Source organism: Mucilaginibacter sp. (assembly GCF_035492695.1).
GTDB lineage: Bacteria > Bacteroidota > Bacteroidia > Sphingobacteriales > Sphingobacteriaceae > Mucilaginibacter.
This window is the reverse complement of the sequence record NZ_DATJJC010000017.1, coordinates 1-461,373: the sequence shown is the minus strand read 5'-3', so window position 1 is coordinate 461,373 and position 461,373 is coordinate 1. Positions and strand designations below refer to the sequence as shown.

The window sequence follows — 461,373 nt, the reverse complement described above, 5'->3', positions numbered from 1 at the left end:
TCGACAACTACCCCCTTTACCAAAGTTTGTGCATACAGCCCGCTACTGATGAACAGCAAAAAAATAATACTAAAGCTCTTAATATTCATAAAGGAAAGATAGGTAGCATAAATATAAGCTATTTACAACTAAAACTTACTTTTTAGCGCCGTGGTTTTAAATTTAACATTTAATTGACCTCAGAATGAACAATTTCTTTTACCATCTTTCGGTAATGGGCAACAAAAAACCCGGCTTTCACCGGGTTCTCTTTTATTTTTTGTCGCTTGTCCAGGTATTGTTATCGGGGTTAATATCCGGGAAAACTTTATCAGGATCATACGTTACAGATTGTATTGCTTCTGTCGAAGGATATTTAAAACTGAATGAAGTATTTCGCTCCCAAATCTCTACCGGCAGTTTCACACGGTCGGTTTTACCGCTAACTGTCTTTATCTCCAGTATAACAGGCATAGCCATCTTCTCCAAATTGTCAATGGTGATCATTGCGCCTTTGGTTGGGTCGTTATCAAAATATTTAACATCGCTCACAGCAACATCAAGCTTCCAGTTGTTCAGGAACCATCCGCGCCAGAACCACTGCAGGCTCTCGCCACCGGCATTTTCCATCGTGCGGAAAAAGTCATCCGGCGTTGGGTGTTTAAATGCCCACCTGTTAATGTAAGTCCTGAAAGCAAAATCGAAACGCTCCGGGCCCAATATCTGTTCGCGCAGTATCGTCAAACCGGCGCCCGGTTTGGCATATAGTAATAAACCGGTGTTGCGCTCCTTCAGGTTAGCCGGCTGGCTCAGCATCGGCTCAAGCCCGGTACGCGTATACCTCGATGCATGGTCATGCATATCTTCGCCCCCATGCCTGTATTCGCCATTATTGAAGTCATAGGTCGAAAGGGTGTTAATGAATGTATTGAAACCTTCGTCCATCCAGCCGTACAAACGTTCGTTCGATCCCACGATCATCGGGAACCAGGTATGACCGAATTCGTGGTCATTTACACCCCAAAGGCTCCTGCCTTTTGCTTTATACCCGCAGAAAACTATACCGGGGTATTCCATACCGCCAACTATACCGGCAACGGCCGTAGCGGCAGGGTAAGGGAACTCGAACCATTGTTTTGAGTTGAACTCAATAGATTTTTTAACATACTCTGTCGAACGGCCCCAGGCGTCGTTGCCATTGCTTTCAACCGGGTAGGCTGAGATAGCAATGGATTTTTTACCGCTTGGCAGGTCCATTTTAGCAGCATCAATAATGAAGGATGCCGACGATGCCCACGAAGCATCACGTGCGTTATTGATCTTAAAGTGCCAGGTAAGCTCTTTTTTGCCTGCTGGGCGCGATGAAGCTTGTGTAACCTCGTCGGCCGAGCGGATAACAACTGTTTTTTCGCTTTTTTCGGCTTCTGCCCAGCGCTTCAATTGCTCGGGGGTGTAAACCTCCTGGGGGTTAAGCAACTGACCCGAAGCAACAACAATGTGGTTTGCCGGGGCGGTAATGCGCAGGTCAAAGTCGCCGTACTCCAGGTAAAACTCACCCGGACCAGTATATGGCTGCGTGTTCCAGCCCATTACATCGTCATACACACACATGCGCGGGTACCACTGGGCTATGGTAAATATTTTGCCGTTCTTGGTTTCTTGTATTCCGGTGCGGTCCGAACCGTAGTTCGGTTCGATGAATGAGTATTCAATTTTCAGTTTCACCTGTCCGCCATTAGGCGCCACGTCCTGCGGCAGGAACACCTGCATCCGCGTATCGCTTATTAAAAATTTCAGGTCGGTAGCCGGCCCTTTTGCGTTTAATAATTGTACCGATTTTATCTTATCGCCCGCATCAAAATCCTGCCCGCGGCCCCAATTGCGGCTTTGCTGTTTTGGCGGGTTGCCTACCAGCGGCACGATCTGCGTACCGCGCGAATCCAATTTGAACAAGTTTTGATCAAGCTGCATCCACAAAAAGCCGAGCTTTTGCGGGCTGTTGTTGGTATAGGTAAGCACCTCCGACCCGGTTATCTGGTTCGTTGCATCATCCAGGTGTGCGGCCAATTGATAATCGGCCCGGTTTTGCCAGTATTTCGCTCCGGGCGCGCCATCCGCAGCCCTGAATTCGTTGCCGTTTTTTGAATAGAACGGGGGTCCGAATGTCTCGTGGTAATCGTAATTGGTTGCGGTTTGTGTGGGCTGCTGGGCAGCGGGGGGATTTGTCTGCTGCGCATTCGCTGCTCCGCCGGCAATCAATAAGGCCAGTGTAAAACCGGCCATAAATTTCAATTTCATTTCAGTTCAGTTAGTTAATTGAGCGCGCAATTTAGTATAAATTAGATAATTAGGGGCCGGGTAAAATAATTGTTACCAAATTTGGTGATAGCTGCACATACTTATAAGTCCGTTTTGGAAAAAAAATCTGACAGCGAGATAGTTAAGTGTGGAAAATCGACGTAATTTGTATCCTATAAACCTTTATTATATTCCGTTTTCTCACTCGAAGATGAAGACATGTGCGCGGATACTGGTAATTTTTCTTATCGCTATTGCGGGCGCTGCCAATGTCTTTGCCCAGGGTGAATACCATAATTTAAAAACCCCTATTGAAAAACTTAAAAATTATACCGGCACCCATCCGGCGGAAAAAATCTATCTGCATTTCGACAAACCCTACTATGCCGCAGGCGATACCATCTATTTTAAAGCTTACGTAACGATGGGCGAACGGCATGTGCCATCAACCATCAGCGGTGTACTGCATGCCGACCTGATCAATACGGAATACAAGGTAGACCAAAGCATCAAACTGCGATTAGTAGATGGTATAGCCTGGGGCGATTTTGCCCTGCCGGATAGCTTGCCAAAAGGCAGTTACCACATAAGGGCCTGGAGCCGCTGGATGCGTAACGATCCCGGTAGTTTTTTTGAAAAGGAAATACCGGTAGGATCGTTGCTTGATAACAAAATACCTGAAAGCAATATAATAAAAACGATCCATGCCAAAACTGATCTTCAATTCTTCCCCGAAGGCGGCGAAATGGTGAGCGGTATCGAAAATAAGGTCGCTTTTAAAGCTATCGGCGTAAGTGGCATGGGCGTCGATGTAAAGGGGAATATAATCGATAACACGGGAAAGCTTGTAGCCGAATTTGCTTCGGCGCGATTGGGTATGGGCTATTTTGAGTTGACGCCAGAAGAAGGGCAGAGCCATAAAGCTGAAATAGCCTATGCCGACGGAACTAAGGATAGCATACCGCTTCCGCTGGCAAAAGACAAGGGCATCGTCTTATCCGTCAATAACGACTCATTGCAAAAAGTAACCGTCATCGTAAAAGCAAACCAACGTTATTTCAACGAAAACAAGGGTAAGGAGTATCCCCTGCTCATTTACTCGGGCGGGATAGCCAATACGGTCAGTTGCAAACTGGACAGCAACCTTATTACTGTCGACCTGATCAAACGGAAACTATTCACCGGGATAACCCGCATCACCTTATTTTCACCTCAAAACGACCCGCTTTGCGAAAGGCTCATATTTATCCAAAACTACGACCAATTAAACCTGGACGTTGCGGCAGATAAGGAAACCTACCATGCACGGGATAATGTTAACATCAAACTTACAGCCAAAACCCGGGCGGATTCCACTGCAATCGGGCATTTTTCGGTGTCAGTGGTTGACGAAAGTAAAGTCAAAACCAATGAAAATGAGGAAACCACCATCTTATCCAGCCTGCTGCTTACATCCGACCTGAAAGGTTATATCGAACAACCCAATTATTACTTCAACAACATTACCGGCCAAAAACTCAAAGAACTTGACCTGGTAATGCTGACCCACGGCTACCGCAGGTTTGAATGGAAACAAGTGCTGGACAGCACAAATAACAAAATTTCTTATCAGCCTGAAACGGGATTGGAGATCAGCGGTACGGCATCAAGCATATTGGGCAGACCTCTAAATGAAGGCACAGTATCCCTAATCTCGCAGATGGGCGGTCCTATATCGAGTCAAACTACTGACTATAAGGGAAATTTCAGGTTCAGCAACCTGATGTTTACCGATACTATACATTTCATATTAAATGCGACGAATGCAAAAGGAAGGAATGTTACGAAGCTAACTTATCGAAAAGATATTATTCCGCCGGTAAACACCGCCATTACTTTAGCCGATCAAAATGTTAACGCATCCGTCACCAATTATCTCGTAAATACCGAAAAGCAACAGGAGCAGTTAAACGCGCTTGGCTTGGGTAAAGGGAGAATGCTGAAAGAGGTTAAAATTAAAGGCTTCAAGGAAAACAATAATTACAGGTCATCCAGTTTGCTGGGTCCGGGACATGCGAACCAGGTGGTACATGCAGAGGAATTGGAAAAAACCGGCGGCATGCTGTCTATAAGGCTGGCCGGCAAATTTCATGGCAGACTTGGTTTTGCTATAACGTCATCTGGAAATTTTCCGGGGCTTATTATGCTTGACGGCGTGCCCTGGCATTTCCCATTAGATTATATTAACCCGAATGCAGTTGAAACAGTCGAGTTGTTTTATGACGCCAATGCATCAATTTATGGGATGCAGGGTGCCGGTGGAGTGCTGGTGATCACAACAAAACAAGGCAGCGGCCTGCAGGCGAAAGATATTGCCTCCATTGGCCTGTTGCCCATTACTGTTCCCGGTTTTTATAAGGCCCGTGCGTTTTATTCTCCTAAGTATGAACATCCAAACGAGAATGCCAACCGGAAAGACTTGCGTAGCACTATTTACTGGCAGCCCGAGCTAAAAACGGATAAAGATGGCAACGCGGCATTTGAATTTTACAATGCCGATGGCACAGGCACCTATAAGGTAGTTATAGAAGGCATAGACGAAAAGGGGAATGTCGGCAGGCAGGTATTCCGGTATAAAGTAGAGTAGTTTAATTGATCGACCATGGTTTATGGCCGATTACCCTATTTCAAAAAATGTTCTTTATAAGCCTGCTCGTCAAACCCGAAGAAAAGAAATTTTCCGTCCTCGATAACCGGGCGCTTAATGATGCTGGTTTTCTCCTGCAATAACGGGAATGCGGCATCAGCGGTAACAATGCTTTCCTTCACCCGCTCGTCAACATCCTTCCACACGGATGATTTTTTATTCAGGAATTTTTCGTACCCAGCCTTCTTATTCCATTCTTTTAGTTTTTTGGCAGATACGCCAAGCTTTTTAAAATCATGAAACTCGAAATCAATATGATTGGCCTTTAGCCAGGTAAGCGCTTTTTTTACCGTGTCGCAATTGGGTATCCCGTAAACTGTCATGCGGCGAAATTACAGATTTGGTGCATGGCTATAAAATCTTATTTGCCGCTGTCTTTTGGCTTCACCTAAATCCTCTTCAGAGGAGAGGACTCCAATATAATTCTCCTTTCTTTAAGCCCCCCTCTCCCCGGAGAGGGGCCGGGCTCTTTATTTGCCGCTATCTCCCCCCTTGTTGCCGCCTTTGATATCATCATTCTCAATACCGCGTTTATTCTTTTTGATCTCCGCTTTCAGCTTTCCGAAACGATAGCTAAAGCCGACGTTGAGCGAGCGGTAAGGAAACTCTGAAGCACTGGTACGGTAAAAATTAACATCCGTGGTAGTGCTGCGATTAGTTTTATATCGTGCATATGGATTGGACACGTTGATAAATATCGAGCCTTTCTTCTTCAATATATCCTTTGAGGTACTGATAGAAGTAAAAACGTATGCGCTTGACTTCCCCTGCAACAATACATTGGCGCTGTAAAAGCCACCGTTGATTCCAGCCCTCCAGGTGTCGCTGATCTTGTAGCCTGCATAAGCAAATGTATACCCCTGGAAACCCTCGTTGGAGTATAATTGCCCATTGATATAACCGCGCAGGAAAATGTAAGAGAAGTTTCCGTTGATATTCAGATTCAGCTTTTTGGTGATCGGGTAATTAAAACTGATATGTGCTCCGAGGTTCTTATCACTGCCGACATTCTGATACGTGGTGTAGGTTACCGTATCGAGCAATTTGGTGACATTCTGGATGGTGTTGTTAGCGAAAGAGTAGCTAATGCCCAGGTTAATATAACCGTTTGAAAATTTGCTGTAATTCAGTTCGAATGCGTGACTCAAAACTGGTCGCAGATTTGGGTTGCCCGTGCTGATAAATTTGCTGTTCAGGCTATCAACAAAGGGGTTAACCTGCGATATGTCCGGGCGTTGTATGCGGTTGGTAAAGCCAAAGTTAACACTCCACCCCTTAAACTTGCGCTGAATGGATACAGAGGGTATCACATTAGTATAATTTTGTGCAAGCGGCGTACCTTCAGTAACAAAATTGGCATTCACGTCGGTGTTTTCGATCCGCAGGCCAGCCTTAAAACCCCAGTCCTTCAGGTTTAACTGGTAGGTATTATAAAAACTGTAAACGTTTTGCTGGTAGTTGTAGGTATTGTCGCTTCGCGGATCATTAACGTAAACATGGTTTACGGTGTCCAGGTCTGCGGTTTCAAAATCGCTGTAATTTTTCCGTAATATCGCTTTCAGCCCGCCTTCAATATTTATCTTTTTCAGCGGATGTACGTAATCCACCTGGAAAGTCTGCTCGCGTGTTCCTGTGGCGTTGGTCTGATGCAGGCTTGGCACGGCATAGTTGTACCTGTTCAGCACGTCGATAAGGTTGTCATTCGAATTGGGCGACTTGTCATATTTATACGACATTGTCAGCAACCTGTCCTTGTTGCTTTTAAAACCAAGCTGGTAATTAATGCCCGCATCCAACCCGCTCCACCTGGTATGGCTGGTGGTGTTTTGAAGATAGCTCTGCGTCAGTCCGCCGTTGCCGCCGAAGGTTTGAGAGATTGAATTACCCAGGCTGTTAAAATGCGCTCCGTTCAGATCGAGTGAAGCGGTAAGTAGGTTCAGCGTATCTATTTCATAGCTAAATTCCTCGCTCGTGTACAGGAAATGCCCCGTGGTTGCGTTCGAACCGGATTGTGCCAGGTTTGACAGAAGATTCTTCTGATCATCAAAAGTTTGCAAGGTGTTTTGGGAGGTAACGGTGGTCTTAGTACGGTCACTTGCACCACTGTACATCGATAAGCCAAATTTTCCCTGCTTTACGGTAAGCGATAGCCCGCCCCCCGGACCATATATGGTATTCTCGCGCAGGTTTATATTGCCATTGTAACCCTGGTCAACCTTTTTATTGGTGATGATATTGATAATACCGGTCAGGCCCTCTGCATCGTATTTTGCAGGTGGCGTTGTAATCACTTCTATCTTTTGGATACTGCTGGCCGGCATCGACTTGAACACATCCGAAGGGTTATGCGCTATAAGCGACGATGGCTTGCCGTTGATCAGTATCTTATAATTTCCGCTGCCTTTAAGTTGAATATTATCACTGGCATCCACTGTAACCAGCGGAACTTTCCGCAGCATGTCCAGCACATTTTGGGTCTTGGTTTCCGGGTCGGCCTGTACATCGTAGCTTATCCGGTCTATCTCCTGCTTCACCAGCGGCTTCACTGCCGTAATCGAAACATCCTGCAACTGTTTGCTGGTTGCAAATAAGGCTACTATACCTACGTTAATCTCCTTGCCCGTTCCGGTAAGTTGCACGGTTTTGTTAGCATATCCTATAAAAACGAAGGTTACCTGGTACGTCTTCCCTTCCGGGGCGCTTATCGAAAAAGAGCCGTTGTCCTGGGTCAGGCCACTTTTAATCGCCTGCTTGGTCGCGGCATCCTGTAAGGTAACGGTCACAAAACTTATAGGCGCTTCGGTGGCTGAATCGATTACTGTTCCCTTGATCGTAATATTGGGCTGCACTGCAGTTTGTGCCAGCACAAAAGTTGAAAGTAAACAGGTAAAAATAGCAGTCAGAAATGTTTTCATGCAAAGGCTTAGCTATAGGGTAGTACAAGGTAAATTCATCAGCCCGCAAAGGAAAACATTTTAACATAATTTAACTAACTAATTAGTTTTGTAACGGACGTTTTACCTGGCACCCATTTTCCCCCCTTATTTACTTGCTGCCGCCGCCTGAATTATTGCCGCTGTTATTGCCGCCCCCCTTGGTGTCGTCGTTCTGGATACCGTGTTCGTTACGTTTTATCTGGCTGTTTAGCTTACCTATCCTGAAATTGAAACGTACCGCAAACGACCGGTAGTAGTTCTGGCTGGACAAGTTCTGGTAAAAATCACCGGCATTTACCGTTGTCCTGAACGTATTAAATTTGCTGTAAGGGTTGTTGGCCACCAGCACAATGGTCATCTTACGGTTGAAGAATTCTTTGGAAACAAGGTATTGGTTAAAGATAAAATCGCTTGACCGGCCCTGCAGGTTCACGCCACCGCTGAAATAACCGGCGTTAAACGAAACCGCAAAGCCACTGGTGCCGAATTTATACCTCAAATTACCGAATGCATTACCGGTGAACCCGGTATTGGTATATTCCTTTCCATTGAGTTCGCCGCTCAGCCATAAGTAGTTTATCTGGCCATTAAGGCCCATGGTAAATGTTTTAGTGATATTCAGGTTGGTATTGATATTTAACCCTAACGTCTTATGAGTCCCCAGGTTCTCGAAAGTGGTATACGTTATTTTACGCTGCTCGCCATTAACGAGTACCGAGTCCAGCCTCGATATATTTTGTATCGAGTTATTCGAGAAAGCATAGCTCAGGTCGATGTTGATAGCGCCATGGCTGAAATTGCTGTACGTAAGGTCGAAGGTGTTGTCAAGCTCTGGCTTTAATGCCGGGTTACCCGAATTGATAAATGTAGGATTTGATTTGTCGACAAACGGATTTAGCTGAAATATGCCCGGACGTAATATGCGCTGTGTAAATCCAAAATTAATGCTACTGCTTTTGAAGCTGCGTTGTATAGATATGGAAGGTATCAAATTATTATAGCTTGGTGCCGTGCTAACGTCCGAAGACGTAAAATGGGCATTGATAGCGGTGTGCTCCAGTCGCAAGCCACCCTTTATGGCCCATTTTTCAAGCTTTAACTGGTACGAATTATATAAGCTTAATATATCCTGGTGATAGGTAAAATCATTGGTCAGGGTATCAACGGTCGCGTATTGCTGCGTTACCGAGTCCCTGTTCTCAACATGAAAATTGCTGTAGTTATCACGTAGAATTGCTTTCGCTCCCGCCTCTATTGAAAGGGCCTTCGAGATAGGACTGGCATAATCTAACTGTATCGTGTGGTCCCTGTCTCCTGCATCATTATATTGCTGGTAATCCGGGAAGCGGGATTCGGGATAGCTGAACCGGTCGCTTAGTACATTACCGTTGAATTGCTTATTGGGCGAATAGCTGTATTTATACGAAAGCGTAAGCAGCCTGTCTTTCGAACTTTTGAAACCCAACTGGTAATTCACCCCAATGTCCAGCCCGGTAAACCTGAGGTTTGCCGTGTTGTTTAAATTATAGGATTGGGTCAATACGTCATCCATGCTTGTATTTGCAAATTGCAGGCTGCGCTGGTCCTGGTTATTACCAAACAAGTTTAAAGAAGCTGTTACCAGGTTGAGGGAATCAATTTCAAAACTAAGTTCCGTACCACCATAATGGAAATGTGCCTTTTGATTATTAGTGCCCGTCTGTGATATTCTGGTATTGGTGGAAAAGATACCTGCCTCGTTATCAAAAGTGGTTGTGGTATTACCGCCACTGCCAAAGCCGCCAAAAAACGACATCCCGAATTTGCCCTGCTTTAAGGTTCCGTTCAGGTTATACCCAGCTCCAAAAACGGTATTGAAACGGGTGTTCAATCCGATGTTATACCCCTGGTCGGCATTGCGTTTCGTAATGATATTGATAATACCCGACAGCCCTTCAGCATCGTACTTCGCGGGTGGCGTTGTGATCACCTCGATCTTCTGGATATTGGTAGCCGGCATCGATTTCAACACATCCGATGGATTCTTTGCTACCAAAGCCGATTCCTTGCCATTGATCAATATTTTATAATTACCACTTCCTTTCAGTTGAATATTATCATTGCCGTCGACCGACAAAAGCGGCACCTTACGCATCATATCCAGTACCGATAGCGCCTTGCTATCCGGGTCGGCTTGTATATCGTAAGTAATACGGTCCACTTCCTGCTTCATCAGGGGCCGGGCGGCCGTAACAGACACTTCCTGCAACTGGCTGGACGACGGCGCTAACAGGATCTTCCCCATATCAATACTGGTGCCTGTACCCGTAACCGGAATCACTTTACTTTTATAGCCCACAAAAACAAAAGCTATTTCCAGGGGCTGGGTCGAATTGGTGTTCAGCGAAAAGCTCCCGTTATCTTTACTCAAACCGCTGCGGATACCCTCGTGCGTTTTTGCATTTTGCAGTGCCACCGTTACAAAACCCATAGGCTTATTCGCAGCTGAGTCGATGACGTTCCCCTGTATGGTCACGGTCGGTGGCGGCGCCTGTGAAAAAGCAAGGCTAGAGAAAAGGCAAAAAAGCAGCGCTAGTAAAGGAAATCTCATGTGTGATGGTTTAGGCAAAATGACGCTCAGAGACGCAAAACGTTACAATTAAAAATGGCTTTTTAACACTTAAAAGGCTGATTTTAACATATTTTAACTATTCGCTTCCAAAAATCCCCCTGTTAGGGGGATGATGTTTTGTGGCTACAGGCGGACGTTATTTATTATATCGTGTCATAGTCAACTCAGTGCCAACAGTCGCAAAGCTTTTGATCATTTTAATAGCGCGTTCGATCAGTGCAGGTAATTCCGGTAATTCATCGTCATCAAAACCGCTTAGCACATAGTCAACCTGCCTGCCTTTCGGAAAATTATCGCTCACACCAAAGCGCAGGCGGGCGTAGTTGTTATGGCCAAGGGTAAGCTCGATATGTTTTAACCCATTGTGACCGGCTGCGCTTCCTTTGGGTTTTAAGCGCAGTGTGCCTAAAGGCAATGCTATATCATCTACTATCACGAGTACATTTTCTATCGGCACCTTCAGCTCCTGCATCCAATAATTTAGGGACTTACCGCTCAGGTTCATATAGGTGGTCGGTTTCACCAGGCAAAGGGTACGCCCTTTATATGGCACCTCGGTATAATAGCCAAGGCGCATATTATAAAACCCAACGTTTTCCTGTTTGGCCAATTCATCCAATACCATAAAGCCTATATTATGCCGTGTATCGGCATACTCCTGCCCTATGTTCCCTAAGCCGACGATGAGATATTTCATGTTGTAGTTAATGGTCAATAGTCAATGCCAATAATATTGCCGCTAACTATATCACGAAAGTTCAATTATACAAAAATAGCGATGGGTTTAAAACCTATCGCTATTTAAAATCAGTGCAATCAAAATCCAATCGGTGAAATTATTCATCAATTGGTGTAATTACCAAAATTTATTTTTTGCCGGCAGCAGCTTCCTGCTCAGCCTGGCGCAATGCACGCGAGGTAGTTACCGATACAATGGTATCTTCTTTAGCATTGGTAATAACCAACTTGTCAACTTTCAGGTCGCTTACACGTACTGATTTACCAACTTCCAACCCTTCGATGCTTACATCGATGTTATCCAGGTGATCTTTTGGTAACGCTTTGATACGCAGTTTGCGGAGTTTCTGTACTAATTTACCACCCATTTTAACACCTGGCGAAGTTCCGGTCAAACGGATCGGGATCTCGATGGCAATAGGTTTCTTTTCGTCCAGCTGCAAAAAGTCAACATGCAAAATCTGCTCTGTCAACGGGTGGAACTGGATGTCCTGCACAATAGCCTGTGTTGTTTTACCGGCAACGGTAATATCGATGAAATGAACGACCGGGGTATAAATTACCGGCTTCAAATCAGCTGCGGACACTGCAAAGTGGGTTTGGGTTGTCCCACCGTAAAGTACTGCAGGCACCAAACCCTGGTAGCGCAGTTCCTTAGCGTCGCGTTTCCCTACGTTCTCTCTTGGAGAACCGCTAATAGCAATTGATTTCATTGTTTTTTATTTGTTTATTATATAGCCCATGGTTAATTCCATGGTTTGTTGTTAATCTACTTTAAACAGCTGGCTTATCGAGCCATGTTCGTTTACATTCAATATCGCTTTGGCGAACAATTCAGCCGTCGACAATACTTTTATCTTCTTGCTTTCGTGCTTCAGCGGAATGGTATCCGTTACGATCAATTCTGTAAGCACCGAGTTTTCTATCGTTTCGTAAGCCTTACCCGATAAAACAGGGTGCGTACAAACCGCTCTTACGCTGCGTGCTCCGCGCTCCATGATCAGTCCGGCTGCTTTGGCCAGCGTGCCGGCGGTATCACAAATATCATCTATCAGCACAATGTCCTGGTCGGTAACATCACCTATCAGCGTCATCGATTCTATCTCGTTGGCGCGTTTACGGCGTTTGTCGCATATCACCACCTCGGCATTAAAGAACTTGGCAAAACTGCGAGCCCTGTACGAACCGCCCATATCCGGCGAAGCGATGGTCAGGCTTTCAAGCGCCAGGCTTTTGATATACGGTACAAATATGATGGACGCATCCAAATGGTCAACCGGAATATCGAAAAAGCCTTGTATCTGCGCTGCGTGCAGGTCCATCGTCATAATGCGGTTGATACCTGCTGCTACCAGTAAATTGGCAACCAGCTTCGACCCTATAGCCACACGCGGCCTGTCTTTCCTGTCCTGGCGTGCCAGCCCATAATACGGGATAACAGCCGTTACATAATGCGCCGATGCGCGTCGCGCGGCATCGATCATCATCAGCAATTCCATCAGGTTATCTGTAGGCGGACAGGTTGATTGTATCAAAAACACATCGCAACCGCGTACCGTTTCGTTAAAATGCGGCTGAAACTCGCCGTCGCTGAAACGTGATACGTCAACTTCACCCAATTCCCTGCCATAAGCCTTGGCAATTTTGTCTGCAAGTTCAGTGGTGGCCGAACCGGCAAATAATTTGATTGGGTTAAATTGTACTGGCATCGTTTTTTTATTTCGGATTTCGGATGTTCGATTTCGAATTTATCAATATAAAGCTTCTTAAAAAAAACAATTCGGATTCTATTTTTGCCCGGTTTAAAAATCCGAAACCAAAAATTCGAAATCCGAAATCTTCAAATGTTGCCCGACCAGGATTCGAACCTAGACAAACGGTACCAAAAACCGTCGTACTACCTTTATACTATCGGGCAATCTCTGTTTAAAAGATGCCTTTTAAAACAGTGTGCAAATATAGGACGAAATTTTTAAGTTCAAAAGCTATTTTTAAAAAAGCGCCAGGTAGACATTTAAGCCTTAAAAATGAGCAACATACGTCTTATTTATCCTTCAACAACAACCCCCATCGAACAGAATTTATCTATCCTTTCGGCTACCAACTGGTCAGCATCTTTGGCTTTCAGTTCTTTCAGATCTTTGATCAGGTGCTTTTTCAGGATGGTAGCCATAGCTACAGGATCTTGGTGCGCACCGCCCATCGGCTCTTTTATAACACCGTCGATGAGCTTATTTTTCAGCATTTCCGGCGAACTTAGCTTCAACACCTCGGCTGCTTTTTCTTTATTTTCCCAGGTTTTCCAAAGGATGGTAGAACAATTCTCGGGCGAGATAACTGAATACCAGGAATTTTCAAGCATAAATACCTTATCGCCTATTGCCAGCCCCAATGCACCACCCGATGCGCCTTCACCAATGATCACGCAAATAACCGGCACACGCAGCACCGACATTTCGAGCAAATTACGGGCTATAGCTTCGCCCTGGCCACGTTCTTCCGCTTCAAGGCCGGGGAATGCTCCGGGTGTATCTATCAGGGTAATAACAGGTTTATTGAATTTCTCGGCAAGCTTCATCAGGCGCAGTGCTTTGCGGTAGCCTTCGGGGTTGGCCATACCGAAGTTGCGGTATTGCCTGTCTTTGGTATTGCGCCCCTTCTGATGACCGATAAACATGGCGGTCTCGCCGTTTATCGACCCAAAGCCACCAATTATCGCCTTATCGTCGCCTACCGTCCGGTCGCCATGCAATTCGATAAAATCATCACACATCAGCTCAAGGTATTGCAGGGTATAAGGCCTTTCCGGGTGGCGGGATATTTGAACCCGCTGCCAGCCGGTTAAATTGGAATATATCTGGGTTTTGGTAGTTTCGAATTTTTCCTGCAACTCATTAATAGTTGCAGACATATCTACCTTGGTCTTTTCTTCAACCTGCTGCACCTTATCTATCTGCGCTTGCAGATCGGCCAAAGGCTTTTCAAAATCAAAAGTGATCTTCATATGCTTTGTAACGGGTTGCAAAGTTAAACAACTTAAGTTGGATTAGATTGATTAAGTTTGAAAAGTTGATCGGTTTGCCCGTTTTCAAGCTTTTCATTTACTTAACCGGCGTTTCCAGGCTCTCCAGTTTAGTGATCTGCGCTTCGCTCAATACATCTCTTGTTTTCAGACAAGCCTGCAAAACGGCATTCCTGATCTCGCCCATATATAAACCATACCGGTTGGTATAAAATATCACCGTGCCATCAACTGCCTGCTTGCTTTGAAAGATAGTATCCAGCATTTTTTCATTTTTGACGATATTCTCACCCATTTCAATACGTTTTCGGTGCAGTGCCGCCGATATCTCCTTCAGTTTACTCAGCTGCCCCGGATTCAAACCCAGTTGTATTTTGTATTTAAGCGCTTCGTCGGGCAATGGATAATGATTCAATACACCTGCAAGCGCCATGTTATCAAAGTCCTCTCCTTTCATCAGCATGGTATAGCGCTCGTCGCTTAGGGTTTTTACTGTCGAATGTATTGTGGGCTGGGCCGCTGTATAAGCCTTGATATTCTTTCCCGGCAGGGCCTTTGCAACGCTGTCGGTGCGGCCACGCTTTACCTTGCGGGTTGAGAATGGCTTCCGCGAAACTTGCTTTGCTGTGCTGTCAATGGTATGCAATGCAATTGTGCTGTCAGCCTTTGTATCTTTCGCAGCAGTTTTTGCCATGGTGTCCACGGCAGGGAGTTTCGACAGGCTGTCAACCACCAACCTTTTTGCCGTTGTGTCCGCAGGGATACGCCGTGTACTGTCCGAATCTGATTGGCAAAAGGCAACAGCAGAAAAAAATAATAACGATATAACGAGGGGTAGCTGTTTTATCATATTGGGCTTTCCGAATTACAGGTGATGTTTTTCAAAAATAAGGAAATCCTGCAAATAGTTTAAGAAAGCTTTGTCGGCAAACAGAAATTTTGAACTATAACCAGGAATGGGGGCCGAAGCCCGCACCAAATATTTTCCTGATCTTTAAAGTATTTGTTGGTTTATAACTGTTAGCAAAGGGCAGCTAATCGATAATCAAATATAAACAACACGGACTGAAAACGCATTGTGTTTTTAAAGAATTACAAATAAGCGGCGTCTAAAAATCGACTTCAATAAAAAACGCCAACGAATTGGCGTTCTTATTATCATTTTTACAAAAAACAAGCCCTAATAAAAGCCCGCTAAGCTTAAACTTTTGGCAGTTTATAGCCATTGTGGTACTCTTTCATCAGGTATTCCTTGTTAATGGCATGATCGGTAAACTGATGTTCGGCGTCGTTCCATTCCAGTTTTTTGCCGCTGCGGTAAGCAATGTTGCCCATCTGGGCCACGGTAGCTACATGTGCACCAGCCTGTATAGGACAATGCAAATCCTCCAGTTTGCGCGATTTAACAACACTCACAAAATTTTCCCAATGTTTGTCCAGCCCGTTATCCGACTGCGCCACAAATGGCTTGCTCACTTTGCTTTTGCTTTGCCTTTCCTCTATCACTTCCCATCCGCCACGATTTAAAATAAGCGTGCCATTATTGCCGATGTATGCGATACCGTGATCGCGGTTGTACGACCCGTTATCGATCCCCATAGCCGAATCCCAAACCATGTTAAAGCCATCAAATTCATACAAGGTGGTCAGGGTATCAGGTGTTTCCTCGTAAAGATCAGGATAGGCAAAGCGCCCTCCTAAAGCTGATACTGACTTTGGAACCGGCGATTTCATGCCCAATAATCCATAATCCAGCAAATGCACACCCCAATCGGTCATTAAACCGCCCGCATAATCCCAAAACCAGCGAAAATTAAAATGAAAGCGGCTTGAATTGAAAGGCACTGTTTTAGCAGGGCCGAGCCAGGCTGCATAATTTACCCCCGCCGGCGGTGCGCCATCGGCAACTACGGGGCCGGGCTTCATCCATCCCTGGTAACACCAAACTTTTACGGTGCGGATATTGCCTAGTTGTCCGCTTTGTACAAAATCAACGGCATCCTTAAAATGCTGCTGGCTGCGCTGCCATTGCCCGGCCTGTACTACTTTATTGTATCGCTGTTGTGCGGCTACCATGGCACGGCATTCGCCAATGGAATTGCCGACCGGCTTTTCTACGTAAACATCCTTCCCGGCCTCACAGGCATGCATCATGATCATCGCATGCCAGTGGTCGGGCGTACCGATAATTACTGCATCAATATCCTTCTGGTCAAGCAGGGTTCGGTAATCATCGTAACGCCTTACTTTCGAAGTATCATAATTCATCTTCGCCAGGTCCTTCATACGGGCATCCATCACGTTCTTATCCACATCGCATATCGCCACCAGGTTTACACCGGGGATCTTCATGGCCGAAGTCGTATCGGCCCAACCCATTCCATTAACACCGATAGCACCGATATTTAATTGGTCCGAAGGCATTATCCGGTTTTTGAAAATAGCGAAAGCGCGGCTGTCTAATGCCGATGCCAGCACAGTGCCGCCGGTAAGCAGGGCGGACTTCTGCAAAAAATCTCTTCGGGAGCTCATAAAAAGTCAAATTGGTTCCGATAAATATAAGCTTATTTTTAATTGTCCAAAGTACAATTACGCAATTTATAGCTTACGCTCAAAGCACGTCGCCTCGCATTAAAAAGACATTAGAAATCACACGGACTGTTTTATCATTTAGTAATTGGCTATATTTAATCACTTAACAATTTAAACTTTATGGGCGAACAAAAAAACTGGCTGCAAAGGACATTGGGGAACAAAACCTGGCACGAGCAACAAGAGGATTCAATGACTTTTGGGCAACGCCTGGCCGACTGGGTGGCCACGGGCATGGGGTCGTGGCGGTTCATTGTCTGGCAAACCATTATCGTTGCAGTATGGATGGTACTGAACACCATTGCATGGAAATATCATTGGGACACATATCCGTTCATCTTATTAAATTTGGTTTTTTCCACCCAGGCTGCTTATGCCGCTCCCATCATTATGATGGCGCAAAACCGGCAGAACGACCGCGACCGGGTGCAGGCGGCCGCAGATTATCAAACGAATTGCGAGGCTAAAGAAGAAATCGAGGAATTGCAAAAACGATTAAACACTATCGAGGTGGATAAATTGGATAAGATAATTGTAATGCTGCAGGAACTAAAAGACAAAAATATATAATGCCCGAAAAGAGACTGAAGGTAATAATTACAGGCGCTACCGGTATGGTGGGCGAAGGCGTGGTGCACGAATGCCTGCAACACACATTGATAGATGAAGTACTCATCGTGAACCGGAAACCGTTTGGCGCTACCCACCCAAAGCTGAAAGAGATCGTTCACACTGATTTTTTTGACATAACTGTCATTGAAGAGCAACTGAAAGGTTATGATGCCTGTTACTTTTGCCTGGGGGTATCGTCCGTAGGAATGAAAGAACCGGAATATTACAAGCTGACCTACACGCTGACTCTCAATTTTGCAGAAACGCTTGCGCGCCTTAACCCGGATATGACTTTTGAATACATATCCGGCGCAAGTACCGACAGCACCGAAAAAGGCAGCAGTATGTGGGCAAGAGTGAAAGGAAAGACCGAGAACGACCTGGCCAGGCTGCCTTTCAAACAAGTCTACAATTTTCGGCCGGGGTATATGCACCCCACGCCTGGCTTGCGCAACACCAACAAGTTTTATAAATACATCACCTGGATGTATCCATTACTAAAGCTGATATTCCCCAACAAGGTAAGTACGCTGGGGGAACTTGGCCAGGCTATGATCAACGCCTCGATCTACGGTTACGAAAAACAAATATTAGAAGTGCCTGATATCAAAGCCCTGGCTAAACGATGATCATTTTTTTTGGCTGACAACCTCGGCAACGGCATTCAGCAGCGAATATTTGCCTTGTGCATCGCCCAGTAACTGCCATATCATCACGCCGCCTGCCTGCTGCAGTGCAAGGGTTGTTTTGTTTTTGATGGTCGGGATGCCGTTGTAATAAAGGGTGCCGCCTTCGGGAAATGCCCATTCGTCTTTATCTTCAGCGCCACTGTACGTGCTTACTATCTTCCCGAACGACATATCGCCCGGCGCACCCGGCCCGAAGCCATACCCGTAAAATGGCAAACCAAGATTCAGTTTCCCATTGGCTATACCTTTTTCACCGGCCCAATAATTCATATCCTCAACCGCCATTTCGTAAGGTGCATGCGGTCCCGGCTTTTCGGGTCGCCACGGCCCGGTTTTATCGTACGACATGATACTGATAAAGTCGAACTGCGCTAAAGCCTTGTCAGTATACCGCTCTTTATAAACGGTTGCCACAGCCGCCGTCAGCAATTTCCCCTTAGGTTTTAGCACTGCAGAAAGCGTGGTGATAAAGTTTTCATAATTGGCATCCACCCGCTCCCCTTCCAGGTCCACATCAATACCATCCAGGTTATAGATCTCCGATAATTGCGCCAGTTTCTGCACAAGCGCCTGGCGGTTACCATCTGCCAGTAACGAGGTATAATACGCCGGTGCCAGGCCGCCGCCAATGGAAGCCAATACTTTGATATGCAGGCCGTGCATTTTATCGGCAAAAGCTTTTAGTCCCGGCATTGAAGCGAAATTCCCCGCCGAATCGGGATTAATAAAGGCGATGTTGATATGCGTTACCTTACTGTAATCAACCTGCGCGGCCTGACCCGCAAGGATATTGTTTGTACGCAAATAACCTATTACTCTAAATTTTTGCTGGGCGTTTGCAGAAAGACAAGCGGCTGCTATCAACCAGACCAGTAAATATTTTCCCATAACCAGGTTAAGATCGGTTTATAATATTGCTAAAGTAGTAATCTTTTTTGTCGGTAATGCATGGCCTGGGGCTGCCGGATGAAGTATTGAAAAAAGTGCACTATAAAAATGCGTTCAGGCTGTTCCCGCAGATAAACCGGTCACTATTTCCATAATAGGCTGCACGCTACTGTAACAAAACCGTACACTTTTCGTTCGGATACGAACAATGCTACCGCTTCGTAGATCAAATCAAATCGCTGTATATCAAAACATTGCAATATCGGCATGATATTGTTATGCCTTAAAGCCTGTCTTCTTCCTGATAATAGTTAACTGGTGACTGGTTAACCGGCGATTAGTCAATTAATTATGCCATCAGTTACCTAATAACCAATGACTTAATGACTAACAACCATGATTAAAAACTATTTAAAGATCGCCTGGAGAAACTTGTTAAAGAACAAGGCGCATACGTTTATTAATGTTACCGGGCTGTCGGTTGGTATGGCGGTAGCAATTCTCATCGGCCTTTGGATATGGGACGAATTATCCTACGATAAATATTTCCAGAACTACGACCACCTGGTACGCGTAATGCAACACCAAACCTTCAATGGCGAGCGGGGTACACAGGGCTCCATACCACTGCCATTGGCGCCAAAGTTACGGGATGAATATACCGGCCCGTCAAAAGATTTTAAATATGTGGTGATATCCACCTGGACACAAGGACATATTCTTGCCTATAAGGACAAAAAGCTGAACCAAAGCGGTAACTGTATTCAACCCGAAGCGCCGGAAATGTTCACCCTGAAAATGCTGAAAGGCACCCGTGCAGGCCTGAAGGACGAATCGTCCATATTGCTTTCGGCGAAACTGGCCAAAGCGCTTTTTGGGGATGCTGATCCGATGAACCAGGTAATTAAGGTTGACAATAAAAATATAGTAAAAGTTACAGGCGTATATGAAGATTTTCCGCGAAACACCTCGTTTAACGATATGGCGTTCATGCTTCCATGGAATTATTACCTGATTAACAATCCCTGGACGAAGGGAAACCTCAATGAGTGGGGCAATAACTCGTGGCAAATATATGCACAGTTAAACCCAAATGCCAATATCGACCAGGTGTCGGCCCGTATCAAAAACTTAAAATTAAACGCCCTTACCTTAGTGAATGACAAACTCAGTTTGAGTTTTAAACCATCGTTGTTTTTACACCCGATGAATAAGTGGCACCTGTATTCGGAATTTAAAAACGGCGTGATCGTGGGTGGTAATATCGAATTTGTCTGGATGTTTGGTATCATCGGTGTATTTGTATTACTGCTGGCCTGTATCAATTTCATGAACCTTAGCACTGCCCGGTCAGAAAAGCGTGCCAAAGAAGTTGGTATCCGCAAAACACTGGGTTCATTGCGCCAGCAGCTTATCACCCAATTTTTCAGTGAGTCGTTGTTAGTATCGGTTTTCGCTTTCGTATTCTCTGTAATATTGGTACAGCTGGCCCTTTCGTGGTTCAACCAGGTCGCGGGTAAACAAATGAGCATACCCTGGTCGAGCCCGGCGTTCTGGATCATCGGGATAGTTTTCACCGTATTTACAGGTATAATTGCAGGTAGTTACCCGGCATTTTACCTGTCGTCCTTCCAACCCGTTAAGGTTCTGAAAGGAACTTTCCGCGCCGGGCGTTTAGCTTCCTTGCCGCGCAAAATACTGGTGGTGCTGCAGTTTACTGTTTCGGCCACTTTAATTATAGGCACGGTGGTTGTCTTCACTCAGGTGCAATACACCAAGAATCGCCCGGTAGGTTATAGTCGCGAAGGCATGATACAGGCATACCAGCAAACGCCTGACATACACAACCATTTTGAAGCAGTAAAGTATGACTTGCTAAAATCAGGCGCTGTATCTGCTGTCGCTGAATCAGGCAGTCCTGTTACCGATATCTGGTCTGATCAGAGCGGTTTTTCATGGGAGGGTATGCCGCCGGGCTTGCAGCCTGATTTTAACGTGGTGCACGTTTCACCCGATTTTGGCAAAACCATCAACTGGCAGATCAAAGAAGGCCGTGACTTCTCGAAAGAGTTTTTGAGTGACTCGTCGGCGCTTATCGTAAACGAAGCCGCGATAAAATTTATGGGGTTAAAGGGCTCTCCCATCGGAAGACCTATCAAATGGTACAGACAATTTCACATCATCGGCGTGGTAAAAGACATGGTGATGACCTCGCCTTACGAACCGGTTACACCGACTGTATTCAGCGAGTTAAACGGCGACCAGGGCATTACAAATATCCGGCTGAATCCGCACATGGGCACAAGCGAAGCGCTCAGTAAAATAGAAGCGATATATAAACAATACGATCCGGGAAGCCCGTTCACTTACGAGTTTACAGATACAACTTATGCCAAAAAATTTGCTGACGAGGAACGTACCGGCAAGCTTGCAGGGTTCTTTACCTTCCTGGCCATCTTTATCAGTTGTATGGGCCTTTTCGGCATGGCGTCATTCATGGCCGAGCAACGCGTCAAGGAGATAGGGGTAAGAAAAGTTTTGGGCGCATCTGTTACCAATTTATGGGGATTGATGTCAAAAGAATTTATTGTACTGGTTTTCATATCGCTGGTGATAGCCACGCCAATAGCACACCATTTTATGTCGGGCTGGCTGTTACGGTATAAATACCATGCCGACCTGTCGTGGTGGATATTTATAGCTACCGCTGCCGGTGCGATGATCATCACATTGCTAACAGTAAGTTACCAAAGTATCAAGGCCGCCACCGCTAACCCGGTGAAGAGTTTGCGTTCCGAGTAACCGGAGATCAGTTAATTAGTGAATAGGGTATCGGAAACCAATTAATGAACTGTTGAAAACGAATCATTGAACTGATGAACAAAATGTAAAATCATGTTAAGAAACTATTTAAAAATTGCCATAAGGCAATTGCGCAAGCAAAAAATGTATGCGGCGGTGAAGATTGGCGGCTTTGCCCTTGGTATTGCTGCCTGTATACTGATTGCCTTATACATTAGGAATGAGACAAGTTTCGACCGTTCGTACCCCGATGCCGATCGCATTTACCGCGTAGTAGGCTATTATAACGGCGACGACAAAACAGAAAAGGGAACCGACTGGCCTGCGCCGATGGGAAAAGTGCTGAAATCTGATTTTCCGGAGGTAGAAGCATCTGGCAGGCTGATGCCAAACTCATTATTCGACAAAGCAGGAAGTAACGAAATAAGGCGTGCTGACAAAACCCAGAATACTTACGAACAGGGCTTCACTTACGCCGACCAGGAAATGCTGGATATACTAAAACTGCCCATGGCTTACGGCAAGCGTGAGGATGCCTTGAAGAAGCCTTATACATTGGTAATATCGAAACGAAAGGCAGAAAAATACTTCCCCGGGGAAAACCCGATTGGCAAAGTGATGTACCTGAATAATGACAAAGCGCATCCGTACACCGTTGGCGGCGTAATGGAAAATATTCCGGAAACCTCGCATCTGCGTAAATTCGATTTCCTGCTGACATTAAAGGGTGTCGAATTTTACCAGGGTGAACAAACCAACTGGAATGCCAGCAATTACCCTGATTATATCCTGCTGCGCCCGGGCACCAATGTTGCTCAATTCGAAAGAAAGATGACCGCCAACCTTATCAAAAATTACTTTCTTCCGGCTATGGTCGGCTCAGGCATGAAAGACGCCGAAAAAGAAGCAGCAAAATTTAGCCTTCACCTTCAAAATATTAAAGACATTAATTTAAAATCATACGATATTTATGATGATACGCCCCATGGCGATATCCGTTTTGTTTGGCTGTTCGGAGCCATCGCTGGTTTTATCCTCGTGATAGCCTGTATCAATTTCGTCAACCTTTCAACGGCAAAATCGGCCAACCGTGCTAAAGAAGTAGGTCTGCGAAAAGTTGTAGGATCATACCGCAGCAGCCTGATCAACCAATTCCTTACCGAATCATTTATTTACAGCATTATTTCATTCCTGCTTGGTATAGCTATAGCATGGTTGTTATTGCCGTATTTTAATACGCTGGCTTCCAAATCGCTCATCATGCCGTGGAGTAATTGGTGGTTTATCCCGGTAATGCTGGGCGCTGCGACTATCGTTGGAATTGTTGCCGGCTTATACCCTGCTTTTTACCTGTCCGGCTTTACACCGGTACAAGTTCTCAAAGGCTCCATCAGCTCGGGCAGCAAAAGTTCCATTCTGCGTAACTCGCTGGTGGTCTTCCAGTTCAGCGCATCCATTATCCTCATTATCAGCACCATTGTTATTTATAATCAAACGCACTATATCCTTAATAGGGAGGTTGGGTTTGACAGAGACCAGGTTGTTGTGATACAGGGCACCAATACCCTTGGCGATAATAATGTAAAAAGTTTCAAGAACGAATTGTCGAAGATCTCTTCTGTAAAAAGTGTTTCGATAAGCGATTACCTGCCCATTTCCGGCACCAAACGCAATGGCAATACTTTTTATAACGAAGGGCGGACGAAACTGGATGCCGGGGTTAGCGGCCAATTTTGGCAGATAGACGACACTTACCTGAAAACAATGGGCATTAAACTGGTGGAAGGCAGAAATTTTTCCTACCAAATGGCTGCTGACACGCAGGGTTCGGTTATCATCAACCAGACGCTGGCCAAAAAACTCAACCTTAAAAAAGCTGTAGGAGCGCACATTACCAATGGCTATGGAAAGTTCACCGTTATAGGCGTTGTGAAAGATTTTAATTTTGAATCGATGCACGATCATATCGGCCCCATTGTGCTCAATTTCGGGCTCAGTCCATCCATAGTATCCGTAAAAGTTGGCGGATCGGATATGAAAAATACGCTGGCGAATATCACTTCGCTTTGGAAAAAATATTCACCCGATCAGCCTATACGTTACACATTTTTGGATGAGCAGTTCGCCAATATGTACGCCGACGTGCAGCGTACCGGCAGCATATTCACCAGTTTTGCGGTATTGGCTATCATTATCGCCTGCCTGGGCCTGTTCGCTTTATCAGCCTTTATGGCCGAGCAGCGGAGCAAGGAGATCGGCATACGCAAAGTATTAGGTGCAAGTGTTCGCGGAATCACAACAATGCTATCCATGGATTTTGTGAAGCTGGTGTTTTTGGCCATTGTTATAGCCTCTCCTATTGCCTGGTGGGGTATGAGTAAGTGGCTGCAGGATTTTGCCTATAAAGTGCCGGTCAGCTGGTGGATATTCGCTTTGGCGGGTGTGGCCTCTATACTGATCGCATTGATCACTGTAAGTTTTCAGTCCGTTAAAGCGGCACTGATGAACCCGGTGAAGAGCCTTAAATCTGAGTGATCAGAGCCTGGAGGCTATAGATTAGGCAGCAAATTTAGAAATTAGCATTTAGAGTACCCATTATGATACGTAACTATTTAAAAATCGCCTGGCGTAATATCTTAAGCAATAAGATCTACAGCGCGCTCAATATCCTGGGTTTGGCGGCAGGCATGGCCGTTGCGCTCATCATCGCGTTGTGGGTGGAATATCAATATTCGTTTGACAAGGCTTTGCCCAATTATGAGCAATTGTACCAGGTGAGGCGGAATTTTAACAGTAATGGTGAAACGCTAACTTTCAGCACCACATCGTTAAAACTGGCGGACGCTTTGCGAAACAGCATCCCCGAGATCGAGTATGTTGCGGAATCCGACTGGATGGGCTCACATGGATTGATGGTGGGTAATAAGAAGTTTTACATGGATGGCGCCCAGATCGGCGGAGATTTCCTGAAAATGTTCCAATACCCGTTGGTCGACGGCAATGCCAATACAGCGTTACACGATGCTTACTCCATTGTGCTTACCCAATCTACAGCAAAGGCATTGTTTGGTGATGAAAACCCTGTCGACAAAACCGTGCGTGTGGATAATCAGCACGATCTGAAAGTGACGGGGGTACTGAAAGACTTGCCACCTAACTCCTCATTCCAATTTAAATACCTGATACCATTCAGCTACCTGGAGCAAACGCAGGATTGGGTTAAAAGATCGCGCGCCGGGAGTTTTGACAATAACGGGTTTCAGCAATTTATTAAATTAAAACCGGGGACGTCCTATGCACAGGTTGCGGCCAAAATAAGGGACATTGAAAAAAACGGTGAGCCCCGTAATACCAACGCAAAAAACTCCAGTGTGATAATTCAGCCGTTAAAAGACTGGCATTTGTACAACGAATACAAAAATGGGGTTGCCAACAGCGGTTTTATTGATTATGTACGCATATTCAGCCTGATAGGTGTGCTGGTTTTATTGATCGCCGGTATCAACTTCGTCAACCTGTCTACCGCACGGTCAGAGAAGCGGGCGAAGGAAGTAGGTGTGAGAAAAGCCATCGGCTCTCAGAGAAAAGATCTTATTTTCCAATTCCTTACGGAATCGACCCTTATTACTGTCATTTCTTTTTTCTTCTGCCTGCTGTTTGTGCAACTGGCTTTGCCCGCGTTTAATTTATTGGCAAGTACATCAATAAGCGTTCCTTTCGGCAATGTCGTTTTCTGGTTAGCTATGACAGGCTGTGTACTGATAACTGGGTTGCTGGCAGGCGCTAAACCCGCGCTCTATCTTTCGTCATTCAACCCGGTAAAGGTTTTGAAAGGTACCATTAGTGGTGGAAAATCAAATTCATTATCCCGCAGGGTCTTGGTGATCGTGCAGTTCAGTTGTTCAATTGCCCTTATCATCAGCACCGTTATCATTTATAACCAGATCCAATATGCCAAAGACCGGCCTACTGGTTATAATACCAACAATTTGATGGCTACAGACATGAATGATGACCTGGGCCGGAATTACGTCGCGTTAAAAAACGAATTATTACGAAGCGGGCTGGTACAATCTGTAACCACAGCTTCAACACCGGCAACGGCAGTAAACTCGCACGGCGATATCACCTATTGGCCGGGTAAAAATCCCGGAGAAACGGTGGAGATGGGATATGTAGGGATATCAGACGATTACTTTAAAACCCTCGGAATGCAGATGAAGGAGGGAAGAAACTTTTTCCCAAACTCCAAAGCAGATACTAATAGTGTGATCATAAATGAGGCCGCAGTAAAACGGCTGCGATTAAAAGATCCGTTGAACCAGGCGTTGACTTTTGACAAACTACCCATAAAAATAATTGGCGTAGTAAAGGATGCTTTAATGATCTCTCCCTTCGCCGCAGCAGATCCCACTGTATTTTATGTGGGGGGCAGCGGTAACCTCATCTATCGCTTAGCGCCTAACCAGAATACACATGATGCGGTAACCAAACTTACAGCCATATTTAATAAATACAACCCGGCTTTCCCCTACACCTATCGCTTTGTGGACGATGATTATAACCAAAAATTCAACCTCGAAGTATTGATAGGCAAGTTAGCCGGCATATTTGCTGCGTTAGCTATATTCATCTCGTGCCTTGGCCTGTTTGGTCTTGCCGCGTATGTAGCCGAGCAGCGTACCAAAGAGATAGGTATCCGCAAAGTGCTGGGCGCAACCGTGGGCCAGGTATGGGTATTACTGTCAAAAGATTTTGTAATGCTGGTGGTAATCAGCTGTGTAGTGGCCTCGCCCATCGCTTATTATTTCCTGCAAAACTGGCTGATGAAATATGAGTATCATATCAAAATAAGTTCAGGCGTATTTATTGTCTCCGCTATGGGAGCAATAGTTATCACCCTGGCTACTATAAGTTTCCAGGCAATTAAGGCCGCCCTGGTGAACCCCGTGAAGAGTTTGAAATCAGAATAGGCCCTCCTAAATCCTCCCCTGTTGGGAGGACTTTTAAACATGAATAGAAAATAAAAAAAATCATAATGCCGAAATCAAAAAGTCTCCCCTGCAGGGGGAGATTTAGAGGGGGCCGAACCATTGAACCAACCATGATAAAGAACTTTCTCAACATCAGCTTTCGTAACCTCACAAAAAGGAAGGGTTATACGGCGCTCAACATACTCGGCCTTACCATAGGCATAGCGTGCTGCCTGCTCATTTTCCAGTATGTATCCTATGAAAGAAGCTACGATTCGTTCCAAAAAAATTCGTCGCGGATCGTCAGGATACGACTTGACCAGTTCAAACAGGGAAAAATCATGTGGCAATCAGCTACTTCCTATCCTGCTTTCGGTCCGTTGATGAAAAAAGACTATCCCGAGGTTGAGCAATATTGCAGACTGATAGATGATGAATTGTTATTGAGCAACGATGAAAAGAATGTCAAATTCTCTGAGAAGAAAGGCTATTATGCTGATCCCTCGTCAGTAGATATGCTGGGCGTACAGCTATTAAGCGGCAACCGTTCGTCTGCTTTGAATGCTCCCGGCAAGATGATCATCTCGGAAAGCATGGCCAAAAAGTATTTTGGCACGGATGATGTTATCGGCAAAACACTTATCGCCCGCAACCAAAACCCGGTTCAAAATTTACAGATAACCGGCGTATTTAAGGATTATCCGAAAAACTCACACCTGATCATCGACTACCTGGTTTCGTATGATACATTTCGTGAGCAATTGAAAAAGGGCGGGGATAACGAGGATTCCGCTAATACCGCCATTGGCTGGTACGATTTCTACAACTATATCCAATTAAAACCCGGCACCGACCTGCAAAAATTCCAGGCTAAAATGCCGGCTTTTGCCGATAAATATATCAATAGCAAGAAAAACCGCAAAGCCAATAATATAACTGATCAGTTATATATCATTCCGCTAAGTGATATTTATCTCAACTCAAATTATAACCAGGAAGCTGAAGTGAACGGAAACGGCGGCGCGGTCAATTTTATGTTCCTTATCGGGTTTATCATCATGGCCATTGCCTGGATAAATTATATCAACCTGTCTACCGCCCGTTCGGTCGAACGTGCAAAAGAGGTGGGTGTACGTAAAGTGCTGGGCGCTGCCAAAGCTACCCTGGTAAAGCAATTTATGCTGGAAAACGCCCTGTTGAACATAATCGCTATTATCCTGGCCGGGGTAGCCGTTGCTATACTCACCCCCTGGTTTAATACCCTGATGGGAAAAGATGTATCGACTGGTTTCTCCATGTCGGCCAAATACTGGCTTATTTTTTCCGGCATATTTATTTCAGGCACCTTGCTTTCGGGGTTGTATCCTGCTTTTATATTGTCAGATTACAAACCTGTGGCGGTACTGAAAGGGGCGTTCAAAAATACTTCGGGTGGACTGGTACTGCGCAAGGGATTGATCATCGTTCAGTTCGGCATATCTGTGGTGCTTATCGCAGGTACCATCATCGTTTATCAGCAGGTTAATTTTATGCGCAACCAAAAGCTGGGCGTTAACATCAGCCAAACGCTGGTGCTGGATGGAGCGCAAACCGTAGCCGACTCTATTTACTGGAGCACGTTACAGCCTTTTAAAAACGAAGTCCTTAAAAACTCCGGTGTTAAGGGGATGACCATCTCTACCAGCGTGATGGGAAAGGAAATATACTGGACAAGTGGTTTTAAAAGCCTGTCGCACGCCGAGCTTGGCGCCGCCACACTTTACCGCTTAGGCGTCGATTATGATTTTATACCACAATTTCAATTGAAATTACTGGCCGGGCGCAATTTTTCGAAAGACTTTAAAACCGATGAACATGCCGCTATACTAAACGACAGGGCGCTTGCTCAAATGGGGTTCAAAGATCCAAATGATGCTATCGGCAAAAAGATCTCAGCAGGCGATACGCTTACCGTAATAGGTGTGGTTCAGAGTTTTCACCACCTGGGGCTTCAAAAGCCTATCGACCCGCAAATCATCACCCTGCGTTTAAATTCCAGCCAGGCTTATTCGCTAAAATTGCAAACTTCCGATCTGCAGGGTACCATAGCCGGCATAAAAGGGATATGGAGCCGCTATTTCCCCAACGATCCGTTCAACTACTACTTCCTTGACGACGATTTCAACACGCAATACCAAAGCGATCAGCGTTTCGGGCAGATGTTTACCCTGTTCGCGTTCCTGGCCATATTGATAGCCTGCTTTGGCCTGGTTGGGTTATCCGCGTACAATATTTTACAGCGTACAAAGGAGGTAGGTATCCGCAAAGTACTCGGTGCCTCCACACAAAATGTGGTATTCATTTTATCTAAGGATTTCCTGTTGCTGGTTATCATATCCTTTGTAATAGCCGCGCCGGTATCGTGGCTGGTTATGCACCACTGGCTGCAGGATTTTGCGTATCGGATCGATATCAGCTGGTGGGTATTTGGCATTGCCGGGCTGATAGCGTTTTTGATAGCCTTGAGTACAATTAGCTTCCAGGCTATTAAAGCGGCATTTGCTAACCCGGTGAAGAGCCTTAGGTCGGAGTAGGCAGTTTGCAGTTTTAAGTTCGCAGTTAGCAGCCCAATGAACCATTGAACTAAACATCATGATAAAGAATTATTTAAAAGTTGCCTGGCGCAACATCATCAAAAACAAAGCCTCGTCTTTAATTAATATCGGCGGGCTGGCTGTGGGTATGACTGTAGTGATGCTCATCAGTTTTTGGATATGGGATGAAGTGACTTTCGACCGTTACCATAAAAATCACGACCGCATTGCACAGGTCATCCAAAACGTAACCAACAACGGCGAAGTACAAACCTGGTGGCAGGTACCTTACCCGCTGGCGGCCGAACTGCGCAAAAACTATGGGAGCGATTTTAAGCAGGTAGTAATGTCGACAGGCGTAGGCGGAAATATGCTGGCGCTGGGAGATAAGAAGCTGAGCGAACAGGGGGTGTTTATGGAAACCGGCGGACCGGAAATGTTCACGCTAAAGATGCTTAAAGGCAGCCGCAATGCATTGAAGGACCCATCGTCTATATTAATTTCGGCGTCAACGGCCAAAGCTTTTTTCGGTAATAACGACCCGATGCTTAAAGTATTGAAGCTGAACAACTCGGATAACCTGAAAGTGGCCGGCGTTTACGAGGATCTGCCAAAAAACGCTACGCTTGCCGATATGGCTTTCATAGGTTCGTGGGATCGTTTTGCTTCGGATAACCAGCTCAGCCAAATGAAAGAGCCCTGGCGGCCGAACTTCGTTTCTCTTTACGTTCAACTGGCCGATAACGCCGACCTGGATAAGGTATCGTTAAAGATAAAGGATGAAAAATTGCGCCACGTAAGCGCATTCCTGGCCAAAAAGAAACCCGCATTGTTCCTGCAACCTATGAGTAAATGGCATTTGTACGATGAATTTAAAGACGGGAAAAACACGGGCGGAAGGATACAATATGTGTGGTTATTTGGCATCATTGGTGTGTTTGTACTGCTGCTGGCCTGTATCAATTTTATGAACCTGAGCACCGCCCGGTCCGAAAAGCGCGCACGCGAAGTTGGTATCCGCAAGGCCATCGGTTCGCTGCGCGCCCAGTTGGTTTACCAGTTCTTTGGCGAATCGCTGCTTTGTGTATTGATCGCTTTTGCAGTCTCGTTGATTTTTGTACAATTAAGCCTTTCATTTTTTAACCAGGTGGCGGGCAAGCAAATGACCATTCCATGGGAAAATGCGGGGTTCTGGATAGCAGGCATAGGCTTTAGCTTTTTTACGGGCATTATTACCGGGAGCTACCCGGCGTTTTACCTGTCATCATTTAAACCGGTAAAAGTATTGAAAGGCTCGTTCCGTGTAGGGCGCCTGGCCTCAGTGCCGCGCAAGGTGCTTGTGGTGCTGCAGTTTACCGTTTCGGTGGTACTGATTATCGGGACGATCGTTGTTTTCAAACAGATACAATATGCAAAAGACCGCCCGGTAGGGTACAGTCGCGATGGCCTGGTGGCCGTGCCGATGATGACCGACCAGATACATAAACATTTTGATGTTGTTAAAGATGCCCTTCTCAGGACAGGTATGGTAACGAATGTAGCCGAAGCAGGTTCGCCGCCAACATCGGGGGCGGGCAGCACCAGTGCTGTCGAATGGCCGGGCAAAGACCCCAACCTGAGCACCGATTTTCAGCAAAACAATATTTCGTATGATTATGGTAAAACCATCGGCTGGGAATTTAGCTCGGGCCGTGATTTTTCAAGAACTTTCCTCTCCGATTCTGCGGCTGTGATCATCAACCAGGCGGCCGCCGATTTTATGAAAATGAATAAGCCCACCGAAACTTATATCACCTACTATGATAAGCAATATAAGATAGTTGGTGTTACCAAAGATATTATCATTGGCTCACCTTATGAGCAGGCGCGCCCGGTAATTTATTTTTTATCAAAAGACCCGGGCAGTTATGTATTGCTAAAGATCAGCCCAAAAGCGGGTGCCGGCGAAGCTGTCGACAAGGTCGCTTTTGTATTCAAAACTTATAACCCCGAACAACCTTTTGAATATCATTTCGTCGACCAGGAGTACGCCAAAAAGTTCGGTAACGAAGAACGTGTTGGCAAACTTGCTACTGCCTTTGCCAGCCTGGCCATTTTTATCAGTTGCCTTGGGTTATTTGGCATGGCGTCTTTCATGGCCGAGCAACGCATCAAAGAGATCGGCGTAAGGAAAGTACTTGGCGCCTCAGTGTTCAACCTATGGCAATTATTGTCGAAGGACTTTGCCGTGCTGGTGGTCATTTCTTTGATCATCGCATCACCCCTCGCGTACTACCTAATGCACAACTGGCTTCAAAATTACGAATATCATACCGGTGTCTCCTGGTGGATATTTGTCGTAACAGCTTTAGGCGCTATGCTGATCACCTTGTTTACGGTAAGCTACCAAAGCATCAAGGCGGCGCTGGCTAACCCGGTGAAGAGTTTGCGGTCGGAATAACTGTTATTAATTTAACATTTTGTTCGCGCTATTTACGCTTTGCGCTTGTATATTAGCACTTTAAATGCTGTGCTTTTTTATGCTGAAAAATTATTTAAAGATCGCGTGGCGTAATTTGTGGAACAACAAAGGGTTTTCAATCATCAATATCTTTTGCCTGGCCTTAGGGATTACCTTTTCATTATTGATAGGTGTATATATACTAAACGAGGAGCGTGTAAATTCGAGCATAAATAATATAGACAGCCAGTATGTGATAAAAAGCAAATGGAAACAGGAAAACTCCGGCTTGCCTATTACCACGCTGGGGCCGCTGGCAAAAACGATGCGGGATGAATATCCCGGCCTGGTTAAAAATTATTACCGTTTCGATCCAGTTGTCAACATTGTTTCTGTTGGCGATAAACATTTTCGAACACAAATATCTGTAGGCGACACTACATTAGTATCTATGTTTGGGTTTCCATTATTGTATGGCAATCCAAATCAAGCCTTTCGAAATAAACAATCGGCGGTTGTAACTGAAGATTTCGCGCTGAGATTTTTTGGCAAAGCAGACGTCATCGACCGCGTGATCACAATCCAAACACCAGCCGACGGTAACAAGCACCATTTTGTGATAACGGCCGTATTAAAAAAGCTTCCGTTCAACAGCGTAAGCAACTTTACCAATACACCGTACCAGGTGTACCTGCCGATGGATGCTAATCAATATTTCCAGGGAGGTGATAAAGGCGATAATTGGTCGAATGTTTACATGGTGGGTATGCTTCAGCTAAAAAATGGGGTTACTGCGGCAGACCTTGAAAAACCTTTTGCAAATACACTCGAAAAATATCAGCCCGCTTTTGTAAAAGGCAACTTAAAGGTAGAATTAGCGGCCATGAGGAATTATCATTTAAAAGACAATAATGGCGCCGTGCAAAAGATGCTCACTACATTATCATTAGTGGCAGCTTTTATTTTATTGCTAGCCATCTTCAATTTTATAAACATCAGTGTCGGCACGTCGGTACACCGGCTAAAGGAGATCGGATTGCGTAAAGTATTTGGCGGAGCCAAACACCAGCTTATTGCGCAACACATTATCGAGGCAATGACGCTCACCCTGGTAGCCGCTATGCTATCCTTTGGCTTGTATGAGGCTTGTTTGCCGGTATTTAGTCAGATACTTAATACCACGCCCGATCATTTCTGGCAATTTGGGATGGATAAATTCCTTTTTATTGCGATTTTGATAGCTCTCGTCGGTTTTATTGCGGGTATTTATCCTGCTTTCGTGCTGAGTTCATCAAATGTAGTTATGGCTGTAAAAGGGAAACAGGATGTGCATAAAGGTGGGTTAATACTCCGTAAAGCATTGCTGGTTGTTCAGTTCAGCCTTACCATCATAGTTTTCATCAGCGCCCTCAACGTCTCCAGGCAGGTATCTTATTTCTTCAATAAGGACCTTGGCTTTAATAAGGACCAAGTAATGGTAGTGTCGTCATTACCCAGGCAGTGGGACTCTGTGGGCATTGTCAAAATGGAAAATTTTAAAACGCAGTTATTGCAGGTACGTGGCGTAAAAAGTGCTACGTTATCCTATGACATTCCAGACGGCAGCAGCAGTGGCAATATCAGTGTATATTCTCAAAACAACAATGATGGAATTGTAAACATGGCAATGATCAGCGTCGACGCTGATTTTGCAAAGGTATTCGGCCTTCAAACTACGGAGGGGGTATTTCTTCAATTTAACAATAACAGTAACGAACGCGGCAAAGTTGTTATAAACGAAGCGGCGGTAAAAGCCCTGGGATGGACAACGGCTTTAGGCAAAATTGTAAAGATGGGTGGTCCAAACGGGCTGGTGCGAACCGTTGCCGGTGTGGTAAAGGATTTTAATTTCGAATCGCTTCAAAGCAAAGTAAAGCCTTTAATAGTTTCCGACCTGAACGAACCTTATACCGGGGCCTATCGCTACTTTTCCATCAAATTAAATACAACCTATCTCCCGCAAACCATTAATGCGATACAGGAAAAATGCAAGCAGTTATTTCCTGATGCCGGTTTCGAATACTCTTTTATGGATGATAAGTTTCAGGCGATGTATCAGTCTGAGCTCCAGTTGAAAAACGCGGCTGACGTTGCCACAGTATTAAACCTTTTGATTGTCTTCACAGGCATTTTCGGTGTTATCGCCTTTACGCTTACCAAACGTGCAAAGGAGATCGCAGTTCGCAAGGTACTTGGCGCGGATGTGAAAAACATCATTACCTTGTTTCTAAAGGAATATAGTGCATTAATTATTATTGCTAACATTATTGCCTGGCCCCTGGCCTACCTGATTGTTGCAAAGTGGCTGGAAAACTATGCCTATAAAATTCATCAAACTCCCGCACCGTATTTTTTTGTCTGTTTCTTTATTTTGATCACCGCATTTATATTGATAACAGCACAATGTTCAAAAGCGGCTTTGACCAACCCGGTAAAGAGTTTGCGGTCGGAATAGCGCCTCACCCTATCCTCTCCAGACGAGAAGGTTGAGCTGGACATTATTTCAAAATCGCACATCACTTGTATCAAAAACGAACGACTAGTCAATGGTCGTTTTTTTTTAATACAATGATTTTCAGTGCATTAAATCATGGCATTGGGTTTGGTTTATTGTAAGCGTAATCATAAAACATTAACTTACCGTCAAACTCAACTGCCATGATCTATAATTATATTAAAATCGCCTGGCGCAATTTAAATAAGCATCGCTTTTTTTCGCTGGTAAATATTTTTGGCCTTGCCGTCGGCATAGCAGCTTTTTGGGTGATCGCCTTATACGTAACCGATGAGATAAGCTACGATTTTTATAACAAAAAAGCCGGGCGCATATTCCGGGTGGCGCAGCACGGGCAGTGGAACGGCGGTAACTTTAATTTGGCGATAACATCTATTCCTTACGCTCCCGCGATGAAAGCGGATTATCCGGAAGTGGAAGATGCGGTGCGTATAGACATGGAGGGCGGCGGCAAGGTCACCTATGGCGATAAGCAGATCATGGCTGGGGACATTTCGTTTGCCGACAACGCTATCTTTAATATTTTCACCTATCATTTTTTAAACGGCGACCAAAATACCGCACTGGCAAAGCCACACTGCATAGTACTGACCAAAACACTTGCTACCAGGATATTTGGCGACGCCACATCAGCAGTAGGTAAGACTGTTTCATTTGATGGCAATGATCCTAACCTCGTCACTGGTGTAATAGACGATGTACCTGAAAATTCCACCTTCAAATTCAGTGCGCTTCGCTCATTCAACGATAACCTTACGGGCAAATGGGGTGCTGCAGGGTTGTTTACTTATGTACTGCTAAGGGATGCCGGCGACTATAAAAAAATCGAAGCCAGATCCGAACAATTTTATAACAAGCACCTAAAGCGTGATTTCGACAACATTCATTATCAAATGGAATTGCAGCCGCTTACTTCCATCCACCTGCATTCGCACCTGGATTATGAGATGGGTAACAATGGCAACATCACTTATGTATACGTGTTCAGCGTTGTTGCCCTGCTGATATTAAGCATCGCGGTGATCAATTATTTTAACCTTACGACGGCGCGCTCATCCGTAAGGTTAAGGGAGATCGGTATACGCAAAGTAATAGGATCGGGCAGAAGGCAATTGATGCTCATGTTCTTTTCCGAATCCATATTGTTCACGGTATTAGCTACTACAATTGCTATGGTGCTGGTACAGTTTGTCCTGCCCTATTTTAATCACTTATCCGGAAAAACGCTCGACATATGGCACTTTGGTATTCTGAGGTCATTATTGCTGTTTGCCGGATTTGCCGTAATTGCCGGCATAATAAGCGGCATTTATCCTGCCCTGTTCCTGTCCGGGTTCGGCACCATACCGGCCATCAAAGGGCAATTGGGTAACCAGTCGTCAACCGTCGCCTTCCGCAAATCCCTGGTGGTATTCCAGTTTGCTACTGCTATAGTTATGATAATCGGGTCTTGCATCATTTATCAGCAGCTTAACTATGTAATGACCAGGGATCTTGGATTTAATAAATCGCAAATGCTGACGTTCCATATTCAGAGCCACGATGCGAGGGCAAAAATTGAATCCATAAAAGCACAATTGCTGCAAAGCCCCCTGGTACAAAGCGTGGCATCGGCCGGCAACCCTATCGGCAATAACGATATCGGCATGAGCGATTTTAACCTCGGCCCCGACGGCAACACGACCGCCGATACCAAACTGGTTGAAAAACTTATCGTTGACGAAGACTTTATTCCGGCTATGCAGGTAAAAATGGTTACCGGCCGCAACTTTATAAAAGGTGTTAGCGATAGTGCGAACAATGCTATTATCGTAAATGAAACGCTGGTAAATGAACTCGGCTGGAAAAATCCAATAGGCCGCCGGGTACGTACCGGGGTGAATAATGGTATCATAACATTTTCAACCATTGTCGGTGTGGTTAAGGATTTCAACACCTATTCGCTACAGCATAAAATAGCACCGTTGGTGCTTACGTTACCGGCGCAGGCAAATGATAAAGATAATATGTATGTTCGCCTGAACAAAACCAATATCCCCGCTGCCGTTAAATACATGCAGGATGTATACAGCAGGTTCGATCCGGAAAATAAGATCGACTATCATTTCCTCGATCAAAATTTCGCCAACCAATACCAAAGCGAGCAAAAGCAGGGAAGTTTGCTGCTGATCTTTACCGTGTTAGGCATCAGCATAGCTTGTTTAGGATTGTTTGGCCTGGTTACCTTCACCGCTCAGCAACGTGTAAAGGAAATTGGCATCCGTAAAGTTTTGGGGGCAAGTATAGCCGGCATAGTCGCACTGTTGAGTAAAGAATTGGTGCAACTGGTATTTATTGCCACAGTTATTGCATCGCCGATAGCCTGGTTTGCCATGAACAAGTGGCTGCAAAGCTTTGCCTACAAAGCCACTATCCATTGGTGGATATTTATTGCGGCGGGCGCAGCAGCTATTCTCATCGCTTTTATAACGGTCGGTATACGGTCTGTAAAAGCGGCGCTGGCCAACCCGGTAAAAAGTTTACGTTCCGAGTGACCTGCAGCCAAAAGGCCTGGCGTTAACTAATTCCTCTTTAACGTAAAATAACTGTTATTAAGGCAGCGTTAAAGGATAATCGCGGTATATTGCGGTATCTAATCCTTTGAATGAAACGCTGCCTGCTGTTACTCCTTTTTTTTCTTATTGCCGCCGCGGCAAGATCTCAAAATCATGGCACTATAAAAGCGCTCGTGGTCGACTCCGTTAGCAAACAGCCCATAGGTTATGCCACCATCGCGGTATTGAAAATGAAGGACTCCTCGCTCCTGTCTTACACGATAACCGATAAAAACGGCGCTTTTACGCTTTACAACATCAACCAGGCCGAGCCGGCCAGGTTGCTCATTTCCTGCGTGGGATACAAGAGCCTGCGCCTTGTATTGGATTTAAAAAAGGGCGACGCCATTACCGACCTTGGAAAAATATTGCTCAGCACAAAAACCCTGCAGGAGGTTATTATTAAAGGTGAGCGCGCACCGGTGATCATCAGGAAAGATACTATTGAATTTAATGCCGAAGCTTTTAAGGTTCGGCCGAATGCTGTTGTGGAGGACCTGCTTAAAAAGCTGCCGGGTGTACAGGTAAGTCACGACGGAAAGATAACAGTGAACGGCAAGGATATCTCGAAACTCAAAGTTGACGGCAAGGATTTTTTCGCCAACGACCCTAAAATAGCCACCCGCAACCTGGATGCCGATATGATATCCAAAGTACAGGTTTACGACGACCGGGAGGATGACCCTGATCATCTGAAACCGGATTACGAAGTAAAGAAGATCATCAACCTGAAATTTAAAAGGGCACTCAAAAAAAGTACTTTCGGACGTGCCATGCTGGGCGGCGGTACACGCGACCGTTACCAGGCCAATGCATTTCTCAATAAGTTCCAGGACGAGCTCCAGTTAAGTGCCAACGCCAGCAGCGACAACCTGACCGGTACCGGAATATTCGGCGATGGTTTCCATACCCCTGTCCTGCAGGCCGACCCACGCGGATCGGTTCAAAAACTCACAAACGGCACGGTCAATTTTAATAACAAATTCGGGAAGCAGTTAAAGGTTAATTTGATCTATTATTTCAATAACGATATCGACGACAGCAAAGGAACCGTAAACCGGCAGCAGTTTGTAGGCGACACTACGTTCAATACTTTTTCCAATAATATTAATCATCACAGTTCAATCTCTCAAACCTTAAGCGGGCACCTGGAGTATGGCTCGGACACCGCAACAAGTATAAAATACAATCCTGAATTTTCATATAACAGTAACAATAGCAACAGCGCCACCAATGCCACGGGTTCCAATAACTTCGTACCGTTACTGAGCCAAAGCATTAATAACAGCACATCAGGAGGCAGTTCGGCTACCTTCAGGCACGAGTTTACTTACTACACCAGGCTCAGCAAAAAAGGGGCGTCTTTTTCCATAAGTCATGCACTAAGTATCAGTCCGTCGCACAGCCTTAATATCTCATCCGATCAACTACTATCCTATACTGCCGCACTGCAATCTGACACCCTAAACCGTTCGGCAAAAAACACCAACAACCGCGACGATGGGAACCTTGGCGTTGCCCTTCACTATCCGTTCACGAAAAAACTTTCTGCGACAATTTCCGTGTCAACAAATTTTAGCCGGGACGAGGGCGACCTTTTCACCTACCAGCAGAACCTGCAAACGGGCTTGTACACTATCTTTTTGCCCGACCAAAGCAATAACCTGACCAGGAAGCAATGGACAGAGGCGTTGCATCCCGAATTGATGTACCAGTTCACCGATAAAATATCGCTGAAAGCTGGCCTTACCGGCCAGTTGCAGCAGGTAACTAATCATTTCAACAGTTATACCGGCGACCTCGATCAGCATTTTAACAACCTTTTTCCTACTGCCGAGTTGCACATCAATAAAGTGAACATAAATTATAGCGAAGATCTGCAGCAGCCATCCATTAACGACCTGCAGCCTATAACCGTAGTTTACAGCCAGTTGTTCAGCTTTATCGGCAACCCCGATCTTAAACCTACGCACCGGCATAACTTTGGTATGAACTATTTTGATTTTAAAACGCAGAGCCAGGTATACCTGAACCTGTCATCGCGTGTGACGGTAGAGACGAACAGCGTTGTGCGCGAACGAACCATCAATGCTGAAGGCGCCGAAGTAACTACGCCAATAAACCGGAATGGCCGCTTTACGACATATCTGTATGCAGGCGCAGGAAAAACTTTTAAGAAATCGGGTGATTGGCAGATCAGTACCAACACCAACCTGAACGGGAGCTACGGGCACAATTTTTTTGAAGTGAACGACCAGGACGGTTATCAGAACACCATCGCGATAACCCTGGCGCAGGAAATTTCGGCTAATTGGAAGGACATTATCGAACTAAGACCAGGATACAGCGTAAGCCCCGCAATAACCAAATATCAACTGGTTGATTATAAAAGTTCCAGCTTTGTCACACAACGCGCCAACCTGGGCGCTGATTTTCACCTGCCGAAAAAAATATCCTTTAGCAGTAATTATACTTATACATACAACCCCCAGGTAGCCGAGGGCCTGCGAAAAAATTCAAACCTGCTGAGCCTGTCATTAGCCAAACTGGTGCAAAAGAAAGACCATGGCGAATTCCGCTTAACCTGCTACGATGTACTGAATCAGGGTATCAGCACTTATCATTACGCTACAGAGAATACCATTAATGATATTCAGAATCAAACGCTCAGACGATACTTCCTAATATCCTACTCGTACCGGTTCAATAGCACCACTACCAAATAAAAAAGCAGCCTTGTTTCCGTGGCTGCTCCATATTTCTTTACTATTCTATTATTGAACGACCAGTGTCTCAATAGAATGCGGTGCGCTGGTGACTTTAGCGGCCTTGCCTTTTATCCATAACAGGTAATCTATCTTCTCGTCATTCTTATTCATCACCACTACGGCTATTTTGCCGTCAGGATTCATGTAAGCAGTGGTCAGCAGCTTGTCGCGGCTGGCCGAACTGGCAATACGCTTCGCCCCCGGTTTGATAAATTTAGAAAAATGGCCGATGTAATAGTACGAATTGGTATAGGTTACTTCGCCTGTTTTGGTATCGGCATGTACCGGTGCAAAGCAGAAGTTGCCCACATGGTTTGGTCCGCCTTTTTCATCGAGCAGAACATTCCAGTCAGTCCAGGCTACGGTCCCCGCATTAAAGTCGTTTATCATAGAGTACCCATATTTTTCGCCAAGCGACCAATCATCCAATTTTGCGGGGTCGAACCTTTCGGCGCAGCCTTCGGTAAACATTAAGTTTTTGGAAGGGAAAGTTTGGTGAACCAACCGCTCGTTGTCAAAGTTCATCCCGGCGCCTGTCCAGGTTTCGTACCAATGGTAGCCAATGCCCCAAACGTATTTGGCGGCTGCCGGGTCTTCCAAAATAGTGCTTACACGTTGGTACATCAGGTCGCGGTTATGGTCCCAAACAATTAGTTTCTTACCGGCCATACCCGATTTTTGTAAGGTTGGCCCGAGGAAATTCTTCACAAAATCCCGCTCTTCTTCTGCAGTGTAGAGGCAGGATTCCCACGTTTGTGTGGCCATAGGCTCGTTCTGCACGGTCAACCCCCAGATGGGTATTCCCTGCTTTTCATAAGCTTTAATGAATTTGATATAGAAATTAGCCCAGCTCTGGTCGTATTCTTTTTTCAGCTTGCCGCCATGTAATACGTCATTATTGGTTTTCATCCATCCTGGCGGGCTCCAAGGGCTTACAAACATGGTTAATTTGCCACCTGCTGCTGCCAGTACCTCCTTTATGAACGGAATACGGTATTTTTTATCATGGCTGATATCGAAAGTCTTCAGGTCCTTGTCCCCGTCTTTTACATAACTATACGTGTCGCTGGAAAAATCACAGCTCTGGATATTGGTCCGCCCGAAGGTATAGCCGATGCCCTTCGTTTTATCATAATAAGCAGTCAGTATCTCCTTTTGCTTGTCCTTCGGCAATTTGTAAAAAGTCTCCGCAGAGGCATCCGTTAATGCCCCGCCAATACCCAGCATGGTCTGAAAGGTTTTTGACGGATCGACAAAAACTGCTACTTCCGTTTCAACCGGCTGTGGTTTTGCCTCAAAAGTAAGTGTACCGGTCTCGGTCATCCGGTTATCGGTGCCCTTTTCCGTAACATAAACTTTCACCGATTTATTTTTGAGCGAGAGCGGCGCTTTTTGCTGGGCATTCGCTGCGCTCATCAATATACCCGCTGCAACAAGAGCAAAGCAGGAGGCTTTGATAGGTCTTTTCATAATAAAAGTTGATAATAGATTGAGAGTGAACTTCAAATCTATTAAAAAACTGATATTATCCAGCGTAATATAAAAAATCAGCCATCAGCTTGCTTGTCAAGGTATTCCTCTCCGCTGATAACAGGGGACAAGTGTTTTAATTCATTATCATTAAAAAGTCTTGAGCGGATAATAAACCTAAGGCCCAGCGGTATTTCCAAAGAAAAACTTGAACCACGGCCCGGAGTAATATCAACAGAAAGCTGGGTATGCTGCCAGTATTCAAACTGATCGCGGCTCATGAAAAATCCGCAGCCATCAATATCGCCCAGGTAAACATCGTTGCTACCCACTTTGAATTCCCCTTTTTCAAAGCACATTGGTTGCGAACCATCGCAACAGCCGCCGCTCTGGTGAAACATCAGTTCACCAAACCTACCCCGCAATTGCTGCAGCACATCAACCGCTTCGGGTGTGATCAATATCCTCGGAACGCTCTTCATTGTAAAACAAAAAAGCGCCACGGCCAACCGCCGCGACGCCATCATTTGCGATGATTATTAAAAGAATCCCAACTTGTTCTTGTCGTATGATATCAGCATGTTCTTGTTCTGGCGGTAGTGGTTAAGCATCATCTTATGAGTTTCCCTGCCAAAACCTGATTTTTTATACCCTCCGAATGGTGCATGGGCGGGATAGGCATGATAACAGTTAACCCATACCCTGCCTGCCTGTATGGCGCGCGGTATCTGGTACAACTCATGGGCATCGCGCGTCCATAACCCTGCTCCGAGACCGTACAGCGTATCGTTAGCTATTGAAATAGCTTCTTCAGTATCCTTAAACGTAGTTACGCAAACAACCGGACCAAATATTTCCTCCTGGAAAACCCGCATTTTGTTGTTACCCTTCAGCAAAGTTGGCTGGATGTAATACCCATCTGTCAACCCGTCGAGATACTTCTTGCCTCCGCCAGTAAGTACCTCGGCTCCTTCTTCCTTACCAATATCGATATAGGAAAGTATTTTTTCATACTGGTCTTTCGAGGCTTGCGCACCCATCATGGTATCAGGGTCAAGCGGGTGGCCCATTTTTATCTTTTCAACCCGCTCTATCACACGTTCAATAAAACGATCGTAGATCGACTCATGCACCAGCATTCTCGATGGGCAGGTACAAACCTCGCCCTGGTTAAGGGCAAACATGGCCGAACCTTCCAGGCACTTATCAAAAAACTCGTCATCGGCGTCCATTACGCTTGGCATGAATATATTGGGCGACTTGCCGCCAAGCTCCATCGTAACAGGATTGAGGTTTTCAGATGCATATTGCATGATCAACCTGCCCGTCGTGGTTTCGCCGGTAAAGGCTACTTTCGAAACCCGTGGCGAACTTGCCAAAGGCTTGCCGGCTTCGGGACCAAAGCCAGTCACAATATTTACGATGCCCGGCGGAATAATATCTTTGATCAGATCCATCAGCATCAGTATGCCGACGGGTGTTTGCTCAGCCGGTTTCATCACTACCGTACACCCGGCTGCAAGGGCGGGGGCCATTTTCCAGGTTGCCATCAGCAAAGGGAAGTTCCAGGGAATGATCTGGCCCACCACGCCGATAGGCTCATGGATATTCAGCGAAACCGTGTGCTGATCGAGCTCGCTTACGCTGCTTTCCTCGCTGCGGATAACGCCGGCAAAGTACCGGAAGTGGTCGATTGCCAGCGGAAGATCGGCAGCCATGGTTTCCCTTATCGGCTTACCGTTGTCAATCGTTTCAATAGCCGCCAGGTAGTTCAGGTTTTCTTCCATCCGGGTGGCTATCCTGAGCAGAACGTTGCTACGTTCAGCCGGGGACGTGTGCGACCACGTGGCAAATGCCTTGTGTGCCGCATCAAGCGCAAGTTCTATGTCCTCCTTGCCCGAACGCGGTACATTAGTAAACGCCTTTCCGTCGATAGGCGATATACTTTCAAAATATTCTCCCTTTACCGGCGCTTTCCATTCACCTCCTATAAAATTGTCGTAATGATCTTTAAATGCAGGGCGGGCAACAAGTTTTTGCGATTCTACTATCGTTTCCATAATAATTTCGGTTTATAAAAAATTGGTTCCTGTAAATTTAAACCAAGCAGAGGCTAACATTTATGCACGATAGTATCAGCGTTATGCATTAAAATATTAAAATGTCTCAGATCATTATTTTTTAATAATTATCTCCCTACCTTTAATATACCAATAAGTAAACTACCTGCAGCGTTATAACGATATGAAGAGTACGTTTAAGCCACGGCCGTTACCCCTGCTTCACGAAAAAGACCTTAAAACGCTGGTCGAGAACCGCTCGGTGTATACCCTGCAGCATTGCGAACTGAACGTGTTTGAAACTCATCAACAGTCGGAAAAAGTGAAGCTGGTTTTTAATGAAATGGTACTTACAACTATGCTTCGCGGTAAAAAGGTAATGCACCTTTTCGGTTCACAGCATTTTGATTACTTACCTGGCGAATCAGTTATTGTCCCCGACAACGAGGAGATGATCATTGATTTCCCTGAGGCCGGGCTGGATAACCCGACGCAATGCATAGCGCTGGCCGTCGACTCGGGCATGTTGCAGGACACCCTGCAATTACTGAATGAAAAATATCCTAAAGCAGAAAAAAACGAAGCCTGGAACATCGACGTTTCCTGCTTCCATTTACAAAACACTTCCGAGATTACCGCAACGATAGACCGCCTGGTGAATATCAGCACTGAAAACTTCGCTGCTAAAGATGTCATTGCTGATTTTACGCTGAAAGAGCTGCTGATACGCCTGATGCAAACGCAGGCGCGCAAACTGATACTGGATAGTTACCACAAGCATACCAATACCAACCGCTTTGCGGCAGCGGTGCAATACATCAAAACCCATATCCACGAGGAGATAACTGTTGATCAGTTAAGCAACCTATGCTGCATGAGCAGGCCGAGTTTTTTTAGGTGCTTTAAACGCGAGTTTGGAATAAGCCCGGTCGATTTTATACTGCACGAACGCATCAAAGCTGCTAAACTGCTGCTTTTGGACTCGAACGTGACTATCTCGCAGGCATGTTATGCAGTTGGAGTGAACAACCTCAGCTATTTTTTTAAACTATTCAAACGCATAGAAGGGAAAACCCCTGCCGAATTCCGGAAAAATTTGAATTGACTATTACCTCATCAGCGCAGCATTAAAACCGACCAGCAGTTTAAAGACATTATTGTATTCGTTTAGGGGCAATGTTTTGCTGATGTCGAACACATCGTGATAAGCCCTGATGCCGCCCATTGTATAGATATAAAATGCAGGGACACCTTTTTCGGTAAAGAAATAGTGATCGCTGTTGGCTGCTTTGCCGCGCGAAGCTACTTTGACCAAATAATGATTTTGGTCGTTTAGCTTTTTCAGTATCCCGTATTCTTTTGGGTACACCGTTGCGTTAACCACCATAATACCTTCCTCACCAGTACCCAGGAGGTCGAGGTTAACCAGGAACCGGATACCCGGCAGGGGGGTCAGTGGGTTTTCAGTAAAGTATTCTGAACCAAGTAAACCCGCCTCCTCGCCCGAAAAGCAAATGAAAGCCATAGAATATGGTTGTGGGTGTTGCCCATAGTATCTTGCAAGGCTAAGCAACAGGCTTACGCCGCTGGCATTATCGTTAGCGCCTGGAAAATAGGTTTTGCTACCCATGCCGCCAAGATGATCGTAATGAGCGGTGAACATGATAACCGAATCCGGCTTTCTTATGCCTTTAACTATGCCACAAATATTACCTGTTTTAAACCCTTCAACCAATTTGTTCTCTTCGTCGATATTGATTGTAACCGGCAGGCTTTTAAGAGCTTTTTTATCAACTTGTACCAACGTAAAATCTGCAACACCCTGCTCAACCGACCAGGTGAGCTTATCCTGCAGCTCGACAACGATACGGTTTTTCAGGTCGATGAAATGAATACTGTCCTTTTGTACCAGCGTTCCCTCGCCTTTTACACCCCTGCTGGCAGGGCCTATGATAAAATCGCGCCCCGGAACCAGGGCGGCGCCATTGATAGACAGGTCCATAGCACCCGGAAAAGTATTGGCATTGAAGCTGAATGGTTGGGTATAATCTTTACCGCCCATAGGCTGCAGGCCATAGTCTTTAAATTGTGCAGCAATAAACCGGCCTGCTTTGCCCATGCCATCGTTAGTATAGCCCCGGCCCCAAAAATATGGCGATGTTAAAGTATCGACCATCCTGCGGACAAATACGGAATCCTGCGCGAAAAGCACATTTGCAAATAAAAGGAAGAGTAAGGTCAGGTTTAGTTTCATCAGGTACTAATGTTTTTCCTTTTCGCGCCGCACCCTTGCATCGATCAATTTATCTGCAAGCTGCACTTCATTTATCTTATCTAAAACATCTATTAGTGCCTGGTATTCCGTGTATTTCTTATGGTCTTCCGCATCAGCCAGGAATTTTGTAAGATTATCAATATCGCGGCCCGGAAGCGCCTTTACCTTCGCGGCAAATTCTTTTGGATGCTGGACGCCGAGTTGCACAATGGCCAGCTGCATTTGCTTCCCCACCCCGGCATCGTAGGTCATATCCTTACCAATATCCACCGCCTTATCAACTACTTCGGCCGGAAAATCCCTGGCCATACTTATGAAAAAGTCCAGGTATTCAACGTATTCCGAATGCAGGGGGCCATTTTGGAATATCTCTGCGAATTGCTGTTTATTTCCGGGAAAAGATTTTAAATAGGCTAATTTCTTTGGCTTTGATCCTGGATATATCTTTAATTGAATGTACGTCGCTTTTAACTTCATTGCGGCCTGCGGGGGAGCCTGGGCAAAACAAATATTTGTACAAACAAACAAGGCCAGTAAGCTGGTGACACAGGTTTTTAATAAAGTATTCATTATAAGTGGTTATTTAGGATGACAAGATCATACCGGTTGGTAAATATAGTAAGATAAACGAAAAGTGATTGGCTTTGGTATAGAGTCGGCGGCCGGGCATCATAGGGTTATAAAAAAAGCGGGAAAGTTTCCTTATCCCGTTTCTCAAACTATTAACTGATTCAGGCAACAACGCTTTTGATCTCGGCCGCCACGCCTATACGGTAGGCGGGCAAACTGCTGTTTGATTTCTTAGGCGATGGCAGCTTAATCCGTTTCTTGAATGAATATTTGGTAACATTAACCATCAGCACGCTGAATAATATGATCAGCAAACCTAATAATTGCAGTATCGATATATTTTCGTGGGCAAATAGCACACCCAGCAGTATTGCGATTACAGGATTAACGTAAGAATGGGTGCTTACCTGTACCGCCGACCTTACCTTTAACAACCAGATATAAGCGCTGAACGCTCCTATCGACCCAAAAAACACCAGGTAGCCCAAAGCCATCCATGCCTTTGCCGGCACCTGGCTTACGTGAAAAGAACTGAATTCGTGGTGAAAAAGCGCGGCGATAATAAAGGCTAAACCAGCAATGATCATTTGCCAGGCTGAGCTGACACGTGCGGGAGCGGTGCCGGAACTTTTTTTGGAGAAAAGCGCACCTGCCGACCAGGCGATCGGGTCGACCATTACCAGCAACAGGGCGAAAACCTGGGTTGATGTCATCGACCCATTCATCGATTTGATAATCGCTTCTGCAAACAACAGGATAACGCCTGCAAAGCCGATGATAAGCCCGATAACCGTCGACTTATTACCCAGGTTTACTTTCCAGTTGGCTTTGTCAAGCGCGACAAACCATATCGGGTTGGCCGATACCATGATAGCTACTATGGCACTTGGCAATGATTGTTCGGCCCAGATTACACCACCGGTTGCCGTAAAAAGCATCAGTAACCCGCTGATGGCCGATGACCTGATATCTTTTTTAACCCAAACCTTGTCGCCTTTGATCAAGCACCAGGTTAATAACAGCACGCCGGCTGTCAGGAAACGCAGGGCGCCCATCAACATTGGCGGAAAACCGCCGATGGCCATTTGAATGAAAAAATAGGTTGATCCCCATACCACGTATATGGTTGCGAAAGCGATAATTACCAATAGTAACGAAGGCTTGTTTGTTGCTGTAGTTTCCATTTTCTTAATTATTGATGATTGCTGTTTTTTTGTCTTTTTTTGAAAGTTGTGAGTCGATGCTCCAGGCATAGGCAGGCATGGAGGCTAGCACTAAGCTGGCTGCGCTCAGCGTAAAAACTGAATACCCCAATGGCGATTCGATACCGAATGAAATGGCCATCGCTATCGCGAAGCAGAAACTCAATATGGCACTGCCGATGGCTGCCATCCGGGTAAATAACCCGATGAGTATCAGCGCCCCGAAAAGGCCTTCGCCGATAGTGGCAAGGGTTGCCAATGCGGGCACAAAACCGGGAGACAAGAAACCCATTACCTGCCGGGAGTAGGCTACGAAATGTGGCCAATCGCCCCAGCCAACATGGGGCTGGCCATTTCTTCCTAATACCCCAAGGCGGTCGGCTACTTCCCATAAGTAAGCTGAACCAATAGCTATCCGGAGATATAGTGAAGGCAGTTTCGGATCGATCTTCATGATATTTATTTTTTAATTCCAATACTAAATTATAGCTTAGTTGGACTATTTATATAGTCCACAATTTAGAAGCAAAGTAGTCCACCATGTCAATTCTTGAGAGCCTTCTTATCATCGATAAAGACCTGTCCGTGCCGGTATACCTGCAGATAACCAATGGCGTTATCGGGCACATTCGCCGCGGCGCTTTGAAACCGGAAAGTATGCTGCCATCGAGCCGCACCCTTGCCGCTGCGCTCCATGTCCACCGGAAAACTGTAATTGCCGCGTATGACGAATTGTATGCACAAAGCTGGGTGGATGTGTACCCGAGGAAAGGCATCTTCGTCGCCAAAAACCTGCCGGATGTAACGCCCAGGCCGTTAACCGGAAGCGACGGCGTCAGTAATTTACCAACCAAAACATTTTTTGATGTGAATGACGATCATGTGCCGTTTCCCCATCCATATAAAGCAGTGCCCGAGCATCATTTGGTTTTTAACGATGGCTTCCCGGATACACGCATTGCCCCTATCGATCTGCTGGTGAGAGAATATCGCCGTTTTGGAAACTATCGTTTCACCTCCAAATACCTGATGTACGGACCCGAGCAGGGCTCGGAGAATTTGCGTAACGAATTAGCCCGGTTCCTGTCTGAAAGCCGGGGACTGCATGTAAGTGCGGAAAGCATCCTGATCACCAAAGGCGTGCAGATGGCGATGTACCTGACGGCACAGATATTACTCTCAAAAGGAGATACGGTCATTGCTGCCGACCCTGGCTATCCGGGAGCAAATGAAATATTTGAACATGCGGGGGCTCAAATGGCATTTGTGCCTGTTGACGAGCATGGCATCGACCTGGATGCGGTGGAAGCCATCTGCAAAAAGAGAAAGGTAAAATTGCTGTATGTGATACCGCACCACCACCGGCCCACTACGGTAACCCTTAGTTCCGAACGGCGTATGCGGCTGCTTGAGCTGGCTATGAAATATCGCTTCGCTATTTTGGAAGATGATTATGATTACGATTTCCATTACAGCAGCAGCCCGATACTGCCCCTTGCCAGCGCCGATTATTATGGAAGTGTGATCTATGTAGGTTCGTTTTGCAAAACTATCGCGCCGGGTATCCGCATTGGTTTTGTCGTGGCGCCGCAGAACCTAATCATTCAGTTAACGCGATTGCGGCGGATGATAGACCGCCAGGGCGAGCAGCTACTGGAGGAGGCCATGGCCAATCTGTTAAAAAACGGTGACATCAGCCGGCACCTTAAAAAAGCCAATAAAATTTATCATGAACGCCGCGATACACTTTGCCGGCTGCTTGACGAGCAATTGGGCGAACACCTGTCCTTTAAAATACCCGACGGCGGTTTTGCCATATGGGTCAAATACATGAAAGGGCTTAACGCCGCCATTATATCACGGCATGCTGCCGCAATGGGTCTGTCTGTAAGCGACGGCAATGATTATTATCATGCTTCCGTTAGTCAAAGGCATGTCAGGGTTGGATTTGCTTCGCTGAATTTAGACGAATTGGAACGGGCAGTAGAGATATGGGGCCGCGCTGTAAAGAAATCATTACATTAAAATTTTCGATTTTTAACTAACTTGGAAGTGCGAATCTTCTTCCAATTATTTACTCAAAATCGATCTGATCCGATGAAAAAGTTTTATTGCTTATTGGCTTTCCTGTGTTTCCTAACAATTACAGCATTCGCGCAGCAAAAGCCCGACAGCGGCTACCAGGTAAAGGGATTCATCATAGCCGTTCCGAGGCCTGATGGTGTGGAAGAGTTTGTAAAATTCATCAACGAGGAACTGGCGCCGCGCAAGATCAACACACTGGTGCTGAGGGTCGATTTTAATTATAAATACAAAAGCCATTCCGAACTCAGGGATACCCTCGCCTTAACCAAAAGCGACTGTAAGAAGATATTGGAGGCCTGTAAAAACAATGGTATCAGCATCGTCCCGCAGGTAAACCTGCTGGGGCACCAATCATGGGCGGCCAAAACAGGTATGCTATTGAAAGTTTACCCTGAGTTTGATGAAACACCCTGGGTAAAAATGCCGGCTACCGCCGCTGAATATAAATGGCCCAATGCCGATAATTTATACTGCCGCAGCTATTGCCCCCAGCACCCGGGTGTACATAAGATAGTCTTCGACCTGATGGATGAGATCATGGATGTGTTTGAGGCTAAGGCTTTTCATGCGGGTATGGACGAGGTGTTTTATTTGGGCGAGGACAAGTGCCCGCGCTGTGGCGGTCGTGATAAAGCGGTACTTTTCGCCAACGAGGTACAAACTATTCGCGACCACCTGGCTGAAAAGGGAAAGGAACTGTGGATATGGGGCGACCGCCTAATTGACGGCAGGGCAACCGGCATTGGCATGTGGGCCGGCAGTTACAACGATACCTACCGCGCCGTAGACCTGATACCACGCGATGTGGTGATATGCGACTGGCAATACGACCAGGACAATCAAACGGCGGTATACTTCGCCTTAAAGGGCCTGCGTGTTGTAACCTGCACCTGGAACCGCCCCCAGGTAGCCATGAACCAGGTAGAGGATCTGTACCGTTCACGGGCTATTTCGGGAAAAGAGATGAGAAGCCGCTTTTATGGTATTGCAGAAACGATATGGTCTCCACCGGCGCGTTTCTTCGATGGTTATTATGGCCGAACGACTGATGCTAAAGCAGGCGATAATACACCCTGGAATACTTTCAGGATGATGTTTGACAAGGCAAACCAGATAGAGCAGACAGCGACGGCCAGGTAACTGCGGGATTAATTTTCGGTTGGTCCCGGGCGGGCGGCATTAAACCTTCGGAAAATAAATCCGTTTAAGTTTAATGATGAAAAAACTACTCCCCTCTCTTGTTTTTCTGTTCGGTTTGATATTCGTCGCGGCCTGCCATAAAAACGGCAGTAGTGACCCAAAGCCCGCACCATCTACAGATACGCTTTATTTTCCGCCGTTAAGCGGCAGCACCTGGGAAACCACAACGGCATCGTCTTTGGGCTGGGATGAAACTGCGCTTAACAACTTGTATCCCTATTTGCAAAGCAAGGGCACCAAAGCTTTTATCATCCTTAAGAATGGCAGGATAGTTACCGAGAAATATTTCGGAACTTTTACCGCCGACAGCCTTTGGTATTGGGCATCAGCCGGCAAAACCATGACCGGCTTCCTGGCAGGAATAGCCCAACAAGAGGGGTTAATTAATATCAACGATAAGAGTTCGAAATATTTAGGCACCGGCTGGACATCGGCACCTTTGGCAAAGGAGAACCTGATCACCATAAAAAATCAACTGACCATGACCACCGGGCTGGATGACGGCGTTGCCGACCCGGATTGCACCCTGCCCGGATGCCTGGTATACAAGGCCGATGCCGGAACACGCTGGGCTTACCACAACGCTGCCTATACTATGCTGGACGGCGTTATTGAACATGCGACAGGCTTATCCTATAACGCTTATTTTCAGCAAAAGATAAGAGATAGAACAGGCATGAACGGCGCCTGGGTTAAATCGCCCAACTCTAATAACGTGTATTACAGCAATGCCCGCAGTATGGCCCGGTTTGGGTTACTGCTATTGAACAAAGGCACCTGGGATAAAACGGTTATATTAGCTGATACCAACTATTTCAAAAGCCAAATAAATACTTCGCAGAACTTAAACCTGAGTTATGGTTATTTAACGTGGCTAAATGGCAAAAGCAGCAACATGCTGCCACAATCGCAAATTGTTTTTTCCGGGCCGATCATCCCTAACGCCCCAGCCGACCTTTTTGCAGCGTTGGGTAAAAATGATCAGAAAATTTATGTCGTTCCATCTCAAAAATTAGTCATCATCCGTATGGGAAATACTGCAGGCGGCGTTAAACCGGCAGGATCAGATTTCGATAACGAGCTTTGGGGAAAACTGAAACCGATAATAAAATATTAGCGTTTAGCTGTTCCTGAAAGATCAAGAACAATCGCGTTACTTTCCGGTCGGATGTTAAATACTTCCTCCCCTTTTGGTTTGATGAACGTGCCTTTTTCTGCTTTGATTTCATAATCCATACTTTCAAACCTGCCACTCACTTTACGAGTTTCAATTTTGGTGAAAGGCAGCTTTGCTTTATCTGCGACCGAGAGGCTCATAAACCAATTAAGGGGGTTTCCACTTTTGATCTTCACCGATATCTCACGTTCATTCAAATCAATTAACAGTGTCCCGGCAACTGTTTTCAATGGCCATGATATGTGCAGCTTTCCCGGAGCAGGACTTGTAACTGCCGGGTCGCCGCCCTCTAACAAGATTTCCTTTCCATCGATCATAGCTTTAAGTCTGAGCCCGGCCATTTGCTGCGCAGTGCTCCAAAGGTACCCGTCGACAACAGGCAACGTAAAAAAAGAGCACTCATTAGAAGTAGCCTTTTTTGTCTCATAAACAGACGGAAGCTTCTCATTGAATAAGTGAATATCCCTTACCCGCAGCGTGCCATTTTCCCACAGCAAATTAACACGGTAAAAGCGGCTGTTGAACCAAACCGTCTTGCGGTCGCTCCCTTCAATATCTTTATTGATAGTAACCGAGGTCGCAGGCGTCACTTTATAGTGATCTTTGAACCATTTGCCGGATGCCGCCAGGGTTTCTACCTTAACCTTATGCTCGTTCCGCAGCTTTGCTATTAATGGCATCTGAATTTCAAATCCTTTGGCCATAGCATCCCAGGTAAATGAGTTTTCCTGCCCGGCCTGGGTGTAGGCAAACCCTGCTGACTCGCCATCGACAAACTGTTTGAAATACCAGTTCACCCAGGTCGAATCGCCACCACCAAATTTATACACCGGTTCAAGGGTAACCACTCCTTGCCGTGTTGTGCCAAGCCCGTTGTCGTACTGCCTCACCGGATCGCTGCCCAGCATCCTGAATATCGGCACCGGGATCTGGTTTACTGCATTTTGAGCCGGCATGTACGAGTTGATCTTACTGGGGTAATAAGCCTGGTTCCAGTATCCACCCCAAAATGTGTAGCCGTCGGTGCCGTATTGGTCCTTGCAATTGGCCGAGGCAACAATGTGATATTTTTGATAAAGGTAATTCAACGTATGCGCGTCGATAAACCAGGACGCCACCGATTTGGGATAATATCCAAATATCTTCTTAAAGTCGTGCATGTAAACATCGGCCAGTTTCTCCCGCTCTTTTGGAGTATAGCCGGTTGAAAAGCCGATATTCGCACGCCAATCCCAGGGATAACGCCCCCGCCATTTCATCCCCGCCCGTTCCACCAGCGGCTGCGGTATTTCCCACCAGGCGCCAATTTCAAATGAATTGCGTGGCAGACTTTTCAGCAGTTTTTGATAGCGCGCATCCATTAAAGCATCGTATTGCAACAGGAAGGTGCCGCCCAGGTTGTATTTTTTCATTATCTCCACCTGTTTAACAACAGTTTGATAAAGCACATCTTCGGTAATTGCCGGGTCTCTTGGCTCAAGCAACCGGATAAAATTGACGATGTTTACTATTTTGGGATGATCGTCCGGCATTTTAGCATCAGCGCGTTTATTTCCAAATGAACTGAACAAGCAAAGGGTTGCAAATGCGGCCAGGCCAATTACGGATCTCTTTATTATTTTCATCATTCTATAACAGTTAACAGCCAATTCTGATCGGTATACTTGCCTTGATTTTAAACAATACAGCTTTTTATTAGCTTGTTTGCGATAAAAATAGCTATTTGCATTATACAAACCTGCGGATGCGGTAACATCCGCAAAATATCGAACTTGATCTATGTTTCTGAAAGCCGTTTACGCCGCCCTGATCTACTGCTGTGTTACTTTGGCGCCATCTGTTGCGATGGATAAAGTATATACCATCAGCAGTCCGAAAATTACGATGACGCTTGATTATGGCAACATGGCCAGTATTACATCGCTTGTGGTTAATGGCCAAAAGGTGATCAGCAGTGCGTACGGTATATATACGTCAGTAAGAATAAACGGCGTGGTTTATTCGTCCCTCCGTCTTAAAACAGTTCCGGCGTTGATAAAAACCGGGAACACAATTAAGTTAACCGGGATAACCTACGGGGATAAAAACCTGTCCATAAAAGAAAACTGGATATTCACCATAGCCGGAAAAGAGATAAAATGGAACCTGGAGCGAACTTGCTCCAAACCGGTGGTTGTAGAAGAAAGCGCGTTACCTGTATTCAATTTCGATAGTATTAATACCTGGGAGGGTGCCTACCAGGGTTATGGCGGACTGGCTTGGTTCTACCTGTTTAACGAGAAATTGTGTACTTATGGCGTACATACCCGCTCGTCGGACTTTTGGAACAGCAAAACCGGCAACGGTTTAAATATAACCGTAAACGCTGCCGGCAAAAACGTGGCGATGAAGTATAGCCGCACCAATGATGATAAACTGGCTTACACCGTCTCCGTGTCGGGCAAGGAACTTGCCCCTAAAATGGATAGCGGGACAAACCGCAGAAGGTTCATCAGGGGACGAACGGATGTATGGGCGCCATTTACTATGCCTGCTGGAATCAGCAGCCAAACCATCACCTTAAGTTATTTCGACTTTAATGAAAAATACGGCCGCGGCACCATTAAAGGTCTTGATGGCAAAAAAGTAAATGCCGTATTAAATACCATCGCCCGGATAGGCGTTATCGATTCGTTACATTTTGGCGGCAACAGCTGGCACACGCCTTACGGCCCTATTTGCCTGCACGAACAATATATTGCGCAGCTTGGCCTGGGCATAAACGACCCAAAATATCTTGCCGGCTATCAAAGTTGCCTGGATTTTTATTGCAGTCATGCCATAAAGCCGGGCGGCCGGGTTTATCCGCGGTGGGCCTATACCAACGAGGACGCGATGCCGGGCAAATTCAATCAATACGGTTTTTACGAGGCGCAGTGGGGTATCCTGATGGATTCGAACCCGGACCTGGTGACCAACATCGCCGAACTGTATGACATGACCGGCGATAAAGCCTGGGTCAAAAGCCACCAATTAGACTGCGAAAAAGCGCTGGACTGGATATTGAAGCGGGATGGGAACCACAACGGGCTTGTTGAAATGACAAATGATAATTCGGCCGAAAAAAAGAGCAGCGACTGGATAGATATCATTTGGGCATCGTACGAAAATGCTTTTGTGAATGCCAAGCTTTATCACGCACTGGTTAAATGGGCAGCTATAGAGCATCAATTAAATAACCGGCCAAAGGCAAAGTATTATGCAGATTTTGCAGCAAAACTAAAGGAAAGCTTTAATAAGCCGACCAGTGAGGGAGGTTTTTGGGATGAAGAAAAGGGATGTTATATTCATTGGAGAGATAAGGATGAAACCATACATGGCACCAATATGGTTACACCGGTAAATTTTATGGCGATAGCCTACGGTATTTGCGATGACGGCGTGAGGAAGAAGATCATCCTGAACAGCATCGAGACGCAAATGGAAAAGGAGAAGCTATTTTTCTGGCCATTGGCTATGACATCCTACGCGCCCGGAGAAGGTAAGGAGTGGCAGTTCCCGTTTCCATCATATGAGAACGGCGACCTGTTTTTATCGTGGGGATCTGTTGGGGTGGCAGCTTACGCAGCATACAACCCTGCCCTTGCGCTGAAGTATGTAAAGAACGTACTGGACCAGTATGGCAAAGACGGGTTGGCGTTTCAGCGCTACGGCAGGCTAAAGCAGGACGGTCTTGGCGATGATATTTTATCGGGAAACAGTCTTTCAATTGTTGGTTTATACCAGGCTATTTATGGTATAAATCCGCTGTACAACCGGTTCTATCTCGATCCGCATATAACATCAGAATTGGCTGGCACCGTTTTAAAATACAATTTCAGGGGTAAAAAATTGGATATAAGCCTCGGTAACAACAATTACTCTGTCGCCGATAAAATGTTTAAGGTGACGGCTCCTTCAAATTTTGGGTTTTATACTACTAAAAACCGGTTATCCTATTTCAACGGCAACAGTCCGGATGTTTCCCTGCAGGCCGCGTCGGTACAGCACTTGGCAATTACCATCGGTAACTGGGCTGCAGATAAAATCGAGTGGCAACAAAGCGCCACCAGGCCCGTTAGCTATGTTGTTCATCAGTTGAAACCCAATTCGTCTTATTCGTTAATGATCGACGGCAAACTGGTTAAAAAGATAAAAAGTGACCCGACCGGGAACTTGATATTAACTAATATACCCGGGGGGAGTAACAGGAGAATCGCCATTCAGATTTAGGGATGCCTGTCCACGGGTAATCTGTTAACCGTTGCCGATCTATTTCCGGTTATTTTTGTGGTTGCTTTTAGTTGTGCCTTTTGTTGCGCATTCGCTTTCCCTGGCCGCAAGCAGGTAGACGAGTGAAGCTGAACCATCCATGGTCGGTTCATTTGTACTATAATCGCCTGCATCATCATGATAAACAGCAAGACCCGATTGAAATTCAGCATATTTATCAGCGCCACTTAATATCACCCCACGCAGGCTATTGAAAATGCTGGTATATACCGGGCCATCAACTAATGCCCCATCCAATGGATAGTTATAAAGCTTATTGAACGAAGAATGCGGATTGCGTGGTGTATCGCCATTTACAGGCATCCCGTAAACCATACTTTTACCCCATGGGTTGCAACCAAACAGCCAGTCAAAACACGACTGCTCGAGTTGGGCGTAAGTTTGATCGCCGCTTAGTTTCCTGTACAGGTAGCACTGTATCGCAAATGACACGGTAAGATTATTGGAGCACCAGATAAACGGAATACCCCTGTAAAATGCATTGCCCCTGGCTTTTTTCCAAACCCTGATAATACCTTCTTTATAATAGCCTGCCAGGGCTGCTTTTTGGGCTGTACTGACATTTTTTCCCAGCTCATAATGGCCAAAGTTGTGAAAAGGGTACCATTGATAATGACGTGCGGTGTCGGCGCCCATCCAGGGTGTTACTTTTTCTTTGCGGCTATAACTGAGGGCCTGTTTTAGGTAAGTTTTATTATGATCAAGTTCGAATAAAGCCGCTGCAGCCAGTTCCATATCATCCACCCAATTATTCTCCTCGTAAATATAAGGCGACAATACAGATGCCGTTTGCGCTACGCCCGGTTTAGCCAGCCCATACCGATAGGCTGAGAGCGACCGTTGTGCAAGCAGGTGGGCAAAAGCGGCATCTTTCGATTTGTAAATATTTGAACCTAATGCAAAGGCACTGGTAAACTTGCCGGCTGTAGAGGCTGCGCCCGTACTGTTGTTTTTATATTTGCCAAGCCCCTGTGGTTTCCCTGTAATAAAATACACCGGGCGGCCGTTCCCCCTGCCATAACCGTAATCGACAGAATCCTTATCGGGCAAACGCATTCCGGCATGGTCGCGGTCATCGGCTATCTGGTTAAACATCCAGTCGGGCCTGGGATGCATTTTTAGTAACCATTGCAAACCCCACCTTGCTTCATCCAGCACATCTGGTATTTTATTATTCCCCGCTAAGCCATTAGCCAGGTGGCCATCAGTAAATACTTTTGGAAAATCGCGGTAAGCTGCTAAAAGGTGATAGGTGGCATTTGCCGACGTGGTAACGTATTGCAAATAGTCCGTAGCATCGTGCCATCCCCCTGAAACATCTATATGCGTATTTTCAGGTACCGGGCCATAAACAATATACCCATCCTTGGTATGGCATGAATCTTTAAGAAACGGATTAAACCCGCTTCTTTGCTGTCGCATATATCGCAGGATAAAATCGGCACTGCCTTTATAAACATCCTTAGATATCCGGAATACCGGGGAAATTATCTTTCCCTCCTTAATATAATAACTCCCCGGAATTTTAAATCCGCTAAAATCAAGCCGGTAAGCGGATGTAAAAGGGCCGTATTTTCCGAAATCGCGTCCGGGCTTTTTTGAAAATACTTTTTTATGAGTACCAGCATCGATAAGCTCAAAATCGACAACCGTATCAACCAATGACTTTGATGCAAACACAGCTACCTTGATACCCGCCGGAGCGTAACCCAACTGGTTTATCCTGATCCAGGCTGTTTGCTGATCCTGTGCCACTAACATACCAGGGAACGCCGCCAGGAAAGAAAAGAGAATCAATTTTTGAAATAAGTTCATTTAAGGCATGTAGTAAATGGTAAAGACATCTTGCTTTCAAATATTATTTAAGTAATTGATCTATTCTGCAAAAGCGATAGCCTTTGTGTTTCAACTGCCTGATAAGGAAAGGAAGGCGTTTATAAAATTTATCGTGCCGCCGCGGGTCGGTCCCGATATGAACAAGCAGGATAAATCCATTCAAGCCGTTCGCCGATTCATTTTCATATTTAACCACCGACTGCATAATGGAGTCGCTGCTTAAATACCGGCCGTCCATTCCGGGATAAGTGTAATCAGCATTGCTTCGTGTGCCGGGCGTAAAATTAACCAGTTGCAAACCCAACCGGCTTGTCCATGATGCTATGGTATCGTTATACCATTCATACGGCGGTAAAAAATACCGGGCGCTATCACGCGGGATATGCCATCTTTTCAGTTCTCCATATGCCTTATCAAGGTCGTCAACAAATTGCTTGTGTGTTACAAGTAAGCTATCTCTCTTTTCCCAATCGCAATACAGCAAATGGTTATCAGAGTGTACGCCCATATAATTGCCGTTGAGGATTAACCGTTTAATGATCTCACCGAATTTTTTGTTCCGGTAAAATCTCCCCGTAAGAAAAAAAGATGCGCTGATATGATATTTTTTCAACGTGTTCGCTATATAAATTCCCCCGTCTGCAAATTCATCCCCGGTAAAAACAATGGCAATTTGCCTGACATTTACATCTCCCCGGATAATAGCGCCGTGTGATTGAAAATATCTGCTACTATCGGCTTTATCCTCCGGGTATTGAGTGCGCTCCATGCACACCGGAGCAGCCGGGAAAGCAGGCGTACCGGCAAACCACAAACAGCAGACAAAAAATGCCCTCATCAGCTTTTTAGATTTAGAATACTTTCTATATTCTGACATTTAATCTACGCCTTTTTTATAAGATTACGAATATACCTCTAAAACGGGCAGTATAAAAAATTCGCTCTGACCCTGCGTCGGCTACCTGTGCGGCGAGCTTGTAAGATATGAAGGCAGCGGGAGACGCTTCTAAAAGTTTTTACGGTTTCAGCCTATTGGCGAATAAGCTACCTGGCTTAACTAAACTTATAATGTAAAAGCCGATAACTTTTCAGTTATCGGCTTTTACAAATTTTGCTCCTGAGGCTGGGCTCGAACCAGCGACCCTCTGATTAACAGTCAGATGCTCTAACCGGCTGAGCTACTCAGGAATCATTTTCCGGTTTGGAGTGTGCAAAAGTATGATTTCCGCCTTAATTTCACAATATTTGCGGAAAAAATTTATAAAATCATTTTTAATGAGTCTATTAGTTATTGGTACTGTGGCATTTGACGCCATCGAAACGCCCTTCGGGAAGACAGATAAAATTGTTGGCGGCGCGGCTACCTATGCCAGCCTTGCAGCAGCTTACTTTTGTGATAAGGTAAAAATTGTGGCCGTTGTAGGAGATGATTTCCCAAAAAGCGAGATCGAAGACCTCAATAAGCATCATATCGACACCGAAGGGCTACAAATTAAAAAGGGGGAAAAATCTTTCTTTTGGGCGGGCAAGTACCATAATGATATGAATAGCCGGGATACGCTAATAACAGATTTGAATGTGCTGGCTGACTTTGATCCTATCATTCCCAACTCGTACCAGGACTGTGAATTTCTGATGCTGGGCAACCTGACCCCCCAGGTGCAGCAAACCGTTATCAGCCGTTTAAATAAACGCCCGAAGCTGATCGTGATGGACACCATGAACTTTTGGATGAACATTGCATTGGACGACTTGCTTGCTACCCTTAAGATGATTGACGTACTGACGATCAATGATGAGGAAGCGCGCCAGCTTTCAGGTGAATACTCGTTGGTTAAAGCTGCCCAAAAAATATTGACAATGGGCCCGAAATACCTCATTATCAAAAAAGGTGAACATGGCGCGTTGCTTTTTGGCGAAGATAAAATATTCTCGGCCCCTGCCTTGCCACTGGAGGACGTATTCGACCCGACAGGCGCCGGCGATACATTTGCAGGCGGTTTTATCGGCTACATGGCAAAAGTTGGAACAGTGAATTTCAATAATATGAAAAATGCCATTATCTACGGATCGGCGTTGGCATCGTTCTGCGTTGAAAAATTCGGGACCGAAAAATTGAGGAACCTTAAACCGGAAGAAATTGCCGAACGCGTTCAGCAGTTTGTGAGCCTTTCAAAATTTGAGATTTTATAGACGTCGGAGATCCGAAATCTGATGTCAGATTGTTTTCTGACTTCAAATCAACTTTCCAATAGGTTCAAAATGGACAAATACCCATTCGTCATGCGGCGCATCGGGCAGTTCGTGGGTTAGGTCCTGCCCGGCCCAGTGCTCATAATGTTTGCCATTATGCCACAGCCGGCTGCGGCTCACATCGTATATCAGCCCCTTGTAGGCTATCCACACTTCGGGCTTGTCCTGCCCATTGCGAAGGGCCAGTTGCGACCGGGTATATAATGGCAATTCGCTCATTCTTTATTTTTGAATTGCCTAAAGTAAGCATCTTTAAACGTCTGAAGGGGACTCGCCGCAACAAAAAAAGAAAACCCGCCGAAGCGGGTTTCATTATAGATATATGTAGAGTCAATTTGTTTTATTAATCCTCGGCGTAAACCGGTTTTTTGATACCATTGTCGTAAGCTTTCAAATTCTTCTTCAACAGCTTGCGGGCCACGTGGATGCGGGTTTTTACCGTACCGATAGGGATTTCCAGGTGATCTGCTATTTCGTGGTATTTATGACCATCGAAATACATGGTAAAGGGTATGTAGTAATCTTCGGGCAGCCTGTCCAAAGCTTTCCTGATATCATCCATCACAAATTTGGACTCGCCTGCATTTTTGGTTGAGCTGAATACCAGGTTGGCTGAAGATATCTCGTCCGACTTGGTAACGAAAGTGCTCATTTTAACAAAGCGGCGGTAATTATTGATGAATGTGTTTTTCATGATGGTATATAACCATCCTTTTAGATTTGTGCCTTCTTTGAACTTATTATAATAAGTTATGGCTTTCAACATTGTATCCTGTACGAGATCGTTTGCGTCGTCTGCGTCGCGGGTAAAGTGAAGTGCATAAGACCTCAATGATGTTGCCTGACGAAGGACCATGGTGTTAAACTCGATTGCTGTCATTCTGTTAAGTTTTTGTACAGAGATTAATACAAACCTGATACCGTTATCTGCACATCACACAAAACAACAATGTTACGAAAGCCATACAGTGGCGTATTCGCAGGCCATTACCTCACAACCCAACGGCTTAAACTAATTACCTGACAAACAGTAATTTATTGAAATAAATTGACAATTATTTCCTGCGCTATAACGTTCATACCGGCCTTGAAACAAGAATAAAAAAAGCTGAAATTATCTTAAAAAGATAAAAATTTAACCGACAATGTTCACCTCGCGTTCTAATAAAACGCCAAATTTACTGTACACACTGTCTATGATTTGCGACGAAAGGCTGTACACTTCTTCGCCCGTGGCCCCTCCGTGGTTCACCAAAACCAACGCCTGGTTCTTCCAGGTTCCGGTGTTTCCTACAACTTTTCCCTTCCATCCGCATTGCTCGATGAGCCAGCCGGCAGCTAATTTTACACCACTGGCAGCAGGATAATGTACCACCTCAGGGAATTTTGCATGAACTTCGGTAAATTGTTCGGCACTGATAACCGGATTTTTGAAGAAACTCCCCGCGTTGCCAATGGTTGATGGGTCGGGTAATTTGGACACGCGGATATGGGATACCACGCGCGATACATCTTTTATGGTGAGGTTTGTAATATTACGGTTAACCAGTTCCTGCTCTATTGCCCCATATTTGAGGTTGAGATTTGGAACAAGAGATAAGTGAAACTTTACAGATACAATAATATACTGTTCCTTTAGTTCGCCTTTAAATACGCTGTCGCGATAGCCGAACCCACAGTCTTCTTTATCAAAAGTTTTAAATTGACTGGTTGCGATTTCAAATGCGCGGCAGCTTTTAAATACATCCTTCAGTTCCACACCATAAGCGCCGATGTTCTGGATAGGCGATGCGCCTACTGAACCCGGTATCAGGCTCAGGTTCTCGATACCGGCATAACCCCTATCGACACAATAGTTCACCAGGTCGTTCCAAACCTCGCCTGCGCCGGCTTCCACAAAAACATCATCCTGGCTAAGGCGATGCTCGATACCACGTATATTAATACGGATCACCAACCCATCGAAATCCTTTTTCAGCAGCATATTGCTGCCGCCACCCATCACGAGCCGTTGAATGTTCAGCCATTGCGGATCCATGAACAGCTCCGCCAGGTCGTCCTCATGCGTTATTTCGACAAAGTATTTCGCCGAAACATCGATACCGAAAGTATTAAAATTTTTGAGGGAGACGTTTTCCTGGATTTGAAGCATGGTTTGATTTCGAATTTCGGATGTTCAATTTCGGATTTAGTTAATGTTTATCGGCAGCCGTCAAAACCGGCCGAAATCTGAATTGATCATTTTATTGTTGGCGAATTTCGGAATTTTTACCGGGTTTGCAGAATAGAACACCTTAAAGTGAAATTTCTCCTCCCCGTTGTCTGTGTCCTCACAGACAACTAAGCAAGGTAAACAACTATTTTCGATAGCAATTTATAAAACACATCTAGCATTGACTTTACCCCCGCGATTGATAATTATCTAAGCCGCCATCGCCGTGGGGAAATCCGGTACTTGTTTGTGGGGACACAACAAGGGATGAGAGAAATAAAAAAGACCGCCGTTGGCTGTGTCCCCACAGCCAACTAATACCAACTCAAATATGTATTGGCCTGTTATCAGTTGCTGCCAGGCATGCTTCCCTGAAGGCTTCAGTATAAGTTGGGTGTGCGTGGCTCATTCTCGAAACATCCTCGGCCGATGCGCGGAACTCCATGGCGCAAACCGCTTCGGCTATCATATCCGCCGCACGCGGACCGATAATATGTACACCTAATATTTCGTCGGTAGCGGCATCAGCCAAAACTTTCACAAAGCCGTCCATGTCTCCGCTGGCTACCGCCCTGCCGCTGGCGCGGAACGGGAACGAGCCGGTTTTATATTTCACGTTAGCGGCTTTCAGTTGCTCCTCGGTTTGTCCCACGGCAGCAACTTCGGGCCAGGTGTATACTACGCCGGGTATCAGGTTATAATTGATATGTGGTTTTTGGCCGACGATAGATTCAGCCACAAAAGTGCCTTCATCTTCGGCTTTATGCGCCAGCATGGCGCCTTTGATCACATCGCCGATGGCATATACACCTTTAACGCTAGTTTCCAAATGATCGTTAACGGTTATTTTGCGACCGCGTTCTTCAACGGTAAGACCGATCTTATCCAATCCCAACCCATCGGTGTAAGCTATACGGCCTACGGCCACTAAACAGTAATCGCCTTTTAATTCTTTCTTGTCACTATTTGGTGCATCGAAAGTTACGGTTACTTCCTTCCCCTTAACAGTCGCACCGGTTACTTTGTGGCCGGTATAAAACTCCATACCCTGTTTTGATAGCACCTTCTGTAGTTCCTTACCTAAACCGCGATCCATGGTCGGGATGATGGAATCCATGAATTCGATCACCGACACTTTGGCGCCAAGGCGTGAATAAACAGAGCCCAGTTCAAGTCCGATCACGCCGCCACCGATCAGGATCAGGTGTTTGGGTACTTCGGTCAGCGTTAAGGCTTCGGTTGAAGTGATAATGCGTTTTTTGTCGATCTGTATAAAAGGCAAACTTGAAGGTTTTGAACCGGTTGCGATGATGATGTTTTTGCCGGTTATTTCCTGTTCGGTACCATCCGGTTTTTTTATGCTGATGGTATTTTTATCCTTGAACGATCCTATTCCCTGGTAACCGTCTATCTTATTCTTTTTGAACAGGAAGGTGATGCCGCCGGTATTTTTAGCCACTACGTCGGTTTTGCGCTTCATCAGCTGTGCCATATCCAGCGACAGGTTATCCAGGTTGATACCATGTGTTTTGAAGGCATGGGAAGCATTATAGTAATGTTCGGACGAATCCAGCAAAGCTTTGGACGGGATACAGCCTACATTGAGGCAGGTTCCGCCATAGGTGGCATATTTTTCAATACAGGCAGTTTTAAGTCCCAATTGGGCGCAGCGAATAGCCGCTACATAACCACCAGGGCCCGAACCGATAACGATAACATCATATTGCATAGCAGAGTGTTCTTTTAGGAGTTGCAAAAGTAAGGATTTTAGTGATTGGTGATTAGTTAATTACAGATTAGTTACGGTGGGATTACAATAGTGACGGGTGATCAGTTAGTCGGAGATCAGGATTCCCAGGTCACCCATATTTTATCCAACTTTCACCGCATTGTAACACTAATATGCGCAAATCACTTTCTTAACCGGATAGTTGCTAAATTTAACTTGTCGGCTTAAGTTCGTTCCATGAAAAAATACTTTTCCCTGATATTATTTATCACCCTGCTGCATACCGGTTTGCAGGCCCAGCTTTTGGTCGACAAAAACAAATTCACGCATGCCGATAGCCTGCGCGGCAGCCTTACACCCTTGCGCACCTGTTATGATATTAATTATTACCATTTGGATGTGAAGTTTGATATCGACAAGAAATTTATCAGCGGCAGCAACCTGTTTAAATTTACCGCTACGCAAGATTTCAAAAAATTACAGTTCGACCTGTTTGCCAACCTGAAGGTGGAAAAGGTGCTATATAAAAAGCACGAAGTGCCTTACACCCGGCAGGATAATGCAGTGTTTGTTACCTTTCCAAAGACAATATTAAAGGGCACAAGGGATACATTTACGGTTTACTATTCGGGCAACCCGACCGTAGCGAAAAACGCGCCCTGGGACGGCGGTGTAGTTTACACTACCGATACCACCGGCAAGCCCTGGGTAGCTACGGCCTGTGAGGGTGCAGGCGCCAGTATATGGTGGCCGAATAAAGATCATTTGAGCGATGAGGTGGATAGCATGCTCATCAGCATAAGCGTACCTAAAGGACTTAAGGATGTTTCGAACGGCCGGCTGCGCAAGGTGACCGAACTGAACGATGGCTACACACGTTTCGATTGGTTTGTAGCAAACCCGATCAACAACTACGATGTGGCGGCCAACATTGCCGACTATACCGAATTTAAGGACACCTATGACGGCGAAAAAGGCAAGCTTGACCTGGATTACTGGGTGCTGCCATCCGACCTGGAAAAGGCAAAAGCACAGTTTGGCGCCAATGTAAAACCGATGCTTAAGGCGTTCGAACACTGGTTTGGCCCTTACCCGTTTTATGAGGATGGCTATAAACTGGTGCAAACACCTCACCTGGGTATGGAGCACCAAAGCGCAGTGGCCTATGGCAATCATTTTCAAAATGGCTACCTGGGGTATGATCTTTCGCGCACCGGATGGGGCAAGAAATGGGACTATATTATCGTACACGAAAGCGGGCACGAATGGTTCGGGAATAATATTACTGCAAAGGACCTGGCCGATATGTGGATCCATGAAAGCTTTACCAATTACGCTGAAGACCTGTTTGTCGATTTTCATTATGGTAAACAGGCAGCAATGGAGTACGTTAACGGCCTTAGGATAGGCATTGCGAATAAATCGCCAATAGTTGGCATTTACGGGGTGAATAAAGAGGGATCGGAAGATATGTACCCCAAGGGCGCTGTACTGCTGAATATGGTCCGTACCATTATCAATGATGATGAAAAATGGCGCGGTATACTGCGCGGACTTAACAAAACCTTTTATCACCAAACGGTTACCTATGACGATATTACCGGCTACATCAGCAAGCAGTCGGGTATCGATCTGTCAACCGTTTTTGACCAGTACTTGCATTATGCCAAATTGCCGGCGCTTGAGGTGACCTGGAAGGACGACAAACCCTGGTTCCGGTGGATAGCCGGGGCCAAAGGATTTACGATGCCGGTGAGGGTGAAAGTGAAAGGAGGCGATTACCAATTCGTCACACCAACTACAACATCACAGGCAATTGATATCCAGGGAGCCACGAAAGAGAATTTAGAAGCCGATACCTATAACTTTTATATTTCGGTTTCGGGGATAAATAAAGGCGGAGAGAAATAATAAACAATGTCATTGCGAGGCGCGGGGCGGGTAGTGCGCAGCGCAACGAAGCAATCTCGTCGGTATGCCTGCGAAGAGATTGCTTCGTCGTACCTCCTCGCAATGACAGTTTTGATAGATTATATAAAACCATGATAAAAAAAATCACCATTTTCACGCTGCTTGTTATCAGCAGTACAGCCAGTTTCGCGCAATTGGGCGTCGACAAAGAAACTTTTACCCGCGCCGATTCGCTGCGGGGATTTATGTCGCCGCTGCGCACTTGTTATGATATCAATTATTACCACCTGGATGTGAAGTTTGATATACCGGATAAATCCATCAGCGGGAACGTGCTTTTTAAGTTCACTGCCACTACCAACTTCTCCAAATTGCAGTTCGATCTGTTTAGCAACCTGAATGTGGAGAAGGTAGTTTATAAAGGACAGGAATTGCCTTACACCCGCGAGTTTAATGCGGTGTTCGTTACCTTTCCGAAAGCGATAGAAAAGGGCAGCAAAGATGAGTTCACCGTTTACTATTCGGGGCACCCTACTATTGCCAAACGCGCACCGTGGGATGGCGGAGTAGAGTACAATGTCGACTCGCTCGGGCATCCATGGGTATCAACCGCGTGCCAGGGCATGGGCGCCAGCGTATGGTGGCCCAATAAGGACCAGCAGGAGGACGAGGTGGACAGCGCGCTGATCAGCATCAGTGTGCCTACGGGTTTAAAAGATGTATCGAACGGTCGCCTGCGCAAAGTGACCAAATTGAAAGACGGGTACACCCGGTTTGATTGGTTCGTTTCCAACCCCATCAACAACTACGATATCGAGGCCAACATTGGCGACTATGCCCATTATTCGGATATTTATAATGGCGAAAAAGGTAAGCTGACAATGGATTTCTGGCCGCTGAGCTACAATCTTGAAAAAGCCAAAAAGCAGTGGGGCGCCAACGCCAAACGAATGCTCGAAGCCTTCGAATACTGGTTCGGGCCCTACCCTTTTTACGAGGACGGCTATAAACTGATCGAATCGCACCACCTGGGTATGGAACACCAGAGCGGCACAGCTTATGGCAATCATTACCAGAATGGATACCTTGGCCGCGACCTTTCAGGCACGGGCTGGGGGCTGAAATGGGATTTCATAGTGGTACACGAGAGCGGGCACGAATGGTTCGGCAATAACATTACCTCGAAGGACCTGGGCGACATGTGGATACACGAGAGCTTTACCAACTATTCGGAATCGCTGTTTATCGATAAATTTTATGGTAAGCAAGCCGGGCAGGAATACGTACATGGTACCCGGCTGCTGATCAATAACGACCGGCCCATCGTTGGCCCGTACAATGTAAACAAGGAAGGCTCTTCGGACATGTATTACAAAGGGGGTAACTTGCTGAATATGGTACGGACCATTATCAATGACGATGAAAAATGGCGCAACATCCTTCGCGGGCTTAATAAAACATTTTACCACCAAACGGTGACTTATGATGATATCGTCAATTACATCTGCGATCAGTCGGGTATAAACCTGAAACCCGTGTTCGACCAATACCTGCACTACCGGAACCTGCCGATACTGGAATTTATGGTTGACAGGAAGGGCCAGTTAGCCGTTCGCTGGCAGGCTGATGCCAAAGGGTTTAATATGCCGGTGCGCGTGAAGGTAAAAGGCGGCGAATATCAATACATCAAACCGACCACCCGCTTTACCGCGCTGGGTATAGAAGGTGCTACAAAGGATAATATTGAGGTGGATACTTTCAATTATTATATCGGGGTACTGGTAGATTGAGTCGATGAATATCGAATCATGAATGCTGAATATCGAATGCCGAAGTAAATCAACTTCATCATTCGATATTCAATGTTCGGTATTCGTTATTTTTTCTGCCCACGTGCAACCTATCGCCCCCTGCAGGCGTCTTATACCTGTTAAACAAATAAGACCATTATGAAACTGGTATCCAGATCCCTTTTAACATGCCTGCTTTTGGCCGGCGTTGCCTATATCTTTACACCTGCTGCCGCCATCGCGCAGCAACGAACCGAGGACCGTCATTTGTCCGGTTTTCACGCAGTCGACGTTGGCGGGCCTTTCGATGTAAGGCTTACACAGGGCAACACCGAGTCGGTAAAAGTAGAGGCTCCAGAAGAAGTCATCAGCCGTATTACCACCGAGGTAGATAACGGCGTACTGAAAATTTACAACAAACACAATGAAATGTTCCATTTTGGCGACCTGTTCCGTCACAAAAAAATATTGGTGTATGTAACCATCAGGGAAGTGAACAGCATTGTTGTTTCGGGTTCGGGTGATGTGGATTTCAGGGATGGCCTTCATGCCGATAAAATGAGCCTGAGGGTGTCCGGTTCGGGCGACGTGAACGGCCAGCTGGAAGCCAAAAACCTGGAGACAAGCATATCCGGCTCGGGCGATGTCCGCATCTCGGGTCATGCTGAAACTTCGGCAGTGCGGGTAAGCGGCTCGGGCGATTATAGCGGGCGCGGGATGATCACACAAAATACCGACGTTCATGTAAGCGGTTCGGGTGACGCTTCGGTATATGCCAGCGAAAAGATCAATGCTTCCGTATCCGGTTCAGGCGATATAAGCTACGGCGGCCATCCCAAAAATGTGATGAAATCCAAATCGGGCAGCGGCGATATCGGTGGGAATTAGGCCCCAACCAACCCTCCCCGGGAGTGAGGGCTTTAGTCATGCCGGAAGGCATTCATTATATATCGAAAGGGACGCAGATTGTGCGTCCTTTTTTTGTTTGTAAAGACGCATAATTATGCGTCTTTATGCCATCATGCAATGAAGATATTTTTCTACCGAGACGCAAAATCTTGCGTCTCTACGGGGGGATGTTAATTCTTGAACTTCGCTATAACCTTCCTGTCGGGTTTTAAGAGACGCAAAATCTTGCGTCTCTACGGGGCAGGGGGATGTTTAATCCTTAAACCTCGCGATCACCTTCCTCCCCAAATCATACGTCAACCTGAATGCCTCCTGGTTGCTGGTGAAGCCGGGTGTGCGGTGCACGCTGAAAATGAATTGTCCTTTCAACCCTTTGGCATTAAATGCCGAAAACATCAGGTCGAGGCGGTTGTAGAATTTTTTTTCGTAGAACGAGTCGCCAAAGGTAACCAGGGTACCTTCCTGCCCCGTGTAAAATTCGTCGAGGATAGCGAAACGCTTGTACGATGCATAGGCACTTGCCACAAAGCCTTTGGGCGACTGCCAGCCATCCAGGCCACGCACCCGGTGCAGGTTGATCATCCCGCCTGCTTCGATGGTCAGCGAATCGAGGAAAGATTGCTTGCGGCTGAAGTCGAGGCCAAGGCGTACCTGCCCGCCGCCGTTTTCCTGGATATGGTCATCAGCCGTCAATACAGCGGCCCCGGCATCATGCAGCAACAAAAAATAATGCGATATATAGAACGGCCCGCTTAACCATGGGCGGTATTTGCCATAAAAGCCAAACAAAAACTCTTCCCTGTCGGTAGCGGTTTGCCGGCTCACCCAATCGATCCAGCCGGTTTCCATAAAGTGTTCCGTATGGAATTGCGCCATCAACCCTTCCACGTTCGGGCGGTAATATCTTAAGGTATCATTCAGTAAAGCACGCGGATAATTGGTCAGCGTCCCTTCGCGCGGGAAAGCGCCCGCGTAAAACAACCAGCTTTTACCGGTAAAATTATAATAAGCAACCGGGTTTACTTTCAGAAAATAGGGCTGTGCGCCAAACTCGTGTATTCCGTTCACCCCAACCACAAAATGGTTCATGCTGTCGATATTCAACCCGAAATTAAGCGCGGTACGCATACCCGAATAGGTGCGCGAGCGCGCCACAAAGTCTTTGTACTCGCGGTTATCCAGGAAACCCAGTGCATTGAAATTTACATCCACCGTTTGCGCGAAAGCGGCACCGGTAACGAAAGTCAGGATAGTTATCAGGTAAAGTCTTTTTATCATTTGTAAGTGTTTATTCAACCACAAGGCTGATGATCCTGCTGTTTTTGCTGCCCATAAACGGATCTGTGCGCAGCGAAAATAGCAGGGTATAATTTCCTTTTTGCAATGGCGCTGTAAATTTAAAGCTATAATGCGTGCTTTGGCCCGGTTTCAGTATAATTTGATGAAAATCATCTGCCGATACCTCCTCGGATATTTCAAGCATGCCGGTAAAGGTACAGGCTGCAAAAACCACCAGGTGCTGATAACCCTGGTTACTGAAATTTATTGTGTAGGGATATGGATTTGTTATAGTTACATCCAGCGCCCTTTGCGCACCAGCTTTCATGGTAATTTTATTTTCAGGCATTTCCACCTTAACCTGCTGATAGGTGCGCACATCATTTACCCAGCCGCCGTACCATGTTCCGCCGGTAGTGTTCAGGGTATCGGTAGTAACCCCTTTTAACGGGTTGCGCAACAGGTAATACGCTTTGTTATGCTGAAGGCCCTGCTCTATAGGCCAGATATCGAATTGGGTTAACCGGTAGTAGCGGTTGTCGTAAGCAAAGCCTTTAGTGGTATTATTGTAGAAATCGTATTTGGATACGTTTTGGAAACCATCCATAAAAATAACATAGTTATCGCCAACCTTTTGCCTTATGGTATGCGCCCACTCTTTGTATCCGTACTGGCTTTTTACCTGTCCTACTTTCCTGATGAGCGGCGAGGCGGTGATCAGCAATATTCTTATCGTCAATATAAAAACTACGTTAACGACGGCCAGGCTGCTAAACCATAGCAACCGTTTGCCGCATTGCTTAAAATAGATCAGCGACAGCATGATCAATGGTGCAAAACCTATCAGCGTCCATTGCGGCTGCACTTCGCCGCGAAGGCTGCTGAGCAAAAAGAATAAAAATGTACCCCCGGCATTGAATAACAGCGCACGGATAAACCCGTCGTTCGCCTTCGCGCGGAAAGCCTTCCAGAACAGGAACCAGCCAACAAGCGGCCCGGCCATCAGTATTTGCCCCGGAAAGTAGGTCCACGTTTGCCAGAAACTGTAATGATCGCTGGTTTGTTCGAACAAGTGATAATTGACCGACGGGTAACCGTGACTCATCTGCCATAAAATATGCGGCAGGTACAGCACTACGGATAGAACGACGATCACCCAGAACGTCTTCCGCTTTAATAATTTAAGGTCGGACAGCACGGTAAAACCGATCACCAATATCCCGTGGTATTTGCTGTATAGCAGACCGGCGATAACCAGCGCCAGCAGCACAGCAAACTTGTAATTGTCCTGCGCAAGATATTTCCGGTACACGTAATAAAACAACACGGTGAACAGGAAAAGCGGCGCGTCGGGCGTGGTCATAAACCCGTAGATATTGAAAATGAAGACACCAGGCACTATAAGAATGAACCATTTAGCCGCAGCGCCATATTGCCGCACGATAAGCCATAGCACATACAGCGATAAGGTACTGGACACTACGGTCATCAGCCGTACGCCAAATTCGCTGTGGGTGATACTGTCCCCTATCCGGATGAACAGGGCCACCATGGGCGGATGATCAAAATAACCCCAATCCAAAAAGCGGGAATAAAGCCAGTAATAGGCTTCGTCGGCATGAATCTCCAGTTTCCAGGCTTGTACGGCGTTCAGGATGGTCCAGCCGAGGAGAAAATACCAGATAAATTGCGTTTGTTTTTTATCGGTGGCGGAAGTACCTGCGGCGGACAATTGCATTTAGATAGATTGATGGGTCAAATTTAGTGTTTTTAACTGACCTGCGCTTACCCTAACCTCCTAAGGCCGGCTGCCGTTAATCAATTTCCATGACCCGTAGGGTCTACCGCTTTGTAGTAGATAGAAAGAAAGGGCTTTTGCCTCGTAGAGGTTACCCTCAGTTGCATTTATGGCGTAGTACGAAAAACTCACCTGCATGATGGCGGGTAGCCTCTATGAGGCATAAGTGGGTGTTCGGTATTTTTCTACAAACAGGTAGAGCCTACGGCTCATATCCCTCTTAAATCCGGTTGAAGCTGTCTATAGGGCGCTGGTTATCTGTCGGCTAAAGCCGACGGCAATGAATTAAAATTTGAATAAATTCTGTCTATTGTTGTCCTATTTGTGGGGCGGGTAGCTGCTTTTCACCAGTCGGCTAAAGCCGACGGTAATGAATTGAATTTGATCAAATCCGCTTCACTACGATCTCTTGTGGGAATAAAGCCCGAGGTAATGAAAAGGCTCCTGCGTAAATTCATTGCCGTCCCATCTATGGGGCGGATAAAGAAAAAGCTGAAAACGGCTTTAGCCGAACACCATGTGCCAAGCCTATAGCTGCACCGGTTAATCAACAAATTATGCCATCGTTCAGATCAACGGCCGGCAGAGAAGAATCTTATACCCTTTTTGCCATACACTTAGTGTACCCAAAAAATTATTCTTCATTAATTATTACCCTAATTTGCACATAACCTGCTGATAAAAACAATCTGGCAAGCGAAGAGATCGCAGTTCAAACGCGCCTAAAGGCTTGTTTAAGCACTTTTGTTGCTTTTTTTGGAATTTTCCCGGTTTTTCGGCGCAAAAAACCCGCATAAAAACCCCCGCCCTGCGAACGGCCAAGTAATTGACATACTGATACATAGCAAAAAGGTGTTCACGAAAAATGCAAAAATGGGGCACTTTTTGTCAAATGCAAGATTCCAATTATTTGATAATAAGATACTTACAAGTAATAGCGTGTGGCAAGCGGCGGCGGCGTGAACACTTAGTGTATTTACTTTGGCAACGCAAAAGCCACGTAACTACCCCCTGACTTTGTCCCCAGCTTACCCCCGCCGCAGGCTATCACCAGGTATTCCTTTCCTCCGGCTTCATATACCGCAGGCGTAGCGAACCCGGCGGCAGGCAGCTTATATTGCCATAAAAGCTTGCCGTTCCTTTTGTTGAAGGCCCGAATCATACCATCCTTGGTTGCCCCGATAAATAGCAGTCCGCCTGCCGTAACCGCCGGACCACCATAATTTTCCGTTCCCGTTACGCGGCCCGGTGCGGCCATCTCCGGGTCATCGCCAAACGGTATGCGCCACACCATTTTCCCGGTGTTCAGGTTAATGGCGTTCAGTGTTCCCCATGGCGGCGAAATGGCAGGCAGTCCTTCCTTGCTCAGGAATTTGTTGTAGCCCGTCATCATATACGGAATATCGAGATAAGGGTCGACAGCCTTATGTTCTTCTATAAAAGCTGCTTTGCCGCTTGTGTTATTGCCGGTTACATATGAGATAATGGCCCCGCTTTCCTGCGGCGATAACTGTTTAAAGGATGGCATCATGCGCCGCCCTGTTTTCAAAAGGTCGGCTATCTGGCTATCCTTGTATTTGGTTTGCACATTGATAAGCGAAGGAAAATTACCCGTGCCTTTACGGTCTTTCCCATGGCAGCTCATACAATTGCTCATGAACAGGCGCTGCCCGGCCTGCGTGAAGTTTTCGTTTTTGGCCGCCCGGGTTTTGGTATCGGCGATGGTCATTACCCAGGCCATTTCGTTAGCATTGATGTACATAATGCCTGTCGCGGGGTCATAGGCTGGTCCGCCCCACTCTGCGCCGCCGTCAAATCCCGGAAAAATAACGGTTGGCTGCTTGCCCGGTGGTAAAAACATGTTTCCGTAGCGATAACTTTTTAATCTTTTTAAAACCTCGGCTTTTGAACTGTTCGAAAGGTATGGGTTAATATCGTTCTCCGTCAGGGTTTGCCTGGCGAACGGCACCGGCAGTTCGGGAATAGGCTGCGTAGGCCATGGTTTTTCGCCTTTGAGGTCTGAACTGGTTGGCACTACAGTTTCCTTAACCGGGAACAATGGCTTGCCGGTTTCCCTGTCGAGCACAAAAATGAAACCGTGTTTGGTGGGCTGCGCTACGGCATCCACATCCCTACCGTCTTTTCTGATGGTAACCAAAACCGGCGCCGTTGGCAGGTCCTTATCCCATATATCATGATGGATTACCTGGTAGTGCCATTTTAGTTTTCCTGTTTCGGCATCCAGCGCCAGTACGCAATTGGCAAAAAGGCCCTGGCCTAAACGTTTCCCACCGTAAAAGTCATAAGCCGCCGAACCTGTGGGTGCAAACAGCAGTCCCCGTTTTTCGTCCATGCTAAAACCCGACCAGCTATTAGCCGAGCCGATATGTTTGTAGGCCGCGGTGTCTTCCCAGGTGTTATAACCTTGTTCGCCGGGCCGGGGTATGGTGTGAAATATCCATTTCAGCTTACCTGTGCGCACATCATAGGCACGGATATGGCCCGGCGCTGCATCAGCAGTTTCATTTACACGACTGCCAATGATGTATAGGTTTTTGTAAATAATGCCCGGGGAGGTAGCCGTCACGTACATTTTGGACGCATCAAGGCCAAGGTCGTTGTGCAAGTCTACTTTCCCATAGGTGCCAAAACTCTTTACCACCTCGCCATTGGCTGCATTTATAGCGTAAATATTCGACCCGGCGCAGTACAATATGCGTTTATCATCCCCATCCTCCCAATAGGTTACGCCGCGGTTGTTGTTCATCCCAAAACTCATCGGGGATGAATTGGTATTCCCGGCCGGATTGAATGTCCACTTCTCTTTACCCGTTGCTGCATCTACTGCAAAAAGCCTTAGTTTGGGCGAGGTGCCGTAAAGCGTACCATCCACCATTATCGGGCTGCATTGTATTTGTGAGTGGCCTGCAGTATCAGCGTCATGAGTGTGATATTCCCAGGCTACCTGTAATTGATTCACGTTAGCGCTGTCTATCTGCGTAAGCGACGAATAGTGCTGCGCCATTTTCGATCCACCATACACCCGCCAGATGGTGTTATCTCCTGATTGGTTTTTACATGAACAAAACAGCAGGACCGCGCCGAAAACGGTTAAAGCTGATGATCTGAAGCCGGTCATTTAATTGTCAATTAAGGTAATTGGATGAATGCTAATTTATGATATTAATTAGTATTGTAACACTATTCAACCAATCATGACCGAACAAATCGAAAACATCAGGAAAGTAAGGGCCTTTTTATTGGAGGGCATCAAGGACCTGACCACCGAACAACTCAACCGCATACCCGAAGGCTTTAATAATAATATCATCTGGAACCTGGGCCACCTGGTAGCTGCCCAGCAGGGCATTTGCTACAAAAGAGCAGGGGTGGCGCCCCACATCAGCGAAGAATTCTGGGAGCAGTTCCGATCGGGCAGTAAGCCCGAAAGACTATTGAGCGAATCTGAAATAGCCAATATCAAGCAATTATTCTCCACCACCCTGGACCAACTTGAAGCCGACTATAATAACAATATGTTCACCGGGTACACTGCCTGGAACACGCGTTACGACGTTGAGATCAAGAGCATTGACGATGCGCTGCGGTTTGTGCCTTATCACGAGGGGCTGCATTCGGGGGTAATTAATACGATGAGGAGACTGGTTGCTTAACAAAAAAACCCGGCATAACCGGGTTCAAATATCTAATCAACGAAATCTAAAAAATCAGTCTAATCAGTGGTCAGACCCCCAGCAGTAACCTCGCCGGATCTTCCAGCAACTGCTTTACCCTCACCAAAAAGCTTACGGATTCGCGGCCATCAATGATACGGTGATCATAGGATAATGCCACATACATCATCGGTTTGATCACAACCTGCCCATTCACGGCTACCGGTCGCTCAATTATATTGTGCATACCCAATATAGCCGATTGCGGCGAATTGATGATGGGTGTCGACATCATCGACCCAAACACACCGCCATTGGTAATGGTAAATGTACCGCCGGTCATTTCGTCGATGGTCAGTTTGCTATCGCGAGCCTTTGCAGCTAACGCTGCAACCGCCTTTTCTATTTCGGCCAGGCTCATGGCATCCGCATTGCGGATAACGGGCACTACAAGACCCTTGGGGGCTGATACAGCGATGGATATATCGGCGAAATTACTGTAAACCACCTCTTCGCCTTCAATACGCGCGCCTACCGCCGGCCATTCCTTCAAAGCTTCGCAAACCGCTTTGGTAAAGAATGACATAAAGCCCAGGCCAACGCCATGTTTCTCTTTAAATTTATCCTTGTATTTACCCCGCAGCTCCATAATGGGCGACATATCCACCTCGTTAAAGGTAGTCAGCATAGCGGTCTCGTTCTTCACAGCTACGAGCCTGCGGGCCACGGTTTTGCGCAGCGGCGACATTTTCTCCCTGCGCTCCCTGCCGTCCTGCGCTTTAGGTGCACCTGCCTCAGGAGTTTTAACCTCGGTTTTAAGGCTTGCCGGGGTCGAAACTCTGCCACCACCCTGGGGGTTTTCAGATACCAGGTCGGCAGTAACGGCAGTCATGGCGTCGGCTTTAGTGATGCGGCCACCTACGCCATTCCCCGGAACGAGTGCCGGGTCGATGCCTTTTTCGGCCAATATTTTTGCAGCAGCAGGTGATGGCGTACCCGATGCGTAACTTTTTTCTACAGTGGCTGTAGCAGTTACCGGGGCTTCAACTTTTGGCGCAGAAGATGTTGCTGTGCCGGCACCTTCGATAGTGCAAACTACCGCACCGATGGCCAATACGTCCCCTTCTTTAGCAATCGTTTTTAATATGCCTGCTTTTTCTGCTGTCAGCTCGAAAGTTGCTTTATCCGATTCCAGTTCGGCCAGCGCTTCGTCCATCGCAACGGTGTCGCCGTCTTTTTTGAGCCAGCGCGACAACGTTACTTCTGTAATAGATTCGCCTACCGGCGGAACTTTTATTTGTAATGAACCGCCTTCACTTGAAACAGGTGCGGCCGGAGCAGGTGCATCAGCTACCACCTCGGGTTGTGGCTGCGATGCAGCAGCCGGTGCAGGTTCTTTTGCAGGCGTGGCGGTGCCATCCTCATTAATATTAGCCACTACGGCGCCTATTGCAAGCGTGTCTCCCTCTTTAGCAACCGTCTGTAAAGTTCCCGCTTTTTCAGCAGTAAGCTCAAAAGTAGCCTTATCCGATTCCAGTTCGGCAATTACTTCATCCATGGCAACACTGTCGCCGTCCTTTTTCAGCCAGCGCGATAATGTTACCTCAGTTATCGATTCGCCTACCGGCGGAACTTTGATCTCTAAACTCATAGTAGTGTGTTGTACGTTTAGTCAGCGGCTACATTAGCCATTTTATTGGTTGTTCTTTTCACCGTTTTCTTTACAGCCTCTCCTGCAGGCGTATCAAACGCTTTTGATATCACATACAACTGCTGCGAAGCATGCTGTTTGGCAAAACCTGTAGCAGTGCTGCTTCCCTCATTCCGCGATACTACATCCAATTGCAATTCGCTCTTGCGGAATTTGCGGCACATATATGGCCATGCACCCATGTTTTCGGGCTCTTCCTGCACCCAGATAAAGTCCGTGGCTTTGGTGTATTTGGCTTTTATCTTCAGCATTTGCTGTTCTGGTGTAGGATACAATTGTTCAATTCGAACGATCGCGACGTCTTTACGTTCGTCGGCTTGTTGTTTTTCAAGCAGTTCGTAATACAACTTACCCGAACAGAATAATACACGTTTCACTTTCTTTGCATCCGCGTAGTTATCATCAATTACTTCCTGGAAAGCTCCGTTGACAAAGTCTTCTACCGGCGATACACATTTGGGCGCCCTTAATAAACTTTTGGGTGTAAATACGATCAGTGGCTTGCGAAACTCACGGTGCAATTGCCTCCTCAAAATATGGAAGAAGTTAGCCGGTGTAGTACAATTGGCCACCTGGATATTGTTATCTGCACAAAGTTCCATAAAACGCTCTATACGCGCCGAGGAATGTTCCGGCCCCTGCCCTTCGTACCCGTGCGGCAGCAGCATTACCAAACCATTGCCGCGTTGCCATTTGGTTTCGGCGCTGGCTATATATTGGTCGACAATGATCTGTGCACCGTTAAAGAAATCGCCAAACTGCGCTTCCCATATTGTGAGGGCATTGGGATTTGCAAGGGCATAGCCGTATTCAAAACCCAGCACGCCATATTCTGACAGTAACGAATTGTATATCGTAAATTTAGCTTCGGCGCCTAAAGTGTCCAGCGGTGTATATTCCTCTTCCGAGTCAACCAAAGTTAAAACCGCGTGACGGTGCGAAAAAGTTCCCCGCTTTACGTCCTCTCCGCTCAATCTTACCGGGTGACCCTCTTTTAACAGTGTGCCATAAGCCAAAAGTTCGCCCATGGCCCAGTCAAAAGTCTGTGTCTTGGTTACCATTTTGCTGCGTTCGTCAAAAAGCTTTTCAATTTTTTTGAAAAACTCTTTATCCTTTGGCAGCGTGGTGATTTTTTTTGCAATATCAATAAGTTCATCCTTCGTTACTGCTGTATTTACCGGGCTGGTAAAATCCTGTGCCGACGCCAGGTGCAACCCTTCCCACGCGCCCTCAAACATTTGGATAGTGTCGGTAAACCTGTCCTCAGCTTTCGATTCATCAAGCTTTTGCTGCAGCAGGTCACGGAAATTCTTTTCCATGATCTTTGCCTGGTCAGCATTGATCGTCCCCTGGGCAAGCAGTTGCTGGTAGTATATCTCACGCGGATTGGGATGCGCTTCTATCGCTTTGTAAAGCAGCGGCTGGGTGAACTTTGGCTCGTCCGACTCATTATGGCCGTACCTGCGGTAGCAAAGGATATCGATAAAAACATCATCATGAAAGGTTTGCCTGTACTCCATAGCCAGGTTGATAACAAAGGCCAGCGCCTCTACGTCATCGCCATTCACATGGAAAACCGGCGAAAGAACTGTCTTTGCAATATCGGTACAATAGGTACTTGATCGTGCATCCTTAAAATTGGTGGTAAAACCTATCTGGTTATTGATCACCAGGTGAATGGTACCGCCGGTGCGGTAACCCTCCAGCTTTTCCATTTGCAGCACCTCGTACACAATACCCTGCCCGGCTATAGAAGCATCGCCATGAATAAGTATGGGTGCTATTTTGGTGTAGTCGCTATTATATTTAAAATCGATCTTCGAACGGGTCAACCCTTCCACGACAGGGTCGACAGCCTCAAGGTGCGAAGGATTGGGACAAAGACTCAAATGCACTTTCTTCCCATTCTTTGCCTCCACATCGGTCGAAAACCCAAGATGATATTTTACATCGCCCCCAAAGCCCGACTCTGCATCATAGGTTTTGCCCTCAAATTCTGAAAAAATTTCCTTATAGGTTTTTTCCATGATATTGGCCAGCACATTAAGGCGACCGCGGTGGGCCATGCCTATCACAAACTCCTGTATGCCCAGTTCGGCGCCCTTTTGTATCACAGAGTCCATAGCAGGGATCAAAGCTTCAGCCCCTTCAAGCGAGAACCGCTTTTGACCGAGAAATTTTGTGCCAAGGAAATTTTCGAAAATTACCGCATGGTTTAGTTTATCCAGCATCCGCAACTTCTCTTCCGTATTAAAAGCAGGCGTATTGCGGTTACTTTCCATCCTATCCTCAAACCATTTGATTTTTATCGGGTTGCGTATGTAACGGTATTCGGCGCCGATAGACTGGCAATAGGTTTGCTCCAGCATATCGCGTATTTCACGCAGCTTAGCCGGCCCCATCCCTACTTCAACACCTGCATTGAATACTGTCTCCAGATCAGTGTCGCTCAGGCCAAATGTCTCGAGTTCCTTACCAGGGAAATATTTGCGCCGTTCACGAACCGGGTTCGTTTTGGTGAACAGATGCCCGCGGGTGCGGTACCCGTTGATCATGTTGAGGACATTGATCTCCTTCAAAAAATGCTCAGATCCTTCACCACTGCCGGTGATGGGCCCGCTGGCCTCGCGGCCGAAATCAAAGCCTTCAAAAAATTTTTGCCATCCGAAGTCGACCGATCCCGGGTCTTGGGTATATGCTTCGTAAAGTGTATTAATGTAGGCAGCGTTGCCGCTGTCAATATAATTTAGGCGCTCCATGCAGAAACCAATCAGTAAAACGGTACAAAATTAAGCATATCGATTTGGAAACTTTGTAATTTATTTTCAAAAGGTTGCAATAAATTACGTGCAGTGTGCATATTATGGGATAATCAGTCTAATTAAGCATATAAGCATAGTTTTTTATTAGTATAAACCATACCGATTGGTATTATTTATATATTTTTTGTAATACTATGTCCTTTCCACACATGTTTTCAGGTCAATTAATCTTTTCCTGACGTTGCGCTGGAGGCTATTTTTAATAAGGCGTTTAAATATGTCAAAAGGGAATCGCAATCCAAAAGAATAAATGAAAGCGACTTCTGTTTGTTCATGACCTAATTCACGGAATAACCACGACCCTGAAAATGATTTAAACATAAAGGGGCCCCTGGTCATTTTTATAGCGGTATTTTTGGGGCGATTAAAGGTTACGTATTTAGTTTCCATACCCAAACCGTTACGAGCAACACACCATGCCTTTACTCCTATATCGGGCTTTTCAGCATCGCCGATCAGCTCCGCTTTTTTAAGGAAAGTATCCCATGAAAGGCGATTTGAATAATTCTGGGTATAATCAAATACAAATAATGGCTCCTTATTGATGAGTATCTTCTCAGAAAATTTTACGGTTCCCATTTACAGCTAATTTAAACCTCGACCAGGCTATTGCTGTCGTTTATCTCAGGCAGCCAGGTGCTGATAAAATCGCTTTCCGTCTCCGGTTTCTCTGCCATTTTTACGCTTGCAAAGTACCGGTTGTCGCGCGTATGGTTTGCCACCCCGGCTACAAATGCCCAGTTACCAAAATTGCTTGCCGGGGAATAATCGATAAGTTTTTCTTCAAAATATGCCGCACCCTCTCTCCAGTCTGTTTTCAGTGTATTTATTAAAAAAGCCGCTACTATCTGGCGTTTATTATTGGTAATGTACCCGGTGGCATTCAATTCGTGCATGGCAGCATCCACAAAAGGCACACCCGTATGGCCGTTTTTCCAAAGTTCAAATACCTCGTCTCCGCCGGCTGGTGGTTGCGCAACGTCGCCATTAATGCCCGCGGCATTGAAAAACTGCCTGCCGTGCTTTTTAAACATAAAACGGAAATAATCGCGCCACAGTAATTCTAAGATCAGCGGCGAACCTGATGTATGCACGCCATTGGCATGCTTGGTTACCTCGTGGTAAACCATCCGCTGCGAAAGGCAGCCCAGCGATATCCAGGCCGATAGCCTTGAGGGTGCATCGGACATGTGCCTTGCGCCTTTATGCACCGGCATATTATCCAGGCTCGATATATAGTGATGCATTTGCCGTAAAGCCGCCGTTTCTCCGCCTTCGTAATGAAAATCCACCCTCGGATCGGCATCAGGCGTTCTTAAACCCAGCTCGGTAAGCGTTGGTATGTTCCCCGCTTCTGCTATCTCCGGTGTAATAATATGCCGAGGTGTTTCGATACACGGCCGCACATCGCTGTCGCGCTCTATTTTCTTTTTGAACGTTGCGAAACTGTCGGGAATATCTTTTATCGGAAAGGGAAGGTCCTCTTTATGGTATAAGGTGTGGCCGATAAAATGTTTAAGATTAAGCTTTATCTTCCAGAGCGCAGTCTCTACTGCTTCCGAAATTTCTGTCTCCTCGTACGCAACCTCGCGGTGATGGTATACTTCGCTAACCTGGTATTGCTGCGCTAATTGCGGGATGATCTCTGCCGGATCGCCGGTGCGCACCACCAATTCACTGCCGAGCTTATGCAGGTTTTTGCGGAGGTTGGCCACAGACTCCAGTAAAAAGCGGGCGCGAATGCTGCCCGTTTTATCAAGGCCGAGGTCTGTTTTTTTGAAATAGAACGGATCGAAACAGTACACAGGGAGTACTTTGTCTGCCTTCTTTGTAGCCTCAAGCAATATTTCGTTATCGTGGATGCGAAGATCGTTCCTGAACCAAACCAATATCGTTTTTCCGCTCATATATTAAAATACCTCTGACCAGTCAACCCGCAAATTTGCAATAAATTAATCTTAAAGCATAATGTAGGGTGTTATTTGACATCGGGGCAACATTTGAGTAATCATAATTTTAATGTAACTCCAAAGTAACAAAGCCACGTATTTATTGCATTTCATCCAATTTATGGGCATCTTTCGCCTAAAATAATCTCACAATCATGTATCTCAACAACACATTCGTACATCACGTACATTTCTGGCTAAAAAACAAGGAAGACAAAGCAAAACTTATCGAAGGCCTGGAATTGCTGAAGCCTATAATCCATATCCGCGATATGCATATTGGTGTGGCTGCTGATACTAACCGGGATGTGATCGACCGTTCGTACGATGTATCGCTCCTCTTGCTTTTTAACACACTTGAAGAAGAAGAAGCCTACCAGCACGACCCAACACATGTGATCTTCGCCGAGCAGTATGCTAAACCATTGTGCTCGAAGGTTTTGGTGCTGGACAATGTAAATATTTGATCGCTCGTTAGTCATTTATCTGCGGGCCGTCAAATAATAAAAACACCTTCCCGCTTTTATTGTTGAGCATTAGATGAAAGTATTGCTTGCCGGTGCTAACAGTTACATTGCCAGCCAACTTATACCTTGCCTGATAGAAAAGGGGCACCAGGTTATATGTGTTGCCCGCGACAAAAAATATTTTACAACTCAGCATAATTACGACGGCATTGTGGTTCTTAATGGCGATCTGTTGCGGTCGCATAGCATCGAAGATTTCCCGGTAGATATTGATGCTGCCTTTTATCTGGCTAACCGGCTTACGCAAACATCGGGCTTTGCCGGGCTGGAGGCGTTATCTGCTCAAAATTTCATGGATGCGCTGAATAAGACCCACTGCAGCCAGCTAATAACCGTGGGCGACCTGCATGCAACTTCGCGCGAGCATATTGAAAAAATACTCGCATCCGGCCGCGCTTCACTGACAGGCTTACAAACCTCCATGATCGTCGGGCCGGGCAGCATCTCCATGGAACTTTTCAGGGCATTGACAGAAAATAAACCGATCGTGATCACCAAGGCATGGTCCGAAGCTAATATCCAGCCCATCTATATTGGCGATTTATTGGGCTACCTGCTCGATTGTTTGCTTAACCGTTCGACTTATAACCGCAAATTTGAAATTGGCGGCCCGCAAACCATCACGTTCAAACAAATGCTTTTGTTATACATAGCTACTTATGCGGATGAGAGGCCAAACATCGTAACCCTGCCACGGTTAAATTCGAGACTGTCCGCATACCTGGCAAACTTCCTGTCGCCGATCAATTATCCCGAGGCACAAAGCCTGCTCGAAAATTTGAGATACGATTCTGTTTGTACCGAGGATTGCATAAAAGACATTTTACCACGCGAGTGCGTTACCTTTAAGCAGTCGCTGCAATTGCTGCATAATCACACCGAGAAACCCATGTCGGTGTAATTTCGTATGTTGCATTAAACTGCTGCCACCTTCAATGAACCAAGCATCTCCAAATAAAAACATCCTGGTAACCGGGGGTACCGGCTCCATCGGCAAACCATTGACCGACGCTTTGTTAAAAAGGGGATATACCGTTAGCCATCTCAGCCGCAAGCCAGGTAACGACAGCCGGGTAAAAACTTTTTTATGGGACGTGCACAAAAATGAAATTGACGAAAAATGTATTGATGACGTCGACATCCTGATTCACCTGGCCGGAGCCGGCATTGCGGATAAGCGATGGACCGGCGAGCGCAAAAAGGAACTGATAGACAGCCGAACTGAGTCTATCAGGCTGATTTATGACCTGATGCGCAAAAAAACCAACAAAATTCACACCGTTATATCAGCAGCGGCTATTGGATATTATGGCGACCGCGGCGACGACCTGATGACAGAGGAAAGCGCACCGGGGCGGGGTTTTATGCCCGAATGCTGCGTTGCCTGGGAAAATGCCGTTGACGAAGGAAATAACTTAGGGATACGTATCGTAAAATACAGGACCGGAGTAGTTTTAGACCGGGCCGGTGGCGCATTACCCCAAATGGCCAGGCCGGTAAAATTATTCGCAGGCGCGGCGTTTGGAAGCGGGAAACAATGGGTGCCATGGATACATTGGCAGGATGCGGTGGATACTTATCTTTTTGCTATCGAAAACGAAAAAATACAGGGCGTGTTCAACATGACTGCGCCCAACCCGGTTACCAACAAACAATTGATGAGGGCTATAGCCAAACAACTGCACAAACCGCTATGGCCTGTGAATGTACCTGGACTTGTATTCAAACTGCTGATGGGCGAGATGAGTACCGTAATATTGGGCAGCACCAAAGTATCGTCAAAAAAAATTGAAAGTGCAGGCTTCCGTTTCGAATACCCCGATCTGTCAGCTGCCCTAAGTGATATTTATGGATAAAAAACCTTTAATAAATATATTCTGGTTCCGCCGCGACCTGCGCCTGTATGACAATGCCGGCCTGTATCGCGCACTTAAAGAGTCAGGCCCGGTATTATGCCTGTTCATTTTTGACCGGGAAATATTGGACCAATTAGAAGACAAGGACGATGCAAGGGTAACTTTCATTTATCAAACTATCCAAAAGCTTGCCGCGGATTTGGAGAAGCATGGCAGCAGCCTGCTGGTACGATACGATAAAGCGGAAGAAGCATGGAAGGGAATATTAAAGGAATACGCCATCGGTACGGTTTACACCAACCACGATTATGAGCCATATGCCAAACAACGGGATGCCAAAATCGAGACCTTACTAAAAAAGCATGGCATCGTTTTTAAAACTTATAAGGACCAGGTAATATTCGAAAAAGACGAAGTAGTAAAAGACGACGGCCTGCCTTATACCGTTTACACACCCTATATGCGTAAATGGTATCAGAAATTGAAATCCTTTTACCTGGAAGCCTACCCTACCGAAAAGTACCTGGGCAATCTCTATAAACATAAAGCCGCCGCCTTGCCATCGTTAAGATCGATGGGATTTGAAAAAAGTGACCGCGAGTTCCCTAACCCGCATTATGAGAAAGTGATAAAGGATTATGCTGAAAAACGCAATTATCCGGCTATCAGGGGCACATCGCATATCGGCCTGCATTTGCGTTTCGGGACCGTAAGCATTCGCGACCTGGCCAGGAAAGCAAATGAGTATCATGAAAAAACCTGGCTGAACGAACTGATCTGGCGCGAGTTTTATATGATGATCCTCGATCATTTCCCGAAGACTATGGACCACGCTTTTAAACCGGAATACGATCGAATCAAATGGGTGAACGACGAAAAACAGTTTAAAGCCTGGTGCGATGGGCAAACCGGCTATCCGTTGGTAGACGCGGGCATGCGCGAACTGAATACAACAGGTTTTATGCACAACCGGGTACGCATGGTAGCTGCAAGCTTCCTGAGCAAGGACCTGTTGATAGACTGGCGCTGGGGCGAGCGTTATTTTGCCCGCAAATTGCTGGACTACGAAATGGCAAGTAATGTTGGCGGCTGGCAATGGGCGGCGGGGTCAGGGACCGATGCTGCACCTTACTTCAGGATATTTAATCCCGATTCACAAACCAAAAAATTCGACCCTGAACTTGCTTACATAAAAAAATGGGTGCCGGAATATGCTGATTTCAGCAAATACCCAAAACCCATTGTCGATCATACCTTTGCCCGCGAACGCTGCCTGAAAGCGTTCAAACAGGCATTGAGCCATTAGTTACTGCGTTATTGTTATATTGGTAACATCAAACCTGAGGCAGGCATTAACTGGTATGGAGTTTGTTATGCCTGAAGTGCTGTACGCCAGCCTTGAGGGTATAAGCATCGATATGCCCCCGTCGCCGCTTTTGGTAAGCAGCATACCATCGGCAAACCCTTTGGTGATAGACCCTCCTCCGAGGTCGCTGAATGAGGCGGTAATTGATGAGTGGTCATCAAAAACCGTATTATTCATCAATTTGGCAACGTAGTTAGCCTGCACAGTTGAATTGATATTAACCTGTGCTCCGGTGCCAACAGTTGTAATTTTATAATATAAGCCGGAATCCGGGCCTTCTGTAACTTTGGTGTATCCTGTTAAGCTATTGGCGGTCATATAATTCTGGATCACCAGGTCATCATATTTATTTTGGTCGTATACAACGTAAATAGTATAGTCCAGGCATTGATTACCAGCTATGCGTCCGTTAGTTACTGTACTGCTACCACTACCCGCACCTGCCAGGCCATAGCCTAAATGTGAAGGAATAAGCACACGCATTTTGCCGCCTTTGTATTTAAGCAAGTTATGAATAGCAAGTTGCAGCCCTGGGGGAACTACATGGCCCAACACGCCATAAGCATGATTCAAAACAGTATCCTGTACGGTATATTTACCATCAAAAGTATTAAGTTTGTATACGTAAGATACAGCGTCGGTATAATTCAGGGCTGCCCCCTTTCCCTGATCAATTATTTTGTAATATATCCCCGTAGTATCGCCCCCGGTGGTGTCGCGTTCCATACCCGAAAGACCATTGGCACTGATATAATTTTGAATCTGCTGGTTGTCGTACTGTTTGATATCGAGGTCCGAGCTACTTTTGCGGCACGACGTAATACCAATGGCAAAAAGCACTAAAGAAGTAAAAAGTATTTGTTTCATTTATAATTTATATCAGTTCGTTATATCGTAAAGTCTTATATTAAAATCCAGTATGGCGTTAGCCGGTAACCCGATATTTTTTTGCGCGTTTGGCCCATACGCATACCGCGAAGGTATCAGCAAACGTATGATACCATCTCTTTGCATTTTTGGTATACCAAGCCGCCAGCCTAATATCACCTGTCCCAGGGTATAAGACGGGTGAAATTCATTGGTCTGCGTAAATGCCGTATCTGCCCCTAATACCTTTCCTGTATCCCCCACCGTTATTATGGTCGACGATGTAAAAACGTCGTTTCCCTGCCCGTTACGCATTATGATATAATATACCCCCGAGGTATCATTGGCCTTAAGTGCCTTGTCCTTTAAATTATTGGCTTCTATATAATCCGCCAGTATCTTATCGTCTTTGGCTGCTTGCGCAAGGTATTTGGCCCTGTCGCTTTGAGTTTTACCACAACCACTTACAAGCGCACTAATCAGCAATATGGGCAATAGATACCTCTTCATTTTTCAACCGGCAAATTTATCGTTTTAAAATTCAAAAACGACTGCTTAACAATTTTTAACAAATTGAACATCATTGGTACAACGCGGACAGGATTGCTTTATTTTCGGTAGTAGCAAAAGAAGCTTATTCGGGTTTATAATTTACGGTGAGTTTGTTTATCTTTTTCAACAGGTCGATGAGGTATTGTTTATCGTGTTCGCTGATGTGCTTGTTCAGGTAATTGTTAAACTGCTTTACCACTACACGCGCAAGGTGCCGCTTCTCCTTCCCCAGCTCGGTAAGATAAATTTTAACCGACCGTTTGTCTCCCTGGTTCGATTCGCGGTAAATAAGCCCCGTCTTTTCCAACTGGTTCAGCATCCGCGAAAGGCTCGTCGATTTTAATCCAAGCAAAGCTGCCGCCTGCGACACCGTTGTTCCTTCCTGCTCATCAATATTGATAAGTAAATACCCGATAGATTGTGTTATGCCAAATTCGGTGACCAGCTGATTGTAGCGGTTAGCCATGGTTTGCCAAACTACCTTCATAAAGTAGTCTATCGTCTCCTGGTGTTTTATATGCGAGGGCATTGCAAGTAATATAATTCTGCAAGTATAAGTTTAGTTCGTGGTTCATAGTTCATAGTTCATCGCTTTTTTGATTGAAAATGGCTATTAACCATCAGCAAACCGCTAAAAACCTACTTTCGTGTCATCCCCCCTGGGGTCGGCACCGCCTTCGTAATAGCCCCACTGCGTTTTCAATATTGCGTCGACCCGGCCTATCGTTCCGCCTTCAACAATTTTATAACCCTTTTGCTCCAGTTTGGTTCGAACCGTGCTATCGAGCGCACCCTGTTCAATATTAACAATATCGGGGAGCCACTGGTGATGAAAACGCTTCGATGCTACTGCTTGTTGCATATCCTGTTTAAAATCGATGACGTTCATAATGGTTTGAAAAACTGAGGTGATAATTGTTGCCCCGCCGGGCGTTCCAACCACCATGAACAGTTTACCATTTTTCTCTACTATAGTAGGCGTCATGGACGAAAGCATGCGTTTGTTGGGCTGTATGCTGTTTGCCTTACCCCCAACAAGACCGAACATATTAGGCACGCCCGGTTTCGAACTAAAATCATCCATCTCATTGTTCAGCAAAAACCCGGCGCCTTTTACAAATATTTTTGAACCGAACGAACCGTTCAATGTAGTTGTAATTGAAACTGCATTCCCGTCACGGTCGACAATTGAATAGTGCGTGGTTTGGTCACTTTCATAGCCTGCGATTTTTCCAGGTAAAATGTCCGAACTCGGCGTGGCTTTATCCCAGGTAAAGCTGCTCATCCGCATTTCATTGTATCCCGGCCTTAACAGGCTATCCACCGGCACCTTAAAAAAATCGGGGTCGCCCAGGTATTTCGACCGGTCGGCGTAAACCCGGCGCTCGGCTTCAACACATAATTGTACAGTCGAATCACTGTTAAAACCCCAGCGGGTCAACGGGTAATTTTCCACCGATCGCAGCAATTGCAATAATGCCACTCCTCCGCTGGATGGTGGCGGCATCGTGATGATCTTGTAACCCCTGTATTGTCCGATCAATGCCTTGCGCCAAACAGAGTGATAATTCTTTAGATCTTGCATGGTGATCAGTCCGGCACCGCTTTGCATTTCCGCCGTGATCTCATCGGCGACAATGCCGTCATAAAATCCGTCCCGGCCTTTGTCGCGTATTTGCTCCAATGTTTTTGCCAGATCCTCCTGCATTAATATATCTCCTTCCTGCCAGGTTGTATCTTTAAGCAAGTAGTTTTTATCCGGGTTCAGTTTTTTAATTTCCTTTGATGCCCAGTTCAGATCGCCGGCAAGCCGTTTTGTTATTTTAAACCCATTACGTGCCAGGTCGATAGCAGGCTGCACCAGCTCGCTCCATTTCAAACGCCCGTATTTACGGTGCGCTTCGAACATACCATCGACCGAACCTGGGACCCCGGATGCAGCATGCGTTGATAAACTTTTACCGGGTATCACATTGCCTGCCGAATCCAGGTACATATCCTGGCTGGCCATTGCAGGTGCCTTTTCCCGAAAGTCGAGTGTATTTACCTCGCCCCTGCCCGAACGATAAACCATAAAGCCGCCGCCGCCAATATTACCAGCCTGCGGATGTGTTACCGTAAGTGCAAACTGTACAGCTACCGCTGCATCCACCGCGTCGCCTCCCTTTTTTAATATTTCGAGACCCGCGTTAGCAGCATCGGGATAGGCACACACCACCATGCCATTATGGTATTCATCACTGTTGTTTTTTCCGAGCGTCCCCTGTACGCAACTTAACGGCACAATCAAAGCCGCCATCAATAATACAAACAGGCAGTGCCTTATCCGGATGATGTTCATAAACAGGTTTTATATGATCGCCTAATTTAGCCTATTTCTAAAAGATCTATCGTAACAATCAGGTGTAAAAAACGTTGCTCCTGTTAAATAGTGGAAAACTTATTTATCATAGCTAATATTTAATACTAAGTTTTGCATTTGGAAATCAGCCTGGTATGGCTTTAAACTAAAGTCAGTTACATTAAAAGGCAGAAAATAACGTTATTTGCAATAAAATTCTATGAAACGAGCTACTTACTTTCTATCTATTTTGGGTGCATTATTATTTATCGGAAGCACCGCAAAAGCACAAGCACCAGAGTACCGACCTAATTATCAATTTGCCGCAGGATTAAAATTTGGCGGTTATGAAAATGGCGTATCGGCCAAATATTTTATGGACGAAAAAACGTCCCTCGAGGCCATCGCGGGGCTGCGGTCGCCACATGGACTGGTTATTACCGGCTTATACGAACTTAATGTAAAAGCCTTTAATGTTGAAGGATTCCGCTTTTATTATGGCTTTGGTGCACACCTTGGCGCTGTAGGCGCCGGTTATTACAAAAGATTTAACGGCGACGACCAACTGTACACAGGCAACAAAATATTACTGGGTGCAGATGGTGTCATTGGCCTGGAATACGTGATACCTAATTCGCCTATTGCGGTCAGCCTCGATCTGAACCCTCGTCTTGAACTTGCCACGGGCCCATTCTTCGATATTGCACCGGGATTAGGTGTAAAATATTGCTTTAAATAAAGGTATCAGACTTTAAATAAAAGGGCCAGCTCATAATGTAGTTGGCCCTTTTTTATTTTACTGATTTAGATCGTAAATTGACCTTTATCCCCTACCGATCGATAATTATCTTTCGCGCATATTTCTTATTCCCTAAAAGTATTTTCAGTATGTAAGTTCCCGGCGGCAGGTGACCCGTGTTGATAATTGTGCTAAAATTGCCGGCCGCAAGTTGTTGTTGTGCCGAATAATTGGTGTGTCCTGCGCTGTTCACCAGCGACAAGGTTAACGCCGATGCCGCCTTCGCGGCAAACACCACATTTAATTGTCCGTCGGCAGGTACCGGGAAAACCGCCAGGCCTATATCATTATCAGAACTTACTGATGTATTAACGTATACAAAATTATCCGACTGTGAAACACAGCCGTTACTTAAAATGATGTCCACGCGGTAATTACCGCTTTGTGCCGCTGCATAAGTTTGGCCGGTTGCCCCGCTTATGGCAGCATTGTTCAGGTACCATTGATTTCCGCTTGTAAAGTTCGAACTTAAAATATTGCCATTCTGCGTGATGACCGGTTTAGCCACGGAGACAGATTGCTTTGTTGCCGAAGCACAACCCGGACTTACCAGGTGGATATCGTACAGGTAATAGTAAAAATTCTTATAATATGCCGTATCCGAAGCCGATGTGGCGGTGTTACCCTGTATGCTGAAAACATCACCAATTTTAAAAGGATAACCAGTGACGCCGCCATTGCTTCGATAGATCGTCGCATCAGCGTCGTAGGACGTGCTGATGGTGTAATGGCCCGCCGAGGGGATAAGGAGATTGAGGTTATAAACCTGCCCAATATCATTCGGGTCGTCATCCAATGCACCGGGTCCGGGATTCGAGCGCGTTGCGATAGCGTTAACCACCGCCGTTGAAACAACTTCGCCGGTTGAATCGGCAACAGTAAAAGTTATCTTACCCGAATTGCCAATGAAAAGACGGGCACTCTGTATAATTACAGGAATACGTGAGAATACGGTTATGGAAGGCGTGAATTGATTGTAACCCCCTGCTGTAAAAACATTCTTGGTAGCCGGGCCAATCGTTCCGCGAAAATCGTTCAATCCGGCGTAATAATTTCCGTTCACCGGTGCCTGCGTGGTTGTAGTTGGTGCGCCATAGGCAAATGGTATGGTATCTGTACTTGTTTTGTACCAGAGAACTTCGCCGTCGCCGGTGCCGCTAAGCAGGTACGAATTACTTGCGTTACAAAAATTAGCAGAAAGATCACTCAGCTGAGGCTGGTCCGGCGTTGTTACCGTATCGGTTACTGTGTTATTACCGGGAACGAGGTCGGCAGATAAGTTTGTAGTTGCCGTAACAACGTAACTTGTACCGGGCGAAATATTGAACGACGAAGTAAAGGTGAAATCGTCCTGCGCAAGTGAAGTTATCGACCCTGTGTATGTTTGGCTTAACGAGGTTGTAGTTCCGTCGGCTGCTTTAATGGTCACAGCTACAGGTATGGAATTAATAGTTGTGCTGCCATAATTTTTAAGGGTAATGGTCACCGGCACAGGCCCTGTACAACTGCCCCCCGACGCCGGGCTCAGAATAGCCGCAACTCCCACATCGATACTTGTTTGAAGAAACTGGACGCGATAATCCTGCGTTTCTCCTTTGGCATAGGTACCGCACGAAGAAACGGTTGAAGGATCGGATGTCTCTGTTAGCACCACGCGCATCAGGCTGAAGTTTCCGGGTATGACGGTGCCTGGCACCGTTATATTGGTGCTGTAAACACCTGTTCCATTTATAACACCGCTTGTAGCAACGAGCTCATCGGCCTCAAATGTGCCATTGCCGTTCCAATCAATAAATACTTTGGCAGCTTTATCGAAATTACCGCCACAGGTGCCGAGCGTTAAACTTAGAGGATAAGTTTTGCCCTGCTCCAGCCGTACGGTCAAATTAGTATAATCAGAATAGGTAGTACATCCAGCTGCGGGCGAGTTACTGATGTTCGACAGCCTGACCGTGTTGATACGGGAATCGGCACTTGACAACGCAGCTGATGCGCAATAAGCCGCGCCACCGATACCTGTTGCTATAATGGAATATGCCTGGGAGCCCGATGAAAGCGTTCCTTTATGCGAAACAGTAATGGTATACGCCTTGCCGGGGACGGCGCCCGTTATATAAACCTGTTCCACATTGTCGCGGATATTATTCCCGGTAGTTGCAGCCAGCGACGGACTGGCAGGATCCAGCACCCACGGCAAGTAGATGGTTGTGCCGTCGCTGATACGGATATCAAGGTCGTTCACCAATTTAGGTGTGCGGCTATTGATCACGCCGTCGGGCGTTATGCTGCCCGCCGGGTCGGTCCATGATATAGTAGCCACCAGCGGCCCGTTGCCCGACGCTACCACATTGTAAGTTTGCGTTTGCCCCTGCGCCAGGGTCTTCTCCTGTATCAGGCTTTTGGTTCCATTATCGGTTATTGCCTGTGCCGCTTTCTTCATATCCAGCAAGCCCCATCCATAGATATAATCGGGCCCGACATTACCGGCATCAAAAGCGGTATGGCAAGCCAGACCTTTAAGGGTAGCTGCACGCATAAAAGTGCCCGAATGTTTTTGGGCATAATATTCCTGTAACAAGTAGAGGGAACCTGTTACATTCGGCGCAGCCTGGGACGTACCTGAGTAGGTGATGTAACTTGTTGGGGAGCCGGAGCCGGTCGACAATACATCAAGGCCATTAGCGACAAGGTCGGGCTTAACGCGGCCATCATCCGTAGGCCCCCAGCTACTAAAAAAAGTGGTCGTAATATTTTGCGAATTGGACGGCCCATAGGGCAACGGGTTGATAGCGCCTACGGTCAGTATATTTTTGGAGTTGCCTGTGGTGCTGATACAATCGTAGCTGCTGTTACTGCTTATAGTAGCCGGGCGCGGCCCCTTATTAACAATGGTTTGGTTAGTAGGACTGCTGTATCCGTAATAAGTGGATCCCACTGCCGGACCGGTGCTTCCGCGCGAATTGCCTGCCGATTCTACAATCAGGTAAAAAGGCGCATTATAGGCTATCTTATCCCACGCCTGCGCACGGTCCGAATAAAAACCAAAGGTATAATCAACAGTATCACCCGGCAAGCCATACCATTCCCAGCGGTTTGCCGCATCGTTAAAATTCCAGCCGGCCTCGTCGCCGTAAGAGTGATTTGACAAAAGCAAGCCCGAAGCGGCCGCACTCATTTCTCCTATATCATTATTAAAATCGTATGAATGGAGTGTAGCTGCATTAAAGGCCATGCCCTTTGCCGGAGGATAAACGCCCTTCGCAAGCATCGTGCCGGTTACGTGAGTAGCATGGTCGATAATAACCGAAGTATCACCGTAGGAGATCGTTTTACCTGCAAACTCCTGGTGCTGCCTGTAAACCCAGCCACCGTCCCATATCGCCAGCTTATTGTTGAGAAAGGCGCTGGAACCCGACAAATTCAAACCAAGCAAGCCGCCCGGCTGCACCGTATTGGTGTTGGTAGTAGCGGCGGATATAATATTGTTATCTGTTGTCAGGTATACAGGAAAGCCAAGGCTGTTTACCCCTTGCAGCGAGACGAGGCCGCCGTTCTTCGTTCTGCGGCTAAGGAGCCACCCATGGGCTTTGGCAAGAGAAATCGCTTTTTGATGGTTCGCCCTGAAAGTTTCATTGGCTTTAGCGGTTAATACATCCAGACTTTTCTTGTTATCGGGCGTAACCAATACCTGTTGCTGAGCAAAAGCGTCACCAGCGATCAAAAGCAAAAAAAACGCAACTATTGAAGTAAAACTTATTCTCATCCGCCCTTTTTAATTAAACAACAAGGTTAAAATCAGCCATATACAAGACTAATTGATGTACATGAATTAACAATGAATAGTTGCCTCAACAGTTAATCGTTTTTCAAAACAGGCAGAACCTTTATGCAACCATGCCCGATAAAATTATACTTTTTATCTTAATACGGGGTAGTATTGACCAAGGAGGCACTATTTATTTTTAGGGTAATGATTAAAATACGTAAAAGTGAACAAGGCGGATGGGTATTGCTTTTCGAGTTTTTCCTGTATTCTTTTATAAACCCAAACCTGCGGATAGGCAGACACGCCCGTTTCGGCTATGGCCCAGGCCTGGATGTCCGCTTTTGCCTGGCCCCGGCAGGCACCCACTTTGCTATTTCTATTAAAAAATCGTTGCAATGGTTTGCAGGCGACGGTATCGGCGACGCAAATTGTCATTTTCGGGATATTAGCCGCGAATAAAGCCGATGATAAATTGTAATCCCAATAACCGATAAAACTCAGGGCGGGCAAAAAGCCCCAAAATACTAATACCAGTCCGTTCATTCCCTGTAACAGGGGCCGAACGGCCAGCACCCGCTCCTTTCCTCTCAGAAAGATCACGTAAAGAAAAACTATCATCGATGTATTCCATGGCCACAGTACGCGATATCCGCGGTACCCAAAAGGGCTGAACAACAACAAAATGAAGATATGCATCGTGATCAATACTATCGCCGACCAAACCTGGGTCTTCCTGAACAATAACCCAACACCGGCAAGTAATTCGATTACGCCCAATAAATACCCGCTGTAATGGACCCAGCTTTGCGTAATAACATGCACAGGTATTTTCAGAAAAAACTTAAGGATCAGTATGTTCCAAACCGTGCGCACAAAGTCCTCATTTAATTTGCAGGCACCGCCGTAAAAATAAGTGGATACTAACACAAAGGCAATGCATGCCGGTATGTAGCCTGTCCTTTTAAAATTGAGCAAAAAAATAAGGATCGTGAAAACATACTGGTATTCCCATGGCAGCAACCGGTTTATGTCCAATACGCACGAAAAAATTTCAACAAACAACAATGCCAACAGGGCAGTCCGGCCAGGTTTGAAAAAAGCTAACAGGATAAGCCCCAGCGATAGTAAAAATACTGCCGTATGTACAACTGCGGGTACGCCATCAAGGATTTTGAATAACGGGACGACAGGTAATAAACGGTTTGTTGTCCATATCCTCCAGCTCAACAATTTCGCGAATAGCCAGAACAGACATGTTATCTTTAACAAAAGATCGTTGCTGTTCCGATCAAATAAAGAAAGCCGTTTGCCGGGCATTATTTAGTTAAGATTGGTTATTAAATCCACGACAATTTACAAAAATAATCCAATTGTGGGGGATCGCCTGCCTGAGGGTTCGGCCGCTTTCAATTATAAGTATTTGAAACATATGTTAAATTGGGCACGTAAAAATAAAAATCTATATTTGTAACTGTAGAAATTCTTCATGAAGCTAAAAGCCGGATTTTGTGTCCTCGTATTTTTCCTGATGGCTATTGTAACGGCAGTTGCGCAAACCACTGTTCCCTGTGACGACGCCGACCCTGATGCCAACTGCCCTTTGGATACCTGGATTGTAGTGCTTGTCATAATGGCATCCGCTTTCGCCGCCTACAGCCTTTACCGCAGGCAAAATATACTACCCCGCGCTAAATAATTCTTTTTTTATCGCCAAATAACACTTGGTTAATAATTTAATTATTGATTTTTTCCAGGTCAATTTTTCAGTTAATTTTTATTAATTAAAAGTTAATATTTGCAGCCCGCCTATTTTCATTTTCGTCAAAACAAAGGATATAAAACCATGTTTTGCACCAGCCATATCGATATTCTATATTTTTGTAACAATTTATTAAAAAAATTAACCGCGTATGAAACTAATCATGTGTTGTAACGTATAACGGCGCATTATCAGGCCAATTATATGGGCAAAGGATAGTGTAAACGGTATATAATTGATCTTTCAGCAATAAATAATCTGCATTTGCAGAATATTCATCAAAAAAGAAAAAATTTAGCCGTACACGTTGAAAATCCGACTACTATTCCCTTTCTTAATAGCATTGATATTTGGCGCTCAATGGGCGCAGGCCGGTACAACCTATACGTGGAACGGGGGCGCCAGCGGCAACTGGACAACTGCATCGAACTGGTCGCCAAGTACAGGCTACCCTGGGAGTTCGGGCACTACCGATATTGCCCGCATCAATACCAGTAATGCGGTAATAACACTTAGCGCCAGTTTAACTATCGCTTCATTACAATCAACCAATTACGGTGTATCAGGGGTAAAGGTCCAGTTCTCAGGCTCTGCAGTTTTAACGGTAAATTCGGGTCTTACTACAGCACAGCCATCGTCAGCCTCAAACGGGATCATTTTTTCAGGCACCGGAACAGCAAATATCGGCGGCTCATCACAACTCGGGTATCAATCATCTATGTCGATATTATCAGGGGCAACAGTTAATTTTATAGCAAGCTCAACATTTAGCTTTCCCAATAATCATTCAGGCATAACAAATGCCGGTGCACTCAATTTCCTAACCGGCTCATCTTTAACGCTTCAGGATCAAAGCCAGCTCACCAATACGGGCACCCTGACAACGACCAAAGCCACCATAACCCTTTCAGGGAGCGGTAGTCCGGCAAATATGATAGATAACCAGGGCACCTACATGGACCATGGCTCAACTATTAATATAACCGGCCAAAATGCGGCTTTCAAAAACTCTACCTCATCCGCAGTTTGCCGCATGCGGGGCACAACGCTATCCTTCAGTAGCGGAAATAACGGCATGAGCCTCACCAATGTGGGTACATTTATTGCCGATTCTGCGGCTACGTTGAATATTGGGACACAAAGCTGCCCCATTACTAATTCTGGCGGCTTCTATGCGGGCACGTCAAACTCGTCATGCATCATTAATCTTACAGGGCAAAGTTCTACCATTAACAATACCGGCACTTTTTACGTGGGCTCAACGTCCGGGATAACCATATCAGGGTACCAGGCTGGTATCACGGCGGGCAGCGCCGGGTTTTTTATATTTCAATCCGACGCTTACGGGTCGGCTTATCTGGGCGCCGTGCCTACTAACTCCATCGGCCGGATTACAGGCACTTATTATGTACAGCGATATATCACTGGCGGTAGTTCCGCTTATCGTAGTTACCGGTTATTCTCTTCCCCTGTTTACGCCAGTACAATAAGCGGCAATAATGTTTACAGCCTCAATTATGTTAATTCAGGCTCCCTTACAACGGGATCGGGTGGTACCAGCGGCGGATTTGATAAATCGGGCAATCCAAGTATTTATCTTTACCGCGAAAATATGAGCCCTTCGAATACCACCTATATTTCAGGTAATTTCAGGGGAGTTGCTACTATTAACAACGCACCCACCTATACTTTAGATGGCGATGCCGGTAATTTCAATATTCCGGTTGGGAATGGCTTTCTTTTCTTTTTCCGGGGCGATAGGGTAAGCAACCTGGCCAATAAATACACACCCGGCACAAGCGCCGAAAGTTCTATTGAGACCGCCACCGGCACCATGAACCAGGGCCAGGTAACGGTAAAAGACTGGTTCACACCGGCATCGTCTAACTTAAGTTACACCGCTGGTTCACCAGCATCGGTGCGTGGTTTTAACCTGGTAGGCAACCCCTATCCTAGTTCAATCGATTGGGAAAATTTTCAAACATCGAGCACCACCACAGGCATATACGGTACAAACGTAGGGAATACTATTTATGAACTGAACCCTCTCAATGCAAACTTTGGCGCCTACATAAAAGGCGGCGGCGGCATAGGAACCAACAATGCAACCAACATAATAGCAAGCGGGCAGGGTTTCCTGGTGGTGGCAAGCAGCGCTTCGGCAAAGCTTATTTTTAATGAATCGGCAAAAACAAGCACGCAGGTAACTGGCTCCAATCTTTTAATGAGCACGGCTCCCATAGCAACAGATCCTATACAGTACCTTAAGCTGCAATTAAGCCAGGATTCGATAAATACGGATGACATGATCATCCGTTTTAAAAGTGATGCGACGACTAAATTTGATCCGGATCTTGATGCGATCTATAAGCCAGGTAATGGCAAAGTAAGTATCTCAAGTATCTCGAGCGATAACGAAAACCTGGCTATCAATTCTATTCCGCTTGCTTCAGGCACTAATACGCGGCTATCGGTAAATACGACAGCTGACGGTATTTATTCGCTCAGCATGAAAAACCTGCAGGGAGTGCCGCAACTATATGATATATGGCTGATGGATACCTATAAAAAAGACTCATGCGACATGAGGCATAACCCTGTTTATCGGTTTAATGTATTTAAAAACGACACCAGTTCGTTCGGCTCAAATCGCTTTGCACTTGTAGTTCGTCAAAACCAAGGGTATGCTTATCGGCTGCTTGGTTTTGCCGCCACCAAAATGCAGACCCTAGCCGGAACAGCAAACCAGGTACAACTAACCTGGCGATGCGAAAACGAGCAAAACTATACCCGGTTCGCCGTTCAGCGCAGTGTAGATAGCGGGAAGACCTACGAGATTATAGGCATTGTAAAGGCAGCCGGCCTGGGCACTTACAGCATAATAGATTCGTCGCCGGCAAAAAATAATCTTTACAGGCTGATGTCAACGGACGTAACTAACACGATATCCTATTCCAATATAGTTCCTGTCGACTATGCGGACGCTGCTATCAAAAGCGTCATCAGTGTATATCCGAATCCGGCCAGTTCAAATATCAGCCTGACGATAGCTAACCCTAAAGGCACTATCAATAGCTATACTATTATGATCACTAACAGTTCGGGTTTGGTGATCAGTCAATCGACCACGAACTCGGCCACCTGGCAGGGTAGCGTTGCCGGCTTACATCCCGGCACCTACGTTATCAAAGCATTTGATAGCAAAACGAAGGAAGAAGTTGGAAACGCCAAATTTGTAAAAATGTAGCCTAATTAATCCATATATATACGTCAACCGCCGGGAGTGAAAACTCCGCGGCGGTTTTTTGTTTTTACGCAGTATTGAAGCCCCTTACACCTAATTTTTCGCGCTAGGCTTTCCCATGGCAGCAATTACCTGATTCATATCTCTCAATAAATCAACTTGTTACAAAACGTATTTTAACCAATGATTAATATTTTCCCTAAAATATAACTTAGCTACATTTAATATCGTATAAAGAACATGTAAATTAATAGTTAATTATCATCACTGGTTTGTTGATAATTAACCATTAGTGAGGTGGGAGCATAACCCCGATGCTATGAGAAGAGTACGACTTTACTTATTTATTTTAGTAGTATCCACAACGCTACAAAAAGCTAATGCCACCACCTATACCTGGACAGGCCTCGCCTTCAATGGCAATTGGACGTCATCAGGTAATTGGTTTCCTTCATCAGGCTACCCCGGAAGCAGTGGAACAACCGACATTGCGGTAATTAACACAAGCTTGCAAACTGTCACGCTAACTAGCAGTTTAACAATTAGCCAGCTACAATCGACACTTTATGGCGTGGCCGGCGTTACCGTACAACTCACCGGTTCAAACGTACTTACCATTAACAGCGGTATAAGTACCGCACAACCAATCCTTGCCGCTATAGGACTTACTTTTTCGGGTTCAGGTAAGGTAAACATCGGCGGCACTTCGCAATTAGGGTACCAGTCGTCCATGGCCATTGCATCAGGGGCCACGGTAAATTTTACCGCAGGCTCGGCATTTAATTTTCCAAACAACCATTCCAGTATTAACAACGCCGGCGCGCTTAATTTTCTCACCGGCTCGACACTTACACTGCAGGACTTTAGCCAGCTGATCAATACAGGTACGTTGACTACCATAAAATCGACCATAACACTTTCAGGAAGCGGCACACCTGCGAATATCATTGACAACCAGGGAACATTCATCGATCACGCCTCAACTATCAATGTTACAGGACAAAATTCGGCTATCAAAAATTCGACATCTGCAGCTGTTACGAAAATGCACGGAACAACGCTGACTTTCAGCAGCAGTAATAACGGAATGAGCCTTAGCAACGCGGGCTGGTTTACCGCCGACTCGGCAGCTACCATTAATGTCGGCACACAAAACTGCCCTATTACCAACACGGGTACTTTTTATTCGGGTATTTCCAATTCGGCCTGTATCGTTAACCTGACAGGGCAAGGGGCAAATATTAACAATTCGGGCACCTTTTATGTGGGTTCCACTTCCGGGGTAACTATATCAGGCTACCAGGCCGCAATTACCAACAATAGCACCGGTTTTTTTATCATTCAGTCAGATAGCTATGGATCTGGCTACATTGGTAGCATCCCCTCCACCTCGGTTGGATATATCACAGGTGCCTATTACGTACAACGCTATATAACAGGAGGTAGCTCAACTTATCGTGGTTACCGGATGGTATCCTCCCCGGTTTACACAAGTACAGCAAGCGGCAACAATATATATAGCCTGAATTACGTGGGATCGACATCGCTATTGACAGGCTCCGGCGGTACATCCGGAGGATTCGATAAAGCAGGCAACCCCACGCTTTACCTGTATCGCGAAAACATGCCGCCGTCGAACACGGCTTACACGTCGGGCAATTTCAGGGCGCTAAGCGCTATAAATGCATCTCCATCGTACTCTATCTATGGCGATGCCGGCACTTTCAACATCCCTGTTGGTAATGGGTTCCTCTTCTTCTTCAGGGGCGACCGCACCAGCAACTTTGCCAATAAATATACCCCCGGCACCAGCGCCGAAAGCGTGGTAATGACTGCAATAGGGTCGATGACACAAGGCCAGGTAACCGTAAAAGACTGGTTTACCCCGTCATCGTCCACCTTAAGTTACACCGCCGCATCTCCCACCTCGGTACGGGGTTTCAATCTTGTAGGTAATCCTTATCCCAGCGCCATAGATTGGGAAAGCTTTCAGACAGCTTCCACTACAACGGGCATCTACGGATCTAACGTGGGTAGTACCATGTACGAACTTAACCCGACCAATCAGAATTTCGGCGCTTATGTCAAAGGCGGTGGCGGAGTTGGCACCAATAAAGCGTCCAATATCATTCCAAGCGGCCAGGCATTTTTGGTAGTTGCCACCAGCACATCAGCCCAGCTCATTTTTAACGAAACAGCAAAGTCAACCGCACAAGTGACTGGACTCAACTTGTTAATGGGTACGGGGGCCACCGAGGTTGCCAGCAACCCCTACCTTAGAATGGAGTTGAACAAGGGGGCTTTTGATATGGACGATATGCTGATACGCTTCAACAGCGGTTCCCTTACAAAATATTCGGCCGCGGAGGACGCGCCATACCAGCAAGGTTTTGGTAAAGGGCACCTTTCGAGTATGTCTTCAGATAGTATTTCACTTGCCATCAACACATTGCCGTTGCCGAAGGCCAGCGAAAGCATCCCGTTGAATATTACGGCCACTATAGATACTGTTTATCAACTGGAACTAAAGGAATTGAAACAAGTACCACAATTGTACGATGTTTGGCTGATGGATGCATACATGAAAGACTCTGTGAATATGCGTGATAACCCGAAATACAATTTCAGTATTATTAACAAAGACTCGGCGAGTTACGGATCAAAAAGGTTTACCCTGGTGGTACGGCAAAATCCCTATTACGCTTATCAACTATTGAGTTTTGACGCAAAAAAAGCGGCCGATGCGGCACAAATACTGGTAAGCTGGGCCACCCGTAACGAGCAGAATTATACTCATTTTACCGTTGAACGCAGCCTCGACAGAGGTAAAACCTTTGAGGTAATCGGCAATGTCAGCTCAGCCGGCCTGGGTGCTTATAGTTTCATAGATAATGCCCCCGCTATCGGACCGAATTTTTACCGGCTGAGACAGGAAGACATCAATGACAGCGTCCGTTACTCAAAAACGGCCGAAGTGATGTATTCAAAAGCTGCGACCGGTATCGCCGGAAATTTGAGTGTTTACCCTAACCCGGCAAAATCGACCGTAACCCTCGTGATCGACACAAAAGTAGCCGATATGGCAAATTATAGCATTTCGATCACCAACAGTTCGGGGCTGATAGTAAAACAAGTTAACTCAACGCAGTCATGCTGGCAAGGCGATGTAACGACGCTGCTGCCAGGCACTTACACAATCAGTGTCATAAATAATCAGGACAAAAGCAAGGCTGGTGTCACCCGGTTTGTAAAATTATAGTTTTGCAAATCACCTCGTTGGGGATGTCATAATTAAGGCAATTCCCAGTACCTCTTCGCGCCTGAAATATAACTCCGTTCGATTGAAAGAAAGGCGTTTATGATTCCGAACACTTAGCTGACTTTTATCGTTGAAACCTTAGCCCTGTCAGTAATTATGTGAACAATGTTACACGAATCGGGGAACTGGGCATCATTGACTAACCTATTGATCATTTGGCTCTAAAGCACACCGTAACGTCTTTTTAATGGTTACAGGGCCAAAAGCCCGCGTTTAAATAAACGTTTGAACATACATAGCATAGTATTTGCCTGTGACATATCCACTATTGATTATTCACGGGACAAACGAACATTGCTACATGAGAATATCTAAAAAATATTTGCTGTTTCTTTTATTTGCATGCGCTTTATTTTCAGCCGCGATAAACAGCTACGCCCAGGCGCCTAATATCAGTTACACTCCGTCTACAAATGTTTATACTATTAACACCGCTATAACGCCGCTAATTCCCGCCAATTCCGGCGGACCAGTTGCTTCATTTGCCTATGGCGCCGGAGTACAACTTACCGGGGCAACCCTAAGCAATCCTTATGGTATGGGTATCGACCCGTCCGGGAATATTTATGTGGTTAATTACGGCAATAACTCGGTGAGCAAGTATAATTCAGCGGGTACTTACCAGGGAACATTCGGCACCAATGCAAACCTGTCCGAACCGGCGGGTATCACTTTTGATGCATCAGGAAATGGCTATGTATTAAATTATCACCGCACAAATAATGGCTTGGGTAACAACCACGGCAATGCCTATGTGGATAAGTACAATTCGGCCGGCGCGTACCAATCAACCATTATCCAGGGGCTTGGCACCGCGAACGGATTAGCCCAGGATGCATCCAATTACCTATACGTAGCACAAGGCAATTACAATGGCGGAGCAAACACCGTTTCGCAATACAATATTAGCGGGGCGCTTGCTTTTAACATAGCTACAGGGCATACGACAAATCCTGTAGCAGTAGCAGTGGATGGATCATACAACATTTATGTGCTTGACAATAGCGGCCAAAATGTAACCAAATATAATTCAACCGGCGGCTATCTTTCAACGGTGATAACCGGGTTAAGTAACCCCAATGCAATCTATGTGGATGGCGCGGGGGACATATACGTCGGCGATTCGGGCACCCATACCGTAACCGTCTACAATGGGTCTGGTACGCTTTTGACCACCATATCGGGGATAACCGACCCGGAGGGCCTTGTTACCGACAGCAAAGGCAATCTGTATGTGTCCGATTTTACCAGCAACACGGTAACCAGGTATCCACCGGTAGGCGGATATTATCTAAGCGGGATATTGCCTCCGGGTTTAAACTTCAGCAGCGCCACAGGTACATTTTCGGGAACCCCGACAAGTCCGTTTTCCGCCACTACCTATACCATTACAGCTTATAATGCGATTGGCAGTGGTAATACGACAGTGACTCTCTCATGTCCGCCAAACTTATCAGCGCCGTTGATAAGTTATAATCCTTCTATCAACGTTTTTACTATTAACTCTCCTATAACAGCCTTAACGCCAAGCAACACCGGCGGTACACCAACCAGCTATTCCATTAGCCCGGCGACTTTACCTGCAGGCCTACTCTTTAGCAGTTCAACCGGCGTTATAACAGGAACACCAACCGCACAAACCGCAGCAACTATTTTCACTATAACGGCAACAAACGGGTCGGGCAGCAGCAGTGCCAAAGTAAGTATCGCCTGCGTTGTGGATAATTACTGGACGGGAAGCAAAAACAACGACTGGGCCACTAAGCAAAACTGGAGCGCCAACCATGTACCCACTGCTACAGACCTTGCCAGTATCGGCGTTGTGAATTATGCCGGTTCGGAGCCTGCAATATTAGCAAACACCACGGTAGCGGCATACTACGTAACATTCGGAGCTAACTCAGGCACATTAACCGTACAGAACGGCGCAACACTCACCATCAATAATATCCTCACTATCAATAACAACGCTACGCCCAACTTTATAGGCCAGGGAACAGGGGCCATAAACATTGTGCCTGCCGCTGTAGTAAATATCAGCGGGACGGGCGCACTAACTATTACGAATGCGTCCTCGACCGTTAACCTTGTTACGCTACAGTCAAACGCTTCAGGCTCGGCAACTATAAGCCAGATGACATCCGGTTCTATTTCAGGCACTGTAAATGTGCAGCGGTACGTAACAGGAGGGGCCGGGTATCGTGGTTACAGATTGATCTCGTCGCCGGTGAACAGTGGCGTTACGGCTAATGGCAACACCATTTTCAGCATGAATTACCTTGCTGCCGCCATTCCTTCAACAGGTCTTAACGGCATACCGGGCGGATTTACCAAAGCTGGGAACCCTACATTTTACTTGTTTAGGGAAGACAAGGTACCGAACAACTCGTCGTACGTAACCGGAAATTTCAGGGCCATAGCCGATATGAGTGCCGATCCAAATTATACGATAGAGCTTGACGGGTCAGGTTTCAATTTACCGGTTGGCACGGGCATCCTGATGTTCTTCCGTGGCAGCCTGGCGACGGTAAACCCTTTCGTGACCACCACTACACCGGTTGCAGCTACCATTACAGCATCGGGTAAATTAAACCAGGGGGCTATCACGGTAGCCGATTGGTATAATCCGGCACCCAAAACATTGGGCTATACGACTACATCCGGACTTGCTTCTATTGAAGGTTTCAACCTGGTGGGAAATCCATACGCCAGTTCCATTGACTGGAATACCTGGAGCTCCTCCGTTTCGACAGCAGGCATATATGCGCCAAATACAAGCGGGTTTATTTACATGCTTAACCCCACCGGACAGGCAGCCGGCGGGAATTATGGAGTATATAGCCAATCAACTGGTGGGGTAAACAATGCCACAAACATAATTCCGAGCGGCGTTGGATTTTTCGTCCAGGCATCGGGCGCTGGTACCGCGTCGCTCACTTTCAATGAGTCGGCAAAGATAAGCACACAGGTAACAGGGGCTAATTTATTTATGACTACTCAACCGGTAGCGGAAACAGTAAGGCGATCCATACTTATTAAATTAGCTATGGACACGATTAACACTGACGAGACATTACTTAATTTTGATAGTGGTACCAAAACCACATTCGATATCGCAGAAGATGCCAGGTACCAGACAGGCACAGGAAAAGTTCATCTCGCAAGCATGTCGGCTGACCGGGTTGCACTTGCTATCAATCAGCTCCCTTTATCAAGAACCGTCAATATTCCATTGAAGGTCTCGGCAACATCAAATGGTAGTTATACCATAACCGCAAAACGGATCACCGGTGTTCCGGCACTCTACGATATATTCTTGAAAGATGCATTTACAAAAGATTCAATTAATATGCGAACCACGGGAAGCTACAGCTTCGATATAAATACGGCAGATACAAGCACATTTGGGTCGGACCGTTTCGTGCTAACTATGACACAAAACCCTGCGTTAGCGTACAAACTGATAGACTTCACTGCGGGAAAAGGAACAGGCAAACAAGTATTAGTACAATGGTCAACCGCAAATGAAGAAAACTATACCCGTTTCACTGTAGAGCGCAGCACGGACAGGGGAAACCATTTCGACGTCATCGGCGGACTCACCTCAACCGGAGCAGGGGTTTACGCTATCACCGACAATGCTCCGGTAGCCGGCCCGAATCTATACCGGCTTGTGCAGGAAGATATGAATAACGATATCAGCTATTCGAAGACCGCAGAGGTGATGTATTCAAACCAGGCAGGCGGCATGGCCAACGTATTAAGCGCTTACCCGAATCCGGCTAAATCGAACATAAGCCTCATTATCCAGCCTAAAACAGCAACCGATACAGGCTACGAGATCAGCATTACAAGCGGTGCCGGGCAATTGGTTAAGCAAGCCATCACCACACAGCCTTTCTGGCAAGGTGAAGTATCCGGATTACTGCCAGGCACTTATTTCATCAGGGTAATAAGCAAAAAGGATAAAAGCCTTGTCGGAAAGACCCAATTTATTAAGCTTTAAGACATCCAGCTTCAATCAATCGCAGTAAACCCCTGTAATACAAAATCATATATTATTATATATAATTTTAATAAACCCCGTTTGGATAATACCGTTGCAAAAACCCTTTTAAACGCTGATAAAGTGCGTTTTACCATCTTAAAATGTGGGGATTGTTGCCCAAAATGGGGAATAAAAACACGCGAAGAAAAAGCCCGGTTATCCACTTAACAAACAACCTTATCCTGCCTGCAAATATTTTCGCTGATTTTACCATCCGCAACGCTGAAAACGCCCTTTCTGCGGCATAGTTATCCACTAAGTGCACGATTATTGCGACAGGTAGACGCACACTACTCGCCGCGTACAAATCGCGCGGTGAAACCTTTATGAAAATATTGAAAAAACCTTTACTCATCATACCGCTTTTAAGTTTAGTATTTGTCCTGCTTGGGGTGAATACTTTTGCCCAAACTACCTACGATTGGGTGGGCAATGCCTCGAGTGGCAGTAAGAACGATTGGACCAACGCAGGAAACTGGCAGTCGACCACCGGGGGAGTAACTACAAGCCCCGCTACAGATTACCCTGGCCATATAGGTTCTACGGAAGGTGTCGCCGTTTATATTGGGGTTAATATCACCCAGCATGGAAACGGACAACCAATTATCACTGCTGGCACGACTATCAATATTGCATCACTTGATTTCGGCGACAATTTTGTGCCGCAAAGTTCAATTACTGGCAATGCTTCAACGGCATGGTCAATAGTACTTCTCATAAATGGTAATTTAAATATCAGTGGTGCTTTTACACAAAGGGCCTCTAGCAATTATAACCCCGCCAATATTAGCACAACGGGTATTTACGAAAGGCCCGTGTTTAATTATATCAGTACAAATACCGGACAGCCTGGAACGATGACCTGCGGATCGTTTATTATTGGCGATGGGACGCTTCCATCTGTAGATAACATAATTAATACCACCCAAATGAAAATGGGCAATAACGCCACTGGCGGTAGTCTTACCCTCAACGTATTGGGCGACTTTATTCTTTATTCGCCCGCGCGGCTTGATGTGAGTAACAAGGTTGTAGCCGAAAGCCTGGCTGAATTCTCGTTCGCCGCTGGCACGATCAATCTTTATGGGCAGATTAAAATGATAGATGTAAGCAATCCAATTGTCCCCTACAACTATGCAGCTACAAATTACCAACCATTAGCTTTTTTCTCTATAGACGGATTCAGTACAACTACGGACAACCCGGTATTAAATTTATATAACGCAAGCCCCTTAAATATTCAAACGGGCGATAATAATAACAAAGTCGACTTTTATAATGTAAGCAATGGCGCTATAGGCGGCACGTTAACAGTCAATTTCAAAGGCACTGACCCTACGCAAGATATACCGGTCTACTTGGCTGGCAATACCCAGCAGTACAATTTTATTGATCGGTTCTATACATTGACTAACGTAATTGCGACTACCAATAGCTTAGCCGGTGGATCGGGTTATGTTGACGGAATTTACACCAATGTGCCTTTAACGGGCGGTTCTGGTAAGGGCGCTTTAGCTAATATAACTGTTTCCGGAGGCAGTGTTACAGGTTTCACTCTAAACACGAGCGGTTATGGAGGCGGATATGCCGTTGGAAATACTCTTTCGGCAAGTAACGCCAATCTTGGTGGTAGCGGATCCGGATTCAGTGTTAACGTTGCATCCATCACAGGATCTTTTACCTATGGTGGCGTTTACGGCAATATTGTCTTTTCTGGCTCGGGCACGAAAAAAGTCAACGCATCTACTGGCGGCACCTTTAGTGTTATCGGAGATTTTACGATCGCATCGGGGACCGAAACAGTTGACATAACCACCAATAACCCTAACCTTACCATCGGCGGAAACTATTCTTCGGCAAGCGGTACGACCCTTTTTAAAAACAACTCCAATGCTTTAACCATAAATGGCACAACCAGCAACGGCGGGCTTTTCACACACTCGGGTACTGGCGGCGTTACGTTTACAGGGACCTTTACCAATACCAGCACCGGAGTATATAATCAGTCGGGCAGCGGCGCGGTTACCGCTAATAACGTGGTGAGCAATTCCGGTACTTATACACAGTCGGGTTCGGGCACGGCAGCCTTTAATGCCGCCTTCACCAGTACCGGTACGGGTGTTTACAATCATTCGGGTACCGGTACCTTCACAGCGCTGAGTACGACAAACAATGCGGGCACTTTCAACCAATCTGCAACTTCATTGGCTTATTTCCAGGGCGCGGTAACCAATTCAGGTACCGTTAACCTTACAGGCAGCGGTGCCCTAACCAATGCAAATACCACAAGCAATACTGGTCTTTACAACAGCAATGGGGCTGGTTTGCTTACTTTTTCGAGCACGGCAACCAATTCCGGTTCGGGCAGCATCACACAAAACAGCACCGGCACCATCCTATTCTCGGCCGTGTTTAATAACTCAAGCGCAGGGGCCACATTCACCCAAACCAGCAATGGCACCACAACCTTCGCAAGCGATGTGAATAATAGTGGCACTATCACCCATGGTCCCGGCGCTATCAGCGTAGCGGGTACGTATACTAACAATGTCGGCGGCAAGCTTATATTAGGCTCCGGCGATTTTACTTTTACCGGTGACTATACCAATAACGGCACCTTTACTGCAGGCACCGGAAATGCACTATTCAGCAGCGCCAGCACTCAACGGTTAAAGGACGGTTCTGCCAATGGCACTGTATTTAATAAAGTGACCTTTAGCGGCGATGCCAATAAAAATGTACAAAGCGGACATTTCTACGTATCTCCTTCAGGTATAATGACATTATCAGGCACCAGCACTCACGTGGTTTCCAACGCATCGTACAATCTTACACTCATGTCAGATGTAAACGGTTCGGCTACCGTTCCGGCTATCCCCAATAGTTGCTCAGTTGATGGCCCGGTAACCGTACAACGCTATGTGACGGCTTCACGCTCATACCGCCTGGTGTCATCACCGGTGGCCGATACTACTGCTGCGGGTGCTGCTATTACAGATAGTTATGGTAATAAAATATACAGCGTAAACTACCTGCGCACCAATACTTATATTACAGGGTCGGGCGGCGGTGTCGACAAGGTTGGTAACCCCACGCTCTATTTGTACCGTGAAAACCTGGTACCGAGCAACGCTACTTTTACAGGCGGCAACTTCAGGGGCATCAGCGACCTGTCGGCCAGCCCTAACTACACTTTAGATATCGACGGCGGGCCGTTTAATATTCCTATCGGTAACGGCTACCTGTTCTATTTCAGGGGTAGCAGGAAACAGGCCAGCCTGGCAACCCTTACCACAGCAGGAGCGCCTGCAACTACGGACACTTTAAATGCCGTTGGCGCTTTGAACCAGGGTACCGTTAATGTACATTACTGGTATACGCCCGGAAGTGCAGCTTTAATGTATTCGACGGCATCGGGCAATCCAGGTATCGAAGGCTTTAACCTGGTTGGGAACCCATACGCAAGCTCTATCGATTGGGACAAATTCAGCAACAGCAACTCAGCATTCTCAATTTATGGTCCCGGACTATCGCCGATCATAGCCATGCTGAACCCTACCGGGCAAACAGCGAGTGGTAATTACGGCTATTATGATCCTACCATTCCGGCTGGTACAAATAATGCTACCCATATCGTGCCAAGCGGCGTCGGTTTTTTTGTGCAGGCCAGTCCGTCCGGAGCTAATACGCTTAGATTTTCTGAGACGGCCAAGGTAAATACCCAGGTTGTGACACCAAATCTTTTCATGGGTAAGCCGCCGGTAGCAAATCAGCCAACTCCTTATATTCATTTGAAAGTTGCGATAGACTCGGCAAATTCTGACGAAACAATAATTGCTTTTAACGCTGCCAGCAAAACCGGATACGACCTGATGGAAGATGCAAGATATCGTGCAAGTACCGGCAAAGTAATGCTTGCAAGCGTATCCGACGATAATGTTGCACTCGCAATCAATCACCTTCCGCTATCAAAAGGCATTATTCCGCTGAAATTGACAGCAATAACCGGGAATTATACCATCAACGTTAAGCACTTGTCGGGCATTCCTGAAATTTATGCTGTTTGGCTGAAGGATGCCTTCACGAAAGATTCTGTCAACCTGCGTACAACCGCCGCTTACAGTTTTAATGTAAATACAGCTGATACCACCACATTAGGTTCAAAACGTTTTAGTATCGTTATAGGTACAGATCCGGCAAATGCTTATCAATTACTTACCTTTACCGGCAACCAGGTTGGCAACAGCAAACATGTTGAATTGGACTGGACCACGAAGAACGAACAAAACTACACCCACTTTACGGTGGAGCGTAGCAACGATAACGGAAAGACATTTGAAGTTGTTGGCGGAATGCTGTCGACCGGCGCAGGGGCATATAGCCTTACCGACAAAAATGCTATAAACGGTGATAACCTTTACCGCTTGAAACACGAGGATATAACAAATACGATCACTTATTCAAATGTTGTTAATATATCGATAACAGGCGATAAAGGAAATCACGATCATTTAACCTGCTATCCAAACCCCGCTATCAATAATATAAGCATATCTATTCCTGTTAAAACGCAGGGTAAAAACACTTATGACCTACGGATAACCAACAGCGCCGGTATAGTAGTTAAATACGCCGTGCTGACTGACCCAAGCTGGCAGGGGAGCGTAGGACATTTCCTGACCGGCACGTACCTGATCCAGGTTATAGACAAGAAAAACAATAGCGTAGTAGGCCAGACTAAATTCGTAAAATTGTAGAAAGCACATAACTGAATACCAATTGGCCGGCGCAAGAAACTTGCACCGGCCTTTTTGTTGCACTAATAATGAATAGCATTAAACAATACCGGAATATTGGCTAGTCGCGGGGTTTCTAACCTTCGCGGGCGGTTGAAACCGGTACAATTTTTCAACTTTTCCACATCCCGGCTAACCATGCGATTGGTTCGTCATTGATAATGTCGAAGCGTAACACTGATTTATTAGTTAAATATTTAATTTAAATGATAAATATTGAATATTATTTCTTTATGTTTCCTATTGTTTAATTAATGGGAAATAAATTATTGGTAACCAAACACTTATGATTTCGTAAAACGACCTGAACATTTATTGGAGCGAAAAAATATATCTGATTAATTTTATTAGTTTCGGATCCAAATATTTAAAACCGTGCTGTTTTGAGAAGAATATTATTGTATTTGGGCGTTTTATTTATCCCCTTTGTATTTGCAAATTGTGCTTCTGCACAAGCGCCAAACATTTCTTACAGCTCTGCCACCAATGTTTTTACGGTAGGGAGCGCCATATCAACACTAACGCCATCCAATACAGGCGGCGCGGTGCCTGCAAACACCTATTCGACTTTTTCTACCTGGGCGGGAAGCACAACAGGAGCTAGCGGCACTACGAACGGTACAGGAACTGCGGCAAGGTTTAATACGCCGCGCTGGATGACTTTGGACGGATCAGGCAATATGTATATAGCAGATGCCGGAAACAATGAGATACGCAGAGCGGTAACATCGACTGCGGCAGTTGCTTTAGTTGCCGGAAGTACGACTGGAGCAAATGGTACGACAAACGCCACTGGCAGTGCTGCACGTTTTGACGGGCCTTATGCTATTACGTTCGACGGATCAGGCGCTTTATATATTGCCGACTTCAATAATAACGAGATCAGGAAAGTGGTCGTTTCCACTATGGCTGTAAGCTTACTTGCAGGAAGCAACACAGGTGCAACCGGTACTACGAACGGTACAGGAACCACCGCCCGATTCAACCAGCCGGCTGGTATTGCTTACGATGCCGTTAGTAACTGTCTGTATGTTTCAGATTTTGCCAATAACCAGATCAGAAAAGTAACAACAGCGGGAGCGGTGACCTTATTCGCTGGCAGCGCGGCCGGAACCGCTGGTTCTGCAGATGGTACCGGGTCTGCTGCAACTTTTAACGGTCCAAACGGCATCGCTGTAGATCCTTCCGGTAACATTTATGTAGCCGATCAGAACAATAATGAGATCAGGAAGATAACGCCGGCGGGAGTAGTAACAACCTTTGCCGGAAATACCACTGGCGGTTCAGCCGACGGCGTTGGTACGGCAGCGTCCTTCGTTACGCCGAGTGGACTTGACCTGGACATTTCAGGAAATATTTACGTAACCGACCGCGGGAATTACCTGGTCAGGATGATAACTTCCGCAGGGGTGGTAACCACTGTTGCCGGTACCGGAGGCTCCGGGTTTACGAATGGGGTTGGTACGTCAGCTGCGATCAGCGATGCGAGGGGCATTACGGTGGATCAAAGCAGCGGCAATATTTATGTTGCGGATTATAGCAATAATGTTATCCGCAAAATGATAGGCACGGGCTACAGTATTTCACCTGCCTTGCCTGCTGGCTTGAGTTTCAACAATGCTACAGGCGCCATTTCAGGTACCCCCACGGCTATCTCATCGACGACTACTTATACCATAACAGGCTTCAACGTATCCGGCTGTAGCAGCACCACTATAACTATTCAATGTGTCCAAACCAATAACTGGACAGGAGCGAGCAATACTACCGCCTGGGCCACAGCAGGTAATTGGAGCAAAAACTCTGTTCCCGGCCCTAATGACGACGTCCAGATAGGGGTAGTTAATTACACAAGGAACCGGCAACCAGATATCGCCGCGAATTATACGGTTAATTCGATAACCTTTGGCTCGGCGCACACCGTTACATTGACCATAAATTCCGGAAAAATCCTGACGATAAAAACCGGCATTACAGTTAATACAGGGGCTGCCCCGGTGATAACAGGCGGGTCTGCCACATCGGAGGTTGATCTCGCACCCGGATCTATAACAAATATAACCGGTACAGGTACGCTAACGCTTACTTCGCCGTTGGTTTTTACATTACAATCGGACGCGACCGGCGATGCATCGATAGGACAAATAGCGTCCGGCGCCATTACAGGTACAGCTGCCAGTTCGATCAATGTCGAGCGTTTTATTACTGGCGGAAGTTCGACCTACCGCGGTTACCGGCTACTGTCCTCGCCGGTATATAATGGCACGGATACCCATGCCAACAATGTTTATAGTATCAATTATTTAAAAAATTCAATATATCTCACCTCGACATCAACGACAGGGGGATTCGATAATACGTCAGCCGCCAACCCGACAATATATCTTTACAGGGAAAGCCTTACAAACCCATCCAATACGACCTTTACCGGTGGAAATTTTCGCGGGATAAACAATATCAATTCGTCGCCAAGCTATACCGTCGACATCGATGGTTCGGGTTATTATATCCCGCAGGGAAACGGATACCTTTGTTTCTTCAGGGGCGACAGGTCCAGCACTACATTTGCGAATGAAACGGTAACAACGTATGTGCCTCAAAGCGCAACACTAAGTACGAGCGGTACATTGAACCAGGGAAATATTGCTATTAAAGACTGGTTTACCCCAACCAACGCTTACCTGAGCTATACCGCGGCTTCTCCTGTGAAGGGGTATAACCTGGTGGGAAACCCTTATGCCTGCGCTATCGATTGGGACACTTTTCAGACAACTTCGCTGGCCAGCGGGGGTATATATGGCAAAAACATCAGTTCGACTATTTATGTACTTGACCCGGTAAGCCACAATTTTGGCTCCTATATCGCTAACAGCGGTTTGCCTGGTACAAATAATGCGAGCAACGTTATATCAAGCGGGCAGGGCTTTTTTGTTGTAGCCGGAACGGCCACGACGTCGACCCTAACCTTCACCGAATCGGCAAAGACAACGACAGCGATGAACACAGGTTCAAATTTGCTGATGGGTAAGGCGCTTAACACTGCCAACGTACAATATCTAAGGCTGAGAATGGCAAAGGACGCCGTCAACGCTGATGAAACTATAATTCAGTTCAATAGCAATGGCAGCCTGAATTACAATGCAAACCTTGATGCAACCTATAGAGCAGGCTATGGCGCTGTTAGCCTTGCAGGCCTGTCAAGCGATAAGGTTCAGTTATCAGTAAATGTCATCCCATTGCCAAAGCAACAGCCAGAGGTCATTAACCTCGCTGTTAATGCAAACGCTACCGGTATTTACAGTATAACCTTGCGGGACCTGATAGCCGTTCCGAAGTTGTATGAAGTTTGGCTGATGGATAAATACAGGAACGATTCGCTGGATATGCGTCAGAACAAAACCTACCAGTTCCAGATAGTAAAGACAGATTCTGCAAGTTTTGGGTCGAACAGATTTACTTTAGTGATCCGTCAAAACCCGGGCTTTGCTTACAGGTTGCTGGATTTTGCGGCAACGAAACTGCCAGACGTTCGCCAGGCACAAACAACCTGGATAACCGAAAATGAAGAAAATTATACACGTTTTACGGTTGAGCGGAGTATAGACAATGGCAAAACGTTCGATGTACTGGGCGGCGTTGTCGCGGCAGATCAGGGAAAGTACAGCCTGGTGGATAAAAACCCGGCAAACGGACTGAATATGTATCGCCTGAAACAGGAAGATATCAATAACGCTATAACCTATTCAAAAGTAGTAAGCATTGAGTATGCTGACCGTAGCAATAACATCGCTGCCAATTTGCTGAGTATTTATCCAAATCCGGCAAATGATAACCTGAGCCTCACGATGCCAGCTAAGACAACGGCCAATACCTCGTCATACGATATTAAGATCACCAACAGCTCTGGTGTGATTGTCAGGCAGATCAGTTCGTCGCAGGTTACCTGGCAGGGAAGTATAAATGATCTGAAGCCGGGCACCTACTTTGTGCAGGTGGTCGACTCAAAAACCTCGCAATTGGTGGGGCAAAATAAATTCGTGAAGCTGTAAATAATCGTACCGATAAAGACATTCCCCTGCGTCTTCCGTACTTTTTAGTTAGCTAACAGGTTTTTAAAAATAATCAAGATACCCGATATACCTATCGGGTACCAGGGTATTTTGCTACCGCATGTACCTGCATATTTATTTGGCCCCCGGAGCATGTTCGATATATTTCGGGGACCGCACACTTAAATCGTATTACTTTGAAAAGAATATTATTTTATGTGGCCGTTTTAATTACCCCCGCGTTTATAGCGTCAAGAGCTTTGGGCCAGGCTCCGAACATTTCTTACAGTTCATCTGTCAATATTTTTACAGTAGGCAGTTCTATATCGGCCTTAACACCAACCAATACAGGTGGTGCTGTACCGGCAAACACTTACGCAACCGTTAGCACATGGGCAGGGAACACATCAGGTAATTCGGGGAGGACAAATGCCACCGGTAATTCGGCCAGGTTCAACACACCACGATGGATGACGCTCGACGGTTCAGGTAATATGTACGTAGCCGATGCCGGCAACAATGAGATACGGCGGATAGTGGTATCGTCGGCATCAGTAGCATTACTTGCCGGGAGCTCAACCGGCTCCAGCGGAACAACAAACGCGTCGGGCAGTGCAGCACGTTTTAACGGGCCATACGCTATAACTTCCGATGGATCGGGCAATTTGTATGTGGCCGATTTCAATAATAATGAGATCAGGAAAGTGGTCGTATCAACTATGTCCACCACATTATTGGCCGGAAGCACATCGGGCAATACCGGAACTACCAACGGAACAGGCAGCTCGGCACGCTTTAATCAACCGGCCGGTATAATTTACGACCCGGTTAACAACTATATTTATATAGCCGATTTCGGCAATAACCAGGTCAGGAGAATGACCATGGGCGGATCTGTAACTTTGTTTGCCGGCAGCGCGACAGGAGCTTCAGGCTCAGCAGACGGAACAGGCTCGGGGGCAACGTTTAACGGCCCCAACGGCATAGCCGTGGATGCATCAGGCAATGTATACGTAGCTGACCAGAACAATAACGAGATAAGGATGATAACGCCAGCAGGCGTGGTTACTACCATAGCAGGAAGTACGACAGCAGGGTCGGCGGATGGTGTAGGCACGGCAGCATCTTTCAGTACTCCCAGCGGGGTTGACCTTGATGTTTCCGGCAATATATATGTAACAGACCGGGGCAATTACCTGATCAGGATGATAACACCTGCCGGTGTGGTTACTACCGTTGCCGGAACAGGGAGTTCTGCTTTAACAAACGGAGTAGGTACAGCGGCAGCATTCAGTGATATCCGCGGCCTGACAGTTGATCAAACTTCTGGCGATATTTATATCGCCGATTACAGCAATAACGTTATTCGCAGGATGATAGGGACAGGCTACACTATTTCGCCCGCACTGCCCGCAGGTTTAAGCCTTAATAGTGCCACAGGGGTCATTTCTGGGACACCATCAGCCACATCTTCCACAACTACCTATACTATAACCGGGTTTAATGTCTCGGGCTGCAACAGCACCACGATAACTATACAATGTGTGCAAACCAACAACTGGACAGCCGCCAGCAATAGCACCGCATGGAATACAGCAGGCAATTGGAGTACCCATATTGTTCCGGGTGCAAACGATGACGTGCAAATAGGTGTTATCAATTACTCCAAAAACAAACAACCCAAAATATCGTCCGATGTCACTGTCAACTCAATCAAATTCGGTTCGGCCCACTCTGTTACTTTAAGTATTAACTCGGGAAGAACACTTACCATTAGCAGTGGCATTACTGTTAATACTGGTGCCTCCCCTGTCATCAAGGGTAGTTCATCCACTTCACTGGTTAACCTGGCGCCGGGTTCGATGACCAATGTAAACGGGACCGGCACGCTGACGCTGACATCGCCGTTGAGTTTCACACTACAGTCCGATTCCACAGGGGATGCCTCTATAGGGCCCGTTGCATCGGGCGCCATAGCCGGCACTGCCGCAACTTCCATCAATGTCGAGCGTTACCTTAAAGGCGGGAGCTCTGTCTACCGGACCTACCGGCTTTTATCATCCCCGGTATATAATGGTACCGACACACATGGGAATAGCGTTTATAGCATCAATTATTTGAAAAACTCGATGTACCTTACCGCCACTACTACTACAGGCGGATTTGATAACACAACGGCTGCCAACCCTACTTTATATCTTTACAGGGAGAGTTTAACCAATCCGTCCAACTCAACATTTACCGGCGGGAATTTCCGCGGAATAAATAATATTAATTCTGCGCCAAGCTATACAATAGACATTGACGGTTCGGGCTATTATATTCCCCGGGGCAATGGGTACCTTTGTTTTTTCAGGGGCGACAGATCAAGCACCACATTTGCCAATGAGACCGTTACCAACTACATACCGCAAAGTGTGACGCTAAGCACCAGCGGCACTTTAAACCAGGGGAATATTGCTGTTAAAGACTGGTTTACCCCGACAAATACTTACCTGAGCTATACTTCCGCCTCACCGGTAAAGGGATACAACCTTGTGGGTAACCCTTATGCCTGCGCTATCGATTGGGACACGTTTCAAACCACTTCGCTGGCCAGCGGCGGGATATATGGCCAGAATATAAGTTCGACCCTGTACGTGCTGGACCCAGTAACCCACAATTTTGGATCCTACATTGCCAACAGCGGGTTGCCGGGGACTAATCATGCCAGCCATATTATTTCAAGCGGCCAGGCTTTTTTTGTAGTTGCCGGCACAGCAACTACATCGACGCTGACATTCACAGAATCTGCAAAAACTACGACAATGAATACCGGCTCGAACCTGCTGATGGGTAAACCACTGAACACAGCCAATGTGCAATACTTAAGGCTGAGGATGAGCAAAGACGCTGTCAACTCTGACGAGACCATCGTACAATTTAGCAGCAAAGGCAGTCTCAGCTATAATGCAAATCTGGACGCCGCTTACAGGCAGGGGTTTGGTTCTGTTAGTCTCTCGGGCATGTCAAAAGACAAAATTGCACTCGCAATAAACGTTATCCCGCTGCCAAAGCAGCAAGCCGAAATAATACCACTAAACGTAAATGCAAACACTACGGGCATTTACAGTATAACATTACGCGACCTGGTTGCTGTTCCAAAGCTTTATGAGATATGGCTGATGGATAAATACCGGAGCGATTCATTGGATATGCGGCAGAATAAGACCTACCTGTTCCAGATTGACAAAACTGACACCGCCAGCTACGGGTCTAACCGGTTTGCTTTAATTGTGCGTCAAAGTTCCGACTATGCCTACCGGCTATTGGATTTTGCGGCTAGCAAAATATTCGGGATTAAACAAGTACAAGCTACCTGGACAACTGAAAATGAAGGGAACTACACGCGCTTTACCGTTGAGCGGAGCACCGACAATGGTAAAACGTTTGAAGCATTAGGAGGCGTGTCGGCAGCTGGTCAGGGCCAATACAGCTTCGTTGATAAAAGTCCCGTCAATGGTTTGAATATGTATCGTTTGAAACAGGAAGACATTAACAATACCATGTTTTATTCAGAGATAGTTACCGTTGGATACTCTGACCGTAGTAATGATATAGCAGGGAACCTTTTGACCATCTACCCTAATCCTGCCATCAACAAACTAAATCTTACCATCGCGCCAAAAGTTGCCTTGAACGCTCCCTTTTACAATATAAAGATCATGAATAGTTCTGGGGTGATCGTCAAACAGGCCAATTCATCGCAGGCTAACTGGCAAGGGCGTATCGGCGATTTGAAACCGGGCACCTATTTTGTGCAGGTGCTGGATGCTAAAACCTCGCGGTTAGTAGGGCAAAATAAGTTTATCAAGCTATAAATTGCCGGATATTTCCCTATAATTTCAAAAAAACATTCTCATATCTTCACTATAGGCCCGTTTAATTAACGGGCCTATTTTGTTATGTATTAGCTTATTATATATTTCGTATTGATTAATATATAAATTATATAATATTTTGCATATCAATAAGTTATTGTATTTTTTAGTAAAATTTACATAAAATATTTGCATAAATTACTTATAAATTAACGTATATTGCTTTATATTTCTACTGCTATCCACTGCGGCAGAAATATTACGACCCTAAAAACAGCCATTGTCATGAGACCCTATTGGAAAGCTCTATTGCTCTTCTGTATAGTACAGTTTGCAATAAATATGAAATCCAATGCCGCTTACGTTCCGAAGAGGACAATTTCGAATACATCGCGATCATCGTCAAGCAATGTCGAAGCGAAGTCAAACAAAAACGCTCAATACCTACGTTTGAAGCTTGTAAAAGATGCGGCCAGTTCCGAAGACATTATAATTCAGTTCAAGCCGACGGCAAGCGAGAAGTATGTTTTTAACGAAGATGCTGCATACCTGCAGGGCTTTGGTAACGTAAATCTATGCAGCCTTTCATCTGATAATATTGGACTTGCTATTAACGTTCTCCCCCTGCCGGGTAAAGCACCTGATGCGATAAAACTGGACGTACAGGCGACAAGTAGTAGCATGCTACAGTTGAACCTTGTTGAGATAAACGCCATCCCAATACTTTATGATGTATGGCTTATGGACAAATTTGCTAACGACTCCCTCGATATGCGTCAAAACAAGTCGTACTCTTTTAAACTGGATAAGACCGATACCGCAAGTTTTGGGGCAAACCGCTTCACGCTTGTTATCCGTCAAAACCCGGCATACGCTTATCGGTTAATAAATTTTGATGCGGTCAAGATACGAGGCGGGCATTCGTTTGTACGGTGGGCCACAAATTACGAAGGCGATTACACTCATTTTGTTGTGGAAAGAAGCAATGACGATGGCTTAACTTTCAACATTATAGGCAATGTACTGCCGACGGGCACCGGCACTTATAGTTTTACCGACAATAACCCATTAAAAGGACTGAATATTTATCGCCTTGAACAGGAGGATGTCAATAAGACCACCACCTATTCAAATATTGCGGACGTGCTATTCGATGGCCAAAACAAAACAGCGGCTGACAACAGTCTATCTATCTATCCCAACCCGGCTATCAATATGATAAACGTGGTAATAAATCCCAATGTAAATGAGGAAACATCATTTGTGATAAATGTAATGGACGGAGCGGGGAAGGTGGTTCAAAATGGTAGCACGACGGGGCAGACTTCATGGCAGGGAAGTATTACAACCCTGCAGCCCGGGACATATTTTGTGCGGGTATCTGGTGCAAAAACGCAAAGCCTGGTTGGTAAAACCAGGTTCGTAAAATTATGACCCAAGGGAGGGAAATGACTTTTTTTAGCAATTGAACCTGAAAATGAAGTCAGAGGGTTAAAAATCGGCGTTTTATTGCTGTTTTTTTAATTTTTTATAAATCACTGTATATCAGCGGCAGACGGAAATTCATCTAACGCAACTTCCTCAAAATGTGGCCGAAACGACTAAACCTATTTGAAGAAGTACCGTACAAAACGTGCAATAAAGTGCCGATTCTCCATATTGAAAACGTTTTTGTGCAAGACCGCCCTCATGAACTTCATACTGCTTATAATAGCAGTAAAGGGCTTCGCTGCTACTTATGATTGGGTAGGCACCACGGCGACAAGCGGGGTCTACAACTGGAACAACAAATTGAACTGGCAGGTTGGCGGCGTTGCAGCCACAACCACTCCCGGCGCTGCAGACATTGTACAGATAGCTGTAAACGCTTATACCAATGCACCAACTATAACCGACGCGCAATCATGCGCCTCGATAATATTCGGCACATACGATAATTTTACCCTCACGGTGAATGGAACATTGACGGTGAGTGGGGGTATCACTCAAAATAACGATCCTAATTTTTACCAGACAACCATACTGGCCGGAACCGGAACCATTACCTGCGGCAGCTTTACCATTGGCGACCTGACTACTCCCGGCAGTGGAACAGGCGTAGTGAATAACGTAAGCGTACAGGTAAATCAAATGAATGTGACGGGTAATATCACACTCCGGGCTACAGGCAATAGTTCCGGGAACGGCATTGTTTATCCGTATTTTTCACTTGACGCAAATAACCTGAAACTTACCGGGCAAATAGTTACTGTATCGTATAACAACCCGCTATCCGGCGGAACGGGGGACCCGGGTTTCCCTGGCCTGGGGCTGTTCCAGATGGATACCGGCACCTCTCCTACCGCACTTGAATTATTAAATATTAACCCAATATCGACACCGATCACAAACGGTTTTACCATCGACTTTACCAATAACGGTTCTGGTACCGGCACTGTATTGTACGATGCAACGTCGGGCTCACAAGCTATTTATACAACTGGAACATCAGGTCTTGGTATCAATAATTATAATTACGACTGTTTGACGTTTGGAGGCGCAAGCTCCAAAGTGGTAGCCAATAGTACACTCACTATCGGTGGCAACTGGACCAGCGGCGGAACCGGTGCTGTCAACCTCAACACTAACAACCCTGCCATCACGGTAACAGGTAATTGGGTTAACTCGGTAAATGTCACGCAGGGCTCGGGCAACATCACGGTAACCGGCATCCTGCAAAACAACGGCAATACGATTACGTTAGGATCTGGAACATTGACGGTAACTAACACCATGCAAATAAATACCGGCACGGTAGCTACAGGATCGGGAACGGTTACGGTAACAGGTGTATATCAAAACAATAGTGGTACGTTAACCTGTGGGTCGGGTAGCGTCATATTTAAAGGCACATATCAAAACAATGGCACATTTACGGCAGGCGCCGGTACGGTCTATTTTTCGGGGACGTCACAGAGCCTTACAGATAATAGTGCAACCGGAACTATATTCAAAAACGTAACCTTTAATTGCACCGGAACCGCTACAATGGGAGCAGGTACAGGCAACTTTTCAGTAGCCAGCACTGGTGTGCTAACCCTGGTAAGCCCGGCTAAACTGGTTGCCGGTTCGGCTGCAGCGGCATATTTAACACTTAAGTCTGACGCAACCGGGTCAGCTACAGTCGCCGCGCTAACGGGCACATCTACAATCACTGGATTTGTAAATGTTCAGCGATATGTGACGGGGGGTAGCGCAACTTACCGTGGGTATCGCTTATTGTCATCGCCGGTGTATGTAAGTACTGTAAGCGGGAATAATGTTTATAGCCTTAATTACCTGAAAAACTCCTGTTATTTAACCGGCTCGGGCGGCACAGGCGGCAGTTTTGACAAAACAGGCAACCCAACTCTGTACTTATACCGCGAAAATTTGGCGCCTGGCAACAACAGCTTTACAGCGGGGAATTTCAGAGGCATTGCAAATCTTGCTTCATCGCCCGGCTATACACTTGATAATGAAGTCGGGACTTTTAATATCCCGGTCGGTAATGGCTTTTTGTTCTTCTTCCGTGGTAACAGGAGCACTTCGCTTGCAAGTAAAACTACTTCGCCATACCCAACCCCTGAAAATACTACGCTGACAGCCACGGGTACACTCGCCCAGGGCCAGGTGGTAGTACACGAGTGGTACACCCCAGCGTTAGCCACCATAGGGTATACAACTACGGCCGGGAATTCAACCGTGCGTGGGTTTAACCTGGTGGGCAATCCCTATGCGAGCTCTGTTAATTGGGACCTGTTCAACACCACTACCACTACATCGGGTATTTATGGTTCAAGTGTTGGAACGACAATGTATGTACTAGATCCTGTAAGCCACAATTTTGGGGCATACACCAAAGGTTCGGGCGGCATCGGGACACATAACGCAAGCAATGTAATACCCAGCGGGCAAGGCTTTTTTGTAGTAGCTACTGCGGCCACCGGAAAACTTATCTTTAACGAATCTGCAAAAGTCGCCACACAGGTTACCGGCCTCAACCTGCTTATGGGTAAGCCGGTAAATGAATATGCTAACCTGCAATACCTGCACCTGGTAATGATAAAAGACTCGGTAAATACTGATGATATTATCATCCATCTGAAGGAGGGGGCTATGACTACTTACGACGCTGAAAATGAGGCGCTGTACAGATCAGGACAAGGTGTGGTTAGCCTGTCAAGCATGTCGAGCGACAATTATGCGCTCGCAATAAATGTGCAACCATTCCCTAAGGAGACATTAGCTATTCCGCTCTCCGCATCAGCCTCGTCAAGCGGGTATTATCATTTTAATCTAAAAAATATAGTAGGTATACCCAGGCTGTACAACATTTCGCTGGTTGATCATCTTACGAAAGATTCAGTAGACCTGCGCGAAAGCTCAACATACGATTTCGCCATTGATAAGGCTGATTCCAATAGCTTCGGGCCAAATAGGTTTAAGCTGGTTATCAGCCAAAACAAAGGCTACGCATACCATTTGGTAAAGTTTACAGCCACAAAAAACTCAGAGGAGATCAGCAGGCAGGTTAACCTATCCTGGCAAGCTAAAAACGAAGAAAACTACACCCGATTTACAGTGGAACGCAGCATCGACAATGGCGCCACTTTTGAAGTGTTGGCATGGAAAACATCTAACGGGCATGGAAATTACGCATCGATTGATAAAAGCCCCCAATTCGGGCGCAATGTTTACCGGCTGAAAACAGAAGACGTCAATGGTGCTATTACTTATTCAGCTTTAGCTACGATAGAATATTCGACTCAGAGCAATACGCTCACCAACAGCAATATTAATATTTATCCAAATCCGGCAAAGGGAACTATTAATCTTACTATAACCGAACAGGCTGGCATTATTAACAAAGGCAACTATAAAATTAAAATAAGCAATAGCACGGGGCTGCTGGTGAGAAACATCAATCTATCGCAAACTAACTGGCAGGGCAGCGTAAACGACCTTACCACAGGCACCTATGTGGTACAGGTTTGGAACACGAAAGATCAAACGCTGGTGGGCCAAACCAAGTTCGTAAAACTATAACGGCGTTAAGTATTCTGATCTAAAAAAAATCCCCCCGGAATTCATTCCCGGGAGGACAATTAAAACAATAATATATGAGGGGTAACTTATGACCTGATTGAGCGGCCGCCGGCAGTAGCAGGTGGAGCAAGGTTTAGTTGGCTAATGATACCATCTATCACCTTAGGCAGATCGTCAACATTTTTCTGCGGGTTATGATGAACCTCGCCTACCCCAAATCCACGCCATACGATCCGGTGTGTACGGGTATCGACCAGGTCGATGATAACAGTTCCTTCTTTATAATGCTCTTTTCCAACCGCAGTTGATCCCCCGTAATAAATGAATGGCGAGTATCCGTATCCATAATAAGGCCTATATCCTCCACCCCATCCCCAACCAGCGCCAAATCCCCAGCCACCATAGTAACCTAAGCCACCATAATAACCAGGCCCCGAGCTGTAATAAGTTGAAGCATAAACAGTTTTTGAACCACGGCCCACCATAGCACGATAGGTAACCAGCAGATCGGGATTATTGGGTTGAAGCCGTAATCCTTTTGCAGTTAAGGAAGCAACAGCGGCGTCTTTGATCTTCAGATCGGCGGCGGAACTGACATCCTGTGAGCGGTCTTTTCCTTGCGGCGGCATCCAGGCAAATGAACGGTATTGGCTCATGTTGGTTCTGTTGAGCCCGGCGGTATAGTAATCGTAACTGCTGCAGGATGATATGCCGGCAATAACCAGTAATACCAGCATTAGGTTTAGTATCGTTTTCATAGCAATTTCCCTTATTTCCGTTTGACTTGTCTTTTTAAAAAAGGTTTAATCTGAAATTGAATTTTTATGATAAATATTTACCCACTATCGGCATCCTCCGGCCCATACCAAACGCTTTTGGCGACACTCTTAGTATAGGCGGCGTTTGGTATCGTTTATGTTCGGCAATATTGACCAGTCGCAGCACCCTGCGCACGGTTTGCTCGTCGTACCCCATCCTGATGATCTCGCCCGAAGAACACCTGTTCTCGATGTATTGCATCAATATGGCGTCAAGAATATCATACTCCGGCAACGAGTCGGTATCCTTTTGATTCGGTCTTAATTCAGCCGATGGCGGTTTGACAATAGTATTCACCGGGATGATCTCGCGCTCGCGGTTAAGGTATCGCGCCAGTTCAAATACCTGTGTTTTGTAAACATCGCCTATAACGGAAATACCTCCGCACATATCGCCGTACAGTGTACCGTAGCCCACCGCAGCCTCGCTTTTATTTGATGTATTGAGTAGAATATAGCCGAATTTGTTGCACATCGCCATTAATACCACTGCCCTGCTTCGCGATTGAATATTTTCTTCTGCAATATTAAATGGCAAATTCTGGAACTGTGGGTGCAACGTCGATTCAAATGCTTCGGTAATATGCCTGATGGGAACGATCTCGTGCTTGCAGCCGAGGTTCTTAACCAAATCTTCGGCATCTTTAATGGAGTGGTCGCTTGAAAAGCGGGATGGTAACAATACGGCCATCACATTTTGCGGGCCAAGCGCCTCTGCGGCCAGCGCGCATACCACAGCCGAGTCGATACCGCCGGAAAGGCCCAATATTGCACTTTTGAAGCCCGATTTATAAAAATAGTCTTGTATACCTAACACCAGCGCCTGGTGTATCTGTTCGATATCGGCCTGTTTTTTTACCCGTATGGTAGCAGGTTGCAAAAGGACCACCGCTGATTTGTCTTCCAACTGATAGTAAGATACCTGTTCCTTAAAATACGGTAGCTCATCGGCCATATTCCCGGCATTGTCAAAAACCAGCGAGCCGCCGTCAAATATCAGTTCGGTTTGTGCACCTACGTGGTTTACATAGAAAAGCGGCAGCCCATACCGCTGCGCATTATCGCTTAGTATCTTGATCCGCTCTTCGTCGTGATTATAAGCAAACGGCGACGCAGCAATGTTGATCATTACATCAGGTTCTTCTTTGATCAGCATATCCATCGGGCGGGTGACATATAAGGGGTTCTCAATGGTGTTCCAAAGGTCCTCGCAAATCGTCAACGCAATTCGGTGACCTTTAAAATCAATACATTTGAAGGTGGTCGACGGTTCAAAATAGCGGTACTCATCAAAAATATCGTAATTGGGCAGCAGGGCCTTGTTTACTATGGCCTTCACCCGGCCATTTTCAATAAAGTAGGCCGAGTTGTTCAGATCCTTCCCCTCAGGGTTATTATTTACGGTCGGCAAGCCAATAATACAAGCAATGTTGTGGCATTCGGCAGCTATTTTTTTGGCGGCGTCTTCGCAAAGGCCTATATATTCTTTAAATTCGAGAAAGTCGCGCGAGGGGTATCCGCACACGCATAGTTCGGCAAATACAACAAGGTCGGCGCCCTGCTGTTCGGCCTGGTGGATATGGGTGATAATTTTGGCGGTATTCGATTCAAAATTACCAACATGGTAATTAAGCTGTGCCAGTGCGATCTTCATATATGGACGATAATAATTTTGGCTATGCTAATGCGGCTTAAAAAACTAATTTTGCTAAAAGAACGAAAAATGATCTTCTATCCTATCAAGCCTAAGCAAATTTACCTAATTTTTTTTACGGCATTGCTATTCGCCTCTTGCGGGCGCTCCAAAAAAGTTGATGTCAGCAATATTGATGTTAATGTGACAATCGAGCGTTTTGATCATGATATGAACGCCATGGAAGCCAAGCCTATTGCGCCGCAGGCAGTGTACATGCAAAAAAAATACGGTCCATTTTACACGGATTTTATGGAGCGCATTATCCAGGTAGGTGAAACACGGGACACCGGCTATTTTAAAACCCTTCGCGAAATATTTGCCGCCGGGCCGTATAACGAGGTTAAACACGAAGTAGATTCGATATTCCCCAACATGGATAAAGAGAATGCCGAACTCACCGATGCTTTCAAACACGTCAAATATTATTATCCTAATAAAGCTCTGCCAAGGCTTTTTGCCTATTTTTCGGGTTTCCAGGGAGCGCAAATCACCATTGGGAACGGCTATTATGGTATCGGCCTCGACCTGTTTTTAGGGGCAAATTCTAAATTCTACACAGCAAATGCAATTCGCGAGGTATTCCCGCATTATATTTCGAAGCGTTTTACCCCGGATTATATAACGCCGCGGGTGGTGGAGGTGATGGCCAGGGAGGATATGTTCCCCGAAAGCGATAAGGATAAATCCCTGCTATCGCGAATGGTATATAACGGCAAGATCATGTATTTTATGGACAAGATATTGCCGGATATGGCCGATACGCTAAAAATCGGTTATACCGGCAAGCAATTGAAGTGGTGCAACGATTTTAAGTCGCAGATATGGGCTTATTTTCTTGGAGAGAACCTTTTGTATGAGTCCGACTACGAAAAGATACAAAAATATTTAGGCGAGGCCCCTTTTACGCCAGGATTGGGTGAGAAAAATGATGCAGCACCGAGGCTGGCGGTATGGACCGGCTGGCAGATAGTAAAAGAATACATGAATAAAAATCCTGATGTGACGGTGCAGCAACTAATGGCCGACCAGGATGCGCAGAAAATATTGAATGGCTCGAAGTACAGGCCCAAGTAGTGATCAGTGATTGGAGGCTGGCGATTAGGGCGGCCATAAAAAAAGCGTGCTGAAATATCAGCACGCTTTTTAGTTTATATTTTAAACAGGGATCTACTTCAGTATGGCGAAGATAGCTCTCAGGGCGATGGCTACGCCTAAAATTAACAGGATATTAGCTATCCAGGTATACAAATGGGTTTCATTAATAAACCGGAGGTATATGCCTGCAATGCCGACAATTACGGCAAAAACTATCAATACGTAGTGTTTTTCCTCGTTAGCTTCCTCTGTTTTGTTCATCTTCTTTTAAGCTTGAATGATTTGTCACAAAAATAGAAATGTTTAGCTAAAGTTTGGCAAATAGTTTAAACTTTTATGCGGCGGGCGCCTGCATTTTTTTCTGATGTTTTTTGTAGTAAACAAAGCAACGCCATGTAAGCACGCCGCTTAGGATAAATACCCATATGTTTGCCAACCCTATCACGATGTCAATAAATATTGACCAACCATCCGCAAGGGCCAAACCAAGCCGCTGCAAGAAAGGGATGTTATAAACAGCAGGATCATCGTTTGCTATCACTTCTTTCAGTATCGAATTACCCTGGTAAAAGTTGAGACTAACAGTGCTGAATTTTACATCGGCATCAGTACGCAGGTTCGCGATCTTCTCATCTACCATATCATCCTTCAGCAAAAGCACGCCGGCTGGATTCTTTATTTTTATCCTCCCGCTTTTTTGCTGGCTTATCAGTTCCTCTCTATCTTTCAGCTTTAGTTGTGCCGATAAATATTCAAGTGTTTTGTCTTCGATATCCATCCGGCTCATATTGACGTATATACCCATTCGGCTCACTTTGGAAGTAAACTCTTCTAATTTTTCTGAAGGCACCCGAACGGTCATATCGCCGGTAATGCTGTAAGCCGCTATTCGCATAATCGAATCATTGCTGACGTGTACATCCCTGGTTGGTCCGGCTGATGATTGTAGCTGGTGGTGCATAACCATGCCGCCATATCCTTTGCTCAGCACAGCTATATCCTCCCCGGTCTGACGTACGTCCTTAACCCGCATACTAATGTCGGCTGTTTTTACCAGCTTTTCCGCTGGGGATTTGGTGGTGTCGGCTACCGACACGGTATCAGCCGTCGCAGCTGACCTGTTATTTATGAATTCATAGTCTTTGGATGATTTCCCTTTGCAGGCAGCCAGCAAGGCCAAAGGCACGACAAGGAGCAAAATTTGTGTTTTCATAATTCGTCAGTTTAAATTGATTTCTCATTAATACCAACCAAAACAAAATAGTAACCCTGTTAAATAATTTTTAACAAAATATAGTTCTAAAAATTATAATTTCACGGAATATTATTCCAATAAAAATCACTATGCAGATTGCACAGAAAATAATGGACGAGATATATTATTAATACCTGACAGGCAAAAAAGTAACCTTAATTTTTTTTTGGGAACCTGGAAATTGTCAATAGATTCTTCGCTTGGCTCAGAATGACAAATCAGTAGGAAAACAAAAGGCCTCCTACCAGGAAGCCTTTCAAATATCATTTAAAATAATTTATCAGTTTGATGACAAAGCCGCTGCGCCGCTTACAATTTCGGTAAGCTCGGTTGTGATGGCTGCCTGGCGTGCCTGGTTGTACGATAATTTAAGCGCTTTTAATAGCTCGCCTGCATTATCTGTCGCCTTATCCATAGCAGTCATACGTGCGCCGTGTTCTGATGCATGTGAATCCAATATGGCTTTGTACAGTTGTATCTTGATGTTCTTCGGTATTAATTGCTCTACGATCTCTTCCTGCGATGGTTCAAGAATATAGTCGACCTGGTGGGCCGTGTCTACCTTCTTTTCAGATTTAGGAACCGGGAGCAGCTGCTCAACCGTCAGTATCTGCATGGCAGCGTTTTTAAACTGGTTGTAAACAACCTCAACGCGGTCAAATTCACCTTTCAGGAAACCTTCCATGATGGCTTCGGTTACTTTCGATACATTCAGGAAATTGAGCGAATTAAATAGCTCGTTATTATCTCCTATCACATTGTATTTGCGGCGCTGATAATATTCCTGGCTTTTTTTACCGATACCGACAATCGATATATTGCCTGCCTTATGCTGGGCACTGTATTTTTCGGATATCAGGTTGTTAGCCGTTTTTATTGCGTTGGCATTAAAGGCGCCTGCCAAACCACGGTTCGACGAAACAACAACGATCAGCACCTTGTTCGGTTCGCGTTCCTGCAAAAACGGCGACGAACCATCCTCCAGCGATGCCGAAAGGTTTGCAAGCATATCCTTTAGCTTGTTAGCGTAAGGGCGCAACTGCATGATCGCATTGGTGGCGCGCTTCAGTTTTGCCGCCGAAACCATTTTCATGGCCTTGGTGATCTGCTGTGTCGACGTTACCGACGATATCCTGTTTCTTACTTCTTTTAAATTAGCCATTTATTGGATGTGCAAATTTCAAATGTGCAGATGTGCAAATTTCTTTGCGTTATTTCAATTGATCAAGTGTACGGATATACAATCATCTGCATATTCGCATATCCGCACATTTGCGCATTAATACTTCCCGGCCAGTTCCTTTGCTACTGTTTCCAGTACGCCGGTTATCTCGTCATCCAGTTTACCGGCTTTCAGGGCAGCCAATGTTTGCGGGTGACGTAATTCCAACTGGGTAGTATATTCGTTCTCGAATTCTTTGATCTTGTTAACCGGTACGTTACGCATCAGGTTTTTAGTACCTGCGTAAACCATAGCCACCTGCTTTTCAACGGTCACCGGCGAATACTGGCCTTGTTTCAATATCTCCACGTTACGTGCACCTTTATCAAGCACGGTTTTGGTAGAAGCATCCAGGTCTGAACCGAATTTCGAGAAGGCTTCCAACTCGCGGAACTGAGCCTGGTCGAGCTTCAATGTACCCGCAACCTTTTTCATCGATTTGATCTGTGCGTTACCACCCACACGCGATACCGAGATACCTACGTTAATGGCAGGGCGAACACCAGCGTTGAACAGGTTTGACTCCAGGAATATCTGGCCGTCGGTGATCGAGATCACGTTGGTCGGGATATAAGCTGATACGTCACCTGCCTGTGTTTCGATGATCGGTAATGCAGTTAACGAACCGCCGCCTTTAGCGATATCTTTGATCGAGTCGGGAAGATCGTTCATTGCCTGTGCGATCGAGTCGTTGGCGTTGATCTTAGCGGCACGTTCCAGTAAACGGCTGTGCAGGTAAAATACGTCACCTGGATAAGCCTCACGGCCCGGAGGACGACGCAACAGCAGCGACACCTCGCGGTAAGCAACAGCCTGTTTCGACAAATCATCATAGATGATCAAAGCAGGGCGGCCTGTATCGCGGAAAAACTCGCCGATTGCGGCGCCTGCAAATGGTGCGAAGAACTGCATTGGAGCAGGGTCGGCAGCGCTTGCAGACACAACAATGGTATAAGGCATGGCACCGTTCTCTTCCAGCGTACGAACAATGTTCGCAACGGTTGAAGATTTCTGGCCGCAAGCCACATATATACACAATACCGGCTGGCCGGCAGCGTAAAATTCCTTCTGATTGATAATGGTATCGATACAAACGGCGGTCTTACCTGTCTGGCGGTCGCCGATAACCAACTCACGCTGGCCGCGGCCGATGGGGATCATCGCGTCGATGGCTTTGATGCCTGTTTGCAACGGCTCGGTAACCGGCTGACGGTAAATTACACCGGGTGCTTTGCGCTCCAAGGGCATTTCATAGGTTTTACCTGTTATCGCACCCTTGCCATCAATTGGCTGGCCCAACGTATTTACTACACGGCCAAGCATCCCGTCGCCAACGTTGATCGAAGCGATCTTTTTGGTACGTTTGATGGTATCGCCCTCTTTTACCCCGTCCGATTTGCCAAGCAATACCACACCCACGTTGTCTTCTTCCAGGTTTAGCACGATACCTTGCAGGCCGGTCTCAAATTCAACCAACTCACCCGATTGTACTTTTGTTAATCCGTAAACGCGGGCAATACCATCGCCCACCTGAAGTACCGTTCCTACTTCTTCTAATTCAGATTCTGACTTGAAGCCCGACAATTGCTGGCGCAATATGGCTGATACTTCGTCTGGTCTTACCTCTACCATTTTTTATTTATTTAGAGTTTTGTTTTTTTTATAATTATTGATTCACGCCGTGGGCGAAGTCTGATTTCAATTTCTTTAAGCTGGCCAGCAAACTGGTGTCAACCTGCAGGTCGCCTATTTTAAGTACAAAGCCGCCTATCAGGTTATGATCAACTTTAGTATGTAATTCGATATCACCACCGGTGGTTGCCTTCAATTCGGCGATTATCTGCTTTTTATTTTCGTCAGATAATGGAGTCGCGGATGTTACATAAGCCCTTGTGATGTTTTTTATAACATTATACTGGTTTATGAATTCTTTCGCGGTAGCATACAACACTTCCGAGCGGCTCTTGTTAACCATGATCTTGAAAAACGATTCAGTAATCTTGTGCACCTTACCCGAAAAAATCGCTTCCAGTATCTTGATCTTTTTATCATGGGCAACAATGGGGTTAGCCAAAATTGCCTGAAGCTGGAAATTAGCTCTTAAGGTATGTGTAAAAAGCTCCATATCTTTCCTGATCGCCTCAAGAGCTTTTTCCTCTTCGGCAAGATCGATCAACGATTTGGCGTACCTGTTTGCAACTGTTAATTCAGACATATCTTTTTTGTTTCGAATTTCGGGTTTACGATTCCGAATTTTCTTATTGCGCTCCGGATGATCAATTCAACAAATTCGAAATTGAACATTCGGAATCCGATATTATTTCAACTTCACCTCACGCAACAGGTCAGCCACCAAAGCATCCTGCTTTTTCTGATCTTCAAACTGTTTGCGCAATATTTTTTCAGCTATCTCGATAGACAATGTAGCCACTTGGTTTTTCACATCGGCCATTGCTATGGCTTTTTGATTATCTATTTCCAAACGCGCACGCTCTATCATACGGCTGCCTTCAGCATTGGCCGCTTCTTTAGCATCTGCTACTATCTGGTCCTTCATTTGCTTGGCTTCCTTCAATATCTCGTCGCGTTCGATACGGGCCTGTTTTAACAGGGCATCGTTCTCACTGGTGAGGCGTGCCATCTCTTCTTTAGCGGCTTCAGCCATTGAAAGCGCACTTTCAATAGATTTCTCGCGTTCGCTTATCGCCGTTAATATCGGCCTCCAGGCGTACTTGCCTAAAATGATCAGCAGGATAATGAATGAAAGGGCTGTCCAGAAAACTAAACCAATCTCAGGTTTAACTAATTCCATAATTCAGTCTATTTTATAAAATTATAACTTCATTAATTAAAAACATCCCGGTGCCAACCGCCCCGGGCTGTTTTTGTTTTTTTTGCCTGACCCGATTAGAGCAGGGCAACTACCACAGCAAACAAAGCAACACCTTCTACAAGAGCTGCAGCGATGATCATGTTTGTTTGAATTTTTGAGATAGCTTCAGGCTGGCGTGCGATAGCTTCAACAGCTTTACCGCCGATCTGGCCGATACCGATACCAGCACCGATAGCAGCTAAACCTGCACCAAGAGCAGCAACGTTACCAAAAACAGTAGTAGCAGCGGCTAAAACCATTCCAGCGTGTCCAATCATTCCAGTCATTGTTTGATAAATTTAAACGTGTATATATTAATAGATAATTAATTCAATATTAATGATGCTCTTCGATAGCCATCCCAATGAACAGCGACGAAAGCATAGTAAAGATATAAGCCTGCAAAAACGCCACCAGCAATTCTATAGTATCGATAAATACAGTGAATGCCACTGATACCGGCGATATCCATATTGTGTTAAAAATGAATATCAGGGATATCAAACTTAGCACGATGATGTGGCCTGCGGTAATATTTGCAAACAAACGTATCATTAAAGCGAACGGGCGTGATATTACCGATATCAGCTCCACCGGCACCATAATGATATACAACCATATAGGTATAGGCGGCATAAATATGTGTTTCCAGTAATATTTATTAGCGCTGAAGTTAACCACCAGCAGCGTAATGGTAGCCAGTGTTAAGGTAACAGCGATATTTCCCGTCAGGTTAAAACCGCCGGGGAAAACGGGGATCATTCCGAATAAATTATTGATCAGGATAAAAAAGAAAATGGTAAGCAGCAAAGGCATGTACTTTGTGTACTTGACGCCAATGTTCGGGATAGCCACATCATCACGTATAAACAGGATAAGTGGCTCAAGGAACGATTGCAATCCTTTTGGAGCTTTACCAACGCGCTTTTTGTAGCTCGACGATATGGTTAGGAATACGATAAGCAGCAGGCCGAAAGTCATAAACATACTGATCACGTTACGGGTAATGGAAAAATCCCACACTCGTTTGTTGGCTGCTTCATCGATATTGCCCGAAGCGTCAACCACCGCTATTTTATTGCCTTCAAGCTTGTAGCTATATTTTTCCCCTGCATACACTGTTCCCTCAGGCAGCAGTTTTGCTGACGAAAATTGCTCCAAACCCTTATCTGTATAAAGGATAACAGGCAAGGGTATTTTTGTTTCCTTTACCAACGGAAACACTACCGGCCAAAAGTGAGAATCGCTGATGTGTTCCATGATCACATCCTTCGGCTCAAACTTCTTTTCGGCCCCCTCCGATGCCTTTTCCTGGGCGGATGCTGATTTTGAAAATGTGCCTGCGAGCAAAAAAAACGCGCAAATGAAGAAAATGTTAAAAATTTTTGAGTTCAAAATCTTGCCGCTTGTCATCTAAAATGAAGTTTTCTACCTTAAATTTTTGTGCCGCAAGTTACGTAACAGAACATAAACTTCAAAGACCATATTTAATAAATAAATATAAAAAAAATCACCTACGAAAACGTACTTATTAACCTTATTTTTCATCGAAAAGATGACAATAAAGAATATGCAGGCCAATATTTTTATTGTGGTACCTGCCAGGAAAGCCTGGGTTGTATAGTCCTTGTTTTTTTGCTGGATGAACAATATCAGCCCTACTACCAAAAACGTAAAGCCGGAGATATAAAAAAAGACCAGCCAAAAGTGCGCTACCAGCCAATCGTCGTAACCATTGTGCTGTAAAGCAATGGGCGGAATAGCCAGACAGATAGTAAATAAAAGATAATAGAATATGGCCGTGCTAAGTTTCATTTACTTTGTTTGGGTGCTCCCTGATTTATGAAGTGCAAAGGTGCAGATTTTTATTGTTTTACGAATAAAATTATATCATCCCCGCCGGGAAATCACTTTTAAAAACACATTGATAAATAGCGGGTCGCCAACCGAGCCTTTTTCAAATTTGTTTCATAGTGGCCCACTGCCAGTCCCGATTTGCCTATGGTTAACACGTTTTTTATTAAAATCAATTTAATTTACTGATTATAAGATATTTAGATAATAAATACCTGGAATTGTGTTAACCATGTTAACCCCTCCTTTTGTTTAAATAGCTCTTAAAGGGCGTCATTGGCGCCCTGCTTTAAAAGCGATCGTCTTGACCATCCTTCACGTTTCTTGCCATCACTATTGTTCATTTTTTAAGAGATGCGATAACGATGTACAATGAGATGAAAACGCCCACAAGCGCCAGTACCGCGGCGACCCATTTAGTTTGATGGCCGGCGGACTGATCGATCTTAGTTCCCAGGTAGGCAAGCCCGCCGATGATAACGATCATCTGGAAGCCAAGGCCGGAGTATTTCGCATAGGCATTGATGGAACGGCCGTCCTTATTATTTGGTTCATTATTAGTCATCTGCAAATTTATTGATCCTATTGCATACTATTTAGTAAATTAGCAAGGCTTTTATAAACTGTTGTTTTTACTTTGAGGCGCACTTCTGAAACATCTGTCTTTCGACGAATATACTTCCCGGTTTTAGTGCTGTTAATAGCAGGATGCTCACTCGAAAAGAAAAGCGGCTTCAACCGCGCGATGCAAAACCTGACGGCTCATTACAATATCCTTTTTGACGCCAACGAGATACTCCGCGAGAAGCAGGAGAGTTATGCTTTGTCCTTCGTCGATTCTTATAATGAGATATTACGCGTTTACCAGGACACTACGGCCCAAAGCGGCACCCCGGATAAAGATCTGGAAGAGGCGAAAGCAAAAGGTAACAAGATCATTAATATTAAAGAGCAAAGCCATTACCTCGGCGATGCTTACCTGGTTTTAGGAAAAGCCGATTACCTTGAGGCTAACTACTTCGACGCGGCGGAATATTTCAGTTACGTGGTAAGATCGTTCCCCACGGAAAAAAAACTGGCAGAAGAAGCATTAATGTGGAAAGCGCGGACACTCATCTACCTGAATGAATTACCCAAAGCAAAACTGGCTATAGACTCGGCTGTTTCAAACATCGATAAAAAAACAAAGAAGAGCACTATTGCGGATATTTACGCTACGAAGCTGCAATATGATATCGATGTGCAGAATTATGAAGAAGGCGAACAGACGGCGAAAAAGGCCATACAATTCTGTCGTAATAAAGGTCAGCGCCTGCGCTGGACTTTCATTATGGCCCAATTGCAGGAATTGAACAACAAGGCGACAGACGCTTATAAAAATTACAGCAGCATAGTAAATAGTAACGCAGCGTTCGAAATGGCATTCAATGCTAATTTGAACCGTATCAGGATAGAGCAAAATGAAAATGGGACAAAGGCTAATCGTATAGACCGGCTGCGCAGCCTCATCAAAAACGAGAATAACAAAGATTTTATAGACCAGGTATACTACCAGGTTGCGCAGTTATATTACACTGACAAAGACCTGAACAACGCCATCAAAAACTATCACCTTTCTATAAACTATAGCCGAAAGAATCAAAATCAGAAGGGCCTCTCCTATCTGCGACTGGCAGATATTTATTTTAAGGACCGGGGTGATTATGTAGCCGCTAAGAAATATTATGACAGTACCCTGTTTAGCTTATCACCAGGCTATCCGGGTTATCAAACCATCAAAAAGAAAAGTGATAACCTGCAATTGCTTGCCGACCGGTTCAGCATCATATCGAGAGAAGATACCTTACAAATGCTGGCAAAGCTGGATGACAAAGCAAGGGGCGCTCGTATTGATGCTATGGTAAGCAACGAAATATTACACCGGCAACAAGTGCAAACAGGTATCGACAATGCCATAGCTTCAAGTAATGCCTCGCCGGGCGGGCCTCAGGGGGGCACGGGAAGTACGTTTTATTTTTATAATAGCAATGCTGTCAGTCAGGGATATAATGATTTTAAGCGGCGATGGGGTAACCGCAAGCTGGAAGATAATTGGCGAAGAAGCAACAAAACAAATAGCAATGCATCATCAGGCACAGCTGAAAGCATTGACCCTGATGCGCCGGCCGACCAGGCGGCGAAAAGCAAGGGGGTTAATGCCGGCGATTATCGCAAACAGTTGATAGAAAACCTGCCCCTGACACCGGAGAAACTCGCCACATCGAACAAGCTTATCTATGATGCTTATTTTGACGTTGCTAATTTTTACCGGGATATACTGGGTGACCGGAAAGAAGCTATCGCGACCTATGAACTACTGCTGAACCGCTTCCCAGACAGCCCCGACAAACCGGCATTATATTATAATTTGTACCGGCTATATACCGATGACAACAACCAGGCAAAGGCAGATGAATATAAAAACCTATTGCTGAAAAACTTTCCGGAAACGCCATTTGCGAAAATCATTATCGACCCCGATTACGGCAAGAAATTGAACGATGCCGATGCAGAGTTAACAGAAAAATATAACCAGGTTTACGATGCTTTTTCAAAACCTGATTACCAGCAAGCCGTAACCCTGATAGACGCCCTGCAAAAGCAACGGCCAGGCAATAAATGGGCCGCTCAGTTGGATTACCTTCGGGCAATAGCTGAAGGGCATTTAGAAAAACTGGACCCTTTCAAAGCCGACCTTACCGCTATAATGAGTAAGTATCCAAACGATAGGCTTATAACCCCATTGGTGAAGCAACACCTGGTTTATCTTGACGCCAACCGCGAGGCTTTATTAAAAAGGCCCGTTGTGCTGACCGAAAAAGACCCAAATGAGGAACCTTTTGTACCGGCAATGACCGAAGCGCAACAGGCCGCTATTAAATACAATAACCTGCTTGCCGAACAACAGGTTGCTGCGGTAAAGCAGGCCGAAGCCGCAAAAGTTGTGAAAGACCCATTAACGGGTAAGCCTGTCGTAGAAAAGCCCGACTCGGCGCGGGCCAACGCTGTGCAAGGAAAAACTACGCTGCCCGGTAAGGAGCCGGCTAAATCGTCCATATTTTCGATGCGCGACAGCACGAATTACTATTTTGTAGTAAATGTAAGTACGGCTACCGTAAACCTGGCTTCATCGCGTTTTGGCATAGGGCAGTTTAACCGCGCCAACCTGGCTGGCAGCGCCATTAAACACCAGTTGATGAGCGTGGGCGATAATAACCAACTGATTTACGTGGGACGTTTCTATAGCCTTGGGGCGGTTAAAGATTATGCCCGCGCCATTATCCCCCTAATGCCCGATATTATGAAAGTTCCGAAGGACCAGTACAGCTTTTTTATCATTACGCAGGAAAATTTGGATAAACTGAACAATAAATCTACGCTGGACAGTTATATAGATTATTACCAGAATAATTATTGAAATAGCTACTATTGCTTAAAATTAAATTGAAAGAGAATGATCGTCGTTAAATTATCGCAACAGGATATCAGGAGGTACAACGGCTATATATGGAAGTTTTTCATCACTTGCTTCCTGTTGGTGGTACTGCTGATAGTCGGAACATATTTCGGTATTTTCGGCCCGTTGCCATCATTCCGCGACCTGGAAAACCCAAAAAGTAACCAGGCTTCCGAGATCATCTCATCCGACAAACAAACGTTAGGCACCTATTATGTCGAGAACCGGTCGAATGTAACCTACAAAGAAATATCGCCCAATGTTATCCATGCACTGGTGGCCACAGAGGATGAGCGCTTTTACGACCATTCTGGTATCGATTTCAGGCGACAGTTTACGATCCTGTTTCTCAATATTTTTAAAAGCCAGGGTGGTAGTACCATTACCCAACAGTTAGCGAAGAACCTGTTTACCGAACATCCTTCACGAAATAAGATCGTGCGCTTTACCCAAAAAATGAAGGAGTGGATAACGGCTGTTAATTTGGAAAGGCGCTATACCAAGGAAGAGATTATCACCATGTACCTGAATAAGGTAGATTTCGGCGCATACAATACTTTTGGCATCAAGTCGGCGGCGCGCACCTATTTTAATACAACGCCGGATAAGCTTACACCCGACCAGGCCGCTATGCTGATAGCTATGATCAACGGGCCGGGGTATTATTCGCCGATCAATCACCCCGACCGCCTTTTGAACAGGCGTAATTACGTAGTGCTTACCCAAATGGCTAAATTAGGTTACCTGAGCGAAGGACAACTGGCCGAATTTAAAGCCAAGCCGCTGGGGCTGCATTTTAACCGGATAACGCACAACGACGGGCCTGCCCCATACTTTAGGGCAGTATTGAAAAGAGAGGTACAGAAAATATTAGAGGATGAGTCGATCGTGAGAGCCGACGGTACGCCTTATGATCTTGATCGTGATGGCCTGAAAATTTACACCACCATTAATTATACGATGCAGCAGTATGCCGAGGAGGCCCAGGCTGAATATATGCGCCAGCTGCAGGTACAGTTCAATAGCCATTGGAAGGGATATAGTTTATATAAAAGCATTAAAAACTTCAAACTATTGCTCGACCAGGGTATGCACCGGTCCGACAGGTATAAAGCCGATACGTTGCAGGGCATGTCGGCTGAGGAGATCAAAAAAGATTTCAATACCCCTACCAAAGTTGAACTGTTTACGTGGAAAGGCGATACTACGATGACGATGAAACCGATCGATTCTATTGTTTACTCGAAATTACTGCTTCGGAATTCGATGATGAGCATGGACCCGACCACCGGGTACATCAAAGCCTGGGTTGGCGGCATCAATTTCGAACATTTCAAGTACGACCAGGTAAAATACGGTACCCGGCAGGTAGGTTCTACAGCAAAACCATTTACCTACGCAGTGGCGATAGACAACGGTTATTCGCCGTGCTTAAAGGTGGATAACGTCCCGGTTGAAATTGATATACCGGGCCAGGCCCCGTATAGTCCGCGACAATCACAATCCGATTTGCAGCCTGGAGCTATAACCTTAAGAACCGCACTTGCTTTTTCGCAGAACTACGTTACAGCCTGGGTGATGAAGCAGATTGGCCCGGTGCTGGTTATGAACCAGATCAAAAAAATGGGGATAACCAGCGAAGTACCACCCTACCCTTCAATCTGCCTGGGGTCGTTTAATGCGTCGGTTTTTGATATGACGGGCGCCTATTCTGTTTTCGCCAACCACGGCATATGGACGGAACCGACATTTATACTACGCATAGAAGATAAAAAAGGCAACGTATTATATACCCACAAACCACGCGTTACCCAAGCCATGAACGAGCAAACAGCTTATGTGATGACCTACATGCTTAAAGGTGTTATTGAAAATGGCACAGGATCGCGGCTTACCTACAAATATGGTATCCGTAACCCTGTTGGCGGCAAAACCGGCACTACGCAGGATAACTCTGACGGTTGGTTCATCGGTATCACACCGCAGTTGGTTACCGGTGTGTGGACAGGCTGCGAGGACAGGGACATCCACTTCAGGTCGACACGGCTTGGCGAAGGCGCCAATACGGCATTGCCTATATTTGCCGGCTTTATGAAGCGTGTGTATGCCAATGAATCGCTTGGTATCAAAAAGAATGTCGACTTCGATCCTCCAAAATCACCATTGACGGTAACGCTCGATTGCAGCGCTTACGATCAGCAGCAACAAGTACAGAACCCGGCATCGGATGTGGACAAGAAACTTGGGTTTTGATTTTGCCGGAATGTTGTAAAGTTTGAATGTTGTAAGGTTCGCCCCAATGGCTGATAACCTAATAACTAATGACAGTACCTAATGACTAATAGTTTCGATTACAGGGAGGCGTTAAAAAAAATCCCGCATAAACCGGGTGTATACCAGTTTTGGGATACGGATAAGGAACTGATATATATTGGCAAGGCCAAGGATCTGCGCAACCGGGTAACGTCCTATTTCAATAAGGATACACAGGTGAATGCCAAGACACGTGTGCTGGTATCTAAAATACGCAACATCACTTTCACCATTGTAGATACCGAAATAGACGCGTGGCTGCTGGAGAACAGCATGATCAAAAAGCATCAGCCAAGGTACAACGTGATGCTAAAGGATGATAAGACTTACCCCTGGATCATCATCAAAAACGAGAATTTCCCGCGCATATTCTGGACACGCCGCATTGTACGCGACGGCTCGAAATACTTGGGGCCTTATGCTTCGGTAAGTATGATGCACGCCATATTGGGGCTGATCAAAGAAACTTATCCGTTGCGCACCTGTAACCTGGCACTTACCCGGCAAAATATCGATGCCGGAAAGTTTAAGGTTTGCCTCGAATATCAATTGGGTAACTGCAAAGGGCCCTGCCAGAATTATCAGACCGAAGCGGATTATGAACATAATATCGAGGAGATAAAGGACATCTTGAACGGCAAGATAGGTGCTGTATTGCGCAACATGAAAGCCGATCTGGATGCGGCAGTTGCAAGCCTCAACTTTGAAGCCGCCCATAAACTGAAACGTAAATTCGACCTGCTGGAAAATTACCAGAGTAAATCGACGGTGGTCAATTCATCCATAACCGATGTGGATGTGTTCAACATCGCATCGGATGAGAAATATGCCTTTGTCAATTTCCTGAAGGTGATGAACGGCACCATCATCCAAACGCAAACCATCGAGCTGAAAAAGCGCCTGGATGAAAGTGATGAAGAGTTGCTTACTTTGGCTATATCAGAATTCAGGAGCAGGTATAACAGCCATTCAAAAGAAGTGATCGTGCCATTCCACCCGGATATTGATGATGATCGGATCAAATTCACCGTGCCCAAACTTGGCGAAAAGAAAAAGCTGCTCGATCTTTCCCACAAGAATGTGTTATTCTTTAAAAAAGAGAAGATAGATCAGTACGAAAAGCTAAACCCTGAAGTGCGTACCGAGCGGTTGCTGACCGTGATGATGAAAGACCTCAGGATGAACCAATTGCCGCGGCATATCGAGTGTTTTGACAATTCGAACTTCCAGGGCAAATACCCGGTATCGGCTATCGTTGTGTTTCGTGACGGGAAACCATTCAAGAAGGACTATCGCCACTTCAACGTAAAAACCGTTGAAGGGCCTAACGATTTTGCCACCATGGAGGAAGCCGTGCACCGCCGTTATCGCCGAATGCTGGATGAAGGTTCCGAGCTTCCTCAACTGATCATTATCGACGGCGGCAAAGGGCAACTATCGTCAGCCGTAAAAAGCCTGAAGTTATTGGGGATAGATAAACAGGTAACCGTTATAGGCATAGCAAAACGGCTGGAGGAATTGTATTATCCCGGCGACCAATACCCTCTATATCTTGATAAAAAGTCAGAAACGCTCAAGATCATCCAGCAATTGCGCGATGAAGCGCACCGGTTTGGCATTACCTTTCACAGGAAGAAACGTGACAAGGGTACCTTAGCTACCGAGCTTGAACTGATAGAAGGCATAGGGAAAACATCCGCAGACAAGTTGCTGAAGTACTTTAAGTCGGTAAAAAAAATACGCAATGCGACAGAAGAAGAATTGCTTGAGGTAGTTACCAAAAAGCAGGCAGTTGCAATAAGGAGTTATTTTGGAGAAGCTGCCGTAAACACTCAACCTTAATTTAAAAAATCAACGACGACGTAATTTATTACAAAAAGAAAAAGTCTCAAGCCGTTATCCGGCTCAAGACTTTCCTCTTATAAGTTAGGGCTATTTTTATTTTAGTATTGCCAAAGGTTGAGTTCCCAATCCATCAGCTGTTTTTTCACTTTTTCCGATTCATACAGCTTGTCTATACCCTGCGCGTAATCCTTGATACGTTCGTCTTTATCATTGGATACTTTCACAATATAGCTGGTGAATATCCTTTTCATAAATACGTCGTCGAAACTAAGGCCGGTATTGTCATTGCTGCGGTCAACCGCTTCTTTAGTAGCCAGAATAGGGCGTGCGTCCGGGAAATATATCCAGAAAGCGGGCTGGTAATCAAGGCTAAGGCCCGTTACATTTTGCTTAACCATAGGCGCGATGCCGATAATGCGAGGTTCGAATATTGAACGCTGGCGGTCAAATATCCAATCTTCCTTGATACGGAATTTAACAATGCTATCAGGGTTAAACTGGCCCGGCTGCATGGTCGAACCGATCTTGTCACCGGTATTTTTATCAAATTTATCTACCAGTACGCTATCTGCCATTTTTGATTTAGCCTGTGCAGCCGTCAATGGTCTGGCAAATGCATCACCATCAGGATCTTCTTTACTTGGATTAGCGTCGTAGGCAGTTAATTCGCCCGCTGCTACGGCATCCATCAAAATATCGATAAGGCGTTGTTTCGGCGAAGCCAGATATTGGTTCATTTTTTCACGAACATCTATCTCGCGCCATACGCGCTTTGCATAAGCCACATCCGATTCACGAACGTTTGCGTAAGGTGTAACCCTGGCGTTCAGGATATTGGTCTTTTTGTAATATCCGTCAAGCGGCCTGTCAAACGGTTTTGCGGGCGCAGCAGATGCCTGTTGTTTTTTAGTCGTATCAACGGCTGTTTTGGCACCGATGTTGCCGGCTTGCTGTTGTGTGGTTGTTGGCTTTGAGGTGGTCTTTTTAACCTTCTTACGCTGGGCAAACGCACCCGCACACGCCAAACAAAGTACAATAACTAAAAATCTCTTTTTCATAATCCTTTTAATTTGCCGATAATACTATCGGGTCCAATCCACGTTGTGTACCATCCGGGCCAACGGCAACAATATCTTTAAAGACAACTGTCGATCCGGGGGCAATTGTGCTCATCGCCGCACGCATCTGGCTTGTCAATTCCGAGCCGCTGGTCGAATATATGATCGGATCCTGGCGCGGTTTAATTACTAAGAGCGTAAAGCGGGTCACGTTAAATTTCGCATCGAAATCAAAATTATCCAATTTCGCAAAAACCCTGTCCTGCGCTTTTAAATTAGCAGCGCTTGTATTGCCGCCGCTTTTACCCGCAAATTGCGGTTTTGGGTCGGGTATACGTTTTACACGGAATTTGGTTGCACCTAACACCGTTGTTTTCCCTGGCGCTATTTCGCCCGATACCGTTATGACGTCGTTGTCAGTTATCGAATTCACGGTAGCGATATAATGCCCGGCTGAACCTGATAAAGAGCCTGCCGACATGCTTACATGCAATTTCTCTTTCGCTATACCCGGAGCAGAAACCGAAATAGGGTTTGGCACACCTATATACAACACGTTCATCTTGTCAGGAGATACAACTGCTGATGGTTTTGCGACCATGTAAGTTTGAGGCGGAGTTGAATAGGTTTTATAGGTACCGTCTGTTTGCTTAACTTTTATAGTACCTACCCAGGTATGAACACCTTCGCTGCCGGTACTACCTGAATATTTACCCTTACCGCCTTCTGTTGGAAGTCTTGAACCATCAACGGTAACCTCGGGGCTTGATTTTGAGTCTGATGCTGTCAGGAAAACATCTGCCGTATAAGGTTGCCCAACCAAAACGTAACTTGTAGGCGCAACGGCAACGGCATTGAACTGGTCGAGATTTACCTGAGCCTGGTCAACTTTTCCTAATAGCTTTTTTACAATTTCATTCTCCGAGTTCTTAACGTCTGATTGTATCTTGATCAGGGCCGTCATAGCAGCGCCCATTGGTATACCTTCACCAAAATTTGCCTGTTCCCAATCTTTTGTAGGGAAACCCGCTTTGGGTTTCGGCTGGGTTGCACGTAAAGCCAGGTTAACACCTATACGGTCGCGTGGGTCGAGTAGCGCGATCAATGAATCTCTTGTCGCGTCAATTTTTTTATGCAGATCGTATGCGTTTTTCCTGCGGTCAACCATCAGGTCGACAGAGTAATCCAAACCTTCACGTCCTTTATAATCGCCGGTAGCTGCATCCATGCCACCGGATTCCTTAATCAACGTATTTTTTAACGATTCGATATAGTTATCCAGGTTGTCAGACAGTTGTTTGGCTTTCAGCGCTTTTGCATATGGCACTTTTGCTCTTTCCGGCTCATCCTTCAGCTTTGTTTTTTCAAATGAGCCAAAAGCGTTGGTTATACCGGTTTGTACGTTAGTTTTTGAAGCGTTTAAGCTATCGCCAATATTTTTAAATGAGTCCAGCAAATTCTCCGGTACGTCAAGGGCTATAAGGCCCAATAGTACCAGGTATAGGATACCTATCATTCGCTGTCTTGGGGTTTCTTTACCGCCGGCCATTTTATCTTATTTATTCGTTTGTAGGGTCGTTATTAAATCAATTATGAACGTGGCTGGCTCATTGCCGACAGCATGTTACCATAAATAGAGTTCAGCGTGCTCAAATTCTTGGACAGGCGTGCAACTTCTGTTTTGAATTGCTGTGAATCTTCCAGCGACTCGGTGAAGTTTTGCATAGTTGAAGCCATACTGGTATAGAATTTATTCATCGATTTCAGATGCGAGCTCGAATCCTGCAGTTCCAGTTCATACACTGCGTTCAATGCCGACAGGTTTTTCGCCAGGTTATTTACCTGTTCGTGATAAGCCTTAGAGTCGATATTTGAATTAGCCATTTCGGATAGGTTGGCCGATGCTGCTTCAAAAGCGTTGCTTAGTTTATCATAGCTTGCGCTTGCTGTTTTCACTTTTGATGAGAATTCGCTTGTAGCAGCGCCTGCGTCGGCAACTTTTGAAATGTTCGCCACCTTATCACCGAAGGTTCTCAGACCTTCGCCAAGGCTGCCGATCAATTCAGGGCCTATTTTAGCATCGTCCAGCATTTTATCCAGTGCTGCGGTGCTTGATGAGCCTCCGATGCCGCGTGTAGTTGCGGTTGGCAGTTCACCTTTAAAGTCTTCTTTTAACTCAGGATAAACCCTGGTCCAATCCACATGCGCTTCCTCTGCCTCTCTTTGAAAACCTAAAAGGAAAAACAGGGCTGCTTCTGTTGTAAGACCTGCGGTGATAAACAGGGTGCCGTAAGGCCAGTGCTGTATCTTGAACAACAATCCGATGATTACAACTGTTGCACCCCAAGATACGATATTGGTGATTCCGTAAGGTTTTTTCTTGCCTTCCATTTTAGTAGAATAATTAAAATTTAATTTAGTGGATTATAATTTTTATTAGTGTTTGTCTTTAATGTCGCGGCCAAGGTAATGCGTCACGCAACGGAAGCCGATGTATGATTTTGCAGTATCCTGGTATTCATAAGTACGGGTAGCATTTTGCAGGAAATACCCTACATCTTTCCACGAACCGCCTCTTACTACTTTGCGTTTCAGCGCCGGTGGATCACCAGCTTTGGCATCATAAGTAAAATTCGGGTTAAGGTCGTGTGTAAAAGTTGAAGCCGATTCGTCAAACGCTGTCAAGGTCCATTCGGCCACGTTACCGGCCATGTTATACAGACCGAAGTCGTTTGGAAAATACGAACGCACATTTACGGTATAGGCACCACCGTCGTCGCTGTAGTTGCCACGACCTGGCTTAAAGTTTGCCATCAGGCAGCCCTTTGCGTTTTTGATATATGGACCGCCCCATGGGTAATCGGTACCTACCCTGCCGCCGCGCGCTGCATATTCAAATTCAACCTCAGTTGGCAAAGTATAGGTTAACCGGTGCGGTAAGCCACGCGATTGTTTATAGTTTTCGTTGTAGCGTGTGCGCCACACGTTAAATGCGCGCGCCTGGCGCCAGGTAACTCCCACAACGGGGTAGTTACGATAGGCAGGATGCGAAAAGTAACCTTCTACCATCGGCTCGTTAGCGGCGTATGAAAAGTCGGACAGCCAAACCAGTGTATCAGGATATACCGGAACAGTATCGCGGTAAATGAAATCTGACCGGTGTTTGGATTTGTCATTCTTGTAATCGGCAGCTTCGCGCAGGTTGACAATTGAATAGTTATATTTTAACAGGCGTACATCCAATTCATTGCGATCGAATATACGATCATCACCCTGGTAATACATTCCCTGCAATTTGGCCATATTAGGTGTGTTCCCTTTCCTGTTCGCGTCAAACGAAATAGGATAGCGCTTTACATAGGCCCAGTTAATATATTTTTTGCCGTTATTGGTATTACCTGCAGCTTTAGGCTTTATAAAGTACTTAGGATCGTTAAGATAGTTAGTTATTGCTATTGAGTCGCGCACCCATTGTACAAACTGCTTGTATTTAGTGTTTGATACTTCGGTTTCATCCATAAAGAATGCCGACTGGGTAACCTGTTTAGTTTGCGCTAACTGTGCGAAAGTAACATCCTGATCGGTTTGCCCCATTAAAAAGGTACCAGCCGGTATATAAACCATGCCGTATGGAACCTCGGCTCTAAAGGACCTTTGGGGTATTCCGGTCAACTCGCCCCTGTCACCTGTGCCTTTTTTGCCGCAACCGCCAAGTACCACACTTCCGGCCAAAACCACTATTAAAAAGTAAATCTGCTTCATTTTTAAATCAATCAGTTATTTGAATATAACGCAATATGACCTCTACTAATATATTAATTTTACTTTAAGCAAAACGTTAAATGTTCTTTTATATGTAAAGTTCTCGTCATACTCCATAGCAAAAATATAAATTAATAGTTTATTGCCATAAAAAAACGAAATAACTTATAATTAACCACTTATCGTTGTAGCAGTGTAATTATGAGGCATTATACGGCTTCGTGCTTTTGAAAGTTGCGGGCAAATTCCATAATTTACTATAAATTATTTGTTTACCATCTTTACATATTGTTCAATGGCCATGGTCATTGAAGGGGCACCTGGGGTTGGCGCAGGGATATCCAAAATAAGATCGGCATCCAGTACGGCTTTGTGAGTGGTGGCTCCAAAGGCGGCTATACGGGTGTTATTTTGCTTAAAATCAGGGAAGTTCTTGTAAAGCGACTGGATACTTGATGGGCTGAAAAATGCCAGCACATCGTAAAAAACGTCGGCCAGATCGGATAAATCGCTGCATACCGTACGGAACAATACTGCAGGGGTAAAATCGTAGCCATTATCCAGCAAAAATTTCTGCGTTTCTTCTGCTGCGACATCAGAGCAAGGATAAAGGAATTTTTCGCTTGAATGTTTTTTTAGTACCTCGGCCAGGTCTGAGGCGGTTTGCTTACCAAAAAATATTTTTCTTTTTCGGTACTGGATGTATTTTTGCAGATAAAGGGCGATGGTTTCTGAAAGGCAAAAGTATTTCATATCGACAGGCACCTCGAAACGCATTTCCTCGCAGATGCGAAAAAAATGATCGGCCGAGTTACGGCTCGTGAAAATAACAGCAGTAAAATCGGGCAGGTTTATTTTTTCTTTCCTGAAATCTTTCGCGGGTACACCTTCAACATGAATGAACGATCTGAAATCGATCTTTAGATTGTATTTCTTTGCCAGTTCGGAATAGGGGTTTTTGTCATTCTCGGGCTTTGGCAAAGTAACCAATATGCTTTTAACCTTTTTCTTTCTTTCTTCCAAAATACTTATATATAAAAACGTGACGCCTATATCTTTAATGCCTTGATCAAAATTAAAATAGGGCAAATTTCGAGGGCACAAAGATAGACAATTAAATAAAATTTATGAAATAGAATGTTAGAAATGATGCCTACGCTCCCCCGAAGGTACTGCCAAACGACGATTGCAGCTATGAGCACGAAGGCAAAAAACAACACATATTTTATCAGCGGATCAGGCAGCAGACTGAAGCAAAGGGAAACTGGCAAAAAGACAAAACCGATGTTAAAATAAGTGAGGTATGACACGGAAAGATATTCGCTGACTAGTTTACCGGTGCCGAAGACAAAACCGAGAAATTTAACGACAACGAACTTGACTGCAAACAATACAAGGATGATAAAAGTAAGCGAAAAGAATAACTGGGCCCCCCCTATAGTGTAGTATACATGCCTGTATGCCGAAAACTGGTAAAGAAACAGCCCGAATGTCAATGCGAACAACAGGAAGAGCGCAAGGAAGGTCCAGGAATTAATAACGCCATCGTCCTTGCTAACCTGGTTAAGCATTCGCTTACTGTAGAACGACTGCCATACGCTTTCGACATCTTTGCCCATAAAAAGGTTAAGGATGGCTGCGTAGATCAACAGAGCAAGGATAATGCCGATAACCCACCTGTCGCGTGAGGGGCGGCTGCTGCCTTCTTTGAGCAGGCTTTTTGATTTGGTGTGTATATCGAGGTAGTTGGTACCCTTGTACATATATTTTTGGATCAGGGTATCCATCAGCATGTCGTGCCGGGCGGGGTCTGCCGGGCGGATATATTGGGTAGCTAGCGAGTCCTGCACCAACTGGTCGTGTTGTTGCATCGCCTGGGCGACAGAATCAAGAAAAGGAAGATGCTGATTTTGCGCCGCACCGCGCGTTATTGTATCAACGCTTTTTGAAGTGTCTGATGCCTGCTGCGCGTAATTATTCACAGTAAAAAACAACATCAGCAAAAAGCACGCGGCTACAGATCGCATACGGAATAAATTCTCAATCAATACAAGGGCAAAGTTACCGTAATATTTGATTATAAAATTTAGAACGCATTAACTTTTTAGTTTAGTAAATTAATATACCGACTTTTGCCACATGGCAGGAATTTACATTCATATCCCCTTTTGCAAACAAGCCTGCCATTATTGTGATTTTCATTTCAGCACCTCGCTGGCATATAAGGATGATCTGCTGAAAGCTTTGACCCAAGAGATCAGTCTGCAAAAAAATTATCTCAATGGCGAAACCATCGAAACGATCTACTTCGGCGGTGGGACGCCATCTCTTTTGAATGGAGATGAGATCAATTCTGTCATTGGCACAATTACCAGCCTGCATACGGTATCACCTGACGCTGAGATAACTCTGGAAGCCAATCCGGATGATTTAGACAATAAAAAATTAAGGCAATTGCGGGATACTCCCGTCAATCGTTTCAGCATAGGCATACAAAGTTTTTTTGATGAAGATCTGCTTTGGATGAATCGCGCGCACCGGGCGGCAGAGGCAGAATCATCCGTAAAACGAGCACAGGATATGGGGTTTGAGAATATCACCGTCGACCTGATCTATGGTTATCCACTGCTTACCGACCAAAAATGGAAGACCAATCTTGATAAAGTTTTTGAACTGCAGGTGCCGCACGTATCATGCTATTCCATGACCGTGGAGCCGCGTACAGCACTGGCATCATCCATCAAAAAGAAAGTACAGCCGCCCATGAACGAAGGGCAGAGCGCCGAACAATTTTTATACCTGGCAAACGCCATGCAACTGCAGGGCTTTGAACATTATGAAATATCCAATTTTTGCAAGCCGGGCAATTATTCGCGACATAATACCAATTACTGGAAAGGTGTAAAATACCTGGGTATAGGGCCGTCGGCACATTCCTATAACGGCGAAACACGGCAATGGAACGTCGCCAATAATGCAAAATACATCCAGGGCATATATAGCGGAAATATCCCCGCTGAAATTGAGGTACTAACCGAGACCAACCGCCTGAACGAATACATCATGACCTCGCTGCGTACCATGTGGGGCCTCGACCTGGGTCAATTAAATACCATTGCTGCCGGTTCGTCAGATATCTTGTTAAAACTGACCGATGAGTTTTTCGGGAAGCAGTGGATACACCGCGAAAACGACGTTATTTACCTTACCCAAACCGGCAAGCTATACGCAGATCACATCGCTGCCGAGCTGTTTTTTTAGGTTCGCGCAACTACGAAAAATTCCCGTTTATAGTTTGAAAAAGCTTAAAACCTCAGGCTATTGGAATTACTGTGGGTTTTAAATCCGCGTACATAAGCCAGCCGTATCTCCTCACAAATAACTCAAACATTTAAAATGAAAAAACTAATAATCGCGGCGTTTGCTTTAGCAGCTATTGCAATTACGCCGAGGACTTATGCTCAAACCAAAATGGTAGGCGGTGCAGCCATGTACCCTACCAAAAACATCGTTGAAAATGCAGTAAACTCCAAAGACCACACTACGCTGGTGGCGGCGGTTAAAGCTGCGGGTTTGGTTGAAACGCTGGAAAGTGCGGGTCCGTTTACTGTATTTGCGCCAACCAACGAGGCTTTTAACAAACTACCTGCCGGTACGGTCGACAACCTGGTAAAGCCGGAAAACAAAGCAACACTGACCAAAATTTTAACTTACCATGTAGTTGCCGGAAAACTTAGTTCGGCCGACCTGATGGCTAAGATCAAAGAAGGCAATGGTAAAGCCGAACTGACAACAGTACAGGGTGGTAAACTTTGGGTAATGCAAAAAGGCAAAAAATTATACCTGAAAGACGAAAAAGGCGGCGAATCGTGGATCACTATTGCTGATGTAAATCAAAGCAATGGCGTTATCCATGTGGTGAATGCCGTATTAATGCCGAATTAATAGTTGGCTGTTTTAAGTTGACAATTTGCAAATTATGAAACTGGCAATTGCAAACTTGACAAGGCCCGGGCGAAAGCGTCCGGGCTTTTTTGTTTACAGCGTCATAATATTTACCCGTAGCAATTAGTTATCTGAAACCGCTATCTTTGCAGCTTTGCAAATAAGGATTTGAATTGTCTATGAGTTTTATACTAAAACCGATTGATACTGTAGAAAACATCAGTCCGGAAGATTTTACGGAAAATTACCTGAAGCCACGCAAGCCTTTGGTAATAAAAGGGCTCACTAAAAACTGGCCCGCCCGTGAAAAATGGACGCCTGATTATATGAAACAGGTGGTGGGCAATAAGGTGGTGCCGCTGTATGATAACTCGAAAGCAGATCCGTCAAAACCGATAAACGCCAAGGCAGCCGAAATGCCTTTTGATGAGTATATCGACCTCATCATGTCGCAGCCTACCGAATTACGCATATTCTTCTTCAATATTTTTAAGCAGGCCCCCCAACTGCTGGATGATATTATTTTACCTAAAGACCTGATGGGCGGTTTTTTGGAAAGCATGCCCGGCATGTTTTTCGGCGGATCGAACTCGGTTACTTTTTTGCACTATGATATCGATCTTCCGCATATTTTTCATACGCACTTTGTTGGCCGCAAGCATATTATTTTGTTTGAAAATAAGTGGAAGCGCCGCTTGTATTGCCTGCCGAACGCCACTTATGCTTTGGAGGATTATGATGTTGCCAACCCTGATTTTGAAAAATTCCCGGCGCTGAACGGCGTTGAGGGTATCGAACTATTTTTGGAACACGGCGACACCTTATTTATGCCTACCGGCTGGTGGCACTGGATGAAATATTTGTCCGGCTCCTACTCGCTTAGCCTGCGTGCATGGGATGCTTCTGTTACCCGCAAAGCGGCCAGCTTGTATAATCTCGCTGTCAAAGGTGGTGTTGACAGCCTGCTGAAGATGGCGCTGAAGGCTGACTATGCCCAATACCGCGAAAAAACGGCCATTAAATGGGCAAACAGGGCGCTGGCTAAAGGGCAGCCAAAATAGCATTTGCCGTAGAGACGCATAATTATGCGTCTCTACAATTCATTTCTTCATGTCATTCAATTTCCGCCGCGTGTCTGCGGTCTCATTCAAGCTCAGCGATTTTGAATAGGCTTTTATGGCATTTGCCTTATCACCACGATCCGCATAATAATCCCCCAGGCTATCAAATGCATTCGAACTTTCAGGGTGATTATCGGTATTTCGTTTGAACAGTTTATAGGCAACGTCCCATTTTTTCTGCGCAAGACAACTGTATGCCAGCTCGTTCACCGTGTTTTCTGTCGGCTGAACGGTATAACCCAATTTTTCCGAGATCAATTGATAATGCGCGGCTAAAACTGAATCTTCGTTCAGCTCAGGGTGACCTATAAATTGGCTGGTGCGGAACTGGTAATAATCGAAAATATAACGTAGCGCATCATACTCAGATGTCAACTCAACTGTACCGTGCCGTTCATTCGGGTAAAACTTAGATGTCCAGTGCAGTCCCGGCGGTTTAGCGGCCTGCAAAATATGCACAAAGGGTATAACCGATTGTGGGATAGGCGAGATCACATTGGTGTCTTTCAAAATCGAGATGGTATCCATGCCGGCTGGAATATTGTTAGCTATCGCTATAAATAAGGATTTTTTGCTGAAATTATGTTTGGTTAATTCCGCTTCATATTTCTTTATCCAGCGTTGTGCGTCCCACCAAAGGCTTGCGTCGAGTGCTATATAAGCATTAAACAAATTGGTATGATTAAAAAAAGCATTCATCACCGTTAATCCACCCAGGGAGTGCCCGCTGAAGAGCCGGTATGGTGCCGTTGGGTAATGCGATTCGATATATGGCATTAGCTCTTTTTCAATGAAACCAATAAAATTCTCACCCCCTCCCGATTCGTTTGAGTTGGCCACGTGGGTCGGCGTCAGGTCGCGCTCCCTATTGGTATTGGTGATGCCAACCACAATCATGGGCGGGGTAACACCGCTCATCTGTTCGTCTATGGCTACAGCCGACTGGAAGTGTTCCTCGCCATCCAATATATACAATACCGGGTATTTTTCTGTTTTGTCGCCACGCGGCACATGCACCAGTACGGTGCGCCTTTCGCCAAGTATTTTTGAGTAGACGGTATCGGCCGTACCAATAGTTATCCGGTTATCTTTTTGGGCGAAGACGGACAGGGAGTTTATGGAGATTAAAAATATGATCAGTTTTTTCATATGCTACAGTTTAGTAAGTTATCACTTTTTTTCCATCGGGCTTTACTGGGGCATGCGGATTGGCCAAAAACTGCGCAATCAGCTGGTCCCCTTCCCGGGTGTTTAATGTTGGTGCGTGTGTTTTGTCTGTAAAAAGCAGGCGTTGACTATTGGGCATATAATGGTGGATGAGGTCGTTATAATATGGCCTGCAATACGGGTCGGTGTCGCCCGAACCAAGTAGCACCGGTATCTTCGAATAAACAGGTGCTTTGGCAATGGGGTCCACGGGCTTTACATTCCAGCAATTGCAAATAGGATGATCGACATTATTAAAATGAAAGCCGGCCAGGTAAGGAAAAAAATCGTCCTGCTTGTCAATTACTTGCTGACTGGCATACGCCATCTGCTCGGAACAATACATGGAATACCGCATACCGTTCGACGTGTTGCCCGAGCTAAAAATGCCGTCAAAATATTCCTTCATATAAGCCCGGTGCTTACCGGCAATCAATTGGTTAATGATATAAGGTAAATTTTTTAATTCGCTGTTACTTTGCAATTTGTTCACCAGAACATCCAGCAATTCATCACGGTTGTACCTGATGTGGATACTATCCTGCTTATCCTTTTCTTTATAGTTGAGGTAAAAGTTTTTATCGCCGATGGAAGAAAAATATTGCTGGAAACGCTGTTTCATATTACCATATAAGGCTTTATCCGTCGAATCCCTGTCGCAATTGCTGAATATTTTATTGAAGGCTTCGTTGATACTGAACATGGCGTCCTCCTCGTAATTAACAAAGCCTGGCAAAGCCGAATCAAGCACAACCGACCGGATATGCTGTGGGTAATTGCGCATTACGGTCATCATCAATCCGCCGCTATAGGATATGCCTATGAGGTTGATCGAATCGATCTTCAGCGCCCGGCGCAAGTCCTCGATATCTGCCGCGTTTTCGATGGTATTATATGCGGACAGGTCGATGCCCTGCGCCGTCAGCCTTTTCCGGCAGGCTCTTACGCCGACCAGGACCATACTATCCCTGTTCAAATTCCTACGATACGCTTCTTTGATCGCGTCATTCACCTCAAAACAATCTAAACGCGGCAGGGCAAATTCTGTTCCGCGTTGTTCAAAGGCGATATAGTCGCGGTCTTTGATGAAAGCACGATTGTGGATGAACCTTACCCCGCGTAACGAGCTTGCCCCCGGACCGCCTGCCGTATACAAAACCGGATCCTTGTGTTTATCAGGGTTTTTGCTTTCGACATAAATAAAAGGAAGCTTAATAGTTTTACCGTTCGGTTTGTTGCGGTTTTCAGGCACGATGAGATAAGCACAGGTCGTTTTCAGGCTATCCGATTTAAAAGCACAGTCGCAGGGCTCTATCTTCGGCGTATAGCCTTTTTGCTGCGCGAAAGCTAATTGCTGAAAAAGCATGAGTATGGATATCAGTATAATGCGTCTCATTATCAATTTATCTTTTCAGCAAAATAACGGCATTGGATAAATGGATTTTAGTAAAAAACGGACAATCTGCCTCACCCCCAACCCCTCTCCGGGGCTTTTAATGTATGTCTTATCAGGCCGCGTGCTCCGTCAACTTGTTCCCGGTAAAATTCACTACCTCTTTGTAAAAATGACTCATATCATAATAGCCGAAATCGTAAGGGGTAAATGTTTGTTTATGATTGACATAAGCCGTCAGCGCGGTGCGGGCGCGAAGAATGGAGAAGTAGTTTTTAGGCGGCAAACCCACCACCCGGTTAAAATAGCGGTTGATGGTTTTGGAGCTGACGAACATTTTTTCGGCCATTTGGCTGGTGTTCAGCAGCATGCCGGCGGCCTCGTACCGGTCGATACAATCGTGCACAAAACGTAAATAATGATCTTCCTGTCGTCGGTGTTTAAAAGCATTTAACAGGTATTGCTGCATCAGCAGGCAGCGTTCCTCAAATGACAATGGCCGCCGTATATCCCGGAGCAGCTTATTGGGCAATATTTTTTGCAGACCGATTACCTGGTCGACACATTTTAACTGGCTGATACCCAACACAGCCTCGAGCCCGCCGGGGTGAAACTTGACCGTAAAAATATTATCTGACGGCGTATTGTACCTTTCTACGTTGGAATTGCGCAGAACCAGGATATCCTGATCTGCCTGTACGAAATGTTGTTTATTGCCTGACATTATGATATACGGTTCGCCAAGATTAATATAAAAGGTCGGCGTCCAGCTGGGGAACATTTTTATCGAGAAATGCTCGCCCGCGATATATTTCCTGGTGGCCTCGAAAGATGATTCGGAGAAAAACTCGATATGATCCGCCAGTTCGGGGCAAGCCGTACTGAAAGTGTAAATTTTACGGATGTTATCGAATATCTCCACCATTAATAATAAGACGGGGAATTAGGGGAATCGTTACAGTATTTTTCCTTTCCGTTCTTCCTATAGCGACTGGTTTTAGATCAGGGTATTCGAATACAGCAGATCGTCAACAGGGTTAACATGGTTAACACAATTTTAGCTAATTTGATATTAATTAATTGATTATCAATATTTTAATAAAATACCATGTTAACCATAAATATTATAATCCAGGCATTAGTAGCCCACTGGTAAAGTTCATTCTCAATCTCATATCAACCTCTCAAATATCAGGAAGTATGATCACAAACTATCTTCCACTCACCATCTATCTTGCGGAACCATAGGGTAAAATAACCACCCGGTTCGTCCTTCTCCCGTTTCAGTTTCCAGCCGCCCATCACAAAGGCATTAGACGGGTCGAGTATCTTAACCTGGATAATATCGAATGTCAATTGCCCCATAGCGGCCCGGTTGGGGTAGCCTTTTTTATAATGATCGAGCGTGGTTTGCCAGCCATAAACCGGTGCTGTTTTACCTACGAACATCAGCGAATCAGACTTCCAGTAGCCCTGCATAAAACCTTCAATATCGGCGCGGTTCCAGGCATCCTGCTGGGTGCTTAGTACTTTCATTATGGCGTCCTTATCCTGCGCACGGCACACCGTTAAGCAGAGTAAGAAAAAGGGGATCACGATCATTCTTTTCATGCTCTAAAATAAGTAAATTATGTGCAAAAAGATTTTAGCTTTGCGGATGACCGCCGATGCGCGGTTTTAACCTTTATACCTATGGACAAACATGTTTTGTGCTTCGGCGAGGTGCTTTGGGATACATTCGACGATGGCAAAAAGCCCGGCGGCGCGCCCATGAATGTAGCCATGCACCTGGCGCAACAACAGGTAAATGTGGCCTTTGCAAGTCGGGTTGGCGACGATGAGGCAGGCGATGAACTGGTTGAGTTCCTGAAAAGGAACAACCTGTTCTCTGACCTTATTCAGCGCGATCCGCAATTGCCAACCTGCGAGGTTACCGTGGAGCTTGACGAACAACAACACGCCACTTACATCATACCCCAGCCGGTATCCTGGGATAATATTCAGTTAGATAATGCTTTGGTACAAAGCGCTGTTCATGCGTCGGCTATTGTATTTGGGAGCCTCGCCTGCCGCGACGAAACGACCCGGGACACGTTGCTAAACCTGCTGAATGAAACCCAGGCGCTCAAAATATTCGACGTGAACCTGCGCGCGCCCCATTACACCTTATCTACCATAGAAACATTAACCGCCAGGGCCGATGTGGTGAAGATGAATGAGGACGAAGCAAAGCTGCTTATCGGCGGCAGCAAGGCTGACCTGCGGGATATGATGAACGAGTTCAGATCGAAATATCACCCAAAAACCATCGTAGTGACCCGGGGCGAACATGGCGCTATTGTTTGGCACGATCATGAGTTTTACGACTCGCCGGGCTGCCCCGCTTCCGGTGGTGATACCGTTGGTGCCGGCGACTCGTTCCTGGCAACTTTTATAGCCGGCTTACTCGCAGGTGAAAACCTGCAAAGTGTGGTAGATAAAGCCTGCTCTGTCGGGGCATTTGTGGCCAGCAAGCGGGGAGCGAATCCGCCGTATGATGAGCATATCCGGAAGCTGCTGAGGTTGAAATAAGTTCGCACTTATTAGTTGGCAGCTGGCAATAATCATCCGTGTAGCATGCAAGTTGCAACCCGTCAATTGTAAACTAACAAAGCAACTGTCACAGCAAGCTAACATTTCCGTTGCAGAGGACCTGTTTTCAAACTTTTAAATGATTTTATCCGTTACTTTATATCTGAAAGGATAAATATGCGCGGTTACGGGTTTTCGAAGTTCACCCCTAAACAACTACCAAAAGGCGGGTTTGATGAATTATTAAAGCTATTTCTTGAATTGCTCAACTATACTTCGGGCGATGCCGGCGAAGCTCTGGCCTGGATGAACGAGCTGGACAAGCAATACAATGTTACCAATGACGAATATGGCATGGGTAACTTCATCGACGACCTGAAGCAGAAGGGCTACCTGGACGAGGACAATCAAACCGGCGAATTCAATATCACGGCTAAAACCGAGCAAAGCATCCGCCAGTCGGCTTTGGAGGAAATATTTGGTAAGCTGAAACGATCGGGTAAGGGTAACCACCGGTCGCCGCATTCGGGGCAGGGAGATGAACGGAACGCGGAACGCCGTGAATATGAGTTTGGCGACAGCCTGGAGCAAATAGACATAACCCAGTCCATCCACAACGCGCAAATCAATCATGGCATCAACGATTTTATGATGACCGAGCGCGACCTGGAAGTGGAGGAAATGGATTATAAAACGCTGACCTCGACGGTGCTGATGATCGATATTTCGCACTCCATGATCCTGTACGGTGAGGACCGGATAACGCCCGCCAAAAAAGTAGCCATGGCGCTGGCCGAGCTGATTCGCACCAAGTACCCGAAAGATACACTGGATATCGTGGTTTTTGGGAATGATGCCTGGCCCATTGCTTTAAAGGACCTGCCTTATTTACAGGTGGGCCCTTATCATACCAATACCTATGCCGGCCTGGAGCTGGCTACCGATCTGCTTCGGCGCCGAAAGACGCATAACAAGCAGATATTTATGATAACCGACGGCAAGCCTACCTGCCTGAAGGAAGGCACTAAATATTATAAGAACAGTATCGGCCTCGACCGTAAAGTGGTGAATAAAACGCTGAACATGGCTGCCCAGTGCAAGCGGTTAAAAATACCGATCACCACATTTATGATAGCCAAAGACCCTTACCTGCAACAGTTCGTCCGTAAGTTTACGGAAACCAACGGCGGCAAGGCGTTTTACAGCTCGCTGAATGGCCTCGGCGAATATATTTTTGAAGATTACATCCGTAACAGAAGAAGGACCGTGCGTTGATGTGCAAATGTGCAGATCAATTACTAATGACAATTGACTAATGAATAAAAAGACAGCTATAAAAACCTTAGGGGAATTAAAAAGATCGGACTATAAAAGCAGGTCGGTAAAAGATGAATTACGCCAAAACCTGATTGCGCAACTCCAAAAAAAAGAGGGAGGGTTTGAAGGCATCATCGGTTTTGAAGATACCGTTATCCCCGATCTGCAAACAGCTATTTTATCGAGGCATAATATTTTGCTGCTCGGTTTGCGCGGGCAGGCCAAAACCCGCATAGCACGGCTAATGGTGAATTTGCTCGACGAATATATTCCCTATATAGAAGGTTCTGAATTATTTGACGACCCTTTGCAACCAATTTCATGGTATGGGCACAACGAAGTTCAAACCAAAGGCGACGACACCCCGATAGCCTGGTTGCACCGTTCCGAACGTTACACCGAAAAGCTGGCCACACCTGATGTTACCGTTGCCGACCTTATCGGCGATGTTGACCCCATCAAGGCCGCCACCATGAAACTGCATTATTCGGATGAACGCGTGATACATTTCGGGCTGATACCGCGTGCCCACCGGGGCATTTTTGTGATCAATGAACTGCCCGACCTACAGGCACGTATCCAAGTTTCGCTATTCAATATATTGCAGGAGAAAGACATCCAGATACGCGGTTTCAAACTGCGCCTACCACTTGATCTGCAATTCGTGTTTACGGCCAACCCAGAAGATTACACCAATCGCGGGTCCATCGTAACACCGTTAAAAGACCGTATCGAAAGCCAGATATTGACGCATTATCCGCGTTCGATAGAAGTTTCGCGCAAGATAACCCAGCAGGAAGCATTGCTTTCTGCGGAGCAGAAATCGAAGATCGAAGTGGATGGTTTGGTGAAAGACCTGATCGAACAGATCGCTTTTGAAGCACGGAATTCGGAATATATCGATAAAAAATCCGGTGTTTCCGCAAGGCTTACTATATCCGCTTATGAGAATTTAGTGAGCAATGCGGAAAGGCGCATGATCATTAATGGCGAGACATCGACCTTCGTTCGTATTACCGATTTTTTGGGCGTGATACCTGCTATCACCGGCAAAATAGAACTGGTGTACGAGGGCGAATTGGAGGGCCCTGCCAAAGTAGCCAACATGCTGATAGGCAAAGCCGTGAGGACACTGCTGCTACAATTTTTTCCTGACCCTGAAAAGGCAAAAAAATCGAAAACGCCAAATCCATACGCCGAGATCATCAACTGGTTCAGCGATGCCAATACCGTTCTGCTTGATGATAATTTACCTTTCGAAGAATATAAAAATAATCTCAATTCGGTAACAGGTCTTAAGGAACTGGTAAAAAAGCTGCACCCCAGCCTTACGACCAACCAGCAACTATTGCTGATGGAATTCGTACTACATGGCCTTGCAGAATTTTCGCAGCTCAACAAAGGGTTCCTGGATAATGGCTTTGCTTTTTCGGATATGTTCAATAGTCTTTTTAACTTAGAGCCGGATGAAGACGACCTGGATATTGATGACGACAGGTATTAAGTTACCGCTGGCTTAGCATGGAATCGCAATCTCTTACTGTATTTCTTATTTGTATTGGCGTTATTGCCATTGACTTTTATCTTTTTCCCGGCATGCGCCTGGGTTTAAAAAAGTGGAAGTTCACGCAAGGGAAACCTTTTGCCTGGACATACTGGAGCCTGTCCATCATCATAACCGTTGGCGTAGCTATCGGCGTTTTTGCCAAAATGCACCTCGGTATTCGTGCCGCTTTTTTGCTGGCCTTTTTCCTTTTGTTTATATCGAAAGTGATGTTTTTGCCTTTTATCCTGGCAGATGATATCCGGCGGATCATTCTAAAGCTAAAACAACCAAAAAAAACTACGTCACCAAAGGCGCCCGAATCCAATACTATCCCCCGTTCCGAGTTCCTGATGAAAGCGGGCCTTTTAGCCGGTTCGGTGCCACTTGCCGGAATGGTTTATGGCGCTATATCGGGCGTGTATGATTATCGCGTACATCATCAAAAGTTATACCTGCCTAATCTGCCCAAAGCATTCGATGGCATCAAACTGGGCCAGATATCCGACATCCATTCCGGCAGCTTTTATAATAAAAAAGCGGTAACCGGCGGCGTGGAAATGCTGATGCGTGAGAAGGCCGATTTTATTTTCTTCACCGGCGATTTGGTCAACAAACGTTCGAAAGAAATGTATGAATACCAGGACCTTTTCAGCAAAGTGAAGGCCCCACTTGGTGTTTTCTCCAGTCTTGGTAATCATGATTACGGCGATTACTGGGATTGGCCGGATGAAGCTGCAAAACTGGCCGACTTTAACAAGCTGGTAGCCACCCATAAAAATATGGGCTGGGACCTGCTCCGCAATGAGAACCGCAGGCTTAAAGTTGACGGTGAAGAAATAGCCATTATCGGCGTCGAGAACTGGGGCTCCATCAGCCGCTTTCCGCGGCGCGGAAGGCTTGACCTGGCGACGAAAAATACTGATGACCTTCCGGTAAAATTGCTTCTTTCACACGACCCCTCGCACTGGCGGGCACAGGTATTGCCGGACTATAAGCAAATCGACGTGATGTTCTCGGGCCATACACACGGTATGCAATTTGGCGTGCGAGCCGAAAATTTCCAATGGAGCCCTATAGAATACATTTACCCGGAATGGGCGGGGTTATACCGCCATGGAGATCAGCAGATCTATGTAAATGTGGGTTACGGCTTTTTAGGTTATCCCGGAAGGCTTGGAATATTGCCCGAGATTACGATATTTGAATTAAAAGCTTCCGCCGACCCATCGTTACAAAAAAAGGCTTAAAACACCCCGGCAAAGCATTTTTCATTTACCAATGAAGAAACTTTTGCAGCCTGCGTTCGACTTTTTGCTTTTCAGTAATATCTTTATGGGGCTGTGTGCCGTTGCCCAGGGCCTGCTTACGTTGTACCTTATTGGCGCAAAGCCCATATATCCGGTTGCCGGCCTGTTGTTTACCTCGACGCTCGGTATTTACAATTTCTGTATCCTGGTGAGTAAGCCGGAGGCGCCTGAAAAATCGCCATATAAACGGGTACGCTGGTTCTTTGGCCATTACAGGCTGATGGTTACTATGACTATCGTTTCCATCCTGTCGCTGGTTCCATTGTTCTTCCTGGTTTCCAGTTCATCGCGGATATTACTCATTTTTTTAGGCACTATTTCCTTTGCTTACGGCTTGCCATTATTCGCCATGGGCGATAAAAAGTTCGGCCTGCGCAATATACCGGGGCTAAAACTATTCCTGATAACCCTGGTATGGACCATGAGTTGCGTGCTGCTGCCGGTATTGGAAGCGCAGGACGGCCAGCAGATCGTGATATCGATGCGCGACACTACCATACTCATTGCAAAAAGGTTCCTGTTCATCGCTGCAATTGCGATCCCGTTCGATATCCGCGACTTGTTCGAGGATAAGCAATTAGGCCTTAAAACAATAGCCGTGGCCTGGGGCGAAAAGAATGCCTACCTGTTTTGCGAGATCCTGCTCGGTGGATATGTGGTATTGCTATTCCTATTTAAACACCGGGGGCTTGACACCAACTTTATAGCGCTCACATTAAGTATTGCGCTTAGCGGCTGGCTTATCTTCAAATCGAAATGGGAAAAGAATGAATATTACTACTTCTTTTTCCTGGATGGTGTACTGATATTACAATATCTTTTTGTGATCGCATTCGACCACCTTAGTATTTATTTGTGATGACCGAAGTATTTGTCGACAATGAAACTTTTGACAAAGTTGATCTTAAAACCAATCCTCTAAAAAAAGGGGAATATGAAAGCTGTAGTTTTAAGAATTGCGACCTGTCCGACGCCGACCTATCCGGCATAAAATTCCTGGAATGCGATTTCATCAATTGCAACTTGAGCCTGGTCAACCTGCGGGACACTTCACTACAAGACATCAAATTTAAGGATTGCAAAATGCTGGGGCTGCGGTTTGAACAGTGCAATAAATTCAACCTGTCGTTCAGCTTTGATAATTGCCAGGTTAACCATTCCTCCTTTTACCAGGTCAAACTGAAAAAAATTCGTTTCAAAAACACACAGCTACAGGAGTCGGATTTTACGGAATGCGATCTGACCGGGGCTATTCTGGACAATTGTGATCTTGCCCGCTCGACCTTTGAAAATACCATATTAGAACAAGCCGATCTGCGAACTTCTTATAATTACGCCATCGACCCGGAAATTAACCGCATCAAAAAGGCAAAGTTCTCCCTGCACGGGCTGCCGGGTTTGTTGGGGAAATATGATATTGAGATAGAGTAAGGGAGACCTACGAAGTTTTTGAAGCTTCGTAAGTCCTATTTATTCCATCACCGGCAAACTGATACACGATGCTGCACCGGTTGTATGATAGATCATTTCTGTAGCCTTCTGATAATCGCTTTCTTTCGCTTCAAAAATATTGGGAACATATTTCTGCGGATTTCGGTCGATGATCGGGAACCAGGTGCTTTGTACCTGCACCATGATCTTATGGCCTTTTTTGAACACGTGGTCTATTCCGTGCAAATCAATGCTAACCAGCTCAGGTTTGCCTGGGATCATCGGTTCTGGTTTGGAAAAACTCTTCCTGAACCTGGCACGGAAAACATCGCTCGCCACCATCAATTGGTAACCGGACATTTTTAATTCCTTTTTATACTCCTGCGGATAAACGTCTATCAGCTTCACTACATAATCTGCATCCGTCCCTGATGTAGCGGCATAAAGTTTGGCCAGCAGGTTGCCGGTAACCGTTATATCAGATGTCAAAGTATCCGTTTCCCAACTTAGCACATCTGGGCGGTTGTGTACAAAGCGCTGATCCTCCGTCAACCAGAAATACCATTCTGAACCGGGACCGTAAGTTTCCTGAATCGGGCGTGCGCGGTACGGCACCGGCTTCGCAGGGTCGGACACATAGCTGTCAAATTTATTTTCGGCCGCAGTGGGCGCGTTGAACGATAGTTTGCCGTTTGAATGGAAATAAATGTTTTTGGTGGTCGATTCTTTTGGTGGCCATTTGGTGTAGCTTTTCCATTGGTTGGAGCCTGTCTGAAAAGTGATCGCTTCTGCAAAATTGCCGTCACCTTTACCCTTCAAATGGTATGCAAACCACTTAGCCTGTATCTCTTTGCGGAAATAAGGGCCGGTCTTTTGCCCGTCAAAGCTGACATTCCCCAGGCGGCTACCCTCGCCGCCGGCCCATCCGCCATGACGCCACGGGCCTATCACGATGAAATTACGATTATGCCTGTCCTGCTTTTCCAAAACTTTATAAGCGGCTTGCGGCCCCACCATATCCTCCTGGTCCCACCAGCCACCAACATGCTGTATAGCTATCCGGGGCGAATCAAGCCGGTAAGGAAGCGACTGACGTTTCCAATATTCATCATAATTGGGGTGTTCAATAAAAGCATTCCAACTGGGCAACTTACCGTGCACGTATTTTTTGTTAATATTAGATAATGGGCCCAGCTTTAAATACCAATCATAGGTATCGTAATTTCCAAACTGGAACAGCGAATCCGTTTTGGAAATCTCCTCCATAAAAGCATATTCAAAGGCGTAACTGAGGCGGAATGCTCCATTATGATGCAGGTCATCGTTCAAAAACATATCCGAAGGTGTTGCCTGTTCAGATACTGCCACCATAGCCGGATGCGGGTCGGATGCGGCAATTATAGACGTCCAGCCATCATAGGATATGCCCAACTCTCCTGCCTTGCCGTTATTATTGGGTACATTTTTCAGCAGCCAGTCAATCGTATCATAAGTATCGGTAGCCTCGTCAATAGCTTTTGGATCCTTCTTATCTCGTCCCATGCGCGACATCTCATATTTTCCTTCAGAGAGATATCTGCCTCGAATATCTTCATAAACAAAAATATAACCGTCGTCCGCCATATCTTTAACGTAAGTGGATTTATCAGGACTGGAGGTGTGACTTACTCCATAGGGCGTACGCTCTAAAAGGAACGGCAACTTCTCTGTTTGATTTTTTGGGGTGAAGATGACGGCATGCAGCTTTATGCCGTCGCGCATGGGTATCATTACCTGCTTGCGTTCGTATTTATCCGTATCAGGCTTAGCTTGATGGGCGTATACAGCAAAAGTGCAGAGCAGCAACAGGGCCGATACAAGGCTGTGGGTAACAAATGCTTTCATAGTAATTCGGAGTTGGCTGCATTAAATATAGGAACAATCCTGTAATTTACCCTTTATTCAAATATGGCAGCCAACTATAATAATTCCGCCTGGTTTTACGATAAACTCTCAAGGCTTATTTATGGCAAGTCACTGGTAAAAGCCCAGGTGTACCTGCTGGACAGCATCCCGCCCGGCTGCAAGATATTGATCGTAGGTGGCGGTACGGGTTGGATACTAGAGGAAATAGCCAAAGTTCATTCCGCCGGATTAAAGATAACCTATGTTGAAGTGGCGGTTAACATGATGGCGCTTTCAAAAAAGCGAAATACTGCTAACAATGAAGTCAATTTTATAAATGATGCTGTAGAAAATGTAAGTCTTACTGCTGGTTATGATGTAGTGATCACGCCTTTCCTGTTTGATAATTTTACAGAAGAAAATCTTCAAAAGATCTTCGATCACATCCATCAAAGCCTTAAGCCTGGCGGTGTATGGCTGAATACCGATTTCAGGCTTACGGGCAAATGGTGGCAGCGCATATTGCTTAAGTCGATGATCCTGTTTTTCAGGACGGTTTGCCGCATAGAAGCTACAAAACTGCCTGGGATTGAGCAATGTTTCGCAAAACAGGATTATATGACCATAAAGCAAAAGACTTTTTTTGGGGATTTTATCTTGTCAACGGTATACAAGCAAGCGTAAGATTTACGAAGTTTTTGAAACTTCGTAAATCTGCTATCCCTCATAGGCAAACTTATACCCTATCCCCCTAACGGTTTGCAGGTATTGAGGCGAATCCGGGTTGTTTTCTATTTTCTTGCGTAGCCTTACAATGTGCATGTCCAGCGTACGGGTGTTCACATCGGCATTGTAGCCCCAAACTTCCATCATCAGTTCTTCGCGGTTGATCACCTTGTTCCGGTTATTCAGGAAATAAAGTAATATCCTGTTCTCCAGTATCGTAAGTTCAACTTTCCTTCCGTCGCGTATCAGCAGGTGCATATTCGGGTGATGCTCCATATTGGCAAATTTATAAGCCTCGGATTTTTCGTTATTGAGCGAAAACTTGATCTTATTATCGATCATCGCCACTAAAACATCCATGTTAAATGGCTTGGTGATGTAATCCGAAACACCAAAATTATAGGCTTCTATCTTATCTACATCCTGGGCCTTGGCGGTCATCATAATAACGAGTTTGTCGTAACCTTTTTCGCGTATAGCTGTACATACATCGCTGCCCTGCTTACCGGGCAGCATCCAGTCGAGCAGTGCGATGTGCGGTTGCTCTGCCAATATCATTCCCTCGGCGTCGTCGCCGTTATCGGCTTCAAATACTTTATATCCTTCGGCCTGTAAACGTTCAGACACCAGGAAGCGCAGATTTTCATCGTCTTCGACAAGCGCTATTTTTATTTCCTTATCCATTGTTTGTTTTTGTTAACTGCCCGGCCGTTTCATAAGGCAATGTGACTATGAACTCCGAGCCCTCGTGTATTTTCGAATTTACTGTTATTTCGCCTTCCATAAAATTAACCAGTTCCTTACAAAATGCCAGGCCCAGGCCTACGCTGCCGTTTTGGTTATACTGGTTCTGTATCCTGTAAAACTTTTTAAATATATGAGTAATCTCGTCTTTTGCAATACCTATACCCCTGTCCGCAAATGAGAAAATGATATTCTTTTTGTCAGTCCGGATATTAATATTGAGCTCCCTTCTTTTGGGGTTTGAGTACTTATAGGCATTTTCCATCAGGTTTTGAAACACACTGCCTAATAACACCGGATCAGAATAAAAATTGCCCGGCACCTGTACTTTATATTCTATTTTAAAGTCGGGGTATTTTATTTTGAAGGTATCGATATAACCCCGTACAAATTCATCCACGTTAATTTCTTCTCTTTTAACATTGATAGCATTGTTCTCAAGCTGCGTAAGCGACAGCAATTTATTCATCAGGTCATTAAGCTTATCAGCTTCTTCATCCAGTATTTTGCCGTAGTGCTTTCGCTGCCGTTCGCTCAGTTCGCTGTCGCTCTTAAGGTTCGATCCGGCAATCTTGATCACGCTTACCGGCGTTTTAAACTCGTGTGTAAAATTATTGATAAAATCGTACTGAAGCTTAAACAGTTTCATGTTCACATCCAGGTTACGATAGATGAGCCAGCCGATGATCACGAGGAAAATATAGATCAGCAATACCATTGCCCCGGTTGGCATAAATCGCCGGTTCACTTCCGCATTAAGGTAATCCAAAGGCGAGCTAAAAAAAAGCTTATAGTCCGAAAATGCGCCTGGCAGCAGCGATTCAGTTACAATATTGGTGCTGTCATTCTCTATCGGGTCATAAACAACCGGCCGTATCGAAACAGTTTTATATAGTTCGGGATGGCTGTTACTAACCTTAAGCACCCGCTCATCCAGGTCGAAGGTTAACATGTTCTGCTTATAGATAGTGCCCTGGTGGTTGGCCAGCTGCAATTCGCGGTACCGCTTCACCTCCTCGCGCCTTGGAATATTGAGATAGCTTATTTTCCCGGGCTGTATCTCGTAAAATGTCTTAAATTTCTCATCCTGCGTGGGCTCGCGCGAGGTATCAGCAACGGTAATAAAATTGGCCAGCCGATTGGCCATAGTTTCAAAATCACTATAATCTTCGGGGCGGCCCTTCCTGGTACTCAGCATCCTGCCGTCTTTCGAATAATATTCATATAACGATTTCAGGCCGATGTCCAGTCCGCCTTCGCCAGCCTGTTTATTGGTCTGGCTGCCTATGGTGACATCAAAAAAAACAATACGCTTTACAAAGGGGTATTTTTTAAAAACCGATGACGAGTAACTGGCTGCCGAGGCCGAATCAAGAAAGCCCTGGTAAAAGGTGATCTCTGGTATTGTAAGCTGGAAAAAATCGTTATAGGGTTTGATGGTTTGCTCCTGTACGTCTATCTTTTTAGCGGCAAATTCATTTTCAACATAGCGCGATGTCAGGTTATAGCTGATAAAAAGGGCAACAATAAACGTGGCCGATATCAATATCAGGAAAGCAATGATCAATGAGAAGTTCTTCCGGTAAATACCTTTATCTGCCTGCATCGCCACGGGTATTAATGTTTCACCCGCATATTATTGCCCAGGAATTTTTCTATTTCAGCATACATCTCCATCCGGTTATGCTCATTCCTGAAAAATTTACGCTCGTTTTGTTTTAGATAATAGGTTACAGGTACATTTTGTTTTTTTAGTTCGCGCACAAACTGATTTAGTTCGCTGATATTGGCGGTCTCGTCCCTGGCCCCCTGGAATATCAGCAAAGGTGCTTTGATCTTATCGGTATGGAACACCGGCGATATGGCCCGCAATTGCTCGGCATCTGTTTCAGGGTTGCCAATCATTTCGTACATCATTTGCAGCCTTGGTTTAAAATAAGGCGGCACATCTTTAATATAGGTAAAAAAGTTTATGAGCCCATATTGCACTACTGCACAATTATACAGGTCGGGGTGATAGGATATGCCGTAAAGCGCCGAAAAGCCGCCAAAGCCGCCACCAAAAATGGCCACTTTTTTAGGGTCGGCTATTTTCTGGCTGATGAGCCATTTCACTCCGTCGGTTATGTCGTCCTGTATTTTACCGCCTGCTTGTTTAAGTCCTGCGCTATAAAAAGCCTTACCATAGCCCGTCGACCCGCGGTAATTAACCTGGAAAACGGCATAACCGCGGTTAGTTAAAAACTGCACCTCGTCATTATATCCCCAGGTATTCCGGCTGCGCCACGGTCCGTCGTGCGGCATCACTACTACCGGCAGGTTGGTAGTCTTGTCGCCCTGCGGCAGGGTAAGATAGCCGTTTATCAGCAGTCCGTCGCCCGCCCTGAACGAAACGGGTTTCATCGCGCACAGTTCCTCGGGTTTAATGCTGGAATTAATATCCCCCAGCTTGGTTAGCTTCATGCCGCCTGTTTCGTAAAGGTAATAGGTACCCGGGTTGCGGTCGGTATAAGTGAAAACAATGAATTTATTCTCTGCACTGTCGCGCCCAACTATAATCATTTCGGTATTATGCAGGCGCCGCGACAGGGTATCGTAAATATGTTTTACATCGTCGTTCAGAAAATGCTCGGTAGGCCGTTCCTCCTGGCATATCGCCATTTCGAGGCGGTGCTTATTCCGCGAATAGTCCACCCTGTCAATGTCTGCCTTGTCGCAGGTGAATATTACCTTCTTCTCTTTACCTGTTTTAGCATCTATCTCAACCAGCGCCGTCTTATCCTGGTTTACATTGGATAAAGCATAAAAATCGGTGCCGTCCCCAATAAAAGCAATGGGCGCTACCCTATTCTTGAAATTGTTTTTGATGATAGGTTTAAACGGCGATCTGTCATCCTCTCGAAAAAGTATAGTTTCATCTACCCCGTCGGTCGACTTTACCAGCCGTATTTTGCCGTCATCGTCCGGAAACCATTCGGTAATATTGCCCGGATTCATCAAATAAGGCTTCAGCTCGCCTGTTTTGATATTGAGCCTGTACACATCGAAATTGGCAGGGTCCCGTTTATTCATGATTATGGTCACAATGTCGGGTTCCTTTTTGTTGCGGTTGTTCAAAATCCTTATCCTGCCTTTTTCAAGCGACAGCAGGTCTCGCGTTTGCGAAGTCGCAACATCCAGCGCAAACATCCTAAATTCGTCCAGTGCGATAACGTCCTGTATGAAAACGATCTGGTCATTATACGTCCACGAATACTCCCTTACAGAATAATCGGTTAACGATGTTGCCATGTGTTCCTGCCCGTCGGCCAGCGACCGGATGACAATATTTTGCTTGCCTTTGAAGGGTTTCAGGTAAGAAATGTATTTCCCGTCGGGCGATACGCGGAAAAAGCTTTCCTCGGGTGTTTTAAAAAAATCACTGATAGGTATTTGCCTAACCTCGTGCTTTTTGCACGAAAAAAGGCCGCTAATTATCGATATAAAAAATAATATTCTAAGTCTATTCAACATAACAGCAGTTAACTGTGACCTGTTCATGTAGGTTAAACTTAGACAAATTACCCTACCAATACAAACTGTCACTACAATTTTACCGCTTCCTGCCGTTATATATAAATGCCCGATAGATCCAAAATAGTTTCAATTGATTATTTTTGAGAAGATGAAGCGATTAGCTGCGATTATTGTTTTTGCCCTTTTCACAAGTTCCGTTGTTTTTGCCCAGGTTGACGAATTGCAGCTGGCCCGCCAGTTTACCACCAATGGCGAGCTGCAAAAGGCGCTTGATATATACCAAAAGCTGTATAAACAGGATAACGAGGCCTATTTTCCCTTTTATGTGAATGGCTTACTCGGACTGAAAAAGTTTGACGAGGCCGAAAGCGTTGCAAAAAAAATGCTTCGCAAGCACCCTGCGGACTTCAAATATTCTATTGCGCTCGGCCGTGTTTACACACAAAAAGGGGACATTGACAAAGCAAACGCCGTTTACGACGACCTGGTAAAAAACCTGCCTGCCGACGCCGGCGAAATAGCTAACCTTGCCACTCAATTTTACCAGGCCGAGAATACTGATTACGCAGTCAAAATATTTTTGCAGGGCCGCAAGCTTTTGAACAACGATAAGCTTTACACCTTTGAGTTGATAGGCTTATACCGCTTTAAGCGCGATAAAGCAGGGCTGATAGAGGAGTATTTGAATTTTTTGCCCGAGAACCCGGCTTTTATAACACAGGCCGAAAACACGCTTTCTGCGATGTTTGACGGCAGCGCCGACTACGACTTATTGAAAACTGCCGTGCTGAGGCGCATTCAAAAGGACCCGCAGCAGACGATCTATGTCGACCTGCTGACCTGGCAGTATTTACAGCAAAAGGATTACGACCAGGCGCTGAACCAGTCGCTTGCGCTAAGCCGGCGCCAAAACGACGATGGCAACAGCATTTTCGACCTGTGCCAAACGCTGGTTTCGGACCAGGCTTATGATACTGCTATTCGCGGGTATGAATATGTTATAGCCAAAGGGAAAGACCAGCCTTTGTATATACCCGCAAAGATCGAACTGATCAATACAAAAAACCTGCTGGTAACGTCGGGAAAATATACGCAGGCCGACCTGATCGGGCTTGAAAAGGACTATACTGATCTGTTGAACGAGTTCGGCAAAACAAGCAGCACCGTTTTTGCCATGCAGCGGCTGGCAAAGCTACAGGCCTTTAAACTGCATAAACTGGCCGATGCGCAAAAATTGCTGGAAGAAGCGATCAATATCCCTGATATTAAACCAAATATGCAGGCATCCTGCAAGCTTGATCTGGGTGATATCTACCTGATGAATAACGAACCCTGGGAAGCAACGTTGCTTTACCAGCAGGTGGAAACCGGTTATCCCAATACCAATATTTCGCAGGAAGCTAAATTCAGGGATGCAAAGCTGGCTTACTACACCGGCGACTTTGCGTGGGCCAAAGGCCAGTTAGATATTCTGAAAGCAGCAACATCCCAGTTAATAGCCAATGATGCGCTGAACCTTTCGCTTTTGATCTCGGATAACCTGCAGGCCGACACCAGCGGCGGCGCTCTTAAAATGTATGCACGCGCCGATCTGCACATTTTTGCCGAGCAACCTGAGAAAGCCATCATGACGCTTGACAGCATCGGCATAAAATACCCTGATAACGCCCTGAGCGATGATATACTGATGGCCAAGGCACGCATACTGATACAGCAAAAAAACTTTACCGATGCGATAGTGCCACTAAAAAAAATTGTGGAGGAGCACCCTTTCAACCTTTGGGCCGACGATGCGGTTTTTATGCTGGGCGACCTCTACGAAAATAAATTGAACAATAAGGAGCAGGCTAAAGTTTATTATCAGAAGGTCATAACCGACTACGCCGGCAGCCTTTGGATAAACGAGGCGCGGAAGCGTTTCAGGATACTACGGGGTGACAAACAGGTGGGGGACTCTTGATTAATTATTGATTTAATGATTTATTGAACCATGTATTGTACTTTTGGCAGATGTTAGTCTACAACGAAACTTTTATAATTGACGATGCCCTGGAACAGGAATGGTTACAGTGGATAAAAAACAATCATATCCCGGCCGTGCTCGGCACCGGAGCTTTTGATAGCTACAAGCTGCTTTTCATCATGGATTCGCCGAATGAAGGGGTAACCTATTGCCTGCAGTTTCATACGGACACCGTAGAACGTTACAGTGATTTTCACTACAAGCACATGGACGCTATCCATTCAAAACATAATGCGCAGTTCGAAGAAAGGTTTGCGCTGTTCCATACCTTGATGGAGGAAGTGGAGTTATAGATTGGTCCGGAAAAAAATTTGTCATTGCGAGGAGGAACGACGAAGCAACCGCTTCGCCATTGCATACCCGCATGTATCGCGACGACGTTGCTTTGGCCCCCCTTCGCTTAAACCCTAACAGGGCCGCGCAATGACATAGTTAAATATTATATGGACTAAGAAGAGCGCAGCTCCTTAGGCATCCTGCCGTAAAGTAAATATTTCGCCCACTTTTCATTACCGTTTTTTAATGCCGCTTCAGAGGCGGCGTTCCAGTCGTAGGCGCATAGCACCTGTTCAATACTGATGGCGTCGTTATCGGAACGTACTACTGCGTACTTGGCATGTGGTGTCATAGATTCCATAGCAAAGCGATGTTCCCCATTTCCCAGGTAGGCTGGTAGGCCAACACTCCCCGGGTTCAGAATGATCTTATCATTTGACAGGTACACCACCCTGTTTACATGCGAATGCCCGCAAAGAATAACACGCTCTCTGACATGGGCGAGTTTGGCAATAAGTTCTTCGTCGTTATAAACAAATACACCGTTCGCGGTTACTTTCTCCAGCAGGTATTCATCGTCGCTTCCGGGCGTGCCATGACAAACGAAGAACAGGCCATCGCAGCTGGCTGTCTTCAGCAGGGTCCGTAGCCAGGTTATGCTTTGTTCCGATAGTTCGGCTTTTACCCGTGCCATGCCTTCCTTGTCAAAATCGCCGTCCACACTTTCCAGTATCTCGCGGTCGGTATTCCCGCTGATGCATAGCATCTCATTCGCCCTCAACATATCCGCCACGGCCTCCGGCTCGAGCGCGCCAAAAAAATGATCGCCAAGGTTGATGATCCGGTCTATCTTTCTCGACCGAATATCTTCAAGCACCGCCTTTAGTGCCAGCGAATTACCGTGTATATCAGAAATGATGGCGTATGACTTCATAGCTCTTTTGAAACATTAACAAAAAAAGAAAGCCCCTTGTTCAGGGGCTTATATGCTATTGCTTTATCAAATTGTAAATCTCATCCAGCTTTGGCGTCAGCACAATTTCGATGCGCCTGTTTTTGGCCAGGGCATCGGGCGTGGTGCCTTCATCAACAGGCTGATATTGACTTTTTCCGGTAGCGGTGAGCCTGTGCGGATCAACCCCCTGGGCTTCTGTCAGAAAGCGTGTTACCGACGTGGCGCGCAGCACACTCAAATCCCAGTTGTCTTTTATCTGTCCAAGGTTGTTCACTTTTTTGATGTCGGTATGGCCCTCAACTGCAATGTTAATATCCGGTTCCTTGTTCAATACAGCCGCCAGCTGGACCAGGGCATCCTTGCCATGCTGATCGATAATGATACTTCCGGATGGGAACAATAACTTATCCGCAAGCGAAACATATACCTTACCATCGCGGATGTCAACCGTCAACCCGCTGTTCTGGAATCCAAGCAGCGCCTTTTGCAATTTATCGCGCAATGCGGCCGATGCAGCGTCGCGTTTCTTCAGGGCATCCTCAACCTCTTTCAGGCGCGCCTCGCGTTTTTGCAGATCACTCGAAAGCTCGCTTACTTTCGAAGAGGTATTGCTGTAATTATCATTCAGTTTGTTGTAATTAGCGTTAAGCGTGTTGTAGCTGTTCTGCAGGTCGGCCAGCTGGCGGTGCAAGTGCATGGTATCGGCCTGCAGGGCTGATACCTGTGCTTCCAGACTGGTGCTGCGGGTACTTAACGAGTCGCGTTCGGCTAATAGGTTCTTGTATTTCTTGGGCGAAAGCACAACGCACGAATGCAGTGTACAACAAAATAGCCCGGCAAGTAAATAGTATTTAATTTTCATGGTTTAAGGATTATGGTGGGGTTAAGAGACTGCATTTTTCAGGAACACGTTTAACGGGTACAATTTACTGCAAATAGTTGCTATCCTCTGCACAATTCCTTCCGTCATCATTTCTTTATCGGTAAAACTGTGTTCGGCCACGAACGATTTCAGCTTAAGCAAGCTTATATTTTCGTTGTCAGCGCTGTATCCTTGTGGAACAGTTTTCAATTGTTCTTGTTTTCTGAACTCGCCGAATAGTTTTTTAAACTCCGGCTCATCCACCACCTTTTTAAGGGCGCCTGCATTGTAGTCTATCTCCTGCCTTATCTTTTTCAACTGGTCGTTCTCGGGCATCCAGCTGCCGCCGGCAATAAACGACGCGCCGGGCTGAACATGCATATAATAGCCAATGTGCATTACGTTTTTGCCCGATGTAAGTTTACCAATACCGAAATTGTTCTTATAAGGTGTTTTATCGGGGCTAAAGCGAATGTCGCGGTATATGCGCAGTACCGCCTTTTTGGGATCGAGCGAGGCATCAAGATTCGGATCTACCTTACTTAATTCTTTGATCAGTTCGCCCGCAAATTCTATTACATTTTCTTTGGCTTTATCATGTGCATCCTTATGCGCCATAAACCAATCGCGGTTATTATTGTCAGCAATATCTTTCAGGAAAGTAAATGTTTCCGGGTATATCTTCATATAAAAACAGGCTTTACAGATGCAGCGATTGCGGGGGTGAATATCCGAAACTTATTCGCCAAAGCAAAACAAAATACCGGCTGACCCGACTATTTTATAGAGAAATTACAATAGCTTTTGCTCAGTTAAGGTTGAGCTTTTCGTGCGGAATATTAAGGTCGATGTTTTTGCGGCGATACTTTTTGTACCAGATAAAGCCAATGGCTGCAGCGGCAACGTAAGGTGCTGCAAGCAGGTAAATGATGCCGTTATTAAGCCCTTTAGTAGTAAGCGCGCCGCTTTTATTATTCGATTCGACAGCGGTGGTACACATGGCGCACTGGGCGTTCACTTCAGCCGCGCTGAAGATCATCAGGCTAAAAACAACAACAACCAGTAATCTTTTCATCATTGCAAAAATAGGCTATTAGTTTCGAATATAGAAGCGACAATTCAGAATTTGACAATTCCAATTTCAGAAATGATAGTAAGGCGATATCATCAGGTAAACTATCACTCCCGTTACTGTTACATACAGCCATATCGGGAACGCCCACCTTACTATTTTTTTATGTTTTTCCACCTGCATTTGCAGACCCCGGTAAAAGCTTAACAGGATAAGCGGAAGCACCACGGCAGCCAGTACTATATGAGGAATTAAAATACAAAAGTATAATGTCCGCATACCGCCCGCGGCAGCCAGTTCAGTGGCTGATACTGCGCCATCGCCGTTTATATCGCCATAGCGGGTTTCCGGTGTCAGGTAATGGAACAAGATATAGGAAACCAGGAAAAGCGACGACAGGATAAATGCAATGATATTGATGCGTTTATGTATGGTAACCTTTTTTTGCTTAATAAAATATAAAGATAACAACAGCAGTACCGTACAGGTGCCATTAAGTATCGCGTTAAGTTTAGGCAGAAAGATAGCAAATGAGGGAACAACTGCCGGCCTTGGCAATATTTTAAGGCTTAATATAAACACCACTAAAAACACAAATACGGATACAGCGGCTACAAAACGGAATATAAATCTATCGGTCATATCAATACAATGGTTTTTCTTTACTGCGGTATTCTTCCAGCATCAGCACTTTTATTTCGTCGTTCAAACGGGTAACTTCTTTTATTGATATATCATAATAACCCCTTATCCGCTTATGCGAATCGACAAGCACAAGTTTATCGGGATAAATGAAATCGCCCTTGCCTTCATCCACCACGTTCATCAGGAATCCCTGGCGGATGAGCGGATAGACAGTCGCGGTGTCGCCCGTAAGGAATGACCACTTGGGGCCCGGATGTTCAAATTGCCTGCTGTAATGGTCAAGCGCCTTTACAGAATCGCGTTGCGGATCTACAGTTACCGAAACAAAATAGGCGAGTTCGCTTTTTACGTAATTGCGGCTAAGGCTATCGATGTAACCATTGATAACATGGCAGAGCGTGGGGCAATGGGTATAGAAAAATCCTGCTACAAATATCTTGTTGTCGAATGTCTTTGGAGTAACGGTTCTGCCGTGCTGGTCGTACAATTTAAAATTGCCCAACGTATGAAAAATGGTGTCTGGTATCTCCTTTCCCTTTACGTTATGAAATGTTCCGGCCAGGGGCTTAGGCCCGAATATTGGCAGGGGATGATACCGGTTCTCGCCTTTAACAGTCAGCAAATAATATAAAAATCCCGGTAGTATCAGTATAACTACCAGGATCAATATCTTTTTGGGTAGGCTTGTTTTGTTCATTACATCCTCAAATCGACCCAGTGGTGGCTCTCGTTAGTAAGCACAAGGATCAATCCGATTATAAACAGGACAGGCACTATGATAGCGAATATCAATCCCATTTTCTCAAACTTAAGGTGCATGAAATAACCGACAATATAAAATGCCTTAGCAAGCGTCAACACGATGTATATCGGATTAGCGGTATGGTAAGTAATAATATCGTGGGGCACCAGGTAAAGTGCAATAAAAAACTCTACTGCTGTAATTCCCAACAACACAAAAAAGACATTCCATATTCTTTTTTTGGTCATGGTGTCGCCATGCTCTTCGGCATGTTCGGTATGAATAGGTTCTGATGACATGATCTGAATTTTTAAACGAGGTAAAAGAAGGTAAACACAAATACCCAAACAAGGTCTACAAAGTGCCAGTAAAGGCCTATCTTTTCAACCATTAAATAGCTGCCGCGCTTCTCGTAAGTACCTTTCAATACGTTAATAGTAATAATGATATTGATAACCACCCCGCTGAATACGTGGAAACCGTGGAAACCTGTTATCGTAAAGAATAAGTTAGCGAACTGGTGGCCATAGGTTGTCATGGTGACATCCGACGCTTTGTCGTGGAACAGTGATTTCAGCTCCTCCATATTAGGTATATGCCCCCACCAAAAGCCCTCATTATGCAAGTGGGTCCATTCCAGCGCCTGGCAGCCCAAAAACATTAAACCGCCAATGATGGTGCCTATCATCCACCAAACCACTTCTTTTTTTGCCCCGCGGTGCCCGGCTTCAACAGCCAGTACCATGGTAACCGAGCTCATGATGAGGATAAAGGTCATTAAACCAACAAACACAAGCGGCGCACCATGTTCTATCATACCGGGTACCGACTGGAAAACCAGGTCCGGCGCGGGCCATGCGGCTGAACTAAAGCGCAAAGCGCCGTAAGAAATTAACAAAGACGAGAAGGTAAACGCGTCCGAAAGAAGAAAAAACCACATCATCATTTTTCCGTACTCGACAGAAAAAGGCGATCTGCCCCCCGCCCAGGGTGTTGTTTTAACTTCGTCGATTTGTGATACTGTTGTACTCATTTGTACTTGTGTGTTGGTATTATTAATTCTGGTTCAAAAGTAAAAAAACATATAAATAAATCCATATAATATCGATAAAATGCCAAAATATTGAGGCCAGATCCATACGGAATAAATTTATCGATTGCGGTTTGCCCCTGCTTGAGCCTAAAATCGCCGCTACCAGGAAGCCAAGGCCCGCTATTATATGCACCAGGTGCGTGCCGGTTAATACGTAAACGAAGGAACGCGTAGCGTTAGGATTAACAAAATATATCCCCATTTTATAGGTCAGCACATACCAGCCGTATACCTGCAGGATAAAGAAAGTGATGCCCAGGGCCATGGTGATCCAAATAAAAAGGCGTTGTTTGCCCGGCTGTGAATGCTTTGCCGCGCGCGACGCCAGTATCAGCGTGATACTGCTTGTTGCAATTACAATGGTGCTATAAATAAACACATGCGGCATTTGCACATTCAGCGCATGCCCGTTTCCGCCGGCATACACAATGAAGCCGCTTGTAAGCGCGGCGAAAATCATGAACGAAGCAAACACGAACAGCCATAGTACAAATTTTTTTGCACCCAGGTTCTGCCTGTCGTTTTCCTTTGTTATCTGAGCCATCATCCTATTTTCCTAAAAAATCAAACAAAAACATTAACTGTACAACCGGCAGGTAAAAAAAAGATGCGAACATCACCCTTCGTGCCGATATGATATCCCGTTTTATCAAAAGTAGGGTTGCCAGGTACAAAAATACTAAACCGCACGCTAATGATACGCCCCCAACCCAATAACCTCCATAATGATAGAAAGTTGGCAGCAGGCTTACCGGCAGCAATATGAGGGTAGATATAAAGGTAAGGACTGCGCTCCCCGCGTCGCGTTTGCCTGTGGGCAGCAGGCGAAAGCCCGCCAGTTTATAATCGTCGTCCAACACCCAGGCAATGGCCCAAAAATGCGGGAACTGCCATACAAACTGTATCCCGAATACGATAAGCGCTATCTCGTCGATAGTGCCGTAACCTGCTACATAACCGATAAGCGGCGGCAAAGCACCCGGTATGGCCCCCACAAATACGGCTATTGGCGATATCCGCTTCAGCGGCGTATAGGCAAAGGCGTAAAATAAGATGGAGAATACCGACAATATACCGGTAGGCAAATTAAGGTACCCTAAAAGATAAGTTCCGGCTAAAGCCATTCCCAGACCCAATATCAGTGCCTGGCCGGTTGTCATGTGGCCGGCGGGGATAGGACGGTCTTTGGTACGCTTCATTAACTTATCAAGGTCCTTTTCAATTATCTCGTTAAAACAGTTAGCTGCCCCCGTAACCAGGAAACCACCGGCGATAAGCATCCCCCAATGCAGCCAGTTGATTGGCTGGCCCGTAGCTTTGCTGCCAATAAGAAACGTAACCGAAGCTGAAAACACGACCAAAAATGTTAGCCTGAATTTGATCAGCTTTGAAAAATCCTTCCACTTCATACGCCAGCTCCCGACATCCTTACCGACCTGTACAGGTTCAGCATTAAATAAAACTGTGCGCCAAACATCACGCTCGCCAAAAGTATATGAGCCGCCTGTGCAAACGGCGGTAATGAAAGATACGAAAGTATGATGCCTGTAACTATCTGCAACATGATGATGAGAAAAGTAAAACTCATCAGTTGCTGCTGTACCGAATGCCTGCTAAAGTGCCTGCGGATAAGGGCATATAACATGAGGTTGGCAAATAACACCAAAATAGCAAGATCTCTGTGCTGAACAAATATCTGCCCTACACTATTCAGCCAGCCATTACGGTAAGCGCTTAAACGGGCCGAAACGGCGTCCACCCTTTCGCGTACTTCGCTGCCCATGGTAATTTGTATCACGCTTATCACCAGGCAGGCCCAGGTAACCAGGTGTATCAACGGTATCGTTTTGATCCTCATTTTACCATGTACCCTGGCGGCATGATAAGTATAAATGGCGATAGCAAGTATAGCCAGCGCCAGCAGCATGTGAACCGTGACCACCCAGGGCACCAGGTTTGTGGACACGACGATAGATCCAAGCCATCCCTGGAAACCAACCAATACCAGGTTGAACACGCTCAGGATAACAATAAGCTTACTTTTACCCCAATAGCTGAATGAGAATATGGCCGTCGCAAATAATCCGAGACCGGTTATTACGCCTACCAGCCTGTTTGCATATTCCGTCCACGTTTTGGTGGCGTTAAAATCTTCGGGTACTAATATGGATTTATCCTGCCTCAACCTGGTCGCAAGATCACCGAAACCGAGCACATCAAGCGTTTTTGCAAAATGCTCATTCTTTTTTACCCTTTGGGCCACATACTTCTGCTTGTAGTCTTTTGGCAACTGGGAAATGTTGGTAGGTGGCACAATACAGCCAAAACATTTAGGCCAGTCGGGGCAACCCATTCCCGACCCTGTACCACGCACAACGGCACCCGCAAGTATCACCATAAAAAGAAACATGATGGTAATACGATTGGTTTTTTGAAACCTGTTTTCCGGTGCTGTTTTGTTCATTTAAACGCCTAAAAATTTAGGGTACCTGTTTTAAGTCCTGAGTTCTGAGTCTTGAGCCTTAAGTCAAATTAACTCCAGACTCGGGACCTAAGACTGCATACTTAAAGCAGATACCCTAAAAGATCAGAATAGCAATATCTTATTTTACCTCTTCGCCCGGCTTGTTAGCCTTTACCCACGTGTTGTATTGCTCAAGCCCCGCAGGATTGTCCTCAAAATCATGCGGCAGGTTTGATGCCATTGTTTCAGAGTAAGGAGTAGTTTGCGGTATAAAATCTGCATCATGCCCTGGCTTGCTGTAATCGTACGGCCAGCGGTAAACTGTCGGAATTTCGCCCGGCCAGTTTCCGTGGATATGCTCGATAGGAGCTGTCCATTCCAGCGTAGTCGCATTCCATGGGTTTTGTGACGGCCGCTTTCCAAAAAATATCGAATGGAAAAAGTTGTACAGGAACGCCACCTGCGCCAGTGCTGCCACAATAGCGGCCCAGGTAATAAATGTATTTACTGATAACCAATGATTAAATGCAGGAAATGCGGTCATGGCGTAATAACGGCGTGGTACACCATCCAACCCCATAAAGTGCATCGGGAAGAATACCAGGTAGGCACAAATGAATGTGATCCAAAAGTGCAGGTAACCTAATTTCTCGTCCATCAAACGACCGGCAAATAATTTCGGGAACCAGTGGTAAACCCCGGCAAGCATACCGAAGATAGCCGCCGAACCCATTACCAGGTGGAAGTGGGCAACAACGAAATAAGTATCGTGCAGGTTGATGTCCAATGCGGAGTTACCAAGAAATATACCGGTTAACCCGCCGGAAATGAAGAACGATACCAACCCGATAGCAAACAGCATGGCTGGTGTAAAGCGGATATTACCGCGCCACATGGTGGCTATCCAGTTGAATGTTTTTACTGCCGAAGGTACCGCGATAATGAGCGTTGTGATCATGAACACCCCTCCAAGGAACGGGTTCATACCGGTAACAAACATGTGGTGCCCCCAAACAATGAACGACAGCGTTGTGATACCTATCAACGAGTAAACCATCGCATGGTAACCGAAGATCGGCTTGCGCGAGTTAACAGCGATAACCTCCGACGATATACCCATCGCCGGCATAATTACGATATATACTTCGGGGTGACCCAGGAACCAGAACAAGTGCTGGAACAGGATAGGGCTACCGCCCGAGTACGGTAATAATTTTCCGTTCAATACAATGTCGGACAAGTAGAAGCTTGTGCCGAAACTGCGGTCGAATATCAATAATACCACACCTGCAACCAGTACAGGAAACGAAAGGATACCCAGGATAGCTGTCAGGAAAAATGCCCAAACGGTCAAAGGCATTTTCCAAAGGTCCATACCTTTGGTACGCATGTTCAATACCGTACTTACATAGTTGATACCGCCCATCAGCGACGACGCGATAAAGCATACCATGCTTATCAGCCACAAGGTCATACCCAGTTCGGAGCCTTTCATTGCCTTTGGCAAAGCCGACAGCGGCGGATAAATGGTCCACCCCGGCCCGGCAGGACCCTTTTGGATAAAGAAAGATGAAAGCATGATCACACTGGCCATAAAGAAGAACCAGTAGGACAGCATATTTACAAATGGCGATGCCATATCGCGGGAACCCACCTGTAATGGAATAAGTAAGTTACTGAAAGTACCGCTCAAGCCGGCTGTCAATACAAAGAATACCATGATGGTACCGTGTATGGTTACCAGCGAAAGATAAAACTCGGGATCTAAACGCCCGCCCGGTGCGAAACGGCCCAGCAGGGTTTCCAGCAACGGGAAGGTTTTATCGGGATATGCAAGCTGGATCCTGAAAAGGATAGATAACAGCATAGCGATAACTGCCATAGTAATACCTGTTATAAGGAATTGCTTGGCGATCATTTTATGATCCTGGCTGAAAACGTATTTGGTTATAAAAGTGTCATGATGATGGTGTTCGTGATCGTGATCATGAACGGATGCCCCGTGATCGTGAACTGCTAATGTTGACATAATCGCTATACTTGATTAATTATTTAATGCTACCCTTTTCCCTGTTAACTCTTTTACCTGGCTGCCGTAAGCAAGTTGCCATTCTTTCTTCAACTGATCGCTCACGTAAGGTTTCTGACGGGAGAGCCAATCCTGGTACTCCGCCTCAGTAACTACCATTACAACCTTTTGCATGTTATAGTGACCGCCACCGCAAATTTTGTTGCAGTACAACAAGTAATTGAAGTTAGGGTCATCAAGTCTGTTGCGCATATCGGCAGTGGTGATTGTCGGCGTAAATTTGAAAAAAGTTGGTAAACCCGGAACCGCATTCATCTGCACGCGGAAGTGCGGCAGGTAAACGCTATGGATAACGTCTTGTGCATGAATATTAAGCCTGATGGATTTATTTACCGGCAACATCAGTGTATCGGCTTTCAGATCATCGTAGCTGTTCCTGTCTTTTGGGCTTACAGCCAGCATATTGGTCGTGGTGTAATATAACTGATAATCGGACGAACCTAACTTGCCGTCTTTACCTGGATACCGGAGTTCCCATTGAAACTGGTGCCCGGTTATCTCGATATTGATATCCCCTTTAACATCTTTAGTATTGGTTACTTCGCGCCAGGTGAAAAATCCGAACACCACCAAAATCGTTAACACAATGGCCGGAATAATGGTCCATATTTTTTCGATGGTATTATTGTGCGGATAGTAATAACCCTTGCGTTTTTCGGAACCACGGTATTTAAATGCAAACCCGAAAAGCAACACCTGGGTAAGCAGGAATACGATCATGGTAATAGCTGTCGTAACCCAGAACATCATGTCGATCTTGCCGCCATGCGCCGATGCTGCTTCGGGCAATATATGCGTACCCTGTTCTGTAAATGACCAGTATGTACCATACAAACCTGCAACGAGGAAGACTATACAAATAACACCAATAATGTTGTTCCACTGGATGCCTTTTTTCCCCTGCATCTTCAGGGTAAGATCGTATATCTTTAATATTTTCCCCACTACGGCAACGATAACGCATACCAGCAGGAAAAGCAGGACATAGTAGCCTACACCCAACCACATGGCGCCTTTATCAACCGGTGCATCCGTTCCCGCGGCTGCAGTTTGCGCCATCAGGGTATTTGTACCCAACAACGTAAACGCGGCAAAAAGCGAAAGTATTTTTTTAGAATCTATTAGTCTTCTGAATCCCATTTTAATATCTGTTTGGTATTCTGTATCAGGTTGCAAATTTAGTAATTATTAAATGTGATGATGTAAGCTCTCTTCCAGGAAAGGGTGTTTCTTTGGTATCAGCGATTTGAATTTGCTCAACGTACTTAGCAACAGGAAGGTAAACAAACCTGCAAATCCGATAAATACACCTGGCTCTACCCAACTGATAACACCCCAGTACCAGTGCGCGTGCGGAGCTATTGTACCCGGAGCGATCATCTGGAAATAGTCCAGCCAGTGGCCGCATATTAATATGATACACATTACCTTTAAAGTACCAACGTACCGTTTCGAATCGCGCGACATTAATACCAGCAACGGCGCACCAAAGTTGATAGCGATATTGAGCCAGAACCAAACTTTAAAATCAGGTTCCCATCTTCTGTAGAAATAAGCGGATTCTTCAGGAATGTTAGCATACCAGGTTAACAGGAACTGCGCAAACCATAGGTAAGTCCAGAATACCGAAAAGGCAAACATGAACAGACCCATATTGTGCAAATGGTCCTGCGTAACCCAGGGCAGGTAACCGGCCTTCCTGAGGTAAATGATAACCAGTGTCATAACCGCCAGTCCGCTCACCCATAAGGCAGCCAAATTATACCAGCCGAACATAGTAGAGAACCAGCGTGCCTCCAGCGACATGATGGTATCGAAAGCAAATACCGGCACAGTAAAACCAAACAATACCAGGAACACAGCTGAGGTAACAAAGCTTTTGTTGTAAAACTTCATGCCGCCCAATTCATCCTCGTTGGTCGAATATTTATGAAGCAACCATCCAAATAAGCTGTAGATAGCCAGCATACCGATCATACGGATGAGGAAGAAGCTAACATTTAAAAAGCCCGATTTGCCTGCAATCACAGCATCATATATTCCGCTGCCTTTAACGGTTAAGTCTTTGGTGGCCCAGCGAGCGTACAAATAAGGTTCAACGTGTTCCTTACCATCTACATTAACCGTATGGGTCATAGACAGGCCCGCTACTACAATGATCACAAGCAGAAGGGCCGCTACAGGTAATACCCGGCCAAAAGCCTGGGGTATACGCAAAATAGATGCGGACCAGCCTGCCTGTGCGGCGTATTGGATGGCGCAGAACATTACGCCTGCCGAACAAACGCAGGTAAAATAGTAACCCATCAGCAGCAGGTTTGAAAAAGTGCGCTGCTGATGCCCGGTTAAAAACCCTGCTAAAATGGTTACAACACCAATAACAATAGCGATCAAGCTCCAGGTTTTTACTTTGCCTGTAAATTGATATTGCTCGTCAAAACTATTATGAGTCTTCATTTAATAATATTATTGTTTTTGTAAATGGTGCACATACATAATTACTTTCCAGCGCTCCTCCGGTGCAAGCTGCGAAGCGTATGAACCCATTGCATTTACTCCATAAGTTATGGTATGATAGATTTTGCCGTCGGTCAGGTCTTTCATGTTACCGCCGCGCGACGAAACACCGCTCGAATAAGATGGCGGAGCCGGGTAACCGTGCTGTACCACCAAACCGTCGCCCTGGCCATTCAAACCGTGGCATGGCGAGCAGAAGTGCTCGAAAAGCACTTTGCCATCAGCAAAATTCGCAGCGGTTTGTGGCAGCGGGCTGGTTACTTCGGTACCTGCTTTCTCATACCCGTCTTTTGTATTTGGATAGTCGAACGTAACAAAACCGACAGGGATAGTTCCTGCTGGCGGTGTTTGTGCTGTTTTACCGTCTTTAAAGTTAGGGTTGGCCTGGTCGGGGTCATACGCTATATGCTCGTACATATTGGGGGCGTATTCCCAACCCGTGCTTCGTTTATCCTTGCACGAGGTAATTACAACCGTAGCCGCTATAGCTACAGATGCTATCCCCAATACTTTTATTTTATTCATAGCTAACATATTTTCTGTCGTTATGCTTTATTTCAACCGCCCCGGCTTCTTTTAAAATATTCGTAATGTCCTCGTGCGGGATATTCCCTTTAGCGTCGATAGCGATCACAAAACGATCGTCGGTTGCGCGCAGCTCCATTACCCGCGGCGCACGGCCAGGGAACAGGTGCGTAGCAAAGAAGAAAGTAATCGTCATACCAAACGCCGTAAATAACACGGTCCACTCAAAAGTTGCAGGGATAAAGTTCGGAACTGCAAATGCCGGTTTACCACCGATATTCATCGGCCAGTCGTGCACCAGCGTATAATAAATGATGCTGAAAATGGTTGTACCGCCCAGGCAGCCGAACATGAAAGCTGCGTAACCCAAACGCGATGACTTGATACCCAGCTTATCGTCTATCCCGTGGATAGGCATAGGGGTATAAACATCATAAATAGGGACGCTGTTCTTCTGCAATTTATCGATCCCGTGCATCATTACATCCGGATCATCAAAAAGGCCCAATATAAATTTAGTGCTGCTCATTGTTACTTCGCATTATATTCTGACAGTTCAACGCTGTCAAATTTCGTTAACGACTGTTTGTAAAATTCGGCTTGTTCAGGATCGACATGACCCTCAGCCATCAATTTCTTTTTAGCCTGTTCGCTCGAGCTCTTCAGCAACAGTTTCACTTCGGCCATGGCTATTGACGGGAACACCCTGATGAACAGCAGGAACATAGTAAAGAATAAGCCGATAGACCCCACAAACACGCTCATATCAACCCAGGTTGGATAAAACATCGCCCAGCTTGACGGAATAAAGTCGCGGTGAAGCGAGATCACGATGATCACAAAACGTTCGAACCACATACCGATATTTACCACGATGGATAAAACCCACGAGATAGGAATATTCGTCCTTACTTTTTTGAACCACATCATCTGGGTCATCAGCACGTTACAGCCATACATCATACAACCTGCCCACCAGTACGGGCCGGTAAACCTGTTCAGGAATGTGTATTGCTCGTATTCGCCGCCTGAGTAATAAGCGATGAAAAATTCTGTCAGGTAAGCAACGCCTACGATAGAGCCTGTCAAAAGGATGATCTTATTCATCGATTCGATGTGGAACATCGTGATGTAGTTTTCCAGCCCCAACACCTTGCGCGCTACCAGCAGCAGGGTTTGCACCATAGCGAAACCCGAAAAGATAGCACCCGCAACAAAGTATGGCGGGAAGATAGTGGTGTGCCATCCCGGTTCAAGCGATGTGGCAAAGTCCATGGATACGATGGTATGTACCGAAAGTACCAGTGGTGTCGAAACGCCGGCAAGTATAAGTGATACCGTCTCGAAACGCTGCCAGGTTTTTACTGAGCCTGTCCAGCCGAATGAGCATATTGAATATATCCTGCGGCGGATGCCTGTTGCACGGTCACGGATGGTGGCCAGGTCGGGTAATAAACCTGTGTACCAGAATAATAACGATACCGAGAAGTAAGTCGAGATCGCAAATACGTCCCATACCAGCGGCGAGTTGAAGTTAACCCACAGCGAGCCGAACTGGTTTGGCAGCGGCAGCGGCCAGTATGCCAGCCACGGACGGCCCATGTGCGACACCACATAAGTAGCCGCGCAAATTACCGCGAAGATAGTCATCGCCTCGGCAGAGCGGTTGATGGAGTTACGCCAGTTTTGACGGAACAGCAGCAAAATGGCCGAAATAAGTGTTCCGGCGTGACCGATACCTACCCACCACACGAAACCGGTGATGTCCCAGGCCCAGCCTACTGTTTTGTTCAACCCCCACGAACCTATACCAAACCAGAATGTCCAGCTTACGGCAAACACCCACAGCAACGCACCAAGCGATGATATAGTGAAGCCGATCCACCAGGCTTTATTGGGCATATTTTCTACCGGTTTAAGGATATCGTCCGTTATTTTGGCGTAGGTTATATTCTCGCCTGTTATTAACGGTTCCCTAATTATTGATTCTTGATGAGATGCCATGTTATATCAATATCTCTTTTATAATTTATGCTAATGTTTCTGCAGTGTTCCTAACTTTCACCTGGTAACCAATACCCGGTTTCACGCCAAGCTCTTCCAATACATAATATGTTCTTTCGCTCTTCAACAGTTGTGAAACTTCTGAATTCGGGTCGCTTGCATTACCAAATACGATAGCGTTGGTAGGGCATGTTTGCTGGCAGGCCATTTTGATATCGCCGTCTTTAAGCGGGCGTTTTTCAATTTTAGCTTTCAGCTTACCTGCCTGGATACGCTGGATACACATTGAGCATTTTTCCATTACACCGCGGAAACGGGTAGTAACATCAGGATTCAATACAAGATGTGTATGTTCGTTGATCAGGTAATTATCAAAACGCGAATCGTTCCAGTAGTTAAACCAGTTAAAGCGGCGCACTTTGTACGGGCAGTTGTTAGCGCAGTAACGGGTACCCACGCAACGGTTATAAGCCATGTGGTTTATACCTTCGCTGGAGTGTACGGTAGCCAATACCGGGCATACTGTTTCGCAAGGCGCATGATCGCAATGCTGGCAAAGCATAGGCTGGTAAACAACCGCTACATTGTCCAGGTCTTTCAGGTCCTCGATCTCTTTTTCTTCGGTTATTGATTTACCGTCTTCGTTGAAGCTGTAATAACGGTCGATACGTATCCAGTGCATTTCGCGGCGGCGGCGAACCTCGTCGCGACCTACAACAGGCACGTTATTTTCGGCGCTGCAGGCAACTACACAGGCACCGCAACCGGTACAGGCGTTCAGGTCTATGGCCATTACCCAGTTGTACTGCGGATGATCGTAATCGTCCCAAAGATCTTCGTATTCTTTATGTTTCAACGAACCGCCGCTGTTTGACGATGGGTCCTTAACATATTCTTTAAATGTTGTCTCGCGGATAACGTTACGGCCCTCGATAGAGTGGTGGGTTTGCGTTTGCGCCAGGATAACGTTATCGCCCGTGGTGCTGATGGCAGCAACCGTAGCGGTCTGGAAAGTTCCGTTTACAAAATTCAGGAACGGATAAACGTTTTTACCTACACCCTGCCCTACCGGACCAGCTTCGGTACGACCGTAACCGAGGGCTATAGAGATAGTACCCTGTGCCTGGCCCGGCTGCACCAATATTGGCAACGCAATGCTATAACTGGCATTGTTGTTCGGATTCTTTACTTCGATATTGATCACATCGCCCTGCACGTAACCAGCCTTCTTCATATCGGTTGGCGACATGGCTGCAAAGTTATCCCAGGTAACTTTCGATACCGGGTCGGGCAATTCCTGCAGCCACGGGTTATTGGCGCGCTTGCCATCGCGCAAAGCGATAGACTGGTAAAGCTGAACCTCATATTGTTTATCACCTTTAGCCTCGAGCGTTGTGCCCTGATTAAGGATGGTTTGCGCCACACCGTTAAGGTCCTTAGCAAACGAGTAGCTGCCCGCCGGTTTGTCGGCAACTTTTATAAAGCCGGTTTGCAATAAAGTTTCCCAGCCCTTTTGACCTGATAAACCGCCTTTAGCAAGTAACTCCTTATCCCAGGTGTTCCTAACGTAAGTGTAATAATCTTTTACCGTGCTGTCCGACCATACCATCAGGCTTTGTTCGGCCTGGCGGGTATCATATACCGGGTTGATGGTTGGCTGTATTACGGTGTAGTAACCTTCAACAGCATTCCCGTCGCCCCATGATTCGAGATAGTAATGATTTGGTGCAACGATATTACAGATAACCGACGTTTCGTCTTTACGGTCCGCAAAAGTTACTTTCAGGCGTACTTTCTTCAAAGCATCTTTTATAGCCTGGCCGTTGTGGTATTCGTAAACCGGGTTCGAATTCAGGAAGAAAACGGCATCAACTTCGCCGCGGTTCATTTCGCCAACGAAATCGGTAAACTCTGCATCGTTACCTTTATATTGATTTGAATAATTATCCAGGTCGATGGTAGTACCATAGCTGCCCAATTGAGCATTGATGGCATTTACCAAAATTTGCTTAGCTACGTCGTTGCTACCGCAAACTACAAGGGCCTTGCCCTGGGCAGCTTTCAATTCGGCAGCAACCAGTTTCACCGCTTTATCAGCCGAGCTATTGCCCATTGGCTTACTGCCCGGCAAGGTGGTGCCCGATAGAGCGTTGTACAGGTTTACCAGCGCCAAGCCTTCTTCCGAAGGTTTGATGAGGATACGGGTATCGGCATTTGAACCGGTCAGGCTCATACCGGTCTCGAACTGGATATGACGCGACATTTTTTTGCCTGCCAGCGATTTGCTGCCACGGTTCTTAACCCACTGGCCCATGAACTCGGATGGCGATATCCAGGTACCCAGGAAATCGGCGCCGAAGCTGACGATCACATCTGCCTTGTCAAAATTGTAATGCGGGATAACCGCTTTACCAAAGCTGTTCTGGTTAGCCTGTATGATACCGGTATAAGATACCGCATCGTAGGTAATATGCTTCGTGTTTGGATATTGTGCAATAAAATCGGCAATTACAGCTAAAGTTGAAGGGCTGTTGATGGTTGAAGTTACCAGCCTTATCTTTTTGCCACCGGTTTTTATAGCGCCGAGTTCTCTTTTTACAAAGGTGTCTATTTCATTCCAGCTCGAATCGCCGCCGTCAAGCATTGGGTTGTTCAGCCGGTTATAGTCATAAAGATCAAGAACGGAAGCTTGTGCCTGGGCGCTCAAACCGCCTTTTGCCAAAACATCATTCGGGTTACCTTCAATTTTGATAGGGCGGCCTTCGCGGGTTTTTACCAGGATAGCGTGGCCGTCGTAAGTAGAAACATAATAGTTAGCTACACCCGGGGTTACCTCTTCTGGTTTTATAAGGTAAGGAATAGATTTATGCACCGGTACCTTTTGACAAGCAGCCAGTGTTACAGCGCCTACGCCGAAACCTAATGCTTTCAAAAAATCGCGGCGCGGTGTTTTGCCCATAAGTCCGCCGCCGCTCAATACCTCTTCGATAGGGATCGGCTCGGCAAACTCATGTTTATTTTTCTCAACAAATTCCGGCTCGTTGTTTAGTTCTTCTAAACCCTTCCAGTATTTTTTATTGCTGTCCATTTAAGCTATATAAACTGTAATGTTTTTCAAATATTTATTAATAATGGCACTTGCCGCACTCGATACCGCCCATCATGGCTTCTGTCACTTTCTCACCTTTCCTTATCATTTCGTGAACAGCTTCCATTTTTTCGTAATAAGCGTTTCCTTTTGTGTTAACCTCGGTACGTTTGTGGCACTGGATACACCATTTCATGGTAAGGGGCGAGTATTGATAAACCTCTTTCATGGTCTCAACCGGCCCGTGGCAGGTCTGGCATTTCAGGCCTTGTACTTTTACGTGCTGCGAGTGGTTGAAATAAGCAAAATCGGGCAGGTTATGGATGCGAACCCACTGTACCGGCCTCATCTTGGTGCTGTCGTATTTCTGCGTCTGCGGATCGTACCCAAGCGCATCGTATATCTTGTGTATTTCTGCAGACGGAGCATTAGAGCCTTTAAGGCCAGTGATCACCTTGTGGCAGTTCATACAAACATTTAGCGAAGGGATAGAAGCATTTTTTGATTTATAAGCTCCCGTATGGCAGTACTGGCAGTTGATCTTCATAGCGCCCGCATGCAGGTCGTGCGGGAACTTGATCGGCTGAACAGGCTGATAACCCTGGTGCACGTCGGTATTCCACATGGTCATCCAGGTCCATCCGCCGCCGGCTATAGATACGCACAGCAATACAAAGAATACAAACTTTTTATTTTTCGCAAGCTTTTTGATACCTGCATATTTATCAACCTGTACTTCTTCAACAGGAACAGGTTCAACCAGCAGGTCGGGTTTATTAGCTATCAGGCGTTCAAGCGTTTTAACAACCTTGTTCAATACCATGATAACTATAAAGGCTACAAGGATAACACCGATAAGGCCGAATATCATGATATTGCTTGGGCCTTTGTCGGTTTCAACAGCGCCACCAGCCGGAGCTTTTTTCGCATCCTCCTGCATGGTTTTCCACTCTGTACGCACATAGGTTAAAATGTTCGTAACGTCGGCATCGGTCAGATCGGGAAAAACAGTCATATTAGACTGGTTATACTCATTGTAGATAGCCAGGGCTTTGGGGTCCTTTGCTGCAATGAGCGCCGTGTTGTTCTGTATCCATTTTACCAGGAACTTTTCGTCAGTTTCCTTATCAAGCTGCGGGCCTAAAGCGGGACCGATCAAACGCTGGTCGACCTTATGGCATGCGGTACATTTTGCTTCAAATATGGTTTTGCCTTTGGCGGCATCTCCCTGCGCATACGCAGAAAGACCCAAAATAGTAAAACCGGCGACAAGCAGAACCGACCTTGAGAATTGTTTTAAAATCAATGAGATGCTTCTCATAAAGTGTATTTATGCTAAATAATTTTCCGTATTATCTGTTTGAAACCAATTGCAGACGTATTAATCGTTCAGATTTTTCAGCCACAAAAGTAAAATTTATTACAGTATGGCTGACAAATTAATGACAGTTATATATAATTTATAATCGTTCTAAATAAATACGAAAAGCCCCTAAAATAGGTCGCCAGGGCATTTTTTTAATCAATGGGCTTAAATAGGTTTTATAATACAATATTAACTTTTTTTGAATTAATATTTATTGTTTTAACAGCCACGCAAAAATTAACGGCGCAACAATGGTTGCATCCGACTCAACTATAAACTTCGGTGTATTGATGTCAAGCTTGCCCCAGGTTATCTTTTCGTTGGGTACAGCGCCCGAATATGAACCGTACGATGTGGTAGAATCGGATATCTGGCAGAAGTAGCTCCAGAATGGGATGTTCTCCATTTCCATGTCCTGGTAAAGCATTGGTACCACACATATCGGGAAGTCGCCGGCTATACCGCCGCCTATCTGGAAAAATCCTATTCCCTTGCCTTCCGAGTTTTTTACATACCAGTCGGCCAGCCAGGCCATGTATTCGATACCGCTTTTCATGGTGGTTGGTTTGATCTGCCCTTTGATGACATAAGAAGCGAAGATATTACCCATGGTAGAGTCTTCCCATCCGGGTACAACAATCGGCAGGTTCTTTTCGGCAGCGGCCAGCATCCACGAGTTTTTGGGGTCTATCTCGTAGTATTGCTCCAGTTCGCCGCTCAATAAAATCTTATACATGAATTCGTGCGGAAAGTAGCGCTCGCCTTTGTCGTCGGCATCTTTCCATATTTTATGGATATGCTTTTGCAAACGTCTGAACGCTTCCTCCTCGGGAATGCAGGTATCGGTCACACGGTTATAATGGTTTTCGAGCAAATCCCATTCGTCCTGCGGGCTAAGGTCGCGGTAATTAGGCACACGTTTGTAATGCGAATGCGCAACCAGGTTCATGATATCCTCTTCTAGGTTTGCACCGGTGCAGGATATAATAGCGATCTTATCCTGGCGGATCATCTCGGCCAGCGAGATGCCAAGTTCGGCAGTACTCATGGCGCCGGCAAGGGTAACCATCATTTTACCGCCTTCGGCTAAATGGGTTTCGTAACCTTTGGCTGCATCCATTAATGCCGCGGCATTAAAATGCAGGTAATTTTTTTCTATAAACTGGGAAATTGGTCCGCGTGTGTTGCTCATGGTCTCATTCAAAATTTGCGGCAAAATTAGCTTTTTTGTTTGGAAGTAGTGATTAGTGACTGGTTAATTAGTGATTAGTTAACTTGTGATTGATAAACGGCTTTTTATCGGTCGCTAACTAATCACTGACCACAGGTTAACTAACCACAAATCCTTATCTTAGTGGCCTCAACTTAGCCTCACCCTAAATCCCTCTCCAAAAGGTGAGGGACTTTTTAAGCGGCATTTTAATTTAAGAATTTGGGCTTATCTTAGTGGCCTCAACCTGCTATGAAAAAACTGTTTGTACTATCTCTCACATTATTTTGCTTTCAACAGTCACAGGCGCAGGGCATCCAAAAGTTTATCAAAAAGATGTATTTCGATAAGGACAGCACCAAACACAGCAGTTTTGTTGTGCTGCCTATCGTTACTTCGGCGCCGGAGACGGGGTTGGAGGTAGGCGGAGCCGGTTTGTATTCGTTTTACTCGGATACCATTACAGCCAATCATACGCGGGTATCCAATATCTATCCGTACGTATCGGTCACCACTAAAGGCCAGAGCCATTTCAGCGTGAGCACCGATCACTGGAGTCCGAAAAATCTATATCATTATACCGCCTCCGTAAGCTATATCAATTACCCTTTCAACTTTTACGGCATTGGCAACAACACGCGCAAAGCAGATGCGGACCATGTGGATGAAAAGCGCTTTAAGCTGGATTTAAGCGATGCAAAGCTGGTAACAAAAAACCTTTATGCAGGTTTTGTAGCCGGAGCCTATCATTATTCTTATTTTGACACACCGCCAACAGGCATATTTATTACCGGTCCGCAAATTGAGGACCGCGATGGCGGCGGAGGTATTTACATAGGCCCAAGCCTGGTTCTTGATAACCGCGATAACAATACGTATACCACCAAAGGGCTTATCATCAACGCTTATTACAAGCTAATGAAAGGCGTCTTTTCAAACAACGGTTACACGGGCGGATTTTTTGGGATCGAATATTCGCAATTTTTCAAGCTGAACAGCAACCTGATACTCGGCCTGGATATACAGGAACAAAGCCTGACAGGCGGATCATCGCCTTTTTACTTACTACCCTCGCTGGGCAGCGACGAAATGATGCGCGGCTATTACAACGGCCGCTACCGCGACCGGAATTTCATCGCCGGGCAAACCGAATTGCGCTACCGCATCAGCGACCGTATCGGTATTGTCGGATTTGTTGGAGCGGGGGAAGTAGCACACGGGAAGTTTTCTGTCAGCACCTTAAAACCAAACTATGGCGGTGGCCTGCGTTATTTCTTTGATACGGAGAAAGGCCTCAGCATCCGTGCTGATTATGGCATCGGGCAAAAAGTAGCCGGCGAGCAAAGGCAGAGCGGGTTTTATATTGGTTTGGGACAGGCATTTTGATGTGCAGATGAGTGGACGTGCGGATATGCAGATAACGAAGGTTTAATCTTTTCATTTGCACATTTGAAATCTGCACATCATTATATTTTTATCAAAAAATTCTCCTTAGCCTGGCCCTTTTTAAAGTAGACCAAACCTATCCAAAACAAATCTATCGTTACCGTTACCTGCGGGTGTGTTTTTATTTCGGCCCAGGCCTCCTTCATGCCTTCGCTCCAGTAAATATCATCAAAGATCAGCAAAGTATTTTCGTGTACTTTGGGCAGGCACCATTCAAAATATTTCAAAGTTGCTTCTTTGGTATGGTTGCCGTCGATGAACACAAGGTCGAGTTTATCCAGACCATTAATGACGCCGGGCAGGGTATCATCAAAATTCCCGGTTATCTCGTGTATGCCGTACACGCCAGCTTTGCGAAATACTTCGAGAGCGATGTTTGCCGTTTGGGGGCAGCCTTCCAGAGTATATAACTCAGCGTCAGGGGCCGCCTCCTTTAAGTAAACAGAAGTGATACCCAGGCAGGTACCTAATTCGATGATATTGCTGGGCTGCAGATCGGCAACCAGGCGATAGAGCAATTGGGCCAGCTGACGGGGCTTTAAGGCATTTTTGGCGATGTCGGCAACTTTCTTTTCCCGGTTATTATTTAAGTGCGACCCGGCGCCCAGGTCGGTCACGTTTATCACTCTTTCGTCAGAAAGCAATTCGCGGCGCAGGTCCTCAACCTTTTCGTATACTTTTTTGTTACTAAAGTCGTAAATTACACTGTCGACGAGCCTGTAAACAAAAGGCGAGTGCGTGCCATGCCTGGTTTTTGCTTTGAGCCGATGAAGGATGTAGTCCTTCGCGAACCGGAGATTGAACATGGCTCAAAATTAGACAAAGGTTTAGTATTTTAGTATGATTTTGGGATGAGCAGCTTAAGCCTCACCCCAGCCCCTCTCCAAGAGAGAGGGACCAAGTAAAACAAAGTTGAGCCTTTCACTTCAAAGTCCTCGCCCTTGGAGAGGATTTAGGTGAGGCAAATTACATTTTAGTATTTGAATGATAGACCCTAAAGAAATACACTCACTAATAAAATTGCTTGATGACCCCGACAAAGAGATATTCGAGCATATACATGATAAACTGGCCTCCTACGGTGGCGAGGTAATAGAATATTTGGAGTCGGCCTGGGAAGAGGCGTTCGACCCGATACAGCAGGAGCGCATTGCCGAACTGGTGCACGAGATACAGTTCCGCCTTTTGAAAGAAGAGCTTAAATTGTGGTACCAGGGCGGGGCATTTGACCTGCTGCAGGGTGTTATCGCCATTAATAAATACCAGTACCCCGACCTGGACGAACAAAAGGTGATCAACCAGATCGAAGCTATCAAACGTGATATATGGCTGCAAATGATCTATGATGCAAGCCCGGCAGAGCAGGTGAAGCTCATCAACCACGTGTTTTATAATATTCATGGCTTCAGCGGCAATACCTCCAATCACCAGGACCCGCAAAACAGCTACCTGAGCCAGGTACTGGAGACCAAAAAAGGCAACCAGATATCGCTGGCTATCATCTATTCCATCATCGCCCAAAAACTGGATATCCCGGTTTATGGCGTTAACCTTCCGCAGCATTTCATCCTGGCGTATGTAGATGAGAGTATGGAAACCGAATTTGAAGGCGGTATCTTATTTTACATTAACGCCTTTAGCCGTGGCACCATATTTGGCCGCCGGGATGTGGATATGTTCCTGAAGAATTTAAAATTGCATGCCGAAAAGCAGTTTTATGAACCTTGTTCCAATGCGGATATTATCCGGCGCATACTGCGTAATTTAATAAGCTCCTATGAAAATCTGGGGTCGGCGGAAAAGGTGGTTGAGTTAAACGAACTACTGGGCCTATTGGATGCTTAATTGATTAACGAATCTATTATCTTAGCCAAACCTAATCATCTAAAGTATGCGGCAACTGGCTAAAAGATTGCTTAATAAGATCAAAAGAACCCATACTTCACGCAAGGAATGGGATGCGCGCATCAACGACGTTATAAATTGTACAGATAACAAATACATACCACGCGTAAAGAATGCCGGCGCTATACAGGGCGATTTCCAGGTAATGCACAATGGCATAAAAGTGCAGCGCGATGGGTATTATGGCAGCGGCATAACCCGTATGCTGGTTAAAAACAAAGGCGTTCATGAGCCGCAGGAGGAAAGGGTATTCCACGAAGTTTTAAAGCAACTGCGCGCGAATAGCACCATGATCGAACTTGGGTCGTACTGGGCATTTTATTCGATGTGGTTTTTAAGTAAGGTAGAAGGCGGTAAAACTTATTTATATGAACCTGTCGATAAAAACCTAGTGGTTGGAGAGGCAAACTACCAGGAAAATAACTTCCAGGGTGATTTTAACCATGCTTTTATAGGCGGTGCTGTCGACCTTGAGGGCATTCCTACGCTTAGTGTAGACCACATTGTAAAAGATAAAAAAATTGATTTCATCGATATCTTGCATTGCGATATACAGGGGGCCGAACTTGATATGCTGAACGGTGCGATAGAAAGCATCAGTAAAGATATTATCGGCTATTTTTTTATCAGCACGCACTCCAACGAGTTACATGAGGATTGTATCAATTTTTTGCGTGAGCATAACTATATCATTATTGCTGCAGCCGATCTTTTAAATACTTATTCATACGACGGCATTATCGTAGCACGGTCGCCGAATTACGCAGGTATCGATCGGATAGACATCGCTCAAAAATTATAATTCATTGTTTTTGCGATCAATACCCGAACACAAAAAACATTTACATGGGCCAGGCGAACCGAATAGGCTCCTGTGAAAATCCTGTATCCACGGAAAAAGTGGTGGAGTTGAATGAGTTGCTGGAGACAGTGAATTAGAATCAAGAAATAAAATGCGATATCAATTTTACTTTTTGATCAATTACTTTAATGGCAATATCGGGCGAAAGTTCATCATTCTTAAACCCATAAATATTATTACCGCATTTGGTGCAGTAGGTACTATTTTCAATTTCGTTTGACTGTCCGCAATTGCAAATCCAAATTTCTTTTTCTTTTGATGATAACAATTGTTTTTTAGTCGACCGTGTGCCTACTTCATTAAATTTATCACTTATTAGTTCTTTGATTTTTTGCAGATCTACTAAATCCTCATTATTGTAAAACGCTTTATCATAAGTAAGCATTAAAATAGCTTTTTTCTGTTCTTCGACTTTGCCATTGATTAAAATATTCAAAATTCGTTTTAAATCCAATAACTCAAACCTTTCAATAATGTTACTCAAATTTTTTACAATTTTTCTATCATCTTCTTGAAAAACAGCTTGGTAAATCATCTCCTTTCGCCTCTCATCTGGGAAATTACTAAGGTAAATAACCATTCGTTTGTAGAGATTATCTGCGATTTCCGTCTGATAGTTGTTCAACTGACCTTTATAAAGATTTATCAAAGATGGGAAAACCTCATCTACCTGATTTTCTGTTATGAAATCCCATAATTCATCGTCGATTTGCCAATTTGGTAAACCTGCGTCCCGCAAGATTTTGTTCTTTTTTTTGAGCACTCTTAATTTTTGAATGCTAACATTTTCAAGTTTTGAATTCGAGTCGTCTTGCGTAGTGATTTTATTGTCAATTTCTGCTATTGCAGCGGTGCCTATCGATGTTATCATAAACATTGCCTTACCTTTTCCTGATATCTCGTCTATGTCGACTTTTAGGCCTAAAACGCAATTAGCTCCGATTTCAAATGCGGCGACTTTAATTCGTTCTACAGCTTCATCGTAAAGCGATGCCAACTGTTTTTGATAAGACTCAGACCTTCCTCCAAAGATGTCTGTAAAAGAAGCTGCCAAGTCGCTAAAAACATTGGTTCCAGCAACAACATGAGCTGATACGGGCTTTAGATGTTTAATAATTTTCACATCTCCTAAATCGGATGTGGTGGCGACAAGAATTTGTTTAGGTGATACCATGCTGCACTGTTCATTTAATAATTGTTATCTAAAACCCATTCCCCCTTAACCAGTTTGCCGCCCAATCAAACCAATGGTCGGTAGTAGTAGGGTTATTCAGGCCAAAGCCGTGGCCACCGGCCTGGAAGAGGTGTATTTCGGCTTTTACCTTGTTTTTAACCAGGGCGTCGTAAAACAGCAGGGAGTTTTGCACCGGCACTACATCATCGTCTTCGGCATGTATTAAAAAGGTAGGCGGGGTATTTGCTGTTACCTGCTTTTCGTTTGAGTAAAGGTCGATCAGTTGCTGCGACGGGTTTTTGCCTATCAGGTTTTCGCGCGAAAAAGCGTGCGCAAACGGACCGAAGCTTATCACCGGGTATATCAGCATGGCAAAATCGGGACGAACACTGATGTTGTTTTTGTTGTCAATAACAACTTTGTCAAAATGGGTATCGATGGTGGAAGCCAGGTGCCCGCCGGCCGAAAAGCCGATGACGCCTACTTTATGAGGATTTACGCCCCATTCGGCTGCCCTTTCGCGCACCATCTGAATGGCACGTTCGGCATCCTGCAGCGGCCCAATGGTTTTATCCACCATGATCTGGTCACTCGGCAGGCGATACTTAACCACAAATGCAGTAACGCCGATCTTATTGAATTCAAGGGCGATGGCCCTTCCTTCGTGATCGGATGCCAGGTTGATATAGCTTCCTCCCGGAAAAATAACGATGGCCGTACCGGTAGCTTTATCTTTCTCTGGGAAGTATGGGGTAATCGTCGGCTCGGTTACCATACTAATGCTATATCCTTCTGTCTTTTCCTTATAAGTATCCGGCGCCGGTTTTGAATTGGGCACACCGCCAGGATAAAGCAGTATAGGCTTTTGCTGAGCAAAAGCAACGGACGAAATTAGCATAGCTAACGGCAATATAGTACGACGAAATTTTAACATAACCAGGTTATAGATAGGTACGACGTTCAAATATAAACGATTACTTCGAGCCTCCAAATTCCATCAGGTACGCTTTTAGAAAGTCGTTTAGGTCTCCATCCAATACCGCCTGGGCGTTAGATGTTTCGTGATCGGTGCGCAGATCCTTCACCAGTTTGTAGGGATGCAATACGTAATTCCTGATCTGTGAGCCCCACTCTATTTTCTTCTTGTTACCTTCTATCGCGTTGCTGGTCTCCTGCCTCTTGCGCATCTCGATCTCATACAATTGCGATTTCAACAAGCGGATAGCATTATCCTTATTCTGAAGCTGCGAACGCGACTCCTGGTTTTTGATGATAATTCCCGATGGCTTGTGATATAAACGTACGGCTGTTTCCACCTTGTTCACGTTCTGCCCGCCGGCACCGCCCGAGCGGAAGGTTTCAAATTCTATATCTGCAGGGTTTATCTCTATTTCTATCGTATCATCCACCAACGGATAAACATATACCGAAGCAAACGAAGTATGGCGCTTGGCATTGGCATCGAACGGGGATATGCGCACCAAACGATGGACGCCGTTCTCACCCTTCAAATATCCGTAAGCAAAATCTCCTTCAAACTGCAGGGTTACGGTTTTCACACCGGCCACATCCCCCTCCTGGAAATCCTGCTCGGTAACTTTGTAGCCGTTCTTTTCGCCCCACATAATGTACATGCGCATCAGCATACCGGCCCAGTCACAGCTTTCGGTACCACCGGCGCCGGCAGTTATCTGGAGTACCGCATTCAGCTGATCTTCTTCGGACGAGAGCATGTTTTTGAATTCCAGTTCTTCAACTGCTTTTGTTGCGGCATCAAACTGCTCCTTCATTTCGGCCTCGGTAGCATCTCCGGCCTGGTAAAATTCAAATACAACGCCGGTATCCTCAACAGCTGATTCCACTTGTTGAAACGCGTCGGTCCAAACTTTTTTGGTTTTGATGGAAGCCAGTACCTTTTCGGCTTCTTTGGGATGGTCCCAGAAATGCGGACCTACGGTTATTTCCTGTTCTTTTTGAAGCGCATCGAGTTTAGCATCGATGTCAAAGATGCCTCCTCAGGGAAGTTATTCTATCCCTTAAATCCTGTACCTGTTCTTTAGTCATGCGGCAAATATAAATTTAATGTGCAAATTATGGATGTGCGGATGTGCGAATTAGGATTCAGCGGCCAATACTTAAACTTTCTAATTTTCTAACATGCAGCTAGCTTGCCCATGGCTTATAAAAACGTCAAAGGGGTTGTAAAATTAATTTACAGCCCCTCCGAACTTGTTTTTATAGATAGTGTATCTTAATTCGATATTTATCCAACCTTCATCCCGTCAACCAGCCGGCTCAGGTCCACACGGTTCCCGTTGATCTTGGACAGGAATGAACTCAGTGCAAACTCTTTGTTCTGCTCGCTTTTCGATTGTTTGATCAATTCGATCATAACCGGCGGCATTAACGAGTTCGCGGTATTTAAGGCAGTTGCGGGGGTCATTCCATAAAACTTATTCAGTTTATTGGCAAATTTGTTAACAATGCTGGTTACCAGCGGATTTTGGTATATATCCGGGTACTGAAAGTATTTAACCAGGTCCTTTAACTTACCCGATTCCATCTGGCCTTTTAAAACCTCGATGATCGAACTCGACGCATCATTGATGATCGCTTCGCGATATTTTTCAGGTATTTCAGGATTGTCGATAACAGCCTTCCCGGCGTTATTTTTTACTAACAAAAATAGTTTCTCAAACATAAAACATTTCCCCTTTTAGTGTATTGACAAAATTGTGACAAATCTCAATTTTGCTTATCAACGAGACAAAGATATTAATTAAATATTTCGATTTTCAAATATTTTGTCAAAATAATTTAATAATTTCTCAATTAACACTGTGTAAAACAAACACTAAGCTTAGTGTGTTGAACCGACACAATAAATGGTGTGTTTTTTACACCTGAAAGAACTGTATTTGTCACACTTATACCACTCTTTCTATAATTATGTCAATACCTGAATATTTAAATTCTATTTTTGTAAAAAAACATCAACTATGTTGCCAAATATTGATTTTACCTCGACACAGGCTTATAAATATTTAGCCGACCATTTCATCGATATCACGTCAAAAAACCTGAAAGACTTGTTCAAGGCTGACAGTGAACGTTTTAACAAATTTTCGATCCAATTCAACGATATCCTGGTCGATTATTCCAAAAACCGCATCGATGATGAGACTGTCGCTTTATTGATACAGCTGGCAAAGGAGTGTAAGGTAAAAGAGGCAGCACAAGCGATGTTTTCGGGCGAAAAGATAAACGCCACCGAGGGACGCCCCGTGTTGCACGTAGCCTTGCGTAACCGCAGCAACAAGCCTATTTACGTAGACGGAAAAGATGTGATGGAAGACGTAAACCGGGTGCTACAGCAAATGAAAGCATTCAGCGAATCTATTATATCGGGCGAGTGGAAAGGCTTCACCGGCAAGGCTATAACCGATGTAGTTAATATCGGCATCGGCGGATCGGACCTTGGGCCGGTGATGGTGACCGAGGCGCTAAGGCCATACAAGAATCATTTGAACATGCACTTTGTTTCCAACGTGGATGGCACCCACATTGCCGAAGCGCTAAAGACGCTTAACCCGGAAACTACTTTATTCCTGATAGCATCGAAAACATTTACCACGCAGGAAACCATGGCCAATGCGCACAGCGCACGCGATTGGTCAATAGCAGGTGGTGCAACCGACAAAGATATCGCGAAGCATTTTGCAGCCCTTTCTACCAACGCAAAAGCCGTTGAGGCCTTTGGTATCGACACCAAAAACATGTTCGAGTTTTGGGATTGGGTGGGCGGCCGTTATTCGTTGTGGAGCGCGATAGGTCTATCCATCGCATTAAGTATAGGATTTGAAAACTTTACCGAACTTTTAACCGGAGCACACCAGGTTGACCAGCATTTCCTGAATACTGAATTTGAAGAAAATATTCCCGTTTTATTAGGGCTGATAGGTATATGGTATAATAACTTCTTCGAATCGGAGACCAATGCCATTCTTCCGTACGACCAGTACATGCACCGCTTCGCGGCCTATTTTCAGCAAGGCGATATGGAAAGCAACGGCAAGCATGTCGACCGCAATGGAAACACTGTAGACTATTCAACCGGACCTATCATTTGGGGCGAACCGGGCACTAATGGTCAGCATGCCTTTTACCAGCTGATACACCAGGGAACTAAGTTGATCCCGTGTGATTTTATAGCACCTGCGCAAACGCATAACCCGCTTGGCGAGCACCACCAGATGCTGCTGTCAAACTTCTTTGCCCAAACCGAAGCTTTGATGAATGGCAAAACCCTGGAAGAGGTAGTTGCCGAGCTGAAAGCCTCCGGGAAAACGGATGCCGAAATAGAAAAATTAGCCCCTTTTAAAGAGTTTGACGGCAACCGCCCTACCAATTCGTTTTTGGTTAAGAAGATCACCCCGCGCACTTTGGGTTCGTTGATAGCCATGTACGAGCACAAAATATTTGTACAGGGCATCATCTGGAATATTTACAGCTTCGACCAATGGGGCGTAGAGCTGGGCAAACAATTGGCCGGGAAAATTCTGCCGGAATTGAAAAACAACGACGATGTAAACAGTCATGATTCGTCGACCAACGGATTGATCAATCAGTATAAGGCGTGGCGTTGAGCTAAGCTAAAGTCGATTTTCTTTATTTTTTAATCCGTTGGCTGAAGCCAACGGCAATGAATTTTATTTAGCGGCCTAATTCGGGAAATATCTTTAAATTCATTACTGGCCCATTTATGGGGCGGATAGTGGATGAATACGAATGGCTTTAGCCAAATGGCGAAAGGTTCGGCTGAAGCCGGATCCTCGTCCTTTTTTTATCCGTTGGCTGAAGCCAACGGCAATGAATAATGGGTATAATTTCAATCTATCCGAAACATTTTATATTCATTGCCGTCCCATTCTTGGGACGGATATTGTATGAATATGGACGCCTTTAGCCAAATGACGAAAGGCATGGTTAAAGCCGGATCTTCGTCCTTTTTATATCCGTTGGCTGAAGCCAACGGCAATGAATTTTATTTAGCGGCCTAATTCGGGAAATATCTTTATATTCATTGCCGTCCCATTTATGGCGCGGATAAATATAATAATCTAAAATCGGCTTTAGCCAAACCTTACCGCCATGTCATTTGTGAAAATTTGGATCCATCTGGTCTTTTCCACTAAAAACAGGAAACCATTGCTTAATACAGAGCTCCGATATGAATTGCAAAAGCATATTATAGAAAACTGTAAACAGAAGGATATATTTCTGAAAACAATAAATGGTTACACGGACCATATACATTGTTTAATTTCACTGGGAAAAGATCAGAGCATTTCTAAAATAAGCCAGCTTATAAAAGGCGAATCTTCATTGTGGATCAATAAAAACAACCCGACTGAAGACAAATTCAGCTGGCAGGATGATTACTTTGCCGTTTCCGTGAGCGAATCACAAGTTGAAACAGTGTCCAACTACATCAAGAATCAGGAAACTCATCATGCAAAAAAACCTTTCGATGAAGAGGTGAATGAGTTCATGAATAAGTATGGCTGGAAACCAGTTAATTTATAATCCCTTCGGCCTATTTTTTCACAAACTTAATCTGGTACAAATAAGGCCATTTTTTGCCGGTAACGAACAGGCGCTGGCCCTTTTCGTCCCAGGCTATGCCGTTGAGCACATTCTGACCATTATCATAACCTGCAGGGCGATCTTTCAGCGGCCATAGATCTTTCATATCCACACGTTGCTCAACCGCGCCGGTTTTAGGATTAATAACTAAAATCGTATCGAGGGTGTACACGTTCGAATATAGCTTACCGTGAATATATTCCAGTTCATTCACTTCGTCTATAGCCCCCTTGTCATCATACACATCAATTGAACCTATCGCGCGGTAATCGGTGGGATCCAAAAACCATATCCGGTTAGTGCTATCGTCCAGGTACATTTTTTTGCCGTCGTAAGTTACCCCCCAGCCTTCGACTCCTACATTATTATTAAAGGTTTTCAGCAATTTGAAAGTTTTCTTATCAAATACGAACCCGACCTTCGACCGGTAAGTAAACATCACGATCTTATCCCCTATAATGGCGCTGCCCTCTCCAAAATATTGCGGATCGAGTTTAGCGCGCTGAACCACCTTTCCGGTATTAAGGTCGACTTTGCGAAGATCGGAGTGCCCTTCGGTACCAGTGGTCTCGTACAGGTAACCATCCTGGTACAGCAGTCCCTCGGTATAAGCACTGGTATCATGCGGAAACTTCTTTATAACCTGGTACGTCATTTCTTCAGGTGCCCTGGCCGCCAATAACACGATATTGGTAGTTGCATCCTGGCTTTTGCCTGCCTGGAATACTTTAGCGGTGATGACCCTTGGGCCCAGCGAAAAGGTATCCGTTTTCAGAACTATGGCTGACGAGTCCTTTTTGGAGGTGATGCGGGTTGAATCCACCAGGTAAACAATGGAGTCCGGTTTTATATCAGCCGGAACACTTACTTTTACCGTCACATCATCGCCGGATTTATAACTTGTGCCCGCTTCCGGGGTAATAGATACGTCGGCGGCCTGTTTAGTTTTATTACAGCTTGAGCAGCCGTATGTAAAAACGACGATGGTAACAAAAAGGAATATTCTATTTTTCATATTGAATTGGAAGAAGGCCAAAAGGCATCCTCAATGTGTTTTAAAGTATGATCATCGTCCCGGCCGAACAGGATGGCTACAATGTCAAAGCGTACTTCGCCCTGGTGATCCATCAGGTAAATATATTCGTCGGCTGCTTCGGCCAGCAACTTTTGCTTTCGCAAGTCTACAAAATCTTCCGGTTCGCCAAAACCATTACCGGTTCGCGCTTTCACCTCTACAAAAATGATCTTGCTGTCTTTGTAGGCTACCAGGTCAATCTCGCATTTACCGTGCGTCCAGTTCTCATCTAATATTTCGTAACCAAGCCCCTCTAAAAATGTTTTTGCCAGGCCCTCACCCTTGCGGCCAAGTTCGAGGTGCTGCGCCATTATTTCAAAATAACTGAACCTAAGTAATCCGAAATGCTTTTCTCCACCTTTTTCATGTGCATGTACTGCGTCAGCAATATTTCGGTATCGGCCTCATTTTCCACCTTCTGCAATTCGCCGCGCAAGCCGTCTAATATTTTGCCTACCTTTTGTTTTTTCAGGTGAAATATCGCACCCAAAATTGTTGCCTTCATGTTCATCTGCTCGTCGGGCACCAATATCTTGTGCATTTCGTACCAGTTCTCGCTCAGCGTATATTTGGTAGCCAGCAGCGTAACCGAAATATCCACTATCTCCTTATCGGGAAAATGGATAAAAAATTGTTCCTCGGGCAAAATTCCGTTCTCCACCTCTTTGGCATACAGCTCAACAAACTTCTTACTTACCGGGTGATCAAACTCCACGTCGCCCAGTTCGGCTATCATAAACGGACCGATGTAAGTATTGGCGATGCCGTCCCAATCGATCATTTTATTGCCGTATAGTAAGAGCAGGCGTATGATCTCGCGTTCCTGGTTCGAATCATCTTTTTTGACCGTTGGCTCAAGGGACAACTCCTCGGGAGGAAGATAGTCTGACGGCTCAATTTGCCTGTTTGCCTGCTGCTGCGAATCTTTTTTGGCTTTGGTCAGCCGCATTTTATTCAGTTCGGAAAGCAGGGCCCGTTCGTCAATTTCGAGGATGTGGCTGCATTCCTTAATGAATACCGAAGCCTTAATGGAATCAGGAATTTTAGCGATGCTTTCAACGATCTCGCGGATAACATCGGCCCTCCTTATTGGGTCGTTACCAGCCTCCTTAAGCAGAATGTCGGTTTTATAAAGAATAAAATCTTTCCTGTTCTTATCGATGTGGGATTTAAAGGCGCTGGTACCAACCAACCGCACGTACGAGTCCGGGTCGTGCCCATCCGGAAACAGGACCACTTTTACATTAAGGCCCTCCTCGAGTATCATATCCAACCCGCGAAGGGAGGCTTTGATACCGGCGGCATCGCCATCGTAAAGTATGGTGACATTTTTGGTAAAACGGCCTATCAGCCTGATTTGCTCTACCGTCAGCGACGTACCCGAGGAAGCCACTACATTTTCTATCCCCGCCTGGTGAACCGAAAGCACATCGGCATAACCTTCTACCAGGTAACAGTTGTCTTCGTCCCTTATCGCCTTTTTGGCAAAGTATAAGCCATAAAGAATATTGGATTTATGGTAGATCTCTGACTCGGGCGAATTGACATATTTCGGAACGTTCTTATCGGTTTTAAGTGTTCGTCCGCCGAAGGCGATAACCCGGCCCGTAAAACTATGGATAGGGAACATCACCCGGCCGCGATACCGGTCGTACAAAGTGCCGTTGTCGCGTTTTACGGACAAGCCCGTTTCTTCCAAAAACTGCTGCTGGTAACCTTCCTTCAATGCTTTGCCGGTAAAGGCCTCCCATTGGTCGGGCGAATAGCCCAGCTCGAACTTTTTTATCGTTTCATTACTGAAACCACGTTCCTTAAAATAACTAAGGCCAATATTTTGCCCTTCCTCGGTTTCCAGTAAGCTTTCATGGAAAAATTTGGCAGCATACCCGCTTACGATCATCAGGCTCTCGCGGTGATTCTCCTCCTCTTTATTTTCGGATGACTCGACCGTCTCTTCAACCTCGATGCCATATTTTTTGGCGAGCCACTTTAAGGCCTCAGGATACGTGAATTTCTCTAGTTCCATCAAAAAGGTAACTGCCGAACCACCTTTACCGGAAGAGAAATCCTTGAAGATACCTTTGGCGGGTGACACGGTGAAGGATGGCGTCCTTTCGTTACTGAAGGGCGACAGGCCCACATAATTGGCGCCGCGTTTTTTCAATTGCACAAACTCGCCCACCACCTCGACAATGTCGATGGCTTCCATAATGCGGTCGATGGTGGGTTTAGTGATCATGCAATCGGGTTAACCACAAAAATAGTTTTTTACCCGGTCACCCGTGTGCCGGGTTATTAAGAAATTACCAACAGCCTGTATCACTAATTGTTACTTTGGCGTATATCCTTTTGAAAATGACCATATAACCTGAAGAGATGAAAAAATTAGTTTTTATAGCTGCAATATTTTGCACCATCACGGCAGTATCCTGTAAAAAAGAAAAACAGATCACCGGCGATGAATTATTTATGGGCGCTTACAGGAATAATGCCTCGTGGTTAGCCGACCCGATCACGAGCAAAACACCGGGTGACTCGCTGCAAATAAAAGGGCTTAATTCCACTGATAATTCTGCTGTAATAATTAAAATGCCATTTCACGGCAAGGGCACGTATGCCATTGGCGCCGACGACGCTATTTATACAATAACCGAGGGAGTAAGCGGCCCGGGCATTCTTTACCGGCTGGACGCTACCAAAACCAATACGGTAAAGGTTACAGACTATAATGTTGCGACAAATATTACCAAAGGTTTATTCGAATTACATTTTGTAAAAGTGCAGGGCAGCAGCGATACGGGTAATAATATAGACATGACCAGCGGCCAATTTTGGCTACAGGTTCCTTTTTAGGCATTATTGAGCCTGTTCTTCTTTTTCAGAAAAGTTACAGCAATGCCGGCAAGCACAATAATGCTTCCGGCAATTTCTTTTATGGCCAGCGTTTCGTTCAGAAAGAATGCCGCCCAAATGCCCGCAATGACGGTTTGGCTCAACAAGGCTATAGAAACACGCGTGGCTTCCATGTGATTGATGGCATAATTGATGGTTATCCAGCCCGCAAGCTGGCAAATGAGCCCCATACCCAGCAGGTTGAGCCAGGTTGCGGTTGAAAAATGCAGCATTTCCGTATGCTGGTAGCTGCAAATGGCGAGCAAAAAAACACTCGCACCAAGCATATTGTAAAACATAAAAGTGACCGTAGTAATTTTTTGCAGAATGCCTTTGGTGATCATGATATAAATGGCGTAAAACAAACTGGCCACAAGTGCATAGATAAGCCCTATATTAAACTGCAGGTGCAGGATATTATGGACCCCAACCAATATTACCATACCACCGATGGCCACCCACGTGCCGATCCAAAACAGGAGGCCGGATTTTTTCCGCAGGATAAGGAAACTCAACAATCCTACCCAAACCGGCGCCAGGTTAGCGATAAGGGTTGATATAGTTGCGCTGATCTTCATCAGCGAAATGTTCCACACGGCAATATCGGCCCCGAAAACCACGCCGCCGAGCAGTGCCACAGACAGGTCCTTGTAGCCGATCTTCAGCTTTTTTCCAAAAATACAATATGGGGCCAGGAATAACCACGCGATAAATATCCGGTAAAAGCCCGATGCCAGTGGCGCGGCTTCGGCAAGCTTCACAAATATTGGCGAGAACGAGATGCAGACGATGCCAATTATGAGGCTTACTTTGGGATTCATGGTTTAATTTATGCGGCAAAAATACATTATAAGTCAGTATTTTAGTAACCGGTGTAGCGAATCCGATCGAAGCCGCGTATATTGCTTAAACTAAACTTTTCGTCTGATGAAAAAACTCGCTTATCTCCTGCTTTTGGGTGCCGCTCTTCTTTCAGCCTCCTGCTCAAAAAAACCATTGTGCTGCGTATTGCCACAGCCCGTGGTGATGACGGCTCAAAAAAATGGAGCTGCCTGGCAGATGCCGATCATCAAAAGCACGCGAAGCAATACCAACGATATTTTTATTTCCACCGCAGGACCGCAACTATTGAATACAGCAAATGATTCGCTGGCTATTAACCTTCAATACAATGGCGTTGGAAGCTATACACCAACGGATGAGAATGTTACGTATACAATATTTTTAAACGGGGTAAAGACGGCGTATATACTCGACCCTGCCTACGATAATAAGATCGACATCACAACTTTTGAGGTACAGCATAATGGCGCTACTACTAACCCGGACCCTACGGAGATGAAAGCCACCTTCAACCTGCGTTTTACCGACCCGGACCATACCACCACCATTGCCCTTTTAAACGGAAAATTCACTGCGTATTTATCTAATTAGTTGTATTTTTGCCGCTCGAATATTTTTATAGTATGAGCCAGCGGACAAAGATCAAAGCATTATTAGAGAGTGAACAAACCAACATGGAGGTTACGGTAAAAGGATGGATACGCACCTTTCGCAACAACCAGTTTATCGCTTTAAATGACGGCTCGACCAATAATAATATCCAGGTTGTGGTCGATTTTGAGAACACCGACCCGGCATTGTTAAAACGCCTGACTACCGGCGCGGCTATCAGCGTGGTCGGGCAGTTGGTCGCCTCACTTGGCAAAGGCCAGAAAGTTGAAGTAAAGGCAACACAGATAGAGGTTTTAGGCGATAGTGACCCGGAGAAATACCCGCTTCAGCCCAAAAAACATAGCCTGGAATTTTTGAGGGAAATAGCGCACCTGCGTTTTCGTACCAACACTTTTGGGGCGATATTCAGGGTGAGGAATACCCTTTCCTACGCCATACACCGCTTTTTTAACGACCGCGGTTTTGTTTACCTGCATACGCCTATCATTACCGCTTCGGATGCCGAGGGTGCGGGCGAGGCTTTTAAAGTTACCAACCTGGACATGGCCAATCCGCCGAGGGTTGAGAACGGGGATGTGGATTACAAGCAGGACTTTTTTGGCAAGGCTACTAACCTTACCGTATCAGGCCAGTTGGAAGGCGAGCTTGGCGCAATGGCATTAAGCGACATCTATACTTTCGGTCCAACTTTCCGTGCCGAAAATTCCAATACAACCCGTCACCTGGCCGAGTTTTGGATGATAGAGCCCGAAATGGCTTTTTACGACCTGGAAGATAACATGGACCTGGCCGAAGCGCTGCTGAAATATGTGATCAGCGAGGCTTTGAAATATAACGCGGATGATATTGAATTTTTGAGCCAGCGTTTGGCAGAAGAGGAAAAACAAAAGCCGCAGAATGAAAGATCCGAAATGGGCCTGACCGAAAAATTGCAGTTTTGTTTGGATAATGATTTTCAGCGGCTAACCTATACCGAGGCTATCGACATATTAAAAGAATCGACCCCGAATAAAAAGAAGAAGTTCCAGTATTTAGTTGAGGGCTGGGGCACCGACCTGCAATCGGAACATGAACGTTATTTGGTTGAAAAGCATTTTAAAAAACCAGTTATCCTGACCGATTACCCGAGAGAGATCAAGGCTTTCTATATGCGCCAGAACGATGACGGCAAAACCGTTAGAGCTATGGATATCCTTTTCCCGGGCATTGGCGAGATCGTAGGCGGCTCGCAGCGTGAGGAGCGACTGGAGAAACTGGAGCAGCGCATGGACGAGATGGGTATACCGAAAGACGAATTGTGGTGGTATCTGGATACCCGCCGTTTTGGCGCTTGTCCGCATGCCGGCTTTGGTTTGGGATTTGAGCGTTTAGTGCTGTTCGTAACCGGTATGGGCAACATCAGGGACGTGATACCATTCCCAAGGTTCCCGAAAAATGCGGAGTTTTGATCACAGATTTATACTGATTTAGTAGATTTCACTGATGCTTAGCAGCAGCCTGGGCATCACAATCTGTGCAATCAAAATAATCATTTAAAATCTGTGATTCTGACAAATGCCCAAGATAGAACTCACCACCATCATCAATGCCCCCATCGAAACCTGTTTCGACCTGGCGCGGAGTATCGACGTACATATCGAATCGACCAAACAAACAGGGGAACAAGCCGTTGCCGGCAGAACCAGTGGTTTGATAGAATTGGGCGAAACGGTTACCTGGCGGGCTAAGCATTTCGGGATGTGGCAAACACTGACATCGGAGATCACCGATTTTGATAAGCCGAATTTCTTTGCGGATGAGCTGGTAAAAGGTGCGTTCAAAAGCTTCCGGCACGAGCATTATTTCCTTGCACGGAACGGTCAAACGCTGATGAAAGATGTGTTCATCTTTGAGTCGCCTTACGGAATATTGGGCAGGTTATTCAACCGGATGGTACTGACGAAGTATATGACCAGCCTGCTTATCAAAAGGAACGGTGTTATAAAGGCAGCGGCCGAAGGCGTTAATGGTTAAGCGCCAGCGAAGCAAAAAAAACATCTTTGCCTTTAGTATCACGGCCTTCGGGTGATACCACCATCAGGCTATACATATTGGTGCCTATGATCACCATATAGACATATAGCTTCAGCTTACCGGCAGCGTTACCGCCTTCCATGGTAAAAGTATTGTACCCGTGCCACTTGCCGGCAGTTACGTCCCCTAAAGTACTCCCGGGCATTTCGCTTAGCATCCCCGCTTTAAGTTCATCCGTAAATTCCGTAGTCGGCGCCATTTCGGCCAGTTGCGCAGAGTCCAAATGGCCCTCGAGCTTGGAAAAATCAACCGTGGCCACTACATAAATTACAGAATCGCTCCCTTTTGCAAAAACACTGTGTTCGTCGGCGCGCGTTGGCTGAACAGGGAGGTTGGCAGATACCTTATCATCTATTTTATAGTTTATCCACTGGCTTTGGGCATTGGCCAGGCAGGCTGTCAACAGCAATGCTGTAATTAAAAGAAATGTCTTCTTCATCCGTCGATTGGTGTTCCTAAAGATAATCGAAATTATTATTCAAAGCAATTTATAATGAAAGTGCCCTGAGCTGCGGCGCCATCTATTTGAAGCTGATAATTAGCGGTTTATGATCGCTGTGATCCCGCCAATCATTATATACCCCCACGCCGACCTGTTGCAGCTTTTTGATAAAGTGTTGCGATGCAAAACAATAATCCATATGGTAAGGCTTATCCTGATGGCGGTAAAGGAAATAGGTTGGATGCGCCTCCGAGCCATGCTGCTGCTTGTGATGATGGTGATACACGCTATGTATTTTCCTATCAGCAAGGAATTTGACCAGGTGGGTATGGTTGCCTTCCCGTTTTGGTTTATCCCAGATGGAATTGCTATTGAAATCGCCGGCCCAGATAGACGGGTTGCGTTTCAGTAAATGCGCATAGTGTTGTACCGCTTTCCATACCTGTCCCACATACTGAAATTTCTTGTCCTGCGGGTTGTTGGCCCAAACGGCGAATAATAAAAAATCCCGCTCCCCACCAGTGACTTTGACCGGGATGATAGTTTTAAGTTCGGGATCATGGCTCTTATGTATTTTCAAGCGGTAACCATTGTAAGCAAATACGCCGACACCCTTATGCGGGTTTGTGCCATGCCATATCATATCCGAAGGTTGCTGCAGGTCGGCAGAAAATTTAAGATGTTCCGGGTCTTCACATTCCTGCACCACTACAATATCCGGCTGAAAAGCTAAAATGAATTGAGCTTTTTTGCGGTAAGCCATATTGCAGTTCCAGGTGACGAGCTTCATTGATCTTTGGATTACGCCGATTTGATTGGGATTACACCGATTTTCTATTTAATCGTTGAAAAATTTAAACTCGAACGGTTCATAGGTAACGCATTCGTTACGCACTTTAATGCCTTTGCTTTCAAGGTCGGCTTTTAATTCCAGCCATTTTTTGCTCCATAGAGTGGCAGCGGGATAGGTGGCACTTGTGAAATCTTTAAATATTATTCTTAACGTGGTGGTAGCCGAGCGGTCTTTCCCCCGCTCAAAAACCAGCTCCCTAACATCTATAAGGCCATAAATTGTTTTAAGCCAGAAAAAGTTATGCGTTTTGATCAGAAGACAATTATCGGAGACCGCAAAATATTTCATTTTCATCGAAAACAGGATCAATGCAAGGAAACTGATTATTGTTGCTGCTAATAATGTAGCTATGTCTTGATTTTTAAAAAGGTCAATTGTGGTTATAACCAAAAAAATTGAAATTATGCTCCACAGTACTATTCCATTAAAACTGTACAATTGCCTTCCATCATAGAAAGTGAACTTCCCATCGGAAGGCTTTGTAAAATCCCTGGTTTTCGGCTCTGACAGGGCGGAATCCTTTGGCAACACAATTTTCTCAATATATACTTTTATTGCCGGCATATTGAAATACATATCATCAAAAATATATAGTTCCTTCTCTTCTTTAAACTTTAGGAAAACCCCTTCTTTCTTGTTGCCCCAAAAGTCAAATGGCCACTTGCCCGTCATTTCGATTTTTTCGAGATCCTTCCAATAATATATTTTTTTACGATTAAAGGTGATCGAATCACCATTCACTTCCACCTTCGGAGAGTTTCTGTAATTGTTGAACACTGTGTAAACAGCTATTCCGGCAAATAGCAATGCAAGAGCTATCAAGAATATCTCACCTAATAATGAGAATGCTTCCTTATAAAGCATCAGGATAATAGACGAAAGGATAAGAAGAAATATCGCAGCGTAAAATTTCTTTAGATGGTAATTCCGACTAGTCATGGTTTAGGCATTAAAACGTACCTTTTGCTAATCAAAGATACCCTAACGAAATCAATTTCCCAATTGCTTCAGCGCAATATAGGCCATCAGCCCGGTGCTGATCTTGAAGGCATCTTCCTCTACGTCAAAGGTTGGGGTATGGACCGATGAGGTTATGCCCCGGCTTTCGTTGCGGGTACCGAGGCGGTAAAAGCAGGAATCGGCGACTTGCGAGTAGTAGGCAAAATCTTCGGCTGCCATCCAGATATCCAGGTCGAGCACATTTTCCTTCCCTAAATAATCTTCGGCATAACCGCGGGTCGAGGCGGTCAGTTTTTCTTCGTTGATGAGGAACGGATAGCCGCGCATGATATTGAAATCACAGCTTCCGCCCATGCTTTCCGCAATGCCTTCGGCCATTTTTTTCATTTTCTTGTGGGCATCGCTGCGCCATTGTTCGTCCATGGTGCGGAACGTACCTTCGAGGTAAACCTCGTTCGGGATAACGTTGGTAGCGCCGTTGGCGATGACCTTTCCGAAGGAAAGCACCGACGGACTTTTCGGGTCGGCCGAACGACTAATAATGGTTTGCAGCGCCGTTAAAATATGCGCGGTAATAATAACCGGGTCGATGTTTTGCTGGGGCTGCGCGCCGTGGCCGCCTTTGCCTTTTACGGTTACATATATCTCGTCGGTAGAGGCCATGTATTTGCCCGACCGGAAGCCTACTTTACCGGCATCTATCAGCGGCATTACGTGCTGACCAATTACGGCCTGCGGCTTGGGGTTTTCCAATACTCCTTCCTTGATCATCAGGCTCGCGCCACCGGGCAATTTTTCTTCGGCGGGCTGAAAAATGAGTTTTATTGTTCCGGCAAACTGGTCTTTCAATTGGGTTAAAATGGTAGCCGTGCCTAATAGTGATGAGGTATGCGCATCGTGCCCGCAGGCATGCATCACACCGCTGTTTTGCGATTTGTACGGGACATCATTGGCTTCGGTGATCGGCAGCGCGTCCATATCGGCACGCAGGGCTACTACTTTATCCGACGGCTTGCTGCCTTTGATGAGTGCCACCAGGCCCTTATCGGCCATGTGTACGTATTCGAGGCCCAGGTCATCCAGCTTTTGGGCAACGAAGGCGGATGTCTCTGTCTCGTGAAATGAAAGTTCGGGGTGTGAATGCAGGTGGCGGCGGTTGGCCACAACATCGTTGAAAATATTTTGGGATAGTTGCTGTATTGTTTCTTTATTCATCGCTGTCCGGTTTGGGCGGATTTACTTTTTCGGTTATAATAAAAGTACCCATGAACGTTTTTCTTAAGTCGTCCTGTAATTTTTCGGCCTCCATGCGCGATCTGAAATCGCCCACACGTACCTTAAAATTGGGCTCGCTATAGATCACGTAACTGCGAATATCGGGAAATTCTTCAAGGAATTTAGTCTGTGCATTGTAAGCATCTTTACGATTGCCCCCGGTAAATATCTGTACACGGAAACCCATCACTTGCTCACCACTTACGGCTTTGTTCAACTCGGCGCGGCGTGCTATAAGTGTATCAACCCTGGGGTCCCTGATTACTTCGACTTTACCTTTAGTTTGTGCCGAAACTACAGATGCTGAAAAAAGTAAAAGCATAAAAAAACAGCATCTCATAATGTTGCGAAAAACGTTATGATATGATGCTGTGTTGTTCATAGTTTAAACCCTTTCGTCATTGCGAGGAACGAAGCAATCTCAGAACTATGCATTGTCTATTTGCATGTGCAGAGATGGCCGCGCTATCGCTCGCCATGACGCTTTATTACATTACGCCTGCCCTACTCCGTGGCAATTCTTAAATTTCTTACCGCTACCGCATGGACAAGGGTCGTTACGGCCAACCTTTTGTTCCACCCGTACCGGCGTTGGTTTTTGCAGTTCGCGGGTATCTTCCATCGGCATGCCGTTTGATTCTGAAACCAGTTCGGGTTTCGAGGTACGCAATTTCCTCAGGTCCATTTTAGGCTGCGGCCTTGCTTCCCTAACTTCCTCGGGTTCCTGTACCGGTATGCCTCCCCTGAACAGGAAGCTCACCACCTCCTTATTCACATTAGCCAGCATGGAGCGGAACAATTCGAATGCTTCGAACTTGTAAACCAATAGTGGGTCTTTCTGTTCATAAACCGCGTTTTGTACGGATTGTTTCAACTCATCCATTTCACGCAGGTGTTCTTTCCAGGCGTCGTCTATCAGGTAAAGCACTACATTCTTCTCAAATGATTTGAACACCTCGGCGCCTTTATTTTCAACTGCCTTTTTTAGCGGAACGGCAACCTGCAGGCCGTGTATGCCATCCGTAAACGGAACCACGATATTTTCCACGTATTCGCCGCGGGTTTTGAAAACATCCTGTATAACGGGGAAAGCCTGCTGGGCAACCGCTTCGGATTTACGCTTGTAAAAAGCGTTAACTTCGGCAAACACCTTGTCGACAAGGCCGTTAAGGTTTGTCGATGCAAATTCATCCTCCGATATTTCAGTATCGACAGAAAATACACGGATGATCTCTAACTGGAAACCTTCGTAATTGTTCGACTCCTTAAACTCGGTGACCACATCGGCAACCACATCGAAAATAGTATTGTTAATATCTACTTCCAGGCGTTCGCCGAACAGGGCATTCTTACGTTTTGAATAAACAACGGTACGCTGCGAGTTCATCACGTCGTCATATTCCAGCAAACGCTTACGGATACCAAAGTTATTTTCTTCCACCTTTTTCTGCGCACGCTCGATGGATTTGGAAATCATCGAGTGCTGTATTACTTCACCTTCTTCGATACCCATGCGCACCATCAGGTTGGATATACGTTCAGATCCGAACAAACGCATCAGGTTATCTTCCAGCGACACAAAGAACTGTGTGGAACCCGGGTCGCCCTGGCGACCTGAACGGCCGCGCAACTGCCTGTCAACACGGCGGGATTCGTGACGCTCGGTGCCTACGATAGCTAAACCGCCGGCATCTTTTACACCCGGGCCAAGCTTAATGTCGGTACCACGACCGGCCATGTTGGTGGCTATAGTTACGGTGCCGGCTTTACCTGCTTCAGCTACGATATCAGCTTCCTTTTGGTGCAGTTTGGCGTTCAGTACGTTATGTTTGATGCCGCGCAGCTTTAGCATACGGCTAAGCAACTCCGATATATCAACCGATGTTGTACCCACCAGTACCGGGCGGCCTTCCTGGGTCAGTTTGGTTATCTCATCCGCTACGGCGTTATATTTTTCGCGCACGGTGCGATACACAAGGTCCTGGCGGTCATCGCGTACTATTTTGGCATTGGTAGGTATTTCCACCACATCCAGTTTGTAAATCTCCCAAAACTCACCTGCTTCGGTTATCGCGGTACCGGTCATACCACAAAGCTTGTGGTACATCCTGAAGTAGTTTTGCAGGGTGATGGTGGCAAAGGTTTGGGTGGCATCTTCCACCTTCACATTTTCCTTGGCCTCAATAGCCTGGTGCAAACCGTCGGAATAACGACGGCCATCCAAAATACGGCCCGTCTGCTCGTCAACTATCTTTACCTTACCTTCGTCGATGATGTATTCTGTATCCTTCTCAAAAAGGGTATATGCTTTTAATAATTGGTTTACCGAGTGGATGCGCTCCGATTTGATGGAGAAGTCGCGCATCAGGGTATCTTTTTGGGTTACCTTATCCTCATTGCTTGCGTGTGATTTTTCTATCTCGGCAATTTCGGTACCCACGTCGGGCATCACAAAGAAATGCGGATCCTCGCCCGACGAGGTGATCAGTTCGATCCCTTTTTCAGTCAGTTCAACCTGGTTGTTCTTTTCGTCGATCACAAAGAAAAGCTCCGAATCCACCTTAGGCATCTCTTTGCCCTGGTCCTGCATGTAATGGTTCTCGGTTTTTAACAGCACCTGCTTGTTAGCGCCTTCGCTTAAAAATTTGATCAGCGCTTTGCTTTTGGGTAAACCCCTGTGGGCGCGCAACAGGGCCAGGCCGCCATCATCAATTCCGGCTTTACCGTCGGCGAGGGATTTCTTGGCTTCGTTCAATACGGTATTGATATATGCCTTCTGCGCATTTACCAGGCGTTCGATACGCGGTTTCAATTCATAAAACTCATGCTCGTCGCCGCGGGGTATCGGGCCCGATATGATCAATGGCGTACGCGCATCGTCTATCAATACCGAGTCGACCTCATCCACCATCGCATAATGCAGCTTGCGCTGCACCAGTTCTTCGGGGGTGCGTGTCATATTGTCACGCAGGTAATCGAAACCAAATTCGTTGTTGGTACCGAAAGTGATATCGGCCAGGTACGCGTTGCGGCGCTCTTCGGAGTTTGGTTCATGCCGGTCGATACAATCAACCGATAAGCCGTGAAACTCGTACAGCGGCCCCATCCATTCCGAGTCGCGTCGGGCCAGGTAATCGTTAACCGTCACAATATGAACACCTTGCCCGGAGAGCGCATTCAGGTAAGCAGGCAATGTCGCAACCAGTGTTTTACCTTCACCTGTTGCCATTTCGGCAATTTTCCCCTCATGCAATACGGTACCACCTATCAACTGAACATCATAGTGAACCATATCCCAGGTAACTTCATTGCCGGCTGCCATCCATGTATTATGATGTACTGCTTTGTCACCTTTTATAATAACATTGCTTTTGCGCGCGGCAAGATCGCGGTCAAATTGAGTTGCTGTAACTTCTATCGTTTTGTTTTCCTTAAGCCTGCGGGCAGTTTCCTTTACCACGGCAAAGCCTTCGGGCAAGATGTTCATCAGGATAACTTCCAATTCCTTATTACGGTCTTTTTCCAGCTTATCTACCTGGCGGTAAAGCTCAACCTTCTCGTTTACATCAAGACCTGGGTTTTGTTCTATCCTGTCTTTAATTTCCTGTAATTCAGCATCTATTTCAGCAAGGCCCTCTTTAATGGTCTCCTTAAAGGCTACAGTTTTTGCGCGCAGCTCATCATTACTGATGCCGTCAAGCTTTGCATACTCTTCCTTGATACGCTCAACTATAGGCTGTATACTTTTTATATCCCGTTCTGACTTGCTGCCGAACAGCTTACTGATGAAATCCAACATAATTATATCGATATATTCTCCGACTAACTCAACAATTGCGCCATCGCGCCCGGTGAGGTCATAATGGCAGGCAAAGGTACTGTTTTTGTTGTTGAAAGGTGAAAGGATAGAGGAGAAAGGTTAATGTGCGAATGTGCAAATGATCAATTTTCATCATCTGCATCCGGACCAGCGTCATCTTCATCATCGAAGTAGTCGTCTGCATCAAATTTATCATCGTCGAACATAAGTTCTTCTAACTTCTCCTGTTCGGGGGTGCTGGTATCAAACCGAATGGCCCAGTTGTCGGGTATATCATAGCTTTTGTCAAACCCGCGTATCCAGGCAACAAATTCAACCCTGAATTCTTCAATCTTTTCCCGCATCAGGTCCACATAATCTTCATTGTTAAGTCCGAACATTTCGGTGCTGATAACCGCATTGCGCATATTATAAACCGCAGACTTTATCAGCACGGCATTTTCCATACGCAGCGAGTATAACCCGGCACCTTCGGCGCCTGCAATTTTAGCCTGTACCATCATGGCGTTACCGATGATCTCGCCTGCAAGCCATTCCTTTTGATCATCCTCTTTTATTGCTTCAACTATTGCTTGGGCCAGTTCCAGTAATTCTTCCGCCTTTATAAAAACAGGAAGCTTACGGTATTTTTCCAATCTTTTTGACATGCTGTAAAATTAAGGGAAATGTGCGGATGTGCAGATATGCGTATGTGCAGATGAAGATTAAAATAACACACATCATTCACCTATATTATTTGCACATCTGCCCATCTGAAATCTGCACATCAAAAACTATCTTTGCCGCATGAATATCCTGCTCCTCGGATCGGGCGGAAGGGAAAGCGCCTTCGCCTGGAAAATTTCGCAAAGCCCAAAATGCGACCATCTTTTTATTGCACCCGGCAATGCGGGCACGTCGCAATACGGCACTAATGTGAATATTAAGGCGACCGACTTTGAGAACATAGGCAACTTTGCGATAGAAAATTCTATCGACCTGGTGCTGGTTGGGCCCGAGGAACCGCTGGTAAAAGGCATCCATGATTTTTTCCTGGCGAATGAAGGGTTAAAAGATATTCCGGTTATAGGGCCGCAAAGCGAGGGCGCGCAGCTGGAAGGCAGCAAAGATTTTTCCAAAGCGTTTATGCAAAGGCACAACATTCCCGCGGCTGCTTCGCAAACATTTACCCGCGAGACTTTGCAGGAAGGTTTTGAATATCTTGCCACCGCCGGCCTGCCCGTAGTTTTAAAAGCCGATGGACTGGCTGCGGGTAAAGGTGTGCTTATTTGCACCACGCTTGAAGAAGCCCAACTGGAACTGACCGAGATGCTGACGCACGCCAAGTTTGGCGATGCGGGTTCAAAAGTATTAGTCGAGCAATTTTTGCAGGGGATAGAGCTATCGGTTTTTGTGATGACCGACGGCGAGAATTATAAGGTGCTGCCGGAAGCGAAGGATTATAAGCGTATAGGCGAAGGCGATACCGGCCTCAATACCGGCGGCATGGGTTCGGTCTCCCCTGTTCCGTTTGCTGATGAAGCCTTCTTGAAAAAGGTGGAGGAAAAGGTGATCATCCCTACGGTTGAAGGACTACGAAAAGAGAATATCGCCTATAAAGGTTTCATTTTTATCGGCTTGATGAATTGCGATGGCGAGCCTTATATGATAGAATATAACTGCCGCATGGGCGACCCGGAAACAGAAAGCGTGATGCTAAGGATAGAATCTGATTTTGTTGACCTGCTGGAAGGTGTTGCGGAAGGCAACCTCGATAAAAAAGAATTGATCATATCCAATAGAACAGCGGCTACTGTGGTGATGGTGGCCGGCGGTTACCCGGGCGAGTACCTGAAGAATAAGGTAATAACCGGCATCGAAAACGTACGCGATTCAAAAGTATTCCACGCCGGAACATCGATGCAGGGAGACGATATTATTACAACAGGAGGCCGTGTATTGGCCGTATCCAGTTTGCAGGATAACCTATTCGACGCGCTGCAGCAAGCTACGGCGGATGCCAGCCGTATTTACTGGGACGGCATGTATTTCAGGAAAGATATCGGGTTCGATCTTTTATAGTTCAGACATTAGCAAATCCGAAAAATAATTGTAAATTGGTTGAGGGTTGCCTTAAACCAATTACACGCCTGTTTATTAACATTAAAATAACCGGCAACCAACAACCTTAAACCAATAATTCCGTTTAACCTAATCATTATGCAAAAAACACTTATCACAGCTTTGCTGATGGCATTTATCAGCATCGGCGCTATCGCGCAAAACACCAAACCAAATCTTGAACATCGTATTTATCCCGGCACCGTAACCACGACCGACGGAGAAACAATCAAAGGTTACATCCGAAATACGGGCAACGAGAATAATCAAAATAAATGTACTTTTTATACCGATATGGACGACGAGCGGACAAAAAAAGTATATAAACCTTCCGAGCTGAAAGGCTTTTCGATAGAAAACTTTCAATATAAAAGCATGGATTATAGCGGAAACATTGGTTTGGGTAAGGCTACGCGCAGCTTCCTGTTTATAGCAAAACCCGGCGTCATTAGCATGTACCTTTATTTTATCGGTGGCGAAGAACAGCCGGTATGGCAAAAGGGCGATGAAGAGCCTGTAAGCAATGCTTCGATGCTGTTCGGCTTTAAAAAAGCGATGCAAAAGCTGGTTGGCGACGATACAGACCTGGCCGGTAAAATTGACCGTAAAGAAAAAGGCTACGGCAAGCTTGATATTATGACCATAGTGGACGAATATAACACCTGGGCCGCATCTAAAAAGTAAACTAACACCAATCCATAAAATTTTGAAAAAGCTATTTTCGGGCTGCCTGCCTGTGATGTTGCTTATAGTAGGCAACATTTGCTATGGACAAAAGATCAAATCGGACCAGGTAACCTATTTTTACAACAAGCCGCCTGCGATACAGGTAGACAAAAGCGTAAAAAACTACCAGGTGGTAATGGACCCTGCATACGAGGCGAAAAACCAGCAGTTACTGAAAGATTATAACGATGCTAAACGGGCGGCGATAGAAAAGTACCGGAAAGAACTGGCGGACTACCCCGCCCAGGTAAGAGCTGCCGATGCCCGGTATGATAAAGACATAGCCGACTACAACAAAAAATCGCTTGGCAATAAGATAGTGGATGGCGGTAAACCCCAAAGGCAGCTACCCCCGAAACCGTATTTTGTAGATGTTGCACCGCCCGACCTGCAACCAAGTTATGATTACAGCGCACTTGGGGCCACGTACATAAACCTGCAAGGCTACCAGAATGCTCCTGATAACGCGTTAAAGATAGTAGTAACCTTGTTCGGCTTTGACCATACGCAGCCACGCAATATGGACGAGCAAACCGAAAATGTGAAAATTGGCGGCGGCAACGGCGGCGTGTCTAAAGCTACTTATTATCATACCGAATTTTCGTACCGGCATCCCATGACGGTGAAAGTGTTCGGCCCGGATGGTAAGGAACAGTTGAGCCTGACGCCTCCGGAATTGAATAGCTACAAAATTTATAAAAGCGACGCTACTACCACCCCTTTAAGGATAAATACCGAATTACTGGTAAAAACATATAGCGAGAAAATTCTGCAGGAGAATTTAAAATTTATCAATAACCTGCTGAACGATAAATATGGTTTCGCTAAGGTACAAAGGGTGGCGACACTGTATTACATCAAAAACGACGATGCCAATTACCAGGACCTGACAACAGCTTTTAACGAAGCCTCATCGGGCCTGATTATGCTGCAACAGGACTATACATCGGGCAAAAGCAAACTGGATAAAGCCTGCGGGCTATGGAACAATGCCTTAAAGGAATCGGACCCCAACAATAAAAAGGCACGCATTAACAAGGACATTACATTAGCGCTATATTTTAATTTATTAGAAGCCTACTTCGCCGAAGGTGATGTAACGGGAGGACAAAGTACGCTTGACAAGATGAGCGGCATCAATCTTTCCATGTCGGACAGAAGGACCAAAATAGGCTACGATATGCTTTTTACCGAGCTTAAAGCCAGACAACAAACCAACCAATAAAAAAATCATGAAAAATTATATACTGATAGCTATCTCCGTTTTCGCCATTGCAGGTGCGCAGGCCCAGGTGAAAGTTACCCAGGGCAATAACAGCCCGGAATTTAAACCTGTAAAGCAACCCAGGTTTGTGTCGTTCGCAAACGATAACGCAAATTACTTTATTGTAAAGCGAAGCGAACGTATGGAGAAAATAAACACCCTGATAGTTGCCGGCAAAAATGGCGACATTACCACTGCCACCGATTTAAAGATAAACCGCGGAACGTTTAACAACGAAAGCGAGATCAGCAGCGTACAGGTTGTTGGGAATAACGTGGTAGCTTTTGTGGAGAGCAAGAGCAAAAAAGATGGCAAGAATACGTTAACCGCCCGCGCCGTTGACAACAACGGTACAGTGAGCACTACAGATATACCCGTTGGCAGCATTGATTTTACCAAAATGTCGAACGCGGGCCACTGGTATACAGCCCTAACACCCGACAAAAAGCACGTTGCTGTAGTAGGGCAATTACCACACGAAAAGGATATGCCCGATAAGTTCCAGTATTTTCTACTGGACGATAATTTGAAAGAAACCGCAAAGGGTCAGTTCAGTTTTGCCGGGTACACTAAGGAAATATCGATATGGAACTTCCTTGCGTCAGACAAAGGCGACCTGTATATTATCTCGGAGGAGTTTGATAAATCGTACAAATACCCCGTTGTTTATGAATACCTGGCGGCCTCTTCATCAGCAAATATTATCCCGGTGATCATCGCTGACCCCGATCTTCGGGTGCTGAATTACATAACCAGCGTAGACAAAGCAGGCGAACTGATAGTTGCGGGTTATTCGCAGCAGAAAAAAGCATTCAATGTTAACGATATTCCGGCCGTAGGCAGCTGGTATTTCAACTCGTCGAAACCGCAGGAAATTAAAACCTTTAAATTCGATTCACCTGTTCCGGCGCTGACAGCACGCAATATCGTTTACAACGGCGATACATTTTTCCTTGTCGGCGAACAATACAGTGCTGAAAAAGAGCCGTCAACCGGCAGTGCTCTTCAAAGGCTGAGTATGGAAGATAACTATACCTATCAGCATAATGATATTGTTGTAACCGGCTTCACCAACGACGGCACCAGGAAGTTTGATGTTACCGTTAGCCGCAAATGGCCCGCACACAATACAGATAACGAATTTATGATAGCCTCGGGTGTTATCAACAACAAACTGGCTGTTATATTTAACGATCAATACGGAAAATATATCGAGGACAAATACCACAGGTATGATAAAGTTCCCGTAGCCGTAACCATTCATAACGATGGCCTGATGGATGCACCCGTCCATTTTGAAAAAGAGCTTGATGTAAAGGTTTCATCCTATACCCTGCTCCCGGTTTTCTTCAGCAGCAATAATGGCAAAATGATTTTGCTATCCGGCAATGCACAAACAGTAAAAACGATCACATTCGAATAGATGCCTGCACGCCACAAAAAAGGTCCGAAAGAAAAACTTTCGGACCTTTTTTGTTTTACTAACGCTCAAATTATTTACTGCCGCCAGCTGTTTCGGCTTTGCCAAATATTTCGGCCAGTTTATCTTGAAGTTCGAAACCGTGCAGGCTTTTAGCGATAATCTTTCCATTAGGGTCGATCAGGAAATTTGCAGGGATACCGCGCACGGCATAAAGGTCAGCTTCTTTACTTTTCCAGAATTTAAGGTCGGATACCTGGGTCCACGTTAGTTTATCTTTATGTATCGCGTCCAGCCAGCTTTGTTTAGCTTTAGCAAGATCAATTTTACCCCGCGGCCCATCCAACGACACGCCAACTATCGTAAAGTTTTTGCCTTTGTATTTGTTATACCCCTTAACTACGTTGGGGTTCTCCCTGCGACACGGGCCGCACCATGATGCCCAAAAATCAACCAGTACATATTTGCCGCGGAATGATTCGAGACTTACTGTTTTACCGGCAGTATCAGCTTCTGCAAATAAGGGAGCGGTAGCGCCCAGTGCAACAGCTTTCAGTTTCGGTAACCTTTCGCCAAACTCTTTTCCCTGGTCGGTTCCTTTTATTTCGGGGGTTAACCCTTCATATAACGGAGCAATATCTGCATAGTCGGCACCATAGGCGGAATACATTTCCAGCGCCATTATGCTGATGTATGAGCCGGGGTTCTGCTGGACAAATGTCTTATGGGCATTCATCTGCTTATCATCTATGGCTTTCTGTGCCGCTGCAATTTCGCGCTGATAAGCTTCAGAATCTTTCTGTTCGGGTGTTTCCGCTTTTATTTTAGCATCCAACGCATCCTGGTCGGCATCGAAAGCTTTGGTCATGACCTCATACTTAGCGTTATCCTGGTTGGCTTTGGGGCCATCCACTTTTGCATCAGCCAGTTTGGTAGCACTGTTGACGTTTATATCGCCTTTTTCAAGGTAAATGGCTTTATAATCCTTGAAAATAAGTCCCGTTCCTTTATCGTTAAGCGCCAGGTAGGCATTTATCGGTGTCGCCCCAATGGTTCCTTTAAATTGAAACCGGCCATCCTTTAGAACAACTGAATCTCTAACCTCTTTGTCTTTGACCATGTAGTCAAGATATACTTTAGCTGGGGCATTATAATTTCCTATCTTGCCTTCGATGGTATAAGCGCCGTCCTGGGCCAGGGCCATCAAAGGCGCTAAGGCAACGGCTGCTGCTATCAGTTTTTTCATGATTTAACTATTGAGAACTCAATTATAGCAATATAAATCGGGATTAACTACCCGCCTGCCGTATTGTAAAATAATCGTTACAAGATGGATATTACTTCCCGAGCACTTCCTCCAGCTTGTTTTCGAGGTCGTTACCGCGCAGATCCTGGGCGATGATCTTTCCCTGGGGGTCGATCAGGAAATTTTTAGGTATGCCCTGCACAAAATAAAGCTGGGCAACCGCATTGTTCCAGTACTTAAGATCCGATAGTTGTGTCCAGCCACCGAGATGATCGGCCTTGATCGCATTTAACCAGGCAAAACCGGCGCCGGGCCTGTCCAGGGAAATGCCGATGATGGTAAAATTTTTATCCCTGAACCTGTTGAACGCCTTTACTACATTGGGATTTTCCTGCCGGCACGGGCCGCACCATGATGCCCAAAAATCGAGCAGCACATATTTACCCCTGAACGAGGAAAGCCTTACCGGTTTGCCGACCGTATCTGTCTGTTCAAAATCGGGTGCGATAGCGCCTATCGACGTGCTTTTCAGGCTTTCCATCGCATTGCGCATGGTGCGCGCAGTTTCGGTTTCCTGCAGGTCTTTCGATAAGCCGTCGAGCAGGGGCAACAACTCATTAGGGTCGGGTGTAGGGCCGCCTATGGAGCCCAGCGTAACTAAGCTCAGGTAACTATCCGGGTTTTCTTTTACAAATTTTATCAATGCCGCATGATAATCGGCCTGGACAGCCTTTATTTTAACCTGCATATCGGCTGAAGCTGCTGCCGATTTTTCATCCGTTGCCGATTTAAGCGCATCGGACGTTATTTTATTAATGCGGCTTGAAGCGGCATCATTGATAGCTACCAGTTTTATGTATTGATCGTTAATTGGCGAGCCGATAACTTTGGCATTGGCTGCAGAATCGGCACTTTGTATATTAATAGTGCCCTTATCAAGGTAAAAAATAAATTTATCGGCTGTATTGAAATCGAGCATTTGAGCCCCGAGGCCTTTATGATCGACAATAAGTGCAGCTACAGACGGATAAACAATATCGCCCTTAAACTCAAAGGCCCCATTAGCGCTTTTGGTTGAATCCAATACTTTATTCGATCCTGCCTGGTAATAAAGATAAACCTCAGCGTTCATACTGCCGAATTTCCCCGTCAGGTCAAAAGGTTGCGGTAACTGTGCGAACGCCATTAAAGGCAGTAGTAATACGATAAGAGAAAATATTTTTTTCATTATGTTGTCTATAACGCTTTATTGTTTTATGAATTGCGGTTAGTTTAATTTTTGATAAGTGCGCCACCAAAGATCGGGCATTTCGCCGGAGACCGCGGTTTTGTAATCGTCGTAGCGGCAGGGCACCAGGTGAAAACGTTCGTTCATTGAACCACTTGATGGATAGGGAACCTGCATCCACCAGCGGTCGGATTTTTTGCTTTTTACAAATACCACCTCGTGATCCTCGTGCTTCAGGCTGGTTTTGTAGATCAGGTATTGCGATTTAGGGTTAAGCGGGAAGTCCTTTTTACGGTTATAAAAGCCATCGATAAAGCACCATATCATTTGCGCCAGCAGCATAGCGGTTTGCCCATTGTTATCGTAAGCCGGGTTAAACTCATAAAAGCCAATGGAACTTAGTTTATCATTAAACCCGGCATAGCGGGCTACCTGGCAGGCTTCCTCGCCATATAAGCCGTTCGGCGATGCGTTGGCATTTCCCATCGCGTCGGAAGCACGTATGGCGCCCATGTCAAAGCTGATCATATTGGCATTACGTATCACAGGTTCGGCCATAGCTACCTGACCGCTGACCTCGCCCAGCCGGTGCACATCAAAATACAGTTTATCCATCACCCGCAGGCTCTCCTGGCTTACAAAATAGGTTTGAAAACCCAGGTTGCTGTAGTTGAACAGGTAGTTTGGTTCGTGTAGAAATATTTTATTGAGGTAGGATGCCGATGTAGTCTCCAAATTATCGCTGCCGCCGTCATCCTCCAGGTCAAAACGCGGATCGACAACTACCATATCAACCTTTTGCTCCAGGTCCTCGTAGGCCATATACTGGGCATAGGTAATATCCTGCCCGCCGCCAATGATTACGGGCAAAATGTCTTTTTTTATCAGTTCGTGCACTACCGTTTTTACGGCGAAGTAGGTATCGGTGATAGTAGCGCCCTGCTTAATGTTACCAAGATCGGCAATTTTGGTTTTATAGCCGCCTTCAAAAAGCTGGTACAATTTCTCGCGGACATAGTCGGGTCCCAGCGCGCAACCGGGGTTGCCGATGGCATTGCGGTCGTCCTGCACGCCAATGATGGCAATGTCGGTTTTTTCCTCCAGGTCGGGGAAACTATCCCGGTAACGTTTGATCTTTTCGCCCAAATGGCTGCTGTAATACCCGCTCTCAGGCGCGATATTTTTTAAGTCGATAGGGGAAAAAAAATCAGATAAAGACATGTCGATATGCAAATATGCGGATGTGCGAATATGCGGATTGATATGCAGATGTGCAAATGAGAAGATGTGCCGATGTGCAAATGTGCAAATTAGAAGATGTGCAGATGCTTGTAAATTGCTGATTGGGGCTGATTACCTTTTCAACATACCCTAATCAAAATATCTGCATATTTGCACATCCGCATATTTGCACATTAAATTAATGATACTGGTTACAGGCGCAACAGGTTTCCTGGGTTCGGAAGTGGCAAAGCAACTTGCCGGGCAGGGGCATCACATCCGCTGTACCAAACGGAGCACTTCATCTATCCCCCCGCTTTTGAAACCCTTCGATACAAATATCGAATGGGTGGAGGCCGACCTGCTGGATATTTTTGCGCTGGAAAATGCCCTTGACGGGGTGAAGCAGGTTTATAACTGCGCGGCCTGGGTTTCCCTAAAACAATCGGATAAGGACAAAATGATATACACCAATGTTACCGGTACAGGCAACCTGGTGAATGTATGTATGCAATATAGTTGCCGGCTGGTGCACGTAAGCTCGGTTGCCGCCATCGGGCAGGCTAAACCGGGCGAACTGATCACCGAAAAGCACCACCTGGATCAGGCGCTGGAGACCGACGGTTATGCCATATCCAAACTGGAAAGCGAAATGGAAGTGTGGCGCGGCATAGCCGAAGGGTTGGACGCCGTTATCGTGAACCCTTCGATGATCATCGGGCCAAATGCCGGCACCGAAGGCAGTGGGGCGCTTTTTGAGACCGTACGAAAGGGCCTGAAATTTTATACCGAAGGCAGTATGGGCTTTGTAGATGTGGAGGATGTGGCCAAAAGTATGATAAGCCTGATGAACAGCGGAATTAGTGGCGAGCGCTTTATTGTGAATGCCGAAAACCGGGCCTACAAACCACTGGTAACCGAAATTGCCGATTGTTTTGGCGTGAAGCCCCCAGCTACGCTCGCCAAACCATGGATGATGGGCCTGGCCTGGCGGCTGTCGAAACTGGCGTCGGTTTTTACGGGCAAAGCCCCTGCGATAGATAAAGTGACGGCGCAATCTGCCTCCATTGCCCGGGATTTTGATAATAGCAAGCTTAAAAAAGCCATCGGTATAGTATTCAAGCCTGTCAGCGAATCGGTGAAAGAGATTTGTGCGGCACTTAACACGATTCCAGGATCGAATTGATTTACTGGTTACGCTGTTGCAGGATCATGCCGATCCTTTAAAATCCATCAATCGTGTCCTTTTAAAACCGAATTTCTATAAATTCGTTGATACAAGATCAATCCTGAGAAATGAAAAAACTGTTGCCTGTAATTTTGCTGCTGCTTGCCGCCTGCGTGTATACCGCACGGCAAAGCGATGCCGATAAGGCCGTTGAGAAATACACCCGCGACTTGCTTGGCAACCCAAAATACCTGCAAACCGTAGGCTTTTCTGCACTCGAAAAGCACAGGTACGTTACGCCGCTCGATTCGTCCCTTAACTACGCCCACATCAACAGCGACGACCACAAGAAAATGGAGCAATATGTAGATAGTGAAAACTACCAGCGACCCGACCGCGCGCCGGGGAACATCAGGCAGCTCGACAGCATCGAACATAACAAACTGATCTATTATACGCTGGATTATTCTTTTCGCATTGATTCGATGGGCCACAAAAAGCTGAAGAAATACCATTTTGAACTGGATACGGCCTTTAGGGTGCTTAAACAGGCAGATATTACTTATGGGAGGAATACGAGATAGTGAATGGTGAATGGTGAATGGTAAATGGTAAATGGTAAATGGTAAATGGTAAATGGTGAATTTGGCTAAAGCCAATAAACGTTTTGTTTTTATCCGTCCCATAAATGGGACGGCAATGAATAATGCCGAACCATTATTTTCTTTGCCAATATGTATTTCATTGCCGTTGGCTTCAGCCAACGGGGTTAAGAGGAAAAGAACAAGGCTTTAGCCGAACTCTTCCTGGAGCCCCGCCCTAATCACCAATCACCGGTAACTAATTACTAATTCTCATTTCCATTTTTTCAAAATACACCCCTCTATTTTTTAATAATTGTAAATGTGTACGCAATACACCTGATTAATCCCCAAACGGTTAGAAAGCAGTTCAAAATTTTGCACATTTGCAATGCTTATCCGCCGCCGGCGGGTTCCCGCACCTGAATAAAGCATGGATCAGTACTTTATTATCGACTTTGACAGCACGTTCACCCAGGTTGAGGCGCTGGACGAGCTTGCCCGCATTTCATTAAGAAAGCATCCCGACAGGGAAAAAATATACAAGCAAATTGAGGATTATACCAATGCGGCGATGGAAGGCAAGCTGTCGTTCAGCGAAAGCCTTGCGAGCCGTGTAAAGCTGCTGGAGGCCAACCGCGACCACCTGAAGCAGTTGGTAACCCATTTGAAGAAAAAAGTATCCACTTCATTTTCGCGCAACAGCAACTTTTTCAAACTGCATTCAGATAACGTGCTTATTGTCTCGGGCGGTTTTAAAGAATTCATTACCCCAGTGGTAACGGAATATTTTATTAAAAAGGAAAATATTTACGCCAACACCTTCGTATTCGACGAGAATGACAATATCATTGGCTATGACCGTGAGAACCCGCTGTCGCAGGAAGGCGGCAAGGTGAAATTATTACGACAGATGGACCTGCAGGGCGAGATATTCGGCATTGGCGACGGGTATTCGGATTACCAGTTAAGGGAATCGGGAATCATTAAAAAGTTCTTCGCCTTTACCGAAAACATCGAGCGTAAATCAGTAGCCGAGAAAGCCGACCATATTACGCCAAGTTTTGACGAGTTTTTGTACATCAATAAACTTCCGCGGGCCATATCCTATCCTAAAAACCGCATCAAGTGCTTAGTTGTGGGCGATGTTGGCGAAGAAGCGATAGACCAGATGCGCAAGGAGGGTTATGACATCAGGCATAAAGAAACCATCGATCAGAAATACCTGGAGGAAGCCGGCGTGTTGCTGTGCGATGAAGCCAGTCAGCCTACCCCCGAGCAACTGGAAAACGCTGGTCGCCTGAAAGTTATCGGCTGTTTTGGGCGCGTTGCCAGCCGGAAATTATCGGATGCTGCCTGCGACGCCGGGATCATTATTTTTGATGACCCGAAATACAACCCCCGCAATGTGGATTTTATTCCGAAGCGGGTGATAGCCTTTATGAACGAGGGCAAAACACACATGAGCTGCAACTTCCCCGATCTACAGCCACCGCGTAATGATAATGCCCACCGCATTATCCATATCCACACCAACGTGCCGGGTATACTGGCGCAAATAAACGAGGTTTTTGCCCGCCACAATATCAATATCGTGGGTGAGTTCCTGGTGACAAATTCGCAGATAGGTTATGTGATAACCGATGTACACGCCGGCTACAGCAAGCAGGTGCTGAACGAGTTAAAGGCGATAGATCATACGATTAAATTCAGGTTGTTGTATTAGTCCGCAAGTCGGGAAGTCCGTAAGTCCGAAAGAAGAGAATCTCTAAGATAAAAACTTCCGGACTTACGCGGACTTATGCGGACTTTCGGACTCATTTAACGGCACCACCAGTACCGGCACTTTCGAATGCCTTACCACATGTTCGGCTACGCTGCCCATCAGCAGGCGGTCGAAGCCGGAGCGATGCTGGGTACCTACCACGATAAGATCGGCATTGAATTCGGCGGCGCAATCAATTATGCCATCTGCCGTGCTGCCGTATTCGGAAAAATGAGTTACCTCCAGGTCTCCTGCAAAATTATTGATGGTACGCTGTATAATATTTTGAGAGGCTTCCTTTTGAATATTGATGAATTCCGGATCGCTCGCCAGTCCGGGCTCAAAAGGCGAACCGGTAAGCAGGTTGGCGTCTGTGGATGAAGTTATAATGGGTTCGACAATATTAACCAAGCCTACATGGGCCTTATACGAATGCGCCAGGCCGAACCCGTAGGCGGCGGCGTTGTCGGCCTCTTTACTGTCATCGACCGCGATCAATATTTTCTGAATGTTCATGGTACCTCCTTAACTGTAAATTTAGCTGTTTTGTTTCTGTATCTGCAAGCTTTGTTACCTTTGCTGGCAAACCAAACTCCATGAGTATCACCCCCGAAATCGAATCTCGCCTGGCGCTGCTGCAGGAAAAGTATGAAGCTATGGGCCAGGACATGGTATCGTACCTTGACGGCCTGCTGCATGCCGACTTCCTTACCTATTGGGATTATATCCATTTAGATACGCTGTTAAGCCTGCAAAGCCCCAAAACGCCTTTCCCTGATGAGGAAATATTCATCATGTACCACCAGATAACCGAGCTGTATTTTAAACTGGCGCTGCATGAATGCAAGCAAATAACTGAAAAGGAAAATTTGACAACCGATTTTTTTGCTGCGAGGGTGCGCCGTATCAACCGTTATTTTGAGGCGCTGACGCAATCGTTTGAGATCATGGTGGATGGGATGGAGAAGGACCAGTTCCTGCAATTCCGCATGTCGTTATTGCCGGCGAGCGGTTTCCAGAGCGGGCAATACCGGCTGATAGAGATCTATGCAACGGACTTTATCAACCTGGTGGCGAAAGACAAACGCGAAGAACTGGCTTCAGCTCCGGTAGAAGATCAGTTTGAATACCTGTACTGGAAATTCGGCGCAACTGAGCTGTCGACAGGAAAAAAGACCCTGACCCTGCGCCAGTTCGAAAAGAAATACGCCAAACAATTCATTGAACTTGCGAAAGCTTGTACCAAACTGAATTTTAACGCTTTGTTACAACAACTGCAATATGAAGGGTCATCGACCAGGGCACTGGAAGATGAGCTGCGCAGGCTGGATGTGAATGTAAATGTAAACTGGCCCCTATCGCATTACAAGTCGGCAGTGCGCTACCTCGACCGCAAGCCGGATGATATAAAAGCTACCGGCGGAACCAACTGGCAAAAATATCTCCCACCACGTTTTCAGAAACGTATCTTTTATCCTTCGTTATGGACGGCCGAACAACTGGGCAATTGGGGTAAGGCCTGGGTAGAGGATGTATTGGGGTTGTAAGTGGGCAGTTGCCTTATAGTTGGCAGTTTTAAGTTGGCAGTGGGCATTATATTGTTGCACTTTGCCAACTGCAAACTGAGGGCGTTTTGCCTGGAACTTTAATTGATACTCGTCGCCTGTACCAAAAGATCAATTATTGGCTTCTTATCGGGCAGATACCTGTTACATATAAACAGGCCTCCCATATTTGTGACCGGGTTGAAAAACACAAAAGCGCTGATGCCCGGGTCATCTCCATCATGACCTATTGTACCATTGGTGTATAAGTTCCAGAAGACGCCTTTATTACGATAAGTCAAATTGATATCTTTCGGCGGGTTTTCTTTGGAAAATTGTGGTGTAAACATTAACCTGTATGATCCTGTATCTAATAACAACTTATCTCCATTATACCCATTTATAAGGCCAGATACGTATTTAGCGAGATCACCCGCGGAAGTTTTAAGCCCGCCATCAGGATAGGTCACCAGATCGTATAATGGAAATACAAGGTCGTCTTTATAGTAAAGACTGGCATGTTTTTTCAAATTTGTATTGAAAATGAAAAAGGTGGAATTTTTCATTTTCAGAGGCGACAAGATGAACTTCTTTACGAAATCGGCATACGGAATACCCGCTTTAATTTCGATGAGGTAAGCAACCAGCGCCGACCCAATGTTACTGTAGGACGATGCGCTACCCGGGCTGCCTTTCCCAAAATTGCCTGGGCTGTAGTATTTCCCTTTTTCGGATAAATAATTGTAAAAAAACTCCTTCAACGATCTGCCGGGAATGGTTTGCCTGTATCCTATCGATTGAAGCGCATCTAAAGCTTCCTTATCGTAAGCCCTTATATCCGGGTAAAACTTATAGGTATTGGGATACACTGCCGGGTTATCAATGATACCGGAAGTATGGCTGGCCAATTGCCTGATGGTGATCTTACCATCCGGATAATTGGGATCGACTACTTTGAAAGGAAGGATATCATTGATGTTGGTTTCGAGTGTGAAATATTTTAATTCCACGGCTTTCATTAAAGCCACTGCTATAAAAGTTTTACTAACCGAACCCACGTTTTGTATGGTGGCAGATGTGTAGGGAATTTTATTCTGCTTGTCGGCAAAGCCGAAATCCTGATGATAAATTATTCCATTGGCATTTACCAGGATAACCGCCATTCCAGGAAGGCTATCCTGTTTAAAAACCTGGTTAAGTTTGTTCGTTAGTGTGTCAAACCTGCCCTGGCAATACCCGTGATGAATTGTTAAAAATAAAAAACCTGTAATAAGGATACTGTAAATGCGCTTTCGTGACATAGAATTAATCGTTTTTAAACCTTTCCAAAGGTAAGGCGGCTGGGTGTATCGTCATTGTATAAATGCGAACGGCTTAAGTTTTAAATGGCAGGATATATTGCTGCCTGCTAAATTTTGAAGGCGTGTCGCCTATTATTTTAGCATACGACCTGATAAAATGCGCCTGGTCAAAATACCCGTATTTATAGGCGAGATCAGTCAACGACAAGCTATTGGTTGGGCTGCCCAGGTCGCCAATCAAATTCCGCAGCTTAACGATCGAATAGGCTTCCTTGGGCGACAAGCCAACATGATCTTTAAATTTCTTTTCGATATACCTTTTAGAATACCCCGTTTTCGATGCGATTCCGGAGATTGTTAACAGCCTGTCGGCAGGGGCGGTATTAAGTTCATAAAAAACACTTCGAATAAGATTGTGATCAGACCCAATATCCGATTCTTCAAGCATACTACACACCTTTTGCACCAGCAGGGATTCATCAGATAAGTCGATACCTTGAAATAGCCGGGCTAACTTTTTATTCACCAGTCCAAGCTCAGCGAGGTTGTCTGTCAATTCATCTAAACGAGGTTCGTTAACAAATATGGAGGCAACCCATGGCGACAATTGCACCATAATAGCTTTTGTAAAAGGCCTTACTATTATTTGCACCCTCCCTGTTATCTGCCCCGAAAAGTAAACTCCTGACCCTATGTCAAATGGCTTTTGATCATACCTCAGGGCCAACCCCTCACCGGTAACGAAAGCCATGGTTACACATCCATTCGGAAGGGCGTATTTCATTTCAGTACTAAACAGGGAGCTTGAATTATCCAATATCCAAAATTTACGGATATGCGTGTTAATGCGCCCGGGAATGGCTATCTCATCATAGTTAAACATAGATTTATAAAGATATTAAATTTTACAGCACCTGCTTAACCGGAATAAGCGTCACCAAACAAAGCCAAAAATTTTGTTTTTCTGTGGCACCAATTATAACTTCCCTGCGTCTATACATTTGAAAACACGACAGCTATGAACATATCTAAAAATTTAAGAGCATCTTTCTTATTATCCGCTTTGCTTTTTGCATCCTGCGGCATCATCAATAACTTAACAACCCGGAACTGGCATGGCGGCGACGTAGGCGGCCATAATTATGCAACGTTTGATGAAATGAACGGCAGGCAGGATTTTAAATTACTGAACCCTGCATCGGGCGATTTTACCCTGAAATATACCAGCGAGGTAACCGAGGGTGAACTGCGCCTCGTAATTACCCAGGGACACAATACTATCGTGAACCGTGACCTGACGGGCAGCGTACGCGATTCGGTACGCATCGGTAATGGCGGCAACCCCGATGTCAAGATCAGTATTACAGGCAAACACGCGAGGGGGAAATACGATATCACCTACCCTACCAGTAAGTAAGGAGCTACGCTGTGGTAATATGGGCATTCCTGCTTATGGGAGTCCATTTTTATTTTATTAACGATTCGGGCTTCAAGTGCTGTACCTCGATAAATACGCCGTCCAGATGGTTAAAATCTGCATCGGTGGTTATAAGCTTCAGCCCCAATAATGCGGCAGTTGCGGCTATCCAAAGATCATTTTTGCCCATGTTTCGTGGCGTAGCAAAGGAATAGCTATCGTACGCAGGGTTTTTACGTTGAGAAAAGGCGTCGATTTCGGCGTACGTGCTTATCAGATTCTCGTTTAACTCAACCGCATTAATCTTATCCAAAGCAGCATTGACAATTTTCCACTTTCTTGCTCCCCAATTATTTTGTATTCCAATCGATTTTAATTCTGCTATGGACACAACAGATGTGTAAACTGTACGGCTGTCAGGATTTATAATTTCTGATAGCAATTGAACACTATATTCTTTGGAAAGATGGAAAAGGATATTAGTATCAAGCAATATATTCATTTGCTTTGATTGAGCGTCTTTAGAGCTTCAGCAACTTCTTCTTCAGTTAGAAAATCTTCTTTAGGAATTTCTTTTAAACGATCCATCAGGGCTTTAGCAGTTTTGCCCGTCTTATTGGCAAACGCCGTAGTTCCCCCGGCAGCCATAATTTCGTCTATCGAATATGACTTCAATTCAGGAAAAAAATTCAGTGTACCGTCCGATACTTTGGCGTCCTTCTTACCCATCTCTCGTTTTAGTTGTTATACAAATTTAAGAAATATTGTGTGTAATAGAAATCGACTTCGCGGCTTTTCCGTCATAAATAGGTCATTCCCACCTATTTTCTATGAACTATCGGCTATCAACTATGAACATTTAGACAAAACCCGTACCTTGCAACTTTCTGAAACCAATACACTAAGGCAATGACTGAGACACTGGACATCAAGATCACCAAAACCAACCATTCCCGTTTAAGCGAAACGGATTTTGACAATTTACCCTTCGGTAAAACATTTTCAGACCACATGTTTGTGGCCGATTATGCCGATGGCGAATGGAAGAATTTCCAGATCATTCCTTATGGCGAAATTGGGTTGAGCCCGGCTATTTCAGCGCTGCATTACGGGCAGGCTTTTTTTGAAGGCTTAAAGGCATACAAACACGCCGACGGGCAGGTTTCTGTTTTCCGCCCGGATAAAAATGCTATCCGTTTTAATAAATCGGCCGAACGCCTGTGCATGCCTGCGCTTCCCGAAGAAATATTTATACAAAGCATTGCCGCGGTAGTGGATGCTGATCGTGACTGGGTGCCTTCAAAGGCTAACCACGCGCTGTACATCCGTCCGTTTATGTTTGCTACCGACCCTTATTTGGGTGTGGCACCATCGGCAACCTATAAATACATGGTTTTGATAGGCCCTGTTGGACCGTATTTTTCAAAAACACTACGCGTTAAAATAGAAACCCATTATACCCGCGCCGCCGAAGGTGGTTTTGGCTATGCCAAAGCAGCCGGCAACTATGGCGGCAGTATGCTGCCGGCCCGTAAAGCTACCGAAGAAGGTTTTGACCAACTGATATGGACAGATGCCAAAGATCACCAGTACATTGAGGAAATGGGCGCTGCCAACGTAATGTTTGTGCTGGACGGTACGCTGATCACCCCATCAACCCGCGATACGATTTTAGATGGCGTTACCCGCGATACCGTACTGACACTTGCCCGCGAGTGGGGTATGCCTGTTGAAGAGCGCCGCGTTTCTGTAGCCGAAATCCTTGAAGGCGCTAAAAACGGCAAACTACAGGATGCGTTCGGGGCAGGCACAGCCGCTACTATCGCACCTGTTGGCTCCATCAGCCATAATGGTGAAGAGTATTTCCTGGCCGATCCGAAAGAAAGAGAATTTTCCCAAAAGGTATTAAGGGAACTTGACGCCATAAAATATGGCCGCGTTGCCGATACGCATGGGTGGAATTATATGGTATAAAGGGGCATTGTCCTTCAACAAATATTAAAGAGCTCCATTTGGGAGCTCTTTTAGTTTACCTTAAGCGATATCGTGCAGCTTTTACCAAATACTACTTTTTGTGCAGTATCGCGGGGCGTTGCGTTCCACAGGCATTCGCGCACGGTTAAACTTTGCATTTTAGGGTCGATGGAAATTAGCTGGAATGACAGCAAAGTTTCATCTTTGCCAGAATACCACCCCTTCATTGGTGAATCGACCCTAAAAACCGGCAGGCTGACCAAGTTATCCGGTCCATGATACACATAAAACTCGTTCCAGTTACTGTTGCCATGGAAATAGGCCTTAATGTTTGGATGCGCGCGTAAAAACTTCACAAAGCCTCGTTGTTCTTTAATTGTAGCGCCATCGTCCTGCGGGGCAACAACACCATCTTTATAATGTTCGGCATTCAGATTCTCAAACCTGTTTTCAAGGGTCATATTATAAGGCGGAAGCGGGTTAGTAAAATGTTTTGCTTCCGACTCGGGCTGGTCGTGCGTAAAAATTATGACCGGGGTATTCTCCCGCACGGTGTCAAGGTCTTTTTGCATCCAAATGCGCTGGGCCGAATCGGGCCACAGGTTGATAAACATTAGGTGTATTCCTTTTACGTTAAAGGAATAATCGACCTTATCTTTCGCATAATCGTAATCTACTATGGTTAAAGGCCTGGCGGGCCTCAGCATCATATTGTATATCTTAACCATCGAAGTCGGGTCGGTGAGCGACGCCATCGGTTTTGCGAATCCTATCGCGTTGCTGATATCATGATTACCGGGGATGATAAGTAGCTTTGCCGGCTGTCCATTATGCCTCCTTACAGACAGCAAATGCATATAATCATTTTCAAACTGAGCCCAGGAAGCTGCGGCGCTTTGCACCGGCGGCTGCATCCGGTTAGCTATATCGCCGCCTTCAACAACATAGTCTATTGCCCCGATGCGTTTGCCCGCAGCAATGCCATTGTCGGCTGGCAACGTGACGCCCGGCAGGGTATTTACCTGGCGTACAAGAGCCTCATTGACCTTATAAGCGCTCACATTCGAACCGCCCCTAAATTCCGGTCGTGCAATGCCGTAATGCGCGTCTGAAGTAAAGACCATATTAATTACCGTATCATTTCCCGGCTGACCATAGCTTTTGAAGCAGTATAAGGCAGCGAACGCACAGGCTATAAATGCCCGTAAAATAATATTCGCTTTCATCATTATTTCCGTTTATAGAACGAGATCGTGGCAGGCATCCCGGGGTAGTTCCGAACCTCGGTGTCGGTATAGTACCCCGAGCCGTCTGCGGCAAAGCCTATGCCCTCGCCCTGCGGTTCGTTGTTGGTGTATGGTGCATGTTCCGGCTTCGTCATCAAACCCGCGGATATTGATGTTCCGGCAGGAAGTTTCCAATACCATACCCGTTCTTTGCTGCGCAGCAAAATTTCGGACCCGTCAGGCGAAATATCGCCGCCCGTCGCTTTATTGAATAACAGTTTTACCACAGGGCTCATGATTGTAACCGACGTGGTGCTTTGCGGATAATGCGCAACATAAATTTTTGACGCGTTGCTTTCCTTACTGGCTATGTAAATATCTTTTGTCGAAGGATCGACCATCAGCGTTTCGGCGTTGCGGGGGCCATCGGGATACTTTAGCTCTATTATATCCACCGTGTCGATGTTCAGCCGCAGGGGCAGTGTCTTTCCCGTGAGGTGAGGCTCGGCAAAGCGGTAAACAAAAACTGATTTATATTTTGAATCGTTGTCGCCGATATCAGCCACATATACATAACTTTTACCGGCAACGGGCCCCGGCCCAACGGCGATATCCTCCCAATCGCGGTTGCTGACGGGTGTTAAAGTGAGTGTTCCTTTATCAGCTCCCGATCCGTCTGTAAGGTAAACCTGGTTGGGGTTGCCGCTGTCGTTATGAATGTATAGGATACCGGGATTGATCCTGCTTGCGGCTATGCCGGATATTTCAGCAAGGTCGGTGCGGGCAAGATCATTTACAATGGGTGCCGGCTCAAAAGCTTTCGATGTATCAAGCAAAAGCGGGTCGTAGGCCGGTGTTGTAAATGTAACCTGCGGCGTTTCCGCAACCGTATCGGTTGTTTTAGCTGGGATGATGCCACCCTTTTTGCAGGAAAAAAAGGAAAAGAATAAAAAACATAACAACCCGGTTCTAACAAAATACCTCATTATATTTTCGCTGAAACGGGTTGTCATGTTATGATTTTTTTGATTAGTGATGATTACCCGAACCGTCCATCTGGAAGCAGCCTATATCTTTTCCCGGAGGGGTGATACCGCTTGAACCAAAGTTATCGTTGATAGGGATACCAGAAGTTATCGGGGTAAAGGCAGTAGTTGTACCTTTACCTACCGCCGGTGAATTAGCCTGCAGGTGAAAATCGAAACCGTCAACAGAAGCCTGGTTAGCGAAATTCATGTTTGGAAGCGTGTAATTAACGAACAATGGGTTGTTTTTACCTACCAGCGTAGTGCCGTCGTAGGCGAAACCGAAGGTGTATGTTGAACCAAGGAACGAGGCCATGTTCGGAATATCAGTTGCCTCAGGGTGTGTAACAACCGCCTGGGCAACATTGGTTGGAACGATCTGGTTGGCCTGTGCAACGTTATCTACATAATAGAAGTTATACCCGTAAGAAGTTTTGTTGATCGGCCCGTCGGCATGGCTCAGGGTATCGGCAAGGTAAACTTTAGCGGTAACGTTGTTTCCGCCTGCTATACGCACGCCAAAGTTACAATCCACAATCAGGTTATTGTAAGCGTAAGCCCTGGAGTTATTTTCAACTTCGACAGAGCCACTCCTTGCGCCATAAACGCCATCGTTTCTGTAGCCATCATTAACATACGTGTTATTGTACATGGCAATTTGTGTTTGAACAGATCCGGTTGCGCCGTCGTTGGCAGATTTCGTACCGTTGGTCGCGCTGCCTATGATCAGGTTGTAGGCCATATTACCTTGTGCGCCGCCTTTGGCGTTGAAACCGTCACCGCCAGTACCGCCGCATTTTTCAAGGGTATTTCTCATCATATTCAAATGACCTCCATAAAAGCGGATAGCATCATCGGGTGTGCCATATATCCATGAATCTTCCAGGATGATGGCGCCGTTTGGATTTTGCCAGTAGATAGCATACTGGTCGCCGGTAGAAGGACCGTTGAAAGGCGGAGCCACCAATGCGGCGCCCGCAAAATCAAGGTGGGTCCATTTTATAACCAGCAACGGGCAGGTAATGTCACAATAGATACCACCCCATCCCCCGTCGTAAGCATGATCGGTTGCTGCCGAGGAGTTACCTGTTGTTTTGGTTTTAGATGGGTCGGTAATGGTTATAGGGGCGTCTTTTGTACCAAGGCTCAACAGGATACCTTTTACAATAAAAGTTGCACCGTTATTTACCTTAATGGTTACACCTTTTTGAATCAAAAGTGTATCGCCTGCATTAACCGTTACGTCGCCTGAAACGGTGTAGGTTTGGCTGGCAAGCATGGTGCCCTTTATTGCGCCTGACAATGCAGCCGTATTACTTACAGATTTTCCTACCTGAAGCAGCGGAGTTGAGATAACAGCTTTATCCTTCTTGCTGCACGATGCCAGTGCAAGAGCGGAAAACAAAAACAAAACGTTTCTTAAATTTTTCATGGTTAATTAATTAATGATTGCATTAGAAAATGGTTACTTGGTGTGCTTATTAAAATTTAAACCGGAACCCCAGCAGGTAGCGGGCATAGTATTTATCATTCTCGATGGTAGCATAATTCGGGCTTTCCTGCAGCGGCAGTTTGCTATTACCGCTAAAGGCTTTGTTCTGCTGTTTCACGATTAACTCGTATGGGGTATTTAACAGGTTATTGATCTTGATGTAAATGATATAATGCTGGTTAAATTCTTTCTGGGCAGAAAAATCAAGGTTTACGGTAGGCCGCTCCCAGTTATCCAGGTCCTTATATAAAGACAAAGTGTTTATTCTTTCGCCGGTATAAACCATGGCCAGCTGCGCATCGATCTTGTTTTTGGTGTTCTTATACAACAGCGACACATTACCAACATGGGCCGCCTGCCCTTGCAAAGGCCTGGCCTGGTTTACTTCGATATTGTGAAAGCTATTGTCGGCCGGGTCGATATATTCAAATTTTTTGGTCGAGTTGATAAGGGAGTGGGTATAGGTGTAATTACCTGATATGCCTATGTCGCCAAAAAACTTCCGGAATACCGCTTCGATGCCATAGTTATGCGCCGTGCCGAAATTATATGGGGTAAGCGTTAAGCCAGCCGAAAAATTGGTTTGCACCAGCGCATATTCAATAGGGTTGTTGATGGTTTTATAAAACGCACCGACCATAAACTGGTCGAGCCCGTTTGGAAAAACCTCGTAGCGGAAATCGTAATTGTCGATAACTGAATGCTGCAAATTGGGGTTACCCTGGGTGGGGAAATTATCCTGTGCAAAACCGGTGTTATCGGGGTACGGCACCAGGTCGGAATAGGCCGGCCGAAGGATCGACCTGAAATAAGAAGCCCGCAAGGCCTGGGTTTTACTTAACGAATATTTTGCGTTGATACCGGGCAAATAATCAGTATAGGTAATGTCGGCACTTTTGCCGGCTATAGTTGCCGGTAACGACGACAAATAAGACTGGCTGGTATTTTCGACCCTCAATCCAAACAACACATCGAAACGGTCGCTGATAAAGTATTTAGCCTGGGCGTAAGCCGCTTGTACATTCTCGGTAAAGGAGTAAACACCCGCGTTACTTGCGGCATTGCCAAGGGGATCGGACCCATTACCCCCACCGAAGAAGAACTTTGATGCCGGGATGGAAATATATTTCTGGTAGGTAGAATCAGGATCGGGCACAGCGTTCAGCGTGTATTGGTTATCAAAATTATCCCTGCTCTTATGCCTGGCCATGCCGCCAAAACCAATAATGGTTTTATGGCCCTTTATATCGGTGTTATAGTGAAAGTTAAGGTACCCCGAAATATCCTTGTCGGTATTGCGGGCCCATTCCCTGGTTTCGGGCCGTACCTGAACGGGGCCGTAAGAAATTGAAGTGGCAACGCCCGTAGTATTGGGATTGATCTGCTGCGTTGTGTTAAAACCGGCCATATCAGGTAATTCCTGCTTTGCTTCTGAAACAGCAACGGACCAATCTGTCGTTAGCGACCGGGCCAATTTATTGTCGCCGTGCAGTATGGCGCTGTAAATACTTTGCAAGTCCCTGCGGGTTTGTGTTTCATAACTTTGCTGGAAGCCCCCGGTGTAGCCCTGGTATGAGTAGTTGCCTAAAAGCAGGTCATTAGTTAGCCTGGCGCGGTTTTCGTTAAGCTGCAGGTAGGTACCGAACAAGCTTATTGAATTGTCCTGGTTAAACCGATAATCGACTGTAGAGATCAAACCGAGCCTGTTTGTAAGCGAAGAATATTGCCTGTCCAGGTAATCGGGAAACACCTGCGTCATCCTGGCATTGGGGCCTGGCGCGGGGCCCAATGTGGCATTTTCAACCAGCCTGAAGGTGTTGTTGCCTGCGTAAGTATTTTGATACGTACCAGAAAAAATGACGCCGAGCTTTTTGTTCAGGAACCTGTCGCCGATAGTTAGGTTAAAATTGCTGTTTACCGGCGTTTTCTTTGGCGATACAATGAGGTTCTGATATGGAAAATCTGATACCGAGGTAGGCACAGTAAGTCCCCTGATCTCGGCCGGCGACTGAGAGTTTATTGCACTTGTGTTAAAGCTTTGAAACGAACGGTTAGAAAATATCTGGCTGTAGCCGATGCCGGCATTTCCTTCCAGCCTCAACTCGTCCGGGGCAGTTTTCATCACCAGGTTGACCACGCCGCCTGACGCATCGCCTTCCATGTCGGGAGTTAATGATTTTGAAACCTCTATCCTTTCAATTAAGTCGGCCGGGAATATATCCAGGGGTACGTAACGTTCTTTATTGTCGGGGCTTGGTATCTTGATCCCGTTGATCAGTGTTGTACTATACCGGGGGTCCATACCACGGATAATAACATATTGGCCGTCGCCTGTATTTCCGCGCTGTACCGATACGCCCGAAACGCGGGCCATTACATTAGCGACGGTTATATCGGGTGAAATGGCTATCGAGTTAGCCGAAACTATATTGGTAAGGTTGTTTGCGCGTTGTTCGGCTCTTTTGGCGTAGGCATCTGATTCGCGGTTGCCCCTTGCCGATATAGTGACCGTACTAAGACTGGCATAGCTTGATGTCATGTAAAAATTCATCTTCACATTTTCATCGGCGGTCAGCGTTAAGGTAGTGTCGATGGTTTTGTAACCTATGTAGGAAACCTTTAAATGATAAGTACCTGCCGGGATATTGTTTAACTGGTATTTACCATTCAGCATGGAAGCTGTTTTAATACCGCGGGGATTTAAAAGGATGGAGGCCCCAACCAATTGCTCTTTGGAGTCTTTGTCAAAAATGTATCCCGAAATGGTAGAAGCGAAGGAAAAAGAAACGGATAGCAGGCAGATCAGACAGGTAAAAAACAGTTTCATTAAGGCGCAATTTTGCCCAAAGAAACCCCCTTAATTCTGTACAAAAACTGATTTTTTTGCCAGCTGCGGGTTTGTTAACGAAAAGTTTTTTTTAGTTTAATATTTGGGGTGTAATCACAACAATAAGTCATATTCACCTAACATTAAATTTACTCCACCGAAACCGTCAAACCTTCCTGCTGCAATATCTTGCGGTATATTTCCATTTCGGTAAAGGAGCCTTCCAGTACGGCGCATTTGCCCTCGTTGTGCACCTTCCAGGCAATTTTCTCGGCTTGTGATTCGGAGTAATCCAGGTATTTCATCATGCAGAAAATGACGTGGTCGAACGAGTTCACATCGTCATTCCATAATATTAAACGGTGCATTTCCTTGAGGCCGGCGAGTATTTCCTCAAGCGTTAAGGTCTCTTCCTGTGTTTCTGTTGGCATATTGTAATGACAAATTTACCTAAATGAAATAATAAAAAGGTCATCAGATTGTTTACACAAGCAAAAACAACAACACATTTATCACTACCCCTACCCCTATGCACCACGCCGGACCCCGTTTTTTGCTCTTCTGGAGTATCCAATTGTCTATTTTCAATATTTGCCAGGGCCAAAGCAGGTTGCCGCAAAACACATTGCTGCCGCCGCCCGATTCCATAAAGATAGACGGCAATCTCCAGGATTGGGGCGACAGCCTTCGGTACCTTAATGCAGATAAACATATTACCTACAGCCTGGCCAACAATGGGGACAACCTGTACATGGCTATCCGCATTAATGATTACGGCGAACAAGTGATGATATTAAACGCCGGCCTAACCCTGGCTATCGATCCGCATGGAAAAAAGAAGGATAGCTTTACGATTACTTTCCCGGTTGGCGAAGAAGGCGGGCTGACCAACATTGGTATTCCCCGGCAGGGTATTGGCGATTCGGTAAAGCAGGAACACGGCGAACTTGTGGAAGCTGAAATGACCAGGTTACGGCATATTAAAGTGACAGGGTTCGCCGACATTGAAGGAAACCTGATCACAACGTCGAACACCTACGGCATAAAAACCGCGCTGGATTATGATAAAGAGGGCAACCTGGTTTGCGAGGCCGCCATTCCCTTAAAATTTTTCCACGCCGGTAACATCGCCAAAAACGAATGGGCCTTTAATATTAAGATCAACGGCTTTACCAAACCGGGACAGGGCCGTGAGAATGGCGGACAGGAAGGACAGGGGCGCAGCGGCAGGGGCGGCGGTTTTGGTGGCGGCGGCCATGGCGGAAGAGGCGGCGGCCGTGGCGGGCGCAGCGGTAGTTTTGGCGGCGGCCAGACCGAACAGCGCGGCGAGTTGGCAAAATCAATAGATTTTTGGGAGAAATTTTATTTGGCCGGGCAATAGGGACCAGGCAGTGTGCATTAGGCATTAATCAATAGGCATTGACTATCGATATTGCAAGCTACTGATCTAATGACTAATCCCTAATGGCTGATGGCTAAAATTTATTCTTCCACATCATACTTTCAACCGGCCGGGTGGTGGGGTTGCTGTATTTAGCGTTGGCTTTGGTGTTGTACATTACTTCGATATCGCCTTCCACCACAAAATAGATGAGTTGGCCAATGGGCATACCGGCGTAAATACGCACGGGTTGCGCGCAGGATATTTCCAGCGTCCAGGTATTGCAAAAGCCTACGTCGCCTTTGCCGGCGGTGGCGTGTATATCGATACCCAGTCGGCCGGTGCTCGATTTTCCTTCCAGGAAGGGTACATGGCGGTGCGTTTCGGTATATTCCATGGTTACGCCCAGGTATAAAGTATTGGGCTGCAGTACAAAACCTTCTTTTGGTATCTCGAACCCGTCTATCTCGTTGTGAACCTTTGCATCGAGCACCCGGTTGCGGTAGGTTGCCAGGTGTTTGCCTAAGTGAACATCGTACGAATTTGTACCCAGGCACTCGCGTTTAAAGGGCTCGATAATGATGTGTCCCTTATCAATTTCTTCAAGAATTCGTTTGTCAGATAAAATCATAATCCGGGTGAGATAATCCGCCTAAATTAGAATTATTTGACATAAGTTTGCCATCCTTTTTGCAATTTTACTTTTATGGCGATAGCATACCGGAAGCAGGTTGACGGTGATACCGAATTTGCTCTTTGGAGGATTGAAGAGAAAGCTGAAGACCTGTATAAACAGCTGCAACTTGATAAACACGAGAAAGCTTATGTGGAGCGGCTAAGCCTTGGGAAACGGCACCTGCACTGGCTGGGTGTGCGCGTATTGCTGCGCACCATGCTGAATACCAGCGAATACATCGACTGCAAAGTTGATGAGCACGGCAAGCCTTATTTGGTGGACCTGCCCTATCATATTTCGCTGAGCCACTCGTTCGATTATGCAGCGGTGATGATGAGCAAAAGCCGGCCTGTCGGTATCGACATCGAACTGATCAAAGAAAAAGTGGAGCGCATTGCCCCCAAATTTATGCGCCCGGAAGAAATGTCCTTTATCAACGGCTACAACAGGATCGATCACCTGTACGCATGCTGGTGCGCCAAAGAGGCTGTTTACAAGTGTTTTGGACAAAAAGAGGTGTCTTTCGCCGATAATATTTCACTTGAACCTTTTAATTTTGTTACGGAAGGGAAGGTAAACGCCCGCCTGGATAAAGGCGGGGTTAGTCGCGGCTACCAGGTAGACTACCTGCAATACGAGGATTACATGATAGGTTATGTAAAGGGATAAGGCTATGAAGAACAAAAAAGTACATTTCGAGGATTGGGGATTGATAGATTACAAGGAAGCCTGGGACAAACAGGAAGCTTTGTTTGGTGAAACTGTCGCGCTGAAAACGGCCAACCGCAACAAAATGATAGCCACCGAAGGCGACGAATACCAGGAGGAAGAGCCGACAGCCAACTATCTTGTTTTTTGTGAACACCCGCATGTATATACCCTTGGTAAAAGCGGCAAGCCTGAACATTTGCTGCTGGATGAACAGGGCCTGAAAGAAAAGAAAGCATCGTATTACCTGATAAACCGCGGCGGCGATATTACCTACCACGGGCCGGGCCAGGTAGTAGGTTACCCGATACTGGACCTGGATAATTTTTTTACCGACATTCATCTTTACCTGCGGACGCTGGAAGAAGCAGTTATACTCACCCTGGCCGACTATGGCCTGAAAGCTGGCCGGTACCCCGGCTATACCGGCGTTTGGTTTGATGCCGACAATGACAAGGCACGCAAGATATGCGCGCTGGGTGTACGATGCAGCCGCTGGGTTACCATGCATGGCTTTGCTTTTAACGTAAATCCCGACCTGGATTATTTTAAGAACATAGTACCCTGCGGTATAGATGACAAGGACGTAACATCCATGCAGCGCGAACTTGGCCGCAAGGTGGATGAGGAAGAGGTGAAAACTATCCTTAAAGGACATATTGCGGAGCTGTTTGGGATGGAGCTGGTGTGAGCTATTGCATAGGTCATGCTGAACTTGTTTCAGCATCCCTCATGTATGGCTGGAATGTCCTGTGGGTTCCCGAAACAAGTTCGGGATGACGCTTACTATTGATTTTTCCTTCCGGTTGGGGAGTAGAAGAATTAAGAACAGGTGTCACACTGAGCTCCGTCGAAGTGTGCGCGCGGGGCCTGCCCACCATGCTTCGGGAGCCTCAGCATGACAACCCCATTATTCTCCCAAGAAAACCATAACCTTACCATCTCCGTATGGCTTGTATGAGGGTGCCAGTTTTTGCATTGATTTTATTCGTTCTATTTGGCTGCGGGAAGAAGGTTGAAGTTATTCCGCCGGCGGATACTGCGGTCAATAACGCACAAGTTCCACCGGTTGTACATCCGAATGATTCTGTCTCTTACCTGGCCCTGGGCGATTCCTATACTTATGGCGCGGGGGTTTCGCAAAGCGGATCTTATCCTTATCAATTGACGGCGCAGTTAAGCGGTCAGCATTATTTGATCAGCGAGCCCAGGGTGGTGGCCTTCCAGGGATGGACGGCGGCTGACTTGCTGGCGGGTATCCAGGCTGCTGATATTGCCCGAAAATTTGATTTTGTGACTTTGCTTATTGGCGTTAACGACGAGCGCAGGAATACCGATCGTGCTACTTACACTACGCAGGTTGACCAGCTGATAACGCAGGCAACGCAATATGCCCGGGGGTATAGCAGGCGGGTGTTCGTGCTGTCCATTCCGGATTGGTCGGTGACGCCCTTTGCGGCGGGGATGGACAAGGCGAAGATCAAAGCTGAAGTGACGATGTTCAACGCTATAAACGAGGCGGAATGCAAAAAGCTGGGGGCGAATTACGTGGATATCAGCACCGTTCAGGCATTGGCGGCTAATGATGAGACACTGACAGCGGGCGACGGGCTGCACCCGTCGGCTAAAATGTATGCGCTGTGGGTTGGGCAGCTTTTGCCGGTGGTTAAAGGGGCATTTGGCAGTGTGCATTAGTCATTGGGTGTTTTATAAATCCCCGGCGCCGAAAATGCCGTATCTGTTTACATGAAAATAATTTGTTCCATTATTCTTACTATTGCAGCATTGGCGGGCTGCGCCAAAAAGAAAGTTGACACCATGCCCACGACACCAAAGGATACCACCGCCGCAATTGTTGCCGATACCACGAGCTACCTGGCGCTGGGCGACTCGTACACCATTGGCGAGGCGGTAGCCAATACGGAATCATACCCGCACCAATTAGTGCGGCTGGTAAACCGGGAAGGCCTGGCATTTGCATACCCCCCTAAAATAATTGCTACTACCGGCTGGACAACCGATAACCTGATCGATGCTATAGCGCAAAGCGGGCTGGAGGGTAAAACTTATGATATGGTTACCCTGCTGATAGGTGTGAACGACCAGTACCAGAATTTGAGCCAGGATAATTATCGCATAAAGTTCAAACAGGTGCTGGAAACTGCTATTGCTTTTGCCGGGGGGAACAAGAAGCATGTGTTTGTACTGTCTATACCCGATTGGGGCGTGACGCCTTTTGCCGGCGGCAACGATGCGCAGATAGGGCCGGTGATCGACCAGTTCAATGCCATTAATAAATCGATAAGTGATGAAGCGGGGGTGAATTACCTGGATATCACGGGTATCTCTCGCCAGGCTGCCGCCGAACCCGACCTGGTTGCCGTTGACGGTTTGCACCCTTCCGGGAAGATGTATGGGTTGTGGGTTGACCAGCTGGCGCCGAAGGTGATTTCGCAATTTGCCAAACATTGAGCATGATGAGACGCCTTTGCCTGCTTACCGTTATAACATTATGTATGGCAAGCGGTGCGAAATGTTTTGCTGCCGATACCCTCGCCTATCTTGCCCTGGGCGACTCGTATACCGTCGGCCGGTTAGTGCCTGTGGAAGATTCGTTCCCTTACCAGCTTGTGGCTAAACTGAAAGGCAAAGGCCTTGCCATAGCGCCGCCTACCCTGATAGCTCAAAATGGCTGGCGCACCGACGAACTGATCAAAGGTATTGCCGGCAGCGGCGTTACCCAAAAGTTCGACGTCGTGACGCTTTTGATAGGGGTAAATAACCAGTTTCAGGGGTTTGCTATTGATACCTACCGGGTGGAGTTTGCCCAATTGCTGAACACGGCCATAGCCCTGGCCAAAGGCAATAAGGCGCATGTTTTTGTTCTTTCCATACCCGACTGGGGTGTGACTCCTTTTGCGGCTATACGTGGTCCGGCGAAAATTGCTGTACAGATCGATCTTTACAATAAGATAAACCGCGAGGAGAGTGAAAAAGCCGGGGTTAATTATGTCGATATTACTGACATTTCCCGCGACGTGGGGAGCGACCCTGCTTACCTGGCGGCCGATCACCTGCACCCTTCGGGTAAAATGTATGGGCTTTGGGTGAACAGGTTGAGTAAGCAAGTTGAAAAGAGGTTGAGGTAGGTTTTGGTGGAGACTGGGGTATTAGGGATTGGTCATTAGGCATTGGCGTTAAACGAAGAGTTTACCCCCGCTCAATTGGCGCGGGGCCTGTTACTTTTGTCGCGACAAAAGTAACCAAAAACGCTGTCAGCGCTAATGGCTTCTTTGCCGCACCGGGCCTTATGCGCACAATAAAACAGAACCTAAGGCCGGAAATCTTCGCCCGGGCTACCGTGCTGCTTTATTACCCTGCATGGCTCTGATTTAATGCCTTTGCAGCCGCACCGACCCTGTGTTCTGTTTTATTTTTGGCCGAAGCGCAGAGCGCTGACGGGTAGCCACAAAAATTCTGTTAATTCTGATTCAGACAGTTGCGTTAAGGATTGAAATGGATACCGGCCTCGTGGTTAAGGCTCGCGCAGTATAAATGGAAAGCCTGACCCGAGGCACGAGGGGAACGCCCATTTTACCCCTCCCGGCCTCCCCTGATTCCAGGGGAGGATGCTTATTATTCTCTCAAAACAACTCTCTCCCTAAACTTAGGGAGAGATGTCGGCATAGCCGACAGAGTGGGTAAACAACCCTCACTTACTTTTCGCCGCTTTCGTTTTCTCCGCTATCTCCCCTATGGCGCGGACGAGTTTGTCAAGGTCCTGGGTGCGGGTGTAAACGTGGGGGGTGATGCGCACGCAGCTGATATTTTCCCATACAATGCCGACGGTGTGTATCTTGTACTGATTCATCAGGGCGTTGTCGAGCTCGCCGGGGGTCATGCCGTCGATGCTGACGCCGCAGATGGCGCAAGAGTACTGGGGTTTCAGCGAGGTGTGCAGCTTTACCTTCGGGATGTCTTTTACGCGCGACGCCCAGTAGTTTTTGAGGTAGCGTATGCGGTCTTCCTTGCGTTTGGGGCCAATGCCCTCGTGAAAGTTGATGGCCTCGCCTATGCCCTGCTCTATCGGGAAGCTGCGTGTGCCCAGGTCCTCAAACTTGCGTATGTCGGGGTCGTTGGCCTTATCACCGCATACCAGGGCCCATACTTTTTCTATCTTTTCCTTTTTTATCCACAGCATGCCGCTGCCAATGGGGGCCGACAAAAACTTGTGCAAACTGGTGCCGAAGTAATCGCAATGCAGGTCGGGTATTTTATAATCCATCAGGCCGAAGCTGTGCGCACCGTCCACAATTACTTCGATGCCTTTGGTGTGCGCCATATCGCATATTTTGCGCACCGGCATTATCTGCCCCACCCAGTTTATTACGTGGGTAACGTGTATCAGCTTGGTTTTGGGCGTAATGGCATCGGCGTAGGCCTGCACTATCTGGTCGTCGTCCTCGATGGGGAAGTCGAAGCTGAGTTGTTTGTACACAATACCATCGCGCTGCGCCCGCTTGTTGTAGGCCTGTATCATGTGCGGGTAATCCTGCTTGGTGCCAATCACCTCATCGCCGCGCTGCAGGGGCAAACCGTATATGATGGTGTTAAGCGCCTCGGTAGCGTTGCGGTTAACAGCGATCTCGTCAGGCAAAGTTCCGGCCAGTTCGGCCAGCTTCTCGCGCAGGGGCTCGCGGCCCTGGTCGAGGATGCGCCACATAAAGTACGAGGGGCCCTCGTTTGCCAGGTCGTTAAACCGCGCCACGGCCTGCTGCACCACCAGCGGCGAGGGCGACACACCGCCATTGTTCAAATTAATGATCGTCGGGCTAACGGTATAGGCGTTCTGGATAACGCTCCAGTACTCCTCGTCTTCGGCTACCTGTGCAGGGTTTAAATGCGCTATGCGTTTAGATGCCGACTGCCATTCTTCGGCATGCACCTGGTTGAACATACTGGCGGCAGAGAACGCCCCCGTAAGCATGGCGGCCTGTTTGATGAAGTTGCGGCGGTGGTTGGTCATGATGGTTTGGTTTGGTATATCTAAGTTAGGATTTTTTTGGCGAGGTGAAAAGAAAGGTTAATGGGAAAGCGGGGAAAGTTAAAAGTTTTAATTCTGTCGCGTTTACACCCCCTGCTTGTCGGTTATCGGTGTTTAAAAGGCCGGCAATTGTGCTCACATTTGTATCAACAACAAAACAAAATTATAAACCGCCCCTTTAAACAGGGCACCAACAACAAAACTATGACAAAGCAAATTTGGGGTAATTTACCCGTAAACGACATTAACCAAACCATTGATTTTTACAACAAGCTGGGTTTTAAAGTAGACGAGAACCATTTTGACGGCAATCATATAGCCAGTATTGCCGTGGGCGAAAGCAAGTTTGTGATCTGCTTTTTCCCGAAGGCGCCTTTTAAAGTGGCCATAAACGGCGAAGTGGCCGACACCACGCAGGGTAACGAAGTAATTTTCACCCTTTCGGCCGAATCCCAGGCCGAGGTGGACGAATGGGCCGCTAAAGTAAAAGGCATAGGCGGTAAAGTATTTGCAGAACCAAAGGCTTTCCAGGGCATGTACGGCTGCGGCTTTGCCGACCCGGACGGGCATAAATTTAACGTATTGTTTATGGGGTAAACAAGGCCGCCGCAACGGCTGACCAGTATTAACCACCACATCCCTTTTACGGTAACACTTGTTACCGGTATAACGGGCAACTTTGCACACGCAGCGGTTGCCCGTTTGCCGTTGCTGTAATAATTTAATGCCTTTGCAGCCGCACTGCCCCTGTGTTCTGTTTTATTTTTGGCCGAAGCACAGAGCGCTGACGGGGTGACCATAAAAATGTTCGGGATGCTGCAGAATCCGTCATATCGTCTTGGCGAGCGATAGCGTGGCCATCTTTGAACGCGGTATTCGGGAAGCAAAATACTTTTGTTGAACCGATGAAATTACCCCGCTCAATTGGCGCGGGGCCTGTTACTTTCCCTTAGATGGAAAGTAACCAAAACTCAAGTCAGCGCTAATGGCTTCTTTGCCGCACGGGCCTTATGCGCACAATAAAACAGAACCTAAGGCCGGAAATCCTCGCCCGGGCTACCGTGACGCTTTATTACCCTGCATGGCTCTGATTTAATGCCTTTACAGCCGCACTGCCCCTGTGTTCTGTTTTATTTTTGGCCGAAGCACAGAGCGCTGACGGGTGACCATACAAATGTTCGGGATGCCGCAGAATCCGCCACATCGTCTTGGCGAGCGATAGCGTGGCCATCTCTGAACGGGGTATTCAGGAAAGCAAAATACTTTTGTTAAACTGATGAAATTACCCCGCTCAATTGGCGCGGGGCCTGTTACTTTTGTCGCGACAAAAGTAACCAAAAACGCTGTCAGCGCTAATGGCTTCTTTGCCGCACGAGGCCTTATGCGCACAATAAAACAGAACCTAAGGCCGGAAATCTTCGCCCGGGCTACCCTGACGCTTTATTACCCCGCATGGCTCTGATTTAATGCCTTTACAGCCGCACTGCCCCTGTGTTCTGTTTTATTTTTGGCCGAAGCACAGAGCGCTGACGGGTGACCATACAAATGTTCGGGATGCTGCAGAATCCGCCACATTGTCTTGACGAACGATAGCGCGGCCATCTCTGAACGGGGTATTCGGGATGCAAAATACTTTTGTTAAACTGATGAAATTACCCCGCTCATTGCCGCGGAGGCTAGCTACTTTGGCTTGACCCAAAGTAGCGCAAAACTCAAGTCAGCGCTAATGGCTTCTTTGCCGCACGGGCCTTATGCGCACAATAAAACAGAACCTAAGGCCGGAAATCTTCGCCCGGGCTACCCTGACGCTTTATTACCCCGCATGGCTCTGATTTAATGCCTTTGCAGCCGCACTGCCCCTGTGTTCTGTTTTATTTTTGGCCGAAGCACAGAGCGCTGACGGGGAAGCACAAAAATATAGTTGTCTGAACTTGTGAACTCGGACAGCAAAGAAAAATGGGTGTTTTCACGGTATAGAATTATCGATCAGAACCACTAACTTAGTGAAAACATGAAGATTATGAAACCTAAAAGATCGCTTTATCAGCAAAAATTATGGTTTTTAAGCGGAATCTGCCTATTTCTTTTCACATCATTTCAACATAGCGAAACCGCGTATTCAATTTCCATTAATGGTGTAAATGGCAACGAAGTTAATAGCGGAACTTCGCATGGTGATGTAACGTTTACTATTCCAGAGACAGGTGAAGAACAAAGGGTTGAGCGAAAAGAAACGGAAATCGACAGTACATATTCCTTATTTGATAGCGATGAAAACGACCAAGTAACCGCATATCATCTTACCGATGATGACGGAAACGGCGCTAAATGTGAACTAGATGTTGATCGAGGAAATAAAAAAATCATTTTCTTATCATATCCTTCTAACACAAGTGATTATCAATCCAAAATTGTATGGGATTTAAAATGAGAAAAGCAATAGCAGCTTCCTTCTACTTGATGGGTTTAATCTCTTTGGGGATTATTGTAGCAGATTCATTTTTTATAACAATTCCTTTTATCAACGAAAATCCGATCAAGCATACATTTCGTCGACCTGAATTTGACGTGAGTTCAGTTGTTTTTCTATTGATAGCGTTTGTATGTTTTTACCATAAACGTGTTTCCAATCTAATTGACCGAATTAGAATTAGTAAATTGACGATGTCTAAAGTGGAAATTCAGCTCGACTATCTAGACCAACAATTAACTGGCTCAAATGAACGTAAAATTAAAGATGGCTTGAAAGCGCTTTTGGAACAAAAACTTAAAGATATTCAAAGCGGTCTTGCGTCCTATGTTCAAGGAATGACCGAATTTAAAGCTCTAAGCGCAACATTACAAAAAAGGATTATTAATAGACCCGAAGGCTGTGCATCATTTCTACTAACATATGGAATTATTCGTGCTGAATTTTTGTCTACATGGTTGGGGCTGCATAAAATGCAATGGCAAATACTTGGAAATGATTATTCCGTTAATTTCAACGAAATATCCAAGTCTATAGGCATAGCAATATTATTAGAAAAAGAAATTCCGAGGGCTCAGTTGTAAAAGCTTTGCGTATTAAATTGTCCGCTACGCTGTTCGAAGTCTCCGACTTCGAACAGCGAGGTAGTTAAACAATAAAATACCTTTCATAAATAATATTTTTCAAATCCCCCAGCTTTATTAGAATTTCTTTTTTTACTAAATCTTTTTGAGTAGCACTTAAATTTGATGGTTTATCAACTTCTATTGAGGATCCAGGACCCGCCTGAGCGCCTTAACAAATAAGCATTCCGCGAAAAATCCTGCGAATCCAAGTTCAGAAAATTGTTGCAATAGATGCTTCACTACGCCTGCCCGCCGGCAGGCAGGTTCAGCATGACAGCCCCCGCTATTAACTTAGTGTACCCAATTCCAAAATTGTTTGTTTAAGTTAGTCGTGATTTCCACCAATCGCATCCATTTTTTGCCTCTCAAAATCATCCCAAATTGCCTAATGTTGCCTCAAACAGGCTAATGTTGTCTTTTTTGGCAAAAACCGGTTTTTTGGCGCAAAATACGGCGAATCTCATCCCAATATAACCCGCTAAAAATGAACCGCTTACACCGAGGTGTTCACGGAAATGGCAAAAACGGGGCACTTTTTGGTGTTCCGTAAAGCTGGATAACCTCATAATCAACCCATTACAACCCGCAGGCGCTGGCAAGCGGCAGCGGCGTGAACACTTAGTGTAGTGAATGGTGAATAGTCAATAGTAAATGAGGAATGGGGGTAGTGAATGGTCAATGGTGAATGTCAATAGTCAATGGTCAACGGTCAATGGTGAGTGATCGATTAAACACACCTCTTATTCACTACTCACTATTCACCATTCACTAACTAACATTCCGGCAATGAGATAGGAATATTAATGGCCAGGCCGCCGTCGGAGGTTTCCTTGTACTTGGAGTTCATGTCGAGGGCGGTTTGCCACATGGTTTTTACCACCGCGTCCAGGCTTACTTTGGCGTTGTCGGGGTTGGTTTGCAGGGCCAGCTGCGATGCGGTGATGGCCTTAATGGCCCCCATAGTATTACGTTCGATACAGGGAACCTGCACCAGTCCGCCGATAGGGTCGCAGGTCATGCCCAGGTGGTGCTCCATCGCAATCTCGGCCGCCATCAGTACCTGCCGCTGCGAGCCGCCGAGGCATTCGGTAAGCGCCGCCGCCGCCATGGCAGATGATACGCCTATCTCCGCCTGGCAGCCGCCCATAGCCGCACTAAGGGTTGCCCCTTTCTTAAATATGCTGCCCACCTCGGATGCGGTGGATATAAACTGGATGATCTTCTCGTCGGTAAAGCCGTCGCAAAACACGATAAGGTATTGCAGTACGGCGGGCACCACGCCCGCCGCGCCGTTGGTAGGCGCCGTAACCACCCTGCCGAAAGAAGCGTTCTCCTCGTTAACGGCCAGGGCAAAGCAGCTTACCCAATCCAGCGTGTTTTTGAACGTGTTGCCTGTTGCGCGGATGGCCATTACCCATTCGTCGTAGTTCTGGTACGGGTGACTGCCGATGAGTCGGCGGTTAAGCGACGCCGCTCGCCGGGCCACGTTGAGCCCCCCCGGCAGGTAGCCGGTGGTGTGGCAGCCGCGGTAAATGCACTCGCGCATAACGCGGAAGATGTTGAGGATGCCTGCGCGTACGTCCAGTTCGGGTTGCCAGGTCAGTTCGTTCTCCATCACCACTTCGGATATTTTGAGACCGGTTTTGAGGCACCAGTGGAGCAGGTCGCCGGCATGCTCGATAGGGAACGGCAGGTCCACCTCGGCTTTGGCCTGTGCCTCGCCGCCCTCCTTCACCACAAAGCCCCCGCCGATGGAATAGTAAGTCTCGGAAATGGCCCTGCCATTGCTCAAGAAAGCCTGGAAGGTTACGGCGTTGGGATGGAATGGGAGTTGGTCGTTATAGAGGAACAGGAGGTCGTCGGCCTCGTAAAAGCTGATCTCCTGCATGCCGCCAAGCATAAGTTTGTTATTGGCTTTGATGCCGGCGGTTTTATCGTCGATGGCGCTAACGTCGAAAGTTACGGGGTCGTCGCCGCTAAGGCCGAGCAGTATGGCTATGTCGGTGCCGTGCCCCTTGCCCGTTTTGGCCAGCGAGCCGTACAGCAATATCTGGATGCCGGTTACCAGGGGCAGCGCATCCTGCTGCTGCAACGCTTTTACAAACTGCTGCGCCGCGCGCCAGGGGCCCAGCGTATGCGAGCTTGACGGCCCGATGCCTATCTTAAAAATATCGAATACTGAAATTTGCTCGCGCTTCATCAACGCAAACTTACATATAGTAACACAATGTTTATATGCGAGTATTTTGAAATGCCGAAACTAATTATTAGCTTCATTTCAACTAAAACTTAAAAACCTCATTACACAATGGAAAAAGAAACTTTACCTAACGCTACGGCAGTTCTCGTGCTGGGCATTTGCTCAATTGTATTCGGCTGCTTCTTTGTAGGCCTTGTCCTGGGAATAATAGGCATTGTACTTGCCGGGAAAGGGAGAAAGCTTTATAAGGAGGATCCTGCCCACTGGGATGGCTATAGCTCGTTAAATGCAGGTTATATCATGTCCATTATAGGCACAGTGATCGGCGGCTTGTACGTTCTATATTTTATTATAGTTGGCGGCACCATATTGTCGATTTTGAGCAATACGCCTCATTCGGGCTATTAAAGATTTTCAACATTTGCGGGTATCGTGATCGGCTGGCTCGAAAAACACATGCTTCCCTGTGCGTATAAATCAATGTTCGGCATTGATTGCCCGGGTTGTGGATTTCAGCGGTCATGTATTGCGCTGTTTAGGGGAGATATACTAAAAAGCCTGGCGCTGTACCCGGCAACTATACCCCTGATAATAACTGCGGTGTTCCTGCTTGCCGATATGAAGTTTCGTTTCAGAAACCGTAAGATCATTAAAAATATACTATATCTTAGTGTAGCTACCATTGTTGTGGTTAGCTACACTATTAAAATGTACCTGCTTGCCACGGGTCACAAGGTATCGGCCTGAGCGCTGATATGGCTGTAATCCTTAATGATGGTTTGCAGGAAAAGCATATCATTCATACCCTGGGGCGGTTGAATGCCCAGGTGTTCTTTTACGCGTTGGGCCATATTGTATACTACCACATTATTCCCGGTTTTTTGATAGGAGTTTATCACTTCGTGGATCAGTTCGATATCGCGGTCGTTTAATTGCGCTGCCAGCGGGAATACCGGTTGATAGCCGTCGTACATGGGCATAAAAACGATACTGTTCATTTTGGTGCGGGGCGTGGTTCTGATCAGCATGGTGCCGGCTACTATATCGCCCAGCCTTTGGGGCTTCTCGCTTACTGCAGCTACTATCAGGGCAACCAGGCCGGGTTCTATTAGCGCAAAATCAACAATACGGAACAGCCATCTTAATACATACTGCCCTACATTGGGCTGTGACCCGTTCAGACTGATAACCCTGATTTTCATAATGCGCTTGCCTATACTTTGGCCGTTCATGAATATTTCAAAACCGAGGTCGTAAAACACAAGTATGAACAGAAAAACAACGTAAGCTACGATTACCATGGTTTCGGACTGCGCATAAATACCTGCCATTATACCCAGGAACAACCCGAGTAAAAATAAAATAACAAAGATGGCAAGGTCTATCAGTCGTGCCAGTATACGTTCCCCCAATCCGGCAACTTCGTAATCAATATCAATGTTCTGGGAGGTGGTTATTTTTATCGTTTGCATGCGTAAAGGTTATCGGGATACTAATATACTTTTTTAGTTGAAAGATAAAATTATTGTAATTATTTTAAGCCATTATTAAACCCCGGTCATTTATACATGCGCGAGCCATTATTTGTTAAACAAAACGCCGAGCAATGGAAACATTTTGAGCAGGCGCCCGTAACCGACCCCGACGAAGTGGCCGAAAGGTTTATAAAAATAACCGATGACCTGGCTTATGCCAAGACCTTTTACCCAAAGTCGAAAACGACGGAATACCTTAATGGACTGGCCGCTAAGCTGCACCAGACGATTTATAAAAACAAGACCGAAAAGCGCAACCGCTTTATAACCTTCTGGACATTTGAGCTCCCTGTCCTATTCAAAACATATGAACGGCAGCTGCTCTATTCTTTTATCTTCTTTTTTGTGTTTTGTTTGATGGGTATCCTGTCGGCAAAATATGACCCGAATTTCTTAAGGCTCATACTGGGCGATCAGTATGTGGATATGACCAATGACAATATCGCCAAAGGCGACCCATTCGGCGTTTATAAAGGAGACCGTGAATTCCTGATGTTTATGGGTATAGCAGCTAATAACATATTCGTGTCGCTCGTCATATTTGTCAGCGGTATAATATTCTCCGTAGGTACGGTTTATCACTTGTTTACGAACGGCATAATGCTAGGCTCGTTCGAATACTATTTTTTTAGCAAGGGCCTGGGTGCACAATCTATCCTGGTGATCTGGATACATGGCACCATAGAAATATCATCTATCATCATAGCCGGGGCCGCGGGGCTTGTGCTGGGCAATAGTTTACTATTCCCAAGGACCTATACCCGCCTCGCATCGATAAAAAAAGGGGCAAAGGACGGAATGAAACTCGCCATAGGCCTGGTACCGCTGTTTATTATAGCAGCTACTTTTGAAAGCTTTGTAACCCGCCATACCGAAATGCCGTTATGGCTAAGTATTACGATACTCGCATCATCACTAAGTTTTATGGTGTGGTATGTAATTATTTATCCAAACAAAATTTATAAAACCCGAACCTGATATGTCACCTAACATGGAACTTGCTAAGCCGCGTGATTTTGGAGAGATCATAAGCGATACGTTTACATTTATTAAACAAAATTTCAAACCACTGCTCAAATACTTCTTCATCTTTTGCGGCCTTTTCCTGATTTTTACTTCAGCCTCGATGATCCTGATACAGATCAAAGCCCTTAATTTTTACGATAACAGTCTCGACCCAAATGCTTTTGACGAATCCACGGTTTTTAGCCGGGCTTTTTCAATGCTGGGGGGAGTTTTGGTTTATGCGGTTTTCATGGTTTTACAATATGTGGCCCTTAATGTAACTGTTTTGTGTTTCATGACACTTTACAGGCAAAAACAAAACACCCTCCCTACTACGGAAGAAATGTGGGGCTACATTAAATATTACTACTTGAAAATATTAGGGTCAAATGTTCTTCTGTACATTTTGCTTATTATCGGTTTCATGTTTTGCCTCGTTCCGGGCGTCTATCTTTCACCTATATTCGCACTGGTAACACCGATAATGATAGCAGAAAATACGAGCTTTGGTTACGCTTTTAACCAAAGTTTTAAGCTTATACGTGATAATTGGTGGTCGACCTTTGGTGTATTCGTGGTAGTTTATATCATATTATATGTGATAAATCTTGTCATTTCGCTCCCCTCTACTATACTTGGCGCCGGAAATTTTTTCCTGCATTTCACCAAAAATAGCCAGGCCTTATCATTACCCATTGCTATCATCACGACCTTATTGCAATCAATTTCCTTTTTTTTCCAGATACTGATGTCGGTGACCGTAGGTATTGTGTATTTTAGTTTGACGGAGATCAAGGAAGGGACCGGCCTGATGGAACGCATTAACCAATTTGGCACTAACGAATCAACCCCTGGCCCCGAACCGGAGGAATATTAAAATGCGGCTGCTTTACCTGATACTTTTTATACTGGCTATTAATGCCGCGCAGGGCTCTGTTCAAAAAAAACCGGAGCATAAGGCCGCGGCTGTAGTAAAAGTTGATACGTCGTCGCACGTTAACATAAGAAGTTTTGATAAGGCTACCTTAAAAAAATACAGTGACCGACCCGAGTTTAAATATAACAGCGGCAATGAGGAGCTTTCGTGGTGGGACCGCCTTTGGATACGTTTCTGGGCATGGTTCTGGAGCCTGTTCATGTTCAAAGGGCTAAGTGTGCTGGGAGTGATCCTGAACATTATAGAAATACTGCTGATAGTTGCAGCGGTTGGCGGGCTCATCTATGCCATATTAAAAGCGGTGGGCATGGACCCGCGTACCCTCTTGTCGAAAACCCCGCCGCCGACCGTGCCTTATTCTGAATTTTTTGAAGATATTAATACCATCGATTTTGATACAGAGATAGAAAAAGCTGTTGCGGCACACAACTATCGCTTTGCCGTGCGGTTGCTTTATCTAAAGTGCCTGAAGCAATTAAGCGATGCCGGTGTAATTGCATGGGAGATAGACAAAACCAATAGCCAATACCTCTACGAACTTAAGAATGACGAGCAGCGAAGCGCTTTTGGCCTGCTTACCCGCCAGTTTGAATATGTTTGGTATGGTGAGTTTTCTATTAACGACGCTGTTTACAACGCCATAGCGCATTCATTCAGCGATTTTAATAAGAGGGGAAAGGCGGTATGAGGAGTTTGAAATTGATATATATCGTCTCTATAACGCTCATCATCGCCTACCTGGTAGCCGAATATAATAAGCCGCATCCAACGCTTTGGAAGCCCACGCTTGCGTACAACGATAAGATACCTTATGGTACTTATATTACCTACCACGAGCTGAAGCAGCTTTTCCCCGGCGCCGTGCTTAAAGGCACAAATAGCACGTTTTATGACCAGTTTCATGATACCACTATTGTCAACAGCAACTACATCATTATTACAGGTGACCTGAAATTCAACAAGTACGATTTTAAGGAATTAGTAAAATACCTGGAAAAAGGCAATTCAGTGTTTATCGCAATAGGCACAACTGCTGATAAATTCATTCGAGCCAAAGACGTAATTGAAGATACTTTAAAGATCGGTACCAGCCTTATCATAAAAAACAGCACCACGGCCATCAATTTTACCAACACGAAATTAAAACGGGCAAAAGACTACAAATTCGACAAGGGCATGGCCAATGGGTATTTCACGAGCTTTGATACAACCCGCGCCGTAGTTTTGGGCAGAAATGAAGCCGGCGATGCAAATTTTATCAGCTATAAGTTCGGAAAGGGAACATTATTTCTTTGTGCTAACCCTGAATTATTTACCAATTATAGTTTATTAAGCGAACAGGGAGCCGATTATGCGGCCAAGGCGCTATCCTATATGCCGGAACAACCGGTTATTTATTGGGACCATTTTCAAAATGGCGATATTGAACAGGATATGTCGCCGCTGCGGGTATTTTTCTCCAGCCCAAGCCTGCAATGGGCCTACTATTTAAGTTTAGGAGGGATGGTGATTTTTATCCTGTATGAGATGAAACGCCGTCAGCGTATCATCCCAATAATTGAGCCTTTGCGAAATTCGACAGTCGATTTTGTGAATGTAGTCGGCCAGGTTTACTACGAGCAGCGAAATAACGCCAATATAGCTCAGAAGAAGGTTGTATATTTCCTTGAGCATCTGCGTACCGTTTATCACTTGAAAACTAATGTGCTCGACAAGGAATTTATTGAACGATTAGCGCAAAAAACAGGCATCGGCGACACGCTGGCAGGAGAATTAGTAATGCACATGCATTACATAAACGGGCAGCGTGTAACGGACGACGACCTGATAAAACTTAACCAACTTATCGAACAATTTTATATTAAATCCAGGTAAACATGGAAGAAGAAGAATTATTTAAGCAGCGTACCGATCTGAGCAAACTGAATGCAGCGGTGGAGCAAATAAAAAGCACATTGGGGAAGATCATAGTCGGCCAGCGTGATACTATCGACTTGCTCATCGCGGGCATACTGGCCGACGGCCATGTGCTGATAGAAGGCGTACCCGGCGTAGCAAAAACGTTGACGGCCAAACTGATAGCCAAAGCTATCGATGCAAAATACTCACGCATACAGTTCACACCCGACCTTATGCCATCAGATGTGGTGGGCACTTCCGTATTCAATCCTAAAAGCATTGATTTCGAGTTTAAGCCCGGGCCGATATTTGGGAATATCGTGCTGATCGATGAGATCAACCGGTCGCCGGCAAAAACACAATCGGCCTTGTTCGAGGTGATGGAAGAGCGGCAGGTAACGGTCGATGGCCACAATTATAAAATGGACGAGCCTTTTTTGGTGCTGGCTACCCAAAACCCGGTGGAACAGGAAGGCACTTACCGGCTGCCCGAAGCTCAGCTGGACAGGTTTCTTTTCAAGATCGAGGTAAAATACCCGACGCTTGAGGAGGAAATAACCATTCTTACCCAGCAACATCAGCAGGTGACAACTGAACAACTGTCGCATATCAATCCGATATTATCTAAGAACGATATCATCGCCTTGCGGCAAATAGTACGGGGCCTGCATGTTGAACCTCGGATACTGGAGTTTGTAGCGAAGATAACCAACGAGAGCCGTAACAGTAAATCCCTGTTCCTGGGCGCTTCGCCGCGGGCGTCGCTGGCGATAGTAAGTGCAGCCAAAGCTATAGCCGCCATACGCGGGCGCGACTTTGTGACGCCCGATGATATAGTGTGGGTAACGCCATCGGTATTAAGGCACCGCATTATGCTTACCCCTGACAAGGAAATGGAAGGTATAAGCCCCGATGAAGTAATCAAACAGATCATACAGAAAATAGAGGTACCACGATAAAAAACGTGAAAAAATTGTTTGGGCTATTTTATAAGGATCTATTTTTAACCAACCGGCTGTTTGCTGCTTTGGCGGCATGCGTTGTTTTCTTCCTGTTCTCCTTTTTCTTCCCCTGGCTGGGTATACTTCCTGAACTGTCGTTCTGGCTCATCCTGGCGCTGTTCCTCATCGATGTCCTGATACTTTACCGTTCGTCAAAAGGGGTATTTGCCCGGCGGCATGCACCGGAGCGCCTGAGCAACGGCGATGAAAATGAATTGGGCATCTATATCGAAAACCTATACCCATTTAATGTGTCAATAGGCATTATTGACGAGATACCGTTTCAGTTCCAAAAACGCGACATCTGGTTTAAAACCACGTTGAAACCGCAGCAGCATAAACTGATCAACTACCTGCTGCGTCCCACCAAACGCGGCGAATATGAATTTGGCGCTGTAAGGGTTTATGTAAAATCGCCGCTTGGGCTCATTCGCAGAAGGTATACCTTTAGCCAGGATGAAACCTTACCGGTATATCCGTCCTTTCTGCAAATGCGCAAATATGAGTTGATGGCTATATCCAACCGGCTAAATGAAATAGGCATAAAGAAAATTCGCCGGCTTGGCCATAGCCTCGAATTTGAACAGGTGAAAAATTACGTTGCGGGCGATGATTTCCGCACCATCAACTGGAAGGCGACAGGTAGGCATGGTACCCTGATGACCAACATTTATACCGACGAAAAATCGCAGCATGTATATTGTGTGATCGATAAGTCGCGCACGATGAAAATGCCCTTCGAGGGTTTAAGCCTGCTTGATTATGCTATTAATGCCAGCCTGGTACTGTCGAATGTGGCATTACTGAAAGAAGATAAAGCCGGCCTGATAACTATCGCCGAAAAATTAGGTTCCGTAGTTCCGGCCGACAAAAAGGCCACACAGATCAACCGCATATTGGAAGTGCTTTATAAAGAGAAGACCCGTTACCTGGAAACCAACATGGAACTGCTGTATTCCACTATCCGCAGGGTGTTGAAACAACGCAGTTTAGTTGTGTTCTTTACGAACTTCGAAAGCATGTCCGGCCTGGAACGTCAGCTTCCGTTCCTCAAGCGCATCTCGCGTTTCCACTTGCTGCTCGTCGTATTTTTTGAGAACACTGAACTGCAAAAGCTAAGCGAGGAACCGGCCAGTAATGTTGAAGATATCTACATCAAAACCATAGCCGAAAAGTTTGCTTACGATAAAAAGCTGATCGTAAAAGAACTGGCGAAACACGGCATACAGTCTATATTAAGCACGCCGCAAAACCTAACCGTCAATACCATTAACCGCTACCTCGAGTTGAAGGCGAGACAAAAGATATAACCTAAATGAATATCATTATCAAGCTCCTGATCCTTATCGTCAGGCTGTTTATCAGGCACCAGGTAAAAAATCAGCCCGGCCCGGATACGTCTGTTGACCCGGCCTTATTCGTAAGGCAAGCCAAAAGTGGCGCCGAATACTCCAAAATAGCCGCGGATGCCATGATAGAGGATGGGAAAAATTACAACGAGGTTAAGGCTTTATTACTGAGTAAAGGCTTGCACGAAGATTATCTCGATCTATATGCTAAGAAAGCACAGCAGCAATACGACAAGTGGCAAGCCGAAAATGGAGATAAACCCCGATTGACAGCCGCGGAGCTTTATGAAAAAATGCACAAACAGGCATTGGAAGTTGACCCCGCAATCAAGCTGACAAAAGCACCGGAGGAAGACCATGCGTATCACTTCAGTGCATTGATCGGCAAGGAGCGATACCACAACTCTGATGGCCGGCACATCCTCTATTTAATGACGGCGGCAGCATTGAACAGCGCACCTGTTAAAGAGAACAACGATGCTGCTGTTAAACAATTAAGTTTTCAAAAATTTGGCGGTAACGCAGGTAACCCCTATCTGAGAGTGATAACTATTAAAGGGCAGCGCGAAGCTGTATTTCCGTACTTGCAAACCGATACAGAAATTTCATTTCAAACCAAAAACATTATAGAATGGGATATCGATGATCCGGTCGAGGCTGAAATAGAAGGCATTGGGGATGGACAATTCTCATTAGGATTTTTTTCCACCGACTATGCGGTGAATAAGCACATCTACAAGTTAAAACAAGATATCAAGGTGCGTCTTTCCGCCTTTATATTAGCCATTAGCGTATCCGAGACGTATAAAGGGCACAACGACGCGAACGGGAATAGCAATGGGTATTGGCCCGATGCGCGCTGGGGAAAATACAGCTACTTTAAATTCGAGGCCCTGGTATTGAATGTAACTCCCGCGCATGTAGACAAGCGTTCGATAGGTGGTATTTTAACGTTAAAATTAATTGACAATAAGCGGGGAAACGACCTGGTGATTGATGCTTATATTCATGTTGGCAACATTACGTCCCAAAAAATAAGGACGGATATGAAAGTAAACGGGGCGCTATGGTTCCAGGCCGAACTTGCAGATTGACATCACGTACCCGGCAGCACATGGTGCTGCGGTAATTGTATATCGGCATCCCGAAGGTCCTTAACGATCTTTTCCTGCAGGAATATTTTGGTGGTTAAATAATCGTCAGGTTTTACCCATACCCTCACCGTAAAGCGCAGTCCGTCAATCTCGAGGGCAATTACCCCTACCAGTGGCTTTGGTGTTGGTATGATCTTAGGCGTTGCTTTAATAGCATTATAAATGATGTCCTTCACTTTATCCACCTCAACTACGTAGCCCAGCTTCAATTCAAAGTCGAGCCGGCGCGTTTTTTCACGGTTAACGTTGATGATTACTTCATTAAACAGCTTCCCGTTAGGAATAATAATGGTACGGTTATCAATGGTTTTAAGCACCGTATAAAACAGTTGTATTGACATTACAGTGCCTTCCTGGCCCTGGGCCACCACATAATCGGAAATATTGAAAGGCTTCAGCAAAAGTATCAGCACACCACCGGCAAAATTCTGGAAGGTGCCCGATAAAGCCAGGCCGGCGGCCACGCTGAACGCCCCGATAATAGTGCTGAACAATGTGAGCTCGAACCCGATTATTTTGAATACCGAAAGGATTAATATTACATAAAGGGCAGTTACTGTAAGGCTTTGGAAGAAAGGCCGAAGTGCTGAGTTCACACTGTTACGTGCCATACGCTCGCGCATCCTTCTTTTAATGAGCCTGATGACCCAAAAACCGACAATAAATATAAATAATCCGAAGATGTAATTTTGGCCGTTCGCAACAAGCCAAACATGAAATTGGTGGTAAAATTCTTCCGGCCGCATAAATAAAGGCCAAAAATAAGGATTAATTATTTACCGTAGATGGTAATAAATAATTCCGGGCCCTTGATGAGTACCCACTCAAGGATTTGGGTTTTGATGTATTTCGCTCTCTCGTTGATCGCTTTCATGACCTGTAACATTCAATTGTTGTGCCTAAGCATCTGTGTTTAACAATCTTTAACAAATTTAGGCCCATTATCGGATGATAATGGGCCTAAATTAATCATTTGATTAACCGATGACCGTCTGCTTACCGACTCATGACAAAACGATGGTTCAGAAAAAAAGAAAACCCTGTCTGCAAAAACAGACAGGGCCTCTATATAATATTGACAAATATTTTTGTCTTTTTGTCAGGACAGATATTACATCATACCGCCCATGCCGCCGCCGCCCATTGGAGGCATGCCAGCACCCTTTTCATCTTCTGGATCGTCAGCTAATACACATTCAGTGGTTAACAGCATAGCTGCAATTGAAGCTGCGTGTTCCAAAGCTACCCGGCCCACTTTCGTTGGGTCGATAACTCCGGCTTTGATCAGGTTTTCGTACTTATCGGTACGTGCGTTGTAACCAAAATCGTCCTTTCCCTCTTTTACTTTTTGTACTACGATAGAACCTTCGATACCTGCGTTTTCACATATCTGGCGCAATGGTTCTTCAATAGCGCGACGGATGATCTGGATGCCGGTGTTCTCGTCATCGTTATCACCTTTAAGATTTGACAAGGCTTCAACCGCACGGATGAAAGCGACACCGCCACCTGCAACAATGCCTTCTTCAACAGCTGCACGGGTTGCATGCAAAGCATCGTCAACGCGGTCTTTCTTCTCCTTCATTTCCACTTCAGAAGCAGCGCCAATATATAATACGGCAACACCACCGGATAATTTGGCTAAACGTTCCTGCAATTTTTCGCGGTCATAATCAGAAGTTGTCGACTCGATCTGTGATTTGATCTGTCCCACACGAGATTTGATCTCTTCAGCTTCGCCCGAACCATTGATGATAGTTGTGTTGTCTTTATCAACAACAACCTTCTCAGCGGTACCTAAGTAAGAAAGATCGGCATTATCTAATTTGAAACCTCTTTCTTCAGAGATCAGCGTACCGCCTGTAAGGATAGCGATATCTTCCAGCATAGCTTTACGGCGATCACCAAAACCTGGAGCTTTAACAGCAGCCACTTTCAATGAACCGCGGATCTTGTTAACTACTAATGTAGCCAGGGCTTCACCATCAAGGTCTTCTGCAATGATCAGCAAAGGCCGGCCTGTTTGAACTTGCTTTTCCAATATCGGAAGCAGTTCTTTCATCGATGATATTTTCTTGTCGTAAATCAGGATATATGGATTTTCCAGCTCTACTTCCATTTTGTCGGCGTTGGTTACAAAGTAAGGAGAAAGGTAACCACGGTCGAACTGCATACCTTCAACTGTTTTAACTTCAGTTTCAGTACCTTTTGCTTCTTCAACAGTGATCACACCGTCTTTACCAACCTTTTCCATCGCTTCGGCTATTAGCGCACCGATAACTTCGTCGTTGTTTGCAGATATGGAAGCTACTTGTTTGATCTTGTTGTTATCCTCGCCAATAGTTTTTGACTGTGTTTTAAGATTTTCAACAACCGCTGTAACTGCTTTGTCGATACCGCGTTTCAAATCCATTGGGTTTGCGCCGGCAGCCACGTTCTTGATACCTGCTGTAACAATAGCCTGTGCCAATACGGTTGCAGTAGTTGTGCCATCACCTGCTATATCAGCAGTTTTTGAAGCAACCTCTTTAACCATTTGGGCGCCCATGTTTTCGATAGGGTCTTTTAACTCGATCTCTTTTGCAACGGTAACACCATCTTTTGTAATAGCGGGTGAGCCGAATTTTTTGTCGATAATTACGTGACGGCCCTTTGGTCCTAATGTCACTCTTACTGCATTTGCTAAAATATCCACGCCGCGCTTCAAAGCGTCGCGTGCTTCTACATTGTATCTAACTTGTTTTGCCATCTCTTTTTAATTGTTGAACCTGCCAGCCGGCAGGCGGGTTAATGATTTGTTGAATTATCGATTCAAGGTTAATTCGACAATTCAGTCCTTCAATAATTCAGTAATTGGTTATAGTACTGCGTAAATATCAGATTCGCGCATAATTAAGTACTCTTTACCTTCATAGGTAATTTCGGTACCGGCATACTTGCCATATAACACCTGGTCACCGGCTTTAACGGTTAAAGGCTCGTCTTTTTTTCCATCGCCTACAGCAACGATAGTGCCGCGCTGAGGTTTTTCTTTTGCTGTATCCGGGATAATGATTCCGGATGCGGTCTTCTCTTCGGCCGGAGCAGCTTCCACTACTACCCTGTCTCCGATAGGTTTAATGTTCAATGCCATTGTTATACTAATTTAATTTTATAAAATTTATGGTTACGTGTGCATCTATCCTCATCAATTATGCCAAGCAGCCGGGTACGACCAATATTGTCATATCAACTGTTCAATTGTCACTTTTAGGTCAAGGATGGTTTTATTCTTAACGATGATTTAATATTCAAGTGCCATCGTGTCAGTAAAGGCTTTCAGCCAAAAAAGGCTTTGGATATTATGCCAAAGCCTTTTTTTATTTTTTTATAATTGGTATTATTTACTTTTTTGGGGTGCGGGTGTAGCAAGTGGCGTGGTTGTAGCCGGGCCTGTTTGCTTATTCACCTGCTCCAGTTCTTTTTGCTTTTCGGCGCTGATGGTAGTTGCACCCCCGCCCTTCACCGTTACATTTACTGCCAGCGAAAGCACCATCAGGGCTATGGCCAGTATCCAGGTTCCTTTTTCGAGGAAGTCACCGGTTTTCTGAACGCCCATCAATTGCGACGAGCTTGAGAAATTTGATGTTAAACCGCCGCCCTTAGGGTTTTGGATCAATACTATGGCTCCCAACAGCACACATACTATAACGATCAGGATCACTAAAACTAAATACATTTCTTTTTATATTAATTGATTTTTCTTTCTAACAATTCAATCTGGTCGGCAAAGTAACGGCTTTTTTCCGGGAATTTCAATATCAATTTTTTGTAAGTATTTATGGCTTTGTGATAAAGCATCTGGTCGACATAAATATGCGCCAATGTTTCGGTCACTAATTCATCCATGTCCTCGGCGCTTTTCTTAGCCTTATTCTCATTGTCCAGTTTGTCGCCTGTCGGCGTACTGATGTGCGGCGCCTCGGCGATAAATTTTTTGATGATCCTGTCTTCTTTCCGCTGCGGGTCAAATTCAACAGCCAGCCCGGCAGCATTCTGGTCCAGTTCCTCAACCGTGCTTACATGAAATATGTTCTCGTAGTATTGCTGCTGAAGGGTTTCGTCACCTGTGTGTTTTATAGCCTGGGTGGTATCCAGTTTAAACGGCTGGTAAACGCCAGCGTGTTCTTTACGCGTTTTATCGAGCCACCACATAAACGTGTATGGCATTTTTTCGTCGTGGTACTTCGAAACATAATTTGTTTCCACATCCGGCGCCTTGAACTCGTTAACCGGCGCCTCTGTTGCGATTTCCTCGTCAATAATTTCCGTAGCCTCCGGCTGCTGCGTGATCTGTTCCGACCTTTCAAAAACAAAATAATCGCTACCCGCCAGGCTTTCGGGTACTAATTCTTCTATGCCGGCATCTGCCACATCGTGCTCCACAACAGCATTATCTTCTATGACCGGCTCTCCAGCACCCTCCCCGGATAAATTTTCTTCTGCCGCAGCTACAGGCAAGGGCTTGCTCATTTCCTCCACCGGCTTAGGAGTTTGCGTTGCAAAGCTGATACTTTCTATGCCAACTATCTCATCGTACACATCATCTTCGATATCGTCTGATGGGTGCGACTGTGCTATTATTTCCTGCTCAATTATTGGTTGCCCTTCTGCTGCTGTTTCGTTAATCTCCTGTATCGGCTCAATTTCTGCGGTTTCTACCACCTGGTTAATTGGCTCCTCTGCCTTTTCCTGTAATTCGCCTAACGCTTCCTCAAACACAGGCGCCGGTGTTTCGCCCCTATCGTCTTCTTCCGGTAATTCAACAACAGGTTCGGTAGCCTGCAGGGTCATTTCGGCGTCTACTTCCGGCTGTAATTCATGAAAATCTATGATCTGCTCTTCAAATACATCGGCCGGGGCAATGGCGCGGCCGTCCTCTTCGGGTGTTTCAGTTACCAGCTGGTGAATGTGTTCCTCTTCCGGCATATTGCCAGCCTCGCCAGTGCCGGTTTCGCTTTCAAAGTGGTCATTTATGATCTGAATCTCTCCCTGCTCATCATCACCTATTACAACTGACGACTCGTCCCGGTTTTCTTCAATTAGCGGTTCAGGTTCGGAAATCCCGTTTGTTTGATGATAGGTTTCGGCAACGTCCTTTCTCGTTTTAGTCTCAATGCCTTCGCCGTATCCCCGTCCGTTTACCTCCTGAATGATCTGTTCGTCCTGCACCTCAGCCAGGTTCTCATAAGCATTCACCAATAAGTACAGCGTCTTGGGATCAAACGAGGCGGCCGCGTGGACCATACCTTCCCTGTTTGAGCGCGCATATAATGCCTGCAAAAGCCCGCTTTGCGGAAAATCCATAGCAAGTTGCTGCAGGTCGGCGCTATAGGCATAGCCATTATCAGCCGGGTTTGCCAGCAATTTCCACAAAATATCGGTCTGCCTGTTATTTAGGTATTGGTCCACGAGGGTGAAACTACAAATTGCTTACCAATTAGCAAAGGCTCTGTTAAAAATATCGTCGGTAAGCTGTTTATTGATTTCGGTTATCAGTTTCTGCTCCTGGGATGATATCTCACCTGTAAAGTCCTGGTGTTCAGAGAATGACTGGGTAAAACTCAGCTTCTTATCGACGGTATTAGTATAAGTTACATTTACCGTAATCGTTAAACGTTCGGCACCTGCTATGGGCGGTGTGTTGCTGTTGGTTGACTGTACCGACACCGGCTCAATGCTGTATCCGGTTATCGAACCCTTCATATTTGCTGAAGCTTCTCCCCGCACAATGGACAGGCTGGTGGTGGAACGTATCCTATCCTTTAGCGACTCCGTAAATTGCTGACTAAGGTAATTCACCACCAAAGGTGCTGTATTTTCAAAATACTCAACGTTGATAGTGGTCAGTCCTACAGTAGACGCACCGCTTAAACTGATAGCGCACGAAGAGTTGAACAAAGCAAGTATAGCTATCGGAAGTAATGCTGCCAGCGCCCTTTTCATGGTTACAGATTTAGCTCTTTTATTTTGCGGTACAATGTTCTTTCGGATATCCCCAGCTCATTGGCGGCAAGTTTACGCTTGCCTTTATGTTTTTTTAATGCCTTCCTGATCAGGTCAGATTCCTTCTCGACCAGCGAAAGCGATTCCTCTACTTCTTCAGCCTCGTGAAAAGGCACATTTGCATTGCTTATAACGGGCTGTTGTATGGTAAATTGTCCGTCGCCGTTGTTTCCGGGCAATTCTATATCGCGGTACAGTTGGTTTATCGTTTGCGAATTATTTGCGTAAGATGTTGAGACACCGCCGTGCTCGATAATATCCGCTACCAGCTTTTTTAGTTCTACCATATCACGCTTCATATCAAACAGTACCTTATATAATATGTCGCGTTCAGATATATCTTCTTTAGGCTGATTTTCCAGGCGCATAGGCAAATTACTTCTGCTGGCTTCTTGTGGGATATAATTGAGGATGATCTGTGCGGTTATTAACCTGTCACGTTCCAAAACCGCCAATTGTTCGGCCATATTTTTTAACTGGCGCACATTACCTGGCCATGAATAATTGATGAGCAGTTGCTGGGCCTCATCATCCAATTGTATCGGCGGGGTCCGGTATTTATCCGTAAAATCAGACGTAAATTTGCGGAACAAAAGATAAATGTCCTCTTTTCTGTCGCGCAGTGGTGGTATACGCAGCGGCACAGTATTCAAACGGTAATAAAGGTCTTCCCTGAATTTACCATTTCGTACAGCCTCGTACACATCCACGTTGGTAGCGGCTATCACCCTCACATTAGTTTTTTCAACTTTTGATGAACCTACTTTAATATATTGTCCCGATTCCAGCACGCGCAGCAAGCGCGCCTGGGTACCCAGCGGCATTTCCGCAATTTCATCCAGGAATATCGTACCGCCGTTTACTGTTTCAAAGTATCCTTTTCGTTCGCCGACAGCACCTGTATAGGCGCCTTTTTCGTGACCGAATAATTCGGAATCAATAGTACCTTCAGGTATGGCGCCACAGTTTACAGCAATAAACGGCCCATGCTTGCGCGGGCTCATCTGGTGAATAATGTGCGAGAAAACCTCTTTGCCGCTACCGCTTTCGCCTGTTATTAAAACAGAAATGTCGGTAGGCGCAACCTGGTTTGCTATAGTTATGGCCCGGTTAAGCAGCGGCGAATTGCCGATGATACCAAAGCGTTGTTTTATTTCTTGTACTTCCATTTTATAGAATCAAGAGTCAAGAATCAAGATTCAAGACTAAATCTCTTTTATCGTTATGTCTTTCAAAGCAAAAATGATTTTGCTTCCTGGCTATGTTACTCAACAACTATCCCTATCAATGTCGCTGTAGTAGTCCTTTCAACCAACACATTCACATACTGGCCAGGTTTGTAGTTCTCGTTTACCGGGAACACGACCATCGCATTCTGATCGCTGCGCCCACAGTAGTCTTTGTCTGACTTTTTTGAAAAGCCTTCGATCAGTACCCGCTGTACCTTCCCCAATTGAGCCTGTAAACGCGCATAAGAATGCTGCTGCTGTTTTGCTACGACCTCTTTCAGCCGGCTGCTTTTTACAGCATCCGGGATGTCATCTGCATAGCGTTTGGCCGCCAGCGTGCCCGGCCGTTCCGAATACATGAACATGTAGGCAAAATCATATTGCACGTAATCCATCATACTCAATGTATCGCGGTGTTCATCATCTGTCTCGGTACAGAAACCGGTTATCACATCGGTTGAAATGGCACACTCAGGTATAATTCTCCTGATGGCATCGATACGGTTGATATACCACTCGCGGTCATAAGTGCGGTTCATCAACTCCAGCACCCGGCTGTTACCCGACTGCACCGGCAGGTGAATGTAGTTGCAGATATTATCGTACTTAGCTATCATGTACAGCACTTCGTCTGTAATATCTTTTGGATGCGATGTTGAAAAACGTACGCGTAATTCCGGGCTGACCAATGCCACCATTTCGAGCAGGTTGGCAAAGTTCACAACTTTCGCCTCACGTAAATCCGCTCCATTGGAGAAGACTTTTTCTTCCCGGCTTTCAAAACCCTCTCCAATGGAGAGGGCAGGGTAAGGCTCCGACTTCTGACCTCCGGCTTCTGTGTCAAGCTCTGCGCCTGACCATTTATACGAATCTACATTTTGCCCCAGCAAAGTCACCTCGCGGTAACCCTGGTTGAACAAATCGGTACATTCTTTTACTATCGATCGTGGCTCACGGCTCCGCTCACGTCCACGGGTAAACGGCACTACGCAGAACGAGCACATATTATCGCATCCGCGCATAATGGAAACGAAAGCATTGATACCGTTGCTATTCAATCGCACCGGATTGATATCGGCGTAGGTTTCTTCGCGCGATAACAGCACATTTACTGCCTTTTGCCCATCGTCAACTTTACCGATAAGGTTCGGCAGATCGCGATAGGCGTCGGGTCCGACAACCACGTCCACCAATTTTTCTTCTTCCAGGAATTTGGATTTCAGGCGTTCGGCCATGCAGCCCAATACACCTACTACCAGCCCCGGGTTTTTAGCCTTGGCAATAGTGAATTCCCTCAACCGGTTACGCACACGCTGCTCGGCGTTCTCACGTATCGAGCAGGTATTGATAAATATAACGTCGGCATTATTATAGTCACCGGTTGTTTCAAAACCATTATCCAACAGGATAGACGCTACTATCTCACTATCCGAAAAATTCATGGCGCAGCCATAGCTTTCTATATAAAGCTTACGACCGTTTGCCTTCCCGTCTGCGGGCTCTAATATTAAAGCCTCGCCCTGCCTGCTCTCGTCGTGTGTTTTATCCGGGATAGTAAAATTCATTATACCTTAAAATTGGACTGCAAAAATACACAATTTTTAGATTTAGAGTGACAGTTTGTCACGTTTTACAAAATCCCGACTCTATTATGATGATTTATAGTCCAAAAAATAACAAATTGCGGAAAGTGGTGTAGTAACTTGAATGCGACATCCCCGGATATTTCAGCTGATGAAGTCAAGATTAAAAAGATGGCAAAAAGTAACGCTGATAATCCTCGGCTCACTGATAGCGTTAATACTCATCCTTGCGCTGTTTGTCAACCAGTATTGGTCGCCGATCCTGGCAAAGAAAGTAAAGAGTATCGTGCTTAAAAGCAGCGACAGCCTTTATCATGTCGACTTTAGCGACGCCAAGCTGCATATCCTTAGAGGCGAGGTTGACATTTATAATCTTACACTCACGCCGGATACAACCGTTTATAACCGCCGGAAAGCAAATCATTTCGCCCCCAACAACCTGGTGGAACTTCGCGTGAAAAGGCTCACCATATCGCATATGCATCCGTTCAAACTGTACTTTGACCACGTGTTGGATATTGGCGAGGTAATATTGAAGGCGCCGGAGATAAAAGTAAGCTACGAGCTTAACCACACCAAAGATACTGCTACAAAGGATAACCGAACTACCTGGCAAAAGCTATCCAAAACCCTGAAATCAGTTCATATAGGCCAGATAGTGCTGGGCGATGTAAAGTTTAAGTACGAAGATTATTCGGGTAATAAACTTGCCATTTCCGAGCTAAAGGAAATGAACCTGGGCGCTACCGACCTGCTTATCGATTCGGCAACGCAAACTGACAGGTCGCGGGTTTTATTTTGCAGGGATATCGACGCCGATCTTAATAACTATAAAGCCAATACGTCGAACGGGTTGTACACCTACAGCATAAAGGCGCTGCATTTATCTACTCAAACCTCTAAACTGACCTTAGAAGGCCTCGACCTACAGCCCATAGAAACCAGTGTATTTTTTGAGAAAAGCCGCAAAGACCGGTTCGATATTCATCTTGATTCACTCGAAGTGGACCGGTTTGATTACATTACCTATCACAAATACCGCGTCATCAACGCATCGCACCTTTTGCTAACTAAAGGCTCGCTTAACTTATTCACCAACCCTAACAAGAAAAAGCCGACAACCGATAAGGTAAAAACCTACCCGAATTTTGGCCTGAAAGAATTGAAGGCCGATCTTAACATCGATACGATAGACGTAAAAGGGATAGACATCACCTATACCGAGCTTAATCATAAGTCGGGCAAAGCCGGGACAATAACGTTCGACCATTCGTCGGGAAGGTTCCTGAATGTCACCAATAACCCGCAGGCGCTTCAGAAAAACAATATTTGCACGGCCGCATTAACCAGTTATTTTATGAATCGCGGCAAAGTGAATGTGATCTTCAAATTCAACCTGACGGACGAAAATGTGCCTTTCAGTTATAAAGGGGACGTCGGACCCATGGACCTCCGTGCCTTAAATAAAGGGATCATGGCGTTGGGGCTGGTCAAGATAAACACAGGGAAACTTAACCGTTTCGAATTCGATATTAATGCAGACAACCGGGTAGCTAAAGGCCGTATCAGCTTGCTTTATGATAGCCTGAAAGTTACCGTGTTAAAGCCGGATACAGATAATGACAGATTAAAACATGCGGTGATCCCCACTTTGTTTGCTAACATCATGGTGCTTAAGCACAACAACCCCGATAAACCGGGCGGGGTGCCACGCGCTTTTTATGTCACTTACAATCGTCCTAAGGATTATCCTTTTTTTAAAACGATATGGCATACCCTGCTTACCGGCATTAAACCCTGTATAGGCCTTGATGAGAAAATGCAAAAGACGGTAAAGGATAAAATAGCGCAGCAAAGCATAAAAAAACAGGAACGGCAATTAAAAAAAGCCGCAAGAAAACAACGGCGGGCCGAGCGGCAGCAGAAAAAAGAGGCTGAAAAAAAGGAAAAGGCTGAGAACCCGCAATAGAATGTTTCTTTGTAAGCCGTGCAACGTTTGTAATTTAGTTCCGTCTTTTAGCTAAAAGTATTCATTATGAAAAAAATAGCATATTCAGTTTTATCAGCAGCACTTTTTTCGGTGCTTGCCATATCCGCCTCGGCCCAGGGCCAGTCGCGTTCTGTTTCAGGTTTCAGCGCCATTGCATCAGGCGGTCCTTTTAACGTTCATGTTAAGATCGACGGGAACGAAAGCGTAAGGGTTGACGCCGATGATGACGTTATTAACGACATAGAGACCGTGGTTGAAGGAAACACATTGAAGATCAGGTTCAACCGCGAAAACCGTCATCGCAATATTCACAAAGCCGAGATCTATGTCGAAGCCAAATCATTGAATTCGCTTGCCAATGCAGGCTCCGGAAGTATCAAAGTTGACGGTGTTGTTTCAGGCAGCAGCGTTAAAACCATTTTGAGCGGGTCGGGCAACATCAGCACAGCTGTTAAAGCGGATGACCTGCGAACGGTTATCAGCGGTTCCGGTTCCATCAAAATCACAGGCAGCGCGGGCGATGCCGAGATCGTTGTTACCGGCTCGGGCGAAGTTGAGGGCAGGGGCCTTAAAGCTAACTCGGTATCTGCTACCATTACCGGTTCGGGCAATATCCATGTTGAAGCCGAAAAAAGCGTATCGGGCCATATCACAGGTTCGGGAAGTGTACTTTATTCGGGCAGCGCAACCATATCCGATATGCGGACTACGGGCTCGGGCCGGGTTTCAAGGGAATAATAGTTCAAATTAACTGGAGATTAATAGTAAAGCTGCCCCCGGGCGGCTTTTTTTATTGCAATAACAATTTCAGGTTGACGCCAAAGTTGGTGAACGATGTATTAAACGTTTGCGACGTGAAAGGCTTGGTGATGTTGGTATCATAGAACAGGCTGAGATTGAAACGCTGGTTGATCACATAGTCCACCTCGGGGCGATAGGTGATGTTTCTCGCGCCCGAAGATATCTGCGCCCCTGGTATATCAGCCTGGTAAACCAATGTTTTATTATCGCGCAGCGAAAGGTCCATTTTGAAGGTGAGGTCGTTATTTAGCTTAGTACCATTAAACAAGCCAAACGGGAACCTGAAATTGCGGGTCTTGTAACCAAAACCAAGCACCAGTATATCCTCGTTCTGCTGCGCCAGCTGGCTGTTAGACAGGCTCAGGTTAAGTGTACGTGTCTGCCGGTATTCTACGTTGGCGGTCAGGTTGTTCTTAAATCGCATATCTATACCCAGCAAAGGCACAAACTGTTCAAATATGGTAACCGATGAAAATTGATAGAGCGGCAAAAAGTCGTTGTTCGCATCCCTCGAGCTTACAGCCCCATTGGCTACCTGGTACTGCTGCAGGGTAGTATAATTGCCCACCGTAAATGTCGACCGGTACCCGTTTCGTATGTCAACCGACTCAAATAATTCGCTCAGGAAAGGGATACGGCTCAAACCGCTGTAACGTATATCCCAGTTGGGTACCGGAAACGATGGAAAGCTACCTAAACCTATACTTGATACATTTTTGCCGGTATAAGCGGCAAGGAATGCAGGTACCACTACGTTTTGCGAATTCTGGCTGTAGCCATCGGTATAGGTGCCGCCTGCGCCTTTTACGGAGTTCGGGTTCAACGCGCCAAGGCGTTGCGAAACAACAGCGCGGTTTTGTTCAAACTTGGTAAACGTCGGCGATGAGTTGTCGATGCCGCTTATTTTTGAAAAAGCTGTGGCTATCGACATGTAGGAGATGGTATAATCACCTGTTGTGCTCGGGGTTAAATTCTCAAATGTGCCCGAGGACGGCAGGTATTTGAAATTACTTTGGTACGAATGGTTCTGCGTTTTAAACGCTATCAGTTCAATACGGAAATCTTTAAATAGCTCTACAGACCCCTTCAGATGCAGGTCTTCGTTCAGTGTGCGCACATAAAGCTGGTTTTGCAGGGTATCGGTCGTTAGCCAGCCTTTCGAAACAGCTTTCTGCCTGATGTCGGCCTGGCTGCCCAGCAGGAAGCCGATACCTGGCGCGTTATAGTTAAAATCTTCCCCTGCAAAGCCCGAATTAGGCAGATACCCGGGTACGAATGTTCCTTCAGTGCGCGTGTAGGCTGCGCTCAAATTCTTTATGCTGGTTAAAACGCCTAAAAAGAATTTTCCGATACCTGATGTTTCCTCCCCATCTTTTGCCGGCTTGGCAGTCAGTCGCTTATAAAAAGGAAATTTATTGTAAAGGCTTGTCAAATTGAATGTGGGGTTCAGTTGTATGGTGCGCGAATTCAGGATACTGTTGCCCACATTGTAAGCAGGATCATTTATTGCAAAAAGCGGCTGCGTTTGCCAGGTAAAATGTGTGCTGTACCGCGCTACCACAGCTGTCCAATCCATATAAGGCAGCTTATTTAATGGCAGCGTATAGTTCAGCGTCAGCGTATGATTGTAATTTGTCGTTCTTCCAAGGTGCAGGATATTTTCCCACAATGTATCCCTCTTCATACCGTCCAGCCGCCCTGCAGGTTCGTCAACCGTCGCCAGGTTGGTTGCATCGATGTCTAAAGTCAACGACTTAGTCAGGTTCCAGCCCAGGCCGTATACCGAGGTAATGTTAAATGTTTTATTGAAAGTGGTTGGAATGGCGATAATGTTGTTCGGGTCGTTGTTCCTTAGGGTATTTTCGGAATAAAAACGGTCAAAATTGATACTGTAATTCAGCCGCGACGGTATCAGATCGATATTAATATCCCGGATCAGCGACAGCAGATTACTTTTGATCACTTTCTCAAACGGACTATAATACTTCGGCTGTGTAGCAAAATTATAGGCCAGCGACGCATGATACGTTTTTTCAAAATCGCTCTGCGTCGTAAAATCATGGTGATTATATTCGATGTAGGAATAAGTCGCGTTAAAGTTTTCGATGTCCCAAACATGGTTCGGCGCCGATGAGTTTGTCTTTGTTTTATGGACGTTGGTCAGGTTGATGCTTTTACGCAGCGTATAGTCCTCGGCTGTGTTTTGGATCGAATCCCGCTGTTTGCTGCTTGTGGCTGCCTGCAATGATTGTTTCAGCGTTATATCGGGCTGCGCCGGGTCATATTCCGGCGTACTTACCTGGTGCGACACATTAACGTATAGCGGTATATGTACCCCGCTTTTATCAGGGAAGAATTTACCAAGCTCCACACTACCCGATACATCGTACACTTTGGTATCATTCAATGTCCGGTCGGCCAGCCGCGAGTCGAGTGCACCAAAACCGACGGTCGTCCGGCTTCCGGTTACCGTAAGCGATGCAAAGTCGGCCAGTTTTGCATCAAATCTTCCGGTTGCCGCCCAGCCGCCTTTGTTGTCAAAGTCGGTCATACGTAATTCGTCAAACCATATAATACCCGATTTATCCAGCCCGTCGTCTACAACTGTACTTGCGCTTGTTTTTAATGGATTACGCACACCCACCATAACCGTCGCCACCCGGCTCAGGTCGGGTTGGCCTTTGATAGTGATCTTGTTTTTACCGTCGCTAAGGGTAAAAGGGACCGTAAGCGGCCAGGGTTGCCCGTTCAGCTTGGCGTTGTTACGGGCCAGTTTGGCATTAGTCAGCAGCGCAAGTTCTACATCCAATTCGTTTTCAGTGGGCCATATAGCGTTCGGGTCGTTGGTGCCCGGGTTGGTCAGCTTCATCGGTATCTCGTACTCGTAGTAATTGTCGGTATAATCAACCCCAAGTCGAATAAAAGCGTTCACATCATTATCCTTCAGCTGCGTGCCTTCGGCATGGATAAACATTTGCAGTTTTTTGTATTTACGCAGGTCGTTATTAAAATCTTTAAACGCAGCACGCGAGTAGCCGTCGCGCAGGTTCGAAAAATTAAGCGAAAGCGACTGCTCATTCAGCTGGGTATTGGTTTGCAGGTTGTTGTAATTGCGTTGGCGTATGATACCCGGCGGCACTACGTAAGGTATAGGGGTGCGGTTCCCGTTTTCCTCGATATTAACGGTCTCTACATCCAGTGAAGAATTATCAAGTGGAGGGTTGATGATCGAAGGGTCGGCGATCACATTGGTAGGATTGTTTTCCGAATTGAATGCCCGCCAATCGCCCCTTACCAACTGCAGGGTTGCAAAACGCATTATCGCCGTATCGGCAAAACCGGTCATGAACATCCGGATGAACCGGATGGATTTAAAGTCCTGGATATTGCCCACTACACTTTGCGGACTGTTTATCGGTATCCGGAACTGGTACCAGGTAACCGCCTGCGTAGTACCGTTGGGCAATTTAACCTGCGAGGTTACCTTATCATTAATAAAGTTTTGCCCTACTACCATATCCTGCGGACGGACAGAAACATGATACTGAAAGTATTCGTCGTCCTGGTTCATATTGTTATCCCGGTCAACATCTTCTGCATCAGGCAACGATGTTGAGGCCGAAGTTGGCGTACCCAGCAATGCCTGGGATTGTTCGGAAGTTTTGGAATTTCCTTCCGTACCGTTGTACTGGCTGTAGCGTTGCAAAATGCCTGCACCTGCCTGGTCAAGCAGCGGGCCCTGGTAATATTGGTAATCGTCGGACGATGGGTCATTGTTGAAGGTGTTCCCGGCCTGGGCACCCACCTGCGCCTTTACCTGGTTGACGATAGTTGAGAATTTCGACCGTTCATCCGCGTCGTTTAATCCGTCAAGCCCAATGTCCTGTATTGTGCGCGACGCGGGATTGCTATCAAATGCATTTACCACCGGTTGTGTTTTAACAACCCGGCCCCATGCGGTAGTATCCACCTGGCTTTGGTCACCATTTACCGGTATACCGTTTTCAAGCCCTTTGCGGCCATCCTGCAATATATCTTCCGAAATGTTGCCGAGATTGAAATACAGGTCGCCACCCTGCGAATTTGGTTTCCCGATGAAGGGGTCCATCACCCAAAATTCGATGTACTGAACATTCAGCGCTTCAAAATCATTGGTTGATATACCGCGGAATATACCACCCCATTTTTGCTGCGGATTGGTCAAAGTTCCATCGTTGTTTAAGCCCGTAGTCCTGAAGTTATAAGGGCCGCGAGTATTCGGGTAAAATGCGAGGTCGAAAGTAGGCAGCGTCAGTGGCTGGCCCGTTACCGACTGCTTGTAAGGGAACACCTCTGTTTCCAAAACTTCGCGCACATAAGGCTTTGACAGTTCATTGCGGTTTACCGGTATGGTGCCACCGCTGTAAAATATCGGGTCGATGTTGTAAAATGCAAGGCGTGCACGATTGTAGCCGTAGCTCAGATCATTAAAGGATTTTGATTCGGGAAATTGTTGCGGCGTGCCCGAAATTTGCCAGGTTGAAGCACTTTTGATATCGATAACCGATTGGCTGCTTTCAAAGTCGTCCAGGTAAGATGTGCCGTTCTTCGATCCGGCAAAATTCAACGCGGAGGGATTGCCCGGTAATAGCTGTGCAAACTCACCATTGAAACTAACCGACGACGGCACTTTGGTGGTAACGAAAGGTATCTTATCAACCAGCCTTGTCAGGAAACGTGACGGTGAATTGTAATTCACATCAAAACCATAAATGGTATTGGAAATAGATTCCTGACCCACCACCTCATTTTGCGTTATCGGCGTCTCTTTCAAATGCATCAGGGTTGCCCCAAGCGCAAGATTATCGTTTACTTTATAATCAAACCGGGAGCCGAACAACGATTTCTGCTGCACCCCAAAGAGTTCGTTGTTCTCCAGGTTTACGGTAATTGGCTGGCCTGACGAAAGCAAAGCCTGGTTGATGATCCTGATCTTGCCGGCGCTGTAATCGACATTGTAGTCGGTACCCTCAATCAGTTTGCTGGAACCGGCGGTCACTACAACAGAACCCTGTGGAATATTGGTCGCGTTCAGTTGATACTCTGATCCGGATTGTGAGGTGTAGGTACCTTTGATGACATACCTGTTTAGCTGCGGGAAAAACTGTTGCGCAATGGTCTTCGTCGAATCGTATACAGGCTGGTATACGTATCGCCGGATCAGGTCCTGTTCGCCGGGGTCGAACTGCTTTGCCAGGTCCGATCCAAAAGGCTCCAATACCGGGAACATGATCCGGCCGTTTTGCGAATCGATCGTGACCCCTTCAATAAAGTCGAAAAAACCATCGGGTTGCTTGTCGTTATGCGAGTCGAGGTTATCCAGGCCCGTCAACTGCAGCCAAAGCTTGCTTTTGGTGTGCAGGCCCTCGCCCATAATAGGTTTGGCGATGCCGGAGCTTTCATCGAGCCGTGATATCGTCATTCTGAAATTACTCGGGCTAACCTGGTAAGCACCCAGTGAGTATATGTTTTTCATCATCAGTTTCCAGGTAGGCAGGCTGGTCTTTAACAATGCATTCTTCAGTAACTTCACATATAATACTTCGGGGGTTGCCGTATTAACCGGGCGGTCGGTAGAAAACTCACCCACCTGGTACACCACGCCATTTACGGTATATTGGTACGCAACGGCCAATACTTCGTCGTTATTTAGGGGGTAATTCAACGACACATAACCCAGTTGCGGGTGCAGCGTAAATTCCTTATCGGTCAGTTTTCGTGCATAGGTCAGCCTGGCATAGTTATCATTGCCGCCTGTCGCCTGGAAATAGGCGTTAATAGCATTCGAATTGGTTTGCCTTGCAGTGGCGGGTAAATTCTGCAACAAGTTGTTGGATTGTTGCGGAAAGCCCGGTCCCGAAAAGCCGGCCGGCAAACCACTGTAACCTGCACCGCCCTGCACGAGCGTTTTGTTGTAGGGCTTATTTTCACCCAGGTCCATCAAACCCAATATATCCCTCGAACCGGTTGTGTTGTTGGTACGATTGGTAACCCAAACTTCAATCCGGGTAATGTTGATATTTGAGCTTATGATGGGAATATTGGCCAGTGCCTTATCGTAATTATCCCTGAAATATTGCGACAAAAAGTAGTGACGGTTAGCCTCATAATCAGCAGGCGTGAAACTGAAGTTCCCCTGCTGCGCGCCGTTTGTTATGGTGATGGATTTGGATTGTGAACGCTGCTGCGAGAAGATACTCGTTACATTCAGGTTGCCAAATTTAAGTTTGCTTTTAACGCCAAACAGGGCCTGCGTACCTGTTATCAGGGTAGTGTTTAACGGAAAGCTTACGGTACCTACTTCTATTTTTTGGATGATCTCGTCCTTGTTCCCGGTATAGTCCAGTTTGATCTGGTTCTCAAACTGGTACTGCGCATCGGTGTTGTAATTGGTCGAGATTTTCAGCTTGTCACCTATCGAACCCGTTACGTTCATCTGGATACGCTGGTTGAAATTGAAGTTGAACTGGCTGCGTTGTTTGGTATTGAACAGCGGGTTCTGGTTGCTGTTGATCTGCCCGGCCATGATCATCTCGGCCGAGCCCTGTGGCCGGATGGTTATGTCCGAACTGCCGAACATCTGCTCAAAAGTGTGGCTGCGCACCTTGATCTGGGGGATAAACCCTTCCTGCTGCGACTGGTAAGCATAGTTATCCGCCTGCTGTTTGAAGTAAACCCGCGTATCTTCGCGCTGCTTTAATACCAGGTATTCGCTGAAAGTAAGATATTTAGGCGGACGGTAGTTGAAGTTACCCAACCGCTGATACAGCACATATTGGTTCTTTACCGGGTCATATTCAATGGTTTTCACCAGGCCGGGAGGGTCGGGCAGCAGGTAACCTTCCTTTAGTTGATTATTTCGCGACTCGGTATTTTTAAATGGCGCCCTGATGGTTAGTGAATCCGGCTTTGATGCGGGCTGCTGTGCGAAGGCTGTTCTGATCCCGCAAAAAGCGAAAACCAGCAACATCAATAAAGCAGCTTTAAAGGTAAAAGTCCGGATCAAGCGTCAAGGGGTAAAAATCTACGTAATTATAAACTTTTTAGTGCGAATTTAATTAGTTGTTCCACGGTTAAATTACCACCATTTTTATTTAATTCATTATCAAGCACCTTCTCAACCGCATTGCGGGCAAAGCCCAGCATTACCAGTGCCGACATGGCTTCGTCTTTCACCGTTCTGTTCACCGGAACAGTTATCAGCGTGTCAGGGCCGTCCTTTTTCAGCTTATCCTGTAGTTCCAGTATCAGGCGTTGCGCCGATTTTGGCCCGATACCTTTTATTCGCTGTATCTGTGAAACATCCCCTTTTACAATGGCCGCCTGTATCTCTTCGGGAGTGATCGAGGACAGGATCATCCTGCCGGTATTAGGGCCGATGCCCGAAACGGATATTAAATGCAGGAACAGCCGCCGTTCGCCTTCGTCGGCAAAGCCATAAAGGGTGTGTGCATCTTCCTTCACATGCAACCAGGTAAATAGTTTGCAACGCTCGGTATCGCCAAGTTTTGAATAAGTGTTTAGTGATATGTTTACCTGGTACCCCACACCGCCCGCATCAATAACCACATAAGATGGGCTTTTATGGGCCAGTTTACCATCAATATAAGCGTACATAAGTGCCTTTTAGTATTAATTACGTGTACGTGAAACAACTTTTTGGGTTTCATTGCCTTCCTTTTCCTGGGCGTCGACCACGGCTATGGTAACCATATCGACAATTTCCCTGACCGAACTGCCCAACTGCAACACGTGAACAGATTTTTTCAACCCGAGCAATATAGGACCAACGGCCTCGGCATCGCCTATTTCCTGTAATAACTTGTAGGCAATGTTGCCCGATTCAAGCGTTGGAAATATCAGCGTATTGGCAGGCGCGCCATTAAGCGTGGAGAATGGAAAATTATCTGCCAGCAAGGTAGGGTTCAATGCAAAGTTAGCCTGCATATCACCGTCTACCATAATATCCGGGTATCGTTCGTGAAGCAGGCGCACGGTTTCCCTGGTTTTGAAAGGGATCTCACCCTCGTTCGAACCAAAGTTAGAATAGGAGAGCACCGCTATCCTTGGTTTAACGTTAAATTGTTTAACAGAATGGTCAATCAGTACCGTAATGTCAACCAGCTCTTCTATCGTTGGATCAACATTCACCGTGGCATCGCCTATGAAAACAGGGCCCTTTTTAGTCAGCATCATATACATTCCTGCAACCCTGTTAACGCCTTCCTGCGTGCCTATTACCTGCAGCGCCGGTTTTACCGTAGCTACGTAATCCTTTGTTAACCCCGAGATCAGTGCGTCGGCGTCGCCAAACTGCACCATACACGCCCCAAAATAGTTACGTTGCGTAAGCATCTTTCTTGCTTCTGTATCGGTAATGCCTCTTCTTTGCCTTTTTTGGTATAGATAATCGGCATATTCCTGGAAACGGCCCGGTTCATCGCGCGGATCGATGATCTCCACATCATCCAGCTCCAGGTCACTGTGTTTGATGATATTCCTTATTCGTGCACAGTTACCCAGCAGTATAGGCGTGGCGATGCACTCCTCTCTTACAATTTGGGCAGCTTTCAGTATTTTGTAATTGTCCGCTTCGGCAAATACCACCCGCTTAGGATTTTGTTTAGCCTTGTTGGCCAGGTTTCTTAATATCCTGTCATCGGCGCCTATACTCAGTCGCAGCCGCTCTTCGTATGCATCCCAATCGGTGATCGTTTTTCGCGCTACGCCCGACGCTATTGCCGCTTTCGCCACGGCCGATGACACTTCGGTAATAAGCCTGCGGTCCATCGGCTTCGGAATGATATAATCTTTACCAAATTTCAGGTTGCGGGCGTTATAGGCCAGGTTTACTTCCTCGGGTACGGGCTTTTTTGCCAGTTCGGCAATAGCATATACCGCAGCCAGCTTCATATCCTCGTTAATTGCAGTTGCACGTACATCAAGCGCCCCGCGGAAGATATATGGGAAGCCCAGCACGTTGTTTACCTGGTTAGGAAAGTCGGCGCGACCAGTAGCCATCAGTACATCCTTACGCGCTTTAACGCCAATGTCATAGGCAATCTCTGGTACCGGGTTTGCCATCGCAAAAACTATGGGATTTTTAGCCATCGCCTTTAACATATCCGGGGTTACCACGTTCCCCGCCGAAAGGCCTATAAACACATCGGCGCCTTTCATTGCATCGGCCAGGGTGCTGATGTCCTTCCTTTCTGTTGCGAAAAACATTCGTATATCATCCAGGTCGGTGCGTTCAGGGGTAATTAAACCATTGATGTCGAACATCACAAGGTTTTCCCGTTTAACCCCGAGCGACAAGTATATTTTGGAACAGGAAACAGCCGCGGCGCCTGCGCCGTTTATTACCATTTTTATCTTATCCAGCTTTTTACCCTGTATCTCGCAGGCATTCATCAGGGCAGCGCCCGAAATGATAGCGGTGCCATGCTGATCGTCGTGCATTACCGGGATCTTCATTTCGGCTTTCAGCCTGCGCTCTATTTCGAAACAACTTGGCGCGGAAATATCCTCCAGGTTGATGCCCCCGAATGTCGGCTCCAGGGCTTTGACTATCGACACAAATTCATCTACCGATTTCGCGTTCACTTCAAGGTCGAACACATCGATGTCGGCATAAATTTTGAACAACAAACCTTTACCTTCCATCACGGGTTTAGCCGCCTCGGGCCCAATATTACCCAGCCCCAACACCGCGGTACCGTTGGTAATAACCGCCACCAGGTTACCCTTCGCGGTATATTTATAAACATCTTCTACGTTATCGGCTATCCGCAGGCACGGCTCTGCTACACCAGGCGAGTAAGCGAGGGTAAGGTCGCGCTGTGAGTTGGTGGGTTTGGTAGGAACTACCTGTATTTTGCCCGGGCGCCCGTTTGAATGGTAATCAAGCGCGTCCTGCTTCCGGTTGGTTTTATGCATGGTTGTTTTTAGGAATTCGATTATCCAAAATTACAATTCTTTTCGGGGGCTGGCATAGCCAAAACGAAAAAAGCCCGGCTCTGATCATTTTCAGAACCGGGCCTATATTTTAATTATTTGTATTTACCCTTTATTAAGTTTAGCCACCACCGGCGCTTCCAGGTGGTAACTCACAAAACTGTTCACTTTTTTCTTTTGCCCGACCGATGCCATCGTATCAAATTTTCTTGAGCGATGATGTATAGGCGGCCTGCTTTCTATGCGCCTTATTCTGTCGTACAAACCATAGGTCGAAAGATCGGCATCTGCCAGCTCGCAATTAATTGAACCGTATAATGCCGCATACTTCGCCTTGAAATTTTTAGGAATAACCAAGCTCTTTGGCGATTCGGCCGAGCCATTTACGATCAATCTTTTGTAGGACGGGTTAAGCAGTGTAAGTTGTGCCAGATCGATAGATAAGGTACGCGAAACGCTGGTCAATGAAATAAATTTATCGGCCTGTACCGTATCGGTTTCTGTAGAAAAGTAACACTCTTGCGGCACGATATTATAGTTTTTGTGATATTTCATCACATAGGTAATAGCGATGTACAGTGGCACATAATCCCTTGTTTCGGCAGGAAGGTATTGGCGGATGGCCCAAAAATCATTTGAACCCGCCTCTTCAATAGCCCTTATTACGTTGCTTTTACCACAATTGTAGGAGGCAATGGCCAGCAGCCAGTCGCCGAATTGCTGATAAGCATCTTTCAGGTAAGCCGCAGCCGCATAGCTTGATTGTACAGGGTCCTTGCGTTCGTCGACATAATCATCCATCGTAAGCCCATAAATCCTGGCGGTGTTGTTCATGAACTGCCACGGGCCGGTAGCGCCAACGCGTGAAACGGCATTAGGATTAAGCCGCGATTCGACCACCGAAAGGTATTTGATCTCATCAGGGATACCGGTTTCACGGAACGCCTTTTCGTAAATAGGGAAGTAGTATTTAGACAGGCCCAACTCGCGTGAAATTTCGACGCGCTCGGTAGACAGATAATTGTCTATTTCGGCCTGGACGTATTCATTGTAGTCCAGTTGTACATCTTTTTGGATCGAATCGAGGCGTTTTCTGAAAATATTGTTGCGGTAAATACCTGTATAAACGGGTATTTCCATACGGGTAAGGGCAGAGTCGCTCCCGTTTTTTACGGGTAAAACAATGCAGCATTCCGGAACCCCTGATGCCCCTTGTGATGTGTGTAAGAAGGGTGTGGCGGCTTTAGAAAATTGGATAAGACAGAGGGCGGCTGTAAGCACTAATAATCTCTTCATTTCTACCTTAGGATTTACTAATCTATTAAATTTTTATAGCTCTAAGAAATATTTAGAGAAATTTAACAATTCCTGTTCGGCAAAACGCTTGGTTAATAATTGTAAGCCCAGGGGTAAACCTTTATTAGTAGCACCAGCCGGCAAGGAAATAGCCGGAACACCGGCTAATGATGCTTGTACGGTAAAAATATCATAAAGATACATTACAACCGGATCTTTTTCCGTTTTCCCCAGCGCGAACGCCGGTTCGGGAGCGGTAGGGGTTAAAATAAAATCATACTCTTCCAGCAGGCTATCCGTTTTCTCCCTGATCAGCCGCCTCACTTTTTGCGCCTTGGCATAATAGGCATCGTAATAACCTGCACTCAGTACAAATGTGCCCAGCATAATACGGCGCTTAACTTCCTTACCAAAACCCTCGGAGCGCGAGCGCTTATAAGTGGTCAGCAGATCGGTTGCGGCCGGGCTGCGGTAACCGTAATGCACCCCGTCGTACCGCGCCAGGTTGGATGAAGCTTCGGCTGTAGCCAGGATATAATAAGTGGGCACGATGTAGTCGAGATATTCAAAGGCTATCGGATTAACGGTATGCCCGTCGGCACGCAGCTTTTCAATATATTCGATAAGTGAGCCCTTTACTTCATTATCAACACCCGGGCTTGAGAGCGCCTCTTGCAGGTACGCGATCTTCTTTTTTGAACCAGCGGGTTTCAATTCATTCCTATAGGCAGGCACGGGTTTTTGGGCGAGCGTAGAGTCGTATTCGTCGGCGCCTGCCATGATCTCCAACAACAAGGCAGCGTCCTCTACAGAACGCGTGATGGGCCCCACCTGGTCTAAAGATGATGCATAAGCTATAATTCCATGCCGGGAAATTCGACCGTAAGTTGGTTTCAATCCCACCAAGCCGCAGAAGGACGCGGGTTGCCTAACCGAGCCGCCGGTATCTGTACCGATAGATGCGTGACACATACCAGCCTGTACCGCCACCGCCGAACCACCGGATGAACCGCCTGGTACACGGCTTGTATCCGCATAGTTTTTTACCGGGCCGTAGTGGGAATTCTCATTGGAGGCACCCATCGCAAACTCATCGCAATTACAGCGGCCTATGATGATGGCGTCTTCTGCCAGCAGCCGTTCAACTATAGTGGAAGAATATACAGACGTAAAATCATCAAGTATCCTGGACGAAGCAGATACTTTATGATCTTTATAACAGATATTATCCTTAATACCGATGACCATGCCTGCAAGCCTGCCCGCTGTCCCGGCTTTGATACGCATATCAATTGTTTTGGAACGCGACATAGCTTCCTGTTCAAATACTTCATTAAAAGCATTCAGGTGTGCGTTGTCCCTGATACGGGAGAGGTAGCTTTTTACTAATCCTTCAACCGTGATACGGCCGCTTTGCAATTCCCTCTTTATTTCATCAAAAGAGGAATAGAATGTAGTCATGGGGCTAAAATAAAAAACTTATCCGTTGAAATGGAGATTTCAGCAGATAAGTTTATGATAGTGCTTACAGAATAGCTATTGGCTGAACCTGCCGGATCAGTTTTTTGGCTTTTCTTCGGTGGTTGTCGTTGTAGAGCTTTCGCCGTTTTGGGCGTCTTTAAACTCCTTCATCCCTTTTCCCAAGCCCTTCATCAATTCAGGGATTTTTCTTCCGCCAAACAATACTAGTATAATAACTAGGATTAAAATAATTTCCGGTGCGCCTAATGAGCCCATGTCTTTAAGTTTTATTTAATGAATTATTCGTGTGCTGTTTTAACTGGTTCTATTTTAGTCTCGGTAGCGTGTGTTTCCTCATGTACAGGAGTAGTGTGGTTCTCAACATAAGGTATTGTATTTGCCACGCCGCTTACTTCTGGTTGCTCTTCTGTAGCTTCCGCGTGTTCAGGCAGTTGTTGCTGCATCTCGCTTTCAGGTAACAAATGAGATGGTTCCTCGATAGTAGTAACTACAGCCGGCTCTGTCTTTTTGTCCTCGAAATTATTGATCTGGTTAGCTATCTCGCGCTTTACACCATCCGAAGCGTCTTTGAAATCGCGTATTCCTTTTCCAAGCCCTCTCGCTATTTCCGGAAGTTTTTCACCACCAAAAAGCAGCAGTGCCACGAAAACAATAAGAACCATCTCCCCGCCGCCAATGTTCAAAAACAATAATACCGAACTAAACATATCCTCTAAATGAATTTACAAATATACGTAATAAAATAGTACAAGATTGAAAATTATTCTATTCAGGGTAAAGCCAAATCTTAGGATTTACCGGGTTAATGCCCTTATAAATCGCAAATTGCACTACCGATTCCCCTGTCGCCGGGTCCGTTGCTACAGTACCAATCATTTGTTTGGTACTTAGTTTTTGCCCCGTGCTAACGGTCACCGATTTCAGGTTAGAATATGCTGTAAAATATTCACCGTGAATTACTATAACGGTATAAGTACCGTAAACATTTTCAACAGCCTGTACTTTTCCGTCAAAAACTGTTCTTATGGGGGCCCCAGCATTAGTTTTTATCTCTAAACCATCGCTTTCTGTCCTTATCCCTTCTATAGTATAAACCCCCATGCCACGGATTATCATGCCATTTGTCACCGGCCAGGGCAGCTTGCCCCTGTTGTCCAAAAAGTCGCTCGAGAGTTTTGCCGCTTCTTTTGTTGTATTTAAAACTTCGCTATCGGTTGGCCTGCCTGGCTTCTCTTTATTAGATGTAACATTTTTATTACCGGATGGATTTGCCGCAGCGGCAGCCCTTGCAGCTTCTTCCGCCTTTCGCCTGGCTTCCGCTATTTCCTTCCGGATAGCATCGCGTATCTCCTGGTTGGTCTTGGTTATTTTCCGTTGCAAGTCGCGTTGCTGTTGTTTTAGTTGCCCTTGCTGCTTCGAAAGATCGGACACTACCCTTGCTTCATCCTTTTTTTGTTTGCCCAGGGTTACCTTTTCCTTAATCTGGTCGGCAAGGATATTGTTCTTCTCTTTTTTAGTATTATCCAGCTGGTTGATCTTTACATGCAAGTCCTTCTCGGTGCTTTCGATGTATTGTGCCTGCCGTTCGCGGTACCCGGCAAATTCCTGCAGGTATTTTAATCGTTTATACCCCTGGTTAAAATCCTTGGCCGCAAATACGAACATTAGTTTGTTATACGAGCTGCGGTTATGGTAGGCAAACAATATCATGGCCGCATATTGCTTCTTTAACAGGTCGAGCTGGCTTTGCAGGTTATGAATAGAGGTGTTGTTTTCCGATATCTGGTTGTCCAGCAGCCGTACTTCAGAATTGATGGAGTTTATCTTTTCCTCCCGAATATTGATCTGTTCCTTCAGCAGGCTCAACTGCCGCAGCGAGCTTTTTTTGTTATTGGCGGTTTCCTCATATTCACGGTTTAGCTGCTCCAGTTCTTCGTTATATTTATTCCTCAGGCGCTTTAATTCGTCGCTGCTTTGCGCGTGTACATGCAGTGCGGCGATCAACAACCCGGATATAATAAGAAACTGTTTGAAAACCCTCATTCGCCAAAAATATAAAATTTACCTTGCCGGGGAATAGTCATCCGGAATATTGAAAGGATATTCAAGCGGTTTATCTAAATCTACTTTGATATAATGCAGGCTGATCTTTATTTTCTTGTTACCAACTACCGAGTTAATATCGATCTGCGACGATAGCGTCCTATCCCCAACCGCCATCGGGCCGCTGTTATTGACGTGCAGCTCCTGCGCTTCGCCCGGGTTTGATAAATTGGTTTCCTTGGCTTTCAGATCGGCACCTACTACCAGGTTATAAATAAGGTTGTCCAGCGTTCCTTTAATTTCCGTGTCAGCAGTATCGGTTTTCAGCTCGGCCTTCTCATCAAGCAATTGTGGTATGGCGTTACCCACTATCAGCGCCTCGACCGAACTATAGTCAAGTTTCTCACTGGTATACCTGTAGATATAATTAAAAGGCTTTCGCAGGTACAGATCCTGCAGTTTGTTGATCACCAATATACTATCGGGCGTTATCAGTGCGCGGGCAACTTCGATCCCAACGATAGCCGTAACCGATACCCATATCCGCTTGCCCTTCTCTATACGCACGTTCATCGTCACGTTATTGCCGCTTCCGTTAATATTCAACTGGGTTTTAGCTTTGCCCGAAAACGTCGCAAAATTTAGTTGTGCAGATCTTATGCTGTTCAACCTCGTCATTAATACAGGCGAGCTGGCGGCGATCGTGTCTTTACTGATCTTATTTACAAGCAACTGCTTTTTTGCTTTGCAACTTACTATCGCCAGTAAGCCGCAAACAATGAACAGCTTATTCAATGTATTTTTTTTCATTGATCTTCCGTTCTAAAACAGGTGAACTGCCTCCGTATTGTTTTGCTTTTTTCCAATTTGCCAGGGCAGCATCCTTATCGCCCAACTGGTACATTATATCTCCATAGTGTTCGGTTTGCACAGCGCTGCGATCTTTATCATGCGAGATTGCCTTCTCGATCCAGATCTTTGCCTCGGCAAATTTCTTTTGCTTAAAGAGTATCCATGCATAAGTGTCCTCAAATGATGCCGTATTAGGTTGAAGCTCGTTCGAACGCTTCGACATTGCTTCAGCCTTATCCAGCGAAGCGCCGCGCACCGAAAGGTAGTAGGCATAGTTATTCAACGTATAAGCGTTGTCAGGATTATAGCTTAAGGCTTTGTTGTAAGAATCGTCCGACTTTTGTTCGTCGCCCGTTGAATGGTAGCAATCGCCCAAAACCGAATAGCTTTGTGCCAAAAGATCATTATCCTGGCTCTCGAGCGAGGTTGCATTTTTTACATAGCTCAAAGCTTTTTTGAAGTCTTTTTTTTGCTCGTATGCAACGCCAACCAAATAGTTTAGCCATGCCTGGTTAGGGAATAGTGATAAAGCGTTTTCACCATCCTTTATTGCTTCGTCCAACTGGTTACTCCCCAGATCGAGCCGTACCAATTGCTCCTGCACCTCGTAAACCTGGTCGTTCAGCGCCAGTGACTTCTTGTAGTTAGTCTTGGCTTCCGGGTATTTTTCATTCTGAATAAGCATATCGCCGTACAGTGCATACCCGCGGGCATCATCAGGATGGGCTAGGGTAAGCAAGCGGCTTAATTCTAGTGCGCTCGCTTTGGCATTCGGGTCGGGAAACTTAGGGACATAACCCAATACTATCTTCACTTCCTGCTCTATCTCCAAATCCGGTAGTTTAAAAGCCAGCGTCAGCTGGTTATAACTTGCTTCATTATCTTTTTTGTCGCGGTAAATATCTGCCAGCGCAAGGTGAACGCGACCGCTGCCAGGATCGGCCTTTTCAGCCTCTTTTAACACTTTGAGCGCTTTATCCTGCAACCCGTTCGAATTATATATCTCGCCCAGCAATAAATAATACCGTATCTCGGATGGGTTGGCATCTATCAGGCCCTGTATATCAGCCGCAGCTTTATCCACCTTTCCCTGTTTCAGGTAAATATTTTCCTTTTTGGCGATTATTTCATCAGATGGGCCTATCATCTTCTCAAGTTTCTCATACACAGCCAATGCCTGGTCATATTTTTTTTCGAGATAATAAACGTTGGCCTGGTCAAAATAGTAATCCGGCTTATCCGGGTTTATTTTCAAAAGCTCGTTGAATACATTTTCGAGTTTGGGAGCGTCATTATTTTTTTCATAACAATCAGCAAGGGCCACCCAATACCATTCATTTTCCGGCTTAACTGTTACCGCCTTCTCCAGTAATTCCTGTGCAGACTCATAATCGTTCTGATCTTTTTTCAGGGAGGCCAGTTCATACATGGCGGCATCATTTGCCGGGTCGACCTGTAAAACCTGGTTGAACATTTCGGCGGCCAGTGTGGCATTCTCGATTGTCTTGTCGCGCAGCGCCGAAAAGAAAAGTTGTTTTACCATCACGCTGTCGCCAGGGGTAAGCGGCTTACCTACAACCATTACCACCCGGTTTGTTTTATTAACACTGTCCTTTTGCGCCAGGGCTGCCAACGGAAGCGTTAAAAATATCAAAAATATGATCCGCAATTTCTTCATTATCCTACCCCGGTATGTCCATAACCGCCCGCGCCCCGCGATGTTTCGTTTAATATTTCTACTTCCTCCCAGCTTACCTTCTCGTGCCGGGCCACTATCATTTGTGCTATCCTGTCGCCCGTATTGATCTCAAAGGGTTCAGCCGAAAAATTGATAAGCAATACTTTGATCTCTCCCCTGTAATCAGCGTCAATCGTTCCGGGAGAGTTTACTATACCTATGCCATGTTTAAACGCCAGCCCGCTGCGCGGCCGTATCTGCGCCTCAAACCCTTCGGGCAGTTCGATATGCAAACCTGTCGGGATCAGTTTACGCTCCATAGGCTGCAAAGTTACAGCACTTTCCAGGTCGGCGCGCAGGTCCATACCTGCCGCGTGTGCGGTTTCATAAGCCGGTAAATTATTTTTAGATCGGTTAATTATCCTGATGATCATCGCTTGCTTAGTATGCTCTTTAAATCGTTACGCTCGAAATAGAATGCCGCTAAAGCGTACAATATCAACAAAGCGTCGCCTGCAAAGATATTACGCTTGAAGATATAGAACGATACAAAAACGATTATAATTGAGGAAATTATATAAGCAAGGTTCTTTTTTAGATTGTAAGGTATCGGGTAGTTTTTTTGGCCCCAAATGTAGGATAGCACCATCATGACGGTGTAGGCGATGAGCGATGTCCAGGCCGAAGCCATATAGCTGTATTTGGGTATGAACAGAACATTTAATACTATGGTGGCTATGGCGCCGATACCCGAAATATAAAGCCCGTATTTGGTTTGATCGGATAACTTATACCACACCGATAAATTCATATAAATGCCAAGGCTCACATAGCCGAAAACCAGCGGTGGCACCACATCAAGCCCAACCCAATAGCTGCGGTTGGGTATAAAATATTTGAGGATGTTGATATTCGCTATCAGCGCTATGAATATGACACATACGGTTATCACAAAATAATTCATGATACGGGCGTATGTTTGTACCGCATTCTTGTTTTTGGCGTGACTAAAAAAGAATGGCTCGGCGCCCAGGCGAAATGCCTGTACAAAAATGCTCAGGAAAATGGATATTTTAGCGCAGGCCCCATAAATACCTACTTCGCGCAAGGCAATATTAGGGTGAAGCAACCAGCCCAGCATCAACTTGTCTGCATTTTCATTAACCAGGAACGACAAATTGGCTATCAATACCGGCCAGCTGTAGGTAAACATCTCGGCAAGCATCTTTCCATCGAGCTTAAATTTTATCTTTAACAATTCGGGTAATAAAAGCAGCAATGTGATAATGCTTGCTACAAGGTTCGACAGGAAAACATATCCCACCCATCCTTTTATGTACCACCCACTGATCCAGGCCGAACCAGTTAAATTGTGATTGATCCAAAAAGGAAGGCCCCATATAAAGATCAGGTTGAGCGAAATAAAAATGGCGATATTAACAGTTTTAATGAGTCCGTACCGCCCGGGCTTGCCCTCGGCTCTTATTTTAGCGAATGGAATAACGCACCATGCATCTATTACCAAAATGGCAAGAAAATAATTTACATAATGAACAAAATCGGAATGACTGGTGCCCGCTGCGGTACCCACTAACTTGTGTCCTGCTTTTGTAGCGCTGCTTACGTTAATATAGTCGGCAATATGGCCGGCGAAAGGTATTGTAAGCAGGAGAAAAATTACGGTTATTGCAAATACTGACGCAAAAGCGTTGTTATAAACGCGTTGTTTATTATCCTCATATTTATTAAGGTACCTGAAAAAAGTGGTCTCCATACCAAATGCCATTATTGCATTCAGGATGGAAACATAGCTGAACATCGTGGTCAGGATACCATAAGTGCCAAGGGGGTACGCCCTGGTATAAACCGGTGTGAGGAAAAAGGTTAATACACGGCCGGCGATGGTTGTTAAACCGTAAACAGCGGTTTGCCCTGCAAATTTTTTAGCGGTCGACAATGATCAAATAGGATAGTTAAGTATAACCGGCTTTGTGTTACCGGCTTTTTCGCAACACCTCAAAATTACGATAGTTTTTCAATTCGCCTTCATCCGAATGCACAGAAATTACCTCTGCGTGTTCGGGGCCTTCCTTACACCAATCCAGAAACATACTCAACGATACAGCATCCCCTTCGGCTTCAATAAAAACGCTGCCATCCGGCTTGTTGCTTACAATGCCTTTTACTCCAAGCTGGTCGGCGACCGCTTTGGTGGACGCGCGGTAAAAAACGCCTTGCACATGGCCTGTAACGGTAATGTCGAAGTGCTTTATCATAGTTAGTTGTAGCGGTTGAAAATATCGGGGCAATTTCTGTAAAAATATTAACGTAAGATCTAAAATTCTGTTTAGACCTTATTCAATATTTACAACCTACACCATTTAAATCAAGCGCCTTACTTTGGTGGCCGATGTGATCCTAAGGTTATCCAGGCCGGTGATCAGGTTAAGGCCCGGCGTTTTACCTTCCTCTATCGTGCCTTTTTCGTCAGCTATTCCTAAATACCTGGCGCCATTAACAGTTGCCCATTGGATGAGCCTTTCGGTACTCAATACCGGGAACCGTTCCTGCAGCAAGCGCATTTCGTTCAGTATGCAAAGTTTAGTGTTCGACGCCAGGCTATCCGTACCAAGCGTGATATTGAATCCCTGATCGATAAAAAGTTCCACCTTAGGCAATTTGTCTTCAATGTAAAGATTTGCTCCCGGGCAGAAACAAAAATGCACTTTGGTATCGAACCGTTTAATGAAATAAATATCCTTTAGGTTGGTACAGGTGTTATGTACCAGCAGCACTTCCTGCTTATTGGTTAACAGCGGTATAATAGATTGGAGGGAATTGCGCGCCTGCGATTTAAAATGGCTGATATCAATGCCAAAGTGATCGTACAGGTCAAGAAAGCCCCCCAAACGATAACGAAAGAACTTATTCTCTTCGTCGCTTTCCTGGTTGTGTATGCTCAGGAGATTGGTGCCAGTTTCACAGTATTGTTTTATTAACCGGTATAGTTCCTTTGACACCGAATAGGGCGAGTGCGGAGTTATTGAACCGGAGCCAGGTTTGAACTCATTCGACAGGGCGAGCGCCTTGTCAAAAACTTCCTGCGCCCGTGCCGGCTGAAAGCTAAATACTTCTGAAAAGGAATGGTAATATATTTTGCTCTGGGCTTTGACAGGTATTGTAATATTACTGTTACAAATATCGCCTACAGCTACTATGCCATTATCATACATTTCCTTATCCGCTTTTACGGCAGCATCAGTTATCACGCCAGCGTCAGCATTTCGCACCAACTGGATATTCTTGATAAAGTTGATCAGGCCTTCACGCGGAGGTATTTTATCCTTTAAATGGGAAAGCTCGAGATGACAATGTGTATTGACAAATCCGGGGCAAATTATCCCTTTTACATACTCAACTGATTTATCATTTGAGTCGTGATTATTTGAAACGGAAATGATCTTACCTTCGTCGTTGACGGTAATAACCCCGTTTTTGATTGGATCGGCACAAACTGGAAAAACGTAATCGGCTCTAAAAATTTTCATTCAACTTAGTTTAATATGCCCCATCCGATCATAGTGCAAAAAATGCCCTACCTGATTAAATAAGACAATATTTAGCATCTATTGTTCTTTTTACGGTAATTAAAAAAGGCCGCAAAAAGGCATTGATTTTAAATTAAGTAACTTTGCAGCGTGGCAACAAAAGGTAAGGTAGATATACGTAGCTTAAGTGCAGACGCGCTGGCAGACCATTTTACCGAAATGGGCGAAAAAAGTTACAGGGCAAAGCAAGTTTATGAGTGGCTTTGGCAAAAGTCATGCATTTCGTTTGACGAAATGAGCAATATTTCAAAAGAACTGCGCAAAAAACTGGATGAAAATTTTTTAATCAATAATGTAAAAATTAACAACTCACAGTTTAGCGCCGATAAAACTATAAAAAATTCCTTTGTTTTACACGACAGCCACCTGATAGAAGGCGTTTTGATACCTGCACCCGAGCGTATGACCGCCTGCGTTTCATCCCAGGTTGGATGCAGCCTTACCTGTAAATTCTGTGCAACAGGGTATATGGAGCGCAAGCGTAACCTGAATCCCGATGAGATCTACGACCAGGTGGTGCTGATAGATAAACAAGCAAAAGAAAATTACGGTATTCCTTTAACGAATATAGTATATATGGGTATGGGCGAGCCCCTGCTTAACTACAGCAATGTGCTTAAATCGGTTGAACGAATTACTGCCGAAGACGGGCTTAATATGTCGCCTAAAAGGATCACTGTCTCTACAGCCGGGATCGCCAAAATGATCAAAAAGCTGGGGGACGACGAGGTGAAATTTAACCTGGCCCTATCGCTGCACGCTGCAAATGATGACAAGCGAAATACCATTATGCCGATAAACGAGCAAAACTCGCTAAAGGCATTGGCAGAGGCATTAAAATATTATTTTGCGCGGACGAAGAACCCGGTAACGTATGAATACATCGTCTTTAATGATTTTAACGACGAGTTACAGGATGCCATGGAGCTGGCGAAATTCTGCAAGCATGTGCCGTGTAAAGTAAACATTATAGAATACAACCCTATCTCATTCGCCAATTACCTGAACGCAGGCGAGGACAAGATAGAAGCCTTTGCCGAATACCTGCGCAGCCAGGGTGTAATCACTAATATCCGCCGCAGCCGGGGCAAGGATATCGATGCAGCGTGCGGGCAGTTGGCTATTAAAGAAAAGGCGAAAACCGTTAGTTCTTAAAGAAAACTCTTAAATTGAGGCATGAAATTACAAGCAGGGTATCTTGCCGATTTTGTCGCCTTATTATTCCCCGAGCTTTGCCAGGCATGCGGTGAAAGCCTGGTTGCCGGTGAAGATTTGATCTGCACTGATTGCCGTTTCAGTTTGCCTTTTACCAATTTTCATTTAAAGCCTGACAATATTGTAGCGCAGCAATTTTGGGGTAAACTGAATGCCGAAGCCGCCTATGCACTTTGCTATTTTGTAAAAGGCGGCAAAATGCAGCACCTGATGCACCAGTTCAAATACAAGGGAGTGCAAAAGATAGGCAACATGCTGGGCAACATTGCAGGGGAGCAATTAGTTTTAAGCCCTGTCTTTAAAACGGTAGATCTTATTATTCCGGTGCCGCTGCATAAAAGCCGGTTGCGCAAGCGGGGTTACAATCAAAGCTCCTGCTTTGCCCAGGGTATTTCAGAGAAACTAAGCGCGCCAGTGGCAGAAAACAACCTGGTGCGTGTAAGGGCGACTGAAACCCAAACGCACCGGTCGCGGTTCTCGCGCTTCGAAAATATGCAGGAAGTGTTTTTAGTCAGCGACCCCGAAAAACTAAAAAACAAGCATATATTGCTTGTTGATGATGTGGTAACTACCGGCTCCACCTTAGAGGCATGCGGTACCGAATTACTTAAAGTTGAGGGATTGAAACTCAGTATCGCTACGATAGCTTACGCTGAATAGGACACGATTTCAGGATTGAAGCGATTTGCAAGATAGTTGATTAACCAATCACCGGTTAACTAACCTTCTGATACTTCACCAGCTTGTCATATAATCCTTTCGGGTCGAACGGTTTCAGGATATAGTCGTTCATACCCGAGCTGTTGATCTCGTTGATCTCGCTGTTCAGCATCGACGCGGTAAGCGCAATAATAGGCAACTGCTGATAGTACGCTTCGTCCTTTGAACGGATGATCTGGGTAGCCTCGAGGCCGCCCATTACCGGCATATGTATATCCATCAAAACAACATCCAGGTTAGGGTTGCTTTCTACTTTTTCCACCGCTTCCTGCCCGTTCTCGGCAAACTCAATAGTTGCGCCCCACTTGGTAAGCACCTTATTAATTAATAACCTGTTTATCTGGTTATCATCAACAACCAGTACATTTAATTGTAAACCTGTTTCCACTTTATTATTGTCATTTACAGCACTTGCGTGCTCCTTGTCAAATTTTATTGTAAACCAGAAAGTCGATCCTTTTCCTAAAACGCTATCCACATGAATTGTGGCATCGTGTAACTCTATAAGTTTCTTGGTGATAGCTAACCCCAAACCTGTACCGCCATATTTGCGCGAGGTATCAGATTCGGCCTGTTTAAACGACTCAAAGATGGTGTTTATTTTGTCATTTGCAATGCCTATACCAGTATCAGAAACGGCGAAACGTATTTTTACATAGCTGTTAGTCTGCCCGATAACCTGCAGATCAATGGTTACGCCACCCGTTTCGGTAAACTTCACCGAGTTACCTACCAGGTTCAGTAATATCTGGCAAAGACGTGTCCGGTCGCCAATTACGGTCTTTGGTACAGCTTCGTCTATGGAATGTTTCAGGTAAATCTTTTTCTCGCTCGCATTAAACTGCATCGAACTTGTAATACCCTGCACAAGCTCCTGCAGCTCCACCGCGGTTCTTTCCAACTCGATATTGCCTGTTTCTATCTTGGTAAAATCAAGCACATTGTTAATGAGCGTCATCAGATTCTCGGCGGAGAACTTGAGTATGCCCAGGTTTTCCTTGTGTATCTCTTCGGTATTATCATCCAGCAATAAGTGCGACATACCGATCACTGCATTCAGCGGGGTGCGTATCTCGTGGCTCATCACCGATATGAACATATCCTTGGCCCGGCTTAGCTGCAGGGCCTCTTCTTTCGCCGCTATTAATTCTATTTCAGCCTTCTTTTTAGCTGTTATATCTATAATAACTTCAATGTATTTATCAACTGCGCCGTCGCCGTCCAGTATCACCGAATTAATGACGGATATCCATAGCGGCAGGCCATCCTTGCGGTAAACCAGCAAATCGACCTCAAATGATTGCTTATTCCTTGAAAGCTCGCGTGATTTCTGAATGATAGAAACATCCGTTAGTTCACCTCTCAGCACATCGCCAAGGGGCCTTCCTTTCGCATCCGCAATACTGTAACCGGTTATGGTTTCAAAAGCCTTGTTCACCCACTCCACTTTGCCTTTGTTGTCGTTTATCACAACTCCGCTGGTAGTGCTGCTGGCCACAAGCGATAATAATTTCAGCTCTTTTTCGGCTTCCTTACGTTCGCTGATGTCCACCATCATGCTGATGTGGCGCTCCACGCTGCCATCTTCGTTAAACAATGGACTATTGGCAATAGACACCCATATCGGGCTGCCGTCTTTCTTATATACTTTGAGTTCTATTTCGTAGGCCCGGTTTTCCTTAAAGGCTTCAACCGCCCCGCTATACACGGCCATATCCGTTTCTTCGCCAATAACGAGCGTGCCAACGGTTTGGCCCCTTACATCGTCGAGCGAATAACCCAGTAGTTTTTGCAGGGCTTCATTAAACCAGATGATCCTTCCCTCGTTATCGCGCATTACAATACCGCTCGGCGATTTTTTTGCCGCGAATGATAGGATATCCAGTTCGGTCTCCACCTTTTTTTGCAGGGTTGCATCCCGGCCGGTGGCATACCACTTATTATCTTTGAATATCAGTTGCCATATAAGCCATTTTACGCCACCGCCGCTTGTTAAAACCGGGGTTTTAATTTCAAATGTCTTTAGTTGTTTTGCTAATCCATTCTTGATTTGTTGCCTGGCCGACACCGTGATCCCTTCAGAAAAGAATGTCCAGAAAACATCGCCGATAAGCTGCGATGGCTTATAGCCCCAAATAGTAGCAGCGGCCTTATTCACCATCTCTATCCGGAATTCCTTATCCATCAAACAATGGATAACGGACGATGTATTGAACAAGCTTAAAAAGTCGTTGTTGGTGACAGTGCTGGCCTTTAGCTCCTTTTTATATTGGATCCTCACCAGGTGCGACACCACGCTGTCGGCTAGAGTACGTAACGACATCAGTTGCTCGCTGTCCAGTTTCCGGGGAACGGTATCCATGACGCACAATGCGCCCAGCCTGAAACCATTTGGATCGATAAGCGGTGCGCCGGCGTAAAACCGCACGTGGGGTTCTTCTACAACAAAAGGGTTTTTACTAAAAATTTCGTGTTCGCAAAGGTCCTCAACTTCGAGTATACCGGCACCCGTGATGGCATGGTTACAAAAGGAATCAACACGCGGAACCTGCTTGATATCTATGCCAACGCTCGATTTAACCCACTGTCTATCGGCATCGATAAAAGTGACAAGCGCAATAGGAGCCTTGCACACAAAAGAGGCAAGACGGGTAATAGCGTCAAGTTCCTTGTGCGGCGATGTCTCCAGGACCGGGTATGATCGCAGAGCCGTTAAGCGTTTATCTTCTGAGAATGTTAATTGCTGTTTATTCACTTAATTAATCCGAGCCCTTTTGCCGGTATAATGGAAACGATTCCATTAACCTATGCACCCTTTTACGTATTTTACGCAAAGAAGGTTCATTCTCGGGATCAATTATTACAGCATCTATGAGTTCAACTATCAGGTCCATTTGCTTTTCTTTTAAGCCGCGCGTCGTAATAGCAGCGGTGCCCACGCGGATACCCGAAGTTACAAACGGCGACTTATCGTCAAACGGAACCATGTTTTTATTTACGGTTATATCGGCAGCTACCAGGGCGTTCTCGGCAGCTTTACCGGTGATATTTTTATTACGCAGATCGATCAGCATCAGGTGGTTATCTGTACCCCCCGAAATAAGTTCGTAACCGCGATCGACAAATGATTTAGCCATGGCGGCGGCGTTCTTTTTCACCTGAACGATATATTTCATATAGTCTTCGCTTAAAGCTTCAGCAAATGCTACTGCTTTGGCGGCAATGATATGTTCAAGGGGTCCGCCTTGCGTACCCGGGAAAACAGCCATATCCAACACTGCCGACATCATTTTCACCTCTCCCTTTGGGGTTTTTTGCCCAAATGGGTTTGGAAAATCCTTACCCATCATAATAATGCCCCCACGCGGGCCGCGAAGGGTTTTATGTGTGGTGGTGCTAACAATATGGCAATGCGGCAACGGATCGTTCAGCAGGCCCCTTGCTATCAGCCCGGCCGGGTGCGATATATCAGCCAGGACCAAAGCTCCCACTTTATCGGCTACCTTGCGGATAAACTCGTAATCCCAGTCGCGCGAGTAAGCGGACGCACCACAAATGATCATTTTTGGTTTTTCGGCCAGGGCAACTTTTTTTAGCTGATCGTAATCCACCAGCCCGGTTTCCTTTTTTACGCCGTAAAAATGCGGCTCGTACAATTTACCCGAAAAGTTAACCGGCGAACCGTGGGTTAAATGGCCGCCATGTGAAAGGTCGAATCCTAATATCTTGTCGCCGGGCTGCAGGCAGGCCAGCATTACTGCGGCATTAGCTTGCGCGCCTGAATGCGGTTGAACATTCACCCATTCGGCATTAAATAGCTGCTTTGCCCTTTCAATAGCGATGGTTTCTATCTCATCAACTACCTGGCAACCGCCGTAATAACGCTTTCCGGGCAGGCCTTCGGCATATTTGTTGGTAGCAACGGAGCCTGCTGCCTCCATTACCTGGCGGCTAACAAAGTTTTCCGACGCAATCAGTTCAATGCCTTCTTCCTGGCGCTGTTGTTCTTCATCCAGCAGCTTAAATATTAATTTGTCTCTTTTCATATGGGGGCTAAAAACGCCGCTAATTTAGCAAAGATTGAGCGATTAGTGATTAGTGATTAGTTAATTAGTGCGCTGTGTGAGTAAAATACAGTTGTTAACATAGCGAATTAGCCTTTGAACGGGACATGCCGTGATTTCCGCCCGGCTTTGCAGAAAGGAAAATGTTTGTTATGACGAATTTGACAGGAATCGGCGACAACTGATCGCTGATCACCGATCGCTGGTAACTACCTGGCAGATATCCAAAAGTTATTGAAACCCAACCCGATCTGTATCTTGATGATCTCTTGCTGCAACATTTCCAATACCGCCAGGAAATTATATACAAAATGCACCTTATTCTCCGAACGGTTGGCGATTGATTTGAAGTCAAGTCGCTGGTTTATTGCCAGCAAATCGTTGATAGCTTTTTTTTGCTCCTCTATGGTATAAGGGTATTGCACAACGGTATGGGTCACTTCTTCGCTCCGGTTCAAAAAGCGTTTGGTCACTTTATCATACACATTCATCAGTTTATACAGGCTGATCTCGGAAAGCTCCTCGCCCGGCACAGTCACTTTATCTACCTGCTGCAGATCATACGCTATATTGCCGCGCTTCTCGCGCCTAAAACGGTCGTCCTCCAAAGGCCGCAACAATTCGCATATTTCCTTAAATTTCTTGTATTCTATCAGCTTTCGTATCAGTTCTGCCTTCGGGTCGTGTTCCGTGCCTTCTTCCGCCTCGTAACGTGGCAACAGCATTTTTGCCTTGATACGCATCAGCGTGGCCGCAACGAAAATAAATTCGCTGGCCAGCTCCATGTTCAGGCTGTTCATCTGGTGGATATAATTCAGAAAGTCGTCCGCTATGCGGGCGATAGGAATATCCTGGATATCCAGTTCATCCCTTTCAATGAAAAACAGCAGCAGGTCGAACGGCCCTTCAAACTGTGGTAACTTTATCTCGAAACTCTCTTCAATCATATCAATCCCAAAAGTATACGCTAATAACCGGGTATCGCCATAAAAGTTATTAAGATTGCGAAAATAAAGTGGAAAACTTTCTTAGCGACCGCTAAGGCAAATTCGCTATTATTATCTGTGCTTAAACTAATAGGGCCCGCAGTGTTAAATACATTATTACGGCCTTTTTTCGCAAATAATAACATTAAAATAGCTTACTTTTGTAAGTTGAATTTTTAAAAGGATATCAATGCAGGTAGCAGCTGGAGATTTACTACAAAAAATAAACTACCCGTCTGATTTAAAGCAACTTACCGAAGAACAGCTCGAACAGGTTTGCCAGGAATTACGCCAATATATCATTGATGTAGTATCGGTAAATGGCGGCCATTTCGGTGCAAGCCTCGGTACGGTTGAACTTACCGTTGCACTGCATTATATCCTGAATACGCCTTACGATCAGCTGGTTTGGGATGTTGGACATCAGGCTTACGGACATAAGATACTGACCGGCCGCCGCGATATTTTTCATACCAACCGTATGTATGGCGGTATAAGCGGATTCCCAAAACGTTCGGAAAGCGAATACGATACTTTTGGCGTTGGGCACTCTTCTACCTCCATTTCGGCCGCGCTGGGTATGGCTGTGGCTTCCCGCTACAAGGGAGAGACTGACCGCCAGCACGTAGCCGTGATCGGCGATGGCGCTATGACCGGCGGTATGGCTTTCGAAGCGCTGAACCATGCTGGTATAGAAAATTCAAACCTGTTGGTTATATTGAACGACAACAACATGTCGATTGACCCGAATGTGGGTGCATTAAAGGCTTATTTGACCGACATTACCACCTCGAAACCTTACAACCGTTTCCGGGATGATATAGCTCATGTGCTTACTAAGATATCTTCCATCGGTCCCGATGCCTTCAAAATGGCCAAGAAGATCGAGAAAAGTATCAAAGGTACGCTTCTAAAAAAGAGTAATCTATTTGAATCACTGCAGTTCCGCTATTTCGGGCCGATAGACGGGCACGACGTAAAACACCTGGTGCGTGTGCTGCGCGACCTGCGTGATATACCCGGGCCAAAGCTTTTGCATTGCGTTACGGTAAAGGGCAAAGGTTACGCATTAGCCGAAAAGGACCAGACCAAATGGCACGCTCCGGGTTTGTTTGATAAAATAACCGGCGAGATCAAGAAAAGTAAAGCTGAAAAACCACAGCCCCCAAAATACCAGGATGTATTCGGCCATACCATTATTGAACTGGCAGAGCAAAACCCGAAGATAATGGGCATTACCCCGGCCATGCCTTCAGGCTGTTCACTCAATATGATGATGAAAGCCATGCCCGAGCGCGCCTTTGACGTAGGTATTGCCGAACAACATGCGGTAACTTTTTCGGCTGGTTTGGCAACACAGGGTCTTGTGCCTTTTTGCAATATCTATTCCAGCTTTATGCAAAGGGCCTACGACCAGGTGATACACGATGTGGCCATACAAAAGCTGAATGTGGTTTTATGTCTCGACCGTGCTGGTATCGCCGGCGCCGACGGCCCAACGCATCACGGCGCTTACGACCTTGCCTATATGCGTTGCATACCAAATATGACGGTATCTGCGCCCATGAACGAAGAAGAACTGCGTAACCTGATGTACACTGCCCAGCAGGAAAACATGGGGCCATTTGTAATTCGTTATCCCCGTGGCACAGGTGTGATGGTTGACTGGCAGCGCCCGATGAAGGCCATACCTGTTGGCAAAGGCCGCAAAATTTGCGATGGGGAAGACGTCGCAATTCTTTCCATAGGCGCTATTGGCAACGAAGTAGTTAAGGCGACAACCGAACTTAATAACGACGGCTTTTATCCCGCCCATTACGACCTTCGCTTTGCAAAACCATTGGATGAGGCATTACTGCACGAGGTGTTTAAGAAATTCGGCAAGGTGGTTACCGTGGAGGATGGCTGCGTTGACGGTGGTGCAGGAAGTGCAGTGCTTGAGTTTATGGCCGACAATAATTACCAGGCTGAAGTGATCCGTTTGGGTATTCCAGATCATTTTGTTGAACACGGCGAACAACCTGAACTTTGGGCCGAATGCGGTTATGATGCTGCCGCTATTGTTAAGCAGGTAAAAAATATGGGCATCCGCAGAAATGCCCATACTATCGCTTCATAACAGCGCAGCCTAATGTGTTTTATAACTGGCCAAATCAGTATATAAATTCCTGAACGAGCTTCTTAATCCAATCGTAAACCAGGCCGTCTTGTCGTGGAATTGCGCATTCTTTTCGTCACGGATGATACCCCCGAGCTCAATTCTTAAATTATATTTCGGATTGAGAAGATAAGCCACTTTACCTTCAAGATAGATCATATTGGTAGTCAGGCCCTGACCTGTGTAGTTGCCGAATTCCCGTGCCGGGTCAATATACACCTGGAAAATGTCCTTACCATAATTGATCGTATTGCCATTTACGTCCTTAAGGTCAAGACCGTAGTGCCCGTAATCCACCTCGCCCGAGAAATCAAACCGTTTGTAAGTATAGTTCAGCAGACCCACAAATTCGCGGAAATTTGCACCCCATGGATGCGCCAGGGGTTCGCCCTGCTCCGAATAGTTGATGATCTCCGACCGTTCTGAGTAAGTGTATGGCTTAGTGTTATTCGTCTCGAACAAATAGCTCAGTGATTTTACGCCGAACATATCGCCACCCCTGATGCCCAGCTGCCAGCTATATTTATTGCGCGAACTGCCATCGCTTGAGAAAAATTCCTTGGAAATAAACTCGTCAAGTAAAAATTGCCCGTAAACGGTAATACCATTACTGATCTTGTATTTACTGGTCATAGCTATCAGGGCATTATCACCCGAACCGCTTTGCGCTTCAACGGGCCTCAGGAATATGATAGGATTAACATACTGGAAATCGAAGCCCCGTGGATGTCCCTGGTCGTCAGCAGCGGCCCATATCACCGCATCAAAGAAACCTACCGAAAAACGGTTGCTCACATTCCAATCTAAATAATGAAACACGCCCCATTTTCTGCGGTCATCACCAAACGAATTGAACTTTGGCGCCAGCGGATCGTCCATATAGGCCCACATAGCCATATATTGCACATTGCCCAATTTACCTGTTAATTTCAGAAAAGGGTATGGCGCAGCAACATCCGACAACAACATCGAGCGATAGCCATCCCCAATAAAAGTTTTATCCTGTCCAAGCGTAATATTAAGGTATTTTACAGGTGTATAAGAGATCAGCGCCGTTACGTACGACCAGTCTTTCGTATTTTTCCCGGAGCTGCGGTCGTAACCCTGGCCCGGCACCTGCCCCACTTGGTTTATATAAGTGTTAAGATATTCAGGGTAAACAGCCTGGTTCTCGAAACCGCTAGTGTAAAAGTAAAATTTACCGCCTATGGTACCGCCTGCCTGGTAGCCGCGTGTGTTCAGCCAGGTATTTTTACTCCCCGAAAAATCCTTCCCAATGGTCAGATCTGGCAGATAATCAGCAAAAAAGGTATAGTCCTTTTCCCGAACATCGAAAAGGTGCTCATTGAATAATTTGCGGTGCGCCCAGCTATGTTTTCCGCTGTCTGCGCCTAACCCCATTAGCGCATCATAATGGGTTTTTACCAGGCTGTCGTCGATAAAAAAAGGCTTTAGAGCAGTGTGCGCACGCGATTGTGTGTTATAAATATCAGGATTAAGCTTTTGGTAGAACTGGTATGAGTATGGCTGATATTCCGATTGCGCGCTGGCAACGCCCGAAAAAAGGACGAATATCAGTATAGGGGTAAATAATTTTCTCATAGAGGTTTATTTAGTTTTATAATAACCTTGTTTATTCAAAATAGTTTAGGGTCTTAAATCCACCCTTTGTCAAGTAATCATCTTTTTTGACTAACTGAAGATCAGCATACACCATATCCTTTACCAGCGCCTCCAGATCATATTTTGGCACCCAGCCCAGTTTCTCTTTTGCTTTCGTCGCATCGCCTATCAGCAGTTCAACTTCTGTCGGCCTGAAATATTTCGCATCTACCTTTACTACCGTCTGTCCAAATCTTAATGCGTCGGCGTTTAAACCAAGCCCAGTTACTTTGTCCTGGTCAATATCGATGATGACACCCTTCTCGCGTTCGTCCTTACCGCTGAATTCTATTTCTATCCCTAATTCGGCAAACGATGATCTTATGAAATCGCGCACGGTAGTGGTTACGCCGGTAGCTATCACAAAATCTTCGGCCTTATCCTGCTGCAGCATCAGCCACATCGCTTCGACATAATCTTTTGCATGACCCCAGTCGCGTTGGGCCGACAGGTTACCCACATACAGGCAGTTTTGCAGACCAAGGGCGATCTTCGACGCCGCGCGGGTTATCTTACGCGTCACGAATGTTTCGCCACGCACCGGGCTTTCATGGTTGAACAGGATACCGTTGCAGGCGTACATATTGTAAGCCTCGCGATAATTGACGATGATCCAATAGCCATATAATTTAGCAACCGCATAAGGCGACCTGGGATAAAATGGTGTGGTTTCGCTTTGCGGAACTGCTTGCACCAATCCGTAAAGCTCAGATGTGGATGCCTGGTAAATACGCGTTTTTTCCGCCATCCCCAATAGCCGGACGGCCTCCAGTAATCGCAATACCCCTACACCGTCAGCATTGGCAGTATATTCGGGCGTGTCAAAGCTCACTTTGACATGGCTTTGGGCAGCAAGATTATAGATCTCATCCGGCTGAACCTCCTGTACCAAACGGATAAGATTGGTCGAATCGGTCATATCCCCATAATAAAGCTTGAATTTTACCCCGGTTTCATGCGGATCGTGGTAAAGGTGGTCGATACGGTCGGTGTTGAATAAAGACGATCTCCTTTTGACGCCGTGCACTTCATACCCTTTTTTAAGCAGAAACTCAGCCAGGTATGCCCCGTCCTGCCCGGTAATGCCAGTGATCAACGCCTTTTTCATGGGATAAGTAAACGTATTTACAATACAATATTATCCAATTTAATTGTAAATGTTGGCATGCTGCCTGTTTATGAACTTTTTCATCTGTTAGCAGGTGTTCACGCTACCGCCGCTTGCCAAACACAAGCCGGGTACAATCCTCTCATTATCAGCATATCCAAAAATCATCATCACCAAAAAGTGCCCCATTTTTGCGTTTTCCGTGAACACTTACAAGCAATTGCTGACAAAACACTGTCACCGCTTTAACGGGTTTAATAATCGAAATTTGTATATACCGCTACCTGTTTATTGTGAAAATAAGCCGCCCGTTCTTTGACATTATAACCGTAAAGTAAAACTCTTTGCACGTTCGTGGATATGTGATCTGTACATGTTAGCTTCGGCGTAATAATCGGGCAAATCGCTATGAAACACACCAAATGGTTCGACAGGAAATTTGACTTCAGTGGCGAACAAAACATTTTCCCATCCATTAGCGAGCGCCTTCGCGGCACACCGGCCCGGCTCGAAGAAAAAATGCGGTCGGTCCCTGCCGAAATTTTGGAGACTAAGCCCGGCGGCGCCTGGTCAATAAAAGAGAATATAGGTCACCTCACCGACCTGGAACCGCTTTGGCAGGGGCGCCTGGATGATATCATTAAAGGCGAAAAAGAACTGCGCCCCACGGACCTGGCAAACCGCAAGACAGATGAGGCAAATCATAACGCAAGATCATTGGACGACCTGCTATGCGGGTTCAGGCAGATACGGGCACAAACCATATTGGCGCTTGAAAAGTTGGATGAACAGATCATCTTCAAATCGGCGCTGCATCCCCGGTTAAAAACTCCTATGCGCACTATGGACCTGTTTCTATTTGTCGCCGAGCATGACGACCACCATTTGGCGATGATTACGGAATTGATGAGGTAAGCTGAATGAAAAACTAAAGCGGCATATTGTCTACCGCATCTTCCAATTCCTTATACCAGTCCGCCCCATACTTACGGATCAGCGGTTCTTTCAGGAATTCGTGCACATGCACTTTTAGCTCATCGCCAAAAGCGCAGGCAGGGCTGCAAATACTCCAGCGATCATAGTTTAAGACTTCAAATTCGGGATATTTTGTAATTCGGATAGGGTACAGGTGGCACGAGATCGGCTTTTTCCAGCTTATGGAACCGTATTCATAAGCCTTCTCAATAGCGCATTTGGTAATGCCGTTTTCCCAGGTCACATACGCGCATTCTTTGTTTGTGTCTACACAAGGCGTAGTGTAGTCGCCTTCAAAGTCGGTAACATGAGTGCCGTTTTCCTCAATTGTTTGAATGCCTTTTGCGGTCATAAAAGGCTTCACTTTCGGGTATATCTCGTCAAGTATGGCAAGTTCATCGTGATTAAGCGGAGCACCCGAATCGCCCTCAAGGCAGCAGGCCCCTTTGCACTTCTTCAGGTTACAAACAAAATTTTCTTTCACCACGTCATCGTGCACCAAAACACTGCCCACTTCTATCATAATTCAAATTTCTAAATGTAGTCTTCCGGTCTTTCCGACTTATGCGGACTTCCGGACAACCTTCAATCTTTACTCACCGGGTTCAACGGATACTTTAATCCCGATGCAGCAGTAAGGTCCATATTGAGACTGCCAACTATCAATTCCACATGCGCCTTTACAGGGATGCGGTTGCCGTCGTCCGTTATCCAAAGATACAGTTTGCTGTCTTTTCTGAAAATACGCCCTGGTATAATAGTGGGGTTAAACTTAAGGCAATTAAAGGTACCCATGCTGCATGTCACTTTTTCCTTGCCCATGTAAGTTATAGTAAGGGTATGCACGCCGTCTTCCAAAAAATATTGTATATCCATCTTCTCTCCTATCTGCAGTTTCGATACATCAATACAGCGGGCGTAGTAATAGGACGACAGAAAATCGAATACCTTACCTTCAAGGGGGAAAATGCCTTTTTTAGCCTTGATGGTATGGTTACGATGATTAAATACGACAATATCGGTATGCTTATAGTTCGATTCGTGCCTGTTCTCGGCATAAAAATATGGTTCTATCGTCTGCTCATCAACATAGGTCTCGTACCTGTTGCGTACCTTATAAAAAACATCGAAAGTGCCCGCGGTCTTTCCTTCAGCGATGATGTGATAAGAAGGCTTATCCTCAAATTTCAACGGGGTTTCCTCAACGCGGATATTGGCTTCAGCTGCGGTAAAAATACCATACTTCATCTTATAGCTCAGCTTTTCCCCGGGTTTAAAGGCAGGCTCATCTATTTTATTAAGTTGCTGGGCTTGGGTTTTATTAAGGCTGGTAACTGCCAGAAGAAATGCGATCAGGTATATCTTCATCGGCCGCCGGTATTAAAGGCTATCATTAGTCTTTTCGTTTATATATAGGGACTGTCGAGCAGGGCTCACCAAACATGATGCTTTTAGCTACCGGCGTCAGTTTTTTAGTTAATTCAACATAAGCCGATACGGGCACCTCGGTATCGCCGCACCCCTTAATAACGATACGCTGATCGCGATATTGCTCCACATCCATAGTGGCCATGCCTTTTTCAAACAACACGGTTTCAAGTACGGCAGCATCCCCAAAAACCACGTCTTTGGCATAGGGAGCCAGTTTATTTGCTATCAGCATGTAGGCCCAGGCGGGTACAATGGCATCGGCTGTACAGGTTAAAGCAACATTTTTGCCTGTGTATTGCGCCCAGTCGTGCCCTTTCACAAACTCCCTGAAATCCTTCTCGCGCAATATCAGCTCCATGTAAAGGTTATCCTTAATATCATATACCACACGCTCGCCCTGCGGGTAAAATGCAGCCGGATCAAGCGTTACTAACCCGCTCTGGGCAACCTTATTAACTATATTTTCCTGGATATCCATTTTAAAAACCTTTAGCATTTTGCCTCTGCTAATCCTCTCTCCTTCAGAGAGGGCAGGTTGAGGCTAAATAAAAAATCCGGGAACGGCCGCACGCCATTCCCGGATACAAAGTTACTTTAAAATCTATTATAAGAATTTAGAACGGTAATCTTTTACATTCGCCTTATCTTTCAGCGCATCAAACAGGGCTGATTGCGACCGCTGGGCTAACGCCTGGCCGATCTGCTCGCGCTCCCGTACTGCGTTCGCAAGCGGCGCGGGGTTAATGAAGTTATCAAGCGAAAATACAAACACGCCATGCTCGCCCTCAATCGGCTTCGACAGTTTGTTCGGCTTAGAACCAAACACCGTACCCACAACTTTATATTCAAGTGATAGACCGGGGATCACCGGGTTAGCGAAAACTATATTCTGAACAGGAACCACTTTTTCGTTAACTTTTTGAGCAACCTGGTCGATGTTAGCCGTTCCATTTTCTGCAGCCTGGAATTTATCAAGCAGTTGTTTTGCCTTTACATGGTTGCGTACGGCACCCTCAATCTGTTTCTTTACTGCATCAAGCGGCAAAGTACCTTTAGGTTTGATCTGTGTCAGAACGGGAACGATGTACTGGTCGCCTGCAACATATACCTGGTCGGCCACGTCGCCTTTATCAGCTTTAAACGCCCAGCGCACCAGCTGGCGGGCATCGTCCACACCCTGGAACGAAGAGGCCAGCGGCTGTATATCTTCTGCCGTTTTCTTTGTTAAGCCCTCTTTTTTTGCTTCGGCATCAAAGTTATCCCGTGTTAAAGCACCCAGGAACTTTTGGGCATTGCTATAAGCCACACCCTGTGTCTTGCTGCTTGCGGCAACCGGTTTATCTACTACGGCAACTTTAACCACTTTCGAGGAACCTTTTTGCTCTTCTATTTGTAGCAAATGCACACCAAATTGTGTGGTGACGATCTGCAGTTCGCCTTTTTTTCCATCAAACGCAGCATCGTCAAATGGCGCTACCATAGCGCCACGCCCGAATGTTCCGAGATCACCGCCTTTTTCGCCCGATTGCTTATCGATAGAATATGTTTTAGCAAGCTCATCGAACGATTTACCGGCTTGTATCAATTTCTTTAACGAATCGGCTTTTGCTTTTGCCTCAGCTTCGCCCCCGGCGCCGATAGGCAACAGGATATGACGTGCTTTTACAGAATCAGGGCCTACTCTTGAATCGATAAGTTTGGCTATCTTGTAGCTTCCGTTTGAAAAATACGGACCATAAACAAATCCGTTTGATTGGTTAAACATAACCGAATCCAACTGGGGGTCGCCCAACTGCCCCTTGCGTTTAAATGTAAGCGGGGCTTTCGTTTCGGCGTTTATCTGCACAAAAAGCGAGTCGTTCGTGGTGCTTTTCAGTTCAGGTACCAGTTTTTCAACCTGTTCTTTAACAGTAGCTGAATCCTCTTTTGAAGGTGCCGCACTAAAGCTTACATAGTCAAAGCTGCGCGTCTCCTGTTTGTTTTTGAATTGATACTGGTGGTCGTTATAGTAGCTTTGGTAGTCATCATCCGTCAGGGTCACCTTGCTATCGGGGATAGATGCATAATCCAGTGTTACATATTTAAAGTTGGCCAGCTTGTTCTTATTTTCGTAATCGTCCTTTGCATCAAGCGAATTTACATATATGCCATTGCCGGTAGCGGAGATATATTTTTGAGCCAGTTTATTGGTGCCCAGCTGGTCCAAAAACTGCAACCACTGTATCTTCATCGGGTCATCGGCTTTTGCAGCATTAATACTTGCTTTAAAGTTATTGAACTTAACCTGGTCCACTTTACCGGTTTTAGGGTCGCCAAAATATTGCAATATCTGCGGATCGGGGTTATTGCCGTTAACCATCGCATTGGTCTCATCGGCAGTCACTACCAGGCCCAGTTTATCAATTTCTTTGTTCAGTATTACCCGGCTCACTTCCTGGTTCCAGGTCATTTCCTCCATATAAGTTGTAAACTGCCCCGAAAGGTTTGTTTGGCCTGATTGCTGTTTAGCCTGTTCAACACGTGCCTGGAAATCTTTATAAGATATTTTTTCGCCGGCTACCTCGCCAAGCGCATCACTGTCGCCCCTGAAGAACGAACTTCCCGAACGCAGCACTTCACCCAAAATAAATGCTAAAAGCGAGGCGCCAATCACAATCGCAACTATCTTGCCCATGCGCTCGCGCAAATAATTCATTACTCCCATAGTATTCTATTACAATATTTTAATTTATTCAAAAGAGGGGCGCAAGATACAATTTTTAGTAAAATTTTAAACAGAAAAATTTCCATCGTTATAGTAAGCGTTTTATTGCCCTATCTGCTTACTGTCAACATGTATAATCCCTGTTGAAGGGCCGAATTTCCAATGATTTAACCCCTCGTCGCTTACAAAATTCAAACCGTCCAGTATACTTCCGTCTGTCATCTGCACATGCACCGGCTTATCTGAATGTATCTGCCGGGTATTTTCATCCCATATCAATTCATCGGAATGGAATGTTTCGCCTTTTACATTGGTACCTACCACATTTTTGCGCAATTCAATCACTTTTTCGGCCACGTGGCGTATTGCATATTCGGAGGTTATGGTACAGGTTTGCTGAAGATTAGCATCGTAGAATATCACTTTCACGCCCTTGGGCATTTCCGTGTAGGGTTTGGCAACTTTGGTGTAGTCAAGCATCAGCGGCGATGTCATGTGTGCCTTAACTTTGGCCGAATCGCTCCAGATTACATCTACGTTAGTATAGCGCTGTACGGGTTTTGTGGCCTCGTTTGCCGAAATCTTCTTTAGGTCCTTCAAGTCGTTCTCACAACCGGTAACCACCATTGTTGCGGCAATAATTACCGTCAGAAATAAACCTGGTAATAACCCTGCCTTTTTCATACCGGGGGTATTAGTCAAATTTGAACCGCCTGAACCACTGGTCATTCAGCGTGAGCGCAATGTGAAAGTTCACATAATTTTCCTTGATCAGGCCATTATCAACCGTTCCGCGCTTACCGATCTCCGCCGAAAAATTCACTTTGTAAAATGCTGATGAAGCACGGTCGTGCGGCAGCGGTATGCCTAAGCCAAAAGTAACTGCCTGCCTTTTTATGCTGGTATTATTAAGATTGAGATAGGTGTCTTCGTAAATAAAGCCCAGGCGGTAATCAATAAGAGCCAGGTAATTATTCAGTGCGTTCACGTTGGGTGTCCACTGTCCGCCAACGTTCAGCATTTTGCTGTCCTGTAATCCCGCGTTGGTTCCGGCAATTGACAGATCGGACCATTTACCGATGGAGTAATCTACCCCCACCAAAAAACTCAGGTCTTTCTGGAACACTATGCCGAAATGATTGATGGCCGGCAATTGTAGTTTGGCCTTGGGGTTGTTGTTATTGACAAGGCTATCCGTTGCCACGCCTTCGCTGCCGTTCGAGATATAATATTGGCTTACGATATAGCTATTTTGCACATTGATCTTATTACCGATAGACGCCGAATAACCCAATACCAGGTGTTTTGAGGTCGAAAAATCGATGGAATATTGCGCGCCGTAATCAAAATTGAATCCGCCCACTTTGTTGTTTTGCTCTGTGCGGGAGTTTAAAAAACCAACTGCATTAGGTATTTCGGTCGATTGATCTTCTTTAAGGCTGCCAAATATGTACGATGCATTGGCGCCCAATGACAAGTGCTTACCTATCGAGAATCCGTAACCAACATACGCTTTTGAAAGGCCGCCGTCGCCGGAATAGATATAATTCACCGTATTTGTATCAACAGGTAAGCCTGACCCCAGGTTGGGCCGCGAGATTTTATATTTATAGCCCAGTTCGCTGTAAGGGAGCAGGCCAAAACTAATGGCCGAGCTCTGGCTAACAGGGAAAGCAAATGCAATATGGCTAAGTCGTGTATTGCCGTTCCTTTGCTTAGCCGAGGTATCGTTCCTTAGTGTAAGCGAATTGGTATACAAACCTGCGTCTATTACGGTAAGATGTATCTTGGAATATGCAGCCGGGTTTAAAACGTTAATGGTACTATAACTGGTAAGCGAACTGGTTGCCGTACTTATACCCCCCATGCCTATGTTTTGGGGTAAGGTAGGCTGAATATAATCACCCAATCCGTAACGCGAATAGGGCGAACTTGTAGTAGCAGTAGATTGTGACCTTGCTTCCAGCACGCAAACAGCAAGTAAAAATGTTATAAAGAGCCTGGTATATTTAATCATTATTGTATCGTATAGCTGCGTTTAATCCTTTCAGAACCAAGTAAGGCTCATTTTTAACATAGGGGGCAAAGATGCTATTTTTCAACAGAGTATCAAAAAAAATACTGTCGCCCCCGCTTAGCAATATATTCAGTTCAGGCTCATTTGCCCGGTAGCTTTCAATGAAGCCAAACACCTCGTATTTTATCCCGTTCTGCACCCCCGAAAGTATCGCTGTTCGGGTATCATCTCCGTACCTATTATCAAACTTCCCATCTGCCTCAACCAACGGCAATGCCCCCGTATAATAATTCAATGCTTTATAACGCATATTTAATCCCGGCGATATACTGCCTCCGAAATAATTCCCGTCAGCATCCACATGATCGTAAGTAATGCAGGTGCCGGCGTCTATTACCAGGCTGCTTTTCCCCGGGTATAATTCATGGGCGCCCATCACTGCCGCCAACCTGTCCACACCAAGCGTTTCGGGGCTTCCATACCGGTTGCGGATGCCTGCGGTCATATCCCTTGTAAAGTATTTAAGGTCAAGCTTCTCTTCAACAACCGCGCGCCATTCTTCCTCCTGGTTCCTGACGGACGATAAGATGGCAATATCAATATGGTATTTTTCGATCAGTTGGAGCAAGGTTTTTGCACCGGTTACCGGCGATTGTTCAGTATGTAACAGGTTGTCCTGCTCAAAAACTGCAACTTTGGTAAGGGTATTGCCAATGTCAATAACCAGGTTCGCCATCAGGCCTTCACCATTGATAATATGGATTCGAAGATCGGCAAGCCGTCCTGGTTAGCCAGTAAAGTATCGGCGGCACGCTCCGGGTGCGGCATCATGCCAAATACGTTCCTGCCCGCATTACATACCCCGGCAATATTTTCAATTGATCCGTTAGGGTTCGATTCCGGTGTAATATTCCCAAACTCGTCACAATACCTGAACAATACTTGGTCGTTATCGTTAAGCGCTTTCAGTACGTCGGCATCAGCAAAATAATTGCCCTCTCCGTGGGCAATGGGTATCTTAAGCGGCCTTTGCAGGTCGATCTGCGATGTCATCAGCGAATCGTTGGTCTGAGCCTTCAGGTAAATATTACTTGAGTTGAATTTCCTATTGGTATTGTGGAGCAGTGCGCCCGGTACCATGCCTGCTTCGGCCAGTATCTGGAAACCATTGCATATCCCCCAAACATAACCGCCTTTTGCAGCAAACTGGATCACCTCATTCATAATAGGTGAAAAGCGGGCTATAGCACCCGACCGCAAATAATCGCCGAACGAAAAGCCACCCGGCAGCACGATAAAATCGCAACCCTGCAGGTCATGATCTTTATGCCACAGGCGCACCACCTGCTGGCTCATAATTTTTTCTAATACGTAGATGATATCCTCATCGCAATTAGAACCGGGAAATATAACTACTCCGAACTTCATGCCACAAATCTAAGATAACCCCCGAAATTAGGACGAATTTAAAAGTTAAAAAGTGTTAAACTGGAAATAGATGATGCTGGCCAGCAGGATAATATACAACGATTCGTAAAACCAGCGGTAATTGGCGTAAAGGAAATAATAAGCGAAAAATATGGCCGCCGGGATGGCGCAAAGCAAAAAGTGGTCGAGGTGAAAATCGGGGCGGATATAAAAGGAGAAACCAGCTATCAAAAACATCATCATCAAGAGCTGTAATGACTTACGTGTTTGAACATAGCTTTTGAAAAAATTTTGCTGCAGCTTGAAAAACCCTAAAACCAGTATAATGATGACCGGTATCAGCACCAGGTAATTATAATAGTTAAAGCTGATAACCACGTTGAATTTTGCCGCCAAAGGCAGCCAGATGTCATAAAACTGCTGCATACGGTCGCTGAGGTAATAGGACACCGCCAGGAAGAAAAAGATGGTAGCAAAACCAATAATACAGGCCACCCATTCGCGCCAGTTGAACGGGCGGAAAACCATTAGCGCCAGCCAAATGGTTAGAAACAGGTAAATAAAAGGCAGGTAGAAAAGCGTGCCTACCGCTACTATCATTCCTAAATCATAAGATGTTGACTTAATATCCTCTCCTTTATAAAAGCTAAAAAGCTTGAAAAGCATCCATATCACCAGGAAATTACATACCAAAGGTGCGCTCAGCATCAGGAAAGGTGTGAACAGGCTTGAGGCCGTTACATACATCAATGCCGGCAAAAAGGTCGACCGCCCCAATAAATTATGATAATTGACCAGGTAGTTGATCAGCAAAGCCTGCGCATACACTAAACAGCTTGCCAAAAAAAGATCGGCGACCGGTGGAATAACATATTGGTATGAATTGGGTAAATGGAGCCGTGAAAAAAGCTCGGCGAAGGGAAAATTCTCTTTAACAGGTATCGCCGACAAAAAAGTAACGCGCAGCAATATCAGTATCACCGCCAGCCAAAGCATATTCAGCGGGTTGTAGGATCTGAAAAGTTTGATCATGGCTGCTTATTTCAGCGCAATATTAACAGAAAAACTGCTTATGCAGAAATGGAACCCGGCTTTGCGTAGCGTTTTACCATGTCGTCCACTATGCGCGCTGTATCATCGGGGAAGTTAACCATCACCTTTTTATCATCGGCTATCCAGTTGTTTAAGGTGGCGGCAAAACTATCATCTATCGTATGCACAACGGGCACGCCAAGCCTCGAGGCTGCTTCTGCATTGCAACGCTGTTCGTATTGGCCCGTCATCGGTATCATCAGCACCTTTTTTTGTAAAAATAGCGCTTCGGCAGGACCCTCGAAGCCGCCGCCGGTTAAAAGCCCTTCGCAACTGGCCATGCTTTCGTTAAAGCCCTCGTTGCTTACCGGGAATATATGGACATTACCTTCGCGATAGGGGGTTTTCTGGCGTTTCGAAAATATCTGCCACTCCACATCATGCGTCTGGCTAAGGTGTTTCAGCAGGGTTTTATCATCATAAGCGGGCAGATAAACTGTATAATGGCCTTTGTTGGTCGGTGTGGTATTGCGTATGTCGCTTCGGATAACGGGCGTGTGAATAAAATCATCGTATTGCTCAAAGTGAAAGCCGATATGATGTTTTGTGGGCGAATAATATTTAAACAGCCACTCAGCATAGTTCCACCTGCCGGGCCGGGGCGTCTTTTTTGAAATGAAAGAGCATTGGTGGCTCAGCGATACCGATTCCAGCTTTTGCCGGCGGCAGGCCCAGGCGCTTACCGGTTCAAAATCATTGATGATAAGGTCATATTGTCTTAATGGCAAGTGATTGATATCGTGCCACAACTGGCGCAGGTTCATCAGTTTGTAGGTCGCCCATTTATCTACCCCGCCTTTGGTACCGAACACAAAACTGAAACCATGAAGCCGGTATTTAACCGGCTGCGATAAGGAAACTTCGGCTTCGGTGCCGCTTATCAGCAGGTCGAGCTCGCCATATTGCTGCAACAAGGGAACTATTTCGCGCGCCCGGCTGATATGCCCGTTACCCGTTCCCTGTATAGCGTAGAGTATTTTCATTGTGTGTTGAAAATTGGAATGTTGCAACCGTCAAATGTTACATTATCCTTTCAACTTTCCAACAAATTTAATGCACTTCTAATTTAAATCGCTCCAGCAGGTTCCTTACGTCCATCTTGGCGTCCAGGTCCTCGGCATCGGTCAGATCCTCTTCGTCCGTGTCGGCCCTGAAATTGGCAGGGTCGTATTTAAATATCGTCCATTCCCGGTTATGGTATTCCAGCGCGGTTAGGCTTTCCACCCAATCGCCCGAATTCAGGTATAAAACCGATCCCGATCCATCGGTCGCCTGCATCACGCGCATTTCGGCCTGGTGAATATGGCCGCATATCACATAGCTGTATTTTTTCTCCACCGCCAGGTCAGCAGCGGTTTGCTCAAACTGGTTAATGAATTTTACGGCGTCCTTAAATTTTCCTTTCACTTTCTTGGAAAAGCTCATCTTTTCGCGCCCTATTTTGGTTAGGAACCAGTTGACAAAACTATTGATCAGGATGAGCGTATCATAACCGACCGCGCCCAATTTAGCCAGCCATTTGGAATGCTGCATGGTTACGTCAAAGACGTCGCCATGGAATATCCAGGCTTTTTTGCCATCAATATTAAGTACCACTTTGTTCTTCAGTTGAAATGATCCCAGGTCAAAATCGGCAAACTTGCGCAGCATTTCATCATGATTGCCGGTAAGATAATACACCGGCACGCCTTCGGTCACAAATTTCAGGATGCGGCGCACCACCTTCATGTGGGTTTCGGGCCAGTATGATTTGCTGAATTGCCATATATCGATAATATCGCCGTTCAGGATCAGCATCTTCGGTTTGATGCTTTTTAAATATTTCAGCAGTTCCTTAGAATGGCACCCGTAGGTACCCAAATGCACGTCGGAAATAACGACGATGTCTACTTCACGTTTTGCCATAAAATATCAGGGGGATAATTTTCCTTCCGGCAGATATTACCGGTCACGGGGTTGAAAGAGCGTAGTATGTAACGACTATTCGTCGTCTTCGTCCTCATTAACCTTTAATTCATAAGGGCTGGCGTAGAATATGCCTAACAAAAGCAACAAGCCCACAACAACCAAATACGCAAACTCAAAATTCATATTGAGATATTTAACAAATGTCAGCAATTCAGATTATCTGAATGTTAAGACTACATGAAATATAAAAGGTTTCATCTGGTTTGAACTTTTTTTTCAACACGATCGAGCTGTTTTAAATGGTGTTTGGAGTGTACCAGGATAAATTTAAACCATTGGGCGGCGTTCAGCATACCCAGGCGTGCGTGTTTTATTTTACAATGCGGCGATGAATCGCGGATGAGTTGCGCTACGCTGTCCACGCGTTTTCGGCATTTAACCAGCAGGTTGCGGGCCTCTTCCTTACTTATCTTTTTGGCCGGTATAACAGTAGCAACCCCTTTGGGCACTCTTACCGGGAACGGCGGAAAACAGTTAAACGTTAACACGAAAAAACCGATGGCCGAACGTCCTTTTGATGTCGGCTTGCAGGTGTTCAGCGTGCATTTTTCGGCAGCTATCGTCGAACTGAGATTGGCCTGCAAAATATGAGAGTAAACCTCTGCGTATGACCAGCCACCACCCGGCGGTGTCAGATCAAACTGATCATCAGGAATAGTATCCAGCCGGCCGCGGTAAATATTCAATACCTCATCAATTGCTTTCCGTTCCTGTTCGATGGTCATGGCCTGTAATAGATCAATAATTGCTATCGGTATTGTACGAAGTTAACTATAATACTCCATATGAGTTATTGATGCGCTTGTACATCCTGTATAACTTCGTTCATCACAATAAAGAAATTGATCATGAAAAAGTTATTATACCTAACCATTCTGTTAAACTGCATCTCTGTATTCGTTTTCGGCCAGGATAATAAATTGCAATTATCAGTTGGTTATTCGCACGCCATCATCAGCAATTTTACCGGCGATACCTACAAACGGAGCTCGACTATTTTTGATAATAATTTCAGCGATACTGTTGGCAGTAAAAAGCACAATCAGCTAAACGGCTTCGATATTTCAGGGGCATACCGGCTTTCTGACCATTTTGCTGCAAAAGCAAATTTTGGCTGGTACACCGGTTCATCTGCAACAGTGGCTCCGGGCGGTTCTTTCGGCAGGGGCAGTGTCAGCCAACCAACCTTTATCCTGCTTATTCCCGACTTGTCAGATCATACCAAACAAACCTACTTGTCTGTGCTGGTAGGTGTAGAATACAAAGATTTTAAATCGGCGCATAAACTTAACCCTTTCGGCCATTTGATGGTTGGTGCCGGTTTTGAAAATGCCTCATCCGATCTCAGCAATACTACACACGCTATAATCTACAATGCTCAAAAGTTAAAGGTAAACAGCATGGCCTTTACAATCGATGCAGGTGCGGGGCTTGATCTTAAGTTGAACAGGAATTTTGATCTGCGTATTATCCAGGTCGATTTTTTGCCGGCGTTCCCCGGCAAAAACAATATACAGAAACAGGGTGATCTGCGCGGACCATTCTCCGGAACTCCATATCCAACGGAGCAGTTGTATGTTGAACAAAATGTAAATACATGGAATAAATTCCAGGCCAATTTCCGGTTCGGGACGGGCGTGGTATTTACGCCGAACCTATAAAAGTTGAATTAATTCTTTTAAACTACTGATCTGCACCGGCACATCATCAGGTTTATCTAAACCATTCGGATTAAAATAGATAGCATCCATACCGAAGTTCAGGGCCCCGTACACATCAGCCTCCAAACTATCGCCTATCATCAGGCTCTCAGTCACGGAAGCTTTGGCAAGATCAATTGCGTACTGAAAGATAGCCTTATCGGGCTTATTGGCACCGGCTATTTCTGAAATGATGACGTTCTGAAAATAGCCTCCTAAATTCGTGCCGTTGATTTTAATATCCTGCGACTCACTGAAGCCATTTGAAATTAAATGGAGTTTGTATTTAGATTGCAGGTATTGAAGGGTCTCGTGCGCGCCGGGGAATAAGTTCGTTTTTGTGGGGCACAGTTTCACATAGTCATCTTCAAAACCAACAGGTATCAGATCGGGATGGGTTCCCAGGTCAAGGAACGTTTGTTTGAACCGCGCCTCGCGCAGCTCCGCTTTCGTTATTTTGCTCAAATGATATTCGGCCCACAACCGGTGATTATTACGGGTATAAGTTTCGATGAAAAGATCGGCCGAGTGTAAACCCAGTTCTTTTAATTTATAAATACCGTAAAGCTCGTGCAGGGTTTCTTCTGCATTTTTATCGAAATCCCAAATGGTATGGTCGAGGTCGAAGAAAATATGTTGGTATTTTTTGATGTCGGATGTCAGATATCCGATGCCGGAATTATTATTCATCGGTCAAAATTACCCAAAAATTCAAATAATATTTTCTCTGTGTCCTCTGTGTGAATCTCCGTGCACTTTGTGGTTAAATTTAATTGCGGAGCTTGTCAATGAAGATGTCAATTTTCCAAATTCGAAATTGAACATTCGAAATTCGAAATTCGAAATCCAATCAGACTTTTTCGCCATACGCCAAATCACCGGCATCCCCCAGGCCAGGCACAATATAAGCCTTGGAAGTCATTTCCTCGTCTATTGCCCCCACCCATATATGTGCCTTGGGCAAATTAGCTTTTACATGCTCAATGCCTACGGTGCTGGCAATAACGGCGGCTATGTGCAGCTCTTTGATGGAATACATCGCCATCAGCTCCTTGCAAACCTGCACCATACTTTGCCCCGTGGCCAGCATGGTATCGCAAAGAATAAATATTTTTCCGTCAAGATTCGGCGTGGCGATATGGTCGATATTGATAATAAAGTCGCCGTTCTTCCGCACCTTGCGGTAGGCCGTAATAAACGCCGAAGACGCTTTGTCAAAAACATTCAGTAACCCCTGGTGAAACGGCAGACCGGCCCTCAGGATGGTGCCTATTACCGGCTGCGTTGCCGGCACCTCAACAATAGCCGTGCCCAGCGGCGTCTGCACCTCACGGGTAATATATTTTAATTTTTTGCTGATCTCATAAGCCAGTATTTCGCCTATCCTTTCCTGGTTCCTGCGGAAACGGAGCCTGTCCTGTTGTGTTTCGGCATCGCGCAGTTCGGCGAGGAATTGATTGCCTATCGTGTTGGTTTTACTGAGCACAAAAAACATGCTTAAATCTACAGATTTTGAACGCATTTTTTCTAAAACAATCATAGGATCCGGAATAAAATTAAACGCTTAGCTGACAGTTATATAGGACTAACGAATTCGGTTATTATTAAGTTTTTTGTATCGGTAATATTTTGACACGCTGGGTATTTCAACTCTACTGACATAAGGTTGTCAAAAATAGATCGTCTATTTGTATGGTGAATTTATGCGCGGTTTTTATTACCGGGAGCAAACATTCCCAAACACATACCATTATTTAATATTGTATTTTTGTATTCCTATGGATTTCAAATTAACTTCAGAATACCAACCCACCGGCGACCAGCCTGAAGCGATAAAGCAACTGGTGCAGGGTGTCCATAATAACGATACGTATCAAACCCTGCTTGGCGTTACAGGCTCGGGAAAAACTTTTACCATTGCCAATGTTATTGCGCAAACCCAGCGCCCCACACTGATACTAAGCCATAATAAAACACTGGCGGCCCAGCTTTACGGCGAATTCAAGCAGTTCTTCCCCGAAAACGCGGTGAACTACTTCGTTTCCTACTACGATTATTACCAGCCCGAGGCTTTTATACCAACCACCAATACTTATATCGAAAAGGACCTGCAGATAAACGACGAGATAGAAAAGCTGCGCCTGCGAACGACTTCGGCTTTGATGTCGGGTAGGCGGGACGTGATCGTGGTTTCGTCTATTTCCTGCATCTATGGTATGGGTAACCCGGAGGATTTTAAGGACTCGGTGTTCAAATTTGCTGTAGGCACCCGCATCAGTCGTAACGCGTTCCTGCATCGGCTTGTCGAGATATTGTACGCCCGCACCACCGCCGATTTCAAGCGGGGTACTTTCCGCGTTAAGGGCGATGTGGTGGATATTTACCCGGCCTACCTGGATTACGCCTACCGCATTTCGTTTTTCGGGGATGATATTGAGGAACTGAGCAGTTTTGATCCCGGCACGGGAAAGACCATTGAGAAAATGACCCACATGGTACTGTTCCCGGCCAACTTGTACGTTGCCCCGCGCGAGCGTTTCACCCAATCCATCTGGGCCATACAGGAAGAACTGGAAGTACGCAAAAAACAGTTTATTGATGACCAGCGTTTCCTGGAAGCCAAACGGCTGGAGGAAAGAGTTAATTACGACCTGGAAATGATCCGTGAACTGGGTTATTGCTCTGGTATCGAAAACTACTCAAGGTTTTTCGACGGCCGCAAACCCGGCGCCCGCCCCTTCTGCCTGCTGGATTATTTCCCGGATGATTACCTGATGGTGATAGACGAAAGCCACGTAACCGTACCCCAGATAAGGGCCATGTACGGTGGCGACCGTTCCCGAAAAATATCGCTGGTAGAATATGGCTTCCGCCTGCCGGCTGCTTTGGATAACCGCCCGCTCAACTTCCAGGAGTTCGAAAAACTTGCCCCGCAAACCATTTATGTGAGTGCAACGCCGGGCGATTTCGAGCTGGAAAAATCGGAAGGTATCGTGGTTGAACAGGTGATACGCCCGACCGGATTGCTGGACCCGGTGATAGATGTGCGCCCGGTAATCAACCAGGTGGATGACCTGCTGGAAGAAGTGGATCAAACCGTAAAACAAGGCGACCGCGTGCTGGTAACTACGCTAACCAAACGCATGGCCGAAGAACTGGCAAAATACATGGACAGGCTGGGCATCAAATGCCGCTATATCCATAGCGAAGTAAAGACCCTGGAAAGAGTCGAGATTTTGAGGGGCTTGCGCCTGGGCGAGTTTGATGTGCTGATCGGAATTAACCTGCTGCGCGAGGGCTTAGACCTGCCCGAAGTATCGCTGGTAGCTATCCTTGATGCCGACAAAGAAGGCTTTCTTCGTTCGGAACGCTCGCTGATACAAACTATTGGCCGTGCTGCCCGTAACGACCGCGGCCGGGTAATTATGTACGCCGATAAGATCACCGACTCGATGCAGATAACGATGGATGAAACCAATCGTCGCCGGGAAAAGCAGGTCTTATACAATACCGAGCACGGCATCACACCAAAAACTGTAGGCAAATCGCGCGAGGCCATTATCGAACAAACCTCGGTGATGGATTTTGTGGGTGGCGTACAAAAGGCTTATGTCGAAGCTGATTCTGTTTCGCTTGCCGCCGACCCTATCGTCCAGTATATGAGTAAACCCGACCTGAAAAAAGCTATTGAAAATACCCGCAAGGAAATGATTACCGCAGCAAAAGACATGGATTTCCTGCTCGCAGCCAAACTTCGTGACGAAATGTTCGCGCTGGAAAAGCTGATGGAAGAAAAATTCTGATGTAGATTGGATGTGCGGATTTCAGATGTGCAGATGCCAATCGCACCGTAATATCATTACAAAATCATAAATCACTTGCACATCCGCATATCTGCACATTTGCACATCAATATTAGTAACAAAAACTTTCGTCGTACGTCATAATTTTGTGTTTCAGTACGATGTCATAATTTTGCATCCTATCATACACAAACATTTTTAACGTTATAAACTTATATTTGTAATATTTGTAGGATTAAATTCAGGATCGATGTTATTACTTCGCTTTTTATTCTTTGCTATTCTCATCATGTATATCATACGCGCCCTGGTGCGCCTTTTATTGCCTATGCTTTTCCAGGGCATGGTTAATAAGGCACAACAACAGGGTCAGCAGCAATACCGCAGTCAGAAACAACCTGAAGGAAAAGTGAAGGTTGACTATATACCTGAAAATAAAAGTTCCATTCCCGATTCGGAGGGTGACTTTATCGATTATGAGGAAATAAAATAACGTGGATCAAAAACCGGTATTCAGACGCCGTCACTTCGGCAATCCTGCCGTCTTCAATATACTCGTAACCAACTATGTTGTCGCTGCGTTTGGCCTGGCTATTTTTGTCAACTCCCAGCATAAATTATACTGGTTTTTTTGGGTGGTTATGGGCGGCGTGGCCGTTTACAACGTCTTCGCCCTTTATAAAAATCGCGAAGAATTGGACAAAATGTCCATTATCGCTTACATCATCGGCCTGGCAGGCATGGGCCTGTTATTCCTGGCATTCTAAGTCATTATTACACTGTTACTTTCCTGCAATCAAAATTTAATTCCTATTCTAAGTCAAATTTCTATTTTTGGGGGGAATTTTATTTTTTCTCCATTCAAAAAACTTAAATGAGCAACTGGTTCAAGCGTAACGCCACTCACCTGGCCATCATCGGAATTTTAATAGCGATCTGTTTCTTCTACTTCACCCCGGCCTTCCAGGGAAAGACTTTGGGCCAAACCGATGTGATCGGCGCGCAATCCACTCAAACAGAGATCAATCATTATAGGGAAAAAGACACTACCATACTGTGGACCAACCAAATATTTGGCGGCATGCCAACCTTCCAGATATGGGCGCCTTACCCTGATAACGTTACCACGTGGGTAGTGAAAGCGGTAACCAACGTCTTCCCCGATCCGCTTTACAACATATTTATTTTGCTGTTCGGGTCGTATTTCCTGTTCTGCGTGTTAAAGCTCAACCCCTGGCTGGCAGCGGCAGGCGCTGTTGCGTTTACGTTCTCGTCCTACAATATCATATTATTAGCGGCGGGGCACTCAAACCAGGCTTTTGCCATCTCGTTCTTTGCACCGATAATCGCCAGTATCATCCTTACATTGCGGGGCAGGTATTGGCTCGGAGGCTCATTGACGGCCTTGTTCCTAGCGCTTGAGATAAGGGCTAACCACGTACAAATGACCTATTACCTGTTACTGGTAATTTTTATACTCATTGGCATAGAACTGTACCACGCCATCAAAAATAAAACAACAAACGCTTTCCTCAAATCACTGGGTTATCTTGGCGCCGGCGCTTTGCTTGCCCTTATGGTCAATGCATCATCGTTGTGGAGCACTTATGAATACGGCAAGGAAACCATCCGTGGCCAGTCTAATCTTAAACAAACTGCAGCAGAACCCAGCAATGGCCTGGATAAGAATTACGCTTACGAATACAGCCAGACACCGGGCGAAACCTTTACCTTTCTGATACCCAATGCCTATGGCGGCGACTCAGGCTTAAATGCGCTTGATTTTCAAAATTCCGACTTTAACAAAGCATTCGTATCGGCCGGCGTGCCGCAGGAACAGGTTGGCAATGCCCTGCAGCAATTAGCCAGCATCGGCATCCAGTTTTCGACATATTGGGGCGATAAGCCATTAACCAGCGGGCCGCATTATATGGGCGCTGTTATCTGCTTCCTGTTCATTTTCGGTTTGTTTATCGTACGGAGCCGTATCAAATGGTGGCTATTGGCGTCCGTTATCCTGACGGTCTTATTATCATTCGGCGACTCGTTCCCGTACGTATCCGATATCTTCTTTAAATATTTCCCACTGTATAATAAGTTTCGGGCAATAGAATCCATCTTGTCTGTCACCGGTTTGTGTGTGCCTATACTTGCAATACTGGCCATAAAGGAAATAACAGATGGCACAACGGATAAAGCCGAGGCTCTAAAAAAATTAAAGATCACCTTTTACATTTTGGGTGGCATCACGCTTTTAATGGCCATATTGCCCGACCTGCTGCTGAGTTTCCGTCCCGCCAGCCAGGCTACCCTGGTGAAAAACCTTACCCAGGTATTGAAAAATGACAGCGGTTCGGCAAATAGCATTGTTAACGCCCTGGTGAGGGACCGTATTTACCTTGAGCGAATGGATGCTATCCGTTCATTTATTTTCCTTGTGCTGACGTTTGGCGTATTGATCGCCTTTATCAAAGGCAAGATCAAGCCGCTGGTGTTGGGAATCGTCATGTTCGCACTTATCCTGGTCGACTTATGGCAGATCGATAAGCGCTATCTTAAAGATGAATATTTTACGGAACGCCAGGAAAACCTGCAGCAAAGGCCACGTGAGATCGACCAGCTGATCAACCGTGACACCGACCCGGATTACCGAGTTGTGGATCTCGGGCAGTCTCCAAAGCAAGACATGACAACACCGTTCTTCCATAAGTCGGTTTGGGGCTATTCGGCGGCAAGACTAAAACGTATCCAGGAAGTTATCGATAACCAATTCTCAAAAAGCATTAACCAGGATGTACTGGATATGCTGAATACCAAGTATATCATTACCCAGGACCCGCAAACAGGTAACCAAACCGTAAAAACCAATAATACTGCTTGCGGACATGCGTGGTTTGTGAAGGATGTGGAATACGTGAAGGATGCCGACGAGGAGATGAAAGCCATCAGTGCCTTCTCGCCAAAAGATAAAGTGATCGTCGACCAGCGCTTTAAAGGGCAGATCGACGGAAAATCGATCGGTATGGACCCGAACGGCAGCATAAAACTTACCAGCTACTCACCCGACCACATGGTTTATCAAAGCGGCACCTCGGTTAATTCGATCGCCATTTTTTCTGAGATCTATTACGATAAGGGATGGACGATGTATGTAGATGGCAAGGAACAACCTTACTTCCGCGCCGATTATTTACTGCGCGCCGCTGTTATCCCGGTTGGGAATCATAAGGTAGAATTTATTTTCCACCCGGCATCTTATTATGCAGGTGAAAAGATCTCGTTGGCAGGCTCCATAATATTGATACTGGCGCTGGGCGGGGTTGTTTTTATATCGCTAAGGAAGAAACCTGAGGGAGCGGTCAAGGCAGCTTAGCAATACGCCTGTTTTATATGAAATAGCGATGGGGTTGAAACTCATCGCTATTTTTATTTAGTCATTTGTCCGCCGATGCAATAGCCAATACCACCCGAGGTTAAAGGCGATGACAGCGTGGTTAAACAATGTCGGCACCATGCCATAATACTTCTTCATGATCTCAAAGCGTTCCTTTAAACTTTGCCTGTGTCTTTTTTTTGACGTACCACCAACGAGGTACCTGGCAACATATTGGTGCACATTGACGATCTTTTTAGCCTTTTTAGCCGCATTCAATATCCAGTCTATATCCGCGCTTAAATGATATGTGCGGTCAAATGGTTCAGCCAGTGACCGCCGCACATAAATGGCCTGGTGGCTCACACTCATGCCATATTTAAAGCTCCGCCAGGTAAAACTTTCCGGCGCTTTATGGCGGCGCTGCCCGAGGCTGTTACCTTTGGCATCTATCATTTCAGTCTCACCGTAGTAAATGTCGGCATGTTCAGCCGTCGTGAAGACTTTTGTTACAGTATCGTTCGAGTAAAATTCATCACCCGAATTCATAAACAACACATAGTCTCCGGTAGCGGCAGCTAACCCCTTATTCATCGCGTCGTATATTCCCTCGTCCTTTTCGCTGATCAGTTTAGCCAGTTTGTCCTTGTATTTTTTGACAATTTCCATCGTACCATCTGTAGAAAGCCCGTCGACAACGATATATTCAATGCTCCCATAAGTTTGTTCCAACACCGAAAGCATTGTCCGCTCAATATCCCCGGCGCTGTTATAAACAATGGTGATGACGCTTAATTTAGGGTTGAACATTTGCCATGATTGATTACTCTGTGTTTCTCCGTGAAAAAACTCAGTGACCTCCGTGGTGAATTAGTTAGGTTTAACCACAGGGGACGCAAAGAACTACACATAGTTTCGCAGAGAAATTAGATTTTTAATATATGTTTATAAAGTTCGATATGCCTAGTTGCTATCACCTCTTCTGAAAACTTTTCCATCACCGTTTGCCGGGCATTTCTATTCAACCGTTCCCTGTCCGTGTGATGGATCATCCATTCCATTCCGTTTGCAAAACTTTCAGACGAGCGGTATTCAGCAAGATAGCCATTATATTCATGCTTCACCATGTCGGGAATGCCGCCGGTGGTAAAAGCTATAACAGGCGTCCCGCAGCTAAGGCTTTCCATTACAGTATAGGGCAGGTTATCCTCCAGCGACGGTATCAGGAAAGCATCCGCTGCGGCATAGCAAACGGACAGCCTTTCATCATCGCCGATAGTGCCTAAAAAACTGGCCCTGAACGGAAACTCCGGTACGTCTTCGGTATTCCGGTTACCAAAAACTACCAGTTCAATATTCCGGGCTTTTGCCCCTAACCTTTCCTTTAACAATTCAAGGCTTTCCAGCAAATAGCTTGTGCCCTTATGCATATCCTTCCGCGATGGCATAAATCCGCTTAGGAGGATGTATTTGTCTTTCGGAAAACCGGCTTTCTCTTTCGCCAATGATTTATCCATCGGTTTAAATATATCCGTTTCCAGTGTATTGGGTATTTGCTCAACCGTCTTCCCCTTCATCAGGCTGCTTTCTTTCACCGATTTTTGCATCCAGGCGCTTGGCGCAACAATATTAAAATTCAGCACATCATATGCTGCCCGCTTCTGCTTCCATATTTTATGCGACTGGTCATCAGGATCGGCGTTTTTCAGCAAAGGACAATTACCACATTCGTTTTTGAAATGATCGCAGGTATAGCGTACGTGGCAGCCGCCGGTAAAGGCGTTGCTATCGTGGAAGGTCCACACCACGGGCTTTTTCAGCTTTGCTATTTCGGCAATGTGTTTTGGATCCAGGAAACCGTGATTTACCCAGTGCAGGTGTATGATATCGGCTGCCTCAACATCAGGGTGATGTATAACAGAACGCCCGAACCAGGCGAAAGAGAAAGGTGTCTTTAATGCTTTGAGGTACCGTTTAGCTAATATTCTTTCTAAAATAATTGTGGCAGCGATGTAGCCTTTCTGCAATAAATTTGTGTTAAAATCACCAATATCCGGATTTTTTCCGAATTTGTAATGCACAATTACTTTAGATTCAATACCTTGATCTGTCAATGCGCGGTTAAGCCTGACACAGGCCCTGCCCGCTCCACCGTTACCATCGTAGGTATTTAAATGCACTACTTTCAAGATGTCCAAAAATACATTTATTCAATTCAAATAATTTTCAAGTAATATGAAAAAACTATACCTGTCCTTTTTCACAATTATTCTCTTCGGCAACCTCGTTACGGCCCAAAGCCAGGAAACTTACTTTACCTCGTATCCAACGCTTACGCCCGACGGCAAAACTGTCATATTCAGCTATGAGGGCGACCTGTGGAAAGCAGAGATCGGCAACCCGGTAGCCTCAAGGCTTACCGCCATGCAGGGCGAGGAGACATCGCCAAGAGTCTCGCCCGATGGCAAATGGCTGGCTTTCTCATCCAATCAATTCGGCAATAACGATGTGTACCTGATGCCGCTGGCCGGTGGCGACATCAAACAATTGACTTTTCATGATGCCAACGACCAGGTAGATTCGTGGAGCTGGGATTCAAAGTCGGTCTATTTCACTTCCAATCGCTACAACAGCTTCAGCGAATATAAAGTGGGGGTTAACGGGGGCACGCCAACGCGCTTGTTCAGCAATTATTTCAATACCATTCATGGCGTTTTTGAACACCCAACAAGTGGCGAGCTGTTTTTCAGCGATACCTGGGAAAGCTACCTGTTTGCAAACAGGAAACGCTACAAGGGCGCTTACAACCCGGATATACAATCCTACAATCCAAAAACCAAAGCTTATAAACAATATACTACCTGGCAGGGCAAGGACTTTTGGGCGACGCTCGACCAGAAAGGTAACATCTACTTCGTATCCGACGAAGGCAACGAGGAATATAACCTCTATACTTTCGCCGATGGCAAGAAAACGGCTTTAACGCAATTTCCTACTTCCATCAAGCGCCCTTATGTAAGCGCCAATGGCGAAAAAGTGGTATTTGAGAAAGATTACCAGCTTTATGTTTATGATGTCGCCTCGAAACAAACACAAAAACTAAACTTTAACATGTTCCGCAACGACGTTTTGCCCAAGGAGCAGGAGTATGATGTAAAGGGCAAAATTGAGGCAATGGACGTTTCGCCCGACGGCAAAAAACTGGCTTTCGTTTCCCGCGGCGAGCTTTTTGTAAGCGATGTGGAGGGTAAGTTTATCCGAAAGATAGATCGCGGGAACAGCGAACGCGTAACGGAAGTAAAATGGCTGGCCGATAACAAGTCGCTTATATTCAGTCAAACGCTGGGCGGCTATTTTAACTGGTACACCATCGCAGCCGATGGATCGGGACAGGAAAAGCAGATAACTTCCGACAAGCAAAACAACAGGGATCTTAGCACCAACAAGGCTCATACTCAGGGGGCATACCTGAGCGGCCGTGAGGAAGTGCGGTTGATAGACCTGAAAGACCTTACCAGCAAAACCATTGCAAAAGACGAGGTTTGGGGATTTGAAGATTCATCACCTTATATTTCTCCAAATGGCGAATACGTGGTTTACAATGCGCACCGCAATTTTGAGCAGGACATTTTTATCTGCAATATAAAAACGGGAAAAACCATGAATTTGACCAACAGTGGTGTTTCGGAGTCGGAGCCGTTCTGGTCGCCGGATGGAAAGTATGTCTACTTTGCGACATCGCGCACACAACCCGAATACCCTTACGGATCGAGGGACGCACACATCTACCGTATGCCGCTGCAGAAATTTGACGACGAATTCAGGCTGAATAAATTCAACGATCTTTTTAAGGAAACAAAAAAAGATTCGACCGACAATAAAACAAAGGATAAAAAGAAAGATAGCAAGAAACCTGAGGCGCCAACCCCGAAACCGCCGGCCGAGATCGTCATCAACACAGAGGACCTGATGAAAAGGATTGAACGCATCAGCCCGAATTTTGGCAGTCAGCGGTCGCCTTATGTGATACAGAAGGGCGATAAAACGCATGTGCTGTATATGTCGAACCATGCCGAAGGCAAATGGGCGCTTTATCATACCACTATACAACCTTTCGAGGAAAACAAGACAGAGAAGGTTGGCAGCGATGTACCCGGTTATGATATTGAAGTGGCCGGCGATAAGTATTATGTATTGGGATCGGGCAATATTTATACGCTGAACCTGGACAATAACAAGACGGAACGGATAGAAATGAGTTATAAATTCGACCGCAACCTCGCCGGCGAGTTTAAGGAAATGTTTGACGAGGCCTGGGCCGGCCTGGAAGAGAACTATTATGACGGCGATTTTCATGGTACAGACTGGAAGAAAATGCACGACCAGTATGCCGCCTATTTACCTTACCTTAACAACCGGGCCGATCTGCGTTTGTTGCTGAATGACATGTTAGGTGAACTCAATTCGTCGCACCAGGGCTTCTATTCGAACGGTGGAGAGGAAACCAGGACCCTCCGTTATCATAGCATGGAAACCGGCATAGTATTTAACAACGATGATCCTTACAAGGTAGATTCAGTTTTAAAAAACACCAATGCCGATAAAATTGAAATAAACATCAAACCAGGCGACCGCCTGAAAGCGGTTAATGGCGTTACGGTTGATGAAAAACAAGACAGGAACTTTTATTTCTCAAAACCTTCGCTCGATAAGGAATTGGAGTTAACCTTTACCCGCGGAGGCAAAGACATCGATGTAAAAGTTCACCCCGAATCGAGCGGCGATTTCTCCGGCGACTTTTACGACGACTGGATAGAGCGCAACAAGAAGGAAGTTGAAGAAAAAAGCAAAGATCGAATCGCCTATGTGTATATGAAAAATATGGGGGGCGGTGCGTTGGAAACCTTCCTGGAAGACATGGTGGATTATGCCTACAAAAAGGATGCGCTGATACTCGACCTGCGCTATAATACCGGCGGCAATGTGCACGATGCCGTTCTGCAGTTCTTGTCTCAACGCCCTTATTTACAATGGCAATACCGCGGCGGGCAAAAAACACAGCAACCCAACTTTTCACCATCAGCCAAACCGATCGTATTACTGGTAAATGAACAAACCCTGAGCGATGGAGAGATGACCGCTGCAGGTTTTAAGGAACTCAAATTGGGCAAGATCATCGGCACCGAAACCTATCGCTGGATCATCTTTACCAGCGGCAAAGGGTTGGTCGACGGTTCGTTTTACCGTATACCGGCCTGGGGCTGCTTTACATTGGATGGCAAGGATATAGAAAAAAATGGCGTGGTGCCCGACATCAACGTAAAAACCGGTTTCACCGACCGTCTTGAAAACAAGGACCCGCAATTAGACAGGGCGATAGAAGAGATCACAAAACAATTGAAATAAAATATGCTTATAGGTAGGGGCGCAAAATTTTGCTTCCCTACCTAATATTTTCTTTTCTTTGCATCCATAAATGGGTAACGAACTTACGGATAAGGCATTCTGGGCCAATTACTGGGAATCAAAAAAGGGACTGGCTTTTGAGGTGCCTGCCAACTATACGTTTCACAAATTACTGAAGCAGGTAATAGTTGAAAATAAGACTCAAACGGCTATAGAATTAGGCGGCTTCCCCGGCTATTATGCTATCTTTCTTAAGAAATACCTTGGACTGAAGACCACACTTTTTGACTTTTATGTGCATCAGAAAGTTTTAAAGGAAGTTTTGGACGCCAACCAGCTTACTGAAAAGGATATCGCTGTTATTGAAGGCGACTTGTTCAAATACGAACCCAAAGAAACCTACGACCTGGTGCTTTCCTGCGGCTTGATAGAGCATTTTAACGACACGAAAGACATTATAGCCCGCCATCTGACTTTTCTTAAACCTGGCGGAACGCTGTTTATAACACTGCCTAATTTTACCGGCGTTAATGGCTGGGTGCAGCGTAAATACGATATGAGTAATTACGATAAGCACAACATCAGCAGCATGAACCCCCAATTGCTTGCAGGCTATTGCAAAGAGTTAGGGTTGAAAAATGTAGAGGCCTATTATTATGGCAAGTTCTCCATCTGGCTGGAAAACCGCGATGAGCAAACCGGGATTACAAAAGCATTCCTGAAATTGTTGTGGTTAACGGGCAAGGTGGTCACTAAACTGGTGCCACTGGAAAGTAAGAAGCTTTCGCCGTATATTGTTATTAAGGCCACCAAATAAAAAAAGCTACCTGTGATTTCGAAACTGCGGTGTTGAATGGTACATCGGGGCAGTTGAGAAAACTTGTCCAAGCGACGGGCAGGGCATATGAGTTTCCCCCTCGTTCCTCGTCGAAATGACAACGGGTTTTATTCTATTTCTTCACGAAATATTTTGCCTGCAGTTGTTTCATGAAACGTATTCCGCGTTGCAGGAAGTTGCCTTTGCGCCTGCCTAGAAATTGCTTTATCGCCATGTAAGCCGGTAAACTTTCCTTGATTTCCGCCGGGAATTCCGTAACCGGCTTACGGGCTATCTGTACCTGGTAGGTTTTCTCGTTATTGGAATGGACGCCGCTGCCATCGTGCCCGATGTTGTGAACGAGCGAACGTGATGGATTTAGCGTAAGCCCACTTTTCAGAAAGATGGAAGCATACCAGCGTATGGCCCAGGAATTATTTTTTCCGGCTTTAAACTGTTCTATTTGCTTCCAGAAATTCATGTTGCCTTCAATCGAAAACTGGTGTATCTTTTGCTTATCAAACCGGTTTATCAGCTTGTCTACATCCGGCTCAAAATCCTTCCACGCCCGTGCCCAGGTGGCCCAGCCCCAGCTGGTTGCCGCACGATAAAAAAAGGTTTGCGGCAATTTCTTATTCGGCAGGTTGTACATGTAGGCGCCTACGTGCATTACCTTTTCCTCGTTAGCATAACGGTTAAGCGATTCGTTAAAATATTGTAAAGTATAAGGCGACGATAGCAGGTCATCCTCAAAAACGATCACCTTATCATATTCATTCACCAGTTTGGTAACCCCTGCAATAATGGAATTAGCCAGGCCAAGGTTCTCTTTCCGTTCTTCTATTTTGACAGATTTAAAGCCCGATGCTTCCTTTACCAGCTGCCGCACCTGTTCCACTTTAATTTTATCCGCTTCGCTTTTCGGCCCGTCAGAAAAAACAAAAAGCCGCGACTCGTCGGCCAGCAAATTCTTTTGCAGGTAGCTTAGTGTGCGCCGCGTATGTTCGGGCCGGTTATAAACAAAAAGGGCAATCGGGGCCAGGTTTTGCATAGAAGTGGGAAAAAATCAAAATATTTCGGGTTGATGATCCGCTTTCTTACAAAGCGCCGTGTACGCATTCGCCATCTCTTCGCTTTTTTTCTTGCCGGAGAGGGCGATCAATCCTTTTTTTATGCTGTACTCAATGCTGATCTTCAGATCGGTCATCAAACTTTTTGGTTTCTTTTGATTCACGTAGGTATTAAACCTGGTCACTTCGGGCTCTATCATCGATGTAAGGTCCGATACGATATCAAACCCTTCTGTCTTCAGCAAATAGCGCAGTGAAGTTGGCGTGTAGATATTAATATGCCCGTAAGCCAGAAAATGTTTTATTTTTTTATCGACATCCGCCTTATAATCGCGCGGCACCTCTATAACACAGTATTTAGCTACACGTTTTAACTCGCGGAGCAACAAACGCTCATGCTCTACATGTTCCAGCACATGCGACAGGATGATCAACTCGAAGCTGCCATCCTCAAAGGGCAAATGGTACCCGTCAAAAATTTGAACTGATCTCAGTGTGGGTATATTTCGCGCTTTAATGTGCTCAACACCGCTTTCTGATATTTCTACCGCATAGTAATCCCGCGCAAAATCCTGTTCAGCCAATAGCTTTAATATGCTGCCATCCCCGGCGCCAACCTCAAGCACCTTGTTGAAGGTCTGGCCTTTACATACATCGATAATATGCTGCGCCTTATATTTGGCGCCCAGCATGCGCCAGGCTTCATCATGCTGCTGGTAAAAGGCATCGTATGCTGTTTTAACACTACCGGTAATAATCTGTTGCTGCATATTGTGCGAAGATAAAATTATAGCACAAGATTTTGGCTTTATTGATAAATCGAAATTCGGCGTTTATTGTTTTTACTTGAGTACTGTAAATTCCGTTCGGCGATTAAGTTGCCTGTTACCCGGATTGTCCCGCCCATCGGGGAATGAATTTGGCACCAGCGGCCTGGTTTTGCCATAACCTTTTGCGGTTATCCGTTCCACAGAAATTCCTTTAGAAATAATATAGTCCACACAGGATTGAGCCCGGTTTTGCGACAGCGCCAGGTTATAAGTATCTGACCCAACCGAATCAGTATGGGAACTTAATTCAATCTTAATAGCCGGGTTATCGTTCATGATCCCAACAATTTCGTCTAACGCTTTTACCGATTCGGGCCGCAAAGTTGCCTTATCAAAATCATACAATATATTTTTGATCGTTATTGGCTTTTCAATAACATATCCTTTAAGGCAGGAATTAACCGTAAGAAGTGTATCTTTTCTTGTGCTTAAAGCCACAAATACACTTTTTGTAAAATATCCTGTCTTTTCAAATACCAGTTTATAAACAGTTGTGGCGATAGCGGTGAAGGAATAATTACCCGAAGCGCCGGTGGTGGTTACACCTACCTGTCTGCCGGAAATAGAATCAAGCAAACTTACTTTAACGCCGGATATTGACTTGGATGAGTCGCAATCAGACAGATTTCCGGCTATGGTCATCGATCTGTAGCGCAGTGTGAATAAGGTAAGGCAACATTCCGATTCCCGGTCGGAACTGAAATAGAATTGATGGTCGTTGTCGGGGTCCGCAAAATAATATAGATCATCTTTTGATGAATTGACCGGGTACCCCAGGTTATGTGGCACCGACCAAACATCATCTATATTAACCGACCAAACATCATCTATATTATAGCTTTCAAAAAAATCAAATCCCCCCAGGCCCGTAAGCCCTTTCGAACTGTATACCAGGCGCTTGCTTTTCTTATCGTAAAACGGCGCTTCGTCATCGTCCGGGGTGTTGATGGTCTTACCGGCGTTAACTGCATCGACCGGGTTGCCGTCTGCATCAAGGTTGCTTATCCAAATATCAAAGGCGCCCTGGCCGCCGGCTCTGTCGGATGCAAAGTATAAGTGTCGTCCATCGGCCGTTACAAATGGCTGAATTGAATTGGAGCCGTCTGTATTTACAATATTATTCAGCTTTTGAAGTGCCGACCAGCCACTATCACCCAGCGTCGTACAATATATTGCTGCTGTGATCTTGCCCCGATCCTTATACCAACCAGCAAGGTACATTCTTTTGTGCAGCGCATCATACGATGGTGTACTATAATGCATATCCTTTATCCCTTCATTCCCGTCAAAATTAAGCATAAGCGGGTTAGCCGAATTATTGGCGGAATAGATATGATTCAAACTCTGACTATTGTTCCGTGTCGAAGTAAACCAAAAATTGGTCCCACTCCTGGTTAAAGCATAATTTCCGCCGTCCACATTCCATGGAGCGGGCATTTTTATTACCTCAACCGGCAGGGATGCGATATATTGCTGCTTAGCAAAATAACAAGTTGCTATTTCCTTTGCAGCTATATCACTATAGCTCCGTTCACCATTATAATTTGAAGTAAACTGCTGAAGCTGCATTATTGCCTCGTCAAATCGCTGATCCGCGCGCAAGGAAACGCCAAACCACAATTTTGCTAAAGGATAGGCGGCCGCATCTTTACTACTTACCACTGTATCATACCATTTTTCGGCCTTGCCATAATCCTGGTACAAACGGTATGATTCGGCAAGTTGATAGCAGATATAGGTATGTTCACCACTGATCCTATCTTTTGGTGTCCTTCCGTGCGAGTAAAAGGGTATCTTTTTTTGCCCGGTTAACCTTCCCGTAGCTAATTGATCATAATAATAAGCAGCCTGCGAATAATTCTTATTATCAAATTCCTTTTCAGCCCTGCCCTTTATATCCTGGTACTGGGCAAATGCAGTATCAAACAAGAAAAATGAAAAAAGAATGAGGCAAAAAGTTTTCATTTTAATCCTATTTAAAACCTCGGGCATACCGGTGCGGGTCCTTTAATACGTTTATGAAAAACATAACTTACCGATAACTCAAAACCACCCTGCCCACCCGAAGCCGCTCGTAAGCCGGATGTATTAAAATCATAACTTACACCAATAATCAGGCTGTTCACATGATAACCAACATCGGCCACAAACGCGTCATCAAGCCGGTACATGCCGCCCAGGATAAGCCCCCTGTCATCATCTGCTTTTAGCTCAGAGTATACCCCTAACGCTTTCACCTGGTTATGCTTTTGGCTCATGTAAATAAAGTGCGGGGTAATATCAAGCTGGTCTCCGGCCTTAAGCCGAACGCCGCCATGTACCACATAACGCAGCGGCAACTTGCTGCTTAATCCTTCTACAGCAAAAGGGTCCTTAGGCTGTGTAAGGTGCGCAATGCTTACGCCACCAAACAGGTTTGCGTTATGATTAGGGTCGCTATCGTAATAGAAAGCGCCCACGCTGGCATCAAATACGGTCGCATTGGTTGTTGCAAAATTTTCAAAACTCGGAGCATTCGGATCATATCCCGTAATTGGATTATACTGATCGTCGAACTGAAGTTTGTTCGGGTCAAAACTGCGGTTGATAACACCGGCCTGTAGCCCGAAGTGAAGTTTTTTCATACCGTCAGCTGAGACCGATATACCATAGCCCAAAGAACCGTAGGCCGCAAAGTAGTTGTAACCGGCATTACCGGCGGCTTGATTCATAATATTTAACCCAAGGCCAAGTTTTTCAGTTGGCAAAAAGTCCATCGACACCCCGCCGGTCTTATAGCCGCTTCCTATACCCGACCATTGTTCTTTCGCATTGAGATTTAGCCTCATATCGCCGTCAATAACACCTGTCAAAGCCGGGTTTAGCCACAACGGATACGCATAATATTGCGAAAAATGCGGGTCGACCTGCGCTTTCACCATATTGGCCGCAACCAGTAATACCGATATGCTTACTATTAACTTTCTCACCTTAATAAAGTAACTGATCCCTTCTTTTTCACCAGTTGGCCATCATTCATCGTGGCCTCAACATAATATACATAAACCCCCGTTGGCTCCTTCGACCCTTTGTAAGTGCCATCCCACCCGCTATCCGGGTTCAGGGACGAATAAATCAATTCGCCCCACTGATCATATACATAGAATTTCACACTTCGGATATTGGGGCCGCGCACATATAAGACATCATTTTTCCCATCGGCATTTGGGGTAAACGCATTGGGTACGAATATCTGGTCGCCGAGCTGGCTTGCCGCCGTCCCCGTTACCGCTACCGAATTTGCACTTTGCTGGCAGGGCGAATTGCCAATTGCTGTTACGATAACGCTCACGGTTTGCTGGGCCTGCAGGCCCGAAACTGTATGCGTTAGCCCATTGCTTCCTGAACTTGGATCTGTAAACGTTTGACCATTATCCGTACTTACCTGGTAGGCGGTTGCGCCGTTTACAGCTGCCCACTGAAATGTAACGCTTGATGTTGTGGTAGCACTTACCACTACTTCCGGCGTAGTTAACGGTTGTAATATCTGCACCTGCACCATCGTACGCGTTGTTGAGATGCAACCAGTCAGGTTGTCAGAAGCTTCTGCATAATAGGTCGTGTTGGAATTCAATGCAGGCGTAGTAAATGACGCACCGATGAACACCGGGCTGCCACCGGTAGCATTTGAATACCATTTGATAACTGCATTATTATCTGTACTGCTTGCTATTAATGTGGCGGCTATACCCGGGCAAACTGAAGTGCCTTGCGCTGTTACCTGCGGCAACGGGTTAACTGTTATCGTTACTGGCGTACGGCTTGCCGAAACACAACCGCCACTATTAGCGGCTTCGGCATAGTAGATCGTATTTGACGATATTGCCGGCGTAATAAAATCGGTTCCGGTGAACACTACACTTCCGCCCGTTGGCGCCGAATACCAATTGTAGATTAAGCCGCTTTGAGGGCCGGATATACTTAACATGGCCGATGAACCGTCACATACCGCAACAGAATTACTTGCCACTGCGGGCGGCACCGGCGGACCTGTTACATTCACCTGCACACTTGCCAAAGCCGGACTGGTACATAATGCACTATTAGTAGCCTCGACATAAAAAGATTGGCTGCTGTTTAACACAACAGTCGTATATGTTGAGCCCGTAAGTAAATGTGTTGTTTTGGCAGGCGAATCGTACCAGTCATAAGTAATTCCCGCTTGCGGAGACGATACAGACAAAGTCGCTGTATTACCTGCACAAATATCTATTGTTGCCGCAGCTAACACAGGTGTAGCCGGGCTAGTAGTTACCTGGATGGTAACTACACCGCTTATTAAAGGAGTTATACACGACCCGGAAGTAACCGTTCGGCGATAATAGGTTGTTGTGTTTAGTACCGGTGGGTCATAATCTTTACTGGTTGCAGCCGGAATATCTGTAAATGTAACGTTGTCTGTTGAACTTTGCCATTGATAAACGGGAGTACCATTTCCGCCGGTTGCTAAACTGCCGGTGATCACTGCCGGGTTACCGGCACCACAGAAGGCTATCACTGCCGGAGCGGTTATATTATCGTTAGCCAAAACGGGCTCTATTGTTATTTTCAACGCATTGCTGGGCAAAGGAAGAGCGCAGTTGCCTGATGTCACCAAACGGCGAAACCATGTAGTGATTGTTGTTTTGGGTAGAACAAGGTCGCTTGAAGTGGCTCCTGCTATATTTGTAAAAGTGACATTATCAGTTGAGCTTTGCCATTGATAGGCGTAGGTTCCATTACCTCCAGAAGGAGTACTGCCTGTCAGATCGTAAGTTCCCACGCCGCCTGCCGGACCGGCGTACTGCCCGCAAAAAGTATTTACGGGCTGCGCGTCGAGCGTATTGTTAGCCAAGGCTGGCTGTACGGTAAATTGCACGATGTTACTTGCAGCAGGCGCGGTACATGCTCCTGAGGTCACCGTCCGGCGATAGTAAGTGGTTGCTGAAATTACGGCAGGATCATAGCTTAGAGACGTAGCACCTGGTATATCGGTAAAAGTGGCGCCATCGGCGGAACTTTGCCATTGATATGCATATGTGCCGTTGCCCCCGGTAGCAGCTGCACCTGTAATTACCGACGGATCGCCATTTGCGCAAAAAGAAACAATAGCAGGTGCTGTTACTGTATTATTTGCGAGCGGCGGCTGTATTTGAATACTGATCACGTTGCTTGTATTGGGTACAGCACAAGGACTGGATACAATACGGCGATAATAGATGGTGGTATTTAGTGCCGGCGGATCATAAGTAAGATTGGTTGCTCCGCCGATATCCGCGAACGTAGTACCATCCGCAGAGTTTTGCCACTGGTAGGTATATATGCCGCTGCCGCCGGTTGGCGTGCTGGCTGTAAGCGGCGCAGGATCGGTGTTGCCACAAAAAATAGCAGGCGATGGTGCCGTGAGCACGTTGTTGGTAATGACGGGCGACGAAGTCGGTGTGTATTTGGCAATGTAAGTATCGGATTGAAAGTTGATGGCTGTTACCGGCGTGGAAGTACAGTTGGATGGATCGAAATTCACTGTTGAACAGAAAGAGCCGCCGGCGATAACGTTGCTATTCTTATCTACCCCAAGTTCGATGCCTAACGAAAGATTACAATTAGCGCTACCACCTCCAAACGCCCATTTATAGTTACCATTGGAATCATACCTCCCTATAAAAAAATCGCGTTGGCCATGGTCGCTTACATTAGCAACGGCGGCGGAAGGATCGAAATCAATTGTGCCGTTAAAATAGCCGGTTATATAAATATCATTGTTATTGGGATCGTTCCGGAGCTGGTAAGCAAAGGCACCGCCGCTGAAACCATTTCCTCCTATATCTTTAACGAACTGGAACGTACCGGCAGAAGAATATTTCGCTATGAAAACGTCCTGGACGCCCACGGGAGTTAGCGTAGTGCCGCCGAATTTAACCTGAAAATTAACTGTTGCTGCCAGGTAAATATCATTGTTCGAGTCGATACTGATGATCGACCCATTATTCACATAGGTGCCGTCAATCGAATTTACCCATATCAGTTTACCGGCAGGTGAATACTTGGCGACAAATCCCTTACCCGCCCCACCCGCATTTAAAGTGGTATGCGCTCCCAATGGATCAAAATCGACCGAACCATCATAATATCCCGACACAACTATATTGCCGTTGCTGTCCGTTCCATTACCATAAACTTCGGTGTCACCTGATGTTCCCAGGTTGATGGCCCATAGCACGTTGCCATTGATGTCATATTTTACCATCAAACCATTGTATTGGCTTCCGCCTGCGGTATAACTTGTTCCGCCGACAGTTACCGTATACTGGAAAATTGAGGTGGTTGTCACGTTACCCTGCGCATCTGCCGATACCTGTTCGCCCCGGTCGGTTCCGCTGGCGCCGAAAGACGTAGCCCAAATAATATTGCCATTGGTATCCAGGTGTATGAGGAACATATCCTCGGCACCCTGCCCTGTTAAATTAAAGGCGCCTGCAGTAAGAACATTCGACTGAAATTGACCTACTATTGTTGGGTTCCCGTTAGCATCAACGGTCATATTATTAACCTGGTCAAGACCATTACCCCCCATTGAAACAGCCCAAACCAATGAGCCATCAGGTTTATATTTGGCTACGTAAATATCATAACCACCCACAGAGGTTAAATTTTTCACACCTGCCGATGGATCGAAATCGACCGTGTTGCTAAAGTAGCCCGTTATATAAATATTGTTCTGGTTGTCGGTTATTAGCCCGGTAGGTTTACTATCTCCGGCTCCGCCAATATCATTAACCCACTGCGGAACAGGCAACTGGCAAAATCCCGCAAAAGGCAGGATAATAAAAAGTACTATGAACAGAAAAGGTTTAGTAATCTGTGTTATCATTGCGACAGGTTGCCCAAATATAATATTAATCCCTAAAGTAACGATTATTCCGAACTATTGCAGCGTTTCTTCCAATAAGCTAAATGTGATACTTACTGAATTTTGTAATTATTATTACTTTAGCCGAATGTTCGATCTGAAAAAATTCATCCTAAAACGTTTTCCCATAGACCAGTTCACTTCGCTGAAATCTTACTCGCAGGAAGGTGAAGATATGGTGATCAGATCGTTTTTCGAAGGGATGAAAAACTATAAAGGTTTCTATGTAGATGTGGGGGCTCATCACCCTTATCGCTATTCGAACACCCTTTTCTTTTATCAAAATGGATGGCGCGGCATCAACATAGAGCCTACCCCAGGCGCCATTAAATTGTTTAATAGATTCAGAAGAAAAGATACCAACCTGAATATCGGCATCAGCAATAAAAAGGATAAGCTGACCTTTTATTGCTTTAACGAACCTGCATTAAATGGATTTTCGAAAGAGCATTCAAAAGAAATAGACCAGGCATCAAACCCTTATCATATTATTAAAGAAGCAGATGTTGAAACTTATCCCCTGGCCGATGTACTTGATAGATACCTGCCGGCAGGGCAAAAGATTGATTTTTTGACTATTGACGTTGAGGGGCTTGATCTTGTCGTTTTAAAATCAAATAACTGGACAAAATATAAGCCATCGTATGTGATGGCAGAAGACCGTATAGATTTTGAAAACCTCGCCGATTCTGAGGTATATAATTATTTAAAAGAACAAGGTTACCAGTTAGTCGCTAAAACGTTCCGGACCTTGTTCTTTAAATTAGTTTCTTAATAAAAATTATTCCTTTTTGTACGTTTGCGTATAGGCGGCACCCGCGGTGGCATCTAGCCTCCATATCGTTAACGAATCCGTGCTTATTTTTAATATATCAAATGACCGCTGAAGCGGAGCACCATTGTCCAATACCAGCGGGCATCCGTGCGCCTCATCCTGTAATAACCACGAACCGTCCAATGGCGTACCGTTGCTGTTTACATTGTACGTTGCATCGGCATTTAACCTGAATATCCCGACAGGGAAGATATAATCTGTACCTGAAATGACACCACCAGATACGTAGTCTGTACGTATGCTTACATTGTCCCAGGTTTGTTCGAGTTCGGTCAGCGACGGACAGGTTACGGCCGAGTAGTGCTGCGTATAAACGATATTGCCTGCTTTGCGCCTGATGACCAACGAGTCATTATTGGCTTTTAAAATATCAAACGTGCGCTGCCACGAGGTAGCGCTATCCAATGTTACCTGGCAATAATCTTCATTTGCTATCCATGAACCGTTCAGCGGCACATTATCACTTAAAACCCTGTAAGTGCCATCACTGCTCAACTGGAAGAAGCCAACAGGGTGTATTGTAGACGTGCCCGCAAGCGTAACCCCATCTGAATCATAGGTGTCGATCTGGGTATAGGCGTTAGCCCATTTTTTTGTTAAATATGGAGCGCAATTGCAGGAATACCCTGCAAATTTCTGAGTAATGACTGATGAACCTGATTTTTGCCTGATCACCAGCGAATCGGCGTCCAGTTTAACGATGTCGAAAGTGACGCCTAATTCGCCGCCCGCATCCAGCGCGAGATCGCATTTATCGTCTATCGACCATTTCCCGGTAACGGATAGCCCGTCACTGACAGCGGAATATGCTCCGCCGCTTTTTATTTGGAGAAAGCCCACAGGGTGAGCATAAGTGGTTGATTCTATTGTGCCGCCTGCATTGTATTTATCCACCTGGGTAACCACACTTGCCCATTTTTTTACAATAAGGCCGTCAGTAGCATGTGGACATTTTTGAACGTCGGTCAAAGGGTCTAATTTCTTACAGCTGTAAAATGAGCTTGTGCAGAAGATCGCTAAAATTGCGTAGAGTAGGGTTCGTTTCATCACTAAAAGTCTAGGTTAACAAAGTAAAGGTATAATATTTTTTCTATTTACTTAAAGAAGTTTCAAAATAACAATTAGTTCGTTTTCTGCCTGACATAATGCTGTCCGTAAATAACACGATTAGGAGTATCTGTTCTTGAAATAGTCAGCGAATCATCAGAAAGCTTTTCTACAACGAACGTCCTGCTATCCGCATTCCCCTTATCTAACGTTATCGTACAATCCTGATAATTAAGGTGCCACATCCCGGCTAACGGCACGCCGTCACTTACAACGCTGTAGGTCCCATCATTCTTTAAAGTAAAGCTACCAACCGGGTGAAGATAATAGGAGTTGGTAACCTGGTTGTGGCGATCGAAATGCTGCACAAGGATATAAGCATTCGTCCATGGTTTCTCCACTTGTTTCACATCAAAACATGGCGACTTGCCGCTGTTTTTACATGAGTTAATGATCAATATGGGGATGGCAAATAAAAGCGAACATGACAACCGGTTTCTCATATGCGTTTCGTTTTATATATGTCACCTATTTCTTCAAGAGTCTTTTAAATAACGAAACAAAGAATAATGACCGGAACATCATAATTGCCTGGTCGTTCACTTTGGGTATGAATACCAGGAACATCGTCGACCCGCCATAGGCTGCTAAGGTGGCTATGGCGGCACCCATCATCCCCATTTTAGGTATGAGTATCAAATTAAGGCCGATATTCACTATAGCACCAAAACCTGTACGGATGAACGTTAATTTATTATAATTTTCCGCAATGAGGTATTGCCCGCTTGCGGCACCAAGGAACACAAATATCCCGGACCATATATGAACCGATAACACAGGCGCAGCATAAGCAAATTCGGGCTTATATAACTTATAAATAAATGGCGCGGCGAAGGTAATTACGATCGCTACTGGCACACTCAGATACACCATCAGGTCGTACAAATGCTGGATGCGTTTTCTATAACGTCCGGCATCGTCGCGTTTAGCGTTTAAAATTGCAGGGAACAATGATGTGACGATAACCACAGGTACAAAATTCCAGGCTTCACTAAAAGATGCAACGGTTGCATAAGCCCCTGCTTCTTTTACCCCCTTCATATTCTGGATCATGATCTGGTCTATCTTCATAAACAAGGAGATCATAATACCGGATATGATAAGCGGCCACGAATAATTGAGCAGTTTTTTTGCCAGTACGGCGTTGTAACTCCAATTAAATATATTCCTGTTTTTGCGCTGATAAGTAAAATAATAGCCAATTGAGATCAGCAAAAAATCGAAGGCATAGGCGTAGACAAACCAGATCAGCGGCATTTTGGCGAAGATCAATGCGAGCTTGATGACAGCCGATAACAGGTTACCCCCAACCTGAACCTGCATTATGTACTTTGATTGTACCTGCGACTGGAAATAGGAATCGATAACGGTAAAGGCCTGGATAATGCCGATCATGGAAAAGATCAAAACATAACTATACGGCGTGCCTTTGGCAGGGTACACCTGGTATGCCAGCCATATCAGCGGAACGCATAAAATACCGGCAAGCACTTTCATCCAAAAGGAGGTGCCTAATATGCTATCCCTGTTTTCGGGGAAGGCATGCAGCTCTTTTACTATAAATTGGTCGAGCCCGAGTGTAGCTATCGCCGAAAAGAAATAGATATAAACTGTACCACCGAAAAGGATACCGTTTTGCCCCCTGCCCAGGTAGTTGGTCACGCTGATGCCAACGATCATCTTGATGAGCAAACTGCCAATACGTCCCACAAACAGCATCCCGGTATTTTTAAAATACTTATTGAATGCTTCCTGGTCGAATCCGGGGATATTAGGTATGCGCATAGTTTGTGGTAAAGATATAAAAAAGGTAAACCCTTTGGGTTGGTCATCAGGCATCAGTCATTGGGCATTCTATCATCGCTTTGCAGTGTCTAATGACAATTGCTCAATGCCTGTTTTGTTCCGTTCTTTATTTTGCAACCGTTTTGCGGAACACTTATCAACAAAAAAGCCGGGAAAAAAGATTCTCCCGGCTCCTATATTCTGATCACTAATTAACCAATCACCGGTTAACTAATCATTAATAACCAATTACTGATTCACAAACTTCTTAGCATTCACCTTACGCTCATTCTCATTCAGGAATATTTTGCGCATACGGATACTTACCGGGGTAACCTCGATATATTCGTCAGCCTGTATATATTCCATCGACTCCTCCAGCGAGAATTTGATTGCCGGTGCTATACGTACGTTGGTATCACTGCCCGATGCACGCATGTTGGTCAGCTGCTTGCCTTTGGTCAGGTTGATCACCAGGTCGTTATCGCGGATATGTTCGCCCAATACCTGTCCTTCGTAAATATCCACACCCGGGTCTATGAAGAAACGGCCCCTGTCCTGCAATTTATCAATCGCAAAAGCAGTTGTTTTGCCAGTATCCATCGATACCAAAACACCATTCAAACGACCTGGGATAGTACCTTTCCAGGGCTCGTATGCCTTAAAGCGGTGCGCCATGATAGCCTCGCCGCCGGTAGCGGTCAGTACGTTATTACGCAGACCAATAATACCACGTGCAGGAATATCAAATTCCAGGTGCTGCAAGTCGCCTTTTGGTTCCATAACCAGCAGGTCGCCTTTACGTTGGGTTACCAGCTCAATCACCTTACCGGCAACATCGCCGGGTACATCTACAATCAGCGTTTCCACCGGTTCGCATTTAACACCGTCAATTTCTTTGATGATAACTTGCGGCTGGCCCACCTGTAACTCATACCCTTCGCGACGCATGGTTTCTATCAGTACCGATAAGTGAAGGATACCGCGACCGTATACGAGGTATGAATCCGGCGACTCGGTTTCTATAACCTTCAGCGCCAGGTTTTTCTCCATCTCTTTGTACAGGCGGTCACGTAAATGGCGAGAGGTTACAAACTTGCCTTCCTTACCAAAAAACGGCGAGGTGTTGATGGTGAACAGCATGTTCATTGTAGGCTCGTCAATTTTAATAACGGCCAGTTGTTCCGGGTTCTCAAAATCAGCAATGGTATCGCCGATGTCAAAACCTTCAATACCAACTACGGCACAAATATCACCCGATTTTACTTCGGATACTTTAACCTTACCCAAACCTTCGAAAGTGTAAAGTTCTTTTATTCTTGATTTTTGGATCTTGCCATCGCGTTTAACCAGCGATACCGGCATGTTTTCCTTAATGGTACCACGTGCAACACGACCAACAGCAATACGGCCCACAAACGAGGAGTAATCCAGCGAGGTGATCTGCATCTGCAAAGTACCTTCAGCCACAGGCGCCGGCGGGATATTAGCCAGTATGGCGTCCATCAGCGGGAATATATTATCCGTCGGTTTCTTCCAGTCGGTGCTCATCCAGCCTTGTTTCGACGAACCGTAGATCACCTCAAAATCAAGCTGTTCTTCGGTAGCTTCAAGGTTGAAGAATAACTCGAATATCTGTTCGTAAACTTCCTCAGGGCGACAGTTTTCTTTGTCAACCTTGTTTACAACCACAATCGGTTTCAAACCAAGTGATAAGGCTTTCTGCGTAACAAAGCGCGTTTGCGGCATGGCGCCTTCAAAGGCATCGCACAGCAAAAGCACACCGTCAGCCATTTTCAACACACGCTCTACCTCGCCGCCAAAGTCGGCGTGACCAGGGGTATCAATGATGTTGATCTTAACATCTTTATACATTACCGAAACGTTTTTCGATACGATGGTGATACCACGTTCGCGCTCCAGGTCGTTGTTATCTAATATCAACTCGCCTGTTTCCTGGTTATCCCTGAAAATGGCGCAGCTATGTAAAATCTTATCAACCAGGGTAGTTTTGCCGTGGTCAACGTGAGCGATGATCGCTATATTTCTTATTTTTTGCATGAAAATGCCGCCTCTAAATTTGGCGCAAAGGTACGCTTAATTAATGGGATATGGAAAGGCAAGCCAATTATTAGCGGAGAAATGATTTTGCGGTAACATTGAAAAGGACGGCTTGCCGTTGCCGATAGGTAAAGTGAAAGATATTGTATGCAACATCTGCTATTAAAATCTTGTCGCTAATACCAACTATTATTATATTTACCCTTAATCTAATCTTTATCATTGCATGAATAAGACATATTTCTTTTTATTTTTCGCAGGGATCTTGTTCCATTGTTGTTCATTACTGACGTTCGCAGCCGATCATAAATTCATTACCGTCGAAAGTACAAACATTGCTGATACTGTTAAATGGACCAAGGCAGAAGTTTGTGAAGGGAAAGATTCGACGTTTGTTAGTGGTCAAAGCCAATCGACAGGCGCTGTAAGATGTACCAATATTAATAAACAGATTGGCGGAATAATAATAAGTATTAGTTATACACTGAATGAAGGAGATCGAGCCATGCCAGTTGTGAGCAAGATAGTGCTGGCTTCTCGTAAAGCGCCATCGGGCACTGATCCAATAAAAATCTTGTCATCCGTTTCTGAGATCAAGGGCAGTAAAATAGCATTCTCAATTGGCGCTATAGATACTATCAGCTGGCATGAGAAATCCTGGGGCGCTCCCACGACGATAGACGGGACTTATGATACCTCAAACGGAAAATATTCTGTGCGCATTCGTCAACAAATACCGGAAAAACTCTAAAAATTTATCATTCCGGACGACCATGCTGCTCAATGCAAACTCACCACCTTTGTTATCTGCCACTTATTATCCCTCAATCGCCAGATAACAATAAACTTATCGGGCTTTGATGGCGTCTCGCTTTCCACGTGATTGATGAACCGGTGCAGACCGATCTCCACCGCGCCCCAGTTGCCTATGGGGTAAACCTCGATACTGCCCGGCACCAGTACCCGTGTTACCTTACCGCAAATATTATCTTTAAGTGCCTTCAGCAGGTCTTTTTTCGAGGTCATCAGTCCACCCTTATCGTGGTAAAATTCGATGCTGTCCGAATAGATCGCCGCCTGCGTAGCCATGTCGCAGGTATTATAGGCGTTAAAGTAAACGCTGTCCATGTGTACTATGGTATTATATAATTTCTGATCGCTTATTTTATAAGTATAGGCGTCCTGGCTTTGGGCAGATGCGGTGAATGATGAGGCTATTGCAGCGAACAAGGTCAGCAATACCGGTTTGATAAATTTTTTCATGATCCCTTATTAAAGATTGTGTTGTACAGGTTTGACGCATGATATTGAAAGGACGTTACAATACGTTGGTCTTTTAGATCACCTCGCTCCTGCCCGCAAGATGCGCTGGTGGTTTGCAAATACTTTCAATTAAAATATTTAACTATTGATGGTTTACACCTGTTTTATACAATCATTTGGAAATCAAACGCTTATATTAAAAACAGGCCAAATTGTGTTAACCATGTTAACCTTCCCGATTGATAACACCTACCGCCCAAAAGCCCAAACCAAAAACTTAGGCATGGCAAAGGCCCAGGTTGCTACGCTATGCGTACCCCCGACAATTTCGAGGTATTGGATATCAGCCGGGCGGGTATAGCCTTTGGCTTCCAGTTCTTTGATCACGTCGATGGTATCATCTATCGAATCAATAATACCGTTTTTATTACGGTCGGCAGTTTCATCTTTTGTGCCGGTTTGCAGCCAGAATTTTAAAGCGGGCTTGTTTTTCGCTTCGCGGATTGCCTGGTGCATAATGCGGTCGGCGTCGGTGTAGCCCTTGCCCAGCTCTTTGCTTCGCCACCAAAACGAACCGGAGAACACACCCGCTTTGCTAAACAACCCGGCGTTATTCCAGGCAATATCCATAGCCGAAAGCCCGCCCAGCGAGAATCCCGCGAAAGCGGTAATCTCAAAATCTTCGATACCTGTCTCCTTTTTAATAGCAAGCAAAAGCTCATTAACGATAAATTTGGTGTAGGCTGCCGCTTTGGCTCCGCGTTGTTTATAATCAGGTTTACCCGCAACGCCATACTCCTGCAGACGATCGTTGCCGCAATGTATGGCGGCTACAGCAACTGGTTTCACTGTGCCGGTTCCATACAGGTTCTCCAGCGTTTCGCTTAGTTGCAGGCTGACGGTTTCCTGCCCATCGTTCAGTAGCAGCAGGCTGATGGGTTCGCCCGCTTCACGACCGCCGGGCAGCAGTAAAGTTATGGTAACATCCCTTTTCAGGAACTCGGATTCAATAGTTATTTCGCTTTGGGTAACGGTCATTTCGCTCACATTCCAGTTCAAATACATCGCACAAAAATCTTACAAGGGGGCAAATGTAGGGATTTTGTGATTATGGATACGACGTTCGTACAAATCTGTCTTCCATTTCGGTTAAAGCCATTTCCAGTATTTGATTATCCGCCACATAAATGGGACGGCAATAAATTTGGATAAATCCCTTTTTAATGCATTGCCGTCGGCTTAAGCCGACGGTCAAATAACCAATAGCCAACGGGCTTTAGCCCAAACTCGACAACGAGATTAATAAATCTTCAGACTGTTGTCTTTTTAATTCAAAGCATTTAACTTACATACATAAAATCCGTACGCTTTGACAGAACAGTATCACAAATGGTATTCGCATAATTTGGGGTTGGACGTGGAGATGCTGGTGTTTGGCGACCGCGGCTATCCTGTCATTTTATTCCCTACCTCGCAGGGTAAATATTTTCAAAATAAAGACGAAGGGCTTATCCAGGCAGCAGAGTGGTTTGTGAACGAGGGCCTGGTAAAAATATATTGCCCCGATAGCTTCGATTGGCTAACCTGGTACAACAAAGGCGTACACCCTGCCGAGCGGGCACGCAATTATACTTTTTATGATAAGATGCTGTACGAGGAGTTGGTGCCCTGGGCCATGCACGAGACAGGCGTAGGCAAAGTAGCTACAGCCGGATGCAGCTTTGGGGGTTACCACGCGGCTAACTTCGCGCTAAAACATCCTGATAAGGCAGGGCACCTGTTCAGCATGAGCGGGGCATTTGACGTGAAGCAGTTTATGGACGGCGTTTATACCGACGATGTATTTTATAATAACCCGGTCGACTACCTGCCCAATAGTAATCAGCCCGACCTATGGAATATGAACATAATACTCGGCGCGGCAGAGCATGATATTTGCCGATGGGATAACGACCAGCTCTCAAACATCCTGAGGCAAAAAAATATTAACCATTGGCTGGATATACGCGGCATAGGCGACCATGACTGGCCCATGTGGCGGGCTATGTTCCCGCATTATTTAAGTACTATCAAGTAGAATCAAGAACCACGATAACAACCCACCACTATGAAAAAAATAGGCATTCTATTCGGACAGGAAAATTCATTCCCGCATGCGTTTGTCGACCGCATCAATCAAAAGGGAGAAAAAGATATATCAGCGGAATTTGTGCATATCGATAAGGTGATGCAGGCGGAGTCGCAGGGCTACTCGGTTATTATTGACCGTATATCGCAGGATGTACCCTTTTACAGGGCTATGCTCAAAAACGCCGCCATTTGCGGCACGGCAGTTATCAATAACCCCTTTTGGTGGAGCGCAGATGAAAAGTTCTTTAATAATGCCCTTGCCGTTAAGATAGGTGTACCGGTACCAAAAACGGTTATCCTGCCATCGAAGGAATTGCCTGATGATACCACCGATAAATCTTTCCGCAACCTGGCTTACCCGCTGGATTGGGAAGGCATATTTAATTATGTGGGTTTCCCGGCGTATATGAAACCGTTCGACGGCGGCGGCTGGAAAGAGGTTTACCAGATAAATAGTCTTGATGACCTTTGGGATAAATACAACCAGACCAAGCAGTACGTGATGATGCTGCAGGAAGAGATAATTTTCGACGATTACTTCCGCTGCTATTGCATTGGCGGCAAGCATGTACGCATTATGCAGTACGAACCGCGCAACCCGCACCACCTGCGCTACGAGCACGGCAAAGCCCCTGCAGAAAAGAAACTGCTGGAGACGGTGAAGAACTATGTCATCAAGCTGAACAAATACCTTGGTTATGATTTTAATACAGTCGAATTTGCCATCCGCAACGGCGTACCTTATGCCATTGATTTTTGCAACCCTGCGCCTGATGCCGAAGTAACCAGCGTGGGCCAGGAGAATTTTGACTGGGTGGTTGAAACTGCTGCCGACTATGCCATCGAGCGCGCCAAAAAACAAAAGGACGGACAGGACAACCTGACCTGGGGCGAATTTGTGCGAACCGGCGCTACCAAAGAAGACCTGCTATCGTCGGAAAAGAAAATTGAAAAGAAGGCCGGCAAAAAAGACGTGGAGACCGGCAAGATAGACCATGCGATTTCGGAAGAAGGTACTGTGAAGAAAGCAGCGCCGAAAAAGACTCCGGCTAAGAAACCAGCAGCTAAAAAATAGTTCCGATGTCATGCCGAATTTATTTCGGCATCTCTCGGGACAAGTAATAATCATGCTGATCACTCAGTGTATGGGACGCTGAAGCAAGTTCCGCATGACTTAATAAATACCAATATACCTTAATCAATTATGAACGAATTTACCTTAGGCGTTGAAGAAGAATTCATGGTGATAGACCCGGTGACCCGGGAACTGAAATCGCATGAGCAAAAAATTGTTGAAGGCGCCCAAAAGATACACGAGGACCAGGTAAAAGCCGAAATGCACCAGGCCGTAGTGGAAGTGGGCACGCACATTTGCCGTAACACCGGCGAGGCACGTAAGGAGGTAACCAAACTGCGCGGCACGGTTGCCCAATTGGCCGGCGACCTGGGCCTGCGCATTGGGGCAGCGGGAACGCACCCTTTCTCGCACTGGCAGCACCAACTGATAACTGATCATCCGAGGTATTTCGAGATCGTGGATGAGATGCAGGAAGCTGCCCGCTCCAACCTTATTTTTGGATTGCACGTGCATGTAGGTATCCAATCGCGCGACCTGGCAGTGCACATTGCCAACCAGGTGCGGTATTTTTTGCCGCACGTTTATGCGTTGTCGACTAACTCCCCTTTTTGGGAAGGGCGGAACACGGGGTTTAAATCATTCCGCACCAAGGTTTTTGATAAATTTCCCCGTACAGGCATACCCGATTATTTCAGCAGCATAGAGGAGTACGACCGTTATATCAAACTGCTGGTAAAAACCAATTGTATCGATAACGCTAAAAAAATATGGTGGGATATCCGGGTACACCCATTCTTCGAGACCATCGAATTCCGGATATGTGATTGCCCGATGCTGATAGATGAAACGATGGCCTTTACGGCCTTATTCCAGGCATTATGTGCTAAGTTGTATAAGCTTAGGTTGCAAAACATGTCGTTCATGACCTATAACCGCGCTTTGATCAACGAAAATAAATGGCGGGCCGCACGGTATGGTATTGATGGGAAGATGATCGATTTTGGGAAGGAAATGGAGGTAAACACCCGCGCATTGATTCTCGAATTGCTGGATTTTGTGGATGATGTAGTAGATGAGCTCGGCTGCCGCGATGACTTGCAATATGTCCACAAAATACTGGAACATGGTACCGGCGCCGACAGGCAACTGGCAGTTTACGAGCAAAATAGTAACTTTGCCGACGTGGTGGATTACATCACCTCGCAAACGTTAAAAGGTATTTAACATATAATGATCACAGACAAACCCGAAGTTAAAGTTGCGATACTGGACCTTTACGATGGCATTGCCAACGAAGGCATGCGCGGCTTTCAGGATATATTAAAAAGATACAGGGAAAAGCACCAGCTTAATTTAAGCTACGGCATATTCGACGTACGTAAAAAATGTGAAGTGCCGGAGTATGACGACTTTGATATTTACATTGTTAGCGGCGGTCCCGGCAGTCCTATCGACAGTGAAGGCAGTGAATGGGAAAAGAAATATTTCAACCTGGTAGATAAGCTGGAGGACCATAACCTGTCAAACGCTGTTCAAAAGAAATACGCTTTTTTTGTTTGCCATTCCTTCCAGCTGATGTGTCGTAAGTATGGTTTGGGCGATATTAATCTGCGTCGTTCACCATCGTTCGGTGTGTTGCCTGTTCACCTGACAGCGGACGGACGGAACTACCAGGTATTTGATGGTATGACCGATCCATTTTATACAGTGGATTCGCGTAGCTGGCAGGTTATCAATCCCAATAATAAACGTTTTGACGAATTGGGCATGAAACTGCTCGCGATTGAAAAAGAACGCCCGCATGTCGATCTGCCGCGTGCCATGATGGCTATACGATTTAACGAGTATTTTATTTCGACGCAGTTTCACCCCGAAGCAGATGCACAGGGTATGAAGAGTTGGCTTTCAAAGGAAGAAAAGAAAAAGGAAGTGGTAAACGAGCATGGACTGGATAAATACACAGAAATGCTGGAACGCCTGGACGACCCGGATAAGATAGCGCATACGCAGGCGACCATCATTCCTAACTTTTTGGACCAGGCGGTGATGAGTTTACAGGAGGCGTAAGCAAATTGTCATTTGCAGAGTGACAAATCAAATAAGACAATATGGACTCATCAGCCAGGAAAGCATTTAACGAAATTTTTACTACCGAAAAGTACCAGGCTTTTCTTGAGGCTTTGAACAAAGGACTGAAAGACCCTATTGCCTTTCGCGTCGCCGAGACTCCTGTTTTTTTGACCGATGATTTCCGTGATAAGCTATTGGCTGCGGGCGAAGATATCATCAATGTTATTCTTAAACCCAATTTTAAGGAGCTAACCGAACGTGCCATCCCCGAAAAATGGAAAGTGGCAAATGAGAACGACCACCCGCATTTTATCGCGCTGGATTTTGGCGTTTGTAAAGATGAGCATGGTAACATCGTCCCTAAACTGATAGAACTTCAGGGATTTCCTTCGCTTTATGGCTTCCAGGTGCATTTGGCCGATACTTACCGGAAAACCTTTCACATACCGGACGACTGGACAATTTACTTTAATCATTTGGGGCGGGCGGACTATATCGATCTGCTCAAAAAAACCATCGTAGGCCCCAACCATCCCGAAGAAGTGGTATTGATGGATGTTAACGCCCGCGAGCAAAAAACATCGGTCGATTTTTATATCACACAAAACCTGATCGGCACACCTGTCGTATCGCTGGAAGAGCTTATCGAACAAAATGGCAAGCTATACTATGAAAATCGTGGCAGCTATAAACCCATCAAACGCATTTATAACCGCCTGATATTTGATGAGATAGAAGGCGACCCGGACATCTTCAGCAAAGTGGTTGATATCCGAAAACCATTAGATGTGGAGTGGATAACACACCCCAACTGGTTTTATCGCATAAGCAAGTTTACCATGCCGTTCCTGGAGGGTGATTTTGTACCAAAAACGGTATTCCTGCACGAGTTGGACAGCATACCGGCCGGATTGGATAAATATGTACTAAAACCGCTGTTCTCTTTCGCGGGACAGGGTGTTATCATCGATGTAAAAAAAGAGGATATCGATAATATTTCAGACCCTGAAAACTGGATCTTGCAGGAAAAAGTTAACTATGAACCTGTATTACAAGCACCCGATGATGGTGTTAAAATTGAGATAAGACTATTGTATCTTTGGCCCGACGGACACGATAAGCCCACGCTTGCCATTAATCTTGCGCGTTTAAGCAGGGGTAAAATGATAGGTGTGCGGTATAACAAAGATTTTGATTGGGTTGGAGGTACGGTTGCCTTCATGCGAAAGTAAAACCTTATACTAATACGCTTGTATATTCGTATATAAGAAAGGAAAATGTAGTAAATTTGTGACATGATTTTTCAGTTGATCGTAGTAGCGTTACTTTTTGCCGCAGCGGTGTTTTACCTGGGCCGCACGATATACAAAAGCGTGTCGTCCAAAAAAAGCTGTGGCGAAAACTGTAAATGCGGGGTGGATTTTTCGAATATTGAACCGACCGGGGCTAAAAAACAGTAGCCTAAACCAGTTATATTTCTAAAATTATTGTAAATTTTAATGGCCGATAAACAGGTTTTTCAAGCTGATACACCGGGTAGGTGGACCCGTTTTAAATGGATCAGCCGTGGAATTATCATCGTACTGGCCGCAGCTGTTGTGGCATCGGCCATAACCGTTACGTCAAAGCAATACCCTTCCTTACCAAATCTTAACCCCGCGCCAAAAAAATTATCAAAGGAAGAGCTTGAACAATTAAAAAGATCGACCAAGTACCGAGCCTTTAAGATCGATACGGAAAAGATCGGCATCCTGCGCAGAAACCTGCACAGGCACCAGCTTAGGCATCCAAACAATAAAAACCGTATTAACGCGGCATTTTACCGTGCGTGGGAACCCCAGGCCTATTCCTCACTGGTCGATCATATCGCAAAATTGGATATGGTAGTTAGCGAAGGCTTCACGTTAACCGCCAATGCTGATACCATTACAGCTAAAATAGATACCGGGCTTACCAACCTGAACAGGAAGTACAAAAAACCCATATTGATATCGCTCACCAACTATATCAATTATGACAACCTGCATGGCGCTTTTGACAACAAGGATCTGGGCCGCATAATTAAAAGCAAAGATCTTCGGGCAAAATTCATCAAAAGCGTTGCCACGCAATTGGCTAAATATCGTTTCCAGGGCGTCAACCTTGAATTTGAAGATATAAAAGACCGGAACGATAAGAATTTCATCGCACTTGAAAAAGAATTTTACCATACCCTGCACCCAATGGGCTACCTGGTAACCACCAACGCGTGGCCCGACGATGAGCAGTACGATCTGAAGCGGTTAGTGCAGTTTAACGATTACCTGTTCATTATGGCGATAGATGAACACACCGAGGATAGCAACCCGGGCGACCTCTCAAATCAGCATTGGGTGGAAGAAATATTGGATAAGGTTTGCGATAAAATACCCAGCGAAAAAGTTATCCTGACCGTTCAGGGTGGTGGTTGCGACTGGACCGAAAACAGCACAGGCAAATCTACCAGTTACCAGCAATCGATAAGTTATGCGCAGCAAAATCAGAGTCATATAACTTACGATCCGACGTCCGCAAATTTGCATTATACCTATTTTGACCTCGACAGCCTTGAACATACCGTCTATTTTACCGATGCAGCCACCAACTTTAACGTCATCCGTATGGCCGACGATTGGGCCACCGGCGGTATAGCTTTATGGAGGCTTGGCTTTGAAGACCCCAGGCTATGGGCATTTTTCCAAAAGGACCTGTCTCTTGATTCACTGAGGAAAACAGGTATCGATATCAGGAAGCTGCAAACAGTGGGACTGAACAACAGGATAGACTATGCCGGCGACGGCGAAGTGCTCGACCTGGTGACAACGCCTGATACAGGACACATCAATGTGACCCTTGACACGATTAACTATTTTGTCACCGATCAGCATTACATTAAGCTGCCTACGAAATATGTGATCAAACGGTACGGGTACGCACCTGGCAAAGTGGTATTGACATTTGACGATGGTCCCGACCCGGATTACACGCCAAGGATACTGGACATACTGAAAAAGGAGAAAGTCCCGGCGGCATTCTTCGTAGTTGGGTCCATGGCCGAAAAATATGTGCCGATCCTTCGGCGCGAATACGAAGAAGGTTACGAAATAGGCAACCATACTTATCTTCATCCCGATATATCCACCATAAGCCTACAGCGTGTAAACCTTGAACTTAATGCCACCCGGAAACTCATCGAATCCGTTACCGGACGAAGCACGATATTATTCAGGCCGCCTTTTAATGCTGATGCAGAACCGCAAACACTTGCCGAGGTTCTTCCGGTGGCGGAGAGCCGCAAGCAAAGTTATATCACCATTGGCGAATCTATTGACCCCTGGGATTGGCAGCCGGGTGTAACGGCCGATAGCATTGTTGCACGTGCCATCAAGCAAAAAGACGCCGGGTCGATGATCTTGCTGCACGATGCCGGCGGCGACACGCGCGAAGAAACGATAAAGGCCCTGCCGCGTATTATCCATTATTTTAAAAGCCACGGATACAAGTTTACCACCATAGCCGACGTATTACACACGGACAGGGCCGAATTAATGCCGCCTATACGGGATGATGCAAATACCGGTATAATGGGTACGCTTTATGACATTTTTATCCAGGGCTTCTTTTATGGTAACTGGTTTATGCTCTACCTTTTCCTTTCGGCCATATTTCTTGCAATCGGGCGTATCCTGCTCATTGCAATATTAGCCCTGCGCCAGTATTACGAGGATAAAAAGGATAAAACTATCCACACCGATGAAAAACTCTTTCCTGTCAGCATAATTGTACCAGCCTATAACGAGGAAGTTACGGCCATTAAAACTATTCAAAGCCTGTTGCAGGTTGACTATCCCGAATTCGAGATCATATTTATTGATGACGGGTCGAAAGATAAAACCTATGAATTGGTGAACGCCTCCTATGGCAATCACCCGATGGTTAGGGTGCTCACCAAGCCTAACGGCGGTAAAGCATCGGCGTTGAATTTTGGCATTGCCCACTCGCGTTATGACTTTGCAGTATGCATCGACGCTGATACCCAATTGAAAAATGATGCCATCCGGCACCTGATGACCTATTTTACTGATGAGGAGATTGGCGCCGTTGCTGGCACGGTTAAAGTGGGGAACGAAACCAATATCATTACTATCTGGCAGTCGATAGAATACATAACGGCTCAAAATATGGACCGTCGCGCTTTTGGCCTTATCAACAGTATTACCGTAGTACCTGGCGCCATTGGTGCGTTCCGCAAGGCAGCGGTTTTCAAGGCAGGCGCTTTCACCTCGGATACATTAGCCGAAGATTGTGACCTTACCATGCGCATATTGAAACAAGGCTATATCATCAAAAATAGTGCTGAGGCTATTGCGTATACCGAAGCCCCTGAATCATTAAATGCATTACTTAAACAGCGCTTCCGCTGGAGTTTTGGCGTTATGCAAAGTTTCTGGAAAAACAGGGACGCGCTTTTCAATAAAAAGTATAGCTTTTTCGGCATGGTGGGCATGCCCAATATCCTTATCTTCCAGATCATATTACCTTTATTTTCACCTTTGGCCGACCTGATGATGATCATTGGTTTGTTTGGTGACAAACCGTGGAAAATACTAACCTATTATGTGGCGTTTGTGCTTATCGATTTCTTCGTATCTATCATAGCCTTCCGGATGGAAAAGGAAAAATACGGTAAGCTTATCTACATCATTCCGCAGCGTTTCGTTTGGCGGCAGCTGATGTATTACATTTTGTTCAAATCAATTCGTAAAGCATTAAAGGGCGAGCTAAGCGGCTGGGGTGTATTGAAGCGTACAGGAAATGTAAAGATGAAGGAAAAAGCAGTCAGTTAGCCTAAAGTAAGGACTTCTCAATAAGGCAAACCGCATAGGCAACTACGCCCTCCTGTCTCCCTATAAAACCCAGTTTTTCGTTAGTTGTAGCTTTGATCGATATGTCGTCCTTATCAATACCGGCCGATCTCGCAATATTTGTTTTCATTTCGGGAACATGGGGATTGATCTTTGGTTCTTCCAAACAAACCATAGCGTCGATATTACCTACCGACCAGCCCTTTTCGGCTAATAGTGCTATTACCTGTTCTAACAGAATAAGGCTGCTTATGCCTTTCCAGCGGTCGTCTTTATTGGAAAAATGAAAACCTATATCGCGCAGGTTGGCTGCGCCCAACAGTGCATCACAAATGGCGTGCAGCAATACATCTGCATCGGAATGACCAAAAGCACCCGAATGATGTTCCAGGTTGACACCGCCCAAAACAAAAGGATGCCCTGTTTTTAACTGATGTACGTCAAAACCAAAGCCTACCCTTATTTTACTCATTATTTTTTTGTGGACCCAAAGTTAGCCATTAAAGTGAATCGCAGTGTATTGGCTAAGGGACTATTTTGCTGGCTGGCGGCAATGTAGGCGAAATCGAAGGCAAAAATATCATATTTAAACCCTGTGCCTACAGTAAAATAGTGCAGGCCGCCTTTGTTGGGGTTTTCATAAAAATAACCCGCCCGCAGCGCAAATTGCTTATTGTACCAATACTCAACACCCGGCGAAATGGTGAATTCCTGCAACTCCTCGCTAAAACCACCCGGGGCATCAGTAAATGACCCGAAAATACCTGCGGGAACAGAAACATTATCGTCTTTGCCCTTGATGATATTGCCGTCGCTATCACGGATGGGGGGTGTAGGCACCAGTAGCTTGTTAAAATCAAGTGCGAAAGTGAATTGGTTGTACTCGTCCAGGTTTATAGTATTGGCAATGCCGAATTTCCAATTAGTAGGGAGGAAATATTTAGTACCATTGTCTGTATAGCTGATCTTCGAACCGATGTTAGAAATATTGGTGCCGAAAGAGAACGTGGCGTTGTTACCAAACTCCTGTATTTGCTTGGTGTAAAATAAAGAAACGTCTGCGGCTATCGCATTACCCGCCTTAACCTGCTGTCCCGATAGGAACGAGCCATTAGCAAGGCTTGAATGGATATACCGTAAAGTAAGGCCCAACGAAAACTCGTTGCCAAATTTACGGGCAAATGAGCCGTCGATCGAAAACTCGTTCGGTGTATACGTACCCAGCGATTGCTGACTGGCATCTGTTAATTCTATCGACCCAAGGTTAAAGTACCGCATCGAAGCTCCGAAAGTATTCCTGTCGTCCAGCTTGTGTGCATAAGCAATATAGGAAAGGCTGACATCTGGCACCAGGTTGCGTAACCAGGGGCTATATGATGCCGAAAGATCATCCCCACCGTCCAAAAACGCCAGTTTCGACGGGTTCCAGAAATTGGCATTCACATCCGGGGACAGTGCAACGCCGGCCTCGCCCATAGCTCCCGAGCGCGAATCAGGTGTTATTAAAAGGAATGGTACCGCAGTAGGTATCTGTGATGAACTGCTGCCGTTTGTATTGGTGCCTCCCTGGCCAACAGACTGAGAAAATGCTGCCAGTGGCAGCAACATTCCGATAGATAAAACAAGGCTCCAGGCTCTTGAGTTGAAAAACTTCATTGTTGCAATTTAGCGTTAAAATTTAAAATATTTGCTTTTCACAGATAACACATTTTCATGTGGCTTAATATAAAGAAAGTCAAATATTTACAGATGTGAGTTTAATAAAAGCAATATTTGTGTAACTCAATGGCGGGTTTTACGTTTAAAGCCAAATAAAGGTTTATCCTTTTTCTGAATTTAATACACAAACTGAGTTTAATTATTAATTCATTTTTTTTAGATTTACACATCAAATTACGAGTAAAAATATGAAAATGCTTTTTACGAGAGCAGCTTTACTACTAACGGGCTTTGGATTTATCCTAACCAGTTGCAGTAAGCGCGAGGTTTCACAAAAAACAGGCATAGCCTACAATGATAAAAACAACGGAGGCTACGAGCGTTTCAGGCAATCGCATCCTGCTCCGGGGCCTGGCCTTATTCCTATTGAAGGCGGCACCTTTGTGATGGGTGGAAGCGCTGACCAGGATGTGACCTATGATTACAATAATGTTCGCCGCCGGGTAACAGTGCCTTCATTCTATATGGATGAAACCGAGGTATCAAACCAGGATTGGCTCGATTATATGCACTGGATAGGTATTACCTTCCCGGATGATCACAAGCTTTACTATGATGCTATCCCCGACACCTTGGTTTGGCGCAGGCCTTTATCTTACAACGACCCTTACGTCGAAAATTATTTGCGTCACCCGGCATTCCAGGATTATCCTGTTGTTGGGGTAAGTTGGGACCAGGTCCAGGAATATTGCACCTGGCGTACCGACCGGATGAACGAAAATATATTGCGCGAAAAAGGAATAATGCTAAGCTGGAAAGATGCAGCAGGAGGCGGCAAAGGAAAAGCTACCGCAGCAGCAGGCAAGCCGGCAAACAAAGATCCTTTCAACACGGACATATATCTGAACGGTCAATATAAAGGCGCTGGTATCGACGGCAAGAAAATGATCGTGGACATTAGCCCAACGGCGAAGGCTGCGACAGGAGCAAATGGTAAAGCAGGCGGCAAAATTTTAAGGCCGGCGCGGATCGAAGATGGTATTTTGAAACAAAGATATCGCCTCCCGTCGGAGGCTGAATGGGAATATGCAGCTTTATCACTAATTGGTAATACAGAGTTTGAAAACATTGACAATAATAAAGTTTACGCATGGAACGGCCTTGGTGTGCGTTCAGCAAAACAAAAAACCCGCGGCCTGATAATGGCAAACTTTAAGCGCGGTCTGGGCGATAATATGGGCGTGGGCGGCTATCTCAATGATAAAGGTGATATTACCGTACCGGTCAGATCATTTCCTCCGAACGATTTCGGTCTGTATAACATGTCCGGTAACGTGAACGAATGGGTACAGGATACTTATCGTCAAACTTCTTTCGAGGAATTTGAGGACTTCAACCCGTTCCGTGGTAACGAATATAAAGACAAACGTATGGCCGATCCTAGTAAGGGGCTGTTTGCCAAAGATAAATATGGCAAACCTATCCTGGATCCGTCTAAGTCAAATAAGAAAGCAACTTACGAGGAAGTGGTCGCACGTCAGCAGGCTGCTGCAAATGGCGGCAATGCCCCTGGCGCCGCAAATGGCAACCCGGCAAACCCTAATCCTGTTGCAGGTAACCCTTTAGCTGGCAAGCCTTACAATCCTGATTTCAGGGGCGCAGCCGATTCTGTTAATATGACCCTTTATGGTACAACCACATTGGTTAACGATAGATCCAAAGTATATAAAGGCGGTTCATGGAATGACATGGCTTACTGGCTTAACCCGGCCACCCGCCGCTTCATGGACGAAGATGAATCGAGTGCCGAAGTTGGTTTCCGTTGCGCCATGACGATGGTTGGTGCGCCTGAGATTTCACCTTCTGGTAAACCGCACTACAGTGTAAAGAAACCAAAAGCATATAAAGCTAAATAAGCGGTATTGCTTTTAACATAAAAGGTGCACTTCAAAATGAAGTGCACCTTTCTTCTTTAAACTAAGTCAAGATAACTAAAAAACGATCAAAACCTGTCCTTTTTCAACCTTATCACCCGGCTTTATCTTTAACGTCTTAACGGTTACATCAGCCGGCGATTTTATAATATTTTCCATCTTCATTGCCTCCAGTACAAACAGGTTCTCACCCTTTTGAACCTGGCTCCCTTCGCTGACAAATACCCTTAACACCATCCCCGGCATAGGCGCCTTTACTTCGCTCACCTTTGCACTGTTAAGTGCACTCATTCCCAGCTTATCCAGCAGCAGATCATATTGATCTTTTGCCACTACCGAATAAATGTTACCATTAACTTTTATCTCTGCTGTTTTCAACTCCTTATCGAAACTCACTACCTCCGTGTTATATGATCGTAGGTTATGAATAATATGAAATAGTGTTCCGTCGAGTTGTCTTATATCCGGCGTTTCTTCTCTTTCGTTCACCAGGAACTTATCTTTCTTCCTTTCAATATCATGATCGAATCTGTCGTTTATTTTTATTTTGAGCATAGTTCGGTTTTGAGATAGAAGATAAAATTACGATTTAGGGTTTGATATTGCACTATTGGGTTAGGGCATACTGCACCATGTTGGCACCCATTTTTAAAGCTTTGATTCGTATTTCCTGGGTGTCCCCCGGATAGGTCCCATAATCTTCCCACCCATTACCCAGGTCGCATTCATAGTCATAAAAACAAACCAGGCGCCCTTTGTAGATCAAGCCGAAACCTTGCGCACGTTTACCATCATGCTCGTGCACCTTAGGCAAACCGTTGGGAAAATCATATTTCTGGTGGTAAATAGGATAGTTTAGCGGCAATTCTACAAAATCGAGTTCAGGAAAAACCTTTTTCATTTGCGGCCTGATAAACTGGTCGAGACCATAATTGTCGCAGATATGAAGGAAACCACCACCAATTAAATATTTACGCAGGTTTTGGGCTTCCTGATCTGAAAAGATAACATTGCCGTGCCCGGTCATAAAAATAAAAGGGTAGTTGAAAAGCTGGGCGCTGCCAACTTCCACCACCTCATCTTCAGGCTGGAAATTTGTCTTTAGATTCTCGTTACAAAATTTAATAAGGTTGGGCAATGCTGTGCGGTCGCCATACCAGTCACCGCCCCCGTTATATTTAAGTCTTGCCATTTTATAGGAGGGCGCATTAAAGCCGCTCAAGCTTATAAAAGCAGTTATTAGCAAACACACCCAAACTCTCATATACGGTTTAAAAAATTCACTTCAAAACAAGCCTCCAGGGCTGCTGTCTCTGTTCTTAAACGACTATTTCCTAAAGTTATGGCTTTGAAACCATTTTTTATTGCGTCCCCGATTTCCTGCGGGCTGAAATCTCCTTCGGGTCCGACCAATATCAGATATCTGCCGAGGGGTTTGATCATATCTCTTAGATCCGTTTTGTCTCCTGGCTCGCAATGTGCTATAAACCTTTGTCCATCAAACAGACCTGAAAGAAATTTATTTAGCGCTACCGGCTCGTTGAGTTTCGGGTGCCAAGCTTTAAGCGACTGCTTGATAGCCGAGGTAATGATCTTATCAAGCCTGTCGGTGCGCACTTCTTTTCGTTCCGACCGCTGGCAAATGATCAGCGAAATCTCGTCGATACCTATTTCTGTAGCCTTTTCTAAAAACCATTCAATACGTTCGATATTTTTTGTCGGGGCAACGGCAATATGCAGGTAATGATTTCTTTTATTCGGATCAGCTTCTACCGTTAAAATTTGCAGTTGCGTACGCTTCGGATGGGCATCGTTGATAGTTGCGGTGTAAAAGTTTCCCTTTCCATCTATCAGTTGCACTATGTCGCCGGCTTGCAAGCGCAAAACCTTTACACAGTGCTTGCTTTCCTCTTCATCAAGGTAATATGTTGAAGATGCAGCATCAATTCCAGGTGTATAAAAAAGTTGCATCCGGGAACGTGTTTAATGCAGATCGACGGTATCTTCTTCGTTAAGCAACAACTCGAGTTTTACCGATTCGATGTTCTGGTCCGATTTTTTTAGAATGGTGATATTATACCCGTTTGCCTCTGTCTGCTCTCCAACATCGGGTATCTTTCCAAAAATATCACCCAGCCATCCCGAAACCGTGTCATAGTCGCCGTCTTCCGGCAAGTCATGCGGTAAATGGCTATTTACATCATAAATAGGCGCCAGCGCATTTACTATGAATTCCGTTTCATTTACTTTTTCAACGATAGGTTTTTCCTCGTCATACTCATCCTGTATATCGCCAACCAATTCTTCTACTATATCTTCCAGGGTCACCATACCGGCTGTTCCGCCGAACTCGTCCAGCACAATAGCTATCTGGATCCGTTTCAGCTTCATCTCAGCCATCAGGTCGTTTATCTTTTTGGTCTCGGGAATAAAATATGGCTTTCTGATAATATCCTTAAGCTGGAATTCCTTTTTGTAGGCAAGCAGTGGCAACACATCCTTGGCATGTACAATCCCTACTATTTTATCTATGGTATCTTCGTAAACTGGTATCCTTGAGTAGCCTTCGGCAATCAGCAACTCTATAAGTTCATCCTGGTTGGTATCCACCTCAACTCCTGATATTTTAGTACGGGGTACCATGATATTTTTTACCACGCGTTCGTTAAAATCGAACACATTCTGGATAAGTTCATGTTCTGTCGAGTCTATAACCCCGGTTTCCATACCCTGTTCGAGCAGGTATTGTAACTCTTCCGAACTATGATGTGCCTCGCTCCCGGGTGCAGTGTTTACGCCAAACAGCCCCAGTATGAAATTGGCGAATCCATTTAACAGCCAGATGAACGGCCTGAAAACAACAAAGAAGAATCGCAAAGGGACTGATACGGTCATAACCGTCCTCACGGACTTTTGTATCGCGAGCGATTTGGGAGCCAGTTCTCCAAATACAATATGAAGAACGGTGATAGATATGAACGCCACCACATGGCTTATGTCAATAATTAATATGGAATGGATGTTCAACCCAAAAACCGAGAAGAGTTTCCACATCAACTTGGTCACCACGTCCTGCCCAAACCAACCCAGGCCAAGCGACGCAATGGTGATCCCTAATTGCGTGGCGGCCAGGTAACCATCCAAATTGCCCATAATACCCTTTGCCACTTTGGCCGTGCGGCTACCCGATTTTGCCTTGATCTCGAGCTGGGAGCCCCTAACCCGCACCATAGCAAATTCAGCAGCAACAAAAAAACCGTTCAGCAAAACCAGGAATAGGGTAAGAAATATATAGTAACCGTTAATTTCTAAATCTGCCGGGTTCATTGATCAAATTATTGGTACGAGGGGAAAGTAGATTTGTATAGGTCCAGACTTTCCATTATCACTTTTTGCGCATAACGCTTTCCGAGCAAGTGCTCTATGGTGACATTTTTTCCTTCCAGTTTTTTATAATCCTGGAAAAAACGGACAATTTCTTTCATTGCATGCGGTGGCAATTCGTTCAGGTCGTTGATGTAGTTTACCGACATATCATTTTTTGCCACGGCTATGATCTTATCGTCCTGTTCACCGTTATCCACCATGTGCATCACACCGATTACCTTCGCTTCGATAATGGACATCGGGAACACATCGACAGAACACAATACCAATATATCCAGCGGGTCATGGTCATCGCAATAGGTTTGCGGGATAAAACCATAATTGGCCGGGTACATTACTGAGGAAAAAAGAACACGGTCGAGCTTTAACAACCCCGAGTCCTTATCTATTTCATATTTAGCTTTGGAACCCTTAGGTATTTCGATTACTGCGTGAACGTTATCAGGTATACTGTCGCCTGGTGATACCTGGTGCCAGGGGTGTTGTGTACTCATTATTAATTTTTTATAGATAGTTATGTATCATCTTTACCCGGCTCCGGCTTAACAAACTGTCGCCGTATATAAGCAAAAATAAGCGGCGCCGTGGTAATCAATATTAATCCTAATACAACATATTTGAGATAATATTTAATTTCTTCAGGATACCTTCTTCCAAGGTAAAAACCCGTCAAAGTTAATGTGCAAACCCACATTATGCTGCCAATAAAGTTGTAAAGCGTGAATTTTTTGACATCCAGCTTAACAACACCCGCAAAGATAGGGGCAAAAGTTCTAATTATAGGGAAAAATCTCCCTAAAACCAAAGCCATACCACCATATTTGGCATAAAACTCCTCGGCCATGGTTACGTAACGCTTTTTAAAGAATAATGATTCGTTGCGTTTAAATAAAACAGGCCCCGTACGGTAACCAAACCAATAACCGGTATAATTACCCAAAACGCCTGCTGCTATAAGGGATAGTACCAGTACCGAAATGTGCATATCGAGCACCCCTGTTGCGCATAACAGTCCTGCCAGTACCAACAGGTAATCGCCCGGCAAAAAAAACCCGAAGAACAATCCCGTTTCAGCAAATACTACAATAAGTAAAAGAAAAAAGCCGCCCTTACTGATAATGGAGCGTGCGTCTGTCAGATTTTGAAGATGTTCCCAGAATTGTTCCATTCACGATCACCGTAAAACTACTAATATAAAATGAATTAATTAGCAGTATACTTACGGATTAAATGAGGTTTGCTATAAAGCCGGGATACACGCCGATAGCAATCGTTAGTATGGCTGAAAGGCCAAGTACGAAAGTAAAGTAACCGGGTACTGCAAGCTCCTCCCGATCGCTGCTGCGGAAATACATAGCGATGATAACCCTGAAATAATAGAAGATGCTTATGATGGCGTTCACCACCGCAAGTATAACCATGGTGGTTTGATATTGAGACAGCGCACCTGAAAAAACGAAAAACTTACCGATAAAGCCAGCGGTTAGCGGTATGCCTGCCAGCGACAGCATAGCGACTGTTAATACTAAAGCCAAAAAAGGGTTTCGTTTGCCAAGTCCGTTAAATGCCTCAAAATTATCTGTACCAGCTTGCTGTTGCACCAGTATCAAAGCGCCGAAAGCTATGATTGAGGCTATAGAATAAGCCGTCGAATACACAAATACTGAATTAGCCGAAGTTGAACCCAACGCCACAATAGCAAATAGCAGGTAGCCTGCGTGCGAGATACTGGAGAACGCCAGCATCCTTTTGAAGCTTTGCTGGTACAGAGCCGTAATGTTGCCTATGAATAACGTAATGATAGTGATCACTAGCAATACCGGCATCCAGAAGTCTGACAACGGCGCAAAACAAATAGAGAACAGGCGCAGGAAGGCAGCAAATGCAGCGGTTTTAGCAACCGTCGACATGTAGGCCGTGATCAGTGTTGGCGACCCTTCGTAAACGTCAGGTGTCCAGAAATGGAATGGCGCGGCACCAACTTTAAAACACAATCCTACAATGATAAGCATGATACCGATATAGAACATTGGATCGATCTTTTGCTGAGCCAGAACCCATTTATGTATCATATCCAGGTTGAACGAACCTGAAGCCCCGTAGATCAAAGCTATACCGAACAACAGGAAGCCGGTAGAAAAAGCTCCCATCAGGAAGTATTTCAAGGCAGCCTCATTCGAGGCGAAATCACTCTTTTTGATACCGGCAAGAATGTAAAGGCTTACCGACATGATCTCGATCCCCACAAAAAGCATCGTCAGGTTGTAGTAGGATACCATGACGATTATGCCGGCCAGCGAGAAAAGGATAATGGCGTAATATTCGGCAACGTGACTGCTTATTCGTTCAAAATATTCTTTGGAAAGCAGGAGTATAAATGCGGTAGAAATTACGGTGATAGAGGAAAACGCTACCGAAAAGTTATCAAAACGCATCATACCATGGTATATGGGTAACGCACTATTAGTTTTCGTCCATGCGGCTACCGCAAGTGCCAGCGCTCCAAGCAAACCTACTATAGTAACCGGCAATAAAGCGTTTTTGGCCTTAAACAAGCCCAGGTACAACACCAATATTGGCAGAACAGATAGTAATATTAAGGTATTCATCCTTCTTTAATTTCTAAACTTAGGGTTTAACAGATCCTAAATGATTGTGTACTGTATTAATTAGATTATTTACGGCAGCTTCGGACACGTGCAAAATGGGCTGCGGGTAAACACCGATCGCAATTATTAAAACGCAAATCACGCCAAGCACCACTATTTCCGAACCGCTTATATCAGTAAATGCGACCGTTAACGCATTGGTTTCGCCCTGCATCACGGATTTATACATGCGCAGCATATAAACAGCGCCAAATATCATCGTTAAGCCTGCAATAGCCGCCATCCATATATTATATTGGAACACACTATTTAGCAACAGGAACTCACCTATAAAACCATTAGTTAGTGGCAAGGCCACCGTGCCGAGTGTGACAATAAGAAAAGCAATGGCAAACTTCGGCGCCACTTTAGCTATACCACCTAATTGATCCAGGTCGCGGGTGTTCAACTTCCGGCTAATGATGTCCCAAACGAAGAACAGGCCAACCACGTTAATGCCGTGATTAAGCATTTGTATCAGTGCGCCCTGCAGCGCTTGAGTCGTCCACAGGAATGAACTTTCGCCTTTACTGAATGTGAACAACGCAGCAGCTATCAAACCAACGTGCGCTATGGACGAATATGCTACCAGCCGTTTGCCGTCTTTTTGTTTAAATGCAATAACCGAAGCATACACAATACCGATAACCGACAACACCAACGCCATAAAGCCCCAGTTTTGTACACCAAGCGGTGCAATAGGAATTAGCCACCGAATAACACCATAAATACCCATCTTCAGCATAATACCTGAAAGCATCATGGTGCCTGCAGACGGAGCTTCGGTGTAAGTATCGGGCTGCCAGGTGTGGAATGGGAATATCGGCATCTTTATAGCGAATGCCAGGAAGAAGGCCCAGAATATCCAGCCCTGGTGATGAGCGTCCAGCTTGAGATCGTAAAAATGCCCGATGTCATAAGTTGATGCCGGATCCTGCATGTGCAGGTAGATGATACCCAGCAACATAAACAACGAGCCAGCAAAAGTATAAATGAAAAACTTGATGTTTACTTTTATTCGGTTCTCGCCGCCCCACATCGCGCAAATGAAGTAAATAGGGATCAATGCAACTTCCCACCCGACATAGAATAAAAATCCATCAAGCGCTGTAAATACCGTCAGTAAGCCGGCCTGCATAAATAATATCAGTGCATAAAACACATGTGCGCTCTTATATTGATTTTTAAAGGTGGAAAGAATGATGAGCGGCACAAGCAAGGTTGTCAGTATCACCATGATCATGCTGATACCATCGATACCTGCTGTAAAATAAATACCGGCTTTAGGTATCCAGGGTGCGCTTATGGAAAATTGGGTGGTTGCATCCGGTACAAATTTGCTTAGAAACACACCCGCAACAACCAGTTCGGCTACCGCGAAGGTTAGAGCTGCATATTTCGCGGCTTCTCCTTTGATGAATAAAACAACAAGTGCTGCAACAACCGGTAAAAAAAGTAAAATACTAACTGTCATTTTTTATCTGTAACGCTTATTGTTATATCTTGACTAAACTGTATACCAGGATGGCAATAATGCCGATAACCATCATGAAAATATAAAATCCGACATTCCCCGCCTGTAACAGGCGCAAGCCTTTGCTCGTTCTGATTGATAATTTCCCTAAACCGTTCACAATACCATCTATTGCCAGCAGGTCGATGACCTTATAAAAGAAAACCGACAGGCCGTCAAGCGGCTTCCTGATCAGGAAATCGTAAATCTCATCTACATAAAATTTGTTATACGAGAGACTAACCAATCCGGGGCGCTCGTCGTTGTCTGCCGCAGGCACATGATTGTTTTTCACGTAACGCACGTAAGCATAGATCAATGCCAATACCGCGCCGGCCACCGAAGCGATCATCAACGTGATCTCTGTCGACTCCGTCGAAGCCAGTTTAGGTAATCTGCTTGCCGAATCTTCAAAAATTGGCGACAACCATTGCGCAAGCCAGTGATGCCCTCCCAAGACTTCAGGAATGCCAATAAAACCACCAACGATAGAAAGTATCGCCAGAACGATCAACGGAATGGTCATGGTTGGCGGCGATTCGTGCACATGATGTTCCTGCTCAGGTGTTCCACGGAACTTACCATAAAAAGTCAGGTACAGCATCCGGAACATATAGAACGAAGTGAACATGGCCGTAATAACCCCTATCACATACATGCCCTTATTATGCAGGTACACCTGGCCCAATATCTCATCTTTCGAGAAAAAGCCCGCAAATGGCGGAATACCCGAAATGGCTATCGTGCCAATAAGCATCGTCACGAAAGTGATCTTCAACTTACCCTTCAGGCCACCCATCTGGCGCATATCCTGTTCATCGCTCATGGCGTGAATAACAGAACCTGCGCCAAGGAATAACAAGGCTTTAAAGAATGCGTGTGTCAATACGTGGAAGAACGCACCTGTGTAAGCACCCACTCCTAAACCTAAAAACATATAACCCAATTGGGATACGGTAGAATAAGCAAGTACTTTCTTAATATCCGTTTGCGAAACCGCAGTCAGTGCAGCAAAGGTTGCCGTCGCGAGTCCCACAATGGCTATGATCTCCATAGTGATAGGCGCCATCGTAAATAAGATGTTTGAACGAACCACCATGTATACACCGGCGGTAACCATCGTAGCAGCATGTATCAGGGCTGATACCGGTGTGGGGCCGGCCATCGCGTCGGGCAGCCAGGTGAACAAAGGCAATTGCGCCGATTTACCCACGGCTCCAACAAACAACAATATTGTGATCAATGTAAATGGTACACCTTGTGTAGTTGTAGCTTTAGGGAAAATATCCGCATAAGCAGCGCTGCCGAAATAGTTGATCAATATGAATATCCCGATGATAAAACCGAGGTCACCGATGCGGTTCATGATAAATGCTTTCTTGGCCGCATCGGCATAGGCCGGGTTAGTGTACCAAAAACCGATAAGCAGGTATGAACAAAGGCCAACACCCTCCCAACCGATGAACATTACCAGGTAATTGGAGCCCATTACCAGCAAAAGCATAAAGAAAACGAACAGGTTCAGATAAGAGAAAAACTTCCCGAAACCTTTATCGTGATGCATATATCCTACTGAATACAGGTGGATCAAAAAGCCTACGCCTGTGATAATAAGCATCATCAGAACGCTCAACCGATCTACCAAAAAGGAAAAGGAAACCTTGAACGCACCCAGGTCGAACCAATTAAATAGATTCACTTCAATACTTCCACCCTTGTTTATCTGCATAAATGCACTGACACTAAGAATAAATGAAGCCAGGATAACTGCGCTGCCGATGAAGCCTAAAACAGCCTTTGAGAAAACGTTACGGCCAAGCCCGTTGATCAGGAAACCAGCTAATGGTAGTATTGGAATAAGCCAGATGTAATTATCCATTTTTTATAAGTTTGACGCTGCACGTTAAACGTTTGACGCCTTTAATTTCATTTTAAAACCACTTCAAATTCCGACTTCCGAAATCCGAACTCAGATCACCACTTCAACCTGTTCAGCACATTGATATCCACCGAGTTGGTATTGCGGTAGATCATTACGATGATGGCTAACCCTACGGCCACTTCAGCTGCTGCCAGCGCCATAATGAAAAACACGAAAACCTGTCCGTTCGGGTCGCCGTGGTAAACCGAAAAGGCAGTAAGTAACAGGTTTACAGCATTCAGCATCAGTTCAACCGACATAAAAATGATGATGGCATTCCTGCGGATCAATACACCGATAACACCTATCGAAAAAATGATAGCGCTTAAAATGATGTAATGATTGAGTGGTACCGTTTTTACGGCATTAAAAAAACTTTCCATTACGCAGTGGTTTTTTTATCACGTGTAGCCAATAGCACCGCTCCCACCATTGCCGAAAGCAACAGCAGCGACGATATCTCAAATGGCAATAAAAATTCGTTAAATAATACCTTACCGAGGTTCTTCACCAGGCCCAGGTCCGGGTTTTTAAGTACAACCGGCTCTGCTATACCCACCTGCCTTAGTGCCGCTATGATGACAACCATCAAACATCCGCCGCCTAAAACTGCGGCTATCTTCACCATGTTCGATTTCACAGGTTCGGCATCCTTATTCAGGTTGATGAGCATCAGCGTGTATAAAAACAATACCAGGATGGCTCCCATGTAAACGATAAAGTTTACGATAGCCAGAAACTGGGCATTAAGCAATACGTATTGAATGGTGAAAGTGAAGAAGGTTAATATCAGGTAAAGGATACTATGCACAGGGTTTTTTGCAGATATAACCAGTACTGCGAACAGTATGGACAAAAATGCGATAAAGTAAAATATACTCATTTCTATTATTTACAATATAACCCTGTCCCAAAAGTGAGGCAAAGTTATAAACTTCTTTTATTGATTTAAGGGCGCCTCCACTAATTTATCCTTACCATATATAAAATCCTTCCGCAGGTAATCCGACGGAACAATGTCGCCATCAAGATAGATCGCTTCCTTCGGGCAAGCCTCTTCGCATAGCCCACAGAAAATGCAACGCAACATATTGATTTCATAAACGGCAGCGTATTTTTCTTCGCGGTACAGGTTCTCTTCGCCTGGCTGACGCTCGGCCGAGATCATGGTAATAGCTTCAGCGGGGCACGATAAAGCGCACAAACCACAAGCTGTGCAGCGCTCCCGGCCATGTTCATCGCGTTTCAGCGAATGCATGCCACGGAAATTTTCAGAAAACTCACGTTTTTGTTCCGGATAACGTACGGTCACATCTTTCCTGAAAAAGTGCTTTATCGTGATCGACAGACCACGCAGTATAGCTGGCAGATAAATACGCTCCCAAAAGTTAAGGGGCTTTGATTCTATTATTTTCCGTTTTCCGGTTAATGATTCCATTCTATTTGCTCCTTTACTTTATAAAAGTCATCACTATACCCGTTATCACTATGTTGGCTATAGCCAGCGGTATCAAGGTTTTCCATCCAAGGTCCATCAGCTGATCATAACGGAAACGCGGCAAGGTCCAGCGCACCCACATGAAAAAGAAGATAAAGAAGAATATCTTGATGAATAGCGCTGCAACACCCAATATCGTAATCACATTTTCGGAGAAACCTAAACTGTGCATATAAGGAAAATTGTAACCCCCGAAATAAAGCGTCGCCATCACCGCCGATGATATAAACATATTAATGTATTCGGCGAACAGGTAAAAGCCAAGCTTCATGGATGAATATTCGGTATGGTAACCGCCTATCAGTTCTGTTTCGCACTCAGGCAAATCGAACGGCGCACGGTTGGTTTCGGCGAAAGCGCAAACGATGAATATCAAAAAGCCCAAAGGCTGATAAACAATGTTCCAGTGCCACCCATGCTGCTGCGCCGCTATTTCCTTAAGGCTCAATGTACCTGTGGTCATCAGTAAAGCGATGATGGACAAACCCATAGCAATCTCATAGCTGATATTTTGCGATGCCGCTCGTATAGCGCCCAATAACGAATATTTATTGTTCGATGCCCAGCCGCCTATCATAATGCCATACACACCCAACGATACCACGCCGAAAATGTATAGTACACCTACGTTGATATCGGTCACCTGCAGCGGTATCCTGTGGCCTCCTATCACCAAAGTTTCGCCCCAGGGGATAACGGCTGAACCTATACAAGCCGTCATGATTGCCAATGATGGGCCAACGATGAACAGGAACCCGTTAGATGTGGTGGGGATGATCTCCTCCTTCATAAACATCTTTGCCCCGTCGGCCAATGGTTGTAATATACCGAATGGTCCTGCCCGGTTAGGGCCTACCCTATCCTGCAGAAACGCAGCTATTTTACGCTCGGCATAGGTTGAATACATCGCAATCAGGAGGCTGATCAGGAATATGATCACAATCAGGCCGAATTTTATCAATATATCAGTCGTTCCCATTATAAACGTGTCTCCCTTTCAAATTGTTCCTTGTTTGCTTCCTGCAAAAGCGGGTTGGTTTTAACAACCGGCAGCGGGTGCAGCATTTCGTAGTGATTGGCACTTTGTACCGACCAGTTAGCCACTTTGCGCGGCCCTTCGATAACCCAGTCGCTAGTTTTCTTTTTATCGAACCGGCAGGTATTGCAGATAAATTCTTCTACCTCGCCGTAAACATCCTTACGTGCAGTCACACGCAGTACGTCTTCGCCTTTATACCAAAGGGTTACCTTGCCATTGCATTTTTCATGATCGCAATCACGATGTGCCTCAACAGGCTTGGTAAACCAAACGCGGTTTTTAAAGCGGAAGGTCTTGTCGGTTAACGCACCAACCGGGCAAACGTCGATAACATTTCCCGAGAAATCATTGTCAACAGCAGCCTGGATATAAGTAGATATTTCAGAATGATCGCCACGGTTCAATATCCCATGAATACGGTGATCTGTGATCTGATCTGCAGTAAACACACAACGGTAGCACAAAATGCAGCGCGTCATGTGCAACTGTATTTTATCGCCAATATCGATCTTATGGAACGTGCGTCTGTCAAATTCGTAGCGGGTTTTGGCTGCGCCATGTTCAAAGCCAAGGTTTTGCAGATCGCATTCACCGGCCTGGTCGCATATCGGGCAATCCAGAGGGTGGTTGATCAATAACATCTCTACCACACCTTTACGTGCTTCTATCACTTCAGGCGATGTCAGGTTTTGTACTTCCATACCATCCATTACCGTTGTGCGGCACGATGCCACCAGCTTAGGCATAGGGCGCGGGTCCTTTTCCGAGCCTTTGCTAACTTTCACCAAACAGGTACGGCATTTACCGCCGCTGCCTTGCAATTTGGAATAATAGCACATGGCAGGCGGAACAATATCACCACCTATCTGCCTTGCAGCATTAAGGATGGATGTTCCGGGTTCTACCTCAACGGGAATACCGTCTATTGTTACTTTCATTATCTAATTCAAAAGTCAATCTCTATGTTCTTCAATGCAAGCGACGGGTTTGCTTCGTCGTTCCTCATCGCAATGACATAATTTATAAGCTACGCCGCTGTCTCTTCCTTCTTCGGCAATGGATCGGCGTAATGCGCCAACCCGTAATTTCTTGTTGTTGCTTCCGAAGCATGGGTAACATGCCATTCAAATTCGTCCCTGAAATGGCGTATAGCGCTGGCTACCGGCCAGGCTGCCGCGTCACCCAGCGGGCAAATCGTATTTCCTTCAATCTTCTTCGATACATCAACCAACAGGTCCATATCACTCATTTTGCCATGACCATATTCCAGGCGATGTAATACTTTCTCCATCCATCCCGTTCCCTCGCGGCAAGGCGAACATTGTCCGCAGCTTTCGTGATGATAAAACCTGGTAAAGTTCCAGGTATTGCGAACAATACACTGATCTTCGTCAAAAGCGATAAATCCACCTGAACCCATCATGGTGCCACTCACAAATCCGCCATCAGCCAATGACTCGTAGCTCATCAGGCGTGGTTCGTTGTTGATGGTTTTCAGGAAAAGATTGGCAGGAACAATAGGAACAGATGAGCCGCCGGCTACAACAGCCTTAAGCCGTTTACCGTTGGCGATACCGCCGCAATATTCATCAGAGTAAAGGAATTCTTCGCACGATAAGCCAAGATCTATCTCATATACTCCAGGTTTCTTCACATTTCCACCAGCTGAGATCAGTTTGGTGCCCGTGCTACGACCGATACCTATTTTAGCATACTCTTCACCACCATCATTGATGATTGGTACTACAGCCGCAATTGATTCAACATTGTTAACCACCGTTGGACAGCCATACAAACCCGCAATTGCAGGGAAAGGTGGCTTAATACGCGGGTTACCGCGTTTACCTTCCAGTGATTCCAGTAAAGCCGTTTCTTCTCCGCAAATGTAGGCGCCGCCACCCGGCTGAACGTACAGTTCCAGATCGTAACCGGTGCCTAATATATTTTTGCCTAAAAATCCAGCGTTTTTTGCTTCCGCGATAGCTCTTTCAAGTATGCGTATCTGCGGCATCATCTCGCCGCGAACATAGATGTATGATGTATTGGCGCCCAGCGCAAAACTGGAAACGATCATCCCCTCTATTAATAAGTGAGGGATATACGTCATCAAATAGCGGTCCTTGAAAGTGCCCGGCTCCGATTCGTCCGCATTACATACCAGGTAACGGGCCACCCCTTCGGGTTTTGCCAGGAAGCTCCATTTCATACCGGTAGGGAAACCGGCACCGCCGCGGCCACGCAAGCCCGACCTCTTCACTTCCTCCACTATAGCATCCGGGGTAAGCGTTTTAAGCGCCTTTTCAACCGAGGCGTAGCCACCTTTTTTGCGGTAAACATCAAAGGTATTGATGCCGGGTACGTTGATATGTTCTAATAATAATTTGCGTCCCATTGCTATTAAAATATCTTTTTGGTTATATGGTAATAATTAACATGCCTGATAACGCAGGTTGCGAATGCTGCAATAAGCAACGGAACCAGTATCACCGGATACTCCTGCAAGTCGCCGCGCTGGTAAGAAACCGCCAGCACGATAACAAATAAGGTATCCGCTATAATGAGACTTGTCCTGCTCATGTTAATGTACCTATGTCGTAATATATTTTCCAGGTGACGTTTTTTTTAATTGTTCGCCTTTGCTTTCAGATCACCGATCAATTTATCAACCGATTCATTGGTTAGGTTCTCATAAAATGTATATTCAGGGCCTATTTGTAATACCGGTCCGAAACCGCAGGCAGCCAGGCATTCTACACCTCTCCAACTGAATAACCCATCCGGTGTTACTTCACCTTCTTTTACTCCGAGTTTCTCTTCGATGTGGTCCATTATCTTTTCGGCGCCTACCAAACAACAGGGACCAGTACGGCATACCTCCAGCACATATTTGCCCTGCGGGCGCATAAAGTACATGGTATAAAAAGTAGCTACTTCGTACACTTCAATAGGTTGCAGATTGAGGTATTCGGCCACTTTGTCCATTGCAGGTGAGCTGAGCCAGCCATATTCGGCCTGCACCAAATGCAGTATCGGCAGCAAACCTGATTTTTGTTTTCCCTTTGGATAACGGCTTACAATTTCATCAAACTGTTTTACCAAAGCCGGTGAAAATTCAACCGGAGCGCCTGTATCTTCTACTTTAAGCATCTAATTCTCCGGCTATAACATTTAAACTACTCATATTAATTATCGCATCTGAAAGCAGCATGCCACGGCTCATTGGCGCATACATCGAATAATTGATGAAGCTTGGCCTGCGGAAGTGTAAACGGTACGGCGAACGCCCGCCGTCATTTACCAGGTAAAATCCAATTTCCCCATTTCCGCCTTCAACAGCGTGGTAAACTTCGGCACGCGGTGTATCTATCTCTCCCATCACTATTTTAAAATGATAGATAAGCGCTTCCATGTTGTTATACACTTCTTCTTTTGACGGCAGGTAGAACTCAGGTACATCGGCATGGAAAATATCCGATGGCTCCTTCTCTATTTTAGCCAATGATTGCTCTATCATGCGCAGGCTCTGCCACATTTCGGCATTACGCACTAAAAAGCGGTTGTAAACGTCGCCATTGCTGCCTACAGGAACCTCGAACTCCAAATCGTCATAAGAGCAATAAGGCTCCATGGCCCGAACGTCATAATCAACACCCGTAGCGCGCAATATCGGTCCACTCCAGCTGTAATTTAAGGCGTCCTCCTGGGTAACTGCGGCAACATCACGGGTACGGTCTATAAATATGCGGTTACGGGTAAGCAATGCTTCAAACTCCCTTAATACCGGGGGAAAGTTTTTCAAAAACTTACGCAGTTTTGCAAAAGCGATATGGTTGAAATTTCGCTCAAAACCGCCTATGCGGCCGATATTTGTTGTTAGGCGCGAGCCACATATCTCTTCATATATTTCATAAATGGCTTCGCGGTATTCCATCACGTAGAAAAAGCCCGCAGTTGCACCTGTATCAACACCCAGTACGCTGTTGCAGATCAGGTGATCGGCGATGCGCGCCAGTTCCATAATGATGATGCGCATATAATCCACCCTTTTCGGGGTTTGGATACCCAGCAGTTTTTCCACCGTCATGTGCCAACCCATATTATTGATTGGCGACGAGCAGTAGTTCATCCTGTCGGTAAGCGGTGTTATTTGGTAAAAAGGCCGGTGTTCGGCAATTTTTTCAAATGCACGGTGTATATAGCCTATGGTTGATACGCCGCTTACAATACGTTCGCCATCCAACTGCAGCACGTTTTGGAACACACCATGAGTGGCAGGGTGTGTGGGCCCTAAGTTGAGCGTGGAAAGCTCGGTTTGCGGATCATTATCATCCAAAAGCAGATGCGTCTTCATCTTCTATCTTCCAAAAAAGTAATCTCGTTTATCAACACGGTTCGGGTCCTCAAGCGGGAATTCTTTCCGCATCGGGAAAACCGTCATGTCATCTACGTTCAATATCCTGCGCAGATCAGGGTGGCCGTCGAATATCACACCGAAAAAATCATAGGTTTCACGTTCCATCCAGTTAGCGCCGTTCCAAAGCACCGTAGCGGTGGGCACGTGTACATCGCTATCGGCAACAAACACTTTTATGCGAACACGTACATTGTTTACCAGGCTATGGAGATGATAGATCACACCTATCGGCTTTTCACGTTCAGGATAATGGATACCTGTAAGATCTGATAAGTATATGAACTGCAGCTTAGGATCGGTCTTTAAAAAAGTAAGCAGCTCAATTACCTTTTCGCGGCTGGTCTCGAAGGTCAGCAGACCAAAAGGTTCGGAGATTTCCGTTACATCAGCCTCAAATTTGGCCTTAATACTGGTCAGTAGTTCTTCGTTGGTTATTTTGCCCATTATTGTATGCCGTATGATGCCAATAATTTCTGGTATTCAGGGGTATCCCTTCTGCGCAATGATTCCGTTTGCACCAATTTCTGTATCTGCATAAAGCCATCTATTACAGCTTCTGGTCTTGGGGGACAACCGGGGATATATACATCTACCGGTATTATCTCATCAATTCCCTGTAATACCGAATAGGTATCAAAAATGCCACCACTGCAGGCACAAGCACCCATGGATAATACCCAGCGCGGTTCGGCCATTTGCAAATATACCTGCCTTAAAACAGGACCCATCTTTTTTGATATTGTACCCATCACCATCAGCAGGTCGGCCTGGCGGGGAGAAAAACTTAAACGCTCTGCACCAAATCTTGCCAAATCGTAGTGGGGAGACATGGTAGCCATAAATTCGATACCACAGCAGGAGGTTGCAAAGGGTAGCGGCCACAATGAATAAGAGCGCGCCAAACCCATTACCTTATCAATTGATGTGGCGAAAAATCCTGCACCTTCTACGCCAGGCGGCGCGTCAACGATTTGAATATCACTCATCTTTTTTAAATAAATAATGTCACTTGCTATGCAAATAACCTCACAAATTTACAACAATTAACCTTGTAAAAAATACACCAAGACGGCGGGTCAACGTATTTAGAATCAATCTAAACTTAATCCCAATCCAGTGCGCCCTTTTTAATTACGTAAATAAAGCCCAGTAAAAGTGTTCCCATAAAAATGAACATCTCGATCATGCCCTGCCTGCCTAATTCTTTGAAATTGACAGCCCAGGGATACATAAATATCACTTCCACATCGAATAAAACGAACAGGATCGCTACCAGGAAATATTTGATGGACATAGGGGTGCGGGCGTTTCCTATAACCTCGATACCCGACTCAAATGTCGCCAGTTTATCACTGGTTTTACGCTTAGGCCCAAGTTTATGGGTAAAAAACATGGTGGTAACCACAAACCCTACAGCCACTATCATCTGGAAGATGATGGGCAAAAAATTTACAGGCAAACTTTGTACTTCCATGGTGCAAATATACTAACGCATGGGTAATAAAAAAGCCCCTTTAGGGGCTTTTAATGTTTTAATCAGACAAACGTTATTTGCTTTTCGCTCCGCCTTTACGTTTAAAGTACTCCGTAGCCTGTTTATTGGTTGGGTCAAGCTCCTTTGCCTTGGTATAGTTCTCCGCGGCTTTGGCCTGGTCCTTTTCTTTAAATTCATAATAGCTTCCCAGGTAATCGTATGCATCAATCAATCCCCTCTTTTCGTCATCGCTTGGTGTAGCCTTGGCGCTCATTGCTGTTATAAATTGCTCGTAATACGGTTTCGCCAAACCTTTGATATTGTTACGGTCACCGTCCTTTAAGTCGTTTACACGGGCACGATAAAGTATAACGATCGGCGGCGGAGTAGAAGCTTTATGCTGAATATAGCTTAATGCTGAGTCAGCTTTATTCAAAACAGTAGTATCCGGCTTATTTGGATTTACCGAAAAATAATAGCTGATACCTTCTTTCAAATAATCATTTAAAGTAACCTGGCGGCCTCCTTTTTCAATGAAAACCGCATAAGCGTCGCCAGCTTGCCCGTATTTTCTCTTAGACCATAAGGTATTGGCAATTTCACCATAAACGTCTGTAGCAGACGAATCCAAAGTAAGTGCTTTACGTAATGTAGCAATACCTACAGAATCCTGGCCACTCGCAATTTGTATACGTCCGTAATATAGATAGTCGCGTGGTATTAAACGCTTGGGATCCGCTTTGGTCATCCATGTAGTTCCAGCTTGAAGGCCTGCTGGATAATCTTTGTTTTCCGCAGCTGCGTACATTAAATAACGATACACGCGCAAGTTTGTGCCGGCCGATTTGGTAAGATCCGTTGCTACCTGTTGCAAAGTCTGGTAATCACCGGCATTGATCAGGAAGTCGGCATAACGCATTTGCGATTCAACCGAGTTATCGGTTAAGCTCAAATATTTTTTGTAATGGTCAACGGCCTCTTTGATCTTTTCCGAAGCTTTGGCCGGTACAGTGTGAGCCCAGCGATAGTCTGTTTCCGCCCATTCGCGGTAAGCCGGACCATAATTAGGATCTTTCGTTAATGCCTGTTTAAACTGCTCTTCGGCACCGTCAAAATTATCTGCATATTTCCACAGTACCCCTAACGCTACATACGTAGCAGGTGATTGCGGGTCAAGCGTTTGCGCCGTTGAGAAATCAGTATAAGCGTCATTGCTTTTTAGCAACAATCGGTTTGCCTCGCCCCTGGTCATAAATAGCTCAGGATCTGTTGGCGCTGGTTCGGCATGTTTATCTTTTTTTGATTTTTCGGCACTCGCAACAGCGCCTTTATTTAATACATCAAGTGCAGCAGTTGCCTCAGCGGGTGTTACCTTTCCGTTTTGGTCGGGCAGTAAATAACCCTTCGCAATGTATACGTAAGGCTTACTGTCTTTACCTGCAAGGGAAATAGCCTGGGAAAAGTCTGTTGATGCGCCCGACTGATCCTTATCCAAACGGGCCACTGTACCCAAACCAGCATAATTAAGCGCCGATTTAGGATTGATATTCAATCCCTTCTGGAAAAGTGCTTTTGCTGAATCGGGATAATCTTGTTTCAGGTATACCCAACCCAGGTAAAAATAGTTCTCGTCCTTGGTAGGCTCGGTAACCGTCAGGTTCTTCAGCATCGATTTGGCTTTCTGATATTGTTCAGCGCCAATCGCTTTCTTTGCATCAGCAAGGCTTTGGGCAAAAACTGATGAGCCTGTGAATAACAAGCCTAACCCGGCTACAGCTATTTTTTTGATAATCTTCATCGTAGTTTGTTTTTCTTAATTGACCTAAACAATTATACTATTGATATTCAAAATCGTTCAAAGTTTAGTTCAGATTGTAATCGCTATATAATAATTTAAAATTTGTTACTATGTATGCTTATTTCCCGTTCGGGCAGTATTGCGGGCAAAAGCCCCGATCTAAGTATTATACGCTGACCCTTATCTCCTGCAATAAAAAGTTCAAGACCCATGCCCAGGCCTTTTCTACCTGTGCAATTAACAACGTATAAACTACGTTGCAACGGATATTGTTTTAGAAATAAAGTTGTTTGCGATGGCTTGTAATATTGGTTTGGTGTTTTGCTATTCTCATCTTTCACCGCAAGGATCCTTACTTTTTTTGCGGCATCTGCGTAATCGGCATCCGGGTCATCGAGCCAGCTAAAGCCGGTGATCCCTATTGCGCCCGGATTCTTACTAACGTATTCTATTACCTCTTTATTCGATTTTAAAGCATATATATTTTTTTGCTTGAACTCGTTTTGGCCCGAGAGCTGCTTCAGATAACGTACCAAACTCGAATTTGGGTTATCAAAAACAATGCTCCTGTCTGTGTTTGCTTCCCCGCGCAACATTTTCTTTATTTCCGTAACTGATGTCGCGGTATCAGCCGAACTCTCATTAACGATGATCGCAATAGCGTCGCTGGCAAATTTGGTAGTCACCGTAGGGAGGTTATGCTGCGTTATGACACTTTTCTCGTCCGGCGTCAAATCTCTTGACAACAATGCAAATCTTACACTGTCAGCAAGTAAAAGCTTTACGGCTTCGTTTTCCGATTTATAAATAGGGATCGGATTTGCATCGGGGTTATCATTTTTGAAAACATACAACTCCTGGGCGACGATCGGCTCGAATGAATCGTCCGAAACGAACTGCAATGACCCCGAAGTATATGTATCATTATAATTTTTGGCAGGCGTTGCCCTTTTACAGGCGCTAAATGCTGATAAAAAAACAACTCCAAAAAGTAGCAGTGACAAATTACTCCTCATCCGGTTCCACTTTAAAAAAACGTAAAAAACGTATCACACTGTAGATCAAAAGTAAGGATGCTAATGTTATCCTCTCTCCAGCCGGCATGTTAAGCATGCTGATCAGTTTTTCCCAAACCAGTATCATCAGGCCCAGGGCAAAACAGGCAATAAATGTGACTAAGCCTAAAATAAACAGAAACCGCTTTTGGGGCGATTTCTGCTTAAGTGAAAATTTATAAGGCATTGATCTTACTGATCTTCTTGCTGTAATGTAAAACTGATCGGCACGTTATACTGTACACGAACAGGGCGACCATTTTGTATCCCCGGTCTCCATTTAGGGGCATTTTGCAATACACGTACTGCTTCCTGGTCGCAACCGCTGCCGATACCTCGTATTACTTTTACATCGGTAAGCGAGCCGTCTTTCTCAACAACGAACTGCATAAATACCTTTCCCTGTACGTTGTTTTCTTTAGCAACCGCAGGGTACCGAATGTTATTGCCAAGATATTTGTAGAATGCCGCCATACCACCGGCAGGTGTCGGTTCTTGCTCCACAGCGGTAAATATCTTATTCGGGTCTTCCTCGGTAACCTGTTTCACATCTGAGTTACCTACCGGCTCATCGATCTTGATGTCGGCGTTAGGGTCACCCTTAATGTTTTTTTGGCCTGGGTCGGCAACCTCCAGTTCTTTTACCGTTGGCGGCTGTTCCTTAACCTCGTTATCAGGCTTAACCACCGGAGGCGGGAATTTCACCTGGTCAACCTTCGGCTTTGGCGGCTCGGGCGGCGGTGGTGGTGGTTTTTGTTTATTTACCGGGGGTGGTGGCTGAAGCACCACAGGAACGATTTTCACCTTTTCCTCTTTTTTGGGTATAAAACCCGCAATAAGGTTGATAATTGTTGGCAATGAAATAACAAAAACAAACGACAGCACGCCAATTAAAAGAGCTTTGCTGGTGTTACTACCATTTTGCTTCCTTAGCTCGTAAGCGCCATAGTTTTTGTTTCTGTCGGTAAAGACAACATCTATCCATTCCTGCTTTAAAATATCTAATTTTTGTCCTAACATGTTTTAAAGCTTTAATTTTAAACGTTAATTATAATTTCTTAGTACAGGCCGTCTTTCTTCAATAATCCGATCTCAATCGGCGTAATATCTACTACGCCCATACTTTTAATACCTGCAATATTGATCTCATCCATCATGTTCACAAAATCCTTATAAGTCGATTTATCACTTGGTTTTACCAGTACGATCATGTAGTTGTCCGGCCCCTGGTGTGTTTCCTCGATCTTCTTGTTTTGTTCTATCAATGTTTTGCGGATGCCATCCTTTCCGAAATTATCAACCGTTGGGGCCGATTTTCCCGGTGCACCAATGTACCATTCCAATTTGTTATTGCTTCCAAGCAAAACAGTCATCGTCCTGGTTTCAGGTACAGGCAATTGCACATCCTTCTTACTTTTGTCGGGCATAACCATATCCATCGCCTTTGGCTTGGCCAAAGTGGTGGTCATGATGAAGAATGTGATCAGCAGGAAAGCCAGGTCAACCATTGCCGTAAGGTCAATACGTGTCGAAGCTTTCTTACTTCTTATCTTCCCGCCTTTATGTTTCCCCCCACCGGAGGTATCTAATTCTGCCATGTCTATTTACCTTTAAGCGATGTGATTAAACTAAATCTGTTAACTCCCTGCTTTTGTAAAACGTCTACCACACTTTTGTAAGCAGGGTACTCGTCCTTTGCATTGCCTTTGATTGCAAAACGCAACTCCAGGTTTTTCAGGTTACGGGTTACAATACGGGCCTGGTATATCCAGGTTGCCAGTTCGCTGTTCGCGGTGCTGTCAACCGGTATTCCCGGAGCCGGAAAGGTTTTACGCTGCTCCTCGTCTAAGTTAATATATTGCCTTAATTGGCTCATCGGCACGCCGAATGTAGGGATCACCGAAAAACGCTGCTCTTCTTCGGGGGTAAAGGGGATTTTATATTGCTTTCCCATTTCCTCCAATAACGCTTTACGAATGTCTGTACCCTCGATACCGAAGAATACTTTACCCTGGCCAACGGTGAGTGTAGAAAGGTTGTCATCAGGCACAACCTGCGTAACAGTTGAAGCCGGTATATCCACGTGCAGCGGATCTTCCGTCCTCAATTTTGCTGTTAATATGAAAAAGGTAAGCAAAAGGAAGGCTACGTCGCACATAGCCGTCATATCCATTGCCGTGCTTTTCCTGGGAACTTTTATCCTCGCCATGATTTGAAAAATTTAAAAAATAAATTAGTGTTTTAATTGATTCTGAACATCTCCGTTTAGGTAAACCTTATAACGGAAAAATAAGCACTAAAGTATTTTTATCTTTTTGCTGCGTGTGAAGCGCCAAATGTTTGTACAATGCTGAAACCAGTCTCGTCGATAGCGTAGGTCAGCTTATCAATTTTTGACGTAAAGAAGTTGTACAAAATAATCGATGAAGCAGATGTCGAAATACCCAAAGCTGTATTGATCAACGCTTCAGAGATACTGGTTGACAGTTCGGAAGTATTAGGAGCGCCAGATGCTGCCAGCGTAGCGAAGGCCTTGATCATACCCAATACAGTACCTAACAGACCGAACAATGTACCGATAGATACCAATGTTGCAATGATGGTTAGGTTTTGCTCAAGCATTGGCATTTCCAAAGCTGTTGCTTCTTCAATTTCTTTTTGGATCGCCAGGGTTTTCTGATCAACGGTCAGGTGATCATCAACTTCCATTTCGCGGTATTTTTTCAGACCGGCTTTGATAACATTGGCAACTGAACCTTTTTGTTTGTCGCATTCAGCGTTTGCGCCGTCGATGTTACCTGCATTAAGCAAAGAAGTGATCTTACGTACAAAGGTATCGACACTGCCTGTACCTGCTGCCTTGCTGATAACGATAGCCCGCTCGATAGAGAAAACGATTACCATCAAAACGAATGACATGATGACAGGAACCAGGTAGCCCCCTCTGTGTACTGTGCCGAAAACGTCCATTTTTTGTGCGTGCTCTACGTCACCTCCCGCGTAGTGGCTCGGATCGCCCAGGATAAAGACGAAAATTGCAATGCCGACAAGGAGACAGATAGGAATCGCTAATAAAGCGAACATACTTGATGCTCCGGAGCTTTCTTTCTTTACTGGAGTAGTTGGTTTTGTTGGTGCGGTTGCCATTACTTTTAGTTTTTTGTTTAGTTTTTGTTTATAATAATGTTAATTAATGTGCTGTGCGAAAAGCGGATAACAAAATTAGAATTTTAATGATATAAAAAAACTTTTTATGCTATTCTTTATAATTATTTAATGCAAAAGTTGGTTTTCGCTTATAAAGCGTAAATGTACCAACGTTATAAAACAAAAAAATTGCCTTTACTACAGACAATTTTTTACAATGAAAAATAAATTTTTCTTAAATCGCAAGCAATCACCAATAAAAAACCAATTAAAACTGTAACTACACTGATACACAAACCGACGGCCCGGCGCTAATTACCTGTGTGTCACAGCGCCCGGCATACTTTTCAAAATTTCGCGCAAACTCGTTGGCCAGGTGGCAGGCTTTGTCATCGTACGCCTCACGGTCGGCCCAGGTATTTCGTGGATTGAGCATGTGTTCGGGCACACCGGGGCAAGTAACGGGCATCTGAAGGTTAAACTGTGGGTGCTCCTGGTAATGCACGCTGTCAAGTTCTCCGTTTATTGCGGCGGTTATCATGGACCGGGTATATTTAAGCTTCATTCGCTTGCCGGTACCGTACGCCCCCCCTGTCCAGCCGGTATTTACCAACCAAACATTCACGTTATGCTGCTCCAGCTTTTTGCCGAGCAGGCTGGCATATACAACGGGATTCAGTGGTAAAAACGCCTCACCGAAACATGGCGAAAAGGTCGCTTTGGGCTCAGATATACCCGTTTCGGTACCTGCAACTTTAGCCGTATAACCCGAGATGAAATAATACATGGCCTGGGCATTTGTCAGTTTAGCTATCGGCGGCAAAATACCGAATGCATCGGCCGTAAGCAGAAAAATATTTTTCGGCGACGATCCAAGCGATGGCGTCACGGCGTTTTCAACATCGTATAAAGGGTATGCAACACGGGTGTTTTCTGTCTTATCTATATCGGCAAAATTGACTATGCGCGTACCCGGCATAAAATTTATATTCTCCAGCAGCGAACCAAAGCGGATGGCGTTATATATCTGTGGCTCCCTTTCGCGGGTAAGCCCGACACATTTGGCGTAGCAGCCGCCTTCTATATTGAATACGGTATAGTCACTCCAGCCGTGCTCGTCGTCACCGATAAGGCTGCGTTCCGGGTCGGCCGAAAGGGTTGTTTTTCCCGTGCCCGACAATCCAAAAAATATCGCAGTATCACCCCTGTCACCCACATTGGCCGAACAATGCATGGACAACACCTTCTTGTCGTGGGGGAGGATGAAGTTAAGCACCGAAAAAATGCCTTTTTTAATTTCGCCTGTATAACCTGTACCTCCTATCAATATGATTTTCCGGCTGAAATTGATAATGGAAAAATTATGCTGCCGGGTGCCATCTGTTGCAGCATCGGCTTTGAAACCAGGGGCTGCGATAACCGTCCATTCAGGACTACCCGAAGGATCGATCACATCGGGCCGTCTGAATAAATGATGAGCAAAAAGATTTTGATAGGCAGTTTCGGTAACAACCCGCACATCCATGTGGTATTTCTCATTGGCACATACTGATGAATCGCGCACAAATATGTCGCGTTCAGCAAGATAGTCTGATACCTTATTATATAAGGCATCAAATTTTTCGCGACTAAATGGAATATTAATATCTCCCCACCATACTGCTCCGTGTGTTATAATATCATCCACGATAAACCTGTCCTTTGGCGACCGGCCTGTAAATTCACCGGTGTCAACGGCCAATGCTCCATTTTCGGCAAGCACACCTTCATTTCTTTTTAATGCTTCCTCCACCAACCGGGCCGGCGATAATTGAAAAAAAACATTCTTCGCCCGATCCAGGCGCAGGTACGCCAGATCAGGTGTTCTGTTAGTAACACTTCTCATTTGAATAATTTGCTTTTTACGGTAACGAACTTACCATGAACATTGCTGTCATTTTTTGTTTAAATCATGGCGATTCCGTTAAATCGGTTAAATTGGTTGGTGCAAAAATCCGACTTTAAAGCAAGCGAAACAAGAAAATTTTAATAATTTTTTTACAATATGTAAAAAATACACTATATATAAATATTTGAAATACAGTTATTTAAGATAGTGTATAGGAAATTATTGTTACACTAACCTCCAGCCTTTTTTGCTTTATACCCATCTGCCTGGAGCAGGGTTAATATCCTGTCGCGGAAGTCGCCCTGTATCAAAATTTCCCCATTTTTAACCGAACCGCCCACCCCACACTTTGTTTTGAGCTGTTTCCCGATAGCCTCAAGGTCGGCATCTTTACCTACAAAATCGGCAACACGGGTAACCACTTTTCCACCACCTTTCCGGTCGAGGTAAATTTTAAGGTTTTGCTGTTGAGGCGGCAATGTTGAAGCGGCATAGCCTGTATCACCATTATATTGATAATCAGGATCGGTTGAAAACACGATCCCGGAAAAGTCATTCAATTTCTTTTTTCCAGTCATTGGTCAATGGTAATTGGCGTTCCAGTCCGTCTAAATTCAAGCTGATTTAAAATGTTCCCCCGTAATAATTTTTAACGCTCCCGGCTCGACATTTATTTCCAGGTCGGCGCCCATTATTTGTGGCTCCCCGTCGAGGTGAACCGGACCATCCTGCGCTCGTTTTATAACGATATGCTTCCCCCTGATGATCTCTACGTATTTCGACTTATCAGCCGTTTTGTTAAACATCCTGATCCCCATCGCCGGAAATTTATATAATGGAAAATGTTTAATTATACACACATCCAGCAGACCGTCCTGTACCGAGGCATGGGGCGATACATGGGCGTTATTACCGTATTGGGAAGAATTGGCTAAACTGAGCATAAAAGCCTCCCGTTCATATTTTATCCCATCTATTTCCAGTTGATAATGCTCTCCTTTGTAACTATTTATCTCGCGGAAGGACGACCTGATATAAGCGCCAAAACCACGGGTCTTGTCATGCGAAAATACTTCAGCAATATGCGCGTCAAAACCCATGCCCGCCATATTAAAAAACCATTGCCTGTTCAGCTTACCTGCATCTATAGCCTCCACATGTTTTGCGTTCAGGTTCCTGATGGCTTTTTCCGTATCCATAGGTATTTCCAAAAAACGCGACAACCCGTTACCCGACCCAAAGGGGATAATACCCAGTACAGCTTCCGTTCCGGCGATGGATGAGGCGATCTCGTTAATTGTACCATCACCGCCAACAGCAATGATGTATTCGTATTCCCCTACACCATTCTTAGCAAGCTTACTACCATGGAAGGCTCTGTTCGTAAAAACAATAGTGGGCTCGAAAAGGCTGGTATCGAGGTTTTTCTCTATCAACGACGGCACCTGGTCCTTCTTCTTACCTCCCGAGATCGGGTTAATTATAAATAAAGCTTTACTTTTCAAGCAATTGTAATTTTAGCCGTCAAAAGTAGCCCTATTTTCGGCTTTGTGAAAAATTGTTTTATTTTTGCTCACTGAAAGTGGACTGATTTGATGTTACGGCCCAATTATTGCACAAGGAGGCGTGACTGGATTGCAACCACGTAAAAAAGTGCTAAAACCGTGCCTCTTTTTTCACCCGCGATCCGTATAAATTGCTTTCATTTTTTAATTTAAAACATTAACGAAAAACATTTATGCCTTACTTATTTACATCAGAATCCGTTTCAGAAGGACATCCGGATAAAGTTGCAGACCAAATATCGGACGCGCTTATTGATAATTTTTTAGCATTTGATGCGGACTCAAAAGTAGCATGCGAAACGCTCGTAACAACAGGCCAGGTAATATTGGCAGGCGAAGTGAAATCGAAAGCCTATCTGGACGTGCAAAAAATAGCGCGTGAAGTTATCAACAAGATAGGCTACACGAAAGGCGATTATATGTTTGACGGCAGTTCATGCGGTGTACTTTCTGCCATTCACGAACAATCGCCCGACATTAACCAGGGGGTTGACCGCTCTGCGAAAGAAGAACAAGGTGCCGGCGATCAGGGTATGATGTTTGGCTATGCCACCAGTGAAACAGACAATTACATGCCACTCGCATTGGATATCGCTCATGCGTTATTGATTGAACTGGCAGCTATCCGCCGGGAAAATAACGAGATCAAATATCTTCGCCCCGATGCAAAATCGCAGGTAACATTGGAATATAGCGATAACAATCAGCCCACACGTATTGACGCTATTGTGATATCAACTCAGCATGACGATTTCGACGAAGAACAGGCCATGCTGAAGAAAATCAGCGACGATATCATTGGTATCCTAATCCCAAGGGTTAAAGCCAAATATGCAAAATACGCCCATTTTTTTAACGATAACATCAAATACCATATCAATCCTACCGGTAAATTCGTCATAGGCGGTCCACACGGCGACACCGGGTTAACCGGCCGTAAAATCATCGTAGATACCTATGGAGGTAAAGGCGCGCATGGTGGCGGTGCATTTTCGGGAAAAGACCCTTCAAAAGTTGACCGCTCTGCTGCTTATGCTACACGTCATATTGCTAAAAACCTGGTTGCTGCCGGGGTTTGCAGCGAAGCACTTGTGCAGGTATCATATGCCATAGGTGTAGCAAAACCGATGGGAATTTACGTAAATACCTATGGCACGGCCTCGGTTGATCTCCATGATGGTGAGATCGCGAAAAAAGTTGAGTCCATATTCAACATGACGCCATACGCCATTGAGACGCGTTTTAAATTACGCAACCCTATATACAGCGAAACTGCTGCTTATGGACACTTTGGAAGGCCCAATGAAACTGTTACCAAATATTTCACAGGGCACGATGGTCAGACGCTGAAGCGGGAAGTGGAATTGTTCACTTGGGAAAAGCTGGACTATGTAGATAAGGTAAAGGAAGCTTTCGGCTTATAATTACGGTTTAAAAAACAAATCATTGTGGCGATGGGTCTTACTTATCGCCATTTTTATTGCAATCTGCTACAAAATAGTAAATCCCGGCCTCTCGCGTTGCCGGGATGTTTACTTACTACCGTGATAGGGTTTTACAGCATTAGCTTTTACGTTGCTCTTTTTCGATATGTTTTACGTTTTAGCTGAATTATCTAAAATCTGACAGATTCGTCAGCAGCCACTCCTTTTATGAATAGTTTGTGAACATCGGTGTACGCCACTTCTGAAAATTGAAATAAAATTATGAGCCTACCAGGTGTTATTGCAAAATAACCGAATTAAAAAAACTGTCCCAGCCTTCTGTCGGGGAACCATCGGGTCTTATGGTTGATAAACTGTATAGTTTATTACCAATAAGCACCATAAACATATCATAAACCTGTTTTTTCGAGTCGACGCCAGTTGAAGTATAACTGGAGAATCCCTTCCACGTGCCGATCTTGAAATCATCAAAAGTTACGTCAGGCAGGCTTTGGGCCATTCCAACCTTCAGTTGTGCCGTAAATTCCGGCGTGTTTTTTATGGGGGCGAGAGCAACAGAGTCAACATTGGCAACTTGGACAAAATCCATAACTGTCAATAGATATGCTATATCATCCTTGTCTTTGGCGGCAAATGTACCTGCAACCACTTCCGCCGTGTCTGAGGGAAATTTTACCGAAATGCGTTCGTCAGCTTTATGATCCACCCAACCAGTTTAGGCACTGGCGACAGTCATTGCAAGCAAGCATGTCATAACCAGGCAAAGGGTTCTTTTCATATCATAAATATAAAAAAATAAGCTGAATTACAATAGATTAGAAAAAATGATCAACTTTTATTTAAGCCCAAATGGATTATTTATTGCGTGAGCTGCAATAAAATCAAACAGGCCACTTAATACCTGCCGCTTCTTCGCACTGCACGTATCATCTGCCGGTGACGCCTTTCCTCATAATAATCGTTGGTTACCAAAATGGCATGGATCACGCCAGGTATCCATAAGCAAATAGTAAGGATGCAGCTGAGTATAAACGCGCCTATGCGGCCTGTGGTGAGCACAGCAAGCGGTGTAAATATGATACAGAGAAAGTAACGCATAACAATATTTGGATGATAGCCCACCGATAAAGTTACAACATTGCAAATTTATTTTCATACGGCTTGCTACATTTGCGATATGCATCATCCCGAAGAAAATCCCTGGCAAATAGTCTCTGAAAAAGATGTTTATGATAATCAATGGATCGGCCTCACCGAATACCAGGTCATTAACCCATCAGGCAATCCAGGTATTTACGGTAAAGTGCGTTTCAAAAATACTGCTATTGGTGTTTTGCCATTGGATGAAGAAATGAATACCTACCTGGTGGGCCAGTACCGTTTCCCATTGAGCCAATATAGCTGGGAGATACCCGAGGGCGGCGGCCCGCTTGGCACCTCCCCCCTTGATTCCGCCAAACGCGAATTGCTGGAAGAGACGGGGTTAAAAGCAGGTAGCTGGACCGAATTGCAGCGGATGCACCTTTCCAATTCAGTTAGCGACGAGTTATGCATCATTTACCTGGCACGTGAACTTAAGCAATTTGAAGCAGAGCCAGAGGATACGGAACAACTTGTCATTAAAAAAATACCGTTTGAGGAGGCTTACCGGATGGTGACCGATGGCAGCATAACTGATGCCATTACCGTGGCTGCCATTTTACGATTGAGAGTAATGATCCTGGAAAACGAACTGTAGTTGGGGAGGTAACCCACTTTAAGCTGTTGCACTCTACCTCATAATCGCACACAAGCTGTATCAAAACCGGACAGGAAATTTTCAAAAAATGGTCGCAAAATACTGAATAACAACCAGATAACTGTTTGGCACTTATTTGGCGAACGCTACTCAAAGTGTTCCGAATTAAAGGTACATGCAACCACCAATGAACATGTGAACCATTGAAATGCAAACCATGATCAAAAGTTATCTCAAAACCGCCCTTCGTTTTTTGCTGAAAAACAAGACATTCAGCTTTATTAATATTATCGGTCTTGCTACCGGCACCCTTTGCTGCCTGTATATATTGTTGTATGTGCAAGACCAATATAGCTATGATAAACATCACAACGACGCTAAAGATATTTACCGCGTTACATCATCGCTTCAAATCACCGGCGATAAGCACAACAATTCGACCGCGTCGCCGCCAATCGCACCGGCCATTAAGAACGATTTCCCAGAAGTGGCTCAGTTTACACGCCTGATACCGACGGGTTTGCTTGGTAACAGCAAAAACCTGGTGAAATTCAAAGAGAAATCTTTTTACGAAAAAGACCTGGTGTATGTCGATTCTACATTCTTCGACGTATTCACTTATCATTTTGTATACGGTAAAAACACATCCGACCTGCTTGCGCAACCCTATTCTCTTGTGCTTTTGAAACCCGTTTCCGACAAATTATTTGGTAATACCGATCCGGTAGGCAAAGTTATTACAATTGATAACGGCTTCGGCAAACACGATTTTAAAATAGCCGGAGTAGTGGATGAAAGTCTTGGGAAAACCAGCATTAAAGCCAACCTATTTGTGACCATGCGCAGCGGGGGCTTTGGCCAGTTTGTATTGGATAATACTGCGTGGGCGGGTTATAACCTCGCATGCTCGTACATCAAATTGCGCCCGGGAGCAAGTGCAACAGCGCTTGAGAAGAAGCTTCCGGATTTCCTGAACAAGCACGGCGCACAGCAATTGAAAGCCCTCGGCATGGCCAAAGTGTTGCATCTGCAGCCTATTACCTCTGTTCACACCACTACCGGCTACGAAGTTGAATTAAGCAAAACGATAAGTCCCTCGCTGCTTTATATTTTAGCGCTGATAGCCGTCATGATACAGTTGATAGCCTGCATCAATTTCATGAACCTTTCTACCGCACGGGCGTCAAAACGTGCCAAAGAGGTGGGGGTGCGTAAAGTTGTAGGAGCCGGCCGGGGCGATCTAATCAGGCAATTCCTGGGCGAATCGTTTTTGCTGTCGCTAATAGGTGTAATACTGGCTATTCCGTTGATGTATATTGCGCTGCCATATCTAAATCAAATTACCAATACCGACATACAATTTTCTTTCCTCAACCATTACAGTATCTGGGTGATGCTTATTGCCGTTGTTTTTGTTACAGGCGTAGTTGCAGGCAGTTACCCCGCTTTTTACCTTTCAGCTTTCGAGGCCATTAAAGTGATGAAGGGCAATTTCACCAGCCAGATCTCTGCTTCGGGTATTCGGCGGTCGCTGGTGGTATTCCAATTTGTACTTTCCATAATACTTATAACGGGTATTATCATCATTTACAGCCAGCTAAACTATATTAAAAATAAAGATCTGGGTTTTGATAAAAGCCAAAGGCTTATATTCAGTTTCTACACCGGTGATACCCAGCAAAAAATGACTGCTTTCGCCAATGATCTTCAGCAATTGTCAGATGTAAAAGCGGTAAGCCGTTCGAATAATTACCTCAGCCAGTTTGTTGGGCGGGATCACGGGGTTTACCTTGCGGGAGGCAACGGCGCCAATGCTATTGATGCACAGAACATGGATACCGACGAAAAATTCATCAAGGCTAACGGCATCAAGATCATCAGTGGCCGCGACTTCAGGGTAAAGGATACTTTAAAAACGCTTATTAACGAAACATTATGCAAAAGGCTTGGCCTCGATCCTGCCAAAGCTCCTGGAACAAGATTATACAGCCAATATCTTAACGGACCGGTTTCTTATGTCGACGTGATCGGGGTGATGAAAGACTTTAATTATAATTCGCTGCATGGCGAAGTACGTCCATTTATGCTGTTTTACAACGGCGACCCGAATGCATTCTCGTTTATAACAGTGGCTACTGCCAGTAAAGATTATAAAACTACGCTTAGCCATATAGAATCTGTTTGGCAAAAGGATTTGCCGGGTGTACCTTTTGAGTATTCCTTTTTGGACGAAGAAGTGCAAAAGCAATATGAGGCCGAGATAAGCCTGTCGCAGATCATCAACTCATTCACAATAATGGCCATCCTGATCTCGTGCCTCGGATTATTTGGCCTGGCTGCCTTCAGCGCCGAGCAGCGCCAAAAGGAAATTGGTATCCGCAAGGTACTGGGAGCCAGTGTTGCCGGCGTTGTTGGTTTGCTTTCTAAAGAATTTGTGAAACTGGTTGCTATCTCTTTCATCATTGCCACGCCGGTTGCCTGGTGGGCCATGAGCAAGTGGTTGCAGGCTTTTGCGTATAAGATCACCATTACCTGGTGGATGTTTGCCATAGCAGGGGCGTTATCTATTTTGATCGCGCTGGTAACCGTAAGCTTCCAGGCCATTAAGGCAGCATTGGCTAACCCGGTGAAGAGTTTGCGGAGCGAGTGATTTGTGAGTAGTTAGCCGGTAATTAGGCATTAATAATCAGGGACTGCGTTTAGGAATTAGGATTTTGTATTTTAGAAAAAAATAAAATCTTTCCGCTAATTAGTGGAGAGCATCCAGGAGGGGACTTTTATTTGAACCCATATACGTTCCATATCAGCCTGTACGACCTGGCTTTCCTGGTAATTATACCCGTCGGGTTGACTTTTGCATTATTGTTATGGTTTACCCGAAAGTCCCGGGGCGCAAACCGGTTTCTTGCATTAGCCCTGGGCATCGCTATGCTGTCCATTGCCCGGATACTATGTATCGACATCAGGCTTGGGACATACATCCCTAACTGGAGCCGGCTGCCGCTGCAATTTTCGCTGGCGTTGGGTCCTCTCATCTATTTTTACGTACGAAAAATAACACACCCGGATTATAAAATCAGACGCAGCGACCTGCTGCATTTTAGTCCGTTGGTGCTGCAGTCCGGCGCTTACGTTTTAGAGATCGAAGAGCGTATAAAAGCAGGTACCTCCGTTTATGATACGTTGATCATTCAGCAATTGAACCGCGGCTTGCAGTTGCTAACTTTCATTTCTGTTGTTATTTATCTATATCGGTGCCTCACGCTGATCGAACGCTTTTATCGAAAGTTGAAATTTAATGGTGGCGACCGGTACCGTTATGAACTGCAGTGGCTGCATAAGTCACTGACAGGTTTCGGTTTGTTGTGGTTGTTGTGGATACCTTTTACAGCGGTTGATTATTTTTACTACCATTACAAATGGGGCGCTCAGAATTATTATCCCTTATACCTCCTTTTGGGGGCAACGATCATTTGGATGGCTGTTAGCGCCTTTGTAAGGCCGGAAGTTGATTCACCGGCAACTACAACACCAGTTTTAAAACCATTACCACCGGCCGAACTAAAGCAAAAAGGCATCTGGTTGAAGAAGGTAGTTAAGGAAAGCCGCTATTACCAGGACCCGGAGCTCAGTTTAAGTTCGCTTGCTAAAAAGCTCGGTCTGCATACGCATGAATTATCCCGGATCATCAACACGGTGCTCAGAAAAAGCTTCAGCGATTTTATTAATGAATACCGTGTTACGGAGGTTGTGCATAAAATGCAGGAGCCTGCTTATGACCATTTAACATTGATGGGCATTGCCTACGATTGCGGCTTTAACTCAAAAAGTGCCTTCCACCGGATCTTTAAGGAGCGGACAGGTAAAAGCCCGGCAGAGTATAAAGCCAATCTGAAAAAAGAACTCCCACTTTATAACATAGGACAACAACCTCGGTTTGCAACAATAATTTCGTACCAGGGAACCACAACAATGTGGGCCAATGATAAATTAAATCGCAATTATATGTTCAGGAGTTATTTTAAGATCGCATACCGGGGCATTTTAAAGCATAAGCTTTTTACGCTTATCAATGTTATCGGCTTATCTATCGGCATAAGCGCGGCGCTGGTTATTTACCTTATCGTACATTTCGACCTTACTTTTGATAAATTTCATAAGGATGGCGACCGTATTTACAGGGTAGTAACTAATTTTTCGTTCCAGGGGTCACCCGGCAATAATGCTGGTGTCTGCGGACCATTGCCATGGGCCGTTAAAACCCAGGTGACCGGACTACAGCAGGTTGCACCCATTTTCAGGTTATTTCAACCGAACGTAGTTATTCCCAATGGAAGTAAGGAGTCAGCCCGTTTTAAGTTACAGGATAATGTCATCGTAGCCGACGGCGATTATTTTAAATTGTTCGAATACAAATGGCTCGCCGGTTCTGCATCATCCGCATTGGCAGCGCCTTACCAGGTGGTATTAACTTCTGAACAGGCCGAAAAATATTTCCCCGGCACCAGTTACGACCAAATGCTTGGGCGAACTGTGATTTACGATACTTTAAAAACCACGGTAAGCGGTATCGTTCAAACCGTCAAACAAAACACCGATCTTATTTTTAATGATTTCATTTCTTTCCCTACCGCTTTTTCGAATCCGTCCATCAAAGAGCAATTGCGCTTGAATAACTGGGGCGGTACAAGTCCCGAGTACCAGCTTTTTGTAAAATTGGCGCCGCAAACCGCTACGACAGGTATTGAACGGCAGTTGAACGATATCATGAAAAAAAATTACAAAACCAGGCCTGGCGTGACAGAGACATTTGCTTTGCAACCACTGGCCGACATCCATTTCAATAACCTTTACGGAACTTTTAACGGTCGGGTGGCGGATAAAACGACATTGCTCGAATTATCCGGCATTGCTTTATTCCTGTTATTGCTTGGCTGTATCAACTTTATCAATTTGACAACCGCACAATCGGCACAAAGGGCCAAAGAGATCGGCATCCGCAAAACTATGGGCAGCACCCGCAGGCAATTGGTATTACAGTTTTTGAGTGAAACATTCCTTGTTACCCTGGTAGCCGTCATCATATCAGCAGCGATGGCCCCGGTGATACTGAAATTATTTGCCGGCTTTATTCCGGCAGGTGTAAATGCCAACCTGTTCAGCCAACCGGGTATACTTTTATTCCTGGCTTTGCTGACGGTGGTTGTAAGCCTGCTATCCGGCTTTTACCCGGCCCTTGTGCTATCAGGTTACAAGCCCGTGTCGGTACTTAAAAACCAAACACAAAGTAATAGTAACAAAACCCGGAGCGCTATGCTGCGTAAATCCTTAACGGTAACTCAATTCGCTATCGCCCAGTTTTTTATTATGGCGACTATCCTGGTGAGTAAGCAGGTTTACTATGCGATCCACAAAGATCTTGGTTTTAAAAAAGATGCTATCCTGATCGTCAATTCGCCCTGGAAAAACAGGCAGGAGCGGTTGAACGAGGTACTTCTGAACAAGTTCAGGGCCATTCCGCAGATCCAACTCATAAGTATGGGGCGCGACGCACCGGCTGCGGGCGACCTGTTTTCGACCGAGGCCACTTATAACGATGGAAAAAAAGAGATCAAATTGGAAAATTTTGGTGTGAGGTTCGGCGACGAGAACTACATCAAAGTTTATCATATTAAATTATTAACGGGCCGTAACCTGATGCCCGGCGACACTTCAAAAGCACTCCTGATCAACAACACGCTGGCTAAGCAGCTCGGCTTTAAAACACCGCAGGATGCTGTCGGCAAAGTGATCAGTAAATATAACGGCAATGCCGGTGATATGCAGATAGCCGGCGTGGTGGCCGATTTTAATGCGGAATCCGTACATGCTGCCATTGCACCGGTAGCCATCATGACCAGCACCAACTTTTATTTTAATGGCACATTCCACATCGCGTTGAAACCGCAAACCGCAAACGGCGATGAATGGAAAACTGCCATTGCATCAATGAAAAAAGCCTGGAAGCAGATCTACCCCGAAGATGATTTTGAATACAGCTTTTTTGACGAAAGCATTGCCCGGTTATATGCTAACGAGCAACATACTTCGGCCTTATTAACCTGGGCCACCGGTTTGTCTATATTGATAAGCTGTCTGGGGTTGCTCGGGCTTGCTATTTACACTACCACGCAACGCACTAAAGAGATAGGCGTACGCAAGGTGCTGGGCGCTTCGGTTGCACAAATAGCTACACTGCTCTCAGCCGAACTGGTATGGCTCATTGTGCTGGCATTTGTGATCATAAGTCCGATAGCCTGGTATGCTATGAACAAATGGATGCAGGGCTTTGCCGACCAAACAGCTATAAGTTGGTGGATATTTGCTATAAGCGGAGCGGGCATGCTGCTTACCGCATTATTCACATCTGGTTTTCAAACCATCAAAGCGGCGTTGGCTAATCCGGTAAAAAGTCTGAGGAGTGAATAAGTTGATTGGGTTGGTCAGCCTTCAAGCTGATCAACGATTTTACTCATTCAACTTAATCAACTAACTGTTAACTTTACCGCCGAATGAAAAAACTATTCGGCTATATTTTATCACCTATCCACTACGTTGCGTTTGGGTTGATATTGGTTATTTTTCATCCGGTACAATGGCTATGTTTCAACGCTTTCGGTTACCGGGCGCATAAGTGGATAGTTGATGTGATGAACTCGTTGCTTACGGCCAGTTATTATTTACTGGGCAATACCGTAAAATTCACCAATAAACAAAACCTCCCTATTGGCCGACCCATTATTTTTATAGCCAATCACCAAAGCCTGTACGATATCCCGGTATTAATATGGCACTTGCGAAAATATCACGCCAAGTTTATATCCAAGGTCGAGCTCACCAAAGGCATTCCTTCGGTTTCCTATAATTTGCGGCATGGCGGGGCGGCTAATATCGACCGCAAAGACCCCCGCCAATCCATTATGGAAATTGGCAAGCTCGGCACCCGCATGAAAGAAAACAAATGGGGCGCTGTGATATTCCCGGAGGGTACACGATCCAAAGACGGCACAGTAAAAACCTTCCAGGCCGCAGGCGTGGCTACTTTACTAAAAAAATGTCCGGAAGCCTTGCTGGTACCTATCGCTATAAACAACTCCTGGAAAATGGTTCGCTACGGGCAATATCCATTAAATACCTTTACGGCAATGTCGTGGGAGGTGTTAACACCTATCGAGCCCACAGGCCGGCCTGTGGATGAATCTGTATCAGAATGCGAAGCGGCGATCAAAAAGGCGCTGGGGCAATAAAATTCAATAGAAATTCGAATCTCAGATATTCTTCCCGTCAACTATCTTGAAGAACTCATCGCGGTAGGTATCCCCAACAGGTATTATCTTATCACCTATAAAAATGCGGCTGCGTTCAATGCTGTCGATCTTATTAATGGATACGATGTAAGATTTATGTACGCGGATAAAGTACTTTTCGGGTAGCGCATCTTCCATCTTTTTCATATTCTGCAAGGTAATGATACGCTCTGATGGTGTAAATATGGAAATATAATCCTTCAGGCCCTCAATGAAAAGGATATCGTTCAGGTATACCTTTTGTATCTTGTGCTCGGTTTTAACAAAAATAAAATCGCTCAGCAGGTCCCGCTGTTGCGGTTGCTCAGCCTTGGCCTCGGGTTTGCCGGTCGGTTCTATGATAGCCTGGGCCTTTTGTACCGATTTAAAGAACCGGTCGAACGCAATGGGTTTCAACAAATAATCGATCACATCCAGCTCATAGCCTTCCAACGCATATTGCGGGTAGGCTGTTGTTAGTATTACTTTAGACTTACCGTTGGCTATACGCAGAAATTGTATACCAGTAAGTTCCGGCATCTGTACGTCCAGGAATACCAGGTCCACCCCGCCGGCCTGCACTATTTGTAGCGCCTCTATCGGGTTGGTAGTTACTTTCACTAACTCCAAAAAAGGCATCTTGGAGATATAATCCTCCAGTATGTGCAGCGCTAACGGCTCGTCGTCAACTACAAGGCATCTGATCATGTTACAAAACTAATGATAGTTCGCAGGTATAAATATCCTGCCGGTCCTGTATATCCAGTTTATATCTGCCGGGGTAAAGCAACTCCAGCCGCCGCTGTACATTGCTTAAACCCACCCCGCTCTCAATATCCCTGTTATTTGCGTGTTTTTTATTCTCGATATAGAAATGGAGATTTACCCCATCCAGGTTTATCATCAAGCGTATTGGTATCGATGGGTCATTGGCCACCCCATGTTTAAAGGCATTTTCAATAAATGCGATCAGCAGCAAAGGTACTATCTTTTGGTTGCCAACTTCTCCGGTTATCTTAAAGTCGATAAACGCCTTATCACCGAAACGTATTTTTTGCAGGTCGATATAATTCTGCAGGTATTGCAATTCTTTCGCCAGGTCAACTTTACCATCGTTGCTTTCATACAACATATACCGCATAATCTCCGACAACTTTAAGATAGCCTCGGGTGCGGCATCAGATTTCTGGTAAGCCAGCGAATAAATGCTATTGAGCGAGTTAAACAAAAAGTGGGGGTTCACCTGCGATTTCAGGAAAGATAGCTCCGCCGCCAGACGCTGATTTTCAAGGTCATTACGCACCCGTTCATTCAAAAACCAATCGACGCCAAATTTAAGGGCCGTGCTAAGGAACAGAAAAAACACATTGGTTAAAGCCGAACTTATGAAATAGGACCAGAAAGGCGTTAGTTTACCCCCGTGAAGCAGAACTATCTCTTTAAACGTGGTTGCCAGCCAATATTTTGATAAGGCAAAAACAACAATGCAGATGATCAGTGCGAATGCATAATTCCTGTATTTCTTTTTGTCAAGAAACCTGGGGATAAGGTACAGATAATTGAGGTAGAACAGGCTTATGTTGACCGCACTGAATACCCCGAAGATAACTATAAGTTCTTTCGTGGTGACCTTAGAATTATCCAGTGTAAGGTATACGAAGTAACTGATAATACTTACCCAAAAAAAGATGTGCCAGAATATGATCCAATTTTTTTTCACTGCAACTAATGTAATATTTTATGCTGTTTATACCTTAATATTTATATCTAATTGCTGCTTTTTCCGATGAACTGCCAATTATATCCGATCAACGCCAAAAATCAAAAAAAGGGCCGTTCATCTACAATTCCGGTCAGTTGGTCTAATACTTTTTAGCAGATAAAAAATTAGCTATTCCTTTGTTCTATCAAAAATGACACTCACAATGAAAAAGCTGATTACAAACTCGAATCCATTTATCCTGCTGCTGCTACCCGTGGTATTTGCTTTAGTGATGGGGGTAGGCTACCAGTTTCAGCAAAAAAAGGTTTCAACAACTATCGGCCAAACATCCGAACAGGCTACTTCACTTTTCTATAAAGGTGTAACACTCGTAAAAACTGTTTGCTCAATTGCCAAAGAAAAAGTATGGTAATTGATACCCAGGGACTAAGTTTTAATTTTGGCAGCCAGCAGGTTGTCAAATCACTATCCCTCCAGGTGCCGGAAGGCTGTATATACGGTTTCCTTGGGCCCAACGGAGCCGGTAAAACCACCACCATAAAATTGCTGCTCAACCTGTTAAAAACAGATTTGGGCAGCATTCGTATTTTTGATAAGGACCTGCAAAGCAATCGTATCGATATCCTGTCGCAGATAGGCGCTCTTATTGAGCAACCAGCCATTTACGGTCATTTGACCGGGAAGGAAAACCTGATGAACCGGGCGCTGTTATTACAGGTTCCAGAAGGCAGGGTTGACGAAATGCTGGCACTGGTACATTTAAAAGATGCTGCCAATAAAAAGGCTGGTAAATATTCGTTGGGTATGAAACAGCGGTTAGGGATTGCCCTCGCATTGCTATCGGACCCTAAATTGTTGATATTGGACGAACCAACCAACGGCCTCGACCCGAACGGGATCATCGAGGTTCGTGAGCTTTTGATACGATTGGTTACTCAATATAAGAAGACCGTTTTTGTTTCGAGCCATCTACTGGCCGAAGTAGAAAGGATGGCAACCCACGTGGGTATTATAGACAGGGGCGAACTGCTTTTCCAGGGCAGTATCAAGGATCTGGAGGCAATAAGTCAGCCTCAAATACAGGTAGAAGTTGCCAACACCGTTGATGCCGCTAATTTTCTGAAAAAACAGGGACTTACCATCAATGATATTACAGAAGACCATTTAACTATGCCTTTTATCTCGAAGATACAGATGGGCGAGATCAATGCACTTCTGAATCGTAACAATTTCCAGGTATTCGCTATCCAAAAAGTACAAAAGGACCTGGAAAAACTATTCTTAGATATCACCCAAAAAGCCTGAACAAATGAAAGGATTTATACTATCGTTCCGGTCTGAGTTTTACAAAACACGTAAAACTATGGCTTTCTGGAGTGCTGTGATTTTACCCTTCGTTATTTGCCTGATGATATCTATTGGCTTTTTCAGCCATAGCGATAAACTATCAAAGCTTCCCGGTGCCATGCTTTGGTTCGAATTTTCAGCGCCGGTATTGGTTGTAATGGGTTCAATATTGTTACCCATGCTCATCGTTTTCGAGGCATATTCGGTAAACAACATCGAACACAAAGCGGAAACATGGAAAACGCTGTTTAGCTTACCTTTATCCAAATGGTCGGTTTATTCGGCCAAATATCTTTACGCACTTTTTCTTATCATATTATGTCTTGCGCTGTTCGTGCTTTTTACCCTGGGTTTCGGTAATTTATTAGGCGTAATTCAACCCCAACTAAAATTCAGTGAGTACCATATCGAAAGTACACTGCTGCAGGTTTATTTCAAATTGCTTTTATCTGGTCTGGGAATACTATCCATACAATTTTTATTGAGCCTTCTTTTCCGCGATTTTCTTAAACCGATGGGTATTGGTTTTGTCGCCACTGTATCGGGTATCATCATGGCCAACGTCGGCTGGAAATATACTTACCTGTTCCCCTATTCCAATGCCATGCTGACTATAAAGAGCCTGAAACCCGATAATAGCAATAATAATGGACAGGGTATTCCACACATCACTGTCGACCTGTTTACTAAAGACATCTGCGTAAGCCTTATTGTGGCTGTTGCAGTTTATATACTGGGTTACTTTATTGTGCTGAAGAAGAGTGTGAAATAGTGACCCGCTACTTTTTTAAACTGTCCAGCATTGATTTTATTTGGTTGTTACAAGAATCAATCGAAGAATTATACTTGTCCGTTTTCTCTCCAATTGCCCGGCAAATAATTTTATAGCTTTTTATCCGCATTTTACAATAATCTCTCAGTAACGCATCCCGATAAACCAGGTCCAGGGGTACATCTAATTTACTTGCTTCGTCAAGTATCTGCAAATTAGCATTCCAATTTGGTAATCCTTTATCTTTAAACGCAGAGAGTATCGCACTGTCAGAGGCACCTTTCATATCGAAAACCTCCAATGCCAGCGCCTCGTGCTTAGCAAAAGCATTCATTTTTGCTTCATACTTTCCCACATCGTTCGGGATACGGTTATATACTATAATTGAGGCTGTCAGTACAATTATTGTTAACGCGCCTACGGAAATGTATTCGATAATTTTTGAGGAAGGCTTTTTCAGCGAAGGGTAATAAGCATATCCAATTATTAGTCCCGTTACCAATCCGCCCATGTGCGCAGCATTGTCAATACCTGCCTTCATACCGTTCATCAAATTATAAGCCACAAATACCCCGATACTTGTTAACAATGCGCTACGTGTCTTTTTATCAATAATGTTAGTGGTCAAAAGAGCCAGGAAAACACCGTACATACCAAATATAGCACCTGACGCTCCGGCGCTGATAGTATTGGGATGCATCGAGATACTGGTGAGACTTGCGGCTAGCCCTGTAAGCAGGTAAGTCGTAGCAAAACGGAGCTTGCCAAGGTAAGGCTCCAGCAATACGCCAATATACAACAAGGCAAACATATTGAACGCGATATGAAATATACCAATATGCAAAAATGTACTGGTGATCAGCCTCCACCATTCTCCAGCCAATGTAAGTCCGCCGATATTGGCACCCCAGGTGACCAAACTTGCTGAACGTGGTTCAAACACGCTAATCCCGGAAATTGTCATCAAAATAAATATGATTATATTAATATTGATAATTATCGGGGTGATGTAATAACCATCTCTCGGTGTAAAAAGTGAAAGAAATCCTTTGAATTTTTGCGCAGCTGTTTCCGGGGGCGCTGCATGTATATCTTCTTCATACGCTCTCAGTGGCGGCATTACGTCGTTCACTTTTGCTTCAAGTTCGGCTTCAGACAACGAGGTTTTTAAAATATCAAATGTCGATATAAAAGCCTCGACATGCTTTTGATTTTTTCCCCAGTCATATAATCCTCCGCCAACGTTCTCACTTTTTAGTATTACAGTGTCATCTTTTATAACAACGGTAAATCTCTCTGTACTGGAAAATAGTCCGCCGCCGACAGTACTTACAAAACCACTTTTACTGCTGTAATTAATGTCCCACTCAAGTTGTTTCGCTGCGTCAAGTGCAATTACAAGATAGTGTTCAGGATTTATGCCGTTTAAATCTAACGACTGTTCAAATTTGGGGGTCAAACCAAATGCCATGTGATAATTGCCAGGTGTTAAATCAAAGATAAACAAATTTTCGAAATCGGAATTATCTCACCGGCTTTGGCACAACCGGCAAACTCTCATGCCCCTCGGCATCCACAGACTGCACCGCAAACAGGTAATTATCCTTTGAATAATTCAGGATAGTATGCGTATCCGTGACATAGAATTTTTTCTCCCAATAAGGGCTGGTGGTTTCACGCATCAGCACATAATATCCCGCCGGCTTCTTGCCCTCTTTGGGCGCATCCCACTTCAATTCCGTTTTGTTGGTAAGTCCGCTGGTTATCACACCCACATCCTGAGGTTCAGCAGGTGCAAGTGCAAGGTTGGCCAAAACCGAAAGGTTCATACGAGCTACTTTCTGCGCATAATTGAAATCAACAAAATCGGGTAAGTCGCCATAATCCACACCATTTTCCGTGCGGATATTCTGATGCTGGCGTGTAAAGTCTTCGTTCATCTCAGTAACGCGAATGGCAGTATAGCCTTGCTGCAAAAAGGGTATATGATCACCGCCACGCAGGTAGCGGTCGCGGCGGTAGATCAGCTTCACGTTCAAATTGTCGACATACCTTTCAGCCGTTTCCTTAATATAACGGGCCAGTTCGCGCGAAGGGCTGTCATTCTCGCCTCCCAGCGATATTAAGCTCGCTATTTGACGCTGATTTGCAGCAGCGGCGGTTGGCACACCTTCGCTGAATACCCGTACGCTGGTATTATCCTTCAGATCATTATCCATTCCGTGAGTATTGCCAACAATATCGTTGTTCAGCATGGCATCGATGTTCCAATTCTCAGCTTTAGCGCGTTTGGCAACATGTGTCGAGCCATATAAACCCTGCTCCTCGCCCACCACGGCCATAAAAATAATAGTAGCCGGAAATTGCCTTTGAGCCATTACCCGCGCCAGTTCCATCGAAACTGCTGTACCCGAGGCATCATCGTTTGCTCCGGGTTCATCGCCGTTGGGGTCCATCACATCCGACATGCGCGAATCATAATGCCCCGAGACGATATAAACCCTGGTATCTTTGGGATCAGTGCCCTTCAATATAGCCAGCACATTCTTTAAATGTGCAGGTTGGTTCACTCGTTCGCTTTTAGGCTGGGTGAATGTATCGAACTGGACGGTCATACGTCCGTGCGATTCGGCGGCGTATCTTTCATATTCCGATTTTATCCAGTTGCGCGCAGCGCCAACGCCCGTTGTTTTACTGACAGTATCGCCCAAAGTATGCCGCGATTTAAAACTTACCAGCTTGCGGATGATCACCTCAATGTTTTTTGAAGACACCTCATCTGTCATCTGCTTAATAGCTGCATCCTGCCTGATGGTGGTTTGAGCCACGGCGGGCGCCGAAATCATAAAAAATAGTATCAACTTAAAAAATTTCATATCAGATAAATTAATTCAATAGGCCCGTTAAAGGAAACTTAGGGTGTATGCCTCTAAAATACCTGTAACGAAAGGCGCTGAATTCGAAATCGAACCTCCGAAAATCCGAAATCATTCTTCCTCTACTTCCTGCATAACATCTCCCACCTGATTAAAATTGCTACGAACAAAATGGCACCAATCGCATTCCTGCTTGCCACAGCCGGTATTAAAATCATGTGCCAGTATTTTCTGGTAAACCGTACTTATTTGGCTTCGAACAACGTCCATATCTTCCGTCGATATCAAGATCTTCTCATGGATATATTGATTATCATTTACCGGTTCGATGAAATCAAATTGGGTGCCGGTCACCTGCCAGTCTTTCGTACGGTCATTTTCTATCAGCAATTTATAAAATACTGCCTGCCGCCAATAGTCGCCGCCATTAGGCTGGCTATTACTCGGCCCTGAGAGTTTATCTTTTGCGTTGCGGTATTTGCCCGTTTTATAATCAACCACGGTTACCTGTTTACCAGTAAATTCAACCTTATCCAGGTTACCCTTTACCGGCACACCGTCTATTTCGATATTTTTTATCGAAAGCTCGACTAATGCAACTTTATTCCATTGCGGAATATTGGTTTCATAAAAGTCCGGCAATATCTTGTCTCCATAATCCAACCGCAGTTTGAACTCATCCTTTGTAAATGAATCACGGTTGCGGTACATATAAGCCCTGAAATCTTTTATAAACTCTTCGGTGGTGGGAAACTCATTATCATAATCTTTCAGCTTGCGAAATGCCTTTTTTAAAGCATCGTGCACCGCCGAGCCGAACGTTGCAGAAGGGCTTTTGCCGGATGGCACCCTGATAAGGCACTGAAAATAGAACCGCAACGGGCAATCCAGGTAGTTGCTGAGGTGAGTAACAGAAAGTGTATAGTTTTGTAGTAGCTGATCGATGTAATTTTTGTCGATCAACTCCACCTTTGGCTTATCTTCCTCGCTGAACTGTGTCATGTAAAAATCCAGCATATCGCCTTCGTTTGGTTTTGGATAGTTAACCGCTAAGTGGGTTCCGGCCAATATTTCACCTATAAACTGCGAGGCCTCCTGATCCTTCCCATTCTTATCTTTGGATGCGTAGGAAATATTAAGATGCTGTTTGGCGCGGGTCAGCGCTACATAAAACAAGCGCCTCGATTCTTCCTTTTGGGCAATGTCATCGTCCGGCGCCTGCGTTAGTGTATCAGGCAGATTAAAGCCACTGTTCCGGCCTTTACTATCCCAGGTTTTCTTGTCGCAGCCTATTAAAAATACATGCTCATATTCCAGTCCTTTGGAACCATGTGCCGTCAGGAAATTCACGCCATTATCCGAATAGATCACCTGTGTTAAAGGCAGCCGGATATTGTTTTCTTTCATCAGATCGATGATTGCAACCAAATCCTTCACCCTGATGTCGGGGTTTTTGCGGCTTTCGTCTTTCAAAAAGTCGAAGAAATTGGTAAGCACCTGCATATACCAGCCCTTATCCGGCTGCTTCATAATATAACGGAGAATCCCCATTTTCGAGATCAGCTCCTGGAATAGTTGCTGCAGCGTAACGCTTACCGAGGCCTTTAAAAGGTCATCTATATACGTCATCAGGTACCGCATCTCCTGGTTCTGCGGCTTATCAAATAAGTTGGTTTGTGCTGGAGCACGCAACTCGCTTATATAACGCCGGAGCGATGTTTTCGGCTCCCCGTTATTGGATGTCTTATAATTTTCAGTTGCTACAGCGATGCTCGCTTTGGCAATTTCAATAGGCGGTATACCAAAGAAATCATAGTGCATGATCTCGAACAGCAATTCGTCCCCGCTATAGGGCGAATCAAGCTCCATAGCCAGGTAACGTAAAATATTGATGATCTTTTCGCCAAAAGGGAGCGACAGGATGTCGATCTTTCTGCGGGTGTTCACCGCGATCTTCTTAGTATCCAGGTAATGCAGCAATTCCTCAACCTGGCTATGGTTGCGGTAAATAACTGCTATCTCTGTGGGCGAAGTACCTCCGTCAACCAACTGTTTGATCTGCGTTGCCACATGAACCAATTCCTGTGCGGGGTTCTCATATTCCCTCACCGATGGCGATACCGACAGTTCGTTAAATCGCAGATGAGCTGCCTGAATGTTTTTATCAAGGTTGAGCTGCCCGGTAAGCCGCTCCCGGTTATTGCCGATGAGCGCTTTGGATATATCGAGGATATGCTGGTTGGAACGGTAATTATGTTTAAGAACAACCGTCTTTAAAGCCCCTGCATAGTCGTTCCAAAAATCGACGATGTTCTTCATATTCGCACCCTGGAACTTGAATATCGATTGGTCATCGTCGCCTACAACAAATACATTGGGCGTTTCCCAATAGTTCAACAGGAACTTCAACAATTCGCTTTGCGAACCGCTGGTATCCTGGAACTCGTCCACCAAAATATACTGATACCGCTCCTGGTATTTGCGCAACATTTCTTCATTCTCGCGAAACGCTTTCAGCACCCAAATGATCATGTCGTCATAATCATAGAAGCCGCGCGTCCTCATCTTGGCGTCATACCGCTGATACTCGCTAACCGCCGCCAGTAATTTGGTCATCACATCCCGGGCCGCATCCAGGTCTTTCTGTTTCGGGTCGCCAGCTCTTATCCCTTTTACAGCGTTTGCCCGTTTGTAAATGTATTCATCGCGGGTTGGCAGGTCGGCCAGGTAATTAGTTACAGCCCTGCCGATCATTTCTTCGTTCCAGTTTTCGCGCTTCATTACTGAGAACAGATTTTTCAACCGCGGCACATCATAGTAAATATCCCCGGTAAAGCGCTTCAGCAAATGGTCGTTTGGAAATTCGTCGACCAATTCCTGGAAAAGCGATACCGAATCCAGATCAGACAGGGGCTCCAGGTTCAGCTTGCCGAAATATTCCAGGTTCTCCTGAATGATCTCGTTACAAAAAGCATGAAAGGTATAAATGTTAACGCGGTATGCTTCCGGCCCGATAAATTCGAACAAACGCTTGCGCATGGCCACAGCGCCCGCATCAGTGTAGGTAAGGCATAATATCTCGTGCGCACTGGCATCAGTCTCTAAAAGTATCTTACCAATACGGGCTGCCAGTATCTGTGTTTTGCCCGTTCCGGGGCCTGCTACTACCAGCACAGGCCCTTCCACCTGGTTCACAGCATCAAGTTGCTCGGGGTTCAGGCGGGCTAATGCTTCAAGGAATTTTTCGTTGTATTTATTGGGAGTAGATTGCATATTGTATTAGTAAAGATAACGAAAAAAAGAGGCCGGCCTTGCTCTGCTTATCACCTTAATGTCACACCTGAACCTGACGGAAAAAACTGGTTTATCCGCACCGGCGATCGGCCTTTAGGATCGATCAATCGCGTAATTACTTTTACCACCGAACGCTGCATTTCGTCCGACATTTGATAACCGGCTATCAACGCCCCGCTTTTCTCGATACCTGGTAAACCGGCTATGGTATACGGATTGGCAAATACACAAATAACCGAATGTTGGAACGACGCCAACTCCGAGATAAATAATTTTACCCCATTACTGTAGTCCAGCTTGCTTGCCGGCCGCGGGCGGGTATCATTAATGCTCACAAAAATCTGGTCATATTGTCTTAGTTTCACCAGCAGGTCGAGCAATTGATCAGCTGAGGTCGCTTTCCCGACAATATACATGTCGCTATTCAGGTACCATTGCTGTGATAATTCCCGCTGAAAAACTGTAGGCTGGGTTACTCCTACACTGATGATTGCTGTTTTTTGAAGAGGGTTCAACTGGAGTGTCGATCCATCCCCTTTCAACAAAGTCACGGCGTTGTCGCATAACTGCTGCACCAGGGCTTTTGCGCTCCCGCGGTTGAGGTCCTCGATGAGATGATCTGCAGATACATCCTTGTAATGGTTCAGCCCGGCCCAATATTTTGCCGCAAGTATCTTTTTTACCCGTGCCTCAAATTCCTTTTTTGTAACCCCGTCCTTCCTGATGGCCTTTTTTATCAAACCTATCGCCCGCTCCGAGTTTTCTGACAACTCAATGATGTCATTTCCAGCTAAAAACGCGCGAACATCGGCCTGCCCGTCAGGGAAATATTTCAGTACTCCTTTCATCTCCATCGCATCGGAAACAATAAGGCCTTTAAACCCGAGTGAATCCTTCAGATTGCCGGTGACGATGGGTTTTGACAAAGTAGACGGGAGATTCTTGGTTGAATCAAGCGCAGGTATGTCCATGTGGGCTATCATCACACCACTGATGCCCGCTTTTATTGCCTGCCTGAAAGGGTATTCCTCCAGCGTATCCAATCGCTTGCGGTCAAACGGCAATAAAGGCAAGTCGAGGTGCGAGTCGACATTCGTATCCCCATGACCAGGAAAATGTTTGGCCGTAGTTAGTATGCCGCCGTCCTGCATACCTTTCATATAAGCAATGCCTTTGGCAGCAACGTTATATTTATTATCACCAAAGGAGCGGAAGTTTATCACCGGATTATCTGGGTTATTATTTACATCCATATCGGGCGCCAGGTTCATCTGCATCCCCATTCGCTTAAAATCGTAGGCTACAAATTGCCCCATCTTATAAATAAGGGCATTATCACTGATGGCGCCGAGTGTCATCTGGTAGGGGTAGGAAATAGTGGAGTCAAGCCGCATACCCAGTCCCCATTCACCGTCCTGCGCAATAAGTAACGGCACTTTGGCTAGTTTTTGGTAACGATTGATCAATCCGGCCTGCCGCACGGGGCCACCCTGGAAAAATACCAGGCCACCAACCTGTTCGTTTTTGATCACATAGCCAACTGAGTCCTCATAAGCCTGCCCTTTATCGGTATGGGCCCGCACAAAAAACAATTGCGCTATCCGCTCTTTTTTACTGAGTTTGCGGTAAACCGAGTCAACCCAATGGTTCGGACGGCCAAGCGATGCTATATAACCTTGTTTTTGCTGCCCTGCGGCCGGAATGGCTATCAACGCAAATAAAGAATAGATAAGATACCGGTAAAGTACTTTCATAAACTTCAAATGTAATTGAATTGATCGAAGTTCCTGCACGGGTTACAAAACTTGACAGCGTTTCGGGGGTGCATTTATTGTAACAATTTCAACTTAAACGAAAAAAAATCGAGGCCCAAACTAAACCCTAACCACTATCTATCACTCTAAAAACAAACATTAACTTATAAAACGATTTATTGTGATGAAACGAATCTTATTCCTGGCGATATGCCTGTTCACTACAGGTACCGTCTTCGCCCAAAATTACTACACACCCCGCCGTGTGCACCGTCGCCCGCCGCCGGCACGCAGATACGGTGATTTTTACACCCCAAAAGTAGGTATCGAGGGCGGATTAAGCATTGCTAACACCATCGATTCTTATGATGCCGGTTACAGTACTGATAATATCTTAGGTTTCCATGCCGGTATCTCGGCCACCATTCCGCTGGTTTATCCGTTGTCGTTCCAACCCGAGGTGCTTTTCTCTCAGAAAGGATATAAAGGCTATACCGCCGACGGAACTTTTACCCAGCGCAACAACTATATCGATATTCCGTTGCTGGCCAATTTCAGGCTGGTACGCGGGCTGAATTTCGTGGTGGGTCCTCAGCTTAATTTCCTGGTATCGAGTACGAGCACTTTCAATGATGGCTTTAATGTATCATCTGAAACCTACTACAACAGCAACTATAATAAAAGCTATGTTGCCGGTGTAATAGGGCTAAGTGTCGATCTGAATCCGAACGTGTACATACACGGCCGCTATGTGCTCGACCTTAGTTCGAATACGTATGATGAAAATTCTCCTATACCAGATTACCGCAACCAGGTTTGGCAGTTTGGATTAGGTATCAGGTTTCAATAAGATACTAAATAAAAGCGCCCGGGAGGTCTGGGTGCTTTTATTTAGCTGCTTTTGTAAATACCGTACTTATGTCGTCAATAAATTTCTCCTTTTCCCGGTAAAGCACTTTCCTGTAAGGCTCAAAATCACCGATTAGCTTATCATAATTGGCCAGGCATTCTTTGATAAGGCTTATAATTCCCGGTATTTCACTTTTACTTTTTCCGAAGCGATACTTTTCGGGAATAGGCATATCCTCGGCATAGACTGCTGAACCCGATTTACCGATGATCATACAGCAACGCATGATACAAGCTTCGCGCGGCATTCTTTCTTTGCCGGGATGGTAGCCAAAATCGATATATAATTTTGCGCGGTTCATCCAGTAAGCAACTTCAGCAGGGCTCATTCCGCTCAGCGGCTTCCAGTTTAGTTCTTTTGTCTGGTTCATGATATCCCCAAGGAAATCGTCGTTCTTTTTGGGGTTGTAGATAATGATATCTTCTTTTTCAGCTTTTTCATCAGCCCGCTCAAAAAAGGCATCATTCATATAATCACTTACCTGGCCAACCGGCTCAATTCCATTTTCGCGGAGATGTACCATCGAATGATAGGAATGCCCGATATGCAAAACATTTTTTTCCTTCAGACTGGCAAATGAGGCGATCTTAAACGTACCAAACAGGACACTCAGCCCAAGCGACTTCTTTTTTTTGCGCTGGCTACGAGCAATTTGTTGATTCAGTATGATGTAATAGTTGGCGACACTCAGCCACCAAACCACTTTTCGTACCCGGCTGAACTTCTTGCAAAAAACTGAGGAAAGGTGTGTCTCTGGGATGATCAGAACGTGTTCACGGCTATTTTCAAGCTCGCTTACGTACGGGACGTTGTATTTTTTATAATTTTCATGCACCAACCCTGTACTTTCAGGCGAGTGATAATAATACATAAAGGCATTAAAGCCCAAAAGAATGAGATGGTGTCCAAATTGGTGCAACGCCTCGGGGCCGCCGGTCGCAACGCCGGCTGGGCAGGATAAATATATTTTACTGCCCGGATAACACTCGATCTTTTGCAATGTTCCGCTCAATATTTTATAACATTAAACACCAATAAATAGAAATCAATCAGGTTTTAAGCTTAAGCCGATAGCCTTTTTTAGGTTTAAATATCTTAATGTATTGTCTGGATAAAAACAATACAAGGGCTATATTACCAAAAAAATTAAATAAACGCACCCCTGATATATAAAATCGTGTGATCGTAGTCCCCAGGAACCGTGATCTGAAGGCCCTGCGATATTTCCTGATAAGGTCTTTTTTTAATTGGTAAAATTTATAATCAGCGTTCCCGTCGCTCTTGTGCATCAATTTGAAATCTATCGCATAGCTGCTGTAGCCTAAAACATCTGCTATCAGGCATATATCAGTTCCATACAGGTGAAACCCCTGCAGATCAGCAGACAAAGCTAGGTTAGCTGCACTTTTTACAACAATAAAGTTTTCATCCAGTGTCACCGTTTTTATGGGCAGGTGTTTGTCTTCAAGCACGTTTCCGGTACCTTGAATTACATTCATGGCGGTATACTTCAGATTGACACCGCCGGCATTGCCAAGCAAAGCCCAATTAGGGTCTGCGTTTTCTACCTCGGCCATTCTCGCCTTCAGGTCACTTATATTATGATAGTTTATTAATACATCCTGGTGGCAAAGAATTATATATTCACCACGTGCCTCACGCAAAAACCGGTTTAGACCAGCAAAGGCCTCAAATGTATTTTGTTTACTATTGTCGATGTACAAAAATTCACAGATATCAGTGGTAAAACCCGATTCGTAAAAAGACGCTTTCATTTCTTCGTATTCGGACAAATCCGTAACCAGTGTACACACCGAAAACTCATATTCAAAAACTTCCTCCCGCTCTATTTTTCTCGATCGTATTGGGTGCATATTAAGTGCCTGTTATTGGAAAGTTTGCATATCGATCAAACGCCTGTACAGGCCGTTTGCATTCATTAATTCCTGGTGTTTACCCTGCTCCACGATCTCGCCGTTTTCCAACACGACAATGGTATCAGCGTTTTGGATGGTGCTTAGCCGGTGCGCGATAATGAGCGATGTTCGGTTTTTCATCAGGTTATTTAAGGCATCCTGCACCAGCTTTTCCGATTCGGTGTCTAACGCTGATGTAGCTTCATCCAGTAACATGATCGGCGGGTTGCTTAATACGGCGCGGGCGATACATATCCGCTGCCTTTGTCCGCCGGAAAGTTTAGTGCCGCGGTCGCCAATATTAGTTTGATAGCCATTTTCGGCCTCCATGATAAAGTTATGGGCATTGGCGATGCGCGCAGCAGCCTCAACCTCATGCTGCGTGACACCAGTTTTACCAAAGGCGATATTATTAAAAATGGTATCATTGAATAATATGGTCTCCTGGTTCACAATACCCATAAGCGAGCGTAGTGACTGCATAGTTACGCTTTGAATATTTTCGTCATCAACGCATATCTCACCCGATTGCGGCTCAATGAAACGTGGAATTAGATCCATCAAGGTCGATTTACCACCGCCCGACGGCCCGACCAATGCGACTGTTTGCCCTTTCGGAACGGTTAAATTAATATTTGAAAGTATTGTCTTTTCGTCGTAAGCGAAGGACACATTTTTGAAATAGATGCCCCGGTCAAAGCTTTTGATCTCTGTTGCATCAGGCGCGTCCTTTATCAATGGCTTTTCATCAATTAATGCCAGTACACGCTCGCCGGCCGCAATCCCCTGGTTAATATTGCTGAACGAATCGGATATAGCCTTTGCCGGACGTGTCAATTGTGAAAATATCCCGATATAGCTCAAAAAGCTACCGGGGTCCAATTCCTTACTGTGACTTACTATAATGATATATCCCCCATAAAGCAGGATGAATGAGATCATGGTAACCGAGAGAATTTCTGATATAGGTGAAGCCGCTTGCTGGCGTTTGGCCATTGACCGCAATATTTTACTGTACCGCCTATTCTCGGTATTAAAACGCTCCTTGATAAAGTTGGTAGCGTTAAATGCCTTAATGATCTTTATGCCCGACAATGCCTCGTCGAGATAACTGATCATGGTGCCGTAGGATTGTTGAGCAGTGGTAGCTTGTCCGCGCAGTTTTTTTACGATACGCGCTATAATAAATGCCGAAACTGGGATAACCAGCAATGAGTAGAGCGTAAGCTTAGTGGAGATAGAGAATAGACCAATGATGTACGAGATCATGGTCAGCGGTTCCTTAAAAATAACCTGCAACGTTGATGTTACAGAAAACTGTACCACCTGAACATCCGAAGCCACTTTAGATACAATATCGCCTTTCCTTTCATTATTGAAAAAACCTAAGTGCATGTCTATTACATTGTTAAACACCGTTTTCCGCAGGTTTAAAAGTGTGTGAATACGGAGGTTCTCCATAATGCGGGCAGACAAATACCTGAAAACATTTGCTAGAAAAATACCGATGACAATGGTAACACAAACAAACTTTAGCGCACCCCATTGTCCATAGTGCTGTACAAAATAGCCAAGGTAATATTTGAACCACCCAGTCGCATCAAACGAACCCGGACGCGTTGCGGGCAATGAGGCTGGGCCAAGATTAAAATTGAAAAGGGTATTTAAAAGCGGGCCAAGCAGTATGAGCACCGTGGTGATAAAAACTACATACAGCAGCGTAAATATAACGTAGGGTATAGCAAACTTTTCAATTGGTTTAGCAAAAGATAAGAGCCTGAAATAAGTCTTCATCCAATAAAAATAAGTTGCAAAGCTAACAGTAATTAGACAAATATGAGTTTCATGGCTTGAACCTGGTTATTTCCTTTCCGGTCACCGACGCCCTGATCATGCCGACCATGTCGAAAAGGCTAACCTGGCTATGATGTTTTTCCATCAACCTGCTAATATCCTTTTTACTTTTCCTTATTGCTGCCCTGCTTTTAAAAAGCGCCTTATAGCTACTCCATATCCACCACTGACCTGCCAATAATTTCGGCAACAGATCGATAAGGGTTACCTGGCAATACCAGGCAAGTGATGCCAACGCATTCAAGTGTATGGCATGAAAATAAAAACGATTACGATAATAAATGCTCTTTACCCATTTGGCTGTTTTATAATTTTTTGTGCTGGCCGATACCTGGTGTTTGCAAATGGACAGATGCTCGTAATAACATTTCCAGCCCATACGCCAGGCCCGTAAACCTAATTCGATGTCTTCGCAGTAAAATGGCGAAAACAATTCGTTGAAACCACCCAGTTCCTTAAGTTTCACAGCATCTATCAAAGCATTGGCTCCCGATAAATAAAATGTATAATACCAATCGGTATTGTTTTGACTATAATAAAAATAGCTCGTTTTGAGCTTGAGCCCGTTGAACTTAGGTATCCGCGCAGCATCCTGTATACCATCACCTTCCATATCAATGATCCGACCCATGACTCCAAAAGTATCGGGCTTCTCAAAATACTTCCATTGTGCGTCAAAATACCCCGTTGTTAGCTTCACGTCAGAATTCAGCAACAATACCAGTTCGTATTGTGCAACTTCAATACCCCGGTTACAGGTAAAAGAAAATCCGCGATTTTCGGGATTAATAACAAGTTTGACCCTTGGATAATTGCTCTTTAGAAATGAAACGGAGTTATCTTTTGAACCGTCATCTACCACGATTATCTCATACGGCATAGCCGCCTGTTCAACAACAGCAATGGTTACCGGCAAATACTCTTCAAGCAAGTGCCTGCCGTTGTAATTGGGAATAATAACTGAAACGCTTCTCTTATCCAAGGAATACTATTTTATGATATTGTAATTGCGGTACTCGCTTACCCTCCAGCCAGTCAGATCTTCAATTTTCTGCAAAAATTTACGCCTAAAAGGCATTTTCTTTTCCAATGCGCCGAGGTCCATATCAAGTTTCCAGTTGGTGACATCTATTCGTTTTTGCATCACCGCCGGATGCGTCCCGGTAAATGGCATCAAACGGTCGGCATTTTTATAATCAAACTCAAAAGTCTCGGGCAAATTTTCGGCGAGCCAGCTATCGTCGTGGTAAAACTGGTTAAAATTCCTGAGCTTATTTTTTAAGCCAGCCGGTGGCTTTACCCAGCCATAGTGGTAAATATAAGCATCTATCAGCTTAACGTTTAGTTTGCGTCCATTGATACGAAAACCCTGGGCGTCACGATAGGAATGTACGCCCTTTTTGTTCCTCAAAACCCTTATCTCGCGGCGGTACCATCTTCGCGAGTGCCCGTAGTAATCATAAGAACCATAAAAATGCAGGTAATTGAACAACAGTCCCTCAACGCGTCCGTCGTCCAGGTTTTGCTCCATAGCGTTCTTTATTACCGGAAGATATTTTTCGTGCACACACTCGTCGCCCTGTATGTAAAAGGCCCAGTCCGCATCCGGCGATATAGCGCGGAGAGCTTTATCAGTCTCCGCAGCAAATACAGCACCTCCTTCACGTAAATTTTCGTCCCAAACGGTATTAATGATCTTTATTTTAGGGGAGTTGATATTTTGGACGAGTTTTCCCGTATCATCATCCGAGTTGCCTAAAGCGACAACAAATTCGTCACATAAAGGAAGGATGGAAGTAATGGCCTCAACAACAGGGTAATCGTTCTTTACTGCATTTCTGATAAATGTAAATCCTGCAACCTTCATCCGGCTTGTACGATGTAAATTAATTGGCAAATATAGCTTTCCGTATCTCATTTAGTTAAAGCTCAATTTTCGAAAGCATTGCAATTTTCGTTACTTTACTTTCACAAATGACAGTCATTCGCAAACAACCTCCCGCCGGCACTCTTGATTTTCGCTCAGTTGCGCGGGCGCTCACCATTGTCGAGAACGACCTGGCCGGAGCCAATGACCTGTTGAAGGGCCTTGACCTGTCGAAGGATGTCCCAATTATCGGTGTCACTGGCCCGCCCGGTGCAGGTAAAAGCACTTTAGTGAACAATATTTTAGGCGAATTGATAGCAAGGGACAACAAGGTCGCGGTACTTGCTATTGATCCAACATCGCCCTTCAACTTTGGTTCCTTACTGGGCGATCGTATCCGGATGTCGGCCTTTTTCAATCATCCGGATGTTTTCATTCGTTCGCTGGCTACGCGCGGCTCGCTTGGCGGTTTATCAGCCAAAACTATCGAAATGACGGATGTACTGCGCGCGTACGGATTTGATTATGTACTGATCGAAACAGTTGGCGTGGGCCAATCTGAGATCGAGATAGCCGGGCTTGCCGATATTACCCTTGTTGTTTTGGTACCCGAAGGAGGCGACGAGATACAAAGCATTAAAGCCGGGTTAATGGAAATTGCCGACGCCTTTATCGTAAACAAAGCCGACCGCGAGGGCGCCGATATTTTTGCCAATAATCTAAAAAAAATGGTTCAGCAAAAAAAAACGGTTATACCTGTTTTCAAAACTATCGCCTCGCAGAATAATGGTACCGGCCAAATAATTGATTTTATCACATCTTCTGCCCGAAGTCGTAATAGTCGTAAGGAATTGCTGTTAACCGAAAAAGCCTGGAACCTGATAAGGCAAAAGCGGATGGCAAATATCAGTAAATCGGAGTTGCAAAACGGCATAGCCTGCGCTGTTGAAAGCCCCTCATTTAATCTTTATAAATTTATCGAAAGGTATATTTAGAAGTCAGGAATTCATGATCTCTTCAATATGATCTACTTCCAAAGGAATATCCGCCATCAGGTCAACATTACCGTCAGTAGTTATCAAAATGTCGTTTTCCAGTCTTATACCCACGCCTTCTCCCGGTATGTAGATGCCTGGTTCGCAAGTAAGTATATTACCGACTTCGAAAGGCTTATATCTGCTTGCAAAATCATGTACATCCAACCCCAGGTGATGCGAAGTGCCGTGCATAAAGTACTTTTTATATAGGGGCATTTTAGTGTCCTGCTTTTCTACCTCATGTTTATTCAGCAACTTAAGTCCGATCAATTCACTGGTCATCATTTTTCCAACTTCATCCTGGTATTCGGACATAAGTGTACCTGATTTGATCAATTGGATTGCGCCTTTCATTACGCGAAGCACAGCATTGTACACATCGCGCTGTCTTTTGGTAAACCTGCCGTTAACCGGTACCGACCGTGTCATGTCTGCATTGTAGTTTGCGTATTCCGCTCCAAAATCCATGAGCAAAATATCGCCGGTGCTACAAACCTGGTTATTATCGATATAATGCAGCACGTTAGCGTTGACGCCAGATGCTATAATTGGGCTGTAGGCATTGCCCGTGGCCCGCTGCCTAAGAAACTCATGGGTCAATTCAGCCTCCACCTCATATTCTGTCACACCAGGTTTTATAAATTTAAGCACTCTTACAAAAGCGTCCCTGGTGATTTGGCAGGCTTTCCTTGTCAATTCGATCTCGATATCCGATTTGACCACACGCAGATCCCGTAAAATAACTGCCGATCTTTCATAATTATGCAATGGATATTTTTGCCGCAATTGTTCATACATCCTGACATCCCTATATGGAACTGTATGTCCATACCGGTCGTTCTCATTTGTATTAATGTAGACATTTTCGGCATAGTTAATAATACTGTGCAGTATTGTATCAAATTCGTTCAGCCAATAGACATTTTCTATACCCGACGCCCTGCGGGCTTCGTCCTTAGTGTATTTATGTCCTTCCCATACTGCAATATGCTCATCAGTCTGTCTTAAAAAGAGTACTTCTTTGTATAGGGGATTAGGACAATCGGGGTATAAAACTAAAATACTTTGTTCCTGGTCAATACCGCTCAAGTAAAAAAAATCGGCATTTTGTTTAAAAGGAAAGTTTTGATCACCGTTTTTGGGGAATTCGTCATTAGCGTGAAAAATGGCTATTGAGTTTTGTTTTGTGCGTTTAACGAAATTTTTTCTATTAAGAATAAATAAGGTATTACTAATAGGTAGGTATTTCATGAATAATAAGTTTATTTATTTTTCGAAAACAATTTTTTTTATTTATTTGTATTAACTTATGTAAAATTTGGAACAATGTTTGGTAATGAATTCAAACTTAATTACTAATTTTGGAAAAAAAATCACAATTAATTGTTTAATCTTAAAACTATGAACTATTCTACATTAAAAAAAACAGTTGCCCTTTCACTAGTCTCGCTTCTGGCTGTTGGAATGGTCAATGCTCAAACGGACACCACTAAAGCAGCGACCATGGCCATGGCAGATACCGCAACTACTGCCAAAGTATTTGGCGGCAGGGCTCAATACAACACCTGGAGTGTTGGTTTAAACGTCGGGCTTACGTCCCAAACCCTTGCTACGGGCGGATCTAATGATTACTCTGATAAAAAGATCTCTCTTGGTTATGGCCTTTCAGTTCGTAATCAGTTAGCTCACTCATTTGCTTTGCAATTCGACTTCCGTGGTGGCAAGGTACAGGGAAGTGACGCCAGCACAAATTTACCTGCTACTTATTCGACAAAATTCTGGCAGGGAACAATCAGTGGCGTTGTTAACGTTGCAACCATTGATTATATCCGCCGCAAAAATGCAGTTAACTTCTTTGTTACAGCAGGTGCTGGTTTAGCATGGTATAATCCAACTGGCGTTACCAGGTTAGGTGCTCCTTTTGATTTCAAAGCAGCAACTGGCAGTAGCGTAAAGGAATTTGTTGTTCCAATTGGCGCCGGTGTTAAATTCAGGTTATCTGACGCTCTTGCCCTGAACCTGGGTTACACCGAAAACTTTATCGATGGCGATAACTTTGACGGTTACAAAAATGGTGGTGCTGCCAGCAAAGATCATTACTCTTATGGCTACGCAGGTTTGGAGTACACTTTCGGCCCGAAATCAAAACCGAACCTGGATTGGGTGAACCCGGTAGCTATGATGTATGATGAATTATACGATGCTGCCCTTCGCCAGGAAGTTGAAGCTTTGAAAGGCCGCGTAGGCAATGTGGAAAATGCTGTTAACGATCTGAAGAAAGATTCTGACGGTGACGGTGTTGCTGACCAATTCGATAAGTGCCCGAACACTCCTGCAGGTACTGTAGTTGACGGTTCTGGTTGCCCTATCAATTTCCCTAAGATCGACACTTCACTGTTCGTAAGGAAACCGGTTATGGGTGACGCAAAAGCTTATTCAAACATACAGTTTGAATTCGATAGTTCTGTATTGAGAACTTCATCTTACCCAGCATTAGATTTGACATCAGCTGATCTGCGTGCAAACGCTGACAAAAAGATCGAATTAGATGGCTACGCTTCATCAGAAGGTACTGCTGCTCACAACATGCGTTTATCTAAAGACCGTGCTAACTCAGTAAAAACTTACCTGGTTAACTCTGGTGTTGATGCTAAACGTGTTAAAGTGAAAGCATTTGGTGAAACTCATCCGATTGCTGATAACTCAACTGAAGAAGGACGTGTTGCAAACCGTCGCGTTGAGTTCAAACAAAAATAATATTTGATTCATTCACATATTCAGAAGGCTTGCCCGCAACGGCAAGCCTTCTTTTTTTATTAAATTTGCGCATGTACTTTTTCAGAAAGAAAGATCCCAACAGGCCAACCAGCTTTAACCTGAAAGTGATGCACATTATTAATGCAACTGCTATTATCATGTTCGTTGCGGGAATCATTTACAAATTGCTGCAATGGTTCGTATTCAAAAAACCTTAATATAAAATCTTATACCAAAATGAAAACGATTATTAATACAACCAATGCCCCGGCCCCAATTGGCCCTTACAGTCAGGCAGTGGCTACCGGCGGGTTTCTTTTTGTTTCGGGTCAAATACCCATGAACCCAGCAACAGGTGAAATAATATCTTCAGATATTAAATCCGAAACCAAACAAGTGATGGACAATATCGGGTCCATATTGACCGAAGCTGGCGTTAGTTTTGCAGATATAGTTAAGACTACTATCTTCTTGACGGACATGCAAAATTTCGCGCAGGTAAATGAAGTTTACGGCACTTATTTCACCGACCAATTCCCTGCACGTGAGACTGTACAGGTAGCAGCACTTCCAAAAAATGTCAATGTCGAGATATCTGTAATTGCCATCAAATCCTGATATCATCCGTTGAATCCGCAGGTATTCCAAACCCCGATAGAATTTCTGAAAGGCGTTGGCCTTAGCCGTGCCGGCGTGCTGAAAAAGGAGTTAGGCATAGCTACTTTTGGGGATCTGCTGAGACATTTTCCGTACAAACATATCGACCGTACACGTTTTTACAAGATCCGGGACATACAGCCAGAATTGCCTTATGTACAGGTGTTGGCCCGTGTAGCGCATTTTGAGATCGCAGGCGACAAGCGTACTAAACGGTTGATAGTGCAGGCCAAAGATGAAACCGGGGTAATGGAACTGGTTTGGTTCCAGGGGATAAAATGGATAGAAAAATACCTGGCTGTTGGCAAGGTATATGTGCTGTTTGGCAAACCCGGCATGTTTAATGGCAAGCCTCAAATGGCTCACCCCGAAATGGAACTTTATTCGCCTGCAGCTTTGAAACAAAAAGGAAATTTAACCCTTCAGCCTGCATACAGTTCGACAGAAAAGTTAAAACCATTTTCGTTAGATAGCAAGGGCATACAAAAATTAACGGCAGCGTTACTTGATCAATATGGCAGCGAGATACAGGAAAATCTACCACTGTATCTGCTGACTCAATTTAAGCTAATGGGACGCGCTGAAGCGTATCGCAACATGCATTTCCCTGATGATGCTGTTATGCTGAACGAAGCACAGCACCGGCTTAAGTTTGAGGAGCTTTTCCTCATCCAGCTTAAGCTGTTAAAAAATAAGCTGTTGCGCGTTCAAAAATTCAAGGGGCATGTGTTTGACAGCGTGGGCTATCATTTTAATACCTTTTATAAAGAACGCCTGCCTTTTCAGCTCACTAACTCCCAAAAAAAGGTATTAAAAGAGATAAGACAAGACACCCAGCGCGGTATACAAATGAACCGCCTGCTGCAGGGCGATGTAGGAAGCGGCAAAACCGTAGTGGCCCTGATGAGTATGCTTATTGCAATAGACAATGGTTTCCAGGCATGTATTATGGCGCCTACCGAAATATTGGCTAACCAGCATTATCAAACTATCAAAGGGCTTGTTGGAGAAGGTTTTATTGAAGTTGCCCTGCTTACGGGCTCTACTAAAAAAAAGGACAGGAATGTCTTGCACGAGAAACTGGAGAATGGTCAATTAAAAATATTGATCGGTACACATGCACTGATCGAGGACAAAGTACAGTTTCAAAACCTGGGTTTCGTAGTAATAGATGAGCAACACCGTTTTGGGGTTGAACAGCGCGCCCGGCTTTGGCGCAAAAACAATATTCCACCGCATATCCTGGTGATGACGGCTACACCTATCCCGCGTACATTAGCGATGACCCTTTACGGCGACCTTGATATTTCCGTCATCGATGAACTACCCGCCGGCAGAAAGCCTATCGAAACATTACACTTTTACGAAACGCAGCGCCTGCGGATGTTTGGTTTTATGAAACAGGAAATAGCCAAAGGGCGGCAAGTATATGTTGTATACCCGTTGATACAGGAAAGTGAGAAACTGGATCTGAAAAACCTGGAGGACGGTATCGAGATCATGCGGCGTGAATTCCCGATGCCGGATTACCAGATCAGTATTGTCCATGGAAAGATGCCTGCAAAGGACAAGGATTATGAAATGCAGCGTTTCGTAAAGCACGAAACGCAAATAATGGTGGCAACAACGGTTATTGAAGTTGGTGTTAACATCCCCAATGCTTCGGTGATGATCATTGAAAATGCCGAACGGTTTGGCTTGTCGCAACTGCACCAATTAAGGGGGCGGGTGGGCCGTGGCGCCGAACAATCTTTTTGCATCCTGATGAGCTCGCACAAGTTAAGTTATGACGGTAAGATCAGGCTTGAAACGATGGTACGGACTAATAACGGTTTTGAAATTTCGGAGATCGACCTGCAATTGCGTGGCCCCGGCAACATCGAAGGAACCCAACAGAGCGGTATCAACGAGCTGAAAGTGGCAGACCTGGTGGCGGATCAGCAATTATTGATACAAGTACGCAAATGTGTCGAGGCTATATTCGCCCGCGACCCGCAACTTTCACTTTCTGAACACCAGGTATTGCATCTTGCCTTCCTTGCAAAGAACGCGGGACTTAGCTGGGATAAAATATCTTAAGATCATTTTTTTTGCCGCATCACTGATTTAAATATGCTGATGCGATAATCTTCCTCAAAATATTACATTTGCCTAAACACTATTTCTTCTCAACATGAAACTGAAACTTACCCTTCTCACGCTCTTTATTTGTACAACCACGCTCATCAGGGCACAAGATTCGTTGATGCTGCGCAAGATATATGACGAAGGCCTGGTTAACGGCCGGGCTTACGAAAACCTGCATTACCTGTGTAAAAATATTGGCCAGCGCATAAGCGGTTCGGCAAATGCACAAAAAGCAGTGGAATGGAGTAAAAAGCTGATGGAAAGTTATGGGTTCGATCATGTTTTCCTGCAAGAGGTAATGGTCCCGCACTGGGTTCGCGGTGCCAAGGAACAAGGGGCAATAATTGATGGCAAAAACCGCATCCCGGTACATATCGTGGCCCTTGGCATGTCGGTCGCCACTCCGAAAAATGGGATTACCGCTGAAGTTATCGAGTTGCACAGCCTGAAACAATTGGATAGTCTTGGCGAAAGTAAACTTAAAGGAAAGATAGTTTTCTTTAATCGTCCGTTCGATCAGCGATTTATCGAAACATTCCGGGCCTATGGTACTGCCGGTGATCAGCGCAACCTTGGACCGGCTGCAGCGGCGAAATTTAAGGTTGCGGGGGTAATAGTACGATCACTCAGCAGCACAACCGACGACTACCCTCACACCGGTGCCACCCGTGTGGCATCTGATGGCAAAAATATCCCGGCTGCTGCAATATCTACTAAAGCAGCCGACCAATTGAGCCTCCTTCTGAAGAAAAATCCTTCGCTCAAATTCTATTTCAAACAAAACTGCCAAACACGCCCTGACACGCTGTCTTATAATGTTGTAGGTGAACTGACGGGAAGCGAAAATCCTAACAAATTTATCACAGTCGGCGGCCACCTCGACTCATGGGACCTGGCCGAAGGTGCGCATGATGACGGCACGGGCGTAATGGGTTCGTTAGAAGCGGTGCGTATTTTAAAGACATTGGGATATCGTCCGAAAAATACTGTCCGCGTTGTGTTTTTCATGAACGAAGAGAATGGCGACAAAGGCGGCATTAAATATGCCGAGCTTGCTGCACAAAATAAGGAAGAACACATAGCCGCCATTGAAAGCGACGCCGGTGGCTTTACGCCTCGGGGCTTTGGGTTTACGGGACTATCATCAGAACAGCTTAAAAACGTGGAGCAGTGGAAAAAACTTTTTTTCCCTTATGGATCTGAAAGACTTACGGCCGGTGGCGGCGGAAGCGATATTGAACCCCTGAAAGAAAAAACACCAGGAGTAATATTAATAGGTTTATCACCCGACCCGCAACGGTACTTTGACATTCACCATACGCCGAACGATGTATTTGAGAACGTGAACAAACGCGAGCTTGAATTGGGAGCCGCGTCTATGGCATCCCTCATCTACCTGATAGACCAGCACGGGTTCAATTGATTTGACATTGCAGAGACGCAAAATATTGCGTCTCTGCTGAATTTATATTATCGCATAATTGTAAATTGCGCCCCACCAACACTTATATCCGGCAGTGACCGACGAAGGAAACAGTCAACCCCCAAAAAAGGATTCATTTGAAGCCCTGCGATACAAGGACTTTCGCTCTTATCTGGGCATGCGGTTCTTTTTCACTTTTGCGTACCAGATGCAGACAACGGTACTCGGTTTTTATATTTATGAGCTCACACACAGCAAGATAGCTATAGCAATCATCGGCTTAAGTGAGGCCATTCCGGCCGTCGGCCTCGCGCTTTATGGAGGCTATATAGCGGATAAGTACGAAAAACGAAAAATGCTTTTGCTGGTATTTACGGGCGTACTCTTTTCATCGCTGGTGATGTTCCTGGTAACGCTTAAAGGTTTAAGCGGCTACGTACACACCGGCTGGATAGTGCCCATCCTGTATGCTATGATATTTTGTAATGGCGTAGCAAGGGCCTTTTATGGGCCTGCCACGTTTACTGTATATGCACATAGCATACCACGCGCAGTCTATCCAAATGGAGCAACCTGGAGTTCGCAAAGCTGGCAGATAGCTTCTATTCTTGGCCCGTTTACAGGCGGGTTTATCTATGCCTTTGCAGGTGGCATTACGGGAAACTTTATCGTGATATTGTTATTCCTACTGATAACGTTCGTGCTTGTTTACCGGCTTCGGAAATATCCACCCGTATTTATACCGAAAGAAAGTGTTTATAAAAGCCTAAAAGAAGGCATCCACTTTGTTTTCAACAGCAAGATGATGATCGGCGCTATGAGCCTCGATCTCTTTTCAGTCTTTTTTGGAGGCGCTGTAGCGCTGCTTCCTGTATTTGCTTTGGACATTTTACACGTTGGTTCAGAAGGGCTTGGTCTTATGCGCATGGCCTCGTCGTTAGGCGCCGCGTTAACAATGGCGGTAATGGCGCGCTTTTCTCCACTGGGTAAGCCCTGGCGCAACTTGCTTATAGCAGTTACTGGCTTTGGGCTGTGTATCATCGGGTTTGGTTTGTCCAGGAGTTTTATCCTGACGCTGATATTCCTTTTTGGGCAGGGAGCTTTTGATAGTGTTAGTGTCATTATCAGGGGGACGTTAGTTCAATTGCTAACGCCCGATCACATGCGCGGCCGTGTTTCCGCTGTAAACTCCATGTTCATTGGTTCATCAAATGAGATCGGCGACTTTGAATCGGGCATTGCGGCCAAATTGTTCGGGACAGTACCTGCGGTTCTTTTTGGCGGCACCATGACACTGCTGATTGTTACCGTCACCTGGTTAAAAACCAAAAGCTTGCTGCCGCTCAGGATCAGCGATATTCACACGGTTGAAGTTAAAGAGCCGGAACAGCTATAGTGTTTTAACGCTTCTCCAGAACAGGTAGGTCAGCGATCCGACTATGGGGACGACGATAATGATCACCACCCATAATATTTTCGAACCGCCATTAATAGCATGGGTGCGAAGTATGTTGACAAGCGAATAAAGGCTTAATGTAAGCCAAACAACGAGGAATATCAAGCCAAGCGTGCCGCCAAATGCGGATGTTATCAGGTACATTGCGTTGTCCTTTATTAATTAATAATCCTCATCTTCCGTTACCTTTTCGCCAATCTGCTGTCTCCACATGGCGTAATACAAGCCTTTTTGCAAAATTAGCTCAAGATGCTTGCCCGACTCCACTATTTTCCCCTTTTCAAGAACGTAGATGGTATCGGCGTGCATAATGGTAGATAAACGGTGGGCGATCAATATTGTTATATGATCTTTCAAAACCGAAACATCCCGGATGGTTTCGGTTATCTCTTCCTCAGTGATCGAATCAAGAGATGAAGTTGCCTCGTCGAATACCAGCAGGTCGGGACGCCGCAACAACGCCCTTGCTATTGATAACCGCTGCTTCTCGCCACCCGATACTTTTACACCGCCTTCGCCGATAACGGTATCCAAGCCTTGCGGCGCACGGGCCAGTAAGGTTTGGCAGGCGGCACGGTGCAAAGCTGTCATACATTCCTCGTCGGTTGCGCCGGGGCGCACAAATAATAGGTTTTCTCGAATGGAGCCGGAGAACAACTGCGTATCCTGGGTAACGAAACCGACACGTTCGCGAAGCTCGTCCAGGTCAATCTCTTTACCAGGGATATTATTATATAAGATAGTACCTTCAAGTGGCTGATAAAGCCCGACCAGCAATTTTACCAATGTCGTTTTTCCCGAACCCGAGGGGCCGACAAATGCAATGGTTTCGCCTGTACCTGCTTCAAAATTGATATTATTCAGGGCATTCCGACTGGCGGTTAAGTGCTTAAAACTCACATTGCTAAAAGATAATTTTTTGATCTCGTCCAGGTGTATCGGGTTTTCAGGCTTTGCTTCGATTGGAGTGCTTAATATCCGCTTGAAGTTTCCCAATGATACTTCTGCTTCCCGCCATGCCTGAATTACGGTGCCCAACTCCTGCAAGGGATTGAACAGGAAAAACGAATAAAATAAAAACATCAGGTAACTACCAGTAGTAAGGGAATCTTTGAAAATAAGCGCCAGCAAAATTACCACCATAATACTTCGCACCAGGTTAACCACAGTGCCTTGTACAAAGCTCATACTTCGCACGTATTTAACTTTGGTGAGCTCCAGGTCTAGTATCTTATAAGTGGTTTTATTCAGCCGTTCTATTTCCTGCTTGGCAAGCCCAAGGCTTTTTACCAGCTCAATATTTCTTAATGATTCAGTAGTTGAACCAGCAAGTGCAGTCGTTTGGGCCACTATCCGTTTCTGAATGGCTTTGATATTGCGGCTCAGTAGCATGCTAACTGTCATAATTATTGGCATCGCCCCAAGGTAAACCAGCGTAACCTGGTAGTTTATCTTGATGGACAGCACCATTACCATCACCATACCTACAAGGCTAACAAATAGCACACTGATAAATGACGTGATAAACTTCTCGCAATCCAAACGTACCTTTTGTAATATGCCTAAAGTTTCGCCGCTGCGTTGATCTTCAAATACCTGGAAAGGCAGTTCAAGCGAATGTTTCAAACCATCGGCGTACATACGGGCGCCTGTTTTTTGTACTATGATATTGGTAAAATAATCCTGGAAATTTTTAGCGATACGAGACACCATAGCCGCGCCAATAGCCAGTCCCACCAACCCAAGCGAACCATAAAAGCGCTGATCAAAAGTATAATGTTTATGATCGACCGGGACAACATATTTGTCAAAAATATTCCTGGTGATCAAAGGATCGAGGAGGGAAAAACCTATGTTAAACGCTGCAAGCACCAGGGCCAGCACTACCACCCAGCGGTGTCTTGATAAATATGATAAGAGTACCTTCATAACTAAAGCTAAAATAAAAAAAGGGAACGGCTTAAAAAGCGCATTCCCCTGATTTTGACAATAGTTTGGTCGTTACACTGTCATGATATCTTTTTCCTTTGCATCGGATAGCACATCTACTTTAGCTATAAATGAATCAGTCAATTTCTGAACTTCGCCTTCGCCAGTTTTCATTTCATCTTCCGAAACGCCTTCCGATTTTAGTTTCCTGATCTTTTCGTTAGCGTCTTTACGAATATTCCGGATGGCTATCTTGCCTGATTCAGCTTCGGCTTTAGCCTTCTTTACCAGGTCGCGGCGGCGCTCTTCAGTAAGCGGCGGCACGTTAATACGAATTATGACACCATCATTTTGAGGGTTAACGCCCAGGTTAGCTTCCATAATAGCCTTCTCTATCCCGCTCAACAGCGATTTTTCCCATGGCTGTATAACAATGGTACGCGCATCGGGTGTATTTACACTGCCTACCTGATTCAACGGAGTTGGCGTGCCGTAATAATCAACGGTAATATCGTCAAGCATGCTGGGGCTTGCCTTTCCGGCACGTATTTTCTGTAATTCGCCGTCGCAATGATCGATCGCTTTTTCCATTAAAGCGCGGGCGTCTGTAACTTGTTTCTTAATGAGTTCGCTCATCGTTTTAAAATTTGCAGTCAAAAATAGTAATTTAAGTAGAGTCAGGATTCAAGAACCAAAATATTTCCTGAATCAGTTATTGTCTTAACTCTGACTCTTGAATCCTGGTTTTTACTTCACGAGTGTCCCAATTGTCTCCCCCTGTGCAATCTTCAGGAAATTACCTGGCTTATTCATATCAAACACGATAATTGGTAGTTTATTTTCCTGGCAAAGTGTAAAAGCAGTCGTATCCATTACATTCAATCCCTTACCAATTACTTCAGCAAAGCTGATCTCATCATAACGGGTGGCCGTAGGATCTTTTTCCGGGTCGGCGGTGTAAATACCATCAACACGTGTGCCTTTTAATACCACATCAGCTTTTATTTCGATGGCCCTTAATGAGGCAGCAGTATCTGTAGTGAAATATGGGTTACCTGTACCGGCACCAAAGATCACGATCTTGCCTAATTCAAGGTGGTGCATAGCACGGCGGCGAATGTATGGTTCGCATATCTGCTCCATTTTAATGGCAGATTGCAGCCTGGTTTCGACCCCGACAGTTTCCAACGCGTTTTGTAAAGCCATACAATTGATCACAGTGGCCAGCATCCCCATATAGTCGGCCTGGGCGCGGTCCATGCCCGATTTTTCAGCGCTTAATCCTCGAAAAATATTACCTCCTCCAACAACAACTGCAACTTCTATCCCCGCGTCGTAAACGCTTTTGATATCATTTGCATATTGTAAAACCTGTTTATTATCGATACCGTATTGCCTGTCGCCCATCAGCGACTCGCCGCTCAATTTGAGGAGAATGCGTTTATATTTCATGCAGGGTAGTTTGTCAAAAATATTAATTTAAATTCAGTGTTAAAATTTTATGCCGATTAGTTTATGCGCTTGCCAGCCATAAATGTTCCCTCTAATTCAAAACTGTCGTTAAATACAGTAAAATCGGCATCAAACCCTGCCGCTACTTTCCCTTTGTTCAGTTTAGCCAGTTGGGCAGGATAAAGCGACGCCATATTAACGGACTCCGGCAAACTCATCTCAAAATGCTTCACACCGTTCTCAACACATTTCAGCATGGTAAGGCATGAACCCGATAATGTACCATCGCCGGCCAATACGTACCTGTCGCCGGTAAAGCGATGCTGGTATGGTCCGTGATGGCTTTCTGTTACGGAGTCCGTTATAAAGAAAAGCTTATCGCCCAATTCACGTTTGGCTAATCGCGCCATTACAAAATCAACATGGATACCATCCGGAACAATGCTGGTGTAAGGCCTTTCTTCAAATATGGCGGGAATATAGCCTGGGTCCCTGTGGTGCATCTGCGGCATCGCATTGTAGATGTGAGTTACCGCAGGTATAGGTTTATTCAGGAAGGCCTTACCTTCAGCATAAGTAGCATTGCTATGGCCTGATGACAAAATGATACCAGCGTTATGCATATAGTCGATCACCTCCTGGTCTTGCAATTCCGGTGCAATGGTCATCATCGTGATTACTCCATCGCCCATTTTAATCCATTTACGTACCAGTTCCAAAGATGCTTTTTGGATGAAATCCTTGTTATGCGCGCCGCGACGAACCGGGTTCAGGAACGGGCCTTCAAGATGCAGACCTAAAAAATTACCCTTGCGTTTGTCGCGGTACGATCTGCAAACCTGTATCGTCTGCTCGATAACCTCATTTGTATTAGTTGAAATAGTTGGAAAAAAGCCGATGGTTCCCTGGTCAAGCAGGTCATTCTCCATTTGCAGCAAAGTTGCTTCGTCAGTATCGATGCTGAGCAGCCGACCGCCACTGCCATACAGTTGAAGGTCCAAAAATCCCGGAGCAAGATAGTTGCCATGCAGATCGATCCTTTCGGCATCCGCTGGAATAACAGACTCATCTATTACATCAACGATTGTATTACCATCAAATAAAACGGCTTTGCCTTGGGTGATCTGTCCGTCCGATACTAACCGGAGATTGTGGAGGGCGTTTATCATAATTACAAATTTAATCAGCCCCGTATAAATCTGCCCTTTAGGGGAGATTTTTTAGTAAACTGTTCTATTACACCTGCAAAAGAAAGCCCTCCCTACCGGGGAGGGTTGGGTGGGGCTGCAAAAAAAATCCCCCTCATTTTTGTGAGGGGGATTTAAATATTTTAAGCTCCTAAAGCTACCCGCTTAAATGCGGTAACGGTTAAACCTTTATCGATGGTCCCCAGGAACTGGGCAACGGTTTTCGACGAGTCCTTTACGAACTCCTGGTTCAACAGGGTCGAGTCTTTGTAGAATTTGTTCAGCTTGCCGGCAGCTATCTTTTCAACCATTTCTTCCGGTTTGCCTTCAGCGCGGATCTGGTCTTTTGCTATTTCCAATTCGCGTTCAATTGTTGAAGCATCCACACCGTCCTTATCAACGGCGATAGGGTTCATGGCAGCAATTTGCATAGCCACGTCCTTGCCTGCTTCGTCCGCCCCGGCAACATTAGCGCTTAAAGCAACCAATACGCCCAAACGGAAATTACCGTGGATGTAAGCAACCACTTTTTCGCCTTCAACAACTTCATACTTAGACACACCTATTTTTTCACCTATTTTACCGGTCTTGTCGGTAATGGCATCAGCAATAGTAACCCTGCTGCTTTCAACATCGATAGACAGTTGGCCTAATGATTCAATGTCAGCCGGTTTATTTTCAACCGCTGCATTGGCTATTTCATTGGCAAAGGCTATAAATTCTGCATTCTTTGCTACGAAATCAGTTTCGCAATTAAGCTCGATGATGACACCGCGTTTACCATCTTCAGAAGTGCGCGCAATAACAACACCTTCGTTGGATTCGCGGTCCTGGCGGCTTGCAGCCACTTTAGCTCCTTTTTTTCTTAAGTAATCAATAGCTGCTTCAAAGTCGCCGTTAGTTTCGGTCAAAGCTTTCTTGCAATCCATCATTCCCGCACCTGTTTGCTGGCGCAGTTTATTTACATCAGATGCAGTTATTTGTAATGTAGACATTATATATTCCTTTTTAATGTTAAAAGTTGCAAGTTGTGAGTTGCAAGAAGCTTTCCTGCAACTCACAACTTACAACCTAAAAATTATTCTTCTGTTTTATCAGCAGCGGCCGGAGCTTCAGTTTCTGCTTCAGCAGCTACTTCTGTAACTCTCTTGCGTTTACCACCTTCGGCAGGCGCAGCAGCAGCTTCAGGTTTTGCCGTATCGGCTTTAGCTTTTGCAGCCGCAGCTTCTTTTTCTGCTTCGTCTTCTTTTTCGCGTTTACGCTCGTCCAAACCTTCCTCGATAGCTTTGATGATGATACCGGTGATCAAAGAGATCGATTTGGTTGCATCGTCGTTAGCGGGGATAGGGAAGTCGATGTTTGACGGGTCGGAGTTGGTATCAACCATTGCAAACGTAGGGATGTTCAGCTTTAAAGCTTCTGAAACCGCAATGTGCTCTTTCTTCACGTCGATCAGGAACAATGCAGCAGGCAAACGGTTAAGGTCCGCAATACCACCCAGCAATGTTTCCAGTTTGATACGCTCGCGCTGTATCATCAATCTTTCTTTTTTAGAAAGAATGCTGTAAGTGCCGTCCTTAGTCAATTTATCGATGTTTGACATCTTTTTGATCGACTTGCGCACGGTAGCAAAGTTAGTTAACATACCACCTAACCAACGTTCGGTTACGAAAGGCATGTTCACTGTTTTTGCGTAATCGGCTACGATATCTTTCGCTTGTTTCTTAGTAGCTACGAATAATACCTTGCGGCCCGATTTTACTATTTGTTTGATAGCTGAAGCAGCTTCTTCAACTTTGTTTAAAGTCTTGTTCAGGTCGATAATGTGGATACCATTACGTTCCATGAAAATGTACTGCGACATTTTCGGGTCCCATTTGCGGGTAAGGTGACCAAAGTGTACACCTGCATCCAGCAGATCCTGATATGTTGTTCTTGCCATTGTTTTGTCCTCCTTTGATTAACGTTTACTGAATTGGAATCTCTTGCGTGCTTTCTTGCGTCCTGGTTTCTTACGCTCAACCATACGGTCGTCGCGGGTCATGATACCTTTTGCGCGCAATGCCGGTTTCTTTTCAGCATCAAGTTCAACAATAGCTTTAGCAATAGCTAAACGAACGGCCTCAGCCTGTCCTTTTACACCACCGCCCGCTACATTCACTTTTACATCAAATTTACCTGTAGAGCCGGAAACTTCTACCGACTGGGTAACGATGTATTGTAAAGGTAGGGTAGGGAAATATTCTTTGTAATCTTTACCGTTAACGATAATAGCGCCGTTGCCATCGCTCAGATAGATGCGGGCAACTGCTGTTTTTCTTCTGCCTGAAGTGTTAGTTGTTGGCATTTTCTTTCTCCTTTAAATAAATAATTAAATGGCTTTCGGGTTTTGAGCTTGATGCGGGTGCTCGGCTCCGGCATACACATGCAGGTTGCCAAATAAGGCGCGGCCCAAACGATTTTTAGGTAACATACCGCGCACAGCTTTTTCAACTACACGCTCGGGATGCTTTGCCATTAACTCCTTAGGAGAAATGAAACGCTGACCACCTGGATAACCAGTGTACGAAACATATTGCTTGTCGGCAAATTTGTTCCCGGTCAGTTTTACCTTGTCTGCATTAATAACAATAACGTTATCTCCGCAGTCTACGTTCGGGGTGAACCCTGGCTTGTGTTTTCCTCTGATCATTGCAGCGATCTTAGAACACAAGCGCCCCAAAATCTCGCCCTGAGCGTCAACAACAACCCATTCTTTGTTAACGGTCTTTTTATTGGCTGAGACAGTTTTGTAACTTAACGTATTCACTTGCTTAAAATTAAATTAATAAAACGTTTATTATACCCCGTAATTTCGGGACTGCAAAGATACGGGAATTTGTTTAATTGTCAAGGCTTTTTTGGGATTACACCGATAGGGGATTTGATTGCACCGATTTTGTGTGTAATGCTTTATTTTATCGTCACTGTATGTAGCATTAAAAAGTTGGCAATATCTTCAGGTTTACTATTTTTACACCTTCCTAAAAATCCATTGATACTATGATCATCATACATAACTATACTGAATTTGAATCGCACCTGGGACAGGAACTTGGCGTATCCGACTGGCATACCATTACCCAGCAGCAGATAAACCAGTTTGCCGATGCCACTATCGATCATCAATGGATACATACCGATGTGGAACGGGCAAAAACCGAAGGGCCGTTTAAGAACACTATAGCCCATGGGTACCTGACCATGTCGCTGCTACCCTACTTCTGGCACCAGATAGCCGACGTACAAAATCTGAAAATGCAGATCAATTATGGCATCGAAAACTTCAAGTTCGGACAGGCGGTGGTGGTTGACAGCCGCGTACGGTTAAAAGCAAAACTTGCAGCCATTATCAATCTGCGTGGTATTACCAAAGCTACCATAGGTGTAGAAATGGAGATAGAAGGCGAAAAGAAACCTGCCTATACCGGCGAAGTGGTTTTCCTTTATCATTTTAATAATTAACGCGAAAACGTCTTTTAGTAAAGGTTTTTTGATAAATTTGCGTCATGAAAAAACCTATACTTATCCTTATTACAATTGCGGCAGTATATTTCTCTGGCTGTAAAAAATCAAGCAACGATCCTGCTCCCGGTAATTCAGACACCTACTTACCGCTGACATCAGGTACTACATGGACGTATAAAGACGTAGTCGGTGGATCGACAGGGACCGATATTATAACCCTAACTGGTGAATCTAAAACCATCAACGGTAAAAAATACTATGAGTTAACCGGTAATAAAAACGGAACATCAAGTGTCGGTTACTTTTACGTAGGCAATCATTCATACGCGATGCGAGCATCCGACCAGTCTGTAGGAATAACCATTGAGTTGCAATTGTCAAACGACGCCCAGCCCACCGGGTATACATGGACAACACATCCTACTGACAACGGCCTGGTAGAGGGTATACCTGCACAAACTATTAACACAATAATTGAGGCCGGGGCAACCAAAACGGTAAACGGGAAGTCGTATGACAATGTTATCCATACGCAGGTTACCTTACAATACAATGTTGGAGGAGGCTTTGAAACGGCTGCCGTTTATGACGTTTACATGGCCCGGGGCGTTGGAATGATCGAGATGGATAGCAGTGTAGGGGGGTTGGGATATGAGTCTCAAACACTTCAATCGTATACTATTAAATAAGCCGCTGGTTTTTAATTGTTTCGTCGGCCCGAATACGTATCTTTATCATTCACCCTTAATGGATTGAATGAAACGGGGCCTGTTTTACATAGTTACTTTTATTGCTTTTGGGTTCTGTAGCTGCAAAAAAGATAACAGCGCCAAACCATCTCCAGGCAGTTATCTTCCATTAACTAACGGTTCGACATGGAAATACCAGTACAGTTCTGACGGTGGCACCGCGGACACGCTTGTAATAACCATGACCGGTGGCAGCACCAGGATAAACGGCAAAACATATTATAACGCGGCGAGCGTATTCAGGCAAAACAGCAGCCTGGGTTATTTTTATGTTGGCAACCATATTTATGCCACGCGGACTATTGACGGTGTTAGCCCCGCGATAGAATTGCAGCTTTTAAATGATACGGCTTCAGTTGGCTATCAATGGATAACTCAACCGACTGATAACGGCAAGATAGGCGGCAAGCTGGCCCGCACTGTAAACAGCATCCAAGAGAAGAATATCGAACGCATAATCCAGGGGAAAACATTTACCGACGTTACCCACACGCAGGTGCTGCTTCAATATGATTCCAACGATGGGTATGGCTATCAAACCACCGTCACTTACGATTTTTACCTTGCCAAAGGCGTTGGGCTGATAGAGAACGACGCCAACACGCTGAATGTTCTTTACGAGACAGAGACGCTTTTTGATTATACAATCAGGTAGACACCGTTTGCCCAAATCTTTACATTCCCTCCACAACTCCTTCTGTAATTTTGTGTCTTTAGGTTGATCTATGAATACAAAACAAATACGCCTCAGTGTGCTCGACCAATCGCCGGTACGCAAGGGCGTAACTGCCGAACAGGCCGTTAAGGAAACTATTGAATTAGCTAAATATACCGACCGGCTTGGCTACACCCGTTTCTGGATATCAGAACACCATAACACCGGCAGTTTGGCAGGCTCTACTCCGGAGGTCTTATTAGCCTACCTGGGCAGCCAAACCCACAATATCCGTATCGGATCGGGCGGAGTGATGATGCCTAACCACAGCACACTCAAGGTAGCTGAAAATTTCCGGATGCTGGAGGCGCTGTTCCCCGGCCGGGTTGACCTGGGTATGGGGCGTGCACCAGGTACCGACAGGTTGACGGCTTCGGTATTAAACCCATCCAACCAATTTGGCCCGCAGGATTTTGTCAACCAACTGTATGATCTGACAAATTACTTCCACGATCGTGGTGAGCCGGGTACGCCGCAGTCAAAAATAAGGGCCATACCGCAGGTACAAACCGTCCCGCATATGTGGCTGTTAAGTTCGAGCGGCGAGAGCGGCTTGTTTGCGGCGCATTTTGGCATGGGGTTGTCGTTTGCTCATTTTATTAATCCTATCGGGGGTCCGCAGGCTGTGGCGGCGTATCGTGAACGTTTTAAATCCTCCGAAGACCAGGCCGAACCGGCTGCCAGTGTAGCCATTTTTGTTTTCTGTTCGGAAGACGAGGAAAAGATAAGGCGGCACCAGGCTGTAATGGATTTTCGCTTTAACCAGTTTGAACAGGGCAAAGGTATAGTGCCGATAGCTTATGACGATGTAAAAGACGTTACCTATACCATTAACGAGCAGGAGCGCATTATGCATAACCGCAAACGCGTTATCGCCGGTACGCCTGTTCAGTTGAAAGAAAAGTTAACCAAACTGGCAGAGGAATATGATGTCGAAGAGATCATCGCCGTAACTATCACCGAGGATTTTGGCGACAGGCTGGAATCGTATAGACTGCTGGCGGAGCAATTTGGGTTGGAAAAAGCGATTAGTGATTAGAGACTTGTGATTAGTCGCTTATCCCGACCACCATGTTTACATTCCCATCGGATTTAAAGATTAAAATCCGCACATTTGCACATCTATTAATTTGCACATCCACTAATTTGCATATCCAAAAAAATGAGTGTTTCCGTATTGGCCCAGAACCTGAGGGGCTCTGAAATTATCAAGATCGCAGGTGAAATAAATGAGTTGAAAAGACAGGGGCAAAACATTGCCAACCTGACTATCGGCGACTTTGATTCGAACATTTACCCTATACCCGCGCCGCTGAAACAAGGAATTGTTGAAGCTTATGGCGCCGACCAGACCAACTACCCTCCTGCCGACGGGATGCTGAACCTGCGCGAAAGCGTTTCAGGCTTTTTGAAGGATCGCTATAATTTGGATTATGCACCCAACCAGATATTGATCTCAGGTGGTTCAAGACCGCTGATCTATTCTATCTACTTGGCTGTTGTTGATCCGGGCGATAAGGTGGTCTTCCCTACCCCCTCGTGGAACAACAATCACTATTGCGATCTTACAGGCGCTGAATCTGTGATGATAGAAACGCAGCCCGAACATAATTTTATGCCTACCGCCGATGAGATTCGCCCGCATATCAAAGGTGCTGCTTTGCTGGCGCTGTGTTCGCCGCTGAACCCTACCGGTACTATGTTCACCAAAAAGGACCTGGAGGAGATATGCGACCTGGTGATTGCCGAAAACAAAACCCGTAAAGCAGGCGAAAAACCGCTTTATATTTTATACGACCAGATATATTCCCAACTCACCTTCGGGCACCACGAGCATTTTAACCCGGTATCCCTGCGCCCCGAACTAAAGGACCATGTGATATTTGTTGACGGCGCATCCAAGTGTTTCGCCTCTACAGGTGTGCGCGTAGGCTGGGGCTTTGGTCCGGCTAACGTTATCAATAACATGAAAGCCATTGTGGGCCACATGGGTGCGTGGTCGCCAAAGGCCGAGCAGGTAGCTATGGCCAAGTTCCTGAAAGAGGACGATAACGTAAACAGCTACCTCAGCACTTTCAAATCAAGGATACAAAGCAGCCTGAACACCCTGCACCAGGGCTTTCAGCAGCTAAAAGCCGAAGGCTTTAAGGTGGATTCCATTGAACCGATGGGCGCTATTTATCTGACTATAAAAGTAGATTACGCCGGCAAAACCACCCCCGATGGCGACCTGCTTAAAACCGCGACCGACATTAACTTTTACCTCATCAAAAACGCAGGCGTGGCATTGGTTCCGTTCTCGGCGTTTGGTACCGATGAGGATGTCAACTGGTTCCGCGCATCGGTAGGCGCAAGCACTTTACAGGATATCGAGCAATTGATACCAAGGGTGAAGGAAGCATTAGCGAAACTGAAATAAGTTTTTTAGAGCCAGGAATTAGGCACCAAAATTGTCTTGATTCCTTGGCTCTTTACTCTCTTTCAGAACACTAAGTGTTCACGCAGCACCCTCTTTCCGGCAAATACCGCCAGCAATCATCAAATTACCAGCCGATTACATTTTACACTAAGGGTCAAAAATGACCCTTTATTGCAATTACCGTGAACACCACCCCGATACACCCTGATAGCCAGCAGCTTACGAGAGTTTTACAATAGCTTCAATTACACCCGATTTATACAGCTTAAACTAAAATAAGCTACTTCAGGCAACATCTCGCCTGTTTAGGCAATTTTTAGACAATTTTGGACTTGGTTTTCAGCCTTTGTGTATTGGAAAAACGAGCGAACTGCGAGATAGCGTGAACGAAAATTGGCACACTAAGGGGCTTTATGAATGAATACCCTTTGTCATCCTGAACTTGTTTCAGGATCCCACAGGATAGGTAGCGACATACCTCACCAATCACCAATTAACAAATCACCACCCACAATTCCCCTAAAAAACCTACCTTTAAATCCCGGTACAACATACCGCTTGATTAACCTGTAAAAAATTATTTCCTGTAACATGAACCAACCAAACGCTTCATTCGGCAAAAGGTGCCTGGCACATATTGCCCCTTTACTTTTTGTATTCAGTTTATTTTTTATCACTACAGCCAACGCGCAGCAAAGCAAGGACCCGGATGTAATAGGCCGGTGGGACCTTACCGTTGATAAAGGCGGCCAAAGCCTGCCATCGTGGCTCGAAGTGCAAAAATCGGGCACACACACCCTTATCGGGCGTTTTTGTTATGCCTTCGGCAGCGCCAGGCCTATTTCGCAGGTGATGGAGAAGGACGGCAAGTTCAGCTTTTCTATCCCGCCGCAATGGGAAGAGGGCACCCGCAATATGGATTTTGAGTTTGAAGTGAACGGCGACGCCATTAAAGGCACCATGGTTTATACCGACGGGCAAACCTATAACTGGAGCGGCGTACGCGCACCCTTGCTGGCGCGCAGCAAAACACCGGTTTGGGGTAAGCCTATCCGCCTGTTTAACGGCAAAAACACCAAAGGCTGGCATACCGACGGCAGGCCTAACCAATGGGTGGTGGAGAACGGTATTTTGAGGAGCAAAAAATCGGGCGCAAACCTGATGACCGACAAAACCTTTACCGATTTTAAACTGCATATCGAGTTCCGCTACCAGCAGGGCAGCAACAGCGGCGTTTACCTGCGCGGTCGTTACGAAACGCAGGTGATAGACACCAAAAGCGGCGAACCGGAGCCGATAAACAACCAGTTCAGTTCGATATATGGCTTTTTGGCGCCAAATAAAATGATGGCTAAAAATCCGGGCGAATGGCAGTCGTATGATATTACTTTGGTTGGCCGGCTGGTAACCGTTGTTGCCAACGGGCAGGAAGTAATTTGCAAACAAATTATCCCAGGCATTACCGGCGGCGCTATCGACAGCAAAGAAGGCGAACCCGGCCCAATATTTATCCAGGGCGACCATGGCCCGATAGATTACCGCAATATTGTGATAATACCGGCGAAGTAAGTAAGAGTAAAAAAAAGAGCCTGGATGATGATCCAGGCTCTTTTTTTGGGCATTAAGGATTAGATGTAGCCTAATTACAAAAATGTTCTTGTCGATAACAGGCAGCCAGGTGGAGCAATAGAATACCTGATTCATTAAATTTGTTTTTCAGACATCCAACCTGTAAATAATAGAACCGGTAAAATGTCACCCTAACGACTATGCCCCGTCGGGGCTACCTGTTTGTAGAAAAATAACGCTCCGCAATTTTCACCTGGGTGGCTACAAACAGGTAGCCCCGATGGGGCATAATAACGAAACTTTAGAAAAACTTTATTTTGGGCGCTTCCTACATCTAAATGATTGGAATAGCGAAACTGCCGAAACAAAAACAACCTATTACGTAATTTTCCTAACTTCGCAGCTTTTAGGAATTTAAAAGAAAGCGAATCATGAGATCATTAGTAATCATTTTCTCCGTCATACTGGCATCGTTTGCGGTACAGGCTCAAACCAATACAGCAAGTACCCCACCTGCGCAGGCTCCTACGGTTGTGTTCATCAATTCGGATACTTTGCTGGCCAATTACGCTTATTTTAAAGCAATACAGGTAAAACTGCAGGGCTTGTCGACCCAGGCGCAAAACGAGATCACGGCCAAAGGGCAGGCTTTTCAGAAAGAAGTTGCCGCCTACCAGAAAAAAGCGAACTCATTAACGCCTGCCCAAAAAGCAGCAACCGAAAAGGCTCTGGCCAAAAAGCAAACCGACCTGCAGACCCTCAATCAAAATACAGCCAAACAATTGCAGGACATCGAAGCTTCGGAAAATGCCAACTTGTACGATCGTATTGCCGATTACCTGAAAGGATATACTAAAACCAAGGGGTATAAGATCGTGCTTACCTATTCCAAATCCAACCCATCCATGCTGTATGGCGACGAAAGCCTGGATGTGACCAAAGATGTTTTGGTGGGATTGAACGACGAGTATACAAAGGCAGGGAAGTAATTCTTTGGTTGAGCGTTTGCGCTTGACTAAGTACATTTAGTGTGCAATGCAATATCAGGTTTTATTTTTCGTTATTTCGCTGTAATTCAACAGCCTGATTCCTTTTTGCCTTGAAGAAATACCTGTATTATTTCTTGCTTATTACGATATGTTCCGGCTGCTCGGTCATCAGCAAACAGTATTATTATGTGCCCGACGTGCCGCATCAGATCATTAAAAAACGGCCGGGCCATTCTGATTTCAAATACATTTACAGCAAAATAAAAGTAACCGGTAAAACCGGCGACAGTATTGGCTCCATAACCGCAAGCAACGGCTTTGGGCACCCGCTTCTGATGGGGCCGTTGTTTTTCCCGGTTATACCGGTAGGTGGTATTTTCCAGAAAAGCGCCAGCCGGTTTATCATGGAGCTTGATGTTACTGGCAACGATGGCTATTTCATGGCGATGGCTATTGACAGTAACGCCTATAAAAGGAAGCGCGACTCGTTAAATGCCTTAAAAATAGGCACCCGGGCCGAACTGACTACGGGCGGGTGTTATCTTTTGGTGAATGACACTTTGAAAGTTCCGCTGCGCGTAAACGAGTATTTTATGGGCAATACAAAAGGCCACAGCTATTGGATAGAATCGAAAATCAAGTTCAGAAAGATAAAAACCATGAGGCTGGTAACCGGCAACGCCCTGCTGGACAGCACGCTTAACAAGATAACCTTCGCCCGTAAAAGCAGGATAAAATATGACCTGGCTGGCCCGGTAGGATATTAAATGATATCATCGAAAAGCTAACACAAAACGCTTACGCCGCATTCGAAATATATTTCACCAAACTCCTTTTAGCTACGGGCAGCAGCGTTTGTTCCAGCGGGAAGCTGATATCGCTGGCAACATAATATAATGCCGGGTTAGGCAGATGTTTGCGTTTGCTGATCAGATCCAGCTTGATAGATTCTGGTGTATTGGTGATGCTTTGCTCGTAGGTATCCACAAATTGAATATTTATCCCCCGGAACTTATCATCCTTATTCTCAAAAATGGTTATCTGGTACTCGTATATCCAGTTGGTACGTTCGCGGCCATTGCGCAACGAAAAGTAGCCATTGTATGGCATCAGCGGCACCAGCCCTACCGGGTCAATACGCAGGCGGCTTTCTACAAAATCGTATATCTCTTTACCGGTTTGCAAAGCCGGGTCCATTTTATACAGGGCGTATGAAATGATGCTTTCTATCTCGCGCATGGTGCTGTCGTCCTGTACTATTTTTTGGTAGGTAAGTTTCAGGGCATCTATATCGGCCTGGGTCAACCGTTGCGGAAAGGCCTGCTGCATAATGCTTTTGTTGCGCTTAAAATCGAGCAGGTTGTTGTAGTGGAACACCAGGTCGGTAAGGTTGGGATACAGCCTGCTTTTATCAAAGTGGCGGTTTATTTCCTGCAAATAATCCAGCAGGATGTATTTTTTATGTTCGAAATCTATCGAACCTTCTATAAACCAATTGGTACCTAATGATTTCATATCGGTTAGTTTGGTTTTAAAATGGCCTCACCTAAATCCTGTTCATTTGGCCCCTCTCCTTTGGAGAGGGGTTGGGGTGAGGCAATAAAGTCATTTTACGGTAGCTTAAATTAAAAATAAAAAAGGCAAATTGCAACATGGTTTACGGAACGCTCTACCTGGTACCTGTACCCCTTGCCGAAAATGCCGCTGCAAAATCGTTTACGCCCTATCTTACTGATACCATTAACAGCATCAGGGAGTATATTGTTGAGAACGAAAAGACCGCGCGCCGCTTTTTAAAAGAAGCCGGTCTTAAAATCCCGCAAAGCGAACTCATCATTCACGACTATGGCAAACACAGCCGCGATAACGACATCAACGGTTTCTTTAAAGGTTTGACGGCAGGAAACGACGTTGGTTTAATGAGCGAAGCCGGCTGCCCCGGCGTAGCCGATCCTGGTTCGGATATCGTAGCAGAAGCGCATAAACGGGGCATTAAAGTAGTGCCGCTTGTGGGGCCGAGTTCGATATTGCTGGCGGTGATGGCATCCGGGTTTAACGGGCAAAGTTTTACCTTTCACGGCTACCTGCCCATCGATAAGAACGAACGTGCTAAAAAGATAAAAGAACTGGAATCGATGGCTACCCGTTTTAATCAGACACAATTGTTCATCGAAACGCCTTTCCGCAACAACCCGATGCTGGAAGAGATTTTGAGGTCGTGCTCCCCTAACACCCGGCTTTGCATTGCCTGCGACCTGACCGCTGCCGATGAGTTTGTTCAAACCAAAACTATCGCCGCATGGCGACAAAAAGTGCCCGATCTGCACAAACGGCCAACTATTTTCCTTTTATTCCGTTCCTGATAATAGATGCAAATTACCGAAGAGCATACCAAAGTACTGATCGTGGGCGCAGGCCCATCCGGCCTGATGATGGCTGCGCAATTATTGCGCTACGGCATACAGCCGCTGATAATCGACAACAAGCAGGGGCCCACCAGCCATTCAAATGCGCTGGGCGTGCAGGCACGGTCGCTGGAAATATACCGGCAAATGGGCGTGTCGGACAAGGTGGTTCAAAACGGCAAACAAGCGCAGGGCCTCACCTTTACCGAAAATGGCAAACAGGCAGCGTCCATTTCATTGGCCAACGCCGGCAAGGGCCAAACGCTTTTCCCTTATGTGCTGTTATACCAGCAATATAAAAATGAACGGCTATTACTCGATTACCTGACGCAGCACACCTGCCCGGTTTATTGGGAAACTTCGCTCGTTACACTAAAACAAAATCCGGGTTACGCCTACGCCGCGCTTAAAAATGCCGAAGGCGAATACCATATAAAATGCGACTGGGTCATCGGCGCCGATGGGGCGCACAGCACAGTTCGGAAACAACTGAATATCCCGTTTAAAGGCGATACTTATCCTCACCATTTTTACCTGGTGGATGCTGAACTCGACGCGCCTTTCCTGAAAGGCGATTATGTACAGCTCTACCTGTCGAAAGCAGGTTTCAGCGGCTTTTTCCCAATGCCCGAAAAGGATTGCTACCGCATCATCGGCAGCTTGCCGGCAGGGTTCGAAAGCAATGAGGACATCAAAATAGAAGATGTTTTGCCACATCTTGACAAGGTGACCGGCCGCCCTGTGCGGGTGGTGAAAAACAACTGGTTCACCACCTACAAGCTGCACCACCGCATGGCCGAAAATTTCAGGGGTCATCGTTGTTTTTTAGTGGGCGATGCAGCACATATCCATTCGCCGGTTGGCGGGCAGGGCATGAACACGGGATTACAGGATGCCTATAACCTTGCCTGGAAACTTGCCGGGGTAATTAACGGGAATATCCACGATACGATACTTAATAGTTATGTGGTCGAGCGAATGCCCGTAGCCCATGACCTGCTAAGCTCAACCGACCGCGTATTCAACATCATTATGTCGGATAGCTGGCTTATGGGCCTGGTAAAAAAATGGCTGCTGCCGGCGGTGTTAAACTATTTCGGCAAAAATGATAAGATCAAAGCACAATTATTTAAGCGGGTTTCGCAAACGGGCATTTCCTATCGCGACAGCAAGATAAATGTGCATTTAAGCAGGTCGACAAAGATAAAAGCCGGCGACCGCCTGCCTTATCTTGAAATTTATGACGAGAAGAAACAGGAGGAAACAGACTTGCATGCCTGGTGTGCCAAGCCGGGTTTTACGCTGATAATCCTTGGCAAGTTTGACGAAATGCTATTGTTCAATATTGCCAAATGGATCACTAACCGCCATGCGGGTATGCTCAATTTCTTCTACCTGCCGCCATCAGGTAAAAATTTGGACGTTTTTGACGCGTTCGAAGTAAGCCCGCACCAGGAAAAGGCCATGATCGTTCGCCCCGACATGCATATCGGCTACATGAACGATTTGGTAAGCATTGCCATGCTGGATAATTATCTCATCAACATTGCCGGTCTGATCCCCAATAAAAAATAAGCGCCTGCACCAAAATGCAGACGCCGGGTTAAGAAACAACTTATTATGAATTGGGGTATTAAAGTCTTTTAAGCTATAGCGTTATTTGCAACCTCCTGGTAACTGACAATTGACAGATCGGGCTGCATCCGCAAAATAAAGGTCTGCAATTGCTCCACATTCGACGGATCATCGTAAGTAAGTAGCATATATTCGCCAAATAATTCTACCAGGCTCAATTCCGGGGCTTCGTAATTGATGGCAATTTTATGCAGGGATATGTCTTCGGTATGCGATTCGATCAGCTCAAACCTTGCTGTTTCAAAAGATAGTTTATTGCCGAGATTATCCTTAACCAGCGGCATCTTACGATCGAGCTGAGCGATGAAATGGCCCACCGAAAAGTCGAGCTTATAATGCAGCGAATTGGCCCGGCCGTCGTTAGCTTTCATTTTACTGAAGGTTTTGAACTTGCCCTCGCGGTTATAAGCCTGCGACTTGAGCAGGAACTCCTGGTACGACGCCTGCAATATGGCTTTCTCAAAGGCAGCCTCTGATGAACTATCCATCACCTGCCTGTAAACTAATTTGATTTTTGCCTTGCACATAACCTTATCTTTATGGGGTGACCGACTTAAAGATTTATCCCAATAGTGTATGACCCTGTGTAGCCTTCACTTACACTGCCGGTAAGGCTTACTGTCTCGTTCGCCAGGTCGGTCAGCGAATCGCCAAATATGCTATCAGCTTCATTGGTGGTGGTATTTGACCCGTGGGCAGAATACAAGCTACTGCCGTACACCGTATTATTAGTAGCTTCGGAAAAGCATATCTGCGTGGTCTTTTTCATCACACCGTTTACATACACTTCGATATGGATATGGGTTGCCCTGCCCGAATACCAGCCCGGGTAAATTGTCGTAAATTTTGCAAGCCCCGTGCTGTCTGTAAGCTGGTAGCCGCGTAAAAAGGTGGACCCTACATAACTTTTGGCGCCTAAAATACCTGATTGATTTGCATAGCCCGAATAATAACCATCCTTGTTACAATGCCATATATCCACCCGCGCATCACTTACTACGTTACAGTTATTTCCTGCATCTACTACAATAAACGTCAATGATAACGGCACTCCGGTTTGGGTACCTTCCGTAACGTCGCTCCTTTCAAGCGGGTTTGTAAGCTCACCGCCCGGGTAAGGGTATGGCCCCTCAACTTCGGTAGCGGTTACTATACAACTACCGCTGGTCGATGTCGTTGTGGTGCTGGTTGTCCCGGTGGTGGTTGAGGTGCTGGTTTTGGTTACACTGTCTTTTTTACAGCCATCCAGTATCATCGGCCCTGCGGCAGCGGCAAGTGCAAATGCTTTTAAGAAGTTTTTCCGTTCCATTTTACATCAATTATTAGTTAATGGAATTATTAACTGATGTAAAAATATTTCGGTGGGGGATTGCCCGGTGCTTTGTCTCGGCTAATGGTAGCTTTGTGCCGATAAAAGGCCCGTTTTCATTTGAATTTCATCCATTTGCGCACAAAATCCATGTAGGTTTCGCTAACCGGCAGTTCGGCATCGCCCACGTGCAGCTTTCTATTATGGATCGATCTCACCTTATCAACCGCTACAATAAAGCTGCGGTGTATCCGCTGGAATTTATCAGCCGGTAGCTTTTCCAGCACTTTTTTCAGCGGCATCAGCGTCAGGATGGTTTTATGATTTTGCTGGTGTATTTTGATATAATCCTCCATACTTTCAATATACTCTATATCATCCAGGTTGATCCTGATCATCCGGTATTCTGAGTACACATACAGGCTGGTGTCCCGTTTTTCGGGCAAGGCATTTTTATATTTATAATATTCCAGCGCCTTTTCAACAGCCCGGGCAAAGCGTTTGGCATCAATCGGCTTTAATAAATAATCTATCGCCTCCAGTTCGAACCCTTCAAATGCGAACTTTTTATACGCTGTGGTAAAAATGATCATCGGTTTTTGTTCAAGTGACCGGGCCAACTGGATACCCGATATGTCGGGCATATTGATATCCAAAAAAAGCAGGTCGACCGCCGAATGCTTCAGGTATTCGCCACCCGATATGGCATCTTCAAAAGTTTGCACCATTTGCAGCTCCGGAAACTGTTGTACATACCTTGCTATCAGCCTTAAAGCCAATGGCTCGTCATCAATAGCTATACATTTAAGTCTCGTCATCAGGCTTGCAATATCAGGTTTACTGTAAACAACTGGCTTTCCGTATTAATGTTCAGCACATGCTTGCCCGGGTACAAATAAGCCAGGCGCTGTTTTGCATTTTTTAAACCGATACCCTCGCGTTCCGTCTCTGCCTTATCAGGGAAAATACGATTTTGACAGTAAAAGGAAATGCCGTTTTCATGGCCGAGGATATTGATGCTGACCACGGACGGTTCATGTTTGCTGATACCATACTTAAATACGTTTTCGATAAAGGTCATCAGGATAAGCGGAGCTATAACTTTTCCGTCTGTAAGCCCAGATACGTGCATATCTACAGTGGTCTTATCGCCCAACCTCAAACGCTGCAATTCGATATAATCGTTTATACAATCTATCTCGTACTGTAATGGTACGAAATCTTCCATCGCGTCATCTGTTACATAGCGCATAATATTGGATAGTTTCAGGATACTTTCAGGCGCATTCCCGTCCTGCATTACCGCCAGCGTGTAAATATTATTAAGTGTATTGAACAGGAAATGCGGATTGATCTGCGCTTTCAGAAACGACAGCTCGGCGCTTGTCTTATCCGACTCGGCCTGCACGGCCCGCTGTTCCGATAATTGCCATTGCCGCATGATGCGGGTAGCGGTGCTCAAAGCCATGATCATAATAAACAGGAACACACTGATGATATCAAACCGGCGCATATTGTGAAGACCAGGTTGCTGTGAAAGCGGTGTGGCTCCGTCCGGTGGAGGGCCCGGAGGATATTCCGTTGGAAGATGGCGTGGTCCCGGTTCACCATTCGGTGGCGGCGGAGGTACAGAATGCCCGCGTCGTATATCCCGCATAGCCGGATGATACTGAAATACCGGAAAACCAAAATGTTTTACATTGCTCTGCATCAGTTTATCATATGGCCTCAAAAAATATACCCCGGAAAATAAAATCAATGTTATGATGCTATAAGCCAGGTACTTCTTTTTTAAGAATAAATGAGTTATTAGAATATAACCGTTGAAATAAAAAAGGAAGATATAAGTTGCGCAAAAAATCCAGTAGTAAGGCAGCGACAGCAGCAAAAGGTTACTGCTTTCTCCGCCCCCGTTCATAAACAGCAGCGGGAGCGCCATAAAAAGCAGCCATCCTGCTATATGCACAACAATAAGATACGCCCTGACCCTCAACATATACAAAGCAACGGAATCCCTTTCATTTTAAGGGTATGTATCGGCTAATAAGGCTTTTGTGTAGATGAGTTAACCATGAATGGTTTCGCTTTTGCCGTAGTTTTGGATCACCTGTGCCTCGTAATCCAGGAATTCCTTCCAGCGCTTTTCCACGTCTATGCTATTGGCGTACTTTTTTGCGAGGCGAATAAAAGTAGTATAGTGGGTAGCTTCGCTGATCATCAATTCGTGATAAAATTCAGATAGCTGGGCATCGTCAATATGCTCCGACATCACTTTGAAGCGTTCACAACTGCGGGCCTCAATCATGGCTGAAAGCAGCAAGCGGTCGATCAGTTGCGCATCCCGGCTGCCGCCTGAGGATAAGAATTTCCGCAGCTCATTCACATAATCGTCTTTACGTTCGCGCCCAAGGATATAGCCGCGTTCCAGTATGATGTCATGTACGCGTTTAAAGTGATCCATCTCCTCCTGCACCAAAGCAGCCATTTCCTGCACCAGGTCGGACAGGTTTGGATTTTGAACAATAAGAGTAATGGCGTTACTGGCGGCCTTTTGCTCGCAGAAGGCGTGGTCGGTCAGTATTTCTTCGATATTACTTTCCACAACGTTTTTAACCCATAAAGGGTCTGTAGGCAACTGAAGTTTCAGGATAGTTCTTTCGCTCACAGCGCAAAAATACCGTTTTTGGGGTAAAAGGTAAAAGGCGAAAGGATAAAGGTAATTAACTGACAGGCCTGATGACTATTGACCAATGCCAGGTGACAAAATCACCCCCAAAGGTCTATCTCATTCTCCAATTGGCCATGCGGAACGAACTGATTGACGCCTTCCTGGTTTGCCTGCTCTATCTTGGCCATTAGCAATACCTTATCAATAAGCTCAACCACGTCGATCTTTTCCGGCATGTTATTTACAAAGTGTTCTAATTTTTCCTTCGAAAGCTGCATAGGTCCGTCAATTTTTGAGAATATAGTTTTTACGATATTTGACGGAGGAAAGTTATAACAGTTACAGCAAATTATCCATTTCCGTAAAGATTTTTACTTTCAATAAACTCAAGCACCGGATCGGGCACAAAGTACTGCACATTTTTCTTCTCAGCCAGCGATTTACGGATGAACGAAGCCGAAAGCTCCATCAGCGGCGTCATGGTGATGGTAACCGACGGATGTGATGCGAACTCCGCATTTTCGTAACCGGGGCGCGGGTATACGTATATCTTGTAATCGCGCAATATCAGCTTATAGTTCTTCCATTTATGCAGGGTACCCAGGTTGTCGGAGCCCATGATAATAGCAAATTCATGTTCCGGGTGTTTTTCCTTTAAATGCGTAAGTGTATCAATGGTGTACGATGGCTGCGGCAGGCGCAGTTCCACATCGCTTACTTTGATATTCTTCGAATTGTCGGTAGCCAGTTTGGCCATTTCGAGCCGGTCATAAGTATTAATAAGGTCGCCGTATTTCTTTAACGGGTTTTGGGGCGATACCACCAGCCAAACCTTGTCAAGGTCGGTGTGGTTGGCCATGTAATTAGCGATAATCAAATGGCCGATGTGGATGGGGTTGAATGACCCGAAGAGTAAACCTACTTTCATTCCTGGTTCATGGGTTAATGGTTCATAGATCATAGTATTTGCTAAGTCTACAGAACCCCTTTCATGACCCACGGGATGGGTCACCAACTATGGACTTATCAATTATTGAGAAAATTTCTAACAAGCACCTCCGCTTCCGCGCATGCCGTTTGAAGATCGTGATTTTTTAGGATAATATCAAATTGCGGCGCATAATTCAATTCTTTTTCTGCTTTTTCAAACCGCTCTTTTAATTTTTCATGGCTATCCGTACCGCGCGAGGCCAAACGTTGCTTCAAAACTTCCAGCGACGGCGGCTGTACGAAGATGGCCAATGCTGAGCCGTCGTATTTTCGTTTAAGGTGCAGGCCGCCTTCCACATCAATATCAAATATTACCGTTTTGCCATCGTCCCATATTCGTTCTATCTCCGTACGCAAAGTGCCATAAAATGTGCCACTATACACTTCTTCAAACTCGACAAAATGCTTCTTGGCTATCATATGCAGAAACTCTTCCTTCGTAATAAAGTAGTAGTCCTGTCCCTCCTTTTCGTCGCCCCTGGGCTTGCGTGTAGTGGCCGAGATCGAAAACTCCAGTTCGGGTATTTTTGTAAGCAGGTGCTGTACAATGGTTGTTTTTCCTGCTCCGGATGGCGCCGAAAATATGATGAGTTTTCCTTCTTTGGTCATTGTCATTGGTCATTGGGTCATTAGTCATTGGGCACTTGCTATCTAATGCCCGATGGCTAATGCCAAGTTCCTATAATACGTTCAGTAATTGTTCCTTAATCTTCTCCAGTTCCTCCTTCATACCCACCACCAGTTTCTGGATATTGGCATCATTGGCTTTTGAACCCAGGGTATTGATCTCGCGGCCGATTTCCTGCGATATAAATCCCAGCTTTTTGCCGTTCGCATCGGCGCTTTTCAGTGTCTCGATAAAATAATCGCAATGACTTTTCAGGCGGATCTTTTCCTCCGTGATATCCAGTTTATCGATATAATAGATCAGTTCCTGCTCGAAACGGTTTTGATCTATTGCTTCGCGACCCACGGCTTCACTCAAAAACTGGTTCAGCCTTTCACGTATCACCGGTACCCTTTTGGGTTCTTCCACCTCCACCAATTGCAAATTTTTCAGGATGATGCCAATACGCATCTTTACATCCTGCTCCAGTACATTGCCTTCATCGGCCCTGAATTGCTGGAAAGCGGCTAAAGCCTGCTGAAAAGTTTTCTCAACTAACTTCCATTCGTCTTCAGACACTGTTTCTTCTTCGTATTTCACAACCTCGGGCAGGCCCAATGCCAATTGCAGCAGATTGCCCACGGGTTCATTCAGATCGGTGCTGACAGATTTCAGCTGGTCGTAATAATGTTTAAGCAGTGCCTTGTCTATCCCGGCTGCCTTAACTGTGGCGTCGGATTGTTCGACATTGATCGAGAGATTTACTTTACCCCGTTCTATTTGCTTATTACACTCGTTACGTAACTGGAACTCTTTTTCCGAAAAAGATTTGGGTATACGCAGTCCCAATTCAAGGAATTTACTGTTCAGGGATTTGATCTCGACGGTATATTTGGTGTTACCCGAATCAAAAACGGCAATGCCGTACCCTGTCATGGATTTTAACATGCGCAAAGATAGGTGTTTAGTCCGAAAGTCGGGAAGACCGAAAGACCGAAAGTATTTTTATTGGATAACATGTTAAATCCATCAAATCTCACGGACTTTCGGACTTATGCGGACTTTCGGACTCCGAATTAACATCTTTTCACAATTCAAACGGCCTATATTCGTTAGTTTTACAAATTAGTATGCGTTTGCATTTTAGAATATTATGTGTTTTAACCGGTTTTTTGGGCCTGTGCGATATTACTTTCGCGCAGCAGGCCATTAAATTAAAGGGGGTTATCTTCAGAAAAAGCTCTACCGAACGGGTATCCCAGGTGCTGATAAACGATTTGGATAACAAAAACATCATGATGAGTGATGACCTTGGTATGTTCAGCATCAATACCGCAATCGGCGACACATTGCTTATCAGCAAGAAGGGTTATACACCTGTCACCATCACCGTGCAAAGCAAAGACGATCTATCACTTTACCTGCAGCCGGTTGTCGAACTAAACCAGGTGACCATTAAAGGCGAGACAAAAAAGCAGGAACTGAACGACGTAATGAAGCAATACCGCAGCCAGGGCATTTTTTACGATGGCAAATCGTTGCCGGTATTCGCATTCCTTAATTCGCCGCTTACCGGCTTTTATAATTTGTTCGGGAAGAAGCCCAGGGAGGCCCGGCATTTTGCCGCGTATGCCAAAACCGAGCTCGAAAACAACGAAGTGGACAAACGCTACACCAAAACCCTGGTGCAAAGCGTAACCAAACTGCCCAATGAGGAGGTGACAAAATTCATGCAGGTTTACACCCCATCCTACCAGGATATCATCCAGTGGAACGACTACCAGCTGATCACTTATATCAAAAAGAACTTCGCCTTTTATAAAAAACACAAGGGTCAGCCTTCACAGCAGTTGCAGAAGTTGAATTGAAAATTGTCTGAACCTGGATTTTTGGGATTTAACCTATTTTCACGATACAGGGCATCTGAGAAATTCCTTTAATCTGCTAAATCCTGGTTCAGACTAAATAGATAACGCCTCGCAAGCCTTTTCCGCAGCCAGTTTCTCGGCGTTCTTTTTGTTGAACTCTTTGCCCGATCCCATAATTTCTCCCTCGATGATAGCCTGAACAGTAAACAGCTTATTGCTTTCACCTTCCTGGTTGCCTATCAGCTCAAAGGTAATATCCTTGCCGTGGCGCTGGCACCATTCTATCAGCTTGCTTTTGAAATTGGTTTCGGTTTGTTCAAGCTTATGGATATCGATATGCGATTTGATGATATGGTTGATGAGAAAATTGCGGGTAAAATCATAGCCCTTATCCAAATAAACGGCACCTATCAATGCCTCGAAAGCATCGCCCAGCAACGAGCTTTGCCGGGTTGAGTTAACCATTTTGGTATCGTACTGTATCAATTGATCAAAACCCAGCTTACGGGCAAGCTGGTTAAGGTTTACCCGGTTTACGATCTTGGAACGAAGTTCGGTCAGGAAGCCCTCATCCTCGTAAGGGTATTGTTTGAAAAGTACTTCGGCAACTACGCTGCCTAAAACAGCATCGCCTAAAAACTCCAGGCGTTCGTTGCTGTTCTTTACCCCTTTTTTGATATTCTGGGCAACGGATTTATGCCGGAACGCCAACCTGTATAAAGACAAATTGCCCGGCACAAAGCCAAGCAAATTCTTTAAGGATTTTACGTACTTTCTATTGGGCGATAAGTATAGCTTATAGAACCGTCTGATTGGCATTCAACGCAATTAATCTTCGTACTTCCTGAATATCACTGAAGCGTTATGGCCGCCAAAACCAAAACCATTGCTTTGGGCTACCTTAACTATTCTTTTCTGTGCTTTGTTGAACGTGAAGTTAATTTTCGGATCAAAAGCCGGATCATCCGTAAAGTGGTTGATCGTAGGCGGAATAATATCGTTTTTGATGGCCAAAATTGCAGCAATGGCTTCAACTGCGCCTGCCGCACCAAGTAAGTGCCCGGTCATTGATTTGGTCGAGCTGATGTTTATACGGTAAACATCTTCGCCAAATGTATCCTGTATGGCTTTAACTTCCTGCGGGTCGCCAATAGGGGTTGACGTTCCGTGAACATTCACATAGTCAATATCCGATGGTGTAAGGCCGGCATCTTCCAATGCAGCTTTCATCACCAGCGCCGCGCCCAGCCCTTCAGGGTGGGGGGCCGTCATGTGATAAGCATCGGCACTCATGCCACCGCCTATCATTTCAGCATATATTTTTGCACCGCGCGCCTTAGCGTGCTCCAGTTCTTCCAGTATTATCGTTCCCGCGCCTTCACCCGCCACAAACCCGTCGCGGTCCAGGTCGAACGGCCGCGATGCCGTTGCCGGGTCATCGTTCCGTGTGGATAAGGCGTGCATGGCATTAAAGCCACCGATACCCGCCTCGTTAATGATCGCCTCGGAACCGCCAGTGATAAACATGTTGGCCTTGCCCAACCGGATATAGTTGAACGAGTCGATAAGCGAATTATTAGATGATGCACAAGCCGAAACCGTAGTAAAGTTGGGGCCGCGCAAGCCATATTTAATAGATATATGGCCTGGCGCAATATCCGCAATCATTTTAGGGATAAAGAATGGATTGAAACGCGGCGTACCGTCGCCTTTAGCGAAGTTCACCACTTCATCCAAAAAAGTTTTGAGACCGCCAATGCCCGATCCCCATATCACCCCGATACGGTTCGTATCAAGCTTGTCAAATTCAAGCCCGGCATCTTTTACGGCCTCTTCGGTCGAAAATAAAGCGTATTGAACAAAAGGATCAAGCTTCCGGGCATCTTTGCGGCCCAAAAAACCATCAGCATCAAAATTCTTTACCTCGCAGGCAAACTTGGTTTTGAAAAGGGTAGTATCAAAACTCTTAATCAAGGCGGCGCCACTCACTCCATTGATCAAACCATCCCAGTATTCGGGAATGCTGTTTCCAATAGGAGTAAGTGCCCCAAGCCCGGTTACAACAACTCTTTTAAACTCCATTTAGCAAATTTAGGGAGCTTATTTAACGTTCTTTTCAAGGTAAGCGATAGCCTGACCTACAGTACCTATAGTTTCAGCCTGATCGTCAGGAATAGCCACGTTAAATTCTTTTTCAAACTCCATGATTAGTTCTACGGTGTCCAACGAGTCTGCACCAAGATCGTTGGTGAAGCTAGCCTCAGGTGTTACTTCACTTTCGTCAACACCTAATTTTTCTACGATAATAGCTTTTACTCTTGAAGCGATATCAGACATACTTTTGATGGTTTAATGATTAATAAAAATTCTGTGCAAAGAAAG

Annotated in this window: 379 protein-coding genes and 2 tRNA genes (1 of these 381 only partly in view); 138 read left to right on the top strand and 243 right to left on the bottom strand. The window is 45.5% G+C overall.

Going from position 1 to position 461,373, the window contains the following annotated elements:
* Window positions 1-89: the beginning of a carboxypeptidase-like regulatory domain-containing protein gene (locus tag VL525_RS12845; RefSeq protein WP_325387146.1), read on the bottom strand. It extends 601 nt beyond the left edge of the window; only the first 89 of its 690 coding nucleotides appear in the window; its start codon is at window positions 87-89; the stop codon falls past the left edge of the window.
* Between the two features lie 163 nt (window positions 90-252).
* Entirely contained in the window at window positions 253-2,277 is a 2,025-nt protein-coding gene (locus VL525_RS12840) for a M1 family metallopeptidase (RefSeq protein WP_325387144.1), read from the bottom strand.
* A 211-nt stretch (window positions 2,278-2,488) separates the two neighbouring features.
* Between VL525_RS12840 and VL525_RS12835 the strand changes: the two genes are divergently transcribed.
* Entirely contained in the window at window positions 2,489-4,903 is a 2,415-nt protein-coding gene (locus VL525_RS12835) for a TonB-dependent receptor (protein ID WP_325387142.1), read from the top strand.
* A gap of 35 nt (window positions 4,904-4,938) precedes the next feature.
* Here the strand turns inward: VL525_RS12835 and VL525_RS12830 are convergent, their stop codons facing one another.
* The 10 genes from VL525_RS12830 to VL525_RS12785 all read right to left on the bottom strand — a co-directional run bounded on the left by VL525_RS12830 (window position 4,939) and on the right by VL525_RS12785 (window position 16,802).
* Window positions 4,939-5,286, bottom strand: a complete 348-nt coding sequence (locus tag VL525_RS12830) for a Spx/MgsR family RNA polymerase-binding regulatory protein (protein WP_325387140.1) — start codon at window positions 5,284-5,286, stop codon at window positions 4,939-4,941.
* 147 nt (window positions 5,287-5,433) lie between these two features.
* Window positions 5,434-7,878, bottom strand: coding sequence for an outer membrane beta-barrel protein (locus VL525_RS12825; RefSeq protein WP_325387138.1), 2,445 nt, complete (start codon window positions 7,876-7,878; stop codon window positions 5,434-5,436).
* 130 nt (window positions 7,879-8,008) lie between these two features.
* Complete coding sequence (locus VL525_RS12820; RefSeq protein ID WP_325387136.1) at window positions 8,009-10,489, bottom strand: outer membrane beta-barrel protein; 2,481 nt, start codon at window positions 10,487-10,489, stop codon at window positions 8,009-8,011.
* A gap of 157 nt (window positions 10,490-10,646) precedes the next feature.
* The gene (gene pth, locus VL525_RS12815; RefSeq protein WP_325387134.1) at window positions 10,647-11,207 is read right to left on the bottom strand and encodes an aminoacyl-tRNA hydrolase; all 561 of its coding nucleotides are present in this window, start codon (window positions 11,205-11,207) and stop codon (window positions 10,647-10,649) included.
* A gap of 169 nt (window positions 11,208-11,376) precedes the next feature.
* On the bottom strand, window positions 11,377-11,961 hold the full coding sequence (locus VL525_RS12810) for a 50S ribosomal protein L25/general stress protein Ctc (RefSeq protein WP_325387132.1): 585 nt from the start codon (window positions 11,959-11,961) through the stop codon (window positions 11,377-11,379).
* Between the two features lie 51 nt (window positions 11,962-12,012).
* Window positions 12,013-12,957, bottom strand: a complete 945-nt coding sequence (locus VL525_RS12805) for a ribose-phosphate pyrophosphokinase (protein WP_325387130.1) — start codon at window positions 12,955-12,957, stop codon at window positions 12,013-12,015.
* A gap of 138 nt (window positions 12,958-13,095) precedes the next feature.
* Window positions 13,096-13,166: transfer RNA gene (locus VL525_RS12800), tRNA-Gln, on the bottom strand.
* Between the two features lie 129 nt (window positions 13,167-13,295).
* Complete coding sequence (locus tag VL525_RS12795) at window positions 13,296-14,252, bottom strand: acetyl-CoA carboxylase carboxyltransferase subunit alpha (RefSeq protein ID WP_325387128.1); 957 nt, start codon at window positions 14,250-14,252, stop codon at window positions 13,296-13,298.
* Window positions 14,253-14,349: 97 nt separating this feature from the next.
* On the bottom strand, window positions 14,350-15,120 hold the full coding sequence (locus VL525_RS12790) for a hypothetical protein (RefSeq protein WP_325387127.1): 771 nt from the start codon (window positions 15,118-15,120) through the stop codon (window positions 14,350-14,352).
* 350 nt (window positions 15,121-15,470) lie between these two features.
* A complete protein-coding gene (locus VL525_RS12785; RefSeq protein ID WP_325387125.1) occupies window positions 15,471-16,802 on the bottom strand; it encodes a Gfo/Idh/MocA family oxidoreductase in 1,332 nt (443 codons plus the stop codon).
* A gap of 180 nt (window positions 16,803-16,982) precedes the next feature.
* Between VL525_RS12785 and VL525_RS12780 the strand changes: the two genes are divergently transcribed.
* Window positions 16,983-17,432 (top strand): DUF1003 domain-containing protein, encoded by a 450-nt coding sequence (locus VL525_RS12780; protein WP_325387123.1) that lies wholly within the window; start codon window positions 16,983-16,985, stop codon window positions 17,430-17,432.
* Complete coding sequence (locus VL525_RS12775; RefSeq protein WP_325387121.1) at window positions 17,432-18,103, top strand: NAD-dependent epimerase/dehydratase family protein; 672 nt, start codon at window positions 17,432-17,434, stop codon at window positions 18,101-18,103. The genes VL525_RS12780 and VL525_RS12775 overlap by 1 nt, the downstream gene beginning before the upstream one ends.
* On the opposite strand, the gene VL525_RS12770 is transcribed toward VL525_RS12775, so the two are convergent.
* Window positions 18,104-19,051 (bottom strand): glycosyl hydrolase family 18 protein, encoded by a 948-nt coding sequence (locus tag VL525_RS12770; protein ID WP_325387118.1) that lies wholly within the window; start codon window positions 19,049-19,051, stop codon window positions 18,104-18,106.
* Between the two features lie 396 nt (window positions 19,052-19,447).
* On the opposite strand from VL525_RS12770, the gene VL525_RS12765 reads away from it, so the two are divergent.
* From VL525_RS12765 to VL525_RS12730, 8 genes are all read left to right on the top strand, one after another.
* The gene (locus tag VL525_RS12765; protein ID WP_325387114.1) at window positions 19,448-21,853 is read left to right on the top strand and encodes an ABC transporter permease; all 2,406 of its coding nucleotides are present in this window, start codon (window positions 19,448-19,450) and stop codon (window positions 21,851-21,853) included.
* A gap of 93 nt (window positions 21,854-21,946) precedes the next feature.
* Window positions 21,947-24,388 carry an ABC transporter permease gene (locus tag VL525_RS12760; RefSeq protein ID WP_325387112.1) on the top strand — a complete coding sequence of 814 codons (2,442 nt, stop codon included), beginning with the start codon at window positions 21,947-21,949 and terminating at the stop codon, window positions 24,386-24,388.
* Between the two features lie 62 nt (window positions 24,389-24,450).
* The gene (locus VL525_RS12755; protein ID WP_325387110.1) at window positions 24,451-26,826 is read left to right on the top strand and encodes an ABC transporter permease; all 2,376 of its coding nucleotides are present in this window, start codon (window positions 24,451-24,453) and stop codon (window positions 26,824-26,826) included.
* A gap of 131 nt (window positions 26,827-26,957) precedes the next feature.
* Window positions 26,958-29,399 (top strand): ABC transporter permease, encoded by a 2,442-nt coding sequence (locus VL525_RS12750; protein WP_325387107.1) that lies wholly within the window; start codon window positions 26,958-26,960, stop codon window positions 29,397-29,399.
* Window positions 29,400-29,457: 58 nt separating this feature from the next.
* Window positions 29,458-31,839 (top strand): ABC transporter permease, encoded by a 2,382-nt coding sequence (locus VL525_RS12745; RefSeq protein ID WP_325387105.1) that lies wholly within the window; start codon window positions 29,458-29,460, stop codon window positions 31,837-31,839.
* Window positions 31,840-31,918: 79 nt separating this feature from the next.
* Window positions 31,919-34,333 carry an ABC transporter permease gene (locus VL525_RS12740; RefSeq protein WP_325387103.1) on the top strand — a complete coding sequence of 805 codons (2,415 nt, stop codon included), beginning with the start codon at window positions 31,919-31,921 and terminating at the stop codon, window positions 34,331-34,333.
* A 203-nt stretch (window positions 34,334-34,536) separates the two neighbouring features.
* Window positions 34,537-36,927 (top strand): ABC transporter permease, encoded by a 2,391-nt coding sequence (locus VL525_RS12735; RefSeq protein WP_325387101.1) that lies wholly within the window; start codon window positions 34,537-34,539, stop codon window positions 36,925-36,927.
* Window positions 36,928-37,037: 110 nt separating this feature from the next.
* Window positions 37,038-39,713 carry an outer membrane beta-barrel protein gene (locus VL525_RS12730; RefSeq protein WP_325387099.1) on the top strand — a complete coding sequence of 892 codons (2,676 nt, stop codon included), beginning with the start codon at window positions 37,038-37,040 and terminating at the stop codon, window positions 39,711-39,713.
* Between the two features lie 48 nt (window positions 39,714-39,761).
* Here VL525_RS12730 and VL525_RS12725 read toward each other — a convergent pair whose 3' ends face one another.
* The 3 genes from VL525_RS12725 to VL525_RS12715 form a co-directional block, all read right to left on the bottom strand.
* Window positions 39,762-41,225 carry a glycoside hydrolase family 30 protein gene (locus tag VL525_RS12725; RefSeq protein WP_325387097.1) on the bottom strand — a complete coding sequence of 488 codons (1,464 nt, stop codon included), beginning with the start codon at window positions 41,223-41,225 and terminating at the stop codon, window positions 39,762-39,764.
* Between the two features lie 77 nt (window positions 41,226-41,302).
* The gene (locus tag VL525_RS12720) at window positions 41,303-41,707 is read right to left on the bottom strand and encodes a DUF779 domain-containing protein (RefSeq protein WP_325387095.1); all 405 of its coding nucleotides are present in this window, start codon (window positions 41,705-41,707) and stop codon (window positions 41,303-41,305) included.
* 57 nt (window positions 41,708-41,764) lie between these two features.
* Entirely contained in the window at window positions 41,765-43,285 is a 1,521-nt protein-coding gene (locus tag VL525_RS12715; RefSeq protein ID WP_325387093.1) for an aldehyde dehydrogenase family protein, read from the bottom strand.
* Window positions 43,286-43,469: 184 nt separating this feature from the next.
* Here VL525_RS12715 and VL525_RS12710 point away from each other — a divergent pair, with 184 nt between their 5' ends.
* Window positions 43,470-44,390 (top strand): AraC family transcriptional regulator, encoded by a 921-nt coding sequence (locus VL525_RS12710; RefSeq protein WP_325387091.1) that lies wholly within the window; start codon window positions 43,470-43,472, stop codon window positions 44,388-44,390.
* 3 nt (window positions 44,391-44,393) lie between these two features.
* Here the strand turns inward: VL525_RS12710 and VL525_RS12705 are convergent, their stop codons facing one another.
* The 4 genes from VL525_RS12705 to VL525_RS12690 all read right to left on the bottom strand — a co-directional run bounded on the left by VL525_RS12705 (window position 44,394) and on the right by VL525_RS12690 (window position 47,786).
* The gene (locus VL525_RS12705; RefSeq protein ID WP_325387089.1) at window positions 44,394-45,539 is read right to left on the bottom strand and encodes a M28 family metallopeptidase; all 1,146 of its coding nucleotides are present in this window, start codon (window positions 45,537-45,539) and stop codon (window positions 44,394-44,396) included.
* A 6-nt stretch (window positions 45,540-45,545) separates the two neighbouring features.
* Window positions 45,546-46,130 (bottom strand): hypothetical protein, encoded by a 585-nt coding sequence (locus VL525_RS12700; protein ID WP_325387087.1) that lies wholly within the window; start codon window positions 46,128-46,130, stop codon window positions 45,546-45,548.
* A gap of 161 nt (window positions 46,131-46,291) precedes the next feature.
* Entirely contained in the window at window positions 46,292-47,314 is a 1,023-nt protein-coding gene (locus VL525_RS12695; protein WP_325387085.1) for an EamA family transporter, read from the bottom strand.
* Window positions 47,315-47,318: 4 nt separating this feature from the next.
* Window positions 47,319-47,786 (bottom strand): DoxX family protein, encoded by a 468-nt coding sequence (locus tag VL525_RS12690; protein WP_325387083.1) that lies wholly within the window; start codon window positions 47,784-47,786, stop codon window positions 47,319-47,321.
* An 86-nt stretch (window positions 47,787-47,872) separates the two neighbouring features.
* On the opposite strand from VL525_RS12690, the gene VL525_RS12685 reads away from it, so the two are divergent.
* From VL525_RS12685 to VL525_RS12675, 3 genes are all read left to right on the top strand, one after another.
* A complete protein-coding gene (locus tag VL525_RS12685) occupies window positions 47,873-49,357 on the top strand; it encodes a PLP-dependent aminotransferase family protein (RefSeq protein WP_325387081.1) in 1,485 nt (494 codons plus the stop codon).
* Between the two features lie 72 nt (window positions 49,358-49,429).
* Window positions 49,430-50,557 carry a family 20 glycosylhydrolase gene (locus VL525_RS12680; protein WP_325387079.1) on the top strand — a complete coding sequence of 376 codons (1,128 nt, stop codon included), beginning with the start codon at window positions 49,430-49,432 and terminating at the stop codon, window positions 50,555-50,557.
* 73 nt (window positions 50,558-50,630) lie between these two features.
* Window positions 50,631-51,734, top strand: coding sequence for a serine hydrolase domain-containing protein (locus VL525_RS12675; RefSeq protein WP_325387076.1), 1,104 nt, complete (start codon window positions 50,631-50,633; stop codon window positions 51,732-51,734).
* Here the strand turns inward: VL525_RS12675 and VL525_RS12670 are convergent.
* On the bottom strand, window positions 51,731-53,422 hold the full coding sequence (locus VL525_RS12670; RefSeq protein WP_325387073.1) for a hypothetical protein: 1,692 nt from the start codon (window positions 53,420-53,422) through the stop codon (window positions 51,731-51,733). The two genes, VL525_RS12675 and VL525_RS12670, sit on opposite strands and share 4 nt — an antisense overlap.
* Window positions 53,423-53,573: 151 nt before the next feature.
* Between VL525_RS12670 and VL525_RS12665 the strand changes: the two genes are divergently transcribed.
* The gene (locus VL525_RS12665) at window positions 53,574-56,045 is read left to right on the top strand and encodes a trehalase family glycosidase (RefSeq protein ID WP_325387071.1); all 2,472 of its coding nucleotides are present in this window, start codon (window positions 53,574-53,576) and stop codon (window positions 56,043-56,045) included.
* A 39-nt stretch (window positions 56,046-56,084) separates the two neighbouring features.
* Here the strand turns inward: VL525_RS12665 and VL525_RS12660 are convergent, their stop codons facing one another.
* From VL525_RS12660 to VL525_RS12650, 3 genes are all read right to left on the bottom strand, one after another.
* Window positions 56,085-57,920 carry a glycoside hydrolase family 9 protein gene (locus VL525_RS12660; protein ID WP_325387069.1) on the bottom strand — a complete coding sequence of 612 codons (1,836 nt, stop codon included), beginning with the start codon at window positions 57,918-57,920 and terminating at the stop codon, window positions 56,085-56,087.
* A 43-nt stretch (window positions 57,921-57,963) separates the two neighbouring features.
* Window positions 57,964-58,779, bottom strand: coding sequence for a polysaccharide deacetylase family protein (locus tag VL525_RS12655; RefSeq protein WP_325387066.1), 816 nt, complete (start codon window positions 58,777-58,779; stop codon window positions 57,964-57,966).
* A gap of 276 nt (window positions 58,780-59,055) precedes the next feature.
* Window positions 59,056-59,129 (bottom strand) — tRNA-Asn (locus tag VL525_RS12650).
* A gap of 87 nt (window positions 59,130-59,216) precedes the next feature.
* On the opposite strand from VL525_RS12650, the gene VL525_RS12645 reads away from it, so the two are divergent.
* The gene (locus VL525_RS12645; protein ID WP_325387064.1) at window positions 59,217-60,134 is read left to right on the top strand and encodes a PfkB family carbohydrate kinase; all 918 of its coding nucleotides are present in this window, start codon (window positions 59,217-59,219) and stop codon (window positions 60,132-60,134) included.
* Between the two features lie 42 nt (window positions 60,135-60,176).
* Here the strand turns inward: VL525_RS12645 and VL525_RS12640 are convergent, their stop codons facing one another.
* The 4 genes from VL525_RS12640 to lpdA form a co-directional block, all read right to left on the bottom strand.
* Window positions 60,177-60,413: a cytochrome b5 domain-containing protein gene (locus VL525_RS12640; RefSeq protein WP_325387062.1), complete on the bottom strand. Its 237-nt coding sequence runs from the start codon at window positions 60,411-60,413 to the stop codon at window positions 60,177-60,179.
* A 124-nt stretch (window positions 60,414-60,537) separates the two neighbouring features.
* A complete protein-coding gene (locus VL525_RS12635; protein ID WP_325387060.1) occupies window positions 60,538-61,074 on the bottom strand; it encodes an RNA polymerase sigma factor in 537 nt (178 codons plus the stop codon).
* Between the two features lie 255 nt (window positions 61,075-61,329).
* Window positions 61,330-62,346, bottom strand: coding sequence for a UDP-N-acetylmuramate dehydrogenase (gene murB / locus VL525_RS12630; protein ID WP_325387058.1), 1,017 nt, complete (start codon window positions 62,344-62,346; stop codon window positions 61,330-61,332).
* A 385-nt stretch (window positions 62,347-62,731) separates the two neighbouring features.
* On the bottom strand, window positions 62,732-64,135 hold the full coding sequence (gene lpdA, locus VL525_RS12625; RefSeq protein WP_325387167.1) for a dihydrolipoyl dehydrogenase: 1,404 nt from the start codon (window positions 64,133-64,135) through the stop codon (window positions 62,732-62,734).
* 237 nt (window positions 64,136-64,372) lie between these two features.
* On the opposite strand from lpdA, the gene VL525_RS12620 reads away from it, so the two are divergent.
* From VL525_RS12620 to VL525_RS12610, 3 genes are all read left to right on the top strand, one after another.
* Window positions 64,373-66,046, top strand: coding sequence for a M1 family metallopeptidase (locus VL525_RS12620; RefSeq protein ID WP_325387056.1), 1,674 nt, complete (start codon window positions 64,373-64,375; stop codon window positions 66,044-66,046).
* 131 nt (window positions 66,047-66,177) lie between these two features.
* Entirely contained in the window at window positions 66,178-67,836 is a 1,659-nt protein-coding gene (locus VL525_RS12615; protein WP_325387054.1) for a M1 family metallopeptidase, read from the top strand.
* A 159-nt stretch (window positions 67,837-67,995) separates the two neighbouring features.
* Window positions 67,996-68,724 carry a head GIN domain-containing protein gene (locus VL525_RS12610; protein ID WP_325387052.1) on the top strand — a complete coding sequence of 243 codons (729 nt, stop codon included), beginning with the start codon at window positions 67,996-67,998 and terminating at the stop codon, window positions 68,722-68,724.
* A gap of 273 nt (window positions 68,725-68,997) precedes the next feature.
* Here VL525_RS12610 and VL525_RS12605 read toward each other — a convergent pair whose 3' ends face one another.
* The 3 genes from VL525_RS12605 to VL525_RS12595 all read right to left on the bottom strand — a co-directional run bounded on the left by VL525_RS12605 (window position 68,998) and on the right by VL525_RS12595 (window position 74,960).
* Complete coding sequence (locus VL525_RS12605; protein ID WP_325387050.1) at window positions 68,998-70,023, bottom strand: hypothetical protein; 1,026 nt, start codon at window positions 70,021-70,023, stop codon at window positions 68,998-69,000.
* 10 nt (window positions 70,024-70,033) lie between these two features.
* Window positions 70,034-71,761 carry an ArnT family glycosyltransferase gene (locus VL525_RS12600; RefSeq protein WP_325387048.1) on the bottom strand — a complete coding sequence of 576 codons (1,728 nt, stop codon included), beginning with the start codon at window positions 71,759-71,761 and terminating at the stop codon, window positions 70,034-70,036.
* A 1,036-nt stretch (window positions 71,762-72,797) separates the two neighbouring features.
* Entirely contained in the window at window positions 72,798-74,960 is a 2,163-nt protein-coding gene (locus VL525_RS12595) for a PQQ-binding-like beta-propeller repeat protein (protein WP_325387046.1), read from the bottom strand.
* Window positions 74,961-75,036: 76 nt separating this feature from the next.
* Here VL525_RS12595 and VL525_RS12590 point away from each other — a divergent pair, with 76 nt between their 5' ends.
* The gene (locus VL525_RS12590; protein WP_325387044.1) at window positions 75,037-75,495 is read left to right on the top strand and encodes a DinB family protein; all 459 of its coding nucleotides are present in this window, start codon (window positions 75,037-75,039) and stop codon (window positions 75,493-75,495) included.
* Between the two features lie 70 nt (window positions 75,496-75,565).
* Here VL525_RS12590 and odhB read toward each other — a convergent pair whose 3' ends face one another.
* The 4 genes from odhB to VL525_RS12570 form a co-directional block, all read right to left on the bottom strand.
* Window positions 75,566-77,146 (bottom strand): 2-oxoglutarate dehydrogenase complex dihydrolipoyllysine-residue succinyltransferase, encoded by a 1,581-nt coding sequence (odhB, locus tag VL525_RS12585; protein WP_325387042.1) that lies wholly within the window; start codon window positions 77,144-77,146, stop codon window positions 75,566-75,568.
* Between the two features lie 17 nt (window positions 77,147-77,163).
* Complete coding sequence (locus VL525_RS12580; protein ID WP_325387040.1) at window positions 77,164-79,965, bottom strand: 2-oxoglutarate dehydrogenase E1 component; 2,802 nt, start codon at window positions 79,963-79,965, stop codon at window positions 77,164-77,166.
* Between the two features lie 195 nt (window positions 79,966-80,160).
* Window positions 80,161-80,607 carry an SRPBCC family protein gene (locus VL525_RS12575; protein ID WP_325387038.1) on the bottom strand — a complete coding sequence of 149 codons (447 nt, stop codon included), beginning with the start codon at window positions 80,605-80,607 and terminating at the stop codon, window positions 80,161-80,163.
* Between the two features lie 11 nt (window positions 80,608-80,618).
* Window positions 80,619-81,935, bottom strand: a complete 1,317-nt coding sequence (locus VL525_RS12570) for a DASH family cryptochrome (RefSeq protein WP_325387036.1) — start codon at window positions 81,933-81,935, stop codon at window positions 80,619-80,621.
* Window positions 81,936-82,132: 197 nt separating this feature from the next.
* On the opposite strand from VL525_RS12570, the gene VL525_RS12565 reads away from it, so the two are divergent.
* From VL525_RS12565 to VL525_RS12550, 4 genes are all read left to right on the top strand, one after another.
* Entirely contained in the window at window positions 82,133-82,444 is a 312-nt protein-coding gene (locus VL525_RS12565) for a Dabb family protein (protein ID WP_325387034.1), read from the top strand.
* A 73-nt stretch (window positions 82,445-82,517) separates the two neighbouring features.
* A complete protein-coding gene (locus tag VL525_RS12560) occupies window positions 82,518-83,405 on the top strand; it encodes an NAD(P)H-binding protein (protein WP_325387032.1) in 888 nt (295 codons plus the stop codon).
* Window positions 83,406-83,439: 34 nt separating this feature from the next.
* On the top strand, window positions 83,440-84,360 hold the full coding sequence (locus VL525_RS12555) for a TIGR01777 family oxidoreductase (RefSeq protein ID WP_325387030.1): 921 nt from the start codon (window positions 83,440-83,442) through the stop codon (window positions 84,358-84,360).
* On the top strand, window positions 84,353-85,666 hold the full coding sequence (locus VL525_RS12550; protein ID WP_325387028.1) for a deoxyribodipyrimidine photo-lyase: 1,314 nt from the start codon (window positions 84,353-84,355) through the stop codon (window positions 85,664-85,666). The genes VL525_RS12555 and VL525_RS12550 overlap by 8 nt, the downstream gene beginning before the upstream one ends.
* Here VL525_RS12550 and VL525_RS12545 read toward each other — a convergent pair whose 3' ends face one another.
* From VL525_RS12545 to ggt, 4 genes are all read right to left on the bottom strand, one after another.
* Window positions 85,667-86,593, bottom strand: coding sequence for an FKBP-type peptidyl-prolyl cis-trans isomerase (locus tag VL525_RS12545; RefSeq protein ID WP_325387026.1), 927 nt, complete (start codon window positions 86,591-86,593; stop codon window positions 85,667-85,669).
* Between the two features lie 12 nt (window positions 86,594-86,605).
* Window positions 86,606-87,103, bottom strand: coding sequence for an FKBP-type peptidyl-prolyl cis-trans isomerase (locus VL525_RS12540; RefSeq protein WP_325387024.1), 498 nt, complete (start codon window positions 87,101-87,103; stop codon window positions 86,606-86,608).
* A 124-nt stretch (window positions 87,104-87,227) separates the two neighbouring features.
* Complete coding sequence (locus VL525_RS12535; RefSeq protein WP_187359845.1) at window positions 87,228-87,662, bottom strand: MarR family winged helix-turn-helix transcriptional regulator; 435 nt, start codon at window positions 87,660-87,662, stop codon at window positions 87,228-87,230.
* A gap of 114 nt (window positions 87,663-87,776) precedes the next feature.
* Window positions 87,777-89,486, bottom strand: coding sequence for a gamma-glutamyltransferase (gene ggt, locus VL525_RS12530; protein WP_325387022.1), 1,710 nt, complete (start codon window positions 89,484-89,486; stop codon window positions 87,777-87,779).
* 220 nt (window positions 89,487-89,706) lie between these two features.
* Between ggt and VL525_RS12525 the strand changes: the two genes are divergently transcribed.
* The gene (locus tag VL525_RS12525; RefSeq protein WP_325387020.1) at window positions 89,707-90,225 is read left to right on the top strand and encodes a hypothetical protein; all 519 of its coding nucleotides are present in this window, start codon (window positions 89,707-89,709) and stop codon (window positions 90,223-90,225) included.
* Window positions 90,226-90,316: 91 nt separating this feature from the next.
* On the opposite strand, the gene VL525_RS12520 is transcribed toward VL525_RS12525, so the two are convergent.
* Window positions 90,317-94,048, bottom strand: coding sequence for a S8 family serine peptidase (locus tag VL525_RS12520; protein ID WP_325387019.1), 3,732 nt, complete (start codon window positions 94,046-94,048; stop codon window positions 90,317-90,319).
* Between the two features lie 189 nt (window positions 94,049-94,237).
* Window positions 94,238-95,278 (bottom strand): hypothetical protein, encoded by a 1,041-nt coding sequence (locus VL525_RS12515; RefSeq protein ID WP_325387018.1) that lies wholly within the window; start codon window positions 95,276-95,278, stop codon window positions 94,238-94,240.
* 259 nt (window positions 95,279-95,537) lie between these two features.
* Here VL525_RS12515 and VL525_RS12510 point away from each other — a divergent pair, with 259 nt between their 5' ends.
* The 9 genes from VL525_RS12510 to VL525_RS12470 all read left to right on the top strand — a co-directional run bounded on the left by VL525_RS12510 (window position 95,538) and on the right by VL525_RS12470 (window position 124,193).
* Window positions 95,538-95,747, top strand: coding sequence for a hypothetical protein (locus VL525_RS12510; RefSeq protein ID WP_325387016.1), 210 nt, complete (start codon window positions 95,538-95,540; stop codon window positions 95,745-95,747).
* A gap of 370 nt (window positions 95,748-96,117) precedes the next feature.
* Window positions 96,118-99,057, top strand: coding sequence for a T9SS type A sorting domain-containing protein (locus VL525_RS12505; RefSeq protein ID WP_325387014.1), 2,940 nt, complete (start codon window positions 96,118-96,120; stop codon window positions 99,055-99,057).
* Window positions 99,058-99,373: 316 nt separating this feature from the next.
* A complete protein-coding gene (locus tag VL525_RS12500; RefSeq protein WP_325387012.1) occupies window positions 99,374-102,313 on the top strand; it encodes a T9SS type A sorting domain-containing protein in 2,940 nt (979 codons plus the stop codon).
* Between the two features lie 361 nt (window positions 102,314-102,674).
* On the top strand, window positions 102,675-106,379 hold the full coding sequence (locus tag VL525_RS12495; RefSeq protein ID WP_325387010.1) for a putative Ig domain-containing protein: 3,705 nt from the start codon (window positions 102,675-102,677) through the stop codon (window positions 106,377-106,379).
* Between the two features lie 368 nt (window positions 106,380-106,747).
* Entirely contained in the window at window positions 106,748-111,178 is a 4,431-nt protein-coding gene (locus tag VL525_RS12490) for a hypothetical protein (protein ID WP_325387008.1), read from the top strand.
* 422 nt (window positions 111,179-111,600) lie between these two features.
* Window positions 111,601-115,266: a T9SS type A sorting domain-containing protein gene (locus VL525_RS12485; protein ID WP_325387006.1), complete on the top strand. Its 3,666-nt coding sequence runs from the start codon at window positions 111,601-111,603 to the stop codon at window positions 115,264-115,266.
* Between the two features lie 197 nt (window positions 115,267-115,463).
* The gene (locus tag VL525_RS12480; RefSeq protein WP_325387004.1) at window positions 115,464-119,126 is read left to right on the top strand and encodes a T9SS type A sorting domain-containing protein; all 3,663 of its coding nucleotides are present in this window, start codon (window positions 115,464-115,466) and stop codon (window positions 119,124-119,126) included.
* 342 nt (window positions 119,127-119,468) lie between these two features.
* On the top strand, window positions 119,469-120,560 hold the full coding sequence (locus VL525_RS12475; RefSeq protein WP_325387002.1) for a T9SS type A sorting domain-containing protein: 1,092 nt from the start codon (window positions 119,469-119,471) through the stop codon (window positions 120,558-120,560).
* Window positions 120,561-120,815: 255 nt separating this feature from the next.
* On the top strand, window positions 120,816-124,193 hold the full coding sequence (locus VL525_RS12470) for a T9SS type A sorting domain-containing protein (RefSeq protein ID WP_325387000.1): 3,378 nt from the start codon (window positions 120,816-120,818) through the stop codon (window positions 124,191-124,193).
* Window positions 124,194-124,279: 86 nt separating this feature from the next.
* Here VL525_RS12470 and VL525_RS12465 read toward each other — a convergent pair whose 3' ends face one another.
* On the bottom strand, window positions 124,280-124,951 hold the full coding sequence (locus VL525_RS12465; protein ID WP_325386998.1) for a DUF4136 domain-containing protein: 672 nt from the start codon (window positions 124,949-124,951) through the stop codon (window positions 124,280-124,282).
* A 64-nt stretch (window positions 124,952-125,015) separates the two neighbouring features.
* Entirely contained in the window at window positions 125,016-126,665 is a 1,650-nt protein-coding gene (locus VL525_RS12460; protein ID WP_325386996.1) for an NAD+ synthase, read from the bottom strand.
* 69 nt (window positions 126,666-126,734) lie between these two features.
* Here VL525_RS12460 and gldB point away from each other — a divergent pair, with 69 nt between their 5' ends.
* Window positions 126,735-127,781: a gliding motility lipoprotein GldB gene (gene gldB, locus VL525_RS12455; protein ID WP_325386994.1), complete on the top strand. Its 1,047-nt coding sequence runs from the start codon at window positions 126,735-126,737 to the stop codon at window positions 127,779-127,781.
* 93 nt (window positions 127,782-127,874) lie between these two features.
* On the opposite strand, the gene VL525_RS12450 is transcribed toward gldB, so the two are convergent.
* The 10 genes from VL525_RS12450 to VL525_RS12405 form a co-directional block, all read right to left on the bottom strand.
* A complete protein-coding gene (locus VL525_RS12450; RefSeq protein WP_325386992.1) occupies window positions 127,875-128,063 on the bottom strand; it encodes a hypothetical protein in 189 nt (62 codons plus the stop codon).
* Between the two features lie 73 nt (window positions 128,064-128,136).
* Window positions 128,137-129,015: a DUF4349 domain-containing protein gene (locus tag VL525_RS12445; RefSeq protein WP_325386990.1), complete on the bottom strand. Its 879-nt coding sequence runs from the start codon at window positions 129,013-129,015 to the stop codon at window positions 128,137-128,139.
* Between the two features lie 322 nt (window positions 129,016-129,337).
* Window positions 129,338-130,219, bottom strand: a complete 882-nt coding sequence (gene atpG / locus VL525_RS12440) for an ATP synthase F1 subunit gamma (RefSeq protein WP_325386988.1) — start codon at window positions 130,217-130,219, stop codon at window positions 129,338-129,340.
* 117 nt (window positions 130,220-130,336) lie between these two features.
* Window positions 130,337-131,911 (bottom strand): F0F1 ATP synthase subunit alpha, encoded by a 1,575-nt coding sequence (gene atpA, locus VL525_RS12435; protein ID WP_325386986.1) that lies wholly within the window; start codon window positions 131,909-131,911, stop codon window positions 130,337-130,339.
* Between the two features lie 34 nt (window positions 131,912-131,945).
* On the bottom strand, window positions 131,946-132,494 hold the full coding sequence (gene atpH, locus VL525_RS12430) for an ATP synthase F1 subunit delta (RefSeq protein WP_325386983.1): 549 nt from the start codon (window positions 132,492-132,494) through the stop codon (window positions 131,946-131,948).
* A 102-nt stretch (window positions 132,495-132,596) separates the two neighbouring features.
* Window positions 132,597-133,091 carry a F0F1 ATP synthase subunit B gene (gene atpF / locus VL525_RS12425; RefSeq protein WP_325386981.1) on the bottom strand — a complete coding sequence of 165 codons (495 nt, stop codon included), beginning with the start codon at window positions 133,089-133,091 and terminating at the stop codon, window positions 132,597-132,599.
* A gap of 95 nt (window positions 133,092-133,186) precedes the next feature.
* The gene (gene atpE / locus VL525_RS12420) at window positions 133,187-133,411 is read right to left on the bottom strand and encodes an ATP synthase F0 subunit C (RefSeq protein WP_147034582.1); all 225 of its coding nucleotides are present in this window, start codon (window positions 133,409-133,411) and stop codon (window positions 133,187-133,189) included.
* Window positions 133,412-133,487: 76 nt separating this feature from the next.
* Complete coding sequence (atpB, locus tag VL525_RS12415; protein WP_325386979.1) at window positions 133,488-134,564, bottom strand: F0F1 ATP synthase subunit A; 1,077 nt, start codon at window positions 134,562-134,564, stop codon at window positions 133,488-133,490.
* Between the two features lie 15 nt (window positions 134,565-134,579).
* On the bottom strand, window positions 134,580-134,966 hold the full coding sequence (locus VL525_RS12410) for a hypothetical protein (protein ID WP_325386977.1): 387 nt from the start codon (window positions 134,964-134,966) through the stop codon (window positions 134,580-134,582).
* A gap of 379 nt (window positions 134,967-135,345) precedes the next feature.
* Window positions 135,346-135,570 carry an AtpZ/AtpI family protein gene (locus tag VL525_RS12405; protein WP_325386974.1) on the bottom strand — a complete coding sequence of 75 codons (225 nt, stop codon included), beginning with the start codon at window positions 135,568-135,570 and terminating at the stop codon, window positions 135,346-135,348.
* 126 nt (window positions 135,571-135,696) lie between these two features.
* Here VL525_RS12405 and VL525_RS12400 point away from each other — a divergent pair, with 126 nt between their 5' ends.
* The 3 genes from VL525_RS12400 (at window position 135,697) to uvrC (ending at window position 142,656) form a co-directional block, all read left to right on the top strand.
* Window positions 135,697-138,462 carry a tetratricopeptide repeat protein gene (locus VL525_RS12400; RefSeq protein ID WP_325386972.1) on the top strand — a complete coding sequence of 922 codons (2,766 nt, stop codon included), beginning with the start codon at window positions 135,697-135,699 and terminating at the stop codon, window positions 138,460-138,462.
* Between the two features lie 36 nt (window positions 138,463-138,498).
* Complete coding sequence (locus VL525_RS12395) at window positions 138,499-140,754, top strand: penicillin-binding protein 1A (RefSeq protein ID WP_325386969.1); 2,256 nt, start codon at window positions 138,499-138,501, stop codon at window positions 140,752-140,754.
* An 81-nt stretch (window positions 140,755-140,835) separates the two neighbouring features.
* Window positions 140,836-142,656 carry an excinuclease ABC subunit UvrC gene (uvrC, locus tag VL525_RS12390; protein ID WP_325386967.1) on the top strand — a complete coding sequence of 607 codons (1,821 nt, stop codon included), beginning with the start codon at window positions 140,836-140,838 and terminating at the stop codon, window positions 142,654-142,656.
* A 101-nt stretch (window positions 142,657-142,757) separates the two neighbouring features.
* On the opposite strand, the gene gldN is transcribed toward uvrC, so the two are convergent.
* From gldN to VL525_RS12360, 6 genes are all read right to left on the bottom strand, one after another.
* On the bottom strand, window positions 142,758-143,717 hold the full coding sequence (gene gldN, locus VL525_RS12385) for a gliding motility protein GldN (protein WP_325386965.1): 960 nt from the start codon (window positions 143,715-143,717) through the stop codon (window positions 142,758-142,760).
* A 7-nt stretch (window positions 143,718-143,724) separates the two neighbouring features.
* The gene (gene gldM / locus VL525_RS12380; RefSeq protein ID WP_325386963.1) at window positions 143,725-145,266 is read right to left on the bottom strand and encodes a gliding motility protein GldM; all 1,542 of its coding nucleotides are present in this window, start codon (window positions 145,264-145,266) and stop codon (window positions 143,725-143,727) included.
* Between the two features lie 41 nt (window positions 145,267-145,307).
* Window positions 145,308-146,108, bottom strand: a complete 801-nt coding sequence (gene gldL / locus VL525_RS12375) for a gliding motility protein GldL (protein ID WP_325386961.1) — start codon at window positions 146,106-146,108, stop codon at window positions 145,308-145,310.
* A 45-nt stretch (window positions 146,109-146,153) separates the two neighbouring features.
* Complete coding sequence (locus tag VL525_RS12370) at window positions 146,154-147,479, bottom strand: SUMF1/EgtB/PvdO family nonheme iron enzyme (RefSeq protein WP_325386959.1); 1,326 nt, start codon at window positions 147,477-147,479, stop codon at window positions 146,154-146,156.
* A gap of 264 nt (window positions 147,480-147,743) precedes the next feature.
* Window positions 147,744-148,502 carry a uroporphyrinogen-III synthase gene (locus tag VL525_RS12365; RefSeq protein WP_325386957.1) on the bottom strand — a complete coding sequence of 253 codons (759 nt, stop codon included), beginning with the start codon at window positions 148,500-148,502 and terminating at the stop codon, window positions 147,744-147,746.
* A gap of 26 nt (window positions 148,503-148,528) precedes the next feature.
* The gene (locus VL525_RS12360; RefSeq protein WP_325386956.1) at window positions 148,529-149,506 is read right to left on the bottom strand and encodes a DUF4271 domain-containing protein; all 978 of its coding nucleotides are present in this window, start codon (window positions 149,504-149,506) and stop codon (window positions 148,529-148,531) included.
* A 112-nt stretch (window positions 149,507-149,618) separates the two neighbouring features.
* On the opposite strand from VL525_RS12360, the gene hemW reads away from it, so the two are divergent.
* From hemW to VL525_RS12345, 3 genes are all read left to right on the top strand, one after another.
* Window positions 149,619-150,740, top strand: coding sequence for a radical SAM family heme chaperone HemW (gene hemW / locus VL525_RS12355; RefSeq protein WP_325386954.1), 1,122 nt, complete (start codon window positions 149,619-149,621; stop codon window positions 150,738-150,740).
* A gap of 135 nt (window positions 150,741-150,875) precedes the next feature.
* Complete coding sequence (locus tag VL525_RS12350; RefSeq protein ID WP_325386952.1) at window positions 150,876-151,424, top strand: fasciclin domain-containing protein; 549 nt, start codon at window positions 150,876-150,878, stop codon at window positions 151,422-151,424.
* 179 nt (window positions 151,425-151,603) lie between these two features.
* Window positions 151,604-152,485, top strand: a complete 882-nt coding sequence (locus tag VL525_RS12345) for a cupin-like domain-containing protein (protein ID WP_325386950.1) — start codon at window positions 151,604-151,606, stop codon at window positions 152,483-152,485.
* A 39-nt stretch (window positions 152,486-152,524) separates the two neighbouring features.
* On the opposite strand, the gene VL525_RS12340 is transcribed toward VL525_RS12345, so the two are convergent.
* The 4 genes from VL525_RS12340 to VL525_RS12325 form a co-directional block, all read right to left on the bottom strand.
* Window positions 152,525-153,694 (bottom strand): alpha/beta hydrolase-fold protein, encoded by a 1,170-nt coding sequence (locus VL525_RS12340; protein ID WP_325386948.1) that lies wholly within the window; start codon window positions 153,692-153,694, stop codon window positions 152,525-152,527.
* A gap of 10 nt (window positions 153,695-153,704) precedes the next feature.
* A complete protein-coding gene (locus VL525_RS12335; protein ID WP_325386946.1) occupies window positions 153,705-155,147 on the bottom strand; it encodes an alpha/beta hydrolase in 1,443 nt (480 codons plus the stop codon).
* Between the two features lie 112 nt (window positions 155,148-155,259).
* Entirely contained in the window at window positions 155,260-156,069 is an 810-nt protein-coding gene (locus VL525_RS12330) for a helix-turn-helix domain-containing protein (protein ID WP_325386944.1), read from the bottom strand.
* A gap of 266 nt (window positions 156,070-156,335) precedes the next feature.
* The gene (locus VL525_RS12325; protein WP_325386942.1) at window positions 156,336-156,755 is read right to left on the bottom strand and encodes a nuclear transport factor 2 family protein; all 420 of its coding nucleotides are present in this window, start codon (window positions 156,753-156,755) and stop codon (window positions 156,336-156,338) included.
* An 81-nt stretch (window positions 156,756-156,836) separates the two neighbouring features.
* Between VL525_RS12325 and VL525_RS12320 the strand changes: the two genes are divergently transcribed.
* The 6 genes from VL525_RS12320 (at window position 156,837) to VL525_RS12295 (ending at window position 163,316) form a co-directional block, all read left to right on the top strand.
* On the top strand, window positions 156,837-157,715 hold the full coding sequence (locus VL525_RS12320; RefSeq protein ID WP_325386940.1) for a carbohydrate kinase: 879 nt from the start codon (window positions 156,837-156,839) through the stop codon (window positions 157,713-157,715).
* A 177-nt stretch (window positions 157,716-157,892) separates the two neighbouring features.
* Window positions 157,893-158,990 carry a vWA domain-containing protein gene (locus VL525_RS12315; protein ID WP_325386938.1) on the top strand — a complete coding sequence of 366 codons (1,098 nt, stop codon included), beginning with the start codon at window positions 157,893-157,895 and terminating at the stop codon, window positions 158,988-158,990.
* Between the two features lie 40 nt (window positions 158,991-159,030).
* Window positions 159,031-160,536 (top strand): sigma 54-interacting transcriptional regulator, encoded by a 1,506-nt coding sequence (locus VL525_RS12310; protein WP_325386936.1) that lies wholly within the window; start codon window positions 159,031-159,033, stop codon window positions 160,534-160,536.
* A gap of 17 nt (window positions 160,537-160,553) precedes the next feature.
* Window positions 160,554-161,825 carry a metallophosphoesterase gene (locus VL525_RS12305; RefSeq protein ID WP_325386934.1) on the top strand — a complete coding sequence of 424 codons (1,272 nt, stop codon included), beginning with the start codon at window positions 160,554-160,556 and terminating at the stop codon, window positions 161,823-161,825.
* A 31-nt stretch (window positions 161,826-161,856) separates the two neighbouring features.
* Window positions 161,857-162,744, top strand: a complete 888-nt coding sequence (locus VL525_RS12300; RefSeq protein ID WP_325386932.1) for a hypothetical protein — start codon at window positions 161,857-161,859, stop codon at window positions 162,742-162,744.
* Window positions 162,744-163,316, top strand: a complete 573-nt coding sequence (locus tag VL525_RS12295; protein WP_325386930.1) for a pentapeptide repeat-containing protein — start codon at window positions 162,744-162,746, stop codon at window positions 163,314-163,316. Before VL525_RS12300 ends, VL525_RS12295 begins: the two co-directional genes overlap by 1 nt.
* 39 nt (window positions 163,317-163,355) lie before the next feature.
* Here the strand turns inward: VL525_RS12295 and VL525_RS12290 are convergent, their stop codons facing one another.
* The gene (locus VL525_RS12290; RefSeq protein WP_325386928.1) at window positions 163,356-165,200 is read right to left on the bottom strand and encodes a CocE/NonD family hydrolase; all 1,845 of its coding nucleotides are present in this window, start codon (window positions 165,198-165,200) and stop codon (window positions 163,356-163,358) included.
* 63 nt (window positions 165,201-165,263) lie between these two features.
* On the opposite strand from VL525_RS12290, the gene VL525_RS12285 reads away from it, so the two are divergent.
* On the top strand, window positions 165,264-165,884 hold the full coding sequence (locus VL525_RS12285) for a class I SAM-dependent methyltransferase (RefSeq protein WP_325386926.1): 621 nt from the start codon (window positions 165,264-165,266) through the stop codon (window positions 165,882-165,884).
* A 33-nt stretch (window positions 165,885-165,917) separates the two neighbouring features.
* On the opposite strand, the gene VL525_RS12280 is transcribed toward VL525_RS12285, so the two are convergent.
* Genes VL525_RS12280 through VL525_RS12270 form a run of 3 tightly spaced genes read right to left on the bottom strand, consistent with a single transcriptional unit; the run spans window position 165,918 to window position 170,183 of the window.
* The gene (locus VL525_RS12280) at window positions 165,918-166,610 is read right to left on the bottom strand and encodes a response regulator transcription factor (protein ID WP_325386924.1); all 693 of its coding nucleotides are present in this window, start codon (window positions 166,608-166,610) and stop codon (window positions 165,918-165,920) included.
* Window positions 166,603-168,276, bottom strand: coding sequence for a HAMP domain-containing sensor histidine kinase (locus tag VL525_RS12275; RefSeq protein WP_325386922.1), 1,674 nt, complete (start codon window positions 168,274-168,276; stop codon window positions 166,603-166,605). Before VL525_RS12275 ends, VL525_RS12280 begins: the two co-directional genes overlap by 8 nt.
* Before the next feature lie 11 nt (window positions 168,277-168,287).
* Window positions 168,288-170,183, bottom strand: a complete 1,896-nt coding sequence (locus tag VL525_RS12270; protein ID WP_325386920.1) for a S9 family peptidase — start codon at window positions 170,181-170,183, stop codon at window positions 168,288-168,290.
* A 151-nt stretch (window positions 170,184-170,334) separates the two neighbouring features.
* Here VL525_RS12270 and VL525_RS12265 point away from each other — a divergent pair, with 151 nt between their 5' ends.
* Both VL525_RS12265 and VL525_RS12260 read left to right on the top strand, forming a co-directional pair.
* Entirely contained in the window at window positions 170,335-172,146 is a 1,812-nt protein-coding gene (locus VL525_RS12265; protein WP_325386918.1) for a tetratricopeptide repeat protein, read from the top strand.
* Between the two features lie 50 nt (window positions 172,147-172,196).
* Window positions 172,197-172,502: a DUF4286 family protein gene (locus VL525_RS12260; protein WP_325386916.1), complete on the top strand. Its 306-nt coding sequence runs from the start codon at window positions 172,197-172,199 to the stop codon at window positions 172,500-172,502.
* Window positions 172,503-172,657: 155 nt separating this feature from the next.
* On the opposite strand, the gene VL525_RS12255 is transcribed toward VL525_RS12260, so the two are convergent.
* From VL525_RS12255 to VL525_RS12160, 20 genes are all read right to left on the bottom strand, one after another.
* Complete coding sequence (locus VL525_RS12255) at window positions 172,658-173,419, bottom strand: metallophosphoesterase family protein (RefSeq protein WP_325386914.1); 762 nt, start codon at window positions 173,417-173,419, stop codon at window positions 172,658-172,660.
* Window positions 173,420-173,474: 55 nt separating this feature from the next.
* Window positions 173,475-174,302 carry an OmpA family protein gene (locus VL525_RS12250; RefSeq protein ID WP_325386912.1) on the bottom strand — a complete coding sequence of 276 codons (828 nt, stop codon included), beginning with the start codon at window positions 174,300-174,302 and terminating at the stop codon, window positions 173,475-173,477.
* Between the two features lie 21 nt (window positions 174,303-174,323).
* Window positions 174,324-174,989 carry a DUF2461 domain-containing protein gene (locus VL525_RS12245; protein ID WP_325386910.1) on the bottom strand — a complete coding sequence of 222 codons (666 nt, stop codon included), beginning with the start codon at window positions 174,987-174,989 and terminating at the stop codon, window positions 174,324-174,326.
* A gap of 121 nt (window positions 174,990-175,110) precedes the next feature.
* Window positions 175,111-175,380: a hypothetical protein gene (locus tag VL525_RS12240; RefSeq protein ID WP_325386908.1), complete on the bottom strand. Its 270-nt coding sequence runs from the start codon at window positions 175,378-175,380 to the stop codon at window positions 175,111-175,113.
* 63 nt (window positions 175,381-175,443) lie between these two features.
* Window positions 175,444-176,016, bottom strand: coding sequence for a DUF420 domain-containing protein (locus tag VL525_RS12235; RefSeq protein ID WP_325386906.1), 573 nt, complete (start codon window positions 176,014-176,016; stop codon window positions 175,444-175,446).
* Window position 176,017: 1 nt separating this feature from the next.
* Complete coding sequence (locus VL525_RS12230; RefSeq protein WP_325386904.1) at window positions 176,018-176,716, bottom strand: SCO family protein; 699 nt, start codon at window positions 176,714-176,716, stop codon at window positions 176,018-176,020.
* Window positions 176,716-177,060, bottom strand: a complete 345-nt coding sequence (locus tag VL525_RS12225; protein ID WP_325386902.1) for a cytochrome C oxidase subunit IV family protein — start codon at window positions 177,058-177,060, stop codon at window positions 176,716-176,718. Before VL525_RS12225 ends, VL525_RS12230 begins: the two co-directional genes overlap by 1 nt.
* Before the next feature lie 11 nt (window positions 177,061-177,071).
* Complete coding sequence (locus VL525_RS12220; RefSeq protein WP_325386900.1) at window positions 177,072-177,794, bottom strand: cytochrome c oxidase subunit 3; 723 nt, start codon at window positions 177,792-177,794, stop codon at window positions 177,072-177,074.
* A gap of 22 nt (window positions 177,795-177,816) precedes the next feature.
* Entirely contained in the window at window positions 177,817-178,401 is a 585-nt protein-coding gene (locus VL525_RS12215; RefSeq protein ID WP_325386898.1) for a cytochrome c oxidase subunit 3, read from the bottom strand.
* Window position 178,402: 1 nt separating this feature from the next.
* Complete coding sequence (gene cyoE / locus VL525_RS12210; protein WP_325386896.1) at window positions 178,403-179,263, bottom strand: heme o synthase; 861 nt, start codon at window positions 179,261-179,263, stop codon at window positions 178,403-178,405.
* Window positions 179,260-180,318 (bottom strand): COX15/CtaA family protein, encoded by a 1,059-nt coding sequence (locus tag VL525_RS12205; RefSeq protein ID WP_325386894.1) that lies wholly within the window; start codon window positions 180,316-180,318, stop codon window positions 179,260-179,262. Before VL525_RS12205 ends, cyoE begins: the two co-directional genes overlap by 4 nt.
* A 139-nt stretch (window positions 180,319-180,457) precedes the next feature.
* On the bottom strand, window positions 180,458-182,347 hold the full coding sequence (locus tag VL525_RS12200; protein WP_325386892.1) for a cytochrome c oxidase subunit I: 1,890 nt from the start codon (window positions 182,345-182,347) through the stop codon (window positions 180,458-180,460).
* 15 nt (window positions 182,348-182,362) lie between these two features.
* Complete coding sequence (locus VL525_RS12195; RefSeq protein WP_325386890.1) at window positions 182,363-183,547, bottom strand: cytochrome c oxidase subunit II; 1,185 nt, start codon at window positions 183,545-183,547, stop codon at window positions 182,363-182,365.
* A 48-nt stretch (window positions 183,548-183,595) separates the two neighbouring features.
* Window positions 183,596-184,864: a quinol:cytochrome C oxidoreductase gene (locus VL525_RS12190; protein ID WP_325386888.1), complete on the bottom strand. Its 1,269-nt coding sequence runs from the start codon at window positions 184,862-184,864 to the stop codon at window positions 183,596-183,598.
* Between the two features lie 9 nt (window positions 184,865-184,873).
* Window positions 184,874-185,458: a cytochrome c gene (locus tag VL525_RS12185; protein ID WP_325386886.1), complete on the bottom strand. Its 585-nt coding sequence runs from the start codon at window positions 185,456-185,458 to the stop codon at window positions 184,874-184,876.
* Entirely contained in the window at window positions 185,442-185,978 is a 537-nt protein-coding gene (locus VL525_RS12180) for a DUF3341 domain-containing protein (protein ID WP_147034361.1), read from the bottom strand. Before VL525_RS12180 ends, VL525_RS12185 begins: the two co-directional genes overlap by 17 nt.
* Before the next feature lie 2 nt (window positions 185,979-185,980).
* Window positions 185,981-187,453 (bottom strand): NrfD/PsrC family molybdoenzyme membrane anchor subunit, encoded by a 1,473-nt coding sequence (nrfD, locus tag VL525_RS12175; RefSeq protein WP_325386882.1) that lies wholly within the window; start codon window positions 187,451-187,453, stop codon window positions 185,981-185,983.
* Between the two features lie 25 nt (window positions 187,454-187,478).
* On the bottom strand, window positions 187,479-190,541 hold the full coding sequence (locus VL525_RS12170) for a TAT-variant-translocated molybdopterin oxidoreductase (protein ID WP_325386880.1): 3,063 nt from the start codon (window positions 190,539-190,541) through the stop codon (window positions 187,479-187,481).
* A 37-nt stretch (window positions 190,542-190,578) separates the two neighbouring features.
* Complete coding sequence (locus VL525_RS12165; protein WP_325386878.1) at window positions 190,579-191,862, bottom strand: c-type cytochrome; 1,284 nt, start codon at window positions 191,860-191,862, stop codon at window positions 190,579-190,581.
* Window positions 191,863-192,118: 256 nt separating this feature from the next.
* Entirely contained in the window at window positions 192,119-193,099 is a 981-nt protein-coding gene (locus VL525_RS12160) for a deoxyhypusine synthase family protein (RefSeq protein WP_325386876.1), read from the bottom strand.
* A gap of 270 nt (window positions 193,100-193,369) precedes the next feature.
* On the opposite strand from VL525_RS12160, the gene VL525_RS12155 reads away from it, so the two are divergent.
* A complete protein-coding gene (locus tag VL525_RS12155) occupies window positions 193,370-194,503 on the top strand; it encodes a polymerase (RefSeq protein ID WP_325386874.1) in 1,134 nt (377 codons plus the stop codon).
* 80 nt (window positions 194,504-194,583) lie between these two features.
* On the opposite strand, the gene VL525_RS12150 is transcribed toward VL525_RS12155, so the two are convergent.
* On the bottom strand, window positions 194,584-195,369 hold the full coding sequence (locus VL525_RS12150) for an O-methyltransferase (RefSeq protein ID WP_325386872.1): 786 nt from the start codon (window positions 195,367-195,369) through the stop codon (window positions 194,584-194,586).
* A gap of 178 nt (window positions 195,370-195,547) precedes the next feature.
* On the opposite strand from VL525_RS12150, the gene VL525_RS12145 reads away from it, so the two are divergent.
* Window positions 195,548-196,408, top strand: coding sequence for a transglutaminase-like domain-containing protein (locus VL525_RS12145; protein WP_325386870.1), 861 nt, complete (start codon window positions 195,548-195,550; stop codon window positions 196,406-196,408).
* 46 nt (window positions 196,409-196,454) lie between these two features.
* A complete protein-coding gene (locus VL525_RS12140; protein WP_325386867.1) occupies window positions 196,455-197,270 on the top strand; it encodes an FkbM family methyltransferase in 816 nt (271 codons plus the stop codon).
* A gap of 139 nt (window positions 197,271-197,409) precedes the next feature.
* On the opposite strand, the gene VL525_RS12135 is transcribed toward VL525_RS12140, so the two are convergent.
* The 4 genes from VL525_RS12135 to VL525_RS12120 form a co-directional block, all read right to left on the bottom strand.
* Complete coding sequence (locus tag VL525_RS12135; RefSeq protein WP_325386865.1) at window positions 197,410-198,504, bottom strand: YbjQ family protein; 1,095 nt, start codon at window positions 198,502-198,504, stop codon at window positions 197,410-197,412.
* A 28-nt stretch (window positions 198,505-198,532) separates the two neighbouring features.
* On the bottom strand, window positions 198,533-199,438 hold the full coding sequence (locus VL525_RS12130; RefSeq protein ID WP_325386862.1) for an alpha/beta hydrolase: 906 nt from the start codon (window positions 199,436-199,438) through the stop codon (window positions 198,533-198,535).
* Between the two features lie 40 nt (window positions 199,439-199,478).
* A protein-coding gene (gene prfB, locus VL525_RS12125) for a peptide chain release factor 2 (RefSeq protein WP_325386859.1) occupies window positions 199,479-200,568 on the bottom strand; the annotation gives its coding sequence in 2 pieces (ribosomal slippage) (window positions 199,479-200,507 and window positions 200,509-200,568; 1,089 coding nt in all).
* A gap of 199 nt (window positions 200,569-200,767) precedes the next feature.
* Entirely contained in the window at window positions 200,768-201,205 is a 438-nt protein-coding gene (locus VL525_RS12120) for a hypothetical protein (protein ID WP_325386857.1), read from the bottom strand.
* A gap of 298 nt (window positions 201,206-201,503) precedes the next feature.
* Here VL525_RS12120 and pgi point away from each other — a divergent pair, with 298 nt between their 5' ends.
* Both pgi and tnpA read left to right on the top strand, forming a co-directional pair.
* On the top strand, window positions 201,504-203,150 hold the full coding sequence (gene pgi, locus VL525_RS12115; protein WP_325386855.1) for a glucose-6-phosphate isomerase: 1,647 nt from the start codon (window positions 201,504-201,506) through the stop codon (window positions 203,148-203,150).
* A 505-nt stretch (window positions 203,151-203,655) separates the two neighbouring features.
* Complete coding sequence (tnpA, locus tag VL525_RS12110; protein WP_325386853.1) at window positions 203,656-204,090, top strand: IS200/IS605 family transposase; 435 nt, start codon at window positions 203,656-203,658, stop codon at window positions 204,088-204,090.
* A 10-nt stretch (window positions 204,091-204,100) separates the two neighbouring features.
* On the opposite strand, the gene VL525_RS12105 is transcribed toward tnpA, so the two are convergent.
* The 3 genes from VL525_RS12105 to dnaG are packed head-to-tail and all read right to left on the bottom strand — an operon-like array spanning window position 204,101 to window position 207,464.
* Window positions 204,101-205,165: a glutaminyl-peptide cyclotransferase gene (locus VL525_RS12105; RefSeq protein WP_325386851.1), complete on the bottom strand. Its 1,065-nt coding sequence runs from the start codon at window positions 205,163-205,165 to the stop codon at window positions 204,101-204,103.
* Window positions 205,162-205,536: a YraN family protein gene (locus tag VL525_RS12100; protein ID WP_325386849.1), complete on the bottom strand. Its 375-nt coding sequence runs from the start codon at window positions 205,534-205,536 to the stop codon at window positions 205,162-205,164. Before VL525_RS12100 ends, VL525_RS12105 begins: the two co-directional genes overlap by 4 nt.
* Window positions 205,536-207,464: a DNA primase gene (dnaG, locus tag VL525_RS12095; protein WP_325386846.1), complete on the bottom strand. Its 1,929-nt coding sequence runs from the start codon at window positions 207,462-207,464 to the stop codon at window positions 205,536-205,538. The genes VL525_RS12100 and dnaG overlap by 1 nt, the downstream gene beginning before the upstream one ends.
* A 137-nt stretch (window positions 207,465-207,601) precedes the next feature.
* Here dnaG and VL525_RS12090 point away from each other — a divergent pair, with 137 nt between their 5' ends.
* The gene (locus VL525_RS12090; RefSeq protein ID WP_325386844.1) at window positions 207,602-208,078 is read left to right on the top strand and encodes a hypothetical protein; all 477 of its coding nucleotides are present in this window, start codon (window positions 207,602-207,604) and stop codon (window positions 208,076-208,078) included.
* Here the strand turns inward: VL525_RS12090 and VL525_RS12085 are convergent.
* Window positions 208,075-208,938, bottom strand: coding sequence for a DMT family transporter (locus tag VL525_RS12085; RefSeq protein ID WP_325386843.1), 864 nt, complete (start codon window positions 208,936-208,938; stop codon window positions 208,075-208,077). The two genes, VL525_RS12090 and VL525_RS12085, sit on opposite strands and share 4 nt — an antisense overlap.
* A 106-nt stretch (window positions 208,939-209,044) precedes the next feature.
* Here VL525_RS12085 and VL525_RS12080 point away from each other — a divergent pair, with 106 nt between their 5' ends.
* The 3 genes from VL525_RS12080 to VL525_RS12070 all read left to right on the top strand — a co-directional run bounded on the left by VL525_RS12080 (window position 209,045) and on the right by VL525_RS12070 (window position 211,585).
* Window positions 209,045-209,551 (top strand): hypothetical protein, encoded by a 507-nt coding sequence (locus tag VL525_RS12080; protein ID WP_325386841.1) that lies wholly within the window; start codon window positions 209,045-209,047, stop codon window positions 209,549-209,551.
* A 32-nt stretch (window positions 209,552-209,583) separates the two neighbouring features.
* On the top strand, window positions 209,584-211,020 hold the full coding sequence (gene asnS, locus VL525_RS12075) for an asparagine--tRNA ligase (RefSeq protein WP_325386839.1): 1,437 nt from the start codon (window positions 209,584-209,586) through the stop codon (window positions 211,018-211,020).
* Between the two features lie 106 nt (window positions 211,021-211,126).
* The gene (locus tag VL525_RS12070) at window positions 211,127-211,585 is read left to right on the top strand and encodes an SRPBCC family protein (protein ID WP_325386837.1); all 459 of its coding nucleotides are present in this window, start codon (window positions 211,127-211,129) and stop codon (window positions 211,583-211,585) included.
* On the opposite strand, the gene VL525_RS12065 is transcribed toward VL525_RS12070, so the two are convergent.
* The 7 genes from VL525_RS12065 to VL525_RS12035 form a co-directional block, all read right to left on the bottom strand.
* Window positions 211,575-212,084, bottom strand: coding sequence for a hypothetical protein (locus VL525_RS12065; RefSeq protein WP_325386835.1), 510 nt, complete (start codon window positions 212,082-212,084; stop codon window positions 211,575-211,577). The genes VL525_RS12070 and VL525_RS12065 overlap by 11 nt on opposite strands.
* A gap of 82 nt (window positions 212,085-212,166) precedes the next feature.
* On the bottom strand, window positions 212,167-212,877 hold the full coding sequence (locus VL525_RS12060; RefSeq protein WP_325386833.1) for an endonuclease/exonuclease/phosphatase family protein: 711 nt from the start codon (window positions 212,875-212,877) through the stop codon (window positions 212,167-212,169).
* A gap of 48 nt (window positions 212,878-212,925) precedes the next feature.
* Window positions 212,926-213,879 carry a hypothetical protein gene (locus VL525_RS12055; RefSeq protein ID WP_325386831.1) on the bottom strand — a complete coding sequence of 318 codons (954 nt, stop codon included), beginning with the start codon at window positions 213,877-213,879 and terminating at the stop codon, window positions 212,926-212,928.
* A 51-nt stretch (window positions 213,880-213,930) separates the two neighbouring features.
* Window positions 213,931-215,115 (bottom strand): M20 family metallopeptidase, encoded by a 1,185-nt coding sequence (locus VL525_RS12050; RefSeq protein WP_325386829.1) that lies wholly within the window; start codon window positions 215,113-215,115, stop codon window positions 213,931-213,933.
* Window positions 215,108-215,497 (bottom strand): SPOR domain-containing protein, encoded by a 390-nt coding sequence (locus tag VL525_RS12045; protein WP_325386827.1) that lies wholly within the window; start codon window positions 215,495-215,497, stop codon window positions 215,108-215,110. The genes VL525_RS12050 and VL525_RS12045 overlap by 8 nt, the downstream gene beginning before the upstream one ends.
* Window positions 215,498-215,668: 171 nt before the next feature.
* Window positions 215,669-218,974 carry a preprotein translocase subunit SecA gene (gene secA / locus VL525_RS12040; RefSeq protein ID WP_325386825.1) on the bottom strand — a complete coding sequence of 1,102 codons (3,306 nt, stop codon included), beginning with the start codon at window positions 218,972-218,974 and terminating at the stop codon, window positions 215,669-215,671.
* Window positions 218,975-219,117: 143 nt separating this feature from the next.
* Window positions 219,118-219,642: a hypothetical protein gene (locus VL525_RS12035; protein WP_325386823.1), complete on the bottom strand. Its 525-nt coding sequence runs from the start codon at window positions 219,640-219,642 to the stop codon at window positions 219,118-219,120.
* 139 nt (window positions 219,643-219,781) lie between these two features.
* Between VL525_RS12035 and purD the strand changes: the two genes are divergently transcribed.
* The 4 genes from purD to VL525_RS12015 all read left to right on the top strand — a co-directional run bounded on the left by purD (window position 219,782) and on the right by VL525_RS12015 (window position 224,508).
* Window positions 219,782-221,056, top strand: coding sequence for a phosphoribosylamine--glycine ligase (purD, locus tag VL525_RS12030; RefSeq protein WP_325386821.1), 1,275 nt, complete (start codon window positions 219,782-219,784; stop codon window positions 221,054-221,056).
* A 138-nt stretch (window positions 221,057-221,194) separates the two neighbouring features.
* Complete coding sequence (locus VL525_RS12025) at window positions 221,195-221,779, top strand: hypothetical protein (RefSeq protein WP_325386819.1); 585 nt, start codon at window positions 221,195-221,197, stop codon at window positions 221,777-221,779.
* A gap of 22 nt (window positions 221,780-221,801) precedes the next feature.
* Window positions 221,802-223,046: a hypothetical protein gene (locus tag VL525_RS12020; RefSeq protein ID WP_325386817.1), complete on the top strand. Its 1,245-nt coding sequence runs from the start codon at window positions 221,802-221,804 to the stop codon at window positions 223,044-223,046.
* A 7-nt stretch (window positions 223,047-223,053) separates the two neighbouring features.
* A complete protein-coding gene (locus VL525_RS12015; RefSeq protein WP_325386815.1) occupies window positions 223,054-224,508 on the top strand; it encodes a hypothetical protein in 1,455 nt (484 codons plus the stop codon).
* Between the two features lie 70 nt (window positions 224,509-224,578).
* Here VL525_RS12015 and VL525_RS12010 read toward each other — a convergent pair whose 3' ends face one another.
* From VL525_RS12010 to VL525_RS12000, 3 genes are all read right to left on the bottom strand, one after another.
* The gene (locus VL525_RS12010) at window positions 224,579-225,751 is read right to left on the bottom strand and encodes a TlpA disulfide reductase family protein (protein WP_325386813.1); all 1,173 of its coding nucleotides are present in this window, start codon (window positions 225,749-225,751) and stop codon (window positions 224,579-224,581) included.
* Between the two features lie 91 nt (window positions 225,752-225,842).
* On the bottom strand, window positions 225,843-226,979 hold the full coding sequence (locus VL525_RS12005; protein WP_325386811.1) for a TlpA disulfide reductase family protein: 1,137 nt from the start codon (window positions 226,977-226,979) through the stop codon (window positions 225,843-225,845).
* A gap of 39 nt (window positions 226,980-227,018) precedes the next feature.
* Window positions 227,019-228,200: a formimidoylglutamase gene (locus VL525_RS12000; protein ID WP_325386809.1), complete on the bottom strand. Its 1,182-nt coding sequence runs from the start codon at window positions 228,198-228,200 to the stop codon at window positions 227,019-227,021.
* 202 nt (window positions 228,201-228,402) lie between these two features.
* Between VL525_RS12000 and VL525_RS11995 the strand changes: the two genes are divergently transcribed.
* The 3 genes from VL525_RS11995 to VL525_RS11985 all read left to right on the top strand — a co-directional run bounded on the left by VL525_RS11995 (window position 228,403) and on the right by VL525_RS11985 (window position 231,675).
* Window positions 228,403-229,386: an SDR family NAD(P)-dependent oxidoreductase gene (locus VL525_RS11995; RefSeq protein ID WP_325386807.1), complete on the top strand. Its 984-nt coding sequence runs from the start codon at window positions 228,403-228,405 to the stop codon at window positions 229,384-229,386.
* Window positions 229,387-229,496: 110 nt separating this feature from the next.
* Window positions 229,497-229,952 carry a hypothetical protein gene (locus tag VL525_RS11990; protein ID WP_325386805.1) on the top strand — a complete coding sequence of 152 codons (456 nt, stop codon included), beginning with the start codon at window positions 229,497-229,499 and terminating at the stop codon, window positions 229,950-229,952.
* Between the two features lie 430 nt (window positions 229,953-230,382).
* Window positions 230,383-231,675, top strand: coding sequence for an HAD-IB family phosphatase (locus VL525_RS11985; protein WP_325386803.1), 1,293 nt, complete (start codon window positions 230,383-230,385; stop codon window positions 231,673-231,675).
* Window positions 231,676-231,738: 63 nt separating this feature from the next.
* Here the strand turns inward: VL525_RS11985 and VL525_RS11980 are convergent, their stop codons facing one another.
* Window positions 231,739-232,230, bottom strand: coding sequence for a universal stress protein (locus VL525_RS11980; RefSeq protein WP_325386801.1), 492 nt, complete (start codon window positions 232,228-232,230; stop codon window positions 231,739-231,741).
* Between the two features lie 80 nt (window positions 232,231-232,310).
* Between VL525_RS11980 and VL525_RS11975 the strand changes: the two genes are divergently transcribed.
* Complete coding sequence (locus VL525_RS11975; RefSeq protein ID WP_325386799.1) at window positions 232,311-233,261, top strand: tryptophan 2,3-dioxygenase family protein; 951 nt, start codon at window positions 232,311-232,313, stop codon at window positions 233,259-233,261.
* Window positions 233,262-233,359: 98 nt separating this feature from the next.
* On the opposite strand, the gene VL525_RS11970 is transcribed toward VL525_RS11975, so the two are convergent.
* Both VL525_RS11970 and VL525_RS11965 read right to left on the bottom strand, forming a co-directional pair.
* Complete coding sequence (locus VL525_RS11970) at window positions 233,360-234,559, bottom strand: serine hydrolase domain-containing protein (RefSeq protein WP_325386797.1); 1,200 nt, start codon at window positions 234,557-234,559, stop codon at window positions 233,360-233,362.
* Between the two features lie 73 nt (window positions 234,560-234,632).
* Window positions 234,633-235,442 carry a helix-turn-helix domain-containing protein gene (locus VL525_RS11965; RefSeq protein WP_325386795.1) on the bottom strand — a complete coding sequence of 270 codons (810 nt, stop codon included), beginning with the start codon at window positions 235,440-235,442 and terminating at the stop codon, window positions 234,633-234,635.
* Between the two features lie 135 nt (window positions 235,443-235,577).
* Here VL525_RS11965 and VL525_RS11960 point away from each other — a divergent pair, with 135 nt between their 5' ends.
* Window positions 235,578-235,976 carry a hypothetical protein gene (locus tag VL525_RS11960; RefSeq protein ID WP_325386793.1) on the top strand — a complete coding sequence of 133 codons (399 nt, stop codon included), beginning with the start codon at window positions 235,578-235,580 and terminating at the stop codon, window positions 235,974-235,976.
* A 49-nt stretch (window positions 235,977-236,025) separates the two neighbouring features.
* Here the strand turns inward: VL525_RS11960 and VL525_RS11955 are convergent, their stop codons facing one another.
* Both VL525_RS11955 and VL525_RS11950 read right to left on the bottom strand, forming a co-directional pair.
* Window positions 236,026-236,478 carry a type II toxin-antitoxin system VapC family toxin gene (locus tag VL525_RS11955; RefSeq protein WP_325386791.1) on the bottom strand — a complete coding sequence of 151 codons (453 nt, stop codon included), beginning with the start codon at window positions 236,476-236,478 and terminating at the stop codon, window positions 236,026-236,028.
* Entirely contained in the window at window positions 236,475-236,705 is a 231-nt protein-coding gene (locus VL525_RS11950) for a hypothetical protein (protein WP_325386789.1), read from the bottom strand. The genes VL525_RS11955 and VL525_RS11950 overlap by 4 nt, the downstream gene beginning before the upstream one ends.
* A 180-nt stretch (window positions 236,706-236,885) precedes the next feature.
* Here VL525_RS11950 and VL525_RS11945 point away from each other — a divergent pair, with 180 nt between their 5' ends.
* Window positions 236,886-237,950: a branched-chain amino acid aminotransferase gene (locus VL525_RS11945; RefSeq protein ID WP_325386787.1), complete on the top strand. Its 1,065-nt coding sequence runs from the start codon at window positions 236,886-236,888 to the stop codon at window positions 237,948-237,950.
* A gap of 50 nt (window positions 237,951-238,000) precedes the next feature.
* Here VL525_RS11945 and VL525_RS11940 read toward each other — a convergent pair whose 3' ends face one another.
* The 5 genes from VL525_RS11940 to VL525_RS11920 all read right to left on the bottom strand — a co-directional run bounded on the left by VL525_RS11940 (window position 238,001) and on the right by VL525_RS11920 (window position 244,951).
* Entirely contained in the window at window positions 238,001-239,179 is a 1,179-nt protein-coding gene (locus tag VL525_RS11940; RefSeq protein WP_325386785.1) for a metallophosphoesterase family protein, read from the bottom strand.
* Window positions 239,179-240,189: a hypothetical protein gene (locus tag VL525_RS11935; protein ID WP_325386783.1), complete on the bottom strand. Its 1,011-nt coding sequence runs from the start codon at window positions 240,187-240,189 to the stop codon at window positions 239,179-239,181. Before VL525_RS11935 ends, VL525_RS11940 begins: the two co-directional genes overlap by 1 nt.
* Window positions 240,190-240,205: 16 nt before the next feature.
* Window positions 240,206-241,633: a hypothetical protein gene (locus VL525_RS11930; RefSeq protein ID WP_325386781.1), complete on the bottom strand. Its 1,428-nt coding sequence runs from the start codon at window positions 241,631-241,633 to the stop codon at window positions 240,206-240,208.
* Window positions 241,634-241,682: 49 nt separating this feature from the next.
* Window positions 241,683-244,520 (bottom strand): TonB-dependent receptor, encoded by a 2,838-nt coding sequence (locus tag VL525_RS11925; RefSeq protein WP_325386777.1) that lies wholly within the window; start codon window positions 244,518-244,520, stop codon window positions 241,683-241,685.
* Between the two features lie 149 nt (window positions 244,521-244,669).
* A complete protein-coding gene (locus VL525_RS11920) occupies window positions 244,670-244,951 on the bottom strand; it encodes an ATP-dependent Clp protease adaptor ClpS (protein ID WP_325386775.1) in 282 nt (93 codons plus the stop codon).
* A 98-nt stretch (window positions 244,952-245,049) separates the two neighbouring features.
* Between VL525_RS11920 and VL525_RS11915 the strand changes: the two genes are divergently transcribed.
* On the top strand, window positions 245,050-245,901 hold the full coding sequence (locus tag VL525_RS11915; RefSeq protein ID WP_325386771.1) for an RHS repeat domain-containing protein: 852 nt from the start codon (window positions 245,050-245,052) through the stop codon (window positions 245,899-245,901).
* 94 nt (window positions 245,902-245,995) lie between these two features.
* On the opposite strand, the gene dcd is transcribed toward VL525_RS11915, so the two are convergent.
* Window positions 245,996-246,532: a dCTP deaminase gene (gene dcd, locus VL525_RS11910; protein ID WP_325386769.1), complete on the bottom strand. Its 537-nt coding sequence runs from the start codon at window positions 246,530-246,532 to the stop codon at window positions 245,996-245,998.
* Between the two features lie 75 nt (window positions 246,533-246,607).
* Here dcd and VL525_RS11905 point away from each other — a divergent pair, with 75 nt between their 5' ends.
* From VL525_RS11905 to VL525_RS11885, 5 genes are all read left to right on the top strand, one after another.
* Window positions 246,608-247,246, top strand: a complete 639-nt coding sequence (locus tag VL525_RS11905; protein ID WP_325386767.1) for a 4'-phosphopantetheinyl transferase family protein — start codon at window positions 246,608-246,610, stop codon at window positions 247,244-247,246.
* Window positions 247,247-247,250: 4 nt separating this feature from the next.
* A complete protein-coding gene (gene lipB, locus VL525_RS11900; RefSeq protein WP_325386765.1) occupies window positions 247,251-247,976 on the top strand; it encodes a lipoyl(octanoyl) transferase LipB in 726 nt (241 codons plus the stop codon).
* A gap of 266 nt (window positions 247,977-248,242) precedes the next feature.
* On the top strand, window positions 248,243-248,980 hold the full coding sequence (locus tag VL525_RS11895; protein ID WP_325386763.1) for an SGNH/GDSL hydrolase family protein: 738 nt from the start codon (window positions 248,243-248,245) through the stop codon (window positions 248,978-248,980).
* 51 nt (window positions 248,981-249,031) lie between these two features.
* Window positions 249,032-249,757 (top strand): SGNH/GDSL hydrolase family protein, encoded by a 726-nt coding sequence (locus VL525_RS11890; RefSeq protein ID WP_325386761.1) that lies wholly within the window; start codon window positions 249,032-249,034, stop codon window positions 249,755-249,757.
* Between the two features lie 2 nt (window positions 249,758-249,759).
* Window positions 249,760-250,434 (top strand): SGNH/GDSL hydrolase family protein, encoded by a 675-nt coding sequence (locus VL525_RS11885; RefSeq protein ID WP_325386759.1) that lies wholly within the window; start codon window positions 249,760-249,762, stop codon window positions 250,432-250,434.
* Between the two features lie 563 nt (window positions 250,435-250,997).
* On the opposite strand, the gene VL525_RS11880 is transcribed toward VL525_RS11885, so the two are convergent.
* On the bottom strand, window positions 250,998-252,311 hold the full coding sequence (locus tag VL525_RS11880; RefSeq protein ID WP_325386757.1) for an aminotransferase class V-fold PLP-dependent enzyme: 1,314 nt from the start codon (window positions 252,309-252,311) through the stop codon (window positions 250,998-251,000).
* Window positions 252,312-252,533: 222 nt separating this feature from the next.
* Here VL525_RS11880 and VL525_RS11875 point away from each other — a divergent pair, with 222 nt between their 5' ends.
* The 3 genes from VL525_RS11875 to VL525_RS11865 all read left to right on the top strand — a co-directional run bounded on the left by VL525_RS11875 (window position 252,534) and on the right by VL525_RS11865 (window position 255,383).
* Entirely contained in the window at window positions 252,534-252,926 is a 393-nt protein-coding gene (locus VL525_RS11875) for a VOC family protein (protein ID WP_325386755.1), read from the top strand.
* A gap of 1,423 nt (window positions 252,927-254,349) precedes the next feature.
* Window positions 254,350-254,760, top strand: coding sequence for a hypothetical protein (locus VL525_RS11870; RefSeq protein ID WP_325386753.1), 411 nt, complete (start codon window positions 254,350-254,352; stop codon window positions 254,758-254,760).
* Window positions 254,757-255,383 carry a hypothetical protein gene (locus VL525_RS11865; RefSeq protein WP_325386751.1) on the top strand — a complete coding sequence of 209 codons (627 nt, stop codon included), beginning with the start codon at window positions 254,757-254,759 and terminating at the stop codon, window positions 255,381-255,383. Before VL525_RS11870 ends, VL525_RS11865 begins: the two co-directional genes overlap by 4 nt.
* 814 nt (window positions 255,384-256,197) lie before the next feature.
* Here VL525_RS11865 and VL525_RS11860 read toward each other — a convergent pair.
* Window positions 256,198-257,625, bottom strand: coding sequence for an L-serine ammonia-lyase (locus tag VL525_RS11860; RefSeq protein ID WP_325386749.1), 1,428 nt, complete (start codon window positions 257,623-257,625; stop codon window positions 256,198-256,200).
* A gap of 108 nt (window positions 257,626-257,733) precedes the next feature.
* Between VL525_RS11860 and VL525_RS11855 the strand changes: the two genes are divergently transcribed.
* Both VL525_RS11855 and VL525_RS11850 read left to right on the top strand, forming a co-directional pair.
* Window positions 257,734-258,033 carry a CCC motif membrane protein gene (locus VL525_RS11855; RefSeq protein WP_325386747.1) on the top strand — a complete coding sequence of 100 codons (300 nt, stop codon included), beginning with the start codon at window positions 257,734-257,736 and terminating at the stop codon, window positions 258,031-258,033.
* A 48-nt stretch (window positions 258,034-258,081) separates the two neighbouring features.
* Window positions 258,082-258,372 (top strand): DUF2752 domain-containing protein, encoded by a 291-nt coding sequence (locus VL525_RS11850; protein ID WP_325386745.1) that lies wholly within the window; start codon window positions 258,082-258,084, stop codon window positions 258,370-258,372.
* On the opposite strand, the gene VL525_RS11845 is transcribed toward VL525_RS11850, so the two are convergent.
* Window positions 258,354-259,097 carry an RDD family protein gene (locus VL525_RS11845; protein WP_325386743.1) on the bottom strand — a complete coding sequence of 248 codons (744 nt, stop codon included), beginning with the start codon at window positions 259,095-259,097 and terminating at the stop codon, window positions 258,354-258,356. The two genes, VL525_RS11850 and VL525_RS11845, sit on opposite strands and share 19 nt — an antisense overlap.
* Before the next feature lie 96 nt (window positions 259,098-259,193).
* Between VL525_RS11845 and VL525_RS11840 the strand changes: the two genes are divergently transcribed.
* Genes VL525_RS11840 through VL525_RS11810 form a run of 7 tightly spaced genes read left to right on the top strand, consistent with a single transcriptional unit; the run spans window position 259,194 to window position 266,445 of the window.
* Window positions 259,194-260,138 carry a stage II sporulation protein M gene (locus tag VL525_RS11840; protein ID WP_325386741.1) on the top strand — a complete coding sequence of 315 codons (945 nt, stop codon included), beginning with the start codon at window positions 259,194-259,196 and terminating at the stop codon, window positions 260,136-260,138.
* 1 nt (window position 260,139) lies between these two features.
* A complete protein-coding gene (locus VL525_RS11835) occupies window positions 260,140-261,042 on the top strand; it encodes a hypothetical protein (protein ID WP_325386739.1) in 903 nt (300 codons plus the stop codon).
* 1 nt (window position 261,043) lies between these two features.
* Window positions 261,044-261,790, top strand: coding sequence for a DUF4129 domain-containing protein (locus VL525_RS11830; RefSeq protein ID WP_325386737.1), 747 nt, complete (start codon window positions 261,044-261,046; stop codon window positions 261,788-261,790).
* Window positions 261,787-262,977 carry a DUF4350 domain-containing protein gene (locus VL525_RS11825; protein ID WP_325386735.1) on the top strand — a complete coding sequence of 397 codons (1,191 nt, stop codon included), beginning with the start codon at window positions 261,787-261,789 and terminating at the stop codon, window positions 262,975-262,977. The genes VL525_RS11830 and VL525_RS11825 overlap by 4 nt, the downstream gene beginning before the upstream one ends.
* Before the next feature lie 2 nt (window positions 262,978-262,979).
* Window positions 262,980-263,960 (top strand): MoxR family ATPase, encoded by a 981-nt coding sequence (locus VL525_RS11820; RefSeq protein ID WP_325386733.1) that lies wholly within the window; start codon window positions 262,980-262,982, stop codon window positions 263,958-263,960.
* Window positions 263,961-263,965: 5 nt separating this feature from the next.
* Window positions 263,966-265,312: a DUF58 domain-containing protein gene (locus tag VL525_RS11815; protein ID WP_325386731.1), complete on the top strand. Its 1,347-nt coding sequence runs from the start codon at window positions 263,966-263,968 to the stop codon at window positions 265,310-265,312.
* A 5-nt stretch (window positions 265,313-265,317) separates the two neighbouring features.
* The gene (locus VL525_RS11810; protein WP_325386729.1) at window positions 265,318-266,445 is read left to right on the top strand and encodes a hypothetical protein; all 1,128 of its coding nucleotides are present in this window, start codon (window positions 265,318-265,320) and stop codon (window positions 266,443-266,445) included.
* A 2-nt stretch (window positions 266,446-266,447) separates the two neighbouring features.
* On the opposite strand, the gene VL525_RS11805 is transcribed toward VL525_RS11810, so the two are convergent.
* The 8 genes from VL525_RS11805 to VL525_RS11770 form a co-directional block, all read right to left on the bottom strand.
* Window positions 266,448-267,251, bottom strand: a complete 804-nt coding sequence (locus VL525_RS11805) for a mechanosensitive ion channel family protein (RefSeq protein ID WP_325386727.1) — start codon at window positions 267,249-267,251, stop codon at window positions 266,448-266,450.
* A 365-nt stretch (window positions 267,252-267,616) separates the two neighbouring features.
* Window positions 267,617-269,254 (bottom strand): chaperonin GroEL, encoded by a 1,638-nt coding sequence (groL, locus tag VL525_RS11800; RefSeq protein ID WP_325386725.1) that lies wholly within the window; start codon window positions 269,252-269,254, stop codon window positions 267,617-267,619.
* A gap of 108 nt (window positions 269,255-269,362) precedes the next feature.
* On the bottom strand, window positions 269,363-269,638 hold the full coding sequence (locus VL525_RS11795; protein WP_147029659.1) for a co-chaperone GroES: 276 nt from the start codon (window positions 269,636-269,638) through the stop codon (window positions 269,363-269,365).
* A 246-nt stretch (window positions 269,639-269,884) separates the two neighbouring features.
* Window positions 269,885-270,223, bottom strand: coding sequence for a preprotein translocase subunit SecG (secG, locus tag VL525_RS11790; RefSeq protein ID WP_325386723.1), 339 nt, complete (start codon window positions 270,221-270,223; stop codon window positions 269,885-269,887).
* 11 nt (window positions 270,224-270,234) lie between these two features.
* Complete coding sequence (locus tag VL525_RS11785) at window positions 270,235-271,956, bottom strand: hypothetical protein (protein WP_325386721.1); 1,722 nt, start codon at window positions 271,954-271,956, stop codon at window positions 270,235-270,237.
* 21 nt (window positions 271,957-271,977) lie between these two features.
* The gene (locus tag VL525_RS11780; protein ID WP_325386719.1) at window positions 271,978-272,490 is read right to left on the bottom strand and encodes an LptE family protein; all 513 of its coding nucleotides are present in this window, start codon (window positions 272,488-272,490) and stop codon (window positions 271,978-271,980) included.
* Between the two features lie 2 nt (window positions 272,491-272,492).
* Window positions 272,493-273,719, bottom strand: coding sequence for a sigma-54 dependent transcriptional regulator (locus VL525_RS11775; protein WP_325386717.1), 1,227 nt, complete (start codon window positions 273,717-273,719; stop codon window positions 272,493-272,495).
* Window positions 273,720-273,814: 95 nt separating this feature from the next.
* The gene (locus VL525_RS11770) at window positions 273,815-275,344 is read right to left on the bottom strand and encodes a MiaB/RimO family radical SAM methylthiotransferase (RefSeq protein ID WP_414684755.1); all 1,530 of its coding nucleotides are present in this window, start codon (window positions 275,342-275,344) and stop codon (window positions 273,815-273,817) included.
* A gap of 169 nt (window positions 275,345-275,513) precedes the next feature.
* On the opposite strand from VL525_RS11770, the gene VL525_RS11765 reads away from it, so the two are divergent.
* Both VL525_RS11765 and VL525_RS11760 read left to right on the top strand, forming a co-directional pair.
* A complete protein-coding gene (locus VL525_RS11765; protein WP_325386716.1) occupies window positions 275,514-277,331 on the top strand; it encodes a hypothetical protein in 1,818 nt (605 codons plus the stop codon).
* A 66-nt stretch (window positions 277,332-277,397) separates the two neighbouring features.
* A complete protein-coding gene (locus VL525_RS11760; protein WP_325386714.1) occupies window positions 277,398-278,090 on the top strand; it encodes a head GIN domain-containing protein in 693 nt (230 codons plus the stop codon).
* A gap of 52 nt (window positions 278,091-278,142) precedes the next feature.
* On the opposite strand, the gene sprA is transcribed toward VL525_RS11760, so the two are convergent.
* The 14 genes from sprA to VL525_RS11690 all read right to left on the bottom strand — a co-directional run bounded on the left by sprA (window position 278,143) and on the right by VL525_RS11690 (window position 299,048).
* The gene (sprA, locus tag VL525_RS11755; protein WP_325386712.1) at window positions 278,143-285,198 is read right to left on the bottom strand and encodes a cell surface protein SprA; all 7,056 of its coding nucleotides are present in this window, start codon (window positions 285,196-285,198) and stop codon (window positions 278,143-278,145) included.
* Window positions 285,199-285,224: 26 nt separating this feature from the next.
* Window positions 285,225-285,809 (bottom strand): Holliday junction branch migration protein RuvA, encoded by a 585-nt coding sequence (ruvA, locus tag VL525_RS11750; RefSeq protein WP_325386710.1) that lies wholly within the window; start codon window positions 285,807-285,809, stop codon window positions 285,225-285,227.
* Window positions 285,810-285,824: 15 nt separating this feature from the next.
* Window positions 285,825-288,131: an NADP-dependent malic enzyme gene (locus VL525_RS11745; RefSeq protein ID WP_325386707.1), complete on the bottom strand. Its 2,307-nt coding sequence runs from the start codon at window positions 288,129-288,131 to the stop codon at window positions 285,825-285,827.
* Window positions 288,132-288,254: 123 nt separating this feature from the next.
* Complete coding sequence (locus VL525_RS11740) at window positions 288,255-289,445, bottom strand: lytic transglycosylase domain-containing protein (protein ID WP_325386705.1); 1,191 nt, start codon at window positions 289,443-289,445, stop codon at window positions 288,255-288,257.
* A gap of 33 nt (window positions 289,446-289,478) precedes the next feature.
* On the bottom strand, window positions 289,479-290,906 hold the full coding sequence (gene gatA, locus VL525_RS11735; RefSeq protein ID WP_325386703.1) for an Asp-tRNA(Asn)/Glu-tRNA(Gln) amidotransferase subunit GatA: 1,428 nt from the start codon (window positions 290,904-290,906) through the stop codon (window positions 289,479-289,481).
* 96 nt (window positions 290,907-291,002) lie between these two features.
* On the bottom strand, window positions 291,003-291,182 hold the full coding sequence (tatA, locus tag VL525_RS11730; protein WP_325386701.1) for a twin-arginine translocase TatA/TatE family subunit: 180 nt from the start codon (window positions 291,180-291,182) through the stop codon (window positions 291,003-291,005).
* Between the two features lie 23 nt (window positions 291,183-291,205).
* Window positions 291,206-291,634, bottom strand: coding sequence for a twin-arginine translocase TatA/TatE family subunit (locus VL525_RS11725; protein ID WP_325386699.1), 429 nt, complete (start codon window positions 291,632-291,634; stop codon window positions 291,206-291,208).
* A 58-nt stretch (window positions 291,635-291,692) separates the two neighbouring features.
* The gene (locus VL525_RS11720) at window positions 291,693-292,970 is read right to left on the bottom strand and encodes a murein hydrolase activator EnvC family protein (RefSeq protein WP_325386697.1); all 1,278 of its coding nucleotides are present in this window, start codon (window positions 292,968-292,970) and stop codon (window positions 291,693-291,695) included.
* Window positions 292,971-292,988: 18 nt separating this feature from the next.
* Window positions 292,989-293,780 (bottom strand): DUF4292 domain-containing protein, encoded by a 792-nt coding sequence (locus tag VL525_RS11715; RefSeq protein WP_325386695.1) that lies wholly within the window; start codon window positions 293,778-293,780, stop codon window positions 292,989-292,991.
* The gene (locus VL525_RS11710; protein WP_325386693.1) at window positions 293,758-295,500 is read right to left on the bottom strand and encodes a tetratricopeptide repeat protein; all 1,743 of its coding nucleotides are present in this window, start codon (window positions 295,498-295,500) and stop codon (window positions 293,758-293,760) included. The genes VL525_RS11715 and VL525_RS11710 overlap by 23 nt, the downstream gene beginning before the upstream one ends.
* Complete coding sequence (gene dut, locus VL525_RS11705) at window positions 295,500-295,934, bottom strand: dUTP diphosphatase (RefSeq protein ID WP_325386690.1); 435 nt, start codon at window positions 295,932-295,934, stop codon at window positions 295,500-295,502. Before dut ends, VL525_RS11710 begins: the two co-directional genes overlap by 1 nt.
* Window positions 295,931-297,457: a lipopolysaccharide biosynthesis protein gene (locus tag VL525_RS11700; protein ID WP_325386688.1), complete on the bottom strand. Its 1,527-nt coding sequence runs from the start codon at window positions 297,455-297,457 to the stop codon at window positions 295,931-295,933. The genes dut and VL525_RS11700 overlap by 4 nt, the downstream gene beginning before the upstream one ends.
* Window positions 297,458-297,494: 37 nt before the next feature.
* Entirely contained in the window at window positions 297,495-297,776 is a 282-nt protein-coding gene (locus VL525_RS11695; RefSeq protein ID WP_325386686.1) for an acylphosphatase, read from the bottom strand.
* A 105-nt stretch (window positions 297,777-297,881) separates the two neighbouring features.
* On the bottom strand, window positions 297,882-299,048 hold the full coding sequence (locus VL525_RS11690; RefSeq protein WP_325386683.1) for an amidohydrolase family protein: 1,167 nt from the start codon (window positions 299,046-299,048) through the stop codon (window positions 297,882-297,884).
* A 150-nt stretch (window positions 299,049-299,198) separates the two neighbouring features.
* Between VL525_RS11690 and rlmN the strand changes: the two genes are divergently transcribed.
* Complete coding sequence (gene rlmN, locus VL525_RS11685; RefSeq protein ID WP_325386680.1) at window positions 299,199-300,263, top strand: 23S rRNA (adenine(2503)-C(2))-methyltransferase RlmN; 1,065 nt, start codon at window positions 299,199-299,201, stop codon at window positions 300,261-300,263.
* A 21-nt stretch (window positions 300,264-300,284) separates the two neighbouring features.
* Window positions 300,285-300,983, top strand: coding sequence for a ComF family protein (locus VL525_RS11680; protein ID WP_325386678.1), 699 nt, complete (start codon window positions 300,285-300,287; stop codon window positions 300,981-300,983).
* Window positions 300,984-301,038: 55 nt separating this feature from the next.
* Here VL525_RS11680 and VL525_RS11675 read toward each other — a convergent pair whose 3' ends face one another.
* From VL525_RS11675 to VL525_RS11665, 3 genes are all read right to left on the bottom strand, one after another.
* Complete coding sequence (locus tag VL525_RS11675) at window positions 301,039-303,798, bottom strand: PAS domain S-box protein (protein ID WP_325386676.1); 2,760 nt, start codon at window positions 303,796-303,798, stop codon at window positions 301,039-301,041.
* 4 nt (window positions 303,799-303,802) lie between these two features.
* Window positions 303,803-305,089, bottom strand: coding sequence for a serine hydroxymethyltransferase (glyA, locus tag VL525_RS11670; protein WP_325386674.1), 1,287 nt, complete (start codon window positions 305,087-305,089; stop codon window positions 303,803-303,805).
* A gap of 227 nt (window positions 305,090-305,316) precedes the next feature.
* Window positions 305,317-306,054 carry a segregation and condensation protein A gene (locus VL525_RS11665; RefSeq protein ID WP_325386672.1) on the bottom strand — a complete coding sequence of 246 codons (738 nt, stop codon included), beginning with the start codon at window positions 306,052-306,054 and terminating at the stop codon, window positions 305,317-305,319.
* Window positions 306,055-306,283: 229 nt separating this feature from the next.
* On the opposite strand from VL525_RS11665, the gene dxs reads away from it, so the two are divergent.
* On the top strand, window positions 306,284-308,212 hold the full coding sequence (dxs, locus tag VL525_RS11660; RefSeq protein ID WP_325386670.1) for a 1-deoxy-D-xylulose-5-phosphate synthase: 1,929 nt from the start codon (window positions 306,284-306,286) through the stop codon (window positions 308,210-308,212).
* Between the two features lie 9 nt (window positions 308,213-308,221).
* On the opposite strand, the gene VL525_RS11655 is transcribed toward dxs, so the two are convergent.
* Both VL525_RS11655 and gmd read right to left on the bottom strand, forming a co-directional pair.
* Complete coding sequence (locus VL525_RS11655; RefSeq protein ID WP_325386668.1) at window positions 308,222-309,853, bottom strand: gliding motility protein RemB; 1,632 nt, start codon at window positions 309,851-309,853, stop codon at window positions 308,222-308,224.
* Window positions 309,854-309,884: 31 nt separating this feature from the next.
* On the bottom strand, window positions 309,885-311,021 hold the full coding sequence (gmd, locus tag VL525_RS11650; protein ID WP_325386666.1) for a GDP-mannose 4,6-dehydratase: 1,137 nt from the start codon (window positions 311,019-311,021) through the stop codon (window positions 309,885-309,887).
* 408 nt (window positions 311,022-311,429) lie between these two features.
* On the opposite strand from gmd, the gene VL525_RS11645 reads away from it, so the two are divergent.
* Entirely contained in the window at window positions 311,430-311,936 is a 507-nt protein-coding gene (locus VL525_RS11645; protein WP_325386664.1) for a DinB family protein, read from the top strand.
* Between the two features lie 13 nt (window positions 311,937-311,949).
* Here VL525_RS11645 and VL525_RS11640 read toward each other — a convergent pair whose 3' ends face one another.
* The 12 genes from VL525_RS11640 to VL525_RS11585 form a co-directional block, all read right to left on the bottom strand.
* Window positions 311,950-312,519, bottom strand: a complete 570-nt coding sequence (locus VL525_RS11640) for a DUF3109 family protein (protein WP_325386662.1) — start codon at window positions 312,517-312,519, stop codon at window positions 311,950-311,952.
* Between the two features lie 62 nt (window positions 312,520-312,581).
* On the bottom strand, window positions 312,582-313,364 hold the full coding sequence (locus VL525_RS11635; RefSeq protein ID WP_325386660.1) for a DUF3108 domain-containing protein: 783 nt from the start codon (window positions 313,362-313,364) through the stop codon (window positions 312,582-312,584).
* Window positions 313,365-313,389: 25 nt separating this feature from the next.
* Window positions 313,390-313,905, bottom strand: a complete 516-nt coding sequence (locus VL525_RS11630) for a DUF2480 family protein (RefSeq protein ID WP_325386658.1) — start codon at window positions 313,903-313,905, stop codon at window positions 313,390-313,392.
* A 126-nt stretch (window positions 313,906-314,031) separates the two neighbouring features.
* Window positions 314,032-316,122 carry a SurA N-terminal domain-containing protein gene (locus VL525_RS11625; RefSeq protein WP_325386656.1) on the bottom strand — a complete coding sequence of 697 codons (2,091 nt, stop codon included), beginning with the start codon at window positions 316,120-316,122 and terminating at the stop codon, window positions 314,032-314,034.
* A gap of 111 nt (window positions 316,123-316,233) precedes the next feature.
* On the bottom strand, window positions 316,234-316,815 hold the full coding sequence (lptC, locus tag VL525_RS11620; RefSeq protein WP_325386654.1) for an LPS export ABC transporter periplasmic protein LptC: 582 nt from the start codon (window positions 316,813-316,815) through the stop codon (window positions 316,234-316,236).
* A 10-nt stretch (window positions 316,816-316,825) separates the two neighbouring features.
* Window positions 316,826-318,148 (bottom strand): hypothetical protein, encoded by a 1,323-nt coding sequence (locus tag VL525_RS11615; RefSeq protein ID WP_325386652.1) that lies wholly within the window; start codon window positions 318,146-318,148, stop codon window positions 316,826-316,828.
* On the bottom strand, window positions 318,141-318,884 hold the full coding sequence (locus VL525_RS11610) for a type III pantothenate kinase (protein WP_325386650.1): 744 nt from the start codon (window positions 318,882-318,884) through the stop codon (window positions 318,141-318,143). Before VL525_RS11610 ends, VL525_RS11615 begins: the two co-directional genes overlap by 8 nt.
* Entirely contained in the window at window positions 318,884-319,576 is a 693-nt protein-coding gene (purQ, locus tag VL525_RS11605) for a phosphoribosylformylglycinamidine synthase subunit PurQ (protein ID WP_325386648.1), read from the bottom strand. The genes VL525_RS11610 and purQ overlap by 1 nt, the downstream gene beginning before the upstream one ends.
* A 45-nt stretch (window positions 319,577-319,621) precedes the next feature.
* Window positions 319,622-320,608, bottom strand: a complete 987-nt coding sequence (locus VL525_RS11600; RefSeq protein ID WP_325386646.1) for a DUF6427 family protein — start codon at window positions 320,606-320,608, stop codon at window positions 319,622-319,624.
* A gap of 38 nt (window positions 320,609-320,646) precedes the next feature.
* On the bottom strand, window positions 320,647-321,651 hold the full coding sequence (locus tag VL525_RS11595) for a glycosyltransferase family protein (protein WP_325386644.1): 1,005 nt from the start codon (window positions 321,649-321,651) through the stop codon (window positions 320,647-320,649).
* Between the two features lie 67 nt (window positions 321,652-321,718).
* Window positions 321,719-322,573 carry a UDP-2,3-diacylglucosamine diphosphatase gene (locus tag VL525_RS11590; RefSeq protein WP_325386642.1) on the bottom strand — a complete coding sequence of 285 codons (855 nt, stop codon included), beginning with the start codon at window positions 322,571-322,573 and terminating at the stop codon, window positions 321,719-321,721.
* A gap of 257 nt (window positions 322,574-322,830) precedes the next feature.
* Window positions 322,831-323,361 carry a DinB family protein gene (locus VL525_RS11585; protein ID WP_325386640.1) on the bottom strand — a complete coding sequence of 177 codons (531 nt, stop codon included), beginning with the start codon at window positions 323,359-323,361 and terminating at the stop codon, window positions 322,831-322,833.
* A 123-nt stretch (window positions 323,362-323,484) separates the two neighbouring features.
* Here VL525_RS11585 and VL525_RS11580 point away from each other — a divergent pair, with 123 nt between their 5' ends.
* The gene (locus VL525_RS11580) at window positions 323,485-324,297 is read left to right on the top strand and encodes a hypothetical protein (RefSeq protein WP_325386638.1); all 813 of its coding nucleotides are present in this window, start codon (window positions 323,485-323,487) and stop codon (window positions 324,295-324,297) included.
* Here VL525_RS11580 and VL525_RS11575 read toward each other — a convergent pair.
* Window positions 324,292-325,026, bottom strand: coding sequence for a YjjG family noncanonical pyrimidine nucleotidase (locus VL525_RS11575; protein WP_325386636.1), 735 nt, complete (start codon window positions 325,024-325,026; stop codon window positions 324,292-324,294). The two genes, VL525_RS11580 and VL525_RS11575, sit on opposite strands and share 6 nt — an antisense overlap.
* 160 nt (window positions 325,027-325,186) lie before the next feature.
* Window positions 325,187-325,831, bottom strand: a complete 645-nt coding sequence (gene upp / locus VL525_RS11570; RefSeq protein ID WP_325387158.1) for a uracil phosphoribosyltransferase — start codon at window positions 325,829-325,831, stop codon at window positions 325,187-325,189.
* A 283-nt stretch (window positions 325,832-326,114) separates the two neighbouring features.
* On the opposite strand from upp, the gene uvrB reads away from it, so the two are divergent.
* The 4 genes from uvrB to VL525_RS11550 all read left to right on the top strand — a co-directional run bounded on the left by uvrB (window position 326,115) and on the right by VL525_RS11550 (window position 331,512).
* A complete protein-coding gene (uvrB, locus tag VL525_RS11565; protein WP_325386634.1) occupies window positions 326,115-328,139 on the top strand; it encodes an excinuclease ABC subunit UvrB in 2,025 nt (674 codons plus the stop codon).
* A 250-nt stretch (window positions 328,140-328,389) separates the two neighbouring features.
* Window positions 328,390-328,632, top strand: a complete 243-nt coding sequence (locus VL525_RS11560) for a DUF4834 domain-containing protein (RefSeq protein ID WP_325386632.1) — start codon at window positions 328,390-328,392, stop codon at window positions 328,630-328,632.
* 1 nt (window position 328,633) lies between these two features.
* Window positions 328,634-328,906, top strand: coding sequence for a hypothetical protein (locus tag VL525_RS11555; RefSeq protein ID WP_325386630.1), 273 nt, complete (start codon window positions 328,634-328,636; stop codon window positions 328,904-328,906).
* Between the two features lie 107 nt (window positions 328,907-329,013).
* On the top strand, window positions 329,014-331,512 hold the full coding sequence (locus VL525_RS11550) for a YfhO family protein (RefSeq protein ID WP_325386628.1): 2,499 nt from the start codon (window positions 329,014-329,016) through the stop codon (window positions 331,510-331,512).
* Window positions 331,513-331,569: 57 nt separating this feature from the next.
* Here the strand turns inward: VL525_RS11550 and VL525_RS11545 are convergent, their stop codons facing one another.
* On the bottom strand, window positions 331,570-332,322 hold the full coding sequence (locus VL525_RS11545; RefSeq protein WP_325386626.1) for a glycosyltransferase family 2 protein: 753 nt from the start codon (window positions 332,320-332,322) through the stop codon (window positions 331,570-331,572).
* Between the two features lie 116 nt (window positions 332,323-332,438).
* Window positions 332,439-333,710 carry a glycosyltransferase gene (locus VL525_RS11540; RefSeq protein ID WP_325386624.1) on the bottom strand — a complete coding sequence of 424 codons (1,272 nt, stop codon included), beginning with the start codon at window positions 333,708-333,710 and terminating at the stop codon, window positions 332,439-332,441.
* A gap of 37 nt (window positions 333,711-333,747) precedes the next feature.
* Here VL525_RS11540 and VL525_RS11535 point away from each other — a divergent pair, with 37 nt between their 5' ends.
* Window positions 333,748-336,918 carry a S41 family peptidase gene (locus VL525_RS11535; RefSeq protein WP_325386622.1) on the top strand — a complete coding sequence of 1,057 codons (3,171 nt, stop codon included), beginning with the start codon at window positions 333,748-333,750 and terminating at the stop codon, window positions 336,916-336,918.
* Window positions 336,919-336,988: 70 nt separating this feature from the next.
* Entirely contained in the window at window positions 336,989-337,735 is a 747-nt protein-coding gene (locus VL525_RS11530) for a class I SAM-dependent methyltransferase (protein ID WP_325386620.1), read from the top strand.
* Between the two features lie 133 nt (window positions 337,736-337,868).
* Here VL525_RS11530 and VL525_RS11525 read toward each other — a convergent pair whose 3' ends face one another.
* The 5 genes from VL525_RS11525 to VL525_RS11505 form a co-directional block, all read right to left on the bottom strand.
* Window positions 337,869-338,786: a sugar transferase gene (locus tag VL525_RS11525; RefSeq protein ID WP_325386618.1), complete on the bottom strand. Its 918-nt coding sequence runs from the start codon at window positions 338,784-338,786 to the stop codon at window positions 337,869-337,871.
* Between the two features lie 15 nt (window positions 338,787-338,801).
* Window positions 338,802-339,575 carry a class I SAM-dependent methyltransferase gene (locus VL525_RS11520; protein WP_325386616.1) on the bottom strand — a complete coding sequence of 258 codons (774 nt, stop codon included), beginning with the start codon at window positions 339,573-339,575 and terminating at the stop codon, window positions 338,802-338,804.
* A 72-nt stretch (window positions 339,576-339,647) separates the two neighbouring features.
* Window positions 339,648-341,600, bottom strand: a complete 1,953-nt coding sequence (locus VL525_RS11515) for an OmpA family protein (RefSeq protein ID WP_325386614.1) — start codon at window positions 341,598-341,600, stop codon at window positions 339,648-339,650.
* An 11-nt stretch (window positions 341,601-341,611) separates the two neighbouring features.
* Window positions 341,612-342,604 carry a PorP/SprF family type IX secretion system membrane protein gene (locus VL525_RS11510; RefSeq protein ID WP_325386612.1) on the bottom strand — a complete coding sequence of 331 codons (993 nt, stop codon included), beginning with the start codon at window positions 342,602-342,604 and terminating at the stop codon, window positions 341,612-341,614.
* Window positions 342,601-346,524 (bottom strand): gliding motility-associated C-terminal domain-containing protein, encoded by a 3,924-nt coding sequence (locus VL525_RS11505; protein WP_325386610.1) that lies wholly within the window; start codon window positions 346,522-346,524, stop codon window positions 342,601-342,603. Before VL525_RS11505 ends, VL525_RS11510 begins: the two co-directional genes overlap by 4 nt.
* Before the next feature lie 127 nt (window positions 346,525-346,651).
* Between VL525_RS11505 and VL525_RS11500 the strand changes: the two genes are divergently transcribed.
* Window positions 346,652-347,338, top strand: coding sequence for an FkbM family methyltransferase (locus tag VL525_RS11500; RefSeq protein WP_325386608.1), 687 nt, complete (start codon window positions 346,652-346,654; stop codon window positions 347,336-347,338).
* Window positions 347,339-347,344: 6 nt separating this feature from the next.
* Here the strand turns inward: VL525_RS11500 and VL525_RS11495 are convergent, their stop codons facing one another.
* The 4 genes from VL525_RS11495 to typA all read right to left on the bottom strand — a co-directional run bounded on the left by VL525_RS11495 (window position 347,345) and on the right by typA (window position 352,351).
* The gene (locus VL525_RS11495; protein ID WP_325386606.1) at window positions 347,345-348,445 is read right to left on the bottom strand and encodes a hypothetical protein; all 1,101 of its coding nucleotides are present in this window, start codon (window positions 348,443-348,445) and stop codon (window positions 347,345-347,347) included.
* A gap of 74 nt (window positions 348,446-348,519) precedes the next feature.
* Entirely contained in the window at window positions 348,520-348,948 is a 429-nt protein-coding gene (locus VL525_RS11490) for a hypothetical protein (protein ID WP_325386604.1), read from the bottom strand.
* 25 nt (window positions 348,949-348,973) lie between these two features.
* On the bottom strand, window positions 348,974-350,344 hold the full coding sequence (locus VL525_RS11485) for a flippase (RefSeq protein ID WP_325386602.1): 1,371 nt from the start codon (window positions 350,342-350,344) through the stop codon (window positions 348,974-348,976).
* A gap of 195 nt (window positions 350,345-350,539) precedes the next feature.
* Window positions 350,540-352,351: a translational GTPase TypA gene (typA, locus tag VL525_RS11480; protein ID WP_325386600.1), complete on the bottom strand. Its 1,812-nt coding sequence runs from the start codon at window positions 352,349-352,351 to the stop codon at window positions 350,540-350,542.
* Window positions 352,352-352,577: 226 nt separating this feature from the next.
* On the opposite strand from typA, the gene VL525_RS11475 reads away from it, so the two are divergent.
* Window positions 352,578-353,102, top strand: a complete 525-nt coding sequence (locus tag VL525_RS11475; protein WP_325386598.1) for a hypothetical protein — start codon at window positions 352,578-352,580, stop codon at window positions 353,100-353,102.
* 29 nt (window positions 353,103-353,131) lie between these two features.
* On the opposite strand, the gene VL525_RS11470 is transcribed toward VL525_RS11475, so the two are convergent.
* Together VL525_RS11470 and VL525_RS11465 are read right to left on the bottom strand one after the other, a co-directional pair.
* On the bottom strand, window positions 353,132-353,614 hold the full coding sequence (locus VL525_RS11470; RefSeq protein WP_325386596.1) for a nuclear transport factor 2 family protein: 483 nt from the start codon (window positions 353,612-353,614) through the stop codon (window positions 353,132-353,134).
* A gap of 249 nt (window positions 353,615-353,863) precedes the next feature.
* On the bottom strand, window positions 353,864-354,679 hold the full coding sequence (locus VL525_RS11465; RefSeq protein ID WP_325386594.1) for an alpha/beta hydrolase: 816 nt from the start codon (window positions 354,677-354,679) through the stop codon (window positions 353,864-353,866).
* Window positions 354,680-354,983: 304 nt separating this feature from the next.
* On the opposite strand from VL525_RS11465, the gene VL525_RS11460 reads away from it, so the two are divergent.
* From VL525_RS11460 to VL525_RS11430, 7 genes are all read left to right on the top strand, one after another.
* On the top strand, window positions 354,984-355,691 hold the full coding sequence (locus VL525_RS11460) for an esterase family protein (RefSeq protein ID WP_325386592.1): 708 nt from the start codon (window positions 354,984-354,986) through the stop codon (window positions 355,689-355,691).
* 30 nt (window positions 355,692-355,721) lie between these two features.
* The gene (locus VL525_RS11455) at window positions 355,722-356,819 is read left to right on the top strand and encodes a hypothetical protein (RefSeq protein WP_325386590.1); all 1,098 of its coding nucleotides are present in this window, start codon (window positions 355,722-355,724) and stop codon (window positions 356,817-356,819) included.
* Between the two features lie 129 nt (window positions 356,820-356,948).
* On the top strand, window positions 356,949-358,046 hold the full coding sequence (locus VL525_RS11450; RefSeq protein WP_325386588.1) for a carboxylate-amine ligase: 1,098 nt from the start codon (window positions 356,949-356,951) through the stop codon (window positions 358,044-358,046).
* Between the two features lie 6 nt (window positions 358,047-358,052).
* A complete protein-coding gene (locus VL525_RS11445) occupies window positions 358,053-358,889 on the top strand; it encodes a type 1 glutamine amidotransferase (RefSeq protein WP_325386586.1) in 837 nt (278 codons plus the stop codon).
* 41 nt (window positions 358,890-358,930) lie between these two features.
* Window positions 358,931-360,124 carry a hypothetical protein gene (locus VL525_RS11440; protein WP_325386583.1) on the top strand — a complete coding sequence of 398 codons (1,194 nt, stop codon included), beginning with the start codon at window positions 358,931-358,933 and terminating at the stop codon, window positions 360,122-360,124.
* Window positions 360,125-360,187: 63 nt separating this feature from the next.
* Window positions 360,188-360,352 (top strand): FeoB-associated Cys-rich membrane protein, encoded by a 165-nt coding sequence (locus tag VL525_RS11435; protein ID WP_325386581.1) that lies wholly within the window; start codon window positions 360,188-360,190, stop codon window positions 360,350-360,352.
* Between the two features lie 39 nt (window positions 360,353-360,391).
* On the top strand, window positions 360,392-363,757 hold the full coding sequence (locus VL525_RS11430) for a glycosyltransferase (RefSeq protein WP_325386579.1): 3,366 nt from the start codon (window positions 360,392-360,394) through the stop codon (window positions 363,755-363,757).
* A gap of 1 nt (window position 363,758) precedes the next feature.
* Here the strand turns inward: VL525_RS11430 and ispF are convergent, their stop codons facing one another.
* Window positions 363,759-364,247, bottom strand: a complete 489-nt coding sequence (gene ispF / locus VL525_RS11425) for a 2-C-methyl-D-erythritol 2,4-cyclodiphosphate synthase (RefSeq protein WP_325386577.1) — start codon at window positions 364,245-364,247, stop codon at window positions 363,759-363,761.
* Window positions 364,247-365,431, bottom strand: coding sequence for a type IX secretion system outer membrane channel protein PorV (gene porV / locus VL525_RS11420; protein ID WP_325386575.1), 1,185 nt, complete (start codon window positions 365,429-365,431; stop codon window positions 364,247-364,249). The genes ispF and porV overlap by 1 nt, the downstream gene beginning before the upstream one ends.
* Before the next feature lie 257 nt (window positions 365,432-365,688).
* On the opposite strand from porV, the gene VL525_RS11415 reads away from it, so the two are divergent.
* A complete protein-coding gene (locus VL525_RS11415; protein WP_414684754.1) occupies window positions 365,689-367,350 on the top strand; it encodes an SUMF1/EgtB/PvdO family nonheme iron enzyme in 1,662 nt (553 codons plus the stop codon).
* 75 nt (window positions 367,351-367,425) lie between these two features.
* Here VL525_RS11415 and VL525_RS11410 read toward each other — a convergent pair whose 3' ends face one another.
* The 31 genes from VL525_RS11410 to VL525_RS11260 all read right to left on the bottom strand — a co-directional run bounded on the left by VL525_RS11410 (window position 367,426) and on the right by VL525_RS11260 (window position 394,655).
* Window positions 367,426-367,923: a biotin/lipoyl-containing protein gene (locus VL525_RS11410; protein WP_325386571.1), complete on the bottom strand. Its 498-nt coding sequence runs from the start codon at window positions 367,921-367,923 to the stop codon at window positions 367,426-367,428.
* A gap of 52 nt (window positions 367,924-367,975) precedes the next feature.
* A complete protein-coding gene (locus VL525_RS11405; protein ID WP_414684753.1) occupies window positions 367,976-368,560 on the bottom strand; it encodes a DUF4159 domain-containing protein in 585 nt (194 codons plus the stop codon).
* Window positions 368,561-368,628: 68 nt separating this feature from the next.
* The gene (locus tag VL525_RS11400; protein WP_325386567.1) at window positions 368,629-369,339 is read right to left on the bottom strand and encodes a 16S rRNA (uracil(1498)-N(3))-methyltransferase; all 711 of its coding nucleotides are present in this window, start codon (window positions 369,337-369,339) and stop codon (window positions 368,629-368,631) included.
* Window positions 369,340-369,351: 12 nt separating this feature from the next.
* Window positions 369,352-370,695: a hemolysin family protein gene (locus VL525_RS11395; protein ID WP_325386565.1), complete on the bottom strand. Its 1,344-nt coding sequence runs from the start codon at window positions 370,693-370,695 to the stop codon at window positions 369,352-369,354.
* A gap of 8 nt (window positions 370,696-370,703) precedes the next feature.
* Window positions 370,704-371,249: an inorganic diphosphatase gene (locus tag VL525_RS11390; protein WP_325386563.1), complete on the bottom strand. Its 546-nt coding sequence runs from the start codon at window positions 371,247-371,249 to the stop codon at window positions 370,704-370,706.
* Window positions 371,250-371,269: 20 nt separating this feature from the next.
* Window positions 371,270-371,923, bottom strand: a complete 654-nt coding sequence (locus VL525_RS11385; protein ID WP_325386561.1) for a DedA family protein — start codon at window positions 371,921-371,923, stop codon at window positions 371,270-371,272.
* A 58-nt stretch (window positions 371,924-371,981) separates the two neighbouring features.
* Window positions 371,982-373,364 carry an NADH-quinone oxidoreductase subunit N gene (locus tag VL525_RS11380; RefSeq protein ID WP_325386559.1) on the bottom strand — a complete coding sequence of 461 codons (1,383 nt, stop codon included), beginning with the start codon at window positions 373,362-373,364 and terminating at the stop codon, window positions 371,982-371,984.
* A gap of 19 nt (window positions 373,365-373,383) precedes the next feature.
* Window positions 373,384-374,877 (bottom strand): NADH-quinone oxidoreductase subunit M, encoded by a 1,494-nt coding sequence (locus tag VL525_RS11375; protein ID WP_325386557.1) that lies wholly within the window; start codon window positions 374,875-374,877, stop codon window positions 373,384-373,386.
* A 22-nt stretch (window positions 374,878-374,899) separates the two neighbouring features.
* Window positions 374,900-376,795 (bottom strand): NADH-quinone oxidoreductase subunit L, encoded by a 1,896-nt coding sequence (nuoL, locus tag VL525_RS11370; protein WP_325386554.1) that lies wholly within the window; start codon window positions 376,793-376,795, stop codon window positions 374,900-374,902.
* Between the two features lie 95 nt (window positions 376,796-376,890).
* On the bottom strand, window positions 376,891-377,220 hold the full coding sequence (gene nuoK / locus VL525_RS11365) for an NADH-quinone oxidoreductase subunit NuoK (protein ID WP_147029747.1): 330 nt from the start codon (window positions 377,218-377,220) through the stop codon (window positions 376,891-376,893).
* Window positions 377,220-377,720 (bottom strand): NADH-quinone oxidoreductase subunit J, encoded by a 501-nt coding sequence (locus VL525_RS11360; RefSeq protein ID WP_325386551.1) that lies wholly within the window; start codon window positions 377,718-377,720, stop codon window positions 377,220-377,222. The genes nuoK and VL525_RS11360 overlap by 1 nt, the downstream gene beginning before the upstream one ends.
* A gap of 57 nt (window positions 377,721-377,777) precedes the next feature.
* Window positions 377,778-378,275, bottom strand: a complete 498-nt coding sequence (locus tag VL525_RS11355) for an NADH-quinone oxidoreductase subunit I (RefSeq protein WP_325386549.1) — start codon at window positions 378,273-378,275, stop codon at window positions 377,778-377,780.
* 13 nt (window positions 378,276-378,288) lie between these two features.
* Window positions 378,289-379,314: an NADH-quinone oxidoreductase subunit NuoH gene (gene nuoH, locus VL525_RS11350; protein ID WP_325386546.1), complete on the bottom strand. Its 1,026-nt coding sequence runs from the start codon at window positions 379,312-379,314 to the stop codon at window positions 378,289-378,291.
* Window positions 379,314-380,312 carry a 2Fe-2S iron-sulfur cluster-binding protein gene (locus VL525_RS11345; RefSeq protein WP_325386544.1) on the bottom strand — a complete coding sequence of 333 codons (999 nt, stop codon included), beginning with the start codon at window positions 380,310-380,312 and terminating at the stop codon, window positions 379,314-379,316. The genes nuoH and VL525_RS11345 overlap by 1 nt, the downstream gene beginning before the upstream one ends.
* Window positions 380,313-380,401: 89 nt before the next feature.
* Window positions 380,402-381,766, bottom strand: coding sequence for an NADH-quinone oxidoreductase subunit NuoF (nuoF, locus tag VL525_RS11340; protein ID WP_325386542.1), 1,365 nt, complete (start codon window positions 381,764-381,766; stop codon window positions 380,402-380,404).
* A gap of 5 nt (window positions 381,767-381,771) precedes the next feature.
* Window positions 381,772-381,951: a hypothetical protein gene (locus VL525_RS11335; RefSeq protein ID WP_147029753.1), complete on the bottom strand. Its 180-nt coding sequence runs from the start codon at window positions 381,949-381,951 to the stop codon at window positions 381,772-381,774.
* A 45-nt stretch (window positions 381,952-381,996) separates the two neighbouring features.
* Window positions 381,997-382,521 carry an NAD(P)H-dependent oxidoreductase subunit E gene (locus tag VL525_RS11330; protein WP_325386539.1) on the bottom strand — a complete coding sequence of 175 codons (525 nt, stop codon included), beginning with the start codon at window positions 382,519-382,521 and terminating at the stop codon, window positions 381,997-381,999.
* A complete protein-coding gene (locus VL525_RS11325) occupies window positions 382,514-383,725 on the bottom strand; it encodes an NADH-quinone oxidoreductase subunit D (RefSeq protein WP_325386537.1) in 1,212 nt (403 codons plus the stop codon). Before VL525_RS11325 ends, VL525_RS11330 begins: the two co-directional genes overlap by 8 nt.
* 3 nt (window positions 383,726-383,728) lie before the next feature.
* Complete coding sequence (locus tag VL525_RS11320; protein ID WP_325386535.1) at window positions 383,729-384,232, bottom strand: NADH-quinone oxidoreductase subunit C; 504 nt, start codon at window positions 384,230-384,232, stop codon at window positions 383,729-383,731.
* A complete protein-coding gene (locus VL525_RS11315) occupies window positions 384,232-384,774 on the bottom strand; it encodes an NADH-quinone oxidoreductase subunit B (protein ID WP_325386533.1) in 543 nt (180 codons plus the stop codon). Before VL525_RS11315 ends, VL525_RS11320 begins: the two co-directional genes overlap by 1 nt.
* Window positions 384,775-384,890: 116 nt before the next feature.
* Complete coding sequence (locus VL525_RS11310) at window positions 384,891-385,262, bottom strand: NADH-quinone oxidoreductase subunit A (RefSeq protein WP_325386532.1); 372 nt, start codon at window positions 385,260-385,262, stop codon at window positions 384,891-384,893.
* Window positions 385,263-385,335: 73 nt separating this feature from the next.
* Window positions 385,336-387,060 (bottom strand): hypothetical protein, encoded by a 1,725-nt coding sequence (locus tag VL525_RS11305; protein WP_325386530.1) that lies wholly within the window; start codon window positions 387,058-387,060, stop codon window positions 385,336-385,338.
* A gap of 95 nt (window positions 387,061-387,155) precedes the next feature.
* Window positions 387,156-388,076: a substrate-binding domain-containing protein gene (locus VL525_RS11300; RefSeq protein WP_325386528.1), complete on the bottom strand. Its 921-nt coding sequence runs from the start codon at window positions 388,074-388,076 to the stop codon at window positions 387,156-387,158.
* Window positions 388,066-388,302, bottom strand: a complete 237-nt coding sequence (locus VL525_RS11295; protein WP_325386526.1) for a hypothetical protein — start codon at window positions 388,300-388,302, stop codon at window positions 388,066-388,068. The genes VL525_RS11300 and VL525_RS11295 overlap by 11 nt, the downstream gene beginning before the upstream one ends.
* A gap of 5 nt (window positions 388,303-388,307) precedes the next feature.
* Entirely contained in the window at window positions 388,308-389,135 is an 828-nt protein-coding gene (locus VL525_RS11290; protein WP_325386524.1) for a TonB family protein, read from the bottom strand.
* Window positions 389,136-389,173: 38 nt separating this feature from the next.
* Window positions 389,174-389,713: a biopolymer transporter ExbD gene (locus VL525_RS11285; protein WP_325386522.1), complete on the bottom strand. Its 540-nt coding sequence runs from the start codon at window positions 389,711-389,713 to the stop codon at window positions 389,174-389,176.
* 2 nt (window positions 389,714-389,715) lie between these two features.
* Window positions 389,716-390,324, bottom strand: coding sequence for a biopolymer transporter ExbD (locus VL525_RS11280; protein ID WP_325386520.1), 609 nt, complete (start codon window positions 390,322-390,324; stop codon window positions 389,716-389,718).
* A gap of 98 nt (window positions 390,325-390,422) precedes the next feature.
* Window positions 390,423-391,262 (bottom strand): MotA/TolQ/ExbB proton channel family protein, encoded by an 840-nt coding sequence (locus VL525_RS11275; RefSeq protein ID WP_147029765.1) that lies wholly within the window; start codon window positions 391,260-391,262, stop codon window positions 390,423-390,425.
* Between the two features lie 280 nt (window positions 391,263-391,542).
* Complete coding sequence (gene pckA, locus VL525_RS11270; protein ID WP_325386518.1) at window positions 391,543-393,147, bottom strand: phosphoenolpyruvate carboxykinase (ATP); 1,605 nt, start codon at window positions 393,145-393,147, stop codon at window positions 391,543-391,545.
* A 233-nt stretch (window positions 393,148-393,380) separates the two neighbouring features.
* Window positions 393,381-393,728 (bottom strand): translation initiation factor, encoded by a 348-nt coding sequence (locus VL525_RS11265; protein WP_325386516.1) that lies wholly within the window; start codon window positions 393,726-393,728, stop codon window positions 393,381-393,383.
* Between the two features lie 36 nt (window positions 393,729-393,764).
* Window positions 393,765-394,655, bottom strand: coding sequence for a diacylglycerol kinase family protein (locus VL525_RS11260; protein ID WP_325386514.1), 891 nt, complete (start codon window positions 394,653-394,655; stop codon window positions 393,765-393,767).
* Between the two features lie 233 nt (window positions 394,656-394,888).
* On the opposite strand from VL525_RS11260, the gene metK reads away from it, so the two are divergent.
* Window positions 394,889-396,139: a methionine adenosyltransferase gene (metK, locus tag VL525_RS11255; protein WP_325386512.1), complete on the top strand. Its 1,251-nt coding sequence runs from the start codon at window positions 394,889-394,891 to the stop codon at window positions 396,137-396,139.
* 298 nt (window positions 396,140-396,437) lie between these two features.
* On the opposite strand, the gene VL525_RS11250 is transcribed toward metK, so the two are convergent.
* On the bottom strand, window positions 396,438-396,866 hold the full coding sequence (locus VL525_RS11250) for a hypothetical protein (protein ID WP_325386510.1): 429 nt from the start codon (window positions 396,864-396,866) through the stop codon (window positions 396,438-396,440).
* A 188-nt stretch (window positions 396,867-397,054) separates the two neighbouring features.
* A complete protein-coding gene (locus tag VL525_RS11245) occupies window positions 397,055-397,258 on the bottom strand; it encodes a YqaE/Pmp3 family membrane protein (RefSeq protein WP_325386508.1) in 204 nt (67 codons plus the stop codon).
* 79 nt (window positions 397,259-397,337) lie between these two features.
* Here VL525_RS11245 and VL525_RS11240 point away from each other — a divergent pair, with 79 nt between their 5' ends.
* From VL525_RS11240 to VL525_RS11225, 4 genes are all read left to right on the top strand, one after another.
* The gene (locus VL525_RS11240) at window positions 397,338-397,898 is read left to right on the top strand and encodes an NUDIX hydrolase (RefSeq protein ID WP_325386506.1); all 561 of its coding nucleotides are present in this window, start codon (window positions 397,338-397,340) and stop codon (window positions 397,896-397,898) included.
* A gap of 217 nt (window positions 397,899-398,115) precedes the next feature.
* Window positions 398,116-400,548 carry an ABC transporter permease gene (locus tag VL525_RS11235; protein WP_325386504.1) on the top strand — a complete coding sequence of 811 codons (2,433 nt, stop codon included), beginning with the start codon at window positions 398,116-398,118 and terminating at the stop codon, window positions 400,546-400,548.
* Between the two features lie 131 nt (window positions 400,549-400,679).
* Complete coding sequence (locus VL525_RS11230) at window positions 400,680-404,366, top strand: ABC transporter permease (RefSeq protein WP_325386502.1); 3,687 nt, start codon at window positions 400,680-400,682, stop codon at window positions 404,364-404,366.
* Window positions 404,367-404,449: 83 nt separating this feature from the next.
* Complete coding sequence (locus VL525_RS11225; protein WP_325386500.1) at window positions 404,450-405,184, top strand: lysophospholipid acyltransferase family protein; 735 nt, start codon at window positions 404,450-404,452, stop codon at window positions 405,182-405,184.
* Between the two features lie 21 nt (window positions 405,185-405,205).
* Here VL525_RS11225 and VL525_RS11220 read toward each other — a convergent pair whose 3' ends face one another.
* Window positions 405,206-405,931 (bottom strand): LytTR family DNA-binding domain-containing protein, encoded by a 726-nt coding sequence (locus VL525_RS11220; protein ID WP_325386498.1) that lies wholly within the window; start codon window positions 405,929-405,931, stop codon window positions 405,206-405,208.
* Window position 405,932: 1 nt separating this feature from the next.
* Window positions 405,933-406,943, bottom strand: coding sequence for a sensor histidine kinase (locus VL525_RS11215; protein ID WP_325386496.1), 1,011 nt, complete (start codon window positions 406,941-406,943; stop codon window positions 405,933-405,935).
* Window positions 406,944-407,148: 205 nt separating this feature from the next.
* Here VL525_RS11215 and VL525_RS11210 point away from each other — a divergent pair, with 205 nt between their 5' ends.
* From VL525_RS11210 to VL525_RS11200, 3 genes are read left to right on the top strand one after another with little or no spacing between them, the layout of a single operon-like run.
* The gene (locus VL525_RS11210) at window positions 407,149-407,358 is read left to right on the top strand and encodes a hypothetical protein (RefSeq protein WP_325386494.1); all 210 of its coding nucleotides are present in this window, start codon (window positions 407,149-407,151) and stop codon (window positions 407,356-407,358) included.
* Complete coding sequence (locus VL525_RS11205) at window positions 407,352-408,251, top strand: ABC transporter ATP-binding protein (protein WP_325386492.1); 900 nt, start codon at window positions 407,352-407,354, stop codon at window positions 408,249-408,251. Before VL525_RS11210 ends, VL525_RS11205 begins: the two co-directional genes overlap by 7 nt.
* A gap of 4 nt (window positions 408,252-408,255) precedes the next feature.
* Window positions 408,256-409,065, top strand: coding sequence for an ABC transporter permease (locus VL525_RS11200; protein ID WP_325386489.1), 810 nt, complete (start codon window positions 408,256-408,258; stop codon window positions 409,063-409,065).
* A gap of 7 nt (window positions 409,066-409,072) precedes the next feature.
* On the opposite strand, the gene VL525_RS11195 is transcribed toward VL525_RS11200, so the two are convergent.
* From VL525_RS11195 to VL525_RS11180, 4 genes are all read right to left on the bottom strand, one after another.
* Window positions 409,073-410,536 (bottom strand): rhomboid family intramembrane serine protease, encoded by a 1,464-nt coding sequence (locus tag VL525_RS11195; RefSeq protein WP_325386487.1) that lies wholly within the window; start codon window positions 410,534-410,536, stop codon window positions 409,073-409,075.
* A 52-nt stretch (window positions 410,537-410,588) separates the two neighbouring features.
* Complete coding sequence (locus VL525_RS11190) at window positions 410,589-411,941, bottom strand: M28 family peptidase (RefSeq protein WP_325386485.1); 1,353 nt, start codon at window positions 411,939-411,941, stop codon at window positions 410,589-410,591.
* A 111-nt stretch (window positions 411,942-412,052) separates the two neighbouring features.
* On the bottom strand, window positions 412,053-415,214 hold the full coding sequence (locus VL525_RS11185; RefSeq protein WP_325386483.1) for an ATP-dependent DNA helicase: 3,162 nt from the start codon (window positions 415,212-415,214) through the stop codon (window positions 412,053-412,055).
* A 50-nt stretch (window positions 415,215-415,264) separates the two neighbouring features.
* On the bottom strand, window positions 415,265-416,989 hold the full coding sequence (locus VL525_RS11180; RefSeq protein WP_325386480.1) for a glycoside hydrolase family 3 protein: 1,725 nt from the start codon (window positions 416,987-416,989) through the stop codon (window positions 415,265-415,267).
* 184 nt (window positions 416,990-417,173) lie between these two features.
* On the opposite strand from VL525_RS11180, the gene VL525_RS11175 reads away from it, so the two are divergent.
* Window positions 417,174-417,839, top strand: a complete 666-nt coding sequence (locus tag VL525_RS11175) for a porin family protein (RefSeq protein WP_325386478.1) — start codon at window positions 417,174-417,176, stop codon at window positions 417,837-417,839.
* 37 nt (window positions 417,840-417,876) lie between these two features.
* Here VL525_RS11175 and VL525_RS11170 read toward each other — a convergent pair whose 3' ends face one another.
* From VL525_RS11170 to VL525_RS11150, 5 genes are read right to left on the bottom strand one after another with little or no spacing between them, the layout of a single operon-like run.
* Complete coding sequence (locus VL525_RS11170) at window positions 417,877-418,911, bottom strand: hypothetical protein (protein WP_325386476.1); 1,035 nt, start codon at window positions 418,909-418,911, stop codon at window positions 417,877-417,879.
* A 37-nt stretch (window positions 418,912-418,948) separates the two neighbouring features.
* Window positions 418,949-419,773, bottom strand: a complete 825-nt coding sequence (locus tag VL525_RS11165) for a hypothetical protein (RefSeq protein WP_325386474.1) — start codon at window positions 419,771-419,773, stop codon at window positions 418,949-418,951.
* 12 nt (window positions 419,774-419,785) lie between these two features.
* Complete coding sequence (locus VL525_RS11160) at window positions 419,786-421,609, bottom strand: ABC transporter ATP-binding protein (RefSeq protein ID WP_325386472.1); 1,824 nt, start codon at window positions 421,607-421,609, stop codon at window positions 419,786-419,788.
* Window positions 421,610-421,658: 49 nt separating this feature from the next.
* Window positions 421,659-422,651, bottom strand: a complete 993-nt coding sequence (locus VL525_RS11155) for a glycosyltransferase family 2 protein (protein WP_325386470.1) — start codon at window positions 422,649-422,651, stop codon at window positions 421,659-421,661.
* A 6-nt stretch (window positions 422,652-422,657) separates the two neighbouring features.
* Complete coding sequence (locus tag VL525_RS11150; RefSeq protein WP_325386468.1) at window positions 422,658-423,536, bottom strand: glycosyltransferase family 2 protein; 879 nt, start codon at window positions 423,534-423,536, stop codon at window positions 422,658-422,660.
* Window positions 423,537-423,643: 107 nt separating this feature from the next.
* On the opposite strand from VL525_RS11150, the gene meaB reads away from it, so the two are divergent.
* Complete coding sequence (gene meaB / locus VL525_RS11145) at window positions 423,644-424,531, top strand: methylmalonyl Co-A mutase-associated GTPase MeaB (protein ID WP_325386466.1); 888 nt, start codon at window positions 423,644-423,646, stop codon at window positions 424,529-424,531.
* A 3-nt stretch (window positions 424,532-424,534) separates the two neighbouring features.
* Here the strand turns inward: meaB and VL525_RS11140 are convergent, their stop codons facing one another.
* Window positions 424,535-425,824 carry an aminopeptidase P N-terminal domain-containing protein gene (locus VL525_RS11140; protein ID WP_325386464.1) on the bottom strand — a complete coding sequence of 430 codons (1,290 nt, stop codon included), beginning with the start codon at window positions 425,822-425,824 and terminating at the stop codon, window positions 424,535-424,537.
* Between the two features lie 150 nt (window positions 425,825-425,974).
* Between VL525_RS11140 and VL525_RS11135 the strand changes: the two genes are divergently transcribed.
* The 6 genes from VL525_RS11135 (at window position 425,975) to VL525_RS11110 (ending at window position 432,933) form a co-directional block, all read left to right on the top strand.
* Complete coding sequence (locus tag VL525_RS11135) at window positions 425,975-427,330, top strand: OmpA family protein (protein ID WP_325386462.1); 1,356 nt, start codon at window positions 425,975-425,977, stop codon at window positions 427,328-427,330.
* A 71-nt stretch (window positions 427,331-427,401) separates the two neighbouring features.
* On the top strand, window positions 427,402-427,548 hold the full coding sequence (locus tag VL525_RS11130; RefSeq protein WP_187359718.1) for a DUF6728 family protein: 147 nt from the start codon (window positions 427,402-427,404) through the stop codon (window positions 427,546-427,548).
* A 19-nt stretch (window positions 427,549-427,567) separates the two neighbouring features.
* The gene (locus VL525_RS11125; RefSeq protein ID WP_325386458.1) at window positions 427,568-427,948 is read left to right on the top strand and encodes a RidA family protein; all 381 of its coding nucleotides are present in this window, start codon (window positions 427,568-427,570) and stop codon (window positions 427,946-427,948) included.
* A gap of 9 nt (window positions 427,949-427,957) precedes the next feature.
* Window positions 427,958-430,066 carry an ATP-dependent DNA helicase RecG gene (gene recG, locus VL525_RS11120; protein ID WP_325386456.1) on the top strand — a complete coding sequence of 703 codons (2,109 nt, stop codon included), beginning with the start codon at window positions 427,958-427,960 and terminating at the stop codon, window positions 430,064-430,066.
* Between the two features lie 94 nt (window positions 430,067-430,160).
* The gene (locus tag VL525_RS11115) at window positions 430,161-431,537 is read left to right on the top strand and encodes a M20/M25/M40 family metallo-hydrolase (RefSeq protein ID WP_325386454.1); all 1,377 of its coding nucleotides are present in this window, start codon (window positions 430,161-430,163) and stop codon (window positions 431,535-431,537) included.
* Between the two features lie 94 nt (window positions 431,538-431,631).
* A complete protein-coding gene (locus VL525_RS11110; protein WP_325386452.1) occupies window positions 431,632-432,933 on the top strand; it encodes an MFS transporter in 1,302 nt (433 codons plus the stop codon).
* Here VL525_RS11110 and VL525_RS11105 read toward each other — a convergent pair.
* The 9 genes from VL525_RS11105 to rplM all read right to left on the bottom strand — a co-directional run bounded on the left by VL525_RS11105 (window position 432,928) and on the right by rplM (window position 440,370).
* Complete coding sequence (locus tag VL525_RS11105) at window positions 432,928-433,137, bottom strand: PLDc N-terminal domain-containing protein (protein WP_325386450.1); 210 nt, start codon at window positions 433,135-433,137, stop codon at window positions 432,928-432,930. The genes VL525_RS11110 and VL525_RS11105 overlap by 6 nt on opposite strands.
* 18 nt (window positions 433,138-433,155) lie before the next feature.
* The gene (locus VL525_RS11100; RefSeq protein WP_325386448.1) at window positions 433,156-434,922 is read right to left on the bottom strand and encodes an ABC transporter ATP-binding protein; all 1,767 of its coding nucleotides are present in this window, start codon (window positions 434,920-434,922) and stop codon (window positions 433,156-433,158) included.
* Between the two features lie 72 nt (window positions 434,923-434,994).
* A complete protein-coding gene (gene frr / locus VL525_RS11095; protein WP_325386446.1) occupies window positions 434,995-435,558 on the bottom strand; it encodes a ribosome recycling factor in 564 nt (187 codons plus the stop codon).
* Window positions 435,559-435,669: 111 nt separating this feature from the next.
* A complete protein-coding gene (gene pyrH / locus VL525_RS11090) occupies window positions 435,670-436,374 on the bottom strand; it encodes a UMP kinase (protein WP_325386444.1) in 705 nt (234 codons plus the stop codon).
* Between the two features lie 56 nt (window positions 436,375-436,430).
* A complete protein-coding gene (gene nagA / locus VL525_RS11085) occupies window positions 436,431-437,543 on the bottom strand; it encodes an N-acetylglucosamine-6-phosphate deacetylase (RefSeq protein ID WP_325386442.1) in 1,113 nt (370 codons plus the stop codon).
* Window positions 437,544-437,704: 161 nt separating this feature from the next.
* Entirely contained in the window at window positions 437,705-438,556 is an 852-nt protein-coding gene (gene tsf / locus VL525_RS11080; protein ID WP_325386440.1) for a translation elongation factor Ts, read from the bottom strand.
* Between the two features lie 83 nt (window positions 438,557-438,639).
* On the bottom strand, window positions 438,640-439,503 hold the full coding sequence (rpsB, locus tag VL525_RS11075) for a 30S ribosomal protein S2 (protein ID WP_325386438.1): 864 nt from the start codon (window positions 439,501-439,503) through the stop codon (window positions 438,640-438,642).
* A gap of 18 nt (window positions 439,504-439,521) precedes the next feature.
* Window positions 439,522-439,908: a 30S ribosomal protein S9 gene (gene rpsI, locus VL525_RS11070; RefSeq protein WP_325386436.1), complete on the bottom strand. Its 387-nt coding sequence runs from the start codon at window positions 439,906-439,908 to the stop codon at window positions 439,522-439,524.
* A gap of 24 nt (window positions 439,909-439,932) precedes the next feature.
* A complete protein-coding gene (rplM, locus tag VL525_RS11065; protein WP_147029805.1) occupies window positions 439,933-440,370 on the bottom strand; it encodes a 50S ribosomal protein L13 in 438 nt (145 codons plus the stop codon).
* A gap of 233 nt (window positions 440,371-440,603) precedes the next feature.
* Between rplM and VL525_RS11060 the strand changes: the two genes are divergently transcribed.
* The 8 genes from VL525_RS11060 (at window position 440,604) to VL525_RS11025 (ending at window position 448,276) form a co-directional block, all read left to right on the top strand.
* Window positions 440,604-441,065, top strand: coding sequence for a MaoC family dehydratase (locus VL525_RS11060; protein WP_325386433.1), 462 nt, complete (start codon window positions 440,604-440,606; stop codon window positions 441,063-441,065).
* Between the two features lie 44 nt (window positions 441,066-441,109).
* On the top strand, window positions 441,110-441,757 hold the full coding sequence (locus VL525_RS11055) for a hypothetical protein (protein WP_325386431.1): 648 nt from the start codon (window positions 441,110-441,112) through the stop codon (window positions 441,755-441,757).
* 67 nt (window positions 441,758-441,824) lie between these two features.
* Entirely contained in the window at window positions 441,825-442,472 is a 648-nt protein-coding gene (locus tag VL525_RS11050; protein WP_325386429.1) for a hypothetical protein, read from the top strand.
* Between the two features lie 70 nt (window positions 442,473-442,542).
* Entirely contained in the window at window positions 442,543-443,571 is a 1,029-nt protein-coding gene (locus VL525_RS11045; RefSeq protein WP_325386427.1) for an LLM class flavin-dependent oxidoreductase, read from the top strand.
* A gap of 123 nt (window positions 443,572-443,694) precedes the next feature.
* Window positions 443,695-444,951 (top strand): pyridoxal phosphate-dependent aminotransferase, encoded by a 1,257-nt coding sequence (locus VL525_RS11040; protein WP_325386425.1) that lies wholly within the window; start codon window positions 443,695-443,697, stop codon window positions 444,949-444,951.
* 591 nt (window positions 444,952-445,542) lie between these two features.
* Window positions 445,543-446,520 carry a DUF1080 domain-containing protein gene (locus VL525_RS11035; RefSeq protein WP_325386423.1) on the top strand — a complete coding sequence of 326 codons (978 nt, stop codon included), beginning with the start codon at window positions 445,543-445,545 and terminating at the stop codon, window positions 446,518-446,520.
* Between the two features lie 431 nt (window positions 446,521-446,951).
* Window positions 446,952-447,509 carry an OmpH family outer membrane protein gene (locus tag VL525_RS11030; protein ID WP_325386421.1) on the top strand — a complete coding sequence of 186 codons (558 nt, stop codon included), beginning with the start codon at window positions 446,952-446,954 and terminating at the stop codon, window positions 447,507-447,509.
* Window positions 447,510-447,619: 110 nt separating this feature from the next.
* Window positions 447,620-448,276 (top strand): hypothetical protein, encoded by a 657-nt coding sequence (locus tag VL525_RS11025; RefSeq protein ID WP_325386419.1) that lies wholly within the window; start codon window positions 447,620-447,622, stop codon window positions 448,274-448,276.
* A gap of 31 nt (window positions 448,277-448,307) precedes the next feature.
* On the opposite strand, the gene VL525_RS11020 is transcribed toward VL525_RS11025, so the two are convergent.
* Window positions 448,308-449,024 carry a hypothetical protein gene (locus VL525_RS11020; protein WP_325386417.1) on the bottom strand — a complete coding sequence of 239 codons (717 nt, stop codon included), beginning with the start codon at window positions 449,022-449,024 and terminating at the stop codon, window positions 448,308-448,310.
* 137 nt (window positions 449,025-449,161) lie between these two features.
* Here VL525_RS11020 and VL525_RS11015 point away from each other — a divergent pair, with 137 nt between their 5' ends.
* Together VL525_RS11015 and VL525_RS11010 are read left to right on the top strand one after the other, a co-directional pair.
* The gene (locus tag VL525_RS11015; protein ID WP_325386415.1) at window positions 449,162-449,872 is read left to right on the top strand and encodes an SAM-dependent methyltransferase; all 711 of its coding nucleotides are present in this window, start codon (window positions 449,162-449,164) and stop codon (window positions 449,870-449,872) included.
* Window positions 449,873-449,878: 6 nt separating this feature from the next.
* Window positions 449,879-451,489, top strand: coding sequence for an FAD-dependent monooxygenase (locus VL525_RS11010; protein ID WP_325386412.1), 1,611 nt, complete (start codon window positions 449,879-449,881; stop codon window positions 451,487-451,489).
* A gap of 68 nt (window positions 451,490-451,557) precedes the next feature.
* On the opposite strand, the gene VL525_RS11005 is transcribed toward VL525_RS11010, so the two are convergent.
* The 9 genes from VL525_RS11005 to VL525_RS10965 form a co-directional block, all read right to left on the bottom strand.
* Window positions 451,558-452,076 (bottom strand): hypothetical protein, encoded by a 519-nt coding sequence (locus tag VL525_RS11005; RefSeq protein WP_325386410.1) that lies wholly within the window; start codon window positions 452,074-452,076, stop codon window positions 451,558-451,560.
* Between the two features lie 26 nt (window positions 452,077-452,102).
* Window positions 452,103-452,858: an intradiol ring-cleavage dioxygenase gene (locus VL525_RS11000; RefSeq protein WP_325386408.1), complete on the bottom strand. Its 756-nt coding sequence runs from the start codon at window positions 452,856-452,858 to the stop codon at window positions 452,103-452,105.
* A 116-nt stretch (window positions 452,859-452,974) separates the two neighbouring features.
* Window positions 452,975-453,676 carry a LytTR family DNA-binding domain-containing protein gene (locus VL525_RS10995; RefSeq protein WP_325386406.1) on the bottom strand — a complete coding sequence of 234 codons (702 nt, stop codon included), beginning with the start codon at window positions 453,674-453,676 and terminating at the stop codon, window positions 452,975-452,977.
* Window positions 453,676-454,569 carry a sensor histidine kinase gene (locus tag VL525_RS10990; protein WP_325386404.1) on the bottom strand — a complete coding sequence of 298 codons (894 nt, stop codon included), beginning with the start codon at window positions 454,567-454,569 and terminating at the stop codon, window positions 453,676-453,678. The genes VL525_RS10995 and VL525_RS10990 overlap by 1 nt, the downstream gene beginning before the upstream one ends.
* Before the next feature lie 354 nt (window positions 454,570-454,923).
* A complete protein-coding gene (locus VL525_RS10985) occupies window positions 454,924-455,523 on the bottom strand; it encodes a tRNA-(ms[2]io[6]A)-hydroxylase (protein ID WP_325386402.1) in 600 nt (199 codons plus the stop codon).
* Between the two features lie 101 nt (window positions 455,524-455,624).
* A complete protein-coding gene (locus VL525_RS10980) occupies window positions 455,625-455,804 on the bottom strand; it encodes a hypothetical protein (RefSeq protein ID WP_325386400.1) in 180 nt (59 codons plus the stop codon).
* A gap of 71 nt (window positions 455,805-455,875) precedes the next feature.
* The gene (gene nadD, locus VL525_RS10975; RefSeq protein WP_325386398.1) at window positions 455,876-456,454 is read right to left on the bottom strand and encodes a nicotinate (nicotinamide) nucleotide adenylyltransferase; all 579 of its coding nucleotides are present in this window, start codon (window positions 456,452-456,454) and stop codon (window positions 455,876-455,878) included.
* Between the two features lie 98 nt (window positions 456,455-456,552).
* The gene (gmk, locus tag VL525_RS10970) at window positions 456,553-457,125 is read right to left on the bottom strand and encodes a guanylate kinase (protein ID WP_325386397.1); all 573 of its coding nucleotides are present in this window, start codon (window positions 457,123-457,125) and stop codon (window positions 456,553-456,555) included.
* A gap of 70 nt (window positions 457,126-457,195) precedes the next feature.
* Complete coding sequence (locus VL525_RS10965) at window positions 457,196-458,071, bottom strand: YicC/YloC family endoribonuclease (RefSeq protein ID WP_325386396.1); 876 nt, start codon at window positions 458,069-458,071, stop codon at window positions 457,196-457,198.
* A 182-nt stretch (window positions 458,072-458,253) separates the two neighbouring features.
* Here VL525_RS10965 and VL525_RS10960 point away from each other — a divergent pair, with 182 nt between their 5' ends.
* On the top strand, window positions 458,254-458,991 hold the full coding sequence (locus VL525_RS10960; protein WP_325386394.1) for a hypothetical protein: 738 nt from the start codon (window positions 458,254-458,256) through the stop codon (window positions 458,989-458,991).
* 93 nt (window positions 458,992-459,084) lie between these two features.
* Here the strand turns inward: VL525_RS10960 and rnc are convergent, their stop codons facing one another.
* The 3 genes from rnc to VL525_RS10945 are packed head-to-tail and all read right to left on the bottom strand — an operon-like array spanning window position 459,085 to window position 461,328.
* Window positions 459,085-459,810 carry a ribonuclease III gene (rnc, locus tag VL525_RS10955; protein ID WP_325386392.1) on the bottom strand — a complete coding sequence of 242 codons (726 nt, stop codon included), beginning with the start codon at window positions 459,808-459,810 and terminating at the stop codon, window positions 459,085-459,087.
* A 9-nt stretch (window positions 459,811-459,819) separates the two neighbouring features.
* The gene (gene fabF / locus VL525_RS10950; RefSeq protein WP_325386390.1) at window positions 459,820-461,073 is read right to left on the bottom strand and encodes a beta-ketoacyl-ACP synthase II; all 1,254 of its coding nucleotides are present in this window, start codon (window positions 461,071-461,073) and stop codon (window positions 459,820-459,822) included.
* Window positions 461,074-461,091: 18 nt separating this feature from the next.
* Window positions 461,092-461,328 (bottom strand): acyl carrier protein, encoded by a 237-nt coding sequence (locus tag VL525_RS10945; RefSeq protein ID WP_008508386.1) that lies wholly within the window; start codon window positions 461,326-461,328, stop codon window positions 461,092-461,094.
* Window positions 461,329-461,373: the final 45 nt, after the last annotated feature.

What these genes read in the sequence shown, in the direction of transcription:
- VL525_RS12250 (WP_325386912.1), bottom strand. Translation starts at nt 174,302, where the DNA reads ATGAAAATTAAATACTATTTACTTGCCGGGCTATTTTGTTGTACACTG.
- VL525_RS11740 (WP_325386705.1), bottom strand. Translation starts at nt 289,445, where the DNA reads ATGAAGAGATTATTAGTGCTTACAGCCGCCCTCTGTCTTATCCAATTT.
- VL525_RS11825 (WP_325386735.1), top strand. Translation starts at nt 261,787, where the DNA reads ATGAGGAGTTTGAAATTGATATATATCGTCTCTATAACGCTCATCATC.
- VL525_RS11630 (WP_325386658.1), bottom strand. Translation starts at nt 313,905, where the DNA reads ATGGATATCCAGGAAAATATAGTTAATAAGGTTGCCCAGAGCGGGTTA.
- VL525_RS12280 (WP_325386924.1), bottom strand. Translation starts at nt 166,610, where the DNA reads ATGGATAAGGAAATAAAAATAGCGCTTGTCGAAGACGATGAAAATCTG.
- VL525_RS12730 (WP_325387099.1), top strand. Translation starts at nt 37,038, where the DNA reads ATGAAACGCTGCCTGCTGTTACTCCTTTTTTTTCTTATTGCCGCCGCG.
- VL525_RS11500 (WP_325386608.1), top strand. Translation starts at nt 346,652, where the DNA reads ATGTTCGATCTGAAAAAATTCATCCTAAAACGTTTTCCCATAGACCAG.
- VL525_RS12550 (WP_325387028.1), top strand. Translation starts at nt 84,353, where the DNA reads ATGGATAAAAAACCTTTAATAAATATATTCTGGTTCCGCCGCGACCTG.
- VL525_RS11530 (WP_325386620.1), top strand. Translation starts at nt 336,989, where the DNA reads ATGGGTAACGAACTTACGGATAAGGCATTCTGGGCCAATTACTGGGAA.
- VL525_RS12180 (WP_147034361.1), bottom strand. Translation starts at nt 185,978, where the DNA reads ATGAGCAGCACTAAATTTATATTGGGCCTTTTTGATGATCCGGATGTA.
- VL525_RS11185 (WP_325386483.1), bottom strand. Translation starts at nt 415,214, where the DNA reads ATGCAATCTACTCCCAATAAATACAACGAAAAATTCCTTGAAGCATTA.
- pgi (WP_325386855.1), top strand. Translation starts at nt 201,504, where the DNA reads ATGTTGCCAAATATTGATTTTACCTCGACACAGGCTTATAAATATTTA.
- VL525_RS10990 (WP_325386404.1), bottom strand. Translation starts at nt 454,569, where the DNA reads ATGCAGAGCAATGTAAAACATTTTGGTTTTCCGGTATTTCAGTATCAT.
- VL525_RS12035 (WP_325386823.1), bottom strand. Translation starts at nt 219,642, where the DNA reads ATGTCAAAAAGATTGGAAAAATACCGTAAGCTTCCTGTTTTTATAAAG.
- VL525_RS12350 (WP_325386952.1), top strand. Translation starts at nt 150,876, where the DNA reads ATGAAAAAACTAATAATCGCGGCGTTTGCTTTAGCAGCTATTGCAATT.
- VL525_RS11405 (WP_414684753.1), bottom strand. Translation starts at nt 368,560, where the DNA reads ATGGCAAGACTTAAATATAACGGGGGCGGTGACTGGTATGGCGACCGC.
- secA (WP_325386825.1), bottom strand. Translation starts at nt 218,974, where the DNA reads ATGTTGGATTTCATCAGTAAGCTGTTCGGCAGCAAGTCAGAACGGGAT.
- VL525_RS12685 (WP_325387081.1), top strand. Translation starts at nt 47,873, where the DNA reads ATGTCAATTCTTGAGAGCCTTCTTATCATCGATAAAGACCTGTCCGTG.
- VL525_RS11840 (WP_325386741.1), top strand. Translation starts at nt 259,194, where the DNA reads ATGCGCGAGCCATTATTTGTTAAACAAAACGCCGAGCAATGGAAACAT.
- VL525_RS12590 (WP_325387044.1), top strand. Translation starts at nt 75,037, where the DNA reads ATGACCGAACAAATCGAAAACATCAGGAAAGTAAGGGCCTTTTTATTG.
- VL525_RS12315 (WP_325386938.1), top strand. Translation starts at nt 157,893, where the DNA reads ATGCGCGGTTACGGGTTTTCGAAGTTCACCCCTAAACAACTACCAAAA.
- VL525_RS11690 (WP_325386683.1), bottom strand. Translation starts at nt 299,048, where the DNA reads ATGAAAATTTTTAGAGCCGATTACGTTTTTCCAGTTTGTGCCGATCCA.
- VL525_RS11360 (WP_325386551.1), bottom strand. Translation starts at nt 377,720, where the DNA reads ATGAGTATATTTTACTTTATCGCATTTTTGTCCATACTGTTCGCAGTA.
- VL525_RS12065 (WP_325386835.1), bottom strand. Translation starts at nt 212,084, where the DNA reads ATGAAGAAGACATTTCTTTTAATTACAGCATTGCTGTTGACAGCCTGC.
- VL525_RS11190 (WP_325386485.1), bottom strand. Translation starts at nt 411,941, where the DNA reads ATGAAATTTTTTAAGTTGATACTATTTTTTATGATTTCGGCGCCCGCC.
- VL525_RS11990 (WP_325386805.1), top strand. Translation starts at nt 229,497, where the DNA reads ATGAAAAAACTGTTGCCTGTAATTTTGCTGCTGCTTGCCGCCTGCGTG.
- VL525_RS11985 (WP_325386803.1), top strand. Translation starts at nt 230,383, where the DNA reads ATGGATCAGTACTTTATTATCGACTTTGACAGCACGTTCACCCAGGTT.
- VL525_RS11000 (WP_325386408.1), bottom strand. Translation starts at nt 452,858, where the DNA reads ATGGAACGGAAAAACTTCTTAAAAGCATTTGCACTTGCCGCTGCCGCA.
- VL525_RS11625 (WP_325386656.1), bottom strand. Translation starts at nt 316,122, where the DNA reads ATGAATTATTTGCGCGAGCGCATGGGCAAGATAGTTGCGATTGTGATT.
- VL525_RS11245 (WP_325386508.1), bottom strand. Translation starts at nt 397,258, where the DNA reads ATGCGTTACTTTCTCTGTATCATATTTACACCGCTTGCTGTGCTCACC.
- VL525_RS12120 (WP_325386857.1), bottom strand. Translation starts at nt 201,205, where the DNA reads ATGTTTGAGAAACTATTTTTGTTAGTAAAAAATAACGCCGGGAAGGCT.
- VL525_RS11920 (WP_325386775.1), bottom strand. Translation starts at nt 244,951, where the DNA reads ATGCCAACAGAAACACAGGAAGAGACCTTAACGCTTGAGGAAATACTC.
- VL525_RS12090 (WP_325386844.1), top strand. Translation starts at nt 207,602, where the DNA reads ATGAAAAAATTAGTTTTTATAGCTGCAATATTTTGCACCATCACGGCA.
- VL525_RS12790 (WP_325387127.1), bottom strand. Translation starts at nt 15,120, where the DNA reads ATGATAAAACAGCTACCCCTCGTTATATCGTTATTATTTTTTTCTGCT.
- VL525_RS11320 (WP_325386535.1), bottom strand. Translation starts at nt 384,232, where the DNA reads ATGGGCAAAATAACCAACGAAGAACTACTGACCAGTATTAAGGCCAAA.
- VL525_RS11345 (WP_325386544.1), bottom strand. Translation starts at nt 380,312, where the DNA reads ATGAAAGTAACAATAGACGGTATTCCCGTTGAGGTAGAACCCGGAACA.
- VL525_RS11195 (WP_325386487.1), bottom strand. Translation starts at nt 410,536, where the DNA reads ATGGCATTTGGTTTGACCCCCAAATTTGAACAGTCGTTAGATTTAAAC.
- VL525_RS12305 (WP_325386934.1), top strand. Translation starts at nt 160,554, where the DNA reads ATGGAATCGCAATCTCTTACTGTATTTCTTATTTGTATTGGCGTTATT.
- VL525_RS11280 (WP_325386520.1), bottom strand. Translation starts at nt 390,324, where the DNA reads ATGGCGAGGATAAAAGTTCCCAGGAAAAGCACGGCAATGGATATGACG.
- VL525_RS11600 (WP_325386646.1), bottom strand. Translation starts at nt 320,608, where the DNA reads ATGATCAAACTTTTCAGATCCTACAACCCGCTGAATATGCTTTGGCTG.
- VL525_RS11850 (WP_325386745.1), top strand. Translation starts at nt 258,082, where the DNA reads ATGCTTCCCTGTGCGTATAAATCAATGTTCGGCATTGATTGCCCGGGT.
- VL525_RS12240 (WP_325386908.1), bottom strand. Translation starts at nt 175,380, where the DNA reads ATGATGAAAAGATTACTGGTTGTTGTTGTTTTTAGCCTGATGATCTTC.
- VL525_RS12795 (WP_325387128.1), bottom strand. Translation starts at nt 14,252, where the DNA reads ATGAAGATCACTTTTGATTTTGAAAAGCCTTTGGCCGATCTGCAAGCG.
- VL525_RS11760 (WP_325386714.1), top strand. Translation starts at nt 277,398, where the DNA reads ATGAAAAAAATAGCATATTCAGTTTTATCAGCAGCACTTTTTTCGGTG.
- VL525_RS12055 (WP_325386831.1), bottom strand. Translation starts at nt 213,879, where the DNA reads ATGACTAGTCGGAATTACCATCTAAAGAAATTTTACGCTGCGATATTT.
- metK (WP_325386512.1), top strand. Translation starts at nt 394,889, where the DNA reads ATGCCTTACTTATTTACATCAGAATCCGTTTCAGAAGGACATCCGGAT.
- VL525_RS12145 (WP_325386870.1), top strand. Translation starts at nt 195,548, where the DNA reads ATGATAGACCCTAAAGAAATACACTCACTAATAAAATTGCTTGATGAC.
- VL525_RS12255 (WP_325386914.1), bottom strand. Translation starts at nt 173,419, where the DNA reads ATGAAGTCATACGCCATCATTTCTGATATACACGGTAATTCGCTGGCA.
- nrfD (WP_325386882.1), bottom strand. Translation starts at nt 187,453, where the DNA reads ATGGCATCTCATCAAGAATCAATAATTAGGGAACCGTTAATAACAGGC.
- glyA (WP_325386674.1), bottom strand. Translation starts at nt 305,089, where the DNA reads ATGAAAAGAGACAAATTAATATTTAAGCTGCTGGATGAAGAACAACAG.
- uvrB (WP_325386634.1), top strand. Translation starts at nt 326,115, where the DNA reads ATGGATTTCAAATTAACTTCAGAATACCAACCCACCGGCGACCAGCCT.
- gatA (WP_325386703.1), bottom strand. Translation starts at nt 290,906, where the DNA reads ATGACTACATTCTATTCCTCTTTTGATGAAATAAAGAGGGAATTGCAA.
- VL525_RS11915 (WP_325386771.1), top strand. Translation starts at nt 245,050, where the DNA reads ATGCACCACGCCGGACCCCGTTTTTTGCTCTTCTGGAGTATCCAATTG.
- VL525_RS12580 (WP_325387040.1), bottom strand. Translation starts at nt 79,965, where the DNA reads ATGGAGCGCCTAAATTATATTGACAGCGGCAACGCTGCCTACATTAAT.
- VL525_RS11400 (WP_325386567.1), bottom strand. Translation starts at nt 369,339, where the DNA reads ATGCAACTTTTTTATACACCTGGAATTGATGCTGCATCTTCAACATAT.
- VL525_RS10945 (WP_008508386.1), bottom strand. Translation starts at nt 461,328, where the DNA reads ATGTCTGATATCGCTTCAAGAGTAAAAGCTATTATCGTAGAAAAATTA.
- VL525_RS11005 (WP_325386410.1), bottom strand. Translation starts at nt 452,076, where the DNA reads ATGTGCAAGGCAAAAATCAAATTAGTTTACAGGCAGGTGATGGATAGT.
- VL525_RS11725 (WP_325386699.1), bottom strand. Translation starts at nt 291,634, where the DNA reads ATGTTTAGTTCGGTATTATTGTTTTTGAACATTGGCGGCGGGGAGATG.
- VL525_RS11805 (WP_325386727.1), bottom strand. Translation starts at nt 267,251, where the DNA reads ATGCGGCCGGAAGAATTTTACCACCAATTTCATGTTTGGCTTGTTGCG.
- VL525_RS11580 (WP_325386638.1), top strand. Translation starts at nt 323,485, where the DNA reads ATGAAAAAGTTATTATACCTAACCATTCTGTTAAACTGCATCTCTGTA.
- rpsB (WP_325386438.1), bottom strand. Translation starts at nt 439,503, where the DNA reads ATGGCAAGAACAACATATCAGGATCTGCTGGATGCAGGTGTACACTTT.
- VL525_RS11905 (WP_325386767.1), top strand. Translation starts at nt 246,608, where the DNA reads ATGGCGATAGCATACCGGAAGCAGGTTGACGGTGATACCGAATTTGCT.
- VL525_RS11450 (WP_325386588.1), top strand. Translation starts at nt 356,949, where the DNA reads ATGAACGAATTTACCTTAGGCGTTGAAGAAGAATTCATGGTGATAGAC.
- VL525_RS12070 (WP_325386837.1), top strand. Translation starts at nt 211,127, where the DNA reads ATGCCCAAGATAGAACTCACCACCATCATCAATGCCCCCATCGAAACC.
- VL525_RS12700 (WP_325387087.1), bottom strand. Translation starts at nt 46,130, where the DNA reads ATGAATACTTTATTAAAAACCTGTGTCACCAGCTTACTGGCCTTGTTT.
- typA (WP_325386600.1), bottom strand. Translation starts at nt 352,351, where the DNA reads ATGCAAAAAATAAGAAATATAGCGATCATCGCTCACGTTGACCACGGC.
- VL525_RS12475 (WP_325387002.1), top strand. Translation starts at nt 119,469, where the DNA reads ATGAAATCCAATGCCGCTTACGTTCCGAAGAGGACAATTTCGAATACA.
- VL525_RS12760 (WP_325387112.1), top strand. Translation starts at nt 21,947, where the DNA reads ATGTTAAGAAACTATTTAAAAATTGCCATAAGGCAATTGCGCAAGCAA.
- VL525_RS11470 (WP_325386596.1), bottom strand. Translation starts at nt 353,614, where the DNA reads ATGAAAAAATTTATCAAACCGGTATTGCTGACCTTGTTCGCTGCAATA.
- tsf (WP_325386440.1), bottom strand. Translation starts at nt 438,556, where the DNA reads ATGTCTACATTACAAATAACTGCATCTGATGTAAATAAACTGCGCCAG.
- odhB (WP_325387042.1), bottom strand. Translation starts at nt 77,146, where the DNA reads ATGAGTTTAGAGATCAAAGTTCCGCCGGTAGGCGAATCGATAACTGAG.
- VL525_RS11030 (WP_325386421.1), top strand. Translation starts at nt 446,952, where the DNA reads ATGAGATCATTAGTAATCATTTTCTCCGTCATACTGGCATCGTTTGCG.
- VL525_RS12270 (WP_325386920.1), bottom strand. Translation starts at nt 170,183, where the DNA reads ATGTTGAATAGACTTAGAATATTATTTTTTATATCGATAATTAGCGGC.
- atpE (WP_147034582.1), bottom strand. Translation starts at nt 133,411, where the DNA reads ATGGTTTTAGCCGCTGCTACTACTGTTTTTGGTAACGTTGCTGCTCTT.
- VL525_RS12510 (WP_325387016.1), top strand. Translation starts at nt 95,538, where the DNA reads ATGAAGCTAAAAGCCGGATTTTGTGTCCTCGTATTTTTCCTGATGGCT.
- VL525_RS12195 (WP_325386890.1), bottom strand. Translation starts at nt 183,547, where the DNA reads ATGGGATTCAGAAGACTAATAGATTCTAAAAAAATACTTTCGCTTTTT.
- VL525_RS12770 (WP_325387118.1), bottom strand. Translation starts at nt 19,051, where the DNA reads ATGGGAAAATATTTACTGGTCTGGTTGATAGCAGCCGCTTGTCTTTCT.
- VL525_RS12500 (WP_325387012.1), top strand. Translation starts at nt 99,374, where the DNA reads ATGAGAAGAGTACGACTTTACTTATTTATTTTAGTAGTATCCACAACG.
- VL525_RS11585 (WP_325386640.1), bottom strand. Translation starts at nt 323,361, where the DNA reads ATGACCATCGAACAGGAACGGAAAGCAATTGATGAGGTATTGAATATT.
- VL525_RS11795 (WP_147029659.1), bottom strand. Translation starts at nt 269,638, where the DNA reads ATGGCATTGAACATTAAACCTATCGGAGACAGGGTAGTAGTGGAAGCT.
- VL525_RS11665 (WP_325386672.1), bottom strand. Translation starts at nt 306,054, where the DNA reads ATGATTGAAGAGAGTTTCGAGATAAAGTTACCACAGTTTGAAGGGCCG.
- VL525_RS11295 (WP_325386526.1), bottom strand. Translation starts at nt 388,302, where the DNA reads ATGCCTTATAAATTTTCACTTAAGCAGAAATCGCCCCAAAAGCGGTTT.
- VL525_RS11300 (WP_325386528.1), bottom strand. Translation starts at nt 388,076, where the DNA reads ATGAGGAGTAATTTGTCACTGCTACTTTTTGGAGTTGTTTTTTTATCA.
- dcd (WP_325386769.1), bottom strand. Translation starts at nt 246,532, where the DNA reads ATGATTTTATCTGACAAACGAATTCTTGAAGAAATTGATAAGGGACAC.
- VL525_RS12330 (WP_325386944.1), bottom strand. Translation starts at nt 156,069, where the DNA reads ATGGTGGAGATATTCGATAACATCCGTAAAATTTACACTTTCAGTACG.
- VL525_RS12680 (WP_325387079.1), top strand. Translation starts at nt 49,430, where the DNA reads ATGAAAAAGTTTTATTGCTTATTGGCTTTCCTGTGTTTCCTAACAATT.
- VL525_RS12470 (WP_325387000.1), top strand. Translation starts at nt 120,816, where the DNA reads ATGAACTTCATACTGCTTATAATAGCAGTAAAGGGCTTCGCTGCTACT.
- VL525_RS11490 (WP_325386604.1), bottom strand. Translation starts at nt 348,948, where the DNA reads ATGAGAAACCGGTTGTCATGTTCGCTTTTATTTGCCATCCCCATATTG.
- VL525_RS12185 (WP_325386886.1), bottom strand. Translation starts at nt 185,458, where the DNA reads ATGTTAGCTATGAATAAAATAAAAGTATTGGGGATAGCATCTGTAGCT.
- VL525_RS11285 (WP_325386522.1), bottom strand. Translation starts at nt 389,713, where the DNA reads ATGGCAGAATTAGATACCTCCGGTGGGGGGAAACATAAAGGCGGGAAG.
- VL525_RS11165 (WP_325386474.1), bottom strand. Translation starts at nt 419,773, where the DNA reads ATGCACCCAATACGATCGAGAAAAATAGAGCGGGAGGAAGTTTTTGAA.
- VL525_RS12105 (WP_325386851.1), bottom strand. Translation starts at nt 205,165, where the DNA reads ATGAAAAATAGAATATTCCTTTTTGTTACCATCGTCGTTTTTACATAC.
- VL525_RS12300 (WP_325386932.1), top strand. Translation starts at nt 161,857, where the DNA reads ATGAAGAAACTTTTGCAGCCTGCGTTCGACTTTTTGCTTTTCAGTAAT.
- VL525_RS11955 (WP_325386791.1), bottom strand. Translation starts at nt 236,478, where the DNA reads ATGAATATATTGCTTGATACTAATATCCTTTTCCATCTTTCCAAAGAA.
- VL525_RS11835 (WP_325386739.1), top strand. Translation starts at nt 260,140, where the DNA reads ATGTCACCTAACATGGAACTTGCTAAGCCGCGTGATTTTGGAGAGATC.
- VL525_RS11060 (WP_325386433.1), top strand. Translation starts at nt 440,604, where the DNA reads ATGATCATCATACATAACTATACTGAATTTGAATCGCACCTGGGACAG.
- VL525_RS12780 (WP_325387123.1), top strand. Translation starts at nt 16,983, where the DNA reads ATGGGCGAACAAAAAAACTGGCTGCAAAGGACATTGGGGAACAAAACC.
- VL525_RS12000 (WP_325386809.1), bottom strand. Translation starts at nt 228,200, where the DNA reads ATGTCTTTATCTGATTTTTTTTCCCCTATCGACTTAAAAAATATCGCG.
- VL525_RS12640 (WP_325387062.1), bottom strand. Translation starts at nt 60,413, where the DNA reads ATGAGCGAATTGCCATTATATACCCGGTCGCAACTGGCCCTTCGCAAT.
- VL525_RS11770 (WP_414684755.1), bottom strand. Translation starts at nt 275,344, where the DNA reads ATGAATTTTACTATCCCGGATAAAACACACGACGAGAGCAGGCAGGGC.
- hemW (WP_325386954.1), top strand. Translation starts at nt 149,619, where the DNA reads ATGGCAGGAATTTACATTCATATCCCCTTTTGCAAACAAGCCTGCCAT.
- VL525_RS11465 (WP_325386594.1), bottom strand. Translation starts at nt 354,679, where the DNA reads ATGTATTTGAACTGGAATGTGAGCGAAATGACCGTTACCCAAAGCGAA.
- VL525_RS11035 (WP_325386423.1), top strand. Translation starts at nt 445,543, where the DNA reads ATGAACCAACCAAACGCTTCATTCGGCAAAAGGTGCCTGGCACATATT.
- VL525_RS11640 (WP_325386662.1), bottom strand. Translation starts at nt 312,519, where the DNA reads ATGATAGAAGTGGGCAGTGTTTTGGTGCACGATGACGTGGTGAAAGAA.
- VL525_RS12320 (WP_325386940.1), top strand. Translation starts at nt 156,837, where the DNA reads ATGGACAAACATGTTTTGTGCTTCGGCGAGGTGCTTTGGGATACATTC.
- VL525_RS12465 (WP_325386998.1), bottom strand. Translation starts at nt 124,951, where the DNA reads ATGAAAACGATACTAAACCTAATGCTGGTATTACTGGTTATTGCCGGC.
- VL525_RS11680 (WP_325386678.1), top strand. Translation starts at nt 300,285, where the DNA reads ATGAAATTACAAGCAGGGTATCTTGCCGATTTTGTCGCCTTATTATTC.
- VL525_RS11995 (WP_325386807.1), top strand. Translation starts at nt 228,403, where the DNA reads ATGATACTGGTTACAGGCGCAACAGGTTTCCTGGGTTCGGAAGTGGCA.
- VL525_RS11115 (WP_325386454.1), top strand. Translation starts at nt 430,161, where the DNA reads ATGAAACTGAAACTTACCCTTCTCACGCTCTTTATTTGTACAACCACG.
- VL525_RS11485 (WP_325386602.1), bottom strand. Translation starts at nt 350,344, where the DNA reads ATGCCTGATGACCAACCCAAAGGGTTTACCTTTTTTATATCTTTACCA.
- VL525_RS11925 (WP_325386777.1), bottom strand. Translation starts at nt 244,520, where the DNA reads ATGAAACTGTTTTTTACCTGTCTGATCTGCCTGCTATCCGTTTCTTTT.
- dut (WP_325386690.1), bottom strand. Translation starts at nt 295,934, where the DNA reads ATGATCATCAGGATAATTAACCGATCTAAAAATAATTTACCGGCTTAT.
- nuoL (WP_325386554.1), bottom strand. Translation starts at nt 376,795, where the DNA reads ATGGATAATTACATCTGGCTTATTCCAATACTACCATTAGCTGGTTTC.
- VL525_RS11440 (WP_325386583.1), top strand. Translation starts at nt 358,931, where the DNA reads ATGGACTCATCAGCCAGGAAAGCATTTAACGAAATTTTTACTACCGAA.
- VL525_RS11765 (WP_325386716.1), top strand. Translation starts at nt 275,514, where the DNA reads ATGAAGTCAAGATTAAAAAGATGGCAAAAAGTAACGCTGATAATCCTC.
- rpsI (WP_325386436.1), bottom strand. Translation starts at nt 439,908, where the DNA reads ATGCCAACAACTAACACTTCAGGCAGAAGAAAAACAGCAGTTGCCCGC.
- VL525_RS12555 (WP_325387030.1), top strand. Translation starts at nt 83,440, where the DNA reads ATGAACCAAGCATCTCCAAATAAAAACATCCTGGTAACCGGGGGTACC.
- VL525_RS10960 (WP_325386394.1), top strand. Translation starts at nt 458,254, where the DNA reads ATGCGTTTGCATTTTAGAATATTATGTGTTTTAACCGGTTTTTTGGGC.
- VL525_RS12260 (WP_325386916.1), top strand. Translation starts at nt 172,197, where the DNA reads ATGTTAGTCTACAACGAAACTTTTATAATTGACGATGCCCTGGAACAG.
- VL525_RS12445 (WP_325386990.1), bottom strand. Translation starts at nt 129,015, where the DNA reads ATGAAAACACAAATTTTGCTCCTTGTCGTGCCTTTGGCCTTGCTGGCT.
- asnS (WP_325386839.1), top strand. Translation starts at nt 209,584, where the DNA reads ATGAGCCAGCGGACAAAGATCAAAGCATTATTAGAGAGTGAACAAACC.
- VL525_RS11980 (WP_325386801.1), bottom strand. Translation starts at nt 232,230, where the DNA reads ATGAACATTCAGAAAATATTGATCGCGGTCGATGACAGTAAAGAGGCC.
- atpG (WP_325386988.1), bottom strand. Translation starts at nt 130,219, where the DNA reads ATGGCTAATTTAAAAGAAGTAAGAAACAGGATATCGTCGGTAACGTCG.
- VL525_RS12645 (WP_325387064.1), top strand. Translation starts at nt 59,217, where the DNA reads ATGAGTCTATTAGTTATTGGTACTGTGGCATTTGACGCCATCGAAACG.
- ruvA (WP_325386710.1), bottom strand. Translation starts at nt 285,809, where the DNA reads ATGTACGCTTATATTGATGGTAAACTGGCCCATAAAAGCCCATCTTAT.
- VL525_RS12835 (WP_325387142.1), top strand. Translation starts at nt 2,489, where the DNA reads ATGAAGACATGTGCGCGGATACTGGTAATTTTTCTTATCGCTATTGCG.
- VL525_RS11325 (WP_325386537.1), bottom strand. Translation starts at nt 383,725, where the DNA reads ATGAAGACGCATCTGCTTTTGGATGATAATGATCCGCAAACCGAGCTT.
- lptC (WP_325386654.1), bottom strand. Translation starts at nt 316,815, where the DNA reads ATGAAAAAGGCAGGGTTATTACCAGGTTTATTTCTGACGGTAATTATT.
- VL525_RS12360 (WP_325386956.1), bottom strand. Translation starts at nt 149,506, where the DNA reads ATGCGATCTGTAGCCGCGTGCTTTTTGCTGATGTTGTTTTTTACTGTG.
- VL525_RS11520 (WP_325386616.1), bottom strand. Translation starts at nt 339,575, where the DNA reads ATGCAGCAACAGATTATTACCGGTAGTGTTAAAACAGCATACGATGCC.
- VL525_RS12460 (WP_325386996.1), bottom strand. Translation starts at nt 126,665, where the DNA reads ATGAAGATCGCACTGGCACAGCTTAATTACCATGTTGGTAATTTTGAA.
- VL525_RS12830 (WP_325387140.1), bottom strand. Translation starts at nt 5,286, where the DNA reads ATGACAGTTTACGGGATACCCAATTGCGACACGGTAAAAAAAGCGCTT.
- VL525_RS12750 (WP_325387107.1), top strand. Translation starts at nt 26,958, where the DNA reads ATGATAAAGAACTTTCTCAACATCAGCTTTCGTAACCTCACAAAAAGG.
- VL525_RS12275 (WP_325386922.1), bottom strand. Translation starts at nt 168,276, where the DNA reads ATGCAGGCAGATAAAGGTATTTACCGGAAGAACTTCTCATTGATCATT.
- lipB (WP_325386765.1), top strand. Translation starts at nt 247,251, where the DNA reads ATGAAGAACAAAAAAGTACATTTCGAGGATTGGGGATTGATAGATTAC.
- VL525_RS11475 (WP_325386598.1), top strand. Translation starts at nt 352,578, where the DNA reads ATGAATAAGACATATTTCTTTTTATTTTTCGCAGGGATCTTGTTCCAT.
- VL525_RS11140 (WP_325386464.1), bottom strand. Translation starts at nt 425,824, where the DNA reads ATGAAATACCTACCTATTAGTAATACCTTATTTATTCTTAATAGAAAA.
- groL (WP_325386725.1), bottom strand. Translation starts at nt 269,254, where the DNA reads ATGGCAAAACAAGTTAGATACAATGTAGAAGCACGCGACGCTTTGAAG.
- VL525_RS12670 (WP_325387073.1), bottom strand. Translation starts at nt 53,422, where the DNA reads ATGATGAAAATAATAAAGAGATCCGTAATTGGCCTGGCCGCATTTGCA.
- VL525_RS11380 (WP_325386559.1), bottom strand. Translation starts at nt 373,364, where the DNA reads ATGAATACCTTAATATTACTATCTGTTCTGCCAATATTGGTGTTGTAC.
- VL525_RS11550 (WP_325386628.1), top strand. Translation starts at nt 329,014, where the DNA reads ATGAGCAACTGGTTCAAGCGTAACGCCACTCACCTGGCCATCATCGGA.
- nuoK (WP_147029747.1), bottom strand. Translation starts at nt 377,220, where the DNA reads ATGGAAAGTTTTTTTAATGCCGTAAAAACGGTACCACTCAATCATTAC.
- VL525_RS12610 (WP_325387052.1), top strand. Translation starts at nt 67,996, where the DNA reads ATGAAACTGGTATCCAGATCCCTTTTAACATGCCTGCTTTTGGCCGGC.
- VL525_RS12755 (WP_325387110.1), top strand. Translation starts at nt 24,451, where the DNA reads ATGATACGTAACTATTTAAAAATCGCCTGGCGTAATATCTTAAGCAAT.
- VL525_RS11385 (WP_325386561.1), bottom strand. Translation starts at nt 371,923, where the DNA reads ATGGAACAATTCTGGGAACATCTTCAAAATCTGACAGACGCACGCTCC.
- VL525_RS11965 (WP_325386795.1), bottom strand. Translation starts at nt 235,442, where the DNA reads ATGTTTAACTATGATGAGATAGCCATTCCCGGGCGCATTAACACGCAT.
- VL525_RS12080 (WP_325386841.1), top strand. Translation starts at nt 209,045, where the DNA reads ATGAAAAAACTCGCTTATCTCCTGCTTTTGGGTGCCGCTCTTCTTTCA.
- VL525_RS12570 (WP_325387036.1), bottom strand. Translation starts at nt 81,935, where the DNA reads ATGAGCGGAAAAACGATATTGGTTTGGTTCAGGAACGATCTTCGCATC.
- VL525_RS11290 (WP_325386524.1), bottom strand. Translation starts at nt 389,135, where the DNA reads ATGTTAGGACAAAAATTAGATATTTTAAAGCAGGAATGGATAGATGTT.
- VL525_RS12200 (WP_325386892.1), bottom strand. Translation starts at nt 182,347, where the DNA reads ATGTCAACATTAGCAGTTCACGATCACGGGGCATCCGTTCATGATCAC.
- VL525_RS11445 (WP_325386586.1), top strand. Translation starts at nt 358,053, where the DNA reads ATGATCACAGACAAACCCGAAGTTAAAGTTGCGATACTGGACCTTTAC.
- VL525_RS12690 (WP_325387083.1), bottom strand. Translation starts at nt 47,786, where the DNA reads ATGAAGATCGATCCGAAACTGCCTTCACTATATCTCCGGATAGCTATT.
- atpB (WP_325386979.1), bottom strand. Translation starts at nt 134,564, where the DNA reads ATGACAAGCGGCAAGATTTTGAACTCAAAAATTTTTAACATTTTCTTC.
- VL525_RS11970 (WP_325386797.1), bottom strand. Translation starts at nt 234,559, where the DNA reads ATGTCACGAAAGCGCATTTACAGTATCCTTATTACAGGTTTTTTATTT.
- VL525_RS11645 (WP_325386664.1), top strand. Translation starts at nt 311,430, where the DNA reads ATGAAACACACCAAATGGTTCGACAGGAAATTTGACTTCAGTGGCGAA.
- VL525_RS11105 (WP_325386450.1), bottom strand. Translation starts at nt 433,137, where the DNA reads ATGTACCTGATAACATCCGCATTTGGCGGCACGCTTGGCTTGATATTC.
- VL525_RS12565 (WP_325387034.1), top strand. Translation starts at nt 82,133, where the DNA reads ATGTATCTCAACAACACATTCGTACATCACGTACATTTCTGGCTAAAA.
- VL525_RS12805 (WP_325387130.1), bottom strand. Translation starts at nt 12,957, where the DNA reads ATGCCAGTACAATTTAACCCAATCAAATTATTTGCCGGTTCGGCCACC.
- VL525_RS11240 (WP_325386506.1), top strand. Translation starts at nt 397,338, where the DNA reads ATGCATCATCCCGAAGAAAATCCCTGGCAAATAGTCTCTGAAAAAGAT.
- gldL (WP_325386961.1), bottom strand. Translation starts at nt 146,108, where the DNA reads ATGGAAGGCAAGAAAAAACCTTACGGAATCACCAATATCGTATCTTGG.
- VL525_RS11495 (WP_325386606.1), bottom strand. Translation starts at nt 348,445, where the DNA reads ATGAAACGAACCCTACTCTACGCAATTTTAGCGATCTTCTGCACAAGC.
- purQ (WP_325386648.1), bottom strand. Translation starts at nt 319,576, where the DNA reads ATGAAGTTCGGAGTAGTTATATTTCCCGGTTCTAATTGCGATGAGGAT.
- VL525_RS12675 (WP_325387076.1), top strand. Translation starts at nt 50,631, where the DNA reads ATGATGAAAAAACTACTCCCCTCTCTTGTTTTTCTGTTCGGTTTGATA.
- VL525_RS11745 (WP_325386707.1), bottom strand. Translation starts at nt 288,131, where the DNA reads ATGCATAAAACCAACCGGAAGCAGGACGCGCTTGATTACCATTCAAAC.
- VL525_RS12745 (WP_325387105.1), top strand. Translation starts at nt 29,458, where the DNA reads ATGATAAAGAATTATTTAAAAGTTGCCTGGCGCAACATCATCAAAAAC.
- atpA (WP_325386986.1), bottom strand. Translation starts at nt 131,911, where the DNA reads ATGGTAGAGGTAAGACCAGACGAAGTATCAGCCATATTGCGCCAGCAA.
- VL525_RS12635 (WP_325387060.1), bottom strand. Translation starts at nt 61,074, where the DNA reads ATGACAGCAATCGAGTTTAACACCATGGTCCTTCGTCAGGCAACATCA.
- VL525_RS11020 (WP_325386417.1), bottom strand. Translation starts at nt 449,024, where the DNA reads ATGAAATCATTAGGTACCAATTGGTTTATAGAAGGTTCGATAGATTTC.
- VL525_RS11575 (WP_325386636.1), bottom strand. Translation starts at nt 325,026, where the DNA reads ATGAATAATAATTCCGGCATCGGATATCTGACATCCGACATCAAAAAA.
- VL525_RS12235 (WP_325386906.1), bottom strand. Translation starts at nt 176,016, where the DNA reads ATGACCGATAGATTTATATTCCGTTTTGTAGCCGCTGTATCCGTATTT.
- VL525_RS12295 (WP_325386930.1), top strand. Translation starts at nt 162,744, where the DNA reads ATGACCGAAGTATTTGTCGACAATGAAACTTTTGACAAAGTTGATCTT.
- VL525_RS11845 (WP_325386743.1), bottom strand. Translation starts at nt 259,097, where the DNA reads ATGCAAACGATAAAAATAACCACCTCCCAGAACATTGATATTGATTAC.
- VL525_RS11050 (WP_325386429.1), top strand. Translation starts at nt 441,825, where the DNA reads ATGAAACGGGGCCTGTTTTACATAGTTACTTTTATTGCTTTTGGGTTC.
- VL525_RS12335 (WP_325386946.1), bottom strand. Translation starts at nt 155,147, where the DNA reads ATGAGACGCATTATACTGATATCCATACTCATGCTTTTTCAGCAATTA.
- VL525_RS11810 (WP_325386729.1), top strand. Translation starts at nt 265,318, where the DNA reads ATGAATATCATTATCAAGCTCCTGATCCTTATCGTCAGGCTGTTTATC.
- VL525_RS12170 (WP_325386880.1), bottom strand. Translation starts at nt 190,541, where the DNA reads ATGGACAGCAATAAAAAATACTGGAAGGGTTTAGAAGAACTAAACAAC.
- VL525_RS12715 (WP_325387093.1), bottom strand. Translation starts at nt 43,285, where the DNA reads ATGGAAACGATAGTAGAATCGCAAAAACTTGTTGCCCGCCCTGCATTT.
- VL525_RS12495 (WP_325387010.1), top strand. Translation starts at nt 102,675, where the DNA reads ATGAGAATATCTAAAAAATATTTGCTGTTTCTTTTATTTGCATGCGCT.
- VL525_RS11220 (WP_325386498.1), bottom strand. Translation starts at nt 405,931, where the DNA reads ATGATCAGATGCCTTGTAGTTGACGACGAGCCGTTAGCGCTGCACATA.
- VL525_RS12740 (WP_325387103.1), top strand. Translation starts at nt 31,919, where the DNA reads ATGCTGAAAAATTATTTAAAGATCGCGTGGCGTAATTTGTGGAACAAC.
- VL525_RS12410 (WP_325386977.1), bottom strand. Translation starts at nt 134,966, where the DNA reads ATGAAACTTAGCACGGCCATATTCTATTATCTTTTATTTACTATCTGT.
- VL525_RS11940 (WP_325386785.1), bottom strand. Translation starts at nt 239,179, where the DNA reads ATGATGAAAGCGAATATTATTTTACGGGCATTTATAGCCTGTGCGTTC.
- VL525_RS12545 (WP_325387026.1), bottom strand. Translation starts at nt 86,593, where the DNA reads ATGAAACAAATACTTTTTACTTCTTTAGTGCTTTTTGCCATTGGTATT.
- VL525_RS12825 (WP_325387138.1), bottom strand. Translation starts at nt 7,878, where the DNA reads ATGAAAACATTTCTGACTGCTATTTTTACCTGTTTACTTTCAACTTTT.
- VL525_RS11150 (WP_325386468.1), bottom strand. Translation starts at nt 423,536, where the DNA reads ATGAAGGTTGCAGGATTTACATTTATCAGAAATGCAGTAAAGAACGAT.
- ggt (WP_325387022.1), bottom strand. Translation starts at nt 89,486, where the DNA reads ATGAACATCATCCGGATAAGGCACTGCCTGTTTGTATTATTGATGGCG.
- nuoF (WP_325386542.1), bottom strand. Translation starts at nt 381,766, where the DNA reads ATGGGACGCAAATTATTATTAGAACATATCAACGTACCCGGCATCAAT.
- VL525_RS11930 (WP_325386781.1), bottom strand. Translation starts at nt 241,633, where the DNA reads ATGAAAAATTTAAGAAACGTTTTGTTTTTGTTTTCCGCTCTTGCACTG.
- VL525_RS12205 (WP_325386894.1), bottom strand. Translation starts at nt 180,318, where the DNA reads ATGAACAAAACAGCACCGGAAAACAGGTTTCAAAAAACCAATCGTATT.
- pth (WP_325387134.1), bottom strand. Translation starts at nt 11,207, where the DNA reads ATGAAATATCTCATCGTCGGCTTAGGGAACATAGGGCAGGAGTATGCC.
- VL525_RS12225 (WP_325386902.1), bottom strand. Translation starts at nt 177,060, where the DNA reads ATGTCATCAGAACCTATTCATACCGAACATGCCGAAGAGCATGGCGAC.
- VL525_RS11175 (WP_325386478.1), top strand. Translation starts at nt 417,174, where the DNA reads ATGAAACGAATCTTATTCCTGGCGATATGCCTGTTCACTACAGGTACC.
- porV (WP_325386575.1), bottom strand. Translation starts at nt 365,431, where the DNA reads ATGAAGTTTTTCAACTCAAGAGCCTGGAGCCTTGTTTTATCTATCGGA.
- VL525_RS12190 (WP_325386888.1), bottom strand. Translation starts at nt 184,864, where the DNA reads ATGAAGACTCATAATAGTTTTGACGAGCAATATCAATTTACAGGCAAA.
- VL525_RS12325 (WP_325386942.1), bottom strand. Translation starts at nt 156,755, where the DNA reads ATGAAAAGAATGATCGTGATCCCCTTTTTCTTACTCTGCTTAACGGTG.
- VL525_RS12595 (WP_325387046.1), bottom strand. Translation starts at nt 74,960, where the DNA reads ATGACCGGCTTCAGATCATCAGCTTTAACCGTTTTCGGCGCGGTCCTG.
- gldM (WP_325386963.1), bottom strand. Translation starts at nt 145,266, where the DNA reads ATGGCCGGCGGTAAAGAAACCCCAAGACAGCGAATGATAGGTATCCTA.
- VL525_RS11525 (WP_325386618.1), bottom strand. Translation starts at nt 338,786, where the DNA reads ATGCAAAACCTGGCCCCGATTGCCCTTTTTGTTTATAACCGGCCCGAA.
- VL525_RS12230 (WP_325386904.1), bottom strand. Translation starts at nt 176,716, where the DNA reads ATGAACAAAACAAGCCTACCCAAAAAGATATTGATCCTGGTAGTTATA.
- ispF (WP_325386577.1), bottom strand. Translation starts at nt 364,247, where the DNA reads ATGAGTAAAATAAGGGTAGGCTTTGGTTTTGACGTACATCAGTTAAAA.
- cyoE (WP_325386896.1), bottom strand. Translation starts at nt 179,263, where the DNA reads ATGAAGTGGAAGGATTTTTCAAAGCTGATCAAATTCAGGCTAACATTT.
- VL525_RS12490 (WP_325387008.1), top strand. Translation starts at nt 106,748, where the DNA reads ATGAAAATATTGAAAAAACCTTTACTCATCATACCGCTTTTAAGTTTA.
- VL525_RS11010 (WP_325386412.1), top strand. Translation starts at nt 449,879, where the DNA reads ATGCAAATTACCGAAGAGCATACCAAAGTACTGATCGTGGGCGCAGGC.
- VL525_RS11180 (WP_325386480.1), bottom strand. Translation starts at nt 416,989, where the DNA reads ATGAAAGTACTTTACCGGTATCTTATCTATTCTTTATTTGCGTTGATA.
- VL525_RS11560 (WP_325386632.1), top strand. Translation starts at nt 328,390, where the DNA reads ATGTTATTACTTCGCTTTTTATTCTTTGCTATTCTCATCATGTATATC.
- VL525_RS11160 (WP_325386472.1), bottom strand. Translation starts at nt 421,609, where the DNA reads ATGAAGACTTATTTCAGGCTCTTATCTTTTGCTAAACCAATTGAAAAG.
- VL525_RS12135 (WP_325386865.1), bottom strand. Translation starts at nt 198,504, where the DNA reads ATGGTATCACCTAAACAAATTCTTGTCGCCACCACATCCGATTTAGGA.
- VL525_RS12615 (WP_325387054.1), top strand. Translation starts at nt 66,178, where the DNA reads ATGATAAAAAAAATCACCATTTTCACGCTGCTTGTTATCAGCAGTACA.
- uvrC (WP_325386967.1), top strand. Translation starts at nt 140,836, where the DNA reads ATGACTAATAGTTTCGATTACAGGGAGGCGTTAAAAAAAATCCCGCAT.
- VL525_RS11830 (WP_325386737.1), top strand. Translation starts at nt 261,044, where the DNA reads ATGCGGCTGCTTTACCTGATACTTTTTATACTGGCTATTAATGCCGCG.
- VL525_RS12085 (WP_325386843.1), bottom strand. Translation starts at nt 208,938, where the DNA reads ATGAATCCCAAAGTAAGCCTCATAATTGGCATCGTCTGCATCTCGTTC.
- VL525_RS11880 (WP_325386757.1), bottom strand. Translation starts at nt 252,311, where the DNA reads ATGACCAACCACCGCCGCAACTTCATCAAACAGGCCGCCATGCTTACG.
- frr (WP_325386446.1), bottom strand. Translation starts at nt 435,558, where the DNA reads ATGAGCGAACTCATTAAGAAACAAGTTACAGACGCCCGCGCTTTAATG.
- VL525_RS12525 (WP_325387020.1), top strand. Translation starts at nt 89,707, where the DNA reads ATGAAACGAGCTACTTACTTTCTATCTATTTTGGGTGCATTATTATTT.
- gmd (WP_325386666.1), bottom strand. Translation starts at nt 311,021, where the DNA reads ATGAAAAAGGCGTTGATCACTGGCATTACCGGGCAGGACGGGGCATAC.
- VL525_RS11945 (WP_325386787.1), top strand. Translation starts at nt 236,886, where the DNA reads ATGACTGAGACACTGGACATCAAGATCACCAAAACCAACCATTCCCGT.
- dnaG (WP_325386846.1), bottom strand. Translation starts at nt 207,464, where the DNA reads ATGATCACTAAACCCACCATCGACCGCATTATGGAAGCCATCGACATT.
- VL525_RS12005 (WP_325386811.1), bottom strand. Translation starts at nt 226,979, where the DNA reads ATGAAAAAAATATTTTCTCTTATCGTATTACTACTGCCTTTAATGGCG.
- VL525_RS11130 (WP_187359718.1), top strand. Translation starts at nt 427,402, where the DNA reads ATGTACTTTTTCAGAAAGAAAGATCCCAACAGGCCAACCAGCTTTAAC.
- VL525_RS11135 (WP_325386462.1), top strand. Translation starts at nt 425,975, where the DNA reads ATGAACTATTCTACATTAAAAAAAACAGTTGCCCTTTCACTAGTCTCG.
- tatA (WP_325386701.1), bottom strand. Translation starts at nt 291,182, where the DNA reads ATGGGCTCATTAGGCGCACCGGAAATTATTTTAATCCTAGTTATTATA.
- VL525_RS11355 (WP_325386549.1), bottom strand. Translation starts at nt 378,275, where the DNA reads ATGGAATCATTAACCGGAAAACGGAAAATAATAGAATCAAAGCCCCTT.
- lpdA (WP_325387167.1), bottom strand. Translation starts at nt 64,135, where the DNA reads ATGCAATATGATGTTATCGTTATCGGTTCGGGCCCTGGTGGTTATGTA.
- VL525_RS11305 (WP_325386530.1), bottom strand. Translation starts at nt 387,060, where the DNA reads ATGAAGATTATCAAAAAAATAGCTGTAGCCGGGTTAGGCTTGTTATTC.
- VL525_RS11780 (WP_325386719.1), bottom strand. Translation starts at nt 272,490, where the DNA reads ATGAAAAGGGCGCTGGCAGCATTACTTCCGATAGCTATACTTGCTTTG.
- fabF (WP_325386390.1), bottom strand. Translation starts at nt 461,073, where the DNA reads ATGGAGTTTAAAAGAGTTGTTGTAACCGGGCTTGGGGCACTTACTCCT.
- VL525_RS12370 (WP_325386959.1), bottom strand. Translation starts at nt 147,479, where the DNA reads ATGAAGCAGATTTACTTTTTAATAGTGGTTTTGGCCGGAAGTGTGGTA.
- meaB (WP_325386466.1), top strand. Translation starts at nt 423,644, where the DNA reads ATGACAGTCATTCGCAAACAACCTCCCGCCGGCACTCTTGATTTTCGC.
- VL525_RS11935 (WP_325386783.1), bottom strand. Translation starts at nt 240,189, where the DNA reads ATGACAACCCGTTTCAGCGAAAATATAATGAGGTATTTTGTTAGAACC.
- VL525_RS11235 (WP_325386504.1), top strand. Translation starts at nt 398,116, where the DNA reads ATGATCAAAAGTTATCTCAAAACCGCCCTTCGTTTTTTGCTGAAAAAC.
- VL525_RS11865 (WP_325386751.1), top strand. Translation starts at nt 254,757, where the DNA reads ATGAGAAAAGCAATAGCAGCTTCCTTCTACTTGATGGGTTTAATCTCT.
- VL525_RS11775 (WP_325386717.1), bottom strand. Translation starts at nt 273,719, where the DNA reads ATGGAAGTACAAGAAATAAAACAACGCTTTGGTATCATCGGCAATTCG.
- VL525_RS11885 (WP_325386759.1), top strand. Translation starts at nt 249,760, where the DNA reads ATGATGAGACGCCTTTGCCTGCTTACCGTTATAACATTATGTATGGCA.
- VL525_RS12340 (WP_325386948.1), bottom strand. Translation starts at nt 153,694, where the DNA reads ATGAAAAAACTGATCATATTTTTAATCTCCATAAACTCCCTGTCCGTC.
- VL525_RS12720 (WP_325387095.1), bottom strand. Translation starts at nt 41,707, where the DNA reads ATGAAGAGCGTTCCGAGGATATTGATCACACCCGAAGCGGTTGATGTG.
- VL525_RS10995 (WP_325386406.1), bottom strand. Translation starts at nt 453,676, where the DNA reads ATGACGAGACTTAAATGTATAGCTATTGATGACGAGCCATTGGCTTTA.
- VL525_RS12405 (WP_325386974.1), bottom strand. Translation starts at nt 135,570, where the DNA reads ATGACTAATAATGAACCAAATAATAAGGACGGCCGTTCCATCAATGCC.
- VL525_RS11310 (WP_325386532.1), bottom strand. Translation starts at nt 385,262, where the DNA reads ATGGAAGTACAAAGTTTGCCTGTAAATTTTTTGCCCATCATCTTCCAG.
- VL525_RS11390 (WP_325386563.1), bottom strand. Translation starts at nt 371,249, where the DNA reads ATGAGTACACAACACCCCTGGCACCAGGTATCACCAGGCGACAGTATA.
- VL525_RS12785 (WP_325387125.1), bottom strand. Translation starts at nt 16,802, where the DNA reads ATGAGCTCCCGAAGAGATTTTTTGCAGAAGTCCGCCCTGCTTACCGGC.
- VL525_RS11430 (WP_325386579.1), top strand. Translation starts at nt 360,392, where the DNA reads ATGGCCGATAAACAGGTTTTTCAAGCTGATACACCGGGTAGGTGGACC.
- VL525_RS12620 (WP_325387056.1), top strand. Translation starts at nt 64,373, where the DNA reads ATGAAAAAATACTTTTCCCTGATATTATTTATCACCCTGCTGCATACC.
- VL525_RS10965 (WP_325386396.1), bottom strand. Translation starts at nt 458,071, where the DNA reads ATGTTAAAATCCATGACAGGGTACGGCATTGCCGTTTTTGATTCGGGT.
- VL525_RS11860 (WP_325386749.1), bottom strand. Translation starts at nt 257,625, where the DNA reads ATGAAGCGCGAGCAAATTTCAGTATTCGATATTTTTAAGATAGGCATC.
- VL525_RS11950 (WP_325386789.1), bottom strand. Translation starts at nt 236,705, where the DNA reads ATGGGTAAGAAGGACGCCAAAGTATCGGACGGTACACTGAATTTTTTT.
- dxs (WP_325386670.1), top strand. Translation starts at nt 306,284, where the DNA reads ATGCAGGTAGCAGCTGGAGATTTACTACAAAAAATAAACTACCCGTCT.
- VL525_RS12010 (WP_325386813.1), bottom strand. Translation starts at nt 225,751, where the DNA reads ATGAAAAAACTGATAGCAGCAGCCGTTGCCTTAGCGCCTTTGATGGCC.
- VL525_RS12140 (WP_325386867.1), top strand. Translation starts at nt 196,455, where the DNA reads ATGCGGCAACTGGCTAAAAGATTGCTTAATAAGATCAAAAGAACCCAT.
- VL525_RS12765 (WP_325387114.1), top strand. Translation starts at nt 19,448, where the DNA reads ATGATTAAAAACTATTTAAAGATCGCCTGGAGAAACTTGTTAAAGAAC.
- VL525_RS12290 (WP_325386928.1), bottom strand. Translation starts at nt 165,200, where the DNA reads ATGAAAGCATTTGTTACCCACAGCCTTGTATCGGCCCTGTTGCTGCTC.
- gldB (WP_325386994.1), top strand. Translation starts at nt 126,735, where the DNA reads ATGATCTTCTATCCTATCAAGCCTAAGCAAATTTACCTAATTTTTTTT.
- VL525_RS12050 (WP_325386829.1), bottom strand. Translation starts at nt 215,115, where the DNA reads ATGAATAAAGAAACAATACAGCAACTATCCCAAAATATTTTCAACGAT.
- VL525_RS11715 (WP_325386695.1), bottom strand. Translation starts at nt 293,780, where the DNA reads ATGAAAAAAAATACATTGAATAAGCTGTTCATTGTTTGCGGCTTACTG.
- VL525_RS11515 (WP_325386614.1), bottom strand. Translation starts at nt 341,600, where the DNA reads ATGAAAACTTTTTGCCTCATTCTTTTTTCATTTTTCTTGTTTGATACT.
- VL525_RS11055 (WP_325386431.1), top strand. Translation starts at nt 441,110, where the DNA reads ATGAAAAAACCTATACTTATCCTTATTACAATTGCGGCAGTATATTTC.
- VL525_RS11960 (WP_325386793.1), top strand. Translation starts at nt 235,578, where the DNA reads ATGAACATATCTAAAAATTTAAGAGCATCTTTCTTATTATCCGCTTTG.
- gldN (WP_325386965.1), bottom strand. Translation starts at nt 143,717, where the DNA reads ATGAAAAAGAGATTTTTAGTTATTGTACTTTGTTTGGCGTGTGCGGGT.
- VL525_RS11315 (WP_325386533.1), bottom strand. Translation starts at nt 384,774, where the DNA reads ATGAGTGATATTCAAATCGTTGACGCGCCGCCTGGCGTAGAAGGTGCA.
- VL525_RS11100 (WP_325386448.1), bottom strand. Translation starts at nt 434,922, where the DNA reads ATGAAGGTACTCTTATCATATTTATCAAGACACCGCTGGGTGGTAGTG.
- pckA (WP_325386518.1), bottom strand. Translation starts at nt 393,147, where the DNA reads ATGAGAAGTGTTACTAACAGAACACCTGATCTGGCGTACCTGCGCCTG.
- VL525_RS11855 (WP_325386747.1), top strand. Translation starts at nt 257,734, where the DNA reads ATGGAAAAAGAAACTTTACCTAACGCTACGGCAGTTCTCGTGCTGGGC.
- nagA (WP_325386442.1), bottom strand. Translation starts at nt 437,543, where the DNA reads ATGATAAACGCCCTCCACAATCTCCGGTTAGTATCGGACGGACAGATC.
- VL525_RS12215 (WP_325386898.1), bottom strand. Translation starts at nt 178,401, where the DNA reads ATGATGGCTCAGATAACAAAGGAAAACGACAGGCAGAACCTGGGTGCA.
- VL525_RS11710 (WP_325386693.1), bottom strand. Translation starts at nt 295,500, where the DNA reads ATGAAGAAATTGCGGATCATATTTTTGATATTTTTAACGCTTCCGTTG.
- VL525_RS12150 (WP_325386872.1), bottom strand. Translation starts at nt 195,369, where the DNA reads ATGTTCAATCTCCGGTTCGCGAAGGACTACATCCTTCATCGGCTCAAA.
- atpF (WP_325386981.1), bottom strand. Translation starts at nt 133,091, where the DNA reads ATGGAATTAGTTAAACCTGAGATTGGTTTAGTTTTCTGGACAGCCCTT.
- VL525_RS11335 (WP_147029753.1), bottom strand. Translation starts at nt 381,951, where the DNA reads ATGAGCAGGACAAGTCTCATTATAGCGGATACCTTATTTGTTATCGTG.
- VL525_RS12450 (WP_325386992.1), bottom strand. Translation starts at nt 128,063, where the DNA reads ATGAACAAAACAGAGGAAGCTAACGAGGAAAAACACTACGTATTGATA.
- VL525_RS11435 (WP_325386581.1), top strand. Translation starts at nt 360,188, where the DNA reads ATGATTTTTCAGTTGATCGTAGTAGCGTTACTTTTTGCCGCAGCGGTG.
- murB (WP_325387058.1), bottom strand. Translation starts at nt 62,346, where the DNA reads ATGCTTCAAATCCAGGAAAACGTCTCCCTCAAAAATTTTAATACTTTC.
- secG (WP_325386723.1), bottom strand. Translation starts at nt 270,223, where the DNA reads ATGTATTTAGTTTTAGTGATCCTGATCGTTATAGTATGTGTGCTGTTG.
- VL525_RS11505 (WP_325386610.1), bottom strand. Translation starts at nt 346,524, where the DNA reads ATGATAACACAGATTACTAAACCTTTTCTGTTCATAGTACTTTTTATT.
- VL525_RS11205 (WP_325386492.1), top strand. Translation starts at nt 407,352, where the DNA reads ATGGTAATTGATACCCAGGGACTAAGTTTTAATTTTGGCAGCCAGCAG.
- VL525_RS12655 (WP_325387066.1), bottom strand. Translation starts at nt 58,779, where the DNA reads ATGAGGGCATTTTTTGTCTGCTGTTTGTGGTTTGCCGGTACGCCTGCT.
- VL525_RS11610 (WP_325386650.1), bottom strand. Translation starts at nt 318,884, where the DNA reads ATGGCGAACCTGGTTATTGACATTGGCAATACCCTTACCAAAGTTGCA.
- VL525_RS11455 (WP_325386590.1), top strand. Translation starts at nt 355,722, where the DNA reads ATGAAAAAAATAGGCATTCTATTCGGACAGGAAAATTCATTCCCGCAT.
- VL525_RS11890 (WP_325386761.1), top strand. Translation starts at nt 249,032, where the DNA reads ATGAAAATAATTTGTTCCATTATTCTTACTATTGCAGCATTGGCGGGC.
- VL525_RS12345 (WP_325386950.1), top strand. Translation starts at nt 151,604, where the DNA reads ATGAGTTTTATACTAAAACCGATTGATACTGTAGAAAACATCAGTCCG.
- VL525_RS11225 (WP_325386500.1), top strand. Translation starts at nt 404,450, where the DNA reads ATGAAAAAACTATTCGGCTATATTTTATCACCTATCCACTACGTTGCG.
- VL525_RS11695 (WP_325386686.1), bottom strand. Translation starts at nt 297,776, where the DNA reads ATGATAAAGCACTTCGACATTACCGTTACAGGCCATGTGCAAGGCGTT.
- rnc (WP_325386392.1), bottom strand. Translation starts at nt 459,810, where the DNA reads ATGCCAATCAGACGGTTCTATAAGCTATACTTATCGCCCAATAGAAAG.
- VL525_RS11040 (WP_325386425.1), top strand. Translation starts at nt 443,695, where the DNA reads ATGAGTGTTTCCGTATTGGCCCAGAACCTGAGGGGCTCTGAAATTATC.
- VL525_RS12520 (WP_325387019.1), bottom strand. Translation starts at nt 94,048, where the DNA reads ATGAGAATAAGTTTTACTTCAATAGTTGCGTTTTTTTTGCTTTTGATC.
- VL525_RS11535 (WP_325386622.1), top strand. Translation starts at nt 333,748, where the DNA reads ATGAAAAAACTATACCTGTCCTTTTTCACAATTATTCTCTTCGGCAAC.
- VL525_RS11895 (WP_325386763.1), top strand. Translation starts at nt 248,243, where the DNA reads ATGAGGGTGCCAGTTTTTGCATTGATTTTATTCGTTCTATTTGGCTGC.
- VL525_RS11415 (WP_414684754.1), top strand. Translation starts at nt 365,689, where the DNA reads ATGCTTTTTACGAGAGCAGCTTTACTACTAACGGGCTTTGGATTTATC.
- VL525_RS12575 (WP_325387038.1), bottom strand. Translation starts at nt 80,607, where the DNA reads ATGGGAACCGTAAAATTTTCTGAGAAGATACTCATCAATAAGGAGCCA.
- VL525_RS12735 (WP_325387101.1), top strand. Translation starts at nt 34,537, where the DNA reads ATGATCTATAATTATATTAAAATCGCCTGGCGCAATTTAAATAAGCAT.
- VL525_RS11045 (WP_325386427.1), top strand. Translation starts at nt 442,543, where the DNA reads ATGAATACAAAACAAATACGCCTCAGTGTGCTCGACCAATCGCCGGTA.
- VL525_RS12265 (WP_325386918.1), top strand. Translation starts at nt 170,335, where the DNA reads ATGAAGCGATTAGCTGCGATTATTGTTTTTGCCCTTTTCACAAGTTCC.
- VL525_RS11590 (WP_325386642.1), bottom strand. Translation starts at nt 322,573, where the DNA reads ATGGCAAAACGTGAAGTAGACATCGTCGTTATTTCCGACGTGCATTTG.
- VL525_RS12395 (WP_325386969.1), top strand. Translation starts at nt 138,499, where the DNA reads ATGATCGTCGTTAAATTATCGCAACAGGATATCAGGAGGTACAACGGC.
- VL525_RS11875 (WP_325386755.1), top strand. Translation starts at nt 252,534, where the DNA reads ATGACAAAGCAAATTTGGGGTAATTTACCCGTAAACGACATTAACCAA.
- VL525_RS12840 (WP_325387144.1), bottom strand. Translation starts at nt 2,277, where the DNA reads ATGAAATTGAAATTTATGGCCGGTTTTACACTGGCCTTATTGATTGCC.
- VL525_RS12015 (WP_325386815.1), top strand. Translation starts at nt 223,054, where the DNA reads ATGAAAAATTATATACTGATAGCTATCTCCGTTTTCGCCATTGCAGGT.
- VL525_RS11015 (WP_325386415.1), top strand. Translation starts at nt 449,162, where the DNA reads ATGGTTTACGGAACGCTCTACCTGGTACCTGTACCCCTTGCCGAAAAT.
- VL525_RS12705 (WP_325387089.1), bottom strand. Translation starts at nt 45,539, where the DNA reads ATGAAACTAAACCTGACCTTACTCTTCCTTTTATTTGCAAATGTGCTT.
- VL525_RS12560 (WP_325387032.1), top strand. Translation starts at nt 82,518, where the DNA reads ATGAAAGTATTGCTTGCCGGTGCTAACAGTTACATTGCCAGCCAACTT.
- VL525_RS12155 (WP_325386874.1), top strand. Translation starts at nt 193,370, where the DNA reads ATGAAAAAACTGTTTGTACTATCTCTCACATTATTTTGCTTTCAACAG.
- VL525_RS11375 (WP_325386557.1), bottom strand. Translation starts at nt 374,877, where the DNA reads ATGACAGTTAGTATTTTACTTTTTTTACCGGTTGTTGCAGCACTTGTT.
- VL525_RS11635 (WP_325386660.1), bottom strand. Translation starts at nt 313,364, where the DNA reads ATGAAGATATACCTGATCGCATTTCTTCTGGCAGTTACCAGCCTTAAT.
- VL525_RS12660 (WP_325387069.1), bottom strand. Translation starts at nt 57,920, where the DNA reads ATGAACTTATTTCAAAAATTGATTCTCTTTTCTTTCCTGGCGGCGTTC.
- VL525_RS11655 (WP_325386668.1), bottom strand. Translation starts at nt 309,853, where the DNA reads ATGAGAAAATTATTTACCCCTATACTGATATTCGTCCTTTTTTCGGGC.
- VL525_RS11200 (WP_325386489.1), top strand. Translation starts at nt 408,256, where the DNA reads ATGAAAGGATTTATACTATCGTTCCGGTCTGAGTTTTACAAAACACGT.
- VL525_RS11210 (WP_325386494.1), top strand. Translation starts at nt 407,149, where the DNA reads ATGAAAAAGCTGATTACAAACTCGAATCCATTTATCCTGCTGCTGCTA.
- VL525_RS12725 (WP_325387097.1), bottom strand. Translation starts at nt 41,225, where the DNA reads ATGAAAAGACCTATCAAAGCCTCCTGCTTTGCTCTTGTTGCAGCGGGT.
- VL525_RS11595 (WP_325386644.1), bottom strand. Translation starts at nt 321,651, where the DNA reads ATGAAAATACTCTACGCTATACAGGGAACGGGTAACGGGCATATCAGC.
- VL525_RS12665 (WP_325387071.1), top strand. Translation starts at nt 53,574, where the DNA reads ATGTTTCTGAAAGCCGTTTACGCCGCCCTGATCTACTGCTGTGTTACT.
- VL525_RS11410 (WP_325386571.1), bottom strand. Translation starts at nt 367,923, where the DNA reads ATGCTCAAAATAAAAATAAACGACAGATTCGATCATGATATTGAAAGG.
- VL525_RS12810 (WP_325387132.1), bottom strand. Translation starts at nt 11,961, where the DNA reads ATGAAATCAATTGCTATTAGCGGTTCTCCAAGAGAGAACGTAGGGAAA.
- VL525_RS11820 (WP_325386733.1), top strand. Translation starts at nt 262,980, where the DNA reads ATGGAAGAAGAAGAATTATTTAAGCAGCGTACCGATCTGAGCAAACTG.
- atpH (WP_325386983.1), bottom strand. Translation starts at nt 132,494, where the DNA reads ATGTCTGAATTAACAGTTGCAAACAGGTACGCCAAATCGTTGATCGAT.
- VL525_RS12605 (WP_325387050.1), bottom strand. Translation starts at nt 70,023, where the DNA reads ATGATAAAAAGACTTTACCTGATAACTATCCTGACTTTCGTTACCGGT.
- VL525_RS12045 (WP_325386827.1), bottom strand. Translation starts at nt 215,497, where the DNA reads ATGCTTTTACTTTTTTCAGCATCTGTAGTTTCGGCACAAACTAAAGGT.
- VL525_RS12220 (WP_325386900.1), bottom strand. Translation starts at nt 177,794, where the DNA reads ATGAGTACAACAGTATCACAAATCGACGAAGTTAAAACAACACCCTGG.
- upp (WP_325387158.1), bottom strand. Translation starts at nt 325,831, where the DNA reads ATGTTTTTTGTGCTCAGTAAAACCAACACGATAGGCAATCAATTCCTC.
- VL525_RS11720 (WP_325386697.1), bottom strand. Translation starts at nt 292,970, where the DNA reads ATGAGGGTTTTCAAACAGTTTCTTATTATATCCGGGTTGTTGATCGCC.
- VL525_RS11975 (WP_325386799.1), top strand. Translation starts at nt 232,311, where the DNA reads ATGAGTATCACCCCCGAAATCGAATCTCGCCTGGCGCTGCTGCAGGAA.
- VL525_RS11545 (WP_325386626.1), bottom strand. Translation starts at nt 332,322, where the DNA reads ATGTTCAACCCTAAATTAAGCGTCATCACCATTGTTTATAACAGCGCC.
- VL525_RS11275 (WP_147029765.1), bottom strand. Translation starts at nt 391,262, where the DNA reads ATGGCAACCGCACCAACAAAACCAACTACTCCAGTAAAGAAAGAAAGC.
- VL525_RS12775 (WP_325387121.1), top strand. Translation starts at nt 17,432, where the DNA reads ATGCCCGAAAAGAGACTGAAGGTAATAATTACAGGCGCTACCGGTATG.
- VL525_RS12165 (WP_325386878.1), bottom strand. Translation starts at nt 191,862, where the DNA reads ATGAGAAGCATCTCATTGATTTTAAAACAATTCTCAAGGTCGGTTCTG.
- VL525_RS11870 (WP_325386753.1), top strand. Translation starts at nt 254,350, where the DNA reads ATGAAACCTAAAAGATCGCTTTATCAGCAAAAATTATGGTTTTTAAGC.
- VL525_RS12025 (WP_325386819.1), top strand. Translation starts at nt 221,195, where the DNA reads ATGCAAAAAACACTTATCACAGCTTTGCTGATGGCATTTATCAGCATC.
- nuoH (WP_325386546.1), bottom strand. Translation starts at nt 379,314, where the DNA reads ATGGGAACGACTGATATATTGATAAAATTCGGCCTGATTGTGATCATA.
- pyrH (WP_325386444.1), bottom strand. Translation starts at nt 436,374, where the DNA reads ATGAAATATAAACGCATTCTCCTCAAATTGAGCGGCGAGTCGCTGATG.
- VL525_RS11330 (WP_325386539.1), bottom strand. Translation starts at nt 382,521, where the DNA reads ATGCTTAAAGTAGAAGATACAGGCGCTCCGGTTGAATTTTCACCGGCT.
- VL525_RS11265 (WP_325386516.1), bottom strand. Translation starts at nt 393,728, where the DNA reads ATGACTGGAAAAAAGAAATTGAATGACTTTTCCGGGATCGTGTTTTCA.
- VL525_RS12130 (WP_325386862.1), bottom strand. Translation starts at nt 199,438, where the DNA reads ATGTTAAAATTTCGTCGTACTATATTGCCGTTAGCTATGCTAATTTCG.
- VL525_RS11125 (WP_325386458.1), top strand. Translation starts at nt 427,568, where the DNA reads ATGAAAACGATTATTAATACAACCAATGCCCCGGCCCCAATTGGCCCT.
- VL525_RS12100 (WP_325386849.1), bottom strand. Translation starts at nt 205,536, where the DNA reads ATGGCGCAGCACCTCGAACTTGGCCGCAAGGGTGAGGGCCTGGCAAAA.
- nadD (WP_325386398.1), bottom strand. Translation starts at nt 456,454, where the DNA reads ATGAAAGTAGGTTTACTCTTCGGGTCATTCAACCCCATCCACATCGGC.
- VL525_RS12710 (WP_325387091.1), top strand. Translation starts at nt 43,470, where the DNA reads ATGAAGAGTACGTTTAAGCCACGGCCGTTACCCCTGCTTCACGAAAAA.
- VL525_RS12310 (WP_325386936.1), top strand. Translation starts at nt 159,031, where the DNA reads ATGAATAAAAAGACAGCTATAAAAACCTTAGGGGAATTAAAAAGATCG.
- tnpA (WP_325386853.1), top strand. Translation starts at nt 203,656, where the DNA reads ATGTCATTTGTGAAAATTTGGATCCATCTGGTCTTTTCCACTAAAAAC.
- VL525_RS12245 (WP_325386910.1), bottom strand. Translation starts at nt 174,989, where the DNA reads ATGAAGATATACCCGGAAACATTTACTTTCCTGAAAGATATTGCTGAC.
- VL525_RS12820 (WP_325387136.1), bottom strand. Translation starts at nt 10,489, where the DNA reads ATGAGATTTCCTTTACTAGCGCTGCTTTTTTGCCTTTTCTCTAGCCTT.
- purD (WP_325386821.1), top strand. Translation starts at nt 219,782, where the DNA reads ATGAATATCCTGCTCCTCGGATCGGGCGGAAGGGAAAGCGCCTTCGCC.
- VL525_RS12540 (WP_325387024.1), bottom strand. Translation starts at nt 87,103, where the DNA reads ATGAAGAGGTATCTATTGCCCATATTGCTGATTAGTGCGCTTGTAAGT.
- VL525_RS11615 (WP_325386652.1), bottom strand. Translation starts at nt 318,148, where the DNA reads ATGATTAAATATACCAGGCTCTTTATAACATTTTTACTTGCTGTTTGC.
- VL525_RS10980 (WP_325386400.1), bottom strand. Translation starts at nt 455,804, where the DNA reads ATGCAGCTTTCGAAGGAAAAATTAGAACACTTTGTAAATAACATGCCG.
- VL525_RS12285 (WP_325386926.1), top strand. Translation starts at nt 165,264, where the DNA reads ATGGCAGCCAACTATAATAATTCCGCCTGGTTTTACGATAAACTCTCA.
- VL525_RS11395 (WP_325386565.1), bottom strand. Translation starts at nt 370,695, where the DNA reads ATGAACCCGGCAGATTTAGAAATTAACGGTTACTATATATTTCTTACC.
- gmk (WP_325386397.1), bottom strand. Translation starts at nt 457,125, where the DNA reads ATGACCAAAGAAGGAAAACTCATCATATTTTCGGCGCCATCCGGAGCA.
- VL525_RS12600 (WP_325387048.1), bottom strand. Translation starts at nt 71,761, where the DNA reads ATGCAATTGTCCGCCGCAGGTACTTCCGCCACCGATAAAAAACAAACG.
- VL525_RS12695 (WP_325387085.1), bottom strand. Translation starts at nt 47,314, where the DNA reads ATGGAAACTACAGCAACAAACAAGCCTTCGTTACTATTGGTAATTATC.
- VL525_RS12160 (WP_325386876.1), bottom strand. Translation starts at nt 193,099, where the DNA reads ATGAGCAACACACGCGGACCAATTTCCCAGTTTATAGAAAAAAATTAC.
- VL525_RS12060 (WP_325386833.1), bottom strand. Translation starts at nt 212,877, where the DNA reads ATGAAGCTCGTCACCTGGAACTGCAATATGGCTTACCGCAAAAAAGCT.